A 450464-nucleotide genomic window follows, 5' to 3' on the forward strand; every position below is an offset into this window, starting at 1 on the left:
CCGGGGCGGCGGACGGGACTTCGGGACGCCTCGCGGTGCGGCTCCTGCGGCCGGGCACCTGCCGGGGCAGGGGCATGGAGCACCCGACAGCGCCGCGGAAGTGGGCGAGGCCGCCGCCACGACGGGGTACGGGGCCGGACCGGGGCGTGGCGCAGCGGGGAGCACTGCGGGAGCGGGCGAGGCCGCGTACCGGTCGGGTGCGGGGCGGGGTCGGCGGGTTTCGGGGCGGGCCGGAGCAAACGGGGCCGGAGCGAGCGGGGCCGGTGCGGGGGCGTCGGTCTCGGGCGGTGGCGTCGAAGGCTCGGCACACGCGCGTGGGGGGCGGGACAGCGGCGGTGCCACGGCCCAGCCGCCGACCGACCGGACCCACCACACCTACGGTTCGGCCGACTGGGGCGCTTCCGGCGGGGACCCCGGGGTCGCGCCGGCGCAGGGCCATGGTCCCGTCGAGCCGCCGGTCGTCGTACCGGGGCAGGGCGGGGCGCCTCGGATCGAGAACCGGGGCGGCGGCCGGGCCGGCGGTTCGCTCGGCGCGGCCTCGAGCGGGGATGTCGGAGAGCGGCCTGGCGTGAGCGGGGCGGTGCCGGGTGCGCGTGCTCACGGCTCCGCGGGGGCGGCCTCCGGTGACACGGGTGAACGGCGTCTGCGCGGGCCGGAAAGCGCCGGCGGCGGGGGCGTCGGGAGCTCCTCGGGCTACGTCGGGGCCGGCAACTCCGCCGGCTCAGCCGGTTCCGTCGGCTCCGTCGGAGACACTCACGGCGGCCGGGCCGGAATCGGTTCGTTCACGGAGTCCGCGGCCGCTGCCTCGGGGCCCTCCGTACCCTCCGTGCAGCCCCCCACCGCCCAGGACACCCCCTCCACCCCCGACCCCGCCGAACCCGGCACCGGCCGCCGCAAAGGCACCCCCCTGCGCGGTACGGACGCCCCGCAGAGCGGGCGCCGGCGCGGCGGGCTCGGCAAGTGGGCGCGGCGGCTGGCCGGGGGCCGGGGCGAGCCGGAGACCGCCGAGCGGGACGAGCCGTACGCCGAGGAGCCGGCCCCCGTCGCCACCGCCCCGTCGGCCACCGCCGCCCAGGTGCCCGAGGTCTGGCCGGACCCCGCCGCGCTGCTGCTGACGGCACTGGGCCCGGGTGCCCGCCTGTGGGAGCGCGGGCCGGGGCACCCGGAGGCGCTCACCGTGCGGCTCGGCACCGCCGACCGGGCCGCGCCCGACGGGTCGGGGCTGTTGCCCGCCGTTCCGGTGACCGCGGATCTGCGCGAGGCGGGCGCACTGGGTCTCGCCGGTCCACGCGCGCGGCTGGCCGGGCTGGCCCGCGCGGTGGTGGCCCAGCTCGCCGCCCTGCACGCTCCCGAGACCCTGGAGATCGTCCTGATCAGCGCGGACCGCTCCCGGCCCGCGCAGGAGCGCACCGCCGAGTGGTCCTGGCTGGGCTGGCTCCCCCATGTCCGTCCGGGCCACGGCCAGGACTGCCGGCTCCTCCTGGCCCACGACCGCGAACAGGCCGCGGCCCGCACCGACGAACTCCTCAGGCGCCTGGACGACCACCTGGCCGACGCGGAGCTCGCCCCGCCCCGCGGCATGATCCCCGCGGCCCGCTCGACCGCCCCGGACGGGCTCCGGGGCGCCGCCCGACGGCCCTCCTGGGCCCGCGACGACGCCGAGGGCGGCGACACCGGCGGTTTTCCGGGGCCGTACACCGTGGTCGTCGTCGACGGCGATCCCGGTGGCGCGGATCTGCGCAAGGCGGTGGCACGGCTGGCGGCACAGGGCCCGCGGGCCGGTATCCACGTCGTCTGCCTCGCCGAGACGGCCCCCGCCTCCCCCGCCTCCCCGGTGACCGACACCTATGAGGCGGCCTGCGCGGCGGCCCCGACGTTCCGCGAGTGCGGCGCGGTCGGCCTGCTCAGCGGGGACGTGGCGACGGCCCTGCGGCTGATGCGGGTGGCGCGCGCGGGGATGCCGACCGGCGCGGGCCGGCCGACGGCCCCGAGCGGAAGCGGGAGCGCTCCGACGGCCCCGGGCGCAGATTCCGAGACCTACGGCACCGCGCCGGGCGCGGAGACCACCCGCCCGGACACCACCCGCCCGGCGCCCCGGCACCCCGGCGCCGACACCACTCGCACCGTGCCCCGGCCCACCGTGGCCTCCGCGGGACACGGCACCGCCACGCGCCCCGACCCCGACACCCTCCACCTCACCCCCGCCCCGACCCCCGTGGGCCACGGCACGGTCGCCGCCGTGGACGCCGTCTCCGCCGCCTGGGCCGAGCGGTTCGCGCGGGCGCTGGCGCCGCTGCGCACGGACGGGACCGCCGGTGCGGGCCACGCGCGCGTGTCCTCCCCGCTGCCCCAGTCGGCGCGGCTGCTGGACGAGCTGGGGCTGGCCCGGGCCACCCCGCCGTCGCTGATGACGCGCTGGGCGGACGCGGCCGACGACCCGGAGTCGCTCGGCGGCCGGGCCTGGGCGGTGCTCGGGGCCGGCCCGCGCGGCCCGGTCTGCGCCGACCTCGTGGCCGAGGGCCCGCACCTGCTGATCGAGGGACCCGCGGGCAGCGGCCGTACGGAGCTGCTCCGGGCCGTCGTCGCCTCGCTGGCCGCGGCCGAGCGCCCCGACCGGCTCAGCGTCGTCCTGATGGACGGCCGGGACAGCGTGGGCGCCGGCGGCGGCCACGGCGAGGGGCTGCGCGTGTGCACGGACGTGCCCCATGTGACCACCCACCTCACCGCCAACGACCCGGTCCGCATGCGGGAGTTCGCCCAGTCCCTGAGCGCCGAGCTGAAGCGGCGCGCGGAGCTGCTCGGCCGCTCCGACTTCGCCGAGTGGCACACCGGACGCGAGCTGTCCGGCCGTATGGTCGCCCAGCGCACGGCGACGACCCGCGGCCCGGCCGCCGCGAAGGGCACTTCCACCACGGGCGTCCAGAACACCGCGGGCCCTCACGGCACCGCGGGCACCAACGGCATCCCCGCCGCGGCGGCCGCCGACCCGGCCGCAGCCGACCTCGACTCCCCGCCCAGCGCCACGATCCGGCTGCGCCCCGGCGCGGCCCGGCGCCAGGCGGAGGCCGTGCCGCCGCTCCCCCGCCTGGTCGTGGTCGTGGACGATCTGGACGCCCTGGTCTCCCCGCCCCTCGGCTCCCCCGGCCGGCCCGCCGCCGGATCGGTCATACGCGCGCTGGAGGCGGTGGCCCGCGAGGGCGAGCGGCTGGGTGTGCACCTCGTGGCCGCGAGCGGCCCGGGGGGCCGTACGGCGGAGTCGGAACCGGCCCGCCGGGCCACCCTCCGCGTCACCCTGGACGCCCCGGCCACCGGGCCGGAGGAACCGGCCCCCGGCCGTGGCCGGCTGACCTGGTCCGACGGCCGGGTGACCGCCTTCCAGGCGGGCCGGGTCACGGGCCGCATCCCCCGCACGGCGACCCTCCGCCCCACGGTCGTGCCCCTGGAGTGGGAGCGCATGGGCGATCCCCCGACCCGCCGTCCGGTGCGGGAGCTGGGGAACGGCCCGACAGATCTTGCTCTGCTCGCCAGCGCATTGGAACGGGCAGCGAGGGAAGTCGCAGCAGCAGAGGTGCCGTCACTGCTTTAGCCGAACCAGGCTGGCCCTCTTCGACGTGTGCCCGCACGCAGCCGTACTGGTCACGAGGCCGCAACGATCTCCCGCTTGACAGCCGACGCGCCCTTGCCGACCCAGTTCTCCCGGCGTAGACCAGTTCGCACGGGACACCCTCAACGTTCGACGAGGAACGAGGAACGGGGACGTGATGCGCAGCACGAGCAGCACAAACCGAAAGCCCAGGGCAGCGAAGACCGCGGCCGCCGCCCTCGCGGCCGCCCTCGCCCTCTCGCTCAGCGCCTGCGGCGGGGACGACGACAAGAGCAGTGACAGCGGTCCGACCGGCGGCACGGCGACCGGCACCGGTGTCACCCTCCCCAAGCTGAACGGCAGCAGCCTCCAGGTGGCCGCCGTATGGAGCGGCGAGGAGCAGGCCAACTTCAAGAAGGTCCTCACGGAGTTCGAGAAGCGCACCGGTGCCAAGGTGACCTTCGTGCCCGCGCAGGACCCCATCGTCAACTTCCTGGGCTCGAAGATCGCGGGCGGCCAGCCGCCGGACATCGCGATGCTCCCGCAGCCCGGCGCGATCAAGCAGGCCGTCGACAAGAAGTGGGCCAAGCCGCTGGGCGCCGAGGCCAAGGCCGAGCTCGCGAAGAACTACTCGCAGGGCTGGCAGGACATCGGCAAGGTCGGCGGCACCCAGTACGGCGTCTACTACAAGGCCGCCAACAAGTCGCTGATCTGGTACAACGCCAAGGTCTTCGAGAACGCGGGCGCCACCGACCCGAAGACCTGGGACGAGCTGCTCACCACCGCGCAGACGGTGTACGACTCGGGCGTGACCCCGTTCTCCGTGGGCGGCGCCGAGGGCTGGACCCTGACCGACTGGTTCGAGAACGTCTACCTCTCGCAGGCCGGCCCGGAGAAGTACGACCAGCTGGCCAAGCACGAGATCAAGTGGACGGACCCGTCCGTGAAGGACGCGCTGACCACGCTGGGCCAGGTCTGGGGCAAGAAGGACTATGTCGCGGGCGGCGCGAAGGGTGCGCTCCAGACCGACTTCCCGGCCTCGGTGACACAGGTCTTCACCGGCGGCGACCAGCCCAAGGCGGCGATGGTCTACGAGGGCGACTTCGCGCAGGTCAACATCCAGGCGGCGAAGGCGAAGGTCGGCACCGACGCGAAGGTGTTCCCCTTCCCGAAGGTCGGCGACACGGCCCCCGTGGTCTCCGGCGGCGACGCGGCCGTGATCCTGAAGGACTCCAAGGCGGCGCAGGCTCTCGCGACCTTCCTGGCCTCCCCGGATGCGGCGACCATCCAGGCCAAGCTCGGCGGCTACCTCTCGCCGAACAAGAACGTGGACATCTCGTCGTATCCGAACCCGGTGCAGCAGAAGATCGCCAAGGCGCTGATCGAGTCGGGTGACGACTTCCGCTTCGACATGTCCGACCAGGCCCCGCAGGCCTTCGGCGGCACGCCCGGCAAGGGCGAGTGGAAGGCGCTCCAGGACTTCCTGGCCAACCCGAAGGACATCGCGGGCACCCAGGCCAAGCTGGAGGCCGACGCGGCGGCCGCCTACGGGAACTGAGGCGATGACATCGGCCACGGAGGCAGGGGTCCCACCGGCCCCTGCCTCTCCCAAGTCACGCAAGAGCGTGACCGGCACGCGCAGGACCGTGGCAGTGCTGTTCCTGCTGCCCGCCCTCGTGCTGCTGGGCGCGCTCGTGGTCTACCCGATCGGGTACTCGCTCGTCCGCAGCTTCTACGACCAGTCCGGTGACGGCTTCGCCGGGATCGACAACTACAAGGCCCTGTTCACCGACGACGGCATCCGCACGGCCCTGAAGAACAACGTCATCTGGGTGGTGTTCGCGCCGACGATCTCCACCGCGCTCGGTCTGATCTTCGCGGTGCTGACGGAGCGGATCCGCTGGGGCACGGCGTTCAAGCTGCTCGTCTTCATGCCGATGGCGATCTCGATGCTGGCGGCGGGCATCATCTTCCGCCTCGTCTACGACCAGGACCCGGACAAGGGGTTCGCGAACGCCGTGTGGGTGGGCGTGCACGACACGTTCGCGCCGTCCTCGGCGTTCCCGAAGGCCCACCCGGGCCGGAACTCCCCGCTGGTGCCCCAGGGCGGCGGCTTCGTCACCAAGGCCACGGTCCACACCGGCGGCACGGTCACGCTGCCCCTGGTGGGCGTGGCCCCGGACCAGATGCCGAGTGACGCCAAGAAGGCCGTGGCGCCCCAGGCGGACCCGGGCCGGATCACCGGCACCACCTGGCAGGACTTCACGCGCGGCAAGGGCGTCGGCAAGCTCGGCGGGGTCGACCCGAGCGAACTCGGCTACCCCGGCATGAAGATCGAGGCGGTCAAGGACGGCAAGGTCGTCGAGACGGCGAAGGCGGGCGACGACGGCACGTTCTCCTTCTCGGAGAAGGCGAACGGCGCCCAACTACGGCTTCCGGCGAGCAACTTCAAGGAGGCCTACAACGGGGTCGACTGGCTCGGCCCGTCGTTGGTGACGCCGGCGATCATCGGGTCGTACATCTGGATGTGGGCCGGTTTCGCGATGGTGCTGATCGCGGCCGGGCTCGCGGGCATCCCCCGGGAACTCCTGGAGGCGGCCCGGGTCGACGGCGCGAGCGAGTGGCAGGTCTTCCGCAGGGTCACGGTGCCGCTGCTCGCGCCGGTCCTCGCGGTGGTCACCGTGACCCTGATGATCAACGTCCTGAAGATCTTCGACCTGGTCTACATCATCGCCCCGGGCTCGTCGCAGGACGACGCGAACGTCCTCGCGCTGGAGCTGTACCGCAAGGGCTTCTCCGAGGACCAGCCGGGCATCGCGAGCGCCATCTCGGTGTTCCTGCTACTGCTCGTCATCCCGGTGATCTGGTTCAACATCCGGCGGCTCAGGCGGGAGGTACGGCGATGACGACCCAGGCCGAGAGGCTTCCCGAGACGGCGTCGGCGGGGGGCACGAAGGCGAAGCAGTCCCTCGGCTCCAGGCTGGTCGAGCGGGTCAGCGGCGGGGTGATCAGCGTCCTGCTCGTGCTGGTCGGCCTGTTCTGGCTGGTGCCGACGATCGGTCTGCTGATCTCCTCGCTGCGCAGCCCCGGGGACATGGCCACGAGCGGCTGGTGGACGGTGTTCACCAAGCCGTCCCAGCTCACCCTGGACAGCTACGACAAGCTCCTGCACAACAGCGACATCACCAACTCCATCGTCAACACCATCCTGATCACGGTCCCGGCGACGCTTCTGGTGATCGTCATCGGCGCGCTCGCGGGCTACGCGTTCGCGTGGATGGACTTCCCCGGCCGCGACTGGTGGTTCATGGCCGTGGTCGGTCTGCTGGTGGTGCCGGTGCAGGTGGCGCTGATCCCGATCGCCGAACTCTTCGGCAAGATCGGCCTGTTCGGCAACATCTTCGGCGTGGTCCTCTTCCACACGGGCTTCGGACTGCCATTCGCGGTGTTCCTGCTGCGGAACTTCTTCGCCGAGATCCCGCGCGAACTCCTGGAGGCGGCCCGGCTCGACGGGGCGGGCGAACTGCGCCTGTTCGCACGGGTGGTGCTGCCGCTCGGCGCGCCCGCGATCGCGAGCCTCGGCATCTTCCAGTTCCTGTGGGTGTGGAACGACATGCTGATCGCCCTGGTGTTCACGGACGCCGACAGCCAGCCGATCACGGTCGCCCTGCAGACCCAGGTGCGCGCCTTCGCCGCCAACGTCGACATCCTGGCGCCGGGCGCGTTCATCTCGATGGTGATTCCGCTGATCGTGTTCTTCGCGTTCCAGCGGCAGTTCGTGTCCGGCGTGATGGCGGGCGCGGTCAAGTAGCGCGCAGGACAGCCGAGTTGGGGGCGGGCCGACAACGGCCCGCCCTCTTCGCGTTCGCCCGAATGCCGTACGGACCGTAACCAAGGGCGCTCACGGTGCGTTCCCGGGCAGAACTCCCGTGCCGACCCATGGATGTGCCGTGCCCAGGTTCAGTGTCATCGTCCCCGCGTACCAGGTGCAGGCATATCTGCCCGCCTGCCTGGAGTCGGTGCTGTCGCAGTCGTACGACGATCTGGAGCTGATCGTGGTCGACGACCGGTCCCCGGACGCGTGCGGCGAGATCGCCGACGAGTTCGCGGCCCGCGACCCGCGTGTGCGGACCGTCCACCGGGCGCGCAACGAGGGCCTGGGGCCCGCCCGCAACGCGGGGATCGCCGAGGCCGCGGGCGACTACCTGGTGTTCCTCGACGGCGACGACACCCTCGCCCCGCACGCGCTGCGGTCGGTCGCCGACCGGCTGAAGGAGACGGGCGAGCCGGACGTCCTGGTCCACGGCCACGCGCTCGTCCCGTGGTCGGGTGAGATCGTCCGCGCTTCCGCCCCGGGCCTGCTCACCGAGCAGGGACCCGCCCAGTTCCGCCTGGAGGACCGGCCGGGGCTGCTGCGGATGCCCGCGGCCGCCTGGAACAAGGTGTGCCGCAGGGAGTTCGTCGAGCGCGCGGGCTTCGCCTTCCCGCCCGGTCGGCACACGGACCTGCCCTGGACCTGCCCGGCCCTGATGACGGCCGAGTCGATCACCACCCTCGACCGGGTCTGCGTCCACCACCGGCTGCGGCGCCGGAGCGTCCCCGCGGGGGCCGGCCGTACGGACTTCGACGTCTTCGACCAGTACGACAGGGTCTTCGCGTACGTCGACACGCACTCCGAACTCGCCCAGTGGCGACCGGTGTTGTTCCGCCGCATGGTGGACGACCTGTGGGCGGTGTTCACGGGGCGGGACCGCCTCTCCAGGGACGCCCGCGTCGAGTTCCTGCGGCGGGCCCGCGAGCACTACCGCGCGCACCGCATCCCGGGCCATCCGGCCCCGGTGGGCTCACGGTTGCGGCACGCCACGATCCGCCTGGGCCTGTACCGCACCCAACGGACGCTGGAACTGGCCCAGTTGCTCGGTCGGCGGATCGCCGGGCCCGCCGTCCGGGTCGCCGAGGCCCTGCACTCGGCGGCGCTCCGGCTGCACTACCGCGTCCAACTGCGCCTGCCCGTCCGCGAGGACCGCGCCGTCTTCGCCGCGTACGGGGGCCGCGGCCACGGCTGCAACCCCGGTGCGCTGGAGGAGGCGTTCCGCTCCCTCGCCCCGCACATCCGCACCGCGTGGGTCGCCGACCCCGAGCACCACCGCACGATCCCGACCGCGACCCGCCGCCTCACCCCGGACACGGCCGCCTACTGGACGGCACTCGCCCGCTCCAAGTACCTGGTGAGCAACACCGACTTCGACCGCCGCCTGGTCAAGCGCCCCGGCCAGGTCCTCGTCCAGACCCAACACGGCACGCCCCTCAAGCACATGGGCCTGGACCTCCAGGAACGCCCGGCGGCCGCAGGGGACCTGGACTTCGCCGCGATGCTCAGGGGCGCCGACCAGTGGGACTACCTGGTGTCCCCCAACCGCCACGCCACCCTCACCTGGGAGCGGGTCCTTCCCGGCGGCTACACCGTGCTTCCCTACGGCCATCCCCGCAACGACGTGTTCCAGCGGGCGACTTCGGAGGACGTACGGCGGCTGCGCGAGTCGCTCGGCGTCCCCGAGGGCACGGTCGCGATCCTGTACGCGCCGACCCACCGCGACTACCGCCGCACCCAGCGCACCACTCTCGACCTGGAGCGACTCCTGCGCCGCCTGGGCCCCCGCTTCGTCGTCCTGGCCCGCGCCCACCACCGGCACGGCGGCCCGCTCGCCCCCGCCTCGACGCCCCGCGTCATCGACGTCAGCGACCATCCGAGCGTGGAGTCCCTGTGCCTGGCCTCGGACGCCCTGGTCACCGACTACTCGTCCCTGATGTTCGACTACGCCGGCCTGGACCGCCCGATCGTGATCCACGCGGACGACCGGGAGGCGTACGAGGCGGCCCGGGGCACCTACTTCGACCTGCGGTCCTTCGCGCCGGGCGCGATCGCGCGCAGCGAGGACGAGCTGATCGACATCTTCGCCACCGGCCACTGGCGCGGCTCCCGCTCCACCCAGCTGCGCTCGGCGTTCCGCGAGCGCTTCTGCCCGTACGACGACGGCCGCGCCGCCGAACGGGTCGTACGCCATGTGGTGCTGGGCGAGCCGGAGTCGCCGTCGGTGATCCCGCCGGCGGAGCGCCACCCGGTGCCGTCGGCGGCTGCCGCGTCGGACCGCTCGCCCCAGACCACGGTGCCGCGTCCCCCGGCGGAGCCGACCGTCACCGAAACCCTCTAGGAGGGCCCATGCCGTCCAGTCCGTCCCGGCCCACGCCGAGCCGACCGACGACGTGGCGCCCGGCCGGACGGCCGGGCGCCTGAACGCTGCTTCGTGCGGGGTTACTCGATGACGAGGTCGACCTCGATGTTGCCGCGGGTGGCGTTGGAGTAGGGGCAGACCTGGTGGGCCTGCTCGACCAGCTTGCGGCCGGTCTCCGCGTCCACGGTGTCGGGGAGCTCCACGCGCAGGGCGACCTTGAGGCCGAAGCCCTCGCCCTGCTTGCCTATGCCGACCTCGGCGGTGACGGCGGCGTCGCTGACGTCCACCTTGGCCTGGCGGCCGACGAGACCGAGGGCGCTGCCGAAACAGGCGGCGTAACCGGCGGCGAACAGCTGCTCCGGGTTGGTGCCCTGACCGTTGCCGCCCAGCTCCGCCGGCGGGGCCAGCGCCACGTCGATCTTGCCGTCGTTGGTGAAGGCGCGGCCGTCACGGCCGTGGGTGGCGGTGGCGACTGCGGTGTAGAGCGCGTCCATGGAAATCCGTCCCTGGGGGGTGAGTCCTGTTCGGTGCCACAAGTAGAGCACACAATTCAGTTGTGCACAACTAAATGGCTCGCAAGAGCTATCCTGGAGCCATGGACACGTCCCCGACCACCGCCGACTGGCTCCGCCTCGACCAGCAGATCTGTTTCTCCCTGAACGCCGCCTCCCGCGCCTTCGGCGGCGTCTACCGCGTGATCCTCAAGGATCTCGGGATCACCTACCCGCAGTACCTCGTGATGCTCGTGCTCTGGGAGCACGGCGAGCTGCCCGTCAAGAAGCTCGGTGAGCACCTGCGCCTCGATTCGGGCACCCTCTCCCCGCTCCTCAAGCGACTGGAGACGGCGGGCCTGGTCCGGCGCGAGCGCAGCGCCCGCGACGAGCGCTCGGTGGAGGTGCGGCTCACCGACGAGGGCCTCGCACTGCGCGAGCGCGCCGCGCAGGTACCGCGCCGGATCGTCTCGGCGACCAGCTTCGACGTGGACGAGATCCGGGCCCTGCGGACCCGCCTCGACGAACTCACCTCCGCGCTGGACGCCGCCGTGCACGCGGAGTTGCCCGACGAGGGCTGACCCTTACCGAAAACTAGCGGCGCTGTAGGGCTTGCGCGGCATATGCCCGCCTACGATCCGCCCTGATGAGACATCCCCGTGCCACCCTGGCCGCCGCCTGGCTCGCCACCCGCGCCCTGATGGTGTGGCTGCTCACCCTGCGCGGGTGGGACGCCGTGGGACGCGAGGTGCGGCTCTACCACCACTGGTACGGCGTCCTCGCGCACGGCGCCCACCCGGTGCGCGACCCGCTGTGGCAGTACCCGCCGGGCGCGGGACCGCTGCTGCTCTCCCCCGGGCTGCTGCCGGGCCTGACGTACTTCCAGGCCTTCGTCGCCCTCACCCTCGCCGCCGACGCGCTGACCGCCCTGGCACTCGCCCGCGCGGGCACCCGCCCCGGCCGCACCCTGCTCGGCGCCGGCGTCTGGATCGGCGGCCTCCCCCTCCTCCTGCACCTCCCGCTCGCCCGCTACGACGTCCAGGTCACCGCCCTCGCGGTCCTCGCCCTGCTGGCGTCGACGCGCTCCACACGCGTGTGCGGAGCGCTCGCGGCGCTCGCCGCCCTGGTCAAGGTGTGGCCGGTCCTGCTCCTCACGGGCCTTCCGAAGGGGCGCGCGACACGATCGGCGTGGACCGCGGCCATGGTGACCGGCACGACCGTACTCGCGCTCCTCGTGACCCTCTTCGACCACCCCTTCGCGTTCCTGCGCCAACAGGACGGCCGGGGCGTGCAGACCGAGTCCCTCGGCGGCACGCTCCTCGCCCTGGCCCGGCACGCCGGCTGGCCGGGGAAGGTGCGGTACCGGTACGGCACGCCGGAGTACACGGGGCCGTACGTCTCGACGGTCGCGCACGTCTCCCTGGCCCTCACGGTCGTAGCACTGGCTCTGGTGCTGCTGTGGCGGGCCCGCGCCCGGCACTGGGGCGAGGCGACGCCGTACGACGCCGCCCTGTCCGCCGTGCTGCTGATCACCGTCACCAGCCGGGTGATCAACCCGCAGTACCTGATCTGGCTGCTGGGCCTGGCCGCCGTGTGCCTGACCTCCCGGCACACCACCCAACGCCCGGTCGCCGCGCTGGTCCTGGCGGCGACGGCGGTCAGCGCCGCGGTGTACCCGGTGCCGTACGACCAGGTCGGGGCCGCCACCTGGACGGGCTGCGCGCTGATGGTCGTACGCAACGGACTGCTGGGCGCGGCGGCGGTGCTGTCCTTCACACGCGTGTGGCGCTCGACGGCCGGGGTTCCGCCACCGCGCGTGTCAGCCGGTTCACGAGCCGTGACTCCGGTGGCCCCCTCCGGGTCCGGCCGCCTGGTTCACTGATACGCGGACACGGGTCAACCGACGAGGGGACGGCCGTACATGACCTGGCTGATCACCGGCGGCGCCGGCTACATCGGGGCGCACGTCGTGAGGGCGATGACCGAGGCGGGCGAGCAGGCGGTCGTGTACGACGACCTGTCCACCGGCATCGCCGAGCGGGTGCCTGCCGAGGTGCCGCTGGTGGTGGGCTCCACGCTGGACGCCGAGCGCATCGCGCACACCCTCGCGGACCACGAGGTCACGGGAGTGGTCCACCTGGCGGCGAAGAAGCAGGTGGGCGAGTCGGTGGACCGTCCCCTGCACTACTACCGGGAGAACGTCGAGGGACTACGCATCCTGCTGGAGGCGGTGACGACGGCCCGGGTCCCCTCCTTCGTCTTCTCGTCCTCGGCGGCGGTCTACGGCACGCCGGACGTCCCGCTGGTGACCGAGCGGACCCCGTGCGCGCCGATGTCCCCGTACGGCGAGACCAAGCTGGCCGGCGAGTGGCTGGTCCGCGCCACGGGCCGCGCGACCGGCCTGTCCACGGCGTCCCTGCGCTACTTCAACGTGGCGGGCGCGGCGGCCCCCGAGCTGGCCGACACGGGCGTCTTCAACCTGATCCCGATGGTCTTCGAGAAGCTCACGGAGAACGCCGCCCCGCGCATCTTCGGCGACGACTACGACACCCCCGACGGCACCTGCGTCCGCGACTACATCCACGTCTCGGACCTGGCCGAGGCGCATGTGGCCGCCGCCCGTGCCCTCCAGTCCTCGCCCGGCCGCGACCTCACCGTCAACATCGGCCGCGGCGAGGGCGTCTCCGTCCGCGAGATGATCGACCACATCAACGCCCTCACCGGCCACGACCGCCCCCCGACGGTCGCCCCGCGCCGCCCCGGGGACCCGGCCCGGGTCGTCGCCTCGTCCGACCTGGCGGCGACCGAACTCGGCTGGAAGGCGAAGCACGACGTCCAGGACATGATCGCTTCGGCTTGGGAGGGGTGGGTGCGGTTGCATCCGGGGGCGGGGAGGGGGTGAGGGGGCCGGGGGTGCCGGGCGGGTGAGAGGGACGGGGGTGCCAGGGCCGGCGGTGAGCGGGCGGGCGTGAGCGGGGGGGGTGAGCGCGCGGGGGTGAGCGGGCGGCTCGGACCCTGCGCTGCGAGCCGGGGCGCGTGTCGTCCGCGTATCGAAAATCGCATACGCCTGGGCAACACCCGGTCGCCTTGACTGGCCGTATGTCCTCCAGGGAACCAGTACGAGCAGCAGTCGGGAACCCGGTCGTCAGGCCGGTCAGCGCGGCCGACCATCTGGCGTTCGTGCGGGCGCAGCGGTCGGTCAGCTTTCTGCAGACGCCGGCGTGGGGCCGCGTCAAGACCGAGTGGCGCAGCGAGTCCCTGGGCTGGTTCGACGGTCGGCGCCTGGTCGGCGCGGGGCTCGTGCTGTACCGGCCGGTGCCGCGGCTGGACCGTTTCACCCTGGCGTATCTGCCCGAGGGCCCGGTCATCGACTGGAGCGGCGACATCGGCAGGTGCCTCGATCCGCTGGCGGCCCATCTCAGGACCCGCGGGGCGTTCGCGATCCGGCTCGGCCCGCCGGTGGTCACGGACACCTGGAGCGCCGCCCAGGTCAAGGAGGGCCTCGCCGATCCGGGCGTAAGGCGGCTGACCGACCTGCCTGGCCAGTGGGCCGACCCGGTCGGCGCCCGGGTGAGCAGCGGGCTCGCGGACGCGGGCTGGCTGCCGCAGAGTCCGCGGGACGGGTTCGGGGTCGGGCATCCCCAGTTCAAGTACGAGGTCCCGCTGGCCGGCAGGACCGAGGACGAGCTGCTGAGGGGCATGAACCAGCAGTGGCGCCGCAACATCAGGAAAGCCGCCAAGGAGGGCGTAGAGGTCTCGGTCGGCGCCGGCGCCAAGGACCTCAAGGCGTTTCACGACCTCTACGTCCACACCGCCCAGCGCGACCGCTTCACACCCCGGCCGCTGCGCTACTTCGAGACCATGTTCGCGGCGCTCAGTGCCGAGGCCCCCGAGCGGATCACGCTCTACCTGGCCCACCACCAGGGCGACTTGGTCGCCGCCACGGTCCTCGTCCGCGTCGGCGGGCACGCGGTGTACGCCTACGGCGCCTCCGCCACCGACAAACGCGAGGTGCGCGGCTCCAACGCCTGCCAGTGGGCGATGGTCCGCGACGCCCTCACCGCCGGCTGCGACGTCTACGACCTGCGCGGCATCACCCCCACCCTCACCGCCGACGACCCACACGTCGGCCTGGTCCGCTTCAAATCCGGCCTGGGCGGCCGGGCAGTGCGGTACGTCGGCGAGTGGGACCTGCCGCTGCGGCCGATGGTGTACCGGGGGTTCGAGCTTTATATGCGGCGGCGTGGACGTTGAAGGACGGTGCGGCGCGGGCGCTGCGTGGCGTGGGAGCGCGGACGCTGCGTGGCTGAGGACGCGGGCGCTGCCTGACGTGGGGCGCGGACGCTGCATTACGTGGCCGCGCGGACGCTGAACCGCGGGCACTGGCCCGGCTACTGGCGCGCCTGGCGTCGTCGGCACTGCCCCGCCCCGCCGACTACGCGAGCGCGCTGGCGACTTCGTCGAGGTGTGCCCCGCGGGAAGCCTTGACCAGGACCACATCGCCGGTCCTGAGGACCCCGCGCAGCCAGTCGACGGCCGCGTCGTTGCCGGCGAGGACCACCACCCGCCCTCCCGCACCGTCGGCGATCGGCCGGGCCGCCTCGCCGACGACAACCACCACGTCGGCCCGGGCGGCGGCATACGCCCCGACCGCGCGGTGCTCGGCCTCGCTGTCGTCGCCGAGTTCGAGCATCTCGCCGAGTACGGCGATGCGGCGCCCGCCCGCGACGGCTGCCAGCGCGTCCAGCGCGGCCCGGGTCGAGTCGGGGTTGGCGTTGTAGGAGTCGTTGAGCAGCGTCGCCCCGCAAGCAAGGCCCCGCCGCTCCATCCGCCACGGCGACAGCGAGGCCGTGGCCAGCGCAGCCGTGGCCCGGCCGAGGGGCACCCCGGCCGCGAGGGCCGCCGCCGCGGCCGCCGACGCGTTGAGCACCTGGTGGGCGCCGACGAGTGGCAGCGTGAGGTGGGCGGAGGCGGCGCCGGCCCGCAGGGTGCAGGACGGCCGTCCGTGCCGGTCGAGGGCTAGGTCCAGCGCCCGTACGTCGGCGTGGGCGGCCCGGCCGAAGGTCAGCACCGGACCACAGGTGAGCGCGCGCATCGCGGTCACCCGGGGATCGTCGGCGTTGAGGACGGCGGTGCCACCGGGCGTGAGCCCCTGCACCAGTTCGCCCTTGGTCCTGGCGATGGCGGCGCGCGACCCGAACTCGCCGAGGTGAGCCACTCCGACGTTCAGGACGACACCCATGTCCGGCGCGACCAGGCCGGTGAGTTCGGCGATGTCGCCGACATGGCGGGCTCCCATCTCCAGGACGAGGAACCGGGTGGCTGCCTGGGCCCGCAGCATGGTGAGCGGCACACCGAGCTCGTTGTTGAGCGAGCCGGCCGTGGCGACCGTCGGCCCTGCGGCCGACAGCACGGCCGCCAGCAGGTCCTTGGTGCCGGTCTTGCCCTGCGACCCGGTCACCCCGACGACGGTCAGCATGTCACGCAACCGGGCCACCACGTGGGCGGCGAGCGTCTGCAACGCGCTCTGTACGTCCTCGACGACGACGGTGGGCAGCGGCGTGGGCCGGGAGCCGAGCACGGCCACCGCACCGGCCCGCCCCGCCTGTTCCGCGTAATCGTGGCCGTCGGCGCGCGCACCGGCGAAAGCGACGAAGAGGCCGCCCGGCTCAGCCCGCCGGCTGTCGAGCACGGCCGGCGCGGTCACGGTCACGGAGTTGTCACCCGCGACCTTTCCACCGACGATTTCGGCGATCTCGCCGAGCCCGAGCGGGATCACGGCAATTCCCCGGACGTCATGCCTGATGTTGTGCGAGTCATTCCTCAAGTCAAAGGAGCGGGACGTATCGCGGGCATATCGAAAACGCCATACGTTCCGGCAACGGCACACGGCGTTGCCTTGAGGAATGACCCACAGCGAAACGACCCGCATCACCGTGTACGGGTGCGGCCCGGACGAAGCCGTATTGTTCCGCGAGTTGGCGCCCGGTCTCGGCGTACGGCCGGTCATCACCGACGCACCGTTGTCCGAGAACAATGCGGAACTGGCCGTCGGCGGCCGCTGCGTCAGCGTAGGCCACAAGACCGTCATCACCCGTGCCGCACTCCGCGCACTCGGTCGAGCCGGCGTCACGTACATCTCCACACGGAGCATCGGCTGCAACCACATCGACGTGAAATATGCGGACAGCATCGGCGTCTTCGTGGAAAACGTCTCGTATTCGCCGGACAGCGTCGCCGACTACACGCTGATGCTCATGCTGATGGCGCTACGGGACGCGAAAGCCACCGTCCGCCGCACCGACCTGCATGATTACCGACTGAGTGAGGTGCGCGGGAGGGAACTGCGCGATCTGACGGTCGGCGTGATCGGGACGGGCCGTATAGGCGCGGCGGTCATGGACCGGCTCCGGGGGTTCGGCTGTCGCGTCCTGGCCCATGACAAGCGCCCCGTGGACCGTCCCGGCCCCCGTGCCGAGCACGTTCCGCTCGACGAACTGCTGCGCCGGAGCGACCTGGTCACGCTGCACACGCCGCTCACCGCGGCCACGCACCACCTGCTGAACCGGCAGCGCCTGGCGCGGCTGAAGGACGGCGCGCTGATCGTCAACACCGCACGGGGCGGGCTCGTCGACACCGAGGCGCTGGTCCAGGAGCTGGAGAGCGGCAGGCTGGGCGGCGCGGCGCTGGACGTCGTGGAGGGCGAGGAAGGCGTCTTCTACGCCGACCGCCGGGACGAACCCGTGGAAAGCAAAGCGCTGTTGCGACTCCAAGAACTGCCGAACGCGCTCATCACCCCGCACACCGCCTACTACACGGATCACGCCCTGCACGACACCGTGCGGAACTCCCTCACCAACTGCCTGACGTTCGAAAGCGGGAATCAGCATGCCTAGGCTCAAGGTCGGCGTCGTATTCGGAGGCCGTTCCGAGGAACACCCCGTCTCCCTCAAGTCCGCGCGCGAGGTGGCCCAGAACCTCGATCCCGAGAAATACGAGCCCCTCTACATCGGGATCACCAAGAGCGGCGCCTGGAAGCTCTGCGACGGGCCCGACCCGGGATGGGAGAACGGCGACTGTCGTCCGGTCGCGCTGTCGCCGGACAGCGACACACACGGGCTGCTCGTGCTGGAGGAGGGCCGCTACAGCACGATCCGCCTTGACGTGGTGCTGCCCGTCCTGCACGGCCCGTTCGGCGAGGACGGCGCGATGCAGGGTCTGCTGGAACTCTCCGGCATCCCCTACATAGGCTGCGACATCCAGAGTTCCGCGCTGTGCATGGACAAATCCCTCGCCTATGTCGTCGCCGGAAGCGCGGGAATCTCCACACCGAATTTCTGGACCGTCACGGCGGACGAGACCGTCGACCCCACCCGGCTCACCTATCCGGTCTTCGTGAAGCCGGCCCGGTCGGGATCGTCCTTCGGCGTCACCAAGGTGTCCCGGCGGGAGGAACTTCCCGGTGCGGTGGAGACGGCACGGCGGTACGACGCGAAAGTGCTGATCGAAGAGGCCGTCGTCGGCAGCGAGATCGGCTGCGCCGTTCTCGGGAACGAGTCCGATCTCGTCGTGGGCGAGGTGGACCGGATCGCCCTCTCCCACGGTTTCTTCAGGATCCATCAGGAAGACGCCCCCGAGACCGGTTCCGACAACTCCACGGCGATCGTTCCCGCCGACATTCCGGAGGACTCACGGCTCCTCGTCCAGGAGACGGCCAAGGCCGTGTACCGCGCCCTGGGATGCCGGGGCCTCTCGCGGGTGGACATGTTCCTCAGGGAGGACGGAGAAGTGGTCCTCAACGAGGTCAACACCTTTCCCGGCATGACCTCGTACAGCCGTTATCCGCGAATGATGGCGGCGGCGGGTCTGCCGCTCTCCGAGGTGATCGACCGGACGGTCTCCCTCGCCCTGACAGGCAAGACCCGATGAAGCCGATGAAGCCGATGAAGCCGGTGAAAATGGCGAGGCCGATGGAGTCGACGACGGACGACTTCTTCTACGTGGACGACCTGGCCTCCGGAATACGCTGGGACGCCAAGTACGCCACCTGGGACAACTTCACCGGCAAACCGGTGGACGGATACCTGGCCAATCGAGTCGTCGGTACGAGAGCCCTGTGCGCGGCCCTTGAACGGGCGCAACGAAAGGCCGCGTCAGCGGGGTTCGGCCTGCTGCTCTGGGACGGCTATCGCCCGCAGCACGCCGTCGACTGCTTTCTGCGCTGGTCGCGGCAGCCGGAGGACGGCCGTACGAAGTCCCGCCACTATCCCCGTATCGGCAGGGCCGAGATGTTCGAGCGGGGATATGTGGCCGCCCGGTCGGGGCACAGCCGGGGCGGCACCGTCGACCTCACGCTCTACGACCTGGCCACGAACGAACTCGTCCCCATGGGCGGCGACCACGACCTGATGGACCCCGTCTCCCACCACGGCGCCCCAGGCATCACACCTGCCGAGGCGCGGAACCGCCGGCACCTGCGGTCCATCATGGAGGCCTGCGGATTCAGCGCGTACGAGCGCGAGTGGTGGCACTACACGCTCGACGACGAGCCGTATCCGGACACCTACTTCGACTTCCCCGTCGCGTAGGCCCACGGGCCACCACCACAGCCGCCGGGACCGTGATGCCGGTCCCGGCGGCTTGTTGCCGCTCGGCCCACGTCCACGGCGGCTCAGAGCGCCTTCAGCGCCTCCGTCGTCGCGTGCGCCAGTGCCGCGATGTACCCCTTCGGCAGCTTCGGGCTGCGGATCACGACGGAACGCCAGTACAGGGGGCCCGAGATCAGGTCGAGGGCCAGTTCGTCGTTGAGGCCGGGCCTGATCTCACCGCGCTGCTCCGCCGCCACGATGATCTTGCTGGCGACGCCCTCCTGGCCCTTCTGCAGAGCGTTCTGGAGAGCCTCGGCGATCTCGGGGTTACGGGCCGCCTCGGCCTGGAGGTCCGGGAGGATCTGCGAGGCCACGGGGTGCCGCAGCGCCCGGGACGTCACCTCGTACAGCATCTGCAGGTCGTCCTGGAGCGCGCCCGTGTCCGGCACCGGCAGGCCCAGCACCGCGATCTCCGAGACGACGTCGAGGACCAGGTGCAGCTTGGAACGCCAGCGGCGATACACCGCGGTCTTGCCGACGCCCGCGCGGCGCGCGATGCCCTCTATCGACATCCGCGCGTACCCGACGGCCGCGAGCTCCTCGAAGACGGCTGCCCGAATGGCTTCCGTCACGTCCTCGCGCAGTACGGCGGCTCCGGCCGGGGCACGGCGGCGCGGACGGGTCTGCGGCGCGTCGGCGTTGGTCGTCATGCGGACCAGCATAGGGCGTAGCGACGAAACGGTCCCGTTCCGACGCGATGCGGCGCGGACGGGGGCGTTGCGACGATACGGCAGCGTCCCGACGCACCACGTCACGACGATACGGTTACGTCCCGACGTCATTCGTGACGACGAAACGGTTGCGTTCCGACGCTCACTCGTCCTACGCTCACGTTGCGACGATACGGTCCCGTCCCGACGTAAGAAAACGTGAAGAGACACGTAAGGAAACATCGGGTGACGGACCCACCCGCCGCACCCGCACCACGCACCACCACGCATCACGCGCCACCCCACCCCCCGAACGAAAGCAGCGGATGTGAGCCAGGTCCTCGACACACCGCCCCCCACAGCGGCCCCGGCCGACGACGACCTCGCGGCCCTTGCCGCCCGTCACGGCCTCGCGGTCAGCGGTGCCCGTCCCTCCCTGCCCGTGTACGTCAGCCAGTTGTGGGCGCGGCGACACTTCATCACCGCGTTCTCGACCGCCAAGCTCACCGCGCAGTACAGCCAGGCGAAGCTGGGCCAGGTCTGGCAGGTGATGAACCCGCTCCTGAACGCGGCGGTGTACTTCTTCATCTTCGGTGTGCTCCTGGGCACCAAGAAGGGCGTGCCGGACTACATCCCGTTCCTGGTGACGGGCGTGTTCATCTGGACGTTCACGCAGAGCTCGATCCTGGCGGGCACCCGCGCGATCTCCGGCAACCTGGGCCTGGTGCGGGCGCTGCACTTCCCGCGAGCCGCGCTGCCGCTCTCGTTCTGCCTCCAGCAGCTCCAGCAGCTGCTGTTCTCGATGGCCGCGCTGGTCGTGATCCTGCTCTGCTTCGGCGTGCCGGTCTCCGCGTCCTGGCTGCTGGCGATCCCGGCGCTGGTGCTCCAGTTCACCTTCAACGCCGGCGTCTCGATGATCATGGCCCGGATGGGCGCCAAGACGCCGGACATCGCGCAGCTGATGCCGTTCATCCTGCGCACCTGGATGTACGTCTCCGGCGTGATGTGGAGCATCGACAAGCTGGCCAAGGGGCACCACGACTGGCCGCACTGGGTGGTCCCGGTCCTCCAGTCCAACCCGGCCGCCGTCTACATCGACCTGATGCGCTACGCCCTCATCGACAGCTTCCACTCCAGCCAGCTGCCGCACCACGTGTGGCCGATCGCGGCGGGCTGGGCCCTGATCGCCGGCGTCGGCGGGTTCATCTACTTCTGGAAGGCTGAGGAGACGTACGGCCGTGGCTGACATCGAGAACGACCAGATCCCCACCGTCGTCGTCGACGGCGTCGACATCGTCTACCGCGTCAACGGCACCGGCGCCGGCAAGGGCTCCGCCACCGCCGCCCTCAACCGCATGCTGCGCCGGGGTCAGGCCGAGAAGGCGGCGGGCGTGCGCAAGGTGCACGCGGTCAAGAACGTCTCCTTCGTCGCGTACAAGGGCGAGGCCATCGGCCTGATCGGCACCAACGGCTCCGGCAAGTCGACGCTGCTGAAGGCGGTCGCGGGCCTGCTCCCGGTCGAGAACGGCCGTATCTACACCGACGGCCAGCCCTCCCTGCTCGGCGTCAACGCGGCCCTGATGAACGACCTCACCGGCGAGCGCAACGTCTACCTCGGCGGCCTCGCGATGGGCATGTCCCGCGAGCAGGTCAGGGACCGCTACCAGGAGATCGTCGACTTCTCGGGCATCAACGAGAAGGGCGACTTCATCACCCTCCCGATGCGCACCTACTCCTCCGGCATGGCGGCCCGCCTGCGCTTCTCCATCGCGGCCGCCAAGGACCACGACGTGCTGCTCATCGACGAGGCGCTCGCGACCGGCGACCGCTCCTTCCAGAAGCGTTCCGAGGACCGCATCCGCGAGCTGCGCAAGCACGCGGGCACGGTGTTCCTGGTCAGCCACAGCAACAAGTCCATCCGCGACACCTGCGACCGGGTGCTGTGGCTGGAGCGCGGCGAACTGCGCATGGACGGCCCGACCGAGGACGTCCTGGCGGCCTACGAGGACTTCACGGGCGGCCCCGACAAGGCCAAGCCGCAGCCGAAGGTCGCCGCCTGACGCCACGGCACATGAACTCAGAACCGAACCACGACTGAGCTACGACGACGAGGGCGCCCGGGACTTCACCGTCCCGGGCGCCCTCATGGTCGTAGGCCCGAAGGAAGGGCCGTAGGCCTTACGAGTGCTGTCGCAGCAGCGTCCTCATGGTGCGCATCGCCACCGAGAGGTTGGCGAGGTCGAAGGCGTCCGAGCCCTGGATCTCCTCCAGGGTGACGCGCGCCCGGCCGAGGATCGCGGCGTTCTTCTCCTCCCAGGCCTTGAAGCGCTGTTCGGGGGTCGAGGTGCCGTTGCCGACCGCGAGGACGTCGGCCGTCAGGGCCGAGTGGGCCGCGTAGAGGTCCTCGCGGATCGACGCGCGGGCCATGGACTGCCAGCGGTCGGCGCGGGGCAGCTCGATGATGCGGTCCATGAGCTGGGTGATGTGGAGCCGGTCGGCGAGGTCGTAGTAGACCTCGGCGACGTCCATCGGGTCGCGGCCCATGCGGTCGGCCACCGAGACGATGTCCAGCGTCGGGAATGCGGAGGAGAACCCGGCCACGCGCGTGGCGAGTTCGTCCGGGACGCCGGCGCCGCTCAGCTCGTCGTAGATCTTCTGGTACCACTCCAGGTCCGCGCCCCGCAGCAGCTTCGGCAGCTGCGACCACACCAGTTCGACGCGGTCGCCGAAGAACTCGACGGTCTCGGCGAGCTGGAGCGGCTGCGGCCGGTTGTTGAGCAGCCAGCGCGTGCCGCGCTCGACCAGGCGCCGCGAGTGCAGCCGGATCCGGGTCTGCACGGCGGCCTCGACGCGGTTGTCGAGGGACTCGACGCCGTCCCACACCACGCCGGAGCGGAAGATCGCGCGGGCCACGGTCTGCGCCCGGACGATCTCCTCCAGCGACGCTCCGGTCTCCTCGCGCAGGCGGTGCAGATAGGTCGTACCGCCGGTGTTGACCGTGTCGTTGACCAGGACGGTCGTGGTGATCTCGCGGTGCAGCGGGTGGCTGTCGATGTGCTCGGGGAACTGCTCGCGCAGCGCGGTCGGGAAGTACGCGTGCAGCAGGGTGCGCAGGTACGGGTCGTCCGGCAGGCCGGTGTGCAGGAGTTCGTCGGCGACCGTGATCTTCGTGTACGCCAGCAGGACCGCGGTCTCCGGGCTGGTCAGGCCCTGGCCCTGGGCGAGGCGTTCGCGGATCTGGCGGTCGGTGGGCAGGAACTCCAGGGCCCGGTCGAGGTGGCCCTCGCGCACCAGGTGCTTCATGAAGCGCTGCTGGGCGTGGAGCATGTCCTTGGACTGGGCGAGCGCGTTGGCGATGGCGGTGTTCTGCGCGTAGTTGTTGCGCAGCACCAGGCGGCCGACCTCGTCGGTCATCTCGGCGAGCAGCTTGTTGCGCTGCTTGACCGTCATGTCGCCTTCGGTGACCAGGCCGTTGAGCAGGATCTTGATGTTCACCTCGTGGTCGGAGGTGTCCACGCCGGCGCTGTTGTCGATGGCGTCGGTGTTGATCTTGCCGCCGTGCAGCGCGAACTCGATCCGGCCGAGCTGGGTCAGGCCCAGGTTGCCGCCCTCGCCGACGACCTTGACGCGCAGGTCGGCGCCGTCGACGCGGATCGGGTCGTTGGCCTTGTCGCCGACGTCCGTGTGGGTCTCGGTGGAGGCCTTCACATAGGTGCCGATGCCGCCGTTCCACAGCAGGTCCACCGGCGCCTTGAGGATGGCCTTCATCAGGTCGGCCGGGGTCATCTTGGTGACCTTGTCCTCGATCCCGAGGGCCTCGCGGACGTGGGCGTTGACGGGGATGGACTTGGCGGTACGGGGGAAAATGCCGCCGCCCGTGGAGATCAGCTCGGTGTTGTAGTCCGCCCAGCTCGACCTCGGCAGCTCGAAGATGCGGCGGCGTTCGGCGTAGGAGGTGGCCGCGTCGGGCTTCGGGTCGATGAAGATGTGCCGGTGGTCGAAGGCGGCGACCAGCCGGATGTGCTCGCTCAGCAGCATGCCGTTGCCGAACACGTCACCGGACATGTCGCCGATGCCGACAACGGTGAAGTCCTCGGACTGGGTGTCGACGTCCAGTTCGCGGAAGTGCCGCTTGACGGACTCCCAGGCGCCGCGGGCGGTGATGCCCATGCCCTTGTGGTCGTAGCCGGCCGAGCCGCCGGAGGCGAAGGCGTCACCGAGCCAGAAGTTGTAGGACTCCGCGACCCCGTTGGCGATGTCGGAGAAGGTGGCGGTGCCCTTGTCGGCGGCGACGACCAGGTAGGTGTCGTCCTCGTCGTGCCGTACGACGTCGGCGGGCGGGACGACCTCACCGGCGACCATGTTGTCGGTGATGTCGAGGAGCGCCGAGATGAACGTCTTGTAGCTGCCGATGCCCTCGGCGAGCCACGCGTCCCGGTCCACGCCCGGGTCCGGGAGCTGCTTGGCGACGAAGCCGCCCTTGGCGCCGACCGGCACGATGACGGTGTTCTTCACCATCTGCGCCTTGACCAGGCCGAGGATCTCGGTGCGGAAGTCCTCACGCCGGTCGGACCAGCGCAGGCCGCCGCGCGCGACCTTGCCGAAGCGCAGGTGCACGCCCTCGACGCGCGGTGAGTACACCCAGATCTCGAACGCGGGGCGCGGGGCCGGCAGGTCAGGGATGGCCTGCGGGTCGAACTTCATGGAGACGTAGTCGTGCGGCTTGCCGCCCGCGGCCTCCTGGAAGAAGTTGGTGCGCAGGGTCGCCTTGATGACGGTCAGGAAGGACCTGAGGATCCGGTCCTCGTCCAGGCTCGCGACCTGGTCGAGCGCCGCGTCGAGCTCCTCCAGGAGGGCGTCGACGAGTTCGTGGCCGGCGCGTTGCCGGTCCGGCGACATCCGCGCCTCGAACAGGGAGACGAGCAGCCGGGTGGTGTGGACGTTGTGGCGGAGGGTGTCCTCCATGTAGTCCTGCGAGAACGTCGAACCGGCCTGGCGCAGGTACTTGGCGTACGCCCGCAGGACCATCGCCTGACGCCAGCTGAGCCCGGCGCTCAGCACCAGGGCGTTGAAGCCGTCGTTCTCCGCCTTGCCGGTCCAGGTGGCGGCGAAGGCCTCCTGGAAGCGCTCACGGCCGTCGTCGCCGAGGTAGTCGCCGCCGCCGTTCTGCGACTTGGGCATGCGCAAGCCGAAGTCGTAGATCCAGGCGACGCTGCGGTCCGAGCAGCGCAGTTCGTACGGCCGTTCGTCCGTGACCTCGACGCCGAGCCGGGTGAGGACCGGCAGCACCGCGGACAGGGAGATGGCGTCACCCTTGCGGTAGATCTTGAAGCGGCGCTCCTCGGGGGCGGAGCCGACCGGCTCGTACAGGCTCAGGGCGAAGTCGTGGCCGTCGGCACCGCCTTCGGCCCCGGCCTCGGTGAGCTTCTCGATGTGGACGAGGTCGGCGACCGCGGAACGCGGGGTGTGGTCGGCCTTGTAGCCCTCGGGGAAGGCGTTGCCGTAGCGACGCGACAGCTCCGCGGCGCGCTCCTCGCCGAGCTCGGCGTTGAGCGCCTCGGCGAAACCGTCGGCCCAGGAACGGGCGGCTTCGACCAGCCGGGTCTCGATGCGCTCCTTGTCGCTGTCACTGAGCTGCGGCAGCTCGGTGCCCTGCGGGACCCGGACCACGAAGTGCAGCCGGGACAGGATCGACTCGGTGTTCCAGGCGGTGAAGTCGACGCTGATGCCGTCGAGTTCCTCCTTGAGGATGTCGATGATCCTCAGGCGCACGCCGGTGGTGTAGCGGTCGCGGGGCAGGTAGACGAGGGCCGAGTAGTAGCGGCCGTACTCGTCCTGGCGCAGGTACAGACGCAGCCGGCGCCGCTCCTGGAGGTACAGGACGGAGGTGGCGATCGACTCCAGCTCGTCGGCGGGGGTCTGGAAGAGCTCGTCGCGCGGGTAGGTCTCCAGGATCTGGAGCAGGTCGCGGCCGTCGTGGCTGTTGGGCGAGAAGCCCGCCCGCTCCAGCACCTCGTCGACCTTGCGCCGGATGACCGGAACCCGGCGCACCGATTCGGTGTAGGCGGCGGAGGAGAACAGACCGAGGAAACGCCGCTCGCCGACGACATTGCCGGCCGCGTCGAACTTCTTGACACCGATGTAGTCGAGGTACGACGGCCGGTGCACGGTCGCCCGGCTGTTGGCCTTGGTCAGCACGAGGAGGTTGTGCTCACGGGCCTTGGCGCGCGCGTCGGCGGGCAGCCGCTCGAAGGACGGGCTGACCGGGTGGCCCTCCTCCCCGGCGTGGTGCGGGTCGGAGCGCAGGATGCCGAGGCCGGTGCCGGGGACGGCCGCGAGGGAGTCGTCCTCGCGGAGCTGGTACTCCCGGTAGCCGAGGAAGGTGAAGTGGTCGTCGGCCAGCCAGCGCAGCAGCTCGCGGGCCTCGTCGATCTCCATGTCGCGCAGGTCGCTGGCGACGGGCTCGGCGGGCAGTTCGTCGGCCATCCGCAGGGCCGCGTCCCGCATCTTTTCCCAGTCCTCGACGGCCTCGCGGACATCGGACAGGACGCGCAGCAGGTCGGCGGTGATCTGCTTCAGGTCCCCGCGGTCGGTCTCGCGGTCGATCTCGACGTGGATCCAGGACTCGGTGTGCGCGTCGTGCGGGAGGTCACCGGCCGGCGGGACGGTGAGGATCTCGATCAGCCTGCCGGTGAGGTCGCGGCGGACGACGACCTGGGGGTGGATCACGACATGGATGCCGCGCCCCTGCCGGGTCAGCTCATTGGTGACGGAGTCGACGAGGAAGGGCATGTCGTCGGTGACCACCTCGACGACCGAGTGGGTGCACGTCCACCCGTTCTCCTCCACGGTCGGCGTGTGGACCCGCACGTTGGCCGTGCCCTGCGGGCGGGTCTCGCCCAGCCGGAAATGGGAGAGCGCGGCGCCGTAGACGTCGATCGGGTCGCGGTCCGTGAGGTCTTCCGGAGCGGTGTGCAGGTAGTAGCGCTGGAGGAACGCGAGCACGGTCTCGCTGTCCGGGGTGTCCGGGGTGCGGGGGGTGTCCTCGTCGGTCGTCCCAGTCGGTAGGTGCCCCCCGACCGGGCTGTTCTCAGCTACCCGGGCGGCCCTCTCGAGCAGCTCGGCCTTTGCTTCGTCCAGCTTGGTCTGCATTGTCCTCTGACTCCTGTCGCGCGCCGTTGCGTGACGTAGAAGGAAGTACGGTCTCTTCTCCTGCGGCTCGCCGCCACGGCCCGGGGTCTCCGGTCTCCTTCGACGCTATGCCGCAGGGTGAGATGAGCGGGGGGATATCAGCCATTCTCGACACGCCCGACAGGTGTGACGCTGCTCTCTGCCGCGTCGCTGACGAGGGTGTACGCGGCGTCATGAGGGCCCTTACGACCCCGTCCCGCCCGCGAGGACCAGCGGCCGCCGCCCGGCCACGGAGGTGTTCCGTGCGAACCGGGCGCAGGGCGGAGGCCACAGCGCCCCCGCGAACTATCGCGCTGATCACGCCACCAAGGCTATCGCTCCTTACAGGGGGGTCGTCATGAGCCGTATGTGTACAAAACCGGGGGTGGAAGTTTGACAGTCTGCACAGGGGCGCAAGCGACGAACCCACCGTAAGAGGACACGCCGTCCGACATACCGTCCGCCGTACAGCGGACCGCCCGACGCCCCTTCAAGGCGCCGCCGCCCCAGCCGCGAGGCCGGTGTCCCCTCAAGACACTCCGTCCGAGCTGCGGGCAGTCGTGCCGCTGGGGCGGCACGGGTGGGCGCAGCGGCACCCACCCAGCGGCGGCGAGCGAAACCCACCCCCGGCCGACAGCACCCAGGGCACATCTCAGTCACCCGGCGCTACGACACCCGGCACCCGGCACCCGGCACCCGGCACCCGGCACCAACCGACCTCACCCCGTCACCCCGCTATTCGCTCAGCCTCCGCCACCGCCTCCGCCAGGGTGTCCACGACCGGCACCCCCACCCCCCTCGAGACTGGCCCGACTGTGCGATCCCCCCGTGTACAGCACAGCCCGCGCCCCCACCCGCATCGCCGCCACCGCGTCATCCGCGGCGTCCCCGATCACCACGGTCCGAGCGGCGTCCACCCCCACCAGCGCGGCGAGGTGCCGCTCCATGTGCTCCGCCTTGCTGCCCCCCGAGGGCCCGGTCCGCCCGTCCACCCGCAGGAAGTGCGCCTCGATCCCGAACCCGCGCACCAACGGCACCAGCTCGTCATGCACGTACATGCTGAGGATCGACTGGCTGCGTCCGGCCGCTCCCCACCCCGTCAGCAGCTCCACCGCCCCGTCGGTCAGCCGGCACGCCACCCGGTGCTCGGCGTAGTAGCGATGGAAGGTCTCGTCCATGACCTCCCACTCGGCATCGGTGGGCAGCCGCCCCAGCAACCGCTCGTAGAACTTCGGCACCGGCACGCAGTACAGCGCCCGGTACTGCTCCATCGTGATCGGCGCCAGCCCCAGCTCGCCGAACGCCGCGTTCGTCGCCCCGATGATCGCGGCGTTGTCGTGGAACAGCGTGCCGTTCCAGTCCCAGACGATGTGCGCCCCTGTCAGCTTCCCCATGCCAAAAACGTACCCGCCCCCACTGACAATCAAGAGACCAGCAGGTCACCGCGGGTAAAACCGCCCGCAGGGCAGGATCAGCCGCCCCATCCCACCAGGTTGGGAATCTCCTGCGTCGCGTACCACAGCAGCTCGTGGTCCTCGGCCCCGTCCACGACGAACTGCGCGTCGTCGTCCCCGCCGTCCGCCGCCTCCAGCGCGTCCACGGCGGCGGTGACGTCCTCCTCCGCGTCGTCCGAGTCGACGTGCACCGCGGCGGCCTTGGCCAGCTTCACCGTCCCGGCGACCCGCACCTCACCGAGCGCCGCGGGGTCCAGCGCCCGGTCGGGGTCGGCGACCGCAGCCCCGTCGGCCACGTCCACGGCCACCACGACCCGGCGCCGCGCGGCTCCGGCGTCCGCCGCGAGCAGCCGCAGCGAGGCGAGCGCGGCCCGGTTCAGCGCCGCGTACTCCAGTTCCTCGATGTCGTCGGAGAGGTACCACTCACGCAGGGCGGGTGTGACGGCGTAGGCGAGGAGCGGCTCGGCCCCCAGCTCACCCGTCTTGTACGCCTCGGCGAGACCGGGGAGGGTCAGGGGGACGTAGACGCGCATGGCTGGCCGCTTTCGTGGTCGGAGAACGTGATCGGAGGGGCTCCGCGAAGGCCTTCAGGATACGTGCGGGCGTCCCCTTTCGAGTCCCTGCCCAGCCTCCCTGAGGCGTCCACCCCGCTCCCGGAATTCACCCGCCCCGCCCCCGGGATCATGGGCTTCCAGCCCCTCCCATCACCCTGATAGGTGAAGATTCCGGCCGCCCGACCCAGCCCTCGGCTTCCTTGCCGTCGTGGCCCACGGCCCCGTACAAGATCCCCAAGCACGAAGTTACCGCTCGGTACTTTCCGGGCTCGCAGAACGGGGATCCCGTGAACAAGGTCATGACCAGGGCCCAGCACCACTCCGGCACCCGCCCGCCCGCTCGCCGCGACTCCCGCCGCCCCGGCGGCACCCCGCCCCGCACCCCCGGCGGCAGCACCCCCCGCACGGCCCCGGGCGACGGCCGCCCACCGGGCTCCCCCGGCAACGGCCCGGACGCCCGCACCGGGCCCGCGGACAACCGCCCGCAGAGCAGCGGCCCCGGCCGGAGCGGCACGTCACCCACCAGCCGACCCGGCACCACTCACGGCCCCACGACCACCGTCACACCCGCCACGACCACCGGCACTGCGGCCGCCGACGCGGGCAGCACGACCACCACCAGCAGCACCCCCTCCCGAGCCACTGCCGCGCTCACCGGCACGCCCATCACGAGGCCGCACCCCCACACCTCAGCCGCCACAGCGCCCGGCACCACCACGCACCCGCACCCCACCCCGGACGTCACCCCGGAGGCCACCCCCCTCGTCCCGCCCCAGACCCCCCGCCGCCCGCTCGTCCCCCAGCCCCGCCCCACCGACCGTTTCGCCGACCTCCTCCTCGCCGTCCTGAGCGGTCAACGCCCCGTCCACTCGATGCTCCGGCACACCGCGGGCCGCGCCTACGACGAACTGGCCTGGCTGGCCGAACGCGGCCCCCTGCGCACCCGCGGCACCCACCCCGTCGTCCGCGACATCGGCTACTACGTCCCCCGCGCGGGCGCCGTCGAGGCCTTCGCCCGCATCGGCGCCGGCGACCAGGTGCGCGCCATGGCCTTCCGCCTGGAACAGGGCCCGGACCTCCGCTGGCGCTGCACAGCGGTCGAACTCGGCGGCCCCCGAGCCCCCCGCCCGGACGACGACTGACGCCCCCGGAAAGCCCCAGGAAGCCCCCGGGAGGGGAAGCCTCTAGAAGTCCCCTTGAGGCCCTGGTAGCCCTGGGAGGCCGCACCCTCCCGCCCCACCGCACGCCGAAGGGCCGGACACCCTCGAGTGACCCGGCCCTTCCACCGCCACAGCACCCTCAGGCACCGCAGCCTCAAATCACCCGGCACCCGGGCACCGCAGCTTCAACGCACCGCCGACGCCCAGGCACCGCAGCCTCAACCCGCTACAGCACCCCCGGCACCGTCAGCCCATCCGCTACGACGCCCCTCGCACCGTAGGAACTACTTCTTGCGCCGCCCCCGACCACGGGACTGCTTCCTGCGCTCCGCGCGCGTGAGGCCGTCCGCCTCGGAGCGCACCGGCTCGTCGTCGTCGGCGAACTCGCCCTCGACGACACCGCCCTCGCCGTCCACCGTCGGCGCGGAGAAGTGCAGGTCCCGGCGCTGCGGAGCGTCGAGCCCCTTCGCGCGGATCTCGGGACGCGCGCCGGCCTGCGCCGGAACCGCGTCCTTCTTGTCGAGCGACGGCGCGGTGTCCTCGACGGGGACCTCCTCGACCTGCTGCTCGACCTGGACCTCCAGGTTGAACAGGTAGCCGACGGACTCCTCCTTGATGCCCTCCATCATGGCGGTGAACATGTCGAAGCCCTCGCGCTGGTACTCGACCAGCGGGTCCTTCTGGGCCATCGCGCGCAGGCCGATGCCCTCCTGGAGGTAGTCCATCTCGTAGAGGTGCTCACGCCACTTGCGGTCCAGGACCGACAGCACGACCCGGCGCTCCAGCTCGCGCATGATCTCGGAGCCGAGCTGCGCCTCACGCGCCTCGTACTGCTCGTGGATGTCGTCCTTGATGGACTCGGAGATGTACTCGGCGGTCAGACCCGCGCGGTCGCCGGCGGCGTCCTCCAGCTCCTCGACGGTGATCTTCACCGGGTAGAGCTGCTTGAACGCGCCCCACAGCCGGTCGAGGTCCCAGTCCTCCGCGAAGCCCTCGGCGGTCTCCGCCGCGACGTACGCGTCGATGGTGTCGTCCATGAAGTGCACGATCTGCTCCTGCAGATCCTCGCCCTCCAGGACGCGGCGCCGCTCGCCGTAGATGACCTCGCGCTGCCGGTTGAGGACCTCGTCGTACTTCAGGACGTTCTTACGGGTCTCGAAGTTCTGCTGCTCGACCTGCGACTGGGCGGACGCGATCGCGCGCGTGACCATCTTGTTCTCGATCGGCACGTCGTCCGGGACGTTCGCCATCGACATCACGCGCTCGACCATCTGGGCCTTGAACAGCCGCATCAGGTCGTCACCCAGGGAGAGGTAGAAGCGGGACTCACCGGGGTCGCCCTGACGGCCGGAACGACCGCGCAGCTGGTTGTCGATACGGCGCGACTCGTGCCGCTCGGTGCCGAGCACGTAGAGACCGCCGAGCGCCTCGACCTCTTCCTTCTCGGCCTTGACGGCCTGCTCGGCCTTCTCCAGGGCGGCGGGCAGGGCCTGCGCCCACTCCTCGATGTGCTCCTCGGGGTCGAGGCCGCGCTGGCGCAGCTCCGCGTCGGCGAGGTCCTCGGGGTTGCCGCCGAGCTTGATGTCGGTACCACGGCCGGCCATGTTCGTGGCGACGGTGACCGCGCCCCTGCGGCCGGCCTGGGCGACGATGGTCGCCTCACGGTCGTGCTGCTTGGCGTTCAGCACCTCGTGCTGGACGCCGCGCTTGGAGAGCTGCTGGGAGAGGTACTCGGACTTCTCGACCGACGTCGTACCGACGAGGATCGGCTGGCCCTTCTCGTGCTTCTCGACGATGTCGTCGACGACCGCCTCGAACTTCGCGACCTCGGTGCGGTAGATCAGGTCCGACTGGTCCTTGCGGATCATCGGCCGGTTCGTGGGGATCGGGACCACGCCGAGCTTGTAGATCTGGTGGAACTCGGCGGCCTCGGTCATGGCCGTACCGGTCATGCCGCACAGACCGGGCTGTTCCTTGCCGTTGTGGTCGTGGCGCTTGTAGAGGCGGAAGAAGTTCTGGAGGGTGATCGTGGCGAGGGTCTGGTTCTCGTCCTTGATGTCCACCCCTTCCTTCGCCTCGATCGCCTGGTGCATGCCCTCGTTGTAACGGCGGCCGGCGAGGATACGGCCGGTGTGCTCGTCGACGATCATGACTTCGCCGTCCATGACGACGTAGTCCTTGTCCTTCTTGAAGAGCTCCTTCGCCTTGATGGCGTTGTTCAGGTAGCCCACCAGAGGGGTGTTCACCGACTCGTAGAGGTTGTCGATGCCCAGCCAGTCCTCGACCTTGCTGACACCGGACTCGTGGATGGCGACCGTGCGCTTCTTCTCGTCGACCTCGTAGTCGCCGGTCTCCTCGATGCCCTTGAGGGGGTTGCCCGCCTCGCCCTTCTTCAGGCGCAGGACCAGCTTGGCGAAGTCGCCGTACCACTTGGTGGCCTGGTCGGCCGGGCCGGAGATGATCAGCGGCGTACGGGCCTCGTCGACGAGGATGGAGTCGACCTCGTCGACGATGGCGAAGTTGTGGCCGCGCTGGACGAGTTCGTCCTTGGACCACGCCATGTTGTCGCGCAGGTAGTCGAAGCCGAACTCGTTGTTCGTGCCGTAGGTGATGTCGCACGCGTACTGCTCGCGGCGCTGGGCGGGCGTCATGTTGGCGAGGATGCAACCGACGCTCAGGCCCAGGAACTTGTGGACGCGACCCATCATCTCGGAGTCGCGCTCGGCCAGGTAGTCGTTGACCGTGATGAGGTGGACGCCCTTGCCGGAGATCGCGTTCAGGTACGCGGGCAGGGTGCCGACGAGGGTCTTGCCCTCACCGGTCTTCATCTCGGCCACATAGCCGAGGTGCAGGGCGGCGCCACCCATGATCTGCACGTCGTAGTGGCGCTGGCCCAGGGCGCGCTTGGCACCCTCGCGCACGGTGGCGAAGGCCTCGGGCATCAGGTCGTCCAGGCTCTCACCGTCGGCGTACCGCTGCTTGTACTCATCGGTGAGGGCCCGCAGCTCGGCGTCGGAGAGGTCGACGAAGTCCTCTTCGATGGAGTTGACCTGGTCCGCGATGCGGTGCAGCTTGCGCAGGATCTTGCCTTCGCCTGCACGCATGATCTTCGAGAGGACGGACACGGGGGTTGGTCTCCTTGCCGGTCGGGCCTGGGACGGTCGGTTTCCATTTCACTTACTGAGCAACGGCCATCGTATGCGAGGACCCCACCACGCCGGGAGGCCTGCCGGGTACGCCGACCGTCAGCTCTTTCAAATCTGCTTCAAAGGTGACAACGGACGGGGAACGCCGATGGTGCCGCGTCCCGCTCACGAATTGCGCGAATTGTGATCGCGCGCTCACTCACAGCAAAAATGATGGCGCCTTCACCGAACACCTGAGCAGAATCAGCCGATGGACCCCGTCACCCTCACCACGGACCGCCTCCTGCTGCGCTCGCCCGGCCCGCAGGACACCGCGACCGTGCTCACCGCCGTGCAGGACCCCGACATCCTGCGCTGGACGACCATCCCCTCGCCGTATCTGCCCGAGCACGCCCAGGGCTTCACCGAGCAGTTGGTCCCGCAGGGCTGGGCCAACGACACGATGTTCACCTGGGGCCTCTTCCTCCCCGAAGGGGAGGACCTGGTGGGCATGCTCGGCCTGACCATGCGGGGGCCGGCCATGGCCGAGATCGGCTACTGGGCCGTCAAGGAGCACCGTGGCCAGGGCTACATCACCGAGGCCGTCCTCGCCGCCTCCCGCTGGGCCGTCACCGAACTGTCCGTCGACCGCGTGGAGTGGCGCGCGGAAGTGGGCAACGAACCCTCGCGCGCGGTCGCGGAGCGCGCCGGTTTCGTCGTCGAGGGCGTCATGCGCTCCGGGATCGCCCACCAGGGCATCCGCCGGGACTGCTGGATCGGCGCGCTGCTCCCCTCCGACCTGGGCCTGCCGTCGACAGCGCAGTACCTGCCGGCGCCTCGGTAGTCCCCCACCCCGGGTGGAACCGCAGGTCACCCCGCACTGTCAGTGCCGACCTCTATCGTTCGGACCCATGACGACCCCGCGTCCCACCACCGACCTCTCGGCCGACGAGGCCCGTCGTATCGTGCTGCGTGCCCAGGGTTTCCTGGGGACCCCCGACCGGCGGGCCGGAGTCCGTGGCGTCCTCCGCCACCTCGGCGCGGTCCAGCTCGACACCATCTCGGTCCTCGCCCGCTCCCATGAGCTGATCCCGTACGCCCGCCTGGGCGCGGTGGGCCGCAAGACGGTGGAGAACGCCTACTGGACGGACACGCACGCCTTCGAGTACTGGTCGCACGCGGCCTGCATCCTCCCCATCGAGGAGTGGCCCCACTTCGCCTTCCGCCGCCGCGCCTACCGCAGCCGTCCGCACTGGAACCACCAGCTCCCGGAGGGCACCTACGAGCAGGTCGTCAAGCAGCTGCGCACCGAAGGCCCCCTCACCGCCACGGAGTTGGGCGGCGCGAAGAAGACCAGCGAGTGGTGGGACTGGTCCGGCACCAAGGTCGCCGTCGAACGTGCCCTGATGTACGGCGAGGTGGTCTGCGTGGAGCGCCGCGGCTGGAAGCGGGTGTACGACCTCGCCGAGCGCGCCGTCCCCGCCGACCTGCTCCATGACGAGCTGGACGACACCGAGTGCGTACGCCGCCTGGTTCGTCTCGCCGGCCAGTCCCTGGGCGTCGGGACCCGCGCGGACATCGCCGACTACCACCGCCTCAAGGGCGAGCAGGTCGACGCGGTGATCGCCGATTCCGGCCTGGTGCCGGTCACCGTCGAGGGCTGGGGCAAGCCGGCCTGGGCCGACCCCGCGGCCCTGGAGACGGTCCCGCGCGGCCGCCACCGCACCACCCTGCTGTCCCCGTTCGACTCCCTGATCTGGGAACGCGCGCGTACGGAGCGGATCTTCGGCTTCACCCACCGCTTGGAGGCTTACGTCCCCAAGCCCAAGCGGATCCACGGCTACTTCGCGATGCCGGTACTGGCCGGTGGCCGTCTCGTCGGCCGCGTGGACCCGGCCCGCGAGGGCGGCGCGCTGGTGGCCAGGCAGGTCAGCCTGGACAGCCCGAAGGCGGTCCCGGCGGTGGCGCAGGCCCTGGTGGAGGCGGCGAGCTGGGTGGACTGCACAGACGTACGCGTGGAGCGGGTGGACGCTCCCGAACTCCGCGAGCCCCTCGTGAAGGAGGTCGCGCTCCGCGTGAAGGAGCTAGCGGATCTCTAGGATCTTCTCGCGCATCGCGTAGACGACGGCCTCCATCCTGGAGTGCAGCTGCAGCTTCTCCAGGATGTTGCGCACGTGGTTCTTCACGGTGTTCTCGGAGATGAACAACTCCTTGGCGATGTCACGGTTGTTCATCCCGGTGGCGACCAGCTTGAGGACCTCCAGCTCCCGGTCGGTCAGCCGCGGGGCGGGCACGAGGCGGCGCTCGTCCGTCCGCTGGATCATCGACTTGAACTCGGTGAGCAGCTTCGACGCCATGGAGGGGCTGATCTGCGACTGCCCGTCGGCCACGGCGCGAATGGCGGTGGCGACCTCGTCCGTCGAGATCTCCTTGAGGAGGTACCCGGTCGCGCCGGCCTTGATCGCGTCGTAGAGGTCGGCTTCCTCGTCGCTGATCGTCAGCATGATGATCTTGGCGCTGGGTGCCACCTCCTTGATGGAGGTGCAGGCCTCGATCCCGCCCCGCTTGGGCATCCGGACGTCCATCAGAACGATGTCCGGCAGCAGGTCGGCGGCCTTGTCGACGGCCTCCGCGCCGTCACCCGCCTCACCGACGACCTGGATGTCCTCCTCGGCCGCGAGCACGATCTCCAGTCCACGCCGGAAGAGCGCATGGTCGTCCACGACCAGAACCCGGATGGGTTCCTTGCGTGGGGAGCCCACGTCCGTGCCCATGTCGACGACGCCGTCGTCGGCGCCCTCGCCGCGCAGCGGTCCGAAGCTGTCCGCCATCGTTCCTCCCCCTGAAGGCTGTGGCTGGTCCTGTGCCATCGCCAACCCAAGGCAACGGCCCACCGGTTGGGCCGGTACGGCCATGATTCCATGCCCGGACGACAGTGAGGTGACAGAGCGAGGCGCGAAACGGTCGCACGCGGGTGCCCCTGGGGGCGCACACGCGCTCCAGGGGCACCGGCTCAGCTGTCATCCGGGAGGGTCAGCTTCCCGTCGTGCCGCCGGGCGCGGGAGAGTGCGCCCGGGCGACCATCGGGTCCGTGCTCAGGTGGATGACGCCGTAGTCGTAGGCGTGTCGCCGGTAGACGACACTCGGTTCCTTGGTCTCGGAGTCGACGAACAGATAGAAGTCGTGCCCGACCAGCTCCATCTCGTAGAGCGCCTGGTCGAGGGTCATCGGGGAGGCGACATGGGTCTTCTCGCGGACGACGAGGGGGCCTTCACCCTTGATCTCCAGCGAGCCGATCTTCTTGGTGGGTACGCCCTCCGGCTCTTCCTCGTGCACGGGGTGGCCGTTGCCGTTGAGCGTCGCCGCGTCCGGAACGTGGTCCGGGACCTCCGCCGCCGTGAGTCGTCGTGCGCCGCGCCGTGTGTGGCGCTTGTCGTGCTGCTTGCGCAGCCTGGCGTCCAGCTTCTCCGCCGCCAGGTCGAGTGCCGCGTACGGGTCGCTGGCTGCCGCTTCCGCCCGGATCACCGGACCGCGGGAGCGGAGCGTGATCTCCACTCGGTCACAACGGTCGGCCTGTCGGGGGTTCGGCTCCTTGGACACCTCGACGTCGAGGCTGATCACCTTGCCATCGAGCTTCTGGATCTTCTCCAGCTTCAGCTTCTCGGCCACGTGCTTGCGGAACCGCTCGGGCACCTCGGTCTTGCGGCCCTTGACGACGATGTCCACGCAGAACTCCGTTCCCGGATCGCTCCGCCTCGATGCGGAGCATCTCCCTTTTGCACCAGGCTCCGGTGAGCCCCGGAACCTCGGACTCGGTGACTTCCACCTCCTCCCCCGCGGGCAAGATCTCCATTCCACCGTCGCGGGTGATGGTGGAAAATCCCGCGGCACGGCATTCGGATTTGCGAGGTGTGGCCTGCGCCTTTCTCTCACAACCGAACATATCTCGCCCGGACGGATGTCGTCACCCTCTACCGCGGCGTACCTCCGTTCAGGTGAATTGGTCCTCTCGCAACCTGCAACGATGCAACTTCGCAGTCAGTTCCGGTTTATTTCGAAAGAATCAGGCGGGGCCGCGACCACAGCCGCGCAGATCACGTCACGGACGCCAACGGCGCCCGCCGCGGCCTCCAGGCAGTGCTCCCGGGCCGTGTCCTCCTCCGTCCCTGCGACCATCCGTTCCCCCATGCCTTCCCGAGTTGCAGCCGTGTACACGACGCGCTTCCCGTCACTCCCGCATCCACCCACTTCCCGCACCCCGCGAGGCCCACTCAGCTCCCGCTGCCGTCCACTACGGGACTGGTCCGACTGCTGCTGCTGTCGACCCTGGAGCCCGCCCGGATCCGGCTGCCATGAGCCGTACCGCCCAGCTGTCCGAGGAGTCGCAGGCGGAGCAGACCGGCCACCCGTCTCCGACTGCCCATGAACACCCCGCCCATCCCTCACCGCCCGCGCTCGATCACGCCAACCATCCATCGCCACCTGCGCGTCAGCACTCCACCCCTCCACCTCCGACCGCCGAGGCCCGGTCCGGGCACCCGCCTCCGACTGCCACCGCCCGGTCCAGGCACCCGCCTCCGACTGCCGATCGCTGACCCCCGCACCCGCCTCCGACTCCGACTGCCGATACCCGGCCCTCGCTCCTGACTCCGGCCGCCGATCGCCAGCCCCCGCGCCGGACTCCGAGTGCCGATACCCGACCCCCGCACCGGATTCCTGCCGATCCCCGGCCCCCGCACCCGAATCCGGCCGCCGACACACAGCCCCCGCACCCGACTCCGCCGGCCGAAGCCCACCACGCCCACCCCGCCGAGCGCCCCCTGCACCCACCCCCTGTTGCCGTTGATCACGGCGCCCGACCGCCATCTGTTCACCGCGAGACGTGACCTGGTTCCGCCGATGCCCCACCTGTTCCCCGCGAAGCCCGCCCTGTTCCCCGCGCACCTCGCCCCGTCCACCACAAACCTCGCCCCGTCCACCACGACCCCCGCCCTGCTCCCCGCGAAGCCCCACCCGTTCTCCCCGAAGCTCGCCCTGCTCCCCCCGAACCCCGCCCCCCGAACCGCCGTACCCCACACGTTCCCTCTCCCGCGCCTCCCCGACAGCCCGCGCCGCCTCCGCCAGGGATGCCCCCGTCGTCATCAGGTCGTCGACCAGCACGACCAGGCCTTCGCACAGCAGCCGCCCGCCACCCGGAACCACCGTCAACGCACCGGCGAGGTTGTCCATCCGCTGCCGGGAGGTGAGCCCCGACTGGTCGGCCACACCCCGTCGCTGCCGCAGGACAGCCACCACCCGCGCCGGCATCCCCGCCCGCCGCAGCTCCCCCGCCGCCGCAAGCGCGATGCGCCGGGCCGGATCATGCCCCCGCGCCCGAACGGCCCGCCGGGCGGACGGCACGGGAACGAGCAGCACGGGCACTCCGGGCCACCCGACCCCAAGGGAGGCGTCCGACCGCATCGCACCACCACCCCCGCCCCACTGCCCCGACCCCGGGGACCCCTCCCACGCCGACCCCTCACCGTCCGTCTCACAGACCTCCCGCACCCCTGCCCACACAGCCCCCGCCAGCGCCAAGCCGAGCGGCCCCGCGAGCCCCAACGCCCCTCGCTCCTTGTGCGCCAACAGCACCGCCCGCACCGCATCCGCATACCGAGCCGCCGCATGCACGACCGGCAGTCCGGACGGCTCCGGCGCCGGTCGCACCCGGCGCGGTGCGGCCCCGTACAGGGCGGCACGGCACTCAGGACACAGCGCCGTGCGAGGCCTCCCGCAGCCTCCGCACTCGGCCGGCAGCACCAGACCGGTGAGGTCCTGCCACCACCCCCGCATGCCCACCACTGTGCCAATGCCGGAGCCGCCCGACCACCCCTGTGGATAACCCCCTGTGGAAAACCCAGCCTTCTATACGAACAGCAGTTCCCACCTCAAATAGCGGCCCCATACAAGCAATCGCCCCACCCTCCGAACAGCCCGCCATTCATCCCCGAAACAACGAGAACGCCGAATCCGCGCCGCCCTCAACGAATCCGCCCCAACCCCAGAACAACAAAAGGAGCGGCCACCCCACCGGGTCTCCCCCGGCAAAAGCAGCCGCTCCGGACAACACGGTCCCCGTCAGCAAGATCTCAGCAACGCACGCCCCAGCACCCCGCCCCCGGCACCTCCGCGCGTCACTCCGCCCCCAGCACCTCCACGTCACCCACCCTCATCGCCCCCGCGGCCACTCACACGAGTCGCGTCACCCCGGATACACCGGCGCCGTCCCGTCCGCGTCCACCTTCTGCCACTGCGCCCCGGACGGCAGCCGTACGATCCCGTCCTCCGAGTACGCCACCAACGGCATCTCGTCGTCCTCCGACGCGGCGATCTCCTTCACGCCCGTCAGCGCGGCCGGCGGCGGCCCCTCGGGCGTGGAGCCGTCGACCTGGACGTACCGCGTCTGCTGCACTCCGCCCTGCTCGCGCCCGACCACCACGAGCCTGCTGTCACCGGCCCACGACATGGTCGTGACCTCTTCCAGCTCCGGCGTCGTGGAGCGCAGTCCCCGCACCGAGACGCTCCGCGCGTCCCCGGTCCTGCCCTCCCGCTCGATCCGGCCGACGAACAGCGACTGCTTGCCGCCCTTCTCGACGACGAGCGCGATCCGCACCCCGTCCGCGGCCACCCGCACATCCTTGATCCGCCCGTCCAGCCCGGGCGTCTCCACCGTCAGCGGCTTGCCCGCGCCCTCCTTGAACAGCAGCAGCCGCGGATCGGCGGGATTCCGGTCGGCCACCCACAGGTCGCCCTCGATGTCCCAACTCGGCGTGGTCAGCGGGGCATCCGCCGTCTTGCCACCGCTGACCAGCACGGGATCCCCGAGCGACCCGCCCGACACCAGCGACCCGACGTACAGCGACTTGCCGTCGAGACCGACCCCGGCGGCCATGTGCTCGTCGCGCGAGACGGCCACCGACCGCAGGTCCTTGTCGCCGTCGCCCAGCGCGCCCGGCACCGCCAGCGGCTTCGCCTTCGTACCGCCCTCTTCCGGGACGGCAGGCGTCCGTACCAGCCGATGCGCACCGTTCACGAAGTACAGGTACTGCGGCTTCACAACCGAACCGCGCGTGGCGACACCGTTGGCGTCGTTCATGCCGACCGTGCACAACATCTTGCGGCCCGCCTGCAGGTCGACCGTCTCCACGGCCGGAGTGAGGTTCTGCAGGGTGAACAGCAGCTGACCGGCCATGGCTTGGCACCGGTCCGGACTGACGTGCGCGGCCTTGTCGTTGAGCGGCACCGTCAGCGCGCCCCGGTCGTCGGGAGTCATCGACGAGGCCCCCTTCTGGAGGGCCGTACCCGTGGGGAAGCTGGTCCTGACGACGGGGTCGAGCCAGCTCGTCGGCCCGCTGAGCAGGGACCGCACCACCTGCGTCACGGGGTCCACCCGCTCCCGCACATACACCGGGTCGGCGACCGCCACGGTCTGCGGAGCCGTCGGCGCCTTGGTGTCCGAGGCGAAGTAGTACTTGTTGACGGACACGTAGTTGCGCTGGAAGTCCGACTTCCCCATGACGACGCCCTGCGGAGGGGTGTCGATCCGCCACTGCTTGGTCTTCTTGTCCTGCACGAGGTGCACGGTCTCGCGGTACTCACCGGACGTCGGCGTGTACGACTGCTGCGCGTCCACCACGGCCACCTTGGTGCCGATCAGCGTGAACCACGTGCCGTCGGCCTGCTCCCGGTCGGCGGGCCGCACTATGTCGGCACCGGGCCCGTCGTCGAGCACCGTGGTGGACGCCCCCGGCTGCCACTTCTTCTGCGCGGCGGGGGTCAAGTACCTGCGGGCCGTCTCATAGTGGGGATCGTCGCTGGTCAGAGCCTCGAGGAAGCCCTGCACGATGTCCGTGGGCTCGGCGTCCTCCTGCGGCGGCATCGCGAAGACCCGCACCGGCGTGTCCTGCCGCGGCGTGGAATCCACCCCGCGCAGATCGCCGCTGTCCGGCATGGAGGCGCACCCCGCCAGCAGTACGACCCCGCACGCGGCGTACGCCACCGCGCGCCCCGGCGTGCGCCGGCCGCTCCTTTCGCGGTCAGCGTCCACGGAAGGCCTCCCCCTGCTGCTCGTACGACTCCCGCGACCCGCCGTCCGGACGGCTCGCCGCCCCACCGCTGCCCGCGTCACCACTGCCCGCACCACCGCCGTCCCGCGTGGACGGCCGCGCGCTCGACGCGGGCCGCGGCACCACACGCGAGCCATTGCCCGGCAGCGCCGTCGGATCGGCCGTGGGTGTCACCGCGCCCGGACGCGGCGCTATCGGATCCCGCGAGGTCACCGGGCCGCTCGTCGGCTGGACCGGCACAGTGGCCGTCTTGTCCGCACCCCCGCGCGGCAGACCGGCGTCATCAAGTCCGCGATTGCGCCGCGAGTCCTTGGGCTCCAGCGGTATCGGCGAGCCCCTCAGGGGCTCGTCGGCCGTCCTGGGCAGCGTCAGCCGGAACTGCGAACCGCCGCCCGGCTCACCCCACGCCTGCAGCCAGCCACCGTGCAGCCGCGCGTCCTCCAGGGCGATGGACAGCCCGAGGCCCGTACCGCCGGTGGTACGCGCGCGTGCCGGGTCGGCCCGCCAGAAGCGGCTGAACACGCGTGTGGCCTCGCCGGGCTTGAGCCCGACGCCGTAGTCGCGCACCGCGACCGCGACCGCCCCTCCGGCCGCCGCCAGCTTGACGAGGACGTCCTTGCCCTCGCCGTGCTCGACGGCGTTGACGACGAGATTACGCAGCACCCGCTCGACCCGCCGGGCGTCGGCCTCCGCGACGACGGGCTGCTGATCGCCCAGCACCCGGATCGTCGTGCCCTTGCGCTCGGCGAGCGGCTCGGCCCCGCCGACCACCCGCCGCACGACCTCCCTGAGGTCTATCGGCTCGGCCTCCAGCGCCGCCGCGCCCGCGTCGAACCGGCTGATCTCCAGCAGGTCCGCGAGCAGCGTCTCGAACCGGTCCAGCTGGTCCGCGAGCAGCTCCGCCGACCGCGCGGTCATCGGATCGAAGTCCTCGCGCGCGTCATGGATCACGTCCGCGGCCATCCGTACGGTCGTCAGCGGGGTCCGCAGCTCGTGCGACACGTCCGACACGAACCGCCGCTGCATCCGCGACAGGTCCTCCAATTGCTGGATCTTCAACTGAAGGTTCTGCGCCATCTTGTTGAAGGCCTCACCGAGACGCGCGATGTCGTCCTCACCGGTGACCTTCATCCGCTCCTGGAGCCGCCCGGCGGACAACCGCTCCGCGATCCCGGCCGCCATCCGCACCGGCGTGACGACCTGCCGCACCACGAGCCAGGCAATGGCTCCGAGGAGTACGACGACGAAGAGCCCGGCGGTCGCCAGGGTGCCCTTGACCAGGCTGAGCGACTTCTCCTCCTGGGTGAGCGGGAAGAGGTAGTACAGCTGGTACGGGTCCCCGTTGGGGTCGTTGACCTGCTTGCCGATGACCAGGGCCGGCTGGGACTCCTGGCCGGTGTCGTAGGTGATGCGGGTGTAGCTCTGGGCGGCGGTGGTACTGGCGTCGACCTTCGCGCGCAGCGCCTCGGGCACGCTGGCCGTCGGGTCGACGTCACCGGAGGCACGCGGTCCGCGCCCGCTGCCGCTGTCGCCGCCGACGGGCAGGGTGACCACGTCGAAGGCGCCCTGGCCGCCGCTGGAGAGCGAGTAGACGAGGTTGCTCATCCACTCGATGACGAACTGGTCGGACTGGTCGTCGGCCGCCGTGGCCGCGTCGTCGGTCCCGGCGCCCGCCTCGTCCGCCTTCTGCTTGGCCACCGCGAACCCGCCGGTGGCCTGGCTCTGCGAGGCCTTGACCTTGGCGTCGAGCAGGCCGTTGCGCACCTGCCCGATGACGACGAAGCCCAGCAGAAGGACCACACCGAGCGACATCAGCAGGGTCGTGGCGACGACCTTGAGCTGGATGTTGCGCCGCCACAGCCGCATCACCGGCAGCAGCGGCCGGCGCACCCAGCGCATGAAGAGCCTCAGGACCGGACTGCCCTGGACTCCGCCCTGCAGCAGCCCGCCCTCGAGGAAGCGTCCCCAGCGGGAACCCGCCGACGTCCGCCCGACAGGCCGCCCCGCACTCGCCCCGGTCCGCCCGGGCGACGAAGCGGCACTGTCTCCGGACATGTCAGCTGGGCCCTGCCTTGTAACCCACACCACGGACGGTCACCACGATCTCCGGCCGCTCCGGGTCCTTCTCGACCTTGGAGCGCAGCCGCTGTACATGCACGTTCACGAGCCGAGTGTCGGCGGCGTGCCGATAGCCCCACACCTGCTCGAGCAGCACCTCACGCGTGAACACCTGCCACGGCTTGCGCGCGAGCGCGACCAGCAGGTCGAACTCCAGCGGCGTCAGCGCGATCGACTGCCCGTCCCGCTTCACGGAGTGCCCGGCCACGTCGATGACCAGATCCCCGATGGCGAGCTGCTCGGGAGCCGGCTCCTCCGACCTGCGAAGCCGTGCCCGGATCCGAGCCACGAGCTCCTTCGGCTTGAACGGCTTCACGATGTAGTCGTCGGCGCCGGACTCCAGCCCCACGACGACATCGACGGTGTCGCTCTTGGCCGTCAGCATCACGATCGGCACCCCGGACTCCGCCCTGATCAGGCGGCACACCTCGATACCGTCCCGCCCGGGCAGCATCAGGTCCAGCAGCACCAGATCCGGCTTGGCCTCGCGGAACGCGGCCAGCGCCTTGTCACCGTCGGCTACGAAAGACGGCTCAAAACCTTCACCACGCAGCACGATGCCCAGCATCTCGGCAAGTGCGGTGTCGTCGTCGACGACAAGGACTCGTCCCTTCATAAACGACATCATCCCATTCTCGTAACAGTGACCGGGGCGCTGGTGAGGGAGGTCACTGACCTGTGACGATAGTCGTATGGGGTCGCTACTGTCTGCGGTTCGTGCCTCGGCGGACCGCGTCGTCCCCGTTCCTCGATCAGCTGATCGTCGCCTGCCGGGCCCTGGCACACAGCTCAGCAAGTGCCTCAGTGGTCACCGGCGACACCACTCCCTCCTCTGTCACGATCGCCGTCACCAGCTCCGGCGGTGTCACATCGAAAGCCGGGTTGTAGGCCTGTGTACCCAGCGGCGCCACCGGAATCCCGCCGCCGGCCCCGCCTCCCGCCACCGGCACCTGGGGCGCCGCGATCTCGGTGACCTCGTGCCCGGCCCGCTGCTCGACCTCGATCGACGCCCCGTCCGGCGTGTCCGGATCCACCGTGGTCAGCGGTGCCACCACGATGAACGGCACATGGTGATACCGCGCGAGCACCGCGAGCGGATAGCTCCCGACCTTGTTCGCCACCGAGCCGTCGGCGGCGATCCGGTCCGCACCGATCAGCACCGCGTCCACCTCCCCGGCCGCGAACAGCGAGCCCGCCGCGTTGTCGGTCAGCAAGGTGTACGCCATCCCGCTGCGCGCCGCCTCGTACGCCGTCAGCCGGGCGCCCTGGAGCAGGGGACGCGTCTCGTCCACCCACAGCCGCCGCAGCCGCCCCGCCCGGTGCGCCGCGAGAGCCACGGCGAACGCCGTCCCCTCACCGCCCGACACCAGCGAACCGGTGTTGCAGTGCGTCAGGATCCGGTGCCCACCACCCGGCAGCAACTCGTCCAACAGCGTCAGCCCGCGCTCGGCCATCGCCGCGCTGGCCGCCGCGTCCTCCTGGTGCAGCCCGCGCGCCGCCGCCAGCACCGCCGCGGCCGCCTGCTCCTGATCGCCGCTGCGGGCGAGCTCGGCCCGGTAGGCGTCCTGCGCCCTGCGCACCCCGACCGCCAGGTTCACCGCGGTCGGACGCGCACCGGCCAGCACGGTCGCCGCCTCGTCCACGTCGAACCCGCGCGCGGCGGCGAGCGCGACCCCGTATGCCCCCGCGATCCCGAGCAACGGCGCCCCGCGCACAGCGAGCGACCGGATCGCCTCCACCAGCGCGGACGCGTCCGTGCAGACCAGTTCGACCTCCTCGGCCGGCAGTCTCGTCTGGTCGAGAAGCACCAGTACAGGACCTTCCGGTGGCTCCTCCCAGCGGATCGCCGGTATCTCGGTGGGCTTGCTGTCCTCGCCGGTTTGCGCGTACTGATCAGCCATGCCGTCAGTCTGCCCCTTGTCCGGCGGAGTATTGAAGGTGTGCAGCCCCTACCGCGGCTGGTCCTTCGCCCACCACCCCATGGCACGATGGCTGCCAACCTGCCGCCGCGACCGCGGACGGGCACCGTGAAGGAGCGACGATGAAAGACACTCCGGGCTGGGCCTCGCCCGGATCCGCCCCGTCCGACGGCCACGAGCCCGGCACGCCCGGCCCCACCGAGCCCGGCCCGTCCGGCTCCACCGAGCCCGCCGACGCGAAGCCCGCCGAGCCCGCCGACGCGGCGCAGCCCACCCAGCAGCCGACGGACCCCTCGCAGAACGCCGGCCCGAAGTGGTCCCAGGAACAGCCGCCACCCGCCCAGTGGTCCGCGCCCACAGGTCCCGCCGCTCCCGGCCAGGCCCCTCCCCCACCCCCTCCCGGCCCCGGAGGCTGGGGATCCCCGCCCCCCGCGGGCCCGCCCGGAGGCCAGGGCCCTCAGCCGGGCTGGGGCGGCGGCTACGCCGGTCATCCCGGATACGGCGGCTGGGGCGGCCCCCCGCCCGCGGCCAAACCCGGCGTGATCCCGCTGCGCCCGCTCGGCGTGGGCGAGATCCTCGACGGCGCGGTCTCCACCATGCGCACCTACTGGCGCACGGTCCTGGGCATCTCGCTGACCGTCGCGGTCGTGACCGAGGTCCTGGTCATCCTGCTCCAGGGCTTCGTCCTCAACGACAGCACCGGCACCGAGGGCCTCAGCGACCCCAGTGCCAGCGCCGACGAGGTGACCCGCGCCCTGGGCGAGAGCCTGCTCGGCACCTCGGTCGTCCTCCTGATCTCGCTGATCGGCACGATCGCCGCCACCGCACTGCTCACGACCGTCACCAGCCGGGCCGTGCTCGGCCGCCCCGTCACCACCGGCGAGGCGTGGCGGGACGCCCGCCCGCAAGTGCCCAGGCTGTTCGGCCTGATCTTCCTCCTGCTGCTCATCACCTTCGGCGTGCTCACCGTGGGCGCGCTGCCCGGCATCCTCGTGGCCGTCGCGGGGTCGGACGGAGGCGGTATCGCCCTCGCCGTCCTGGGCGTCCTCGGAGCAGGTGTCGTCGCCGTGTGGCTGATGATCCGCTTCTCCCTGGCCTCGCCCGCGCTGATGCTGGAGAAGCAGAGCATCACCACGTCGATGAAGCGCTCCACCAAGCTGGTCCGCGGCTCCTGGTGGCGCGTTCTCGGCATCCAACTGCTGGCCGCGATCATCTCGAACATCGTCGCGGCGATCGTCGTCCTCCCCTTCAGCTTCCTCGCCGCCGCCCTGAGCGGCGAAGGCCTCAGCGGTTTCGTCGACGGCACCGGCGACCTCGGCTGGACGTTCCTCATCATCAGCGGCATCGGCTCGGTCATCGGCTCCATGATCACCTTCCCGATCTCGGCTGGCGTCACCGTGCTCCTCTACATCGACCAGCGCATCCGCCGCGAGGCCCTCGACCTCGAACTGGCCCGCGCGGCCGGCGTCCAGGGCTACGGCACCGGCACCACTCCCGGGAGCTGATGCGGTGAACCTGCCGGGGGGAGTGCTCACCTTGCTGCGCGCCGGCGACATCTCCGTGCTGTCTTCGGCACGGTCCGCCGACGAACCGCCGCTGACGATCCCGCGCGACCCCGCGCGGGAGGCGGCCCGCCGCGAGCTGTCCAAGCGGATGTACCACGAGAACGACCCCAACTGGTTCCAGCGCGCCCTCAACGCCTTCTGGGACTGGGTGGACAAGCTGTTCAACGCCGCCTCGTCCGCGACACCGGGAGGACCGCTCGGCCTGGTCGTCGTCATCGCCGTCGTCCTCCTGGTCGTCGGCGCCCTGTGGTGGCGCCTGGGCAGCCCGCGCCGCGCGCCGGTCTCCTCCGCCACCCTGTTCGACGACCGCCCCCGCAGCGCCGCCGACCACCGCGCGGCCGCCGAGGCGCACGCCGCCCAGCGCCACTGGAACCAGGCCGTCCAGGAACGCATGCGCGCCATCGTCCGCTCCCTGGAGGAACGCACCCTCCTCGACGTCCGCCCGGGCCGCACCGCGGACGAGGCAGCCGCGGAAGCCGGCCGCGCCCTGCCCTCCCACACGGACCGACTGCGCTCCGCGGCCCGGGACTTCGACGACGTCACATACGGCGGCCGCGCCGCGACCGAGCAGTCGTACCACCGCATCGCCGACCTCGACCGCGACCTGGAACGCACCAAGCCAGTACTCGCGAACAGCACGAGCGGCACGAACAACGCCAACAGCAGCCACAGCGCGGACCAGCCCGCCCGCCAGGGAGCCGCCGAATGACCACCGAGGCCACGCTCCCGTCCACCTCGGCCTCGCCCACCACCCGCCAGGTGTGGACCCGCGCGCGAGGCGTAGTCCTCGCTGTCGTGCTCCTTCTCGTCGCGGCCGTGGCGATCGCGGCGATCCGCTCCGCCGAGCACCACGGCGGCCTCGACCCCCGCTCCGCCGACCCGTTCGGCAGCCGGGCCGTCGCCCAACTGCTCGCCGACCGGGGCGTCGACATCCGCGTGGTCACCACCCTGGACGAGGCACGCGCCGCGGCCGGCCCGGACACCACGCTCCTGATCGCCGTACCCGACTTCCTGACGCACCGCCAGCAGAGCCGACTGCGCTCCGCCACCGCCGACTCCGACGGCCGCACGGTCCTCGTCGCCCCCGGCAGCTGGTCCGTCGAGCGCCTGGCCCCCGGCGTCGTGGCCGACCCCGCCACCAGCCTCGACTCGACCCTCTCCCCCGACTGCGCCTTCCCCGCCGCCCGGCGCGCGGGCACCGCCGACACGGGCGGCATCCGCTACACCGTCACCCACCCCGGCAACGACGAGTGCTACCCCAGCGACCGCCTGCCCACCCTGGTGCGCGTCCCGGCGGCGTCCGGGGACGGCGACACCGTCGTACTCGGCGCGCCCGACATCCTCTACAACGACACGCTCGACAAGCAGGGCAACGCCTCGCTCGCCCTCCAACTCCTCGGCTCCCGCCCCCATCTGGTCTGGTACCTCCCCTCGCTCTCCGACACCTCCGCCGCCGATCCGGCCGAGCAGAAGGACTTCCTCGACCTGCTCCCCTCGGGCTGGCTCTGGGGCACGCTTCAGCTCTTCTTCGCGGCAGCACTCGCCGCCCTGTGGAGGGCACGCCGACTCGGCCCCCTCGTGCCCGAAAAACTCCCCGTGGCCATCCGCGCCTCCGAAACCGTCGAAGGCCGCGCCCGCCTCTACCGCAAGGCGGCCGCCCGCGACCGCGCGGCCACCGCTCTTCGCTCCACCACCCGCACCCGCCTCGCCCCTCTCGTAGGCATCCCCGTCTCCCAGGCGCACGCGCCCGAAGCACTGCTCCCCGCCCTGTCCGCCCACCTGCACACAGAAGGCGACGGACAGCCCCTGCACTCCCTGCTCTTCGGCCCGCCGCCCAGTGACGACGCAGCCCTCATCTCCCTAGCCGACCAACTCGACGCCCTCGAAAGAGAGGTACGCCGTTCATGATGGACCCGACCACTGACAACGCCGGGACCACCGGGAACCCGGACAGCGCCAGGGCCTCCCTGGAAGCCCTGCGCGCCGAGATCGCCAAAGCCGTGGTCGGCCAGGACCCCGCCGTGACCGGTCTCGTCGTCGCCCTCCTCTGCCGCGGACACGTACTACTGGAAGGAGTCCCTGGGGTCGCCAAAACGTTGCTCGTCCGCGCCCTCGCATCCGCATTGGAACTCGACACCAAGCGCGTCCAGTTCACCCCCGACCTCATGCCGAGCGACGTGACGGGCTCCCTCGTCTACGACACCCGCAGTGCCGAGTTCTCCTTCCAACCCGGCCCGGTCTTCACCAACCTCCTCCTGGCCGACGAGATCAACCGCACGCCGCCCAAGACCCAGTCGTCCCTCCTGGAGGCCATGGAGGAGCGCCAGGTCACGGTCGACGGCACCCCCCGCCTCCTCCCCGACCCGTTCCTGGTCGCCGCGACCCAGAACCCGGTCGAATACGAGGGCACCTACCCCCTCCCCGAAGCCCAGCTGGACCGTTTCCTCCTCAAGCTGACGATCCCGCTCCCCTCCCGGCAGGACGAGATCGACGTCCTCACCCGCCACGCCGAGGGCTTCAACCCCCGCGACCTCAAGGCCGCCGGCGTACGCCCCGTAGCGGGCCCCGCCGACCTCGAAGCCGCACGGGCAGCGGTCGCGAAAACCACGGTCTCCCCCGAGATCACCGCGTACGTCGTCGACATCTGCCGCGCCACCCGCGAGTCCCCGTCCCTCACCCTCGGCGTCTCCCCCCGCGGCGCCACGGCCCTTCTGGCCACCTCGCGCGCGTGGGCATGGCTCACCGGCCGCGACTACGTCATCCCCGACGATGTGAAGGCCTTGGCCCTCCCCACCCTCCGCCACCGCGTGCAACTCCGCCCGGAGGCCGAGATGGAAGGCGTCACTCCGGACTCCGTCATCAACGCGATCCTCGCCCACGTCCCGGTCCCCCGCTGATGGCCCTCACCGGACGAGCCGCCCTCATCGCAGCCCTGGGCTCCCTCCCCATCGGCATCTGGGAGCCCAGCTGGACGGGCTTCCTCGCGGTCAACGGCCCCTTGGCGGTGGCCTGCGCCTGCGACTTCGCCCTGGCGGCTCCCGTACGACGACTCGGCCTGATCCGCTCCGGCGACACCTCCGCCCGCCTGGGCGAAACCGCGGACGTCACCCTCACGATCACCAACCCGTCGGGCCGCCCCCTCCGCGCCCACATCCGCGACGCCTGGCCCCCCAGCAGCTGGCAGCCCGGCACCGAGGTGCAAGCCTCCCGCCACCACCTCACGGTCCCCGCCGGCGAACGCCGACGCCTCACCACTCGCCTACGCCCCACCCGCCGCGGCGACCGCCAGGCCGACCGCGTGACGATTCGCTCCTACGGCCCCCTCCGCCTCTTCTCCCGCCAGGGCACCCACAAGGTCCCCTGGACGGTCCGCGTGCTGCCCCCGTTCACCAGCCGCAAGCACCTGCCCTCCAAGCTCGCCCGCCTGCGCGAACTCGACGGCCGCACCAGCGTCCTCACCCGCGGCGAAGGCACGGAATTCGACAGCCTGCGCGAGTACGTCCCCGGCGACGACACCCGCTCCATCGACTGGCGAGCCACCGCCCGGCAGAGCGCTGTCGCCGTACGCACCTGGCGCCCCGAGCGCGACCGCCACATCCTCCTGGTCCTCGACACCGGCCGCACGTCAGCAGGCCGCGTCGGCGACGCCCCTCGCCTCGACGCCTCCATGGACGCGGCCCTGCTCCTGGCCGCCCTCGCGTCCCGCGCCGGCGACCGCGTGGACCTCCTCGCATACGACCGCGGAGTACGCGCCCTGGTCCAGGGCCGCACAGCCAAGGACCTGCTTCCTTCCTTGGTCAACGCGATGGCCCCCCTCGAACCCGAACTCGTCGAAACAAACGCCCGAAGCCTCACGGCCACGGCACTTCGTACGGCCCCTCGCCGCTCCCTGATCGTGCTACTCACGAGCCTCGACGCCGCGCCGATCGAGGAGGGCCTGCTGCCCGTACTCCCTCAGCTCACGCAACGCCACACCGTCCTTCTGGCCTCGGTGGCGGATCCCCACATCGCCCGCATGGCCACAGCCCGTGGAAACACCGAGGCGATCTACGAAGCCGCAGCAGCCGCCCAGGCCCAGACGGAACGTCAGCGCACGGCGGAGCAACTCCGCCGGCACGGGGTGACTGTCGTCGACGCGACTCCTGACGACTTGGCACCGGCGCTGGCAGACGCGTATCTGGCACTGAAGGCAGCGGGACGTTTGTAAACAAAAAAAGGGGGCGCGAGGCGCCCCCTTAAAAACAGAAACCGAAACGCGAAAAGGCCCACACCATAAGGTGTGGGCCTTTTCATCAAAAATTGTTCGGCGGTGTCCTACTCTCCCACAGGGTCCCCCCTGCAGTACCATCGGCGCTGTAAGGCTTAGCTTCCGGGTTCGGAATGTAACCGGGCGTTTCCCTCACGCTATGACCACCGAAACACTATGAAACTCAGACCGGAAAACACACGGTCGTTGCCTCAGAACTAACACAGTGGACGCGAGCAAATATGGACAAGCCCTCGGCCTATTAGTACCGGTCACCTCCAGCGGTTACCCGCCTTCCAGATCCGGCCTATCAACCCAGTCGTCTACTGGGAGCCTTAACCCCTCAAAGGGGGTGGGAATACTCATCTCGAAGCAGGCTTCCCGCTTAGATGCTTTCAGCGGTTATCCCTCCCGAACGTAGCCAACCAGCCATGCCCTTGGCAGAACAACTGGCACACCAGAGGTTCGTCCGTCCCGGTCCTCTCGTACTAGGGACAGCCCTTCTCAATATTCCTACGCGCACAGCGGATAGGGACCGAACTGTCTCACGACGTTCTAAACCCAGCTCGCGTACCGCTTTAATGGGCGAACAGCCCAACCCTTGGGACCGACTCCAGCCCCAGGATGCGACGAGCCGACATCGAGGTGCCAAACCATCCCGTCGATATGGACTCTTGGGGAAGATCAGCCTGTTATCCCCGGGGTACCTTTTATCCGTTGAGCGACGGCGCTTCCACAAGCCACCGCCGGATCACTAGTCCCGACTTTCGTCCCTGCTCGACCCGTCGGTCTCACAGTCAAGCTCCCTTGTGCACTTACACTCAACACCTGATTACCAACCAGGCTGAGGGAACCTTTGGGCGCCTCCGTTACCCTTTAGGAGGCAACCGCCCCAGTTAAACTACCCATCAGACACTGTCCCTGATCCGGATCACGGACCCAGGTTAGACATCCAGCACGACCAGACTGGTATTTCAACGACGACTCCACAACCACTGGCGTGGCCGCTTCAAAGTCTCCCAGCTATCCTACACAAGCCGAACCGAACACCAATATCAAACTGTAGTAAAGGTCCCGGGGTCTTTCCGTCCTGCTGCGCGAAACGAGCATCTTTACTCGTAGTGCAATTTCACCGGGCCTATGGTTGAGACAGTCGAGAAGTCGTTACGCCATTCGTGCAGGTCGGAACTTACCCGACAAGGAATTTCGCTACCTTAGGATGGTTATAGTTACCACCGCCGTTTACTGGCGCTTAAGTTCTCAGCTTCGCCACACCGAAATGTGACTAACCGGTCCCCTTAACGTTCCAGCACCGGGCAGGCGTCAGTCCGTATACATCGCCTTACGGCTTCGCACGGACCTGTGTTTTTAGTAAACAGTCGCTTCTCGCTGGTCTCTGCGGCCACCCCCAGCTCACCAAGTAAATTGGATCACCAGGTGTGGCCCCCCTTCTCCCGAAGTTACGGGGGCATTTTGCCGAGTTCCTTAACCATAGTTCACCCGAACGCCTCGGTATTCTCTACCTGACCACCTGAGTCGGTTTAGGGTACGGGCCGCCATGAAACTCGCTAGAGGCTTTTCTCGACAGCATAGGATCATCCACTTCACCACAATCGGCTCGGCATCAGGTCTCAGACACAAGAGTGGCGGATTTGCCTACCACTCGTCCTACACCCTTACCCCGGGACAACCACCGCCCGGGATGGACTACCTTCCTGCGTCACCCCATCACTCACCTACTGCAAGTCTGGTTCGTCGGCTCCACCACTCCCCTTTGCCCGAAGGCTCCGGGGCGGCTTCACGGACTTAGCATCGCCTGGTTCGATGTTTGACGCTTCACAGCGGGTACCGGAATATCAACCGGTTATCCATCGACTACGCCTGTCGGCCTCGCCTTAGGTCCCGACTTACCCTGGGCAGATCAGCTTGACCCAGGAACCCTTAGTCAATCGGCGCACACGTTTCCCACGTGTGTATCGCTACTCATGCCTGCATTCTCACTCGTGAACCGTCCACCACTGCCTTCCGGCGCAGCTTCACCCGGCACACGACGCTCCCCTACCCATCACAGCAGGCGTTGGCCCTATTGCTGCAATGACACGACTTCGGCGGTACGCTTGAGCCCCGCTACATTGTCGGCGCGGAATCACTAGACCAGTGAGCTATTACGCACTCTTTCAAGGGTGGCTGCTTCTAAGCCAACCTCCTGGTTGTCTCTGCGACTCCACATCCTTTCCCACTTAGCGTACGCTTAGGGGCCTTAGTCGATGCTCTGGGCTGTTTCCCTCTCGACCATGGAGCTTATCCCCCACAGTCTCACTGCCGCGCTCTCACTTACCGGCATTCGGAGTTTGGCTAAGGTCAGTAACCCGGTAGGGCCCATCGCCTATCCAGTGCTCTACCTCCGGCAAGAAACACACGACGCTGCACCTAAATGCATTTCGGGGAGAACCAGCTATCACGGAGTTTGATTGGCCTTTCACCCCTAACCACAGGTCATCCCCCAGGTTTTCAACCCTGGTGGGTTCGGTCCTCCACGAAGTCTTACCTCCGCTTCAACCTGCCCATGGCTAGATCACTCCGCTTCGGGTCTTGAGCGTGCTACTGAAACGCCCTATTCGGACTCGCTTTCGCTACGGCTACCCCACCCGGGTTAACCTCGCAACACACCGCAAACTCGCAGGCTCATTCTTCAAAAGGCACGCAGTCACGAGACATCAAGCAAGCTTGATGTCCGACGCTCCCACGGCTTGTAGGCACACGGTTTCAGGTACTATTTCACTCCGCTCCCGCGGTACTTTTCACCATTCCCTCACGGTACTATCCGCTATCGGTCACCAGGGAATATTTAGGCTTAGCGGGTGGTCCCGCCAGATTCACACGGGATTTCTCGGGCCCCGTGCTACTTGGGTGTCTCTCAAACGAGCCGCTGACGTTTCGACTACGGGGGTCTTACCCTCTACGCCGGACCTTTCGCATGTCCTTCGCCTACATCAACGGTTTCTGACTCGTCCCACGGCCGGCAGACCGTGGAAGAGAGATCCCACAACCCCGCATGCGCAACCCCTGCCGGGTCTCACACGCATACGGTTTGGCCTCATCCGGTTTCGCTCGCCACTACTCCCGGAATCACGGTTGTTTTCTCTTCCTGCGGGTACTGAGATGTTTCACTTCCCCGCGTTCCCTCCACTTGCCCTATGTGTTCAGGCAAGGGTGACAGCCCATGACGACTGCCGGGTTTCCCCATTCGGAAACCCCCGGATCAAAGCCTGGTTGACGACTCCCCGGGGACTATCGTGGCCTCCCACGTCCTTCATCGGTTCCTGGTGCCAAGGCATCCACCGTGCGCCCTTAAAAACTTGGCCACAGATGCTCGCGTCCACTGTGCAGTTCTCAAACAACGACCAGCCACCCATCACCCCGCCCTACAAGGCGAGTTCACTGGGGCCGGCATCCGAAGACAGACCAAACGGCCGTGCCCTCAGACACCCAACAACGTGCCCGACACACTCCCCGCTTCCCTCAACGTTCCACGCTCCGAAGAGCAGTACTAGAAGGAGAAGACGATCAAGTGTGCCGAATAATCAACGTTCCACCCATGAGCAACCACCGCAGAACGTTTGCCTGCGTAGTGGCCTCTGACCGAGCGAACCCGGTAAGAAGTGCTCCTTAGAAAGGAGGTGATCCAGCCGCACCTTCCGGTACGGCTACCTTGTTACGACTTCGTCCCAATCGCCAGTCCCACCTTCGACAGCTCCCTCCCACAAGGGGTTGGGCCACCGGCTTCGGGTGTTACCGACTTTCGTGACGTGACGGGCGGTGTGTACAAGGCCCGGGAACGTATTCACCGCAGCAATGCTGATCTGCGATTACTAGCAACTCCGACTTCATGGGGTCGAGTTGCAGACCCCAATCCGAACTGAGACAGGCTTTTTGAGATTCGCTCCACCTCACGGTATCGCAGCTCATTGTACCTGCCATTGTAGCACGTGTGCAGCCCAAGACATAAGGGGCATGATGACTTGACGTCGTCCCCACCTTCCTCCGAGTTGACCCCGGCGGTCTCCTGTGAGTCCCCGTCACCCCGAAGGGCACGCTGGCAACACAGGACAAGGGTTGCGCTCGTTGCGGGACTTAACCCAACATCTCACGACACGAGCTGACGACAGCCATGCACCACCTGTACACCGACCACAAGGGGGCGACCATCTCTGGCCGTTTCCGGTGTATGTCAAGCCTTGGTAAGGTTCTTCGCGTTGCGTCGAATTAAGCCACATGCTCCGCTGCTTGTGCGGGCCCCCGTCAATTCCTTTGAGTTTTAGCCTTGCGGCCGTACTCCCCAGGCGGGGAACTTAATGCGTTAGCTGCGGCACCGACGACGTGGAATGTCGCCAACACCTAGTTCCCACCGTTTACGGCGTGGACTACCAGGGTATCTAATCCTGTTCGCTCCCCACGCTTTCGCTCCTCAGCGTCAGTAATGGCCCAGAGATCCGCCTTCGCCACCGGTGTTCCTCCTGATATCTGCGCATTTCACCGCTACACCAGGAATTCCGATCTCCCCTACCACACTCTAGCCTGCCCGTATCGAATGCAGACCCGGGGTTAAGCCCCGGGCTTTCACACCCGACGTGACAAGCCGCCTACGAGCTCTTTACGCCCAATAATTCCGGACAACGCTTGCGCCCTACGTATTACCGCGGCTGCTGGCACGTAGTTAGCCGGCGCTTCTTCTGCAGGTACCGTCACTTGCGCTTCTTCCCTGCTGAAAGAGGTTTACAACCCGAAGGCCGTCATCCCTCACGCGGCGTCGCTGCATCAGGCTTGCGCCCATTGTGCAATATTCCCCACTGCTGCCTCCCGTAGGAGTCTGGGCCGTGTCTCAGTCCCAGTGTGGCCGGTCGCCCTCTCAGGCCGGCTACCCGTCGTCGCCTTGGTGAGCCGTTACCTCACCAACAAGCTGATAGGCCGCGGGCTCATCCTTCACCGCCGGAGCTTTCAACCACCCAAGATGCCTTGAGCAGTGGTATCCGGTATTAGACCCCGTTTCCAGGGCTTGTCCCAGAGTGAAGGGCAGATTGCCCACGTGTTACTCACCCGTTCGCCACTAATCCCCACCGAAGTGGTTCATCGTTCGACTTGCATGTGTTAAGCACGCCGCCAGCGTTCGTCCTGAGCCAGGATCAAACTCTCCGTGAATGTTTACCGGATATCCGGTGCACACATCACGAGAGCGGAGCAACCGTCGGAATAAGGCGATCGCTCACAGCGTCCTCGCTGTGTTTTTTCAAAGGAACCTCGTCCCAGCCGATTGACTGGAGACGGGGTATCAACATATCTGGCGTTGATTTTTGGCACGCTGTTGAGTTCTCAAGGAACGGACGCTTCCTTTGTACTCACCCTCTCGGGCTTTCCTCCGGGCTTTTCCCTTCGGTCTTGCGTTTCCGACTCTATCAGACCGTTTCCGGTTCCGATTTCCTCGGTGCTTTCCAGGTTCCCGCTTCCGCGTTTCCCTTTCCGGCGCTCCCAACATTATCAGAAGTTTCGGGCCGGACTGACCGGCCATCTGTTTCCGATTTATCGGGAAGGGCTCCTGTGAAATCCGAGATTCCCAGAAGCAGACAGACACTCACCGCTGCCGAGCGGGATGAACCCAGCTCCAGGCAACTGTTCGAATCTACCTCCCCACATCGTCCGTGTCAACGGCTCCTGCGGGGCGAAGGAGACAGTAGCAGCTCAATACGGCCGACTGCACATCAGGCGGCCGTGGGCACAACGGCGCTGCGCTCGGCTGCGTCGACATCGCCCGTGTCGCCGGCACGCGCGGCCCGTCCGCCCAGGACGAAGACGTAGGCGAGGAAGGTCAGCTCGGCGACGACTCCGATGGCGATGCGGGCCCAAGTGGGCAGGCCCGAGGGGGTCACGAATCCCTCGATGGCACCGGAGACGAAGAGGACGAGGGCGAGGCCGATCGCCATGCCCACGGCGGCTCGGCCTTCCTCGGCCAATGCGGTGCGCCTGGAACGGGGGCCCGGGTCTACCAGGGTCCAGCCGAGGCGTAGCCCCGTGCCGGCGGCGACGAAGACCGCGGTGAGTTCGAGGAGGCCGTGCGGGAGTACAAGGCCCAGGAAGGTGTCGAGGCGGCCTGCCGAGGACATCAAGCCGAAGCCGATGCCGAGGTTGAGCATGTTCTGGAAGAGGATCCACAGGACCGGAAGGCCGAGGAAGACTCCGAGGACCAGGCACATCGCGGCGGCCTGGGCGTTGTTCGTCCATACCTGGGCGGCGAAGGAGGCCGCGGGATGGCTGGAGTAGTACGTCTCGTACTGGCCGCCGGGGCGGGTGAGCTCGCGCAGTTCGCTGGGGGCGGCTATGGAGGACTGGACCTCGGGGTGGGTGCCGATCCACCAGCCCAGGAGGGCCGCTATGACGGTGGAGAGCAAGGCTGTGGGTACCCACCAGTGGCGCGAGCGGTAGACGGCGGCGGGGAAGCCGTACGCGAGGAAGCGTGTGACATCGCGCCAAGAGGCGCGGCGGGTTCCTGTGACGGCACTACGCGCGCGTGCCACGAGTTGGCTGAGGCGGCCGGTGAGCTGGGGATCGGGGGCGCTGGACTGGATCAGCGAGAGGTGGGTGGCGGTGCGCTGGTAGAGGGCGACGAGTTCGTCCGCCTCGGCGCCGTTGAGGCGGCGCTGGCGCCGGAGCAGGGCGTCGAGGCGGTCCCACTCGGCTCGGTGGGCGGTGACGAAGACGTCGAGGTCCATCGGTTTGCCTGCTCCTCGGCTGATCGTCGGTGGCCGTCGTGAGAGTCAGCTTGTCGTACTGGGGCGCGATGCGCCCTCAGCTTGGCAGACTGGCCGTCCACGAGGCAGGTCAGGGGAAGGACGGCGGGCGTGAGTGAGCTGGTGACGGGCGAGGCGGTGGCGCTGGAACTGCGCCCTGCGAGGCTGCCCAGCAGGGCATTGGCCGTGCTGATCGATCTGACCCTGGCCATGGTCGTGTACATCGCCGTGACCATCGCCCTGGTGGCCGCTTCCGCTTCTCTCGACGACGCGGCACAGGTCGCGATCTCGATCACCACGTTCCTGCTCGTGCTGGTGGGTGGGCCGATCGCGGTCGAGACGCTCAGCCATGGGCGGTCCTTGGGAAAGCTCGCCGTGGGCCTTCGTGTGGTGCGGGACGACGGTGGGCCGATCCGGTTCCGGCACGCTCTCGTGCGGGGCGCGATCGGAGTCGTCGAGATCGTGATGACGTTCGGCGTCGTGGCCTGCATCGCCTCGCTCGTTTCGGCACGTGGACGACGGCTCGGTGATGTGTTCGCGGGGACGCTGGTCGTACGGGAGCGGATTCCCGTCGCGCCCAGTGGTTTTGTGCCGCCGCCCCCGCCCTGGCTGGCCGGGCGGTTCGCGCAGCTCGATCTGTCGGCGGTTCCCGACGGTCTGTGGCTTGCCATCCGCCAGTACCTGACGCGGATGCATCAGCTGGATCAGCAGGTCGGCTGGGCCATGGCGGAGCGGCTCGCGTCCGATCTCGCGGCACGTACGGGCGCTCCGGCGCCGCAGGGGGTGCCGCCGGGCGCGTATCTGGCGGCTGTGGTGCAGGAGCGGCAGGCGCGTGAGGTTCGGCGGTCCTTCGGCGGTGCTACGCCGGAGGCGGCGCCGTCCCATGCACCGGCGCCCTCTTATGCGGCGGGGTACGGCCCTGGAGCCGGGGTGTCCGGTGGCTACTCGTACCCGGGCGGGCCGCCCGTGGCTGCATCCTCTCCTCAGCCGCCCGTCGCGTACGGCGCCGAAGCGGCTCCTGGCGCAGGGGGGCCCGGCGTACCCGCGGCCGGTGGTGGGCCGTCCGAGGTTTCCCGGCCCGCCGTGCCGCTGGAGGGCAAGCCCGCGTCGGGGTTCGTACCGCCGGCGTGACTCCTGGTCCCTCGCGGCCGCTCGTGGTCTCTCGTGGCTGAAGTCGGTTCAGTCGAGCGGTGGTTCGGGGAACGCCGACGGCGGGGATTCGAGGTCCTCGAGCTCGATTCCGGGGGCCGCGAGGACCACGTCCCCGGCGATGTGCACGGTGTGCTGTTCGCCGGTGTCCAGGGCTGTGACCTGGTATTCCTCCACGGTCAGGGGGCCGTTGTCAGTGGCGTGTGCTTCTCTGTTCAGCAAGGTCCAGGACTGGTCCACGGTGCGCGGGGCGAGGACGGGGTCCGTGAAGGCCACGAGGCGTACGCGGGTTGCTGAGGCGGAGGGGGTGAGGCGCAGGAGACGGGTGGTGGCGACGAGGAATGCGGGGGATGTGCCCGTGAAGGCGTGGGCGGGGACGTTGCCTTCCGTGGCGTGGGTCCCGGTGGGGTCTGTGCGGACCCAGGTGACACCGTCGAGCGCGGCACCGCGCACCTGCCAGCTCGCGGCGTGGAGTTCGAGGCGGATGGGGCGGCCGAGTTCGTCGAGGGTGAGGTCGACCGAGCCGCTGTGACCGCCGTCGGGGGTGGTCAGTTGAGAGACGTAGCGCCAGCCGGACGGGCCGGGGGCGCATTGGAAGTGTTCTTCAGCGAGGGGGGTGTGATCGTGCGGATCGTGGAGCGAATAGCGGCCGCGGGGCATGGGGGTCCTGGGTTCTGACGGGCTGTCCGGGGTGTGCGGTCTGTCCGGGCTGACGGTCGCACGGCGGAAAGGCACGGCCGAGAGTGGGTCACAAGGCCAAAGGGGCAGGCCCCCGACACGGGGGTGCGGGGGCCTGCCTCTGAGGAACTACTGCTGTGCCGTGAACTGCTGTTGTGCTCTACGGCTCAGTAGCGGTAGTGGTCCGGCTTGTACGGGCCGTCGACCTCGACGCCGATGTACGCCGCCTGCTCCGGGCGCAGCTGGGTCAGCTTCACGCCGAGGGCGTCCAGGTGGAGGCGGGCGACCTTCTCGTCGAGGTGCTTGGGCAGCACGTAGACGTCGGTCGGGTACTCGGACGGCTTGGTGAACAGCTCGATCTGGGCCAGGGTCTGGTCCGCGAAGGAGTTGGACATCACGAAGGACGGGTGCCCGGTGGCGTTGCCCAGGTTCAGCAGGCGGCCCTCGGACAGGACGATGATCACCTTGCCGTCGGGGAAGGTCCAGGTGTGGACCTGCGGCTTGACCTCGTCCTTGACGATCCCGGGGATCTGGGCGAGGCCGGCCATGTCGATCTCGTTGTCGAAGTGGCCGATGTTGCCGACGATCGCCTGGTGCTTCATCTTGGCCATGTCCGAGGCCATGATGATGTCCTTGTTGCCGGTCGTGGTGACGAAGATGTCGGCCTTGTCGATGACCTCGTCCAGCGTCGTGACCTGGTAGCCGTCCATCGCCGCCTGGAGGGCGCAGATCGGGTCGATCTCGGTGACGATGACACGGGCGCCCTGACCGCGCAGGGACTCCGCGCAGCCCTTGCCCACGTCGCCGTAGCCGCAGACGACCGCGGTCTTGCCGCCGATGAGGACGTCGGTGGCGCGGTTGATGCCGTCGATCAGGGAGTGGCGGCAGCCGTACTTGTTGTCGAACTTCGACTTGGTGACGGCGTCGTTCACGTTGATCGCCGGGAACAGCAGGACGCCGTCGCGCTGCATCTCGTACAGGCGGTGGACGCCGGTCGTGGTCTCCTCGGTCACGCCGCGGATCTCCGAGGCGAGCTGGGTCCACTTCTGGGAGCCGTTGCTGATGGTGCGGTTCAGGAGCTCCAGGATGACCCGGTGCTCCTCGTTCTCGGCGGTGTCGACCGAGGGGACCTCGCCGGCCTTCTCGTACTCGACGCCCTTGTGGACGAGGAGGGTGGCGTCACCGCCGTCGTCCAGGATCATGTTCGGGCCGCCGGTGGGGGTGTTCGGCCAGGTCAGCGCCTGCTCCGTGCACCACCAGTACTCCTCCAGGGTCTCGCCCTTCCAGGCGAAGACCGGGATGCCCTGGGGGTTGTCCACGGTGCCGTTCGGGCCGACGGCGATGGCGGCGGCCGCGTGGTCCTGGGTGGAGAAGATGTTGCAGGACGCCCAGCGGACCTCGGCGCCCAGGGCGACCAGGGTCTCGATGAGGACGGCGGTCTGCACGGTCATGTGCAGGGAGCCGGTGACGCGGGCGCCGGCAAGCGGCTGCGCCTCGGCGTACTCCTTGCGGATCGCCATCAGGCCGGGCATCTCGTGCTCGGCGAGGGTGATCTCCTTGCGGCCGAACTCGGCCAGGGAGAGGTCGGCGACCTTGAAGTCCTGTCGGTTGTCGACAGTCGTCATTGCGAGCTGCTCCTCGGGGTTGGGGCGAGGTGGGTACGGCTGGTCTGCGCGGCGGCGGACACAGGGGTGCCCGAAGAGGACACAGGCATGCCCGGTGCGCGCAGCGCAGTCCGTCGGAGGCCCTCTCTCCCTCGGTCGGTCCGCGGTGGGACCGCCCGACCGCCATCAGCAGCGACGTCTGGCTCCGTCCCAAGCTACACCGGTCGGCCGGGCCGCCCCAGTCCGTCTCCGATACATCAAGCCGATCACAGGGTGAAGTCGAGAAGATCGCCGGGGTGCGGCCGGGCTCCGGGGCCGAGGCGGCTGGGTGGCAACAGACCAGGTCATCAGGGGGCTTTTGTCCTTGGGCGGTCTGGGCAGGTGCGGGAGGATGCACAGCGATCGGCACAGCTGATCGATCTTGCGGGACGCTCGGGACGGCGTTTCCGCTGACAAAGGCGTGAGGAGATCGACGTGACCAGTCCAGCCGGGCCTCCCCCCACGGGCGGCGACAGCGGTGAGCAGCGGTTGAAGCTGCTCGCGGTGACCGCGTGCCCGACCGGCATCGCCCACACGTACATGGCCGCGGAGAAGCTGGCGCAGGCCGCCGCGAGCCGTGGCATCGACATGAAGGTGGAGACGCAGGGATCGATCGGGGCTGAAAACGTCCTCGATGACAACGATGTCAGCTCTGCGGACGGCATCATCGTCGCCGCGGACAAGGACGTGGACCTGAGCCGGTTCGTGGGCAAGCGGGTGCTGACGGTGGGCGTGGCGGAGGGGATCCGCCACCCCGAGCAGTTGATCGAGCAGGTGAGATCGGCGCCGGTGCACACGGCCGGTGCGGCACCCGCGGCGTCGGCGTCGGGCGGCGGCAGGGAGCGGAGCGTCGGGTACAAGGCGCTGATGAACGGGGTCAGTTACATGATCCCGTTCGTGGTGGTCGGCGGGCTGCTGATCGCCATCTCGCTCTCGCTCGGCGGGCACACCGACCCGTCCGGCGGACTGGTCATCCCGAAGGACTCCTTCTGGATGGACGTCAACAACATCGGCGTCATCGGCTTCACCCTGATGGTGCCGATCCTGTCCGGTTACATCGCCTACGCCATCGGGGACCGGCCCGCGCTCGTGCCGGGCATGATCGGCGGGTGGATCGCGAACACGGGTGAGCTGTACGACTCGAAGGCGGGCGCCGGTTTCATCGGGGCGATCGTGACCGGGTTCCTCGCCGGGTATCTGGTGCTGTGGATCAAGAAGGTCAAGGTCCCGAAGTTCGTGCAGCCGATCATGCCGATCATCGTGATCCCGATCGTGGCGACCACGGCGTTGGGTCTGTTCTTCATCTACGTCATCGGGAAGCCGATCTCCTGGGTGTTCGAGCACCTGACGGACTGGCTCAGCGGGATGACGGGCACCAGCGCGGTCCTGCTCGGCGCGATTCTCGGGCTCATGATCGCGTTCGACATGGGCGGGCCGGTCAACAAGACGGCGTTCCTGTTCGGCACGGGGCTCATCGCGACCGGCAACCAGACGGTCATGGGCATGTGCGCGGCCGCGATCCCGGTCATGCCCCTTGGGCAGGGTCTCGCCACGCTGATACGGAAGCGGCTGTACACCGAGCAGGAGCGGGAGACCGGGCTGGCCGCGCTGTTCATGGGCTGCTTCGGCATCTCCGAGGGCGCGATCCCGTTCGCGGCGGCGCGGCCCGCGCAGGTCATCCCGGCCAACATGCTCGGTGGGGCGGTGGCCGGTGCGATCGCCGGGGTCGCCGGGGTCGAGGACGCGGTGCCGCACGGCGGGCCGATCGTGGCGGTGCTGGGTGCGGTGAGTGGGGTGCCGATGTTCTTCGTCGCCGTGGTGATCGGTTCGGTGGCGACGGCGCTGACGACGGTTGCGCTGATCGACTTCGGCGAGCGGGGGCGGGGACGCGGGCGCGAGCACAAGGGTGCGACGCCGGTGAACGGGACGGGTGCGGTCGGCCCCCTTGAGCCGGAGCTGGTCGGGGTGGGTGCCGGGGCGACTGCCGGTGGCGCCGTCGGGGCCGTGGTGGCACAGCGGGTGGTGGCCGCGTCGTCGCCGAATGCGTCGGCCGTCGAGGCGGCGCCGGGCGGAACCGCGGAGGCCTCGTACGCCGGGTCCGGCGCCGGGGCTGAAGGTGGTCCAGGGGCCGGTGCCGAGATCGGAGAAGCTGCCGGTGCCGGTGCCGGTGCCGAATCCGGAGAGGGCGCCGGTGCCGGTACGAAAAGCGGGGCGGGAGCCGAGAGCAGTTCAGGTGGCACGGCTGCCGCTGGTCCCCGTGACCGGGCCGAGCCCGGCGCCCGGACCGAGACTGCCGCCGGCGACGCACCCGCTGCCGCCGCTGCCGAAGCTGTTGGCGCCCCGGCTGCTGCTGCCGAAGCCGCTGAGTCCCCCGCTGCCGCCAGTGGAGAAGCGGCCAGCTCCCCCTCCGTCGACACAGCCGAAGCGGCCAGCTCCCCCGCCGCCGCAACAGCCGAAGCTGCCGGATCCCCCGCCGCCGAACCCACCCGCGCCGAGTCCGAGAGCGCCGGTAGCCCCACAGCCGGCGCCAACCGTGAAGTCCTCTCCGGCTATCTCACCGAGCAGACCGTGAAGGTCTCTCTCGGTGCCCGTGGCAAGGAGGACGCCATCCGGGAGATGGCGGAGCTGCTCGCCCGGACCGGCAGGGTGACGGACGTGGACGAGCTGGTCGCCGCCGCCCTGCGTCGGGAGGAGCAGGGGACCACCGGGCTCGGGGAGGAGATCGCGATTCCGCATGCCAAGACGGATGCGGTGACCTCGCCCGTCGTCGGGTTCGCGCGGTCCGCCGAGGGCATCGAGTGGGGCTCGCTGGACGGTACGAAGGCCAGGCTGGTGTTCATGATCTCCGTGCCGGAGGCGGCCGCGGGAGACGAGCATCTGCGGATCCTGGCGCTGCTGTCACGGAAGCTGATGGATGCCGGGTTCCGGGAGCGGCTCATCGGGGCGCCGGACGCGCGGGCGATCCTCGGAGTGCTGGGCGAGATCCGGTAGCTGCCGGAGCGACCGAAACCGACGGGGCCCGCCGAGAGTTCGGCGGGCCCCGTCGCCGTACAGCGCAAAGGCGGTCGTACGAAAGAACCTTGTGCAGGGTAAGGCCGTACAGGAAGCCGTGCTGTCGCAGGGGGTCTCAGTGGCCCGGTGTCGGCTGTTGGGCCGGGCCTCCCGGGGTTGCCTCGCGGTCGGGGCCCTTGGCGGCCTCGGACTCGCTGTAGATGTCCGGTTCGAGGTAGATGACGCGGGCGATCGGGACGGCCTCGCGGATGCGGGCCTCGGCGGCGTTGATCGCGGAGGCGACCTCGGCGGCCGTGTCGTCGTGCTGGACGGCGATCTTGGCGGCGATGAGCAGTTCCTCGGGGCCGAGGTGGAGCGTGCGCATGTGGATGATGCCGGTGACGGTGTCGCCGTCGACGATCGCGGTCTCGATCTTCTGGACCGCCTCGATGCCCGCGGACTCGCCGAGCAGCAGGGACTTGGTCTCGGCGGCGAGGACGAGGGCGATCAGGATGAGCAGGATGCCGATGCAGAGGGTGCCGATGCCGTCCCAGACGCCGTCGCCGGTGAGCAGGGCGAGGCCCACGCCGCCGAGGGCGAGGATCAGACCGACGAGCGCGCCGAAGTCCTCCAGGAGGACGACCGGGAGCTCGGGCGCCTTGGCGCGGCGGACGAACTCCTTCCAGGAGAGGGTGCCGCGCAGCGGGTTGGACTCCTTGATGGCGGTCCGGAAGGAGAAGCCCTCGGCGATGATCGCGAAGACGAGGACGCCCACCGGCCAGTACCAGTGCTCGATCTCGTGCGGGTGCTTGATCTTCTCGTAGCCCTCGTAGATGGCGAACATGCCGCCGACGGAGAAGAGCACGATGGAGACCAGGAAGGCGTAGATGTAGCGCTCGCGGCCGTAGCCGAAGGGGTGTTGCGGGGTGGCCTCGCGCTGGGCCTTCTTGCCGCCGAGGAGCAGCAGGAACTGGTTGCCGGAGTCGGCGAGCGAGTGCACGCCCTCGGCGAGCATCGAGGACGAGCCGCTGAACGCGAACGCCACGAACTTCGATGCCGCGATCGCGAGGTTGGCGCCCAGTGCCGCCACGATCGCCTTGGTTCCGCCTGACGCGCTCATCTGCTCGCGTTGTCCCTTCGCCTCAAGTGCCTCTACGCCGTCCAGGCCTTTGCCCGTCCTTTGCCGGTGGGCCATTCTTGCAGCCTCGTCCGGCGCGGACGTCTCAGGTATCCACAGGCCCAGTCATACCGTCACACGATCACGGTGGCGCGGAAGACCGTGCCCGTGCCGGACACCGTGGCCTTCTCGCCCGCCGGGACGAAGACCGACCGACCGGGGCTCAGTTCGTGTTCCCCGGCTCGCACGGAACCTGCCGTGCAGAGCAGGATCTGTGGGGTCGCGCGGGTGAGGTCGTGGGGGGCGGCGCCCTCGGGGAGGACGTACCGGGACAGCCGGAACTCGTCGATCGGGGTCTCGTAGACCTCCTCGCCGTCGGGGGACGCCTCGGGGCGGAGCACACCCGGGTCGGCGGCCTCGAAGCGGACGATGCGCAGGAGTTCGGGGACGTCGACGTGCTTGGGGGTCAGGCCGCAGCGCAGGACGTTGTCGGAGTTGGCCATGATCTCGACGCCGAGGCCGTTCAGGTAGGCGTGCGGGATGCCGGCGCCGAGGAACAGGGCCTCGCCGGGCTGGAGCCGGACGTGGTTGAGGAGCATCGCGGCGATGACGCCCGGGTCGCCCGGGTAGTGGTGGGCGATCTCGGCGTAGGGGGCGTGGTCGCCGCCGAGGCGGGCGCAGGCGGCCGCGGCCTCGGTGACCGTGTGGGCCATCTCCTCGCGGTCGGCGGTGAGGATCGCCGTGAGGACCTCGCGCAGGGCCGCCTCCTCCGGGCGGGCGTGCAGGAGGTCGACGTAGGGCTTCAGGGAGTCGACGCCCAGTGCGTCCAGCAGCTCGGCCGCGCGCGCGGGTTCGCGGAAGCCGCACAGGCCGTCGAACTCGGTGAGCGCGCAGATCAGTTCCGGCTTGTGGTTGGCGTCCTTGTAGTTGCGGTGGCCCGCGTCCACGGGGATGCCCCGGCGCTCCTCGTCTTCGTAGCCCTCCTTCGCCTGGGCCAGGTCGGGGTGCACCTGGAGGGAGAGCGGGGCGCCCGCGGCGAGGATCTTGAGGAGGAAGGGCAGCCGGGGGCCGAACTTGGCGACGGCCGCCTCGCCCAGCTCGCGCGCGGGGTCCGCGTCGATCACCTCGACGAGCGTGCCCCGCGCGGTGCGCGAGGGGGCGCCGGGGTGGGCGCCCATCCACATCTCCGCCTGCGGTTCACCGGTCGGCTCGACGCCGAGGAGTTCGGGGATGGCGGTGGTGGAACCCCAGGCGTAGGGGCGGATGGTGTTGTCGAGGCGGTCCATCGGGTTCTCTCTGTGCGTACGGCCGGGGATGCGTCGTGGGTACGGCGGTCAGGGCGGCCTGGTGTTCGACGGGTGGCGGTCAGGGCGTCCTGGGCGTCTCGGGAGTCCTTGGCGTCGCGAGCGACTCCGGCGTCCTGGGCGTCCTGAGTGTCCTGAGCGCCCTGGGCAACGTCAGGCCCCCGAGGCGAGCGCCAGGTAAACGGCGGCGAAATCCGTGACGGCGATCAGTTCCGCGAGGGTCTCGATCTCGCCGCCGGGCTCCGGCTCCAGCTCGCTGATGGGCGTGTCGTGGCTCAGGGCCAGGTCACGGGCGGCGGGCGCGGCGCTGAGACCGCCGATCGGACGGTCGCGAAGGAGTACCACGCGCGCGTGCAGCGCGGGAGGCTCCTCGACCCGGTCGCGGAAGAAGTCGTCGGGGTCGGCGCCGGCGGCCAGCGGTCCGGAGAGGAGCGTGCTGTGCGCGGCGAGGGCCTCGGGCAGTTCGGAGACCAGGGCGGGGCGGCCGGAGAGCTCGGCGAGGGCGGCGGCGAAACGGCGGCCCGCGGGGCCCGCGGAGGTGCCTTCCGTCCAGATCACCGGGAGGGCGTCGGCGAGTTCGGCGGCGAGCGTCTTGGCCGGGTTGCTGTAGGTGGCGATGGCGGGGCCGCAGCGCTCGGCGATGTGGTCGAGGCGGTCGGCGATCTTCGCGAGCGCGTCGGGCGGGGCGGCGAGCAGGCCGGTGCGGTCGAGGATCGCGAGGAGCGGGGTGAGCAGGGCCCACAGGACGCCGGGGGCGGATGCGGTGAGGGGCGTGTCCTGCTCGTACGGGGCCGTCGCCAGGGGCACGAACAGGCCGTGGGCGCCCTCGACCGCCTCGGTCAGCGGGGTGCGGGCGGGGGCCACGGCAACGACCGTGCAGCCGCGGCGGTAGGCCTGGTCGGCGAGGAGCGACAGGCCCGGCTCGGTGCCGTCGGGGGTGGCGATCAGCAGCAGGTCGACCGAGCCCGCCCAACCGGGGAGTTCCCAGCGCAGGGCACCCGCGGCGGGGGCGACGCCGGTCGGGGTGAGGCGGGTGACGGGGCTGCCGGCGCCGGCGAGGGTGCCGAGGAGGTCGGCGACGTGGGTGGCGGCGGCACCTGGGCCCGCGATGAGGACCGCGCGGGGGCGGCCGTCGGGCTTGAGGTCGTTCACCCCTGCCTCGGCGGCGTGCCGGGCGGCGGTGCGGACGCGGGCGCCGGCTTCGGCGGCGCCGCGGAGCAGGCCTCGGCGGTCGGCCTCCGAGAGGGCCTCGGGGGTGTCTAGCAGCGATTCGTCGAGCATGGGGCGGCAGCCTCCGATCGCCGGGTCTCCGGGACGCCGGGTTGTCGCTTCGCCGGGTCTTCCGGACGCCGGGGCGGTCGCGGGTCCGGGACGCCGGGGTCGCTGTGTCGTTGTCGCTTGTCGCTTACGGCTGTGGGGTGAGGCGAGTGTCCTACGGCGGTGGGTGTGCGGTGTCCTGCCGCGGTGCGGGCGCCGTATCGCTTACGGCTGCGGGCGTGCCGTGTCTTCTACGGTCGCCCGCCGGCCGGGGCGCGTTTACGCGGGGCGGCGGGCCTCGTCGACGAGGAGGACGGGGATGCCGTCGCGGACGGGGTAGGCGAGGCCGCAGTCCTGGCCGGTGCAGAGCAGCTCGGTGTCCTGCTCCTTGAGGGGGGCGTGGCAGGCCGGGCAGGCGAGGATCTCCAGGAGGCCGGCTTCGAGCGGCATGGGGGTTCCCTTCGGGGGCGGGGCGGCTGCTTGTGCGGATGTGCCTGGTCAGGGTACCGCCGGGGGGAGGGGGGTGCCGGGGTTGGGGCGAGGTCGGTGCGGGGGTGCCGTGAGGGGTTTTTCGCCCCCGCCGCCCCTACCCGTCCCATCCTCCAGGGGCGCTGCCCCTTCGACCCCGTTCCCAGGGGGCTCCGCCCCCTGGACCCCCGCTCCTCAAACGCCGGAGGGGCTGGATTCACGAAACGGCGGAGGAACTGCTCTTTCGCGAAACGGCCGAGGGGCTGGATTTCAGCAGGGGCCGGATTTCACGCTCTGATGATCGCCAGCACCTCGTCCCGCACCTTCGCCATCGTCGCCTCGTCCCGCGCCTCCGCGTTCAGGCGGAGGAGGGGTTCCGTGTTGGAGGGGCGGACGTTGAACCACCAGTCGGCGGTGCTGATCGTGAGGCCGTCGAGTTCGTCGAGCTGGACGCCCTCCTGGCTCTCGTAGGCCGCTCTGATGGCCGTCAGGCGGTCTGCCTGGTCGGCGACCGTGGAGTTGATCTCGCCGGAACCGGTGTAGCGGTCGTACTGGGCGACCAGGGACGACAGGGGGCCCTCCTGGCCGCCCAGGGCCGCGAGGACGTGCAGGGCCGCCAGCATGCCGGTGTCGGCGTTCCAGAAGTCCTTGAAGTAGTAGTGGGCGGAGTGCTCGCCGCCGAAGATGGCGCCGGACTTCGCCATCTCGGCCTTGATGAAGGAGTGGCCCACGCGGGTGCGTACCGGGGTGCCGCCGTGCTCCTTGACGACCTCGGGGACCGACCAGGACGTGATCAGGTTGTGGATGATGACGCCCTTGCCGCCGTTCCTGGCCAGCTCGCGCGCGGCGACCAGGGCGGTGATGGCGGACGGGGAGACCGGGTCGCCGTGCTCGTCGACGACGAAGCAGCGGTCGGCGTCGCCGTCGAAGGCGATGCCGAGGTCGGCGCCCTCCTCGCGGACCCGCTTCTGGAGGTCGACGATGTTGGCGGGGTCGAGGGGGTTGGCCTCGTGGTTGGGGAAGGTGCCGTCCAGTTCGAAGTACATCGGGACGACGGTCAGGGGCAGGCCCGCGAAGACGGTGGGGACGGTGTGGCCGCCCATGCCGTTGCCCGCGTCCACGACGACCTTCAGGGGGCGGACGGACGTCAGGTCGACCAGCGAGCGCAGGTGGGCCGCGTAGTCGTCCAGCGTGTCCCGCGCGGTGATCGTGCCGGCCGAGGTGGTCACCTCGGGGGCGCCCGTCTCGATCCATCCCTCGACGAGTCCGCGGATCTCGGCGAGGCCGGTGTCCTGGCCGACCGGGGCCGCTCCCGCGCGGCACATCTTGATGCCGTTGTACTGCGCGGGGTTGTGGGAGGCCGTGAACATGGCGCCCGGCAGGCCCAGGGCGCCGGAGGCGTAGTACAGCTGGTCGGTCGAGCACAGGCCGATCTCGGTGACGTCCACACCGCGGGCGGCCGCTCCGCGCGCGAAGGCACGCGACAGGCCCGGGGAGGAGGGCCGCATGTCGTGGCCGGTCACGATGGCGCTCGCGCCGGTCACCTGGACGAAGGCGGCACCGAAGAGCTCGGCGAGCGTCTCGTCCCACTGGTCCGGGACGACCCCGCGCACGTCGTACGCCTTCACGAGCTGTGACAGATCAGCCACGGCCAACCCTTCTGAAAGTCCTGTCGGTCACCACAAACTACCCGTAGCCACTGACACCGGGCCCTGCGGGACCGGATTGGACTCCGGCCGTGACCTCGGGCGGAGCCCTTGGGGCAGCGCGGCGGCCGGCGGCTCCGGGGAGAGCCCGGACTCCCTCGCGGCCGTCACCCGCGGCGCCCCGGAGAGTGCGGGTCAGGACCGGGAACCTCAACTCATGGCGTGCAGCCGCCCCTTCACCGACGGTCACGGAAGAACACGGCGACGAGTTGCGCGGAGAGGTGGCTGGAGGCCTCCAACTGGGCCACGGCGGCGACGGAGTTCAGCGACAGCCGGTGACCTGAGCGAGTGTCACCACCGGTGCGGAAGCAGACGGCGACGACGAGGATCGACTTGCGTCACCGAACGGAACGCGCGCCGAAGAACCGATCCCCCAGCGAAGAAAGGTCAGTTGTCCGGTGAGCGCAGGATCCGCAGATGGCCGCGGCGTGCGACCTCCATCGGGTCGGCCCGGCGGGCGCCGCCACCCGCCTCGGCGGCGCGCTCCTGCGGACGGGCCGCCTCACGCACCGCGTTGGCAAGCGCTTCCAGGTCGTCTCCGCTGGGCCTGGCGGGAGCCGAGCCGTCGAGGAGGCGGACGACCTCCCAGCCGCGCGGGGCGGTGAGGCGCTCGGAGTGCTCGGCGCACAGGTCGTAGCAGTGGGGTTCGGCGTAGGTGGCGAGCGGGCCGAGGACCGCGGTCGAGTCGGCGTAGACGTACGTCAGCGTCGCGACGGCGGGACGGCCGCAAGCGGTGCGCGAACAGCGACGTACAGGGCTCACGACGTTGGACGGTACCGCACTCTTGAGCGGGCCGCGACGACTCTCCCCCAGGTCACTCCACCGTGTCGTGCTGTGAAACGCCCCACACACCACTCCGATCACACCGCGATGACCTGCACGGACACCCGTTTTCGAGGGGCCGAACACCCCTTGCCACGGTCACGAGTTGGCACAAACCATGTCAATTGCCTTGATATCGACGGTCTCGGAGAGATACGGAATCGAGCCCAACCTTGGCTTGAATGGTCAACTGCCGACAGGCCGTACGAGACGGCCGTACGTCGTTTCGGACAGTGTCCGGGGCGCCGCGTGGGGGCCGGGCGCGCGCGTGCGGCGAGGATTACCCTTCACCAGTGATGGACAACCCCGTACCGCCCCGCGCCACCGGCCCCGGGCCCCGCCGCCGTGATCGCCACGGACGCGGCATGCGCGGTCCGATCGCCCCGCCGCAGGTGCCGCTCGCCGCCAGTCGCGCCGAGGCCTTCGCGGACCTGGTGCAGGACTCCGTGGAGCGCCTGGAGCGGCGGTGGCCGCAGCTCGCCGAGATCGATTTCCTGGTCCTGGAGGTGCCCCGGCTGGACGGGCCCGGACAGGCCTGGAACGACGAGGCGGTGCCGCTCGGCGGGACGATCCCCGCGCGCGAGGGGCGTCCCGCGCGCGTGGTCGTCTACCGGCGGCCGGTGGAGATCCGCACCAAGGGGCGCGACGAGCGGGCGGCGCTGGTCCACGAGGTGGTCGTGGAGCAGGTGGCCGAGCTGCTCGGGCTCACTCCGGAGACGGTCGACCCCCGGTACGGCGAGGACTGACCCGCGCCCTTCGGCGGATCACTTCTGGAGCACCGACAGGTCCTCGTCCGCCTCCGGTACGGCCACCATGCCCCGGTCGTCCGGGAGGGTCTGGATCGTGAAGCCCGGGACCCCGTCCTCCGTCGCCGCCAGAGTGCGGGCGCCGTAGACCGGGCCTCCCGAGACGTGCTCCACCGTGAGGGCATAGGTGCCCTTGAGGCCGGTCGGGGTGGGAACCTCGACGTCCTGTGTGGTGCCCGCCTTGATCGTGAACGTCTTCGAGACGGCCTCGCCGCCCCCGCTGCCCGCCGACGCCGTGACCTTGACCGTGGCGGTCCGGGTGGGCGCGGTCAGGGAGAGCGTGCTGCCCTTGGCGCTGTTGTCGGCGACCGTCGCGCGCGTGCCGACCGGACGCGTGGCCGGGATGAACGCCGTCTCCTGGTCGTCGCCCTTGCCGCGGACGACCCGCACGGCGGCGACCACCGGCACGGAGGCGTCGGTGGGGGTCAGGACCAGCGAACCGGCCTCCCCGCGCGTGACGTCACCGAGATCGACGGCCGTCGTCATGCCGCCCTTCACGTGCAGTGTCTCGTTGCCGGCCGGGGTGATCAGGCCGGACGGCGAGGCGAGCTGCACCTTCAGGTCCGCGTCGGAGTCGCTCGGTGTGAAGGCGACCAGGCGCACGGCGGTGGCGTCCTTCGGGATGCCCGGCACCACGAGGCTGCCGGACGGGTCGGTGGACGCGGCCAGCCAGTCACCGCCGAGCTTGTCGTCCAGGGCCTGCACGGCCGCGCCCACCCGCCCGCTGCGGACGTTCACATGGACGGTGAGGTCCTCCTGCTTCTCCTCCGTGAGCGTGGAGAGCAGGATCGGGTCGCTGGAGTGCGGCGCGACGGTGATGCCCTCGCCCAGCGTGGAGTCCAGGGCGCCGTCCTTGCCGTAGAGCTCGATGTCGACGACGGCGGCGGAGTCGTCCGGGTTGGTCAGGTGCACGTAGTCGGTGCGGTCGGCGGCGGTGCTGGCGCCCGGGAACCAGAACTCGGTGTCGGGGGCGGAGCAGTTGACGCCCTGGAGTCCGCGTCCGGCTCCCGCGGCGACCTCGGTGGTCTCCTGGACGGTCCAGCCGGGCGCGAACTTCCCCTCGGCGGTGCCGACCAGTGCGGGCGCGTCCCCGCCGGAGGTGTCCCCGGTGACGGGTGTGCCGGGCTCCTTGGGCGTGAGGACCGGCTTGGCGGCCTTCTTCTTGCCCTTGCTCTTGCCGTCCGACTCCTCGGTGGCCGCCTTGAGTTCGGCCTGGCCGCCGCTGCCCGTGTCCTTGGTGACGGGCGTGAACGACGTGTACGCCGTCTCCGCGACCTCGGAGGTGCTGGGCGCCGGGCAGAGCAGGCTGGTGCGCTCCACGGGCAGCTCGGCGGCCGTCCTGGCGGTCTCGGCGGCCTTGGGGGAGCTGAGTGTGGCGAACCCGGTGACGGCGGCGAGGGCGACGGTGCCGGCGAGGAGGGACAGGGTGGTGCGGTTCACTGCTGACTCCCGTCGGGGCGCTCACTGCCGGGGGCACCCGGGTGCTGCTGTGCCGGGTCGTACGCGGGGTCGTAGCCCTGCTCGTACTGCTGGTCGTACTGGCCGCCGTACGTCTGGTCGTACGACGTCTGCTGGGGCTGCCCGCCGTAGGCGTACGGGTCGTACTGGCCGCCCTGGTACGGGTCCGCCTGGTACGGCTGCTGGTCGTAGCCGCCCGCCGGGTACTGCTGGGCGGTGCCCTGGTACTGGTCGCCGGCGTAGGTGTCGTACTCGGCGTTGGCGTAGCTCGGGGCGTCCCAGTCGCCGTAGGACTGCTGCTGCGGGACGGCGGCCGGGGCCTCCTGCGGGGGCGGCGGGAAGTCCTCGGTGCCGGGGGCCTCCTCGGCATCGGCCTCGGCCTGGGCGCGCAGCCGGCGGGCGCGGCGGCCCTCTCCCGCCACCGCCTGGGCGGGGACCGACGGCTCCTCGGGGAGGTCGTCGTCGACGTCGCGGCGGCGGCCGGGCAGGGCCATGACCACGAGGACGACGGCGAGCGCACCCTGGATCCACAGCCACAGGGTGTGGGTGAAGGGGTCGTCGAAGGTGACGTCCAGTCGGCCGCCGGCGGCGGGGAGTTCGAAGCCCTGGGCCCAGCCGTCGACGGTGGTGCGGGTGAGCGGCTTGCCGTCCAGGGTGGCCGTCCAGCCCTCGGCGGCGGTGTCGGCGAGGCGCAGGATCCGGCCGTCGGTGCCGGACGGGATCGTGGTGTGGATGTCGACCGGGCCCGCGGCCACCGGCTGTGCGGTGCCCGAGCCGGACTTGGCGACGATGGTCGCGCGCGCGACCTCCTGGTCGACCCGCCACAGACCGCTGCCGTCCTGCTGGCTGAGCCGGGTCAGACCCGGTGTGGCGTCCAGCACGCGCGTGACCTCACGGGGCGCGCCCTTGTGGACGAGGACGTAGCGCACGGCGAAGCCGCCGAGCTGGTCGGCCTGGTCGGCGCCGGAGCCGGCGACCAGGTTGGCGACGACCTTGTCCAGCGCGCTGTTCTCGCCGTCGGCCGCGGCGAGTTCGCCGTCGCCGAGGCGGGCGCCGGAGCCGCGCACCAGCATGTAGCCGACGTGGGCGGCGGAGTCGCTGTCGAGGACGAGGGTGCGGGCCTGGTCGCGGGTGCCGCTCTCCTCGGCGACGAACGCGGGCACCTGGGTGGGGTCGCGGCGCTCCAGCGGTCCGTCGGCGCCGCCGAGCATCCAGCCGGCGGCGACGAGCAGGGGGCCCGCGGCGGAGGCGAACGCGATGAGCGCGGCGACGGGCTGGCGCCAGCCGAAGCTCTGCTCGGCCACGCGCGAGCGTGCCCCGTCGGCGCCGAGCATGGCGGCGGCCAGCAGGGCGAGGCCGTAGACGAGGGTCGCGGGGCCGGCCCAGGTGGAGTCGTTGGACAGGACGGCGAAGACCAGGCCGACCAGGGCCACCGCCCAGGCCGTCCAGATGCCGAACTGCCGCTCGGAGCGCAGCAGGGCGGCGAGCGCGGCCAGCACGATGCCGATGAGCATCAGCCCGTCGACGGTGCCGGGGCCGCCGGGGCTCGCGCCGAGCAGGTCCAGGGCGGAGGCGGCCGAGGAGCCGTACTCCAGGCCCGCCTGCTGGAAGAAGCCGAACGGGAGCAGCGTCAGCGACCAGGGCGCGAGGACCAGCAGGGGCACGCCGAACTGGGCGAGGAAGCGCAGGCCGTAGGCGGTGATGTCGGTGCGGCGCACGGCCAGCAGACCGAGGCCGAGGATCAGCGCGATCGGCCAGATGATCGGGGTGAAGGCGGTGGTGATGGTGAGCAGCAGTGCGAAGGCCCAGGTGGCGCGCCAACTGCCGCGCGCGCCCGTGCTGTTCGTCAGGCCGCCGGCCGCGACGCCCGCGCGCGCGAGGAGCGGCAGCAGGACGGCGAGGACGGAGGTGCCGACGCGGCCGCCGGCGAGGGCGCCGGTGGCGGCGGGCAGGAAGGCGTAGACGACGGCCGCCCACGCGCGCAGGAGGCGGGACTCGACGAGCGGGCGGGAGGCGAAGTACGCCGTGAACCCGGCCAGCGGAACCGAGCAGACCAGCAGGACGGTCAGCGCGAGGCCGGTCGAGCCGAACAGGACGGAGGACAGCGCGGCGATGACCGCCAGGTACGGCGGCGCGGACGGGGTGCCGCCGGCGCCCACCGCGTGCCACGCGTCCGTGTAGCGCGACCACAGCTCGCTCGCGTCGGCCGGCGCGGGCAGCAGGGCGCCGCCCGCGAGCGCGCCGCCGCCCAGGAGGTTGCGGCAGGCGACCAGGGCGACCAGCAGCAGCCCGAGGAAGAGCATCGGGCCGGGGTTGCGGGCGATGCGCTTGAGGCGGGCGAACTGCTCGATCTCCAGGAAGTCCGCGTCGTCGCCGCCGGGTCCGGACTCGATGCCGCCGCCGTGCCGTCCGGCCGTGGAGGTCTCGGCGTCGGAGCCGCCGAAGAGGTTGCCCGCGAACTGTTCCACGGTGGCCCGCACGGTCGCGCCGGGCGGCGGGAACAGCGGTCTGAGCTCGTCCTTGTCGACGGCCGGCTTACCGCGCCTGCCGCGCCCGGCGATGATCCGCTCGGGCCGCAGCAGGGTGCCGAGCAGGCCCCGGATCTCGTCGACGGCCTGTCCGGGGACCTTGCCGACGAGGTAGGCGACGGTCCGCAGCAGGGTGCCCAGGACCAGGCGCACCAGCACCCAGGGCAGCGCTGCGGTCCGCGTGTTGACGAGCAGGGTGTAGACGGCGCCGGCCTTGTCGACCTTGTGCGGGGAGGCGGTGGTGCGGCCCGCGCAGTCGACGGTACGGCGCTCGCGGGAGGCCGCCTCGGCATGGCGTACGACGGCCTCGGGGGCGATGAGGACGCGGTGGCCGGCGGCCTGGGCGCGCCAGCACAGGTCGACGTCGTCGCGCATGAGGGGCAGGTGCCGGTCGAAGCCGCCGAGCTGTTCGTACAGATCGCGGCGGATGAGCATGCCTGCGGTGGACACCGACAGCACGGACCGGACGTGGTCGTGCTGTCCCTGGTCCTGTTCGCGGCGGTCCAGGCCGGTCCAGCGGCGGCCGGAGTGGGCGATGGAGACGCCGACCTCCAGGAGCTGCCGCTTGTCGTACCAGCCGCGGAGCTTGGGGCCCACGACGGCGACGTCGTCCCGGCCGAGCTCCAGTTCGTTCTCCACGACGCGCAGCAGCTGGGCCAGGGCGTCGGGTTCGGGGGCGCAGTCGTCGTGCAGCAGCCACAGCCACTGGACCGGTTCGCCGTGCGGCAGTTCCGGCAGGTCGTAGGTGTCGTCGCGCCAGGTGCGCGTGACCGGGTCCCAGCCGCTGGGCCGCTTCAGGTACGGCAGCTCGTCCGGGGTGAGGACCGGGGCGGTGCGGTTGGCCTCCTCGACGGCCTGGCCGAAGCCGGTGCGCCGGGCGAGGTGCAGGACCCGGTCGGCGCCGAGGGCCTCGGTGACCAGCTGGGCGGAGTCGTCGGCGCTGCCGGTGTCGGCGGCCAGGGCGAACTGCACGGGGCGCTCCTGGCCGAGCAGCCCGGCGAGCGCGTCGGGCAGCCAGCGGGCGCCGTCGTGGGAGACGAGCACCGCGGTCACCACATGACGCGGGAACTCAGGAGTGGCAGCGTGGTCGTGGGCTGCCGTGTGGCTGTGCACGGACATCGAGGTACGGGCCCCGGTTCGGTGGACTGCGGTGGACGCCTGTGCCCTGAGGGGGCGGCGAGGCGTCTCGGACGAGCGCCCACACTATCGGCTGGGCAGGACGGCGGCCCGCCGCCAGTGGATAACCCACGTGCGACGGGCCGTTCGGTTGCGTGCGAAAAGTCCTGCGACGCCTGTCTCGTGTCAGACGGCGGCCTTCTTCAGCCTGCGGCGTTCGCGTTCGGACAGGCCGCCCCAGATGCCGAAGCGCTCGTCGTTGGCGAGGGCGTACTCGAGGCACTCGGAGCGGACCTCGCAGGAGAGGCAGACCTTCTTGGCCTCGCGGGTGGAGCCGCCCTTCTCCGGGAAGAAGGACTCGGGGTCGGTCTGGGCGCACAGCGCGCGCTCCTGCCAGCCGAGTTCCTCGTCCGCGTCGTCGACCAGCAGTTGCTGCACCGTCTCGGTCATGTGCGCCCCTCGTCTGTCTTTCGCGTCCCCGTGTGACGGCCGTTACCGATATCGGCTGAACGACACGAGTGAAATTACAAGTGTGCTGCTCCGGGCGAGTCAAGCCGAGATCTGCTATTGGGCCCCTTATTCACTCTGCGGAACCAAGGCCTTGCGGAAAGTGTTCAAATCGGCATAAACCTTGACAAGCAGCTGAGGCCCGGGAGGGCTGCCGAGCCTCGCCAGGCCTTTGGGGCCTGTACGGGGAAGGACGCCCATCAGTTCGATCCCGTTCCGTACGCGCGCGTGGAAGTCTCGGGGAGATCACGGCCCGCGCGCCCGGTTGAGCGCCATGTGTCCCGGTAGGCGCATGAACAAACCTTTCACCACGGAGATGGACCGGATGAGGTGAAACATGTCCCACATACCGGGTGTCGAGTTGACAGTGGAGGTGTGAGCCGCTGTCCTTGGGGGCATGCTCGCGAACTTGGCACTCACCTCGACCCGCTCCGCCGGGTCCCTCGGTGCTGCCCACGCTCGCTGTAGCTGTTGTTGCTGTTCCGACTGTTGAGCCCAACGCGCTCCGGTTGCTCCTGAGTCCACCGTGACTCGGCTGCTAGTGCCCCGCCCGCACCAGGGCATTCCTGTCTCCCCGTGATCCGGGCGGGACGGTACGCGACACCCAGCCAGCCCCCCACTTCTTCCGCCGAGGAACCACCGCACCCCATGAACAGCGACAACGACCTCCAGATCGCCGGCGACCTCCTCGAGGTCCCGCATCTCCTGCAGGCCCCGCGCGAGCACCCGGCCACCGTCGCCGAGTTCGCCGGCCTGGCCCGCGCCATCGCCGAGGACCGCTCCCAGTGGGCGCACCTCGTCCAGTACGACGCCACCAGCCGGTGGTACCACCGGCTGCGCACCGGCCCCGGCTACGAGGTGTGGCTGCTGTCCTGGGTGCCCGGCCAGGGCAGTGGCCTCCATGACCACGGCGGCTCCTCCGGTGTCCTCACCGTCCTGGAGGGCGCGCTGACGGAGCGGACCGAGCGGGGCACGCGCGCGCTGGGGGCGGGGGCGCAGCGGGTGTTCGCGCCGGGGTACGTGCACGAGGTCGTCAACGACGCGCTGGAGCCGGCGGTGAGCCTGCACGTCTACTACCCCGGCCTGACCGAGATGCCGATGCACACGGCCTGCACCGCCCACGAGACCTACGACGAGGTGGACGTCGTGACCGCGTGACGCGATGTCGTACCCGCCTGCGAGACTTGCTTCCATGCGAATCGTGGTTCTGGCAGGCGGCATCGGCGGTGCCCGTTTCCTGCGTGGTCTGAAGCAGGCCGCGCCGGACGCGGACATCACGGTCATCGGCAACACCGGGGACGACATCCACCTCTTCGGGCTGAAGGTCTGCCCGGACCTCGACACGGTGATGTACACGCTCGGCGGCGGCATCAACGAGGAGCAGGGCTGGGGGCGGGCCGAGGAGACCTTCCACCTCAAGGAGGAACTCGCGGCCTACGGCGTCGGACCCGAGTGGTTCGGGCTCGGGGACCGGGACTTCGCCACCCACATCGTGCGCACGCAGATGATCGGCGCCGGGTATCCGCTGAGCGCGGTGACCGAGGCGCTGTGCGACCGGTGGAAGCCGGGGGTGCGGCTGATCCCGATGACCGACGACCGGGTCGAGACCCATGTGGCCGTCGAGATCGACGGCGAGCGCAAGGCCGTGCACTTCCAGGAGTACTGGGTGCGGCTGCGGGCGTCGGTGCCGGCCCACGCGGTGGTGCCGGTGGGCGCGGAGCAGGCCAAGCCGGCGCCGGGAGTGCTGGAGGCGATCGCGGAGGCGGACGTCGTGCTGTTCCCGCCGTCCAACCCGGTGGTCTCCGTCGGCACCATCCTCGCCGTGCCCGGGATCCGTGAGGCGATCGCCGAGGCCGGGGTGCCGGTCGTGGGCCTCTCCCCCATCGTCGGGGACGCGCCCGTGCGGGGCATGGCCGACAAGGTCCTCGCGGCGGTCGGCGTCGAGTCGACGGCCGCGGCGGTCGCCGAGCACTACGGCTCGGGGCTGCTTGACGGCTGGCTCGTCGACACCGTGGACGCGGGCGCGGTCGGGCGGATCGAGTCGGCCGGCATCCGCTGCCGGGCCGTACCGCTGATGATGACGGACCTCGACGCGACCGCGCGGATGGCCCGGGAGGCGCTGGAGCTGGCGGAGGAGGTGCGCGGAGCTTGAGCGAGATGTCTGCCGACGGCTACCGCGTCTGGGCCGTTGCCGGTCTTCCCGAGGTGCAGCGGGGGGACGACCTGGCCAAGATGATCGCGGCCGCCGAGCCGGGGCTGGCGGACGGGGACGTTCTTCTCGTCACCTCGAAGATCGTGTCCAAGGCGGAGGGGCGGGTCGTCGAGGCCGCCGACCGGGAGGCCGCGATCGACGCCGAGACCGTGCGGGTCGTGGCGCGGCGCGGGGCGCTGAGGATCGTGGAGAACCGGCAGGGGCTGGTCATGGCGGCCGCCGGCGTGGACGCCTCCAACACCCCCGCCGGGACCGTGCTGTTGCTGCCCGAGGACCCGGACGCGTCCGCGCGGGCCATCCGGGACGGGCTGCGCGACGCCCTCGGGGTGGACGTCGGGGTCGTCGTCACCGACACCTTCGGGCGGCCCTGGCGCGCCGGGCTCACCGATGTCGCGATCGGGGCGGCCGGAGTGCGGGTGCTCGACGATCTGCGGGGCGGGACGGACGCGTACGGCAATCCGCTGAGCGCGACCGTCGTGGCCACGGCCGACGAACTGGCCGCCGCCGGTGATCTCGTCAAGGGCAAGGCCGCCGGGCTGCCCGTCGCCGTGGTGCGCGGGCTGGCGCACGTGGTGGCCGGGGAGCACGGGGAGGGGGCGCGGGCCATGGTGCGCCACGCGCGCGACGACATGTTCCGGCTCGGGACCTCCGAGGCGGTACGGGAGGCGGTGACTCAGCGTCGTACCGTACGGGCCTTCACCGACGAGCCTGTCGATCCCGGGGCCGTGCGGCGGGCGGTGGCGCTCGCGGTCACCGCGCCCGCGCCGCACCACACCACGCCGTGGCGGTTCGTGCTGCTGGAGTCCGCCGAGTCGCGGACCCGTCTCCTCGACGCCATGCGGGACGCCTGGATCGCCGATCTGCGGCGGGACGGGAAGTCGGAGGAGTCCATCGCGAAGCGGGTGCGACGCGGGGACGTGCTGCGCAACGCGCCGTATCTCGTCGTGCCGTGCCTGGTGATGGACGGGTCGCACACGTACGGCGACGGGCGGCGGGACGGGGCCGAGCGGGAGATGTTCGTCGTCGCCGCGGGGGCCGGCGTGCAGAACTTCCTCGTCGGGCTGGCCGGGGAGCGGCTGGGGTCGGCGTGGGTGTCGTCCACGATGTTCTGCCGGGAGGTCGTGCGGGAGGTGCTGGGGCTGCCGGAGGACTGGGATCCGATGGGGGCCGTGGCGGTGGGGCATCCGGCGGAGGAACCGCGCCCCCGGCCGGAGCGGGATGCGGGGAGCTTCATCGAGGTGCGGTGAGATGCGTCTAGTGTCGTAGGGCTGCTCCCCGTTCCTCTCGTACCTCAGGACTTCATCCGTGGCAGGACGCTTCGCTCCCAGGCCCACGCGTACGACCGTGCGCGGCGGGGAGGTCGTCGTGCCCGCCGCGCGGCGGGAGGCGGCTCGGGTCGAGGCCGGGCTGGTGCGGAACTGGAAGCCGGAGTGGCCCGTCGATCTCGGGCTGGTGCTCGGGGCGCTCCGGCGGGGGCCCGGGGACCCCACCTTCCGGGCGATGCCGGACGGGTCGGTGTGGCGGGCCAGTCTCACGCCGGTGGGGCCGGGGACGCTGCGGGTCAGTGTGTACGGCGGTGTGGTGCGCGGGGAGGCGTGGGGGCCGGGGGCCGAGTGGCTGCTCGCGCAGTTGCCCGACATGCTCGGGGCCGCGGACGACCCTGCCGCCTTCGTGCCCCGGCACCGGGTCGTGGCGCACTCCTGGCATCGGCGCCCCGGGCTGCGGCTGACGCGGACCGGGCTGGTGCTGGAGTCGTTGATCCCGTCCGTGCTGGAGCAGAAGGTCACGACCGACGAGGCGTATCGGGCGTGGCGGTTGCTGGTGCGGAAGTTCGGGGAGCCGGCGCCGGGGCCCGCGGCGGGTGGGCGGCTGTGGGTGATGCCGGCGCCTCGGACCTGGGCGCTGATCCCGTCGTGGGAGTGGCATCGGGCCGGGGTCGACAACAAGCGGGCGTCGACGATCCTGCGGTGTGTGCGGGTCGCTGCGCGGCTGGAGGAGGCGGTGTCGATGGCGCCGGCTGCCGCGCAGGCTCGGCTGGAGGTGGTGCCGGGGGTGGGGCCGTGGACTTCGGCGGAGGTGGTGCAGCGGAGTCATGGGGCGGCGGACGCGGTGACCGTGGGGGATCTGCATCTGCCGGGGATCGTGGGGTTCGCGCTCGCGGGGGATCGGGATGCGGATGACTCCGTGATGCTGTCGTTGCTGGAGCCTTATGCGGGGCAGCGGCATCGGGCCGCTCGGTTGATCTTGTTGAGTGGGCGTACGCCGGGGCGGCGGGCGCCGCGGATGACTCGGGGGGATATCGGGCGGCTGTGACCGGTGGGGTGCCGGGGGGATTTTTCGCCCCCGCCGCCCCTACCCGTCCCATCCTCCAGGGGCGCTGCCCCTTCGACCCCGTTCCCAGGGGGCTCCGCCCCCTGGACCCCCGCTCCTCAAACGCCGGAGGGGCTGAAAATCGCCGCTACTGGTCCGACGAGAAGCGGACCGCCCCCGCCGGGATTCTGGCGTCGCACCAGATCCTCATGCCGGCCAGGAGTTCGTTGTCCGCGCCGACTATCGCGCCGTCGCCGATGACCGTGCCGGTGAGGACGGAGCGTTCGCCCACGCGGGCCCTCGTGCCGATCAGGGAGTCGGTGATGATCGCGCCCGGTTCGATGACCGCGCCCGGGAGGATCGTCGAGCCGGAGACCCGGGCGCCCTCCGCGACGTACGCGCCCTCGCCCACCACCGTGCCGCCCGTCAGCTTCGCGTCGGGGGCGACCCTGGCCGTGGGGAGGACCAGGCGGTCGCCGCAGCGGCCGGGGACCGCGGGCGACGGGGCACGGCCGAGGACCAGGTCCGCCGAGCCGCGCACGAAGGCGGCGGGGGTGCCGAGGTCCAGCCAGTACGTCGAGTCGACCATGCCCTGGAGATGGGCTCCGGCCGACAGGAGTTCGGGGAAGGTCTCGCGTTCGACGGAGACCGGGCGGCCCTGCGGGATCGTGTCGATGAGGGAGCGGCGGAAGACGTACGCCCCCGCGTTGATCTGGTCGGTGACGATCTCCTCGGGGGTCTGGGGCTTCTCCAGGAAGGCCAGGACCCGGCCGGTCGCGTCGGTGGGGACCAGGCCGTAGGCCCTCGGGTCCGTGACCTTGGTGAGGTGGAGGGAGACGTCGGCGCCCGTGGTCTCGTGGGTGCGGACCAGGGCCCTGATGTCCAGGCCCGTCAGGATGTCGCCGTTGAAGACCAGGACCGGGTCGTCGGGGGCGGAGTGCAGCCGTGCGGCCACGTTGCGGATCGCGCCGCCCGTGCCGAGGGGCTCGTCCTCGGTGACGTACTCGAGGTGCAGGCCCAGGGACGAGCCGTCGCCGAAGTGCGGTTCGAAGACCTCCGCGAGGTAGCTCGTCGCGAGGACTATGTGGTCGACGCCCGCCGCTCTCGCTCTGGCCAGCTGGTGCGTGAGGAAGGGGACCCCGGCCGCCCGGACCATGGGCTTCGGCGTGTGGACCGTGAGGGGCCGCAGCCTCGTGCCCTTGCCGCCGACCAGGAGGATCGCTTCTGTCACCTGTTGTCTCCGCTTCCTGCCGGGACCGGCCCGAACTGTCATTCGACCGGCAAGTGTATGCAGACCGATGTGCGGTGCCTTCGGCGGCTGTGCGGTGTTACGCGCCGGCCCCCGACAGCGGTGAAACGGTGGTGCGGCCCTCGGCTCTCGGCGGGTCCCGGCGATCGTCAACGGCCCTGGAGACGCGCCGCTGTCGTGCGGGTGGAGCCGAGCTTGCCGTAGAGCTTCCGGCCGGGGCACTCCGTGGCGAAGCCGTCCCGGTGACCGGAGATCACGTTCAGTCGTACCTTCTTGCCCTTCGGGTAGAGGTTGCCACCGCCCGACTTCAGAGTGGTCCTGCCCTTCGGGTTCGCGCCGTGGAGACCGAGCTTCCACGCGGTCAGCCGTGCGACGGCCTGCACCACGGCGGCGGGTGGCTTGGTCGAGCCGTAGCTGCCGAGGACGGCGATCCCCACGCTGTTGGTGTTGAAACCGAGGGTGTGGGCGCCGAGGACCGGCTTCGCCACGCCACCGGCCCGGCCCTCGTAGATGTTTCCGCACTTGTCGACGAGGAAGTTGTAGCCGATGTCGCGCCAGCCCATGCTCTTGACGTGGTAGCGGTAGATACCGCGAATGAGCGAGGGTGCCTGCGCACAGCGGTACCCGTTGCCGGACGCCGTGTGGTGCACGAAGGCCGCCTTGACCTTCTTCGTGTAGACGAACGTCCGCTCGCGCAGCGTCTCGTCGGCGCCCCAGCCGCGCCGGGTCACAATGCGCGGGCGCGGTCCGATGTACGGCTTCGCCCGCTGCTGCTTCGTCAACTCCCCGGCGCGCAGGGCGAACAGCTCCTGCTCGGTCCGGGCCCGGTCCAGCGCGGGGATCTCGGCGGCACCGGGGGCGGCGAGGCCGGCGTTGGCGGCGTCGGTGTCCGCCTCCGGCGTGGCGAGGTCGGCGACCGGGTCGGCGGTGGGGGCGGAGCGGAGGGCGGCGGCGGCCGCCGGGCGGGCACCGGCGGGGGCGGAGCGGCGGACGGCGGCCGGCTGCGCGCCGGAGGCGGCTCCCCGGGTCCCGGGCGCCGGTGCGCTCTCCCCCGGGTCCACGAGTTCGAGTCGCAGGCCCGTCGGGAGGGGGGCGCTCGCCGTCGCCGTACGGGAGCCGCGGGCCGTGTCCTCGGTCCTGCGGTCGGCCTCGGCGCGGACGCGCACCTCCACGCCGTCCGAGTCGCCCACCCACAGGGGTGCGGTGGCGCCGTGGACGCGGCCGGAGGTGCGTTCGGCGGTGCCGGGGTCGGCGGCGTCGTCGTTGTGGGTCTCCAGGTCCTGCCAGCCGGACCAGGTGTCGGCGCCGACGGCGCGGGTGCGGACCTGGACGCTGCCGTGCAACACGGTGTCCGGGTCGTCCCAGATGACGCCGACGAGGGAGAAGTGCCGAACGTCCCGGCGGGGCAGGCCCTGTTCGGCGGCCGCGGGGGCGAGGGTGCGGTCGCGGGAGGCGAGGGGCGCGAGGGGCAGCGACTGGGTGCTGCCGAGCGCTTCGGCGGCACCCCTCGGTTCCGCGGCCGGCGCCGGTCTCGCCGCGGCGGCGGGCGAGGTGAGGGGCAGGGCGAGGGCGACCGCACAGGTGACGCCGATCGAGGAAGCAAGAAGTCCGCGCATGCTCCCGATCCTGGACATAGTCATATAAATCTGTCCATCCGGGAACTGACGGACCGTCGGGTGCCGTTGCGCCGAACCGGTGGCCCCGCGCGAGGGCTTCAGGCCGTGCGCCCGCGTACGCTTCTGCGGGTGAACGCCACTGATCGCACCCCTGCCGACCTGCTGCGTTCCGCGCTCGCCGCGGATCCCGGACGCCCCCTGGTGACCTTCTACGACGACGCCACGGGTGAACGCGTCGAATTGTCCGTGGCCACCTTCGCCAATTGGGTGGCCAAGACCTCGAACCTCCTTCAGGGGGACCTCGCCGCCGCGCCCGGTGACCGGGTGGTGCTGCTGCTGCCCGCGCACTGGCAGACCGCGGTGTGGTTGCTGGCGTGTGCGTCGGTGGGGGTGGTCGCGGACGTGGGCGGGGACCCCGCCTCGGCCGACGTCGTGGTGAGCGGACCGGATTCCCTGGAGGCGGCACGGGCCTGCTCCGGGGAGCGGGTGGCGCTCGCGCTGCGGCCGCTGGGCGGGCGGTTCCCGCAGCCGCCGGAGGGGTTCGTCGACTACGCCGTGGAGGTGCCGGGCCAGGGGGACCGGTTCGTGCCGTTCGCTCCGGTGGATCCTGATGAGGCGGCGCTGGTGGTGGCCGGGCGGGAGTTCAGTGGGGCGGAGGTTGTTGAGCGGGCTCGGGCCGAGGGGGCGGGGGATCGCGTGTTGTCTGGGTTGTCGTACGACACGTGGGACGGGGTGTGCGCGGGGTTGTACGGGCCGCTCGCCAACGGGGGGTCCGTGGTGTTGTGCCGGCATCTGGAGCGGTTGGGTGAGGAGGCCCTCGCCAAGCGGATCGAGGATGAGCGGGTGACTGTTGTGCGCCGCTGAGAGGGGGTGGTCGCGTCCGGTTGGCGGGTGCGGGTTGCGTGTGGCTGGTCGCGCCCACGCGGCGGAGCCGCAGATCGATACAGCCCCGCGCCCCTGGGTGGGTGTAGTCACCCGGATGGATGAGTTCCGGGCCACCCCCGCACCCCGTTCACGCCATGGTCGTAGGGACAGATCCCTACGCCATGAGGGGTGGGCCGACTCGTGACCGACAGTGCTCGTGCCCTCGGGCCCGGTCTCGGTGCTTCGGCCCTCGGTGAAGGGCTCGTTCGGCGGCGTCGGCGGCGCTGGCTGCGCGGGGCCGGGGTCGGTGCCGGCGCGGTCGTCCTCGGTGCCGCCGGGGCCGGATGGGCCCTCTACGCCAAGCTCGACGGGAACATCACGCCCGATGACGCGGCCGCCGCCGAGCTCGCCCGGTACGAGAAGGAGCGGCCGACCTCGCTGGTGAAGGGCGCGCTGAACATCCTGCTGATCGGGTCGGACTCGCGGGCGGGGGACGGCAACGCGCGCTACGGGCGGGACTCGGGGACCGAGCGGTCGGACACCACGATCCTGTTGCACCTGGCCGCCGGGCGGCACACCGCGACCGCCGTGTCGCTGCCGCGGGACCTGATGGTGGACGTGCCGGCCTGCCGGGGACCCGACGGGACCCGCAGCGAGCCCGTGTTCACGATGTTCAACCACGCCTTCCAGAGGGGCGGTTCGGCCTGCACGATCCGAACCGTCGAGAAACTCACGGACATTCGCGTGGATCATCACATGGTCGTCGACTTCCACGGCTTCAAGGACATGGTCGACGCCGTCGACGGGGTGACGGTCTGCCTCGCCGAACCGATCGACGACAAGGCCGCCGAGCTGCGGCTTCCGGCGGGACGGGTGACGCTGAACGGCGAGGAGGCGCTCGGCTATGTGCGGGCCCGCAAGTCCCTCGGCGACGGCAGCGACACCGAGCGGATGGACCGGCAGCAACGCTTTCTCGGGGCACTGGTCCACAAGGTGCAGAGCAATGACGTACTGCTGAATCCGGTGAAGCTCTATCCCGTGCTGGACGCGGCGACTTCCTCCCTCACCACCGACCCGGACCTGGCGAGCCTGCGCGGGCTGTACGAACTCGTGCGCGGGCTCCGGGACATCCCCACCGGGCGGGTGCAATTCCTGACCGTGCCGAGGGAGTCGTACGTCCACGACGCCAATCGCGATCAACTCGCCGAACCCGAGGCCCGGCGCCTTTTCGAACGGTTGCGCAAGGATGCGCCGGTGAAGGTGACGGAGAAAGCCCCGAAGGTTTCAGAACATTCTCCTGACGAAGAACCCTATGAAGATTCTGAGAACGACCGCGGGGTACCCGCCTTCCGCGGCAACACGGCGGCCCAGGACGGTTGCGGGTAAAGCATTTCCCAAGGCGGCGAAGCGGTGTCCGGGCAAATGGGCGGATTGCCCGGTTGTAGGGGCGTGGAATTCGTCACCGCCGTAACCTGTCGGCGAATCGGACGGCTAGGGTGAGCGCTCCGGTGCATCCGGCCGACGGAGGATTCAGCAACCGTGGACGCACAAGGCCGTGGGCGGGCGGGCGACATCGACCCCGCCGACCAGTGGGTACTCAACCCGCACACCGGTGAATACGAACTGCGACTGACCCCTTCCGCACCGCAGTCGGGTGTTCCCGGTCCCCGTAGATCCACGCCCGCCCCGAGCAGGTCGGGCACGCCCGCCGGGCGTACGACCGCCCCCGTGGCGCCGGGCCGTGACGTGCCGCCGCCGCGCAGGCGGCGGGGCGCGCCGCCCGAGGAGCCGCTGCCGGGACGGCGGGGGCGTCGGCCGGTCAAGAAGAAGTCGACGGCCAAGAAGGCGGTGCTGTGGACCGGCGGCACCATGGCCTTCGTGCTGATCGCGGCGGCGGGTGGCGGCTACCTCTACATCCGGCACCTGAACGGCAACATCACGTCCGTCTCCGACGACGGCGCGAGCACCGGCGGCTTCCAGTCGGACAAGGCCATCAACATCCTGCTGATCGGCACCGACAAGCGCACCGGCGCGGGCAACGAGAGCTACGGCGACAAGAACAGCGTCGGGCACGCGGACACCACGATCCTGCTGCACGTCTCCAAGGACCGGACGAACGCGACCGCGCTGAGCATCCCGCGCGACCTGATCGTGAACGTGCCGGACTGTCCGACCACGCAGGACGACGGCTCCAGCAAGGTCATCCCGGGCAGCGAGAACGTCCGCTTCAACACCAGCCTCGGGCAGGACGGCCGTACGCCCAGCTGCACCGTGCGGACGGTGACCGAGCTCACCGGGATCCAGGCCGACAACTTCATGGTGGCCGACTTCAACGCGGTCAAGACGCTGACCACGGCGGTCGGCGGGGTCGAGATCTGCCTGGCCAAGGACATCGACGACAAGGACTCCAAGCTCAAGCTGTCCAAGGGCAAGCACACCATCTCCGGTGAGGACGCCCTCGCCTTCGTGCGCACCCGGCACTCGGTCGGCTTCGGCGGCGACCTGAGCCGGATCGGGCTCCAGCAGCAGTTCCTGAGCGCGCTGATGCGCAAGCTGAAGTCGAACGACACGCTCACCAGCCCCACGAAGATGCTGAAGCTGGCCGAGGCGGGCACCAAGGCGCTGACCGTCGACTCGCAGCTCGACAGCATCTCCAAGCTGAAGGACCTCGGTCTGGAGCTCGGCAAGCTGAACGTGAAGAACCTGACCTTCACCACCGTGCCGGTCGTCGACAACCCGACGGAGAAGGTGAAGGCGACGGTCGTCCTCAACGACGCGACCGCGCCCACGGTGTTCGACATGATCAAGAACGACGTGTCGTTCACGGAGGTCAAGAAGAAGGCGAGCGCGTCCAAGAGCGCCGAGGCGGCGGAGGACGCGGCCCGGCTCAAGGGCACCAAGTCGGCCGCGTCCGAGGTGCGGGTGCGGATCCTCAACGGCGGTGCGGCGGCGGGCAGCGCGCAGGCCGAGCTGGAGTACCTCCAGAACGAGGAGGGCGTACTGAAGTCGGAGAACGCGGGCAACGCGGGCACGTCGCTGGCGAAGACGACCCTGGAGTACGCCCCCGACCAGGCCGACCAGGCGCGCCGGCTCGCGGACATCCTGGGCCTGTCCGGGGCCCAGCTGAAGCCCGGCAAGAGCGTCACCAACTCCCAGGGCCTGCCGACCATGACCCTGACCCTGGGCAAGGACTTCAAGGGCGCGGGGGTGTCCTTCACGACGGCGACGAAGGCCCCCGAGGGGGTGCAGCAGTCCACGGCCGACAAGGTCGAGTGCGCCAAGTGAGGGCCGGCCGGGGGTTGTTCACCGGCTCTGCTGTGACCTGAGGGACCTGTCGTGCGTCTAACCAGTCGTACGGCAGGTCTTTTCGTTCGTTCGGTGTGTGTGAGGGTGGGGAGACAGGGGATGGCGCACAGCAGTGTTCAGGGGGAGGGGACCCGGCCCGAGGTCCGGCCGGCCAAGGGAGCGGGCCCGGAGAGACCGGGACGGCGCGGGCGGCGGCGCGGCAAGCGCAAGCACCGGGTGCTGCGCTGGTCGGCGACCACGCTCGCGGTGCTGATACTCGGCACGGCCGGCGCCGGATACCTCTACTACCAGCATCTCAACGGCAACATCCGCAAGGGCGAGCGCAGCAGCGGCGACTCCAAGGCGCGCAAGACCGAGGCCAACGCGGCCGGTCAGACCCCGCTGAACATCCTGCTGATCGGCTCGGACAGCCGTAACTCCGACGAGAACGTCAAGCTCGGCGGCAGCAGGGACACCCGGGGCGAGCCGCCGCGGGGCGACGTGCAGATGCTCATCCACCTGTCCGCGGACCGCAAGAGCGCCGCGATGGTGAGCATCCCGCGGGACACCCGGGTCGACATCCCCGAGTGCACGGACCCGGACACCGGGAAGACGTACCCGGCGACCAACGACATCATCAACATCTCGCTGGCCCGCGGCGGCGCCGGCTGCACGCTGGCCACCTGGCAGAACCTCACCGGGGTCTACGTCGACCACTGGATGACGATCGACTTCGCCGGTGTGGTGCGGATGGCGGACGCCATCGGCGGCGTCGACGTGTGCGTCCGGCAGAACGTGTGGGACCGCCCGACGGCCGCGGTGCCCGGCGGTTCCGGCCTGAAGATGAAGGCCGGCACGCACAAGGTCGAGGGCGAGCAGGCCCTGCAGTGGCTGCGCACCCGGCACGCCTGGGGCAGCGACCTGATGCGGGCCAAGGCCCAGCACATGTACCTGAACTCGATGATGCGGACGCTGACGAAGCAGAACGTCTTCACCGACACCCCGCGCCTGATGGACCTGGCCGAGGCGGCGACGAAGTCCCTCAAGGTGTCCGAGGAGATCGGCACCGTGAAGAAGCTCTACGACCTGGGCACGCAGCTCAGGTCGGTGCCGACGGACCGCATCACCTCCGTGACGATGCCCAACGTCGTGGACCCGCTGAACGCCAACCATGTCGTACCGGACACCAGGAACGCCGACAAGCTCTGGGAGATGCTCCGCGACGACGTGCCGCTCGACGACAAGGGCAAGGCGTCCGACGCGAAGAAGACCGCCAAGGCCCAGGCCACCGAGGCCCCTTCGGCACCGGACGACCGGATCGGTGTCCTCGTGCAGAACGCGACGGCGACCGCCACGCTCGGCCCGGTGAGCGGACGCGCGGGCGTGCTCGCCCAGGAACTCGTGGAGAAAGGTTTCACGCAGGCGTCGAAGGACGCGACGGCGGGACTCTCCGAGGAGCGGACCGTCGTGCGCTACCCGAGCGCCGATCTGCAGGGCGACGCCCAGCGCGTCGCCAAGTCCCTCGGTATTCCGCTGAGTTCGGTGAAGAAGTCGACCGAGGTGTCCGGGGTCACCGTCGTCGTGGGCTCCGACTGGCGTACCGGGAACGCCTATCCGAAGCAGACCGAGCCCAAGGCCGGGCAACTGCCGGCCAACTCGGACGCCATCAACGGCTCGGACACCACACAGTGCATGCCCGTGTACGGGGTCTACCAGTGGTAGTCGAACGGCGGGGGCCGTCCGTACGTACTCCTGGGCAGGAACAACTCGCACACCAGGACGGTGGACTCCCTTCCAGGGAAATGGGGTGGATTGACCGGTTGTAGGCCCGTGGGATCCGTCACGGCTTCGCTCGACGCCCGACCGGGCGGATAGTGTGAGCGATCCAGTGATCCCCGGCCATGAGACCTGTCCTGGGATCGAGCACTGTGTCGACCGAACCGTGCGCCTTCCGGGGGAAGGTGGCGTGTGGCCCTGACGGAGGATTCGGACCAACGTGGACACGCAAGGCCATGGGCGGGCGAACGACGTCGATCCCGCAGACCAGTGGGTACTCAATCCGAACACCGGCGAATACGAACTGCGACTGGCTCCTTCCGCTCCGCGGTCGTCCGTACCCGGACCCCGTAGGGCCGCCCCCGCCAGGAACGGCGCCCCCGGCGGCCGTACGACCGCACCCGTGGCCCCCGGCCGCGACGTCCCGCCGCCGCGCAGACGGCGGGACGCCCCCGCGGAGCCGCTGCCGGGTCGGCGCGGACGCCGGCCGGTCAAGAAGAAGTCGAACGCGAAGAAGGCCCTGCTGTGGACCGGCGGCACGATGGCGTTCGTCCTGGTCGCCGGTGCCACGACGGGGTACTTCTATCTGAAGCACCTCGAGGGCAACGTCGGCACCACGGACGTCGGCGACGCGGCCGCGAGCAGCTTCAGCAAGGACGAGGCCTTCGACATCCTCATCATCGGCACCGACAAGCGCACCGGTGAGGGCAACGAGGGCTACGGCGACAAGGGCAGCGTCGGCCACGCCGACACCAACATCCTGCTGCACGTCGCCAAGGACCGTTCGAACGCGACCGCGCTCAGCATCCCGCGTGACCTGATCGTCGACATCCCGGACTGCAGGACCAAGCAGGAGGACGGCTCCGAGGCGGTCGTCCCGGGCCAGGACGGCGTCCGCTTCAACCGGAGCCTCGGTGAGAGCGGCCGGGACGCGGGCTGCACGATGCGTACGGTCGAGGCGGCCACCGGGATCAAGCCCGAGCACTTCGTGATGGCCGACTTCAACGCGGTGAAGACCCTCACGACGGCCGTGGACGGGGTCAAGGTCTGCGTGGAGAAGGCCGTCGACGACAAGCAGTCGAAGCTGGTGCTGCCCGCGGGCGAGTCGACGGTGGAGGGCGAGCAGGCCCTCGCCTTCGTGCGCACCCGGCACGCCTTCGGCAACCAGGGCGACCTGGACCGGATCAAGGTGCAGCAGCAGTTCCTCGGTTCGCTGATGCGGAAGATGACCTCCGGTGACACCCTCACCAGCCCGACCAAGCTGCTGAAGCTGGCGGAGGCCGCGACCGAGGCGCTCACCGTGGACAAGGCGATCGGCAAGGTCGGCACGCTCAAGGACATCGCCCTGGAGCTGAAGAAGGTGCCGACGAAGAACATCAGTTTCATGACGATCCCGGTGGTCGACAACCCGGCCGAGACGGTCAAGGCGACGGTGGTCGTCAACCGGTCGAAGGCCCCCGCGATCTTCGACGCGATCAAGAACGACGTGTCGTTCACCGAGGTCAAGGCCCAGGAGAAGAAGGAGAAGGCGGAGGTCGCCGCCCGGCTCAAGGGCACGAAGTCGGCCGCCTCCGACGTACGGGTCAGCATCCTCAACGGCGGTGCGCCGGCGGGCAGCGCGCAGCAGCAGCTCGCCTACCTCCAGACCGAGGCGGGCGTGACCAAGTCCGACAACGCGGGCAACGCCGAGGCGGCCCTCGCGAGGACGACCCTGGAGTACGACCCCGACCAGGCCGACCAGGCCCGCCGCCTCGCGGACATCATGGGTCTGTCCGGCTCGGCGCTGAAGCCCGGCAAGAGCGTCACCAACGCCCAGGGCCTGCCGGCCATGACGCTCACGCTGGGCAAGGACTTCAAGGGCGCGGGAGTGAAGCTGAGCTCCGCCACGGCCGCCCCGGCGGTCGAGGGCAAGTCCACCGCCGACAAGGTGCAGTGCGCGAGCTGAGGCCGGCGAGGTCCCGCACAGGTTCGCAACAGGTTCGTAGGGCAACCTCACGGGCCCGTCGTATGTCTAAGACGTGCGGCGGGCCCGCGGTGTGCTGTGCGGGTCCGGTGGGGTGGGTGGGGAGGACAGGAACGTTGACAACGCAATACAGCGTGCAGGAAGCGGTACCGGCCACCGAGGTCGAGGGCGGAGGGGGCAGCAGGCGGGCGCCGCGCAAGCACCGGGTGCTCCGATGGTCCGCGACGACGCTCGCGGTGCTGATACTCGCGGTGGCCGGGACCGGTTACGTCTACTACCGGCACCTGAACGCCAACATCGAGCAGGACGACCTGAACCTCGGGGACAACAAGGTCGCCGAACCGACGCCGAACGCCGCCGGACAGACCCCGCTGAACATCCTGGTCATCGGCTCCGACGCGCGGGACAACGAGGAGAACCAGAAGCTCGGCGGCGCCCGGGAGACCTTCGGCGCCACCCCGCTCGCCGATGTGCAGATGCTGCTGCACCTGTCCGCCGACCGCAGCAACATGTCGGTCGTCAGCATGCCCCGCGACACCCTCGTGAAGATCCCCAAGTGCACCGACCCGGACGACGGCAAGGTGTACGCGGCGAGCGACGGCCGGGCGATGACCAACCAGAGCCTCGGCCACGGCGGCCCCGGCTGCACGGTGGCCACCTGGCAGGAGCTCACCGGCATCCACATCGACCACTTCATGATGGTGGACTTCGCGGGCGTGGTGTCCATGGCGGACGCCATCGGCGGGGTCCCGGTCTGCGTGGACGCCAACATCCTCTCCCGGGACAGCCAGGGCCACGGCTCCGGACTGAAGCTGGCGGAGGGCACGCACCCCATCAAGGGCGTGCAGGCGCTCCAGTGGCTGCGCACCCGCTACGGCTTCGAGGACGGCAGCGACCTCGCCCGCGCCAAGGCCCAGCACATGTACATGAACTCGATGGTCCGCGAGCTGCGTGAGAACGCGACCCTGAGCAGCCCCAACAAGCTGCGCAAGCTCGCCGAGAAGGCCACCGAGTCGATCACGGTCGACCCGGACCTGGGCAGCGTCAAGGCGCTCTACGACCTCAGCAACGAGCTGCGGAAGGTGGAGCCGTCCCGCATCACCATGACGACCATGCCGAACCGGTACGTCGGCGCGCGCGTGGAGCCCACCGAGGACGCCGAGCAGCTCTTCCGGCTGGTGCGCGAGGACATCGCGCTGGACGGCAAGGACGCGAAGAAGGCGACCGCCCAGAAGGCGCGGGAGTCCTCCGACGACCCGGCCGCGGCGAAGGACGAGATCGGGATCCTGGTCCAGAACGGCACCCGCACCGAGACCCTGGCCGCGGCGAGCGGACGCGCGAGCACGGTGGCCGGACTGCTCACCGACAAGGGCTACACCAAGGCGGTCTCCGACCGGTCGTCGTCACTGAGCGAGGCGAAGACGCTGGTGCGCTACCCGAGCGCCGAGCTGGAGGGCGACGCCCAGGCGGTCGCCAAGTCCCTGGGAATCCCGGTGAGTTCGGTGAAGAAGTCCACCGACGTCTCCGGGGTCACGCTCGTCGTGGGCACCGACTGGCGCGAGGGTACGACGTACAAGGCACCCAAGCAGGACGACACCACCCCGAAGACGGCTGAGGCCCTCAACGGGGCGGACGACTCGGCCTGCATGCACGTGAACCCGGGGTTCACCTGGTGAGGCGACTCAGACCTCGTTGAGCACGGCGGGCCGTCGCGAGGCGATGACCCGCTTCGCGAGCGAGCGCGGGCTCGTCAGGAAGCCGTACCCCCAGCACATGTGCATGGTGGCGAGGGCCACGGGGATCTGGAGCCGGGCCTTCAGCGGCAGCCCCTTGCCCGCGGGCAGCGAGCCGAGGACGATCGCCGCGAGGTAGCCGCCGGGGATCACGAAGCCGAGCGGGGTCAGCGCGGCGCCGACCACGATCCCGGCCGCGATCGCGCACACCGCGGTGGGCGGGGCGAGGTAGCGCAGGTTGATGGAGCCCTCGTGGTAGCGGGCGACGACGTGCCGCCAACGGCCGTAGTCCTTGTACTGCTTGGCGAGGGCCTTCACGCTCGGCCGCGGGCGGTACGACACCCTCAGCTCGGGCGAGAACCAGATCAGCCCGCCGGCCTCGCGGATCCGGAAGTTGAGCTCCCAGTCCTGGGCGCGGATGAACTCCTCGTTGTAGCCGCCCTGTTGCTCAAGGGCCTCGCGCCGGAACACCCCGAGGTACACGGTCTCGGCGGCCTGTGCCTCGCCGCCCGTGTGGAAGGCCGCGTTGCCGACGCCGATCTTCGAGGTCATCGCGGCGGCGACCGCGCGCTCCCAGTCGTTCTCGCCCTCGGCGTGCATGATGCCGCCGACGTTCTGCGCGCCGGTCTCCTCCAGGAGCCGTACGGCGGTCGCGATGTAGTTCGGCGAGAGCATGCCGTGCCCGTCGACGCGGACGACGATCGGGTGCCGGGAGGCCTTGATCGCGGCGTTGAGGGCGGCGGGGGTGCGGCCGGTCGGGTTCGGGACGGTATGGACGCGGGGGTCTTCGCGTACGAGCTCGGCGGCGATCTCGTCCGTGCGGTCCTTGGACGGACCGAGGGCGATCACGACCTCCAGCTCGCCGGCGTACTCCTGCGCGAGGATCGCTTGGACGGCTCCGCGCAGATGCCGCTCCTCGTCGAGGACGGGCATGATCACAGAAACGGCGGGGAGCCGCACGTCGGGCTTGGCGTTCATAGGGGGCTCACGTTACCGCGAACGGGGGACACGGACGCGCCCCGCCCGGGGCGGTGCCGGTGGTCGCAGATCGTATCGGCCTACGGTGCTCACGATCCCTCGTTCGGCTGCCCTCGCGGAGGTGTTCCCGCATGCCCACCACGCCGCCCCGCCCCTCCGCCCCCCGCCCTCGCCCCCCGCAGCGCCGCCCCGCCCGGCCCCCCGCACGACGCAGGCGGCCGCGCTGGGCCCTGCGGGCGGCGACCACGCTGTCCGTCGTCGTGCTCGCCTCCGCCGGGATCGGGCACGCCGTGATGACCAGCCTCGACGCGGACATCGCGCGCGTGGACCCCTTCAAGGACATGAAGAACCGGCCGCGCGCCGGACACGGCATGAACGTGCTGCTGGTCGGCACCGACGGCCGCGACAAGATCACCGAGGCGGAGCGGCAGAAGTACCGGCTGGGCGGCGCGCCCTGCCACTGCACCGACACGATCATGATCGTGCACATCTCGGAGGACCGGGAGCGGGCGAGCGTGGTGAGCCTGCCGCGCGACTCCTACGCGGTGACGCCCGCGCATGTCGACGCGACCACCGGGGAACGCCATCACGGGCATCCCATGAAGATCAACGCGGCGTACGCGGAGGGCGGGCCGCAGCTGACGGTCCGGACCGTGGAGGCCATGACCCACGTGAAGATCGACCACTATCTGGAGGTCGACTTCACCAGCTTCATGAAGACGGTGGACGTGCTCGGCGGCGTCGAGATCTGCAACGCCGACCCGCTGAAGGACGCGTACACCGGTCTCGACCTGGCGGCCGGCCGGCACCGGCTGATGGGCGGAGAGGCACTCCAGTACGTCCGCTCCCGGCACGCCGACGGCTCCTCCGACCTCGGCCGGATGAAGCGGCAGCAACGCTTCCTCGCCTCGCTGATCGACCGGGCCACCTCCTCCGGGATCCTGCTGAACCCGATGAAGTTCCGTGACGTGACCCGGGCCGTCCTCGGCTCGGTGCGCGCCGACAAGGGGTTCGGCACCGACGAACTCCTCGACCTGGGCCGGGCGATGCGGAACTTCTCCCCCTCCTCCTCCGAGTTCACCACCGTGCCGATCGGGCAGATGGGATACGTCGTCAAGGGCGTCGGCTCGACCCTGAAGTGGGACCCGGCGAAGTCCTCGCAGCTCTTCAGGGCCCTGCGCGAGGACCAGCCGCTCGCCGCGCACAGGTCCCGCAGCAAGGCGCTCCTCGTCCCCGTGTCCCCGCAGCAGATCCGGGTCCAGGTCGAGAACGGCACGGCGACGGGTGGCCTCGGCAAGCGGGTGGACGCGGCCCTGGCCTCGACGGGCTTCCGCACGACGGGCACCCCGGTGAACTCGGCCGACCGCACCCTCCAGCGCACGGTCATCACCTACGACCCCCGCTGGGACCGCTCGGCCCGCTCCCTGGCGGCGGCCCTGCCCGGCAGCGAGCTGCGCGCGGTGAAGGGCCAGGGCGCGACCCTGAAGGTCCTCGCGGGCGCGGACTTCGAACGGGTACGGAAGGTACGCGCCGAGGACGAACTCCAGGGGGAGTTCGGGGTGGTGACGGGGGACGAGGTGGGGTGCGTGTAGCGCGGAGCGCGGGGTGACTGAGCTCACCTCGCGGTCTTTGTGAGACGGAGCACATCGGGTCGACCAGTGTTCCGGGGCCGGCGGCCGGTCAGTCGTCGAAGCCCTCCGCCGCTCGCTTCTCGCGGAGTTCCTTGATGGCTCGGCGGCGGGCGAGGCGGTGGGTGCGGCGGATCTGGGCCTCCTGGTAGCGGCGCTCGTCGCGTTCCGTCTCCGGGAGGACCGGGGGGACCCGGCGGGGCCTGCCGTCGGCGTCCACGGCCGCGAAGACCAGGTAGGCCGAGCCGACCTGGGTGGCCGGGGTCGACTCGTTCCAGCGTTCGGCGAGGACCCGTACACCGACCTCCATCGAGGTCCGGCCGGTCCAGTTGACCTGGGCCTTCACATGGACGAGGTCACCGACCCGGACCGGCTCCAGGAACGCCATCTCGTCCATGGAGGCGGTGACCGCGGGCCCGCCGCTGTGCCGGCCGGCCACCGCGCCCGCCGCGTCGTCCACCAGTTTCATGATCACGCCGCCGTGCACCGTACCGAGGAGGTTGGTGTCGGCCTGGGTCATGATGTGGCTCAGCGTGGTGCGGGACGCCGACGTGGGCTTGCCCGGAATCTCCGGGGCAGCCGGTTCGGCGGCGGCGGTGGCCTGGTCTGTCATGGCCCCCACCCTATGCCGTGATGACAATCCGGGAATTTGTGTCAGCTTGGCAACAGCGCTGACCTGATTTTCCGACGGCCCTTGTATAGGGCCCAGCGGGTACCGGCACACTGGGGCCCATGAACGATTGGCCCGAGGGATGGTCCGGCGACAACCGCGGCGACCGGTACGGACGCGGCAGCGCGAGCGCACAGCCCGAGAGCGCCCGCGTGATGCGGCAGGTCCGCCGCGACCAGGCGCCGCCGTACAACGCCGGCGTGCCCCCGCAGCAGGGGTACGTCAACGGCCAGGGCCACGGCGGTGACTACGACGGCTACGACAGCGGCTACAACACCGGCCAGGTGTACGGCAGCCCCGGCGGCGCCGGCCACGGCGGTCCCGGCGACCCGGTCGGCGGCCGGGGTGCGCGGCCCGCGCCGAACTGGCGCAGGCGGATCAAGTGGACCGCGATCGTGGTGATCACCGGGCTGATCGTGACGACCGTCGGCACCTACTTCTGGGCCGATTCCAAGCTCAACCGCGAGGTCGACCTGTCCAAGGTCATCGACCGGCCGGAACAGGGCGACGGCACCAACTACCTCATCGTCGGCTCCGACAGCCGCGCCGGGCTCTCCTCCGAGCAGAAGAAGCAGCTGCACACCGGATCCGCCGAGGGCAAGCGCACCGACTCGATGATGATCCTGCACACCGGCAGCAACGGCGACACCCTGATCTCGCTGCCGCGCGACTCGGACGTGGAGATCCCGACCTTCGTCGGCTCCGAGTCCGGCAAGACCTACAAGGGCACCGGCCGGCACGTGAAGCTGAACGCGGCGTACGCCGAGGACGGGCCCGAACTGCTGGTGCGCACGGTCGAGTTCAACACCGGTCTGCGCATCGACCACTACGTCGAGATCGGCTTCGCCGGCTTCGCGAGCATCGTGGACGCGGTCGGCGGCGTCGAGATCGACATCGACAAGGGCTTCAAGGACAAGTACTCCGGCGCCGACTTCAAGGCGGGCAAGCAGACGCTGAACGGCGACCAGGCGCTCGCCTTCGTCCGCACCCGGCACGCGTTCGCCGCGTCCGACCTCCAGCGCACCAAGAACCAGCAGAAGTTCCTCGCTGCCCTCGCCCACCAGGTGGCCACCCCGGCCACGGTCCTGAACCCGTTCAAGCTCTACCCGACGCTCGGCGCGGGCCTGGACTCGCTCATCGTCGACAAGGACATGGGCCTGTACGACCTGGGCTCCATGTTCTTCGCGATGAAGGGCGTCAACGGCGGCGACGGCACCTCGCTGAACATGCCGATCTCCGGGTCCTCCGGAGGCAACCTCGTCTGGAACAAGGCGAAGGTGAAGCAGCTGGTGCAGGAGCTGAACAACGACGAGAAGGTCACCGTCACCGGCAACTGAGAGCGACCGACATGAGGAGGGGCCGGTCCCGCGGGCCGGCCCCTCCTCATGTCCGCCCTACACCCGCCGCCCCGAGCCGAGCAGCGCGGTGTACGGCAGCACCAACCGCCCCTGCCCGTCGGCGAATTCGGCCGCGAGACGGTCGTACTCCCGCCTGATCCTTACGACGGTCCCGGGGCTCTGCGAGGTGACGATCAGCCCGACGGTGCCGATGCCCGCGGCGGCCCCGCTCCACCACTCCTCGGCGGTGGGGCGGTGCTCCCAGACCACCTCCGCGCACCGGGCGTCCGCGAGGCCGGCCTCCGCGAGCAGCGCCGCGAACCCCTCCGTCGTACGGCCGAAGTCCTCGTCGGGGTCGAGGCGGGGCAGGTGGTCCGGCGGGACCGCTCCCGCGGCCTCGCAGGCCCTCCCGAGCAGCTCCATCCCGCTCTGGCGGCCACCGGCCCACACCGTCAGGGCCACCGTGCCGCCCGGACGCAGCACCCTGCGCAGCTCCGCCAGGGCGGTACGGGGGCGGCCGACGTGGTTGAGGACGAAGTTGCCGACCACGGCGTCGAACTCGGCGTCCGCGTAAGGGAGTTCGGGCAGTACGCCGATCCGTGCGTCGACCCCGGCCGTCCGGGCCGCAGCGACCATCCCGGCGTCGGCGTCCACCGCGCTCACCCGCGCCCCGCGTGCCAGCGCGGCCAGGGCCGCCGTACCGGTGCCGGTGCCGACATCCAGGACCCGTGTGCCCGCCGCGATCCCGGCCGCGTCCAGCAGCGCCCGCACCGGATGCGCGCACAGCCGGGCGAAGCTGCCCGCGTACGCCTCGCTCCGCCCCGACCACATCGTCCGCTCGGCCGCGTCGAAGGCCTCGGTCGCACTCGTACTCGTCATGACGCCAGCCTGCCCCGGGCATGATCGAGGGCACCCGGCGGGGTGCCCTCGACAGCGGCCGACGGGTGCCGGCCCGCGGGTGTCACATCGCCATGCCCGCCATCGCCCGACAGGTCTCCATACAGCGGCGACACGCCTGCGCGCACCGCATCATCTGGGGATCATCGGGCATGGCCATACACGCCTCGGCACACGTCTCGCACGCCTTGGCGCACATCGCGCACATCTCCGCCGACATGGGCGAGCGGCGCATCATCATGTCCGCGCACATGCGGGTCATGTCGGCGCAGTCCATGAGCGCGCGCATGATCTGCATCTGCGCCTGACCGCCCATCTGCATGCAGGAGCTCATGGTCTCCTCGCAGACGCTGTGGCACTCCATGCAGGCAGCCACGCAGTCCTGCATCTCCTTGCTCATCGCGGACATGCTCTCGGCCTGGGTCATGGCTCCTCCTGGTGGCGCGGGAGCCCGGGGCGGGCCCCGTTCCCTTCCGTCCTACGCCCCTGCCGGGCGGGGCGCCATCGGACGGACACACCAATCCACCCCGAAACGCCCCACCCGCGACACGACAAAAGCCCCCGGAACACCTCCGGGGGCTCAGCCGTCGCCGCAACGGGCCGTCGGCTACGGCAGGTTGCGCGCCATGACGATCCGCTGGACCTGGTTGGTTCCTTCGTAGATCTGCGTGATCTTCGCGTCGCGCATCATCCGCTCCACCGGGTAGTCCCGCGTGTACCCGTATCCGCCCAGCAGCTGGACCGCGTCCGTGGTGACCTCCATGGCCACGTCGGAGGCGAAGCACTTGGCCGCGGCGCCCTGGAAGGTGAGGTTCTTGTCGCCGCGTTCCGAGGCGGCCGCGGCCTGGTAGGTCAGGGCGCGGGCGGCCTCGATCTTCATGGCCATGTCGGCGAGCATGAACTGGATGCCCTGGAAGTCGGCGATGGCCTTGCCGAACTGCTTGCGCTCCTGGACGTATCCCTTGGCGTAGTCCAGGGCGCCCTGGGCGACGCCGAGGGCCTGGGCGGCGATGGTGATGCGGGTGTGGTCCAGGGTCTTCATCGCGGTCGCGAAGCCGGTGCCCTCCTCGCCGATCATGCGGTCGGCCGGGATGCGGACGTTGTCCAGGTACACCTCGCGCGTGGGCGAGCCCTTGATGCCGAGCTTCTTCTCGGGGGCGCCGAAGGAGACGCCCTCGTCGGACTTCTCGACGACGAACGCCGAGATGCCCTTGGAGCGCTTGGTGGGGTCGGTGACGGCCATCACGGTGTAGTACTCGGACTCGCCCGCGTTGGTGATCCAGCGCTTGACGCCGTTGAGGATCCAGTGGTCGCCGTCGCGCACGGCCTTGGTCTTCATGCCGGCCGCGTCGGAGCCGGCGTCGGGCTCGGAGAGGGCGTAGGAGAACATCGCGTCGCCCTTGGCGAGCGGGGTCATGTACTTCTTCTTCAGGTCCTCGGAGCCGGAGAGGATCACCGGGAGCGAGCCCAGCTTGTTCACGGCGGGGATCAGGGAGGAGCTCACGCAGACACGGGCGACCTCCTCGATCACGATGACCGTGGCCAGCGCGTCGGCGCCGGCGCCGCCGTACTCCTCGGGGACGTGCACGGCGTGCAGGTCGTTCGCGACCAGCGCTTCCAGGGCCTCGCGCGGGAAGCGGGCCTCCTCGTCGACTGCGGCGGCGTGGGGCGCGATCTTCGCCTCCGCCAGCGAGCGGATGGCGTCCCGGAGCATGTCGTGCTCCTCGGACGGGCGGTACAGGTCGAAGTCAGCCGATCCGGCCAAGGTCTCTCACGCTCCAAGGACGCTGCGATGCCTGTGCTAATTACCGTTAAGTAACTCAATTTTATGGGTCCGCTCACGGGAGTGATACGTGAGCTTGGCGACAGGCGGGAACGACAGGGGGAAAACTGCCCGTCGCACGCCCCGACTATGCTCGGGCACCGCACGACCGCAGACCCGTCTGGAGACCCCATGAGCCTCAAGATCACCGTGATCGGCACCGGCTACCTCGGCGCGACACACGCCGCGGCCATGGCCGAACTCGGGTTCGAGGTGCTGGGGCTCGACGTGGTGCCCGAGAAGATCGAGATGCTCCAGCGGGGCGAGGTCCCGATGTTCGAGCCCGGTCTGGAGGACCTGCTGCGCAAGCATGTCGCCGGGATCGAGGGTTCCACCGGCCGACTCCGCTTCACGATGGACTTCGCCGAGGCCGGCGCTTTCGGTGACGTGCACTTCGTCTGTGTGAACACGCCTCAGCGGCACGGCGAGTACGCCTGCGACATGTCGTACGTCGACTCCGCGATCGCCTCCCTCGCCCCGCACCTGACCCGCCCGGCCCTGGTCGTCGGCAAGTCGACGGTGCCGGTCGGTTCCGCGGACCGCCTCGCCCGCTACCTGGCCGACCACTCCCCCGCGGGCGCGGACGCCGAGCTGGCCTGGAACCCGGAGTTCCTGCGCGAGGGGTTCGCGGTGAACGACACGCTGCATCCGGACCGGATCGTGGTCGGTGTGCGCAGTGAGCGTGCGGAGAAGGTGCTGCGCGAGGTGTACGCGACGCCGCTCGCCGAGAGCACGCCGTTCGTGGTGACCGACTTCCCGACCGCCGAGCTGGTGAAGACCTCCGCGAACTCCTTCCTCGCCACGAAGATCTCCTTCATCAACGCGATGGCGGAGATGTGCGAGGCCGCCGGCGGCGATGTCGCGAGGCTCGCGGAGGCGATCGGGTACGACGACCGGATCGGCAGCAAGTTCCTGCGGGCCGGGATCGGCTTCGGCGGCGGTTGCCTGCCGAAGGACATCCGCGCCTTCATGGCCCGTGCGGGTGAGCTCGGTGCCGACCAGGCGCTGACCTTCCTGCGCGAGATCGACTCGATCAACATGCGTCAGCGCGGGCAGATGGTGGAGCTGGCCCGGCAGATACTGGGTGGCGGGCCGTTCCTCGGCAAGCGGGTCGCGGTGCTCGGCGCCACCTTCAAGCCCGACTCGGACGACGTGCGCGACTCCCCCGCGCTGAACGTCGCCGGGCAGATCCACCTCCAGGGCGGCCAGGTCACGGTCTACGACCCGAAGGGCATGGCCAACGCCCGCCGCCTCTTCCCGACGCTCGGCTACGCCGACACGGCCATCGACGCGGTGCGGGGCGCCGACGTCGTCCTCCACCTCACGGAGTGGCGCGAGTTCCGCGAACTGGACCCGGCGGCCCTCGGCGAGGTAACGGCCGCGAAGACCATCCTGGACGGCCGCAACGCCCTGGACCCCGCGCTGTGGCGCAAGGCGGGGTGGACCTACCGGGCGATGGGGCGGCCTGCGGCCTGAGTACGGGGCGGTGCGCCGGCCGACGGCCTGTGTACGCCGTGATGGACCGCCGGTTCCTAGCAAGGGCTGCGCCCGATGAATCAACGGCCCTGGAGGCGCCGGGAATTGGGCCGTGTGCGGCACGGGCGGGGGCGTGGAGGGCTTGCGGTGGGGTTCCGGGAGCTCGTGACCGACCTCCTCCCGGTGGGGCCTCACCCGGCCGTCCACGCCTTCGGCATACCCGGTCTGACCTGGTGTTTTTCTGGAATTCGCCTAGGCTGACGAGGTCCGTCCGACGGCATCACGGGAGACCTCATGGGCGAGGAAGTCGGCGAGTACGACGCCAGCCAGATCACGGTCCTGGAGGGGCGGCACGCCATCCGGAAACGGCCGGGGATGTACGTCGGGTCCACGGGTGAACGCGGTCTGCGCCACATGGTGTTCTACGTGGCCGACAGAGCGTTGAACGAGGTCCTCCTCGGCTCCGCCACCCGCGTCGACATCACGTTCCTGGCCGACGGCGGGGTCCGGGTCGCCGACGACGGACCGGGCGTCCCTGTGGAAGCCGCCGGGCACACCGGGGGCCCTGGCCTGGAGACCCTACTGACGCACCCCCTCACCGGGCCGGACACCGGTGGGCGGCACACCCTGATTTCGGGGGCCTTCAGCCTCGGCCCCTGCGTCACCAACGCCCTGTCGAGCCGGCTGACGGCCGAGGTGCGGCGGGAGGGGACGCGCTGGGTCCAGGAGTACGCCCGCGGGGCCGCGCTCGCCCCGCCCACCGCCACGGGCCCGGCGAACGGCAGCGGGACCACGCTCACCTTCCGGCCCGACGCCGGCATCTTCAGGACGACGGAGTTCGTGTTCGGCGTCTTCGAGGAGCGCTTCAGGGAACTGGCCTTCCTGAACGGGGACTTGGACGTCTCCCTGACCGATGAGCGCCCTGCGGGCGAGCCCCGTTCGGTGCGGTTCCGGTTTCCGGACGGGGTACGGGAGTTCGTCGCGTTCCTGGACGCGGAGGCGGGAGCGGCCGTCCATCCGGAGGTCATCGCCTTCGAGCGGGAGACCCCGGCGGCGACGGTGGACGTGGCCCTGCGCTGGTCCGCCTCGCGCGAGGAGCGGGTCCGGGGTTTCGCAAACAGCTGGCCCACCTCCGAGGGCGGCACCCACACGCTGGGCTTCCGGGACGGGCTGGCGGCCGCGGTCAACGCGTACGCGCGCGAGCGGAGGCTGTTGGCGGCCGCGGACCCCGATCTGAGCCCGGAGCGGATCGGTGAGGGCCTGACGGCGGTCGTGTCGGTGAAGCTGGACCAGCCCGAGTTCCTCGGTTCAACGCGCGGCAGGCTGGGGAACCCCGTGGCGCTGCTGTGTGTCGCGGAGACCGTACGGGAACACCTCGGCCGGTGGTTCGCGGAGCGGCCGGAGCAGGCCCGTGCCGTCGTCGGCCGGTTCCTCTGAGGCGCCCGCCGGACCCCGCGCGTCGGCATATGCCGCCTTCCCCGGAATCATCAACACGAGTTCGATTTGCATTCGAGTACGGTGGCGAATTGACCGTTCTCACAGACCATGACCCCGCAAAGGAGAGGTAGGCAACGATCGGTTAACCAACGCGTAGTCAAGCGGAATCCGCCCTCCACTCCACTGTTCGTCATTCGCCGGATTCTTCCGTCGGATTGACCTGAGCATGTCAGGAGTGGAGTCATGCCCTTGTTCCGCAGGGCGGTTTGGCCGCGTGACCATCGTGACGAACTGGTCGCCGGGGCGCTCGTCGGCGCGGTGGTGATCGTGCTGGGGTACGCGTCGGGAATCGGCGCCCCCGGGGCGGCCGAGGCCGCGGTCCCCCCGGCCGTGGCGCCCACGACCACCGCGCCGGCGACCGTGCCGGCCTCCGCCCCGGAAGCGGGCCAAGTCCCGGTGGGCTCCGGTGAGTTGCCGGCCTACGGCGGGGGCTACGCGGACCTCGGAAACGGAGGCGGAGGCCTCATGCCCGGCACCGTCCCCGTCGACCAGGCGGGCGGCCCCACCGAGGGCCCCGGCGGAGGGCACGACCACGGCGGCTCCGGGCACGAGAGCCCGCCGCCCGCGGCCACCCCCACCTCTACCCCTACGCCCACGCCCACCCCGACGGACACCTGCGAGGACGGCGAGGTCACCCTCGTGCAGCCCCTGCTCGTCGGCCTCACCGAGCCCGTGCTCGGCCTCCTGGGCACCGCCAGCGCCTCGCCCTCGCCCACGCCCTCCCCCTGCGTCGGCCTCGCCCCCGTCTCCAGCCTCCTCGGGGGCGTCCTCGCCACCTCCCCGCAGCCGGAGGCGACCCCGTGAGGCGACTGCTCCTCCTCGCCGCCCTCCTGCTGTGCGCCCTGCTCGGCACCGCCCAACCCGCGTCCGCCCACACCGAGTTGGTGACCTCCTCCCCCAAGGACGGAGCCACCCCGGCGACGATCCCCGCCCACCTCACCCTCACGTTCGACGAGGCCGTCGACCTCGCCGACGTGCGGGTGCTCACCGTGGACGGAGACCGCTTGCCGGTGTCCCGGACCGCACACCGCAACGTCGTGCGGGTCGCGCTCGGCGGCCCCGCGGACGGGAGGTTCGCACTGGTGTGGTCCGTCGTGGACGAGGAGGACGGGCACGCCTCCTCGGGCCGGATCGCCTTCGCCGTCGCCGCGAAGGCCACCCCGACCGGCGGCGACGAGGTCTCCGCTCCCGCGCCGTCCCCCTCGGTGCGCAAGGGCCTCGTCGCCGTCCGCTGGGCCGGCTATCTCGCGCTGGCCCTGTTCGTCGGCGGGCTCGCGTTCGTCGCGCTGCTGTGGCCGGGCGGGGCGTACGAACCGCGGGCCCGGGCCCTGCTCGGACTCGCCTGGACGGTCGGTCTCCTCGCCACGGTGGCGACGGCCGGGCTCCAGGGCGCGTACGCCTCCCTCGGCGGCCTGCGCGACGCGCTCCGCCCCGCGACCTACGCCGACGTCCTCGCCACCCGGCCCGGCGTCGTGCTCGCCGCGCGCGGACTGATGTGGGTGCTCGCGGCCGTGGTGCTCGCCGCACTGCTCCAGGGTGCCGCGCGCTCGCCGGGCTGGCGGGTGGGCGCGCTCGCGGTGACGTTCGGGCTGCTGCGCACCACCGGTATGACGGGCCACAACTCCGAGGGCAGTGAGCCCACTTGGGGCGCCGTCGCCGACTTCGTGCACCTGCTCGGGGCCGCGCTGTGGATCGGCGGGCTCGCCATGCTCGCGCTGGCGGTGCTGCCGCGCCGGCGGCCCGGGGAGCTGGCCGAGGTGGTGCCGGGTTACGCGCGGCTCGCGGCGCTGAGCGTCACCGGCATCGTCGGCGCCGGGCTGGTGCTCGCCTGGCAGGTGGTGGGGTCGTACGACGCCCTGCTGCACACCTCGTACGGGCAGCTGCTGCTCGTCAAGACGGCCGTCCTCGGGGGCGTCCTGGTCGCCGCGTACGCGAGCCGCCAGTGGGTGCGCACCCGTCTCGATCTCGCCGTGCTGCTGCGCGGCGACGCCGCCACCGTGCGGCCCTTCGGTTACTCGGTCGCGGCCGAGACGGGGCTGGTCCTCGTCGTGCTCGCCGTGACGAGTCTGCTGGTCACGGCCGATCCCGGCCGTTGAACTCCATGGGAACAACTCCCTGGAAAGCAAAAGGAGTTGAAGTGAAAAGAAGCGATGAGACCGGCGAACGGCCGCGTACTCGGACGGCCGGCAACCGGTCCTTGCTGGTCGCGGGGCTCGGTGCCGCGCTCGCGGCGGTGCTGAGTCTCGGGCTGCTGAGCGCGGCCACGGGTTCCACGACGGCCTCGCAGCAGGCCGCGGGCGCGGCTCAGGCGCCCGCTGCCGCCGCGGCCGACATGACGGCCGCCGCCGCCCCCGACCACCAGGTCGACATCACGGGGTACAAGTTCGGCGACGGCAAGCAGCTGGTCGTCGAGGTCGGGCAGACCGTCCGGTGGACCAACCACGACAGCGCGCCGCACACCGTGACCACGACGAAGGCCCCGGTGGCCTTCGACTCGGGGACCCTGAAGCAGGGCCAGTCGTGGTCGTACACCTTCACCAAGGTGGGGACGTACGAGTACTACTGCGCGGTGCACCCGGACATGGTGTCCTCCGTGAAGGTCGTGGCGGCCTCCGGCGGTGGCGGTACGACGCCCAAGCCGACCCCTACGCCCACGCAAGCCCCCACGGGCACGCCCACGGCCACTCCGACGGCCACCCCCACCCCGACCCCGACCGGCATGCCGACGGCGCACCCGACGGCCACCCCCACGGCCACGCCGACCGGCGGCACCGGTGGCGGCTCCGGTGAGCAGTGCGCCAGCATCCGCAACGAGCTCCTGCCGATCCTCCAGCACCTCTACGCGGCCCACCTGGAGGAGTCGCCCGGTCAGCAGGTGCAGGACGCGCTGGCGCTCGACTCGTACCTCAAGATGCACACGGTGTGGATCGAGTCCATCCTCAAGCCCGCCGTCAGCGACGGGGGTTCGGTGGCCGACGACACCCTCACCGTGCTGCTTCAGCACATCTACTCGGCGCACCTGGAGGAGTCGCTCGGGCAGCAGGTCACCGACCTGCTCGACGTCGACAGCTACGTGAAGATGCACACCGTCTGGGCCGGGCACATGCTCACGCCCACCACGGACTTCCTCACCGCGAGCTGCTGACGCATGGGTGAACGCCGCTCCGGCCGAGGCTCAGTCGGCCGGAGCGGCGTTCGCGGTCCATTCTCCACACGCCCACCACATTTCGGGAACCGCTTTCCAAGGAGTTGGGGATGACAACCGTCACTCTGCCCACCGTGCCACCACCCCGCCGTCTCACCGTGTCCCCCGGCCGCTCGCTCGCCGAACTCACCGCCTGGTACGGCCCCTTGCCCGTGCGGCGACGGCGGATACCCCTCGCGGCAGCGGGCCTGACCCTGCCCGCGGACGCCGGACAGCCCGCCTTCCGCTTCGAGTTCGACGACCGCGAGCTGCGGGCCGTCCTCAGCTCCGAGCGGGTCGAGGACCTGCCAGGCGACCGCCTCCAGCTCACCGCCGACCTCGATGTCGACGGCACGCCCTTCCCCGTCCTGCTGCGGCTGCGGGTGGTCGACCGCGCCGAGGACCGGCTGCTCGTCGTGGGCACGGCCCGGCTGCCGTACCGGCTGCTGCGCCGGGCCACCGGGTTCCGGCTGCCGTGGCGTCTTCCGGCCACGCGGCTCAGGCTGCTGGTCGCGGCGGATTTCGCGTGAGGGCCCTGCTGCGGGCCGCGGCCGCGGTCGCCCTCCTCACGGTCTGGCTGCTCCCGGCGGACCGGGCGTCGGCCGCGTCCTACTCCGTCGCCATGAAGGGCTACGCCTTCTCGCCCGCCTCGCTGAGCGTGCCCGTCGGCTCCACGGTCACCTGGACCAACTACGACACCGCCCCGCACGACGTGAAGACCACCTCGGGCCCGCTCTCGATCCACTCCCCCATGCTCGACAAGGGCGAGAGCTGGAGCTTCACGTTCACCACGGCCGGTTCCTACGGCTATGTGTGCACGGTCCATCCGGACATGACGGCCGGGATCACGGTGCGGGCGGCGGCGGCCCCGGCTCCGGCACCGGCTCCGGTGAGGACGTCGGCGGCAGCGCGCGAGCACGTGCACACGGCACCGGCCCGGACGCCCTCACGTACCGCACGCTCGGCACCGGCGATGACGATGCCGTCCCCGTCGCCGACACCGCCAGCGACGGCGCCCGCCGCGGCCGTACCGCAGACGGCGACGCAACCGGCCGCGACCCAGGCGACGGCTGCCACGGCGCGTCCGCTGGATCCCTTGCTGGTCCTGGCCGGCCTGGTAGCCGGGGTGGCGGTCCTGTGTCTCCTGCTGGTCGGTTCGAGGACGGCCCGGGCACGGCAGGAGGCGCCCTGACAGCGGGACTCACCCCCTGGCCCGGTACCGCCGCATCTTCGCCCGCGCCCCGCACACCTGCATCGAGCACCACCGCCCCCGCCCCGCCGGGCTGCGGTCGTAGTACGCCCAGTGGCAGTCCACGGCCTCGCAGGCCTTGAGCCGCCCCCACGTGCCCGCGACCAGGGCCCCGGCGACGGCGGCGGCGACCCGGGAGGCCAAGGGGCGGGCGTCGGCGGGCGTGAGCGTCGCCGCGCCGTCGGCCGGGGACACCGTCACCAGCAGGGGCGCCCCGGCCAGCAGCTCCCCCAGCGGCGTCACGGACCGGTGCGCCGGATGTCCCGCGTGCGCCAGCAGAGCGACTCGCAGCGACTCCCGCAGGTCACGGGCCCCGGCCACCTCGCCCTCGGCGATCCCGAACCGCGCCCGCCCCTCGGCCGTGTCCAGCGCGTCGGCCCCCGATTCCAGGTCGAGCGTGTTGACCAGGGACTGGACCAGGGCCAGGCCCCCGGGCGCGGGCGATCGCTCACTCATGGCTGCACGCTACCTACCTCGTGAATTCCCTTGCGACGTTACCTCCGATACGGGAGCATGCGGTAACCGTTACTGGTTACCCGGCTCTACAGGTAACCACGCTTCAAGGAGGAAGCCATGGCCATCGCCGAACTCGGAGTCGTCGTACTGGACTGTCCCGACCCCCGCGCGCTCGCCGGTTTCTACGCCGGTGTCCTCGGCGGCACCGTCGAGGGCGAGGGCGAGTGGGTGGACCTCAAGGTCCCCGGCGGGCAGTCGCTGGCCTTCCAGGCCGCCCCCGGATTCGTACCGCCGAAGTGGCCCGCCCCCGACGCCTCGCAGCAGTTCCACCTGGACCTGACCGTCCAGGACCTGGACGCGGCCGAGAAGGAGGTGCTGGCGCTCGGGGCCAGGCCGCTGGACGCCGAGGACCGCTCCCGGGGCTTCCGTGTGTACGCGGACCCGGCTGGGCACCCGTTCTGCCTCTGCGCCTGCTGAACGCCGTCCGACCAGGAGGAGCTCCCGTGCCTGTCGCCCGCTTCCGTTCCGTCGTGCTCGACTGCCCCGATCCCCGTGCGCTCGCCCGCTTCTACGCGGGCATCGTGGGCGGCACCCCGGAGGACGACGACCCCGACTGGGTCGTCCTGCGGGTCCCGGCCGGGCCCCGGCTGGCCTTCCAGAGCGCGCCGGGATTCACCCCGCCGGAGTGGCCGCGCGCCGACCGCAACTCCCAGCAGTTCCACCTCGACTTCGACGGCGGCAGCACCTGGGAGGAGATCGACGCGGCCGAGGCGAAGGCGCTGGAACTGGGCGCGCGGCTGCTGCACGCGGAGTCCGCCGAGGGCAAGGAGCAGGAGGACTTCCGGGTGTACGCGGATCCGGCGGGGCATCCGTTCTGCCTGTGCCGGATCGACCCGCTGTAGGCCCTGCTAGCCGTCCAGCTCGGCGATCTTCGCCGTGGACGGCTCCCGGCGCTGCTGTGCCGCCCGGGCGGTGAAGTCGGACTCGCGCAGCACCCGCTGGACGTTGCCCCAGGTCAGCAGTGCGAGGTCGGCCTCCTCCCAGCCGCGGCGCAGCAGCTCGGCGACGAGGTGCGGGTAGCAGGAGGCGTCGCCGAGCTCCTGCGGGTGCGCGGTCCCGGCGTCGTAGGTGCCGGACAGGCCCACGCACGCGGCGCCCGCGATGTCGCGGACCCGGTCGAGGTGGTCGGCGACGTCCCGGACCGTCGGGCCGGTCTGCTCGGCGGTCAGCGGCACCATGCACAGTCCCTTGGCGGCGCCCACCTCGGCGAGCAGCTCGTCGGGGAGGTTGGCGGGGTGGGGGCGCAGGGCGCGGGCGGCGGAGCGGGTGAACAGCACGGGCGCCTTGGAGACCGCGAGGACGCGCCGGATGGTGGCCTCGGAGGCGCCGGAGAGGTCGGCGAGGACGCCGAGCCGGTTCATCTCGCGCAGCACCTCCTCGCCGAACCGGGTCAGCCCCGCCCCGCTCGCCCAGGACACCCCGGACAGGGTCAGGGCGCGCAGGCCGAGGGCGTGCAGGGAGCGCAGGATGCCGAGCGAGTCGCCGATCGCGGCGGCACCGGCCGGGCCGAGCAGGACGGCGGCGCGGCCGCAGTGGTGGGCGTCGGTGGTCTGTCCCGCCGTACGGGCCAGGCGCAGGCCCTCGGGGTGGTTCCGTACGACCGTCTTGACCAGGTCGAGCTGCTCCAGCGTGGCGCCCACCGCCCGGTCCCCGTCGAGCCCCTCGGGCAGGTGCAGCGACCACAGCAGAGCGCCCACGTGCCCCTCCCTGAGCCGCGGCACGTCCGTGTCCACGGCGCTCTCGCCGAGTTCCAGGTCGAACCAGGGCAGGTGCCGCAGGGCCCAGGGCAGTCCGCTGTAGCCGTCGGCGACGGGGTGCGCGGCGAGGATGGCGCGGGCACGCTCCAGGGGCTCGGTGTCCGGGTCGGAGACGGGGGTGTACAGCTCCGGCACGGCCCCGAAGAGCTGGGGCAGCTCTGCCACCTCGGCCGGGGGGTGCAGTTCGTCCTGGAGGTCTGCCATGACGGGCTCCGTACGTCGTGATCTTCCTGATCGCCGTACGGTCACCGTCGCACGGAGCGGTGCGGGCTTCCTGGTGGGCGGGGCGTTCGGGGGTACCGGCCGGACGGGCCGGGGCGGACGCGTCGGTACCGCTCGCGGAGCCGGTGGAGCGCGGCCGCGCTAGGCCTTCCTGGCTGCCTCGATCACCTCGTCCAGGGTGTCCCGGGAGCGGACGAGGTCGGCGATCGTGCGGTTGATGCGGTCGCGTTCCGCCGTGAGGTCGGCGACCAGGCGCGGGGTCGCGACGGCCGAGGGGCCGCCGTCGGTGTCCCGCATGCAGGGCAGGAGCTGGGCGATCCGGGGACTGTGCAGTCCGGCCGCGAACAGCTCCTGGATGCGGACGACCCGGTCGACCGCGGCCTCCGGGTAGTCGCGATGGCCGCCCGGGGTGCGGTCGGCCACCAGCAGGCCCTGTTCCTCGTAGTAGCGCAGCGACCGCTCGCTCACCTGGGTACGCCGGGCCAGTTCACCGATCCGCACGACGGGCACCCCTCAGGCTTGAATCTGACATCAATGTGAGGTTCTACGGTACGCCCATGACGCCGACAACGGACTTCCTGGCACCGGCCCGACTCGGCCGGCTCACCCTTCCCCACCACCTCGTCATGGCCCCCCTCACCCGCAACCGCGCGGCCGCCGACGGCACCCCGACCGACCTGATGACCGCCTATTACGCCCAGCGCGCCTCCGCCGGCCTGATCATCGGCGAGGCCGCGACGCCGAACGCGGTCGGGCAGACGTATCCGAACATCACCGCGATCCACACCGACCGGCACGTCGAGGGCTGGCGCAAGGTGACCGGGGCCGTGCGGTCGGCCGGCGGGCGGATGTTCCTCCAGCTCCAACACGGCGGCCGGGTGAGCCATCCGGCGACGACGGGCCTGACGCCGATCGCGCCCTCCCCCGTACCGCTGCCGGAGACGATCTTCACCCCGGGCGGGCACCGACCGGCCGTCGTGCCGCGGGAGATGACCCCCGACGACATCCGGGCCACCGTCGCCGACTTCGCCGCGGCCGCCCGCCGGGCCGTGGAGGCAGGCTTCGAGGGGGTCGAGGTGCACGCGGCCAACGGGCATCTGCTGCACCAGTTCCTGGCCGGGAACACCAACCGCAGGACGGACGCGTACGGCGGCTCCGCCGAGCGCCGGGTGCGGTTCGCGGCGGAGGTGACCGAGGCGGTGGCGGACGCGATCGGCGCGGACCGGGTGGGCGTACGCATCTCCCCGGCGAGCACCGTCAACGGCGTCCTGGAGGACGACACCGACGCCCTCTACCCGGCGCTCCTCGCCCGCCTGCGGGACGTGGACCCGGCGTACCTGCACGTCGTCCACGCCGACCCGGCGGCCCCGTGGTACCGCCGGATCCGCGCCGACTGGCCCGGCACCCTGATCGGCAACCCGGTCCTGCCCGGCCTCACCACCGAGGACGTCACCCGGGCCGCGCACGGCATGCTGGCCGCCGGCGCCGACCTGGTCGCCCTCGGCCGGCCGTTCCTCGCCAATCCGGACCTGGTGACCCGGCTGCGGCTGGGCGCACCGCTCAACCCGGTGCGGGACCGCTACCTGATGTACGTGGGCGGGGCGGACGGCTACACCGACTACCCCGCCCTGGACGGTCAGCCGTCGAGCCCGGCGAGGGTCGCGTTCGACGGACCCCGCGTGGCCTGAAGGTCGCGTGCCACGTCCTCCGCCGCGCCCAGCACCCGTACCGCGTTCTGCCAGGTCAGCTTGGCGAGGTCGGTGCGGGACCAGCCGCGGTCGAGGAGTTCCGCGATCAGGTTGGGGTAGCCGGAGACGTCGTCGAGGCCGTCCGGGGTGAAGGCGGTGCCGTCGTAGTCGCCGCCGATGCCGATGTGGTCGACGCCCGCCACCTCGCGCATGTGGTCGAGGTGGTCGGCGACCGTCGCGGCCGTGGCGACCGGGCGCGGGTTGCGGTCCTCGAAGGCGCGGTGCACCTTCATCGCCTCCGGGGTGGTGGCGAGGTGGTGGAAGCCGTGCTCGCGCATGTTCTCGTCGGCGGCGGCCGTCCAGTCGACCGCGGCCTGGAGGACGAACTTCGGGACGAAGGTCACCATGGCCATCCCGCCGTTGGCCGGCAGGCGTTCCAGGACGTCGTCCGGGACGTTGCGCGGGTGATCGCACACCGCTCGCGCGGAGGAGTGGGAGAAGATCACCGGCGCGCTCGTCGCGTCCAGCGCGTCCCGCATGGTCGTCGCCGCCACGTGCGAGAGGTCCACGAGCATGCCCTCGCGGTTCATCTCCCGCACCACCGCCCGGCCGAAGGCCGACAGACCCCCGACGCCGGGTGCGTCGGTCGCCGAGTCCGCCCAGTCCACGTTGTCGTTGTGGGTGAGGGTCATGTAGCGCACGCCGAGGGCGTACAACGCGCGTAGCGTCGCGAGGGAGTTGGCGATGGAGTGGCCGCCTTCGGCGCCCATCAGGGAGGCGATACGGCCCTCCCCGCGCGCCGCCTCCATGTCCGCGGCGGTGAGCGCGGGCCGCAGCGTCCCGGCGTACCGCGCCTGGAGCTGCCGTACGCAGTCGATCTGCTCCAGGGTCGCGGGCACCGCGTCGGGCAGGTCCGAGCGGACGTACACCGACCAGTACTGCGCGCCGACGCCGCCGGCCCTGAGGCGGGCCAGGTCGGTGTGCAGGTGGGCCGACTGGTCGGTGGCGATGTCCCGGGCGTCGAGGTCGTAGCGGACCTGTTCGCGCAGGGCCCAGGGCAGGTCGTTGTGGCCGTCGACGACCGGGAACTCGCGCAGGAGTTCACGGGCCGTCGCCAGCGCGTCCGCGGCGGTCACTTGCCGAAGCCGAAGCCGTTGGAGCCCTCGACCTTGGACCTCAGGCGCTTGCCCTTCTCGGTGGCCTGGTCGTTGAGCTCCTGCTGGAACTCCCGCATCCGGCCGAGGAGTTCCTCGTCGTGGGCGGCGAGGATACGGGCCGCGAGGAGCCCGGCGTTGCGGGCACCGGCGACGGAGACGGTGGCGACCGGGACGCCGGCCGGCATCTGCACGATGGAGAGCAGCGAGTCCATGCCGTCGAGGTACTTCAGCGGGACCGGGACGCCGATGACGGGCAGCGGGGTGACGGAGGCGAGCATGCCGGGCAGGTGGGCCGCGCCGCCCGCGCCCGCGATGATCACCTTCAGGCCCCGCTCGGCCGCCTGCTCGCCGTACGCGATCATCTCGCGCGGCATGCGGTGCGCGGAGACGACGTCGACCTCGTACTCGATCTCGAACTCGTCGAGGGCCTGGGCGGCGGCCTCCATGACGGGCCAGTCGGAGTCCGACCCCATGACGATGCCTACAACGGGGCTCATTCGGTGATCGTGCCTCTCAGGTAGCCGGCAGCGTGACGTGCGCGTTCGAGAACGTCGTCCAGGTCGTCGCCGTAGGTGTTGACGTGGCCGACCTTGCGGCCGGGCTTCACGTCCTTGCCGTACATGTGGATCTTCAGCTGGGGGTCGCGGGCCATGCAGTGCAGGTACGCGGAGTACATGTCGGGGAAGTCGCCGCCGAGGACGTTGACCATCACGGTCCACTTCGCGCGGGGGCGCGGGTCGCCGAGCGGGAGGTCCAGGACGGCGCGGACGTGGTTGGCGAACTGGCTGGTGATCGCGCCGTCCATGGACCAGTGACCCGAGTTGTGCGGGCGCATCGCGAGTTCGTTGACGAGGATGCGGCCGTCGCGGGTCTGGAACAGCTCGACGGCGAGGTGGCCGACGACGTCCAGTTCCTTGGCGATGTTCAGCGCCATCTCCTCGGCCTTGAGCGCGAGGGTCCCGTCCAGGTCGGGCGCGGGGGCGATCACGGTGTCGCACACGCCGTCGACCTGCTGGGACTCGACGACCGGGTAGGCGACGGCCTGGCCGTGCGGCGACCGTACGACGTTGGCGGCGAGCTCGCGGACGTAGTCGACCTTCTCCTCGGCGAGGACGGGGACACCGGCCCGGAAGGGGTCGGCGGCCTCCTCGACCGAGTCCACGACCCACACGCCCTTGCCGTCGTAGCCGCCGCGGACGGTCTTGAGGACGACGGGGAAGCCGTCGCCCTCCGCGCCTTCGGGGAGCCCTTCCGCCGCGAAGGCCGCCACGTCCTGGGGATCGCTGACGATCCGGTGCCGTGGGCACGGCACGCCGATCGCGTCGAGCCGCGCCCGCATCACGCCCTTGTCCTGGGCGTGCACGAGCGCGTCGGGGCCGGGGCGCACGGGGATGCCGTCCGCCTCCAGGGCTCTGAGGTGTTCGCTGGGTACGTGTTCGTGATCGAAGGTGATCACGTCGCAGCCCTTCGCGAACTCTCGGAGCGTGTCGAGGTCGCGATAGTCGCCGATGACGACATCGCTCACCACCTGCGCCGCGGAATCCTGAGGGGTGTCACTGAGGAGCTTGAACCTGATGCCGAGCGGGATGCCTGCCTCGTGTGTCATACGAGCGAGCTGGCCTCCGCCGACCATGCCGACTACCGGGAACGTCACGACCCCAGGGTATCGGTCGCGCCACGGCGGCTTGATTCCGCGCCTCTTACCGGTCCTCTTACCAGCTTGTTTCCCGGTGTGTGAGTTCATCCACAGGCAACGGGTAGAGGGGATGGTTAGCATGGCTGAGTTGACGAATTCACTCGACTGACCGACCCGACTGGGGGACTGTACAACCATGGGACATGGTTCCTCAGGGCTGCGAAGGATCGTGCGCGAGGTCGCCAAATTCGGTGCGGTCGGCGGCGCGGGTCTCCTCGTCAACCTCCTGGTCTTCAACCTCGTCCGGCATCTCACCGACCTTCCGGTGGTCCGCGCGAGTGTCGTCGCCACGGTCGTGGCCATCGTCTTCAACTACATCGGGTTCCGGTACTTCACCTACCGTGACCGCGACAAGAGCGGCCGCACCAAGGAACTGACCCTGTTCCTGCTGTTCAGCGCGGTCGGTCTGGTCATCGAGAACGGCATCCTGTACGCCGCGACCTACGGCTTCGGCTGGGACAGCCCGCTCCAGAGCAACATCTTCAAGTTCCTCGGCATCGGCATCGCGACCCTGTTCCGCTTCTGGTCCTACCGCAGCTGGGTCTTCAAGACCCTGCCGGCCCGCGAGGCCGTGGCCAGCGCGGAATCCTTCCTGGAGGAGGCGGAGCAGGCGGCGGCCAGGAAACTCCGCCCGCGCCAGCGAGCGCTCTGACGGGGGTTTTCAGGGGCGCACGGGGTCGCGGGAGTTTCAGGGGCGCGGGGAACCGCGCGAGGCGCCCGCCCCCACCGGACCCGCACCCGAAGACCCGCCGCCGCTCATCTCACCATCGGCTCGTCGTCGTCCACCAGGGACGACTTCAGCGGCGTCCGGGACAGGAACAGCCCGAACACCGGCGGCTGGGCCTGGAGCATCTCGAGTCGGCCCCCGTCCGCCTCCGCGAGGTCCCGGGCCACCGCGAGCCCGATGCCCGTGGAGTTGCGGCCGCTGATCGTGCGCTCGAAGATGCGGGCGCCGAGGTCCGCGGGGACGCCGGGGCCCTCGTCGGTGACCTCGATGACGGCCTGGTTGCCGGTGACGCGGGTGCGCAGCGCGACCGTGCCGCCGCCGTGCATGAGGGAGTTCTCGATCAGCGCGGCCAGGACCTGGGCGACCGCGCCCGGGGTGCCGACCGCCGTGAGGTGCCGTTTGCCCGAGCTGACGATCGCGCGGCCCGCGCTGCGGTACGCCGGCCGCCACTCCGCGAGCTGCTGCTGGATGACCTCGTCGAGGTCGAAGGTGACGGCGTTGCCGGCCCGGGGGTCCCGGGAGTTCGTCAGCAGCCGCTCCACCACGTCCGTCAGCCGCTCCACCTGCGTGAGCGCGACGTTCGCCTCCTCCTTCACCGTGTCCGGGTCGTCGGTGAGGGTGATCTCCTCCAGCCGCATCGACAGCGCGGTCAGCGGTGTACGGAGCTGGTGCGAGGCGTCGGCGGCCAGGCGCCGTTCCGCCGTGAGCATGCGCGCGATCCGCTCGGCGGAAGAGTCGAGCACGTCGGCGACCCGGTCCAGCTCGGGGACGCCGTAGCGCTTGTGCCGGGGGCGGGGGTCGCCGGAGCCGAGGCGTTCGGCGGTCTCGGCGAGGTCGGTGAGCGGCGAGGCCAGCTTGTTGGCCTGCCGGATCGCGAGGAGCACCGCGGCGATCACCGCGAGCAACGCCACCAGGCCGATGATCAGGAGCGTACGGCCGACCTCCCGGGTCACCGAGGAGCGCGGCTCCTGCACGGTGACCGTCTCGCCCTCCTCGCCCTTCTCCGTGGAGCTGATGACCTGACCGGACGGCTTGGTGCCGACCTCGATCGGGTCGTCACCGGGGATGCGGATCACGGCGTACCGTTCCTGCGCGACCTGGTCGCGCAGGATCTCCGCGCTCACGTCCTCCGCGGCGAACAGCCGGCTGTCCACGATCCCGGCCAGCCGGATCGCCTCGGAGTCGACCCGCTCCTGGGCACTGTTGCTGATGGTGCGGGTCTCGACGATGACGAGGGAGACGCCGAAGACGGCGATCACCACGAGCACCACGGCGAGCGTGGACTGGATCAGTCGACGGCGCATGACCTCTTACCTGCTAGACGGGACCCGGGGTTCAGCTCTTCTCGAACCGGAACCCGACACCACGCACGGTGGCGATGTACCGCGGGTTGGCCGCGTCGTCGCCCAGCTTCTTGCGCAGCCACGAGATGTGCATGTCCAGCGTCTTGGTCGAGGACCACCACGTGGTGTCCCAGACCTCGCGCATCAGCTGGTCCCGGGTCACCACCCGGCCGGCGTCCCGCACCAGGACCCGCAGCAGGTCGAACTCCTTTGCGGTGAGCTGGAGTTCCTCGTCGCCCATCCACGCCCGGTGCGACTCGACGTCGATCCGCACCCCGTGGGTGGCGGGCGGCTGGGCCGGCTCGGCCGCGCCGCGCCGCAGCAGCGCCCGGACCCGGGCCAGCAGCTCGGCGAGCCGGAAGGGCTTGGTGACGTAGTCGTCGGCGCCCGCGTCGAGACCGACGACGGTGTCCACCTCGTCGGCCCGTGCGGTCAGGATGAGGATCGGTACGGCGTGGCCCTCGGCACGCAGTCGGCGGGCCACCTCGAGGCCGTCCATGCCGGGCAGACCCAGGTCGAGGACGACCAGGTCGATACCGCCCTGCATTCCGGCGTCGAGTGCGGTGGGGCCGTCCTCACGCACCTCGACCTCGTACCCTTCCCGGCGCAGGGCGCGGGCCAGCGGCTCCGAAATGGACGCATCGTCCTCGGCGAGCAGTACACGGGTCATGAGCTGATGGTAGACCGCTCTTGACAGATGCTGGGGTGTGATCGCAACCCCGTGATTCTTACCTTTCACGATTCTGAGGCGAACCTGTGAGTGTGGGGTGCCAATCGTGTAGGGACCTTAGAAACCAGGTGTACGGTTCCATTGTCACCTGTGATTCAGCTCTCAAGTCCTTCCATTTCCGGCACTGTCCTGCCGTATGGTGACTCGAAGCCTGTCGCAACGTGGGGACCTTTGGCGCGCATCTGTCGCCAAAGGTCTCTTTTGTGTGCGGTAACCCCCACCAGCAAGGAACGACCATGGCGTCCAGCCTGACGAAGGACTCGGTGACACCGGGCACCCCCGGTTCCGACAAAGCCTTCTTCGGCCACCCCCGCGGACTGGCCACACTCTTCTTGACCGAGATGTGGGAGAGGTTCTCCTACTACGGCATGAAGGCCCTGCTCACCGTCTACCTGCTCTCCGGCGGCCCCGACGCCGGCAAGGGCAGCATGGGCGGCGGCCTCGCGATGGACGTGGCGACCACCACCGTGATCGTCTCCGTCTACTCGGCGATGGTCTACCTGCTCGCCATGCCCGGCGGCTGGCTCGGCGACCGCGTCTGGGGCCCCCGCAAGACGGTGGCCATCGCGGCCGTCACGATCATGGCCGGTCACATCACGCTGGCGCTGCCCGGCGGCCAGGCGCCGTTCTTCGCGGGCCTGGCGCTGGTCGCGGCCGGTTCCGGCCTCCTCAAGGCCAACATCTCCACGATGGTCGGCCACCTCTACGACGGCCCGGACGACCCGCGCCGCGACGGCGGCTTCACGATCTTCTACATGGGCATCAACGCCGGTGCCTTCTTCGCCCCGCTGGCCATCGGCACCGTCGGCCAGGAGGTCAGCTGGCACCTCGGCTTCGGCATGGCCGCGGTCGGCATGGCGGTCGGTCTGGCCGCGTTCCTGATCGGCACCCGCAGCCTGAGCCCGCAGAGCAGCGTCGTCCCCAAGCCGCTGGCGGCCGAGGAGCGCGCGGCCTGGCTGCGCAAGGGCCTGTTCTGGGTGATCGCCGCGACCGTGTTCTACGGCGTCGTCGGCTTCACCGGCCACTTCACGCTGAACTGGGCGATGATCCCGCTCACCGTCATCGGTCTGGTCGTCCCCGCGGGTGTGCTGCTGCGCATCAAGCGGGACAAGGAGCTGACGGCCGGCGAGCAGTCGAAGATGTCCGGCTACATCTGGTTCTTCGTCGCGGCCGCCGTGTTCTGGATGATCTACGACCAGGGCGCGTCCACCGTCCAGGCGTTCGGCTCGAACGACCAGAAGACCGCGGGCTCGCTGCTCGGCTTCGACTTCCCGACCTCCTGGTACCAGTCGCTGAACCCGCTGTTCATCATGGCGCTGGCCCCGGTCTTCGCCTGGCTGTGGGTGTGGCTGAACCGCAAGGGCAAGGAGCCCAGCACCATCGTGAAGTTCTCGATGGGCCTGGTCCTGATCGGTGTCTCGTTCTTCTTCTTCCTCATCCCGATCGCCATGGCGGCGAACGGCACCGCGGTCAGCCCGATGTGGCTGGTCGGCATCTACTTCATCCAGACCGTGGGTGAGCTGTGCCTGTCCCCGGTGGGTCTGTCGGTGACCACGAAGATGGCTCCCGCGAAGTACGCCTCGCAGATGATGGGTGTCTGGTTCCTCGCGGTGACCGCGGGCGACTCGATCACCAGCCTGCTGTCCAACCCGGCGATCGCCGGGGTCGATCTCAGCGGGACGGCGGCCGTGTTCGGTGAGGCGGCGCTCGCGGCTCTCGCCGGGTTGGCCGTGTGGATGTACCGGCGCAAGGTGAAGTCCCTCATGGGGGATGTTCGTTAGCGTTGGCGTGGAAAGACGGGGCCGTTGCGATCCAGGTGGATTGCGGCGGCCCCGTCGGTTTCACGTACCGTGCGCGGTTCCCCGCGCCCCTGAGGTGGGCTACCGTGCCCTCCTTCCAGGCATGAACGTGAACACCGCGCCGCCCAGCAGTACCGCCGTGCCCGCCACCAGGCCCAGTGCCTTCAGGGCCGCGTGGTCGTCGGCGCCCGTCGCCGCGAGGCCGCCGCTCGTCGAGGAGCCGCCGGTGCCCGAGGAGCCTGACGTGCCTGACGTGCCGCCCGAGGCGCCGCCCTCCTGTTCCTCCGTGGTGAGGGTGAGGGACGCCTCCGTCTTGTCCGGCTTGCAGGTGGTCGTCGTACCCAGGGCCTTGATCGTCAGGACACCTGGCGACAGCGTCGACTCCCCCGTCGCCCCCGGCTTGTACGTGCCCGTCATGTCGGGGATCTCGATCGGGTCGCCGGACTTGATGGGCGCGGAGTTGGTGGGCCCCTCGACATGGACCGAGCCGGTGTCGGCGCCGCCGAGGGTGACCTCCATGGAGGGCTTCACGGAGTCCGCGGGGATGTCGGCCGGGCTGTCCATCGGGGAGTTCTTGAACTGCACGGTGATGCCGTAACTGCCGCCGTCCTTCTTGGCGTTGATCTGGATCTCGGAGGTCGCCTTCTTCTCGCCGAGGGGTGACTGGCAGGTGTAGGGGATGGCGACCGCCTTGCCGGTGAAGTCGGTCTGGCCGTCGTCCGAGGACTCCGTGTCGCTGGGCGTGGGGCTGGGATCCGGGCTCCCGGTGTCGGTGGGCGTCGGGGTCGGGGTGCCGGTGTCCGTCGGGTCCGGGGTGGGCGTCGAGGTCCCGTCGCCCGCCGCCACGGTCAGCGTCGCCGCCGTCGGCACGGTCGCCGTCGGCGTGCACACCGTGTTCGTGCCCATCGCGTTCACCGTGTACGCGCCCGGTGTCAGCGTGAGCTCCCCGGCCGCCGTCAGCTTCAGGGTGCCCTTCATGTCGGACAGCACCATGTCGCCGCCCTTGGGGATGGCGGGGTTCTCGCGCGGCCCGGTCATCGCGATGTCGGCGCTCTGCGCACCGGCCGCCTTCAGCGTGCCGGTCGGCTGGACCGAGTTCGCGGGCAGGTCGATGATGTTCGGGTTCTTCGACGCGGCCTGGGTGAACTTCCACACCACGTCGATCTCGTCGCCGACCTTCGCCGTGGCCGGTGCGGTGATCTCGACCTTGGTGGTGCCCTCGACGGGGTCGAGTCCGATGCCCGCGGGCGGCACACAGCGGGTCGCGAACGACACCTCCGCGGCCTGGGCCGGCCCGGCGGCCAGGCCGAGCACCACGCCCGCCCCGACCAGCGCGAGGGCCGCTCCGGCCGCGCCCGCTCTTCTCGGCCCGCCGGCCGGTGGGACTCTCCTTCGCATGCTCACGTGGATCCCTCTCTGGTGGGAGTCGTGGGACTCGTCGGGCTGTCGTCGTGCGGTGCGGAGAGCCGACCACCGGCCGTGCCCGGATCGGCGTCCGGGGTGAACCACGGCAGGGTGGAAGCGGGGGGCGCCGCGTGCGCGGCCGTGGAGGGCTTGAACCCCGGCAGGCGCAGGGCGAGTTCGGGCAGACGCAGACCGCGGTGCCGGATCCCCCCGGCGGGCCGCGGCCGCAGCCGGTCCACGACGGCCATGCCGATGCGGAACAGCGCCGCCGGCACGACCAGGCAGACCAGGATCCAGAACAGCGTCACTCCCCAGGGCCGGCCCACGCCCCAGGGCTGTTCGGCGAGCACCTTGCCGCCGTACTTCAGGGACACGGTGTAGTCGCCGTGCGCGCCGCCCGAGAGCTCGACGGGCAGTTCGATCCGTGCCTTGCCGCCGGGCCTGATCGTGCCGCGCCACTGCTGTTCGTCCCACTGCGGGGCGAACACGCCGTGGGAGGTGCCGACTTGGAAGACGGGGTTCCTGACGTCGGAGGTGCCGACGTTGCCGACGGTGAAGACGAGGGTGCGGGCGGGGGGTGCCCCGAACCAGGTGAGCAGACCACTGGAGCCGTCCAGGCCGGTGTCGGTGAGGACGGACAGCCGCCCGCCGGAGGTGTCCGCGGGCAGCGGCTCCACGGCGTGCCCGGCCACCTGGAAGATCGCGTCGGCCTCGGCCTTGGCGCCGGTCACGGTGGCCACGTGCACCACGCAGGGGCAGGGCACCGGCGGCTCGGAGACGGGCAGTTTCCTGCTGAAGCCGCCCTTCGCGTCGGTGGTGACGGCCCGGCCGTCCGCGTTGGCACAGGAGTTGGTGCCCCCGGGCACACCGCGCGAGGGCACGGCCTGTCCGCAGATCAGGATCATCAGCAGCGTCCGCTCCCGCCAGCCGCTGCCGCTCACGGTGATCGAACCCCCGGTCCCCGCCTGGGACTTGGACAGCTTCACACTCGGCCGGTCGGCGGCGGCCGCGGTCCCGCTCCCGGTTCCGGCGAGGGGCGCGAGCAGCAGCGCGAGCACCGCCACGAGGACCGCGGCCCGAAGCTTCCGGTTCACGTCGTCGCTCCCGTCAACTCGGCTTCCCCGCGCGGGACTTCGGAGGGCGCGCGGTCGGTCGTACGACGCCTTCGATGCCGTACGACGAGGCAGGCGCCCCCGGCCGCCAGCGCCGCCGCGGTCCCCGCGACCCCGTTCCAGGGGACGAACCGTGCGGAGGCCCCGGCCGTGTCGTGGGCACCGCCGGCCGCGGTCACCGTGAGCCGGACGTCGACCGCGTCCAGGGCGGGCGGGTCCGGCCACGGCTCGGTGAGCTTCAGGCGTTCACCGGGCGGGAGCCGGACGGGCAGGGTGCGGGGGGCGCGGTCGAGGAGGGTGCCGAGGACGCCGTCGGCGCGCACGGCGACCCGCGGGGTGAGCGGGGTCGTACCGCGGTTGACGAGGTCGTAGGTGATGCGGTCGGCGTGGACCGAGACGTGCTCGACGGTCAGCGCGGTCAGTTCGGGCGCGGTCGAGCGGAGGTGGAGCGGGACGCTCCGGGTGCCGCCGGTGTCGTCCCGCGCGACGATCCGGGTGCTGCGGTCGCGGTCCGGGACGGTCACCGTGAAGGGGACGTCGGCGCGGGTGCGGGGCGGGACCCGGACGGAGGCGCGCGCGAAGGTGGCGCCGGACAGCCGCACGGTGACCGGCCGGCTGCCCCGGTTGGTCACGGACACCGTGTCCTGGACGGCCGTCCCGGGCGCGCCCTCGGCGTAGCAGGCGGGCCGGCCGCCCCCGGCGGGCGCGAGGGACCATCCGTCGGCGGCGCGGGCCGCGGGGGCGGGTCCCAGCAGGACCAGCAGGGGCAGGGAGAGGGCCAGGGGCAGGACCCGGGCGGCGGGCGACGGCATGGGCGGCTCCAGCGAGGGAGGGGCGGCGCGCGGCGCCTCGTCGGGAGGCGGTGGCCGGGGGCGATGCCCCCGGGGCGGCCGCGTGGCGGGGTCAGCGGGGTGCGCGGGCCGCCTGGTTGCGCCGGGTGAGCCACAACGCGCCCGCCGCGCCCGCGAGCAGCACGGTGCCGCCGAGCGTGCCGAGGGCGATCGCGGAGTCCTCGGGGCCGGTCTGCGGGAGGGCTGCGCCGGTGCCGCTGTCGCTCTGGGTGCCGCCGTCGGAGGAGCCGGTACCGCCGGTGGAGCCGGAGGCGGCGGTGACGTCCAGGGTGAGCGAGGCGCCGGGGCTGTTGGTCGGCGTGCAGGTGGTGGTCGTACCGAGCGCCTTGATGGTGAGGACGCCCGCGGTGAAGGTGACCTTGCCGGACTTCTTCGGGGTGTACGTCCCGGTCAGGTCGTTGATCTTGATGGGCGTGTTGGCGGGGACGACGGCCTGGTTGGCCGGGCCCGTCACGTTCAACGTGCCGCTGTCCGCGCCGCCGAGCCTGATGGTGGCGCTCGGGTTCATCGCGCCCTTGCCGAGGTCGACCGGGCTGGAGGAGACGCCCTTCTGCCAGGACATGGTGATCTTGTATCCGCCGCCGCTCTTGACGCCCTTGATGTCGATGGGCGAGACGGCGCTCTTGTCGCCGATCGGCGTCTTGCACTGGTAGTTGACGTTCACGACCTCGGCACGGGCAGCGGGGGCGGTCATCAGCACCGCCGAGCCGGCCAGAGCCGCGACGGACGCGAGCGCGGCGGTTCGTTTCGGGTACGACACGGTTCCGCTCCCCTTACTCGTTTCCTGACGGCACATCAGATCGGCCGTCAAGGTACGCCGGGCCACCGGAGGAAGGAAGAGAAAGGAAGTGTCGGAACTGTGGGGGACGGTATGGGGGGCGGGGAGAGGGGCCCGGGCGGGGTGGGTGCCGGGCGGGGTGGTGCCGGGCGGGTGAGAGCCCGGCTGCGGGAAGGCCGGGTGGGCCGAGCGGCCGAAAGCTGCGCGGCGACCGGGCCGGCAGGTCCGGTGAGGCGGTGACGGTGGCCCTGTGGTTCGTGTCGCGGCCGTCGGGGTGGGGTGAGCGTTGAGGACAGGTGAGCTGCGGCAGGCGCGACGGCACCGACCGCGCATGGGTCAGGCTGGTGCGGGGTCGGGGCACGCCGGGGTCAGGCCGGGGCGCCCAGCTCCGCCCAGACCGTCTTGCCGGCCTCGCCCGGGCTGCGTACGACTCCCCAGTCGAGGCAGAGGCGCTGCACGATGAACATCCCGTGGCCCCCGGGCCGTCCGGCCCGGTGCGGGGAGCGGGGGGCCGGCTGGCCCGCGCCCTTGTCGGAGACCTCGACCCGGATGACCTTGCGGTCGCAGGAGATCCACAACCGGTCCGGCCCCTCGGCGTGCAGGCACGCGTTGGTCACCAGCTCGGACACCACGAGCAGGACGTCCTCCGCGGCGGCCCGCTGGTCCGCCGTCGCGGCCGGCAGCCAGCCCCACGCGTACAACGCCTCCCGGGTGAAGTCGCGCGCGAGCGGAACGACGGCACTCGCACCGTCGAAGCTCAGCCGACGGATCTGCTGCCCTTCCGGCACCTCGGCGGAAGCGTCGGGCTCCGGGTCACGGTCGCCCGGCGGGTAGGGCCGGGTGGTGCTCATCAGCGCTTCACCTCACCGATTCACCGGTTCACGATTCAAAACGTCACTGCATGGTCGCTCACCGAACAGTCAGTACGGATGTCTCCTGCCCGAGCGGACCGGTGGAACACCCCTCTATTCGGGACGTATGTCCGGCACGCGCGGTGTGACACCCGATGAGTGCCGGTCGGCCGGGACGAACGGGTACGAGCGGGGGCCCACAGGCCACCACCCGGCGCGCGTCTCAGTCGTCGGTCTCGTCGGCCAGGGCCTCGTCCAGCGTGTCGTGCACGGCGAAGACCGCATCGGCCCCCGTGATCTCGAAGACCCGCGCCACGACCGGCAGCATGCCCGCAAGATGTACGCCACCCCCCGCCGCCTCGGCCTTCAGCCGTGCCCCCAGCAGCACATTCAGTCCGGTGGAGTCACAGAACTCCAGCCGTGTGCAGTCGACGACCAGCCGGCTCTTTCCCTTGGCGAGGCACTCCTCGAGTGGCTCACGCAACAAATCGGCCGTGTGGTGATCCAACTCACCTGCTGGAGTCACGACGGCACTGGAGCCCTCTTGCCGCACCTCAACCAGAAGCCGGCCAGACTGTGCGCTGCCGACCGTCCCGCGGTCCATGCCGTCTCTCTCTCCCGACGTCGTGGCTGCTGATGACGCCCTCGAACACTACGCCTTCTCCACACCCTCCGACACCCGAACAATCACCCACAAACGGACATAACCGCACAGAACACACTTGCGGTCGTGTCGGGAAACCGGGTAGGGCTAGTAGAGACACGAACTCGACACGGCCGGCTTTGGAGGCGCCGCACACCGCAGTGCACGAACTGGCTTCGGCAGCCATATGCCGAGAACGATGGAGGACATCATGTCACCCCGGCTCGACGCCTCGCATACCCATCAGGCGACGTCGACATCCCCCCCGGAACATCTGAATCCCATCGAGCAGGACAGCGAAGGCGATGTGCTCGCCGGGCTTCCGGAGATCCCGCCCTTCGAAGAGGTGGGAGCCGTGGATGCGCGAGCCCTCTCCAAGACCCTCTTCGCGCGGCTGGAGTCGCTGGAGGAGGGCACGCACGAGTATTCGTACGTCCGCAACACGCTCGTCGAACTGAACCTCGCCCTGGTCAAGTTCGCCGCCTCCCGGTTCCGCTCCCGCAGTGAGCCGATGGAGGACATCATCCAGGTCGGCACCATCGGCCTGATCAAGGCGATCGACCGCTTCGAACTGAGTCGCGGAGTGGAGTTCCCCACTTTCGCGATGCCAACCATCGTGGGCGAGATCAAGCGCTTCTTCCGGGACACGTCCTGGTCGGTGCGGGTGCCGCGGCGCCTGCAGGAACTCCGGCTCGACCTCGCCAAGGCCGGCGACGAACTGGCCCAGCAGCTCGACCGCGCCCCCACCGTGGCCGAGCTCGCCGAGCGCCTCGGACTGTCGAGGGACGAGGTCGTGGAAGGCATGGCCGCGTCCAACGCCTACACCGCCTCCTCCCTGGACGCCCAGCCCGAGGAGGACGACTCCGAGGGCGCGCTGGCCGACCGGATCGGCTACGAGGACCACGGGATCGAGGGCATCGAGTACGTCGAGTCCCTGAAGCCGCTGATCGCCGAACTGCCGTCCCGGGACCGCACGATCCTCTCGCTGCGCTTCGTCGCGGGCATGACCCAGTCGGAGATCGGCGAGGAACTCGGGATCTCCCAGATGCACGTCTCCCGGCTGCTGTCGCGGACCCTGGTGAAGCTTCGCAAGGGCCTGACCGTCGAGGAGTGACGCGTCGGCATCACTGACCTGCGCGTGTGCCCGGTGTCCGGTGGGACACCGGGCACCGTGCGTTTTGGACGACCCACGGTTACTCGGAGAAACCCTTTCCCCAAGGGTCCACTTCCCTCACTATGGTCGCTCACAGACTGGCCGGTACGTCAGGAGGAGGGTGCGCAATGGCGCGTGCCGACGGGGCGGGGGACGGTGTGCGCGCCGGGGATCACAGCGGCGCGTCCGACGCCCGGCTCACCGAGTTGCTGCGCGCCGACACGGCCACGGCGTACGCGGCCCTGCTGGAGCTGCGCGCCCGCCACCGGTCCGCGGTCCTGGCCTACGCCCGCCTGTGCACGGCCGGCGAGAGCGCGGCCCGGCAGCTGGCCGCCCAGGCCTTCACCCTCGCGGCCCGGGAGACGGCCCGCGGGGTCGACCCCGGCGGCCCCTGGCGCCACCGGCTCCTGCTGCTGACGGCCCGTTCGGCGGCCGCGTGGGCGCGGGACGAGCGGTCGGCCGGCCTGGACCCGAGCGTCCTGCTGCTCCTGACCACGGGGGCGCCCGAGGGCCCCGTGCCTCCCCTGCTCGCCGCCTTCGACACCCTGCCGGCCCGCGCCCAGGGCCTGGTCTGGTACGCCCTGGTGGAGGCCGAACCGGAGTCCCGCACCGCCGACTACCTGGGCCTGACCCGCACGGATGTCGTCTACGGCACCGAGGGCGCCCTGCACGCCCTGGCCCAGGCCTGCCTGCGGCTGCGCCTCGCCGCCTCGGACGACCCGCGCTGCACGGACTTCCGCCGCCTCATCGAGGAGTCGGTACGCCCGGACACCCCCCGCGCCAGCACCGACCTGCACACCCACATGGCGCACTGCCCGCACTGCACGACGGCGTACGAGGAACAGTGCGCCCTCCGGGACGCTCCGCGGGCGACCCTGGCGGAGGGGCTGCTGCCGTGGGGCGGGGTCGGGTATGTGGCGGCGGTCCCGGGAGGGGGACGGGACGACGGCGACGAGGAGCCCGGATTCGGTGACGGGTCGGGTGAACCGGGGGCGGCGGTTGACGCGGACGGGACCGGGCGTGGCTTCGGCGGGTCGGGCCCGGGGCGTCGTGCGGGCGGGCGCAGGGCCGGTGGAGACCCGGGGGCGGGGCGCGGCTCGCGCGCGGTGGGGGCGGGGCAGGGTTCGCGTGGCGTGCGGGCGGGGCACGGCTCGGGTGCGGTCGGGCCCGGGCGGCGGGCGGTGTCTCGCGGGCCGCTCGGGATCCGGGCGCGGCCGCGGCGGCTCGTGCTGGCCTCGGCGGCCCTCGGCGTGGCGCTGGCGCCCCTGCTGCTGTTCCTGGTGTCTCAGGGCGGCGACTCGGCCTCCGACACGGGAGGCACCGCGCTGCCGGACCCGCCCCAGGTGACGGTGACGACGACGGTCTCACCGTCCTCCGGCCCGTCCCTCTCTCCCTCCCCGTCCCTGTCCGCCACGAGCAGACCGCCGTCGCCCTCCCCCTCCGTGTCGAAGAGCCCGCCCCCGCCCCGCAGGACGAGCCCGCCCCCGTTCCGCGCGCCCGGCGGCTCCTACGCCCAGGTGGTGAACCTCTCCACGGCCCGCTGCCTGGATGTCTCCGGTGACTTCGACAACGGCACGGACGTCGTCGCCGCCCCCTGCACCTCGGCCGCCTCCCAGCGCTGGAGCGTCGACGCGGGCCGCGGTGTCGTCCGGTCCGCCGCCGACCCCGACTTCTGCCTGGACAGCCGCGGCGACGTCGACAAGGGCCTCGGCATCTGGTCCTGCGACTCGGTCGAGGGCGACAACGGCGACAACCTCCGCTTCACGGTCGACCCCGACGGGGTGATCCGCCCGGCGATCGCCATCGCGACGGCGGTGACGCCGGGGGGCGGCGGCGGGCTGACGCTGGAGCCGCTGACGGGGGGTGCGGAGCAGCGGTGGCGGGCGGGGGCGTCGTAGGCGTGTCGCAGGGGGCGGCCGACGCCGTCAGACCACGCGTACGCCCCGCCGCCACACCCCGCTCACCAGCGGCACCCCCGGCCGGTACGCCAGGTGCACATGGCTGGGGGCGTCCAGGAGGGTCAGGTCGGCGCGGGCGCCCGGGGTGAGGCGGCCGATGTCCTCGCGGCGCAGGGCCGCCGCCCCGCCCGCCGTGGCCGACCAGACCGCCTCGTCCGGGGTCATCCCCATGTCGCGGACCGCGAGGGCGACGCAGAAGGGGACGGAGGACGTGTACGAGGAGCCCGGGTTGCAGTCGGTGGACAGGGCCACGGTGGCGCCGGCGTCCAGGAGGCGGCGGGCGTCCGGCCACTCGGCGCGGGTGGAGAACTCCGCGCCGGGCAGCAGCGTGGCGACCGTACGGCTGTTCGCCAGGGCGTCCACGTCGGCGTCGGTGAGGTGGGTGCAGTGGTCGGCGCTGGCCGCGTCCAGTTCGACGGCGAGCTGCACGCCCGGGCCGTAGGAGAGCTGGTTGGCGTGGATGCGGGGGTGCAGGCCCTTCGCCTTGCCCGCCGTGAGGATCGCGCGGGCCTGGTCGCCGTCGAAGGCGCCCTTCTCGCAGAAGACGTCGATCCAACGGGCGTACGGGGCACAGGCGTCCAGCATCTCGCCGGTGACCAGAGCCACGTAGGCCGCCGGGTCGTCGGCGTGGTCCGGCGGGACGATGTGGGCGCCGAGGTAGGTGACCTCTTCGGTGTGCGCGGCGGCGATGCGCAGGGCGCGGGCTTCGTCGTGGGTGGTGAGCCCGTAGCCGGACTTGGTCTCGAAGGTCGTGGTGCCCTGGCGCAGGGCCTCGGCGAGGTAGCGGGTGAGGTTCTGTTCGAGTTCCGCGTCGCTGGCCGCCCGGGTCGCCGCGACCGTCGTACGGATGCCGCCGGCGCTGTAGGCCCGGCCGGACATGCGGGCGTTGAACTCCTGGGTGCGGTCGCCCGCGAAGACGAGGTGGCTGTGGGAGTCGACGAAGCCGGGCAGGACCGCCCGGCCGCCCGCGTCGACCCGGTTGTCAGTGGCGGGTGCTTTGCTTTGATCACCGGTCCACACGACGCGGTCGCCCTCGATGGCGACGGCCGCGTGCTGGATCAGTCCGAGGGGAGATCCGTCACCGAGGGAGGGGTCGTTGGTGACCAGGGCGGCGATGTTGGTGATGAGTGTGCTCGCGGTGCTCGCCGAGTGGGCGGGGCTGACGTTCGTCGCGTTGCTCATGGCGTCCTCGGTGGCCTGGTCGGCGGTGGGGGCGGGTTCGGTGTCGGGGTTCCCGGGCTTCATCCGCGCAGGGCTGCGACGGCGTCCGCGAGGGCTTTCGGCACATCCGGTACGAGGGCGTGCGCCCCGTCCCGCACCACGTGCCGGCCGCCCACGACCGTGTGTGTCACATCTGCCGCCGACGCGGCGAATACGGCCGTCTCGGCCCCGAGCCGCGGAAGCGGGCCTGCCGTCCTGACCGAGTCGAGGGCGATGGTGGTGAAGTCGGCGAGTGCGCCCGGCTCCAGGGTGCCGGCGTCGTCCCAGCCGAGGGCCGTGTGGCCGTCGGCGGAGGCCGCCCGCAGGAGGGCCGCCGCCGTCCAGTGACCCCGGGTGCGGGTGCGCAGGCGCTCGTTCAGCTCCATCGCGCGGGCCTCTTCCAGGAGGTCGATCACGGCGTGGCTGTCGGAGCCGAGGGAGAGCGGTGAGCCCTCGTTCTGGAGGGCGACGGCCGGGCCGATGCCGTCCGCGAGGTCCCGCTCGGTGGTCGGGCACATACAGGTGCCGGTGCCGCTGCCGCCGAGGAGGGAGATGTCCTCGGCGGTGAGGTGGGTGTTGTGGACGCCGGTGGTGCGGGGGCCGAGGACCCCGTGCAGGGCGAGGAGCTGGGTCGGGGTGCAGCCGTGGACCTCGTGGCAGGCCTCGTTCTCGGCGGTCTGCTCGGAGAGATGGACGTGCAGCGGCGCCCCGCGCTCCCCGGCCCAGCCCGCCACGGTCGCCAACTGCTCGGCGGGCACCGCCCGTACCGAGTGGATCGCGGCCCCGATCCGTGCGTGATCCCGTTCCTTGAGAAGTGAACAGCGTTCGGCCCAGGCGTCAGCGCTGCCGTCCGAGAAGCGGAGCTGGTGGCTGGTGGGCGGCTGTCCGAAGCCGGAGGAAAGATAGGCGGTGTCGAGGAGGGTGATGCGGATTCCGGCTTCGGCGGCGGCCTCGATCAGCGCCTCGCCCATGGCGTTGGGGTCGGCGTAGCGGGTGCCGCCGGGGGCGTGGTGGACGTAGTGGAACTCACCGACGCTCGTGATCCCGGCCAGCGCCATTTCGGCGTACACCGCGCGGGCGAGCGCGTGGTAGGTCTCGGGGGTCAGCTTGTCGGCGACCGAGTACATCACCTCGCGCCAGGTCCAGAAGGTGCCGGAGCCGACCTGGACGGTGCCGCGCAGGGCCCGGTGGAAGGCGTGCGAGTGGGCGTTCGCCAGGCCCGGCAGGGTGAGTCCGCGCAGGATCTCGGCGCCGGGGGGCGGGGTGCCGGTGTCCGTGCGGACGGCGGTGACGCGGCCGTCGTGTACGTCCATGGCCACGCCGGGCTCGACGTGGGTGTCGAGCCAGGCGTGCTCCAGCCAGTAGGTCTTCGGTGTCACCGGCAGGCCAGCCCTTCCAGTACGTCGGCGAGCGCGAGGACCCCGGCCACGCAGTCGTCCTCGGCGGCGGACTCCGCCGGGGAGTGCGAGACGCCCGTGGGGTTGCGCACGAACAGCATGGCGGTCGGAATGCTCCCGGAGAGGATCCCGGCGTCGTGTCCGGCCCCGGTACCGAGGACGGGGACGGTCAGGCCCGGGTCGCGGTCCTTGCCGAGGATGCGGGCGAGTTCGTCGCGCAGGACGTGGTCGAACTCGACGACGGGGGTGAAGGACTCCCGCACGACGTCGAGGTCGATGCCGTGCGCCTCCGCGTACGCGCGGGCCGCCTTCTCGATCCCGCCGACCACCTGGTCCAGGCTCCCCTGGTCGGCGGCGCGGGAGTCGAGCCAGCCGCGCACCAGGGAGGGGATGGCGTTGACGCCGTTCGGCTCGACGGAGATCTTGCCGAAGGTGGCGACGGCACCGGCGAGTTCGGCCTCCCGGCGGGCGGCGAGCACGGTCTCGGCGTACGACAGCATCGGGTCGCGCCGGTCCACGAGGCGGGTGGTGCCGGCGTGGTTGGCCTCGCCCCGGAAGTCGAACCGCCAGCGCCCGTGCGGCCAGATGGCACTGGCGATGCCGACCTGGTCGCCGCTGAGGTCCAGTGCCCGCCCCTGCTCGACGTGCAGCTCGACGAAGGCGCCGACGCGGGCGAGCCGCTCCGGGTCGGCGCCGATGCTCTCGGGGTCGTAGCCGGCGGCCTCCATGGCCCGCGGGAGGGTGACGCCCTCGCCGTCGGTGAGCCGGTGCGCCTGCTCGACGGTGAGCTGCCCGGCGGTGAGCCGGGAGCCGACGCAGGCGAGCCCGAAGCGGGCGCCCTCCTCGTCACCGAAGTTGACGACGGCGAGGGGCCTGGTGAACTCGGCCCGCCGGGAGCGGAGTTCGTCGAGCGCGGCGAAGGAGGACACCACACCGAGGGGGCCGTCGAAGGCGCCGCCGTCGGGCACGGAGTCGAGATGCGAGCCGGTGACCACGGCGTCCCCGGCGGTGGGGTCGCCGAGCCAGGCCCACTGGTTGCCGTTCCGGTCGACCTCGTAGGTCAGCCCGCGCGACTCGGCCTGCTCCTGGAACCAGGCCCGGCACTCACCGTCGGCCCCGGTCCAGGCGAAGCGCCGGTAGCCGTGGGAGTCGGGGTGCCGGCCGATGGGGAGCAGCTCGTTCCACATCTCCTGGAAGGAGGAGGTGCGGTGCGCCTGAACGGTTCCCGACTCGCCGCCTGCCGTCACGCGTCGTCACCCTCACGCATCGGCACCCGCACACCGCGCTCGTCGGCGACGGACTCGGCGATGTCGTAGCCCGCGTCGACGTGCCGGATGACGCCCATGCCGGGGTCGTTGGTCAGCACCCGGCGGACCTTCTCGCCGCCGAGCTTCGTGCCGTCGGCGACCGTGACCTGGCCGGCGTGGATCGAGCGGCCCATGCCGACACCGCCACCGTGGTGCAGGGAGACCCAGGAGGCGCCGGAGGCCACGTTGACCATCGCGTTCAGCAGCGGCCAGTCGGCGATGGCGTCGGACCCGTCGAGCATGGCCTCGGTCTCGCGGTACGGCGAGGCCACCGAACCGGCGTCCAGGTGGTCGCGTCCGATCGCCAGCGGTGCTGCCAGCTCACCGGAAGCCACCATGTCGTTGAAGCGCTCGCCGGCCTTGTCCCGCTCGCCGTAGCCGAGCCAGCAGATGCGGGCGGGCAGGCCCTGGAAGTGGACGCGCTCGCCGGCCATCTTGATCCAGCGGGCGAGGGACTCGTTCTCGGGGAACAGCTCCAGGATCGCCTTGTCGGTCTTGGCGATGTCGGACGCCTCCCCGGACAGCGCGGCCCAGCGGAAGGGGCCCTTGCCCTCGCAGAACAGCGGCCGGATGTAGGCGGGGACGAAGCCGGGGAAGTCGAACGCCCGGTCGTAACCGGCGAGTTGGGCCTCGCCGCGGATCGAGTTGCCGTAGTCGAAGACCTCGGCGCCCGCGTCCATGAAGCCGACCATGGCCTCGACGTGCTTCGCCATGGACTCCCGGGCGCGGGTGGTGAAGCCCGCCGGGTCCTTGGCCGCCGCGTCCGCCATGTCCTCGAAGGCGATGCCGGTCGGCAGGTAGGCCAGCGGGTCGTGCGCCGAGGTCTGGTCGGTGACGATGTCGATGGGCGCGCTCTCGGCGAGCATGCGCGGGAGCAGTTCGGCGGCGTTGCCGAGGAGGCCGATGGAGAGCGGGCGGCGGGCGTCGCGGGCCTCGACCGCCAGCTGGAGGGCGTGCTCCAGGGAGTCGGCCCGCACGTCCAGGTAGCGGTGCTCGATGCGCCGTTCGATGGCCCGGGGGTCGCAGTCGACGCAGATCGCGACGCCGTCGTTCATGGTGACGGCGAGCGGCTGGGCGCCGCCCATCCCGCCGAGGCCGGCGGTGAGGGTGATCGTGCCGGCGAGGGTGCCGCCGAACTTCTTGGCGGCGACGGCGGCGAAGGTCTCGTAGGTGCCCTGGAGGATGCCCTGGGTGCCGATGTAGATCCAGGAGCCGGCGGTCATCTGGCCGTACATGGTCAGGCCGAGGGCCTCCAGGCGGCGGAACTCCTCCCAGTTGGCCCAGTCGCCGACCAGGTTGGAGTTGGCGATCAGGACGCGCGGGGCCCACTCGTGGGTCTGCATCACGCCGACCGGGCGGCCCGACTGGACCAGCATGGTCTCGTCCTGCTTGAGGGTGCGCAGGGTGCGGACCATGGCGTCGAAGGAGCGCCAGTCACGGGCCGCCTTGCCGGTGCCGCCGTAGACGACGAGCTTGTCGGGGTGCTCGGCGACCTCGGGGTCGAGGTTGTTCTGGAGCATCCGCAGGGCGGCTTCCTGCTGCCATCCCAGGGCGCTCAGTTCCGTACCGCGCGGCGCTCGGACGGGGCGGGGTCCTGACATGGTCTGCCTCCTGGGGGCTCAGCTGCGGATCGCTGCCACGGTTGTTGCTGCCGATATTCACATCCTTGCTGTCTGAATAGAACTAGTCAATACGTTCTCGCGTCAGCCTCAGTGGGGCAGGGATGTTTCTTGGACATGCGCACCCTCGAAGCACAGGCGAGGACGGGAGACGTGGTGGACGAGTACGGCAACACCGGCGAAGGACGGGCCGCCCGGCGGGACGAGGCGGTGCGCGCGGCCGTGGAGCAGGGTCTGCTGGGGCCGGACCACCCCATCGTCGGGCTCCTCGACGTCACCGGCATCCGGGAGTCGGCCGCCGAACTGCGCGCGGCCTTCGCCGAGGTCACCGCGCCCGGCACCCCGGTGCTGCACGCGTTCGCGGTGAAGGCCACCCCGCTGGTGCCGGTGCTGCGGCTGCTGCGCGAGGAGGGCATCGGCGCGGAGGTGGCGAGCCCGGGCGAGCTGGCCCTGGCCCGGGCGGCGGGGCTGCCACCGGAGCGGACCGTCCTGGACTCGCCCGCCAAGACCGCGGCCGAACTCCGGGAGGCGCTGGCGCTGGGGATCGCGGTCAACGCGGACAACCCGCAGGAGCTGGACCGCATCGACGGCCTCATGCGGTCGGCGGTCAGCCGCTCCCCGCTCGGCATCCGGGTGAACCCGCAGGTCGGCGGCGGTTCCATCGGGGCGACCTCGACGGCCACCGAGACCTCGAAGTTCGGGGTGGCGCTGCGGGACGAGGGGGCGCGCGAGTGGGTGGTGCGGGCCTACCTGGACCGGCCCTGGCTGAGCCGGCTGCACGCGCACACCGGTTCGCAGGGCATCCCGCTGTCCCTGATGGTCCGGGGCGTCGAGGAGACGTACGCGCTCGCCGAGGAGATCAACCGGCGGATCGGACGGCCGCAGATCGACACGATCGACATCGGCGGCGGGCTGCCGGTGAACTTCGCCTCCGAGGTGACGGCACCGACGTACACGGAGTACGCGCGGGCGCTCAGGGCGGCGGTGCCGGGGCTGTTCGACGGGCGGTACGGGCTGGTCACCGAGTTCGGGCGGTCGCTGCTGGCCAAGCACGGCACGATCGTGGCCCGGGTGGAGTACGCCAAGAGCGCGGGCGGGCGGCCGGTCGCGGTGACGCACGCGGGCGTGCAGGTGGCGACGCGGACGGTGTACGTGCCGGGGTCGTGGCCGCTCAGGATCGCGGCGTACGACGGCAAGGGGCGGCCGAAGAGCGGGCCCGAGGTGGTGCAGGACGTGGCGGGGCCGGCCTGTTTCGCGGGCGACCTGCTGGCGGAGGGGCGTGCGCTGCCGCTGCTCGACCAGGGGGACTACGCGGCGGCGCTGGACACCGGCGCGTACTACTTCGCGCACCACTACGCGTACAACTCGCTGGCCCGGCCCGGCATCTACGGCTTCGTGCCCGATCACCGGGCGGGGGGTGTCCGCTTCGCGACCGTGCGGGACCCGCAGACGCTCGCCTCGATCGTGGCCGAATCCGGAGGGGCGCACGCGGGCGCGCTCACCACCCTGCACGCACCCGGGAGCCGTTGACGCACACCGGTGAGCCTGCTGATCAATGGGCACGTGAACAAGGCAAGTTGACCCACTCTAGCCACTTGGAGCATGTTCCACCGGAAAATGCCAGATCCCTCACCCCTCGCGCACACGTTGCGTAGTTTCGGCGTCACTCAGCCGAACCCCAGGCGGGAGGGGAGCCACGGTGCAGGGAATCGACGAGTGCCTGCTGGAAGCCATGCGGCTGCCGGGTGCGCGGGGCGCCGCGCTGGTCGACTGGACGAGCGGGCTGGCCCTGGGATCCGTGGGGGAATCCCCCGGCGGTGACCAGGAGGCGGCCGCGGCGGAGGCCGCCGAGCTCGCCCGGCTCGCCGCCGAACAGCGCGCCTTCGCGTCCGGCAGTTCCGACGACACCGGGGCAGGGGCCGCCGGGGAGGAGGGCGAGCCGCCCGTCGAGGACCTCATCCTCAGCAACCGGGACAGCTACCACGTGCTGCGGTTCGTGGCGACGTCCTTCGACAGCAGCGTCTTCCTGCACCTGTGGCTGGCCCGCGCGGAGGGCAACCTCGCGCTGGCCCGGATCCGGCTGGGCGAGATGGCCGGACGGCTGGTGCTCGGATGACGACGGTGAAGACCACGCAGGCCACCCCGCCGCCCCGGTTGCCGGTCCGCGACAAGGCGGCCGCGCTGGGCCGCGGCTGGGGCGGGCTGTCGCCGATGCTGAGCCGGCTGGCCGCCGAGCGCGCCACCGGCATCCTGGTGCGCGAGCGCGGCGCCCTGCACCTCGCCGACGGCAAGGTCGTGCACGCCGAGAGCCCGGCCGCCCCCGGCGCCCACGTCCTGCTCGCCGCCCACGGCACCCTCGACGCGGACGCCTGGGCGCGGGCGCTGGCCGAGAGCGCGGCCCACGCCGAGGGACCCGCGCACGCCGGGACCGGGACCCGTCGCCGCACCGGCGCGGAGGTGGTGCACCACGCGGGCCGCCGGCTGGTGGAGGACGGGCTGCTCACCCCCGGCGCGCTGGAGCTGTGCCGCCTGACCGCGCTGTACGACGCGGCGTACTTCGCGCTGGCCCCGAGCAGCGCCCCCGGCCGCTTCCGCTACGGCACCGAGGACGACCCCGGCACCCCGGGCACCGGCACCCCGGCCCACCCGGGTTCCCCGGACACCTCCGACTCCCCGGGCAGCTCCGACTCCCCGAGCGCCCTCGCTTCCCCCGGCACCCCCGCTTCTTCCGGCACCCTCGACTCCCCCGGCCCACGGGAGAGCGCCCTCACCGGCCCCGGCGCCCCGCACCCGATCCCGGTCGCCGATCTGGAGCGCGAGACGCTGCGGCGGCGCGACCTCCTGCACCGCATCTGGCCGGACGCGCTGGTGGACGAGGCCCCGCTGACCCGCGAGTACCGCCCCGCGCCCACCCCGCTCCCGGCCCGGCGGCAGGCCGTGCTGGCCCTGGTGAACGGCGTCCGCACGGCGTCGGACATCGCCCGGGAGCTGGGCCGGCCGGCGTTCCACACCCTGGTGGACATACGGCGGCTGGTGGCCGCCGGAGCCGTCTCGCCACGCCCTCTCACACCCGCGACCGACCCCCTGCCGGGCCCCGTGCCGGGTCTCCCCGGACCGCAGGCCGGCCCGATGCCGGGCCTCATGGGACCGACGGGGGCCGGCCCGACGCCGGGACAGCCGCCCGGCACTGCTCTCCCCGTGGATCTCACCGGCGCCACCGCACCCGTCGATCCCCACATCACGCTGCTGAAGAGGCTCAGGGATGCGCTGGAGGCCCTTTGAGCGGCAGCGGATCCGCGCCGAGAGGAGAGACCTGATGGCAGCAGCGCAGGACGGGATCCTGGAGGAGCTGCGCCGGCTCCGGGCCCGGGTGCCGCAGCTCACCGGCGCCCTCGCGGCCGACACCGACGGTCTCGTCCTCGCCCAGGACACCCCGGGCGTCGATCCCGAGACCGTGGCCGCGCTCACCGGCGCCACCCGGGCGCTCGCCGCCCAGCTGGCCGACGAGACCGGCCAGGGCGACCTGCGCGAACTGCTGGTGCGGGGGCTGTACGGCTACGTCGCCACGTACGCGGCGGGCGCCGGGGCCGTCGTCACGCTGCTCGCCCAGGACCGCGTCAACGTCGGCCGGCTCCATCTGGAGGGCCGCCGGGCGGGCGCCCGCATCGGCGAGCTCGTCGACAGCGTGTCCGAAGCGGTCACCGCACCCACCGAGACCCCCGTGAAGGCGCCCGCGAAGCCCGCTCCGGCACGTGCCAGAGCGGCCCGTCCGTCCCGGGCCAAGCCCGCGGACACCCGCGCCACGGCCGTCGCACCGACGGCGGCCCGTACCACCACCGAAAGTTAGAGAACCGAGGAGACACAGTCATGGCCAACACCGAAACCGCACTGAAGGAGGCCCTCGCCTCCATCGAGGGCGCGACCGGCGTCGCGCTCGTCGACTACACCAGCGGCATGGCGCTCGGCACCATGGGCGGCAGCAAGGGCTTCGACCTGAACGTGGCCGCCGCCGGCAACACCGACGTGGTCCGCGCCAAGATGCGCACGATGGAGCACCTGGGGCTGAAGGGCCAGATCGAGGACATCCTGATCACCCTGTCCGACCAGTACCACCTGATCCGCCTGATCAGCGGACGCGGCGGCAACGGGCTCTTCCTCTACCTGGTCCTGGACGCCAAGCGCTCCAACCTCGCGATGGCCCGCCACCAGCTGCGGGCCATCGAGAACGACCTGGAGGTGTGACCCCGTACCACCCGCGAAACCTGTTCTAGACGAGTGCCGCGGTGCGGCGGCGCGCTCCTCCCGGGGCCGCGTCGCCCGCCGCGATACCCGTGCTGCGGTACGCCTTGACGGCCTTGCCGGCCGGGCGGCCCCCGTTGGTGCCGAGCCAGTCGACCCGCACCCACAGCAGCGCGTCCTCGGCCCGCTCGCGCCGGCCGAGCCAGGCGGCCTTGAGCGCGAGACCCGTACCGCACCCGGCGAGCAGCAGACCGCCCGCGACGGGCACGGCGAAGTTGCAGCCCAGCGCGAGGAGCCAGGCCAGCAGCAGCCACCAGCGGTGCCCCCGGCGCCAGTTGCGCACCCCGACGGCACGGTCCTGGAGCACGTCGTGCTTCCCGGCCCGGACGGCGGCCCGCCCGAGTGCCGTGTAGCGCCTGCGACGGCCGTACGACACCACGGCCGCGGCCACGATGAACAGCGCCGCTCCGGCCATGACACCGATCCGCCGGCCCGTGATGCCCGGCACCAGCAGCCCGACACCCGCCGCGAACACTCCGGCCCACCACAGGGGCGCGGCTCCGGCCCGTACGACGACGGCCACCCGCACCAGTCCCTGACCTCCGCGTGCCACGTCCGTCCTCCTGTCTCACGCCTGCGCGGCCTCCGTGCGGCGCACGCTAGCGAGGGAAAGTGAGACCAGTCTGAAAAGGCACCTACTCCACGAACAGCCCCCGCGCCGCCGCCCGCACGTCGAACTCCTCCAGGCGGGCCTGCGCGTCCGGCAGGTCGTCGCACATCGCCTCCAGCAGGACCCGCCCCAGCAGCATCGGTGCGCAGGCCGTGTCGAAGGCGAGGCCGGTGCCGACGGCGGCGGGCAGCAGCAGGTCGGAGACCTTGGCGACGGGGGCGAAGGCGGAGTCGGCGACGGTGACGACGGTCAGCCCCGCCTCCTTGGCGTAGGCGAGGGTGTCGACGACCTCGCGCGGGTGCCGGGGCAGCGCGAAGCACAGCAGGGTCGAGGCGCCCGCGCGCACGGCGGCGTCGATCCGGTCGTGGATCATCGTGCCGCCCTCGTGGAGCAGCCGTACGTCCGGATGGACCTTGGCGGCGAAGTAGGCGAAGCCGTACGCCTGGGAGGCGGCGGCCCGCAGCCCGAGGACCGGCAGCGGGCGGGAGGCGGCGAGCAGCCGGCCGGCCTTCTGCACGGGACGCGGGTCGGCGAGGACCTCCGCGAGGTGCCGGAGGTTCTCGATCTCGGCCTCGACGGCCTGCTGGTACTCGTTGTACGACGCGGAGTCCGCCGTCTGTTCGGCGGGCGCGACCTCGCGCAGGTGCCGGCGCAGGGCGGGGTAGCCGTCGAAGCCGAGGGCGACGGCGAAGCGGGTGACGGAGGGCTGGCTGACCCCGGCGAGTTCGGCCAGTTCGACGCTGGACAGGAACGGCACGTCGGCGGCGCGCCGCACCATGCTGTGCGCGATGCGCCGCTGGGTCGGTGTGAGCCGGTGGCCCTCGAACAGTGCCTGGAGCCGTCCCGCCGGGGTGTCCACCCCACCGATCTCGCTCATGCCTCGCTCCCCCTCCAGATCTCCGTGAACCGGTCGAGCAGTGCGGCCGCCGCCGTCACGTCGGCCGTGAGCGGCCGGTCGGCCTGCTCCCCGTCGAGCACCGCCTCGGCGAGCTCCAGCGCGCGGCCCACCGGGAGGCCCGGGTCCGGCCGGAGGTCGCGCTGGCGCAGCGCCCGTACGGCGGCGACGAGTTCGCAGCCGACGACGAGACGGTACGCGCCGCACGCGCGCAGTGTCTGACGGGCGGCGAGCGAGGCGAAGCTGGCCTGTTCCTCGACGCCCCGGGAGAGTACAGCGTGCCCGAGGGAGGCGGGCGCGGAGAAGGCCCGCAGATCGCCGAGGGCGGCTCCGGCGGCGTACTCCAGGATCATCACGCCGGAGGAGGCGGGCTCGGGGTCGGCGAGGAAGGGCCTGAGGCGGGTGAAGGCGGGCTCGTTGAGGGTGGAGAGCCGGGACGTGGACAGCCGGGCGACCTGGGTGAGGGCGAGCCTGAAGTGGTCCAGGGCGAGGGCGAGTTGGGCCTGGTAGAAGCCGCCGTGGTGGTAGGCGGCCATGTCCTCGGGGCAGATGAGGGGGTTCTCGGCGGCCGCGTTGATCTCGATCGCGAGGACCTCCTCCAGGGCGTCGGCCGCGTCATGGGCGGGGCCGTGGATCTGGGGCAGGCAGCGGAAGCCGTACGGGTCCTGGATCCGGCCGAGCGGCGGGGTGGGCCGGTCCTCGGCGCCGATCAACTCCCGCATCCGCCGGGCCACTTGGGCGGACCCGCGGTGCGGGCGGGCGGCGTGCACGGGGGCCGCGTAGGCCTCGTGGGAGCCGTCCACGGCGAGCAGTGAGAGTGCTCCGACGACCTGGGTGGCCTCGACGAGTCCGCGCAGTTCGTGCAGGGCGAGGGCGGCCTGGCCGAGGGTGAGGGCGTTGCTGCTGATGAAGGCGAGGGCGTCGTTGTTGTCGAGGGGCTGCGGCTCGGGGGCGCCGGACGCCGGCCGCCAGGGCTCGGGGTGTCGGGGTGCCGAGGGCGAGGCGCCCAGGACTGCCGCGCCCGGGCCGCCGACGCCCGCCGGTTCCGCGTCCCGCCCACCGACGCCCGCGCCGCCGCTCGCCTCCCGCCAGGGGTGTTCCCCGGCCAACGCCAGCCCCGCCTGGGCGAGCGCCGCGATGTCCCCGGTGCCGACCGAGCCGAACTCGTTGACGACCGGGTGGGCCCCGTTCTCCAGCGCCTCGCACAGGGCCGTCACCACCGTGGGCCGCAGCCCGGCCCCGCCCGCCAGGAGCTGGTTGGCGCGGACCGCGAGCATCGCGCGGACCTGCCTGGCCGGGAGCTCCTCGCCGATCGCGCCGGCGTGGCTGCGCAGCAGTCGCAGTCCGTGTTCGGCGGCCGCGTCGGTGGGCACGTCCTCGTTCCGGTTGGCGCCGACGCCGGTCGAGCGGCCGTAGACGCGCCCGGTCGCGGCGATCTGCCGGGCGGCGTCCCAGGACTCCGTCACGCGCTTCATCGCCTCGGTCCCGGGCACTGGCCGGGCGCTCCCGTCGGCGAGCCGGACGACGTCCGCGACACCGAGCCCGATGCCGTCGAGGATCACCAGGCCGGTGTGCCCGACCGCGACGGGATCAGGGGAGTCCACGATCCGAGACGCCATATAGCCCAAACTCCCCTCAAAGTGGACATCGGATCTTGCCTGGCGGTCATCCGTTACCTCGGATTAACACCGACCCGTTGACAAACTATTCAGCTACCGAGAACTCTGCATGACGTTATACAGCCGGGCAAGGGACATCTCATGATCCAGTTCGACGCGGTCCACAAGCGCTTCCCCAACGGCACGACAGCAGTGCACGATCTCACCCTCGACATGCCGGAAGGCGGCGTCACCGTCCTCGTCGGATCTTCCGGTTGCGGCAAGACGACCACCCTCAGGATGATCAATCGTATGGTCGAGCCGACCTCCGGCACGATCAAGGTCGGCGGCAAGGACGTCACCGATCAGGACGCGGCCGAACTGCGCCGCTCCATCGGCTACGTCATCCAGCAGTCGGGCCTCTTCCCGCACCGCACGGTGCTGGACAACATCGCCACGGTCCCGCTCCTGCTCGGCCACGGCCGCAGGAAGGCCCGCGCCCGCGCCGCCGAACTCCTGGAGACCGTCGGCCTGACCGCCGAGGCCGGCAAGCGCTACCCGCACCAGCTCTCCGGCGGCCAGCAGCAGCGCGTCGGCGTCGCCCGCGCCCTCGCCGCCGACCCGCCGGTGCTCCTCATGGACGAACCCTTCGGCGCGGTCGACCCGGTGGTGCGCACCCAGCTCCAGGACGAACTGCTGCGGCTCCAGAAGGAGTTGAGCAAGACCATCGTCTTCGTCACCCACGACATCGACGAGGCCGTACGCCTCGGCGACCGCATCGCGATCTTCCGCACCGGCGGCCACCTCGTGCAGTGCGCCCCGCCCGCCGAACTCCTCGCCCGCCCCGCCGACGACTTCGTGGCCGACTTCCTCGGCGCCGAGCGCGGCCTCAAGCTGCTCTCGCTGAAGACCCTGGCCGCGGTCCCGCAGGGCCCGGCCCCGGAGGGCGACGCCTGGACCCTCGTATGCGACGAGTCGGGCAGGCCCCTGCACTGGGCCTCGCGAGAGACCGAACTCCCCGTGCGGCCCCTCAAGGACGGCGACTCCCTGCTCGCCGCCCTGGACGAGTCCCTCGCCTCCCCCACCGGCCTGGTCGCCCGCGTCGACGCGGCCGGCGTCCTCACCGGGGTGTCCTCACGCGACGACATCCACACCCACGCCGGCCGGGCGCACACGGAAGCCCGGGTGGCCGCATGACCATCGACTGGTCGTGGATCTCCGGCCACACCGACGACCTGACCTCACTCACGGTCTCCCACCTCCAGGCCGCCCTCAGCGCCGTCTTCTTCGGCCTGCTGATCAGCCTCCCCCTCGCGGTGATCGCCCACCGGATCCGCCCCCTGCGCGGCTTCCTGCTCGGCTTCTCGAACGTCCTGTTCACGATCCCCTCGATCGCGATCTTCGTGCTCCTGCTGCCGGTCAGCGGACTGACCCGCACCACGACCGTGATCGGCCTGACCGTCTACACCCTGGTCGTCCTGCTGCGGAACACCGTCGAGGGCCTCGACTCCGTCCCCGCGAAGACCAAGGAAGCGGCGAAGGCGATGGGCACGCGCCCCCTGCGCACCCTCCTCACCGTCGAACTCCCCCTCGCCCTCCCGGTGATCATGGCGGGCGTCCGCATCGCCACGGTCATGTCGATCTCCCTGGTCTCGGTCGCCACCTACATCGGCGACGGCGGCCTCGGCCAGCTCTTCACCGACGGCTTCCAGCGCGACTTCCCGACCCCGGTGATCGTGGGCGTGGTCCTCACGCTCCTGCTCGCCGTGGTCGCGGACGCCCTGCTGGTGGCCCTGCAGTACGCCCTGACCCCGTGGCGCCGGAAGCGAGCCTGAGCGATGTACGAACTCCTCAAGAACCTCGGCACCTGGCTGACCAGCGGCTCCCAGTGGACGGGCACCGACGGCATCGCCCACCGCCTCGCCGAGCACCTCCAGTACTCGCTGCTGGCGACCCTCGTCGCGGCCGCCATCGGCCTCCCGCTCGGCCTGCTGATCGGCCACACCGGCAAGGGCGCCTTCGTCGCGATCAACCTCGCGTCCTTCGGCCGCGCCCTGCCCACCGTGGGCCTGGTCGTCCTGGTCTTCCTGGCCGGCGGCCTGTCCATGCTGCCGGTCTACGTCGCCCTCGTCGCCCTCGCGGTCCCGGCGATCGTCACCAACACGTACGCGGGGATGACGGCCGTGGACCCGGACGTGCGCGACGCCGCCCGCGGCCAGGGCATGCGCGGCCACCAGGTCCTGTTCCAGATCGAGTTGCCCCTCGCGCTCCCCCTGATCATGACCGGCCTGCGCCTGGCCCTGATCCAGGTCGTCGCCACCGCGACCATCGCGGCCTACGTCTCCTTCGGGGGCCTCGGCCGCTACGTCTTCGACGGCCTCGCCCAGCGCGATCTCGTGCAGGTGCTCGGCGGGGCGGTGCTGGTCGCCGTGGTCGCCGTAGCCCTCGACCTCCTCCTCTCCGCCCTCCAGCGCTTCCTCTTCCGCCACCGCACCGCATAAGGACCCCTGAGATGAACCGACGCACCCTCCTCGGCGGCCTCTTCGCGGCGGCCTCCGTCCCCGCGCTCTCGGCCTGCTCCAGCGGCATCACCTCCCTCGACGGCGGCGGCACCACCTCCGGCGGCAGCGGCTCCAGCAAGGGCGGGATCACCATCGGCACCGCCAACTTCACCGAGAACCAGGTGCTGGGCTACCTCTACGCGGCCGTGCTCCAGCAGGCCGGCGTCAAGGTCAAGGTCCGCCCCAACCTCGGCACCCGGGAGATCGTGATCCCGGCGCTCAAGGCGGGCGACATCGACCTGCTGCCCGAGTACCAGGGCGCCCTGCTCAACTACCTCGCCCCGAAGGACAGTTCGTCGGAGCCGGGCACCATGCAGAACGCCCTCACCCTGGCCCTGCCCACCGGCCTCCAGGTGCTCCCCTACGGCCAGGCCGCCGACTCCGACTGCTTCGCCGTCACCCGCGCGACCGCGAGGAAGTACGGCCTCGTCACCCTCGCCGACCTCGCCCAGCACAACGGCAAGCTGGTCATCGGCGCAGCCCCCGAGGTCAAGAAGCGCCGGGTCGGCGCGGTCGGCCTGAAGGAGGTGTACGGCGTGGAGTTCAAGGAGTTCAAGTCGCTGGACTCCGACGGACCGCTGGTCAAGGGCGCCCTGAAGAAGGGCGACGTGGACGTGGCGAACCTCTTCACCACCGACACCGACATCGCGGCCAACGACTGGGTGGTGCTGACCGACCCCAAGAACCTGATCCCCAGCCAGCACATCGTCCCCCTCATCGCCGACCGCAAGGCCGACGACACGGTCCGCAAGGCCCTCGCCCGCCTCGGCAACATCCTCACCACCGACCAGCTGACCCAGCTCAACAGCCAGGTCGACAACGACAAGAAGGACCCGGAGGACGTGGCGAACGCCTACGCGAAGCAGCACGGGCTGGCCTAGGAAGGACCCCCGCCGCAACAGGGGGGCTAACCCCAGTGCAGCGGACGCAACGGCTGCCTACCGTGGAGTCCATGACCGGAATGGACGCGCGGGACACCGAACTGAAGAAGGAACTCAACGCCACCCTGCAGGCCCGCAGGGAACTGGGCGAGGAGTACGAGTCCGCGCTGGTCGACTCGTTCCTGGAGAAGGTCGACCAGCGGATCGACGGCGCGGTGGACCGCCGCCTGCGGCGCCAGCTCGCCGAGCAGCAGATGGTGACGGCCCGGGGCGCCCGTAACCCCAAGCCCACCGACTCCTTCGGCGAGCGCTTCGGCTTCGGCATCGTCTCGCTGGTCCTGGCGGTCCCCCTCTCCGCGATCGGCGGCGGCCTGGCCAACCTCCCCGGCCTCCTGACGGCCTGGGCGGGCATCGTGGGCGTGAACGCCTTCCAGGCCGCCAAGACCAACCCGGACCTCTTCCGGCGCCGCCGCAGGGACAAGAGCGACTGGGAGGACTGAGGGGGCGCCGCAGGCGCCTCAAGGCGTGCGGGGCTGTACCGATGTGCGGCTCCGCCGCGCGGGCGCGAGAAGCCCCACCGGGCCGGCACCCGCCACACCACCGCCCCCACCCGAGTCGGCAGGCGGACAACTCACACCTGACGCGTGGGCATCACCACCACCTGCCGCAGATTCACATGCGCCGGCCGGCTCGCGACGTACGCCACCACATCCGCCAGCTCGGCCGCCGACAGCGCCCCGAACGCCTCGACGAGCCCCACGATCGCCTCCTGCCCCTCCGAGTCGAGATGCGAGGCGATCTCCGTCCGGGTCACCCCCGGCTCGATGTTGGTCACGCGCACTCCCCGCGGCGAGAACTCCTCCCGCAGCAGCGCCGAGAGATGCGTGACCGCGGCCTTCGTCGCCCCGTACACCGCGAAGCCAGGGAAGCCGGTCAGGTGCGCGGCGATGGACGAGACGTTCACGAGATCCGCGCTGCCGCCCCGCGCCGCCGCCTCGCCCAGGTCCCCGGCGAAGGCGCCGGTGATGCGCAGCACCCCGGTGAGGTTGGTGTCGATCATCGACTGCCACTCGTCGACCCGCGCCTGCTCGATCGGGTTCGGCAGCATGACCCCGGCGTTGTTGACGACCAGGTCGACGGTCCCATAAGCCTCGTGGACCCGCGCCACCGCGGCCGCCACCGACGCGTCGTCCGTGACGTCGGCGACCACCGCCACCGCCTGCCCGCCGTCGGCCACGATCTTCTCCACGACGGCCTCGAGCCGCTCCGCGCGCCGCGCCAGCAGCGCGACCCTCGCCCCCTGAGCCGCCAGCGTCAGGGCCACGGCCTCACCGATCCCGCTCGCGGCCCCGGTGACGACGGCGGTACGGCCGGCCAGATTCTCGTACGACATTCAGGTGCTCCCCGACTGGAAGGTCCGCCGGGGGATGTCCCCGGCCTCGGTCTCACCCTCCGCCGCCCGCACGGCCGTACCCAGGGATGCGCTTTTCCTGGGTCTGCCAGTACCAGGTTCCGCGCCCGCGGCTCCCCTACGATCGAACCCATGGACGGGGATCTCGGAGACTTCCTGCGCTCGCGCCGTGCCCGCATCCGGCCCGAGGACGTGGGCCTGCCCTCGTACGGCCGGCGCCGGGTGCCCGGACTGCGCCGCGAGGAGGTGGCGCAGCTGGCCGGAGTGAGCGTCGACTACTACATCCGCCTGGAGCAGGGCCGCGGCCCGAGCGTGTCGGACGCCGTCCTGGACTCCATCGCCCGGGTGCTGCGCATGAACGCGACCGAGCACTCCTATCTGCGCGCGGTGGCCCGGCCGTCGAAGAAGGAGGGGCGCCGCCGCGGTACACCCCCGGGTGTCCGCCCCGGCGTCCAGCTGCTGCTCGACAGCATGGACCGCACCCCGGCCTTCGTCCTCGGACCCGCGATGGAGGCGCTGGCCTGGAACGCCCTCGGGGACGCGCTGCACGGCTTCAGCGGCCTGCCCCCGGCCCGGCGCAACCTCGTCCGGCACCTCTTCCTGGAACGCGAGGGCCGCGACCTCTACCCGGAGTGGAACGCGGTCGCCGCCCAGTGCGTGGCCACCCTGCGGCTGAGCGCGGGCGCCCACGCCGACAACCGCGGGGTGCGCGAGCTGGTCGGCGAACTCTCCCTCAAGAGCGAGGACTTCCGCCGGCTGTGGGCCGACCACCAGGTCAGGGCGTGCCTGTACGGCGAGAAGCGCTTCCGGCACCCGGTCGCGGGCCTGCTGACCCTGTCGTACGAGTCGCTGACGCTCCCGGAGACTCCGGAACAGACCCTGGTGGTCTACACGCCGGAACCGGGCTCGGAGACCGCGGAGAGGCTGGCGCTGCTGGGCAGTTGGGCCAGTACGAGCGCGTAGGGAGTAATGCGCGGGGACCGCCGCACCCCCGTGAACGGGGGGCGGGACGACGGCGGTCCCCGCGAGGGACGTCGACCGGGTCAGGCCAGGTCTGACGTCCGGCGTCCATGGAGGTCCGGGAGCCGCTCCGGAGGTCCTTGGACGTTCGGCGCCGGCCGGGGCGGGGAGCCGCTCCCGCCCTGCCGACACCCACTAATGTGCCGGACGCGTGTTAAGCGTGTGCTGCGTGGACGTGACACGCTCGTACCACTTCCGCGAAGTCCACCCTTTCGACAGGAAACCGGAAGTTCGCCTCCGGCACCCGCCGTTCACCGGACGTTTCCCGCTACTTCCCGCCCTTGGCGAGGAAGGCCAGCAGATCCTGCCGGCTGATGCCTCCGGTGGGCTTGCCCTCGTCAATGAACAAGCCCCCGTCACCCGATATGCGGAACCGATCCGTCATCCACACACGAAGCCGGGCTTCTGCCCGCATATTTCGAAGCACTCGAACACTTCATCCGTCCTAGAAAGGCCGCCCGCATGCCCGGCTGGTCCAGGAGCTTCGTCAACGCCTCGCTCGTCTCGGCTCTGGAAGCCGGACGCACCTTCGAGGAATGGCTGGGCGGCCGGATACCCGGAGTGGACTACGCCCGGATCAGCGCCGACCAGAGCACGCGGTCCGCCGTCCTGGCCAGGGGACGAGAAGCCGGGACAGGCATTCGCCACCAGCACGAGGAGAACACCGAGACCGCAGCCGGGTTCGGCGTGGCCATCGTCAAGTTCTACGAGGACAACGGTCTGACGGCCGCACAGCCGACTGTCGTACGACCAGCATTCGCAGAGATGGTCGACGCGCTCCACTGCCGAAGAACGACCGAGGGCTTTGCCGTCCAGGCGCTCATCGCCACGGAGCATGAGCGCGTGTGGCGGCTGGCCTCGGACTTCGCCAGGGTTCACCAGGCCGTCACCGTCACCGACGAGGGAGTGTTCATCGAGCGGCGAACCGTATTCGACCTTCGCTCCCACCACGACGGCGAAGAGATCGTCGCCGGCGACGGCGAAGTACGGAGGACGAAGGAGCGCATCGAGCGCCACATCCGGCGACGTGCCATCGACGGCGGAACACCGGGCGGTCGCAGACGCTTCGGCTGGCTTCCGCCCGACCCCCGGTCGGGGCTGCGAATCAATATGCGCAGGGATCCCGGGGAATGGCCTGTCCTCCGGGAGATGATCGAATCGGCACTGCGTGGAACAAGTTGGAACGCCATCGCGCGGCAGCTGAACGCCCGGGACATCCCGACCGCGTCAGGAAACCGATGGAGCGGCGCGACCGTACGGCAAGCCCTGACCAACCCTGTGATGTGCGGCTACCGGGCCATCCATGGTGAACTCGTCCGGAACCCTGCCGACGGCACACCCGTCGTGGGTCAGTGGGACGCCCCCGCGAGCGTCGAGGAGTGGCAGGCACTGGCCGACCTCTCCCGGCAGCGCGGCTCGAAGCGAGGCACCCGCCTGACGAACGGCAGCCCCCGTCCGGGGACGGCACCTCAAAGCTTCCGCAAGTACTTGTTCAGCGGGTACCTGCGCTGCGGCGCCGTCCGCAAGGACGGCCACCCGTGCAACTCCAAGATGGGCGGTTGTGCCCGACCGACCGCGAAGCACCCGGACAACGCCGTGTACGTATGCACTGCCTTGGACTGCGGCGGCACCGCGCGCAGCGTTCGTGACGTCGATCGTCACCTTGAGGAAGTCGTACTCGCCCTGCTTGATGAGCGAGGCGATGCCGTCGGCCCCGAGCAGCCGGAATGGGCTGGTGCACCGCTGTTGCAGCGACTGGTCGAGGAACGTGAGTCTCTCGAGCGCGAAGTCCGCGCAGGCACGGTGAGCAACGTCTACGACGTGCGGAACGCATCCGAACTCGAGATCCGGATCTCAGGTCTGAAAGCGGCCCGAAAGAAGCACCACGACATCCGACAGGACGCTGCGAGCGCCCGGCTGTCGTCGCGCTGGCCCGTGATGAACCTCGAGCAGCGACGAGCGGCCATCACCACCGTCCTGCGATCAGTGACCGTCCTGCCCATCCCGCCCGGCCGCTCGCGCCGCGCCCCGTTCGACCCCACGCTCCTGCGGATCAGTCCCGCCGTGTGAACCGAGGAAATCGCTGCGGGGTGCCGTCCCGAGGGACGGCACCCGTCCGCCTCACTGGACCTGGCGTGCCATGTAGGCCAGCAGGTCCTGCCGCGTCACCACTCCGGTCGGCTTGCCGTCGACCAGCACGATCGCGGCGTCCGCGCGGCCCAGGACCGACATGAGCCCTTCGATCGGCTCGCCGGAACCCACCTGCGGCAGCGGCGACGACATGTGCTTCTCCAGCGGGTCACCGAGGGCGGCGCGCTGCGTGAACAGCGCGTCCAGGAGATCCCGTTCGACGACGGAACCCACCACTTCGGCCGCCATGACGTCGGGGTGCCCGGCGCCCGGCTTCACGACCGGCATCTGGGAGACGCCGTACTCGTGCAGCACCTCGATGGCCTGACCGACCGTCTCCTCCGGGTGCATGTGGACCAGGCTGGGGATGGCGCCCGCCTTGTACTTCAGCACGTCCCCGACGCTCGCGGTCGGTTCCGACTCCTCGAGGAAGCCGTAGGACGCCAGCCACTCATCGTTGAAGATCTTCGAGAGGTACCCGCGGCCGCTGTCGGGCAGCAACACGACGACGACGTCGTCCGGCCCGAGTCGCTCGGCCACGCGCAGCGCCGCCACCACGGCCATCCCGCAGGAGCCGCCCACCAGGAGGCCCTCCTCCTTGGCGAGGCGGCGGGTCATCTGGAAGGAGTCCTTGTCGGAGACCGCGACGATCTCGTCGGCCACCGTGCGGTCGTAGGCGGTCGGCCAGAAGTCCTCGCCGACGCCCTCGACGAGGTACGGCCGTCCGGAGCCGCCGGAGTACACCGAGCCCTCGGGGTCGGCGCCGATCACCTGGACCTTGCCGTCGCTGGCGTCCTTCAGGTAGCGGCCGGTGCCGGAGATGGTGCCGCCGGTGCCGACGCCCGCCACGAAGTGGGTGATCCTGCCCTCCGTCTGCTCCCACAGCTCGGGGCCGGTGGAGTGGTAGTGGGAGAGCGGGTTGTTGGGGTTGGAGTACTGGTCGGGCTTCCACGCGCCGGGCGTCTCACGGACCAGGCGGTCGGAGACGTTGTAGTACGAGTCCGGGTGCTCGGGGTCGACGGCGGTCGGGCAGACGACCACCTCGGCGCCGTACGCCCGCAGCACGTTGATCTTGTCCGTCGACACCTTGTCGGGGCACACGAAGATGCACTTGTACCCCTTCTGCTGCGCCACGATGGCGAGCCCGACACCGGTGTTGCCGCTGGTCGGCTCGACGATGGTGCCTCCGGGCTTCAGCGCGCCGCTCTCCTCCGCCGCCTCGATCATGCGCAGGGCGATGCGGTCCTTCACGGAACCGCCGGGGTTGAAGTACTCGACCTTGGCCAGGACGGTCGCCTTGATGCCCTTGGTCACGCTGTTGAGCCTTACCAGCGGGGTGTTGCCGACGAGGCTGATCATCGAGTCGTGGAATTGCACCGTTGTCTCCGGATGCTTGCAAAGAAAGTGGTCCTAGTGGTCCAGCCAGCCTATGGCCTGTTCGGGCGCCATGACGGCCGTTCACTCGCTGTGGGGATTGGGCCACGGTCCGTGCGGGGCAAGGAGTGGGTGTAGCGGGTACGACGGAGGTGGCGGCGACGTATGACGAGCATGTCGAGGGCGAGGGTGGCCCGCCGGATCGCGGCCGGCGCCGCTTACGGCGGTGGCGGGATCGGTCTGGTCGGAGCGGCGGCGATGGGGCTGCTGCTGGCGGAGGTGCGGCTGGCCCGGCGCCAGGTGGGCAACGGCACGACGCCGCACGTCCCGCAGGCCGAGGGCCGGTACGGCCATGTGTACACGGTCCTGGGTGAAGCTCCGCTGCGTCTGGTGATGCTGGGCGACTCCACGGCCGCGGGGCAGGGCGTGCACCGGGCGGGCCAGACGCCGGGTGCGCTGCTGGCGTCGGGGCTGGCGGCGGTGGCGGAGCGCCCGGTGGAGCTGCGCAATGTCGCTCTGCCCGGGGCCACCTCGGACGACCTGGACCGCCAGGTGGCGCTGGTCCTGTCGGATCCGGCGCGGGTGCCGGACGTGTGCGTGATCATGATCGGTGCGAACGACGTGACGCACCGGATGCCGGCGACGCGTTCGGTGCGGCACCTGTCGTCCGCGGTACGGCGGCTGCGTACGGCCGGTGCCGAGGTGGTGGTGGGCACCTGTCCCGACCTGGGCACGATCGAGCCGGTTCAGCAGCCGTTGCGCTGGCTGGCGCGCAGAGCCTCGCGGCAGCTGGCGGCGGCCCAGACGATCGGTGCGGTCGAGCAGGGCGGGCGCACGGTGTCGCTCGGCGATCTGCTGGGGCCCGAGTTCGAGGCGAATCCGCGTGAGCTGTTCGGGCCGGACAACTACCACCCCTCGGCGGAGGGTTACGCGACGGCGGCGATGGCGGTGCTGCCGACGGTGTGCGCGGCCCTGAGCCTGTGGCCGGCCGACGAGGACCGTCCGGACGTGTCCCGTCGCGAGGGCTTCCTGCCGGTGGCGAGGGCGGCTGCGGAGGCCGCGTCGGAGGCCGGTACGGAGGTTGCCGCGGCGATGCCGACGGGTCCGACCGGGCCGTGGGCGCTGCTGAAGCGCAGGCGGAGGCGGCGGGTGCGGGCGACCGAGCCGACGCCTGCCGTGAATGCCGTGCAGGGCGAGGCCGGCTCGTCCAGCGGCTGAGAGAGCCGGAAAAGCAAGCGCTTAGACATAGGTCACACCGCCATCCCCGTGACCCAGGCCATACGTACGGGTAACTTCCCAAGCAGCCCCGTCCGGTAGAACACCCCGTACGTCAATGGAGCCGTGATGCCCGAAGCCGTGATCGTCTCGACCGCCCGCTCCCCCATCGGCCGCGCCGTCAAGGGCTCGCTCAAGGACCTGCGCCCCGACGACCTCACCGCCACGATCATCCAGGCCGCCCTCGCCAAGGTCCCCGAGCTGGACCCGCGCGACATCGACGACCTGATGCTCGGCTGCGGTCTGCCCGGCGGCGAGCAGGGCTACAACCTGGGCCGGATCGTCGCCGTGCAGATGGGCATGGACCACCTGCCGGGCTGCACGATCACCCGTTACTGTTCCTCCTCGCTCCAGACGAGCCGCATGGCCCTGCACGCCATCAAGGCCGGCGAGGGCGACGTCTTCATCTCGGCCGGTGTCGAGATGGTCTCCCGCTACGCCAAGGGCAGCTCGGACGGCCTGCCCGGCACCACCAACCCGCTCTTCGACGAGGCCCAGGCCCGTACCGCGGCCACCGCCGCCTCCGAGGGCTCGACCTGGCACGACCCGCGCGAGGACGGCCTGCTCCCCGACCCGTACATCGCGATGGGCCAGACCGCGGAGAACCTGGCCCGCGTCAAGGGCGTCACCCGCCAGGACATGGACGAGTTCGGTGTCCGCTCGCAGAACCTCGCCGAGGAAGCCATCAAGAACGGCTTCTGGGAGCGCGAGATCACCCCGGTCACGCTGCCCGACGGCACGGTCGTCTCCAAGGACGACGGCCCGCGCGCCGGTGTCACCCTGGAGGGCGTCCAGGGCCTCAAGCCCGTCTTCCGCCCCGACGGACTCGTCACCGCCGGCAACTGCTGCCCGCTGAACGACGGCGCCGCCGCGGTCGTGATCATGTCCGACACCAAGGCGCGCGAGCTCGGCCTCACCCCGCTCGCCCGGATCGTGTCGACCGGCGTCTCGGGTCTGTCCCCGGAGATCATGGGCCTCGGCCCGGTGGACGCGTCGAACCAGGCGCTGCGCCGCGCCGGTCTCACGATCGACGACATCGACCTGGTCGAGATCAACGAGGCGTTCGCCGCCCAGGTGATCCCCTCCTACCGCGACCTGAACATCCCGCTGGAGAAGCTGAACGTGAACGGCGGCGCGATCGCCGTCGGCCACCCCTTCGGCATGACCGGCGCCCGCATCACCGGCACCCTCATCAACTCCCTCCAGTTCCACGACAAGCAGTTCGGCCTGGAGACGATGTGCGTGGGCGGCGGCCAGGGCATGGCCATGGTCATCGAGCGCCTCAGCTGACGCACCGTATCCAACTGGCGACCCAGCGCCACCCTTTGGCCCAGAACCGAGGAAACTCCAAGGTTCTGGGCCGATTTGTGATCCAATTTCCCCCAGGATGTGACCTATATCGCTCGCGCGGGGATTTCCGCAGGTCACACGCGCCCCACCGTAAACCCCGAGCCCAAAGTCCTGTCCGATTCGTGACGTTACGCACTGACAGTTGGATAGTTAGCCCTTCAAGCTGATGTAGGAAGTCGGGGGTCGACTTTGAACCGGGAGTACGTCAGTGAGCGCCATGCCGATCGCCTTGCTGGTCACCACGGCCGCCACGGGCGCCGTGGGCGTCGCCGTCCTGCGCACCCTCATGGTGCTGCGCCGACAGGTCGCCGCCCTGCACACCGAGCTCGCCAGGAACAACACCGCGCCCGTGCGGGGTCTCGTACCGGCCGCCCGTCCCGCCGCTGACGTCGACGAGATACGCGCCGCCGTGGCCGAGGCCCTCGCCGAGGAGCGCGAGCGCGAACTCGCCGAGGCGCGTGCCTTCTGGGCCGCGCAGGAGTCCCGGGACGCCTCCGACGCCCCCTCGCTGCTGGGCCTGCCCGACAGCGAGCTGTTCCTGCCCCGGCAGGCGGACTTCGTGGGCCTGGAGCCGGTGTCGGAGCCGACCGCCGACCTGGACGAGTTCGCGGGCGACTCCCCGGAGCTGGCCGCGGCCCGCCGCCGGCACCCGAGCCACCCGGACTTCGTCCCGGTCGGGTCACCCGTCGTGAACGACCACGAACGCACGGTGGCGACCCTGGAGGAACTCGCGGCCTCCGGCACCGAACTGGCGGACGTCCGCCCCGGTCCGCTCGGCACCCTCGACGTGTACGTCTTCGCCGACGGCACCACGCTGTGCATGACCCCGGGCCACCGCGAGACGGCGGAGCGCCTCTCCGCGGCCCTGCGCGCCGGCGAGACCCCGGTCCTGCTGGGCGGCTCGGGCATCTCGGGCGCGTACACGCTGACGTTCGCGTGCGGCGAGGAGAACGTCTACATCCTGGCGGACCGGGTCATAGCGTCCCTCTAGGAGTCAGACCCCGGCCCGCCGCTGGGCCTGCGCCACCAGTTCCATCGCTTCTTCCACCTGGCTCTCGTCCGTGAGGACGAGGGCCAAGTCGTGTACGGCGACGGTGATCTGGTCGGCGGCGGCGAACATCCCGGCGTCCGGCATCGTCCGCGGCTTCACGTCGGGCGCCTCGATGACCTGCGCCCGATGGGCCAACTCCCGGGCCAGTTGCAGGGCCTCGGCGGCGGCGCTCCGTTGCAGTCGGGACTGCGGCGCGGCCCGCAACCGGTCGGCGAAGTGGTCCACAGCCTGGGTCAGACGCGAGGTATCAGCCACCCGGCAACGGTACGCGTCCCACCGGGACTGTTGCCAACACGCGAACGCTCAGGCACGGTGACCTGAAGGACCGGCTTACATCCCATGCCCACGGAGGCGCCGATGTCCCAAGTCTTCTCCGAGGAGACCCACCGCAACATGCTCGCCCGCATCCCCCATTGCACCGGTCGTGAAGTGTCCGACTGGCTCCGCACCGTCGACGAAGGCCCGGCCCTCTTCCGCTTCGAGGAAAAGGTCAGCTGGCTCCGCCACGAACACAACCTCGCGTACGGCCACGCGAAGGCGATCATCCACGAGTACGACCTGAGGAGGGCCGCGCGCAGGTACTTCTAGCCGCGCACATGCCGAAGGGCCCCAGGTACGGAACCCGGGGCCCTTCGTCGTACGAGCCGAACGACCGTCGGCGACTAGTCGTTGCTGTTGAGGATCGCGATGAGTCGCAGGAACTCCATGTAGATCCAGACCAGCGTCAGCGTCAGACCGAACGCCGCCAGCCAGGCCTCCTCCTTCGGCGCGCCGTAGGCGATGCCGTCCTCGACCTGCTTGAAGTCGAGGGCGAGGAAGCACGCACCGAGCAGGACGCCGATGATGCCGAACACGATGCCGAGGCCACCGCTGCGGAAGCCGAGGCCGTCACCGCCGCCGAAGACGGCGAACAGCATGTTGACGACCATCAGCAGCAGGAAGCCGAGCGTGGCCGCCATGACGAAGCCGTAGAAACGGCGGTTGACGCGGATCCAGCCCGCCTTGTACGCCACCAGCACCGCGGCGAAGACCGCCAGGGTGCCGATCACGGCCTGCATGGCCGCGCCGCTGGCGATGCGGTTGTCGACGATGCTGGAGATGACGCCGAGGAACACGCCCTCGAACGCGGCGTACGACACGATCAGCGCGGGCGTGGCCTTGCGCTTGAAGGACTGGACGAGCGCCAGGACCATGCCGATCAGCGCGGCGCCGATGCCGATGCCGTACGAGCGGCCGATGTTGGCGTCGTCGACGGGCAGCAGCGCCCAGGCGAGCGCGGCCGTGACGATCAGGACGCCGAGGGTGGTGCCGGTGCGCATGACGACGTCGTCCATCGTCATCCGGCCGGTGGTCACCGGGGCCTGCGGCGGTGCCCCCTGCTGAAGGTCCTGCTGGGCGTAGGGGTTGGTCGCGTACGGGTTGCCGGCCTGCTGGGCGTACGGGTTGCCCTGCGTACCGACTGCTGCGCCCCCGGCCTGCGGCGCGGTGTTGAAGCCCGCGTAGCCGTTGTCGCGGCTGAACCCCCGTCGCGAGAAGACCGGGTTGCTGCTCCTCATTTCACTCCTCCATGGCCACCGTGTGTGGGCCTTGCCTCAAGAGTAATGGGTAGGCAAAGGAATGACCCTAGTGCTTGAGGAGGATCTTCCCTCGTTGTCCTGCGCAACACGCTACGGGGAGGGGTGATTCCCGGCACGGGAGGGGCCGCCTCGAGGCGCCTCACTCGAAGGGGAAGCCGGTGTAGGCCTCGGCGAGGTCGGTCTCGGCGGCCCGGGACCCGGCGATGCGCTCCAGGCGGGCCAGCTGCATCCGGTCCTCGAAGGGGGTGGCGCCGGGCGCCCGGTGCAGGAGGCCCGTCATGTCGTACGAGAACCGTTCGGCCTGCCAGACCCGTCGCAGGCAGGTCTCGGAGTAGCCGTCGAGGCGTTCCGCCGAACCGGTCTCCCGCTGGTACGACAGCGCCCTCGCGAAGGTCACGACGTCGCCGACGGCGAGGTTGAGGCCCTTGGCGCCGGTGGGCGGGACGATGTGCGCCGCGTCGCCGGCGAGGAAGAGCCGGCCGTGCCGCATGGGCTCGTGGACGTACGACCGCATGGGCGTGACGGACTTCTGGGTGATCGGTCCCCGGTCGAGCCGCCAGTCGTCGTCGGTCTCGAAGCGGTGCTCCAGCTCGTCCCAGATCTCCTCGTCGCCCCAGCTCTCGGCGTCGGTGCCCTCGGGGACCTGGAGGTAGAGGCGGGAGACGGAGGGGGAGCGCATGGAGAGGAGGGCGAAGCCGCGGTCGTGGCGGGCGTAGACGAGTTCGTCGTGGGAGGGCGGGACGTCGGCGAGGATGCCGAGCCAGGCATAGGGGTACGACCGCTCGAAGACCTTGGTGAGTTCGGCGGGGACGGCCTTGCGGGCCACCCCCCAGAAGCCGTCGCAGCCGACGACGTACTCGCATGCGAGGACATCCTCACGGCCCTCGTGGCGGAAGCGGATGCGCGGGGCGTCGGTGTCGGCTCCCTCGACGGCCAGGGCCTCCGCCTCGAACAGCAGCGGGCCGCCCTCCTTCAGCTGGAGGGCGATGAGGTCCTTGCAGACCTCGGTCTGGGCGTAGACCGTCACGGACCGGCCGCCGGTGAGGGCGGGGAAGTCGACGCGGTGGCGCTTCCTGTCGTAGCGCAGCTCGATGCCGTCGTGCCGCAGGCCCTCGCGGTCCATGCGCTCACCGGCGCCGGCCGCGCGCAGGACGTCGACCGTGCCCTGCTCCAGGATTCCGGCGCGCTGGCGGTGCTCGACGTAGGCGCGGTCGCGGCTCTCCAGGACGACCGAGTCGATGCCGGCGTTGTGGAGGAGCCGGGCGAGGAGCAGGCCGGCGGGGCCGGCTCCGATGATGCCGACGGTGGTGCGCATCGGGCGTTCCCTTCGGGTGACCGGGGCGGGTGTTCGCATGGTGAAATTTCTTTCACTCGGGTGGGGTGAGTCTGCGCTCCGGGTCCGCCGCTGTCAATGGTCCGCGCACGCCGTCCGGCCCACGGGGGCACCGTGGGCCGGACGTCCAGGGGTCGGTCAGCGCGGTGGCCAGCCGTCCAGGTGGCGGCGCATGGTGACGTCCTGCTGGGCGTCACCCTTCGGGGCGTTGTCCACGGCGTCCTTGAGGACGGCGTTGACCTCCGCCGCGAGGCCGTCGGCCCGGGCGCGCAGGTCGGCCGCGGGGACCTTGGAGCGGGTCAGCGCGTCGAGCCTGCGGTGGATGTCGTCGAGTTGGCGGCGGTGGGCGGAGTCGAGGGTGAGCGGGGTGGGCGTGGACACCACGAACTGGTAGGCGCCGGCCAGGGTCTGGCAGCCGGTGCAGCTCTTGTTGGCCGCGTCGCTGAGGTTCACGGCGTTCAGCCGGGTCTGCTCGCCCGCGAAGGTGACGATCTGGAAGGACAGCGCGACCGAACGGCAGGCGTCGTCCGCGGAGCAGCCCGACGAGACGGCGTTGGCCTGGTTGCGGACGTTGGCGGCGCTCACCTTGCCGTACTGGCGGATGGTGAACGAGTCCTTCGACTCCGTGTGGTCGAGCTGGTTGGCACGGCTGAAGACGTGGTCCGACGCGACGGCTACCTTCGCGGGGCCGTTGGTCGCCGCCTGCGCCGGCACGGCGGTCGCCACACCGGCGACACCGGCGGCGAACAGCCCCACGCGGACGGCTCGGCGGGTGAACGGGGTGGAGGTACGGGGTTTTCGATGACTGCTCAAGGGGGCTCCTTGGGTGGGTGATCGGTATGGATGTGGGGGGTCTCTGCGGCTTCGGTGGGGGCGGGCGTTTTGCGCAGTTCCCCGCGCCCCTGAGATGCCTGCGGCGGCCCGTTGCGGCCCGGTGGGGGCGTGCGTAGCGCGTGCGGTCGGTTTGGGGTCGGGGCCGGGGTGGGGGGTATCCGTCCTCGGTCCGGCGGCTCGGTCCATCGGAAAAGGGGCCCTGTAACGGACGCCGGCCGCTGCGGGCGGACACCCCCCACCCCGTCCCCTTCACGCCGTACGCGGCTGCACGAGCGTCCAGATGACCCATCCAGGTGCGGGCCCTGCGGTGGCCGCCCGACGGGGCGACTGGGGGCACCCTCCTCTCAGCACGCCCCCAGTTGCGGCACCCCGCCCCGCAGGGCCTCGCGCTCGCCCCTCACGACGACGCCGGTGACCCGCTGGCCGGTGGCGGGGGTGGGCTGTCCGTCGGGGTCGGTGCGGCGCTCTCCGACGGGACCGGGGAGGAGGCCGGCGTGGACGGGTCCGGTCCCGTGCCCGGTGACGACGGTCCCGGGGCCGTGGACGCGACCGGCGCGGGAGACGCCGTACCGCGGGAGGTGCCGGTCGCCGCGCCCGGTGCCGTCGCGGACGCGGCCGGTGAGGCGGACGCCGAGGCCGCGGCGGAGGTGCCCGCCGACGGGGCGTCGGAGCCCGAGGGGGCGCCCGCCCCCGGCGGTGGGACCGCGCCGGGGCCGGTGCCTGACGGGTCGTCCGACGTGCCGTCGTCCGGGGTGGACGCGTCGCCGTCCGGAGTCGTGGCCTGCCGGGGCTCCGGTTCCTCCGTCGACACCCCCGGCTGGAGGATCGGCGCGATCGGCGGCTTCTTGGGCAGCGGCTGGGGTGTCAGACCCGAGGTCCACGCGTAGCTCAGACCCGTCAGTCCGGCGAGGACCACCGCGCACAGCGCCATCCGCAGCGCGGGCCGCCCGTCCGTGGACCGCTTGGCGGCACGGAAGATCCGCCCCCCGATCTTCACGGTGAGATAGACGACCCCACCCATCGGGATCAGCAGCATCAGACAGCCCAGCACCCCGACGAGACCCTCGACGATCTTCCCGTCCGCGAGGGCCGACCCGGTGCCGGAGAACTGCTCGACCATGGACCGGACCATCGTGGCGATGATCCTCGGCAGGTTCCACAGCGCGTACGCCAGCTCGCCGATGATCAGCGGCACCATCGTCAGCACCCAGGCCGCCACGACGGTCCGCGCCGACTTCTTCAGCCCGGCGACCTCCTGGCGCGCCGCCCGCCCCTTCCGCCCCGGCACCAGCCCGAGCAGGATCGGCTTGATCTTGCCGTAGAGGTCGGGGACCCCGGCGAGGTCGCCCAGGATGTAGTAGCCGTCGAGCCGCACGGCCGGCATCAGCTGTTCGAGGATCTCGAAGTGCCCGAGGTAGACGGCGGCCAGGAAGAACGGCTCACCGGTGGCGAAGTACAGCCCGGCCATGCCGAGCATGAAGACCACGTTGAAGTAGACGCCGCCCAGGTCGGTCCTGATCCGCCCGCCCCGGCCGATCCGGTAGACGTCGGTGACGTCGGTGTACATCGACGGCCAGATGAGGAAGATCCCGCAGCCGATGCAGCCGGGCCGGGCCCCGCCGTATCTGCACGCGGAGGCGTGGCCGAACTCGTGGAAGACGAGCGAGGCCACGGTGAGCAGGAACACGACCAGGATCAGCACCGGCTGGTCGAGGACCTCAAGGACCGGTTCGATCGCCCCGTAGAAGGCGAACAGCCAGACGTCCATGGCCACGGCCGCCGCCATCATGACGGCGACCACGACCGGCCGGTGCAGCCACGCGAACATCCGCGCGATCTTCGCCGTGCGCTTCTCGTCGAAGATGACCCGGTGGCCCTTGAGGGCGAGCAGCAGGTCGGAGCGCGGTGCGTCGACCTCGTCGCTCTCCTGGCCCTCGGGGACCGTCACCCCGAGCGGTTCGAGCTTCTTCTCCACCAGGTAGCGGATGTTGTCGCCGCTGACCTCGCGCCCGAACCGCGCGCTCACCCGGTGGGCGATCGACTCGGTGTCGCGCACGCCGTCCACGGACGACGCCACGAGATACAGCAGCCGGGACAGCTGCACGACCTGCCCGTCCCCCCGACGGGCGATGTACTTGGGTTCGGTGAAGCCCGACCCCTGGTACTCGCCGTGCAGTCGCAGTCCCGAGCTCAGCCGGGGCACCAACTGCGGTTCCACGACCGGCAGGCTGCCGGTCGCGACCTGCTCGTAGGTCACCGGCCAGCCGCCGGGTCCGGGCACCGGCCCGGTGTCGTACAGCGTCGGGGTCCCGTCGCCGAGCACTGTCATATGTGGTCTCCCCCCATGTCCTGCCCCCCTCATGGCGCCGGGGCGGACCGCACCTGTGCGCGGTCCGCCCCGGCGGCCGTCGTCAGCGCAGGGTCACTGCTTGACGGAGATGGACTGCGAGGCCTGCGACTCGGCGGCCGACCACGCGGAGTGGTCGTTGACGGCCGCGGACTGGTTGTCGGCGTGCACGGTCGCGATGTGCTTGGTGACGTTGGTGGTCCGGTTGAAGCTGAACTTCAGCTTGCCCAGGGCCTCACGGCCCGGCAGCAGCTCCGCGGACTCGGTGTCGAGCTCGTGCATGTCCATGCTCATGATGGATGTCCTTCCAGGTGGTGATGATGGATGAGTGGGCGTGGAGGCGGTGCGCGGGTGCTACTGCGTGACGCTGATGGCCTGCGAGGCGCCGGAGCTCGCCACCGACCCGACGGAGTGGTCGTTCAGGGCGAGCGAGGAGTTGCTGGCCTGGACGGTGGCGACGTGCTTGGTCACGTTCGTGGTGCGGTTGAAGCTGAACTTCAGCTTCCCGAGGGCCTCGCGACCCGGCAGCAGTTCCGCGGACTCGGCCTCGAGCTCGTGGGCGTCCATCATGATCAGTTCCCCCTCAGGGATGGGCATTTCCGGTCGGACCGAGTCAGGTTCCCCCCGCACTCTGTCCAACTTGGTCGGACGTGCTGTCCAACGAGATTGGACACTAGGGCCTCGCGGGGCCGGTGCGCAACCCGTTCGGGGAATCACTCTTTCGGCGGCGGGTGGGGCCGCCCGTAGAATCGGCTCCGACATGGACGGTTCCGCCGAGCGGCGAGCAGGAAGTGACCCACCCGTGGCCAACGCACTCCAGCAGTTGATCCGTGAGCGCCTGGACCTCAAGGGCTGGTCCTACGGCGAGGTGGCGCGCCGCGGTGGCGTTCCGCGCTCCACCGTCCACCACCTGGCGACCACCGACCGGGTCGTCCGCATGCCCCAGTCGGCCACCCTGGAGGGACTGTCCAAGGGGCTGGAACTCCCGTTGGACACCGTCCGCCGCGCCGCCGCGGAGGCCTGCGGCATCCACGTCTACGGCGCCGAGGGCACCGCCGACCGGCCGGCCGACCCCGAGGTCGACCTCCTGATCGCCAGCGTCCAGAAACTCTCGGCGGACGACCGCCGGCACGTGGCCGCCCTGGTGGAATCCCTCCTGGACCGCACGCCCAAGCAGTAGCCGCCCGGCCGCGGGTCGGTGTCGTCGGTCGACGGCGGGTGGGCGGGGAGCTGGTCACAGGCGTCCGGCGGCGGGCCGATGCCGTCGGTCGACTGCGCGTGCGTGGGGGGCTGGTCGCGCGGGTCCGCGGTGACGCGCGTGACTGCACCCACTTAGGGGCGCGGGGAACTGCGCGACCAGCCCCCACCGGGCCGCGGACACCCACCGCCCCCACCGCCCCGCGGACACCCCACCGCCGGCCGAAGAAGTGACCGTCCGGGAACCGGGTGGCGGCGGTCATCGATCGCGGATGTTCACTCTTCCGTGCAGTCGGAAAAAGAATTCGACTGTGCCCGAAAGGGTCCCGTTCCCCCCGCTAGTCTCTCGTCCTGCCCGAGGAGCGAGAGCCGCACGACCCCGGGCTCCCAGGGGGGAATGTGTTGTTCGTGCATGGCGGCCCGGCCACAGCCGTGGTCCGCGGGCCCGCCGGTGAATCGGTCGTTCTGCTCTCCGGCGAACTGCCCGAGGTACTGACCGACGAGTCAGTGAGAGAACTCGTGGGACTGGCCGCGGCCGTCCTGGACGCGGACGAGCTGCCGCTGTTTCACACCTGTCTGAGAACCCTGCGCCGCGACGGCATGCGCGCGGGCCGCCGGATCGAGATCGACGGTGCCGTACTGACCGTCTACGAGGGGTGACGGCGGGGTGCCGGCCCACGCGGGAGAAATCACCGCGTGGGCGAGGAAGTGCCCGGAGCCGGACTTGAACCGGACTAGGCCACCCCTGCTGACCTGCACTTTTCCCATTCTCCCAGGTCGGCGACTCCCGATGGGGCCCGACCAGACCGGACTAGACCCGACCGGACCGAGCCAGCCGGGGGTTGGTGCGCCATCTGGCGCACGGCCTGGCGCACAGTTCCGGACCCCAGGTCAGGCGGCGGCCAGCTCCTGGACGGCCTGGGCGACGGCCGCCACGGGGTCCTGGTCGGCAGGGAACTCGAACCACTCCCCGCGCAGCCGGTACGCCTCGAACCGGGCGTGCAGCGCCTGTTCCAAGGCGAGGCCACCGGGCCCGGTCCACAGGATCACCAAGGGGAAGGGGTTGCCGGTCTGGAGCTCGGCCAGCCGGTCCGCCGGGTTGCCCTTGCCGATCTTCACCGGCCGGAACTCTGGCGAGCCGATGACGTACACCCCCGCTTCGTACTGCGCCCCCCGGCGACCCCGGGCCGGGATGAGTGCAGACAGGCGCCGCCGATTCACCCGGAGCGTCGCCGCGATGTCGACCATGGGCGCCCCCTCGTCGTACAGCTCCCGGGCCCGGGCCCCCGCCTCCTCGTCCGTCAGCTCCGGGACGGGCGGTGCGCCTCGCCGGGAGCGGCCTTGGATCCACCCGGACAGGAGGCGCCGGTTGACGCCCAGCGTCGCCCCGATGGCGAGCATTGGCATACCGGCGTCGTACAGGAGCTGTGCCACGGCCCGCTGCTGGGCGTCCGTCAGCTCGGCGACCTCCCAGTGGGCGGCCAGGTAGGCGGTCCACGTCTCGTGGCCCAGCTCTTGCCAGGCGCCGCTGGTGTACGCGTCGGCGACCTGGCGCCAGTGATCGGCCGCTGTAGGGTCGTTCACGTCGACCTGCTCTCTCTCAACGGTGGTCAGGTTGGCCCGCCCCGGGGTGTTCGCGCACTTCGGGGCTTGATCGTTTATAGCTCTCCTGGGCACCGGCGCGCAGGGCCGAACGGGGGCGTCACACGGTCGCGTTCGCGGTTGACTGGTGGCGGACGCGCAACCCCCATTGCACCCCGCGCGTCAAGATCGTGAAGAAAGTCATGCACGAGTGCATCGGGAAAGGGGTTACCGGCCGTATAAAGCGGTGGGCCCAGCGGCATGTGTCGCCGCTGGGCCCACCTTGCGGCCCACCCGTGCCCAACTTGCGGAGTATGAACGTGGGGGACCGCTGCCACGCCACACGGGCGCGGCAGTCTGCGCTTCGCGTCTACGACCGGGTGGCCGAAACGCGAGTGTCATTTAACCCCGATCTCACCACAGTGACTAGATGAATGCGCCCCGCGACCGGCCGTCACCCAAAAGAGTGACAAATGCCAGGGGCGTGGTCCCCCGGCCTCAGCACTGTGCAGCGCCGGGCTCCAGAGCCAGGTAAGCGCGCAACTCCGCAGCCTGGACGGCCATATGCAGCTTCCACGCTGCATGGTCCTGCGCGGCGATCTCGGCCCACAGCCGGGCAACCGCGGCCCCGAACGCGCGCAGTGACTCGGGGTCGGCATCACGCCACGACGGAACCTCGCACGCCCACGCGACCGCAGAAGAGGCCGTGTGACCGGTTTCCATCAGGCGCAACGCCCAAAGGTACGGATCAATCCACCCGGCTCCACGGGTGGGCCAGGCCCAATCCACCAGGCGCACCTGACGGCCCGCCATCAGCACGTTGTCCGGCGCCCAGTCCGTGTGCAGCAGCACGTCCCCGGCGAACAACTCGGCATCGTCGCCGGCGTACGGCCCCCACCGCTGTACGGCGGTCTTCAGCTCCACCCCCGCCGGGGCCTGGACGCCCTGCAACTCCTCCAGAGCACCACGCACTAGGTGAAGGTCGGCCCTGTTGCGGTAGTCCGCGTGACGGCCTTCCACGGCCTCCCAGGCCACGAGCAGCCATCCGGCCACCTCCTCATGCCACAGCAACCGCGGCGCCAGGGGCGGCAGGTGCGGGGCGATAGCGACCTCACGGTGCTGGGAGGCGGCCTGCCGGTGGTCGGCGGGAATGCCCTTGAGGAAGACGGGCCCGGCCTGGGTGGCCAGGACGACGGCCACGGCCGAGTTGCGGCCGGCCTCCGCAGGCCGGATCGAGTGGATAGGCCCGGTGTGCTGGGTGATGGCTTGGCGGACGGCGGCGGGCAGGGTGGCGAAGTCAACGCGAGGCATGGACAAGGTGCAGTTCCTCGGGGTTGTGGCTCGTAACCGCACGCTGCCCCGGCCAGCGTTCGACCGGGGCAGTGGCGGGGTCGGGCGTCGGTCAGCGGCCGGTGCTCTCCGACTTGGGGGCGCGGGACATGAGTTCACGCACGGCCTCTTGGGGCGCTCGGCCACCGTGGATCATGTCGACGACGGCGCGGGTGATCGGCATCTCCACGCCGTGCCGCTCCGCCAGGCCCTGGACGGCCTGGCACGAGGCCACGCCCTCCGCCGTCTGCGTGGTGGCGGCCCGGGCCTCCTCCACCGTTAGGCCGCGGCCGAGGTGGTGGCCGAACGTGTGGTTACGGGAGAGCGTGGAGGAGCAGGTGGCGACGAGGTCGCCCATGCCGGCGAGACCGGCCAGGGTCAGCGGGTCCGCGCCCATGGCGACGCCCAGCCGCGTGCACTCCGCGAGCCCGCGCGTCATCAACGCGGCCTTGGTGTTGTCGCCGAGCCCCATGCCGTCCGTGACGCCGACGGCCAGCGCAATGACGTTCTTGAGGGCGCCGCCCAGCTCGCAGCCCACCACGTCGTGGTTGGTGTACGGCCGGAAGTAGGAGGTGTGACAGGCCTGTTGGACGGCGGCCGCGGTGCTGTCATCAGCGCAGGCGACGACGCTCGCGGCGGGCATCCGGTCCACGATCTCGGCGGCCAGGTTGGGCCCGGACACCACGGCGATCCGGTCCGTCGGCGCCCCGGTCGTCTCCGCGATGACCTGGCTCATGAGCATGCCGGTGCCCAGCTCGATCCCCTTCATCAGGGACACGAACACCGTGCCCGGCTCCCACTGGGGCCGCCACCACTCCAGGAGGGGGCGGACCTTCTGCGCGGACACGGCCAGGACGGCGATGTCCGCGCCTTGGGCCGCCTCCTCCGGGTCGGTCGTTGCCCGTACCTTCTCCGGCAGCTTCACCTGGGGCAGATAGTCCGGGTTGCTGCGGGTCCAGTTGATGGCGTCCACCAGTTCAGGGCGCCGTCCCCACATGGTGACCTCACACCCGGCGTCCGCGAGGACGAGCGCGAACGCGGTTCCCCAGGACCCAGCTCCGTAGACAGCTACACGTCGTGACATGCGGTCAATTCCTTTCAGTCCTCGGGCCGTCTCACGGTAACGGTGAGGGCCACGCGGTCCCGGAGCCCGGGCGCCCGGGTCCTGGCCTCCGTCAGCATGCTGTCCGCCTGGGCGTCGCCGAGCTGGGCGCGCAGCTCCGCCTCATGCTCGATCCACAGCTGATAGAGGCGCTGCCACATCGCTGGTTCGTGCGGCCGTTCCTCCTCCGCGTCCAGGATCAGCCCCGTGGCCTGGGCCTGCTTCGTCCACGGCGGGAGGGTTGACCGGACCCGGTTGCGGCCGGAGGTGATGACGGCGCGGGCACCCGGCTTGAGTACCCGCCGGATCTCCTGCAATGCCGCCCGCCGGTCACGCGCGAACCCCAGGGCATCCACGCACACCAGACCGTCCGCGTACTGGGAAGGCAGGCCAGTCGAGGCCAGGGAGCCCTGGAGGAACTCCGCCCGCTCAGGCGCCACGCCGAACGCGGGGAGGCGGCCAGCGGCCAGGCTCAGCGCCGTGGCGGAGATGTCCACCCCCGTGACGGCGACCGTCAGGGCCCGGGCCAGCCACAGGCCGACCCCGCCCGTGCCGCAGCCGACGTCCACCAGTTGCTGGCCCGGGCGCAGCCGCAGGTTGGCGACCATCGCGCCGAGGAGGGGCCAGTCACAGGAGCTGGAGGCATCCACCTCTGCCGGGTAGACGTCGCCCATCGCCGCGGCGTACAGGTCCCGGACGATGGTGGCCCCGGCCCGGGCCCCGTGCAGGGCGTCGTACACCTGCCCCAGTTGCTGCTCCTCCGCGGTCAGCACGGCCTCATCCATGGCGCTCCCTGGTCCGGGGGATGGAGCGGGTGATCCGCATCTCCATCCCGGGGGCGACCACCTTCACCGCGGCGTACGCCGGCGACTCCCACAGGTCCACGGCGATGGGCTCGCCCCCGGTGACGCCGGTGACCGCCGTGACGACCTGCTCCAGGAGCCGGTCCACGACGGGCTCCAGGTCGACGGCCGAGCCCGCGCAGTCCGTCCAGGCCTGGGTGGGGAGGTCCGCGAGTTCCGGGGCGCCGGGCTGGGCGGCGAACGCCGCCTCATGGCCGTCCAGGTCGTCCCGGGTGCCCGCGATGCACGTCAGCCGGGACTGCGCCGCTTCCGTGAGCGCCCGGGACAGCGCGACCTCCGGGAGGACGTGGCAGCCGGACCCGGCGAACACCACCGGGTAGTCCTCCGACCAGATGTAGGCGGCGAACACGGGGACCCGGTACCGGCTGCTCACGTGGACGATCTCCAGCCACATGCCCGCATCCAGGTACCGGCCGATCAGGTCGGCGCAGTACGGGTCCGTCACCGCGGCCGGGTCGACCAGGGTCCGGTACCGGCCGCCGGCGGTGTAGTCCCGGTGCAGGACGTCCCGCTCCACGCACTCAAGGAGCGCGTGCAACGTCGCCTCGGCTTGCGTGTTCCCGCACGCCAGGCCGTTGCTCGTGACGGCGAACAGCTCCGGGCGGGCCGGGCCGTGGTGCACCTGGCGGCGCAGCAGGTCCGCGGGCACCAGGATGCCGCGCTGGGTTGCCAGTCCGCGGCCGGTCGTCCAGTCCAGCACCACGTCCGCCAGGCGCGGGTGATGCACCTTCACCGGGAGCGCGGCCATCGGATAGGGCGGGTGCAGTTCCCGGTGCGTGCCGTGGGCGTCCAGGACCACCGGCTGCTCCGCGTGCCACAGCTCCGCGGCCTCCAGGACGGCCGAGATCTTCGCCAGCGTGTCGTTGGCTCCCTTGCCCTGGGACGTCGCCAGTGTGTGCGCGGCGGGCCGGACAGCCGTCCAGACCGGGATGTCCAGATAGTCGAGGCGGGTCAGCCGGGCCACGCGCGTGATGCCCAGGCGGCCGATCTCCGGTTTCAGCGCCTCCCACGTCTCCTCGGGCGTGCGGGTACGGACAGTGCCGGCCAGGCAGTGGCTGGTCATCGGACCGCCTCCTGGTCCCGCAGGAACCCGAGCACCAGCGGGCGGGCCGCGTCCACGGCCTCCCGCTCGCCCTGGAGGCCCCGCATCCAGGCCTCCTCATCCAGCCCGTCCAGGCCGGTGCCCCACACCTCGGCCAGCATGCGCCGCACCACATCCTCCTTGATGGCCTCCGGGAAGAACCCCGCATGTTCCTGCTGCGCCTGGGCGTTGACGGCCGCGTACCGGGCGACGTCGGCGCGGTCGGCGGCCGTCTCCCGGACCAGGAGCCGTGCCGCGGTGGCCTCGTCGGTGAGGTCCGTACGGGGGTTGATCACTGCACACGCCACCGCAGGAGGAAGGTCCGGCACCTCGTGCCCGGCCAGGTGCTGCCACCACACCTCTTTGAACGCCGGGTCAAACACCTGCTGGAACGTCACGCGGTCCAGGGTCGCCAGGCGGCCCTGGTCGGTGTCCTGGGCGGCAAACCGGTTGGCCCACTGGCGGAAGCAGCGCGTGCCCCAGTGCAGGCCCTCCACGGGCTCCACCGGGGTGGTTGCCAGGTCGAGCGCGAGCGCCACCGCCTCCAGGGCATCGGTCCGCTTCACGTCCCCGAAGTGCGGGTTGGCGGCCAGTTCCTCCGTCAGCCACTCGGCGAACGCGGGGACTTGCCGCTGGCCGATCAGGCGCACGGCGTCCCAGGACCGGTGCGCGTAGTAGACCTCCTCCAGGGCGGTGAGGAGCTGCTGGGCCTCCTCCTCGTCCATGACGCCCTCGGCCAGGGCCAGGCCGATGACCTGGCGGACACGGACCAGCGGCCACGTGCAGGCGCTCATGTCGCCCTCGGTGGACTGGGCCACGGCCACCTCGTCGTCGCCGTCCAACAGGCCGGTGGCGTAGGCGTGCCACACGGAGCCCACGCCGATGACGCCGCAGCTGCCGAGCTCGGCCGCGCGCAGAGCGCCGATGCTGGCCGCGCCGATGACGCGGACGCCCCGGCCCAGCGCCCAGATGATCTCTTTGTGCCGTACGGCCGGCGCCTGGTGATAGACGCCGTCGATGATGACGACGGTGTCCCCGGCCTTGATCTCAGGGTCGAAGAGGTCGCCGTGCTTGATGGGGGGCCGGACCCGTAACCCCTTGTCCTGTAGTGCGGGGTCCTCCGGGCTCAACGTGGGCCCGGTGAAGACGTGAATCACGTTGGTCTCCAAAAGGGGTGCACATGGGGCGGGCGCCCGGGTCACCCACGAGGTGGCCGGACGCCCGCGCTCCGATCCGGGGTCAGAACGTGTAGCACTCCTCCTGCTCGACGTCCTCGGAGCGGGTGACGGCGGCCGTGTCCACCAGCGTCTCCACCTCCGCGCCGTCCGCGACCTGCTCGGTGGTCTTCGCCGCGTCCTGAGCCTTCGACACCATGTCGGATTCCTTCCGTTCAGCTTCCCGGCGAGGCGGTCGCCTGCCGGGCCGTGCCCGCTCCGGTCGCCACGAGCGACCAGCCGGAGCGGAGTCCAAGGGGTGGCGGTCCCGGCCGATGTGTCGGCAGCGGCCGGGACCGGTGTCCCGGCCGCCGTCACTCCCCCACGGAGGGCCGGCCGGAACGCTGCCCCGCCCAGGGCCGGGGACCACGCGGGAAGGTGCGGGTCCGGGCCGGGGAGCCGGAATCAGCCTCTACCGGCCCCGGGCGGGTGCTCGGGTGGTCAGGTGGCGGCGGCCAGCATGAGCGCCGACAGCAGCGCTACGCAGGTCGCAACGCACCAGACCACGTGCATACGGGGGGTCACAGCGGACCTTTCTTCACCACACGGAGATGGCGGCCGGGACCACCCCGGACCATCTCCCGCCAGCAGACGGGGCAGGCGTGCACCTCACAGCCCGGGCCCGAGTCGCCGAAGTGCCGGGCGAGCAGGCGGCCGTTCCTGGTGGGTGCACCGCAGGACACGCACACCTGTATGGGCTCCGCGTCGGCGAGGGGGCCGATGACCCACTCCAGGCCCAGGCGCAGCACGTGCGGGTCGGTATCCCGCTGGGTGTCGGTCGGCAGGCGCAGCCACTTCATGCCGAAGCGGTAGCCCTCCACCCCGCACACCAGCAGGCTCTCCCCCTGCCGGTGCACCTGGACGCCGGCACGGGAGGCGTCCGGCCAGCCGTCCGCGCCGCCCGGCGGGATGACCCACATCAGGTGGTCCGCAGCCGGGTCATCAAGGACGGGCCCGGAGCGCTCCATCAGGACGTCCAGCACCAGGTGCCCCCAGGCCGCGGGCACTGTGACGGCGTTCCATGAGCCGTCCACGGTGACCATGCCCAGCGGCCCGGAACTCGGCAGGTACGGCGGCGTCATCAGGGTGGCGGTGGTCACGGCATCCCCACCTCCGCCCACACCTGCTTGCCTCGGTGAAACCGGGTGTACCCCCAGTTCCTGGCGGTGGCGTCCACCAGGCGCAGGCCCCGGCCGTGCTCGGCCAGCGGATCCCCCACCTGGAGCTGGGGCACCTTCGTGCTGTCGTCCGTGACCGCCACGCGCACCTGATACCGAGCGCACCGGGTGACCGTGATCTTCACGACCTCCCCGGTGGCGTGCCGGGCAGCGTTCGCCGCCAACTCCGTGGCCACCAGCATGACGTCATCGGCAAGCGCCTCCAGGCTCCAGACGGCGAGGACCGTGCGCACCATGGCGCGAGCGTCCGTGGCGGCCTGGTCGTCCCGCTGGAGCACGCCGCTGTAGGCCGGATCTCCCGTGGTGGAGGCGACCGGACGCCAGGACGGACGGATCCGGCCCGCCGTCTCGGTCTCGTTGGTGGTGGTGCTCGCCATGCTGACGCCCCCAAGCGGCTTCGCGCGGTTTGCTCGTACGGCGAGTACAACGCCAACTACGCTGGGTGGACTAGGACCGGTGAGCGCCGATGCGTTTACCGTGTTTAACGCCCTGCTTGGGAGGGTGGGCGACATGACGGATCACTCGCGCGTGCGCAACGACGCGCTGGAACAGGCCCTGAAACAGGCCGATCTGACGTACGAACAGGCCGCCGCGGCCGTCCGCGTCGTGGCGGCCGAGGCCGGCGAATTACTCCGCACCAACCGCAGCGCAGTCGCGCACTGGATCAAGGGTCAACGGCCCAACCTGTCCACGGCGACGTACATTGCCGAAGCGCTCTCGCGCAGGCTGGGCCGCACGTTGCGGCCCAGCGAACTCGGATTGTGCGACCCCGACCAGGACCGGCCCGTCGAGGAGCTGGGCCTGGTGCTCGGCGCCGATCCAGTGGACGTGCTCAGGCGGATCGGGGAGGCGGACATTCACCGGCGGAAGTTCCTGACAGGGGCGGCCTACAGCGTCGCAGCGGCTGCCCTGCCGCTGGGCATAGACCAGGCCGTCGAGTACGAGCGGCGGGCCAAGGCCGGCCACGACCGGGCAGGGGATGCGGAGATCGCAGCCGTCCGGGACGTGGTCGAGATGTACACCCGCATTGACGAGCGCCACGGCGGCCAGCACGGCCGCAGCGCCGTCGTCCAGTACCTGCGCAGCGACGTGGCCGACCTGTGCCGGTCCACGTTCGCCACCGACGAGCACCGCCGCGAGGCCCTGGGCGCGGCAGCGTGCGTGTCCTACCTGTGCGGCTGGAAGGCATTCGACGCCGGGGAGCACGGCCTGGCCCAGCGCTACTACCTCCAGAGCTACGCACTGACGGAGGAGGCCGGGGACGCCCTGCATGGGGCCTGGATACTGCGGATCATGGCCCACAACGGCATGGACATCCGCCAGCCCCAGGCCACCCTGGCCCTGGCGGAGGCCGCCCTGGCCCGCGTCCACCGCCGCGTGGACCCGGCCACAGAGTCCTTGTTCGCCGTCACCCGGGCCCGCGCGCTGGCCCACGCCGGCCGAGGCGCCGAGGCGGTCGCCCAGCTCCGCCAGGCACAGGACATGGTGCTGCGCGGTGAGGAACAGGCCCTTCCGTTCTGGGCCAGCCTGTGGGGCTCTCCCCGGGCAACCGTCGCCAGCCACACCGCCAAGACCTTCAAGGAACTACGCGACCACGCCAACGCCGAGCACCACTACGCCGTGAGCGCCCGCAGCCGCAGCGACAGCGGCCGGGAACACCAGCGGATCACCGCCCTCACCCTCGCCGCCCAAGGCCGCGAGCAGGCCGCCCAGGGCCACCTGGAACAGGCGTGCACCACCTGGAGCCAGAGCCTGGACATGTTCACCGGCGTCCGCTCCGACCGGGCCAAGGGCGAAGTCGGCGGCATCCGCCGTCACCTCAAGGTGTTCGAGAAGCGCGGCGTCCAGGCCGCCGCCGAGCTGGATGAACGCGCCCGCTCCTGGCAGCGCTCATACACGTGATCAGGGTACGGGCGGTGTCAGACCCCGCCCGTACCTTGGGAGCATGCCCAACTCCCCCCGGCCTCCGGGCACACCGTGCTGCCCTGCCCGGGACCACCTCAACACCGCCATCCGCAACCTGATGGACCAGCCGGCCAGCCGCGAACGCTCCGAGCAGTGGGCGGTGCTGCTGGAGCGCTGGGCAGATGCCTGCCCCTGCACCCGCTGGACGACCGCCGCCTGACCCCGGACATGGGTGCGCCCCGTCCCGGTTTTCCACGCCGGGGCGGGGCGCTTCACATGCGTCCGAGCGGCAACGCAGCTTGGACACCAACACCGTACGGCCGGGCACTGACAACGCCCTGCGGGCGGCCCTACGTCTGGGACGCTTTAGGGCGCACGGGCCGGCCGAACGCGAGCGGCGCGGCGAGGGCGCTGGGCGGGTTCGCCATGATGCGGGCAAGGTCCCACAGGCCCCGGGTTGACTCCGGCAGGCTGGCCCGGATGGTGCGGCAGTCCCGGCAGGTCGGCTCCTCTTGGCCGCGGGTGCACACACGTTGGCCCGCCTGGACGTCGTGGGCCTGGACCGGGTGCTTGCACCACGGGCACGCGGGAAGCTGGGCCCGCTCGATCTGGTTGCGGGCGCGGTCAACGCTGGGCCGGGGCCGGTGTCCCATCGATCTCCTCCAGTGCCTCGGGGTGCTCGGTGCGGTAGTGCTCACGGAAGACGGCCATTAGGCGGGCCTGCCTCGCCCTCTCGCGCTCGCTCGCCTGGGCGGAGATGGCGGCCGACACGTCTGCCGGGGTGAAGTTCGCCGGCAGGGTCAGCGGCCCGGGCAGCTCGTCCATGCACTCCAGGTGCGCCATGGTGCACCCCGGCTGGCGGCAGGCGAAGCGGGCCGTCTGGGCGTTGAAGCCCCTCAGGCCCCAAGGGAAATCCGGGCCGCGCATGAGCGGCGGCGCCTGCTCGGCCTCCGCGGCCATGCGGGCCGCGTCCTGGTGGAACTGCTGGACCAGGGCGGCGGCGGTCTCGCGCGGCAGCTCCGCCAGCATGGCGTTGATGCGGTCCACCGACTCCTGCACGCTCACCGGGTGCCGCCGACCAGGCCGAGGGAGCGCATCGCGGCCAGCGTCGGCTGGAGCTTGGCCAGCGCCTCGCGCATACGCCGACCGGACTCCGCCGCTACGTCCGGCTCCGGACCGCCGAGCCGGGACGTGGCGAGCGCCACCAGTTCCTCCGTGGTCAGGGACCGCACCCACGCCTCGCGCCGGTCGGTACTTTCCTCGAGGGCCGCCGCGTAGCGGGCAGCGCGGTCGACCAGGCGCCGCGCCCCCTCCTCCGTCAGCTCCACGAGCACTCCGCCACCGGCCGCCGCCGTCACGCGCTCAAAGTGCGCGCGCTCCAGGTGCAAGGTCGCCACCATCGCCTCCAACCTCATCGGGCCGGACATGATGGCACAAACACGCCCGCCCTCCGGGTGTGGAGGACGGGCGCACTGGGCGGTGCCCGGGGTGGGAATCGAACCCACACTCAACCGCTTTTAAGGCGGACGCGTCTGCCAGTTGCGCCACCCGGGCCGCAAGCGGCGCGGACATGTGACTGGCCGTCACTGCCCCTGCCGAGGGCCGCACTTCACCTCCATCATGCCGTGTGCACGTGCCAGTGATCGCACCCGCCGCCGACGCAGGCGGGAAATGGTCAAGAGGTGACGCAAAGACGCCCGCTCCTGCCGGACACAAGCAGGAACGGGCGTCCGTCTCGGGCCACCGGACCGGTCAGCGAACGAACAGGCCAACCACCGCGGTGAGCATGCCGACGACGCCGGCGACCGCGCCGAGCACGCCCAGCGGCCAGCGCCTCGCCTTCAGCGCCTCCACCTCCGCCTTCAGCGCGTCCATGTCCTTGCCCGTGTCCTCCCGGAGCCGCGCCAGGTCCTGCTCTGTCCGCGTGGATCGCTCCAGCAGGACGGCCAGGGAACCCTTGACTTCAGCTAACCCCGTTGCCACGGTGCCGCGGAGCCTCTCCAGCTCCACGGCCACCGTCGCCGAACTCTCCGGCGTCGTCATCTCGGGCTATACCTTCCTGGACAGACTGGCGCTGTTGGGGTCGCCGAATGCCCGGGCCACCATGCCCTTGATCAGGGCCAGGCCAGCACCGAGGCCCGCGCCGAGGGCGGTGTACCACATGCTGGCGTGGGTGGCCTGGGCCGGGACGAACGCCGCCGCGAACCCGTAGGCCGCAGACGTGACGACCCGCTCGAACAGGTCGCGCGCGTACGTCTCGGCGGTGCGCAGGACGGCGTCCCCGTCCGGGAGCTGGAAACCGTTGAGGGTCATGAGATCAGGACTCCTTCCACACCAGCGCGGTCAGGATCGCGCTGGCTACCTCCACCTGACCGGCGCCCTGGTTGAGCAGCCGGACGCGCATGGAGCGGCCCGCGCCGAGCCGCTTGACCAGGGGCACCACGCTGAAGGTGCCGCCCGGGGTGCCGATCACCTCGTGGATGGGGTGCTGGGTCTTGAGGGTGGCGCCCTCCCACTCGCTCATGCGGACCTGCACGACCTCGCCCGCGTCCAGGCCCTCGAACCGCAACGACAGGGAGCCGGTGAACCGCGCCGGGCCCACCACGAACACGTCGCCGGCGGCCGGGTGCTGGCCGAGCTCGTCGCTCCACTCCTCGGTGAAACCGACCTCGTCCCACAGGCCGGGCGCGAGCTGGTAGCTGTGCTCCAGGCCCAGGTTGACGTACGACGGTCCCGTCACGGTGACCTCCTGGGGGGTGCTTGCCTGCTCCGGGCTCCAGCTCGCCGGGTGCGCCAGGCGCTCCCCGACGTCCGCCCGCAGCTGCTTCATGGTGAGCGCGAAACGGCCGCGCTTGCCGTAGCCCTCCACCGGGCCGAGAGGGTCGACCTTGCCCTCCACGCTGGTCTCCAGGTGGCCGGCGACGCTGCCCGCACCCCACTGGTGGTGGCGGCAGATGGCGGCGTTGAACCGCACCCATGTGTCGTACTGGGCGCGGGTGTAGGTGTCCCGCCGGTCGCCGAGGTTCTCGGTCTCGATGCCGTACAGGGCGTCATTGCCGTCCACGGTGCCGCTGGCCTTGGACGGCGCGGGGATGGCCGTCTCTGCCTTGATCGCGTTGAAGGAGTTCAGCGCGGCCAGGCCTGCATGGTTGGCGCGGCCGTCGGCAACGAGCACCAGGCGGCCGGACTTGGGCAGGTAGGCATGGGCCAGGGGCGGCGGCAGGACGCTGCTCTGGCCGTCGTAGGCGATGGCCCGCAGGCTGTCCCGCCCGGCCGTGTGGTGGTTGAGGACGCCGTGGACCGGACCGAAGACCTTGCCGGTGGCCTCGTCCCGGCCCCTGGTGGTCCAGCCCGCCAACTCCGTGAACGGCACGCCCTCCGCCTTGAGGGCCGCCCGCCACTGCTCTGGGGTCATGGGCTCTGCCACGTCACACCTCCTCGTCCGCAGGGCCGGTGTAGCCGGACAGGCGGCGTGCCACGTCCTCGGTGAACCCGGGAAGTGCCTTGAGTTGGGTGTACGCGGCGTGAGCGTCGTCCTGCTCCTGCGTCTCGACCTGGGCCTGCTGTGCGGCGCGTGCGTCCTGGATCGCGGCCAGCTTTGTCCCGTACTCGGCCTCGGTGATCTGCGTCCACCCCTCGGGGTGTGCCGGGTCCTCTTCGTTGGTCTCCCGCTGGCGCAGGTTGCCGCTGGCGTCCTCGTAGTAGAACGTCTGTGTCTCTCGCATGCTGGGGCTCCTTACGCCTCTCGGAGGCTCCACAGGAAGACGCGGAGGGTGGCCTGGATTCGGTTGATCGTCGCTCCGCCGGAGCCGCGGCCTGCCTGGATGTTCATGGTGATCGTCCGCGTCTCGCCCGGCGCGAACCGCACCTCGTTGATCTTGTTTTCCTGCACGTGCGTGTTGAAGATCGTCGTCGTGCCCTTGTTGCCGAGATAGGACATCTCGTCGCTGTCGAGGCCGGTCGCGCCCCCGCTGTTCGGCGGCAGGTCCAGGTCCAGGTCCACCTCACGGAACAGCAGCCCCAGCGCCGGACGGCACGGGTCCGGGTTGGTCACCGTGATGTCGAGGGTGTCGATGGTCTGGCCTACGGCGGCCGGGACCGCGAGGGGCGTCGCCAGGACGTCGTTCTGGGAGGCGTTGAAGTAGTCCTGCCACAGCTCCGGCTCGCCCCGCAGCTCGCCCGTGGTCGGCTCGCAGTAGACGCCCGTGCTGTTCGTGGCGATGTCGCACGCGTACGGCCACGCGCCGGTGGCCGCGACCAGCGGGTCACCCGCTGACCCGTCGCCGGTCAGACCGCACCCCGTCACCACGGCCGCGCTACCGGCAGCCGGGGCATACAGACCGCCGTCCCCGCCGAACGTCACCGCGTTGCCCGCGTCCGCCGAGGGGCGGGCGGCGATTTCGCCGGTGGCCTGGTCGTAGGCGATGCCGTCCCCCGCCGACAGGCAGGAGCGGACGTCGGCGCACTCGACGTACACGCCGTCAGGGCCGCTGTGGGCCAGGTTCGTTCCTCCACCGGGCGGTGCCGGGTCCAGGATGACGGCCGCGCTGACCACGTACGGATCGCCCGTGGTGCCGGTGCCGCTCACCGTGGTGTCCACGGTCGGGGTGTCCCCGGCCTGGACGACGGTGGGCGAGGCAGGCCCCGCCGCTGGGGTGTAGATCCCGCCGTCCGTGCCGAAGATCGTGGTGTTGCCCGCGTCCGCCGAGAGACGGGCGGCGATCTCGCCGGTGGCCGGGTCGTAGTCGATGCCGTCGCCGGCCGACAGACACCCGCGCACGTCGCTGCACTCCACGAACAGGCCGTCAGGGCCCGCGTGCAACAGGTTCGTTCCGCCGCCCGGCGGGGTGGGGTCCAGGATGACGGCCGCGCTGACCACGTACGGATCGCCCGTGGCGCCGGTGCCGCTCACCGTGGTGTCCACGGTCGGGGTGTCCCCGGCCTGGACGACCGTCGGGGAGCCTGCCCCGCTGGAGCTGATGATGTACGGGTTCGAGGGGGAGCCGCTGCCGTTGACCGTGACGCCGGGCCCGGCGGTCACGGTGCAGGCGCACCGCTGGCTGCAACCGCAGTCGGACAAGGAGATCACTCCCAGAGTGGAAGCCTCGCCCGGCCCTAAACCAACGGCTGATTAGGAGTCTAACCGGCCACCCGTTCGGCACTCCCTCACGCGTCGGGAAGCGCTGGGCCGGTGTAGCCGGACAACGCCCGGGCGGAGGGCTCCGGCAGGCCCACGCCCAGCAGGTCCTTGTACCCCTGGAGCCGGGTCGCTGCCTCCACTGCCTCCAGCTGCGCCAGGCGCGCCTCATGCGCCTGCTGCATGACGGCCCGTAGTTCCTCGTAGGCCTCCTGGGTGAGGATCTTCGCGCCCTCCGGCAGTGCTGGCGCCAGGTCGCCGCCGGCGACGATCCGGCCCAGGACACCGTCGGCGAACTGCACGTACAGCGTCTCCTGGGGCGCAGGCAGGGGCAGATCGGGAAGGCCGGGCAGGTCGGGCAGGTCGGGCAGGTCGGGCAGGTCCAACATGGTGCGCTCCTCACAAACTGATGATCAGGGCCCGCAGGTTGAAGACGATCGAGTAGTAGTAGGCGCCGCCGCTGCCCCGGCCTGCGGTCGCGCTGAGCGTGATCGGCGCGGACCCTCCGGGGGCGAGCGTGAAACTCTCGGGCACGAACTTGGTGCCCTGGGCGTGCACCCCCGTGATGGTGCTGGTGCCGCTGTTGCGCATGTAGAACATCTCGTCGTTGGGCTGCCCGGTGCCCCCGCCTGCACCGGCCGGAAGCACCATCCACACGTCGATCTCGCGCTCCGTGAAGACCTGCGCGGGGCGGCAGGTGTCCGGGTTCGTGATGGTCACCGAGAAGGTGTCCAGCACGGTGTTCTGCGCGGCCGGCACGGGCACGTCGTTGTAGCTGCGGCTGTCGGAGTAGTTCGTGAACTGCACCCTGCCGCGCGGCTCCGAGCGCAGGCGCCCCTGGCTGTCGCAGTACACACCACCGCCGAAGGTGTCCACCGAGCACGCGTACGGCCATGCCTGGGTGTTGGCCCTGATCGGCGCGGAGGCTGACCCGTTGCCGGTGAGGCCGCACCCGGGGACCACCTGGCCGCCGGCCGTGGGCACGAGCAGGCCGCCGTCCGGGCCGATGCTGACGTTGTTCCCGGCCTGGCCGGACAGGTGCGCGGAGATCTCCCCGGTGCCCTGGTTCAGGCTGATGCCGGGCCCGGCGGACAGGCAGGCCCGAACGTCCGAGCACGGGACCTCGGCACTGATGACGTAGGGGTTGGCCGCCGACCCCGAACCGCTGACGGCCACGTTGGTCCCGGCCTGCACCGTGCAGTTGCACGCGCCACCGGCGCATCCGCACCTCGCCACTGTCCCACCGTCCTTGGGGGTTGTGATCGTGGCCCGGACCTAAACCAGCGGCGCACTGTCGAGTCTATCGACGCCTCTCCGGACGCCCTCCGGACATGTCCGCGGACACCGTCCGCCCCCGTCCGGCAAATGTCCGGGACACAAGCAGCGGACACGCCCTGACCTGCCCGGACACTGTCCCGGACATGGGTGTCCGCCGCGTCCCGGACACGGGTCAGCCGTACAGCTCCACGATGACGATCCCGTCGCTTCCGGCGGTGCCGTTCACGCTGTCCCCGTCCCTCGCGAAGGCACCGGCGGCGCCCGCGCCGAAGCCTCGGCCGGCGCCGCCGCCGCCGGTGGAGGAGCGCTGCCAGCCGCGGTGACCGAGGTGGGCGTCCCCGCCCTCCCCGCTCTGCCCCTGGCCGCCGTCCAGGCGCAGGGCGCCGCCGCCCGGGCCGCCGCCCATCGACCAGTCCCCCACGGCCGCGAGGGGCCCGGACGTCCCGGAGAAGCACACGGGGGCCGTGCCGGAACTCATGACCGCCTGGCCGCCGTTGCCGCCCAGGGCGGTGCACAGACCGCCGAAGGAGGAGCCGCCGCCGTCGCCGCCGTCCACGGTGGGCGTGCCCGCGTCCCCGCCCGCCCCGACCACGATGGACTCCGAGGCGCCGAGCGCGGACGCCTCGATCAGCTTCTCCGAGTACCCGCCGCCGGAGCCGCCCGGCTGCGCCACCAGCTGGTTGGCGTTGGCCCGGGCACCGGCTGCACCCCCGCCCCCGGCTTGCACCCGCACGCGCACCCGGGCCAGCCAGGGGTAATCGGCCTTTTTGAAGGTGTAGCTGCCCGGGACCTTGAAGTACAGGATCTGCCGCAGGCCCTGCTGGCCTGGGATGAGCGTCAGGCGCCCGTCGTCGCCCACCTCGAAATACTGGTCGTCCACGCAAACCGCGGCCATGCCGAACCCACCTCTGCCGAGCAGTGCGTGTCCGGCCCTAAACCAGCGACTGACCAGCAGGGTACCTAGGCCGGCCCGACGTCCTGGGCGGTCACGTGCACCTGCACCCCGGCCCCTGCCGGCTCCGCAACCCCGGCACCGCGGCGGCCCCTTGTGCGCCACGCCCGCAGGACCAGGCACCAGGCGGTGACCTCCTCCACGGCGACGAGCACCGTGCGGTCCTCGTCCTCGGGCGCCGGGTCCACGGCGACCGCCGACACGGCAGGCACAGCCCCGTACGGGGCCGGGAACTCCCAACGGGCCCGCCCGTCCTCACCGGTGGTCAGAACGGCGGCAGCGGGCCGTACAGCCACGCGCACGGGTGGCGCCTCCGCCGGGCGGGGATCCTGCTCGAACCTCAGGCCCGTGGTGCGGGTGCGGCCGGCGATCCGTGCCCGGGCGTCCAGGTGGCGCAGCACCCCGCCCAGCGCGTTACCGGGCAGGCTGCGGGAGGGACTGGTTCGCATGGCCATCAGGGGGTCTCCGCTCCGCTCGCCGCTACCTGCACCTGCACGCTCTCCGAGCCGGGGTTGTTGTCGTCCCCGCCGGTCTCGGACACGCGCAGGCCGGTGATCTTCAGCCGCTGGCGCACCGTGCGGCAGGTGGACGCGGAGGTGACGTCAAGGCACCAGCCGGGCACCAGGGAAGGCACGTTGACAGCGGCCTCCGGGCTGATGGTGACCTGCTGGGTGTCGATGACCACCGGCACGATGCCGGATGCACGCTGCCTGGCCGCGGCTGCCTGGTCCGCCGATGTCTGGTCGGTGATCTCGGTCTGTTCCACGTACCGCTCATGCAGCCCGTAGTAGGGATCGATGCCGCCGGCCGTGCCGATGACGCCGCTGTCCTCGCTGCCCGCGACGATCCACCGCGTGGCCAGGCCGGTGCCGTCCTCGCTCACCTCCAGGCCGTCCGGCAGGTCGGTGTCCGACAGCCGGCCCACCGGCACCAGGTGCGTCTCCGGGAGCAGCAGGATCTTGGAGCCAATGGCCGTGTAGTCGATCCCGGCCTCCGCCAACTGGGCCAGGTGGTCCAGGGTCTGGCCGATACCGGCGCTGTAGGAGCGGGAGCCGGTCACCCCGGCTTGGCCCACCACCTCCACGGTGTGCCCGGGGTCATCCGGCCGGTAGCCGTCCTCGATCAGCCATTCGGCGATCTCGGACAGGTCCGTGTTGGTGAAGGTCTTGGTCTCGTGGGGCACGCGGTCCCCGAGCCAGGCCAGGACGTCCTGGGCCCGGATCTCCACCTGGCCCAGGGACCAGGTGATCCCGGTGATCGGCCCGTCCCACACGTACTGGCCGTCACGGAAGATGACCAGCCTTGACCGCCACGTCGAGATGCGGCCCAGGCGACCGCAGCAGTCCCCGTCCGGGTTGATGGTGGCCTGGGCCGTCGACACCCCGTCCAGGACGCGGGTCCATTCCACGGACGTGAGCACGTTGGCGACGGCCACCGTGGCGCCGCTCCTGTCCAGCACCATGGCCTGGTGCGTACCGCAGCCGGCGACCGCCATTACCGCCCCCTGCCTGAGACGTTGAGGGTGACCAGCGCGTCCAGTGCAGGCGGGTGCTCGATGTCGGTCTCCAGGCAGATGCAGTAGGTGGAGCACTCCAGCGGTTTGAACGTCACCGGCATGCCGTCCAGGCCGTACACGTCCGGGCTGGACTCGCAGGTGCCGCCGCACTCCACGGTGGACCGGCCGGTCTGGCCGTCCAGGGTGACCGCGCCCCCGGCCGGAACGTAGGCCACGTGGAAGTAGTTGAGGGGCGTGCACCGCTTGAAGTCCGCGACCTCCTCGCACGTCATGCCTGCCTCGCCGCTCTCGTAGATGGCGATGGTGAGGTTGCGCAGCTCCGAGGATCCGGACCGCACGGTGATGACGGGCAGGTCCGTGGACCAGTTCGGCCTGCTGGTCAGGTCCATGGGGTAGCAGGCCCGTTCCGTCGCCAGCGGCAGGCAGAAGCAGGTGGACAGCGGCGCGCCCGGCAGGGGCGGGGCCTCCGGCAGGCAACGGGTGTCCGCGCAGGCCGCGGTGGGGTCCACGCAGGCGGCGAACTTGCAGCCGCCCGGGCAGCCTGCGTCCCCAGCCGGGTGAAGGCACCACTCCACACAGTCCCCGTCCAGGTCCATGGGCGGGGTGACCTCCATGACGGGCAGGGGGTCCGTCCACAGCCACGGCACCGCGGCCGTCATCACCCACTCCACGGTGAGGATGTCCGCGCCGGACTGGCACGTCCCGGACGAGCAGCCCGTCCCGGCCCGGGCCGTTACTCGAGGTCCCTCCACGAGGGCGACACGGCGCAGCGTGCGCCGGTGCCGCTCGTTGAACTGGTCCGGCGTCAGGCCCTCCCCAGGACAGCAGGCGTACACGACCAGACAGTCCCCGTCGCAGTCCCCGCCCGCACAGCCCTGGAGGGCCTGGCCGAGGAACTGGAGGCCGTACTCCACCCCGCAGCAGGTGGACCCGAGCAGGATGGCCGTCACGGTGATGGTGCGCGGCAGCGCCCGGGAGGGGCCGATGGCGCCGCCGCCGGCGATCCCTCCGGTGACGGTGCGCTGGACCGGGTAGTCGTCCAGGCCGGCGACGTCCAGCACCATGACGCCGGCGAACTCGGTGGACTCCGGGACGTCCGGGTCGTACCAGGGTGCCGGGTTGTTCGCGTCGTCCGGCGTCGTGTAGGGCAGTTGGTCCAGCACCTCGTGGGTGAAGGTGGGGCATCCGCAGCCGCCGCCGGAATCCAGCGGCGAGCCCACCGTCTGTAGGTACTGGTCGAGCCTCGTATGGTTCACGATCTCGACGCCGCCGTACTCCATGTACCACTCGGCCGTCATCAGCCCCTCACAATCCCGCCGCGTACACGAGCCGGTTGACGACGCGGTGGGCGGTCACGTGCCCGTCGCCCACCTCCCGGATCTCGAAGTGGTTGTTGATGGTCGTTCCGGCCCCGAACCGTCCGCCGCCTGCTGCCGCTGCCGCGGGCCCGGCCTGGCGGGTCCGCTGCGCCCGGGTCAGTGGCACCACGTTCTGGCCGAGGTCGCCCACGGCGCCCAGGGAGGAGGAGACCCGGCCGGGCAGCAGCCCGAACTGTCCGGCGACCGCGTCCACCATGGAGCGGGCCGCCGCCGTGGAGGCGCGCATGATCCCCGCCATACGCCGCACCAGGCCCAGCTCCAGGCCCGCGCCCGTGAACTCACCGAGGCGGCGCATCACGAGCGAGGGACTGTGGATCTTGAGCGCCGTACGGATCGCGGACTGCATGCCCTTGGCGATGTCGAGCATCAGCTTCTCGATGCTCTTGCGCTGGGCCTGGAGGCCCGTCAAGAAGCCCTTGCCCGCCTGCTTTCCGGCGTCGAACAGCACGTCAGCGGAGGTCTTGCCGAGGCTGCCGGAGGCCTTGGCCAACTGCCCCTGGAGGGAGTCGATCCGCTTGAGCTGGTCGGAGGTGGCGTGGGACAAGGCGGCCGCGAGCTCCGCGCCCTGCTGCGGGCCCAGGCCCACGAGCTGCTGGAGCAGGTCCTTACGCAGGCCGCGCTTGGCCAGCCGGTCCAACTGGGCAGAGAACGTCTTGACCTGGTTCACTGCGCCCTCAAGGCCGGACACCAGGACCTTGGCGGTGAGGGCCTGGCCGTCCGCCAGGCCCTGGCTCAGGTTCTGGAGGGAGAACGCCTGCAAGGCCTGGGCGGTGGTGTCCGCGGCGAACTTCTGGGCGTCCGCGATGCGCTGAGTCAGCTTGTCCCGCTGGGCGGCCAGGGACTGGAGGCGCTTGTTCCCGGCGTCGACCATGGCCACCAGCCGGTCATCCAGCCGCGTCTTCTTGCCCTGGAACGCGGCGATGATGTCCTTGGCCAGCTTGTCCGTGGTGGCCTTGATCTTGGCGGCGGTACCGGTCAGGCCGTCGATGAACCCGCGGCCCACGTCCGTGCCGATCTTGCGGAACACCTTGGACGGGCTGTGGATCTCCAGCGTGTCCCGCGCGGCGACGGCGGCGCCGTCGGCCAGGTCCGCGGCGGCGGCCACCACCTGGCCGGCGTTGTTGCTGATGCCGTCCACCATGCCCTGCACGACGTTGGCGCCCACGTTGTCCAGCAGGTTGCCGATGCCGGCGAGCAGGGAGCGCAGGGTGGACACGGCGCCGCCCACGGCCGCGCCGCTGCTGCTGGTCGCCGCGGTGGCGGAGGCGGCCAGGGTGCGGGTCTGTCCGGCGATGATGCCCAACAGGCCGGACTGGTGGGCGAGCTGGGCGGCCCGGCGGGGGTCGGTCAGGGGGATGACGACCTCGGGCCCGGCCTCACCGATCAGGGCGTGCGTGGGGCCGAGGACAATGCCGCCCTTGGCGAACGGCAGGTACTTGCGCACGCTGGCCGGCAGCCCGGACTTGACCTTGGCCATGATCTCGCCGCCGATGTTGCCGATGGCGCCGAGGATCTTGCCCGGCAGGCCCCGGAACAGGTCCACGATCCCGGAGATCAGCCCGGACACGGCGGAACGGGCCCGGCCGGCGGCGTTGGTGAAGGCGGACGCCAGGCGGCCCGGCAGGGCGGACAGGGCTGAGGCCACCTTGCCCGGCAGGCCCCGGAAGGTGTTGACCGAGGAGGAGATGAACGAGGTGATCCGGCCGCGGACGAAGTTGAAGCCGGTCACGAAGTTGCGCAGCAGGGAGGAGCCGAACGCCGAAAGCGCCCCGGCGACGCGGCCGGGGATGGCCCGGAAGAAGCCGATGGTGGAGGAGATCCAGCCGGTGACGGCGGAGCGTACGACGTTGAACCCGACCACGAAGTTGCGCAGCAGGGAGGAGCCGAACGCTGCCAGCGCCCCGGCGACGCGGCCGGGCAGGGCCTGGAAGAACGCCACCGTGGTGGAGATCCAGCCGGTCACGGTGGACGTCACGGCGTTGAAGCCGGTGACGAAGGCGCTGATCAGGAACTGGCCCAGGCCGACTAGGGCGTTGTAGATCCTCACCGGCAGCTCGGTGAAGATGAACACGAGGCCGGCGAGCGCGCTCAGCAGGCCGATGATGACGTACGCCACGGCGCTGGTGAAGGCGCCACGCAGCAGCCCGGGCAGCGCCACCAGCCCGGCCACGATCCGGCCCGGCAGCGCCACGAAGAAGTCGACGACGGCCTGGGCGGCGGCGGCCAGCCCGGCCTGGGCTGTCGCGAACGCGCTGACGAAGAACTGGCCGATGGTGGAGCCCAGGGACGACAGCCCGGCAGTGATCTTGCCTGGCAGGCCGGTGAAGAACTGAACCACGGCGTCGATCCCGGTCGACACGGCCTGGCGGGCGCCGGTGAAGGCGTCCCGGAAGAACCCGGCCACGGCCGACAGCCCGGAGGAGATCCGGCCGGGCAGGCTCGTCACGAACGAGACCACGGCGGTGATGGCGCCGATCAGGCTGGTGAGCGCGCCCACGATGTCCTGGATGACGGGCACGACGATCTTGATGGTCAGCCAGGCGGCGAACGCCGCGGCGATCCGCAGGACGGGGGCTGTCAGCCGGATGACCAGGACGGCCAGCGGCGCTACGGCGGCCACCAGACCGGCCAGGGACGGCAGGAGGGGGATCAGCGCCAGCAGCACGGCGTTGAGGGCGTCCACGATGGGTGGCAGCACGGGCAGCAGCGCGTCCGCCAAAGCGGTGTAAACCGGGACGAGTGCGGTCGAGACCTGCACCAGGCTGGTGACCAGGGTCGACAGCAGCGGCGACAGCCCCTCGAACAGCTGGGCGACGGCCTGTCCGGCGCCTGCCACCAGGGGCTGCATGGCAGTGACGAGCTGCGAAAACGCGAGGGCGATACCGGGCAGAACGGGCAGAAGGGCGTCGACCAGGGCGCTGATGATCGGCTGGAGCAGCGTCGCCACGTTTTGCAGGACCGGGGCGAGCGCGGACGCCAGGACGCTGACCAGCTGCCCGGCCAGCGGCAGGAGCGGGGCAAGGGCAGTCAGGGCGGAGGCGATTGACGTCCCGAGCTGCCCCAGGTCGATCTGGCCCAGGCCCTGCGCCAGCGCCTGACCCACGGTCTGGAGGCTGGGCGCGATCTGCGCCAGGGCGGGCCCCAGGGCATTGATCAGCGCGACGAGCCCGGGACCCAGCGCGGTGAAGACGGGCGCCAAGGCTGGCGCGATGGCCCCGACCTGCGTCACCAACGCGCTCAGGATCGGGCCCAGTTGGGCCGCGATGGCGCCGACCGTGGTGAAGAGGTCTTGCACGGCGCTCTGGCCCTGGGCGGAGTTGAGGAAGTCCGCTACGGACTGGGTGACGGTTTGCAGGTTGTTGAGGAACCCGGCACCGGCCGCGTTCCCGGCCGAGAACACCGCGCCGATGATCTGGCCGATGTTGCCCAGCAGGTCCCCGAGCTGCGCCAGGACGTTGAGCGCCCCGTCCACCCAGGCCACGGCCTGGCCGCCGGATGAGATCCGCTGGAGGAAGTCCCCGAACCGCTGGCCCAGGTTGGCGATGCCGCCGGACAGCTCCGCGCCGAACTTGTCGGAGATGACCGCGGCGACCTGGAGGACGCCGGCGGTGAGCTTGTTGGTGGTCTGGGAAAGGCCCTCCGTGGCCGCCTGCGCGCCGCCCAGGATGGAGCGGACGTTGGCCACGCCCTGGGCGCCCTTGATGTACCCCAGGGCGTTCTTGGCCGCCACGCCCCACGCCGTGGAGATGCCGGTCAGGCCGGTCTTGAGGGGGCCGGACAGGGCCTTGGCGGTGGAGGTGATCTGCCCTTCGATCTGGGCGAAGAACCCGTCTTGGACGCTGTTGCGCAGCTCCTCGAACGCGGGCTTGAGGGCGCGGACCTCCTGGGCCGCCGCCCGGGCCTTGGGTGACAGGTTCTCCAGGGACTTCTCGAAGGCCTTGGCGTCGCCCGTCAGGGCGGCCTGGAAGGCGTCGCCGACGCCCGCCAGGGCGAGCTTGAGGGCGCCCAGGGCTGCCTGGAACCCGAGTACCGCAGCCGGGACGGCAGCGAGTAGGCCGGCCGCCGGGGCCAGGGCGGCCACGAACTTGCCGACCCCGGCAGCTGCGCCGGCAGCGGCGATCCCGATAGCGGCGAACTTGAGCGCCTTCAGCAGGACGCCGCCGACCTTGCCCGCGACACGGGTCAGGCCGGACAGAGCGCGGGTCAGCCGGTTGGCGTCCGGGTTGACGTTCACCGGGATGTCCGGCGCCCTGTGCGCGCGGATACGGGCGTCGAACTCGTCCAGGTCGGGGATGACCCGGATTGCCACCTCCTCGCCCGCCAACAGCGCACGGATACGGGCCAGGAAGCCCGTCAGGTCCGGGGTCACATCCAGGAGCGCCTGGGGGAACTTGTGGCCGCGGATCCTGCGGTCGATGGCGTCCAGGTCCAGGAGGACGTCCAGCACCAGCTGGGGCAGCTTGTGCCCGTGCAACCGCCGGTTGAGCGCGTCGAGGTCGGGGACCAGCGTGACGGGGAGTTCCGGCAGCTTGTGGCCGCGCAGTCGCCGGTTGAGCGCGTCCAGGTCCGGGGTGATGTCGACGGAGGCGGCCAGGCCGCGCAGGGAGTCCTGGACCTGCGCCTGGAACCCGGTGAGGTCCGGTTCCACGCGTGCGGAGATGGCGCTGGTCAGTCCGCGCTGGATGTTGCGGCGGATCTGCTGGCCGATGTTGCGGGTGGCCCGGTTCAGGGCCGTCTGGATCCGCTGCCCGAGCCCCTGGGCGTCCGCGACCGCGGCCGTGTCGTCCAGGTCGATGGTGATACGGGCTGAGCCGTAGTCCTCTTCCTCGCCAGCCACCGGGCAACCCCACGATTCGTGAGTGGTTGCCCGGCCCTTAACCAGTCGGCGAGCGGCCAGGGCGCGCGGCCCGGCCTGGTCCCAGACTATCCGTTACGGCCACCGGTGACCTGGGCGTCTTCGGTGGCTACAGCGCCCATGAGCGCCTGGGCCTGCTCCAGGGTCATCCCCCGGCCGGCTGGCCGTGCTCCTGGTCGACGAGGTGCCTGCGCGCTCCGGGGCGGGGCGTACAGCTTGGCCCGGTTGCGGGCGCGTTCCCCGTCATCCTGCGCGGCTGCATCCATGGAGGCCTCCGCGGCCGAGAGCATGGTGCGCAGCCGCCAGGCGTGGGCGTCTACCCCTTCGAGCGCGAGCGCGCCGGTCCAGCCTTCCCACCCCGCGGCGATGCTTTCGCAGAGGCGGAAGACGACCCAGTAGGGCGGGCGTCCGTGCCACCTCCGTACAGCTCGGTGACCCACTCCATGAGTTCCACCAGGATGCGGTCCGGCATGGGCATGGCCCACTTCACCCGGGCCCCGTCCACGATGTCCGCGGCCTGCTGCGCCTCGTCCCAGTCCTGGTGGCTGCTGAGCAGCACGCCGTCCTTGGCGACCACGTTGAGGGCCAGGAACCGCTCCGCGTCCGCCGGGAGCATCAGGCGGGCCAGGAAGCCGCGCAGGCCGCGCGAGGCGCCGCGCAGGGCGGCCGGGTCCAGGGTGGACAGGTCTTCCAGGTCGATGCCTTGGGCGGCTTTCTGCGCGTCGCGCAGCTCCCCGAAGGCGTCCATGAACTCATCGCCCATGACCTCCGCCTCAAAGCGGAGTTCCGTGCCGTTGACGGTGGCGACGTGGGGTTCGGTGTTGAAGGCGAAACTCTTGGTTGCCACGGGGTGTGTCCTTGTCCTCCGTGCCTCGCCCGGCCCTAAACCAGTCGGCGTGCAGATCAGGGTAACGGCCCGCGCAGGTCACCCACCGGCGACCAGCACGAACGCCCGCCCGCTCCGCTCCTGGCGCACCTCGGGGGCCTCCACCGGGTAGGTGACGATGTCCCCGTAAGCGAACGCCTCCACCTCGAGGTCGCCGCGCTCGGCGCGGATCGCCTCCAGGTGGGCCACCACTTCACTGATCAACATGGGCGGGCACCCTACCGGCCCAGGCGCAGGGCCCGCTGAAGGAACGGGTTCGGGCGCGTGCCCGGGTGGCGCACCAGCTTGGCGAACACGACGTCGCCGCCCACCTCGAACCGCAGCGCGGCCGGCCGGTTGTTGCGCCCCTTCGCCCGGCGCGGCCGGATCAGGTGGGGGCGCGTGCCGTCCAGCACCAGGCGCACCTTGGGGTGGTCGCACACGATGACGCCCTGGAGGCCGCGCGGGCCCTCCACGATGTCCGTGCTGATGTACTCCCCCATGCTGCCCGGGGCCTCTGCCTCCGCGATGCGGGCCACCCGCTCCGTGCGCTGCTCCAGCTTGCGCCGTGCGGGCCCGCTGCGGGACCGCAGCAGCCGCCGGATGGCGCCCTGGTCGATGCGTACCTCCACGCTCATGGCGTCCCCTCCTGCGGGCACAGGCAGCCCGGCAGGGCCACCGTCACCCGCTGCTCCAGACCCACGCAACCGCCTTGCGGGCCGACCGTGCGCGACTCCCCGACGAACACCACCCGGCCGCGCCGCTGCTCGCTCGCGGCGGGCAGGCAGCACTCCAGGGCGTTGCGCACAACCACCATGTCCAGGTGCAGGATGCGGGCCGCCTCCCCCAAGTCCTCGCACGAGGGCGGGCAGCCGCCCTCCTCGAACGTGGGGGCGCAGCGCAGCAGCGTGACCACCAGCTCCACCGCCATGGCCGGGGGCGCCGCGCACGTGAGCCTGCCCCGGGCCTGGGTGGCGGGCAGGGTGCGGTCCGCCGTGGGGAAGTCGCTGGAGGCGTACAGGCGGGCCACGTTGACCGACAGCTGCCCCCCGGCCGCGTCCGCCGGCGTCTGGCCGCACGGGTCCTCGCAGGAGTCCCAGGCCACGGTGCCGGGCACCAGGCAGCTCCTGCACGGACAGCCGGGCTGCCCGTCCACCTGCTCGGCGGCGTCCTGCAACGCGGCGCACACGCACCCCAGCACGGCCTCCGCCGCGTCCTGCACGGCGGTCAGGTTCAGGGCCATGTCGTCTTCCTCGGCCGGTTGTAGTCGGGTGAGTAGACGCGGGAGGGGCGGGTGAGCCGGCCCGGGTTGACCGTCGTCAGGAACAGGTCCGCCAGGGGCAGGCCGGTCAGGCCGCTGCTGTACAGGAGGGTGGGGTCCGGCATCTCCATCTCCACGCCCTGGCGCTGGAGGCGGGTGATGTTGCGGTTGGCCTTGCAGCCGCAGGAGCCGGTGCCGCCGCACCCCTTGAGGAGGTGGCAGGTCAGCTCCGACACGGCCGCAATGGCGGAGTCGTCCGGCTCGATACCCAGGCGGTAGGTCACGGTGAACGTGCCGGGGGCGCCCTCGGGCTCGGCGAGTTCCTGGCACTTGGGCCAGCACTCCCCGCCCAGGCGCACGAGCAGGCTCGGCGCGTCCACCCGGTACTCCGCTCCGGGCACCAGGTCCTGGCCGTCCACGTTGACCCGCACCACGGAGTGGACGGGCCCCTGGAGCTTGACCTCGCACAGCTCCGAGCAGGAGCAGCCGGAGGGACGGCAGCCGCACGCGCTGGCGTTGCGCCACTGGCCGTCAGTGCCGATGTACGGCACCCACGGGCCGGTGCCCACCCCGGCCTGGAACGAGATCGGGGCGGAGTCCAGGCACGCCTGCCTGCACGGCCTGACGGTGACCTCACAGACGCCGATGCGCCGGCCGGACAGCCGCCACAGGATCTGGGTGGCCACCCGCTGCCACCGCTCCAGGGTGGCCTCCTCGACGCCGTCCGTCTCGCAGCACAACTCCACCGGCCACGGGTCACACGCGGTGGTCTGGAGCGGCATGCGGCACCTCCCTCGGTACGCGGAAGCCGCGCGGCCAGGAGCCGCGCGGCTGCCAGGTGGTCACCAGGTCAGGCCGGAACCGGCACGTAGTCACAGGACGGCACCGGCGGCGCCACGGTGGTGATGAACGTGCGGCGGTGGCAGTTGGCGTCCAGCGGGGTGAGCAGCGGCCCCGGGGTGTTCGCCGCGTCCGCCGGCTGGACGTCGTACGGGCCGACGCCCCAGTTGCCGCCGGTCTTGGTGGAGCCGGTGATCTGGAGGGTGACCGCCTCGGATCCGATCTCCAGGTCGCCCAGCAGGCCGTTGCTCACCCACGGCAGCAGGAAGTAGATCCACTGGCCGGTGGCGCCCGCCACGCAGGCCTCGCCGAGGACTTCCGCCCACAGCTCCAGCGCGAAACCCGTGTCGCACTTGACGGAGCAGGTGTCGAAACCGATCGGGTTGCCGTCGTAGCCGAGCACCACCGGGTTGCCCGTCAGGATCTCGATCAGCTCCGGGGAGACGCTGAACACGTTGAGCTCCAGGTCGAAGCCCCGGAACGTCGGGCACCCCTTCTTGTAGCCGCACACCCGGCCGTTGGCCGCCTTGTACTCGATGTCGTCGCCGTCGTCGCTGTTGTTGTTCATCGCCAGGCTGGCGAAGCAGTCGAAGACGTAACCGTTGTCCGGGCCGGGGACGGGGTTGCCGCACTGGTCCAAGCGCGTTACGCGCATGACGTCAGCGTTGGCAATGAGTGGGCAGGACATGCCGGTCCTCCTATGAGCAGGAGTCCGGCCCTCAACCAGCGACATGTTGCGTGCCCGGCCCTAAGCCAGCGACACCAGCAGTTTAGCGGCGGCCGGGCTGGTCAGCCCGGCTGCCAGCAGCAGGCGGTCAGGAGGCCCGCTGCGCGCCCTCGTCGGGCTCCGGGGCAGGCAGCGTGATGATGCCGGCCGCCTCGTTGTACTCGGCCTCGGTCACCTCTCGGTAGCCGGGCGGGATGACGGCGAACATCTCCGCGTCGCCGCTGACGGTCAGCCAGCCGCCGTTGTCGTCCAGGTAGTAGCGCACGGGCAGGCTCCTAGCGGGTGATCGCGATGAGGTCGGTGTCGGTGATCCACTGGTTGATGGTCACGGTGCCGGCGAGGACGCGGATCGCCGGGTAGACGCGCACCGCATAGCCGGTGTGCGGGGGCAGGACGACGGCCTGGGAGACGCCGAAGCTGTAACGCTCGTGCCGGGCCGGGCCGTTGGCCAGGACGCTGTGGGTCTGCCGTACGGCCAGGGCGCCGCCGTTGATCTGCACGGCATACCCGAGGTCGAACTGGGCGTTGGCCGGCCAGGTGAGTTCCACGTGCCCGGTGAAGCGGGCAGAGAAGGAGATGCCGCGGCAGTCCGACAGGCTGTCGGCGGTGTAGGTGCCCTCCGACCAGGCGGACGGGTCCACGAGGATGAACCCGGTGACGCCGATGGTGGGGGTGCCCAGCGGGTGGTTCTGCTGGAGGGTGGCGGCCGCGCTGGTGTGCTCGGGCGGGGTCCACAGGGCGCCGCTGGTGGGGTCGCACTTCAGCGTGGAGTTGGCCACCGGGTCACAGTCCCAGTCATCCGTCCATGGCTGGCTCCCGGCGATGGGGAACGCTGCCAGGGGCGCGGCGGCGGTGCCGTCGCCCTGGAGGCCGCACCCGACTTCCGGAGGCGGTGCGGGCGGCACGAACAGGCGGTTGTCCGACCCGAACGCCAGCCGGTTGCCTGCGTCCGCGCTGGGGGTCACCAGCAGCCCGTTGGCGGCCGTCTCAAGGCCGTTGGGCTCCGGGGCCACCACCACGTCGCCAGAGACGACGTACGGGTCTCCTGCGGCCCCTGTGCCGGTGACGGTGGCGTTGAGGGTCGGGGTGTCCCCGGCCGTGACCACGCTCGGCGCACCGCCGCCGGGCGCGGCGTACAGGCCGCCGTCCGACCCGAACACCACCCCGTTGCCCGCGTCGGTGGACAGGCGCGCCGAGAACTCCCCCGTGGCCGGGTCATAGCTCGCGCCGTCCCCGGCGGTGAGGCACTGGCGTACGTCCGCGCACTCCACGAACAGGCCGTCGGGTCCGGCGTGGAGGAGGTTGGTTCCGCCGGCGGGCGGGGCCGGGTCCACGATCACGTCGGCGGTGAGGACGTACGGGTCCCCCGGCGTGCCGGTGCCGGTGAGGGTCAGGTCTGCGGTGGGGGTGTCCTGGGCCGTGAGCGCAGTCGAGCCGCCAGCCTCTGCGCTGATGGTGTACGGGTTGCCCGCGCTGCCGTTGCCGGTGACCGTGGTCCCGGCCCCGGCGACGACCCGGCAGGTGCAGCGCTTTCCGCCGCAGCAGTTGGCCATGGTGGAGCTCCTGGTGGAAGGAGTCTCGTCCGGCCCTAAACCAGCGACGTGCAGTGTGTGAGCTTAGGCGCGCAGCAGCGCCTGCTATGGGGCGACGGCGTGCGCGTGGACGGTGACGCCCTGGGCGGGCACGCCGGGCCCGAGGACACTGATGCCGAGGACCGTGACGCCGGTGGTCACCAGCACCTCGAACGTGGTCGACGTCGCGCTGTTGGCGATGATCCGGGCCGTACGCACACCGGTCGCGGCAGCCTCGATCGAGTGCGTGACGACCGGCGCGGCGGCGAATGCGCCGGCGGGCCAGTTGAACGTCACGCGGCCGTTCGAGTCGGTCACGCCGGTGGCCCGCTCCAGGTGCGGTGCGGGCGGGTTGTAGTCGGCTCGGGTTGGCATGGGTTAGATCTCGCGCGTGGACAGGACGAGGAAGTCACTGCCAGCGACGCCGGTGAACACGAACGCGTCCGCCAGCACCTCGCCGCCCTTGCCGCCCTGGTCTACGGACCAGGTACCCGAGGAGCCGGCCGGGAACGGGACGGCCGGGTCCCCTCCGATGGCCACGGTGGGCGCGCCCGCGAACACCAGCAGCGTCACCGACCGGGCACCCGCGGGGATGGTGAAGTTCCCGGCGCCGGTCTGGCGCTGCGCCTTGCTGTCGATCTGCGGGTTCGGGCTGGTGCCGCACCGCACCACGGTGCCGGTCGGCGCGTACGGCGTGGTGCCGTCCAGGGCGGTGTCCGACACGGACGGGGCGCCGGTGCCGGTGGTGGTGTAGTGCCGCAGGAACGGCTGGCTGGTGCCGTTGGCCTGGACGTCGCACAGGATCTCGTACTCGGCATCGGCCGCCGCCGCTGCCGAAACGCTGCCGCTGGTACCTGACATGGGGCCCCTCCTCGGGGTCAGTCGCTGATCTTTTTGAAGCGGAAGTTCGGCACGAACACGACTTCCGACAACGTGGTCCCGGAGTCGACGTGTTTCAGGCCCTCCACCCGCAGCGTCACGGGGCCCGCCACCTGATACAGCGCGGATGCGGAGGCGTTGCTGTGGAGTGTGTGGGTGGCGCCGACTGCGGGGGTGGCGGCAAACAGGAGGATGGTCCGCTCGCTTAGCGGGACCGCGGCGCCTGCGGTGACGTCGAACAGCCGTGCCTTGACGATGGCGTTGACGACGCTGCCGGTCATGATGACGCCGCCCTGCACATCGGCGATCACCTCATACAGGCCTGCCACCGGCAGCACCAGGGCAGTCCCTGGCACGGCTGTCCACGTGTCGTAGGCGGCGCCGCCGAGCCCCACGACTCCAGTCGCTTGTCCGCTGGGGACCACAGGGCGCAGCCCGGCGCTGGTTCCGGTCATGAGGGTCCGTCTCCTACCGGGGCGATCCAGTGGCCCATGATGCGAGTGCGGCCATCCGGGTTGCTGACGACGGCGGAGACTCCGGCCTGGCCGACCCGGAACGCCCACAGCTCCACGACGTCGCCCGCGTTGAACGGGTGCAGGAACGAGATGCCGCCCGTGGCCTGGGCGCCGTTACCCGCCCCGGCGATGCCCACGACGAGCGCCTCCGTGCCGACGATCAGGGCGCCGTTCTTGTAGATCCCGGTCATCACGTACTGTCCGGCGGCCGTGGGTGCCGACACAGCGCCTCGGGCGTTGTAGTCGACCTCCCAGATCCCCGCCCGGGGGACCGTGAGCGCCGGGACCTCGCCGACCTGCTCCCACACGCGGTCTGCCCCCGCGAGGGTGTGGTTGAAGGTCAGCGTGGAGTTCTGCATCCATGCCCCGTCGACCAGGTTCAGGGTGGAGGCGGTTCCGGTCATCCTGCCGCCGTCCCCTTGTAGGTCCAGTTGAGGATGTAGTCGGCGTTGCCCTGCTGCTGGAACAGCGCCTTGTCGAGGGACGAGTCGTCGGTGTCTTCCACCGACCACGTCATGGTCAAGCCGGCCGGAATCGGCACACCGCTGGCGCCCGTGTTCGTCATGCCGGTGGCGACGAGCCCGGACAGGACGGTCAGCGTCACCGACTGCAATCCGGGATAGGTGGCCTTGAGGTCCACGAGGGACCCGTCGTTGACGTACCGGGCGATGCCGGTCATGACCGGCTGGTCCGCGACCGGGGTTGTGGTTCCGGCGCACGCGTGGACCGTCCCGACCGGGTTGTATGCGCCGCCGAGGAGGTCGGTGTCCGAGACGCTCATGGTCCCGTCAGGGAAGTAGCTGACGTGCCGCAGGAAGGCCCCGTTGTCGTCGCACAGCACGACCGGTGAGGCCGTGACCGCGCCGCACGGGATGACGGACCACCCTGCGGGCAGGGCCGCCTGCTCGGCGCCGTCCTCGTCGAGGTAGTAGACCGAGCCGTCGCAGCACACCATCCGCGTCCAAGAGCGCTGCTCCGGGCGGGCGATGGTGTACGTCACGATCATGTGGGCGATGACGCCGGCGGCGCCGCCCACCGTCTCGTGGACCCGCATGTAGAGCGTGTTGACGCCCGGCTGCGCGCCGGGGATCTGGCCCGGCCCGAAGGTGAACGGGACGCCGTGGCCGTTGTTCGGCGGGTCTGTCGGGTTGAACCCGCCGTCGGCGATCGGCTGCCACGGACCAGAGTTGAGCCGGAACCCGGTGGTGTACTGGTCGGCGTTGAGGACCGTCACCTGGATCTGAATGGAGTCCGGGTCGGCGCCTGCTGGCAGGGTGAACTGTGCCCGGCCGATCCAGTCGGTGTTGGGCTGGACGGCAGGGCCCTCGCCGGCGCGCGGCGGGGACGACTGGGCGACGCCCGAGTCCGGGTGCGGGGTGATCCATCCGGCAGGCCGGTTCGTGTCGGTGTCGGTGATCGTCCACCGTGTCGACGGGTAGGAGATCGGCCGGTACATGTCGTACCAGGTCGCGTTGGCTGCCGGGCCGAAGTTCGGGTCGTTCAGCGGCAGCCCGTTGGTGTTCGGGGTCCACTTCCACACCGGGTCAACGGTGTTGTCGTAAATCTGGCCCTCGTTGCTGATGAACTCGACTGTCTGCTCCGGGTCCTGCTGGATGCAGATCGGTTCGGGCTGGCAGCAGTCGCCGCACGTGCCGACCGTGCCGCCGGCGCTCACCGTGTAGGGGGTGCTGCCGTCCAGGGTGGTGTCACGGCGGGGGGCCGGTGCGCCCGTGAGGTCGTCGTAGCTGTAGTGGCGGAGGAACTGTCGGATCGTGCCGTCCGGGGCCGTGTCGCACAGGATCAGCGGCTCCACGTCGAACCGCTGCTCTGGGCTCTCGGCAGGGGGCGTGCACTGGCCGACCGGGCCCAGCGGCGTGTACGGCGTGACCGCGTCGAGGCCGGTGTCCGTGGTGCTGACGACCACGCCCGAGCAGTCGCGGCACACGGTACGGAGGAACTGTCCAGTCGGGAAGACCTCGATGGCGCCCGACCAGTACGTGATGAACGTCCCGCAACTGGCGATGCGGCTGGTCGGGTCCGGCTGGGTGGTGTACGAGGTGACCGGGCCGGGGGTGCGGAACCGGGCGGTCGTCGCGATCTGCGGGTCCGTCACGTACGAGCACGGGTCGACCGACCCGGTCGCCGAGCGGGTCAGGACGCCCGTCACCTCGTTGTAGGCGTAGCCGGCCGGCAGGTGCACGACTTCCAGCGCCGCGGGGAGCTGCACGGCGTTGATCGGCGGGGTCGTCGTCGGAATGTAGATCGAGAACTGCACGACCGAGGGCCGCGAGAACGTCCACTTCGTCGGCCCGGCGACGGGGTTGGGGAAGGTGTGGACGCCCCACCATGCGCCGTCGGCGTTGTTGTAGCGCGACGGCATCGGCTGAGTGCCAGCGGGGTTCGTGGCCGTCCACGTGGTGCCGTTGGGCAGCGTGCCGGACGAGACGTTGGCGCCCGTGATGCGGGCGGGGTTGTCGGCCCCGTAGTCACAGAGGAGCCGCGTCTCGCAGTCGCGGCATGGCGACGTGCAGACGTCCACGGTGCCGGTTGCCACGTAGGCCGTGGTGCCGTCCAGCTCGGTGTCCAGGACGCTGGTGGCGAGGCCGTTGCAGTCACGGCACACGGTGCGCAGGAACGTGTGCGTGCCCGTACCGGTGACCGTGTCACACAGCACGAGCTGCTCACAGTCGTTGCATTCCGGCGTGGTGGCGGCGGGGATGCACTGGCCGACCTCGCCGGTCACGGTGTACGGCTGCCCGTCCAGGGTGGTGTCCGTGGTGCTGAGGACATCGCCCGTCTCGCAGTCAGTGACCAGGGTCCGGAGGAACTGCGTGCTGGCGGTGGCCGTGCAGCCTTCCAGCTCCAAGGACATGGTGAACTGGTCGGCCGTCCACTGCTTGGAGGAGAGGTGGAACGTCTCCAGGATGAGCGCCACGTAGAGGTCCCCGGCGGCGACCTCGGCGGCCGTGATGGGGACGCTCAGGCTGAGCGTCCCGGACCAGCCGGCGGGCGCGTCGTGGAGGACGTCCCGGGAGGCGAGGACTGTCGTCCCCTTGGTGAGTTGAAGCGCGCCGTCCCACGCCTGGCCGCGGCCGGGCCCGTTGTTCGTGACGCGTACGGAGACCTTGAGGGTGCCGGTCGCGCCGTCACACCCGTTCAGGTTGGCAGCGATCTTGCCGGTGGCGACCGGGTGGACCTGGGCGGGGGCGGGGCCCGGGTTGGCGGGCCAGACCAGGGAGCCGCCCGTCCACAGCGACGTGTACGGGCCGGGCAGGGTCGGGAACCGCTGGAGCCCGGCGTCGGCCGGGGTGGCGTCCGTGATGGTGGGCGTGATGGTCGTGGTGGAGTCCGTGGGGACGTCGCACACCAGGACCGTTTGGGAGTTGCGGCACGGCTCGACGGAGCAGGAGCCCACGGTGCCGGTCGGCGTGTACGGCGCGCCGTCCAGGGTGTAGTCGCTGTGCCCGACGATCGCGCCGTTCTCGTCGCGGGCGAAGTCCCGGACGAACGCGGTCACGGTGCCGTCGGCGGCGGTGTCGCAGAGCTGGACGAGATCCCGCTCCGGCTGCTCCACCCCGGCCGGGCACGTGGTGACGGTGCCGGTCGGGGTGTAGGTGCCGCCGGTGACCGCGTCGACCAGGCGGACGGAGGCGATCGCGCCGGTGTCGTCGTAGGTGTACTCGATCAGGACGAGGCCAAGCACGTCCCCGGTGGCGGGGTCCACGTCGCAGAACGTTCCGGACACCTGAATGGAGCGGCTGTCGCCGCATGCGACGGTCCCGGCCGGGGGCGCGCCGGCGCTGTAGGCGCCGGTGGTGAGGTTGAGCCAGCCCTCGGAGGTGACGATGCCCGCGCAGTCGCGGACCACGGTGACCGCGATCGGTGTGCCGTCCGCCAGGCACAGGCCCACGGTGGCGGTCGGCTCGGTCGGAGAGGCGCAGTCTGGCTGTGCCTGCGGGCACGGGACGACCACGGCCTGAGTCAGGTCGACGTCGTCGCCGCTGACCTGGTCGCGCCATGCCGTTGCGCCGGTCGTGCAGTCGCGGAGCCCGTACGCCGTGCGGATCTCACCGGCCCCGGTGACGACACCGGTCGCGGTGACGTTGCAGAACCGCTCGTCGTTACCTGCGGCCGGGTCGGCGAAGCCCTGGGTGGCGAACTTCATCGTCACCGGCGCCGAGAACGACAGCCGGAAGTGCTCGGTGCCGCCCATCCGCAGGTACTGGGTGCCGGTGGTGATCGCCTGCGCGGTGAGGACGTCCAGGGTGACCGTGATGCCGTTGAAGACGGCGGTGCCCGTGTACGGGGCCGGGATGCCGGCGTTGGGGACCGAGGGGATCGGCGGGCTGAACTGGCTCCAGTCGATGAACCCGCCCAGCTCAGGGGCGGATACCTCGACGTTCGACGCGGTCCCGGTGTTCGACCCGTAGACGCCTTCCCACGCGGTGATCGGGTCGTTGTACTGGATGAACGGGAAGTCGCCGTCAAGGGCGTCGAGCCCAACCAGGCAGCCGGGATGGTTCGGGTCGGCCGCGTTGAACTTGTGCAGGGTGAATGACGGGTCCTGGGTGACCGGCTGCTGGTAGCAGAGGGTTCCGATGACCTGCCCGCAGTCTCCTGCCGTGGCTGCGCAGTCCGTCAGCGTGCCCTGGACCGTGTAGGCGGCGCCCGTGGTGGGGTCGACCGTACGGGTGGCGACGCGTTCGCCGCTGCTGGTGTCGTAGATCGGCTCGACGAGGACCAGGCCGGCGACTGTGCCGTCCGCGAGGACGTCGCACAGGATCAGCGTCTCGACGTCGACGCGGGGCACGGCCGGGGCGCTGGTGATGATGGGCTGTCCGCATCCGCATCCGCTCACAGCTGGACTCCTGTGGTGTAGGTGATCGTGACGGTGCCGGTGGCCGCGGCGATGACGAGCGGGCCGGTGAGGCGGGCGTCGGTGTCTCTGCCGACGCTCCATGTGGCGGCCTCGCCCGGATGCAGGGTGGAGGCGCCTTCGGTGGTGGTGATGAGGCCGGTCCCGCCGTGGGCAACGGCGGTGACGGACTGGAGGGTTGGCCAGTCATCCGCCGACCAGGAAGCACCAGGGGAAGCGAGTTCCGTGCGGTGGGCCTGGACCCCGAAGGCAGGTTCGGCGCCGAGGTCTTCGCCCGCGTCGCAGTCCATCGGTGCGAGGGGCGTGTACGGGGCGGAGTAGTCCGGCAGGTAGGTGCCGACGCTGGAGAGGGTGCCGGTGCAGTCGACGGCCAGCAGCTCCACGTACCCGACCTCGGGCACGCCGTCGCCGTCGGCGTCGTCACACCGGCACTTTTCGATGACGTTCTGCACGTCGCACGGGGTGGTTGCCCCGGCTGTCCCGGCATCGGTGGCGCATGTGCCCACGTCGCCCTGCACCGTGTACGGCGTGGTGCCGTCCAGGCCGAGATCCTGGGTTGAGGTCAGGATGCCGTCGCAGTCGAAGGTGTACCGGCGCAGGAAGGGGGTGCGCTTGACGGTCAGCGCTTCCGTCCGCACCTCCAGCGGCATGAGGAACAGGTCGCGGTCGTTGACCGGGCCGCCGGTCGTCTGGTCGGTGAACCGGATGGTGACCGCGCCCGTGGACGGGGCGATGAACGCCAGCGGCGGCAGATCCTCCGTCAGGACGCCGCCCGGGAACACGTTGGAGCCGTTGCTGACGTCACGGTTCCTTGCGGCCAGGACCGTGGCGCCGTCGAGGATTTCCAGCAGATAGATCGCGTTGTTGTTGGCCGGGTCGGGGTTGCCGGCGCCGATCCACGCGGACGCGAACCGGAACTCGTACTTCACGGCGGGGAGCAGCCCGGACACGGTCAGCGTGGCTACGCCGTTGGCGGGCTGGTTGGCCTGGGCGAACCACAGAGTGGTGCCGTTGTTGGCGGCCACCACGTTCCCCGTGAGGGTGAAGTCGCTCGCCGGCGTCGGGATGGGGGCCTGCGGGTCATAGGTGATGTCACACAGCTGCGCGACCTCGGTGTCCCCGCACGGCTCGGTGACCGTGCTGCTGCTGGCCGGGACGCACTGTCCTGGCTCGCCGGTGAGCGTGTACGGGGCGCCGTCCAGGGTGGTGTCCGTGACGGCGACGACCGCGCCCGTCTCGCAGTCGGTGATGACGTTGCGCAGGAACTGGGTGGCGCATCCGGTCTGGTCGTAGGCCACGGCGGCCGCGAACTGGTCGAGCTGCCAGGCAGTATGGCGCGGCGGCGGGCACACGGTGCCGCTGTCGTCGTAGGCGTCGAACGCGAGGGCGACGGCGACGTTTCCGGCGGCGAGGTCGGCGGCCGGGACGTCGGCCTCGACGGTGAGCGTCCCGGACCAGCCGGCGGGGGTGTCAGGCGGGGTGAGCGCGAGACCTACCCGGTTCGCTTCTCCGGTGCCGTTGTAGAGGGCCAGGAAGCCGGTGGCGCGGCAGCCGTTGTCCGGGCCGAGCTGGGTGACGTGGACGTGCACGGTGATGTGCGCGGTGCCGGCGTCGCAGACCGGGCGGGGGGCCTGGAGGATCGCCGCGGCGGTGCGTACGGTGCCCGTCGTTCCCGGCTGCGGTCCTGCCGCGGCCGGGAGGTTGAGCGTGCCGCCGTCCCACAGTGCTTGCGCGCCCGGCGTGGCCACGCCGGTGGTGTACGGGTAGTACGGCCCGCCCGGGGTGTCCGTGATGGTCGGGGCCGGCTGGCCGTCGGTGGGCAGGTCGCACAGGAGCAGCGTCGAGGAGTTCCGGCACGGCTCGGGTGTGGGCTGGCAGTTGCCGATGGTGCCGACCGGCGTGTACGCGGTGCCGTCCAGGGCGAGGTCCAGGACCGCGGTGACCGTGCCGTCCGGGGCCTGGATCAGCTTGCGGACGAACGGGCCGTTGTCGTCGCACAGGATGAATTCGCCGTGGAAGACCTGCGGGGTCACGTCGGTCATCGGGGGCGGGCACACCGTGAGGGTGGCCCCGCCGGGGACGGCGACGGGGGCGCCAGTGACGGCGTCCACGAACCGCTCCCCCACCTGGGCGCCAGTGGTGCCGTCGTACACGACCTCTCGGCGGACCTGCTGGAGCACGTTGCCGGTGGCGTTGTCCACCACGCACAGCGGGTACGTCTCGACGTCGCGCAGGTCCAGGCCGTCCACTTCCTGGGGGCACAGGCCCACGGTGCCGGTCGGCACGTAGGGGGTGCCGTCCAGCAGGTAGTCCGTGTGGCCGTTGACCGTGCCCGTGGTGTCCCGGCGGTAGTCGCGCACGAACCTGGTGATGGTGCCGTTGGCGGCCGTGTCGCAGAGGACGAGCAGGTCAGACTCCGGTGGCGTGTCCCCGCCCGGGCAGGTGCGCAGCTCCCCCTGGAGCGTGTAGGGGGTGCCGTCTGCCGGGTTGACGAGGGTGACGCTGGCCAGCGAGCCGTCCGGGTTGTACTCGTACTGCACCAGGGCCAGGCCGAGGACGTCGCCGGTGGCGGGGTCGGTGTCGCACAGGATGCCGGCGAGTTCGAAGGCCCGGCCGTCACCGCATCCGCCGGCCCCGGCCGGGGGTGCGCCCGCGCTGTAGGTGCCGGTGGTGAGGTTGACCCACCCTGTCTGGCTGGTGATGCCGTCGCAGTCCCGGGTGAGCACGACGGCGATGGGGGTGCCGTCCGCGAGGCACAGGCCCACGGTGGCCACGGGGGTGGTGGGTGAGGCGCAGTCGCTGGGGGCCGGGCACACGCCGACCTGGCCCGAGACCACGTGCGGGGTCATGCCGTCCAGGGCGACGTCCTCGTAGGAGGCGGTGCCGCCCACGAAGGTGTACCGGCGCAGGAACGGCCCGCTGTCGTCGCACAGGGTCAACGTCTCGTGGTCGACGCTGCCATACGTGCAGTCGACGGGCGAGACGGGCGTGTACGGCGTTGAGGGGTCGTCCTGGTAGGTGAGCAGCAGCGTGGCCGTGCCGTCGGCGGCGAGGCACCACAGCTCGCTGTATGTGGTGTCAGGCTGGCCGTCGCCGGTGGTGTCGTCGCAGCGCTGGCGGCAGAGCGTCTCCACGCACTGGGCGGTGGTCTCGCACGGTCCGGCGTCCGCCGGGGGTGCGCCCGGGGTGAACACGCCGGTGACGGGGTCGAGCCACCCCACCTGGACGGGGTCGGCGGCCGGGGTGCCGCAGGTGCCGCAGGGGGAGCGCACGACGACCAGCACCGTGGTGCCGTCCGCGCGGCACAGGGGTGTGGTGGCGATGGACGGGGCGCAGGCGCAGTCACCGGGCGTGCCGGTGCCTCCGTCCGGTCCACACGGGAGTGGTTCGACGGGCACGGCTCAGTCCTCCTTGTGGACCTGGCGGCGGTGGGAGTCCCGGCCGCGCTCCGTCTCGAACTCCCGGGGGCACTGGTCGCACGTGAAGGGGCCGCCGTCGCCGGCGGCCTCCTCGTCGTCGCCCTCCTCGGTGGGGGCGTCCTCCAGCGGGGCAAAGTCCGGCGCCCGGCCGTCGTCGCTGTCCCTTCCTGCGGCGGCGTTCGAGGCGGCCAGGTCGGTGGCCACCAGGACGGCCTGCATGGCTCGCTCGACGGTCTCGGGCGGGGTGGCGGCCACCATGGCCGCGGCGTCCGCCTCCGGGTCGCCGAGCGGCGGCGTGAGGGCCTGCGGGGTGGCGACGCCCAGCAGCTCCTGGCCCGGGTGCTCGTCGTAGTCGCCGGGCTCGGGCAGGCCGTTGGCGGCGTCCTCGGTCGGGGACACGTACCGGTGGCCGTCCACGAGGGAGCCGATCAGCACGTCCTCCGGGGCCTGGACGAACAGGTCCGCGGGGACGCCGAACTCGCCCAGGCCCACCGTGCCGACCTTGGGCGTCTGGGCGGTGGCCCAGCGGGCGAACGCGACGAGGCGGGACCGCTCGGGCTTGACAGTGATCATGTTCATGGGCACGCCATCACCTGCACTGCGCAGATCGTGCAGGTGGTGCCGACGACGACCGTCCGCTCCGCCAGCACCCTGCGGTCGTTGTTTCGGATGTTCACGGAGGCGGACGCGCGAGAGCGGTCCGGGATCACGTCGACGGGGCCGCGGCGGATGACCACGGGGCCTGTGATGTACAGCCAGGCCGCGCCCGGGTCGGCGGGGATGCCGCCGGGGCCCTGGTTGAGGTAGGAGTAACCGGCGCCGATGACCGCGCAGTTCCCGGCCAGCGTGAACAGGCCCCCGGTGGCCGGGTCCTCACGGACCACGTTGCAGCAGCCGAGCAGGGCCGCCACCCCGGCCGGGATGTGGAGCACGCCCTGGCCGCCGTAGTTCTCGGCCAGGCAGCCCTCCAGCGCGGCGATGCCCTGCGCGATGTTCAGCGGCCCCTCTGGCGGGGTGAGGTCCACGGCCTCCTGGGTGAGCTTGGTCCGCATGAACCCGGCCTCAATGGCGTGCTGCTCGCCGAGCGCCAGCGCCGCCAGGGCCTGGCTGCGGGCCTCCTCATACGGGAAGCCGGGGGCGGAGCACTCCACGCCTGCGTACACCGTGATGGGCGCGGCCACCTCGGTCTCCAGGCGGGCGAACTCCTTGTCAGTGGGGGCCCCGGGTACGGGGTCCTCGCACGGGTCCGGCCAGTCCCTCGCCGGCGCGCACCCCAGCGCCAGCCACTCCACGCCGTTGAGCTGGTGGACCTCATCCTCGGTGACGTCGATGACGGTCGTACACGAGGCGCCCAGGATGCCGTGCGGGAGTGGCGTGCCAGGGATACCGGGGACGACTTGGCGCAGTCCAGCAGGCATCAAGCACCTCCAGTCATGGGTGGGGCGCGTGCCGGGCCGGGACGGGGAGGTTCCGGCCCGGCACGCGCGTCATCAGGTGACCGGGGGCGGTCAGGCGGTCGGGCAGGCCACGAGGGTCTGGGCGCCGGTCTCGCCGCTGGCGCAGACGGGCACGGTCACCAGGCGCGTGTCCACGGAGCGGTCCACGAGGGCCACGCACTCCTCGGCGAACAGCGCGGTGTAGTCGTTGCGGGAGAACTTGGTGCTGTCGTGGATGACGCCCAAGTTGACGTCCTCGCCGCGGCCGATGACCAGGGAGCCGGCCGGGTACATGAGGAATTGGATGGTGGACGGCCAGTCGGTGGCCGCTGTGGTGCCGCCGATGTCGGTGGGGACGGCCGGGGTCAGGCCGCGGGCCCACTGGATGCGCACGCCGAGCGGGGTGAACAGGTCCTGCACGTCCTGGGCGCTCACCTCGGAGGGGCAGCAGCCGTTACGGCGCGCGAGGTCCGCCAGGAACATGTTCTTGGACCACCACGGGAACACGACCTCCAGCGCGGTGCTCTCGCACAGGCTGTGACGCTCGATCATGTCGGCGGCCTGGAGCGCGACCGCGCCGAACACGGCCGAGACGGCGGCCATGGACGCCGGGATGGTCACCGGGGTGGCCGTCGCGAGCGCCTTCTGGAACAGCACCTGCCGCAGCCGGATCTCGTGGGCCACCATGCTGTTGCGCAGGTACCAGGCGATCAGCTCCGGGAAGTGGCGCTGCGTCAGGATGCCTGCCTCCAGGCAGACACCCACTGCGTCACAGCGGACCTCCACCGGGTCCGGGCAGGGGATCTTGAAGCACGGCTTGGTGTTGCCGGCGATGTCGTCGGCCTCGGTGTGCACCCACGTGAGCTGGGAGACGTCCAGGGACAGCGGCTTGTAGTAGCGCAGGCCGCCGCGCGCGAGCTGGATCTCCGGGGCGTCCCACAGCATGTCCGGGCAGCTGGTGTCCGTCAGCTCGTACAGCGTCTCGGACGGGGCGCACCAGCCGCCGCTCGCCACCAGGTCGCCCTGCGGGAGGCGGGACTGGGTGGAGGCGGTCATGGCCACCGTGGTGCCCTCGGGCGCGCTGGAGGAGTCCGTGACGACGGTGTCCGCCGGGTAGGGGTGGTGGTAGCTGATGACCTGGCCGACACCCCCGCCCGCCGTCTTGAGGGCGGTCGCCCGGGAGTTGATGCCCTTGACGACGTCGTCGAAGTTGAGGTCCGAGCCCGGGGTGTAGCCGGGGACGTCCACGGCCGCGGTGATGGTGGTGCCCGGCGGCGGGGCCTCCGGCAGGACGCGCGGCTGCGCCCGGCGCACGGCGCGCAGGTTGAGGGCCGGGCGGGTCGGGACGGTGACGGCGCCGCCAGCGGAGGCGGTGGCGGACTCGGCTGCGGCCGGCGCCTCCGGCGCGGCAGGGGCGGCCGGCTGCTCGGTGGCGGCGGCGGTCGGCTCGGCCGGCTGCTCGCCCTCCGCAGCGGCTGCGGGGGCAGCCGGGTTGGCCTGCTCGCCACGCACCTGCGCGGCCAGGCTCTCGATCTCCGCGGCGGCCTGGGTGGCGGCCTCCACGCGGGCGGTCTGCTCGGTACGGATGTCCTCGACGCAGGCGGCCAGGGCGCGCATGCGGGTCATGGCGTCCCCGTCGATGACGTCCTGACCGGAGAGGGCGGCGAATGCGGCGCGGGCCCCGTCAAGGGCCTGGGCCAGGGCCTCGTCGTCGAGAGCGGTGACGTCCTCGGGGATTTCGAAGTCCATGGGTCGGCTTCTCCACATGATTCGGAGATAGCCCGGCCCTAAACCAGCGACTTCGCCCCCAGCATAGCCAGGGGGCGAAGACAGCATACGCGCTGTTACAACTGGTCGTCTGGGAGCCAGCCCCAGACCTTGCCGCTGTGGATCTGGCCGACGAGGGCGGCGCTGACGCCGTAGCGGGCCGCGATGCTGGCGTATGGCTCCCGCGCCCGAATGCGCCTGCGGATGTCCCGCACCTGGGGTGCCTTCAGCTTGTGCATGCCGCTGCGCTCTCCGCGAGTGCTGCGCCCGGCCTGGACCATGTCCGCGATGTTGCGGTCGTTGTCGCCCAGGTACAGGTGGCGGAGGTTGATACACCCCTCCTCGCCCCGGTGGCAGGTGTGCAGCACGTGCCGGTCGCCGGGGTCGCCGTTGGCGAGCACCCACACGGCGCGGGAGGCCAGCATGCCCTTGCCGTTGACCTGGGCGGTGGGCCGGGCGGTGCCCTTGGCCGTGGTGAGGATGATGCACTCGTCCGTCGTCGCCTGGGTCGCGGCGTGCAGTTCGGCGAGCAGGGCGCCCTTACCGCGCTTGCGGATGGTGAGCGGGTCCCCGGTGCGCTCCCACCGGGCGTGGTGCTTGCGGCACCAGCCCTTGCGGTACACCTTCCCGCAGGGTCCGTCCGTGGCCGCCAGGGCGCACGTACGCTCTTGCATGTCGACTCCTTGCAGTCGTCCACAACCCCCGGACGGTGGCCGCCGTCGCGGGGGCTTACTCGTGGTCGAACCTAGGGTCGTTTGCGCAGGTCAGACAGTACCCGCAGGGGTGACGCTAGGCGGGCGCCTCGGCCGTCTCCGGGGCCTTGGCGAGGGTGGCGGCCGGGGCGGGGTGCACCACGGTGCCGGTCTCCCGTTCGCGGACGACCGCGCCGTCCAGGGTCTCGGCGTGGGCGATGGCCTGGGCCTGGTCGCTGTGGGCGAACACCACGGCGCCGCTGGCGGTCACCTCGTACGTCTCGGTGTGGTGGACGATCTCCCCGGTGCCCTTGATGCGGACGGCGCTGCCGGCGTACCGCTGGGCCACGGTGGTGGCGGTCGGCTTGGATCCGCTGGTGAAGGCGACTCGGCCGCGGCCGGCCTCCATGGCCACCTCGAACTGTGTACGGCCGCGCTGGTTGCAGGCGCATCCCATGGCTACTGGTCCCCCTTCGGGTTGGTGATGGTGAGCACGTTGGTGACCGGCGCCAGGACGGTGGCCGTCATGGCCTCCACCTCCGCGCGGCGTTCGGTCTCCCGGCGGATCAGGGCGGCCTGGAGGCCGTCCAGGAACGTCGGGTCCTGGAGCAGGGCGGACGGGTCCGGGACGTGTCCGCCGGACATGTCCGGTCGCTGTCCGGGCAGGTCAAGGCCGTCCGCCATGCCGGGCCGGACATGGGTCCCGGACGTGTCCGGGACGCGTCCGTGTTCGGTGTCCGGCTCGTCCAGGACAGCCGCGGCGCTGGCGGCCAGGGCGAGGTTGCCGCGCTCCACGACGGAGGCGAGCAGCGGGGAGGAGTGGCCGGGTACGGGCACGGACAGCACCGCGCGGAGCTGCCAGCGGCCGTCGCCGCCCTTCTTCATGTGGTAGCTGGGCTGGCACCCCATGAACACGGTGCGGTCCCAGTCGCTGAGCCACGGCGCGGCGGCACCGGAGAACCACATGCCGCGCTCGTTCATGCCCACGGTGACGATGCCGGCGACGGTCCTTGAGTCATCGAACTGGCATGCCACGTCGTTGCACTCGGCCCCGTCCCGGCTGTGGGGGGCGTTCATCGTGAAGGCGCCGGCCTTGACCATCTCCCCGTTGTCGAGACGGAACCGGGCCCGCAGGAAGTGGGTGGTGTCGATGTCGCCGAGGCTGTCGATGGTCAGCTTCCGGTTGGCGAACCCGGCGTGCGGCTCCCCAGCCTGGGCCACCCACCCGTAGATCCGGCCGTCCGCGTAGTGCACCCCGCCGGATCCCGGGGGCAGTTCCTCCGCGGTGGGCTCCGAGAACCAGGCGGCAGGCATCGGGGGCAGGTCGCGCATGGCCGTCCAGGCCGAGGCCACCAGCTCCGTGAGGGCGGCGTCCTCGCCGTCAACCACGGCGGCCGAGGCGGTCGCCTCCACGCTCGGGCCCTCCGGGATGGTGGAGGCGCCCACGTACAGGCCGGCCGCCAGGCGCACCAGTTGGCCATCCTTCGACGCGGCGCGCAGGTGCTTGCGTGCCGTGTCCACGGTGATCCCGAGGGCCTGGGCGATCTCCCCCGCCCCGACAGGGCCGGGGCAGGCCCGTACGTACTTGATGACGCGCTGGCGGGTCTCCCCCGGCGCAGCAGCGGCGGTGAGGGAAGCCGACAGCGCGGCGGCGGCCTCCTCGTCCACCTCGGGCGGGTCCAGCACGATGCGCGCCTGGTCGAAGGCGGGCATGGCCACGAGGGTGGCGCCGCGCAGCCGGGCCTTGGTGATGCGGATGACGAAGTCGCCGGCCTCCTCGCTGTGGAGGACCACGCCGTCCTCCGTGTCCGGGTCGCCAGCCGCCGCCGTCAGCTTGGGCAGGCGCGTCCCGTCGAACACGGCCAGGGCGGCAGCGGACAGTGTTCCGCCCGGGCCGGTGATGAGCTGGGCGCGGTTCTGGCGGCGCAGCAGGGTCGCTCCGGCTGCGGTCACCTCCACGTCGGTGGCGGCGTTGATGACCCACCCGCCGTCTTCCAGGCGCATCACGGAGGCGTACGGCAGGGACGCGGCGAGCACCAGGCCGTCCTCCCCCTCCGTCAGCGTCCTGTCCACGAACTCGACGTCCACGCTGTCCAGGTCGACGGAGACGCCCAGGGGCGCGGGCGGGTCCTGCTCCAGGAGGGTCACGACCTCATAGCCGGCGCGCTGGGTGAGGTAGAGGGGGCCGCGGCCGGTGATGCGGGCGTTGTCCCGGCCGGACTCCTCGATGGCCCCCGCCAGTTCCGCGCCCTCGTGGCCCATGCCCATCTCGTCCGCGTACTGGAGGGGCCAGGGGCCGGTCTCCCAGTAGATGGCGCCGGACGCGAAGATCCGGCCGTCGCCGGTCTCGGAGTTCTCGAATGCCAGGGCCGTGCCGTCCGGGGTGGTCCAGGTGCGAATCGGCAGCGCAGCCGCCTGCGCCTCGTCGGTGGGGTTGTCCATGGGGGGCTCCTCCTCGGGGCCGAGTGGGATGTCCGTGGCCTCGCCGGCGAACGCGACGCGGACGTGGGTGAAGGTGAGCGGGCCCAGGCGGTCGACCATGGCCTCAAGCGGCCAGGTGTCGGTGTCGTACGCCCCGGTGACGTGGGGGACCCAGGGCGAGTGCTGGTGTGGGGTGTCGGGGCGCTCGTGGGTGTCCTCCAGGGCGTCCACGGCGATGTTGCGCGCCTCATGGAGGGTGGCTGCCTCCTCGTCGGCGTCGCGGTCATCGCCCACCGCGTACACCCAGGCAGGGTCATCACTGGCGGGGTTCCAGTGGTTGACGCCGAACGCCACCGCGGGGATGGGGCCGGGCAGTTGGGCGGCGCGGGAGCGTACGCCTGCGATCAGCTCGTTGCGCTGGTCCTCGGTCCAGCCGTCCGCTTCGCCGAGGAACCACAGGGTGCAGTGCAGCTCCTCCGCCGGCTCCCCGTCGTCGAGGGCCAGGCGCTCGATGTCGGCGGCGCTGGGGACGAGGGCGATCATGGCGCCGGTGTGCTCGGTCGCCGCCGCGGTGCGTGCCTGCCGTGCATGTGAAAGCGGCCTCGCCGAAGCCACCTGCCTTTCCAAGGTGGTCAGGTGCTCGCTGAGGTTGTCCAGGCCGAGTGCACGGGCCACGTCCGCCGGGCTCTGGTAGGGCACGAGACGCTGGGCGTACCGCAGGAGCGCGGTAGCGGAGGCGCTGCGGTCCGGGGCGTGCTGAAGGCGCAGGATGCACCGGCAGTTGCACACCTGGGCAGGCGGGGCGCTGGGGTCGCCGGGATGCTGCATGTCGACGCCTCCCACCTCGAACGTGTCGTCGAGCAGGCGCACGAACCCGTCCACGTCGTGGTGGTCATCCCGCACCCGGCTGTCGCGGCGGGTCTGCCACTGCTTGACGATCGGCCGGTCCGGGCCGGTGAGGGCCTGGGCGGCGGCCAGGGTGGCCGTGTTCCACGCGCGGGCGGCCTCGGTGGTGGAGATCAGGGATTCCCGGCCCTGCCCGAGCTGCGCCCCCTCGCGGGCGAACACGGCCAGCAGGCGGGCGCGCAGCGCGTCCAGGTCCTCCCCGGAGTCGACGCCGGCGGCGAGCTCGCGCACGGCCGCCTCCGCGAGGCGGTCGCCCACGGCGCGCAGCAGGTGCTCCGTGCTCGTGACGTACTGACCGATGCCGTTGGGGAGGTCTTCGCCGCGGTCGTGGCGGCCGGGCAGGTCGTCCCACCCGTCCGGCAGCTCCGCGTCCACCTGGGCGGCGGCCTGCTGGGCGGCCTGCTCGGTGACGCCGAGGAGGCGGCGCACCAGGCGCGGCACCCGCTGGCGGAACATCTGGCCGATACGGGAGACGGAGAACCGGGCGGCCACCAGCTCCGTGGCGTCCTGCACCTCCTGGGCGAACTCCTCGGCCACCTCCTCCAGTACGGCCCGTACCTCCGCGGCTACGTCCTCCTCGGCGGCGGCCAGGGCCTCCTCCAGTTCATCCATGGCGGGCCACCTCCTTGGACGGCGCGGGGGCCAGGTCGGTGAACGGAACATCGGTCAGGGCGGCGCGCTCGCGCTCGCGCCAGGCCAGCAGCTCCTCCCACAGCTCGATGTCCGGGCACTTGGCGCACCAGCCGTGCACCTGGTGGGCAATGAGGCTGTGCCCGGGCGGCGCCTTCACCTCCAGCGGGCGGCCGTTGGGCGCGGCCTCGGCCGGCTCGGTCGGCGTCTCGGTTGAGGGTGTGTCAGCCACGGTCGGAGTCCTCCAGCGTGGGGTGGGGGGTTGCGTCGCAGGCGGTGCAGTGGGCCCACCCGCCGGCCTTGCGCTGCTCGCCGCTGTCGACGAACACGCGGACGGTGACGACGGTCAGGGCCTCCTGGCCGCAGGCGGGGCACAGGTGGTCGTGGGTGGCTTGCAGGTCCACCGTGTTGGGGTTGCTCTTGGAAGCGGCCAGGGCGGCCTGCTCGGCCTCATGGCGGCGGTTCTCGCGGGTCCGCCAGGCCACCAGCTCCTCGCCCACGCCCTCCTGGATGACGGGGTTGCAGTCCGCGCACCAGCCGAACGCGCGGTGAGCGGCGGCGCTGTGTCCCCACGGGGCCGTGGGCTGCTGGGGCGGCAGCGGGCCGTCCGGCTTACACATCGCGGGGCGCTCCTTCCTCGAGGGCCGGTGTGTTGGGGCACGGCTCCACCCGGCTGATGTAGACGGAGGTGAGCGGGCCCAGGGAGCGGGAGCCGCCGGGGCCGTCCATGCGGATGTCCGCCACGCCGTCCAGGCGGGTCATGCGCGTGATGGTGAGGCCCTGGCACTCATGGCACAGGTCCAGGCGCTCGATGTGCTTGGGGCAGCGGTCAGCCGACACGGGACACCTCCGGGGGGTCGCAGGTCTCGCACCAGGCCCAGTAACCGACCGTTGCCACGCCGTCCCGGGTGAGCAGGACGATCTCCCCGGCCAGCAGGGTGTACGCCTTGCAGGTGGAGCACCATTCGGCGCTCACGTTGGCCGCCGACGCGGTGACTTCCACGTCGGCGGGGCGCGGCTCTACCGGCCGGCGGGGGGTCATGCCGCCAGCCCCAGGCAGGAGTTGCGCAGCAGGCGCACGGTCTCCTCGAAGGAGTGCTTCATGCGGGCCGCGATGAGGGCGCGGGCGTAGTGGTCCAGGGTGTCGATCAGGCATTCCGCCTCGAACCCGTACCGCTGGGCCATCTCCGGGACGCGGTCCCAGGCCCCGACGAGGAGGTGCCACTGGTCGACCTGCTCGTCCGAGACGGGGAAGTGGGTGTGCAGCTCCCCGGGCGGGATCTCCCGGGACCGGCCCCGCTCCGACCTCGGGCAGGCGGGCTTGACGCGGATCTTCTCGCCCACCATGCACATGGCGTTGTGGATCACGCCGTCGATGGCGGCCAGGACCGTCTGGGCGTGCAGCGCGGTCACGTCCACCGCGGCGGCGGCCAGGACAACGTCCGGGCCTTCCTCGGCCGGGGTGTCGGTGGGCTGCTCGGGCTCGGCGTTGCTCTCGTCCACCGGCAGCTCCGGGTCCTGCGGGCTGTCGTTGCCCTTGCGGCGGGCGCGTTCCTCCTCGGTGGGGGCGTCCGAGTCGGTGAACCCGGTCTCCCGGCGCAGCGCAGCATCCGAGATGGCCCCGGCCTCATGAACCTTGAGCGCGGTCTCCGCGCGGTTGGTGCGCACGCGCAGGGGGCTGGTGTCGGCCCACACCAGGCACTCCAGGGCGTCCGGGACGCGCTCGGCCTCCAGGAGCGGCTGGAGGTACTGGGACGTGAGGGCGTCGGTGACGGTGCCCAGCTTGGGCTCCACGCCGAGGGTGATCGCCTCGTCCTTGAGTGCCCACTGGCCCCAGTGATTGATGTCGCCCTGGCCCAGCAGGATCTCCGCCGGGACCTCCAGGCCGTTGGCGAAGCGGGTGATGGCCTCCTCCCGCAACTGGATCGCCAGGGAGTCAAAGTCGGACTCGAACGTGAGGCGCTTGATGTTGGGGATCTGATCGGCCGGGACTTCCAGGATGATCGGCACCGTGGCGGCCGCACTGTCGGGTTCCTTGTAGGCGGTCTCGGCGACCGTCATCAGGACCTCGATCAGGTCGTCTTCCTCGTCCTCCTGGCCGGGGGTGGTGGGGAACTTGGTGCCCTGCGGCACGAGCACGATGCCCCGGCCGGTGAGGCGGCTGCGGGCGATGGCGGCCACCGCGGCGTTAAGCAGCTTGAGTTCTTCCAGCAGGACGAGGCTGGAGCGGACGGCGCTGTCGGCCTCCATCGCGCGGCGGGGGTGGGACTCCCACACCCGGATGGCCACCGGGTCCTCGGAGTCCAGCGGGGTGTCATCCTCCGCGCCGGGGACGGCCACCTCCTCCCCGTCGATCTCGGCGACCAACTTGGTGCCCTGGGGCTTGACCTCCATCGTGGACAGCACGCGCCAGTCCATGACCGACTCGTCGCCGGGCTTAGGCCGCACGATGATCCAGGCCTCCCCGGGCACGACCAGGTGGGGGCCGAAGGAGCGCAGCAACTGGGCCTGTCCGCTGGAGCCGCCGGCGATCTGGGCGACCAGCTCGGTGGCCCGGTGCGTGGCCGGCAGGGGGACGACGTTGCCGTCCTCGTCCCGGCGGCCGGCGAACAGCTTGGCCCGGCTCATGGCGTTGGAGTACCAGCGGGCCGCGAACCGGACCTCTGGGGTCTCGTCGTAGAACAGCCAGGCCCGCTCCTGCCAGCTGCCGTCGACGGGCTTGGTGCGCAGCTTGCGGGCGGTGTAGCGGGCGGCGGAGGCGGTGAGTTCACCGCGGCGTGGCCGAGCGGGGGCGGTCATCCGAGCCGGCCCAGGGTGTCGTCCAGGCGGTTGAGCAGCACGGCCAGGCCAGCGACGGCCAGCCACTCCAGGCCGTGGATGAGCAGGGGCGCCTGGTGCCAGGTGCCGGTGACGAGGAGGTACGTGGCCAGGAGGGCGCCGGACACCCACCAGCCCATGCAGTACACGCAGGAGATGAGCGTCACCACGGCGGAGCGGACGGCGGAGGTCTGGCGGCGCTCGTGCCAGGCGATGATCCGGTCTCGGGCGGGGTCAAGGATCGTGTCGTGGACGGCGAGCTGGGTGCCGCGGTATCCGGCCAGCCCGAGCAGGGCGAGGGTGGTCAGTGGGATCAAGGTCGCCCCCAGGCGGAACGTGTGCTTCCGGTTTCGGTCGGCGGAGCATGATAGGCCACCGCGCCAACTGCCCCTGTGGGCGTGAACGCGCAGGTCAGCGCCCGGAGTTCGATCACAGGCGGCTGGTAGCGTGGCCACCGTTCCGAGCGGGGACAGGCGGGCGCCGGCGGAAGTGCCGATGCAGTGCCCGGGCGGCGCAGGGGTACACGCCCTGCCCACCGGCGCCCCTCCTCGCGCCCCGGGCACTCCCCTCAATCCCCTGCCGTCCCTGCGCGCCCGCTTCTACCGTGGGGGTATGTCCGGTAATGGCGAGATAGGGCACAACGTCCTGACGGCCCGTCTGGAGGCCCTGGAGGGGCCGCCGCTGACCCTGGTGGAGCGGCCCGCCGAGGACGGCGGCCTGGACCTGCTGATCTACGACGAGCACGGCGCCCTGGTGGACGTGTCCTATGTCCCGGCGGAGCTGTTGGACGTGGCCGCCTGAGACGAGATGGCCGGGGCGCCGGGACCTTCCCGCGCCAACGGGCCTGCAAGGTGGCAGCGCCCCGGCCTGGTTGGAGCCCTAAGGAGCAGGGCGCCCGGCGTCACCGGACCAGAAGCGGTGAACGCGGGGAGCAGGACGCTAGTGGGCCGTACAGGGGGTGCGCCAGCCCAGTTGGGACGCGGCTGCATCAACGCTGGTGGCCGGGCGTCTTGGACTATGCCCCCTTGGTGTGGGGCAGGCCCTGGGTCGTCGGGCGGCCGTAGCGCGAGGCGGCCCTGGACGGCCGGCTCTCCCGCTGTCCGCCGGGGGCGTGCAGCTTGGTGGCGGCCAGGTGGTCCGCGTACAGGCTCATGGCGACCGCGTCGCCGCGGTCCGGGGAGCGGCCGAGGCGCGCGGTCACGTCGTCCTTGGGCTCCACCTTGATCTTGGGTGGCACGCCGGTGGTGATGTCCCATGTCGGTGTGGTCAGGTCGGCCACCAGGAGGTCGTCCGGGGGTAGAGCGAGCTCGGCGCCGAACGCGGGATCGAGCAGCTCCCGCAGCTTCCAGTAGGCGGCGCTGCGGGTGTTGAAGAACCCCCACTCCCGGTCTCGGGTGCGCAGCTTGGACTTGGCGGCGCCGGTGTAGGCCAGGACGGGTGCGCCGAGTTCGCGGAGGCGGTCCACGACGCCGCCGCCCACGCCGATGCTGTCGACGACCGCGGCGGCGCCTTCCTCCTCGCCCAGGGATGCCTGGACGCGGGCGGTGGTCTGCATGGTGTCCTCGCGGTCGTGGGTCTCCAGCTCGGCGACGAGCAGGCCGCGGCGGTGGCACAGGACGGTGGAGTCCCCACCGGAGCGCGCAACGTCCACGCCCAGGACGCGGCGGCCGGGGACGTCGGGACGGCCGGCTTGGTCCCACACGTGCCAGCGCTCGATGGCGGCCTCCACCCAGGCGAGCGGGATGACGCTGTCCTCATCGCTGGCGTGGAACTCCCCCAGGACGCGGTTGGCGTACATGGCGGAGTCCGCGCCCCACTGGCGGGCGCGCTGGGCTGCCCAGTCCGGGCTGATGCGGCCAGCGGCCACGGCCTCCTCCAGGGTGACGTGGCGGGTGTGCCAGTCCTCCAGGCCGGGGGCGTGCTTGTGGATCTCGTAGAACCGTCCGGCAGGTGGGCCGGGCGTACTGATGGCGAGGGCGAAGGCCTCCGGGAGGCCGTCCATGCGGCCACCGGAGAACGCGCCTTCAATGGCGTCCCAGGTGCCATCCGGGACGACCTTGGCCTCGTCGATCAGGTAGAACAGGCTGTCGGCGTGGGCGCCCTCGATCAGCTCCGGCTTGTTGGACGCCACCGGGGAGGCCGCGCCGTGGACCAGCTTGAGGTTGAGGCGCAGCAGCTCCGTCAACTCGCTGAAGGGTTCCCGGCCCAGGACGTCCCAGCGGATGCGGCGGGCCCATTTGTGGATCTCGGGCCACAGGTACACCGTCAGGTGGCGCCACGCGGAGGCGGTGGTGAGGACCTTCCAGTCGTAGCCGGCGGCCTCCCGGGTGGTGGCGAACCACAGCACCCCCAGGGAGGCAACGCCCGTCTTGCCGAGACCGTGGGGGCCTCGGGCGGCCACGCGCCGGTGCTTGGCGAGGGCGCCCAGGATGTCGTCCTGGTAGAACGTCAGGCCGCCGTCCTCGCCCCAGTCGATGACCTCCCTAGCCCAGGCAGACGGCCGGTACAGGTACCGCTCCGCGGCCTGCATACGCCGCTCCAGCCGCGCCAGGTGCGGCCGCCAGGAGGCCGGTGCCTTGCGGGCCAGCTCCATGCGCTGGCCGCGGCTCAGGCGCCGGTAGGCGGCCTCCGCCTCAGGCGTCAGCACCTGCCGCCCCCAGCTCCTCATCATCGCCCTCGGGCGTCGTCCGGATGATCGCCAGCAGGTCGTCCGCGGTGATCTGCCCGGTGACGTCCAGGTCCAGCTTGTCCGGCTCGGCCAGACCCCACAGCTTCACGACGCGGTCCACCAGCCGGGCCGCCGTCTCGACCGCCTTCAAGTCGCCCTTGAGGGCCTTGGGCCACACCGCGGCCAGCAGCCGCTGGTAACGCATGGCCTGCAACTCGCGCAGCTGCTGCGCCTTGTCCTTGAGGTTGGTCAGGTTCGCGGACAGGGCGCGGTCCACGTCGGTGTGTGCCGCGCCCCTGCTCGCGTAGCCGAGCCGGTCGGCGATCGTGTCGTAGTCCACCCCGGCCAGCACCATGGCAATGGCCTTGGAACGCCGCTCCGCGACCTGGGCGCGCTTGGCCTTGCTCGCGCTCACTGGGGCCCCTCCGTTCGCATATCCCTATTGGTTCGCATGACCGAACGCTCAGCCGGACATGAGCCGGTGCAGCTCCTCCCGCGCCTGGGCATCGCCCAGGAAGATCCCGGCATAGGCGGCGGTGACCATCACGGACCCGGGCTTGCGCGCGCCTCGGTGGGCCAGGCAGCCGTGTTCGGACCGGATGACACAGGCCGCGCCCACGGGGGCCAGGTGCTCCTCCAGGGCCTCCACCACCTGGCGGGTGAGGTCTTCCTGGGTCTGGAGGCGACGGGCGTACACGTCCAGCACCCTGGGGAGCTTGGACAGTCCGGCCACGGGGTCCCCGACCGCCGGCTGATACGCGATATCGGCGTGGCCGTGGAACGGGAGCAGGTGGTGGGCGCACAGGGACGTAAAGGGGACGCCGGTCACGATGATGGGCGTGCCCGCGTGCTGGGCCGGGAACGTCCGCGCCAGGTGCTGGGCAGCGTCCTCCTGGTAGCCGGCGGTGAACTCGTTGAGGGCGCGCAGCACGCGGTCCGGGGTGTCCACCAGGTCCGGTGCCTCCGGGTCCAGGCCGCGGCCCTCCAGCCAGGCCCGTACGCCAGCCTTGAGCGCGACGGCGGCCGGGAGCGGGTCCCCCGGGTAGGCGGAGGCGGGCAGCTGGATGGTGCGCCCCTTGCGGGGGGTGAGAGCGCCCTGGGCGACGTTGAGGCCCTGCGGCTGGTCGGTGGTGGTCATGGGCTCATCGGCCTTTCTCGTCGCCCCACGCGTGCACGTGCAGGCGGGTGCTCAGGTTGAATCCGGCGGCGATGGCCGGGTCTGCGAGGTCGCCCAGGCGGGCGGTGATCGTGGCGGTGTCGGTGCCCTCGGGCATCACCCACACCAGGCGGGGCGGGATGCCGTGGGCGGCCGTGAACGCCTGCACCTCGCGGACGTCCCAGTCGTTGCGGCAGACGAACTTGAAGCAGGCTTTGCGGGTCTCCAGCAGGGCGTACAGGGCGCCCGGGCGGATCCGCTTGTCTGCCGGGTCGCCGGCGTGGGGGAGCTTGGGTGAGACGTTGAAGCGGGTGACCCAGCGGGCGGTGTGCTCGTCGGGTTCCTGGGTGCCGTTGGTCTCCACCTCGATCTCCACCCCGGCGGAGATGAGCAGGACCAGCAGGGAGCGCCACCCGTCCTGGCGCTGGTGGAGCAGGGGTTCCCCGCCGGTGATGACGACCATGCCGGGGTCGCCCTGCATGGCGCGTTCCATGATGTCGGCGACGGTGCGGCGGGTGAGGGTCTGGCGGAGGTCGAACCGTCCGGCGTCCCAGGTCTCGGGGGTGTCGCACCACCGGCATGTGAGGTTGCAGCCGCCGAGGCGGATGAACGCGCAGCGCCGACCGGTTGACGGCCCCTCACCCTGCACGGTCGGGCCGAACACCTCGCGGACGACCAGGGTGTCGGTGGCGTCCACGGTGAGGCCGGTCATGCGGTGGCCCCGGCCGGGCAGGGCGCTTCCCAGGTGGCGCCGTTCACGTGGGTCTCCGTGACGTGGACGCGGGAGACGTAGGCGCCGGGCGCATGCACGAGGTCGGTCAGGATGGATTGGGCGACGAGGGCGAGCATGTCGGCCGTGGCTTCCACGGTGGGCCACCCGGCCACCTCGTACACCTTGGAGCCGTGGGCGCGCAGGATGGGCAGGAGGGCGTCCTGGGCGCCGAGCATGGCGCCGTGGTCTAGGTACTGGTCCACCCAGGCGCGGAACTCCTTCTTGAGGGCGCCGAACTCCACGACCAGGCCGCCGCGGGACAGCTCGGGTGCGGCCACGGTGACCTCCGCCCACCAGGAGTGGCCGTGCAGAGACTGGCACTTGCCGGGCAGGTGCGGCAGCCGGTGGGCCGTCTCGAAGTTGTGGCGGACGGTGACGAGGTGGGTCATGACTGGTGCTCCTGGGGGGCGGTGCGGGCGACGGTGTAGCGGGTGGTGCCGGTGTCGTGGCCGATCTGGTCGCGGACGCCGATCACGTCCAGGTGGACGGCGCGCAGCCGGTAGGTGCCGCCCCAGCGCTCCCATACGGGGTCCACGTAGCCGTCGAGGTGGGCGAACAGGCGGTCGGCGATGTCCTCGTTGGTGGCGTCCTTGAACACGGCCCGGGTCAGCTCGTGGATGCGGCGCTCCAGGGCTGCGTTGGTCTCGGCGAAGCTGGGGTAGCCGTGGCGGCCCACGGTGTCGTAGACGACCGTGACGGCCCCGGTGTGGGAGTGGGCGCGCAGGTTCATGGCCCGGTTGACGTTGGTGAAGAACACGGCGATGGGGCCGACCGTGACGGTGCGGGCGAGGGGGAACGGGTCGTAGGGGTCCGGTGCGGCGAGGCGGCGCCGCTCGCATGCCTCTTCTTCCTCCGTGGTGGCGTGCAGGGTCTCGCAGGTGGGTGGGGTGCCGGGTGTGGTCATCGGGTGGTCTCCAGGTGGGCCCGGGCCCGTACGCCGTTGCTGGCCCGGTAGATGTTGGTGGTGGTGGACTCCGCCAGGTACAGGTGGAGGCCGGGGGTGGCCGTGCCGCCGTGGCGGGTGATCGGGTTGCGGGGGCTCGGCGGCATGGGGATGGGGCCGTGCCGGGCGCGCAGGTATGCCTCCGCGCGGCGCCAGGCGACGGCGGCGGTGACGGTGGCCTCGGTGCGGTCGTAGGTGCCGTGGGAGGCGTACACGCGGGGGTCGGTGTGGTGGGCGCGCAGCAGGTCCCGGTACTGGAGGACCTTCTGCTTGTCCCGCATCAGGAAGTTGATCCACTGGCCGCGGTGGTGGTCGAACAGCTTGACGACGCCGAACCGGTACGGCTGGGTCCAGGTGGAGGAGTCCACGCTGTAGAACGGCAGGCGGCGCACCACGTCCCACACGGTCATGCCGAAGCCGTGGAACACGGCGCGGTCGCCGGCGATGCGGAACGCCTTGTCGAGCCAGGGCAGCAGCTCATCGAGCGGGTTGCCGAGGAGCTTGCCGAGGGCGATGTACGTATATCCCTCGTCGATGTACCGCTCCAGGTAGCTCCACGGCTCCCCCGTGTGGAAGACGGGGATCGGGGTCAGGTCGTGCTGGGTCTCCAGCGCGCGCTGGTTGCGCCAGGTGGCCTCTGGGGCGCCGATGACGTCCAGGTTGGCGTACAGGCTCAGGTGCTGGTCCCAGCGGTGGCACCAGGCCGCGTAACCCTCCAGGGTCAGGGAGATGCCCAGGGTGCGCGCGGAGTGAGCCCCGGAGTCCCCGAAGACCATGGCCGGGCCCTGGTGGACGCTCTCCAGCAGCGGCCCGAAGTTGTGGCCGCGGAAGTACGCGTAGGAGCACAGCACCTTGAAGGGCTGGCGGTCGCTCTTGGTGGTGGTCATGCGGCCGCCTGGGTGCGCGCTGTCTCGATCTCGCCGAGCAGGCCGAGGAGCTTGGCGGCGTCGTCCTGGCCCGGGTGGGCGTCGAGCGCGGCGCGCCAGCGGTCGAACGTGGCGTGACTGACGCGCATGCTGATGACGGGCATGAACGTCTCCGGGGTGGCCTCCTCGTCCGGGTCGCCGTCCAGGCCGGGCCCGTCGCCGCTGCTCGTGGCGGCGGGGCGCGGGTCGCCCTTGAGGTCGTCCTGCGGGAGCGCGACCAGCTCGGTGATGTCGGCGACGTCCTGGTCGCTGTAGCCGGTGCCCTCCACGTCGCCGAGGGTGCCGAGCAGCTCCGCCAGTTCGGCGAAGTCGTACGTGCCCAGGTCAGCGGTCCGGTTGTCACTCAGGTTGACCCGCAGGGCCGTCTGGTCGTCGCACTGGACGACGTCACAGCGTGCGGTGGGCACGTAGTGGGGGCTGTTGCGGCAGACGCCGCATGCCTTGACGCGGCAGTCGCCGGGGCCGTGCTCGAACAGGGCTTGCCGGGTGTGGTTGCCGGCGAGGACGACCAGGGCGCCGTCCGGCTGCTCGCGGACCACCAGGCCGCGGTACTGCCCGTTCTTGCGCAGGCTGGCCAGGATCGCGGGCACGTCGCCGCGCTTGGCGTTGCCCGGGAAGGGCGTGAGCCGGTCCACGGGGATGTTGTCGGTACGCAGGTAAGAGGCGGAGGTCACTTGGGGGAGTCCTCTCGTCGTGGGCGGGTGATTTCAAGGAGCCAGGCGAGGCGGGCGCCGTCGTCGGCGGAGCGGGGGCAGGAGGCGGTGGCGGCGTAGAACTCATCCCGGACCGCCGGGGGGATGCGCAGGCGGAGCACGGGCCACAGGCCGCTGCCCTGCTCGGCGACGTCGTCGGGGGTGGTGGTCCCGGCCGGGACGGAGGCCCGGGCCGGCTGGTCGCTGTAGTCCTCGCGGGGGGCGTAGGCGTCGGCCAGTTCCTCCAGGGACGGGGGCGGGGCCAGCAGGCGCTCCACGTCCGCGTCGCTGTAGCCGGTGCCGTCCAGGTCCGGCAGGTAGGACAGCAGCTCGACCAGGCCGTCCAGGTCCCATGAGCCCTTTTCGGCGGCCCGGTTGTCCACGAGGTTGATGCGCCTCGCGGTCTCCTCGTCGCACTCCACGACCTCCACCCGGGCCTGGAGCTCCCAGCGGTCGCCGTTGCACAGGGCGCAGGAGGCGCCCGGGCGGGCGAACGTCGGGATGGACGCGGGGCAGGGGCCACGGCCGTGCGCGCGCAGGGCGGCCAGGGTGTGGTTGCCGGCGAGCACCACCAGTTGGCCGTCCGGGAGTTGCCGGGCGATCAGGGAGCGGTACTGCCCGCTGGTGCGCAGGCTCTCCAGGATCAGGCGCACGTCGCCGCGGCGGGCGTTGCCGGGGTAGGGGGTCAACTCCCCTAGCGGCACGTCCTGGGTGCGCACGTACGTCGCCTGTGACATGGGCTTATCCCCCTGCTCGGTGTCCTGGGCGACGGAGAAGGATAAGCGGAAGCGCAAGTTCCGTTACCGGGCCCGGTTGTGGGCCCGGCCGGTCAGTTGCGGCGGGCGGTGCGGCGGGCGTCCTGCTCGGCCTGCCAGGCCCGGAAGGTGCGCCCGTTCATCCGCCGGCGGAACTGGGGGATGTTGTTGGACGGGATGCCCACGGGGGCCGGGCCGAGGACGGCCAGGAGGTCGCTGGAGTCCTGGGAGTGCCAGCCGTCCGCGCGGATGGCGGCCTCGTCCGGGTACACGTCGGCGACGCGGTCGACGGCGGGGTCCAGGAGGTGGTCCTCCCGGCCGCCGTAGCTGTACACCCAGCGGAAGTTGCGGGGCGGGTTGGGCGCGACCATGCGTTTTACCCGGGCGACTTCCTTGGTGTACGCGTAGAAGTTGACGCCGGGCCGGAAGATCATGATGCGGAGCCAGGCGGCCAGGTAGTGGTCACTGAAGAAGTCGCCGGCGTCGTGGATGCGCACCCACCCGCCCTGGTGGCGGGGGTGGGCGAGCTCGGCGGCCATCTGGCGTTGCCAGCCGGGCAGGTCGTCCAGGACGTACTGGAGGTTCCGCTGGTGACGGTCGACGACGCCGGGGAACAGGTAGGTCCCCTGGCGCGCGTAACAGGCCAGGGCGCAGACCCCGGCCGCAGGACAGGTCTTGACGGTGCGTCCGTCATACAGCCGGGTGGCGAGCGCCGGGAGGGTCCAGTTCCAGATGCCCTCCTCGCGTAGCTCGCTGTTCTGGGTCAGCAGGCGCTCAGGGCGGCGCAGGCGGCGCCGCACGGGCGGGGCGACCTCCTGGGTGGGGCTCACGACTGCGGGGCGCCTGCGGCGAGCAGCAGGGCCTTGGTGGTGACCACGCCGTCGTGGGCGTGGCGGGAGTCCAGGACGGCCACGAGGGTGCGCAGGGCGCGCAGCACGATGACGGCGGCGTCCTCGCCGGGGAACACCTCGCGGGCAGCGACGACCAGGCGCGCGGCCTCGTCGCGGTCGGCCGCCGGATAGGTCAGCAGCATGGACCGGGTGCCGTCCGGCAGGGGCGGGGCCACGGTGCCCGGGGCCGGGCCCTCCGGGATGGTGTCGCCGCTGGCCGCGGGCGCGCTCGAGGCGGCCGGCTGCGCCGGTGCGGTGTTCCCGGCCGGGGCCGACTCGGCCGGCTGCTCGGGCTCCTCCGGCTCCTCCTCATAGGCCTCCTCGATGGCGGCCACGAGGTCGGCCAGGTCCTGGTCGGTGTAGCCGGTGCCGGCGAGGTCGCCGTCCAGCCCGGCGATCAGGTCGGCCAGGGCCTCCTCATCCCACCCGCCGGTCTGGGCTGCCTTGTTGTCCACGAGGTTGATGCGGGTGGCGGTCGGGTCGTCACAGGTGACGATCTCGCAGCGCGCGACGGGCGCCCACTCCTCGCCTGCGCACAGGGCGCAGGGCAGCTCCTCGCCGTCCACGGTGGTGGTCATGCCGCAGGGGCCGGGGCCGTGGGCCAGCAGGGCCTGGAGGGTGTGGTTCCCGGCGAGGACCACCAGGCCGTCGCCGGTGTCGCGCACGATGAGGCTGCGGAACTGGCCGGTGCGCACGAGGCTTTGCAGGATGACGGCCGGGTCGCCGCGGCGGGCGTTGCCCGGGAACGGACGGAGGTCGCCGAGGGGGACGTCGGCGGTGCGTTCGTAGGTGGCCTGGCTCATGGGCGTTATCCCTGCTCGGGGGCTGCTTGGGCAGCGGAGCAGGGTACGCCGGGCGGCGAGGTGGGCCCTGGGGACGACGAGGGCCCGCCCTGGCCGGGGGCGGCCGGGACGGGCCCGAAGGGGGCGAGGCGGGTCAGGTGGTGGGCTTGGGCGCGTAGTCACGGCAGCCGCAGCGGGCGGGGGCGCTGGAGGCCGGGCAGCCGTTTCCGGTGTTGGGGTGCTTGCGGTGGCCGCAGTTCCGGCAGGGGTGCTCCGGGGCGTACGACTCGTACGTGCGCCCTGCCCCGTCGACGTCCGGCTCGTGCCCCTCGTCGTCGTCCTCGTCCAGGCCCAGCAGCTCCGCGACGGTGTCCGTGTCCAGCTCGGTGACGCCCTTGGAGCGGGCCCGCTCCACCATGTCGGCGACGAGGGCCCAGCGGCGGGCCCGCTCGACTTCGTGCGGGTCGGGGGTGTGTTCGGCGACGTGGGCGGTCACCCAGGGCTCCCACTCGTCGCGGCGGTCCATGGCTACGTGCAGGGGGCCGGTGGTGGTGAGGATCGTCACCAGCAGCACCTGGCCGTCGTGGTACTTGATGCGCAGGCCGGTCGGCTGATGCGTCTCTACGCCGAACCCGGGTGAGTGCGACTCGGTGGTCGGCAGGTCCGGGATGGCGAGTTCCAGAACCTCCGTGCGGGTGCGGCGGGCGACGGTGGCGGCCGGGGTGGGCGGGGTGCTGGTCATGGTGTCCTCTCGTGTCCCGGACGTGTCCGGGGCGGGTGTCCCGGGCACGGGGCGGGCGTGTCCGCCCTGTGTCCGGTGGTGGGTTGTCCGTGCAGGTCAGGCGCTGTCCGGCGTGTCCGGCCGAGGGTGTCCGGCGGTGTCCGCCCGGGTGACCAGACGGCGGGCGGTGGACATACACGCCTTGCAGCTCGGCGTGCGGCCGTCGTCGATGGGCTCGAAGTGCTGGAGGTCCCGGGCGCGGCTCGGCGTCCAGCACAGGACGGCGTGGGCGTCCCGGCGGAGTCGTCCGGCGTGGAGGTCGTCCAGGAGATAGATGTGGTCGCCGCCCTGGGTGTAGCCGTCCAGGTGGCGGTGGCTGGTGTAGTTGTGGCGGACGTCCACGCGGACGCCGTACGCGTCCCGCAGAACGGCCACCAGGTGCTCCCACTCCTCGACCTGGCGGCGGCGCTCCGCGGCCCGGGCCTGGCGGCGCTCCTCCTCCTCGGCTTCGTGCTGGGCGCGGCGGGCGGTGGCGAGCGGCGGCGGGGGCGGCGTGGGCTCCTCCAGGGCGGCCAGGTACAGGAGGTACCGGTCCGGCCAGGAGACGGCGGTGGGGTCGCCGTACGGGCGGCCCAGGATCTCCGCGGCCCATTCCGCGTTGGGGATCGGGTGGCTCAACACCCATCCCTTGACGAACGGGCCAGCCTCGCGGCGTGCGCGCTCCCTCAGGGCGGCGAGCTGGACGGCGGTGAGGGCGGTGGCGGAGGGCATGGCGTCCGGTCCTTTCGGGGGCGGGCCGGGCGCATATCGGGTGCGCCCGGCCCGGGTGGTGGGTCAGCTGTCGGCGGCCTCGGGGGCGGCCTGCTCGGTGTCCTCGACGTGGGTGCAGCGCAGGCCGCGGACTTCCTCCCACCCGTACTTGTCGGTCCAGGAGTAGTTGGTGGTGACGGCCACGGTCTTGGGGTTGGCGCGGGCCACGGTGCGCCACTGGCCGCGGATCTTGACCAGGTCGTCGCGGTGGACGTTGTCGCGGCTGTACTGGCCGAACCGGCCCTCTGCCTTGGCCTGTGCCAGCAGCTCCTGGTCGCCCTTGATGCGCTCCAGCAGGACGGCGCGGTCACCCTCGTACTGCTCGCGCACCAGGCTGGGGCCGGGGGCGAGGCGGGCCAGGTGGCGGTCAATGCCGCGCACCTCGGCCTCCATGCGGTCCACCCGGCGCTTGACGACGTCCGGGCGTTCCGTGCGGGCCTCGGCGGCGCGGGAGGCGGCGATGCGCTCGGGCATGGCCTCCGCCTGGCGGGCCGTCTGGGCGCCGCGGATGGCGGTGTCGATGGAACGGTTAAGGAGGTTGCGGTGGGCCTGGCCGCGGCGGCCGGGCAGGACCGGCTGGCCCATCGGGATGTGCTCCACCATCGCGTTCGAGCGGGCGTGCAGGGCGGCGGACTCGGCGGTCAGGCGCTCGCCCTTGGCAGCCAGGCCAGCGCGGCGCTCCTCCAGGCGCTCGTGCTTGTCTGCCCGCACGGTGGCGTTGTCCCGGACGTCGTCCTCCAGGGTCACCTCCACCTCGTGGCCGGCGGCGCGCAGGGCCTCGGCGGCGGCGTTGATGGCCAGGCGGCGGGGGGCCTGGTCGCGGCTGCCGCGGATGCCCCACTGCTTGATGGACGGGAACCAGCGGAACCCGTGGCTCTTGAGGATCGGGCCGGTGCCGTCGCCGCGCTCGGTGCCGTCCACCAGCGTGCCGTCCGCGTGGGTGTGGGTGATCTCGATCATGTGGGGTTGCTCCCTGCGTGCGTGATGGGTGGTGGTCAGGGCCGGGCGCATATCGGGTGCGCCCGGCCGGGGCGGTGGTGTCAGGCGGTGGCGTACGGGCACGGGGTCCCGCAGCCCCACGAGCAGGTGTGGGCCGGGCGCTGGATGGCGCCGGTGCGCAGCCGGGCCGAGCGGTACGCGTTCATGAGGTCGTAGGTGGAGCCGGTGTAGCGGCGCCAGAACACCTCGTCGCGGGTGGAGCCGGTGGCGGTGCGGCGTGCGCCGCTGTCGGTGTGGTGGTCGGCCAGCAGCAGCGCGGCGACGCGCCGTTCGGCGAAGTTGAGGCCCGGGCCGGTGACGTAGCCGCGTAGCACGAGCGCGTCGAGACGGGCCAGGATCTGCGCGGTGCGCTGCTCGTCGGCGAGGGGGGCAAGGGCGGCGGGGGTGGTGCTCACGGGCGGTGGCTCCTCGGCTGCATCGTGGGGGTGGGGGTGGTCGCCGGGGGCCGCATATCGGGTGCGGCCCCCGGCTGGTGGTCGGTCAGGTGTTGACGCGGCGGGCGTAGTTGAAGCGGCGGGAGGTGCCGTTGTCGAACCACACCGTCCGGCCGGTCATGCCCTCGATCACGTCCGTGATGGTCAGGCCGTTGATCTCGCGGCCCACGTGCAGGTTGCCGGTCACGGTGAGGTCGCCCTCAACGGTGGTGTGCTGCTGCTCCACGGTGGTGCTCCTTCCTGGTCGGGCTCCGTGCCCTTCCAACACCCCACACTTTACACAACATGACTTGGCCAACACAAGTTGGCCAACATGCGGGAGTGTCGCCAGTCGGGGGTGCCCGGACATGTCCGCGGACACGCCCGGACACCGTCCGGCCTGCGGTTACAGGTACAGGTCCGCCACCAGGGCGGTGGCGTTGTCCGGCCGCGCGGTGACGGTCAGGGCGGTGGCCACGGCGTCGTTGACGACCCTGCGGGCGGCCTCGGCGGGCGTGCCGTACAGCAGGTCACCGAGGAGGTGCCCGGCGTCCTCGTGGGGCTCATACGCCCCGTCGCAGGCCAGCAGCAGGCGCCCGCGCTCGGCGTGGACGCTGCGGGCCTCCACGGCCGGGTGGTTCACCTCGTTCTTGACCTGCTCGTCGGTGTCGGCGGCACCGAGGCAGCTGGTGACCTTGTGGCGGCTGCCGCCGTCGTGCACGTCGCACGGCGGGTACACGCGGCGCAGGTTGTGGTCCTCGGTCAGGCGCTCCAGGGCGCCGCGGCGCAGCCAGTAGGCGCGGGCGTCGCCTGCGTTGGCCACGGTGAGCGGCAGGCCGGGGGCCTCCACGACCACCACGGCGCAGGCCTTGGGGCCGAATCCCCACGGGCCCTGGCGGTCGCTCTCGCGGGCGTACCGCTCGTACTCGAAGCGCAGGCCGGCCTCCGCGTCGTGCAGGCGGGCGGCGGTGCGGGCCAGGCGGCGGGCGGCGGCGCGGGTCCAGTCGCGCACGTGCGGCTTGTCTCCGATGCCGTCCAGCAGGGCGTAAGCGCGTACGCCGTTGACGGTGGCCACGGCGGTGGCGTCGCACTGGAAGTCACGGCCGCCGGTCTTCTGGTGGGTGGCGTAGTTGCGCATTGGGTGCTGCTCCGTTCGCGGTGGTGTGGGTGGGGCCGGGGGCCGGGTGCATATCGGGTGCACCCGGCCCGGCGGGGGGTGGGTCAGGCGGCGACCTTGCCGCCGCGGGCGAGGTGGTCGCCGTGCAGCTGCACGAGGAGGGCCAGGAGGGCGTAGCGGGTGGTGGCGTCGGCCTCGCTGGTCAGCTGGTGCTCGGCCAGGGCGATGCGGGTGCGCAGCTCGGCGTCCTCGCGGCCGCCGCCGGGCAGCGGCTCCGGGCTGTAGGTGCGGCGGGTGACGGGGGCGGTGACGTAGGCGAACACGGCCTCGGAGATACCGGCCTCCGGGTGGTCGGCGGCGTGGGCCACGGCCATGAGCAGGGGCAGGTTGCCCTCCGCCGGGGTGCAGTTGGTGACGGTGATGCCGTCCATGACCAGGGGCTCGGCAGTCTCGAATCCCTCGGCGGCGGTGTGCAGGTGGCCGATGAACACCAGCAGCTCGGCGCGGTGGGGGTGGCCCTCCAGGCGGGTGCGCAGGATCTCGGCGAGGTCGCGGGCGCGGGCGGCGCACTGGCGGTACGCGTAGGGGGCGGCAGTGCGGGCGGCGGTGGCGGTGGTGGCGTTCATGACGGGGCTCCCTCCTGGGGGGCGGTGTTGCCCTCCCAACACCCCAGACATTACCCAACACGAGTTGGGCAAGTCAAGTTGGCCAACGTGTCGCGTGTCGCATCCTGGCAGGTCAGGAGGTGCGGACACGCCAACGGCCGGGCGCTCATCGGGTGCGCCCGGCCGTTGAGGGGTGCGGCGGTCAGGCCGCGGCGGCCCACACGGGGCCGTGGTCCACACAGTGGCTGTCGAAGCAGTAGAGGAAGGGGCACGCGCGGTTGCGGCGGGGGGCGGGCAGGACCGGGTCCAGGGCCTCGTCCCGGCCGGCGGGCAGCTCCGCCACGGCGCGGCGGCGGGCCTGCACCACCAGGGAGATGGCCTGCGTGAGCACGGGGGCGGAGGTCTCCCCGGCCGGGCAGAAGTCGTCCGCCTGGGGGTCGTACCACTCCGCGTGGATGGAGGTGGCCATGTGGCCCAGGGGGAGGATCGCGCCGAGGAGGGCGCCGCTGGAGTCGCGCACCTCCCACCCCTGGACGGGGTCGGTGCCGTTCATGTCGTCGCCGATCCACTTCCAGGCGGCCACCTGGGCGGAGGTCATGGCCACGAGCATGACGGTGGCCTCCGTGAAGGTGAGGGCGGCGCCGTCGCGGCCGGTGAACAGGTCCAGGGTGCGGGCGGTGAGGGTGCTGCGGGCCATGGCGGGGGTCCTCTCGGGTGGGTGGTGCAGGGCCGGGCGCATATCGGGTGCGCCCGGCTCGGGCGGTGGGGGTGGTCAGGCGGGGGTGATCTCGTCCGCGGTGAACTCCGCGGGCACGTCGTGCGGGTCGCAGAACAGGACCACTCCGTAGCCGCTGGTGGAGTCCGGCAGGGCCTGGATGATTCCCAGCGTCCCGGCGGGGGAGTCGATCTCCTCGCTCCCCCAGTCGCCGGCGCTGTAGGCCTCGGTGTCGGTGAGGTCGACGAGGGTGCGGATCTTCTGGCCGGTGGTGAACATGGTCTGTCTCCCTTCCCGGTCGGGCCCCGTGCCTTCCCGGTGCTTCACACCTTATCCAACCCGACTTGGACAATGCAAGTTGGTTAACAGGTCGTGTGTCGCATCCGGGCAGGTGAGGAGCCTCGGCGGGCCCGGCGGCGATGGCTGCCAGGGCCTGGAGCTGGTAGCCCATGCCGCCGAGGCCGGCCAGCGGGGTGGAGGCGTGCGGCCACACGGTGCGGGCTGCCGCGGTGTAGGCGGCGCCGCCCAGGGCGACCACCTCGCGCGCCCCGTCCAGGCCCAGGGCCCGGGCCTGGACGGCGAGCCGGGCCGGGGTGACGCTGCCCGGCTGGCCCATGCGCAGCTCGTACGGCTCCAGCACCTGCTCCAGGGGCACCAGGCCGTGCAGGGCGCTGAGCACCACCACGGTGCCGCCCTGGGCGGTCAGGGCGTCCGCAGCGCGGCGGCAGGCCCGGTGATACCCGCCCACGTACAGCTCCCCCGCCGGGGCCGGGCGGTCCAGCTTGGCGCCTCCGCAGGGGATGACCACCACGCGGGCGGGTGCTTCCTCGAGGGCCGCCGCCGCGGCGGCCTGCTCGGCGGAGTACGCGAGGTGCCGGGCCAGGCTCCAGGTGCACCAGGCCGGGGCCTCGGGGAACGGTCGGCCGGCGGCCCGGGCGACCTTGAAGCGGCGGGAGTGCTCGCGGTGGTTGAGGTGGGTGCCCGCGTCCACGCGCATGTGGCCCAGGGGGGTGCGCACGTCCTGGTGCCAGCGGTACGGCCTCCAGCGGACGCAGGTGGTGCCCACGCTCACGATCCGGCCGCCGTGGGGGTGGCGGGTGCGGGCGCCCGGGGTGAACTCGGGCAGGTACTCCACGTGCATGCCGGGCTCCACCCGGCCGGGGCCGGCGACCAGGCCGGGGACGGCGCCCCACAGCTCCGCGTCGGCGGCCTGCGCGGCCTGCTGCGGGCCGTCGACGGCGGCCGGGGCCTGCGCCTCGGTCGGGGCCTGCTCGGCGGCGTGCGCGGCGGCACGCTGGCGCAGCAGGGCCACGATCTCCGCGTCCAGCAGGTGGTCCTGTGCCTCCTGGTCGGTGGGTGCCCACCCGGCAGGGGCCTTGCGGCCGAGGCGGTGGGTGATGTCCTGGACGCGGGCCCAGGCCTCCCAGCAGCGGTCTTCCAGGGCCTCCGCGGCGTGGCGCTCCGCCAGGTCGGCGTAGAACCGCTCCCGCTCGGCCTCGCGCTGGGCCTGCTCGGCGGCGAACTTGGCGGCGCGGCGCCGGTGCTCCTGGCCGCCCTGGAGCGGGGGCAGGGGCAGGCGCTCCTTCTTGCGGGGGCGCTCCACGGGGGTGGGCTTGAAGTGGTCCCACAGGGCCAGGGCGCGGCGGCCGTCCGGGGTGGCCAGGATCGGGCGGCGGCCGTTCTCGTCGGCGTCGCCGTGGAGGAGGTACCCGGCGGCCTCCAGCGGGACGAGGCGACCGGCCGCAACCGGGGTGCCGTCCAGGCCCGGGCGGGCGACCAGGCGCGGGGTGCCGTCCTCGTCGCGGACGAGGTGGCCGTCAACGGCGGCCCGGACGGCGGCGGCGTGCTTGGTGGACCAGCCGAGGGCGTTGGCGGCCTGTTCGGCGCGCCAGTCCATGGCGGGGGCGGCGGGCGCCTGCGGGGCCTCGGCGGCAGGGGCGGGGGCCTCGGTCGCTTCGGTCGCTGCGGGGGCCTGCTCGGCGGCCTCGGCCGGCTGCTCGTCGGCGGCCTGGGCGGCTGAGGCGGGCAGCTCCCTCACGCGCTGGGCGGCACCGTTGTGGATGCTGGTCTGCGGGTTGTCGCCGACGTAGCGCACGCTCACCTTGAAGGGGTAGGGGCCGTTCGCGGTGCGCTCCTCGATCTGGTCGGCGTGCTCGGCCACCAGGCGCTCGGCGGCCCGGTTGTACAGGGTGACGTAGGTGAAGCGGCGCTCTTCGCGCTCGTAGTGGCCGGCCACGGTGAAGTCGCCGCCCCTGCCCTGCTTGAGGCCCAGGCGGCGCAGCTCGCGGGCGATGGCCACGGTGGGGGTGCGGGGGGTGGGGTTCATGGCCACTGTGCGCTCCTTCGGTCGGTGGTCCGGGCCTCTTGCCCGTCCCAACACCCCGAACATTAACCAACCCTTGTTGCCCAAGTCAAGTTGGGCAACAAGGGTTGGCGCAGGTGGGAGGCAGGTTCACCCCTGCGGGTCACTCGGGGGCGAGGGGGCGGCGGGGGGCGCCAGGGGGGTGGTGTCCAGGTCGACCAGCACGTCGTCCCGGCCCTCGTAGCGGATGCGGTAGTCCTCCAGCAGGGCGGGCAGGTCTTGCAGGTCGAACACGGAGTCGCAGGTGAGCAGGTCGCCGGTGGCGACGTCGCGGGCGGCGATGCCGTACAGGGCGGGTGCGGCCATGGCGGTGGTTCCTTCCGTGGGGGGCCGGGCGCCTATCGGGTGCGCCCGGCCCGGGCGGTGGGGGTGGTGGTCAGCTGTCGCTCTGGGCGACGGCGGTCAGGCTGGCGACGGCCAGGGCGGCGCCTGCTCCCTCGCGCCAGGCGACGGCCTCGGGGCTGTCCCAGCGGGTGGCGTACTCCTGCGGGACGGGCACGCCGCGCCAGGTGGCCGGGGCCGGGATGCCGGGCTCCTCGGCGTCCATGGCGGCGGTGGCGATGTGCTCGGCGATCTCGGCCACGTCCATGCCCACGCCGTGCTCAATGCCGGGGCCGCGCAGGGCCCATCCGTAGCCGCTGCCGAGGAACGTCACCTCCCAGCGGATTCCGCCGTGGTCCACGATGCGGGTCACGCGGGTGTTCGGCTTGACGGGGCCCAGGGTGATGCCGGCGGCCTCCAGCTCCTGGGTGAGGGCGTCCAGGTGAACCTGGGGGGTGTGGCGGGGCAGGATCGACATGGGGTGTGCTCCGTTCTCTGCGGGGTGGGGCCGGGCACCGTGTGGTGCCCGGCGGGTCTGGGGGTGGGTCAGGCGGCGATGACCAGCTCCACCTGGTCGGCGGTCTCGACGGCCGGGGCCTCCACGGCGACCTTGAAGGTGTCCTTGCGGCCCTTGCGCGGGGGCACTCCCATGCCGCGGTCCAGGTAGTCCACGGCGACCTGGTCGCCGTCCAGGACGGTGCCGCCGTTGGTGCGGGTGATGATCACCCGGCCGTACTGGCCCACGGGCAGGCGGCGCAGCCACTTCTTCTCGGCGTCGGCGGCCTTGGCGGTGGTCTTGGCCTGGGCGTCCAGGGTCTTGAAGCGGTCCGCGTGGGCCTCGATCTCCTCGATGGCGGGCAGCTCCTCGGCCGGCAGGGTCTTGTCCTGGTCGGGGGTGGCGGTGGTGCGGCGGCCCATGCGCTCGGCGACCTCGCCCACCATGCGGCTGGCGGTGGTGGCGGCGCGCAGGGCCAGGCGGTCCAGGCGGCGGGCGGCGGCGCGGGCGGTGCGGGCGGCCAGGCGGGCGGTGTGGCGGGCCTCCCGGGCGGTCTGCTCCAGGTCGGCGGCCTTGGCCATGCGGGCGGCCAGGCGGCGGGTGGCGGCGGCCACGCCCTTGCCGGTGCGCTCGGCCTTGCGCAGCTCGGTGCGGGCGGGGGTGACCTTGGCGCGGGCGGCCTTGGCGCGGGCGGTGGCGCGCTCCGCGGTCTTGGCCGTCTTGGTCTCCTCGCGGCGGGCGGTGGTGAGGGCGGCCTCGGCCTCGACGAGGCGGGCCATCTGCTGCGCTGCCTTGGCGGTGGTGCTCATCGCGCTGTCCCTCCGTTCCGTCCGGGCCCCTTGCCCGTCCTGACACCACGTACGTTACCCAACCAATGTTGGCCAAGTCAAGTTGGCCAACAGTTTTGGGAGTGTCGCGTGTCGTGGTCCGGGAATGCCGGCGCCCCGCTCCCGGGGTCGGGGCGGGGCGTCCGTGGCGGGCTGCCGTCAGGCGCTGGCGGCGCGGGCGTTGTTGCGGTTGTCGATGACCCGCTGGACCTCCGCGCGGCGGCGCAGGGCCCGGGTGGCGCGCAGGACGGCGGCCCCGTCCACGGTGCCCGGCTCGGCGGGGGCGTTCTCGGCGATCGGGTTGCCTGCCAGGTCCACCCGGATCGGGGCGGCCTCGCCGCGCACCCACACGCGCTGGCCGTCGGCGTCCTCGGCCACGATCAGGGCCACCTTGTTGATCGTGAACCGCTCCTCCTTGGCGTTCCAGCGGGGCATGCGGCGCATGGCGGCCACGGTCTCCTGGACGTCGGCGGCGCCCAGGGTCAGGGTGCGGTCGTCGTTGTCCTTGCCGTTGATGTGCAGGGTCTCCAGGGCGGCGGTGTAGGCGGTCACCCGGGCCTGCCCGGCGGGGGCGGTGGGCGCCTCGGCGGCCTCCTCGGCGGCGGGGGCCTCGTCCGCCTCCGGGGCCTGCTCGGGCTCCTGGGCCGGGGCCTCGTCCACCTCGGGGGCCTCCTCGACGGCCGGGGCCTCGGGCTCCTCGGCGGGGGCCTGCTCGGCGACAGGGGCGGCGGGGGCCGGGACGCCGTCCACCATCCAGACCCTGGTGGCCTGGCCGCCGTTGAACTCCACGCGGCGGCCCTGGGTGTCCTCCAGGTAGCGGTTGAAGCCGCGGTTCTCGCTCCACTGGCGGGTGAAGGTGTGCGGTTCGCCCTTGATCTGCTTGGAGGTGCCCCAGGAGGTGAAGATCAGCTTTCCGCGCGCCTCGTGCACGTCGCCGTAGATCGCGAACGGGCCGTTGTCGCCCGCGCCCTTGAGGGTGCGCCACACCGGCGCGGCCTCCACGGCCGGGGTCACCTCGGGGGCCTGCCCGGCCGGGGCGGCGGGCGCCTCCTCGGTGGGGGCCTCGGCGGTCCGCAGGGCGGCGATCTTGGTGCACTTGGCGCACGCCTTGCCCTGCTCGGCCTGGGCGGCGGTCAGGACGGTGGTGGCGGTGCTGCCGCACAGGGTCACCATCTCGCCGGTGGGCACCTGGTGGACGGTGCGGCCCTTGCCGACCTGGGCCGGGGCGGTGGTGGGGGCGGTGGTGGCGTTCATGGCGTGTCCTTTCGTTCCGGCCGGGCCCCTTGCCCGTCCTGACACCACGTACGTTAGCCAACTCGACTTGGCCAAGTCAAGTTGCACAATGTGGGTCGGGAGTGTCGCGTGCACAGGCGCCGGACATGACGGCGCCCCGCCCTGGTGCGGGGCGGGGCGGCGGCCGGCGAGGGGGTCAGGCGCGGGCGGCCTGCTCGTCGCGCTGGGCCATGGGCAGCAGGGCGGCGGCGTGCGACCGGTAGTCCTCCAGGCCCTGCGCGTACGTCCCGGCCGCGGTGATCCAGCCGTACCGGGCGGCGTGCAGGCGCCCGACCTGGAACGTGTAGCCGATCAGGCCGCCGTTCTCGGTGCGCTCGGCCTGGAACGCCTCCGCGTGCGGGTAGGTGCCGGCCACGCGGGCACGGGCCTGGTCCTCGGTCATCTCCGCGGGGTGCGGGCGGTCGCACAGGCCGCACAGGCGGGTGCTGGGCACGCCGTTGACCGCCTCGTCGCTCTCCAGGATCACGTACACCCCGCACCGCTGGCACATCACGTCACTGCGGCGCACCTTGCGGCGGAACTCCAGGCGCTCGCCCACGGTGAAGGAGATCGGGCCGCGGCAGCCGGACAGGACCAGCCACACGCGGGAGGGGAACTGCTCGTCGGTCTGGATGTCCTCCACGTCCATGGCCTGGCCGTCGATCACCACCACGTCGCCGCCCTTGGCGGTCGTGGCCAGGTGGCTGGGGCGGGGGGTGTTGTAGGAGATGGCCGTGGTGTGCTGGCTGGTCAGCTCCTCACGGCTGGTCCGGGCCGGGCGGCAGCTGCCCGGGCACGGGCCCACCTGGCCGCGCAGCCGCTCGTGCGGGGCGAGGTGCCCGCCATCGGCCAGGGGTGCGGTGTGGTCGGCGTAGCCGCACAGGGCGCGCGGGCCCTTGTGGTCGGCGGGGCCGTGGAACGGCACCTCCAGGCGCTGGCGCACCTCGGCGGCGGCGGCCTGGGTCACCCGGCTGTTCGTGCCGGTGTACGCCTCCGCGCGCAGCATGGCGCGGCGTCCCTCGGCCTTCCATTCCTGGTCGACCTGCTCGGCGACGTCCAGGACCTGGGCGACGGGCACGCCCAGCTCGCCGGCGATCTCGGCGACCTCCACGGGCCAGGAGGCGGCGACGGCGTCACGGGCGGCGTCCAGGTCGTGGTGGAACCCGACCTGTCCGTCGCGGCGCTCCGCGTAGGGGGCCCAGGCGGCGTAACGGCCGCGGCGCATGCGGGCGCCCTCGTCGTGGATGGTGCCCAGGAAGGTGCCGCCGCGCTTGACCTCCCAGCGGCCCGGCCCCACCTCCTTGGCGTAAACGGTGTCCTGGTCCAGGCAGGCGTTCACGCGTTCCAGGGAGTCCGTGGGCTCGGTGAGGAGCCCGGCGAGGTGCACGGGCATGGGGGCCTCGTCCAGGCCGGTGCGGCGGGCGAGGCGGGCGGCCTGCTCGGCCTGCCACCGGTACTCGCTGCCGCGCCCGTCGCTGAGAGCGTGGCGGGCAGACACCCAGTGGAAGCGGGCGCTGTGGCCGTGACCGGTGCGGAAAGTCCAGGCGATGCGCTCCCCGTCCGGCTGGTCGACCGGCTGGAGCGAGTGGGCGGTGATGTGGGACGCGATGGCCAGGGTGCGGGCGACCACCTCGGCCTCCAGTGCCTGGCGGTCCGGCCCGGCGTCCTGCTCGGTGCGGTGGAGGACGTGGGGGGCGACCAGGTCGGCATCGCCGTCCTCCCAGCGCACGGCCTGGTAGGCGTACGTCGACAGTCCGCTCCCGGCCATGCCGAACGTGGTGCCGGTGCGCTCCATGCCCTTGGCGCGCATGACCACGCGGGTGCCGTCCGCGTAGTAGGTCAGCTCCGGGTTGAACATGGTCGCCGCCGTGACGGTGTCGGCGTCCAGGGGCTGCGTCCGCCGCTCGATGTCGGCGAGCTTGGCGGCCCGGATCTCCTCCGGAGTGGCGGCCGGGGCGGACTCGGGGACGTCGGCGGCCGGCTGCCCGGCGGCCAGGGCGTCCACGGCGCGCTTGCAGGGGCCGCACTCCTTGCGGCCGGTGGCCTGCTGGGCGGTCAGCTCCTGCGCCACCGTGCGGCCGCAGCCGATGGTCTTGGCGTGGAACTCGTCCTTGCGGACGTAGTGCACGGCGTTGCCCTTGCCGACCTGGGCGGGGGCGGTGGGGGTGGTGTTCGCCATGGGGGCCTCCTGGTGCCGCGGCCGGGTCGTTCGCCCGTCCTGCGTCGCACACGTTACCCATATGAACTTGGCCAAGTCAAGTTGGCCAAGCGATGGGGCGCAACAGTGCGATCACGACCCCTACGTGGGACTCGCCACGCGGGGACTTGCTTGGCCAACCCGACTTGTGTAACCCTGCCGGTATGACCGAGTACACCCCCAGCGAAGAACTGTCCGCCGCCATGGCGGCAATGAGTGAGGCCGAGGAGCTGCTGAAGCAGCGCCGGCAGGCACTGCGCGCCGCCGTAGCCGCGGACCTCAAGGCCAACCCGGACGTCACCAACGACGTGATGGCGGAGCACGTGCCGTTCACCTCGGAGACCGTGCGGCAGATCGCCCGGGAGTACGACGTGCCGCGCAAGCGCAAGCCGACCGTGCGGTCCATCAAGGGCCCCAAGCGCGCGACTGCCAAGTAGCCGGCGCCGTCTCGCGCGGAGCTATATCCAGCCAGAAATGTTGAGAACTGCCCATTTGCCCCGAACTCGCTGACACGTTGATGCCCCGTCAGTACGGTTCGACCTGTTCTGTGCGCTCCTTCGTGGGCGCCTCAGCAGACCAGGGAGGGTGAAATGGGAATGAAGCGGCTCATCCGGTCGCTCCTTGCCGTGGGTGCGATCGGAGGCGCCACGCTGCTGGCCGCCGCGCCGACTGCCTCGGCTTTCGGACCGTCCTACTGCAATAGCTCCACGTGCAGTCTGTCCAACTCCCCGAGCACTGGGGGCATCTACTTCGAGATGCCCCGCAACACGCCGGTGACCATGCTCTGTTGGACCGATAACCAGTGGTGGAACGGCACGAACCGCTGGTTCAAGGTCAACTCGACGTACGGGCAGGGCTACATGATCGCCACCCAGGTCTCCAACCAGACCAGCGTCGGGCACTGCTGAGGCAGCCGCAGGACAGCACGAGGGCCGCCCTCCACGGAGAGGGCGGCCCTCTGCTGTACCCCGGGCGGGGTCAGCGCATGAGCACCGCGGCGACCAGGACCACGAGCAGGATCAGGGAGGCGATGGCCTGGCCGCGCGGGATGTCCAGGAGGTTGGCGACCGGCACGTCGATAGCGCGCTCACCGTCCGGGATGAGACCGGCGTGGGCGAGGTTGCGGTGGCGGCGCGCCTCGGTCCGATATGCGCCGTCCGTCACGCACAGGGCCGACGTGCTCTCGCAGTCGTCGCACCGGTACTTCCTCATGCGCTGGGCCCTCCTCCTTTACGGTCTGTGCCCCCATGGTGACCGATCACGGGCCCGGGGCGGAAGCGCTGGGGAGGGATTGAGTGCGTGAGGTTGCACCCGATTCGCTCAGTTCGAGCGGCGGGGCCGGGCGCCGAACGGGCCCCCGCTACCGCTCCTCGCGGTGGTAGACGATCCGGGTGCCGTGGGGGTTGGCCGGGTCCGGCTCGTAGTGGTATGGCTTCCCCTCCGGCCAGTAGCTGCCATCTACACGCAACCCCTTCTGGCTTCCCTCTTCCGGCGTTGGCATTGTTGTTGTTGGCTCCTGACCTGCGACAACAACGCCGTCCAGGGCCTGGTCAGGGGAGGGGGGCAGCGGCGGGAAGTCGTGGGTGTGGACGCCGGGCCCATTCCCGTCCGGCGTGCGCACCCCACCACGCCACCGGATACCGGCCGCGCCCAGCACCTCCTTCACGGCCCGGGTGTGGGGCTGTGAGAGGTGCTGGCGGAGGGTGGTGAGCAGCACCCCGCTCCCCCCTCGGTAGAGGTGGTGGAGGGCCCCCGCGATGGCCTCCCGGGAAGGGGGTTCGGGGGGCGCGGCAGCGGCCTCGGCGGGCGCCTCCTCCTCGACCTCGTCGGGGGAGTCGTCGGCGTCCTCGTCGGGGGTGTCGGCGGGCGCCTCCTCCGGCTGCGTGGGGGAGGTGATCCGGGACCACCAGGAGCGGCGTGCGGGAGCCTTGTCGGTGGCCTCCTGGTCGTCGTCCTCGGCGGCCTTGGGGGTCTTGCTCTTGGACTTCTTCTTGGTCTGCTCGGCGGCCTCGGCGCGCTGGCGGTGCCGCTCCCCCAGGGCCGCGCCGAGCCACAGGGCGCCCAGGCCGGCCGCGCCTTCCACGGGCCACGTGTCCACGGTGCGATAGCCGAAGTACAGGCCCAGGAACGCCAGGCCGATACGGCTCGGGCCCTTGACGCTGGCCGGTCCGTACTCCCCGCCGAGCCAGGCCGCGCCGTGGCGCAGCAGCAGGATGGTTCCGGCGGCGACGTCCACGGCGATGGCCAGGAGCCGACCAGGGCGGCCCTCGCGTCGCTTGGCCCGGTTGGCACGCGCGCGGCGGGTGGCTTCCACCCCGGCGGTGATGACGCGGGGGACGGCGGTGACGTCGGCGTACGGGCGCAGGTCGGGCATGGCGAGGGTCCGCATGGGGGCGGGCTCCTCGTCCTCGTCCTCGTCGACCTCCTCCCCTGCCTCCTCGTCGTGCAGTTCCTCCCCCGGCTCCTGCTCGACGGCCGGGGCCTGCTCGGGCTGCTGCTCCCCTGCCGTATCGGGCGGCGGGGTCTCGTCGTCGGGGTCAGGGACCAGGTGCAGGGCGGTGGTCATCTGCATCACGCCCAGTGCATGGCGATGATCTCGATCCGCTGCGCCACGAAGTGGAACGGTCCGGCGTCCGCACCGGCGGCCACGGTGGTGAAGGCGATGCCCAGGAACGCCACCTTGCGCAGGGAGTTCTTGGCGAACAGGACGATGCCCACGATGGCCATGCAGAGACCGGCGGCGGTCACCTTGGGGATGACTCCCCCGGCCATGCCTGCGCTGTCCATGATCAGGTCCGAGATCCAGGAGAACGGCTCTCCGGCTGCCTTGTAGGCGCAGCCGGCGACCGTGGCGAGGAACAGTGTCCAGCCCCAGGTGAGGCTGTGCTTTCCGCCCTTGGTGGTGCCGAACCACAGGGCGATGGTGAGGGCCAGGGCAACGCCCCCGATACCGAGGTGGAAGTCCATGGGTGTGTCTCCAGGTCAGGGGTTGAGGTCGGCGAGGGGCGTGCCGTACCAGAGGGCGCCGACGACGACGGACGTCGACAGGGCGCGGACGGCCCAGGCGAGAAGGGGGAACCAGTTGCGGACGCGGTAGTCGGCCACGAGCAGCAGCACGAGCAGGCCCCAGGTGGACCACACCTCGAACTCGCCGGCGCGGGGTTCGACGATGAACCGGTGGCCCTCGTAGCCCCATTTCGGGACGTCGAAGTACAGGCCGGCGCCCAGGCCGGTGCCGTGGTACAGCAGCCACTTGGTGTGGGGCGCCATGCCGTGCCACCAGGTGAACACGTTGTGTTTCTCGGCCGGGAGGCCGGGCGGGCGCCCGAGGGCGGGCCGGGACCAGCGCGGCGCCTCCTCGTCCTCCTCGGGCTCCTCGTTCTTCTTGCCCTTGGCGCCCTTGCCCTTCTTGCCCTTGCGCTTCTTGCTCTTGGGCTTGGCTTCCTGGGGCTGGTCGTCGTCCGGCTCCTCGGCGTCGTCCTCGCCGTCGTCGTGCTCGCCCTCCTCGTCCGGTTCCTCGGCGTCCTGGGCCAGGTGGGGCTTGTGCGAGCTCCACCAGTCCACCAGCCGGTCGTTGAGGGCCTTGGCCGCCGGTGCGGCCGGCTCGGGCTCCTCCCCCGGCTCCTGGTCGGCGTCGGCGGCCTCCGGCTGCGGCGGGATGGTGGGCGGGTGCGGGGGCAGGGGCGGCGGCGACGAGGCCGGGCCGCCCGGGCCGACGTTGCGGCGGTGCAGCTCCTCGCGGATGCGGGCCTCTGCCTCCTCCTCGGTCTCCGGGGCACCGAAGATCAGCTGCAGCAGGCGCTCCTCGGACTCGGTGCTCATCCGAACACCCCCAGGATGCGGTCCGCCGCGGCCTCGGCGAGGTGGTAGGCCGCAGGCAGGGCCCCGGAGCGGGTCACCAGCACGTAGCCGACAGCCACGGCCGCGCCCGTCAGGGCGTAGGCGGCCATGGCCCGGTACAGGGTGCGGTAGCGCCTGGGGTTGACGAGGAACAGGGGGCCGATGAGACCGAGCACCAGCACGTCCCAATAGGTCAGCACGGTTTACCTCTTGCGGGTCTTGGGCGGCAGCAGCCGCCGGGCGGTGTCGGCCAGGCGGTCGGCCGGGATGGTGGTCAGATGGCGGCGGTCCAGGCCGCGGAGCAGCTCGGCCGCGTCCTCGGCCGGGACCAGCCGGATGCCGCGGTAGCGCAGTTGCGTGCCGCGGAGCATCGGGCCGGCCACGGCGGCGACGGGCACCACCGGTACGGACAGCAGGGAGGCGACGGTGCGCGCCTCGTGGGCCAGGCCGCGCATGCGCCTGGACACGTCTTTCTTGCCGTGCAGGAGGCGGTTGCCGCTCACCGTCAGGCGGAAGCCTCGGTGCCACTTCTTGGCGTCCACCACGGCGACCAGGCCGCGCGGGCCGATGCCGAGCAGGTCGACGTTGGCCTCACCGCGCGGCAGGGCGCAGTCCGCGAGGAACACCCACCCCTCATCGGTCAGGGGGCCCAGGAGTCCGGCGACGTACCGCTCCCCTGCCGCGCCGATCTCGAACTGGCGGGCGCGGCGCTCCGCGGCGGTGGTGATCCCGGCCGCGGTGGCCAGGCGCACCATCGGGGTGCGCAGCTCCCGGGCGTGGGCGTCCGCCGAGGCGCCCGCGCCGTGGATCGGCCGGCGCCCCGGGCGGCCGCTCGCCGGGCGGCGCTCGCTCGAGGTACGGCCGGGGCCGCGGTAGCGCAGCCAGCAGTAGGCGGCCACAGCGGCGACCACCAGCAGGACCGCGGTCACCAGTGCACTCCCGTCAGAAGGCAGCACACGGCGACCAGGAACACCAGCGCGCCGAGGCGGCGGATTGCCCGGGTGCCGCTCAGTTCGGCGATCCCGGCACCGGCCACGGCGACGGCGGCCAGCCAGATGACGGGTCCCATCAGGCGCTCCGGGTCGGGTCGAAACGGCGGCGCAGGCGCCGGACGGTCTCCCCCAGGGAGTCCCAGTCGCCGTGGATGGTGCGGACGGCGGCGCACAGGTGGGCGTCGCTGATCTCCTCGTTCGCCTCAAGGAGGAGGCGGACGGTCCTGCTCACAGTGGGGGCGGTGCCAGCGCTCCCGGCGGCCGTGGGCGTCGGCGGGGTCTGGCCGTCTACGCGGCGCTGCCACCTGGCGCGCGCCGCCTCGGCTTCGGCGGTGACAGTGATCATCAGGCGCTCCGCTTCTTCTGGTTGTCCTGGCGGCGGCGGGTGCGGGTGACGGTGTCGAAGAACTTGATGGGGTCGCCGCCGTCGTCGCCGCCGCGCAGTTCCTTGACCCGGTCGACCAGGTCGACGTCGCTGAAGTGGGGGTTCTCGCCCCGCGCCTGGCGGACGGCCGCGGCGATGGACAGCGGGCCCACGGCGTGCAGGCCCTGCGAGGGCTGCGGCTGGCTGCTGCCGGTCGCACCGCTGCCTGCCGGGACAGCGGGCGGGGCGGTCGGTGCGGGAGCGGCAGGCGGCTGCGCAGGCGGGACAGCGGGCGGGGCGGTCGGTGCGGGAGCGGCAGGCGGCTGCGCAGGCGGGGCAGGGGGCGGGGTCGGTGCGGTGGGCGGGGTCGGTGCGGTGGGCGGGGTGGTGGGAGCGGCCGGGGGCGGGGTGGGCGCCGAGGGGGGCGGCCCGGACGGGTCCGGGACAGGCCCGGACACGGGAGCGGGCGCGGGAGTCGGGGCCGGGGCGGACACCGGTACGGACACGTCCGCGGCCTGTCCGGTGCTGTCCGCCGCGGGGAGCTGCTGCGCCTGGCGGGCGGCCTGGGCCAGGATCACCTCCGCGGCCTGGAACTCCGGCCCGGCCGCACGCATCTGGATGCCACGCCGGTTGAGGCGGGCCAGGCGGGTGCCGAGCAGGAACCGCCCGGCCATGTGCTGCTCTTCCTCGGCGACCCAGTGGGCAACGTCGGGGTTCAGCTTCACGCGGTCCAGGCCCATGATCAGCCACCACAGGCCCTTGGCGGACAGGTCCAGGAAGGAGCCGATGATGCCGGCGGGCAGCTGGTGGAGCACGTGGCCGTAGGTGATGACGCCGCCCATGCCGAGCAGCAGCAAGAACCAGCCGAGCCCGCGAGCCCGGGCGGCGCGGTCGGCGTCCACCCGCTCGATGTGCTCGACGCCCAGGCAGACCAGCCACCCGGCGGTGAACACGACGCCCACGGCGTAGGCGATGCCCGGGTGCACCATGCGCGAGAGCAGGCCGCCGATGCTGGCGGCGGTCCCGGCCGCGGCCAGGACGGTGACGCCGCCGGCCACGATGGTGGAGGCGCGGCGGATCACCTCGTCCCAGTCACGGGGCGGTACGGCGACCCAGACCTTTTCCTTCACCATGCGCGTGGACGCGCGGCCGTCGATGACCGTGGTTACCGGCCGCTCGACATTCACCAGCTTGCGGCGCATACCCGGCTGCCACTCCTGGGGCGTTTCGGGTGTCTCGGTCATGGGTGTGCCCTCCGGGCTCTCGGATCGTCAGACGGAGGCCCGGACCGCCGCCCCGAGGGGGAAGGGGGCGGCGGTCCGGGCCGGTCTCAGGGGTTGATGCCGGGGCGCGGCCGTTCGAACGGGCCCCGCTTGCTACGGCGGCCCCGCTCCTTGCTCTCCGCCACCTCGGCGGGGGTGCGCTGCTTGTCGCGGTCGGAGATCGCCCGCACGGCCTCGGCGGTGTCGGACGCGCGGCGCCTCTCGGCCGCCTGCTCCTTCTGGCGCAGCTCAGCGGCCAGCGCGTGGTCATTGCCGGGGCGCAGGGAGCGCACGACGTCACGGAATCCCATCAGCGGACACCGCCCTGGGCAGTGGCCACGCCCGGCTGGAACGAGGCACCACACTTGCCGCACACGTACACGCCGTTCTCCAGGCGCATCTGCTTGCCGCAGCAGGTCATCGGGCACCCCCGCCCCGGCTGCCGGTGGCCGCACCGTTGATGCGGGCGTTGTCCCGGCTCATCTGGGCGGCGTCGCCGTCGCGCTGGGTGCGGCCAGCGGCGTACGCGTCGCGGGCCTGCTGCTGCTCGGTCTGGACGCTCACCGGGCCACCCCCTGCTCCGGGCGGGGAGCGGGCACGCGGCCGGACTCATCGCTCTTGCGGGGGCCCGGGATGTTGTGGCGCGGGATCGCGGGCTCGTTGTCGTCCCACGCGCACTGGACGCCGGACCAGTCGTAACCCAACGCCCGGGCCGCCTGGGCGACCTCCGCGGCGAAGACCTCGCGAGTCACGCCGGCGGGAACGTCACCCCGGTCCAGGCCCGTGCGCTCGGCGACCGCCGTCAACGCCATGCGGGACACGTTCTGTCCCCCGCCGTGGCAGCTCCGGCCGCCCAGCTCGTACGCTCGCGCGCCCACCAGGACGGTGAACTTCAGCGGGTCCACCAGGCCGGTCGGGTCCTCGTTCGCCAGCATCGTGGCCACCTCGGCCAGCACCTCGGCGGCCTTGGACCTGTGTTCACCGGTCACGTCCTGGACCAAGCCCAGGGGTCGATCAGTAATCTGTGCCATGCGTCAGCTCCATCTGACGTGGCCCCCCGCCAGCGTTTCTCAGGCCCTGGCGGGGGGCCGACTTGTACGTACGAGGCCAGGAGGCGGCCCCGCGGAGAACAACGTAAACCCTATGGTTGATGCTGCGCAACCATAGGGTTTAACGTGTCTCCGTCCGCGCTCCTGAGCACGGAGGGAGCGGGCATGGAACAGCAGGAACCCGAGGAGGTGAGAGGGCTGAAGGAGGCCATTGACGCGCTTGCCGCCATTGAGGACGACGAGGCGTGCGCTAAGGCGATCAGCATCGTCCTGGAGGACTGGCCGGGCCTACACGCCCAGCTCCGCCAGGAACGCCAAACCCGAGTCAAGCGACTCAAGAATTCCGGCCTGACGTGGAAGCTGATTGGTGCGCTCCTCGGCCGCAAGGGCGTCTCTGCTGCCCGCGCGCAGCAGATCGCCACCGGCCAAAGGGGCGAGATCAACAGGCGGACCAAGAAAGCGGCGGAGAGCGAACCTCCGACCGGCGAGCAGGGCCACCCCTAGCGCGCGGGCGGCATGCCGCCGGATACACCGCGGCCCCCACCGATGCTTGGGAGCAGTGGGGGCCGTGGCGTGGGCTGTCCGCACGGAGCAATGCGCGTCAGCAGTTGGGCAGTTCTGAGATTAGCAGGGGGTGACGACGTGCGTGCAGAGCGCGAGGGGCGGCCGGGGGCACGCGGGGCGGTCGTCCTGCTGGCCGTGCTTCGGGTGTGACGGCGGTCACGGGTCGGTAGGGAACCCGTGGCCGGGCCGGGGATCCGGTCATGCGCTCGACGGCCGCCCGGGCGGGTGACGACTCGTGGCGATCTGTCCGAGGTGCCCGCTACGGTCGGCTCTCCGCTGGGCGTAAACGGAGGGTCAAGAGCAATGCGCAGGTTCGGGTTGGCAGTTGGGGCGGCTCTGGTGGCGGGGGCGTTCGCGGTGGGGTGCACGAGCACGAGCGGCACGGATGCGGCCGGTGACGGCAAGGGTGGTGCCTCGGTGAGCGCCCCGGTGGCGAAGAAGTCGGCGGCGCCGGCGGACGTGAAGCTGGTCAAGCAGGGGTGGGAGGACCACGAGGTGTGGGGTGACCACGCGTACGTCGTGCACTGGGAGTTGACCAATACCGGGGCCAAGGCGGGCAACTTCTTCGCGGGGATCGAGTTCCTGGACAAGGATGGGGACGTGCTGGGGTCCACCGGGATTACGGCGGACAAGCTGGGTCCGGGCAAGACGTCCAAGGGTGACTCGGCGCCGCTGGAGGCGGAGATCACCAACGGCCCCATGTCGGCGATCAAGACCGCCCGTGTGTCCGAGGTGCAGCGCCTGGACTACTGACCTCGGGTGGGATGAGCGCCGAGGCCCCGGCTCGCCTGGTGGCGGCCGGGGCCTTGTGTTGTCCGCGGGCGGTTACCGGCCGCGCGGGGTGAGGCGTCGGGCGAGCGCGATGAGCAGGCGGGCAGCCAGGGGTGGCCTGGGCCGGGGTGCGGGGTCGGTCATGACGGTGGGCGGGTCCAGGGCGCGGCATGCGTTCTCGGCGGCCTGGCGGGCCTGCTGGGAGGGCCAGGCGTCGGCGGTCTCGTCGACGGCCGCGGTGGTGGCGTCGAAGATGCAGGCGCGGGCGGTGACACCAGCAGCGCGGGCCGCGGCGACGGCCTGGCGGACGTCGGTGAGCAGTCGATCGGTTGCGAGGTCACGCATGGATTGCTCCGGTGGTGTGTGGGCTGGTCGGCGGTGGGGTCCCGGTGATGGCGGTCAGGCAGAAGGTGGCGGGCAGGTCGGTGGGCTGCTGCGGTTCGTATGGGGCCGGGGTGGGCCAGGTGTGGGTGGGGTTGGGGGTGACCTTGCCGGTGGTGTGCACGGTGACGTTGTGGGGCTCCTCCAGGGGCCAGTCCTCGGCGGGGGTCCAGGTCCAGCGGGGCAGCAGGTTGTACAGCCAGCGGCGGGGCGGGTGGGTGCCGTGCTCGGGGGTCCAGGTCTCGACGGCCGCGCCGGCGGGGGCGTGGTGGTGCAGGAGGTGGTTGATGGCCAGGGGGAGGTCTTGTTCCTCGTGGTCGTGGGCGGTGGCGAGACTGGCGACCATGCGGTGCAGGTACGGGCCGCTGTACTCCAGTGGGCCCAGGGCGAGGTTGGGCGCCGGGTAGACGGCGGCCAGCATCAGGTGGAGTGGCTGGCGTGGGGTGAAGGTGACGGCCTGGGTGTGGGCGGGGCGTCCGGCGTCCAGCGGGGTGAGGCGGACGACGTCCACGCGGACGGTGCGGGCGCGTACGGCCTCCTGGTCGCGGGTCACTGGCCGGGCTCCTCGCCGCGCGCCCGGGCGATCTCGGCGAAGGCCTCGGCGACCGCGGCGGGCAGCAGGCGGCGGGGGACGCGGGCCCGGTACTCGACGCGGACACCCGTGTCCGCCGTGTCCGGGGTGTCCGGGGCGGACGTGTCCGGGACGGTGTCCGCGCTGGTGGCGGGCAGGTGGCAGGTGGGCGGTGACTCGCCGACGTCGGGTGTACGGACATGTCCGCCGCTGGTGTCCGGAGTGTCCGCGGACGTGTCCGTGAAGGCGCGTAGGGCCTCCTCGGCGAGCTGGCGGTAGCGGGCTGGCTCTCCGGTGTCGCAGCAGGCGGTGCGCCCCCATCCGCCGTAGCCGGCCGGGTCGAGGCGGTCGCCGTGGTAGCGGCAGGTGGCCGGGAGCTTGGCGAGGGCGCGGGTGATGGCGGGGACGGCCGCGCTGGCGCGGGCCAGGGCCTCCTCCGCGGCCTGGCCGTCGGCCAGGTGGCGGTTGATGCGGTCGAGGAGGGGACGGCCGAGCTGGGCGGCCAGGGCAGCGTCCAGGACGTCGGTGGTGGGCGCGGCCTGCCTGGGCAGGGTGGCCTGCTCGCGGTCGTAGCGGCGCCAGCGCAGATCATGCGAGACGGCCGAGGCGCTGCCGTCCTGGCGGCGGCACGGCATGTTCCTGGGTGCCTGGCACTTCCACTCCGGGCAGTCCACCGTCCAGGAGGCGTCAGCGGTGCCGCCGGTGGTCTCGGTGCAGGCCAGGGCGCATGTGCCGAGTAGGTAGGTGTGCTGTTCCGAGCAGGCGGGGCCGCACTCGGCGGCCGGGGTGGTTGTCACGGGGAACTCCTGTTGTGCGGGGTGCGGGTCACACCATGCGGCAGATGCGCCACAGGGCATGGGCGAGGCGGAAGTGCCGCCGGTCGATGAGCCGTACGGCGGCGTGGTCGACGTGGCGCTCGAAGCGCAGGCGGGCCGGGCTCATGGCTGTTCCGTGGTGGCGAGGAAGCAGCGCCCGCACCCGTCGTTGGGGCAGCGGTAGACGTCGCCCCAGGCGTGCCGGGGCTCGGGCACCTCGGTGAGGGTGACCCCGGCCGGGATCTCGCAGTCCTGTGGGCAGTCCAGGCGCTGCACGGTGCCGGACTCGTCCACCTGTTGCGGGGCGCTGGCCTGCGCGTTCGCGTCCGGGTGGACGACGTCGCCGCCTGGGGCCGTGATGTCGTCCACCTGGTCGTGGCGGACGGCCAGCGCCGCGGTGATGGTGGCCTCCGCGCGGGCGTGGCCGTCCGCGTCGGTGGCCACGTCGAACTGCCAGGGCTCGCCCTCGTCATTGCGCGTCAGGCTCCAGCCGTAGGCGGTGCCTGCCTCGTCGACGTGCAGCGCCAGGGCCAGGCCGCGGGGGTGGAACGCGATGCGGTTGATGAGCCAGAGCAGGCCGGCGTCTCGCAGTTCCGAGAACGGGCGTGCCTCCTGCTGCGGGGCGGGCCGGTCGACGGGTGGGGCGGCGGCCGTGACGGTGAACCGTTGGGGCAGGCAGGTGCTGCCTCGGCCGGGGATGGCGAGCATGAGGCCGGGGTCGTCGTGGAGGCCGAGGAGGCGGCCGTACCAGGCGACGGGCAGGTCAGGGTTGCGGACGGTGACCCACTCCCCCAGCAGGTCGCGCAGGGTTTCCTGGTCGGTCACTGCTGTACCGCCTCGGTGGTGCCGGCGATGTGGTGGCGGACGGACGCGGCGACGGGGTGCGTGCGGATGGGTTGCGTGCGGCCGGCGACGTGGAAGGCGGTTTCGTCCAGCTCGTCGCACCAGTCGTTGAGCCGCTGGAGTGCGGCCTCCGCGGTGCGGGCACGTGTGGCCCAGGCGCGGGCCTGGGCGACGGCGGACTCCCGGGCGCGGGCCTCGTAGTTGGCCTCGGCCAGGTGGTCCAGGCCCTGGCGGTCGTGGCCGGTCAGCCAGGACATGGCGCCGCTCATGTGCTCGATGGTGGCGCGGGCGCCGGCGAGCTCGTCGGCCAGGCGGCGTGCTTCCTCGTCGGCGACCCGGAGCCCGGCGGCCGTGGCCGTGTTCGCGGAGGTGACGAGGCGGGCCAGGACCTGCGCGGCGCGCTCGCACTGGGCGCGGTTGCCTCTCCAGTCGGCAAGTGGCCATAGTGCGTCGGCGATCAGCTCGGTGAGCGGGGACAGGTCACGGCGTGGGGGCGGGACGGGGGGCAGGCCGGCGTCCAGGAAGCCGACGCAGTCAGTGGCAGCCATGGGTGATCTCCTCCGGGGTGCGGTCGTGGCTGGTGTCGAGGTCCAGGGCGCAGCGTCCTGACGGGCCCCACCAGGTCATGCCGGGCAGCGGGCAGGCCGCGCCCACGGGGTGGCGGTCGCTGTAGACGTGCTCGGCGCGGATGGCGGCCATGTGCGGGTCGCAGGCGAAGGAGGTCGCCACGCCGCCCTCCAAGGTCCAGGCGACGTGCCAGGTGGCGGGCTCACCGCAGGGGCTGCCGAGCTGCTCCGGGCAGGTGGAGCACCTGGCCGTGCCGTTCATCGGCTTCAGCGGGCCGCGCAGGGGCAGGGGCCAGGAGTCGGGCGGGCTGGTCATGGCTTCCTTCGGATCGGGGTGCGCAGGGCGAGCTGCGCCAGGGCGTGGAGGCTGCCTGCCGCTGCCCGGTGGCGGAGGCCGTCCCAGAGCAGGGCGGCGTCGATCTCGCCCCGGGTGATGCGGGGCGGCGGCGGGATGTCGCTCCAGCCGAACGGGGATTCATCGCGGTCGCTGTCGGCGGTGACGGCGAGCAGCTGCCACAGCTCGGCGTCGCGGTACGGACCGGCGGGGGTGGGGGAGGCGTGCACGGCGGGGGGCTCCTGTCTGGACGGGACACCAGGGGTCGTGATCGGTACCGAATGAGGTCCACCAGCGGTCACAGCGGCAGGCGTTGCGCAGGACGCGGCGGGCCAGGTGGCTGGCGTGGCCGCGGCTGGTGGGGGTGGTGGGCCTGCGGTCGTCCACGTCGTGGGCGTAGCGGACGGCGGTGTCCCAGTCCACGAACGCGATCAGGGCCACCGAGAAAGCGGGCAGGTAGAACACGACGGCGAGCACCCACAGGCCGGCGGACATGGCCCATGCTCCGTACCAGCCGAGGAAGCCGACGGCCACGGCGTAGGCGAGCAGCCGCACGCACCTGGCCCACGTCATGCCTTACCACCGGCCGTCTTGCGCAGGGGCGGAAGCTGCTTGGCGTCGCCCGCGGCCAGGCTGCGCAGTCGGCGCAGGCTGATCGTGCGCCAGCCCAGGGCGCTCGCGCGGGCGATGCCCTCGGCCAGCAGTTCGGCGGGGGTAATCGGGGTGGGGGTCTGCTCAGGCACGGGGTTCCTCCAGTACGGTGGGTGCCGGCGCCGATGGCCCCCATATCGGGTGGGGACGATCGGCGCCGCTCTCGTGTCAGCGGGTGGTGTCGGCGTCCGGGCCGGGAGCGGTGTTGTGGGCGTGCTGGGTCTCGGCGATGGCACGCCAGGTGCCGCAGGTCTTTTCCAGGGCGTCGAGGATGCGGCGGGCATGGCCGCGGCCGGACAGGGTGGCGAACCGGTCCGCCTCGCGCATGACGCCGGCGAGGTCGGTCAGGAACTCGATCAGGTCGCCCTCGTCCATGAGCAGCGCCCACGGCACGGTGAGCGGGTAGGCGCCGGTAAGTGCCTCGCCGGCCAGGCGCTCCAGCAGCTGCCGGGCGTCGCCGCGGCCGGGGTCCAGCTCCCAGTCCTGGGGCAGGTCGTAGATGCGCGCGGCGCCCTCCAGGAACGCCTGGGCGCGTGCCTGGGCGGGGGCCTGCTGCTCGGCGGCCGGGGCGGGGACGTCCTCCCACACGGGGTGGAGCTGGCCCTGGTAGACGCTGCGGAGCTGGGGGCCCTCATACCGCTGGGCCACCATCGCGGTCTCCCACAGCACGCCCTTGGTGCGGGCGGCGACGGTCCACACGCGGCCGTCCGGGGTGCGGAAGCCCTTGAAGTGGCGCTCTGTGACGGGGTGGACGAGGAACACGCGGTCGTTGCTGATCCACACGTCATCGCCGTTGGCGTCGCGCAGTCCGCCGTAGCTCGGGCGGTTGGTGACGCGGACCTTCACCTTGTCCTTGCCGATCTGGACGATGGGGCCCATGACGGTGGTCTGGTAGCGGCCGGAGGTGGTGCCGCCCACGGCGTCCCCTGCATGGACGGTGCGGCCGGTCGCGTCGGTCGCGGTGGGGATGGTGCTGGTGCTCATGGCTGGTGCCTTTCTCGGATGGGCCCGGGCCGTCCGCGTATCGGGCGGGGCGGCCCGGGCTGGTGGTGGGTCAGGTGGTCTTGGACGCGGCGCGGCGGTCTCGTTTGCAGCCCTCGCAGTAGTGCGAGAGGTCGGCGTCGAGGCGGCCGTCGACGTCCAGGTCGTGGCCCTCCGGGCAGGTGCCGGTGGGCGGGTCCGGGATGCCGCGCAGGCGGCGCAGCGTCAGGCGGATTGCCCGGCGGCCCAGTTCGTCCTCCAGGCAGGCCGGGGCCACGCACTGGTGGACGTCGCATTCCGCGCGGACCTGGCCCACGGGGTCGCGGCCGGTGCGCATGCGGAACGCGATGCCGGCCGCGGAGTACCAGGAGCCGCGGTAACGCAGGAGCGGCGTGCCGCTGACCCGGTTGCGTTCGCCGGTCCACTCCAGGTGGCCGCCGTCGAGTTCGCGGACGTCTTGCTGCCACCGTTCCTCGAGGCTCGGCGCTTCCGCGCGCTCGCGCTCGTAGGTGTTCGGAATGCCGTGGGCCTGGCGGATGCGGGCCACGGCCACCTTGTCCACGCCCAGGCGGCGGGCAATGGCGTTGTTGCTGCTGCCCTTGCCCCCGGCCTGGAGGGCGGCCAGGATCTCCGCCTCGCGCGGGTGCGGGCGGGTTGGCTGGGGTGGCCGCAGGGCCGGGCCGATCTTGGCGGCGGCCCGGCGCCGGGCAATCGTGTTCATGTCCGCGCCGGTACGGCGGCGGATCTCCTTGTTGGTGTGGCCTGCCTCCAGGAGCTGGTGGATCTCCCGCTCCTTGGGGTGGGAGTGGCGCCAGGAGGATTTGGGGGCCGGGGGCAGGCCGTAGTGGCGGCGAATCTGGCGTACGGCCTGCCGGCCGCAGTAGAGCCGTTCGGCGATGGCGGCGTTGTTCCAGCCCTTGCCGATCAGCTCCAGGATCTGGGCCTCCTGCGGGTGCGGGCGGCGGGGTCGGGGCTTGTCCGTCACGTCAGCTCCCCCTTCCATCGGGCCAGCTCCTGGCCTGCCTCGCCGTTGGCCTTGACCAGGGCGTCGCGGTCGTTGAGGAGGTCGGTGACGGCGTCCCGGCAGCGGGTGATCAGGGCGCGATGCTGGGCGTCGTGGGCGGTGGCCTTGCGGCGCGGGGCCGCCTCCACGACGAGCTCGGCGAGCAGGTCGCGGATCTCGGCCACGCGCTCCGCCGGCAGCTGGAACACGGGCTCGGGCTCGGTGGTGTCGGTCATGTGCGTCAGTCCTCGCGCGGCCAGGTGAAGCCGTCGCCGGCGTCGTGGTCTCCGTCGTGGTCGGGGTCCTCGATCTCGCAGAACCGCTCATCGCCGCGGGAGGTGTGGTTCATCGCGTCGCAGACGGTCCGGACGGCCGTGGGCTCGGGCTCCTCGGCCTGCCACTGGGCGCAGCCGATGACGGGCAGGACGGTCCCGGCCGGAACGGCGCGGACGTCGCAGTCGTCCGGGTAGCCGGTGCAGCCGCAGCCGCCGGGGTTGCACGGCTCCTCGGGCAGCGTGGCGGGCAGGAAGTGCACGCACGTGGTGCAGGTGCGGCGGGCGGCGGCCCGCTTGCGGCGGCGGCGTTCGGCGGGGCCGACCAGGCCGGCGCCCCGCTCGAACGCCACCAGGACGGCGGCCAGTCGGCGGGCCTGGGCGCGGGCGGCGCGGCGGGCGCGCATGCGGGCCAGGACCTGCGCGCTGGTGGGGCGGGTCCAGGTGTGCAGGCCGGCCGCGGTGGTGCGGCGGGCCCGGTGCTCGGCAGGGTCAATGCCGCACCAGCGGCAGCCGTACGGGGGCGGCGGGGTGCCGTCCGGGTGGCGCACGCGGTCGTGGTGGAGGCCGCAGGTCTGGCAGCGGGTGGACGGGTGCTTGCGGATCATCAGTGGTTGGCTTTCTCTGCGATGGCGGCCAGGCCGGGGTGGGCGGCGGCGATCTCGGCGCGTAGCCGGTCCATCTCCTCGCGGTCGGCGCGCTGTTCGTCGGTTTCAGCCGGGGCGCTCTCGGCGGTATCGGGCCGTCGGGGCGCCTCGGCGGGCTCCTGCGGGGCTGCGGCAGGCTCGGCGGGGGCCGGGCCCATCTCGGTCTTCCAGCGGGCATCGAGGGCCGCGCAGGTGGCGGCGGCCTCTGCTCGGCAGCGGCGGCACTCCAGGGTTTCCGGTGCCTGGCCCTTGCCGGGGGCCCAGCAAATCCGGCAGATCCAGGCCGGGCCGGTCGACCGCTGGCCGGGCACCCGCTCCTTGCCCCCGCGGCGGGCCTTGCGCTCGATGCAGGCCCGGCAGTCCACGCCGCTGTCGATGATCCGGCCGTCCTCGCAGCCGGGGTCCGGGCACTCACCGGCACGCAGCAGGGCGTTGGCCACCCCCACCGACCGGCGCAGGGTCGGGCCCTCGGGCGAGAACGTGCCCTTGGCGTACCCGTGGAGCACCCACCGCCGGGAGGCCCTGGCGATCAGCTGCTCCACCGTGCGGTTCTCCAGCTCCCGGGCAACCAGGTGCCGCACGCTCGTCGGCAACTGCTGGTAGGGCAGGCGCTCCACCAGGGTCTCCGGGAGTTCGGCCTCCACCTGGGCGACGGCCTTGACCTGCTCGCGGGTCAGCTTGGGGTGCTTGGGGCGGGCGGTCTTGCTGGTCGCGGCGCAGCCGCCCCGAGCCTCACGCGCGCTACTACCGGAGGTAGCCCTACGGGCGTCACCGTCGCTTCGCGCCGAAGGCGCTTGTTCATCTTGTTGTTCTTTGTCTAGTTCAGGCTTTGTGTAGTTACCCACACCGTTTTTGGTGTCTTCGGAGTCACCATCCGTGGTGTCTTCGGAGTCACCATTTGTGATGGATCCGGGGCGACCAGCAGCAGCGGCCTCGGCGGGTCGGTGGACTGCGTAGAACTCGCGGATGGAGGCCCACCCTTGCCACTCCGCCGGGGGCTCCTCGTGGACGGTGTAGACGTTGCGCCGCCGCATCTTGTTGGCGCCGTACGGGACTTTCTCCACGTCGACCAGGCCGAGGCGAGCCAGCTCCCTGGTGATCACGCGGCTCACGGAGTTGGGGTGCTTGCCCAGCATCGTGGCCAGGTTGGCCTGGGTCGGCCACACGAGGCCGTCGCCGCGCTCGGCGTTCACGTGCGCCAGTAGCAGGCTGTACGCGCGATACGCAGCGTCACTCACGTCAGTCCACAGCAGCGCCCACTGGGGGGTCTGCGTGAACCGGTAGCGCGAGCGACGCCCGGCCCGGATCTCGTCGGGGATGAACTCCTCTTCCGTCATCAAGCGCCCTCGCCCCAGTTCGCGGCGGCCAGGGTCAGGGCGGCGACCGTGTCCGTTCCGGTGAAGTCGAACCACTCGCCGCGCACCCGCTGGTGACGGAACGTCTGGTGGAGGTGGGCCTCCAGGGCACGGCCGCCCACGGCCTGCCAGATCAGGTCAAGGTCGCCCGCGGCGCTGGTGCGCAGGCCGCGCAGCCGGGCCGGGACGTTGGTGGTGCAGCCGACCTTGACCAGGCCGGACAGCCTGTCGCGGACGGCGTACGCCCATCCCGTGGACGGGGCGTCGGCCACGGGCTCGGGCTCGTGGAACAGGCGGTAAGTCACCTGTCCGGTCGTCCCGTTCGCGTTCCGCTGCTGGGCCCTCTCCAGGTAGCCGTGCGCCTCCAGTTCGTCCAGCGCGCCACGGAGCGCGTCACGCCCCTCCTTGCTGAACTCCATGAGGGTGTCGAGCGACAGGACGTCACCGATGGGGTGGGTGGCCAGGAGGCCGAACACGCCCTTGGCCTTGAGGCTGATCCGCGTGTCATTGAAGAAGTCCGCCGGGAACTCCGTCACGCCCACACCCCCCTCCGGGTCCTGGTTGGTCTCGCTCACGGTGGTGCTCCTCGTCGTCGGTTGGTCACTCACGAGGCGGGGCGGCGTATCGGGCGGCGCCCCGCTCTCTCGTAGTCGCGAAACTACACATCATCATTTGGCCAACACAAGTTGCCCATGCCGAGTTGTTCCAATAAACGGGCAGGTGGGAGGCAGGTTCACCCCCAGGGGTGATCACGGCGTACGGTCCGTCTCTGCCCGTCCGTGGCGGTGGTCGTCGAGCCGGATCACGCCCAGGCACCGGGTCAGCGGCTCCTCGGCGTCCTGCTGCGCCTTGCAGGTGGCCACGTGCGGCATGTGCAACTTCTCGTAGGGCGCCAGCGGCAGCTCCTCCGTGGGCCGGCGCGACAGCCACGTGCCGCGCCCGTCCCGGGACACCGCGGTGTTGCCGTCTGGGTTCGGCGCGGCGTCGACTGCCAGGCGCTTGCGGGCCTCGGTGACGGTCCACCTGATGGGGGCCCCGCAGGCCGGGCAGTACGAGGGGCGCATGGGTGTCTCCTTCGGTGTTGGCGCTGCCCAGGGCAGGTGCGGGCGCGCGGGCCCGGGCCGAGGGGGAGGAGGGGAAGCAGCCCGGGCCCGCGCTGGAGGGTGGTCAGGGGGTCAGTCGCAGTCGTCCAGGTCGACGTCCACGTCCAGGCCGCCGTGGCCGTGCGGGTGGGCGGTGACGGTGCGCGTCGGGACGGCGTGGGGTGCCTTGGTCACGGCCGGGGCCGCTGTGCGGGCCGGGGCGGGGGCCTTGGTCATCGGCACCCGGGGCGCCGCTGGCCGAGCCGGGGCCGCGGGGCGGGCGGGGGCTGCGGGTTTCGCCGGCGGGGCGGGCGGTCGCGGTTTGGCGACGGCGACCAGGCCGAGGCTGCGGCAGTCGTCGCTGTCGTCGTCCTGGACGACGGCAGCGCACGAGAACAGCAGCACGGCCAGCGCGACCAGGCCGCAGCCGACGGCCACTTGACGGAGCGTGGGCACGGTGGTGCCCCTTTCTGCGAGCGGGGACAGGGGCGGTCAGGTGCGGGGGCGGTGCAGGCCGTGGGTCTTGGAGCGCATCGGCACCTTGGCCTCCAGCAGCAGGACCCGGGCCAGGCCGAAGGACACGGACCCGTATTTCTCGGTGAGGTGGTCGGCCACGGCGCGGATGCTGGACCCGGCCGCGTAGTCGCGGGCGGCCTCATCGCGCAGCCGCTGGCGGTGGTCGCCCTTGAGCGGCTGGTGCCTGTACCGCTCGGGCGGCTCGGTGGTGGTGGTCATGCCGGAACTCCTCCGGTGTCGGGGGTGGCGGGCCCCTGCTCGGCCCGCAGGGTCAGGCCGCGCACGTGCGCGAGCAGGGCGCAGACGGACTCCTTGCGGTCGGCAGGGCCGGCCGTCTCGGCGGCCTGGAACAGCGCCACCGCGTTGCCGTGGTCGCCGTTGAGGAAGGCGGTCACGAACCGGACGGCGAACAGCCGGTGCGGGTCGCCGGCCAACTGGTCCGCCATCGCGGGCGGTAGCAGCCACTCCTCCCCCGGCCCGGTCCCGGCGTCCGGGAACAGCACCAGCAGGGCCGACCGGCCGGTTTCGGCGACGGCGCAGCACAGGCCGAACAGGTCGGCGCTGTCGCCGTGTTCGGTGACGACGTCCAGCAGCGACTCCGCCACGGCAGGGCGGTCGTCCAGGGTGTGGCGCAGGATCTCCTGCACCAGCGGGTTCAACGCCTCCGAGCCGATCACCGCCCGATCACCGCCGCCCGCGCCTCCAGGGCCTCCCTCGTCGGTGGCAGCGTCTCCAGGGCGGCCCCGATCCGGTCCGCGATCTCCCGGCGGCGTTCGGCGACCTCCGGGCCACCGGCGTGGTCGGCGGCCACCCGCAGGGCCTCCACGATCTCCTGGTAGTCCGCCACGCCCAGTCCCTCCACGCGTACGGCCATCAGGCACCGCCCAGGCACTCGGCGGCTGGCGGGGCGGCCTGGGCGACCAGCCGGGGCGGCGCGCACTGCTGCTCGCCGGGCAGGACCAGGCGGCGGTCCACCCCGTCGTGGGCCCACTGCACGGCGTGCTCCACGCCACTGATGGCCTCGGACTGCTCGCGAGAGCCGGGCACCAGGTCATGGATGAGCAGCGCCAACTCATGGGCCTTGGCGGAGATCTCGGCCTTTATGGCGTTGCGGCGCTCGTCGGTGCGCGGCGGGGCGAAGCGGATACCGATCTCGTTCCTCGTGATGGCCACGGGGTTCCCCTCTGTTGTGGGCGGGTCAGGTGGTGTGGGGGGTCAGCCGGCCTTGGCCAGTGCGTTGGTTTCCTTGGCGGCCTGCTTCTCGGCGGCGGCCTCCTTGGCCGCGGCGGCCCGGCGCAGCTTGCGCACGGCGCGTAGCTCGTCCTCGTCCAGGCCGCCCCAGACGCCGTGCTCCTCGCCCCTGTTGAGCGCGTCCGTACGGCACCGCATCTGGACGGGGCAGCGGCGGCACAGGCTCTTGGCGTGCTCGACGGCGAGCCTGTCGGTGGGGACCGGGAACCAGACGTCGGGGTGGATGTCGGGGTCCCTGCACACCGCGGCGCTCGCCCAGTGGACGGGCCGGGGCAGGTTGTCCGGCGCCCGGCGGCTGGGAAAGATCGACATCACGCGCCTGCCTCTCGCCCGGACATGTCCGCCCTGGTGTCCGCGGACACGTCCGGACGGGTGTCCGCGCAGGTCAAAGCGCTGGGGGTGCCGGTGTCCGGGAGGTTGTCCGGGCCGGTGTCCGCGCGTGCCCCGGACGTATCCGGGACGTGTCCGGGCGCCGTCCGGCGGGCGGGCCGCCCGGCGCACACCAGGGCGGCGACCGCCCCGGCGAACACCAGCGGCCCCCACAGCGGCACGGTCATGACGACCGGCATCACGGCGTCCAGCACGCGCAGGAGGTCAAACACGGCCGGCCTCCGCCTCCTCGCGCCAGCGCGATACCTGGCGCTCGTAGGTGTCCAGGTGGATGGCGGTGCGTTCGATGCTGATGCCGAGTTCGGCCATGACGAGCGCGGCCAGGCGCGGCTCCTCGCGGTCCTCGCACAGCACCGGCAGCGGTGCCCCAAGGTCGGCCGCGCGGGCGACCGCCACCAGGTCCCGGCCCCGCCACCAGGTGGCGTGCTCCGGGGCCCCGGCGAGGCGCCGGGCGATCTCCAGCAGCTCCCGCCCGGACGCCACCGGCCTGGAGCCGGTGAGCGTGCGGGACGGGCCCCGGTCCTCCACGCGCTCCGCGAGGCTCACGACACCTCCGCCAGGCTCGCGTTGGCGGCGTCACGCATGATCCGGTCCGCCTGGCAGGTCGGCTCCACGCAGTGCGGGAAGTCGCACGTGGGCCGTACCTGGCCCTCCGGCTCCCGCCCGTGGGCGATCTTGAAGGCGACCCGGCCAGCGGTGACGTGCTGGCCGCGCCAGGACAGCACGGGCGTACCGCTCGCGGCGGTCTGCCTCGTCCACTCCCGGTGGCCGCCGTCGACCGGCCGGGACCGCTCCCAGAACACGGCCTCCAGTGATTGCCTGGTCGCCCGCTTGCCGCGCGCGTACGCGGGCAGTTTCAGGTCCCGCCGCACCCGGGCCACCAGGCCCGTGGTGCACTCGTACTCGGCGGCCAGCGCCAGGTCCGACAACTGCCGCGGGTCTCCGTTCTGGAGCGCCCGGGAAACGGCCTCCCAGCTCATGACGGCGCCCCCGTCCCGAGCAGCGCGCCATCGATGGCGGTCGGCCAGTCGGCGTTGTCCACGGCCTTGCGGTGGATCTTGGGCACGTCGCCGATGGGGTGGCGCAGCCAGTCCCGGCCTGCGGCCATCAACACGACGGCGTCCGCGGCGTTGTCGTTGCCGGCGGTCTGCCACTGGGGCCAGCGCCGCACCACCTGTTCCAGCACCACGCCCTTGGCGCCGGTGCCCTTGCCCGTGGCGTAGTGGATGCGCTGGTTGGTCGACATGACCCCGGTGGGGATACCGGCGTCCAGCAGTCGCTCGAACACGCGCCACCACAGCCAGCCGCGCTCATGCGCGCCGCCGGACGCGCGGGACAGGGCCGCGCCCTCGATGACGGCCAGGTCCGGGGTGCCGATCTCGGCCATGACGGCGTCCAGCAGCACGTTCATATGGGCCAGCCGCTCCAGGCGGGGCAGCTTGCTGATGGGGTGCTTCTTGCTCTTGTCCACGTAGCCGATCACCCGGCACCACCCCTCGGAGGAGGCCAGGCCGGTGCCGGACAGGCTGGTGTCCACGCCGACCACCCGAGGCCCGTCAACGGGCCGGACCTCGGGGGTGTGCTCGTGGATCGTCTGCACGCCGTGGTTCATGCCTGCTCACCCCCGGCCAGGGCGACGTCCTCGGCGCGCAGGGCCACCGTCTCCTCCGGGGCCGCGCTCGCGACCGCGGCCGGGACCGGCTCCGAGACGCGGATACGGGTCAGCACCAGGTCGTCCGGGTCGGTGGCGTGGCAGTTGGCGTCCGCGTCCAGCCACACCCCGGGCAGCTCCTCCGCCGTCAGGCCGGTGGCCTCCGTCAGGTGTTCCAGGAGCACCGGCACCGGCCGGCTGCTGTCCCACGCGCCCACGACCACCTGGGCCAGCCGGGCCGTCTTGTCGACGGCCACGACCTCCACGCAGGCCGGGAGCCGCAGGTCACTGCGCGCGTCCAGGTAGACCTGGCCCAGCTCGCTGATGCTCCACTCCCCGTCATCGGTGTCCTGGGCGAACCCTCCGACGCGCAGCAGGCCGAGCGCCTGGCGGTCCTCGACGACCTCGCCCTGCGCGAGGGCGCGCAGCACGACCTCCACGCATGCGGGCAGCGGGCATTCCGTGGCCCGTACGGTCGCGCGCAGCCGCTCCGACCGCCAGGCGGCGGTGCCTCTCACCAGCGGCGAGGAGCACGGGCAGCCGTACACGTGGATGCGGTACTCCGGGCGCACGCAGGCGTAGCACTGTCCGGTGCGGGCCGCGCCGCGCTGGCACAACTCCGCGAAGCAGCACGGGCAGTTGGGGCACTGCTCACTTGCGGGCCACTGGAACGCGGGCCCCTGCGTTGGGATCTCAAGAGTCATGGTCACTGGTTGCCGTCCGTTTCGAGCCCGCAGCCCCAGCACTTGCGCTGGCCGTCAGCCGTGACGGCGTGCGCGCGGGTGGAGCGCTCGCGGGTGCAGTAGTGGTATTCGGCGGCGTCGACCTCACCGGCCGCGTGCATCGCGGCCAGCGGGTCGGCGCGGTGTTCTGCAAGGGCCGCCGCGGTGGCGGCCGGGACCATCGGCCAGTCCAGGCGCACGTCCAGGGCCTCCAGCTCCCGGCCCGGCGTACGGGCCAGGAAGTCCCGGAAGCTGGCGTTCTGCTCGTTCGCCCACTTCACCTGGGCTTCGTGCAGCTGAGCCAACGTCTTGCGCTGCAACCACGGGTGCCGCCTGGCGATCCGGTACACCAGGTCACAAGCGGCGATGGCGTCCACCTGCGAGTCATGGGCCGGACCGGCGAGCGTCGCGCACCAGTGGGTGCACAGGTCTTCCAGCCGCCGCCGTCCCCGGCGGTAGCGGTCCACCTGCTTGTCCAGGACGCGCGGGTCCAGGACGTACGGGGTGACCCGCTCGGCGAGCGGCCTCACGCCCAGGCGCCGGGCCGCTCGGTCAAGGAGGGTCAGGTCGAACGGGGCGTTCATGACCACCAGGGGGTAGCCCTGCTCCACCCCGTCGACCACCGCGGCGATGATGTCCGCGACCACGCCGTCAGGCGGCGCGCCCTGCTCCATCGCCGCGGCGGTGCTCCAGCCGTGCACGGCCTCCGCCCCGGCCGGGATCTCGAACTCAGGCTTGGCGATCCACGAGCGGGCGGCAGTCGGCCGACCGCCGCCCCAGCGGGCAACGGCAGCCGTGACGACGCAGTCCTCCTCCGGGTCCGTGCCGGACGTTTCGAGATCCAGGCCCAGGAACGGGCGACCGTGCCAGCCCATCAGCCCACCCGGCCCTTACGGCCACCGCGCTGCTTCTTGCCCTGGTAGACGCGGCCCTGCTTGGACCGCTTCACCGGCAGGGCCGCCGTCTCCTGGCTGCCCTCGGCCGCGCGGTGCGCCCGCTCGGCCTCCGCCAGCAGGGCGGCCCGCTCCGGGTCCGGCGCGTGCACGATCTGCACGTCACCGCGCTCGCCGGCGTTGTCCGCCTCCACCAGCGCCACCAGCTCCGCCGAGGTGGGCACCGACGCGAACAGCGCCTTCACCGCGCTCTTGAGCATCATGTGGTCGAAGTCGCGGTGCCAGAAGGAGTCTTGACGGCCGTTCTGCTCGGCGAGCTGGTAGGCGTAGCTCCACTCGTCGCGGAGCTGGGCGGCCTTGGACCGGTTGACGAACACCACTTGGGAGCGGGCGCCGTCCGTGGTCCGGATGAACGCGTAGGCGAACAGCGCCTTGCCGCGCTCCTCCTCGTCCAGGTCCGGCCGGATCTTCAGCACGAAGTCGTCCGGCTCCGGGGCGCTGGGCCGCACCTCCCACTCGTCGTTCTCGTGCACCAGGCCGTAGTGCACCGAGGCGACCAGGCCGGACCGGTACATGAGCCGGATGTAGCCCTTATACGTCGGGATGAACACGGCCTTGCTGCCCTGCACCTGGATGACGGCCTCATAGCCGTCCGGAACCAGGCCGAACCGGGCGCAGGTGAGCAGCGCCATGCGCAGGGACGCCGGCGTGCACCCGGCGACCTTGGGCAGCAGGGCGGCCACGGCGGCCTGGAACGCCTCGTATGGCACGTGCTTGGGCAGGGACGCGGCGAACTTGTCGCCGTGCTTGTCCAGGTAGGCCTGGACGGCGTCCACCTGGGCAGGGGTGGCCTCCCCCACCGGGGGCTCCACAGCCGGGACGGTGTCCTGTTCGGGGGCGGGGCGCCCGCCGCCAGTAGCGGCGAGCACCCGAGCCATCAGCGTCTCGGTCAAGGTCAGATCTCCTTGGAAGGCACGCGCAGCACACGGGCGCGGAACGAGCGGTAAAGGGCGGGGTGGTCCTTGGCGAGCGCCTTGGTGTCGATGCCGGTCTTCGTCACGGCGTACTTGGCGGCCAACTCGGGGTGGGCCTTGGCGAACTTGGACGGGGCGAAGTTGCCGTTCTGCTTCCAGGTCCACGCGACCTTGCCGCCCGGGGTCTTGACGATCTCCTTCTCACGGGCAGCCAGGCGCATGGTGTTCTCCACCTCGTCCAGGCGGCGCTGGGCCCGCTCGATCGCGGCCTCCAGAGCGGACGCCCGGCGGCGCAGGTTGCGGGCCTGCTCGACGGCCACCTCGGCCACGGCGTCTTCCTTGACGTCCCACAGGTGGGCCAGCAGGTCCGCGGTGCCAGGCAGGCCGTCCGCGTCGGGCTCCTCGCCCTCCACGATGTGGCGCTGCCACCAGTCGCCGGTCCACTGGACGAGGTGGTCGATCAGGTCCTCACGGCGGGGGACCTCGTGCCACCGCAGCTTGTTGCCGCCCACGCACGCGGCGACGTAGCCCTTACGCCAGCCGCCCACGGCCTGGTACCACAGGTTCTGGATCTGCGGCGCGTCCGGGGCCTCGTCCTGCTCCCAGTCGCTTAGCTGCCACTCGGTGCGGTTCTTGCACTCCAGCGGCCCGGCGACCGCGCCGGTGTCCATGTCCAGCGCCAGCCGGTCGACGTTGCCGAGCATCCACGGCCGCTCAGTGTTGGCGTACATGCCGGACGGGACGACCAGCCGGATACCGGTCCGGCGGGAGAACACCCGGGCAATGGGCTCCTCCATCTCCCGGCCGAACTCCATGGCCTCGGTGTCGAAGTCCTTGCCACGGCCGTGCTTGTCCTCGAACACGTGCCACGGCCCCTTGCCCTTGACGAAGCCGAGCAGCACGGCGACGTCGGAGCCGCCCAGGCCGTTGAGGCGGGCATCCAGCCAGCGCCTGCGGTACTCCTGATCCCACATGTCGCCGGTGGGCAGGACCACGTGAGCCTCCGGGGCCAGGTCCACCCCGGGGATGGCGGGCTCGGTCATGATCGCGGTCACTGGACGGTGTCCTCTCGGGTGGTGTGTCGAAGCAGGAAGGCAGCGGCCTCGCGCGGGCCCACCGCGCCAGCGCCGCGGCGGTTGTCGAGCCAGCGGCGGACCAGGGCGGCCTCCTCGGCGTGGCCCTTGGCGGCGAGCAGGTCGACGGCCCAGGAGGCGTGGATGTAGCCGCCGCGTTCGGCGGAGGCGGTCACCAGCAGGCGGGCGGCCTCGGGCAGTTCCTCGGGCACCTCGGCGGGCGGGGTGATGCCGTGGACGTAGCGCACCCACAGGCGGCGGCCGTCGTCCCCCAGGGACCGGTATGCCTCGAAGGTGCCGGCCGGGGCGTACGCGCCGAGGAAGGCGCCGCGGATTTGGTTGGCCATGGTCCGGGCCGTCTCAGCGATCCGGTACAGGCCTACCTCCTGCCACTGGCCCGGAGCGGCCTTGGCGGCCTCCGCGATGGGCCCGTGCTTGGCGATCGGTTCGTACTCGCGGTGAAGACCCATCAGCGCCTCACCAGCCCTTGCGGGTCTGGGGCTTGATGCCCTCGGCGAGCGCCTGTCGGGTGGCGGCCTGCGACGGGTGGCCGAACAGGACCGCGCACAGGCGGCAGTCCTCGCCCGGGCACTGGCCGCTGTCCCCCGGCGGGGTGTGGGCCGCGCGGTACGCGGCGTACGCGGCGGGGGTCAACAGGACCAGGGCCACCAGGGCGGCGAAGATGATTTCGGGGGTCACTGGGCACCTCCCTGGTGGTGGGTGCGGGCGCTAAGGTTGCGCGTCATGGGTTGGACCTCGATTCAGCGGATTGAGGTACGGCCTGGGTTGGCGGGGCTGTCTGGACCGGGCCTGGTCCTTGCGGCCCCGCCGCCTCACACGGGGGCGACGGCCCGGCGTCCACCGCGCGCCCCGGCGGGCTTGGCGGTGAAGTACGCGGGCGTGGCCGGTTGTTCGGCGGGGGTGGGCGCGGCCTGGTCGGCTCGCGCGTCGAGCACTTCACGGGCCTGAGTGGGCATCGTCGTGTTCATGGCCTGGATCAGCCGCAGGTCGCAGTGGCAGAAGACGGCCGGGTTCTGGCCGAACTTCTGGTGCGGCAGCTTGCTGATGTTGTCCCGGAGCCAATCGGCCTTGATCTTGAGAGCGGCGGCGGCCTCCTCGTAGTCGAGGTTCCGCACCTCCGTGCACACGCAGTGCCTGCGCGTCCAGGCGGTCATCCGGCCGCCTCCGCTCCGGTCTCGGCGGGCGCCGGGGCGTCCTCCATGACCAGTTCGTCCAGCGGGATGCCGTACGCGTCCTTGATGGCGAGCAGCGTCCCCAGGGACGGCTTGGTCTGCCCGGCCATCAGCCGGGACACGGTGGACTGCTTGACCTTGAGCCGCTTGGCGATCTGGGCGTGCGTCTTGTCGCCGACCTGCTCGGCCCGGTCCTGGACCGCTTTGCCGTGCAGCGTGGCCATATACGCACCTCCTCACGTCTTGCATGCGTGCAAATCTTGCAGGCATGCATGCACCGTAACCGTCTGCATGCATGCGTGCAAGATAGAAGACGATCACGTCGCCGTGTTTTTTTCGCAAAGGGCAGCGAGGGGTTACGCCTCCCACCAGCAGGGATGGACCGAATGGCCCCTCACCTGGGATCATGCACGCATGCAAGCACTTCCAGGCCGCATGCATGCGCGCTACTCTCGCCAGCATGCGGAGTATGGACAACACACCAGAGCCCACTGAGGAGCCATCCGGTGGCCCCCGGGCCACGGCCAGAGATTTCGGCAACCTCATCCGGAAGCTAGCCGTCGAGGCCGGCTACGACCTGGCTCCCAAGGGCGGCGGCAGGATCCGCCTCGCCCGGGACACAGGCATGAGCGAGTCCGCCGTGGGGCGCATGCTCAACGGCCAGACCCTGCCCATGCCCAACCAGTTCGAGAACCTGTCCCGAGTCCTCCACACCGACGTGCGCAACCTTCTGGTCGCGGCAGGAGTCATCTCCCGCGAGGCATGGCCAGAAGGGGTCATTCCGGATGTACGCTCTTCAACCTCGCAGCCACCGCAGTCACCCGAGGCATACGCGGACTCATGGGGCATCACGGACCCCGTAATTCGCCAGACATTGGTGGGCGCCATTGAGCTGGCGATCAGGCTGCAACGGGCGCAAGTCACGGAGCATTCGACGGCGCAATCGGGGGCGCCGTAGCAAGGGGGACACATGCCGGGAAGGGCAACCATCGCGTCAATCAGCGGACTGGCGGCCGGCATTGCGGCCACCATCCTGATTACAGGCGATGACCTCAGGAGCGACGCCCACCAGACCCTGCTGATGCTGGCGTTCGGGGTCGCCGTGATGGCGGGCGTGGCGGTCATCGCCATGTCGGTGCTGAAGAAGTGGTTGGAGTCCATCACTCAACGCACCCGCCGGGACGCCGAGCAAGTCGCCATCGAGCGAAGCACCTTCATCGAAGCAAGCGAGCAGCGCGCCAAGGAGCTGAACGCACGAGAAAGGCGGCTGAACAAACGGGCAGAACAGGTCAGCGCATACGTCTTGAGCATGGCCCGTCGTCTGGACGAGGCACTCACCAGAAACACCCACCTCGAGCGACAGCTTGCCGAAGTGCAAGCCGCCTACCAGGAGCTGGCGGAGGACCACAACAAGCTGATCCGCGAGACGCTCCAGGAGCGAGCGGACCGCTTCGGCCGGCGCACGAGCGCCCGGAAGGCGGCCGCCCCGTGCGCGCCAACCCCGGCGTCCCCGGAGGCCACCCCTGTGCGAGCCCGTGCAGCCGCGCAGGTCGGCCCCTACTCGGTGGCGCCGACCCCGCTCCGTCACGTCCCCACCCCTGCTGCCCGGCTGGCCGACACTCCGCAGCATGACCGCCCCGTTGAGGGCGTGGGCGGCGGCCAGGCGTAACCCCTGCGCCAGCCAGCAGTAGGGCCCCAGCGAGCCGACGCGCTGGGGCCCTTTCGCGTAACGGGGTCAGGAGACGGGCTGCCGCTCCCCCGCACCCCGCTCCGGATGGAAGCCGCACGTACGGACCGCGTCCGCCTGCGCCACGGCATAGGCCGCCAGGACGGCCTCCTGGTCCAGGCCCCAGGCCCGAGCCTCCGTCAACGCCTCGCGGCCCGACCGCCACTGGGTGACCGAGTGGGACGCCTCCTCGGTGTAGGCATCCTCGAACTCCCACACCCACTGACTGGCCGGCTGGTGCACGCTCGCGTTGGGCGAGCACTCCCGGCCGTCCACGCCGTACAGGGCCGGGCCCACGGACCACACGAACGCCCGCGCGGGCAGCTCCTGGCGTACGGCCTTGAGCCCGTTGTCGTGGCCGATCTGCCCGCCGGTGGAGCGGATCCACCAGTCAGCGCTCATCTTCTCCACCCGTACGGCGCCGCCGCGCTCCCGCGCCCAGCGCTCCGCCAACTCCTCGGCGTGCTCCGGCAGCCAGAACCCGACCAGGTGCATGCCGACGTGCGCGACGTACAGCGACCTGCCGGGGTCAGCTACGGGGGTGCGCGCCTCGTGCTCCTCGTTCGCGGGGTCCCCGGCCGGGGCGGAGTCGATCCCGAGCGCGCGGTCAATCGTCGCCAGCGCGCCCTCGTGGGCCTCCCGCAGCAGGTGGCCGTACCGGTCGGACGTGGTCTTGATGCTCTCGTGGCCCAGGCGCCGCTTGACGTACTCCATGCTGTGCCGGTCCGACAGCAGCGCGGCCACGTGGGAGTGCCGCAGGTCATGGAACGTCGGGTACTTGTGGTCAGGCAGCAGACCGCGCTCCTTGGCCTCGGTGACGGCCTCCACCCACCGGTCATAGAACGTGGAGTACACCAGGCGCTCGCCGTGGCCGTTGTGAAAGATCAGGTCGTCCTTGGCCATGCCCGCCAGGCCGTGGCCCAGCAGCTCCTGCCACAGGCCCGCGCTGATGTCGACGACGCGGCGGGACGCCTTGCTCTTGGGCGTGCCCAGGTAGGCGCCCGGCTGCGGGTGCGTCTTGGGCCGGCGCTTCCAGGCCCGGGCCACCGCCAGCTCGAAGATGCCGGGGGACGGGTTGCGGGCGTGCCGCTTGGCCAGGGCCGTGATCTCACCCCAGCGCATGCCGGTGCCGTAGGCCACGCGGACCAGCACCTGGTCCTCCGGCCGCTTGAAACAGGAGACGAGGCCGGCGACCTCGTCCGGGGTCATGAACTCCATGTCCTCGGTGCGCTCGTCGTCCAGCGCGCCCTCGTCGTCCGTGCGCGGCAGCCGGATGCCCTTGCAGGGGTTGCGCTGCCGCAACGGGGGCTCCTCGTTCACCGCCTCGTTCATGATCGAGGACAGCAGGCCGTGCACGTTCTTGAGCGTCTTGGGGGACATCAGCTTGCGCTTGGAGCCGCGCCACACGAACGTCTGGGCCATCTTGTTGACCCAGGCCGCCACCGTCGCCCGGCTGAAGTGCTCGGTGCTCCGTACGTCGCAGTTGCCGAACGTAGGCACCAGGTACTGCTCCAGCTCCCGCCGGCAGTCCTGTCGGTAGCGCTCCTCCACGCCGGTCTTGCGCTCAATACAAGCCAGGGCGTAGTCGCGGAAGATGAACCGCTCCTCCACCCCGGCGGAGGGGTCGATGTACCCCTGGCCCTTGACCCACCCGGGCGGCCACTGCTGGCCGTTGTCGTCCACGGCCTGGCGGAACACCTCCGCCGCCTGGTGGCCCTCCTCGTCGCCCTCGAACCGCTCGCTCTGCCAAGCCCCGTCCCTGGCACCCCCCAGGCGCCAACGAACGCGGTAACTCGTGACAGAGCCGTCCTTGCCCGTCATGGATTTCACGTACGCCATGCAGGGCAGAGTAGGGCAGCGTGCGCCAGTCGTGCGCCAGTTATGGAAATGGAGAACGACCCCTAGGGGTCGTTTCCGCTGGTCAGGCGGTTAAATCCGCGAGTGCCCGGAACCGGACTTGAACCGGCACGCCCGCGAAGGGGCAGCGAGGTTTAAGCTCGCCGTGTCTGCATTCCACCATCCGGGCAGGTCATGGGCTCCGCGTTTGAGGTTCCGAGCCTATCGGGACGCATCCCCCGAACAGCGGACGGGCGGACCGATGTTGTCTTATTTTATTGAGGTCTGAGGGTGCATCAGACCATGGAACAGGCCATCCGCACTTGCCAATAGCCTTACGCGGGGCACCCGGCCGCGCATGCGGAATGACGGAATTTCACCGTCCGAACGAGGACGCTCCACCTGTTCTCCGCGCACGCCCCGAATCAGGGGCCGCCGTCATCCCCAGGTATGACTCCGGGCCGCCTGGTCCGTCCGAAGTCTGCCTTCGGAACCAGAACTGCGACTGACTACACGGCGGGCTCCGGCCACCACGATGGAAGACGTCCTTCAACGATGTCGTCCCGCTAGGAGTTCCATCCCGTGACCACCACACCCGTCGCCGGCCGGACCACGACCGTGGCCGCACGCGCCACGGAGCTGTCGAAGATCTACGGACAGGGCGAGACCCAGGTGGTCGCCCTGGACCGGGTCACCGTCGAGTTCCGGCAGGCCGAGTTCACCGCGATCATGGGCCCCTCCGGCTCCGGCAAGTCCACCCTGATGCACTGCGTGGCCGGACTCGACACCTTCTCCTCCGGTTCGGTCCGCATCGGCGAGACCGAGCTGGGCTCGCTGAAGGACAAGCAGCTCACCAAGCTGCGGCGGGACAAGATCGGCTTCATCTTCCAGGCGTTCAACCTGCTGCCGACGCTGACCGCCCTGGAGAACATCACCCTCCCGATGGACATCGCGGGCCGCAAGCCGGACAGGCAGTGGCTGGATTCGGTCATCCAGATGGTCGGACTCCGGGACCGTCTGAGCCACCGTCCCGCCCAGCTCTCCGGCGGCCAGCAGCAGCGCGTCGCCGTGGCCCGGGCGCTCGCCTCCAAGCCCGACATCATCTTCGGCGACGAGCCGACCGGAAACCTCGACTCCCGCTCCGGCGCCGAGGTGCTGGGCTTCCTGCGCAACTCCGTACGGGAGTTGGGGCAGACCGTGGTCATGGTGACCCACGACCCGGTGGCCGCGGCCTACGCGGACCGGGTGGTCTTCCTCGCGGACGGCCGGATCGTCGACGAGATGTACAAGCCCACGGCCGACAACGTGCTTGATTTCATGAAGCAGTTCGACGCGAAGGGCCGCACCAGCTGATGTTCCGCACCGCCCTGCGCAACGTCCTCGCGCACAAGGCCAGACTGCTGATGACCGTGCTCGCCGTGATGCTCGGCGTGGCCTTCGTGTCCGGCACCCTCGTCTTCACCAACACCATCTCCGAGGCCTACCAGAAGAGTTCGGCCAAGGGCTTCGATCAGGTCGACGTCGCCGTCACCTCCAAGTGGGAGGAGGACAAGGGCAACACGATCGGCAAGCGCCACGAGCTCACCCAGTCGCTGCTCGAGAAGAGCGCCGAGGTCCCGGGGGCCTCGAACGCCATCGGTGTCGTCAGCGGCTTCACCGCCATCGCCGACAAGGACGGCAAGCTCGTCGGCGGCGGCTTCCAGTCGCAGGGCGGCAACTACTACGGCACCAAGGACCCCCGGTACCCGCTGGCCGAGGGCGCGGCCCCGCACGGCGCGAACCAGGTCGCGATCGACTCGGAGACCGCGAAGCGGGCCGGTTACAAGGTCGGCGACACCGTCCGCATCTCGGTCGACGGCCCGGTGCTCAAGCCGGTCGTCACCGGCATCTTCACCACCGACGACGGCAATGTCGCGGCCGGCGGCAGCCTCGCGCTGTTCGACACGGCCACCGCCCAGAAGCTGTTCGGCAAGCCGGGGACGTACGACGAGATCGACGTGAAGGCGGCCTCCGGAACCTCCCAGACCGCGCTGAAGGCGGCCCTGGACAAGGCGCTCCCCGCGGACCTGGTGGAGACCGAGACCGGCAGGGAACTCGCGGACCAGCAGGCCGAGATGATCTCGGCCTCGATGTCCGGGCTCAAGCAGGGCCTGCTGGTCTTCGCGGGCATCGCGCTGTTCGTCGGCACCTTCATCATCGCCAACACCTTCACCATGCTGGTCGCCCAGCGCACCAGGGAGCTCGCGCTGCTGCGGGCGGTCGGCGCGTCCCGTCGGCAGGTCACGCGGTCGGTGCTGATCGAGGCGTTCGTGGTCGGTCTGGTGGCCGCCGTGACGGGTCTCGTGGCCGGTATCGGCATCGGGGCCGGGCTCAAGTCGCTGATGGGCGCGCTCGGCGCGACCGTCCCGGACGGGCCGCTCATCGTCACGCCGGGCACGGTCGGCGCGGCCCTCGCGGTCGGCGTCCTGATCACCATGCTGGCGGCCTGGCTGCCGGGCCGCAGGGCGGCGAAGATCCCGCCGGTCGCGGCGATGAGCAGCGTGCACGCCAAGGCGACCACCAAGTCGCTGGTGCTGCGCAACACGCTGGGCGCGCTGTTCAGCGGGGCGGGCGTGGCGGTGATCCTGGCGGCCACGACGATGGACGGCTCGGACGGCCAGGCCCCCATGGGTCTCGGCGCGGTCCTGCTGATCATCGGTGTCTTCATCCTCACCCCGCTGCTGTCCCGCCCGCTGATCGCGGCCGCGGCCCCGCTGATGCGCGTGTTCGGCATCTCCGGGAAACTGGCCCGGCAGAACTCGGTGCGCAACCCGCGCCGTACGGCCGCGACCGCCTCGGCGCTGATGATCGGGCTCACCCTGATCACCGGGATGACGGTGATGGCGGGCAGCCTCCAGAAGTCGATCGACAAGATGGCGACGGCGGCCGTCAGGGCGGACTACGTCGTCTCCATGGCGAACGGCAACGAGCTCTCCCCGGACGTCGAGAAGAAGCTGGCGAAGGTCGACGGCGTCACCCAGGTCAGCCCGCTGCGCAACGCGGCCTCCCGCATCGACGGCGAGACCGAGTACCTGACCGGCGTGAACGGCTCGGCGATCGGGAAGCTGACCGACCTCAAGGTCGACAACGGCACCTTCAAGGTCGGCGGCACCCAGGTCGTCGTGGACGAGGACAGGGCCAAGTCCTTCGGCTGGAAGGCGGGTTCGACGTTCACCGTCCACTACGAGGACGGCAAGGCGCAGCGGCTCACGGTCGCCGGGGTCTACGAGGGCAACGAGCTGATCAGCGGCATCATGCTGGACACCGCCACGCTCTCCCCGCACCTGACCGACGTCTCCGACATGCAGGTCATGCTGAAGACGTCCGGCGGCGCCTCCGACGCCACCAAGGACAGGCTGGAGAAGGCCCTCGGCTCCAACCCGGCCATCAAGGTCCAGGACAAGAAGGACCTCTCCGACTCCATCGCGCAGATGTTCACGCTGATGCTGAACATGCTCTACGGCCTCCTGGCCATGGCGGTGCTCGTCGCGGTCCTCGGTGTCATCAACACCCTGGCGATGTCGGTGTTCGAGCGTTCCCAAGAGATCGGCATGCTCCGCGCGATCGGCCTGGACCGGGGCGGCATCAAGCGGATGGTCCGTCTGGAGTCCCTGGTCATCTCCCTGTTCGGCGGGGTCCTCGGCATCGGCCTGGGCGTGTTCTTCGGCTGGGCGGCCGGTGAGCTGCTGGGCGCGAAGATGGCGACGTACGAACTCGTCCTGCCCTGGGCCCGCATGGCGGTCTTCCTGCTGCTGGCCGCCACGGTCGGCATCCTCGCCGCCCTGTGGCCGGCCCGCCGCGCGGCCCGCATGAACATGCTGTCGGCCATCAAGGCGGAGTAGGGCTACGGCACCAGGGGCCCGTCGCGAGGGGGCGACGGGCCCCTTCTTCATGTCTCCCTGAGCGGAAGCGGTCCGCGGCGCCTCTCCCCGTCTCAGTTCCAGGTGCGGGCCCGCAGCGGCATTCCGGAGATGCCGGATTCGGGGGTGCGGACGGCGAGGACCTGGTTGACGCCGAGGTGGTTGCGTTCGAAGCCGAGGGCGCAGGCGGCCATGTAGAGACGCCAGACCCGGGCCCGGCCCGGGCCGGTGAGCCGGACCGCCCGCTCCCACCGCGCCTCCAGATTGGCGACCCAGCGGCGCAGGGTGAGCGCGTAGTGCTCCCGGATCGACTCGACGTCCCGCACCTCGAACCCGGCCCGCTCCAGCTGGGTGACCGTGGTGCCCACGGGGGCGAGCTCGCCGTCGGGGAAGACGTAGGCGTCGATGAACTCGTCGAGGTCGTACGCCGATTCGTCGGGCATCGGGCGCCGGGCGATCTGGTGGTTGAGCAGCCGCCCGCCGGGCGCCAGCAGCCGGTACAGGTCCTGGGCGTACTCCAGGTACTTCTCCGACCCCACGTGCTCGGCCATGCCGATGGAGGAGATCGCGTCGTACGGCCCGTCGGTCACGTCCCGGTAGTCCTGGACGCGGATCTCGACCCGGTCGGTCAGCCCGGCGTCCGCGACCCGCTTGCGGGCGTAGGCCGCCTGCTCGTGCGAGAGGGTGATGCCGACGACGCTCACGCCGTACTCGCGGGCGGCGTGAATCGCCATGGAGCCCCAGCCGCAGCCGACGTCGAGGAGCCGCTGCCCGGGCCGGAGCGCGAGCTTGCGGCAGACGAGGTCGAGCTTGTCGTGCTGGGCCTGCTCCAGGGTGCTGTCCGGGTCCGGCCAGTAGGCGCAGGAGTACACCATCGACGGACCGAGGACGATCTCGTAGAAGCCGTTGCCGACGTCGTAGTGGTGGCTGATGGCGCGCTTGTCGCTGCGCCGGGTGTGCAGATGGCCCCGGGCGCGGCGGATCTCCTCGCGGGGCGGGGCCGGGGGCAGCGGGAGTCCGCCGAGCCGGACCAGTCCGAGCAGCGCGGCGCGGGTCCGTGCGTCGCGCAGGACCCGGACGGCGGAGCGGGTGTTTTCACGCTCCCAGACCAGTCCGGAGAGCAGACCGAGGGCGCCGTAGAAGTCGCCCTCGATGTCGAGGTCCCCGGCGACCCAGGCGCGGGCCAGGCCCAGCTCGCCCGGCTTCCACAGCAGCCGGCGTACGGCACGGCGGTTGCGGACGACCAGGGTGGGCGCGCCGGGCGGTCCCGCCTGTGAGCCGTCCCAGGCCCGGATCCGCACCGGCAGCCCGGCACCCAGCAACTGTTCGAGCAGACTCTTCAGCCGCAGTGCGGCATCCGCCATGATCCACACCTCCGTGACGAGGATCCCGGATTTGTCCACCTGGGTAAACAACCGAAGGGTCATGATCAGTCCCGGAAAACCCCGAAAGGCCCCCTGCACCACGGATGGCAGGGGGCCCTTCGGTTCGTACGGCGACCGGAGAGGTCAGGAGGCCTTCGCCTCGGTCTTCTTCGGCTCGGCGGCCGGGACCGGACGCGCGGCCTCGTAGAACTCCTCGCGCGGGTTCTCCATGGCGCCGAGGGAGACGACCTCGCGCTTGAGGAACATGCCGAGGGTCCAGTCGGCGAAGACGCGGATCTTGCGGTTCCAGGTCGGCATGGCCAGACCGTGGTAGCCGCGGTGCATGTACCAGGCGAGACGACCCTTGAGCTTGATCTTCATCTTGCCCATGACGATCATCGCGACGCCCTTGTGCAGGCCGAGCCCCGCGACAGCACCCTTGTTGGAGTGGCTGTACTCCTTCTGCGGGAAGCCCCGCAAGCCGGAGATCACGTTGTCGCCGAGGACCCTGGCCTGGCGCAGCGCGTGCTGGGCGTTCGGCGGGCACCAGGCGTTCTCGACGCCGGCCTTGCGGGCGGCGACGTCCGGGACCTGGGCGTTGTCGCCGGCGGCCCAGATGTAGTCGGTGCCCTGGACCTGGAGGGTCGGGGCGGTGTCCACGTGGCCGCGCGGGCCCAGCGGGAGGCCGTAGCGGGCGAGGACCGGGTTGGGCTTGACGCCCGCGGTCCACACGATGGTGCTGGAGTCGACCTCGAGGCCGTTCTTCAGGACCACGTGGCCGTCGACGCAGGAGTCCATCGAGGTGGAGAGGTAGATCTCCACACCGCGGCTCTCCAGGTGCTCCTTGCCGTACTGGCCGAGCTTGGGACCGACCTCGGGAAGGATCTTGTCGGCGGCGTCGACGAGGATGAACCGCATGTCCTCGCGGGAGACGTTGGTGTAGTACTTGGCCGCGTCGCGGGCCATGTCCTCGACCTCGCCGATGGTCTCCGCACCCGCGAAGCCACCGCCGATGAAGACGAAGGTGAGCGCCTTGCGGCGGATCTCCTCGTCGGTCGTGGAGTCGGCCTTGTCGAGCTGCTCAAGCACGTGGTTGCGCAGGCCGATGGCCTCCTCGATGCCCTTCATGCCGATGCCCTGCTCGGCGAGGCCGGGGATCGGGAAGGTGCGGGAGACCGCGCCGAGCGCGATCACCAGGTAGTCGAAAGGCAGCTCGTACGCCTCGCCCACCAGCGGGGCGATCGTGGCGACCTTGCGGTCCTGGTCGATGGTGGTGACCCGGCCGGTGAGAACCTCCGCCTTCGGCAGCACGCGTCGCAGCGGGACGACGACGTGGCGCGGGGAGATGTTGCCGGCGGCGGTTTCGGGGAGGAAGGGCTGGTAGGTCATGTACGACCGGGGGTCGACGACCGTGACGGTCGCCTCGCCGTAGCGCATCTTCTTGAGGATGCGCCGAGCTGCGTACAGGCCTACGTACCCACCGCCTACTACGAGGATCCTGGGACGCTCCGTGGTGCTCATGCCATCGAGTATCCACCCGCCCCAGGGGGGTCGCTCGTGCGCCCCTTCACAAGCTCTTGCAGAGGGTGTGCTATCCTCCGCGACCCGCGTGATCCAGGTCATGGCGAAGAACGGGAACCACGGTATAGGGATCACCGTTGTCAATGCCGCGTGAGCTGCCTCTCCGTACCTCGGACCGCCCTGTGAGCCCCCTTCGCGAGCCCCTCACGCACCCCTCGCCCGAGGCCCGCATCTCCCCCTTTTGAACATGTTCACACGGGTGTTGGGCCCCCGTAAGGGCCAACCGGGCCCCATTCGTCGCTCGACGGGGCCCAATTCCTTGTGAAGAACTTCACGAACTTTCTCGGCGGCACGTCAAAGAGGGGCCCCGAAGGGCCCCTCGAACGTGCTCATCCGTTGTTCTACCTGCTCAGCAGAGGTGCCCGGCGCGGCCTAGGCGACCGACCAGGCGATGCCGTCGAGGATGTCGTGCTCGCTGACGACGACCTCCTCGGCACCGATCCGCTCCATGATCGCGAGGAGGACCAGGGCCCCCGCGCCGATGACGTCCACCCGCCCCGGATGCATGGAGGGAACGGCCGCGCGTTCGGCGTGGGTGGAGCGCAGCAGCCACTCGGTGATCTCGCGGACCCGGCCGTGGGAGACCCGGGAGTGGTGGATGGCCTCGGAGTCGTACTCGGGCAGCTCCTGGGCGATCGCCGACACGGTGGTGACGGACCCGGCGAGCCCCACCAGGGTGCGGGCCTCACGCAGCGGCACGGTCCGCTCGGCGAGGTCGAGGGCGGCCTCGATGTCGGCGCGCATGGCGGTGATCTGCGCGGCGGTCGGCGGGTCGCTGACGGCCCCGTCCTGGACGAGGTGCCGCTCGGTCATCCGCACACAGCCCACGTCCACGGAGCGTGCGGCGCGCACATGGTCGTCGCCGACCACGAACTCCGTCGAGCCGCCGCCGATGTCGACCACGAGATACGGCTTGGCCAGGTGGTCGCTGCCGGTGAGCTCCTTGGTCGCCCCGGTGAAGGAGAACTCGGCCTCCTGGTCCCCGGAGATGACCTCGGGCTCCACGCCGAGGATGTCGAGGACGCCCCGGACGAAGTCGTCCCGGTTCTCCGCGTCCCGGGAGGCGGAGGTGGCGACGAACCGCAGCCGCTCGGCGCCGTGCTCCTTGATGACCGCCGCGTACTCCCGGCACGCGGCGAAGGTCCGCTCCAGGGCCTCGGGCGCGAGCCGCCCGGTCCGGTCGACTCCCTGGCCCAGCCGCACGATCGTCATACGGCGGTCCAGATCGACGAGTTCACCGGTCTCCGGGTCGCAGTCGGCGACGAGGAGGCGAATGGAGTTCGTACCGCAGTCGATGGCGGCGACCCGGGTCACTTGGTGTCCTCCTGCTGCTCGGGGAGGGTCACGCAGGCGCCCTTGCGCCACCACTCCGGGAGCATCGCGATCGCCTCGTCGCCCAGCGGGTTGACGCCCGGGCCGGCGGCCAGCGAGTGGCCGACCAGGACGTGCAGGCACTTCACCCGGTCCGGCATACCGCCCGCGCTCGGGAAGCCCTCCAGCACCTCGATGGCGTCACGGCGGGCGAGATAGTCCTCGTGCGCGGCCCGGTACGCCTTCGCCAGCTCCGGGTCGGTCTGCAGCCGCTCCGTCATCTCCTTCATGACGCCGTTCGCCTCCAGCGTGCCGATCGCCGAGGCGGCGCGCGGGCACGTCAGGTAGTACGTCGTCGGGAAGGGCGTGCCGTCGGGGAGGCGAGGGGCCGTCTCCACCACGTCCGGCTGTCCGCAGGGGCAGCGGTGCGCGATCGCGCGCAGTCCGCGCGGCGGCCGCCCGAGCTGCTGCTTGAAGGCCTCGACGTCGGCGTCGGTCGGCTCGGTGCGCGGGGTGGTCGGCGGGGGCGTTTCCATGCCTGTCTTTCTCTAGGTCTCACGGTCTCATCGGTCGGAGGCGTCGGACTTGTCGACGCCGTCCCAGACGTTGGAGTACCAGGGGCGGTCGGCCACCCCGAGATCGGTGCGGGACTGCTTGGCCGCGTTCGGGTCGACGACGATGAAGCCCGTCTCCCCCGGCAGCACGTAGTGCAGCCGCTGCCGGATCTGCTGCTCCGCGTACGCGTCGTCCTGCCAGCGTGCCTTGAGGTCGCGCAGCTTCTCGACCCGCTCGGCGGCCTGTGCCTTCTCCCGCTGGAGATCGGAGATCTCGGCGCGCTGGGAGACGTACTGCCTTATCGGGTACGCCAGCGCCACCACCAGGGTGCACACCACGAGGGCGAGCAGCGCGGCCCGGCCGGTGAGCCGGGAGCGGCGGGCCTGGCGTTTGGTCTGGGAGCGGTAGACCCGGGCCGCGGTCTGCTCGCCGAGCAGCTTGATCCTGGTCACGGTGGAGAAACGGTCCCGGTCCTTCACGGCCATCGGCTCTCCGCCTCCCCTTCTACGTGCGTACGTCCCCGCACACGGTACGGGACCGGTACGGGGACGTACGTACGACTGGCTAAGGCTTAGCCCCTTAAGGGTCAGCCCTTGAAGCGCGGGAAGGCGCTGCGGCCGGCGTAGACCGCGGCGTCGTCGAGGATCTCCTCGATGCGCAGCAGCTGGTTGTACTTGGCGACGCGCTCGGAGCGGGCCGGGGCGCCGGTCTTGATCTGGCCGCAGTTGGTGGCGACGGCCAGGTCGGCGATGGTGACGTCCTCGGTCTCGCCGGAGCGGTGGGACATCATGCACTTGAAGCCGCTGCGCTGGGCGAGCTCCACGGCGTCCAGGGTCTCGGTGAGCGAGCCGATCTGGTTCACCTTGACGAGGAGCGCGTTGGCGGCGCCGTCCTCGATGCCGCGGGCCAGGCGCTCCGGGTTGGTGACGAACAGGTCGTCGCCGACGATCTGGACCTTGTCGCCCAGCTTGTCGGTGAGGACCTTCCAGCCGGCCCAGTCGTCCTCGAACAGCGGGTCCTCGATGGAGACGAGCGGGTAGGCCGCCACGAGCTCCTCGTAGTACTCCGTCATCTCGGCGGCGGAGCGCTCCTTGCCCTCGAACTGGTACTTGCCGTCCTTGTAGAACTCGGAGGCGGCGACGTCGAGCGCGAGGGCGACCTGCTCGCCGGGGATGTAACCGGCTTCCTTGATCGCCTCGAGGATGAGGTCGAGGGCGGCGCGGTTGGACTCGAGGTTCGGGGCGAAGCCGCCCTCGTCGCCGAGGCCGGTGGACAGACCCTTGCTCTTCAGGACCTTCTTGAGGGTGTGGTAGACCTCGGTGCCCCAGCGCAGCGCCTCGGAGAAGGACTCCGCGCCGATCGGGGCGATCATGAACTCCTGGATGTCCACGTTGGAGTCGGCGTGCGAGCCGCCGTTCAGGATGTTCATCATCGGAACGGGCAGCAGGTGCGCGTTCGGGCCGCCCAGGTAGCGGAAGAGCGGCAGGTCGCTGGCCTCGGAGGCGGCGTGGGCGACGGCGAGGGAGACGCCGAGGATGGCGTTGGCGCCGAGCGAGCCCTTGTTGTCGGTGGCGTCCAGGTCGAACATCGCCTGGTCGATCAGGCGCTGCTCGGTGGCGTCGTAGCCGACGAGCTCCGGGCCGATCTGCTCGATGACGGCGAGGACGGCCTTCTCGACACCCTTGCCCTGGTAGCGGTTCGGGTCACCGTCGCGGAGCTCGATGGCCTCGAAGGCACCGGTGGAGGCGCCGGAGGGGACGGCGGCACGACCGGTGCTGCCGTCGTCGAGGCCGACCTCGACCTCGACGGTGGGGTTGCCTCGCGAGTCGAGGATTTCCCTGGCTACGACGACGTCGATGGACGGCACGAGCATCTCCTTCTTGGATCTGACGCTGGTTGTGCGGGGCCGCGTGGGCCTTGCGCCTAGAGCCTAACCGGCTCCGGGGTATCGGCCACTGTGTGGACCGACCTGTGGACGAAACCGAGAGTAAATTGTTTCTGAACTGAACAAAGACCGCCGTGCAAGCGCGCGCAAAAAACCCCGCCCCGGTGCGTACGGGGGAACACGCACCGGAGCGGGGAGCCCGTGGGGACGGGGGGGTGGCCCTCACGAGGCCTTCAGTATGAGGACCACGGCTGTGAGGGCGCTGTGGTTCAGCTGGGTCCTTACTTCAGGTGCAGCTGCTGGCCGGGGTAGATGAAGTCGGCATCGGTGATGATGTCCTTGTTCAGCTTGAACAGCTTCTGCCAGCCGCCCTTGACCTTGTGCTTCTCGGCGATCGAGCTGAGGGTGTCACCCTTGACGACCTTGTACTCGCCGTCGCCCTTCTTGACCTTCTTGCCGGTCGGGGTGGTGACGGTCTTCTTGGCCGCCGGGCGGTCGGTGGAGCGGGAGGCGCTCTGCTCGTCGGTGGAACGGCTGCTGGAGCCCGAGTTCGAGGAGCCGGCGGACGAGCTGGTGCCGCCGTTGTAGGCGGCGCTGGACAGGCCCGTGCCGCAGACCGGCCAGGCACCCTTGCCCTGGGAGGCGAGGACCTTCTCGGCGACGGCTATCTGCTGCGCCTTGCTGGCCTGGTTGGCCTGCGCGGCGTACTGCGTGCCGCCGTACGCGGCCCAGGTGGAGGCGGAGAACTGGAGACCGCCGTAGTAGCCGTTGCCGGTGTTGATGGACCAGTTGCCGCCGGACTCGCACTGGGCGACGGCGTCCCACTCGGAGGCGGTGGCGGCGGAGGCGTTGCCGGCCGCCATCAGCGGGGCGGCGATGGCGACACCGGTGACGCCGGCGAGCGCGGCGGCGCGGGTGGCCTTGGACGGACGACGGTGCTTGCCCTTGCCGGAAAACAGCATGGTGGATCCCCTCACCGACGCCTGCGAGGTGAGCTGTCGGGTTCGGGCCGGTTGAGTTGCCCGGTCGCGCACCCTGCGGTGCGCGGCTTCACCCCAAGCCGGTCCAGCGTGAACTGCTGGGCCCGGCGCTTACCTTGGGTCCCCCGCTCCTGCCTACGGCGCTTGACGCGACGACTGTTCCCGTACGGCCGCTGGCAGGATTCGGCGTTGCGACAGACGGGGCTCGGGTTGCCGAGCGGTGACGACGGTAGACACGCGCTCGGCGGAATTTCAAAGACGATCAGGGCTTCTGAGACTCATCCCACACTTTCACCAAAGTGGACATTCGGTGCGAAGCGTGACGTGAACTGCCGCTGTTTTTCAGGCCTTTTCGGCCCTATTCAGCCCCTGTGTCGAGCGTCTGACCGGCGGAGATGTTGCTCGGGTCGGCGCCGATGCGGTCCTTGTTCTCGGCGTAGAGGGCGCGCCATCCACCGTCGAGACCAAGGGAGTCGGCGATGGAGGCGAGGGAGTCGCCTTCCTGGACGGTGTAGGTGCGAGCGGCGTGACGGCCACCGGAGGGAGCCGCGGAGGGCGTCGCGCTCTTCGTCGTGACCTCCTCGACACTGTCGCCGCGGTGCTTGCCGGAGCCGAGGGCACCGACGTCGACGAGGGCCGAAGAACCGCCCTCCTGCCACGACTTGTCCGCTTCATCCTCTTCTGCGCTCACCACGGGCGAACCGTCGGAAGGCTGCGCGCTCTCCTTGACCGAGGCTTCTGGCCCCTTGGGGGCGGATTTGCCCGACTTGGATGCGCTTTCGTCACCGTTGGACGGAGTGGCCGACGGCGAGGGCGTCGCGGCCGAACCGTCCAGCGCGTCGAGCAGGCCGGGAGAGTCCTCGGTCTCCGACGAGTCGGCGGAACCGGACGAGTTGGACGAGCCGGATGATTCCGACGATCCGGACGCCGACGGCGAGGGCGTTCCGCTCCCCACGCCGGTGTCGACGCCGGCCGAGCTCGAGTCCTTGCTGAGTCCGGAGAGCAGACCGCAGGTCGGCCAGGCGGCGATGCCCTGGTCCGCGAGGAGCTTCTCGGCCACGGCTATCTGCTGGTTGCGACTCGCCAGGTCGGCGGTCTTGGCGTACTCGAGACCGCCGTACTTCTCCCAGTTCTCCTGGGACATCTGGAGGCCGCCGTAGTAGCCGTTGCCGTCGTTGGCGCTCCAGGAGCCACCGCTCTCGCACTCCGCCACCCGGTCCCAGGTGGTGCCGGTCGCGGCACTCGCCCCGCTCGCCGCGAGCAGGGGGATCGCGATGGCGGATCCTGTCACGCCGGCCGCCACGAGCAGGGCCGGAGCCTGACGGGGGCGACGGTGACGACCGTTCCCGGAGAGCATGGAGGGACCTTTCCCGAGACAGCAGAGCCCGCGCGGCAAGTGGTTCAGGCCACCGCGCTGGTCCGTGAACGTATAGGGGTTCGATCACTTGTCACAAGTTAATGCCGCGTAGATCACGTGAAGATCACAGAGTTGAGAGCGCGTCATGTTTAACCGGCCCTCCTACGGGGTTCAGTGGACTCGTCGGTCGATTACCGGACGGGTGTGAACTCCACGGGCAAAGTACGCAGTCCACGCATGATGAGCCCGCCACGCCAGCGCAAATCGGCTGAATCCACCGCGAGTTGCAGATCGGGGAGACGGGTCAGAAGCGTGGCGAGCGCGGTCTGGCCCTCCAGCCGGGCGAGCGGGGCGCCGAGGCAGTAGTGGATGCTGTGTCCGTAACCGAGGTGCTGATTGTCACGGCGGGACAGATCGAGCACATCGGGGTCGGCGAACCGCTCCGGATCCCGGTCCGCCGCGGCGAGCACCACGAGCACGGGGTCGCCGGCCGCGATGTCCTGACCGCCGATGCGCAGGGGCCCGGTGGCGAACCGCCAGGTGGCGAGCTCGACCGGCCCGTCGTAGCGCAGCAGTTCCTCCACCCCCGTCTCCAGGAGGTCGCTTCGGCCGTCGGCGAGGGACCGCTGGAGCCGCTCGCGCTGCTCGGGGTGGGTGAGCAGGGCGTAGGTGCCGTTGCCGATGAGGTTGACGGTGGTCTCGAAGCCGGCGAACAGCAGGATGAAGGCCATCGCCGCGGCCTCGTTCTCGGTGAGGTGCTCGCCGTGGTCGGAGGCCCGGATGAGCCCCGAGATGAGGTCCTCACCGGGGGTGGGCTCGGCGGGCAGCGCTTCCCGCTTGCGGTGGATGAGCTCGGCGAGATACCCGCGCATCTTCTTCACGGACCGCGCGACCCCGCCCCGCGGCCCTCCCCCGTGACGGATCATCATGCCCGCCCAGTCCCGGAAGTCGTCCTGGTCCTCACGGGGGACGCCGAGGAGGTCGCAGATCGCGTAGATGGGGAGCGGGAAGGCGAAGTCGTGGATGAGGTCGGCGGAGCCGGTCGCCGCGAACCGGTCGATGAGATGGTCCGTCAACTCCTGCACCCGGGGCGCGAACTCGGCGACCCTCCTCGGCGTGAACGCCTTGCTGACGAGCCGTCGGAGCCTGGTGTGGTCCGGCGGGTCGATGTTCAGCAGATGCGTCATCAGCTCCGCCTTGCGCTCGCCGGGGATACCGGTCTTCCCCTTGGCGTGCTCCGGCTCGTCATGATGCGCCGGGTTCTTGCTGAGCCGCTGATCGGCGAGCGCCTGCTTGGCGTCGCCGTACCGGGTGACCAGCCAGGCCTCCACACCGCTGGGCAACCGGGTCCGGTGCACGGGGGCGTGCTCCCGGAGCCAGGCGTAGGCGGGGTAGGGGTCGGTGGCGAACTCCCAGGTGAAGAGGTCAGGGGTGGGAGTGGGGGTGGGGGTGGCGGTGGGCTGGTCGGTCACTCCTTGACCGTAGCCGGGTTTTCGGGGGGTCTGCTCCGGTCTCCTTCTCCTACGGCTCCATGACCGTGCCGTCGCTTCCAACCGCCCGCCCGGCATCCCCGGGGGCGTCGCTCAGGTCTGCTTCCCCGTCTCCGACTTCGTGTCCGTCTCCGTCCGGCGGATCGCGTCCCGGTAGGCGCGGGCGGCTGCTCGCAGGGCTGCCTCCGGGTCTGTTCCGTCGGCCTCCGCGCGGGCGGCCAGGGCGAGGAGTTCGTAGCCGATGCCCTCGCCCGCGGGCAGGGGGACCTCCAGTCCCGCCGTCCGCACGCGTGACGCCAGCTTCGCCGCGAGGGCCAGGCCGGGCTGGCCGAGGGGGACGCCTTCGGTCACCGAGGTGCGCTGCTTCTCTATCGCCTTGGTGCGCAGCCAGTGCGCCTTGACCTCCTCGGGGGTGGTGGCCGTCTCGTCGCCGAAGACATGCGGGTGGCGGTGGATGAGCTTGGCGACGATCCCGCCGGCCACGTCGTCGATGGAGAAGGGGGTGTCCGGGTCGTCCTCCGCGATACGGGAGTGGAAGATCACCTGGAGCAGGACGTCACCGAGTTCCTCGCGCAGTTCGTCGCGGTCGCCCTCCTCGATCGCCTCGACGAGTTCGTACGCCTCCTCGATCCCGTACTTCGCCAGGCCCTTGTGGGTCTGCTGGGAGGACCACGGGCACTCCGCGCGGATCCGGTCCATGACCTGCACGAGGTCGAGGAGCCGGGCGCCGGGCAGGTCGTACGAGGCGGGGAGCAGCTCCAGCTCGGGCATCTGCACACGTCCGGAACCGGCCAGCCGGGCCAGGCCGTCCGTGAGGGCCGGCTCGCCCTCTCCGGTGGCCACGACGACCACCGTGTTCCCGCCCGCGCACACGCCCACCAGCTCCTCGGCCGTCGGCGCCGCCTCGTCCACGCGTATCCCCGCCTCCCGCAGATACGGCAGCTGGGGATGCGCCCCGTCCGCGCAGAGAACACGGTCGGCCGCGTGCAGCGCCTGCCAGGCGGGCCAGGAGAGCAGGCCGGGGGCGACGCGGTGGCTGGTGGTGAGCAGGACGATACGGCCGGGGACGGAGGCCGTGTCGGGGGCGGGCGCCCTGTCGGCGGCGGGCGCCGTATTGAGGGCCTGGTCGTGCTGGTCGTCCTGGTCGGGGGCGGGCTCGAAGCCGGTTGCGTTCACGATTCGAAGCTAACGCACACCGCCGACGGGGAGATCGGGTTGTCCACAGGGCGGGGGTGACGATGCGATCGTATGATCTTCGTCCGGGCGCTTCACCCCGCGGTGATGCGCCCTGCCTCCCCTACGCCGTCTGCTCGCTGCCCGCCCCGGTGACCTCCCGCACCCACGGCGTCTTCGCGTCCGCCCGGGCGCTCTTCTGGGCGTCCCACGTGCCGTAGCGCGGGTTGAGGTCGACGTCGAGTTCCTTGGAGGCCTTGGTCAGGGCGCCCCAGAAGGCGGGATCGCTGGTGTCGGTGCCGAGCTTCGCCGCGAGCTTCTGGGCCTCCAGCTGGAGGCGGAGGCTCTCGTCGAGGCGTTCGGGCGCGATGCCGTACTGCTGGAGCCACGCCGTCTCCAGGCCCTTCGACCCACCGGCCTGCTCCTCCAGACCGGCGCGCAGTTGCTGGACCTCCTTGCGGGTCACGCTCACGTGCGCGTCCTCGGCGGCCCGGTGCAGCACCCGGTCGAGGACCATGCCGTGCAGGACGTCGCGGGCGAGGGTGCCGGTCTTGGCGATGGCCTGCGCGTACTGCGTCTCGTCCGTGACGGCCGCCCGCTGGGCGTCGCGCACCTCGGTGACCCGGTTCTCCAGCTGCGCGACGGTGATCCGCTGGCCGCCGACGACGGCCGCCGCGCCGGGATGCGCGTCGTTTCCGCAGGCGGTGAGGAGGGGTGCCGCGCAGGCGAGGGCGGCGGAGAGGACTAGCGCGGTGCGACGACGGCGGTGCAAGGAAGCCTCCCGAGGAGATTGTGCGACGGTGCACAAGGTCTTGCGGTGATCGATGGTAGGCAGGTGACCGGCTCTGGCCAACCCATTCGACCAACGATTCACCAGGACTTCGGGCACCGCCGCGCCGCCCGCACCGCGCCACGGCCGTCACGCACGCGTGGGCAGCCCTCGGCCAGGCTCGTGTGCGCCCGCCTCATCCGCGCACGCGTGGCCGCCCTCAGCCGGTGATCGCCACCGGCCCGTCCCAGGCGTCCCGGTCCACGGTGATCGTGTAGCCGTTCCGCGTCTCCTTGCTGTTGACCAGGTACTGGTGACCGCGGCTGTGGTCGGTGTACTGGGTCTTGCCGAACGGCCAGTCCGTCGTCGTGGTGTTCTGCTTGTTCCACAGCGCGTACCAGAGGTTGCCCGGCAGGTCGGTCCTGTCGGTGGCGTTGGCGATCGCCTTGGCGCTGGAGCTGGTGAAGCCGTAGAAGCCCGCGCGGTACGTCTTGGCGCGCAGCGTCTTGTCGAACGCGCGCACATAGGTGAGCACCGCGTCGTTGCACGCCTTGTTGGTGATGTCGTAAGCCTCCATGTCCAGGAAGATCGGGCTGCCGACCTTCATGCCGAGTGCGGAGGCCTTGGCGACCGCGTCGGCGCCGTCCTTGGCGCCCAGGGAGGCTGCGGTGGAGGCGGTGAGCTTCTCCGGGCTGGAGCCCGTCTGGCAGGACGGCTGGGCGCCGACATAGAGGGGGATGAGCTTCCAGCCGACCGCGCTGACCGACTTGACCCAGGAGGCGGTGAGGTTGGGCTGGGCGCAGCCGCGGTTCTTGCCGCCGATGTAGACGGCCGCGGCGCCGTACAGGCCACCGTGCCAGGCCTTCATCGCGGAGAGGGAGGGGGCGGCGCAGGTGTCGAAGGCGCGTCCGGTGTACGTCTTCTGGGCGGGCCAGGTGGTGGCGGCCATCGAGGTCTGCGCGGCGAGGCCCGCGCCGGCGAGCACGACCGCCCCGGCGATGCCCCAGCTGACGTATCTGCGCTTCTTCGACTGCCGATGGCCTGACGTGCCGGACCGGCTGGACCTTGACGACCTTGACGACCTGGACGACATGGACGACCCCACCCCTGGTTGTGCTGTGCGTGGCTTGCATGGCTGAAACGACGCGCAAAGCTATCCGGCGTCGGGCATGCCTTTCGGAAACACAAGCCCCTCGAGACCACAAGATTCTCTCAGGGCACGGCAAAGACCGGCGCCCCGGCTAGCCGCGCACCTGGCCCAGCCACTGGAGCGTCCGGCGGACCTCGGCGGCGAGCGGGTGGCCGGGTCCCTGGAGCCGTTCCACGTCGTGCAGCAGCCGCGCGAGGGTGTCGTGGGCGGCCGGCCGGTCGCCGAGGGCGAGCAGGAGGTGGCCGATGCGGCGGCGGACGTCGTGGGCGAGTTCGGGGCCGCCGGCCACGTACTGGTTCTCGTAGTACGGCAGCAAAGCGCGGTATTCGGCCAGTGCGGCCGCCGGTTCGCCGAGTTGTTCCAGGCACTGGGCGGCGTCGTAGCGGAAGCGCAGGGACTGCGGGTCGGCGTGGCCGGCCTCGGCGGCGCGTTCGTCGGCGAGGCGGCGCAGTTCGGGCAGCGCGCGCCGGTACTGGCCGTCGTCCATGAGGGTCGCGGCGTACTGCTTGCGCAGGGTGCGGACGACCGGGGAGTTGGCGCCGTGCTGTTCGGCGGCCGTGGGCAGGATCGCGCCGAGGATGTCGACGGCCTGGGTGATGCGCCCCTCGCCGAGGAGCCGCTTGACCTCGTCGACCGCGCGCGCGACGTCCGGTTTCTCGGCCTTCTCCGGGACGGGCGTGACGGGGGCGGGCTGGGGCGCGGGCGTGCGCGCGCGGTCCGGCCAGGGGGCGTGCGGCCGCAGGAAGGGGCGTGTGGGGTCGAGGGGCGCTCCGGTGGGCATCCCGCGCGCGGGCAGCAACAACGCCAGGTCCTCGTACACGTCCTGCGCGGAGGCCGGGCGGTGCTGCGGGTCCTTGGCGAGCAGCCGCAGGACCAGCGCCTCCAGTGCCTCGGGGACTTCGGGGCGGGTGCGGCGCACGGGCAGCGGCGGCTCGTACAGGTGCCGGTGCAGCACGCCGAGGGCCGTGGAACCCGCGAACGGGACGTCTCCGCTGAGGAGTTCGTGCAGCAGCACACCGAGCGCGTACAGGTCGGTGTACGGGCCGACCGAGCCGCCCATGGCCTGCTCGGGGGCCATGTAGGCGGGCGAGCCGATCGGCGAACCGGTGTGCGTGAGGCGGGTGGTGTCGGTGTCCATGACCGAGGCCACGCCCAGGTCGAGGACGGTGACCGTGCCGTCCTGCTTCACCATCACATTGCGTGGCTTGAGGTCGCGGTGGACGATCGGCACGGCGTGCACGGCACTCAGTACGGCGCACAGTTGCGCGGCGACCGCGACCGCCCACTGCCAGGGGTACGGGTCGTGCTCGGCCAGATGGTCGGAGAGGTCCGCGCCGTCGACGTACTGCATGACGAGGAACAGCTCCTCGCCCTCGCTGCCCGCGTCGTGCACGGTGACGAGCCCGGGGTGGTCGACCTGCGCGGTCACCCGGCACTCCCGCACGAACCGGCGGCGCAGCTCGTCCGCCTCCTGCCCGGCCACCTTGTCGGGGCGCAGCAGCTTCACCGCCACGCGCCGGTCGAGCCGCTGGTCGTAGGCCGTCCAGACCTGGCCCATGCCGCCCTGTCCGATGAGCGTGGACAGTTCATAGCGGCCTGCGACGACACGCCCTGTCGCCACGGTCACCTGCCGCCGTCGTGGTTGCCGCTTCCGGTACCGCCGTCGCCGTGGCCGCCGTCGTGCTTGCGCAGGTAGTCGCTGAGCTCGTCGAGTTCGGCGCGCACCTGGTCGATGCGGGCGGGCGCGGGGCGCTGCGGCGGGGGCGGCACGACACCGGAACCCGGGCCCGGGCCGGGGCCGGAGACCGGAGGCACGGGCGGCTGGGGGCGGGGCTGCGGCGGGGGCAGGACGGTCGAGGTGTACGGCGGTGTCGGCGCCGGCGTCGGGTGCGGCTGCGGGTGCGGGTAGCCGTAGCCGGTGTGGACGGTGGGGCCCTGGGGCGGCAGGTAGCCGGTGAACCGCCTCTGCTGGTGCACCCGGATGTCCATGACCAGGAAGTACACGCTGCTGAAGAGGCCGAGCAGCAGGACCAGGGACATCGCGACGTCGGTCCTGCGGTCGCTCTCCGGGAGCGAGCCGACCACCGCGAAGCACGCGATGGACAGCGGCAGGCTCGCCCAGGCCAGCACCCAGTCGACCACCCGGCCGCGCAGGAACGCGATCCGGAACAGGGGTGCGCAGGCGAGCAGGCCGCACGAGAGGAAACCGACGGCGGCGAGCACCACGCGCAGGGTGATGACCGTGCCCGAGTCGCGAGCGGGCGGCGCCGCGCCGTGGCCGTACATGAACGCTCCTGAACCGGGATTCGATGTGGGGTTCGAGCGTATAGGCCGATACCGACAACAGGTCACGGGTTGTACCGAACCGTTGTCGTCCTGATCAGTCGGGCGGTGAGTCCGGGGCGGTCAGTCGGGTCGCTCAGCCGGGGCGCTCAGCCGGCCGGATCGACCGGTCGGGTCAACCGGGCGCGACCGTCCCGTCCGTGAGGCCGTCGTACATCCCGCGCACGAGTTGCTCCCCGAGCCGGCCCGCGTGGCGCAGGGCCCGCTCGAACTCGTCGAGCGCGCGGAAGCGTTCGCCGTAACGCCGTTGCTCGTCGAGCGGCAGCCTGGGCAGTTGGAGCCGGCGCACGTCCAGGCGGGTCGCGGTGGAGGCGTAGCTGCTGGCCTGGCGGTTGTTGGCGGTGCCGCGCAGGAAGCCGGCGAGGAACCAGGGGTCGAGCGCGGCGGGATCGGGGCGCAGGAGCACGAGGTTGCGCCCCAGCGCGGCGCCCCCGGTCGCCTCGTCGATCACCCGCGCCACCGAGCCCCCGCCGAGCACCGGTACGACGACATCGCCGGGTTCGGTCAGCACGGCCTCCTCGTCGCTCTCTGGCAGCGTCCCCGAGGGGGCCGCCCCGGAGAGGACGTCATGGTCGGTGAGGACGGGCACACGCGCGTGGCCGCCGCTTCCGCCCGTGTGCAGCAGCAGGGCGCCCCCGCGCGCGAGTTCGCCGATGGTGGTGAGCGGCCACCGCGCGGGGCGCGCGCTGTCGGCGGGCGGCGGGGTGAGGTCGGCGGTCAGGCGCAAAGTCTCGCCCAGGCGCTCGCGAACGGCCGTGAGCTGTTCGGCTCCGTCGGCCGCGGTGGGCGGCGGCAAGTGCCGGGCGGGGGCGAGGTCCACGTCGTCGTCGAGGAGGTCGATGACGGGCAGCGCGCGGGCCAGACCGGGCCGTTCGGCGAACTTGCCGGCCCGGCCGAAGGCCTGCCAGGCGTCGAGCACGGCCTCGCGCACGGCCCGCCAGTCCGGCCCGCCGCGTCCCTCGCCCGCGTACCGCCCGACGTCGACGAGCAGCACCTCCGGCTGCGCGGGCGCCTTCTCCGGGCGGCGCAGCACCCACAGGTGCAGCGGGATGTTGTACGGCGGCGCCGCCCCGACCGGCAGGGCGATCACGGCGCGCAGGGCACCGCGGCGCAGCAGGTCGGCGCGGATCCGGCGGCCCGAGCGGCGGGAGGCGGCGGCGGGAGGCATGAGCAGGACGCCGGCGCCGCCGTCCTTGAGGCGGGCGAGCGCGTGCTGGACCCAGGCGAGCTCGGACTCGTTGCGGGCCGGGAAGCCGTACTCCCAGCGGGGGTCGTAGGCGAGTTCGTCGTGGCCCCAGTTGCGCTCGTTGAACGGCGGGTGGCACAGCACGGCGTCGGCGTGCAGCTGGGGATAGGCGTCGGCGCGCAGGGTGTCACCGGTGGCGCCGCGCACGGTGGACCAGGTGTGCAGCGCGAGCCGGAGCGTGGTGAGCGCGGCGAGTTCGGGGGCGCTGTCCTGGGCGTAGAGCCGCTGTTCGGGACGGGTGGCGGCGGCCTTCAGGAGGGCGCCGGTGCCGCAGGCCGGGTCGAGGACGGTGCGGACGGGACCCACCAGGTCGGCCATGAGACCGGCCAGGTCGGCCGGGGTGAGCGTGTACTGGCGCGGGTTGGCGTCCAGGTGCCGTCCCAGCAGGAACTCGAAGGTCTGACGGGCGCCCAGCTCGGCGGCGAGCTCGGCGACCCCGCGCAGGAGGGGGACGGAGGGGAGGAGTTCGGCGGCGGTGGGGGCGTGCAGTACCGCTCCGGTGTGCACGGGGGGTGGGGTGTTCACGGCAGGTCGGGTGTTCACAGCGGAGGGGCTGGCGGCGCCCGGTGATCTGTGATCGGTGCCGGATGTGTTCACAGCGGTCGAGGTGTTCACGGTCCCCCAGGCGCCCACGGGCCCCGAGGTGTCCGCGGCCCCCGAGACGTCTGCGGCCCCCGACACGTCCACGGCCGCCGGTTCCCTCCCGAAGCGCGGTGTCAGTACGTCCCGCAGCGCTCCCGGGAGCATCGACGCGAGGCGTTCGTCGGAACCGGCGCTCACGTCCAGCCAGACCGGCGGCCGGTCGTGGATCAGCAGCAGGACGCAGCCCGCGTGGGTGAGGGCGGTGACCGGCCCCTCGGGGTGCCCGGAGAGCTGCTGCCAGACGCGCTCCCGCAGCGGCACCTCGGCGAGTTTCCCCTGCTTGCGCAACCAGGACTCGACCTCGGCGAGGGCGAAGGAGGGGCTGGTCTCGGTGCCGCCGACGGGTCTCGGGAAGTCGGCGTGGCGGCGCCGCCAGTTGCTGACGGCCGCACGGCCCACCCCGGCCAGCCGTGCGATGCCGGCGGCGGTCACCTCAGTCGCGTTGTCCTGCACCCGCCCGCTCCCCTCGTCGGCCGCGCCACCCCTGCGGCCCGCCTGTGACGCCGAGCATACCGACGTGCGCAAGATCTACCGCTTCACGGCCGTGTACGTCACCACTTTCGTGAACCGTGTTGACTCGGTTCACAGGCTCTGGTCTTATTGACCCAGCGAACGAGCGGCCGCCGGATGGGCGGCGGTCGCCGCGTCGGAGGGGGACACAGTCATGGGCATGAAGGGCAAGGTCGCGCTGAGCGCCGTCGTGGGGATCGTCGTCATCGGGGGCGTCTCCGCATGCGCCGGGGTCGACGAAGACGGCTCCTCCGGCGGCAGCGGCAAGCGATCTTCGGCGTTGTCGGGGCGCGAGACCGGGACCAAGAAGAGCGACAAGGGCAGCGACAAGGCCGAGGCCGAGAAGAAGGCCGCGTTCTCGGGGGACGGCGACTTCCAGGTCGGTTCGGACGTCAAGCCCGGCACCTATCGCACCACCGGCAACGACGACGGCATGTGCTACTGGGAGCGGGCCAAGGACGCCTCGGGCGAGATGGACTCGCTGCTGGCCAACGACAATGTCACCGGCACGAGTTACGTCACCGTCAAGGCCGGCGACAAGCTCTTCAAGTCGAGTGACTGCAACGACTGGGAAGCCGTCGACGCGAAGGCCAAGGGGTCCCCCGCCACCGAGATGTCCGGCGACGGCGGCATGTTCAGAGTCGGCGCCGACATCGCCCCCGGCACCTACAAGTCCACCGGCAACACCGACGACTCCTGCTACTGGGAGCGCACCAAGGACGCCGAGCACGGCATCGACTCGATCCTCGCGAACGACAACGCCAACGGCACGGCCGTGGTGAGGATCAGCGCCTCGGACGGCTACTTCAAGACGGCGGGCTGCAAGGACTGGAAGAAGACCGGCTGAAGCGCCCGGCCCTCTTCGGTCGGGCCCGGCCCGCACCCACCGCCGGGGCGTGCCACCCGCACAGCGCGCGCCCCGCACCTCGTCACCGCACGTCACCTCACTGCATTTCACCGCATCACCACCAAGGAATCGCCATGCGCCGTACCGCACTTGCCGCTCTCTGCATCGCCGCCGCGGCCACCGCAGGACTCACCGGATGCCAGCCCGGCCAGGACACGTCGGACAGCGGCACGGGCGTCTCCAGCACGTCCGCCGCACCCGCCAAGTCGGCCGCGAAGAAGGAGCCGTTCGCCGGGCTGACCGGCGGCGAGATAGCCGAGCAGGCCACGAAGGCCACGACCGGCGCCTCCTCGCTGCGGATGAAGGGCGACATCCCCGACGACGAGAGCGGCGGCACCATCAGCCTCGACGTGGCCCTGAACAAGAAGGGCGAGTGCGCCGGCACCATCGGCATGGGCGGCAAGGGCCGGACCGAGCTGATCAAGACCGGCGACCTCGTGTACATGAAGTTCGACGAGGCGTTCCTGCGCGAGCAGAGCGACGGCGAGTCGAAGTCGGACACCGACGCGGCCGTGGCCATGCTGGCCGGCAAGTGGACCAAGACGAAGGCGACGGGCGCGGACGCCAAGGAGTTCGGGGACTTCTGCGACCTGACCAAGGTGCTCGAGGGCGCCGAGGACACCGGCTCCGACGCCACCCGCGGAAAGACGACCACCGTCGACGGGACGCCGGCGATCGTCCTGCACGAGAAGGACGGCAAGGACCGCTACACCCTGTACGTCGCCACCGAGGGCAAGCCGTATCTGCTGCGCGTCGACAGCACGGCCGGGGCGGACCAGGGGTCGGTCACCTTCAGCGACTTCGACGAGCCGGTCCCGGCGCAGAAGCCCGCCGGCGAGATCCTGGACCTCGACGCCCTGGGCGGCTGAGCCGAGGAACCCGACACATCACGCGGGGACGCACGGGTCCGGCAACTCCCCACCAGGATGCGGCACGCTCACAGGGCGTGCCGCATCCACACGTTGGGCTCCACATACACCGCGTACCCGCGCTCCGGCTCACACCGCACCGGCACCAGTGCCCCCGGCACCTCGATATCGCCCTGGGTGTCGAAAGGCAGGCCGGTCCAGCCACGCCACTGCTCCAGCGAGCCGGCCACCGTCATGGAGGCGGGCGCCACCGCGTGGACGGCGGCACCGGCCCGGGCGTGGACGCGGAGCCAGGGGTCGTACGGCAGCCCGTCGGGCCGGACGCGATAGGCGTACTCCTCGATGGGCGTGTGCGGTTCCAGGTGCTTGGCGCTGGGCCGGACCGGGGCGACGACCTCGCTGAAGCCGTGCGCGCGGGCGTTGTCACGCATCGCCGAGAGCATCCGGGCGGACAGGCCCCGGCCCTGGGCACGCGGATCGACGACGACCGAGATGGCGCTGACCGTGTCGGGCCGCACGCCCCGGCGCAGGTCTCCGAACGCCCACACCAGCGTCTCGTCCCAGCCCCGGGCGGGCAGTTCGCCGCGTTCCGCGGTGTGCAGGGCGAAGGGCACGCTGTGGGCGTGCGCCACGACCTCACCCCGCTCGTCCTCGGCGAACAGCACGTACTCGGGGAGTTCGGCGGAGATCCGCCCGTAGTGGGCGTTGCCCACGGGATCCTGCGTCACGAACTCCGGCCAGCTGTTGGCCATGCCGAGGACGCGCTCCCGCATCTCGGGACGCTCGGCAAGACTCGACACCTTCAGCTCCATGCGATCACCGTAGGCCGCGGCCCCTCGCACCGGAAAGCGTGTTTTCCCGACCGCGACGGCCCGTCAGTCCGCGTGGAACCTCGGCGGTGCCTCGGTCGGGTTGCCGCCGGTCGGCAGCTTCTGGCCGGGGCAGCCCGAGAGGACCTTCTCCATCGCGGACTTCTCGGCGGCCGTGACCCATAGCTGGTACTTCTTCTTCACCGCGACCTGGGCGGCCACATAAGTGCACCGGTACCCCTTGTTGGGCGGCAACCACGTCGCCGTGTCGCCGTCCCCCTTGGAACGGTTGGTGCTCGCGTCGACGGCGAGGAGGTTGAGCGGGTCGTTGGCCAGAGCTATGCGCTTGCCGGCGTCCCAGTACTTGGCGCCCTTCTGCCAGGCGTCGGAGAGCGCGACCACATGATCGATGTCGACCTGGCTGCGGCCCCGCCGGTAGGTCACCTCCTTGCCGGAGTACGGGTCCGACTCCAGCACGCCGTAGGAGACCTTGCAGTCCCCGCCGGTGAACTTCACGTCCTCCAGGTCGCGCTTGAGTATGTCGTCGCGGGTGTCGCAGTCGTTCGAGTCCGTGTCGGCCCACGCGGTGCCGAACCTGTCGCGGTCGTAACCCGTCTTGGGCGCACGGCCCTTGACGGTGAGCGACTCGGCGGCGGTGAGGGCCGCGCCCGAGCCCCCGGTCTCCTCCGGTCCTCCGGACCCCGTGGTCGTCTCCGCCTTGCACCCGGCCACGGCGAACACCAGCACGACGGCGGCCGCGGCCCCGCCCCTCAGACGCATCACGTGCGCCCCTCCCCTTGCAAACCCGGTCCGCCCCCGCAGGGTGCGCTTTCCCTGGTACGTCGTCGCGCACACCGTAGCGAGCGGGCGCACCGCGGCATTCAGGAGGTCCGGACCGTACGCCCTTCGAGTGGGCATCACGGATATAACGGCCGTATCGTCATGTCTGAGTCACCTCCGGAAGGAGCTCTGGATGGGCATCTTCGACAGGTTCAAGAGCAACCGCCAGGCGCAGGACAAGGCCAAGGGCATGTCCGACATGGCGGAACGGAAGGTCAACGACCGGACCGGCAACAAGTACGAGAGCCAGGTCGACGACGCACAGCAGAAGATCGAGGGGTCGCTCGGCATGGACCGCGACAGGCCGGACCAGCCGTAGGCCGGAACTGCCGTAGGCCGGAACAGCCGTAGGCCGGACCAGCCGTAAGCCTGGAGGCCGTCCGCGGAGCCTGTCTGCCGCGGGCGGCTTCGGCGCACCCGACGGATCAAGCCGGGGCAGGCCGACCGGTCAGCTCGGCCGGTCAGCTCGGCCAATCAGCTCGGCCACGGCAGCACCCTCAGCTGCGGCCACTCCTCCTTCCAGCGGGCGGCCTTGGCCTCGTAGACCTCTCTCGGCGCGAGGACCGGGTTGGGCCGGAGCACGAGGTTGAACACGTCCGACAGCCCGTGCGGGGCGTAGACGCGCCACTGACCGCCGGGCTCCAGTCGCACGCCCAGACAGCAGGTCGTCGCGGCGAAGCGGTCGATGGCGGACTCGGTGGAGTCGTAGGGCGGGCAGGGCACCCCGAACTTCTGCTCGTACCAGAGGTGCACCCGGGCCTCGTTGCGGATCTCGACCTCGGCCGGCAGGCCCTCGAACACCTCCCGCCCTGCCTTGATCACGGCGTCCTCGGCCTCCCAGGAGAGATCGGTGTCGTCGAAGTAGAAGACGTCGTAGTCCTTGATGCCCTGGGTCGGGGGCCTGTCGGTGACCACGTTCCACACGGTCTGGAAGAGGCAGCCCGCCGTCACGTACCAGCCCGGCAGGTCAAGCTCCGCCGTCCTCGCCATCACCTCGGTCAGGATCTCGTTGCGCCCGAGGGCGGCGCGGAAGCCGTCCAGTTGTTCCTCAAGAGGAAGTCGTCCGAACATCCGCCCTGCCTATCACGGTCAGACCCTGCCTATGCCCAGCGTCGTCTCCGACGGGAGCAGCCCGGACGACAGCACCGCGACCCAGAAGTCACCGAGCAGGTCCGCGAGCCGTTCGGTGTCGGCCGCGCCCAGCAACTGCCAGGGTTTGGCCGCCAGTTGGTCGGTCAGGTGTTCCACGTGGTGCCGGAGGTCGCGGCCGGCGTCCGTGGCCTCGCCGTGCTCGTCGACCAGACCACGGGCCGTCAGACGCTCCCGGGCGGACCGCCATTCCCCGGCACTCCAGCCCCGGCTCTCGAAGCGCTCGACGGACGCGGCGCCGATCGCGGCGAAGGAGACGAGCGACTCGACGGGGTCGAGGCCCGCCACGAGCAGGGCCGCTATGTGGCCGTCACCGCGGTGCTCGCGCAGGATCGTGGCCGCCTGCCACAGCTGGAGGTGAGGGGCCTCGGGCCACTCCAGCCCGGCGTTGGCCGCGGCGAGCGGGCGGCCCGCGGTGTCCACCGACTCGGCGGCGCGCCGGGCGAGTTCGGCGGCCGCCGCCAGCTCTGGGCCGCCGACGCGGTCACCGAACAGGGCACGATAGGCCCGGTCGATCCCCCGCATCCTCGCCGCCGACACCGCGGCGGGGTCGGCGACCGCCCAGGCGGAGTCCATGTGCTCGGCAACCATGCGCGGGCTGAAGCTGTAGAAGGCGGAGGCCACCTGCCCGGCGCCCACCGGCCCCAACGGCGCGGCACGCAGGGGGAAGTAGCTCGGCCAGCGCTCCTTCGTGTCGTAACCGAGCGCCGCGACCTCCTCGAAGACCTCGGGCGCGTAGTAGACCACCGCGTGCAGGGGCTCCAGCAGGTGCCAGAGCCGGCGCACCTGACCTGGCTCCACCGCCCCGCCGGCTGCCTGAGCCGCTCCAGCGGAGCCCTCCACCTCGGTCCTGCCGTCACTCTTCGACATGACAAACCTCCCCGTCGCCACCGGAGCCCTCGAACCGAGCCCACAACTTGACACTGACTAGATTGACCCATCCACCCCGAACTTGTCAATGCCAAGATTGGGCGTAGGGTACTGACCATGGCACCAGCGGAATCCAAGAAGCCGAATCGCCCCTACCACCACGGCGACCTCCGGCACGCGATCCTCACCGCGGCGCTCGACGTCCTCGCCGCCGACGGACCCGCCGGGCTGAGCCTGCGCGACCTCGCCCGCCGCGCCGGCGTCTCGCACGCGGCCCCGGCCCACCACTTCAAGGACCGCACCGGGCTCCTGACCGCGATCGCCGCCGAGGGCTTCGCGCTGCTGGCGGCAGGCCTCAAGGAAGCCGCGGACCTCAAGGACGCGGGCGTCCGCTACGTCCGCTTCGCCCGCGAACACCCGGCCCACTTCCAGGTGATGTTCGCGCCCGAACTCCTGCGCGCCGACGACCTCGAACTCACCACGGCCCGTGCCCTGGCCACCGACGCCCTGCGCACCTCGGTCTCCGGCGTCCGCGCCGAGGACTTCGGCATCGACAGCCGGCTCGCGGGAGTCGCCGCCTGGTCCCTCGCCCACGGTTTCGCGACGCTGCTGCTCAGCCACAACCTGGACGGGCCGGTCGGCGACAGGGACCCGGAGGAGGTGTTCCGCACCCTGGCGACCACACTCTTCCGCACGCCCTGACCCCACGGCCGGCCCGAGCGGCAGGTCCCAGGCCCCGCCGGCAACAGCACCCGCGCATACCGGCAGATCCCAGGCCGGCCGGCAACAGCACCCGCGCCCACCGGCAGGCCCCAGGCCCCACCGGCGACAGCACCCGCGCTTACGACCCCAGGATCGACGTCAGGAACTCCCCCACCCAGCCCAGCAGTTCCCGTCCGACCAGCGGCTTGCCGCCCACCTTCGCCGTCTTCGGGCGCGGCACCAGCACCTGGTGCACGGCCGGCTTGATGACGGTGCCCGGGTACAGCCGCTTGAGGCGCAGTTCCTGCGACTCGCGCAACTCGACCGGCGCGAAGCGGATGTTGGTGCCCTGGAGGACGATCTCACCGACGCCACACGCGCGTGCCAGCATCCGCAGCCCCGCCACCAGCAGCAGGTTCTCCACCGGCTCGGGCAACTTGCCGTAGCGGTCGACGAGTTCCTCGCGTACGGCCCTGATGTCCTCCTCGGTGTTGACCGAGGCGATCGCGCGGTAGGCCTGGAGACGCAGTCGCTCGCCCGGCGCGTAGTCGTGCGGGACGTGCGCGTCGACCGGGAGCTCGATCTTGACCTCCAGCGGCGGCTCCTCCTCGACCCCGCCCTCCAGGGAGGCCCGGTAGTCCGCGACGGCCTCGCCGACCATGCGGACGTACAGGTCGAAGCCGACGCCCGCGATGTGCCCGGACTGCTCGCCGCCGAGGAGGTTTCCGGCGCCGCGGATCTCCAGGTCCTTCATGGCCACGTACATGCCCGCGCCCATCTCGGTGTGCTGGGCGATGGTCGCGAGCCGCTCGTGCGCGGTCTCGGTCAGCGGCTTCTCCGGCGGGTACAGGAAGTAGGCGTAGCCGCGCTCGCGGCCACGGCCCACCCGGCCGCGCAGCTGGTGCAGTTGGGAGAGGCCGAAGTTGTCGCCGCGCTCGACGATGAGCGTGTTCGCGTTGGAGATGTCGATGCCGGACTCGACGATCGTGGTCGACACCAGCACGTCGAACTTCTTCTCCCAGAAGTCGACGACGACCTGCTCCAGGGCCTGCTCCGACATCTGGCCGTGCGCGGTCGCGATCCGCGCCTCGGGGACGATCTCGCGCAGGCGCGCGGCCGCCCGGTCGATGGACTCGACCCGGTTGTGGATGTAGAAGACCTGGCCCTCGCGCAGCAGTTCACGGCGGATGGCCGCCCCGATCTGCCGCTCCTCGTACGGCCCGACGAAGGTGAGCACCGGGTGGCGCTCCTCCGGGGGCGTGGTGATCGTCGACATCTCGCGGATGCCCGTGACCGCCATCTCCAGGGTTCTCGGGATCGGTGTCGCCGACATGGTCAGCACGTCGACGTTGGCGCGGAGCTTCTTCAGCTGCTCCTTGTGCTCGACGCCGAAGCGCTGCTCCTCGTCGACGATGACCAGGCCGAGGTCCTTGAACTTGGTCTCGGAGGAGAACAGCCGGTGGGTGCCGATGACGACGTCCACCGAGCCCTCGCGCAGCCCCTCCAGGACGGCCTTCGCCTCGGTGTCGGTCTGGAAGCGGCTGAGCGCCTTCACGACGACCGGGAACTGGGAGTAGCGCTCGCTGAACGTCCCGAAGTGCTGCTGCACCAGCAGGGTCGTCGGGACGAGGACGGCCACCTGCTTGCCGTCCTGTACGGCCTTGAAGGCGGCCCGCACCGCGATCTCCGTCTTGCCGTAGCCGACGTCGCCGCAGATCAGGCGGTCCATGGGGACCGACTTCTCCATGTCCTCCTTGACCTCGGCGATGGTCGTGAGCTGGTCGGGCGTCTCCGCGTACGGGAAGGCGTCCTCCAGCTCGCGCTGCCACGGGGTGTCCGGGCCGAAGGTGTGCCCCGGGGCGGCCATCCGCGCGCTGTACAGCTTGATCAGGTCGGCGGCGATCTCCTTGACGGCCTTCTTCGCGCGCGCCTTGGTCTTCGTCCAGTCGGCGCCGCCGAGCCGGTGCAGGGTGGGCGCCTCGCCGCCGACGTACTTGGTGATCTGCTCCAGCTGGTCGGTGGGGATGTAGAGCCGGTCGCCGGGCTGGCCGCGCTTGGCGGGGGCGTACTCGACGACGAGGTACTCGCGCGTGGCGCCCTGCACGGTCCGCTGGACCATCTCGATGTAGCGGCCGACGCCGTGCTGCTCGTGGACGATGTAGTCGCCCGCCTCCAGGGTGAGCGGGTCGATCGTCTTGCGGCGCCGCGCGGGCATCCGGGCGCCGTCCTTGCCGGCCGCCTTCTGGCCGGTCAGGTCGGTCTCGGTGAGCACGGCGAGCTTCAGGGCAGGGTCCACGAAGCCGTACTCGATCGAGCCGCACGCCACGTGCACGACGGACGGGCTCAGGGACGCGAGCTCCGCGTCGAGACGGGCCGCGATGCCCTCGCCGCCCAGCACCTCGACGGTACGGGCCGCGGGGCCGTGGGCCTCGGTCACGAAGACCGCGCGCCAGCCGTCGGCGAGCCAGCCCTTGGTGTCGGCGAGCGCCTTGGCGGTGTCGCCGCGGTAGGTCTCGGGGGCGTGCATGCCCAGCTTGAGGGTGTCCGCCTCCAGCTCCAGGTCCGCCGCGAACGGCGACACCGACCACCACATCATGTCCAGCTCGCGCGCGCGGTCCCGGACGTCGGCGATGGACCACAGGGAGGCCGCGCCGACGTCGATGGGCGCCTCGCCGCCGCCCGCGGTGGCCGCCCAGGACGCCTGGAGGAACTCCTGCGAGGTCGCCACGAGATCGGACGCACGCGTGCGCACCCGCTCCGGATCGCATACGACGGCCATGGCGCCCTTGGGCAGGACGTCGATCAGGAGCTCCATGTCGTCGACGAGGACCGGAGCCAGGGACTCCATGCCCTCGACCGCGATCCCCTCGGCGATCCTGCCCAGCAGCTCGCCCAGCTCGGGGTGCTGCTCGGCGAGGGCACGCGCGCGTGCCCGTACGTCGTCGGTGAGCAGGAGTTCGCGGCAGGGCGGGGCCCACAGGCCGTGCTCGGCGACTTCCAGGGAGCGCTGGTCGGCGACCTTGAAGTAGCGGATCTCCTCGACGTCGTCGCCCCAGAACTCGACGCGCAGGGGGTGTTCCTCGGTGGGCGGGAAGACATCGAGGATGCCACCGCGGACGGCGAACTCGCCGCGCTTCTCGACGAGCTCCACGCGCGCGTAGGCGGCCGCGGCGAGGGACTCCACGACGGTGTTCAGGTCAGCGGTCTGGCCGGTGCGCAGCGCGACCGGCTCCAGGTCGCCGAGGCCCTTGACCTGCGGCTGGAGCACGGAACGTACGGGCGCGACGACGACGGAGACCGGGCCGGTCTCGGGGTCGTCGGGGCGGGGGTGGGCCAGGCGCCGCAGGACGGCCAGGCGGCGGCCGACGGTGTCGCTGCGGGGGCTGAGGCGCTCGTGGGGCAGGGTCTCCCAGGACGGGTACTCCACGATCCCCTCGGGCGGGAGCAGGGAGCGCAGTGCCGCGGCCAGGTCCTCCGCCTCGCGGCCCGTCGCCGTCACCGCGAGCACCGGGCGGCCCGCCTCGCGGGCGAGGGCCGCCACCGCGAAGGGGCGGGCCGCCGGGGGGCCGACCAGGTCGACGTGCATCCGGTTGCTGTCCTGGGCGGCGGCGATCGCTTCCGCGAGGGCGGGGTCCTTGACGACGGCGTCGAGCAGACCGTGCAGGCTCATTCGGGGCGGCTTTCGTCCGAGGGGGGCTGGGGGGCTTGGCTGGTGGTGGGCAACGCGAAGGGCCCGACGCGGTGACCGGCCGGGGGTCTCCAGCGTACGACGCGGGGCCGACAGGCGCGGGGGCTGTGGATAACGCCGGGTTTCCGCACGGGCGGTTGTCCACAGGGCCGGTGTGGGGGCGGGCCTAGCAGTGTTTCGCCCCCGCCACCCCTGCCCGTCCCGTCCTCCAGGGGCGCTGCCCCTTCGACCCCGCCCCCTTCGACCCCGCCCCCTGGGGGCTGCGCCCCCAGACCCCCATCGACCCCGAAAGGGCGTCCTCAAACGCCGGACGGGCTGAAAAGAGAAAGCACGAACCCGGCGCCGAGAAGTCCCCCGTGACTCCTCGGCGCCGGGCCCGCTCCCCCGTCTGAGAGTGGCTACTCCGTCGCGATCGCGTTCAGCACGTTCATCCGGCCCGCCCGGAACGCCGGGATCAGGGCGGCGAACAGGCCCACGAAGGCCGAGCCGACGAAGACCGCGATGATCGTCGGCCAGGGGATCTCCAGGACCTTCAGGCCCTCCAGGGCGAGGAGCTTCTGGGCGGTGGCGCCCCAGCCCATGCCCAGGCCGAGGCCGAGCAGTGCGCCGAAGAGGGCGATGACCACCGACTCCATGCGGATCATCCGCCGCAGCTGGCGCCGCGAGAGGCCGATCGCCCGCATGAGGCCGATCTCCCGGGTCCGCTCGACCACCGAGAGCGCCAGGGTGTTCACGACACCCAGGATCGCGACGATGATCGCGAGGGCCAGCAGGCCGTAGATCATGTTCAGGAGCTGGCCGATCTGGTCCTTCAGCGCCTGCTTGTAGTCGGTCTGGTCGCGCACGGTGTACTGCGGGTAGTCGTGCAGCGCCGACTTCAGGGACTTGTACGCGGCATCCGTCTGCCCCTCCTTCGCCGAGGCGAAGACCAGCTGGTCGAGGGGCATCTTGTCGGCCGGCACGTACTTGGTGAGGGTCGCGATCGACGTGTACTTGGAGCCCGCGTCGATGACGACGTCACTGCTGGTGATCGCCCGGACCGTGAGGTTCGCGGTCGCGCCGTCCTTGAAGGCGACCTTGATCTTCGAGCCCAGGTGGATGCCGTGCGCCTTGGCGAACTTCTCGTGGACGGACATCGAGTCGGGCTTGTAGGCGTCGGCGAGGTTCCCGGCGACCGTCTTGGTGCGCAGGTCGGTCGCGTACGTCGGGTCGGCCGCCGTGATGTCGGTGTCCTTGAGCGTCTTGCCGTCGGGGGTCGTGTAGTCCGCCTCCGTGATCTTGTACTCGGTGACCCTGGAGAGGCCGGGCGTGTCCTTGACGGCCTTCACCGCGGCCGGCGTGACCAGCTGCCCGCTGTCGGACTGGATGATGAAGTCCGTGCCGACGGTCTTGTCGAGCTGGTCGGTGGCCGAGGCGACCATGGAGGAGCCGACCACCGAGAGGCAGGCGACCAGCGCGAGGCCGATCATCAGGGCGGCACCGGTGGCTCCGGTACGGCGCGGGTTGCGCAGGGCGTTGCGCTCGGCCATGCGGCCGACCGGACCGAACACCCTGAGCACGATCGCGCCCAGGACGCGCACCACGCCACCGGCCAGCAGCGGGCCGATCACGACGAAGCCGATCAGGGAGAGCACCACGCCGAGGCCGAGCCACAGGGAGCCGTCCTTGGCCTTGTCGGCGGACGCGGCCAGGTAGAGCGCGTAGCCGCCGCCGGCGGTCAGCAGCCCGCCCAGCACACCGCGTACGACGCCGGCCCTGGCGTCCGCCGGGGCGCCCGCGTCCCGCAGGGCGGCCATCGGGGAAACCTTGCCCGCGCGGCGGGCGGGCAGCCAGGCGGCCAGCACGGTGACGACCACGCCGAGCAGCAGGCCCACCACCGGGGTCGTCCAGGCGACCGTCAGGTCACTGGTCGACAGATGCATGCCCATGGAGCCCATGAGCTTCATCAGCCCGACCGCGAGCCCGACGCCCGCGCCGACCCCGAGGACCGAGCCGAACACGCCCAGCAGCAGCGCCTCGGCGAGCACCGACCGGTTGACCTGGCCGCGGGAGGAGCCGACGGCCCGCATGAGGCCGATCTCCCGGGTGCGCTGCGCGACCAGCATCGAGAAGGTGTTGATGATCAGGAAGATGCCGACGAGGAAGGCGATCCCGGCGAAGCCGAGCATCGCGTACTTCATGACGTTCATGAAGCCCTCGACGTCCTTCTGGTTGGCGTCGGCGGTCTCCTTGGCCGTCTGCACCTTGTAGGCACCGCCGAGTTCGGCGGCCACGTTCGTCTTCAGCCGGGCGTCGGTGACCCCGGAGGCGGCCGTGACGTTGACGTTCGTGTACACGCCCGGCTCGCCGACCAGCGTCCGCTGGGCGGTCTTCGTGTCCAGGTAGAAGATCGCGGCACCGGGGTTGGTGACCTGGAAGTCGGCGATGCCGGAGATCCTGGCGTGGTGCGTGCCGACCGCGCTGATCACGCCGATGTCGTCACCGAGCTTGAGGTGGTGCTTGTCGGCGGTGTCGGCGTCGACCATGATCTGGCCGGCGTTCTTCGGCGCCGCACCCGAAGTGATCTTCATGGTGCGGGCGTCGTTGGCGTTCCAGCTGCCGACGATGGTCGGGGCGCCGCTGGAGGGCGACAGGTTGTCCTTGTCGGCGTCCACGACGGTCACCGAGGTCGAGAAGACGGTCCCCTCCGCCGACTTCACGCCCTGGGCCTCGCGCACCTTGGTCAGCACCGAGGCCGGCATGACCGGCGGCTTGCCGTTGTCGGAGGTCGTCTCGCCGCTGTCGGAGGCGCCCTTGGCGCTCACCGTCACGTCCGAGGAGGTGGCCGCGAAGAGCTTGTCGAAGGTGGTGTTCATCGTGTCGGTGAACACCAGCGTGCCGCAGACGAAGGCGACCGACAGCAGGACCGCGACGGCCGACAGGGCCATGCGTCCCTTGTGCGCGAAGAAGTTGCGCATCGAGGTCTTCATGACGGTCATGACGTGCGCCCCCGGGCGTCGAAGTCCTTCATGCGGTCCAGGACGGCCTCGGCGGTCGGCTTGTGCATCTCGTCGACGATCCGGCCGTCGGCGAGGTACAGCACGCGGTCCGCGTACGAGGCGGCGACCGGGTCGTGCGTGACGATCACGATGGTCTGCCCGAGCTCGTCGACGGAACGGCGCAGGAAGCCCAGGACCTCGGCACCCGCGCGCGAGTCGAGGTTTCCGGTCGGCTCGTCACCGAAGATGATCTCGGGGCGGGCGGCCAGGGCGCGGGCCACGGCGACGCGCTGCTGCTGGCCGCCGGAGAGCTGGGTGGGCCGGTGCTTGAGCCGCTGGGCGAGCCCCACGGTGTCGACGACCCGCGCGAGCCACTGCTTGTCGGGCTTGCGGCCCGCGATGTCCATGGGCAGCGTGATGTTCTCGAGCGCGTTGAGCGTCGGCAGCAGGTTGAACGCCTGGAAGATGAACCCGACCCGGTCCCGGCGCAGCTGCGTCAGCTTCTTGTCCTTGAGGCCGGTGATCTCGGTCTCGTCCAGGTAGATCTGACCGCTCGTCACGGTGTCGAGTCCGGCGAGGCAGTGCATGAGGGTGGACTTGCCGGACCCCGAGGGGCCCATGATCGCGGTGAACTGTCCGCGCGCGATGTCCACGTCCACATGGTCAAGGGCGACGACGCGGGTCTCACCGGACCCGTACGCCTTGACGACCTGCCGCGCCCGCGCGGCAACGGCCGTACGCCCTCCAGTGCCCCCGTGCCTGGTGATGGTCACAGCCGATGTCACGGTATGTCTCCTATGTCGGTCAGCAAGAAACAGCGGTGGAACAGCCGATCAGCTGGGCGATCGGTGCGTTTGCTTGATTACGGCGTTCAGTCTGGTCCCGCGGGGCGGTCCGGCGCGCTGGTGCTCAGCACCCTCTTCTACGGGGGAAAACCCCACCCCCGTCGATCCTGCGGCCCCTCCCCCACCGCTCCCCAGCGGCGTAAAGCCAGGTTAAGGACGGAGGGTGGCCCTTCTCCTCCTCCGGGGGTACGAACCCTCCCCGAGCCGTAGGAGGGAGGTACCCCTAGGGGCAGTCCACCGACGGGTGGAGGCGATCTAGGGGTACGGCTCCACCCCCGGCTCCACCCCCTGGTCCACCGAGGCTGCACCCTGCCGCCGCGTGAGGGTCAAGTGGGAGAGTGGTCGCCGCCAGATAGATGCAGGGGGAAGGAATCGCCGTGGACGACGTGGACGACATCAGGCCGGCCGTGGGCGAATCCGCGCGGCCCGTCTCCACGCACCGGCGCGGGCCAGTGGTGGCGGCCCTGATGCTCGCGATGGCCCTCGCCGCCCTCGACTCCACCATCGTCTCCACGGCGGTCCCGCAGATCGTCGGCGACCTGGGCGGCTTCTCGGTCTTCTCGTGGCTGTTCTCCGGCTATCTGCTGGCCGTGACGGTGACGCTGCCGGTGTACGGGAAGCTGTCCGACACCTTCGGCCGCAAGCCGGTGCTGGTGGTGGGCGCGGCGGTGTTCCTGGCCGGCTCGCTGCTGTGCGCGGTGGCCTGGAACATGGGCGCGCTGATCGCTTTCCGGATCCTGCAGGGACTCGGCGGCGGCGCGCTCCAGGGCACGGTCCAGACGCTCGCCGCCGACCTCTACCCGCTCGAGGAACGCCCGAAGATCCAGGCCAAGTTGTCCACCGTGTGGGCGGTGGCCGCGGTCGCGGGCCCGGGTGTCGGCGGTGTGCTCGCGGCGTACGCGGACTGGCGGTGGATCTTCCTGGTCAACCTCCCCATAGGAGCGGTGGCGTTGTGGCTGATCGCCCGTCATCTGCGTGAGCCGGTCCGCGAAAAGCCCGCCACGCGCGCGCGTGTCGACTGGGCGGGCGCGCTCGCGGTGTTCGCGTGCGGGGGCGTACTGCTGACGGCGCTCGTCCAGAGCGGGGTGGCGTGGGCGTGGCTGTCGGGGCCGTCCCTGGGCCTGTTCGGCGCGGGGCTCGCCCTGGTGGCCGTCGTGGTCCTGATCGAGCGCCGCGCGGCCGAGCCGATCATCCCCGGCTGGGTGTGGCGCCGCAGGACCATCGCCGCGGTGAACCTGGCCCTCGGCGCGCTGGGCCTGCTCATGGTGGCCCCGACGGTCTTCCTGCCGACGTACGCCCAGTCGGTGCTCGGCCTCACCCCGGTCGCCGCCGGATTCGTGCTGTCCGTCTGGACGCTCAGCTGGCCGGTGTCGGCGGCGCTGAGCCAGCACGTGTACCGGCGCATCGGCTTCCGCCGTACGGCGATGCTGGGCATCGGTGCGGCGGCCCTGATCCTCTTCGCGTTCCCGCTCCTGCCCTACCCGGGCGCGGCCTGGCAGCCCACCCTGCTGATGCTGCTCCTGGGCGCCGCCCTGGGCCTGTTCCAGCTCCCCCTGCTCGTCGGGGTCCAGTCGACGGTCGGCTGGGCGGAACGCGGCACGACGACCGCGTCCGTCCTGTTCTGCCGCCAGACCGGCCAGACGGTGGGCGCGGCGCTGTTCGGCGCGGTGGCCAACGGCGTCCTTGCGGCCCGCCTCGGCGGCGCGAGCGACCTGGACTCCGTCACGCGCGCGCTGGACGCCGGCCCGGCCCCGGAGGCGACCCGCGCGGCCATCGCGGACGCGGTGCACGCGGTGTACGCGGGCGCGGGGTGCGCGGCGGCCCTGGCGTTCGCGGTACTGCTGTTCCTGGCCCCGCGCCGCTTCCCGGTCCTCAAGGAGCAGTGACCGCCGGAGGGACCGGAGCAGGCCTCCGGAGGGGCCGACGCACGCGGCCACGCGCGCGGGCGGGCGCTCGCGGGTCAGAAGACGGTCTCGCCGAGCACGAACACGACCACGCCGAACAGCAGGACCGCGGAGAGCGCCGTCTTGTAGGGACCGTCACCGCGGAAGCCGCGGACCTCGATCCGTTCGGGCTTGCGGGGGTCGTAGAGCACGTCGATTCTGTCGTCCGGGAAGGATCCTGAACCGGGCGGATACGTCTTGTAGTGGGGGGACTCGGCGACCACCTCGACCCCGCCGGGCGGAGTGAAGGACACGACGGGGTAGAAGCGCGCCCCGCCCTCGCCGTCGTCGTCCTCACGCACCCGCAACAGCCGCGCCTCGATCCACCGTCCCCGGCTCCGAAGCCGGAACTTGCGGCAGGCGTCGGCAGCCTCGCGCATTCCGAACAGCCCCATCAGAAGACTCACGCCCACACCGATCACCGGCTCGGCAATCTGTTCGACCCCCATGCGGCGGAGTGTAGGGCGAGGCGTCCGGAGTGGTCGACGGAGTTGCCGTCCGCGCACGAGAAGTAGGCGCCCGCACACGCTCCGAAGCAGCCAAAAGTCCGAGTTAACGCGGGTAACACCGCAGGTCAGAGAAGTAAGCGCATACCGACCAATCAGTTTGCCGAAAGGGCTGTACAACTTCGAACCGGCCGGTAACGTGCGGGGCTCCGCTCCCCCGTCCACCCCCCAACTCCCTGCGGTCCACCGCACCGGACCCGAGCCACGCAAGGAGCCCCGGGATGTCCTTCGACCGCTCCCAGCCGTATCCCACCTACCCCTGGCAACCCCCCGAACCGCCACCCGAACCCGCCCCACGGCCCACCCGCCACCGCTCCCCGATCGGCCACCACAGCGACCTGCGGATCCTGCGCGGCGCCTACCGCCGACAGCGGCGCACCGCCACCTTCACCGCCCTCGGCTACTTCACTCTCTTCCTGGTGCTGTCGGCGTACGCCCCGTCCTTCATGGCGAGCGGCCTCACCGACGGCCTGCCCACCGGGCTGCTCCTCGCCCTGCTCCAACTGCCCGTCACCTGGCTCGCGATCGCCCTGTACGAGCACACCGCGCGCCGCTCCGTCGATCCGCTCGCCGACCGCATCCGCAAGCAGTCCGAAGTGGACGCCAGACGAGGGGCGGCGACCCGGTGACCGGCTTCAGCGACTCCGCGCAGGCGATGAGCCTGGTGGCGTTCTCCGCCGTCGCCACCCTCACCCTGCTGCTGTGCGTGATGACCGGTCCGGACGGCGACGACCTCGACGAGTTCTACACCGGCTTCAGCTCGCTCTCCCCCGTGCGCAACGGCCTCGCCATCGCGGGCGACTACATCTCCGCCGCGACCGTCCTCGGGACCGGCGGGGTCATCGCGCTCTTCGGCTACGACGGTGTCGTCCTCGCCCTCAGCACCGCCCTGTCGCTGATGCTGCTGATGTTCCTGCTGGCCGAACCCCTGCGCAACGCGGGCCGGTTCACCATGGGCGACGCCTTCGCGCGCCGGATGCCGGGACGCCCCGTACGGATCGCCGCGTGCCTGGTCACCCTCGCCGCGCTGCTGCCGCTGATGCTGGTGCAGCTCGCCGGGGCCGGCCAACTGCTGGCGTTCATCCTGGGGTTCGACGGCGACTCGCTGAAGACCGGGTTCATCATCGGGCTCGGCATGCTGATGATCAGCTACGCGGCCATCGGCGGCATGAAGGGCACCGCCCTCATCCAGATCCTGAAGATGGTCATGCTGCTCGGGTCGGGGGCCGTGGTCGCTGCCCTTGTCATGAACCGCTTCTCCTGGGACCCGGGGGCACTGTTCGACACGGCGGCCCGGCAGAGCGGGGTCGGGCAGGACTTCCTCAACTCGGGGCTGGAGTTCGCGGGCGGCCCGTACCCGCGCCTCGACATGATCACCTCGCAGCTGGCGGTCGTCATCGGCGGGGCGTGTCTGCCGCACGTCACCATGCGCATGTACACCGCCAACAGCGCGCGTCAGGTACGGCGTTCGATGTCCTGGGCGGTCTCGTCGGTGGCCGTGTTCGTCCTGGTCATCACGGTCGTCGGGGTCGGCGCGACGGCGATGATCGGGCGGACGGTGATCGCGGAGGCGGACCCGCAGGGCAACACGGCGTACCTGCTGGGATCGCGGGCGGCGTTCGGCCCGGAGGTGTCCACCGGAGAGACGTTTCTCTTCACCGCGGTCACCACGGCGCTCTTCCTCACCCTGCTGGCCTCCGTCGCCGGCATGATCCTCGCCTGCGCGAACTCCCTCGCGCACGACGTGTTCGCGACGCGGGCGCGGTCGATGTCACCGCGCCGGGAGATCCTGGTGGCCCGCGTCTCGGCGCTGGCGGTCGGCGTCCCCACGATCCTCCTCGCGACGCTGATCCAGCACCGCAGCCTCCAGCCGCTGGTGATCCTGTCCTTCTGCGTCGGCGCGTCCGCCCTCGCGCCCGCCCTGGTGTTCAGCCTCTTCTGGCGCCGCTACACCCGGACCGGGCTGCTGTGCACGCTGCTCGGCGGCACGGCCACGGTCCTCGCGCTGATGCCGGGCACCAACCTCGTCTCCGGCTCCCCCGTGTCCGCGTTCCCCGAAGCCGACTTCAACTGGCTCCCGTTCACGACGACCGGGCTCATCTCGATCCCGGCGGGCTTCGCCCTCGGCTGGCTGGGGACGGTCGTCTCCGGGCGCCGGAAGGCGGAGGAACAGCGGGGCCAGTACGAGGCGGTGGAGGGGTGGATCCTGGCGGGGGCGGTACGGAAGGGGTCTTAGGAGGCCGTCGACGACTGCGGCGGTCCGGTGGTTCCTCGCGCCCCTGGAGTGGGTTCGGCGAAACTCCTTCAGGGGCGCGGGGAACTGCGCGACCAGCCGCCCCCACTCACCCGCAGCCGTACGACGGCCCGAGGCACCCGTCACTCCATCGCCGCCCTCCCCGTCAGCGCCGTCAGGCTGCTGCGCACCTGGTCCATCTGTGCCTGTACGTCGTCCCAGCGCGCCGCGTGCTCGCGGAGGACCCGTTCCGTCTCCCCGGCGATGCGCTCCTCCTCGGCGCGCGCCTGCGCGAGGATCTCGGCCGCACGCGCGTGTGCCTCCTCCTCGCTCTGCCGCACCGCCTCCTCCGCCGCCGCGAACTCCCGTTTCGCCTCCGACAGCGACTCCTCCGCCCGCGCCACCCGTTCGGCGTCCCGCGCGTCCCCTCCGGCCGCCCGCCGCTCCTCGGCGCGCTCCACCTCGGCCCACCGTTCCGCGTGCTCCTTGGCCTGTTCGGCGAGCATCCCGATGGTGCGCTGCCGTACCTCGCGCAACGCGGCAAGCGCCTCCCCGCGCCCCTCCTTCACCTCGCGCCGGGCGGCGACCCGGATCTCGTCGGCTTCCGCGCGGGCGGCGAGCAGCCGGTGGCGGGCGCGTTCCTCGGCCTCGGAGCGCACGGAGTCGGCGTGCGCCTGCGCGGCATCCCGTACGGCGTCCGCGTGCGCCCGCGCCTCGTCCACGAGCCGCCGCGCCTCCTGCCGGGCGCGCTCCCTGACGGCCCCGGCCTCCTCCTGCCCCAGCTCGAAGAGCCGGCGCGCGCCCTCGCCGAGCGCCTCGTACGTCTGCGGGGCCAGCTCCGCCACGACCTCCCGCAGCCGGACCGCCTCCGCCGCCATGTCCTTGGCGAGCACGGTGAGCCGGGCGGCGCGTTCCCACGCGGCGTCGCGGTCGCGGGACAGGGCGGCGGCGAACGCGTCGACCTGTTCGGGGCGGTAGCCGCGCCCCCGTACGGCCATGAACCCCTGGGGCGACACCGGTGCGCTGCTCATCCTGGAACCCTCTCCGCCGAAACAACCCGAACGCACACAAAATGATGATTTCGCGCACATCTTGATGTATCGGACGGAAATGTTCATAACGCGACACTCCGCGGACAGGTCACGGCGGTCGGCGCGCCCACGCGAGAGGGCCGGACCCGGTCATACGACCCGGTCCGGCCCTCTGCACGCGCGCGTGGATCAGCGGCTGCGCGGCCTCACAGCAGCCCGTCCCACATCTCCTCCAGCAGCACCGACCACCAGCTCTCCGGCGAACTCAGCGCCGCCGGATCGAGCGAGGCCAGCTGGGCCTGGAAGTCGACGGTCCAGCGGCCGGCCTGCTCCTGGTTCAGGCCGAAGCGCAGCCGCCACATCCGGCCGAGCAGCGCCAGACAGCGCTGGAACTCCGGCAGACCGGTGTTCACGAACTGCGGCGGCACGGGCGCGCCGCCCGGGCCCGCCTCCACGGGTACGGCGACGATGTTCGCCGTCCCGTACTGCACACAGACCGCCTTGCCGAAGTCGCTGCCCATGACGAGGTACGACCCCGCGTCGGAGGCCGGCCGCACCCCGCGCTCGGCGGCGAGTTCCGCCAGCGTCGGCACCGGGCGGCCCGGCTGGGCCTGCGCCCAGAAGAACGGGCCCATGTCCAACGGCAGTCCCGCCACCACGAGCGAGTGCGCGACGACCGGCGGCACGCCCTGACGGTCCACCGCGATCTGCTCGAACCGGAACATGCCCGGACCGAACGTCGCCGCGAGTTCCTGGGCGACGCCCTCCGGGGGGACCGGGGGCGCGGCCTGGACCGGCGGCAGGGGGGCCCGCACCGGTGCCGGGCGGGCGGGGCCGTCCGCCACCTGGTGCAACTCGCCCTGGTGGGCCAGCAGTTGCCGCATGCCCTGCTGACGGCTGGCGTGGTCGGTGCCGTAGGGGGCGATGCTGGTGATCCGGGCCTGCGGCCACTGCTCCCGGATCATCCGCGCGCAGTACGCGCCCGGCAGCTCGCACGACTCCAACTCGGTGTGCAGCTCCAGCACCTGGTCCGGCGGCACGTTCATACCGCGCAGCTCGTGGAAGATCTGCCACTCCGGATGCGGCGTCCCCGGCGCGGAACGCCGGATCACCTGCTGCTCCGACCCGTCCTGCGCGCGGTACCGCAACACGGCCTGATACCCGGGACCGACGGTGGGCTGCGACTGCTGGGGGTAACCGTACGCCGCGGCCTGCCCGGGGGGTGCGGGGACGGCACCGGGCGGTGCTACGGCCCCTGGAGGCGGGGGCGACGCAGACACGCCGGCGGCACCCGGGGCACCGGGCGGCGGCGTGGACAACACGGTCTCGGCATGATGCACGGCCCCACGCGCACCGCCAGGAACACCGGGGGCGCCGGGGGGCTGCGGTGCGGCGGGGGTACCGGAGGGGTGCGGCGCGCCGGGGGCACCGGGAGGTGGGGGCGAGCCGGGGGTGCCGGGAGGCGGAGGCGGACCGGGGGTGCCGGGAGGCGGAGGCGAGCCGGGAGTGCCGGGAGGCGGAGGCGGACCGGGGGTGCCAGGCGCACCGGGCGCGCTTGAGGTACCCGCTCCACCGGGGAATCCCGGTCCTTCGGGAGCGCCCGGAGCACCGGGAGTGCCTGGGGCATTGGGGAACGCGGGGCCACCGGCCGCGTTCGGTGCTGCCGGGGCATGGGGGAACGCCGGTCCACCAGGCGCGTTCGGCGCACCGGCCGCGCCAGGAGCACCCGGGAACGCCGGACTACCGGAGGCGTTCGGAGCGCCGGGGAACTCGGACCCGCCCGGCGCACCCGGCCCACCGGGGGCACCAGGCCCACCGGCAGCACTCGGACCACCGGGGGCGCCAGGGAACGCCGGACCACCGGCAGCACCCGGGCCACCTGGGGCACCAGGGAACGCCGGACCACCGGAGGCGTTCGGAGCAGCGGGGAACTCGGCTCCGCCCGCACCACCGGAAACCCCCGGACCACCGGGAGCACCCGGAAACGCCGGACCACCAGAGGTGTTCGGAGCAGCGGGAAACCCGGAGCCGCCCGGCGCACCCGGACCACCGGCAGTACCCGGACCACCAGGGGCGTGCGGAGCCGCCGGAGCGTCAGGAGATCCCGGACCGCCAGGCGCACCCGGCGCACTGGGACCCGGCCCTCCCGGCGCACCGGGAGCACCCGGGAACGCCGGTGCTGGCGATCCACCCGGAACTCCGGGGAATCCCTGTGCCCCCGGCGGAGGCGGCGGCGTGGGTCCCGTGCCGGGGCCCGAGCCCGAGGGGGCCTCGACGCCCGGTGCCGACACGAACTGGGTGGGCACGTACCCGCCGCTTGCAGGGGGCGCGCTCCCCGGCTGCGCACCGGGCACACCCGGCGGAGGCGGCGGAGTCGCGCCGCCGCCCTGCGCACCACGCCCCGGAGGCGCCAACTTGCTGGTCGCGAGATCGGCGATGTCCCCCGCACTCGGCGCGGGCGCCGGAGCACCAGGAGCTCCCGGCGGCTGACCCGCCCCGGCCCCACCCCCGGCCCCCTGCGGGTACCCGTACGAGGACGCCCCGGGCGAAGCCGGAGGCGCACCCGGAGTCTGCGGAGAGCCGTAAGCCTGCCCGCTCGCCGCCGGCGTACCCGGCCCACCGGACCCGCCCGCTCCTTGCGGATACCCGTACGAAGACGCCCCGGGCGAAGCGGCAGGCACACCACCGGCCCCCGCGTTCGCCTCCCCGCTCGGCGCAGGCGTACCAGGTGCCCCGGCCCCGCCCGCCCCCTGCGGATACCCATACGAAGACGCACCAGAAGTAGACGGAGGAGGCGAAACACCCACCCCCGACCCACCCGAAGCAGGCGCACCGGGCCCACCCACCGTCTGCGGATACCCGTACCCCGCCCCACCGGACCCGCCACTCACCGCGTCCGAGACCTCCGGCGCAGACGGAACCGCGTCCTCGACCTCGTTCCCCGGCGACGAGAACACCGTGTCCGGCAACGCCACGGACAGGTCCTCACCCCCGTTGGTGTCGGTCCCGGTCCACGGCCGCGCCCCGGCAGCCGCCCCCGCGCCCGCCGAAGAACCGGACCCGGCAGCCACCCCCGCGCCCCCGGCAGAACCGGACCCGGCCCCGGCCCCCGCACCAACCCCGGAGTCGCCGTCCCCCCGCCCCCCGATCCCCAACTTGTCCGCCGCGTCCTGCAACCACTCCGGCGGAGTCAGCAGGAACGACGTCTGGTTCAGGTCCACCCGAGCCGGCGGCGTCGGTGCCGCGTCGGTCGGGCCGGAGTCCCGGCCGTACTCCTCCTCGTAGCGCCGGATCACCTCACCCACCGGCAGCGCGGGCCACAGCGTGGCCTCCCCGCTGTCCCGGGCGATCACCAGCCGCTGCGCACCCCCGTCGGAACGCGGCCCGTCCGCCCGGTCCTCGGCCCACACCACGAACCCGAGGTCGAACTCCCGCACCCGCACCTCACGGTGCTGGTACGCCGGCACATCCCCGTTGATCCACTCTTCCGCGCGCTCCTGCGCCTGCGCGAACGTCACCATCGCTGAAGCTCACTCCCCCGACACGGAAGAAGACACGGGAACGGCACGGGCGAACCCGCCGTCCACCATCAGGTTCGCCACCGTCTCCAACTCCGGCGGATTACCGGCCAGTCGGGACAGGAACACGTCGAAGTCCGCACCGCAGGGCAGCAGCAGCCGCCGTACCCGCTCGGCCGGCGGCAGCGAGGGATCGGCGTCGCGGGCGTCGTCGTAGGCGCAGAACCAGACCGAACCGATCTCCTCGCCCTTCACCTTCACGGCCAGCAGTCCGCCCTGGACGAAGCCGACGCCGAGGTAGTCCTTGGTGAGGTGGTCGCGCAGGCACTTGTTGACGTAGACGAGGTCGTTGACCGCCGCCTCGTCCCGCACGGTGAAGAACGGCTGGTCCACCAGCAGCCCCAACTCCGCGTCCAGCGCCGCCCCCACCGGCGCGGACCCGCCCGCCGCCTTCAGGAACGACCGGTACGCGCCCGGCAGCCGGTAGCCGAGGTCCTCCTCGACCCCCAGCACCTGCGACTCGGTCACCGCCACCGACGACTTCGGCAGCCCGAAGTGCGCCGGACGGGTCTCCTGGAGCGGCCGGGTGCCGCGCTTGTTCTGGTCGACGCGCGTCGTCGCGATCCCGCCGTGGTGCCGCAGCAGCGCCTTGACCTCCACCGGGACCAGTTCGAGGCGGCGCGAGCCGACCACGTGGTGCCAGGTCCAGCCGTGCGGGGTCGCCACCGCCGGCACCGTGTCCCACAGGTCGTGACCGGTGGCCGCGAGCGCCGCGTTCGCCGACACGTAGTCCGTCAGCCGCAGTTCGTCGACCCCGAAGCCCTCCGGCGGCTCGGCGATCTCGGCGGCCGCGCGCGCGTAGGGCGAGAAGTCGGGGTAGCCGCGCTCGTCCACCCGCACCCCTCTGGGATGACGCGCGGCCCGGACCGGATCCGGGAAATGCACGACCTGCCCGGCATAGGCCGCGTTCGGCGGCGCGGCTTTCTGCCCGAGCCGACCTGTCGTCATCGCTGAAGCCCCCTGCGGCGCTCTGGTACGACGCACGGCGGCTCCCCCTGGCAAGGCGGGCCGTCACGCACCGTATCGACTGTCTCGTCCGTCTCCACGCGTCAACCGCGCGCATCGCGGCGACCACTTGGATCGCGGTGCGAACAGCCTATGCGGTACGACGACACCGGTCACCGGGCACCGGGCAGGGCCCCTCCGCTTCCGTGACCAGCCGTCACCCCGCCGTGACAGCGCGGTCGAACCCGGGCGTGTCGCGCCGCCCCAGCTTCCGCACCAGCCACGCCGTTTGGCAGTCTGTGACGTCCGGGGGGATGCCCGGGAGGGGATGATGATCATGAACACGACGCAGACGGGACCGCACACAGGGCCGTACGAGGGCGCCACGGCCGGCGCGAACGGCCACCCGCACACGGGTCTCGGCGGCGATCCCCGCATCGGCTGGAGCAGCGCCGAGAGACCTCACGCGCCCGCCCTCCACCACCGCCGCGACGGCATACTGCCCACCGTGGCCGCCGCCCTCTCCGTCCGCGGCGCCACGCTCACCTCGACGGCCGCCCGCGGCGACGAGCCGCCGCAACTGCACCCGCTCGTCCAGGACTTCCTCGACACCCTCGGCAGCGACCGGCGCGACCGCTTCACCGGGCGCTGCGCCGAGACCATGCTCATATCCCGGCACATCGCCGCCGCCGACGCCGCCCGCAGCAAGCGCGCCGCGCGCAAACCCATGACCAACGGCGAGGCCCGCCGCGCCCTCAAGCAGGCCAAGCTCACCGCCCGCCGCATCCGGGAGGACGGCGACCCGCTGCACGGCAGCTTCGCCGCCCCCTGCCGCGCCTGCACCGCCCTGAGCGCCCACTTCGGCGTACGCATCGTCGACCCGACGACGGACGGCGGCTGACGGTCCGGTCGTGGCGCAGGTCGACTGCAACTCCTCAGGGGCGTGGGGAACCGCGCGACCAGCCACGACGGACCTCGAGCCGCCCGACCACAGGACCCGGCACCCCACGGGCTGCACGACCAGCCACCACACACCCGCACAACGGCGCCCCCGCTCCCCGGCGCCCACCCATGACCTCGACGAACGCGAAGGGCAGATGCACCCCGACCGCACCAACAGCACCCGTTTCCCCGTCCCCGTCGACGCCGTCCTGCGCGCCGCCGGCTGGCTGCCCGGACGCTGGGACATAAAGCAGGCCGAGATCTGGGCCGACACCCTGCGCGAGCACACCTCACCGGCCGGACACCGGCACGCCGTGTTCCCCGCCGCGGTCGAGGCCTGGGCGGAGTTCGGCGGACTGCACCTGACCCCCACCGGCCCCGGCCGCCAGGTCGCCCCCGCCCACCTCCACCTCGACCCGCTGCACGGCCTCCACATGGCCCGCACCCTCGCCGACCTGGGCCGCGCGCTGGACACCGAGGTCTGCCCCCTCGGCGCCGAGACCGACACCCAGGCGCTGCTGGCCATCGACACCGAGGGCCGGGTCTACGCCCTCGACCACACCGGCGACTGGTACCTCGGCCCGGACATCGACCAGGCCCTGGCCGGCCTCCTCGCCGGCATCGAACCGGCCCGCCTCACCGCCGGCTGAGCCCGCGGCGGCCTCACGCCGCCGGAATCACCGCCGACACCCGGAATCCCCCCGCCTCCGTCGGCCCCGACACGAACACCCCGCCCAGCGCGGCGACCCGTTCCTTCATCCCCACCAGGCCGTTGCCCCCCGAGGGCAACCGGGCCGACGTGAGGGAGGACACCTCGGGCGGCGGTTCGTTCTCCACCTGCATCGCGATCTCCGACACCCGGTGCGCGAGACGTACGTGCGTCTTGGCGCCCGCCGCGTGCTTGTGGACGTTCGTCAACGCCTCCTGCACCACCCGGAACGCCGTCTGCTCGATCTGCGCGGGATACGACCGCACCTCTCCCTCCACCGAGAGGTCCACCGCCATCCCCGCCTCGGCCGACTGCCCGATCAACGCCTCCAGATCGTCCAGGCAGGGCCCGTCGGACTCGTCCACGGCCCGCGAGGCCGCCGCTGCCGCCGCCACGCCCACGGCGACGAGCGGAACCGCCGCCGACTCCTTGCGCCCGAACCCGTCCCCGCTGCGCAGCACGCCGAGCATCTCCCGCAGCTCGGTGAGCGCCTGGCGGCCCATGTCCCCCACCAGGACCGCGTTCTTGACGGCCTTCTCGGGATCCTTCCGGGCCACGGCCTGCAACGCGGCCGCGTGCACCACCATCAGGCTCACCCGGTGCGCGACGACGTCGTGCATCTCCCGGGCGATCCGCGTCCGCTCCTCGTTCCGCGCCCACTCCGCCCGCTCCTCGGCCCGCTCGGCGAGCAGCTGGAGCTCCCGCTCGAGGTCGTCGGCCCGCTCACGGAGACTCTCCATGAGCCGCCGCCGCGCCCCGACGTACAGCCCCAGCAGCAGGGGCGGGGCGGTCATCCCGATCGCGGTGGTGATCGACACGAACGGGACGAACCAGTCCCCGAGGTCCAGGTCGGCCCGACCCGGGTCCTGCCGCACCCGCACGAACATCACGATCAGCATGCCGACCAGGGACATCCCCGCCAGCGATCCGATGATCCGGCGCGGCAGCTCCGACGCGGCGAGCGTGTAGAGGCCGACGATGCCCATCAGGTAGCCCATCTGGGCGGGCGTGATCGCGATGCTCACCAGCACCACGGCGATCGGCCACTTCCGCCGGATGAGGAGCACCGATCCGGCCAGCACCCCGAACACGATCCCCGCGGCCATCGGGATCCCGGCGTCCTCCGCGAACCGGATCCCCTCGAACGCACACTCCACCGCGGACGCCGACGCCAGGCCCACGTCCAGCACCGCACTGCGCCACCTTGCCCACCACCACGGCCCCGTCTGAGCCGCGGTGGTGTCTTCCCCCGTCGTGGTCATGGCTCCAGACTACGTTCGCCGGTGCGAGGTTTTCCGGCGCATTTCGACGACTGGCCTACACCACAGCGAGTGACCGATCGACCACGAAACCGCCCGATATCCCTCGAACTGCCGAATCGCTCACCGTTCGAACCCGGAACCCCACATTCCACGAGCGCCGATCTGTACCGTCGCATCGAAGGCGCCTGGTACGGCATAGTAGGAGGCGCGCTCGGCGACTTGACTGAATGTCCGGTTCAGTCGAGATATTCCCCCGTGGTGTAATTGGCAGCACCGTGGCTTTTGGTGCCATTTGTCCGGGTTCGAGTCCTGGCGGGGGAGCCACAGCCTGTTCGGGCCCTGACAGCACTGTCAGGGCCCGCTCTCATGTCCCCCAGGAAACGCCCCGGTATCCTGCGGATGTCACCCCACCCCCTCCACAGCCGAAGGGCATCCCGTGAGCGCCATTCGCCCGGCAGCCGTCGTCGTTCTCGCAGCGGGTGAGGGCACCCGTATGAAGTCGGCCACACCCAAGGTCCTGCACGAGCTGTGCGGTCGCAGTCTCGTGGGCCATGTGCTCGCCGCGGCCCGTGAGTTGGAGCCCGAGCACCTCGTGGTGGTCGTGGGGCACGCCCGGGAGAAGGTCACCGCACATCTCGCCGGCACCGACGCCGACGTACGAACCGCCGTGCAGGCGCAGCAGAACGGCACCGGGCACGCCGTCCGGATGGCCCTGGAGGAGCTGGGCGGTTCCGTCGAGGGGACCGTCGTCGTGGTGTGCGGGGACACTCCGCTGCTGACCGGTGAGACCCTCAACACCCTTGCCGCCACGCACTCCTCGGACGGCAACGCGGTCACCGTGCTGAGCGCCGAGGTGCCGGACGCCACGGGGTACGGGCGGATCGTGCGGGACGCCGTCTCCGGTGCCGTGACCGAGATCGTCGAGCACAAGGACGCCTCCGAGGCGCAGCGGGCCATCCGGGAGATCAACTCCGGTGTGTTCGCCTTCGACGGCCAGTTGCTCGCCGACGCGCTCGGCAAGGTCCGCACCGACAACTCGCAGGGCGAGGAGTACCTGACGGACGTGCTCGGCATCCTGCGTGAGGCCGGGCACCGGGTCGGCGCCGCCGTCGCCGCCGACCACCGTGAGATCGCCGGGATCAACAACCGGGTGCAGCTCGCCGAGGCCCGCCGCATCCTCAACGACCGGCTGCTGACGCGCGCGATGCTCTCCGGTGTCACGGTGATCGACCCGGCCACCACCTGGGTCGACGTGAGCGTCACCTTCGGCCAGGACTCCGTCGTCCACCCGGGCACCCAGCTGCACGGCTCCACCCACATCGGCGAGGGCGCCGAGGTGGGCCCCAACAGCCGGCTCAAGGACACCGTCGTCGAGGCCGGGGCCCGGGTGGACAACACGGTGTCCGACGGCGCCCACATCGGGGCGGGCGCGATCGTCGGGCCGTACGCCTCGCTCCGTCCCGGTACCCGGCTGGGCGCGAAGGGCAAGATCGGCACCTTCGTGGAGACGAAGAACGCGAGCATCGGCGAGGGGACGAAGGTGCCGCACCTGTCCTATGTCGGTGACGCGACGATCGGTGAGTACTCCAACATCGGTGCCGCGAGCGTGTTCGTGAACTACGACGGACAGGACAAGCACCACACCACGGTCGGGTCGCACTGCCGCACGGGTTCGGACAACATGTTTGTGGCTCCTGTCACGGTCGGGGACGGCGCGTACACCGCGGCGGGGTCGGTGATCACGAAGGACGTGCCGCCCGGTTCGCTGGCCGTGGCCCGTGGCCAGCAGCGGAATATCGAGGGTTGGGTGGCCCGGAAGCGTCCGGGGAGCGCGGCGGCGAGGGCCGCGGAAGCGGCCTCTGGCCAGCGTGAGCGCGAGAGCTGACCGGAAACAGGTGCGCCGAAGTCGTCGTACCGTGATAAGTGCACACCCCGCTGAGACACCTCTGAGGAGACAGCTGTGACCGGGATCAAGACGACCGGCGAGAAGAAGATGATGTTCTTCTCCGGCCGCGCCCACCCCGAGCTTGCCGAGGAGGTCGCCCAGCAGCTGGGTGTCGGGGTCGTCCCGACGAAGGCCTTCGACTTCGCGAACGGCGAGATCTACGTCCGCTACCAGGAGTCGGCCCGTGGTGCGGACTGCTTCGTGATCCAGAGCCACACGGCTCCGATCAACCAGTGGATCATGGAGCAGCTCATCATGATCGACGCCCTGAAGCGCGCGTCGGCCCGCTCGATCACGGTGATCGTGCCGTTCTACGGTTACGCCCGCCAGGACAAGAAGCACCGCGGCCGTGAGCCGATCTCGGCGCGGCTGATCGCGGACCTGATGAAGACGGCCGGCGCCGACCGCATCCTGACCGTCGATCTGCACACCGACCAGATCCAGGGCTTCTTCGACGGTCCCGTGGACCACCTGTTCGCGCTGCCGCTGCTGGCGGACTACGTGGGGCAGAAGATCGACCGGGCGAAGCTGACGGTGGTCTCGCCGGACGCGGGCCGGGTGCGGGTCGCGGACCGCTGGTGCGACCGGCTGGGCGCGCCGCTGGCGATCGTGCACAAGCGGCGCGACAAGGACGTGGCGAACCAGGTGACCGTCCACGAGGTCGTGGGTGAGGTCAAGGGCCGGGTGTGCGTCCTGGTCGACGACATGATCGACACCGGTGGCACCATCTGCGCGGCCGCGGACGCGCTGTTCGCGCACGGTGCCGAGGACGTCATCGTGACGGCCACGCACGGTGTGCTGTCCGGCCCGGCCGCCGACCGGCTGAAGAACTCCCGGGTGAGCGAGTTCGTGTTCACGAACACCCTGCCGACGCCGGGTGAGCTGTCCCGGGACCTGGACAAGATCAAGGTGCTGTCGATCGCGCCGACGATCGCGAGCGCGGTGCGTGAGGTGTTCGAGGACGGGTCGGTGACCAGCCTCTTCGACGAGCAGTAAGCCGCAAAACGCTTCTGCATGATCGATTTTTCTGCGGCCTCCCCTGCCGAGTAGACTGCTCCAGTTGCTCGGCGAGGGAGGCCGTATCCATGGATACGGCGATCCGTTATCGACGCGCTCTTCGTAGCAGGCCGTTCGTGGCCGGGTGACCCTGTCCGTCTCTCACCCATACGAGGAGTGATCCGCATGTCCGAGGTCAAGATCTCCGCCGAGACCCGTTCCGAGTTCGGCAAGGGCGCCGCCCGCCGCATCCGCCGTGACTCCAAGGTTCCCGGTGTTCTCTACGGCCACGGTGGCGACCCGATCCACCTGACCCTCCCGGGCCACGAGCTGCTGCTCGCGCTGCGCACGTCGAACGTCCTGATCTCCCTGGACATCGACGGCAAGACCAACGAGCTGGCGATCCCGAAGTCCGTGCAGCGCGACCCGATCAAGGGCTTCCTGGAGCACGTCGACCTGCTGATCGTCAAGCGCGGCGAGAAGGTCACGGTCGAGATCCCGGTCCACACCGAGGGCGAGCTGGCCCCCGGCGGCAACCTCCTCGAGCACGTCCTGAACGCGCTGCCGGTCGAGGCCGAGGCCACCCACATCCCCGAGTCGGTCACCGTCTCCGTCGAGGGCCTGGAGGCCGGCGCCTCCGTCCTCGCCAAGGACATCAAGCTCCCGAACGGCACCACGCTGGCCGTCGAGGAGGACGCGGTCGTCCTCCAGGTGCTGGCCGCGCAGGCCGAGGAGTCCGAGGGCGAAGAGGCCGCGGGCGACGAGGTCGCCGAGGCCTGACCGGCGTTTCGGCCGCGGTGACCGTGCCGCCGCTTCCCCGGCGCCCGGCACCGCGGTTGTAGCCGTATACGCTCGCAGCCGCCGCCCCTGTTCAGGGGCGGCGGCTGCGGCATGTGCAGAGGAGAGATGGACGTGACTACCCCCGCCAACGCCCCGTGGCTGATCGTCGGCCTCGGCAACCCGGGACCCGAGTACGCGGGCAACCGGCACAACGTCGGCTTCATGGTGGCCGATCTGCTGGCCGAGCGGATCGGGGGCCGGTTCAAGCGGGCCGGGAAGGCGCAGGCGCAGGTCGTGGAGGGGCGGATCGGGCCACCCGGGCCGGCCAACCGGCGGGTGATCCTGGCCAAGCCGATGTCGTTCATGAACCTGTCCGGCGGACCGGTGAACGCGCTCAAGGACTTCTACAAGGTGCCGGTCGCGAACATCGTGGCGATCCATGACGAGCTCGACATCGACTACGGCGTGCTGCGCCTCAAGCTCGGCGGCGGGGACAACGGCCACAACGGGCTGAAGTCGATGACGAAGGCGTTCGGGGCGGAGTACCACCGGGTGCGGTTCGGGATCGGGCGCCCGCCGGGCCGTATGCAGGTGGCGGACTTCGTGCTGAAGGACTTCTCGTCGAGCGAGCGCAAGGAGCTGGACTACTTCGTGGACCGGGCGGCCGACTCGGTGGAGGCGCTGGTGACCGAGGGGCTCGAGCGCGCGCAGAGCACGTACAACTCCTAGCCCGTCCTGGCCCGCATTGACTTCCGGCAATTCCATGGCCAATGATCCCGGCCATGCCTGCCACCGCCGCCGCCTCCCGTTCAGCCGCCCGCCAGGCCTCGACCGCCGCACTGCGGTTCGGGCGGCTCGCGTCGATGGGGGCGGTCACGGTGCTGATCCTGGTCGCGGGGGTGTGGGCGTCCTGGGGCAGCGCGCAGTACGTGATGCTGACGAAGGGGCGCGAGCGCGGCACGATCGAGGTGGCGCGCTGCTCGCGGGACGTGTGCAGCGGGCCGTACACGCCGTTGTCGCACGGGTCCGAGGCGCGGGACCGGGTCGACATCGAGAAGTCGGTGGCGGTGCGCAAGGGCCGGACCTACTCGGTCGTGGTGAAGCCCGGCAGCGACGACGTCGTACGGTCGGGGCCCGCCGGAGTGCTCTATTCCTGGGTGCCGATGGGCGGGGCGCTGCTGCTCGCGTCGGTGGTCGTGGCGGGCGGTCTGCGCCGGACGCGGTTCGCGTGGGTGCTGGCGGGATCCGGGATCGCGCTGCTCACGACCGCTTTCGTGACCATCTGACAGCTTTCGCCGTTCTCCGCTTCTGTGGAGCATGTGACTGTTGTCGGTTTGTGATTGACCAGAGGTCAGTGATGGCTGGATGCTAAGCCGCCCCCTCCACATCTTCCCGTTCACTCTCGAAGATGGATGACTGCCCCATGCGTACCCTCAGCCGCGCCGGTGTTCTGTCCGCCGTCGCCACGGCGGCCTTCCTCGTCGCCCCGGCCGCCCACGCCACTGTGCCCGGTGACAACGGCACCGTGAAGATCCACGACGCCACCACCGGCGAAGAGCTCCGCAAGAACGAGCCGCACGTCTGCACCTTCTATCTGGACGCCTTCGGCTTCGACTCGGTCCAGGAGGTCGACTGGCACATCGAGGCCTGGGCGCCGACGGCCGACGTCAAGGGCGAGACCGTGAAGTCCGGCGAGATCACGCTGGACTCCGACGGTCACGGCCGTACGGACGACCTGTCCCTGCCCGACGGCCACTACAAGCTGTTCTGGAACTTCGAGGGTGAGAAGGGCGCCGCCAAGCACAAGGTGTTCTGGACGGACTGCGAGGACGAGCAGGGCGGTGGCGGCGGTACGGCCACGCCCACCGGGTCGGCCACCCCCACGCCGTCCGGCTCGTCCACCACCGAGCCGAGCGACGGCCCGAGCACCGGGCCGAGCGCCGAGCCCAGCGAGTCCACCGAGGCCGGGGCCTCCGCGTCGGCCTCCTCCTCCGCCTCCGCGCAGGGCTCGACCGGTGACCTCGCCGAGACCGGCAGCAGCGCTCCCGTGGGCCTGCTCGCGGGCGTCTCCGCCGCGCTGCTGGCGGCCGGCGGCTACCTCGTGGTCAGGCGGCGCCGGGCCTGACGTACGACATGACAGTGCCCCCGGGGACGAACCCCGGGGGCACTGTCGTGTCCGGACTCAGCCGGTGTTGCGCAGGCCCGCCGCCACACCGTTGACGGTGAGCAGCAGGGCGCGGGACAGCAGCGGGTCGGGCTCTTCGCCCGCGGCGGCCGCGTCGCGCTGGCGCTTGAGGAGGGTCACCTGGAGGTAGGAGATCGGGTCCAGGTAGGCGTCGCGGATGGCGAAGGTCTGCTTGAGGACGGGCTGGGCGTCGAGGAGTTCGGCCTCGCCGGTGACGCGCAGGACCTCGCGGACGGTGAGTTCGTGCTCGGCCTCGATGTCGGCGAAGACGTGCTGGAGCTCGGCGGGTACGAGGGTCTCGACGTAGTGGCGGGCGATGCGCAGGTCGGTCTTCGCGAGGGTCATCTCGACGTTGGAGATGAAGTTCCGGAAGAAGTGCCACTGTTCGTGCATCTCGTCGAGCACGGTGTCGAGCCCGGCCTCGCGCAGCGCCTTGAGGCCCGAGCCGACGCCGAACCAGCCGGGGACGATCTGCCGGGACTGGGTCCAGCCGAACACCCACGGGATGGCGCGCAGCCCGTCGAGGGAGACGCCCGAGCCGGGGCGCCGGGAGGGCCGGGAGCCGAGGTGCAGGTCGGCGAGCTGGTCCACCGGCGTCGAGGCGAGGAAGTAGTTCGGCAGGTCCGGGTCCTCGACGAGCCTGCGGTAGGCCGCGTGGGCGGCGTCGCTCACCACGTCCATCGCCGCGTCCCAGCGGGCCAGCGCCTCGTCGGACTGGCGCGGGGCGGTGTGCAGGGCGGACGCCTGGAGGGTGGCCGCGACCGTCAGCTCCAGGTTCTCCCGGGCCAGCGACGGCACGAGGTACTTGTCGGAGATGACCTCGCCCTGCTCGGTCACCTTGATCTCGCCCTCCAGGGTGCCCCAGGGCTGGGCGAGGATCGCGTCGTGCGAGGGGCCGCCGCCGCGGCCGACGGTGCCGCCGCGGCCGTGGAAGAGGCGCAGCCGTACGCCGTAGCGGTGCGCCACGTCACGCAGCCGGCGCTGGGCGCGGTGGATCTCCCACTGCGAGGTGGTGATGCCGCCGAACTTGGAGGAGTCCGAGTAGCCGAGCATGACCTCCTGCACATCGCCGCGCAGGGCCACGAGCCTGCGGTACGACGGGTCGGAGAGCATGTCCTCCAGGATGGTGTCGGCGGCCTTGAGCTCGTCGGTGGTCTCCAGGAGCGGCACGATGCCGATCTTCGCCCACCCGGCGTGCAGGTCCAGCAGTCCCGCCTCGCGGGCCAGGACCGCGGCGGCGAAGACGTCGTCGGCGCCCTGGCACATCGAGATGATGTACGACTCGATGACCTCGGGTCCGAAGACCTCCAGGGCCCGCTTGACGGTCTGGAAGACGCCGAGGGTCTTCTCGCCGGCCGCGTCCACGGGCGCCGGCGTGGGCGCCAGTGGCCTGCGGGAGCGCAGCTCCTTCGCGAGCAGCTTGGCCCGGTACTCGCGGGGCATGTCGACGTACCGCCAGGACTCCTCGCCGAGCCGGTCGAAGAGCTGGCCGAGGGCGTGGTGGTGGGCGTCGGCGTGCTCGCGGACGTCCATGGTGGCGAGCTGGAGGCCGAAGGCGGCCAGGGTGCGGATGGTGCGGTCCATCCGGCCGTCCGCGAAGAGCCCGCCCCGGTGCTCGCGCAGCGAGGTCTGGATCAGGGTGAGGTCCTGGAGCAGTTCGCTGGTGCCGAGGTAGTCGCGGCCGTCCTCGTGCGGGATGCCCTTGGCCAGGCGGGTCTTGGTGTTCTCCAGCTTCTGCCGGATGCAGGTGGCCTTGAGGCGGTACGGCTCCTCGGCGTTCAGCCGCTTGTAGCGGGGGCTGATCTCGGGGAGGCGCTCCAGGTCGGTCTTGAGGGACTCCAGGAGTTCCTCGGTGGCGCCGGTGTAGCGGATGGAGTTCGACAGGAAGCCGCGCAGCTCGTCGATGAGCTCCAGGGCGTCGTTGATGCCGTGCTCGTGCTGGAGGATCAGGACGTCCCAGGTGACCTGCGGGGTGACGTTGGGGTTGCCGTCGCGGTCGCCGCCGATCCAGGTGCCGAAGGTGAGGGGGCGGGTGGCGTCGGGGATTCTGACGCCGACGCGCTCCAGTTCCGCCGTCAGGTCCTCCAGGACGTCACCCACGGCACCGGCGTGCAGCTCGTCGAGGTAGTAGATGGCGTTGCGGGCCTCGTCGGCCGGCTCGGGGCGTACGACCCGCAGCTCGTCGGTCTGCCAGACCAGGTCGATGTTCTCGGCCAGACGGGTGTCGTAGCGGCGCCGGTCCGACTCGATGACCGGCGTCTCCAGCAGGGCGGCGATCCGGCGGAGCTTGTTCAGCACCGAGCGCCGGGCGGCCTCCGTCGGATGGGCCGTGAAGACCGGGCGGACGTTGAGGTTGGCGACCGTCTGGCGCAGGTGCTCGGGGTCGGCGTCCTTGAGGCGGTCGGCGGTACGGGCGAGGAGACCGCCCTCGGCGGCACGGCGGGCGCGCAGCTCACGGCCGCGGTGCACCTGCTCGGTGACGTTGGCCAGGTGGAAGTAGGTGGAGAAGGCGCGCACCAGCTTGGCGGCGGTCTCCAGTTCGGTGCCGCGCAGCAGCTCGGCGGCGGCCTCGCCGTCCTCACGGGTGAGGCGGCGCACCTTCTCGACCAGGTCCAGCAGCTCGGGGCCCTCCTGGCGGACGAGGGTCTCGCCCAGGAGATCGCCCAGCCGGCGGATGTCCGCGCGCAGCTCACTGCTGGTCGACGTGGCGCTCGTAGTCAGGTCGTCGGCACTGCTCACAGGTGCGGCTCCTTGCAGTGTTGAAGCTCGTCCGGGAGGGGAACCCGGAGTGCGGTCGAGCGGCAGCCGCCGCATACGGGCCGGACATCCGGGAAGAAATCAGAGCGGACCGCGCTGTCCGACCGACTCCAAGGATAGGTGTCCATGCGGACGCGCAGACGTTTGGGCTCTTGCCGTGAGACGGCGACGCACTGCCATACTTACGTCGCCGTAGGTTACGGAACCGTAGGGTCCGCTGTAACGGAACCCGGGAAGGATTGCCGCAGCCCGGCACCTGTCTCAACCCTCGAAACCCCACAGGGGACGCCCCATGACCACGAGCTCCGATGTGCTCGATGACGCCCCGAAGGCGAACGACGGCCCGACACCGCCCTCCGCGACGCTGGGTGGTGAGCAGAAGCGTTCGATCGAACAGATCACGCTGCTCCTGTTCATCACCGTGCCCTTCCTCGCGCTGCTCGCGGCGGTGCCGCTGGCGTGGGGCTGGGGTGTGAGCTGGCTGGACCTCGGCCTTCTGGTCTTCTTCTACTACCTCGGCTGCCACGGCATCACGATCGGCTTCCACCGCTACTTCACCCACGGCTCCTTCAAGGCCAAGCGGCCGCTCAGGATCGCGCTGGCGATCATGGGGTCGATGGCGGTCGAGGGGCCGCTGGTGCGCTGGGTGGCCGACCACCGCAAGCACCACAAGTTCTCCGACGCCGAGGGCGACCCCCACTCGCCGTGGCGGTTCGGCGAGACGCTCCCGGCGCTGATCAAGGGTCTGTGGTGGGCCCACATCGGCTGGATGTTCGACGAGGAGCAGACGCCGCAGGACAAGTACGCGCCGGACCTGATCAAGGACCCGGCGATCCGGGCGATCTCCCGGCAGTTCATCTTCTGGACGATGCTCTCCCTCGCCCTGCCCGCCGTGATCGGCGGCCTGGTGACGATGTCCTGGTGGGGGGCGTTCACGGGCTTCTTCTGGGGCTCCCTGGTCCGCGTCTGCCTGCTCCACCACGTGACCTGGTCGATCAACTCGATCTGCCACGCGGTCGGCAAGCGGCCCTTCAAGTCACGGGACCGCTCGGGCAACGTGTGGTGGCTGGCGGTGCTGTCCTGCGGTGAGTCCTGGCACAACCTGCACCACGCCGACCCGACCTCGGCGCGGCACGGGGTGATGCGGGGGCAGGTGGACTCCTCGGCGCGGATCATCCGCTGGTTCGAGATGGCCGGGTGGGCGTACGACGTGCGCTGGCCGTCACGCTCGCGTATCGATTCCCGCCGGAACACGGACCGGGACGGCTCCCGGAGCAAGAAGGAGACCGCCGAGGCGGCATGATGGACGCCGTGGCGACCGACTCCAGCAGTACCCCGAGCAACGAGGCGAAGCCGCGGCGTGCCCGGCGCACCCGGATGACGGGTGCCGAGCGCCGCGCCCAGCTCCTGGAGATCGGTCGCACGCTGTTCGCCGCGAAGGGCTTCGAGGGCACGTCGGTCGAGGAGATCGCGGCGAAGGCGGGCGTCTCCAAGCCGGTGGTGTACGAGCACTTCGGCGGCAAGGAGGGGCTGTACGCGGTGGTGGTGGACCGCGAGATGCGGCGCCTGCTGGACATGGTGACCAGCTCCCTGACCGCGGGCCACCCCCGCGAACTGTGCGAACAGGCGGCCTTCGCCCTCCTCGACTACATCGAGGAGTACACGGACGGCTTCCGCATCCTGGTCCGCGACTCCCCGATCCCCCAGTCCACGGGGTCCTTCGCCTCGCTGATCTCCGACATCGCCACGCAGGTCGAGGACATCCTGGGCCGCGAGTTCAAGAGCCGCGGCTTCGACCCGAAACTGGCCCCCCTGTACGCCCAGGCCCTGGTCGGCATGGTCGCCCTGACGGGCCAGTGGTGGCTGGACGTCCGCCGCCCGAAGAAGGCGGAGGTAGCAGCCCACCTGGTCAACCTGGCCTGGCACGGCCTGGACGGCCTGGAGGCGAAACCGCATTTGATCGGGCGCCGGAAGAGCTGACCGGGGCCACTGGGTGGCTCAGGGCGCCCCCTGGGACGTATCCCCGCCGAGTGGCGCTGAGACGTCATCGGCCCGTACGACGGCCCGTGCACCCCGAGGGTGCACGGGCCGTCCGTCTGCGTACCGTCAGTGCTTGAAGGTGTCCTTCGCCTTCTCCTTGGCCTGGCGCGCGTCCCCCTTGGACTGTGCCATGCGGCCCTCGGCCTCCATGCGCTCGTTGCCGACCGCGCGGCCCACGGCCTCCTTGGCCTTGCCCTTGGCCTGTTCCTTCTTGGCCTTGGCCTTCTGGTCTCCTGCCACCGTTCTCACTCCCAGCGATGAACGACTCGGCTGTCATCACTGCGGGTGACCCGCCCGGCCGTGATCAAACCAGGAACTCCAGGCGGTTGCCGACCGGGTCCGACGAGTAGAACCGCCGGCGTCCCGGCAGCCTCTCGTCCCACTCCACCCTCACCCCGCCCGCCTCCAGCCGGGCCGCGTACGCCGCGATGTCCGTGACCCGCAGGCCCGGGTGGGCCTTCCTGGCCGGGCGGAAGGCCTCCTCGATGCCCAGGTGGAGTTCCACGGCCCCCGCCCGGAACCAGCATCCGCCCCGGGCCGCGAGCAGCGGCGGCTTGGGGATCTCGGTCATGCCGAGGACGTCGGCGTAGAAGGCGCGCAGCAGGTCCTCGGCGCCGGGCGGTGCCGCGAGCTGGACATGGTCCACGGTGGTGAGCATCAGTGCTCCTTGCGGGCCACCGCGAAGATGCGGCGGAACGGGAACGGGGTGCCGTGCGGGCCCGTCGGGTAGGCCTCGCGCAGGGCCGTGCGGTACGCCTCCAGGAACTCCGACCTGGCCCCGGGGTCGTCGGCCAGCGCGGCCAGGACCGGTCGCAGGCCCGTCCCCTTCACCCAGTCCAGGACCGGGTCCTCCCCCTGGAGGAGGTGCACGTAGGTGGTCTCCCATGCGTCCGTCTCGCAGCCCAGGTCGGCCAGCACCGCCAGATACGCCTCGGGCGTGCGCACGGCGTCCTCGTGGCGCAGGGTCTCCGCGAGGCCGGCCGACTCCGCGAGTTCACGCATCAGGCGGTGGCTCGGGGAGCCGAAGTTGCCGGGCACCTGGAAGGCAAAGGCGCCGCCCGGGGCGAGCCCGGCGATCCACTCGGCGAACCGCTCCACGTGCCCCGGCACCCACTGGAGCGTGGCATTGCTGATGATCAGGTCGTACGGCTGTGCGGGCGCCCAGGTGCGCACGTCAGCGTGGGCGAAGTCCAGGCTCCCGCCACCGGCGGTGGGGCCGGCGTACTCGACCCGCGCCTTGTCGAGCATCTCGGCGGAGTTGTCGTAGCCGGTGATCCGGGCCGTGGGCCAGCGGGCGGCGAGCAGCGTGGTCACGTTGCCGGGTCCGCAGCCGAGGTCGGCGATCAGGGGCGCCTCGCCCGGCAGGTCCGGGACCCGGGCGAGGAGGTCGGCGAAGGGGCGCGCGCGGTGGTCGGCGTGCCGGAGGTACTGAGCGGGGTCCCAAGTCGTCATGGGACCCACTCTCCCCGCAGATTTATCTTGATGTCAAGAGACTTCACATCAAGAGACTTCACGTCGACACAACCACTACACTGATCGTCATGGAGGACGAGGTCGATCGGCTGGTCGCTGCGTGGCGCCGGGAGCGCCCTGACCTCGACGTGGAACCGCTCGAGGTGCTCAGCCGGGTGAGCAGACTGGCCCGGCACCTGGACCGGGCGCGCCGGCTGGCCTTCGCCGAGCACAGCCTGGAGCCCTGGGAGTTCGACGTGCTGACCGCGCTCCGGCGCGCGGGGACGCCGTACCAGCTCTCCCCGGGGCAGCTGCTGACGCAGACCCTGGTCACCTCGGGCACCATGACCAACCGCATCGACCGGCTGGCCAAGAAGGGCCTGGTGGAGCGGTTGCCGGACCCCAGCGACCGGCGCGGTGTGCTGGTCCGGCTCACGGAGGACGGCAAGGACCGCGCGGACCAGGCCCTCGCCGGTCTGCTGGAACAGGAACGCGCGATCCTCGCCGAGCTCTCCCGCGCCCAGCGCGGCGAACTGGCAGGACTGCTACGCCAGTTGACCGCCCCGTTCGACAACATCCCCGGCTAGGCGCTCCACTGGCAGGGCCGTTACCGCGGCCCTTACGGCATCGCTCCGCTACGCCAGTTGACCGCCCCGCTCGACGACGTCCCCGGCCAGGTCGACGGGTCCGACGCCGGCGCGACGGGCGAGCGCTACGGCGGCCAGGGTGGAGTGGACGCCCAGTTTGCCGAGGACGTTCTGCATATGGGTGCGGACCGTGTGCGGGGAGAGGAACAGCCGCTCGGCGACCGCCTTGCGGCCCAGCCCGGCCACCATGCAGCGCAGCACCTCGCGCTCGCGCGGGGTGAGGGACTCCACCAGCCGCTCGCTCTCGGTGCGGTGCTTGCGGGCGGCGGTGAGCTCCCGCAGTACGCCCGTGAGCAGGGCGGGCGGGAGGTGGGTCTCGTCGCGCAGCACGCCTCGTATGACCGTGAGCAGCCGGGACAGCGAACAGTCCTTGGCGACCCAGCCCGAGGCGCCGGCCTGGAGGGCGAGCGCGGCCCGGCGCGGATCGTCCTTCTCGGCGAGCACGACGATCCGGACCGCCGGCTGCGCCGTACGGACCCCGGCGACCAGCGAGATGCCGTCGACCAGACCGTCCTCGTTGCCGTCCTGCACGGAGACGGCGGGCCTGATGCCCTGGACGTTGCCGCCCAGGTCGGCGTCGACGAGCAGTACGTCGAACCGGCGGCCCTCGGCGGCCGCGCGCTCCAGTGAGCGCAGCGCGGCGGGACCGCTGCCGGCCGCGGAGACCTCCACGTCGGGCTCGGCCGCCAGCGCGGCGGCGAGCGACTCGGCGAAGATGCGATGGTCGTCGACGACCAGGACTCGGATGCGAACCACGTAACCCCCTTCCCCAAGCTCTCGAAGAGCAGGGGATACCCCGTCGCCATCATGGGAGGACGACTCGGGAGACGACACCGCCGCGGGTACGACGCCCGAAGCACGATGGCCGCACGGCCGCCGCCGCGCAAGAACTGCTACCCCCACTTCGGGCGCCGTACCCGACTGTCTCGCCCCCTGATCAGCACCGGCCCCCACCGGTGCTGTTCATCAGGGTACGGCCGGGGGGCAGGAGCGGAAGGTTATTTGCAGAACTGGCTGTCCGGGGCGTTTATGGTGAGCCGCATGTTTCGTCTGGAGACAGAAGTCGACAAAGCCCGGCAAGATCTGCTCCGCAAACGGCTGCGGGACACCAACACGGCCGCCTCCCCGGTGCTCCGTGCCCTGCGCGGGACCCCAGGTGAACGGGAACTTCCGCTCCACGTCTGGGTGTTGGACGACTCCGGCGCGCTGGCGGGCGGACTGGTCGGCCACACCTGGACCAACTGGCTGCACGTGGCCCATCTGTGGGTCGACGCACGGCACCGCGGGGCGGGTCTGGGTTCGCAGTTGCTCGCACAGGCGGAGCGCGTGGCGCACCGCGAGCGGGGCTGCACCTCCGTACGCCTGGAGACCTGGGACTTCCAGGCGCCGGAGTTCTACAAGAAGCAGGGCTACGACGTGGTGTGCGTGATCCCGGACTATCCGCCCGGGGTCACGGAGTACACGCTGACCAAGCGGCTCACCGCCTGAAGCGCCAGGAGCCCGGATCGTCCGCCGGCTCCAGGCCCAGCTCGCCCGCGATGCCGGCCGCGCGGCGGTGGGAGACGTCGGGGTAGTGCCCGGGGTGCACCTCGACGAAGCCGTGGTCGTCGGCCACGGCCGTGCGCAGGGCCTCGCGGAGGATGTGCTCCTGCTCCTCCGTCCTGGCCCGCTCCTCCCGTCGGCGGGAGACGGTCACGCCCCGCCGGGCGGTGGCCGCGACCACCCCGAGCGCGATCAGCGCGAACGCCCCGACGCCCAGCACGTCTCCGGTCGCGTCCGCGTCGTCGGGGGTACGGGGGCGCAGCACGCCCCGGGGGTCGGCGAGCACGGTGACGTGCTGGCCGAGGGCGAAGCTGCCGGACTTGGCCTGGAGGGCGGGGCCGGGGAGCCGGGTGCCGTCGCGGCGGGCGAGGAGGTAGTCGTAGGTGTGGTCGGCACGTCCCTGGTCGGGGGCGAGCCACTCGCGCACGACGGTCGCGCTGATCCGTTCGCCCCGCCGCTCCAGGGTGAGGTCGTCGCGGGCCAGGTCGGCGATGTACACGGCCATCAGGGAGGCGCCCACCACGAGCAGCGCCGCGGTCAGACCGGTCTCGTCGGCGGCGAGCTTGGTCAGCAGCACGGCGAGGAGCACACCGTGGGCGATCCACAGGGGCACCAGGAGACCGGAGCCCTCGTGGTCCGCCAGCACGAAGAAGCCGACGATCGCGGCGAGCGCGTAGCAGCCGATGCAGATCGCCGACAGGATGCGATGACGCCCTCGACTCACGCTCCGAACCTACTGGGACGTACGCCAGGGAGAGGCCCGGCTTTCCCCAAGTTCGGATCAAGCCGGGCAAAACAGCGGTCAGCCGGTTCAGACCAGGCGCCGGGCCCCCGGGGAGGGAACCGCCTCGAAGACCCGCGGAGCGGTGAACTCCGCGGCGGCGAAGGCCTCTTCGACCGCCTTGGTGATGGTCTCCGCGTCACTCGCCTCGGCCAGCACGATCGCCGAGCCGCCGAAGCCGCCGCCGGTCATCCGGGCGCCCAGGGCGCCGGAGGCGAGGGCGGTGTCGACGACCAGGTCGAGCTCCGGGCAGGAGATTCGGAAGTCGTCCCGCAGCGAGGCGTGGCCCGCGACCAGCACCGGGCCGATCGCGCGGGTCTCGCCCGACTCCAGCAGGGCGACGACCTTCTCGACCCGCTCGTCCTCGGTGACCACGTGCCGGACCAGCCGTACGGCCTCCTCGTCGTCGCCGAGCCGTTCGAGAGCCGCGTCGAGCTCGCCGTAGGGGATGTCCCGCAGGGCGTCGACGCCGAGCAGGGCCGCGCCGCGCTCGCAGCCCGCGCGGCGCTTGCCGTACTCGCCCTCGCTGTGGGAGTGCTTGACCTGGGTGTCGACGACCAGCAGGACCATGCCCTCGGCGGCGAGGTCGAAGGGGATCTGCTTCTGGGAGAGGTCCCGGGTGTCGAGGAACAGGGCGTGGCCGGTCTCGCAGCAGGCGGACGCGGTCTGGTCCATGATCCCGGTGGGGGCGCCGACGTAGACGTTCTCGGCGCGCTGGCACAGGCGGGCCAGCTGCCAGCGCTGGAGGCCGAGGTCGAACAGGTCGTTCAGGGCGAGCGCGACGACGACCTCCAGGGCCGCCGACGAGGACAGGCCCGCGCCCGCGGGGACCGTCGAGGTGAGGTGGACGTCCGCGCCGGTGACCGGGTGGCCCGCCTCGCGCAGCGCCCAGACCACACCGGCCGGGTAGGCGGTCCAGTTCCGGTCGCTCTCGGGGGCGAGGTTGTCGAGCCGCAGCTCGACGACGCCGCCCTCGACGTCGGCCGAGTGCAGCCGCAGGACGCCGTCCGTGCGCCGGGAGACGGCCGCGACGGCGGTGTGCGGCAGCGCGAAGGGCATCACGAAGCCGTCGTTGTAGTCGGTGTGCTCACCGATGAGGTTGACGCGGCCGGGCGCCGACCAGACACCGTCGGGCTCGGTGCCGTAGAGCTCGGTGAATCCGTCCCGGACCTGCTGTGCCGCCACTGTCACTGCTCCCTTGCTGCGCTGATGGACTGCGCGAACTCCCAGGCGTCCGCGACGATGCCCGCGAGATCCGCGCGGGTCGGGTTCCAGCCCAGCTTCTCGCGGGCGGTGGCGGCGGAGGCGACCAGGGTGGCCGGGTCGCCGCCCCGGCGCGGGGCCACGACCTCGGGGATCGGGTGGCCGGTGACCTGGCGGACCGTCTCGATGACCTGGCGGACGGAGAAGCCCTCGCCGTTGCCGAGGTTGCAGATGAGGTGCTCGCCCGGCCGGGCGGCGTCGAGCGCGAGGAGGTGGGCGTCGGCCAGGTCGGCGACGTGGATGTAGTCGCGCACGCAGGTGCCGTCCGGGGTCGGGTAGTCCTCGCCGAAGACGGAGATCGCCTCCCGCTTGCCCTGGGCGACCTGGAGGATCAGCGGGATGAGGTGCGACTCGGGGTCGTGGCGCTCGCCCTGCTTGCCGTAGGCACCGGCGACGTTGAAGTAGCGCAGGGACACGGCACCGAGGCCGTGGGCGTTCGCCTCGCTGGTGATCATGAAGTCGACGGCGAGCTTGGAGGCGCCGTACGGGTTGGTGGGCTTGGTCGGCGCCGACTCGACGATCGGCACCTCCTCGGGCTCCCCGTACGTGGCGGCCGTGGAAGAGAAGACGAGTCGGCGGACACCCGCCTCGCGCATGGCGCCGAGCAGGGCCATGGTGCCGCCGACGTTGTTGTCCCAGTACTTCTCGGGCTTCACGACCGACTCGCCGACCTGCGAGAACGCGGCGAAGTGGAGCACGCCGTCGAAGGAGGCGTCGAGCCACTTGGCGGCGTCGCGGATGTCGCCCTCGATGAAGGCCGCGCCGGCCGGGACGCCCTCGCGGAAGCCGGTGGAGAGGTTGTCGAGGACGACGACCTCGTGCCCCGCCTCGATGAGGTGCTGGGCCACGACCCCGCCGACATAGCCCGCGCCACCTGTCACCAGGTACTTCATGAACTCGCTACCTCTCGCAGTCGCTGTGCCGCGGCCTCCGGCCGGATGTCGTTGATGAACACGTTCATGCCCGACTCGGAGCCCGCGAGGAACTTCAGCTTGCCGGACGTACGGCGAATGGTGAAAAGCTCGAGATGGAGCGCGAAGTCGTCGCGGCTCACGCCCTCGAAGTCCTCCAGCGCACCGAACGGCGCCTGGTGCCAGGCGGCGATGTACGGCGTGGGAGGCTCCCCTTCCCCGAAGATCCGGTCGAAGCGCCTCAAGAGTTCCAGATACACCTTGGGGAACTCTGTGCGGGCCTCCTCGTCCAGCCCCAGCAGGTCCGGCACCCGGCGCTTCGGGTACAGGTGCACCTCGTACGGCCAGTGGGCGGCGTAGGGCACGAAGGCGACCCAGTGCTCCCCCTCCAGGACGACCCGCTCCTCGGCGAGTTCCCGCTCCAGGACGGCGTCGAAGAGGTTCTCCCCGCCGGTCGCCTCCTTGTGCGCCGCGAGCGAGCGCAACATCAGTGCGGTGCGAGGCGTGGTGAAGGGGTAGGCGTAGATCTGGCCATGGGGGTGACCCAGGGTCACACCGATCTCGGCACCCCGGTTCTCGAAACAGAAGACCTGCTCGACGGAAGGGAGATGGGACAGCTCCGAGGTCCGGTCGGTCCAGGCGTCGAGAACCAGCCGCGCCTGTTCCTCGCTCAGATCCGCGAAGGAGGCGTTGTGGTCCGAGGTGAAGCACACGACCTCACAGCGGCCCGAGTCGCCGGCCAGCGAGGGGAAACGGTTCTCGAAGACCACGGCGTCGTACGACGAGTCCGGGATCTCGCTCAGCCGGTCCCCCTGCGAGGGGCACAGCGGGCACTCGTCCTTGGGCGGGTGGTAGGTGCGCCCCTGTCGGTGCGAGGCGATGGCCACGGAGTCGCCGAGCAGCGGATCCCGACGAACCTCGGACGTGGTGACAGTCCGCTCCAGCGGACGCCGGTCCACGGCGTCGCGGACGGTGTCGTCGCGCAGGTCGTAGTAGATGAGCTCGCGACCGTCGGCCAGCCGGGTCGAGGTCTTCTTCACCGCTGAACTCCTTCACCCAAACATAACTAAACACAAGTAACCATAACCGCCCACCAACGTCAACATCGGAATCAAACAAAGCGCATCAGTCGAGGTGTTCAATTGCTGACTATGCAAACCCCCACAAACGGCGCACACACCGCATATCTCGCGGCCGAGCTGAGACTCCCCACCAACTGGCTCGACTACACGATCCTCGGCATCTACTTCGTCGTCGTCCTCGGGATCGGCTTCGCGGCCCGCCGCTCGGTCAGGACGAGCCTCGACTTCTTCCTCTCCGGCCGCTCCCTGCCGGCCTGGATCACGGGTCTCGCCTTCATCTCGGCCAACCTGGCCGCGACCGAGATCCTCGGCATGGCCGCCAACAGCGCGCAGTACGGCGCCTACACGGTCCACTGGTACTGGATCGGCGCCATCCCGGCCATGGTCTTCCTCGGCCTGGTGATGATGCCCTTCTACTACGGCAGCAAAGTGCGCTCGGTCCCCGAGATGCTGCTCCTGCGCTTCGACAAGTGGGCCCACCTGCTCAGCTCGGCGCTGTTCGCCTTCGCGGCCATCCTCATCGCGGGCGTCAACCTCTACGCGTTGGCGATCGTGGTGGAGGCCCTGCTGGGGTGGCCGCAGTGGGTGGCCATCGTGGTCGCGGGCGCCTTCGTCCTCGCCTACATCACCCTGGGCGGCCTGTCCTCCGCCATCTACAACGAGGTCCTCCAGTTCTTCGTGATCCTGGCGGCCCTGATCCCCCTGGTCGTCCTCGGCCTGAAGAAGGTGGGCGGCTGGGGCGGCCTGACCGACAAGCTGACGGCGGAGCACGGCGCGAACTTCACCACGGCGTGGGGCGGCACGGGCATCGGCAGCTCGAACCCGCTGGGCGCGAACTGGCTCACGATCGTGCTGGGGCTGGGCTTCGTCCTGAGCTTCGGCTACTGGACGACGAACTTCGCGGAGGTCCAGCGGGCGCTGTCGGCGAAGAACCTCTCGGCGGCCCAGCGCACCCCGCTGATCGCCGCGTACCCGAAGATCTTCATCGTGTTCCTGGTGATGATCCCGGGCCTGGTGGCGGCGGCCCTGATCCCCGGCTTCGGCACGGCCGACTCGGGCTACCAGTACAACGACGCCATCCCGTACCTGATGGAACAGCTCCTGCCGAACGGCGTCCTCGGCATCGCGGTCACCGGCCTCCTGGCCGCCTTCATGGCCGGCATGGCGGCGAACGTCTCGTCCTTCAACACGGTGTTCACGAACGACATCTGGGCGCGGTACGTGCAGCGGGGCCGGGAGGACGAGTACTACGTCCGCTTCGGCCGCCTGATCACGGTGATCGGCGTCTGCGCCTCCGTGGGCACGGCCTTCCTGGCCTCGTCCTTCTCAAACATCATGAGCTACCTCCAGACGCTGTTCTCCTTCTTCAACGTGCCGATGTTCGTGGTCTTCATCGTCGGCATGTTCTGGAAGCGCGCGTCGGCGAGGTCCGGCTTCTGGGGCCTGCTCGCCGGCACGGTCGCGGCGATGGTGAACTACTTCTGGATCTACAAGCAGGGCATCATCGACATCCCCTCCGACCAGGGCGCCAACTTCGTCTCGGCGATCGTCGGCTTCGTGGCGGGTGGGGTGGTCATGGTCGCGGTGTCCCTCTTCACGTCCCCGAAGCCCGAGGAGGAACTCCAGGGCCTGGTCTACGGCACGACGTCCCCCGGCATGTCCGAGCCGCCGGCCGTGGGGGACGACGCCTGGTACCGCAGGCCGGCGCTGCTGGGCTGGGGTGCGGTCGTGCTGGCCGCCGCCTGCTACATCCCGTTCTCGTTCTGATCGCGGAGGATTCGCACCATGTCCGCTGAACACCACGGCTATTCCGAACACGACGTCCAGCGGGAGGTCACCGACCTCCAGGCCAAGTCCGCGACGGCGGCCCGCATCTTCGACCTGCGCCGCATCATCGGCGGCCTCTTCGTCCTCTACGGCGTCATCGTCACGATCGCCGGCATCAACCCGTCCGACTCCTCCCTCGACAAGTCAGAGGGCATCAACATCAACCTCTGGACCGGCCTGGGGATGCTGCTCCTGGGCATCTTCTTCCTGGTATGGCTGAAACTGAGGCCTGCGGCGCCTGTGCGGGTGTCGGAGGACGAGGACGCCTGAGGGGGTGCCGGGTTCGGTTGTGGGGCGGGTGCGGGTGCGTTGTGGCTTGTCGCGCAGTTCCCCGCGCCCCTGGGTGGGTGCAGTTGACCTGCGTCACGACCTGACCGTCAGCGCCCGTCCCCACCGGACCCGCGGACAGCGAGCTCACCGCCCCACAGGCCCCGCCCGGTCCAGCAACCCCGTCCGCGCCGCCAGCGCCGCCGCCTCCAAACGGGAGCCCACGCCCAGTTTCATCAGCACCCGCTGCACATGCGTCCGGGCAGTCGACGGTGCTATCCCCATCCCCGCCGCGATCAGCCGCGTGTCCTCCCCGTCGGCCACCCGCACCAGCACCTCCACCTCCCGAGGCGTCAGCATCTGGAGCAACCGCTGCCCCTCGTCGTCCGGCTGGGCCGCGGGGTTCAGCAGCTCACTGAACGCGCCCTGGAGCAGCTGCGGCGCCACCGCCGCCTCCCCCGCCCGCGCCTTCATGATCGCCCGCTCCACGCCCTCGATGCGCTCGTCGTGCCGTACATAGCCCGACGCCCCCGCCGCGAAGGCCGCCGCGATCCCGCGAGGGCTCGGCACCGGCCCCAGGACCAGCACCGCCACCTGCGGCCGCTCCCGCTTGATCTTCACGACCGGGTCGAACATCCCCGGCTCGGCCGGCGTGGCCGTCCCCAGCAGGCACACCTCGGGCGCCCGGCTGATCACCAGCTCCGCCGCCCCCGCGGCAGGCGCCGCCGCCGCGAGCACCCGGTGCCCGCGCAGTTTCAGTGCCGAGGCCAGCGCCTCGGCGAGCAATCGGTGGTCGTCGACCACCATGAGCCGAACTCCCATCGAGCAACCCCCCAGTCCCCCCAATGGATCCGTGTGAATGCCCCACTATGGATGCCCACTGATCCCCCCGGACAGGGGTCCCCTCCCGGCTCCCCCGCCCTTCATGCCCCCGGAAGCTACACGCTTGTTCGACGTTGCGCTTCCCCTACTGGTGAGAAGTGCCCCGGATCGATGGAATTTCTGTGTTTCGCCTCATTCGCGCTTGAAAGACCTCACGCGTCCTCGGCCAGCTCCAGCCACCGCAGCTCCAGTTCCTCCCGCTCCCCGGCGAGATCCCGCAGCTCGGCATCGAGGCCGGCGACCTTCGCGAAGTCCGTGGCGTGCTCGGCGATGGACGCGTGCAGCTTGGTCTCCTTCTCGGAGATCCTGTCCAACTGCCGCTCGATCTTCTGGAGTTCCTTCTTCGCGGCCCGCTGGTCGGCGGCGCTCTTCTCGGCGACGGGCTTGGCCGCCACGGGCGAGGAGGCCGCCGCCGCCTCCTCCATCCGCTGCCGCCGCTCCAGGTACTCGTCGATGCCGCGCGGCAGCATCCGCAGGGTCGCGTCACCGAGCAGCGCGAAGACCCGGTCGGTCGTCCGCTCGACGAAGAACCGGTCGTGGGAGATGACGACCATCGAGCCGGGCCAGCCGTCGAGGACGTCCTCCAGCTGGGTCAGCGTCTCGATGTCCAGGTCGTTCGTCGGCTCGTCGAGGAAGAGGACATTGGGCTCGTCCATCAGCAGGCGCAGCAGTTGGAGCCGCCGCCGCTCACCACCGGACAGGTCCCCGACCGGCGTCCACTGCTTCTCCTTGTTGAAGCCGAACGTCTCGCACAGCTGCCCGGCGGTCATCTCGCGCCCCTTGCCGAGGTCGACGCGCTCCCGCACCTGCTGGACGGCCTCCAGCACCCGCAGCGCGGGGTTCAGCTCGGCGACCTCCTGGGAGAGGTAGGCGAGCTTGACGGTCCTGCCGACCACGACCCGCCCGCCCGCGGGCTGTGTCTCGCCCTCGGTGCGCGCGGCCTCGGCCATGGCCCGCAGCAGCGAGGTCTTGCCGGCGCCGTTGACCCCGACGAGACCGATCCGGTCACCCGGGCCCAGCTGCCAGGTCACATGCTTGAGCAGCACCTTCGGACCGGCCTGGACGGTCACGTCCTCCAGCTCGAAGACCGTCTTGCCCAGCCGCGAGGACGCGAACTTCATCAGCTCGCTGGTGTCCCGCGGCGGCGGTACGTCCTTGATGAGCTCGTTGGCGGCCTCGACCCGGAAGCGCGGCTTCGACGTACGGGCGGGGGCGCCGCGCCGCAGCCACGCCAGCTCCTTGCGGACGAGGTTCTGCCGCTTGGTCTCCTCGGTGGCGGCGATCCGCTCCCGCTCGGCCCGCGCGAAGACGTAGTCGGAGTACCCGCCCTCGTACTCGTAGACGTCGCCCTTCTGCACGTCCCACATGCGGGTGCAGACCTGGTCGAGGAACCACCGGTCGTGGGTGACGCAGACGAGGGCCGAGCGGCGCTCGCGCAGGTGCTTGGCCAGCCAGGCGATGCCCTCGACGTCGAGGTGGTTGGTGGGCTCGTCGAGGACGATCAGGTCCTGTTCCTCGATGAGCAGCTTGGCCAGCGCGATACGGCGGCGCTCGCCACCGGAGAGCGGCGCGATGACGGTGTCGAGGCCCTGCGGGAAGCCGGGCAGGTCGAGCCCGCCGAAGAGGCCCGTCAGGACGTCCCGGATCTTGGCGTTGCCCGCCCACTCGTGGTCGGCCATGTCCCGGATGACCTCGTGCCGGACGGTCGCCGTCGGGTCCAGGGAGTCGTGCTGGGTGAGGACGCCCAGGCGCAGTCCGCCGGAGTGCGTGACGCGCCCGGTGTCGGCGTCCTCCAGCTTGGCGAGCATGCGGATCAGGGTGGTCTTGCCGTCGCCGTTGCGGCCCACGACGCCGATGCGATCGCCCTCGGAGACGCCGAGCGAGACACCGTCCAGCAGGGCACGGGTGCCGTACACCTTGCTGACGTTCTCGACATTGACCAGATTGACGGCCATTTCTCTCCTGCCCAGGGGGATCGATCGACCCTCCAGGGTAGTCCGACCGCTACGCCCCCAGCACCGTCGCACCCGGCACCGGCCCGGAGGCCGTACGCACCGTCCGGCAGGTGCCCGAAGCCCGGAGCGCGTCCGCGATCCCCGCTGCGGACCCGGCGTCGCGGGCGAGGAAGGCCGTGGTCGGGCCGGACCCCGAGACGAGCCCGGCGAGGGCGCCCGCGGCGCTGCCGGCCGCGAGGGTGTCCGCGAGTGCCGGGAAGAGCGAGAGCGCGGCGGGCTGGAGGTCGTTGGAGACGGCGGCGGCGAGCAGGTCCGGGTCGCCCTCGGCGAGCGCCTCGAGCAGCTGCTCGGAGGCGACGGGCGCGGGGACGTCGAGGCCCTCGGTGAGCCGGTCGAACTCCCGGAACACGGCCGGGGTCGACAGCCCGCGCTCCGCCATCGCGAACACCCACGAGAAGGTGCCGCCGACGTCGAGCTGGCGCAGCTTCTCCCCGCGTCCCGTCCCGAGCGCGGCCCCGCCCACCAGGCTGAACGGCACATCGCTGCCCAACTCGGCACAGATGTCGAGCAGTTCCGCACGGGAGGAGCCGGTCCCCCACAGCGCGTCGCAGGCCAGCAGCGCGCCCGCGCCGTCCGCGCTGCCGCCCGCCATACCGCCGGCGACGGGGATGTCCTTGGCGATGTGGACGTGCACGGCGGGATCCAGACCGTGGCGTTCCGCGAGGGCGATCGCCGCGCGCGCCGCGAGATTCGTGCGGTCCAGGGGGACCTGGGCGGCGTCCGGGCCCTCGCAGGTGACGCGGAGCTCCTCGGCGGGCGTCACGGTCACCTCGTCGTGCAGGCCGACCGCGAGGAAGACGTTGGCGAGGTCGTGGAAGCCGTCGGGGCGGGCTGCGCCCACCGCGAGCTGGACGTTGACCTTGGCGGGGACGCGGACGGTGACGCTCACTGCTGGACCGGCTCCTTCGGGGGTTCGGGGGTCGCCCCCCGAGATGACGCGGCCTCTGCGATGCGCGCGAACTCCTCGACGGTGAGCGCCTCTCCGCGGGCCTGGGGCGAGACCCCGGCCGCCACGAGGGCCGTCTCGGCGGCCGCCGCCGAACCCGCCCACCCGGCGAGCGCGGCCCGCAGGGTCTTGCGGCGCTGCGCGAAGGCCGCGTCGACCACGGCGAACACCTCGCGCTTCGACGCGGTGGTCTTGACGGGCTCGGTCCTGCGGGTGAGCGCGACGAGTCCGCTGTCGACGTTCGGCGCGGGCCAGAACACGGTGCGGCCGATCGCCCCGGCCCGCTTGACCTCGGCGTACCAGTTGGCCTTCACGGACGGGACGCCGTACACCTTCGAACCGGGCGCCGCGGCGAGCCGGTCGGCGACCTCGGCCTGGACCATGACGAGGGTGCGCTCGATGCTCGGGAAGGTGTCGAGCATGTGCAGCAGCACGGGTACGGCGACGTTGTACGGGAGGTTGGCGACGAGTGCCGTCGGCGCGGGGCCGGGGAGGTCGGTGACGTCCATGGCGTCCGAGTGGACCAGGGCGAAACGGTCCGCGCGGGCGGGCATCCGGGCGGCGATCGTCGCCGGCAGCGCGGAGGCGAGTACGTCGTCGATCTCCACGGCGGTGACGCGGTCCGCGGTTTCGAGGAGGGCGAGGGTGAGCGATCCGAGGCCGGGGCCCACCTCCACGACCACGTCGTCGTCCCGGACGTCGGCGGTTCGGACGATCTTCCGGACCGTGTTCGCGTCGATCACGAAGTTCTGGCCGCGCTGCTTCGTGGGGCGTACGCCGAGCGCTGCGGCGAGTTCGCGGACGTCGGCGGGTCCGAGGAGGGAGTCTGAGGAGGGGCTGCTCACGTGGACAGCCTAACCGTGGGCTTCAGCCGTGCAGACGCGTCCCGCAGTGCGGCCAGGGGCTCGCCCCCCGCCGTACGTACAGCTTCTTCGCTCTGAACGTCTGTTCCGCCGCGGGGGCGTCCTGGGGGCGGCCCGAGCCGCCGAGGCCCTGCCAGGTTCTCGTGTCGAACTGGTAGAGGCCGCCGTACGTCCCCGAGGGGTCCACCGCGTCGGGGCGGCCGCCGGACTCGCAGTGGGCCAGGCCCTGCCAGTTCAGGTGGTCCGCGCCCTGGACGGAGGTGGGCATCGGCCGGGTGCCCACCCGGACCACCTGGTCCCGGGGCTCGCGTACCGTCTCGACCCGGATCCGGCGCGGCTTCTGCCTGACGCCGTTGACGGTGCGCAGGGAGTACGTGACCCGTCGTACCCCCGGCTGCCCCGCCTGTTCGATGACCTCCGTGCCCTTGAACAGGGAGGAGTCCGCGGTCCGTTGCTCGCGGAACGGGATCCGCTCCTCGCGGACCTCCTTCGTCCCGGTGATCCGCAGCACCGTGATGGTCTGGCCTTCGCGCGGGAAGCTCCCCGAGGCCACGGAGGTGGTGTCCATCCCGCTCAGCGTGACCCCGGCCTGCTCCACGGCCTCGGCCACGGTCGCCGCGTTGGTCCGGATCGTGCGGGCCCGGCCGTCCGCCATGACGGTCACCGAGCGCTCGGTGCGCACGTCGAGGGCGAGGCCCTCCCGGCCGATCCGCCGGGAGCGCGAGGTGGACAGGTACGCGCCCTCGGCCCGTACCCCGAGCTGTTCGAGCGCCCCTTCGACGGTCTGCGCCGTCGTCCACACCTCACGCCGGTGTCCGTCGAGGGTGAGCCGCAGGGGACGGCCGTACCGGACCGCGACCTCGTCCCCGCTGGTGAGCTCTTCGCCGGGGGCGGGCGCGACGACGTCGTGCGCGCCCACCGCGACGCCCTCCTCGGCGAGCAGTTCGGTCACGTCGTCCGCGAAGGTGTGCAGGGTGCGGGGCTTGCCGTCGACGGTCAGCTCGATCGCCTTGTCCTCGGCGACGAAGGCGGTGGTGCCGCCGGCGAGGAAGGCGACGACCAGCGCCTGCGGGAGCAGTCTGCGCACGGTGCTGTCGGAGCGCTCGGCGTACCGCGCCCTGCGCCGGCGCGCGGCCCGGCGTCCCGTCGACTGGAGCGGCAGCGTCGGCTCGGACGTCTCGTAGGCGGGTCGGTAGGTGTCCTCGTACGGCGGGACCGGCGTCCCGTACACCCCGTACGGGAGCGTGTCCGCGGTGTACGGCTCGGTGGGGGCGTAGGCCTCGTACGCCTCGTACGTCTCGTACTGCGAGTTGCTCACGACGACACGCTCCAGGGGTCCGGATCGGGCCCCCAGAACCTAGCGGAGCCACCGTCACTCTCCAAAGCGACGCGACTACCCGCAGTCACGTTCGACCGGTCAGTACCCGAAGGCGCGTGCGGTGTTGGCGGCGAGTGCCGTGGCCAAGGCGTCCTCGTCGACGCCGCGCACGGCGGCCATCGCGCGCACCGTGACCGGAACGAGATAGGGGGCGTTGGGCCGTCCGCGGTACGGCGCCGGCGTGAGGAAGGGCGCGTCGGTCTCCACGAGCAGGAGCTCCGGAGGGGCCACCGCGACCGCGTCCCGCAGGTTCTGGGCGTTCTTGAAGGTGACGTTGCCGGCGAAGGACATGAAGTAGCCCTCGCGGGCGCACACTTCGGCCATCTCCGCGTCGCCGGAGTAGCAGTGGAAGACGGTCCGCTCGGGGGCGCCCTCCTCCTTCAGCACCCGCAGCACGTCCTCGTGGGCGTCCCGGTCGTGGATGACGAGCGCCTTGCCGTGCCGCTTGGCGATCTCGATGTGGGCGCGGAAGGAGCTCTCCTGCGCCTCCTTGCCCTCGGGCCCGGTGCGGAAGTAGTCCAGGCCGGTCTCGCCGACGCCCTTGACCTGCGGGAGCGCGGCCAGGCGGTCGATCTCCGCGAGCGCCTCGTCGAGCGCCCCGGTGCCGCCGGGGGTGCGCGCGCCCTGCCGGGACCAGCCGTCCGGGTCGCCGTGGACGATGCGCGGGGCCTCGTTGGGGTGCAGGGCGACGGTCGCGTGGACGGCGTCGTACCGGGCCGCGGTCTCGGCGGCCCACCGCGAGCCGCGGATGTCGCAGCCGACCTGGACGACCGTGGTCACCCCGACCGACGCGGCTTTCGCGAGCCCCTCCTCCACGGTCCCGTCCTGCATGTCCAGGTGGGTGTGGGAGTCGGCGACCGGCACCCGCAGGGGCTCCGGGAGCGGCGGTGCCGCGTTCTTCTCGCGGGGGCTGTTCGAAGGCATGCCCCGATCCTACGAAAGGGGCACGCCTCGCCCGTCGGGAGTCCGGTTCAGCTCGCCTTGCGCTGGAAGACGTGCAGCAGGTCGGACAGGTGCCAGTGGTGCTCGCCCGGCTGGGGCGTGCCGTCGGCGGCCGTCGGCACCTCCACGGGCCCGGCGGGGGGCGTGGTGTGCTGCCGGTGCGCCGCGTCGCGGGTGGCGGCGACCCGGCCGGGCCGCATGATCCGCACGACGTGGTGGTCGCAGTTCTCGCACGTGGGCCTGGAGAGCGGCGAGGGCACGACCCGTCCGTCCGCCGTGTACTGCACGAACTCCCGGCCGTCGCCGTCGATGTGGTGCTCTATCTCGTACGACTGCTCCCACCCGTGCCCGCAGCGCATGCAGGCGAAGGAGTAGGACTCGTTGACGACTGCCGTGGCACCGGGGTGCCCTGCGATCTCGCTCATGCCAGCTCCTGTGTGTCCGCTGGTTCGAAGGACGGGTACGTCCCTCACCCCAGTGGACGCCTCCGGGGGCGCCATGGCGACAGGCCTGTCGAGTGTTGGAGCCGATTTGGACTTTCCTTGCCAAACGGACCCGCCACGCCGTGCGGACCTTTGCATTCCGAGACACCGCTTTGCGAGCACATGGGGCGCACGCTCAGACGTCATGCGCCCTGCTCAGAGGGGGTGTGACCCACCTCATGCGGCACATCAGGCAGGTGCGTTCTTCGCCGCGACAACCGCATCGAAAACAACCCGTTTCGGGATCCCGGCCTCGGCGGCCACCGCGGCGATCGCCTCCTTGCGCCGCTCCCCCGCCTCCTCCCGGACCCGCACCCGCCGCACCAGCTCCGCGTCGTCGACCTCCTCGGTCCCCTTCGCGGGCGCCCCCTCGACGACGACGGTGATCTCGCCCCTGACCCCGTCCGCGGCCCACTCGGCGAGCGCCCCCAGCGCCCCCCGCTTGACCTCCTCGTACGTCTTGGTCAGCTCCCGGCACACCGCGGCCCGCCGCTCGGCCCCGAACACCTCGGCCATCGCGGCGAGGGTGTCGTCGAGCCGGTGCGGGGCCTCGAAGTAGACGAGGGTCCGCCGCTCCTCGGCGACCTCCCTGAGCCGGGACAGCCGCTCCCCGCTCTTGCGCGGCAGGAACCCCTCGAAACAGAACCGGTCCACCGGCAGCCCGGACAGCGCGAGCGCGGTGAGCACCGCGGACGGTCCCGGTACGGCGGTGACCTTGACGTCCCGCTCCACGGCCGCGGCGACCAGCCGGTACCCGGGGTCGGACACCGAGGGCATCCCGGCGTCCGTGACGAGCAGCACGCGCGCGCCGCCGAGGAGTTCCTCGACCAGTTCGGGGGTGCGGGCGGCCTCGTTGCCCTCGAAGTAGGACACGATCCGGCCCTTGGGCGTCACGCCGAGCCCCTGGGTCAGCCGCCGCAGCCGGCGGGTGTCCTCGGCCGCGATCACGTCGGCCCCGGTCAGTTCCTCCGCCAGCCGGGGCGGGGCGTCCGCGATGTCGCCGATGGGGGTGCCTGCCAGGACAAGGGTTCCAGTCACCTCCCCATCCTCCCAGCCGCGCCCCGAACCGGACGCATCCGCCCATGCACGGGACTCACACAGCACGGTTCCCTACGATGGCGCGGTGACCAGTACCGCGTCCTCCACGGACACCCGGCAGGACCAGGCCCCCCAGGACCGGCGGCCGTCGTGGCAGCAGAGGCTGCGCCGTTTCGGCTACTCCGCGCCCACCAGAAGCGATGTGCGGGAGCGCCTGGTACCGCCCTATGCGACACCCAGTCCGCGGATGTGGCAGGTGCTGGGTGTCCCCGGGGTGCTCGCGGACCGGATCGCGCGCTGGTCGGGCTGGCTCGGACCGCTGCTGGTGACGCTGGTGGCGGGGATCATGCGGTTCTGGAACCTGGGCAGCCCGAAGAAGGTGATATTCGACGAGACGTACTACGCCAAGGACGCGTGGGCGATCGTCCACCGCGGCTTCGAGCTGAGCTGGGACAAGAACGTCGACAGCCAGATCCTGTCCTCGCACGGCCACGTCCCGCTGCCGACGGACGCCGCCTACGTCGTGCACCCGCCGGTGGGCAAGTACGTCATCGGGCTGGGCGAGCTGATGTTCGGGTTCAACCCGTTCGGCTGGCGGTTCATGACGGCGGTGCTCGGCACGCTGTCGGTGCTGATCGTGTGCCGGGTGGGCCGCCGGATCTTCCGCTCCACGTTCCTGGGCTGTCTGGCGGGCGCGCTGATGGCGGTGGACGGGCTGGCCTTCGTGATGGCGCGGACCGCGCTGCTCGACGGTGTGCTGATGTTCTTCGTGGTGGCCGCGTTCGCGTGCCTGGTCGTCGACCGCGACCGGGCCCGGGAGAAACTCGCCGCCGCGCTGCCGGTGGACTCCTACGGCCTCGTGCGCCCCGACGCGCACGTCGGTGACACCCTGCGCCTGGGCTGGCGCCCCTACCGCTGGCTGGCGGGCCTGCTCCTGGGCCTGGCCATCGGCACCAAGTGGAACGGCCTGTTCTTCCTGGCCGCCTTCGGCGTCATGACCGTGCTGTGGGACGTGGGCTCGCGCCGGGTCGCGGGGGCGCGGCACCCGTACGAGGCGGTCTTCAAGTACGACCTCGGCATCGCGCTCCTCGCGACGGTGCCGGTCGCGGCCGTCACCTACCTCACCTCGTGGATCGGCTGGATCCTCTCCCCGGCGGACGGCACCGGCGGCTACTACCGCAACTGGGCGGCGACCGACGGCAAGGGCGGCAACTGGACCTTCCTGCCCGACTGGTGGCGCAGCCTGGTCCACTACGAGCACGAGGTCTACAAGTTCAACGTCGGGCTGCACTCGCCGCACACGTACATGTCCAACCCGTGGAGCTGGATCGTCGACGGCCGCCCGATCTCCTTCTTCTACGAGTCGCCCTCGCCCGGCACCGACGGCTGCCCGGCGGACGCGGGCGAGAAGTGTGCGCGGGAGGTCCTGGCGATCGGCACGCCCCTGCTGTGGTGGGCGGCCTGCTTCGCGATCCTGTACGTGCTGTGGCGCTGGTTCTTCCGCCGCGACTGGCGTGCCGGTGCCATCGCCTGCGGCATCGCGGCGGGTTACCTGCCCTGGTTCCACTACCAGGACCGCACGATCTTCTTCTTCTACACGATCGTCTTCCTGCCCTTCCTCTGTCTGGCCGTGGCCATGCTCGTCGGCGCCCTCATCGGCCCACCCCGCACGAGCGACACCCGCCGCGTGGCAGGCGCGACAGCGGCAGGCGTCCTGGTCCTCCTGATCACCTGGAACTTCATCTACTTCTGGCCGCTGTACACCGGCACAAGCATCCCGATCGACGACTGGCGATCGCGGATGTGGCTGGACACGTGGGTCTAGCGAGCCCCTGTTCACATACATGATTGAGCACCCGGCCCGGCGGATTCGGAAAACCTTTACCCCACCTGTCACACCTCCCGCTTAGAGTGCCCACAACAACGGGGTATCGGGAGGGGGCCAGACCATGGCCAAGGGGGTGAAGGTCGCTGTCGTCAGCACGGTGTTCGCCGTGATGGTCGGCGGGGCCGGATACGGGGCGTACAACTTCGTGACGGCGATGAGCGACGACGGCAGCGGTGGGGTCGGGGACGCCAAGCGCAGCGGGCCGCCCACCGCCGACGAGATCAAGGAGACCTCCCAGGACTTCTTCGCCGCCTGGGAGAAGGGCGACGCGGCGAGCGCCGCCGCGCTCACCAACAACAGCACGACGGCCGAGGTGCTGCTGACGGACTACAAGGCGGACGCCCACATCGGCGACGTGAGGATCACGCCCGGCAAGGCGACCGGCGCCACCGTGCCGTACAGCGTCAAGGCGACCGTGTCCTACGACGGCAAGTCGAAGCCGCTGGCGTACAGCAGCAAGCTGACCGTCGTGCGCGGGGTGACCACCGGCAAGGCGCTCGTCGACTGGCAGCCCTCCCTGGTGTACCCGAAGCTCCAGCGGGACGACCGGCTCGTCACCGGCGAGTCCGCGAACCCCTCCATCGAGGCGGTCGACCGCAACGGCAAGGTGCTGACCAAGGAGAAGTACCCCTCCCTCGGCCCGGTCCTGGACGCCCTGCGGGAGAGATACGGCAGCGAGGCCGGCGGCACCCCCGGTATCGAGCTGGTCATCAAGCACCCGGACCAGACGCCGGACACCTCCCTGCTCACCCTCGCCGACGGCAAGGCGGGCAAGCTGCGGACCACGATCAGCGCGACCGCGCAGGCCGCCGCCGAGAAGGCCGTGAAGCTGTACAAGCAGTCCTCGGTCGTGGCCGTCAAGCCGAGCACCGGTGAGGTGCTGGCCGTCGCCAACAACCGCACGGACGCCTTCAACGCGGCCTTCGAGGGCACCAAGGCGCCCGGTTCCACCATGAAGATCGTCACCGCGGCCATGCTCATCGACAACGGCGTGACCTCGATGAACGGCCCGGCGCCCTGCCCGCCCGAAGCCGTGTGGCAGGGGCAGACCTTCAAGAACCTGACCAACATGGAGCCCAACGAGGGCGCCACCCTCGCCAACAGCTTCATGCGGTCCTGCAACACCGCCTTCATCAAGCTCATCGACGAGAAGCCGCTCACCGACGAGTCGCTGACGCTGGAGGCGCAGAACCGCTTCGGGATCGGCAAGGACTGGAAGACCGGCATCGTCTCCTTCGACGGCAAGGTCCCCGCGGTCAGCGGCCCGGACCGGGCGGCGAACGCGATAGGCCAGGGCCAGGTCCAGATGAACCCGCTGAACATGGCGTCGATCACGGCCACCGCCATCACCGGCACCTTCCGCCAGCCCTACCTGGTCTCGCCCGAGCTCGACGACCGCGAACTGGCCACCGCCAAGGGGCTGCCGTACAACACCGCCTCCCAGCTCAGGCAGATGATGCGGCTGACCGCGACCCAGGGCACGGCGGCCAAGGCGATGGCGGGGCTGCGCGGGGACATCGGCGCGAAGACCGGCTCCGCGGAGGTCGACGGACAGCAGGTCTCCAACAGCTGGTTCACCGGTTTCCGCAACGACGTGTCGGCGGCGGCCATGACCGAGGAGGGCGGCCACGGCGGCGACGCGGCGGGCCCGATTGTCGCAGCTGTGCTACGAGCAGCAGGCTGACGTCACCCGTGCGGGACAGGGACTCTACTCTGTTGCAGTCGTTGAGGTGCATGAGGGCAACGGGGACCCTGGAACAGCGCGGAGGAAGCGTAAGTCGTGGGTAACAGAAGGCGCGTCGCCGAGCGACGGAAGACCAAGCCCGCCGTGGTCGGCGCGATGATCGCCGTGGTCGTCGGCGGCGCCGGCGTCGGCGTCTACGCGCTGTACGGCAGTGGAGCCGCGGCCGACGACCGGACGCAGAACACCTCCGCGGCCGCCGACCACAAGCCCAAGGTCAAGACCGGCCCGCTGTCGGCGGCCGAGGTGACCTCCACCGCGACCGCCTTCCTGACCTCCTGGCAGCAGGGCAAGGTGACCACGGCCGCCGCCGCGACCAGCGACACCAAGGCCGCCACCGCCCTGCTCACCGGCTGGACCAAGGACGCCCACCTCACCGGCACCACCCTCACCCCGGGCACCCCGACCGGCGCCAAGGTGCCCTTCTCCGTCAAGGCGACGGTGTCGTACAAGGGCCTCAGCAAGCCGCTGGCGTACGGCAGTTCCCTGACCGTCGTGCGCAACACCACCACCGGCAAGCCCCAGGTCGACTGGACCGCCGCTCTCGTGCACCCCGACCTTCAGGACGGGGACACCCTGGTCACCGGCGAGTCCGGGACCCCGCCGATCAAGGCGGTCGACCGGGACGGCGGCGAGATCACCACGGCCAAGTACCCGTCCCTTGGCCCGGTGTTGGACGGGCTGCGCGACAAGTACGGCAAGAAGGCCGGCGGCAAGGCGGGCATCGAGCTGCGAGTGATCCGCGCGAAGGACTCCAAGTCCTCCGACAAGACCCTGGTGGAGCTCAGCAAGGGCACCCCGGGCACCGTGAAGACGACGCTGAGCCCCACGTTCCAGGCGGCGGCCGAGGCCCAGGTGGAGAAGCAGGCCCGCTCCTCCGTCGTGGTCCTGCGCCCCTCGACCGGCGAGATCCTCGCGGTGGCCAACGCCGGCCACGGCTTCAACACCGCCTTCCAGGGCTCCCTCGCCCCCGGCTCCACGATGAAGGTCGTCACCTCCTCGCTGCTGATCGAGAAGGGCCTCGCGTCGCCGGACAAGGCGCACCCGTGCCCGAAGTACTTCACGTACGGCGGCTGGAAGTTCCAGAACGACGACAAGTTCGAGATCAAGGGCGGCACCTTCAAGGCGAGCTTCGCCCGCTCCTGCAACACCGCCTTCATCAGCCAGGCCGGCAAGCTGGACAACGACTCCCTGACCAAGCAGGCCCAGCAGGTCTTCGGTCTGTCCATGAACAACTGGGCGATCGGCGTCCCGTCCTTCGACGGCTCGGTGCCGGTGCAGAGCGCCGCCCAGAAGGCGGCCTCGCTCATCGGTCAGGGCGGGGTCCGGATGAACCCGCTGAACATGGCGTCGGTCTCGGCCACCGTCGAGTCGGGCACCTTCAGGCAGCCCTACCTGGTGTCCCCGAGCGTCGACCACCGCACGCTGGCGACCGCCTCCCGCACGATGTCGTCGGGCACGCTGGCGCAGCTGCGTGAGCTGATGTCGTACACGGCGGCCTACGGCACGGCGGCCGAGGCGATGTCCGGGGTCACCGGCAACGTCGGCGCGAAGACCGGCTCGGCGGAGGTCGACGGGCAGAAGAAGCCCAACGGCTGGTTCACCGCCTACCGGGGCGACCTCGCGGCCGCGGGCGTGGCCCAGGCGGGCGGCCACGGCGGCGACACCGCGGGCCCGATCGTGGCGGCCCTGCTGAAGCTGGGCGGCTGATCCCGCGGGTCAGCCGCGCACCGGGGACGCGGCCATGTAGGTGCGGCGCAGAAACCTGAGCAGCGCCTTCTGCTCGAACTGCACCACCGACACCCCGTGCGGGGAGTGGAACTCGACCACGGCCTGGACCCGCCCGCACGGCCACACGCGGACCTCACCACTGCCGACGGGCGCCCTCAGTCCCTGCTCCAGAAGCGTCCGCGCGAACGTCCACTCGTCGGTGCCCGGCAGGCCGACCCGGACCGAGCGCGGGTCGGTCTCCGGGTCGTAGCGCAGGACGACCGGGACCGCCTCGTCCTCCGCGATGTCCGCGTCCGAAACGATGTGGGCTCGCGCGTACTGTTCGACTACAGACATCGTGACGGACCTCTCACGCTGCGTAACCTGTGCGGAAGCTGTGCATCCATTCCCTCTCCAGCGTCGCACATTTCCCGGATTCCGCCCCCGGGACCGAAAGCCCGTGACTTGCTGTTCGCGTCACCGCTCTCTTGCAAAAGGTTCGCAACAAGCCACTATCATCGAACGGTGCATGTGCCTGACGGATTCATAGACGCCCCCATCTCGGCAGCGACCGGCGTGGTCGCCGCGGCCGCCGTCGCGGTGAGCCTGCGCGGCGCCCGGCGTGAACTCGACGAACGCACCGCGCCGTTGGCCGGCCTGGTCGCGGCGTTCATCTTCGCCGTACAGATGCTGAACTTCCCGGTGGCCGCCGGAACCAGCGGACACCTCCTCGGCGGAGCCCTCGCCGCGATCCTCGTGGGCCCCTGCACCGGGGTGCTCTGTGTCTCCGTGGTCCTGCTCATGCAGGGCATCCTCTTCGCGGACGGCGGGCTGACCGCGCTCGGCGTGAACATCACCGACATGGCCGTGGTGACGACGGTCGTGGCGTACGCCGTCTTCCGCGGGCTGGTGAAGGTGCTTCCGCGCAGGCGCAGTTCGATCACCGCGGCCTCCTTCGTGGCCGCCGTGCTCTCGGTGCCCGCCGCGGCCGTCGCCTTCACCCTGATCTACGCGGTCGGCGGCACCACCGACGTCTCGATCGGCAAGGTCGCGACCGCCATGATCGGCGTCCACGTCCTCATCGGCATCGGCGAGGCCGCCATCACCGCCCTGACCGTCGGCGCCGTCGTCGCCGTACGCCCCGACCTGGTGTACGGCGCCCGTGGCCTCCGGCAGAAGCTGCGCCTGCGGGTCGGCGGACAGCTGGTCGACGTGCCGGACGCCGAGAAGGCCCCGGTCGCCGCCCGCTCCCACCGCAAGGTGTGGATCGCGGGCCTGGTCACCTCCCTGGTCCTCGCCGGGTTCGTGAGCTTCTACGCCTCCGCGAACCCCGACGGGCTGGAGAAGGTCGCCGCCGACAAGGGCATCGACGCCAAGACCGAGGAGCACGCCACGGCGGACTCGCCGCTCGCCGACTACGGCGTGAAGGACGTCGAGAACGCCCGCCTGTCCGGGGGGCTGGCGGGCGTGATCGGCGTCGGCGTGACCGTCGTCGCGGGCACCGGCGTGTTCTGGGCGGTCCGCAGGCGTCGTACGGCCGACGTCTCGCCGGCGAGCACGAGCAGCGTCTGAGATGGGCGCGGGGCACGCACACCGGCTCTACCGGCACGGGCACTCGCCCGTGCACGCCCTGCCGCCGCACACCAAGCTCGCGGCGGCCTTCGCCTTCGTGGTGGTCGTGGTCTCGACCCCGCGCGAGGCGATGTGGGCGTTCGGTCTGTACGCGGTCCTGCTGGGCGTCGTCGCGTACGTCGCGCGCGTGCCCGCCGGCTTCCTGCTGAAGCGGCTGCTGATCGAGGTGCCGTTCGTGGCGTTCGCGGTGCTGATGCCGTTCGTCGCGGAGGGCGAGCGGGTCGAGGTGCTCGGGATGTCGTTGAGCGTGAGCGGTCTGTGGGGCGCGTGGAACGTGCTCGCCAAGGGCACGCTCGGCGTGGCCGCGTCGGTGCTGCTCGCCTCCACCACCGAGCTGCGCGAACTGCTCCTCGGCCTCCAGCGGCTCAAGCTCCCGCCGCTGCTGGTGCAGATCGCGTCCTTCATGATCCGCTACGGCGACGTCATCACCGACGAGATGCGGCGGATGCGGATCGCGCGGGAGTCGCGGGGGTTCGAGGCGAGCGGCGTGCGGCACTGGGGCGTCCTCGCGAAGTCGGCCGGCGCGCTGTTCATCCGTTCCTACGAGCGCGGCGAGCGGGTGCACCTGGCCATGGTGAGCCGCGGGTACGCCGGTTCGATGCCGGTCATCGACGAGGTGACCGCGTCCCGGGCGCAGTGGTCGTACGCCTTCGCACTCCCCGTGACCGCCCTCGTCGTCTGCGTGGTGGGATGGACCCTGTGACAGCTTCCCTGGAAGTGACCGGACTGGCCTTCGCCTACCCCGACGGGCACCAGGCCCTGTTCGGCGTGGACTTCACCATCGCGCGCGGTGAGCGGGTCGCGCTGCTCGGGCCGAACGGCGCCGGCAAGACGACCCTCGTGCTGCACCTCAACGGCATCCTGGGCGGCGGGGTCGGCTCGGTGAAGGTCGCCGGACTGCCTGTGGACAAGCGGCACATGGCGGAGATCCGGCGCCGGGTCGGCATCGTCTTCCAGGACCCCGACGACCAGCTCTTCATGCCGACCGTCCGCGAGGACGTGGCGTTCGGTCCGGCGGCGGCCGGGCTGAAGGGGGACGAGCTGGAGGCCCGGGTGCGCACCGCGCTGGAGCGCGTGGGCATGGCGGAGTTCGCGCACCGGCCCCCGCACCACCTCTCCTTCGGCCAGCGGCGCCGGGTGGCCGTCGCGACCGTGCTCGCGATGGAGCCGGAGATCCTCGTCCTGGACGAGCCCTCCTCCAACCTCGACCCGGCCTCCCGCCGCGAACTCGCCGACATCCTGCGCTCGCTGGACGTGACGGTCCTGATGGTCACGCACGACCTGCCGTACGCGCTGGAGCTGTGTCCCCGCTCGCTGATCCTGAGCGAGGGCACCATCGCCGCGGACGGGAGGACCGCCGAACTCCTCACCGACGACGAGCTGATGCGCGCCCACCGGCTGGAGCTGCCCTTCGGATTCGACCCGCGGTCCGTGACAATGGGCGCGTGACGAACGAAGAGGACGCCGGATCGCTGCTCCTTGACGACCAGTTGTGCTTCGCGCTGTACGCCGCCCAGCGCGCGGTGACCGCCGCGTACCGGCCGCTCCTCGACGAGCTCGGGCTCACCTACCCGCAGTACCTGGTGCTGCTGGTGCTGTGGGAGCGCGGTGAGACGACCGTGAAGGAGCTCGCGGGGGCACTGCGCCTGGACTACGGCACGGTCTCGCCGTTGCTCAAGCGGCTGGAGGGCGCCGGCCTGGTGCGCCGGGAGCGGGCGGTGGACGACGAGCGCTCGGTCCTCGTCGCGTGCACGGAGCGCGCGGAGGACCTCAGGGAGCGCGCCGCCGCCGTACCCGGCGCGCTGCTCGCGGCCACGGAGCTCGCCGGCCCCGAGGCGGAGCGGTTGCGCGAGGAGCTGTGGCGGCTCGCGGAACGGGCGGGCACCGCGGCGGCCCGCGCGCGCTGACCCCTCGCGCGCCCCCACCTCGGGTTACCCCCGGTTGCCACCCCCTGACGGCACACCCCCGCCCTACCGGCCGGTATCTTGTGCACGATGTTCTTGTGCGCACCTGTTCTGGGGGGAGCCAGCCATGAGTGACGACACCGCCGTCGACACCCGCCCGACGAAGATCATGTACGTCGCCGAGGCCACCGCGCACGGTGGCCGGGACGGCTATGTCACGAGCCAGGACGGCCAGATCGAGCTGAAGGTCGCGATGCCGCCGGCGCTCGGCGGGGACGGCAACGGCACCAACCCGGAGCAGCTGTTCGCCGCCGGCTACAGCGCGTGCTTCCACAACGCGCTGATCCTCGTCGGCAACCGCGCGGGCTACGACCTCACCGGTTCGACGGTCGCCGCGAAGGTCGGCATCGGCCCGAACCGGACCCAGGGCTACGGCCTCGCGGTCGCCCTCAGCGTCTCCCTGCCGGTCCTCGACGCGGGCCTCGCGGCCAAGCTGGTGGACGCGGCCCACGACGTCTGCCCGTACTCCAACGCGACCCGCGGGAACATCGACGTGACGATTCTGCTTGGCTGAGAGGGGTACCGAGCGGCAGATGGAGGAGTGCGGACGTGGACGTGAACGGCACAGTGGCCGAGGGCTTCGAGCCGGTCAGGGACGCGTTCGCGCGGAACTTCGAGACGCTCGGGGACCGGGGCGCGGCCCTCGCCGTGTACCGGGACGGGCGCAAGGTGGTCGACCTGTGGGCCGGTACCAGGGACGTCGACGGCACCGAGCCCTGGCGGCACGGCACCGCGCAGGTCGTGCGCTCGGCGACCAAGGGCGTCGCCGCCGCCGTACCCCTGCTGCTGCACCAGCGCGGGGAGCTGGACCTGGACGCGCCGGTGGCCGAGTACTGGCCCGAGTTCAAGGCGCGCGGCAAGGAGCGGCTGGCGGTGCGGCAGGTGCTGAACCACAGGGCCGGGCTGCCGGTGCTGGACCGGCCGCTCACCCCCGACGAGGCCCTGGACCCGCTGAAGGGCCCGGAGGCGGTCGCCGCGCAGGCCCCCGTCTGGGAGCCCGGCACGGACCACGGGTACCACGCGCTGACGTACGGCTGGATGCTGGACGAGCTGGTGCGCCGGGTGACCGGGGTCGGCGCGGGTGCCTGGATCGCGCGGGAGATCGCCGGGCCGCTCGGGGCGGAGTTCTGGCTCGGGCTGCCGGAGGCGGAGGAGGCGGCCGGACGTGCGGGGCGGGTCGGTCGGGTCGAGGGGCCGGCGCCCACCGGTGCCCTGCGCGCCCGGCCCAAGCGGTCCGTCACCGAGGCCTACCAGGACCCCGGCTCCCTGACCCGCCGCGCGTTCGCCGCGATCACCCCCTTCCCCGACCAGAACGCGCCCGAGTACCGGGCGAGCGCGCTGCCCGCGACCAACGGGATCGCGACCGCCGACGGGCTGGCGCGGATCTACGCGGCGCTGATCGGCGAGGTCGACGGGGTGCGGCTGTTCGACCCGGCCACGGTCGAGCTCGCCCAGGCCGAGGAGTCGGCGGGCCCGGACCGGGTGCTCGTCGTGAACACCCGGTTCGGCCTCGGCTACATGCTGCACGGCAGCGCGTCGCCGTTCCTCGGCGCGGGCTCCTTCGGGCACCCCGGCCGCGGGGGCTCCCTCGGCTTCGCCGACCCGGAGACCGGCGTCGCCCTCGGCTATGTCACCAACGGCTTCCGCAAGACGGTCACCGCGGACCCGCGGGCGCAGGCGCTGGTCAGGGCGGTGCGGGCGGCCCTGTGACCGCTAGACGTTGATCGAGTGGGACGTCCGGCCGGACGCCTCGTCGATCTCGCCGTGCGCCTTGGTGAGCAGTTGCATCGCGAGTTCGTTCAGCGCGCGGGCGCCGGCGACCTCCTCTCCCACCCGCGGCTGGTTGCTGTCGGTGTGGTGGCGGGTGGCGTGCCCGTGCGTGCGCACCTCGGTGCCGTCCGGCAGCCGTACCATCGCCGCCGCCCGCGTGTGCTGGTCGTCCTCCTGGAACTCCAGCTCGATGTGCCATCCCACAGCGGTGTGCGTCATGACGATCACCTCCGAAGCGTGTGCTTCCAGGGTGCTCCTCGGCGGGCGGCGGCGCACGGGGCTCAGCCGTCCGACTCCGCGGAGGGCAGGTAGGCGCCGGGGACGGCGTTCGGGGCGTAGACCTTCTTGTCGCCGGGGTAGGGCTTGGTCCAGTCGTGGGTCTGGTACCAGGTGTAGCGGTTCATCTGCTCGTTGTTGGCGTAGTCCGGCACGGCGTGCGGGCCCGTCAGGCGCTGGTGCGAGGCCCACGTCTTCCACTGGGCCGCCAGCGACTGCTCGGCCTTCGGTACGGCCGCGGACGTCGGTGCGGGGGCCGCGTCGGCGTCCTGCGCGGCCGGGGTGTCCGCGCCGCAGGAGGGGGTGGGGCTCACGCCGAGGGTCAGCGAGGTGCGGTTGGGGACCGCCGTGAACGGGGTGGTGTCCGGCTTCGCCGTGAAGGCCCCGTACATCGGGGTGGCCGCGCTGTCCTTCTGGTTCATCGGGTGGATCCCGAGGATCTGCTCGACCGTGCGGATCATGGTGATCTGCGTGTAGTAGTGGCTGTCGACGGTGCCGTGCTGGGCGTACGGGCTGATGACCTGGACCGGGGCCCGGTGGCCGTCGACGTGGTCGAGCCCGTTCTGCGAGTCGTCCTCGACGACGAAGATCACCGAGTCCTTCCAGTACTTGCTGTGCGAGATCTCGTCGACCGTCCGGCCGACCGCGAGGTCGTTGTCGGCGACCTCGGCGGCCGCGTTGGCGGGTCCGCCGGTGTGGTCGTTGGAGAACCAGAACATGTTCAGGTTCGCCGGGCCGTTCTTCTCGAAGTCCTGCTGCCAGATCTGTTCCTTGTAGACGTCCGGGACGTCGAGGTCGAACATCGGGAAGCCCTGCACGGAGACCTTGTTGAGGGACGGGATCGCCGAGCCGGTCTGGATGGGGTACTGGGTCGGCGCCCCGGTCGCGGCCATGGTCTTCGAGTCGCAGTACAGGTTCTGCCAGGTGGCCCCGGCCGGCTTGGACTCCGTCGACTGGAACTCGCCGAAGTCCTTGACCGACTTGCCGGCCGCCTGGGCCCCGGTCCACAGGAACCCGGACTTCTGGTGGCCGAGGACGTCGTTCTCGGTGTCGTAACTGCGGGTGTACTCACCGGCGGAGGACTCGGTGTACTCCGGGTTGTCCGACTGCATCAGCCAGTTGTGGCCCTCGGCGGAGTTGGTGCCGATGTCGTAGAAGTTGTCGTAGAGGCCGAACTGCTCGGCGAGGGCGTGCTGGTTGGGGGTGACGTTCGCACCGAAGGTGGTGAGGGACGGGTCGCCGTCGCCCTGCGGGAGGTCGCCGTAGACCTGGTCGTAGGTGCGGTTCTCCTTGACCAGCAGGAAGACGTGCTTGATGGTCGAGGGGTCGCCGAGGCGGGCGGGGACGGGGACCGGCTTGGCCTTCCCAGCACCCCTGGCCGTGAGGACCGAGCCCGGTGTCCAGCCGTTCTGCTGGAAGACCTTGGCCGTCTGGGACCTGATCACGAGATCGCTCGGCAGCGTGAACTGCGTGAGGCTGGACGTGGTGTCGTGGGTGCCGTGGCCGGTGGCGGTGGTGGGGCGGCGGGCGTCGATGCCACGGGTGTTGGAGACGACGACCTTCTTCCCGACCGTGGTCACCTCGGCGGGGAAGTAGTCGGTGGGCAGCAGGCCCACGTAACTGGCCGGTTCCTGCGGGGACTTGTACCGGTAGACGGCGACGGCGTCGGCGCGGCCCAGGGTCACCAGGAGGCGGCCGTCGTCGGTGAGGGTGACCGCGTCGGGCTCGTAGCCGACCTTCGCCTCGGGCCACGGCTGGGTGGCGATGGTCTGGACGACCTTGCCCTTGCGGGTGTCGATCACCGAGACGGTGTTGTCGGCGGTGTTGGTGACGAACACCGTGCCGTGCTTGGCGTAGACGGCGGTGGGGTGGAGGCCGACGGGGATGGTGCCGACGGACGCGGCCGGGTCGGCGGTGTCGATGACGCTGACCGTGCCACTCGTCGAAGCGCCGGTGTCGGGGTTCGCCGGCACCTGAGTGCCGTACGAGTTCATCGTGGTGTCGCCGGCCCGAGCCGGGCGGCCGCCCTCGTTGCTGACGTACAACGTCCCGTCCACCAGGGCGAGTCCGCGCGGGGCGGTGCCGACGGCCCAGGTCTGCTGGACGGTTCCGGTCGCCGCGTCCAACGCGACCACCTTGTTCTGGCCGTTGACCGCCGCGTACACGGTGGAGCCGTCGGGCGAGAAGACGGCCGCGCCCACCAGCGCCTGCTGGGAGCCGACGGTCGGGATCGGGACCGTGACCGGGTCGGCGAGGGTGCCGTCGGCGTTCACCGTGAACTTCGTGTATCCGGTGGCCTGTCCGAGCCACAGCTGCTTGCCGTCGGGCGAGTAGGTCGGGCCCTCCTGGCCTACGGCGGCGCTGCTGATGCGCAGGTCGTCCACCGCGTTGGCGCCGATCCTCTGCTTCACCTGGCCGGTCGCCAGGTCCATGATGACCAGGGCCGCGTCGCCGTCGGTGACGGCGGCCGCGAGGTGGGTGCCGTCCGGGCTGACCGTGGACGACATGATCTTGCCGTCGTCGATGACCGTCCGGCTGCCGTACGGCTTGAGGTACTGGTCGCTGGAGATGACCTCGCCCTTGGCGGTGTTCTGCGCGACCTGCTGGGTGCCGAACTGGTAGGTCGAGGCGACCGCGGTGCCGGTGACGCCCATGGCGACGGCGATTCCGGCGGCCACCGACACGGTCCGGCGTCTGACCGGCTGCTTCTCCCTGATACGCCGTGTTACCTGCATGGACCTATCCCTTCGAGGTGGTGTCGAGCAGCTCGACGTTCCCGTCGAACTGCCACAGCGGGTTCGGGGCGTCCCCGGTCTCGGTCCGCACCAGGAAGTAGCCGTTCACTTCCTTCGGACCGTCCCCGTCGGCCACGTACCGGCCGTCCGATCCGACGTCGAGTTGGTAGACCGCGGTCCCCGCCACCGCGGTCCCGGGCAGGTGCCAGGTCACGACACACCGCCAGTCGTTGCCCGGCCCCTCCTGCGCGGCCAGTCCGTCGCTCTTGGTGCAGGCCGCCGAGGCGCGCAGCTGGGCCTCGGTGACGGCGGGGCGGTGCAGTTGGCCGGTCTGCATCCGGTAGAGGTGGGCGAATGCGGTGGCGAGGGAGGCCTGGACCTTGGCCCGGGTGATGCCCGCCGAGGGGGCCGTCACGGCGATCACCGCGACGCTGAGGGCGAGCAGCCCGGCCATCGGGAGCAGCCCGGTGGTGAGCGCGCGGCGCCCTCCGCCGTCGTAGGCGAGGTCGGTGAAGTCCCTGCGCAGGAAGAGGTGGTGGGCCAGGGCGGTCGCGAGCACCGCCCACAGCAGGCTGACCGCGATCCCGATCAGGAGGGGGGTGAGCTGGGCCGGGGCGGTGAACAGGCCGTTCCAGGAGACGAAGGCGGATCCCGGCAGGGCGAGGCGTACGGCGACGGGCAGCGGCAGCATCTGGGCGACCGACATCGCGAGCGCGACGAGCGGGGGCAGCAGCAGGCCCGTCGGCGAGCGGCCGAGCGCGACCGAGCCGAGCAGGCCGATCGCGGCGAGGGCGAGGGTGGGGGCGAGGGCGGCGGTCCAGGCGAGGAGAACTTTCGCGGCCGCGTCCCCGGGTGAGATCAGGTGGCCGTCGAGGCCGACCAGTGGCTGGTCGCCGACAGCGGTGAGTCCGCCGACCGTGCCGGACGCGGCCAGTCCGGCCACCAGCAGCAGGACGACGGTGAGGGCGGCCAGCGCCTTCGCCGCGAAGATCCGCCGCGGCGAGCGGACCGCGACCAGCAGGTGCCGCCAGGTGCCGAGCCGGTCCTCGGCGGCGAACACGTCACCGGCGACCACCGAGGTCAGCAGCGGCAGCGCCCAGGTGCCGGCGAACCCGAGGACCACCAGCGGCCCGGCCCAGCCGGTGGCGTGCATCCAGCGGCCGAAGAGGGTGTCGGAGGGCAGGGTGCTCTGCACGCTCACCCCGGCGACGAAGAGGCCGGGCGCGATCCAGCAGGCGAGGAGGAGGAGCCGGATACGCCAGTGGGAGAGGAGCTTGAGGAGCTCGAAGCGGTAGGCGCGGGTGACGGAGACCGGCGGGGCGGCGGCCTCCCGGGGCAGGGTCGCTGTCATCGGTCCGCCTCCTGGTGCTCCGTGAGTTCGAGGAAGGCCGCTTCCAACGGCGAGACCACGGGGGCGAGTTCGCGTACCGCGACGCCCGACGTCACGAGCCGCGCGACGAGTTCGTCGAGGGCGGGCACCAGCGCGCGGACGACGAGCGGATCGCCGTCCTCCACCAGCCTGACGCCGGCCGTGTCCGCGGCCAGCCGGCGCGCGGCCCGCGGGTCGGACGTCCGTACCCGGTAGTCGAGTTCACGGCTCTCCGCGGCCAGCTTGGCGAGCGGTCCGGAGAACACGACCCGGCCGGTGGCGAGGATGGTGACCTCGGAGCACAGGGCCTCCAGGTCGTCCATACGGTGACTGGAGACCACGACACTCGTGCCGTCCGCGGCGAGCCGGTGCAGCACCCCGTGCACATGCCGTTTCCCGGCCGGGTCGAGGCCGTTGGAGGGCTCGTCGAGCACCAGCAGCCGCGGCCTGGTCAGCAGTGCGGCGGCGAGCCCGAGCCGCTGACGCATGCCGAGGGAGAAGCCGCGGGCCTTGTCGTCGGCGACCGCGGTGAGCCCGACCTGGCCGAGCACGTCGTCGATGTCCGCGGTACGTTCCCGCCGGCCCCGCAGCCGGACCAGCGCGGCGAGGTTCTGCCGGGCGGTGAGCGAGGGGTAGAGACCCGGGCCGTCCACGAAACCGGCGACTCCGTCGGGGGCGGCGAACTCCCGCCCGACCGGCGCCCCGAGGACCTCCAGACGGCCGCCGTCGGCGACGGCCAGCCCCAGCAGCAGCCCGAGCAGGGTCGTCTTCCCGGCCCCGTTCGGCCCGACCAGGCCATGGATCTGACCCTGCGTCACGTCCAGGTCGACGCCGTCGAGCGCGACGACGTCCCCGAAGCCCTTGCTGATCCCCCGGGCCCGGACCGCGTGGCGTGTGTCCATGAGTCCCCCCTTCCGGTTCCGGAGGGACCCTAGGGACGGCACCCGGCCCGGGCACGGACACCTGACTGAACGCTCAGGGAACGAACCGTCAAGGCCTCGGCAAGGAGGGCAAGGGAGAGCAAACGAAGGGGGTGCGTTGGGCGGGACTTGGGCGACGCTTGGGGTGGACGGGGGGGCGGCGGGGCGACGGGGGCGATGGCGGGGCGTGAGCATCGGGTCCCAACCGACCAGGTCGGCAGCACGGCGCCGCCGGGGCGGTGTGCCGCGGGGGGCCGGGGGCGTGCGCGCTCTGAGCCGTGGCGGGCGGGGGCGCCGGGGGATTGCACCCTCGATGCCGTGGCGGGGCAGGGGGTGCCGGAAGCGTGCACCCTCGGAGCCGCGGCGGGGCCGGGCAGGGCCCCGGGGACGTGCGCCCTACGAGCCGCGGCGGAGGCCTACGCGGCGTGCAGCATCAGCCCGATGCCCGCGACCAGCAGGCCCGCCGCGACGATCCTCGGGGCTCCGAAGCGTTCCTTGAAGAACACCGCGCCGATGGCCGCGCCGACGATGATCGAGGACTCGCGCAGGGCCGCGATCGGGGCGAGTTCGGCTCGGGTCTGGGCCCACAGGACGAGGCCGTACGCGGCCACGGAGAGGGCGGCGCCCAGGAGTCCGATGCGGGCGAACGGGCGCAGCACGGGCACGAACTGGGCCCGCCGGCGGGTGAGGGCGTACGCCGGGATCACCGCGCCCTGCACCGCCATCAGCCAGGCGATGTACCCGAGGGAGGAGCCGGAGGCGCGCACGCCGAGTCCGTCGACGACGGTGTACACGGCGATGCTCAGCCCGGTCGCCAACGCGGCGCCGATCGCCGCCCAGTCGGGCCGGCGCCCGCGCAGTCCCCACAGCGCGACCCCGGTGAGTCCCGCGCAGGACAGGGCGATCCCGGCGGCGGCCCACCCGTCGGGCACCTCGTGGGCGAACAGGGCGGCGAGCACCGTGACGACCAGGGGCGCGGTGCCGCGCGCGATCGGGTAGGCCTGCCCGAAGTCCCCGAGCCGGAAGGACCTCATCAGCAGCGCGTAGTAGGCGATGTGCACGCAGGAGGAGGCGATCAGGTACGGCCACGCGCCCGCCGCCGGGACCGCCGCGAACGGGATGATCGCCAGCCCGATGAGCATCCCGCCGCCGGAGATCAGCGTGAACCCGACGAGCTTGTCGGTGATCCGGTGCGCGATGGCGTTCCAGCTGGCGTGCGTGACCGCGGCCAGCAGGACGGCCGCGGTGACGAGCGGGGTCACGAGGTGTGCTCGCGGACGTCCACGAGGGTGGCGCCGGCGTGCGCGACGAGGTCTTTCGGCGGGATGGGGAACACGGTGTGCGGGGTGCCGGCGGCGGCCCACACGAGGTCGTGGCCGAGCAGCGACCGGTCGGCCAGCACCCGGGTCCTCGTCCGGTGCCCGAAGGGCGGCACACCCCCGATGGCGTACCCGGTGGTCTCCCGTACGACGTCGGCCTTGGCCCGGGTGACCTTCTCCACGCCGAGCTCCCGCCGCACCAGCTCGACGTCGACCCGCGAGGCCCCGTCCATGAGCACCAGCACGGGCACCCCGTCGGCCGCGAAGATCAGCGACTTGCAGATCTGGCTCAGCTCGCACCCGACCGCGGCGGCGGCCTCGGCGGCGGTCCGGGTGGCGTCCGGGAAGCGGCGGATCCTCGCGGTCAGCTCGTCGAGCCCCAGCTCCCGCAGGGCCTCGGCGAAACGGGGGTGGGCGGCCTCGGAGCCGTCGGCATCGGTGCTCGTCATGCAGGGCACGCTAGCGGTGGGTGTACGAGCCACGCGACCGGTTTGCCGGTCCCGTCTCCCTTGCCCACCCCATCTCCCGTCCCGTCGTGCAGGATGCTGCGATGACCTCGACTCCCGCCATACGGCCCTACCGTCCCGAGGACCGTGACGCCCTCGACGACATCTGCGTCCGCACCGCGCACGTCGGCCAGGACGCCCGCCCCCACTACCGCGACCCCAACGTCTTCCCGGCGGCCTTCGCACAGCCGTACGTCCATCTCGACCCGGACCTGGCCTTCGTGCTGGACGACGGGGCGGGTCGGGCCGTCGGCTATGTCGTGGGGACCGCCGACACGGCCCGGTTCGTCGAGGAGTACCGCGCCCGGTGGCTCCCGCTGGTCGCCGAGCGCTATCCCGAGCCGAGCGGCCCGCCGAGCACCCCCGACGAGGAGATCGCCGCGCTGCTGCACGACCCCGAGCGGATGCTGGTGCCCCAGGTCGCCGCCTATCCCGCCCACTTGCACATCGACCTGCTGCCCGGGTGGCAGGGCCGCGGGTACGGGCGGGCACTCATGACGGCCCTCTTCCGCGCGCTGCACGAGCGGGGCGTGGCCGCCGTCCACCTGTGCATGCTGTCCGCCAACACGCCCGCCCGCGCCTTCTACGACCGTCTCGGCTTCCACGAGATCGCCGTACCGGATGCCGGACCGGTCACGTTCCTCGGCCGCCCCACGGCAGCGGAGAGCCGGTGAGGGAACTTCCCCTCACCGGCTCGTCCCGCTCTTCTGCCGTGTGTCAGACGCGGACCAGTTCGCGGTCCTCGTCGGGGTCGGCGTCCTTCTGGTCGTGGGCGCGCAGGCCCTCGCCCTCGACGTCGACGTTGGGCAGAGCGCGGTCCAGCCACTTCGGCAGCCACCAGGCCCGGCGGCCGAGCAGGGCGAGGACCGCGGGGACGATCGCCATGCGGACGACGAACGCGTCGAAGAAGACGGCGATCGCGAGCCCGAAGCCGATCATCTTGATCATCGACTCGCTGGAGCTGATGAAGCCTCCGAAGACGGCCATCATGATGACCGCGGCGGCGGCCACGACCCGGGCGCTGTGCTTGAACCCGGTCACGACGGCCTGGCTCGGGGACTCCCCGTGGACGTACGCCTCGCGCATCCGGGTCACGAGGAAGACCTCGTAGTCCATCGCGAGACCGAAGACCACGCCGACCATGAAGATCGGCATCATCGACATGATCGGGCCGGTCTCCTCGACGCCGAGCAGTCCGCCGAGCCAGCCCCACTGGAAGACCGCGACGACCGCGCCGAGCGCGGCGAGCACCGAGAGCAGGAAGCCGAGGGCCGCCTTCAGCGGGACCAGGATCGAGCGGAAGACCACGATCAGCAGGAGGAAGGCGAGGCCGACCACCAGCGCGAGGTACGGGATCAGGGCGTCGGTGAGCTTCTGCGAGAAGTCGATGTTCATCGCGGTGGTGCCGGTGACCAGGACGTCCGCGTCCGCCTTGGACGCGATGTCGTCACGGATGGCGTGCACCAGGTCCTCGGTCTGGGCGGAGGACGGCTTGGAGTCCGGGACGACGGTGATGGTCGCGGTGTCGCCGGCCTTGTTGAAGGTGGCCGGGGTGACCGTGACGACGTCCTTGAGGTCCTTGATGCCGTCGGTGACCGTGGCGGCCGCGGCCTTCGGGTCGGCGCTGTCCTTGGCGTCGACCACGATCATCAGGGGGCCGTTGAAGCCGGGCCCGAAGCCCTCCGAGAGGAGGTCGTAGGCGCGGCGCTGGGTGGTGGAGGTGGGCTGCGAGCCGTCGTCGGGCAGGCCCAGCTCCAACTGGCTGACCGGCAGCGCGATCGTGCCGAGCCCGACCACGCCGAGCAGCAGTACGGCGGCCGGGCGCCGGATGACGAAACTCGCCCAGCGGGTGCCGAGGTTGGGCTTCCCGGCCGGCTTCTCGGGGGACTTCCCGCGCTTCTCGCCCGCCGGGCGCACCTTGCGTCCCGCGTATCCGAGCAGCGCCGGGATCATCGTCAGCGCGATGAGGACGGCGATCACGACCGTGCCCGCGGCGGCGAGGCCCATCTTGGTCAGCATCGGCACGTTGACGACCGCGAGTCCGGCCAGCGCGATGACGACCGTGAGGCCCGCGAAGACCACCGCGGATCCGGCGGTGCCGGTGGCCCGGCCTGCCGCCTCCTCGTGGTCGCGGCCCTCGGCCAGCTCGCCGCGGTAGCGGGAGACGATGAACAGGGCGTAGTCGATGCCGACCGCGAGGCCGATCATCAGGGCGAGGGTGGAGGTGGTGTCGCCGAGGTCGAGCGCCTTGGCGAGGGCGGTGATGGTGGAGACGCCGATCCCGACGCCGATGATCGCGGTCAGCAGCGGCAGTCCGGCGGCGACCAGCGAGCCCAGGGTCATGACCAGGACGACCGCGGCGATGGCGAGGCCGACGACCTCGCCGACGGCTCCCGGTTCGGCGGCGGCCTGCAGCGCGTCACCGCCGACCTCGACGGTCAGCCCGCTGTCCCGGGCCTGGTCGCCGGCCTTCTCCAGGGCGTCCCGGGTGGCGTCCTTGAGCTCCATGGCGGGGGCGTCGTAGCTCACCGAGAGGTAGGCGACCGTGCCGTCCTTGCTCACCGCGTTCGTCGTGAACGGGTCGGTGACGGAGACGACCTCGGAGCCGTCGCCGAGTTCGCCGACCGTCTTCTCGACGGTGGCCCGGTTGGCGGCGTCCGTCATCTTCTCGCCCGCGGGCGCCTTGAAGACCAGCCGTCCGGTGGCGCCGTCCGCACTGGCTCCGGGGAAGCGCTGTTCCAGCAGGTCGAAGGCCTTCTGGGCCTCGGTGCCGGGAATGGAGAAGGAGGTGGATCCGGCGGCGGGGGCGCTGGCCGCGCCGACACCGGCGAGGGTCAGCAGAGCCACCCACATCAGGGCGACGACATGCCGTCGCCGGAAGGCGAGCCGGCCGAGTTTGTAGAGGAAAGTGGCCACGGAGGCGTACTCCTGGTCAGGTCGTGGGGTCTTCAGGGCAGGGGTGATCAGCCCGACGACGTGAGCGGATACGTCAGGTGGAGGGCTTGCTGGGGAGACTGGGGGTCAGTCGTGGGTCATTCGTGGGCAATGCCGAGGGCGGGGAGGACCACGGCGTCGATGTACGAGAGGAGGAAGGCCTGGGTGGGCGGCAGCTCGTCGATCATCGTGCGGGCGGCGAACCCGCCGAGCATCATGTGGATCATGAAGTCGATCGCCGGGTTGTCCGGGCGTACCTCGCCCCGGTCGACGGCCCGCTGCACGATCCGGCGGAACTCCGCCATCTCGGGCTCGATGAGGTGCTCGCGGAACGCCTTCAGGAGATCCGGGTTGCCGTGGATCGCCATGGCCAGCCCTCGCATGAGCGCGGAGTTCTGCTCCATCGTGCAGTCGTCCGAGCGCATCGTGAGGGCGTGCAGGTCGCCGCGGAGCGACCCGGTGTCGATCTCGTCGAGACCGAGACCGCCGGGCTTGGTGTGCCGCACCGCCTTCGCCACCAGCTCGGCCTTGCCGCCCCACTGGCGGTAGAGCGTGGCCTTGCTGGACCGGGTGCGGGCCGCGACGGCGTCCATGGTCAGGGTGTCGTACCCGACCTCCCGGAGCAGTTCGAGCACGGCCCCGTAGAGCTCGGCCTCGCGCTCGGGGGTGATACGGCTGCGACGCGCTGTCGTGACCTCGGTCATGCCACTCACCCTTCCCGCTCCGGACATCGAACGACACTGTTTCGTACGACACGAATGTAGCGCATCTCCGAGCGAAACGAAACGGTTTCGTTCGTGTCATGGGTCACCCGTGCCTCACCTGCGCGTCACCCGCGGCTCATCCACGCGTCCATCCGGCCGATTTTTCATAAGTTGCTCCGGTCCATCCCCCGGAAAAGCATGGGGAGGTGAGCTATCTGCGCCTTCCGCACCTGAGCGGCGACCTGTTGTGCTTCGTCGCCGAGGACGACCTCTGGCTGGCCCCCCTCGACGGCCCGGGCCGCGCCTGGCGGCTGACCGTGGACCGCACCAAGGTCGGCCACCCCCGCTTCTCCCCCGACGGCACCCGCATCGCGTACACGAGCTGGCGCAGCCTCGTGCCCGAGATCCACCTGGCCGACGTGGACGGCGGACCGGCCCGGCGGCTCACGTACTGGGGCTCCTCGGACACCCAGGTGACCGGCTGGACACCGAAGGGCGAGATCCTCGCCGTCGCCTCCCACGGCGAGCCCTTCTCCTACTTCACCTGGGCGTACAAGGTCCCCACCGACGGCTCCCCCGGCCGCAAGCTCCCCTGGGGTCCGGTCTCCGACATCCAGGTCGCCGACCGCAGGACCCTGCTCCTCACCGGCACCCCGCCGCACGAGCCGGCCGCCTGGAAGCGCTACCGGGGCGGCGCCACGGGCCGGCTCTGGCTGCACGGCGAGCGTCTGCTGCCGGACCTCGGCGGCCACCTCCACTCCCCCATGTTCGTCGGCGACAGGATCGCCTTCCTCTCCGACCACGAGGGCGTCGGCAACCTCTACTCCTGCGCCCCCGACGGCTCGGACCTGCGCCGCCACACCGACCACGACGCCTTCTACGCCCGGCACGCGGCGAGCGACGGCACCCGGGTGGTGTACCAGTGCGGGGGCGACCTGTGGATCGTGGACGACCTCTCGGTGTCGGAGCCCCGCAGGCTCGACGTCAGGCTGAGCGGGCCGCGCGCGGGACGCCGTACGTACCAGGTGCCCGCCGCCCAGCACGTGGACGGCATCTCGGTCGACGAGACGGGCCGCGCGAGCGCGGTCGTCGTCCGCGGCAGTCTGTACTGGCTGACCCACCGGGACGGGCCCGCGCGCACCATCACGGACACTCCGGGGGTACGGGTCCGGCTCCCGGAGATGCTCGGTTCCGTCGGCCAGGTCGCGTACGTGACGGACGCGGAGGGCGAGGACGCCGTCGAGATCGCCTACCTGCCCCGGGCCACCGGTGACCGCGAGCCCCGGCGACTGGCATCCGGCGAGCTGGGCCGGGTCCTGGAGCTGGTCTCCGACCCGAGCGGCGAGCGCCTCGCCATCGCCTCGCACGACGGACGGCTGCTGCTCCTGGACGCGACCGAGGAATCCAACGGCGAGGTCACCGAGCTCATCCGCTCGGTCAACGGCCCGGTCCGCGACCTCGCCTTCTCCCCGGACGGCACCTGGCTGACCTGGTCGCACCCGGGCATCGGCCGCTCCCTGCGCCAGATCAAGATGGCCCGGATCAAGGACCGGCTGATCGTGGACGTGACGAACGGCCGCTTCGAGGACGAGAACCCGGTCTTCACGAGGGACGGCCGCTACCTGGCCTTCCTCTCCTGGCGCGGCTTCGACCCGGTCTACGACGTCCACACCGGCGACCTGTCCTTCCCGCTGGGCTGCCGCCCCTACCTGGTCCCGCTCTCCTCCGCGACCCCCTCCCCCTTCGCCCTCAACCCGGAGGGCCGCCCGGCCGCCGGAGGCCTGGACCCGGTCGAGGACGAGAGCGGCGACGGCGGCGCGGTGACGGTCGAACTCGAAGGACTGGAGAGCCGGGTGACCCCCTTCCCGGTGCCCGCCTCCAAGTACTCGGCGCTCCACCCGGTCGCCGGCGGTGGCCTGGTCTGGCTGCGCTGGCCGATCTCCGGTGCGCTCGGCGAGACCTTCGTCAACCCCGACGACACCTCCGAGCGCCCGACCCTCGAACACTTCGCCATCGGCAAGGCGAAGAAGACCGAACTCGTCGAGCACCTGGACTGGTTCGCGGTCAGCGGCGACGGCTCGAGGCTGGTCGTCGTCGACGAGGGCGACCTGCGCGCCACGCCCGCCACCGAGTCCGGCGACAGCGACTCGACCGTCTGGATCGACCTGCGCCGCATCCTCCACGAGGTCGACCCGCCCGCCGAGTGGCGCCAGTCCTACGAGGAGGCGGGCCGTCTCATCCGGGCGTACTTCTGGGACCCGGGGATGTGCGGCATCGACTGGGACGCGGTGCTCGACCAGTACCGCCCGCTGCTCGAACGGGTCGCCTCCCCCGACGAGTTCGCCGACCTGCTGCGCGAGGTCCTCGGCGAACTCGGCACCTCGCACGCCTACGTCACCGCCGCCCGCCGCAACGAGGGCCCGCCCCACTACCAGCGCCGCCAGGGCCTGCTGGGCGCCAACTTCGAGCTCAGGGAAGGCGGTTGGACGATCCGGCGGATCCTCCCCGGCGACTCCTCGGACTCCAAGGCCCGCTCCCCGCTGGCCGGCACGGGCATCCGTGAGGGCGCGGTCCTCACCCACGTCGACGGCCGCCCGGTCGACCCGGTCACCGGCCCGTATCCACTCCTCGCGGCGGCGGGCGGTACGACGGTGGAGCTGACCTTCACCCCGGCGGAGGGCGAGGGCCGGGCCCGCCGGGTGGCGGTGGTCCCGCTCGTCGACGAACGCCCCCTGCGCTACCAGGACTGGGTGGCCAAACGCCGGGCCGTGGTCCGGGAGTTGAGCGGCGGCCGCTGCGGCTATCTGCACATCCCCGACATGGGCGGCTCGGGCTGGGCCCAGTTCAACAGGGACCTGCGGATGGAGGTCTCCCGCCCCGCCCTCATCGTCGATGTGCGCGGCAACGCGGGCGGCCACATCAGCGAACTGGTGGTGGAGAAGCTGACCCGCACGATTCTCGGCTGGGACCTGACGAGGAACGCCCAGCCGGTGTCGTACGCCTCGAACGCCCCGCGCGGCCCGGTGGTCGCCCTCGCCGACGAGGCGACCTCCTCGGACGGCGACATGATCACGGCCGCCTTCAAACTCCTGAAGCTGGGCCCGGTAGTGGGCCAGCGCACCTGGGGCGGGGTGGTCGGCATGACCGGCCGCCACCAGCTCGGCGACGGCACGGTGATCACGGTCCCGATGAACGCGGCCTGGTTCGACGCGTACGGCTGGTCGGTGGAGAACCAGGGCGTCACCCCGGACCTGGAGATCCTCCGCACCCCGCTGGACTGGGCGGAGGGCCGTCACGCCCAACTGGACGACGCGGTCACGCTGGCGCTGGACCTCCTGGAGACCAACCCCCCTGCGACACCGCCCGACTACCGGGACGTACCGAACCGGGCAAGGCCCAAGTTGCCGCCCAGGTGAGTGCTGTTGCTCTGCAAACGCGCAGGGTGCCCTCCAACCGACAGAGGGCACCCCACACTTCAAGCAGTGACTACATGTCGTAGTCGGGGTCCAGCCGCTCCTGCTCCTCGCGGCGGATCCGCTCGGACTCCTCGTCCCGCATCCGCTCGCGGTCCTCGCCCTGGCGACCACGCTGACCCGGCTCGCGGCCCTGCTCCCGGCCCTGCTGGGCCTTCTGCTTGGCCTGCTGCTGCCACTGCTCGGACTTCTCCTGGAACTGGTCCTTCATACCCATGTGGGTTCACTCCCGTGGGGGTGAGGGGAAGAGCCCCGGTCCGGGGCCTCGACCAGATTCACACGGCCGGACAAAGAACGCATTTCGATCAACTACGCTGCGTAGCCCGCGCTTCCTCATCCGCCGCCCCACCTGCACCGACGAGTCCGATCCGCAGCCCCTCCAACCGCTCCCCGAACCGCCGCATCTCCCGCTGCCCGACGGTCCCGATGAGCCCCGGCAGAGCCCCGCGCAGGCCCTGCATCCCACGCAGCCACCCCTGCCCGTACACATGACTGGAGCGCCGCTCGATCCCGGCCACGATCCGCTCCACGGCGGGCCCCAGCGGATACGTCTTGTTGGCCGGCCACGGCAGCCGCTGCCGCAGCTCCCGCATCACGTCGTCCTGGTCGGCGCCGCGCACCATGTCGGTGTCGGTCCACGACAGATACCCCACCCCGACCCGCACGCCCCGGTGCCCGACCTCGGCCCGCAGGCTGTGCGCGAACGCCTCCACACCGGACTTGGACGCGCAGTACGCGGTCATCATCGGCGCCGGGGTGATCGCGGCGAGGGAGGCGATCTGGAGCAGGTATCCCCGGCTCTCCATCAGCACCGGGAGGAACGCCCGTGCGGTGACGGCCGATCCGATGAGGTTGACCTCGATCACCCGCCGCCACGCCTCGGGATCGGAGCCGACGAAAGGCCCGCCGGTCGCGACCCCGGCGTTGGCGACCACGATGTCGACCTTCCCGAACCGCTCCTTCACCTCGCCCGCGACCCGGACCATCGCCTCGTGGTCCGTCACGTCGGCGTACCAGTGGTCGCTGTCGCCGTGCAGCCGCTCGGAGAGCTGCTTGAGGGCGTCCGGTTCGAGGCCGACCAGCGCGACCTTCGCCCCGCGCGCCGACAGCTTGCGGGCGAGCAGCTCGCCCACCCCCCGCGCGGCCCCCGTGACGACCGCGACCTGTCCTTCCAGACCTACCCTGCTCATGCGCCCTCCCTGACCTGGACGTACGTGGTGACGAGTTCCCGGATCCGCGCGCTGACCAGCTCGGGCGCCTCGACCGGTGTCATGTGGCCGAGGCCCGGCAGCTCGGTGACCCCGAGGCAGTTCGGCAGCGCGGCCGCCAACTGGTGTGCGTGCACGGGCGGGGTGAGCCGGTCGGCGGTACCGACGAGGACGGCCGTGGGCGCGCTGAGCTGCCGTACGCCGTGGTCCAGGTCGAGCAGATCGAGCACCTGCGACCAGGCGTACCGCACCTTGCGCGGGCAGGCGTGCACGATCCGCGCGCACGCCTCCACCATGTGCGGGGCCGAACCCGGGCCCATCGTCCCGTACTTGAGGATCCGCAGGGCGAGCGGTGTGACCGGCCCGAGCGGGGCACGGGCCCCGAGGACGTGCCGGGTCAGCCAGGTCCGCAGCCGCCCGGCCCGGATCGGTACGACGGTCGACTCGGCGACCAGCCGCGACGAACCGGTGCTGCACAGCAGGACGGCCGCCGCGTGCTCCCGGAACCGCGGGCGTTCCGCCGCCGCCATGACCGTCATCCCACCCATGGAGTGCCCGGCGATCACCGCCTTCTCACCAGGGGCGAGCGCCTGCTCCAGTACGGCTTCGAGGTCGTCGGCGAGTCCGTCCGCACTGCACGCCGGGCTCGCCGGACTGCGTCCGTGGCCGCGCTGGTCGTACGCGATGACCCGGTGGTCGACGGAGAGTTCCCGGATCTGGGCGGCCCAGAAGGCGGTGGAGCAGGTCCAGCCGTGGGCGAGGACGACCGGGGGCGCGCCCTCGGGGCCGTGCACCTCCACGTGCAGGCGCGCGCCGTCGGCGGAGACCACGGTGAGCTCGCGCACCGGCACGGGCGGGGCGTACGGCCCCGAGTCGACATGGGCAGGTCGGCTCATACGGCGGCCTCCGCGCTCTCGTCCGCGACCGCGCTCCCCTGCGGGGCGGGCCGCAGCACCTCGTACTCGGCGAGGTCCACCCGCCGGGTCGCCCGTCGGAACTCGGTCGTCGTGCCGGGCCAGATCGTGGTGTTACGGCCGCCCGCGTCCAGGTACCAGCTGGTGCAGCCGCCGGTGTTCCACACCGTGCGCTTCATGCGCTCCTGCACCCGGTGGTTCCAGGCCGTCACGGCGGCGGGACGGGCGTCGAGGGCCACCCGCCCGCCGAGGACGTCCAACTGCCGTACGAAATCGGCCAGGTAGTTCAGCTGGGACTCGATCATCAGGATCATCGAGGAGTTCCCGAGACCGGTGTTGGGCCCGATGATGGACAGCCAGTTGGGGAAGCCGGCGGCGGAGGCACCGCGCAGCGCCTCCATCCCGCCCTTCCACGCCTCGGCGAGCGTCCGCCCGTCCGCGCCGACGACCCGGTCGGCGATGGGCATGTCGGTGACGTGGAAGCCGGTCCCGAAGACGATCGCGTCGACCTGGGCCTCGGTGCCGTCGGCGGCGACGAGTCTCGAGCCCTCGACGCGGCTGAGCCCGCTCGCGACGACGTCCACGTTGGGCTGGGCGAGCGCCGGGTAGTACGAGCTGCTCAGCAGGATCCGCTTGCAGCCGATGCGGTAGTCGGGGGTGAGCTTGGCGCGCAGCGCCGGGTCCTTGATCGCGCGGGCCATGTTCCGCTTGGCCAGCCGCTCCACGGCGCCGAGCTCACCCGGGTGCTTGGTGAACGCCTGGACCTGCAACTCCCGGATGCCCCACAGCAGTCCGCGCCGCGCCTGGGTGCTGAAGGGCAGCTGCCGGTGCAGCCAGCGCTCGGCGCCGGTGATCGCCCGGTCCATGCGGGGCATCACCCACGGAGGGGTGCGCTGGAACAGCGTGAGGTTCCGGGCGAGGGGCTGGATCGCCGGCACGATCTGGATGGCCGAGGCGCCCGTCCCCACCACGGCGACCCGCTTGCCGCGCAGGTCGTAGTCGTGGTCCCAGCGGGCGGAGTGGAAGACCTTGCCGGGGAAGGAGTCGAGGCCCGGGACGTCGGGGACCTTCGGATCGGACAGCGGCCCGGTGGCGGAGACGACGAGGTCGGCCGACAGCCTGCCGCTGGAGGTCTCGATGTCCCACCGCAGCTTCTCGCTGTCCCAGGTCATGCGCCGCACCTCGGAGTTGAGGCGGATGTGCGGGCGGAGCCGGAAGACGTCGGTCACGTGCTCCAGATAGGCGCGGATGTGCTCCTGCCCGGAGAAGGTGCGCGGCCAGTCGGGGTTGGGCGCGAAGGAGAAGGAGTACAGATGGGACGGCACGTCGCACGCGCACCCCGGATAGCTGTTGTCCCGCCAGGTGCCGCCGACGCTGTCCGCCCGCTCCAGCACGACGAAGTCGGTCACGCCTTCCCGCCGCAGCCGTACGGCGGCCCCCAGCCCCCCGAACCCAGACCCGACCACCGCCACCCGCACATGCTCGTGTTCGGCCATGCCGATGCCTTCCCTGCCCGACTCTGCCAGTGAACACTGGCGCAATGGGAGGGTAGAGCAGCTCCGTACCGATGGGTAGGGGGTGGGGAGAAGGAAGTTACCGGGAGTACGACATAGGGTGCGGGCGTGGCAGAAGACGGAGGACGACACGAGTACCGCATGGAGGAGCTGGCCCGCCTGGCCGGCATCACCGTGCGCACCCTGCGCTTCTACCGCGAACGCAAGCTGATCCCGCCACCCCGCCGCGAGGGCCGTATCGCCTGGTACGACGACCACCACCTGGCCCGCCTGCGTACGATCGCGGCGCTCCTGGAACGGGGTCACACCCTCACCGGCATCGCGGAACTCGCGGAGGCCCTCGACCACGGCAAGGACGTCGCCGACGTCCTCGGAGTGACCCCGACCGAGGAGGAACCGGTCCGCCTCACCCCCGAGGAACTCGCGGCCCGCTTCGAGGGCGAGGTCACCGCGGAGAACCTCGCGGCCGCCCTCGACCTCGGCTACCTCGGCACCGACGGCGACGAGATCGTCCACATCAGCCGCCGCCTCCTGGACGTCTCCTCCGCCCTGGTCCGCGAGGGCATCCCCCTCGCGGAGGTCCTGACCGCAGGCAAGCAGGTCCGCGAACACGTCGACGCCCTGGCCGAGATGTTCGCCGACCTGGTCCTCCGCCACACCACCGAGGACGACCTCCACCGCCTGCGCCCGCTGGCACGCAGCGTGGTGGAGGCGGAACTGTCCCTGGCGCTGGACCGGAGGTTGCGGAAGCGGGACTAGGTCCAACCGCACGGCAAACCGGTCACATTCACTCCATCGAGGCACTTTCCCTCGATCGGCGACCAAAATGACGTTCGGGCTCCGAGAGTGAGATCGAAAAGGCCCCGGCGGCTGTGCGACCAGCCCCGGGGTGTGGCCGACACTCTCCAGGAGCGCCGACGTGCCAAAGCCTAGCCCTAAGCCATCGCAACCGGCTTCGACTCCCGCTGACCACCCACGAGCTCTCGGCGCCGTGCGCCTCAGCAACGTGACCAAAGCAACCACCTCACCTGGTAGGCAGCGCGCCTGCATCCAGCAGCGCACCGAGCAGTTGGGGTTCGTCTTGATCGCCGAGGCCACGGATCTCGGGATCTCCGCACGCGAGATGTCACCGTTCGAGAGGCCATCCCTGTCCCCCTGGCTGCGGCGCCCTGACGCGTACAACGCCATCGTGTGGTCACACGTGGACCGTGCCGTACGGTCCGTCGCCCACATGTCCGAGTTGATCGAATGGGGTCAGCAACATGCCACCACGCTCGTCTTCGGGATGCCTGAAGAGCGTCAGCCGCTGGTGGTGGGACCGCAGGCACATGCTGACGCGATTCGCCGCTGCATGGACCTGGCCTACGCTGCCGAACAGGAGTCCCGGGCACTCTCTGCCCGCCTCACCGGCGCTCATGCCGTACTGCGCGCGACGGGCCGCTACGGCGGTGGCCTTGTGCCGTTCGGGTACAAGAAGGCACCTCACCCCTCCGGTATCGGCTGGTGTCTTGCGCCCGACCATGAGACCGTCGCCGTCGTCCGCGCGATTGTCGACGACGTGCATTCCGGACTGTCTCTGGTCGCCATCGCCCACAAACTCGAAAGTGCGGGCATTCTGGTGCCGCGAGACCGACACGCCCAACTTCAGGGGCGCCCCACAGGAGGGCGCCGCCACGGCCGCGAATTCGAACGATTCCGCTGGACAGCGGGCAGCCTCTGCAAGATCCTCCGCACTCCAGCGCTGATGGGCCACCGGGTACACAAGGGGGAGTCGGTACGTGATGCTGACGGCTCGCCCGTGCTGATCGGCCCGCCGCTGATGACCGAGGAGGAGTTCAATGCCCTCCAGGATGTTCTCAGCGCCCGCTCGAACGGCATCCACCCCAAGCGCCGGGGGACAGCGCTGCTGATCGGCGTGGCGCACTGCGCGGGCTGTGGTGGCCGCATGTACTTCGCCGCACGGAAGGCCTACAGCTACGGCGACTACGGGTGCCGCGCAGCTGCCCGCGGCACGTCATGTCCCGCTCCCGCCGCGATCCGCGCCGACTGGCTGGATGAGTACACGGTCAGCCACTACCGCGATGCGTTCACCGTGGACGGCGAGGTGACGCGGGAACAGCTCCTCAGGGACGGAGTTCGCGTTACGGTCGCCAAAGGGCGGTCGGGCGGCGGACGGGAGCGTCTGGCAGGCCCCGACACCTCCCGCTTGACCTTCACGAGCGGGTCTCGCCTCTGATCTGCATACCCGCCATGTGGGGGTGGGTGAGACGCTGACGCACCCCCACAGCCCACGTCACATGTCGAAGACAACCGTCACGGGAGCGTGGTCCGACCACCGCTCATCATGGCTGGCAGCCCGCTCCACAAACCCCTTGATCGCCCTGCCCGCCAGGCCTGGGGTCGCAACAGCGAGATCAATCCTCCACCCCGCATCCGTGTCGAAGGCCCGCCCCCGGTACGACCACCACGAGTACGGCCCCTCCACGTCCGGATGCAGTGACCGTACGACGTCGACGTAACCGCCGTCCTCGGGGGCGAGGACCCGGCTCAGCCAGGCGCGCTCCTCCGGCAGGAAGCCCGAACTCTTCTGGTTGGCGCGCCAGTTCTTGAGGTCGGCCCGCTGGTGGGCGATGTTCCAGTCGCCGCAGACGACGACCTCGCGGCCGTCGGCGGCGGCGCGGACGCGCAGGTCCTTCAGGTAGGCGAGGAACTCGTCCATGAAGCGGACCTTCTCGTCCTGCCGCTCGGTGCCGACCTCGCCGGAGGGCAGGTAGAGGGAGGCGACCGTCACACCGGGCAGGTCGGCCTCGACGTACCGCCCGCTGGTGTCGAACTCGGCCGACCCGAAGCCGATGCGGACCCGGTCCGGCTCACGGCGGGTGTAGAGGGAGACCCCGGCCCGCCCCTTGGCGGCGGCCGGCGCGTGCACCACGTGCCAGCCCTCGGGCGCCCGGACCCCTTCGGGCAGCTGCTGCGGCTCCGCGCGCACCTCCTGAAGGCACAGCACATCGGCGGAGGTGTCCGCGAGCCACTCCACGAAGCCCTTCTTCGCGGCGGCACGCAGCCCGTTCACATTGGCGGAGGTCACAGTGAGCACCCCGGCACGATACCGGCACACTGGTGGGCATGATGATCCGCCGTGTCCCGTTCGACCACCCCGACGCCGTCAAGCTCAACGACCAGGTCCAGGCCGAGTACCACGTCCGCTACGGCGACGGCGGCGACGCCACCGAGCTGGCCCCGGCGGACTTCGCGCCCCCGAACGGCGTGTACCTGATCGCGTACGACGAGTGGGACAGCCCCGTCGCCACGGGTGGCTGGCGCGCCCAGGACACCAACGGCGAGGGCAACCTGGACGGCGACGCCGAGCTCAAGCGGATGTACGTGATCGAGCAGATGCGGGGCCGCGGTCTCGCCCGCCGTGTGCTGGCCGCCCTGGAGGAGGACGCCCGCGCGGCCGGCCGCCTGCGCATGGTCCTGGAGACCGGCATCAAGCAGCCGGAGGCGATAGCCCTGTACACCTCCAGCGGCTACGAACCCTGCGTGAAGTTCGGCTACTACCGCCACTACGAGGACAGCCGCTGCTTCGCGAAGCCGCTCGCGCGGGGATAGATGACAGAAGACCCGCTCCTGAATCAGGAGCGGGTCTTCATGATGCGTGGACCTGAGGGGATTTGAACCCCTGGCCCCCTCGATGCGAACGAGGTGCGCTACCGGACTGCGCCACAGGCCCTTGCAACGAGTGAAACTCTAGCATCCCCATCCGGGTGCTTGGAAATCCGTTCCCGGCTGGTCAGGGACCGGGGTCCGCGGGCCTCGCGGTCCCGTCCCGGGCGTCACTCGTTGGCCGCGCGCGGCCGTTCGCCTTCCTCGTACTGGTCGAAGAGAGGGGTACGGCCACGCTCACGTGCCCGGCGTGCGGAGGCGGCGCGGCGGGCGTCGGTGCGACCGTCGCCCGCGGGCCTGTCCTCCGCGTCGGCGAGCTCCTCCTCCGGTTCCCCGTCCTGTGCCCCGTCCTGCGCGGCAGGTGTCGCCTCGTGCTCCGGGGTGACCGTGCTGGACCGGGCCGAACTCCACGCGTCGGGGGCGCCGAGGTCCACGTCCGCGGTGGCCCGCGGCGCGACCGGCGCGGTCACGTACGTCGGCAGCGGCACCGGTACCGGGTCCCAGCTGTCCCCGTGCCCCGGCCGGCGCTGCCGCTCCCGCTGCTGGTCGACCCACTCGGCGTGGTCGGTCTGTTCGACGAGGGCCCGCCGGTCGGCGGCGAGTGCGGAGAGCCCGGGATCCGTGGTGGGCTCTGGTCCCTCGTCCGGTTCGTCGGCGTCCACGCCGGTGCTCACGGACGCGCGCCGGCGCGGCTGACGGGCCCGTTCCCGCAGGTGCTGCGCGGCGGCCTCGGCCCGGCGCCGGTCCATCTGGTAGGCGAACCGGCGGCGTTCCTGGGAGCGCAGGTACGCGATGTAGGCGCTGAGCATCACCGCGGGGACCCCGGGCGCCCAGAGGAAGGCGAGTCCTCCGACGGCGGCGACGATCGTGCCGAGGGTGAAGGCCGCGAAGAGCATCACCGTGGTACGCCGTCGGCGCGCGAGGACCTTCATACGCCGGGCGCGTGCCGCGGCCGCTTCCGCGGCGGCCGTGCGCCGGGCGGCGGACGCTGCGGATGCAGCGGATGCGGCGGATGCGGGGGGCTGCTTCCGCGTGGGCGCGCCACCGTGTTCGGACGCGGGCGCGTTCGGCTTCGCGTTCGCGCGCGCCGGGTCGCCGTGCGCTGCTTCTCGTCCGGCCTCCCGTCCCGTTTCCCGTCCCGCTTCCCGCGCCGACTCGCGCGACGGCTCGGAGGGGCGCCCCTGAGCCGACGGCTGGACCGGCGCCTGGGCCTGCGGACGGGTCGGGGGCATGGCGAAGGCCCGGACGTCCACCGAGTCGGTGACGGCGTCCGGATCGTCGGCGCCGTGCTCCCCCTCGTCGGTGGAGCGCGCGCGCAGGTCCTTGGCGTATCGACGCTCCATGCCCGCCCGTCCGGACAGCAGCCGGATGGCGGTGCTGAAGCGTTCCGTCGGACGGGCCTCGTTCAGCTCGTCCTGCCTACGGAGCCACATCGGCACCAAGTAGGCGGCCCAGGCCCCGACAATGACTGCGTAGATGAGGCCGCTGCTGCTCACGCCTCACACGGTAGAGGGGTTTGCGTGAGGCCATCTGCCAATTGAGCCGGTGTGTCGCACGATCTGGCTGATATTTCGAGCTTTTTTTGTGACCGATCCGATCAGCAGGCCGCCCGAGTCGCGAATTCAATGTCCCGAGACGGTCATGCACCGATCATTTTCGAACACTTATTCAATTCCGGGACCTGTATCCGGGACCTGCTTGCTGGAGCGTGCCCGCTGCCAGCGTCTGAGCAACCCGTCCGGCACTTCCTCCGCGGTGAGGGCGAACACGAGATGGTCCCGCCAGGCCCCGTCGATGTGGAGATAGCGCGGCCGCAGTCCCTCCTCGCGGAATCCGAGTTTCTCCACGACCCGTCGGCTGGGCCCGTTCTCGGGGCGAATGCACACCTCGATACGGTGCAGACCGACGGTGCGGAAACAGTGGTCCACGACAAGCGCCACGGACGTCGGCATCACCCCGCGCCCGGCCACCGACTGGTCCACCCAGTAACCGACGTGCCCCGAGCACATCGAGCCCCAGGTGATTCCGGCGACCGTCAACTGCCCGACGAGTTGCCCCCGGTACTCGATGACGAACGGCAGCATGCGGCCCGCGTTCGCCTCGGACCTGAGGTGCCGGACCATCTGCCGGTAGGTCGGCCGGTGCGCGATCGGCCCGCTCGGGGTCGGCGGCGGAATGGTCGCCTCCCACGGGCGCAGCCAGTCCCGGTTGCGCCGGTTGACCTCTCGCCAGGTCCGCTGGTCGCGCATCCTTATCGGCCTCAGGACGACATCGCCGTCCGCCAGTACGACGGGCCATGACGGGCTGTTCAGCTCGCACCCCCACTGCCGGCGCCGGGTCTTTGGTGGTCGCCGCCACGGATCTGGTCGACGGCGTGCCTCAACAGGGGCTCCAGGACGGCCAGTCCGTCCTTGACCCCGCCACTGGAACCCGGCAGGTTCACGATCAGCGTGCCCGCCGCCACCCCGGCCAGGCCCCGGGAGAGCGCGGCGGTGGGCACCTTGTCCCGGCCGAACGCGCGGATGGCCTCGGCGATGCCCGGCACCTCGTGGTCGAGCACCGCGCGGGTCGCCTCGGGGGTGCGGTCGGTGGGCGAGATGCCGGTGCCGCCGGTGGTGACGATGACGTCGTAGGCCGCTTCGACGCCCGCGCGCAGGGCGGCCTCCACGGGGTCTCCGTCCGGCACGACCTGGGGGCCGTCGACCTCGAAGCCGAACCTTTTCAGGCCGTCGGCGATCAGCGGGCCGCCCTTGTCCTCGTAGACACCGGCGGCGGCCCGGTTGGAGGCGGTGACGACCAGGGCGCGGTACGGCGCGAGGCGCGCGGCGTCCGTCGGCGCGCCGCCGATCGGTGCGCCGCCCGTCGATGCGGCGCCCGTGGAGGGGCCGTCGGCTGTCATGACCGGCTCCAGTCGCCCGACTTGCCGCCCGTCTTCTCCTCCACCCGTACGTCCGTGATGACCGCTCCCTTGTCGACCGCCTTGACCATGTCGATCACGGTGAGCGCGGCGACGGAGACCGCGGTGAGGGCCTCCATCTCGACGCCCGTGCGGTCCGTGGTCTTCACGGTGGCGAGGATCTCCACGGCGTCGTCCGCGACCGACAGATCCAGTTTCACACCGGACACCGACAACGGGTGGCACAGCGGGATGAGGTCCGGGGTGCGTTTGGCGCCCATGATGCCCGCGATCCGCGCGGTGGCGAGCGCGTCGCCCTTGGGGACGCCCTCGCCGCGCAGCAGCTCGATCACTCGGGGCGAGACGAGGACGCGCCCGCTCGCGCGCGCGGTGCGTGCGGTGACGTCCTTGCCAGATACGTCGACCATGCGGGCGGCTCCCGCTTCGTCGATGTGGGTCAGTCGGTCCTGCGTACTCATGGTTGTGCGGCGCTCCCGGTCCCGGCGTTGTGCGCGACACGGTACCGCCAACCAGCGGTGCTCAGCCGAGCAGGACCACTTCGACCTCGGTGCCGGGCTCCAGGGACTCGACGTCCTCCGGTACGACGATCAGCGCGTCCGCCTGCGCGAGCGCGGCCACCAGATGGGACCCGGCGCCGCCGACCGGGGCGACCTGGCCGTCGGCGTGGCTGCCGCGCAGGAACTGGCGGCGCCCCTTGGGCGAGCTGAGGGCCTTGTCCGCTCTCAGGGTGGCCCGGGTCCGCGGGCGGTGGAGGTCGTCGAGGCCCATGAGGGCGCGGATCGCGGGGCGGACGAACAGTTCGAAGGAGACGTACGACGACACCGGGTTGCCGGGCAGGGCGAGGAGCGGGGTGTGGTCGGGGCCGATGGTGCCGAAGCCCTGGGGCTTGCCGGGCTGCATGGCGAGCTTGCGGAAGTCGATGCCGGTGCCCGGTTCGTCCTCGTCGCCCACGGAGGTCAGCGCCTCCTTGACGACGTCGTACGCCCCGACGCTGACGCCGCCTGTGGTGACCATGAGGTCGGCGCGGACGAGCTGGTCCTCGATGGTGGAGCGCAGGGTCTCGGCGTCGTCGGCGACGGCACCCACCCGGTAGGCGATGGCGCCGGCGTCCCGGGCGGCCGCGGTGAGGGCGAAGCTGTTGGAGTCGTAGATCTGGCCGGTGCCGAGGCCCTCGTCGGGCTGGACGAGTTCGCTGCCGGTGGACATGACGACCACGCGCGGGCGCGGGCGCACGCGTACGGTGCCGCGGCCGATGGCGGCGAGCAGGGCGATCTGCGGCGGGCCGAGGACGGTGCCGGCGTCCAGGGCGCGGTCGCCGGCCCGGACGTCGCTGCCCTGGGCGCGCACGTGCGCGCGTGCCTCGGCGGGCCGGTACACGTGCACGTGCCCCTCGGCGCCCTCCGGGGCGAGAGCGCGGGCCTGCATCCCGGTCACCGGGCCCTCGCCGAGGCCTCCGTCGGTCCACTCGACGGGGACGACGGTCTCGGCGCCGGGCGGCAGCGGGGCGCCAGTCATGATGCGGGCGGCCTGCCCGGGGCCGACATGAAGCAGCTCGGCCTGGCCGGCCGCTACGTCCCCGACGACGTCGAGGACGGCCGGGAACTCCTCGCTCGCGCCCGCCACGTCCGCGACCCGCACCGCGTAGCCGTCCATGGAGCTGTTGTCGAACGGCGGGAGGGACACCGGGACCGTGACGTCCTCGACCAGGACGCAGCCCTGGGCGTCGAGCAGTTGCAGCTCGATGGGTTCGAGGGGGCGGACGGTCGCGAGGATGTCCTCCAGGTGTTCGTCCACCGACCAGAGGTGGTCCTGGTGGGCGGGACGGGTCGCGGCGCTGCTCAAATCCCTACATCTCCTCGGCTACGAAGCTGCGAAGCCAGGTCCGGAAGTCCGGGCCCAGGTCTTCACGTTCGCACGCGAGTCTGACAATGGCACGCAGATAGTCGCCGCGGTCCCCGGTGTCATAGCGGCGGCCCTTGAAGACGACGCCGTGCACCGGGCCGCCGACCTTCTCGTCCTGGGCGAGCTGCTGGAGGGCGTCGGTGAGCTGGATCTCGCCGCCGCGGCCCGGCTCGGTCTTGCGCAGTATCTCGAAGATGTGCGGGTCGAGGACGTAGCGGCCGATGACCGCGTAGTTCGAGGGGGCGTCGGCCGCGTCCGGCTTCTCGACCAGACCGCTGACCTTGACGACGTCGCTGTCCTCGGTCTCCGCGACGACGGCGCAGCCGTAGAGGTGGATCTGCTCGGGGGCGACCTCCATCAGCGCGATGACGCTGCCGCCGTGCTGCTCCTGGACCTCGATCATCCGCTGGAGCAGGGCGTCGCGGGCGTCGATGAGGTCGTCGCCGAGGAGGACGGCGAAGGGTTCGTGGCCCACGTGGGGGGCGGCGCACAGGACGGCGTGGCCGAGGCCGCGGGGGTCGCCCTGGCGGACGTAGTGCATGGTGGCGAGGTCGCTGGACTCCTGGACCTTGGCGAGCCGGCCGGCGTCGCCCTTCTTCTGGAGGGCGGACTCGAGCTCGTAGTTGCGGTCGAAGTGGTCCTCCAGGGGGCGCTTGTTGCGTCCCGTGATCATGAGGACGTCATCGAGGCCCGCCGAGACGGCCTCCTCGACCACGTACTGGATCGCCGGCTTGTCGACGACCGGCAGCATCTCCTTGGGAGTGGCCTTGGTTGCCGGCAGGAAGCGGGTGCCGAGCCCGGCTGCCGGGATGACAGCCTTGCTGATCCGAGGGTGCGACTGAGTCATGCCGGCAACCCTATCCGGTGCCTTTGCCTGGAATCTGTGGCTCCGGTTAATAAGCTCTTATATGAGCGTATTGGAAGGGTACGGGTGCAGACTTTGAGTCACGTCGGACGTCCCACCGAGCCTGACAAGCGAGTATTGCGGCGAGAATACCTGGCGGTGAGGAACAGGTTGACGGCCGATGACGTGCGCGAAGCGGCGTCCGCGCTGGCCGGCCGGGCCCTCGGGCTGCCCGAGCTGTCGCGTGCGCGCACGGTCGCGGCGTACGTCTCCGTGGGGAGCGAGCCCGGCACGCTCGCGCTCCTGGACGCGCTGCGCGAGCGGGGCGTGCGCGTCCTGCTCCCGGCGCTGCTGCCGGACAACGACCTGGACTGGGGTGCCTACACCGGCGAGGGCTCGGTCGCGCGGGTCCAGCACGGCGGAAAAATGGCGCTCTTCGAACCCTCCGGCGAACGCCTGGGCCCGGACGCCGTGACCGGTGCAGACGTGGTGCTGCTGCCCGGCCTGGCGGTGGACGCGCGCGGGATGCGACTGGGGCGCGGCGGGGGGTCGTACGACAGGGTGCTCGCGCGCCTGGAGCGCGCGGGCGCACGACCGGCGCTGGTGGTGCTGCTGTACGACTCCGAGGTCGTCGCCGAGGTCCCGGCGGAGGCGCACGACCGGCCGGTGCACGCGGTGGTGACGCCGTCGGGCGTGCACCGCTTCCCCCCTGCATGACGGAGGCCGTATGACGAAGGGCCCCTCCGCGCGCGCGGAGGGGCCCTTGCCGGATCACGTCACGGCTTCAGCACCAGCGTGTCCGTGGTGCTCTTGTCCACCGCCTCGTCCGAGAAGGACCAGTCCAGCAGCTCGCCCTTGGCCCACTTGCCCGTCTGGTCGGTGTAGTGCGCGCTGTAGGCGTGCCCGGAGGCGCCGGTGAGGTTGATCCACTTCGACTTGTCGAGGTCGCCGAGGTTGACCACCATGCGCATCGACGGCACCCAGACGACGCCGTAGCCGGCCGCCGCGTTCCAGCCGGTCGCGTTGACCGTGGCCTCGCCGCCGCTGAGCTTCCAGGGGCCGCGGTTGAGCATGTACTGGACGATGCCGGGGCCTGACGTGCCCAGGGTCTGGTTCTTCAGGAACAGGCGGTGCAGCCGGCCCCAGCTCCAGGTGTCGATGTCCTTGCCGAGCTTGGCGGTCAGCTCCCAGCGGGCGTCGATCATGGCGCGCTTGAATAGTCCGTCGCGGTCGGTGGCCGCGGGCCGGTTGCCGACGCCCTTGGGGGTCTTCCACCAGTCGCTCTTCTGGTCGTCCATGAGGTTGCGCACGACCTCGAACCAGCGGTCACCGCCGTCGGGCTGCGCCTGGGCGGCGTCGCGCTGACCGCACTCGCGGACCTTCTCGGTCTCGTCCGCGGGCCCGGTGCTGTTGACCGGGTCGACCCACAGGCACTGGCCCTTGACCCGCAGCTCCTTGGGCAGCTTGTTGCCGAAGGCGAGCTTGAGGATGTTGCGCCAGACCGCGTTGAAGTAGGCGGCCGCCGCCGAGTCCGCGTCCTGGGTGTAGTCCCAGCCCTCCAGCAGCTCCTGCGCCTCGCGCACGTCCTTGTCGCCGATGTCGATCTTCAGCAGCTTGGGCACCAGCAGCTTGGCGATCTCGCTGCTGTTGTCGAGCTGCATCTGGCGCATGTCGTCGGTGGAGATCTTGCCGCCGCCCTTGATCTTCTGCTCGATCAGGTCGGTGATGCGCTGGCTGCGGGCGCCGTAGCCCCAGTCCGTGGTGAGCGTGTAGGGGTACTTGTCCTTGTCGACCACGGCCTGGTTGGCGGTGACGATGTAGCCGCGCTCCGGGTTGTACTCGTAGGGCAGCTCGTCCTGCTGGATGTACTTGCCGGTCCAGCGGTACTTCGGGTCCCAGCCGGGCGCCGGGATGGAGCCGTCGTCGCCCTTGGCGCGGATCGGGATGCGGCCGGGCAGCGTGTAGCCGATGTTGGTGGCGTCGGCGTAGACGAGGTTCTGGGACGGCACGTCGAACAGGGCCGCCGCCGCGCGGAATTCGCTCCAGTCCGACGCCTTGTCCATCGCGAAGACGGCGTCCATGGTGGTGCCCGGGTCCAGCGCGGTCCAGCGCAGGGCGACGCCGTAGCCGTCGCCGCGGTCAGGGGCCGCGTTGTCGACGGTGGCCTTCTTGCCGACCTTCACCAGCTCACTGGAGCGGTCGGACAGCAGCGGGCCGTTGTTGGTCTCCCTGACGACGATCTTCTTGGAGGCGCCGCCGGCGACCTTGATGGTCTCCTCGCGCGTGGTGAAGGGAACCGTCCTGCCGTCGTACAGGTAGCCGTCCCCGGAGAGCTTCTCCAGGTAGAGGTCGGTGACGTCGACCCCCGAGTTGGTCATGCCCCAGGCGATCTTCGCGTTGTGGCCGATGACCACGCCGGGCATGCCCGCGAAGGTGTAGCCGGTGACGTCGTACTGGCACTTGCTGGAGACGGTCCGGCAGTGCAGGCCCATCTGGTACCAGACGGACGGCAGGGAGGCCGACAGGTGCGGGTCGTTGGCCAGCAGCGGCTTGCCGGTGATGGTGTGCGAGCCCGCCACCACCCAGGAGTTGGAGCCGATGCCCTGGCCGTTCACGCCGACCGCCGTCGGGACGTCCTCCAGGACGTCGTAGAGGCCCGACAGCTGGCTCTGGAGGGCCGAGCCCGCCGTGGCGGAGGCCGACGCGGACGTGCCCGTCGCGGTGCCGCCGGTGGCCGTTCCGGTGCCTCCCGTGGCCGTTCCGGTGCCGCTGGTGGAGCCGCCGGACGTTCCGGAGCCGTTCGAGGAGGTGCCGGACAGGCCGTTGTCGTCCGAGCTGCCGTTCTGCTCGAACGCCCCGGTCAGCTCGTTGTACTGGCCCTCCTGGACGATCGTCCGGTTCCGGCTGTACGGGTACTCGGGGTAGAGGTCGGCGATCTGCTTCGGGCCGAGGCGGCTGGTCATCAGGGCGCGGTCGATCTCGTCGTCCATGTTGCCGCGCAGGTCCCAGGCCATCGCCTTCAGCCAGGAGACCGAGTCGACCGGGGTCCACTTGGCCGGCTTGTAGTCGTTGACGAAGCCCAGCGCCGCGTACTCCAGGGAGATCTCCTTGCCGCTCTTGCCCTGGAGGTAGGCGTTGACTCCCTTGGAGTAGGCCTGGAGGTACTTCTTGGTGGAGGCCGACAGCTTGGTGTCGTACTCCTTCTTCGCGACCCGGTCCCAGCCCAGCGTGCGCAGGAACTCGTCGTCCTCGACCTGCCCCTTGCCGAACATCTCCGACAGCCGGCCGGAGGTCATGTGCCGGCGCACGTCCATCTCGTAGAACCGGTCCTGCGCCTGGACGTAGCCCTGCGCCATGAACAGGTCCTCGTCGGAGGAGGCGTAGATCTGCGGGATGCCGTAACCGTCGCGTTTGACGTCGACCGGGCCCGACAGGCCCTCGAGCTCGATGGAGCCCTTGGTCTGCGGGAACGACGCGCGCACCGTGCTCACCGACCAGTAGCCGGCGTAGGCGACGCCACCGACCAGGGCCAGTACGAGGACGAGAACGATCAGGCGGGCTCGGCGCCCCTTCTTCCTGCCGGACTTGCCGGGCTGCTGACCCGAGGAGGCGGTGGTGGTGGGGGGCATCGCTGTCCTTGCTGTCCTAACGCGAGCGGCAGGGCGGGCTGGTGCTTTTGACTGAGAGCCGGCATGACGCAGGCTCTGCGCGCTGGAGCAACCATAGGCGCAGCGCCTGAGGGCACTTGACGCGGAGTCGGGAACCAGCGCGGACGAGCGTTCGATCATGCCTCGCCGAGCGTCAAGAAATCGTCAAGAGTTAGGTAAGGTAACGAAGTACTTGGATGCGGAGGCCCACCTCTTCGTGTCCTATGTACGTGAGCTCACGCGCGCGAGATGCGGGTGAGCCAGGGAAGGGAACGGCCGCTGACTGTCCACCACCTCAACCAGCTCCTGCTCGTCTGCTCGCTCGTCCTGCTCGTCGCCGTGGCAGCGGTCCGGATCTCCTCGCGCAGCGGGCTCCCCAGCCTGCTCGTGTACCTGGGGATCGGCATCGCCATGGGCCAGGACGGCATCGGCGACATCCACTTCGACAACGCCGAACTGACCCAGGTCATCGGGTACGCGGCCCTGGTCGTGATCCTGGCCGAGGGCGGCCTCGGCACGAAGTGGAAGGAGATCAAACCGGCCCTGCCCGCGGCGACCGCGCTCGCGCTGGCCGGTGTCGCGGTGAGCGTCGGGGTCACGGCGTCGGCCGCGCACTACCTGATCGGGCTCGAGTGGCGGCAGGCGCTGATCATCGGGGCGGTCGTCTCCTCGACGGACGCGGCGGCGGTGTTCTCGGTGCTGCGCAAGATCCCGCTGCCCTCGCGCATAACGGGCACGCTGGAGGCCGAGTCCGGCTTCAACGACGCCCCCGTGGTCATCCTGGTGGTCGCCTTCTCCCAGTCGGGTCCCGTCGAGCACTGGTACACGCTGATCGGCGAGATAACCCTCGAACTGGCCATCGGTGCCGCCGTCGGCATCGCGGTGGGCTGGCTGGGCTCCTGGGGCCTCCGGCACGTCGCCCTGCCCGCCTCCGGCCTCTACCCGATCGCGGTCATGGCGATCGCCGTCACCGCCTACGCGGCGGGCGCACTGGCCCACGGCAGCGGCTTCCTCGCCGTCTACCTCGCCTCCATGGCGATGGGCAACGCCAAGCTGCCGCACTGGCCCGCCACCCGCGGCTTCGCCGACGGACTCGGCTGGATCGCCCAGATCGGCATGTTCGTCCTGCTCGGCCTGCTGGTCACCCCGCACGAACTCGGCGACGACGTCCTGCCCGGGCTGGTCATCGGCCTGGTGCTGACCATGGTGGCGCGGCCTCTGAGCGTCGTGCTGTGCCTGACGCCGTTCCGGGTGCCGTGGCAGGAGCAGACCCTCATGTCCTGGGCCGGGCTGCGCGGCGCGGTGCCCATCATCCTGGCGACGATCCCCATGGTGAACGGCGTCGAGGGCAGCCGGCGCGTCTTCAACATCGTCTTCGTCCTGGTCGTCGTCTACACCCTTGTGCAGGGCCCGACACTGCCCTGGCTGGCCCGCAAGCTGCGCCTGGGCGGCGATGCCGAGGCCGCCGACCTCGGCATCGAGTCGGCGCCCCTGGAGCGGCTGCGCGGGCACCTGCTGTCCGTCGCGATCCCCGAGGGCTCGCGGATGCACGGCGTCGAGGTCAACGAGCTGCGGCTGCCGGCCGGGGCCGCGGTCACCCTGGTCGTCCGCGATGAAAAATCGTTCGTGCCGCTGCCCACGACGGTGCTGCGGCGCGGGGACGAACTCCTCGTCGTCGCCACCGACCCGGTCCGCGACGCCGCCGAACGACGCCTGCGCGCGGTCGGCCACGGCGGCAAGCTCGCCGACTGGCTGGGCACGGGCGGCAACGGCGGCTCAGGTTAAGAGCATGTTTCGCGCCCCCTGTACGATGGGGGCGCACTCCTGATCGAACCAACTCTGCCTGACGCAGAGCTGGCGCGACCGTATGGCGGCCGGGACGTCCCTCGCGACGTGGTCTTCGGCATCTACCGCAGTCCGCGCAAGAGGACAGCTCTCGGCGCGCCCCCTGGGAAGGGGGCCGCGCTACCAGGCGGCAGAAAGGCACGGGCCGTGGCATCCACGGTCACCTCCTCCCGCCCGGGATACGGGCAGCTGCTGCGCACCCGCGGCGCCTGGACGTTCCTGCTCCCCGGCTTCGCGGCACGCCAGCCGTTCGCGATGCTCACCCTCTCCCTGGTGCTGCTCGTCCAGCACACCACCGGCTCCTACGGCGCGGCGGGCGCCGTCGCGGCCGTCACCGGCGTCTCCATGGCACTGTTCGCGCCCTGGAGCGGCCGGCTCGCGGACCGCCACGGACAGCGCGCCGTACTGATCCCCGGCGTCCTGCTCCACACCCTCTCGGGCCTGTCCCTGACCGCCCTCGCCCTCGCGCACGCGCCCCTGTGGGCCCTGTTCGCGGCGGCCGTGCCCACCGGCGCCTCGGTGCCGCAGATCGGCCCCATGGTGCGCGCCCGCTGGGGCGTCAAGCTCCAGGACTCGCCGCTGATGACCACCGCGGCGGCCTTCGAGTCCGTCACCGACGAGCTGACCTTCGTCTTCGGCCCGCTGCTGGCCACCGCCCTGTGCACCGCCGTCCACCCCGCCGCGGGCCTGGTCACGGAGGCGTCCCTGACACTGCTCGGCGGTCTGCTGTTCGCCGCCCAGAAGAGCACGCAGCCCACCGTCACCCCGGCCGCCGGGCACACGCGCGTGGAGCACGCCGCCTCCGCCTTGCGCGTCCCCGGAGTGCGGGTCCTGATCGTGACCTTCCTCGGCATCGGTGCCGTCTTCGGCGGCATGCAGGTCTCGCTCGCCGCGTTCAGCGAGTCGATCGGCGAGCCCGGCCTGAACGGCGTCCTGTACGGCGTCTTCGCCGCCGGCAACATGATCTCCGGCCTGGTCTGCGGCGCCATCGCCTGGAAGGTGGCCCCGCAGCGACGCCTCGTCGTCGCCTACGGCGCCCTCGCGCTGACGGCCTCCGGCCTGTGGGCCGCGCACTCGGTGCTCGTCCTCGCGGGCCTCGGCCTCCTGGTCGGCATGTGCATCGCGCCCGCCCTGATCACCGGCTACACCCTGGTCGAGGACCTCGTCCCGGCCGGCGCCCGCACCGAGGCCTTCACCTGGCTGACCGGAGCGGTGGCACTCGGCCAGGCGGCCGCCGTCACGATCGCCGGACAGCTGGAGGACCGCTTCTGGGGCGGCGCCGGGTTCCTGGTGCCGATGGGCGGCACGCTGCTCGCCCTGGTGACCCTGCTGGCGCTGCGTTCGCGCCTGGTGGGGCGGCCCCGCGGCCGTACCGTCGCACGTGGTGTCGGTCACCGAGTGCCGGTGGCAGTGGACTGATCCCCGGGAATACGTCACTATGGACCCTCGTTAGCACTCATTGAGTGAGAGTGCCAGGAGGAAGACAAGTGCCGACCTACCAGTACCAGTGCACCGAGTGCGGCGAGGGCCTCGAGGCGGTGCAGAAGTTCACTGACGACGCCCTGACCGTGTGCCCCAACTGCCAGGGCCGCCTCAAGAAGGTGTTCTCCGCGGTCGGCATCGTCTTCAAGGGCTCCGGCTTCTACCGCAACGACAGCCGCGGCTCCTCGTCGAGCAGCTCCCCGGCGTCGTCGAAGTCGTCGACGTCCTCCTCGAGCTCGTCCGACTCCTCGTCGTCGTCCTCGACCTCCTCGTCCTCCTCGGACTCGAAGTCGTCGAGCTCGGGCACCTCGTCCAGCAGCAGCTCCGCCGCGTAGGTCGCACTTCCAGGACCCTGTCGTCGTACGACGGCGGGGTCCTCGGCGTTGCCTCCGGCCGGAGGGTCCCCGACGTCCCCTGGCCGGCGGGTGCCCGACGTCCCCGGCCGGAGGGTTCCGACGTCCCCTGGCCGGTCGCCGCGGGTTTCGGGCGCCGGATACTGTGCGGGCATGGCGAACGCAGAGATCGGCGTAATCGGCGGCTCCGGCTTCTACTCGTTCCTCGAGGACGTGACCGAGGTCCAGGTCGACACCCCCTACGGTCCGCCCAGCGACTCCCTGTTCCTCGGCGAGGTAGCCGGCCGGCGGGTCGCCTTCCTGCCCCGGCACGGGCGCGGCCACCATCTGCCGCCGCACCGCATCAACTACCGGGCCAACCTGTGGGCGCTCAGGTCGGTGGGAGCCCGGCAGGTCCTCGGTCCGTGTGCCGTGGGCGGGCTGCGGCCCGAGTACGGTCCGGGCACGCTGCTCGTACCGGACCAGCTGGTCGACCGTACGAAGTCCCGGGCGGGCACGTACTTCGACGGACTGCCGCTGCCGGGGGGCCAGGTGCCGAACGTGGTGCACGTGTCCCTGGCCGACCCGTACTGCCCCGCCGGGCGGGCGGCCGCGCTGAAGGCGGCTCGCGGGCGGGACTGGGAGGCGGTGGACGGCGGCACGCTCGTCGTGGTCGAGGGGCCCCGCTTCTCCACCCGCGCCGAGTCCCTGTGGCACCAGGCGCAGGGCTGGTCGGTGGTCGGCATGACCGGTCACCCGGAGGCCTCGCTCGCCCGTGAACTGGAGCTCTGCTACACGTCGTTGACGCTGGTCACCGACCTCGACGCGGGCGCCGAGACCGGTGAGGGCGTCTCCCACGACGAGGTGCTGCGGGTGTTCGCGGCGAACGTGGACCGGCTGCGGGGCGTGCTGTTCGACGCGGTGGCGGCACTGCCGGCCGGGGACGAGCGGGACTGCCTGTGCGTGAACGCGCTGGGCGGGATGGATCCGGGGTTCGAACTGCCTTAGCCGGGGCGGGGTTTGAGACCTGGGCTCGGGTTCGGGGCTCGGGCTCGGGCTCGGGCTCGGGCGGAGGCTCTCGTTCGGGTGAGGGAGTTTTCCACAACCGGTGGGTAGTCCACGGGCCCCAGCGGGGTCCGGCGCGAGGCGTCATCGTGGCATCGCAAGCCGATCTCTCGTCGCTGGTGGTGGCCCTGATGCCCTTCGCTCCTGCTCCTCCTCCTTCCCCTTCCCCTTCCCCTTCTCCCCTGGTCCCGCAGCCGCCCGGCGCCGACGCTCCGCCGACCTGCGAGGTTCCGCACTTCGCGCCGGTGCGGGTGCGCGGCGGGCGGTATCAACTGCGGCGGCTCGTACGGCACCGACGACGTGCCGTGGCCGTAGGACTGGTCGTCACCGCGGCCGCGCTGGTGGCGGCCGGCCCGCGGGACACCGACGGAGCGCGCGGGCACCCGGTGGTCGCGCCCGTACGCGAGCACCGGGCTGTGACGACGGTGTCGGCGCCGGTGCGGATCGCGGACGGGGCGACGGTGCGGCTGCTGCGGCCCGGGGACCGGGTCGACGTGATCGCCGCGCAGGAGACGGCGGCGGGTGGCGGGGCGCGGGTGATCGCCCGCGGGGCACGCGTGTCGGAGGTTCCGGAGGCGCTGGACGGTGCGGGCGACAGCGGGGCCCTGGTCGTGCTGTCGGTGCCGCGCTCCACGGCGGCACGGCTCGTCGGGGCGAGCTCGACGGCGCGGTTGGCGGTGACACTGTGCTGAGCCGCCTGGTCCACCTGTTGCGCAGGCTTGTGTCAAGTCGCCCTTTCGAGCTACCCAATTGGACAGGGTCACCGCACGTTGACGTAGGTTGCGGAGCTGTTTGTTCCACAACCTGTACGTACGAGAAGAGGCCCGCGGGTGAGCGAGAAGAAGCCGAGCGTCTGGGAGGGCTTCAAGGCCTTCCTGATGCGCGGGAACGTCGTCGATCTGGCAGTCGCGGTGGTCATCGGCGCCGCCTTCACCAACATCGTGAACTCGGTGGTGAAGGGGATCATCAACCCCCTGGTGGGGGCGATCGGCACCAAGAACCTCGACAGCTACAGCACGTGCCTGGAGAAGCCGTGCACGGTCGCGGCGGACGGCACGGTCACGGACGGCATCCGGATCATGTGGGGCTCGGTCCTCGGCGCCACGCTCAGCTTCGTGATCACCGCGGCCGTCGTGTACTTCCTGATGGTGCTGCCGATGGCGAAGTACCTGGCCCGCGTGGAGGCCCGCCGCAAGGCGAAGGAGGGCACGCGCGAGGTCATCGAGGTGACCGAGCTGGAGGTCCTCAAGGAGATCCGCGACGCGCTGGTCGCGCAGCGCGGCTCGGGGCACCGCGAGCCGTAGCTCGCGCTCAGATGTGGTGGGGCGGCTTCTCGTCGAGGAACCGCTTCAGATCGGCCGCGCTGTCGCCTTCGGTGCGCGGCCGGTCACCCCACCCGCGATCGGTGTCGTCCGACGACTGCTGGTCCAACGGATCATCGAAAACCAGCCCGGGCTTCGGCTCGCGGGGTTCGGGGGCGGGGGCGGAGGTCATGGGTCCAGGGTACGGCGGTCCGGAGCGCGACCCGGCCGGGCCCACGCCGTGCGACCGGCCGCCGCCCCGGCCCGCCGGCCCACGGGCCGCTGTGAACCCATCGGTACGCACTTCCGGTCGGGATCTGCTGTGCTTGGCCCATGACGTCCAGCCCGCCCCACAGTCCACTGCGCAGACTCACCGCCCGCGGCCGGGACGAGGCCCACCGGGTCGCCTCGCCGCTGGAGCTCTTCTTCGACCTGTGCTTCGTCGTCGCCGTCGCCCAGGCGGGCGTGGGCCTGGTGCACGCGATCGCCGAGGGGCACGCCGGCGAGGGCATCCTCAACTACGCGATGGTCTTCTTTGCCATCTGGTGGGCTTGGATGAACTTCACGTGGTTCGCCTCGGCGTACGACAACGACGACGCGCTGTACCGGGTCGTCACGCTGGTCCAGATCGCCGGTGTCCTGGTGCTGGCGGCCGGGGTGTCCAGGGCGTTCGAGCAGCACGAGTTCCTGGCCGTGTGGCTGGGCTATCTGATCATGCGGCTGGCGTTGATCACGCAGTGGCTGCGGGTGGCCTGGTCGGGCGAGGGCGCGGAGCGGACGATGGCCCTGCGGTACGCGTTCGGCGTGCTGCTGTGCCAGGTCGGCTGGCTGGGGCTGTTGGTGCTGCCCGAGGGCGGGCGGCCCTGGGTGTTCCTGGTCATGGCGCTGCTGGAGATGGGTGTGCCGCCGTTCGCCGAGCGGGACCATCCCACGTCGTGGCATCCGCACCACATCGCGGAACGCTACGGGCTGTTCACCATCATCGTGCTCGGTGAGACGATCGCCGCCGCCACGGTCGCCGTGAAGTCCGCCATCGACGAGCAGGACGCGCTGGGCGAGCTCCTGCCGATCGCGGCGGGCGGGCTGCTGATCATCTTCGCTGCCTGGTGGATCTACTTCGTGGTGCCCATCCATGACCGTCTGCGCTCCAACAAGCAGGCGTTCCTGTGGGGTTACGGCCACTACCTGGTCTTCGCCTCGGCCGCCGCGATCGGGGCGGGCCTGGAGGTCGCGGTCGAGCAGGCGGTCGGCAAGGCGCACATCTCGACGATCGCCGCGTCGGCCGCGGTGACCCTGCCGACGGCGCTCTACCTGCTCACCGTGTGGGTGCTGCACTCCCGGTTCTTCAAGGTGGGCATCGCGCAGCAACTGGTGCTGCCGGTCACCGCGTTGCTGGTGATCTGCTGCACCTTCCTGGGCGACCGGGCGGTGCTCGCGGCGGGCGTGGTGGCGGGGCTGGCGGTGGTGACCGGGACGACGCTGACCGCGCGGAGGGCGGCTCGGGAGCGCGGGGAGCCGGTGCGGGCGGCGTGATCGCGTGACCTCGGCGGGTCGGGGCGGTGCCTGGACGAGACTGGTCCCATGACAGTTGACGCTCTGACGGATGTCACCGGGGTGCGTGTAGGGCATGCGACGCGTGTCGGTGGGGGGTGGCTCACCGGGACCACCGTCGTGCTGGCGCCGGAGGGTGGGGCCGTTGCCGCGGTGGATGTGCGCGGGGGTGGTCCCGGGACCAAGGAGACCGATGCGCTCGATCCGCGGAATGTGGTGCAGAAGGTCGAGGCGATCGTGCTGACCGGGGGCAGCGCGTACGGGCTGGACGCGGCCTCGGGGGTGATGGCCTGGCTGGAGGAGCGGGGGCGTGGAGTGCGGGTCGGGCCCGACCCCTCGCAGGTGGTGCCGGTCGTGCCCGCGGCGTGTGTCTTCGATCTGGGCCGGGGCGGGGATTTCCGGGCGCGGCCGGATGCGGCGACCGGGCGGGCCGCCGTCGAGGCCGCGGCGGCGAGTGCGGTGGGGTCGGTGGTGCCGGAGGGGTGTGTGGGGGCCGGGACGGGGGCCGTGGCCGGGGCGATGAAGGGGGGCGTGGGGACGGCGAGTGCGGTGCTGCCCTCGGGGGTGACCGTGGCGGCGCTGGTGGTGGTCAACGCGGCGGGGGAGGTGGCGGATCCGGGGACGGGGGTGCTGTACGGGGAGTTGTTCCAGGGGCGGGTGCGGTATCCGGAGGAGGGGGTGCACGAGGCTGCGCGCCGACGGCTCGCGGAGACCTCGGCGCACCAGGGCCCGCCGCCGCTGAACACGACGCTCGCGGTGGTGGCCACCGACGCGGAACTGTCGAAGGCGCAGGCGCAGAAGGTGGCCGGTACGGCGCATGACGGCATCGCTCGCGCCGTGCGGCCGGTGCACCTGCTGCACGACGGGGACACGGTGTTCGCCCTGGCGACGGGGGCGCGGAGGCTGGACGCGGCCAATCCGCTCGCGCTCAACGACATCCTCGCGGCGGGGGCGGACATGGTGACCCGGGCGATCGTACGGGCGGTCCGGGCGGCGCAGTCCGTGGACGGGCCGGGCGGCGTGTGGCCGTCGTACGAGTCGCTGTACGGGGTGTCCTCGACTTAGGCGGCGCTCCAGTGAGGGTCGCGGCCGAGGTGGCGCAGGAGGGTGGCGGTGGCGTCGTCGGACTGGGCGGGGGGCAGGGCGGGGGCGTAGGCGCCGTAGGCTCGGAGTGGTTCGACGATCTTCCTGGCGACCTTGAGGAGGGGGCGGGCCAGTTCCGGGGTGAGCGGGGACGGTCGGCCCGTCGCCGTGGCGATGTCCCAGGCGTGGACCGCCGCGTCCAGTCCGCAGGCCGCCGCGCCGGACCACGGGGACAGCTTGTGCGGCGGTACCGGTACGGGTACCTCGGCGGCGTCCCGGTCGGCGGCCGCCCACGCCTTCGCGGAGCGGGTCAGGGCGTCCTCCAGGAACGCCGTCGGGTCCACCCCGTCCAGCCGGCCCGACGGGTCGAAGGGGTCGAAGGGGTCGAAGTCGGGGCCGGGTTCGCCGGTCAGCGCGGCGGCGAATCCGAGCTGGTCGCCGACGGCGTGCTGGAGTACCTGGGTGACGGTCCAGCGTTCGCAGGGCGTCGGCAGGTGCCAGCCGTCGGCGGGGACGGCGCGGACCGCCGTGCGCAGGGCCGCGTGGGAGTCGTCCAGGACGTCCCAGCCGCTGGAGATCATGCCGTCGCTCATCGAAGCCCCCGTTTCGTAGTGCCCCCACCCTGCTGAACGGTGTGGGCGTCCGTCCACCCCCCGGCCCACGTCCGTCCATGCCTCCCCGCGTTCTGTCCGGGTTCTGTCACATGAGGGCATTCGTCGCGCCGACAGGGAACCCGGGCGGGGACCGGGTCCCTCCTTCTTCACGGAGTGGAGCGGACCACGCACCTCACATCAGTCTGGAGCAGACCGTGACAACGCCGGACATAGCAGCGCGGCACGCACTGGGGGCCTGTGCCGTCCTGGTGGTCGGTGCCCTCACCCTCACCGCGTGCGGAGGCGACTCCGACGGCTCGAGTGAAGGCAAGGGCGGCAAGGACCCCGCGAAGTCGTCCGCGGCGGAGATCGTCATCTCCGCGAAGAACGGTTCCACCGGGGCGTCCATCAACTCGACCGGCGTGGAGGTCAGTGACGGCACGCTGACCGGCGTGAGGATGACGGTGGCGGGGACGGGGCAGGAGGTGCCGGGGGCGGTCGCGGCCGGCGGCGGGAGCTGGCGGCCCCAGGAGCAGTTGGAGCGGGGGACGAAGTACGAGATCGCCGCCACGGCGAAGGACTCGGACGGGAAGGCCGTGGCCGCGAAGTCCGTGTTCACGACCGTCTCGAAGGCGAACAGCTTCATCGGGACCTACACGCCGGACAACGGCACGACGGTCGGTGTGGGGATGCCGGTGTCGTTCAGCTTCGACAAGGCGATCAGCGACAGGAAGGCCGTGCAGTCGCACATCACCGTCAGCTCCAGCAGCGGGCAGCGGGTGGTGGGGCACTGGTTCGGGTCGCAGCGGCTGGACTTCCGGCCCGAGGAGTACTGGAAGGCCGGTTCCAAGGTCACGATGAGGATCGACCTGGACGGGGTCGAGGGCGCGAACGGCGTCACCGGCGTGCAGCGCAAGACCGTCAGCTTCACGGTCGGGCGGTCGCAGGTCTCCACGGTGGACGTGAACACGCAGACCATGACGGTGGTGCGGGACGGCAAGGTCCTCGAGAAGGTGCCGATCTCGTCCGGCAGCAAGGAGTTCACCACCTACAACGGGCAGATGGTGATCTCCGAGAAGCACAAGAAGATCCGCATGGACAGCCGGACGGTCGCGCTGGCCAACGCGTACGACATCCCGGACGTGCCGGACGCGATGCGGCTGACCCAGTCGGGGACCTTCATCCACGGCAACTACTGGTACAACAAGGGGAATCCGCCCTTCGGGCGCACCGGTACCAGCCACGGGTGCGTGGGGCTGCGGGACGTGAAGGGCGGCCAGGGCGACACACCGGCCAAGCGGTTCTACGACAGTTCGATGACCGGGGACGTCGTCATCGTCAAGAACTCCCCCGACAAGCAGGTCGCGCCGGACAACGGGCTCAACGGCTGGAACCTCCCCTGGGCCCAGTGGACCGCCGGAAGTGCCGTCTGACCGGGGGTTTTTGACGGATCATCGGGTCGCGTGGGAACTTCTCGCGCGGCCCGGGCGTTTTCCGGGCGTACGTTTTCTCGGTTCCCGGACATGATGTCCGACCGAGGGGCTACGGTATGCACCCACAAGGTGACATGCAGCAACGCCGGGAGAAACCTTGAGCGTTCCGTACGAGACGGCAGCGTACGAACCACCCGAGTCGCCCGAGTCTCCGGAGGAGCACCTCGCGCGACTCCTCGGTCGTGCCCTGAACTCCTTCGAGCTGCCCGACGAGGCCATACGGCGCCTGGACTGCGCGCTGGCGTACGACAGTTCGCTGCACTCCGCGCACCACAGCGCGGGCCTGCACCGCGAGACGTACCGGCACACCTGGCTGCTCGCCGACGGCTCGGCGCTCACCCTGTGGGAGCTCGTCCACAACACCGCCCGGGACAGCGTTCCGCAGCACGAGGTGTACGTCGACGAGGAGGAGCTGCGGGCGGCGACCGCCCGGCTGCCGTTGCCGCCGGACACCCCGGATTTCGAGCTGCCGGTGACGGTGCAGCTGGAGCCCGTGCACCCGCCGCGGCACGCCTACGTCCCGGACGACTCGGCGGACCACGCGCGCCGGCTGCTGCGCCGCGCGGAGAACGCGGACCGGCCGGGCGCGGAGACGGCGGCGTTACTGACCGAGGCGTTCGCGCACCAGATCACGCAGGCCTTCGGGCGTCCGTGCCGGGCGGGGCGCGTCGGGCTGGGCTACTCGCTGTACGAACACGCGTTCCTGCTGCGCGACGGCGCGGAGATCTCCCTGTGGGAGGTCGAGCACACGGCGACGCCCGACGGGCGGCACATGTGCGAGGTGTACGTCAGCGAGGACGCCGCCCGGGAGGCCATGGAGCGGCGCGCGGCGCGGGTCTTCTGAGCCGGGCCGGGCGGGTCAGCGACGGCCGCTGAACTGCCGTACCAGACCCGCGAACGCGTCCTTCTCCGCCGGGGTCAGTTCGACGGACTCGTGGCCGGGGGCGGCCGCACGCGGGCGCGGGAGGGCGGGCAGGCCGTGGGCGACGCGCCAGGCGACCGCCTCGTGGCGGCCGTGGCGCAGCATGTAGGCCAGCCCCGCGGTCCAGGCGAAGACCACCAGGACGAGAAGGGCCACACCCAGCAACTGGTAGACGGAGACGTGCTCAGGCATGCGCTCCAGTAGACACCACGGTCCGGGACTTTGGCCCCGGACCGTGATGTATCTCGCAGGTGGTGTGAACAACTCACAGCCGCCCCAAAGGGGCAGGGATCATGCGGCGACCGGCTGCTTCGCCTCCGTCTCGGCGACGGGCGCGGCGGGGGTCTCGGCCGTCGGCGACGTCTTGCGCATGCCCTTGAGGACGATGACCAGGCCGGCCGTGACGGCCGTACCGATGGCGATGGCCAGCAGGTACAGGAACGGCTTGCCGATGAGGAAGGTGACCCAGATGCCGCCGTGCGGGGCGCGCAGGGTGGAGCCGAAGGCCATGGTCAGGGCGCCGGTGACCGCGCCGCCCGCCATGGAGGCGGGGATGACGCGCAGCGGGTCGGCCGCGGCGAAGGGGATCGCGCCCTCGGAGATGAAGGAGGCGCCGAGGACCCAGGCGGCCTTGCCGTTCTCACGCTCGGTCTCGGTGAACAGCTTCTTGCGGAGGGTGGTCGCGAGCGCCATGCCCAGCGGGGGCACCATGCCGGCGGCCATCACGGCGGCCATGACCTTCATCGCGGAGTCGCTCGGGTCCTGCACGGCGATGCCGGCGGTGGCGAAGGCGTACGCGACCTTGTTGACCGGGCCGCCGAGGTCGAAGCACATCATCAGGCCGAGGAGGACACCGAGCAGGATGGCGTTGGTGCCGGAGAGGCCGTTGAGCCAGTCCGTCATGGCCTTCTGGGCCTCGGCGATCGGCTTGCCGATCACGATGAACATCAGGAAGCCGACGACGATCGAGGAGATCAGCGGGATCACGACCACCGGCATGATGCCGCGCAGCACCGGCGGGATCTTCACCCGCTGGATCCCGAGGACCACGCCACCAGCCAGCAGACCGGCGACCAGGCCGCCGAGGAAGCCGGCGTTGATGTTGACGGAGATCATGCCGCCGACGAATCCGGGCACGAGTCCCGGCCGGTCGGCCATGCCGAAGGCGATGTATCCGGCGAGCACCGGGATCAGGAAGCCGAAGGCGACCCCGCCGATCTGGAAGAGCAGCGCGCCCCAGCTGTCGACCTGGCCCCAGTCGAAGTGCTCGGAGACCGACTTGGCGCCGTTGATCTGGTAGCCGCCGATCGCGAAGCCGAGGGCGATGAGCAGACCGCCCGCCGCGACGAAGGGGACCATGTAACTCACGCCGGTCATCAGCCACTTGCGGAGCTTGGTGCCGTAGCTGTCACCGGGGTCGCCGGCCCGCTCGACCGGCGTTCCGCCCCCGCCGGCGCCCGCCGTCACCTCACCGCGCGCGGCCTTCCCGCGTACCTCGGTGATGAGTTCGGCCGGGCGGTTGATGCCCGCCTTCACGCCGACGTCGACGGTCGGCTTGCCGGCGAAGCGGTCCTTGTCGCGTACGGGGACGTCGTGGGCGAAAATCACGCCGTCCGCGGCCGCGATGACGGCCGGGTCGAGCCGCTCGAAGCCGGCCGAGCCCTGGGTCTCGACGACGAGTTCGACGCCCGCCGCACGACCGGCGTTCTCCAGCGACTCGGCCGCCATGTAGGTGTGGGCGATGCCGGTCGGGCAGGAGGTGACGGCGACGATCCGGAAGGGGGCCGCGGGAGCGCCGGTGGCGGTGGCGGTAGCGGTGGCCGTTGCGGTATCGGCGGAGGCCGCCGCCGATACCGCAACGGAGTCTTCGGAGACGGCCGGGGCACCGGCCGCGGCCGCGGAAGCCGCCTCGGCGCCGACCCCGGGCTCGGAAGCACCCTCGGCCCCGGAAGCACCCCCGGCGCCGACCGCAGTCCCGGAACCACCCTCGGCCCCGGAAGCGCCCCGGGCGCCGACCTCAGTCCCGGCAGCACCCTCGGAGCCGCCGCCGCTCACCGCCGCCCCCGGCGCCTCGTCCCCGCGGATCAGCGCCGCCGCGCTCGCCGCGTCACCGGCCGACCGCAGCGCGTCCGTGAACTCGGTGTTCATCAGCTGCCGGGCCAGGGACGACAGGATCGTCAGGTGGGCGTCGTCGGCGCCGGCCGGGGCGGCGATCAGGAAGATCAGGTCGGCGGGGCCGTCCGGCGCGCCGAAGTCGATCCCGGCGGCGCTGCGCCCGAAGGCGAGCGTCGGCTCGGTGACGTGCTCGCTGCGGCAGTGCGGGATGCCGATGCCGCCGTCGAGGCCGGTCGGCATCTGTGCCTCGCGGGCGGCCACGTCGGCGAGGAAGCCCTCCAGGTCGGTCACCCGGCCCAGGGCGACCATGCGCTCGGCGAGGGCACGTGCCGCCGCTTCCTTGGTGTCGGCGGACAGGTCGAGGTCGACCAGGTCCGCGGTGATCATCTCGCTCATCGCGGGCTCCTTCGCACGCGTATCGCCCGGGGAGTGGAGTGGGCGTAGGGGGAGGGGACGGGGGTGCAGCGGGGGTTCTTCACGGGGAGGGGGTGGCGGCGGGGAGTAACAGCGCCGGTACGGCCGTAGGGGCATCCATGAGGGCCGTCATGACCGGGCCGTTCATGACACCGGCTCCTTCAGCGGGCGGTCCACCGGCACCTCCGCCGTGACCGTGACCGCCGCCGGGTCCAGGTCGGCCGGGGTCGGCATCACGCTGCCGGGCAGCTGGACGGCCGCCGCGCCATGGGCGACCGCGGAGGCGAGGGCGTCCGGGCCGCTGCCGCCGGCGATCAGGAATCCGGCCAGGGACGAGTCGCCCGCGCCGACATTGCTGCGTACGGCGTCCACGCGCGCGCTGCCGAACCAGGCGCCCGAGCCGTCCACGAGCAGCTGCCCGTCCGCGCCCAGGCTCGCGAGCACCGCGCGGGCGCCCATCTCGCGCAGTTCCTCGGCGGCCTTCAGCGCGTCGCCGACCGTGGCGAGGGGGCGTCCGACGGCCTCCGCGAGCTCCTCGGCGTTCGGCTTCACCACGTCGGGCCGTTCCCGCAGCGCCTCCTGGAGGGCGCGCCCCGAGGTGTCCAGCGCGATGCGGGCGCCCCCGGCGTGCGCCCGGGCGACCACCTCGGCGTACCAGGAGGGCGCGAGCCCCCGGGGCAGGCTGCCGCAGCAGGCGATCCAGTCCGCGCCCGCCGACTGCTCGCGGACCGTCTCCAGGAGCAGCTCCTGCTCCTCGGAGGACAGCTCCGGACCCGGCGCGTTGATCTTCGTCAGGACGCCGTCCGACTCGGCGAGCGCGATGTTGGAGCGGGTGGCGCCCGCGACCGGGACCGGCGCGACCTCGATGCCCTGCGCGTCGAGCAGGTCGGCGACGAGCGCGCCCGGCGCACCACCCAGGGGCAGGACCGCGACCGTGCGCTGTCCCGCGGCGGCGACCGCGCGCGAGACGTTGACGCCCTTGCCGCCGGGGTCCATGCGCTCACCGGTGGCGCGGATGACCTCGCCGCGCTCCAGGGCGGGAACCTCGTAGGTGCGGTCGAGGGACGGGTTCGGGGTGACGGTGAGGATCATGCGCGCACTACTTCCGTGCCGCCCAGCTCGATGGCGGCGGCGTCTTCGGGGCTCAGCCCGCTGTCGGTGATCAGCAGGTCCACGTCGCCCAGGTCACCGAAGCGGGCGAAGTGCTCCTGGCCGTGCTTGGCGGAGTCGGCGAGGAGGACCACACGGCGGGCGGCGGCGATCGCCGCGCGCTTGACCGCGGCCTCGGCGAGGTCGGGGGTGGTCAGGCCATGGTCGGCGGAGAAGCCGTTGGCCGCGACGAACAGGACGTCGGCCCGGATCTCGCCGTACGCCCGCAGCGCCCAGGCGTCGACGGCGGCGCGCGTGCGGTGCCGTACCCGCCCCCCGACGAGGTGGAGCTGGATGCCGGGGTGGTCCGCGAGGCGGGCCGCGATCGGCAGGCTGTGGGTGACGACGGTGAGCGAGGCCTCCAGCGGGACGGCGGCGGCCAGCCGGGCCACGGTCGTACCGGCGTCGAGGATCACGGTGCCCTCGGTCGGCAGTTCGGCGAGGGCCGCCTTGGCGATGTGGTCCTTCTCGTCGGCCGCGGTGGTCTCGCGCTCGGCGAGGTCCGGCTCGAAGTCGAGGCGTCCGGCCGGGATGGCCCCGCCGTGCACCCGGCGCAGCAGCCCCGCGCGGTCCAGGGCCTTCAGGTCCCGCCGGATGGTCTCGGCGGTGACCTGGAACTCCTCGGCCAGCGAGACGACGTCCACCCGCCCGCCGTCACGCGCGAGCCGGAGGATCTCCTGCTGCCGCTCCGGTGCGTACATGTCCGCTCGCCTCCGACTGATGCCCGAACGTGTGGTTTCAGCTCGGAGGCTACGCCCGGATTTCGGGAAAGTAAACAGGTTCGGGCGCGATCCGGGCATGAACGGACTTCCGAGGGGCCCGGGAACAGCGGAGAGGCCCGGCACCTTGGCAGGTACCGGGCCTCTCGTGCGGCCTTTCAGGACACGAGCGTATGGCCTTTCAGGACACCAGCTCGGGCTGCTTCTCCTCCACCACCGGAAGCTCACCCGCCCCCTCCACGTGCTGCGCCGGCCGCTTCGGCAGCGCGAACATCAGCAGGAAGATGACGACCATCACCGCCGCGACCCACCCGAGCGCGTGCTGGAAGGCGTCCACGAAGGCCGGGCCCACCTGGTTGGGCGTCAGGTGGTCGCCGATGACCCCGAAGAACACGACCGACACCAGGCCGAGCCCCAGCGCGTTGCCCATCTGCTGCACGGTGTTGATGAGCCCGGACGCCGACCCCGCGTGCTCCTTCGGCACCTCCGACAGCACCGCGTCGGTGAGCGGCGCGACGATCAGACCCATGCCCACGCCCATCACGACCAGCGGCAGCGCCATCTGCCAGGAGCTGATCGCCATGCCGTACCGGTCCGCCTCCCAGAGGTAGAGCAGCACGCCCAGCGCCATGAGCAGCGCGCCGGCCTGGAGGACCTTGCGCCCGAAGCGGGGCACCAGCTGCTGCACGGAGAGACCGGCGGCCGTGGAGACGGCGAGCGAGAACGGCACCCCGGTCAGTCCCGCCCGCAGCGGGCTCCAGCCGAGGCCGGTCTGCATGTACAGGGTCCACACCAGGAAGAAGATGCCGAGCCCGACACCGAAGACGGTCTGCACCGCGATCCCGGCCGCGAAGCTCTTCACCTTGAACAGCGACAGCTCGACCAGCGGCGACCCGTCCCGCGCGGCCTTGCGCCGCTCGTACGCCACCAGCGCGGCGAACACGAGGGGCGCACCGGCCATCGACACGTATCCCCACAGCGGCCAGTCCAGCTCCTCACCGCGGGTCAGCGGGTAGAGCAGCATCAACAGGCCGAGCACGACCATGGCCACGCCCACCAGGTCCAGCTTGAGAGCCCGCGGGGCCTTGGACTCGGTGATGAAGCGGCTTCCGAGGACGAGGCCCGCGATCCCGACCGGCAGGTTGATGAGGAAGATCGGCCGCCATTCGAGGCCGAACAGGTTCCACTCGGTCAGCAGCGCGCCGAGCAGCGGACCGGACACGGCACCCAGTCCGACGACTGCGCCGAACAGCCCGAACACCTTGCCCCGCTCGTGCGCCGGGAAGGTCGCGTGCACGATCGACAGCACCTGCGGCACCATCATCGCGGCCATGGCGCCTTGCAGGATCCGGGCCGCGACCAGCATCTCCGGCCCGGCGGCGAAGCCGCACAGCGCCGACGCGAGCGTGAACCCGCCGATCCCGACGAGGAACAGCCGCTTGCGTCCGTGGATGTCACCGAGCCGCCCGCCGGTGATCAGCCCGGCCGCGAAGGCGAGGGCGTAACCCGCGGTGATCCACTGGATCTGGCTGACGGAGGCGCCGGCGTCCTGCCGGATGGACGGGATGGCGATGTTGACGATCGTGACGTCGACGAGGTCCATGAAGGCCGCGGTCATCACGATGGCGAGGGCGAACCAGCGACGCCGGTCGCCCGCGGCGGGCCGTACAGCGGTGGATGTGGTCTCGGTGGAGGTCATGCAGCGAAGCTACGGCCCCATTAGGTCAGATCATGTCCTAGTCGTACGGCATCCTCGAACTCATGACGACGGACACCCCGGCACGGCTCCTGACGCTCCTCTCCCTCCTCCAGACGCCCCGCGAGTGGCCCGGTGGCGAGCTCGCCGACCGCCTCCAGGTCTCCCGCCGCACGGTCCGGCGGGACATCGACCGCCTCCGTGAGCTCGGCTATCCCGTCCAGGCGACCAAGGGCTCCGAGGGCGGCTACCGCCTGGTCGCCGGCAAGGCGATGCCACCGCTCGTCCTCGACGACGAGGAGGCGGTGGCCATCGCGGTCGGTCTGCGGGCGGGGGCCGGGCACGCGGTCGAGGGCGTGGACGAGGCGTCCGTACGGGCCCTGGCGAAGCTGGAACAGGTCCTGCCCTCCCGGCTGCGGCACCGGGTCTCCACCCTCCAGGCCGCGACGACTCCGCTCACCAGCGGGGACGGGGCGAGCATCCCGACCGAGACGCTGACCGTGATGGCGTCCACGGTGGCCGGTCACGAGCGGCTCCGGTTCGCCTACCGGGCGAAGGACGGGGCGGGGTCGCGCCGCGTCGTGGAGCCGTACCGGCTGGTCTCCGCCGGGCAGCGCTGGTATCTCGTCGCCTATGACCTCGACCGCGGCGACTGGCGGACGTTCCGCGTGGACCGGGTGAGCGAGCCGTTTGCCACGGGGGCGCGGTTCGCTCCGCGGGAGCTGCCGACGGGGAGCGCGGCGGAGTATCTGCGGCAGTCGATGTACCGGCGCCAGGAGACGTACGAGCTGGTCGTGACGTTCGAGGCGGATGTGTCGGTGGTCGGGGCCCGGGTGCCGGGGTGGATGGGGGTCCCGGAGCCCCTGGGCGAGGGCCGGTGCCGGTTGCGGAGCTCGGTCGGGGACTCGGTGGACTGGATGGCGGTGCGATTGGCGATGACGGGGGTGGAGTTCCGGGTGGAGGAACCTCCGGAACTCGTCTCCGCCGTACGGGAGTTGGGGGGACGGTTGATCCGGGCTTCGGGGGAGGTCGCCTGAGCGGGTGCCGGGCTGCCCGAGTTGTCAGGCGCGAGCGACGACCAGCAGGGCGAAGGCGGCGATGATCTCGGTGACCCGGACGTAGTGCCAGCGGTTCCAGCGGTTCAGCTGCTGCTTCCAGTCGGCGGGACGGTTCTCGGGGGTCCATGTCTTGTTGCGGTTGTTGATCGGGACCAGCAGCAGGATCGACATGACCACGCTGAGCAGCAGCAGCGCGCCGGCGGCGACGACCAGGCCGGCATGCTGGTGATGCCGTCCCGCGACGGCCCAGACCGCGACGAGGACGAGCGAGCCGATGCACCAGACCGGCATGACGGCGCCGAGCATCCGGCCCCCGTGGGCGTGACCGAGCTGGGTGCTGTCGTCGGGCAGGGCGTTGAGGATCGGGCCGAGGACGAAGGCGACGGCGAACTCCACGCCCACCATCAGGCCGACGACGACGGTGGCGATGACCTCAAGTGAGTCGAGCATGATGATCCTCCCGGGATCTAGCGTTGCTAGCTGATGAGGCAACGCTAGTACTGCTGCCGCTCGATTGTCTAGCGATGCTAGAATCGCGTCATGTCGGTACAGGAACGCAAGGAACGCGAACGGGCGGAGCGCGAGCGCCTCATCGTGGCGACCGCCCGTGAGATCGCCGAGCAGCAGGGCTGGGACGCGGTCACCACCCGCCGGCTCGCCGAGCGCATCGAATACAGCCAGCCCGTCCTCTACAGCCACTTCCGGGGCAAGCGCGAGATCATCGGGGCCGTAGCCGTCGAGGGGGCCGCCGAGATCGCCGTGGCGGTGCGGGCCGCGACCGCCGGTGCGGACGGTCCGCGCGAGCGGGTCGCCGCGCTCGCCCGCGCCTACCTCGACTTCGCCGCGCGCAACCCGGCTGTCTACGACGCCCTGTTCCAGCTCGACGGCGGCCTGGCCTTCGCCCGGGAGGACACCCCGGAACCCCTGAAGGACGCCTTCGCCGCGCTGCTGGAGAGCCTGGGCGAGGTTGCCGGCGACGGTGTCGACCCGGGGCTGTTCACCGAGCTGTTCTGGGCGTCCCTGCACGGCCTGGCCACCCTGACCCGGGCGGGACGGCTGCCACCGCAGGACATCGAGCCGAGGGTGGAGCTCCTGGTGGACCGGCTCGCCGTGGTCTGACCTCGTGCCGACGGACGCGCACAAACGGCCACCAGCACGCCGACCGGCGCCGACGGTGGCGCGGCGGCCGGTCCGTCCGACGCCGGGTCACCGACCGCCGCGCCGACGACCACCAGCCCCCGACACCAGCACCAGCACCGGTGCCGGCACCACAGCCTGGTTCAGCCCTCAGGCCTCCCCGAGAAACGCCCCCACCGCCCCCAGGTTCCGCACGGCCACCCCCAGCAGCCCCTCCGACGGTTCCTCCCCCGCCGCCCACGCCTCGACGGCTGTGCGGACCGCCGCGCTGCCCACCGCCGCCAGCAGCCGTACGTCCTCGCGGCCCGTCCGCTCCGTGAGCACCTCCGCCAGGCGCCGTTCCGACGAACGGCACACCTCCGCCCACACCCGCCGCAGCCCCGCGTCGGAGTCCGCGAGGCGGATCAGGGTGCGGACGAAGGTCCAGGAGGAGGCGGAGACCTGGTCCCCCGGTGTCAGCGTCCGGCGGGCACCGTGGGTCAGGGCCTCGGCCACCGACAGCTCAGCCGGCGCGGACAGCACCGCCTCCGCCCACAGGTGCGCCCCGGCCGCGTACAGCGGCGCCACCGCCTCCTCCTTGGTCGCGAAGTAGCGGTAGAAGGTCCGCGGGGCCACCCCCGCCGCCATCGCGATGTCCTCCGCCCGGGTCGCCCGCAGCCCCTGCTTCACGAACAGTTCCGCCGCGGCCCAGGCGATCTCCATGCGGGTCGCCGCCTTGCGCCGCTCGGTCAGGGAGACGGCCGGCGGGAACGAGGCCGGGGAATCGGACGAGGCGCTGCTCACGACGTGCACGCTATGCCGATGTGACACAATCTGCCATCCGGTGGGTCACCCCGTGGTTCAGGTACGGGGTGACCCACCGTTCCCGTCTCCCGGCAGACAAGGGATCCGGAAGAAAAGGGGTCCGGCACGAAAAAGAGCCGGACCCCGGCGCCCGGGGGGAGGGGCGCCGAAGTCCGGCTCTGGGAGAGTCCCGGCGCCGGGGGGGGTGTGCGTCGGGACTTGGTTCAGGCGGGCCTGGAGGCGAGGCCTCCGGGCCCGAACACCTGGACCCTGAAGTCTTGTTCCCAGGGTCCGGCGGATTAAAGCGGCCTCCTACGGCCATGTTTACGCGGTCTTTCGCCACCCGGCGTACGCGGGTGGCATAACCGCTACGCCGCCGCGTCGAACCCGGTGCTGCGCGCCAGCTTCTTCAGCTCCAGCAGGGCGTGCTTCTCGATCTGCCGGATCCGCTCGCGGGTGAGCCCGTGCTCCTTGCCGACCTCGGTCAGCGTGCGCTCCCGGCCGTCCTCGATGCCGTACCGCATCTTGATGATGGAGGCCGTGCGCTGGTCGAGGCGGCCGATCAGGTCGTCCAGCTCCTCGCTGCGCAGCAGCGTCAGCACCGACTGCTCCGGGGACACCGCCGAGGTGTCCTCCAGGAGGTCGCCGAACTGGGTGTCGCCGTCGTCGTCCACCGACATGTTCAGGGAGACCGGGTCGCGGGCCCAGTCCAGCACGTCCGTCACCCGCTCGGCGTTGGAGCCGAGCTCGGCGGCGATCTCCGCGGGCTCCGGGTCGCGGCCGTGCTCGCGGTTGAACTCGCGCTGCACGCGGCGGATGCGGCCCAGCTCCTCCACGAGGTGGACGGGCAGCCGGATGGTGCGGGACTGGTCGGCGATGGAGCGGGTGATGGCCTGACGGATCCACCAGGTCGCGTACGTGGAGAACTTGAAGCCCTTGCGGTAGTCGAACTTCTCGACCGCGCGCACCAGGCCGGCGTTGCCCTCCTGGATCAGGTCGAGCAGGGGCAGTCCACTGCGGGGGTAGCGGCGGGCCACGGCGACGACGAGGCGGAGGTTGGAGCGGATGAACACGTCCTTGGCGCGCTCGGCCTCCTCCACCAGGGCCTCCAGCTCCTCGCGGGTGGCGTCGGCCTTGGCCTCCTCGAACCCGTCGAGGACCTGTCGGGCGAACACACCCGCCTCGATGATCTGGGACAGCTCGACCTCCTTGGCGGCGTCGAGCAGCGGTGTACGCGCGATCTCGTCGAGGTACATGCCGACCAGGTCGCGGTCGGCGATCTCGCCGCCATGGACGCGAACACTGCGGGCCGCGTCGGTCGACCCGCCGGTGGCGGACGTACGACGGGCGACGGCACGGGTTGCCATGCGTGCTCCCTTGCGATGGTGGGTCAGCGGGTGGTCCTTGGACGCTTGGTTCCGAGTCCCGGTGCTCTCCGGACTCTCCTCGGGTGCCCTGCATCCGATGGAAACAACGACTGGAAACCGGACAGAATTCCCAAGCAGTGCCGCTATTTTTCTGATCTTGCAGTATCCTGCCCGGCCACATGAGGAGGCGCGATGCCGTCGGAACGTGCAGAGGTGCAGGTCAGGCCGGGAGTCGAAAGCGACCTCGGGGCCCTCACCGACCTCTACAACCACTACGTTCGTGAGACGCCCATCACATTCGACACCGCTGTCTTCACCCCGGAAGAGCGCCGCCCTTGGCTGCTCTCCCACCCTGAAGACGGCCCGTACCGGCTGATGGTTGCCACGGAGGCGGACCCGACAGGAACCTCACAGCGGATCCTCGGGTACGCCACATCCAGCCCGTTCCGCGCCAAGCCCGCGTACGCGACCTCGGTGGAGGTCACCGTCTACCTCGCCCCGGACGCGGGCGGCCGTGGCATCGGCACGCTCCTCTACAAGGCCCTCTTCGAGGCCCTCGCGGAAGAGGATCTGCATCGCGCCTACGCCGGTATCGCCCAGCCCAACGAAGCGTCCACGCGGCTGCATGAACGCTTCGGGTTCCGGCACGTCGGCACATACCGGGAAGTGGGCCGCAAGTTCGGCCGCTACTGGGACGTCGCCTGGTACGAGAAGACCCTGTAGGTCAGCCGAACTGCACCGACCGCTTCGCCATCCCCATCCAGAACCCGTCGATGACGGACTTCTGCGTGTCCAGCTCGCCGCTCACGTCGGCCGCGCCCATGGTGACGAACAGCGGCGCGAAGTGCTCGGTGCGGGGGTGGGCGTAGCGCCCGGCCGGGGCCTTGTCGAGGAAGTCGAGCAGGGAGTCCACGTCCCGCGCCTCCAGCGCCCGCCGGCCCCAGTCGTCGAACTCCGAGGACCAGGTGGGCACTCCGGCGCCGGTGTGGCGCAGGGCGGCGAGGTTGTGGGTGAAGAAGCCGGAGCCGACGATCAGGACGCCCTCGTCGCGCAGCGGGGCGAGCTTGCGGCCGATCTCCATGAGCTTGACGGGGTCGAGGGTCGGCATGGAGATCTGGAGGACGGGGATGTCGGCCTCGGGGAACATCTCGACGAGCGGGACGTACGCGCCGTGGTCCAGGCCGCGGTCCGGGATGTCCTGGACGGGGGTGCCGGGGGCGCGCAGCAACTTGCGCACGGACTCGGCGAGTTCGGGGGCGCCGGGGGCGTCGTAGGTCACCTGGTAGTAGTGCTCGGGGAAGCCCCAGAAGTCGTAGACGAGCGGGACGCGGGTGACCGCGCCGAGAGCCAGGGGGGCCTCCTCCCAGTGGGCGGAGACCATGAGGATCGCCTTGGGGCGGGGCAGGTCCGCGGACCAGGCGGCGAGTTCGCCGGGCCAGATCGGGTCGTCGGCGAGCGGCGGGGCCCCGTGGCTGAGGTACAGGGCGGGCATGCGCTCCAGCGTGTCGGCGGACATGGTGGGGACTCCTCCGGTACTTCCGATGCAACCGATGCTTCAAATTTAAAGCGTCTTCAGGCATGACTGTACGCCTCATTTGTTTAAGCTTCAAGGAGAGAGTCCGTAGAGTGGGATACATGAACACGGCACCCGTCCCCGATGAAGAACCCCAGTGGCTCGACGACGAGGAGCAGCGCGTCTGGCGCTCGTACGTGAACGCCACGACCCTCCTCGAGGACCACCTCGACCGCCAGCTCCAGCGGGACGCCGGCATGCCGCACATCTACTACGGCCTGCTCGTCGGACTCGCCGAGGCCCCGCGTCGACGGCTGCGGATGACCGAACTGGCCATGAAGGCGAAGATCACCCGCTCCCGGCTCTCGCACGCGATCGCCCGCCTGGAGCGCAACGGCTGGGTGCGCCGGGAGGACTGCACCGACGACAAGCGCGGCCAGTTCGCGGTGCTCACGGACCCGGGCCTGGAGATGCTCCAGGGCGCCGCGCCGGGCCATGTGCGGGCCGTACGCAAGGCCCTCTTCGACCGGCTCACCCCGGAACAGCAGAAGTCCCTCGGCGAGATCATGCAGATCGTCGCCGAGGGACTCCAGCCCAACGAAGCGGGTGCGGATCTGCCCTGGCTCCGCTGAGCCAGGGCAGGTCCTTGGTGGTCGTACGTGCGGAGCGTCCCCATCCCCGTACGTACGACAGGTCCGAAGGGGTACGGCCGGACGGTCGTCGTCAGTGGGCGACGACCGGGACCGCCAGCTCCTCCTCGGCGCCCTCTCCGGAGGCCACCGCGGTGGTGTCGGGGCGGCCGGCGTTGACGAGGGTGCCGACGATGACCGCGGCGAGCACCAGCATGCCGACGGCGAACCAGATCGCGTTGGTGTAGCCGTGCACCTGGCCCTCCAGCGCCACCAGCTGCTGCTGGGACTTGGAGGCCGCCGAACCGATGTGGTCCTTGATGTACGAGGTCGTGGCCGACGCGGCGATCGTGTTCAGCAGGGCCGTACCGATCGCGCCGCCCACCTGCTGCGAGGTGTTGACCATCGCGGAGGCGACACCGGCGTCCCGGGGCTCGACGCCCAGGGTGGCCAGGGACATGGCCGGCATGAAGGCGGTACCCATGCCGAGGCCGAGCAGCAGCATCGCGGGCAGGATCGTCGAGGCGTACGACGAGCCGATCTCCAGCTGGGTCATCAGCAGCATGCCGACCGCGGCGACCAGGAAGCCGGGGCCCATCAGCAGGCGGGCCGGCAGGCGGGTCATCAGACGGGTGCCGATCTGGGTGGAGCCGACCATCATGCCGACGATCATCGGCATGAAGGCGAAGCCGGTCTTGATCGGCGTGTAGCCCTTCACGATCTGCAGGTAGTAGGTGAGGAACAGGAAGGTGCCGAACATCGCGATGATCGCGATGCCGAGCGAGAGGTAGATACCGCCGCGGTTGCGGTCGGTGACCACGCGCAGCGGCAGCAGCGGGGCCTTGACCTTCGCCTCGGTGACGACGAAGGCGATCAGCAGGACGGCGGAGGCGACGAACATGCCGACCGTCACGGAGTCGCCCCAGCCGTCGGACTCGGCGCGGGTGAAGCCGTAGACCAGCGCGACCAGGCCCAGGGTGGACAGCAGGACGCCGGGGATGTCGAGCGGGTTGCGGTTGCGGCCGCCCTCCGGCTCACGGATGACGAAGTACGCGCCGAGCGCGGCGACGATCGCGAACGGGATGTTCACGAAGAAGGTCCAGCGCCAGTCCATGTACTCGGTCAGCACACCGCCGAGGATGAAGCCCACGGCACCGCCACCACCGGCGATGGCGCCGTAGATGCCGAACGCCTTGGCGCGCTCCTTGGCGTCCGTGAACATCACGGCGAGCAGGGAGAGCGCGGCGGGCGCGAGCAGGGCGCCGAAGACGCCCTGGAGGGCGCGGGCGCCGAACATCATGGCCTCGTTGGTGGCCGCGCCGCCGAGGGCGGAGGCGCCGGCGAAGCCGATCAGGCCGACGACGAAGGCGTTCTTGCGGCCCCACAGGTCGGCTATGCGGCCGCCGAAGAGCAGGAGTCCGCCGAAGGCGAGGGCGTAGGCCGTGACGACCCACTGCCGGTTGCCGTCGGAGATGCCGAGGTCGGTCTGGGCCGACGGCAGGGCGATGTTCACGATGGTCGCGTCGAGGACGACCATCAGCTGGGCGAGCGCGATGAAGACGAGCGCCTTCCAGCGGTTGGCGTCACCGGTCGGTGCCGGTGCGCCGGGAGCCTTTGCGGCTGTTTCAGACATGGGGGTACCCACTTCGGGACTTCGGTCGGAAAAAGGGAACGAAAAGTCTGCTGTTGGAGACTGCTGAGCTGCTCTGAACTAATCGGTACTGGTCGTCAGGACTGGCGGAGGCCCTCCATCGTCACGGCCGTGCCCGGGAGTTCGGACCGGGCCGGGGCCCGCAGTCCGTCCAGGAACAGCTGAAGCATGCGGTGCACGAACCCGTCGAGGGTGAGGCAGCCGACGCCGGCCGGGGGCCGGGACAGCTGACTCACGGCGACCATGACGTCACCGACGCCCACGTCCGCACGAAGCTGACCGGCCGCCCTTGCCCGGTCCATGAGCTGCTCGACGAGCTGCTCGATGCGTTCGCGTGCCGCCACCAGGTCGGGGTGGTACTGGTCGAAGGCGCCCTGGATCATCGGGCACAACGCGGTGATCCGCTCGTCGGCGGACGCGTGCACGAAGCGCTCCAGGGCACCGAAGGCATCCCCGGTCTCCGCGAGCGCCAGCTCGGCCGCCTCGGACGTCCGGTCCATCACGGAGCAGACGACCTCACGGACGAGCGCGTCGCGGTCGGGGAAGTTGCGGTACACCGTGGCGTTGCCGACGCCGGCCCGGCGGGCGATCTCGTCGAGCGGCACATCCGGGCCGAACTCGGTGAACATCTCGCGGGCAGCGGTGACGATCCGCTCACGGTTGCGCAGGGCGTCGGCCCGGGGCCGGGTCACCTTGCGCGGTGCGGTCGTCGTGGCGGTCACGGCGCACTCCCTTCAGGTCTGGTTTCCGCGATCCGGGGAAGTGCTCCCCGTTTCGCTCGGACACAGGTCTAAACGGGGAGACGCTCCCCGGTTATTTCGGGTTGAGGAGAAATTATGTTGTGACCTGGGTCACAGGTTCTTCGGTACCCACGTTCGGTCTCCTCCAGCGCGCGCCCGCCCCTCCCCCGGCAGAGGGTGATCGAAAAGGTGCAGCCTTCCGACCAGCGGCTGCCGTGCTCCGAAGGGTGCCCGCATGCCGTGGACCAGCCGTCGCATACGCCCGCGCCGTGTCGCCGCCCTCGTCTCCGTGACCGCGCTGACCCTCGCGGTCGGCACCTCGGCCCCCAGCGGCCGGCTCACCGCGAAGGCCCCGACCGCGGCCGGCCCCGTCGCCCTGGCCCGCTCCGACTCCCACGGCGCCTGTCTGATCAGCGGCGGCCCGACCGTCCAGATGTCCGAGGGCCTGCCCACCCCCGGCGGCTACTCCCGCTCCACCGGCACGGTCCGCGCGCTGACCCTGATGGTCGACTTCTCCGACGCGCCCGGCTCGGGCACCGCGCAGAGCCGGTTCCGTGAGTTCTTCCCGCAGACCCAGGACTGGTTCCGCACCAGTTCCTACGGCCGCCTCGACTACCGCCCCGAGACCCCGATCCCCGACTGGCTGCGCATGCCGAGGCCGTTCCGGGCCTACGGCATAGAGCGCGGCGCCCCCTTCGACCCCGGTTACCGGCGGCTGGTCCAGGACATCGTGGCCGCCGCCGATCCCAGGGTGGACTTCCGGTCGTACGACTTCCTGAACGTGCTGGTGACCCCGAACGCCGGCCCGTCCGCCCTCGACACGGTCCTGTCGGTGACCTTCGCCGGCAACACGGACGCGCCGGTCGCCGACGGGGTGCCCGTGGCCAACGCCTCCTTCGTGTACTCGCGCCAGGACGACGGCTCCGGCTCCTTCGACCGGACCGGGTACCGGGTGCTGCCGCACGAGAACGGCCATGTCTTCGGGCTGCCCGACCTGTACACCCAGCAGGGCGGGGGCGCGGTCGGCCACTGGGACATCATGAGCGAGGACTGGGGGGCCGACAACGACCTCCTCGGCTGGCACAAGTGGAAGCTGGGCTGGCTGGACGCGACGCAGGTCGACTGTGTGACGGAGCGCGGCACCGCGCAGTACACGCTGACCCCGCTGGCCCGGCCCGGCCTCGGCACCAAGCTCCTCTTCGTCCCGCTCAGCCGCCGCACCGGCTACGCGGTCGAGCTGCGCACCCGCGAGGGCAACGACGAGACGGTGTGCCGGCCGGGCGTGCTCGTCTACCGGGTCGACGCGGACGTGGACACCGGCCGCGGACCGGTGCAGGTCTACGACTCCCGACGCGACAGCGGCGGCTGCACCCGCAGCCCCAACGTCCACGCGGAACTCTCGGACGCGCCAATGACCCCCGGGGAGGAGTTCCGGGATCTGCGCAGGGGGGTCCGGGTGCGGGTGGCGGGGACGGACGGGGAGGGGAACTACCGGGTCGAGGTGACGCGGGGGTAGGGCGGGGGCGGGGCGGGGTGGGTGGAGTGACACGGGGGTCAGGGGGTTGGCGCCGGGTTGAGGGGGCTTGGGGGTACTGCGGGGCGCGGGGCCTCGGCGGTCTGCGGGGCGCGGGGCCTCGGGGTACTGCGGGGCGTGGAGCCCGTGGGTACTGCGGGGCGTAGAGCCTCGGCGGTCTGCGGGGAGAGGGCCTCGGGGGTACGGCTGGGCGTGGAGCCTCGGGGTACGGGGCGTGGAGCCCGTGGGTACTGCGGGGCGTAGAGCCTCGGCGGTACTGCGAGGCCCGGGGCCGACTACCGTAGGCGTGCCCCGATTGCCGTACCGGAGAACCGATGCCCGCTCAGACGCCCTCTCCCCCGGTGGCGCCGGGGTCCGCCGAGGCGGTCCCGCCGGTGGCCGCCGTGCCGGCCGAGGCGGTCGCGCCCTTGATCCGGGGGGTCGCGGTGCTGCGGGAGCTGAGCGAGGCGGGCGGCACGCTGAGCCTGAGCGGGCTGGAGCGGGCGACCGGCCTGGCGCGTTCCACGGTCGACCGCATCACCTCGACGCTCCAGCGCATGGGGTACGTCCGTCTGGACGGCCGGGACGCGGTGGCGACCCCCCGCCTCATGGAGCTCGGCAACGCCTATCTCGCCGCCCTGCGCCTGCCCGCGCTGCTCTCCGGACGGGCCGACGCCCTCGCCGACGAGCTGGACGAGTCGGTCTCGCTGGCGGTCGCCGACCGGGACGGCATCCGCTTCATCCACCAGGCCACCCGCCGCCGCGCGATGTCCCTCAGCTTCCGCATCGGCGACCTGCTCCCCGCCGAACGCACCGCACCGGGGCCCCTGTTCGCCTCCGAGTGGACCGACGCCGAGTGGCGGGCCTGGCGGGCGCGCCGGGCGGCGGATCCGGAGAACCGGGCCTTCACCGCCGTACCACCTCGGGAACTGCCCTTCCCGGACACGGAGTTCGAGCGGCGGGCGGAGGCGGCGGGCCGCGACGGCTTTGCCCTGGACGACCAGTTGATCGAGCCGGGCCTGGTCGCGGTCTCCGTCCCGGTACGGGATCCGCGCACGGGCCGGATCGCCTGCGTGGCCAACGTCGTGAGCCACACCAGCCGGCACACCGCGGCCGGTCTGCGCGACACCCTGCTGCCCCGGCTGCGGGCGACGGTCGCGGAGATGGAGCACGAGCTCGCGACCGCCCCCGCGCCGGACCCGGGCCCGCTCCCCTCGGACCTGGCCTCCTGGATCGGCGCGTCGAAACACGAACTGGGCCGGGAGTTCATCGAGTCCCTCGCCCGGGGCCTGACGGTCCTCACCGCGTTCGGCGCGGGCCGGGCGGCGCTGACCCTGACGGACGTGGCGCGGGCGACGGGACTGGCGCGCGCCACCGCCCGCCGGGCCCTGATCACCTACGAACACCTGGGCCTGGTCCGCCAGCAGCCCGAGTCCCGGACCTTCACCCTCACCCCCAGGGTCCTGTCCCTGGGCTTCCCGCCCCTGTCCCGTACGACCCTCCCCCGCATCGCCGCCCCGCACCTGGCGGACCTCTCGGCCCGGGTGCGGGAGTCGACGGCGCTGGCGATCCTGGTGTCCCAGGGCCCGGACGCGGAGATCCAGTACACGGCACGGGCGGTGTCCCCGCGGATCATGGGCGTGGACATCAGGGTCGGCACCCGGCTGCCGGCCGCGGCGACCTCGCTGGGCCGGGTACTGCTGTCGGACACCGAGGACTCCGCCGACTCGGCCCAGGTCCGCATTCACGGCTACGCCCTGCTCGACGAGGACTGGGAGGACGGCCTGCGCACCCTCGCCGTCCCGCTGCGCGACCGTACGGGCCGGGCGGTCGCCGCCCTGGGCGTGGCGCTGCACGCGGCGGGCCGCACGGAGCGGGAGTGCGTCGAGGAGCTCCTCCCGGAACTGCGCCGCACGGCGGCCCACGTCGAACGGGAACTCCACGCGGCGGGCCACTTCACCCGCGTCCCGGTGCTCTGACAGACACGCGGTAATTCATATCCGGGGGACGAATTCTTCCCCCCATCGCAAGTGGACATCACCCCGGCACCGGCGAATCATGGTGTGCGACCGCCAATCGGCGGAACCGGGGCGAAAAAGGGGACAGGCGCGATGGTCGAGTCCGTTTCATTCAAGAACAAAGAAATAGAAATCGCGGGCCATCTTCACCTGCCCGACGACTTCGACGAGACGAGGAAATACCCGGCCCTGGTCGGAATCCACCCGGCCGGCGGCGTGAAGGAACAGACGATCGGCGAGTACGCGAAGCGACTGGCCGCCCACGGATTCGTCACCGTGGTCTACGACTCCTCCTATCAGGGAGAAAGCGGCGGCGAACCGCGCCTGCTGGAGGACCCGACGACCCGCGTGGAGGACGCCCGCTGCGCGGCCGACTTCCTCACCACTCTGCCGTACGTCGACACCGAGCGGATGGGCGTCTTCGGCATCTGCGCGGGCGGCGGCTACGCGATCAGCGTGGCGCAGACCGAACGCCGCTTCAAGGCGGTGGCCACCGTCAGCGCGGCCCCCATGGGCGAGGGTTCCCGGGGCTTTCTGGGGCACCTGTCCCCGGTGGCCGAGCAGATCAGGACCCTGGAACTGGTCGGCCGGCAGCGCACGGCCGAGGCGCGGGGAGCCGAGCCCGTCTACGCCCCCTTCGTCCCGGAGACGCTGGAGGAGATCGACGACAACACGCCGGACCTGTTGCGTGAGGGATACGACTACTACCGGACGCCACGCGGTCAGCACCCGAATTCCAAGGGCCGTTTCCTGCTGACCAGCATGGACAAGATGTACGCCTTCTCGGCGTTCGACCAGATCCCTCAGCTGCTGACCCAGCCACTGCTTCTCATCGCGGGCAGCAAGGCGGACACAAAGGTGTTCAGCGACCGGGCGTACGAGCTTTCCAACGGCCCGAAGGAACTGTTCGTGGTCGACGGCGCGACACACATCGCCATGTACGACGTTCCGGAGTACATGGACCAGGCGCTCACCAAGATAGTGAAGTTCTTCGCCGTTCTTTAATCCCGTTGCAGAAAGAATTCAAGGAGAAGAACCACCATGTCCCATTCCGGCGTGCCCGTCGTCGCCATCGCCTTTCACTCGGGCTACGGCCATACCGCCGTCATCGCCGAAGCCGTGGCGCGTGGTGCCGCCGGAGCGGGCGCCGAGGTCGTCTCGATCTGCGTGGACACCATCACCGACGAGCAGTGGGCGCAGCTGGACGCCGCCGACGCGATCGTCTTCGGCGCCGCGACCTACATGGGCACCGCCTCCGCGGCCTTCCACGCCTTCGCCCAGGCCAGCAGCAAGCGCTGGTTCCCGCACGCCTGGGTGGACAAGCTCGCCGCGGGCTTCACCAACTCCGGTGCCAAGAGCGGCGACAAGTCGTCCACGCTGGGCTACTTCGCCACGCTCGCCGCCCAGCACGGCATGCACTGGATCAGCCTGGGCCTGCTGCCGGGATGGGACTCCACCCAGGGCAGCGAGGACGACATCAACCGGCTGGGCTTCTTCCTGGGCGCCGGCGCGCAGAGCCCCACCGACGCCGGCCCCGAGGGCGTCCACCCGTCGGACATCGCCACCGCGGAACACCTCGGCTCTCGCGTCGCCCGCCAGGCGGCGATCTTCCGCGCGGGCCGGGCCGCCCTCGCCGCCTGATCACCACCCGTCTTCTCCCCGCAAGGAGTACCCCATGTCCGATTCCCCCAGCCTCGCCGTCATCCGCCGGGTCTACGACTCCCGCATGGCACCCGAGGTCACGAAGGAGGTGATGGCGCCGGACTTCGTCTGGGACATCACCCCCGGCTTCCCGAACAGCGGTGTCTACCACGGCTGGGACAGCGTGGCCACGGACTTCTTCGGCAGGATGACGGGCTACGAGTCCTTCGGCGCGGTGCCCGAGGAGTTCTTCGCGGACGACGAGGGCCATGTCTTCGTCTACGGCCACTACCACGCCCAGACGAAGACCGGGAACACGGCCGACGTGCGGTTCCTGCACCTGTGGACCGTCCGGGACGGCCGGGCCGTACGGATGCGCCAGATCGCCGACAGCCACGTCCTCCAGGAAGCCCTCAAGGGCTGACCCACCCCCGCCCGGACCCACCCCTTTCAGGAGCAACCCCTCATGGCGAAGATTCTCTTCGTGATCACCGCGTCCGACCACTGGACACTGGCCGACGGCACCCGTCGGCCGGCCGGTTTCTGGGCCGAGGAGGCCATCGGCCCCTACCAGGTCTTCAAGGACGCCGGATACGAGATCGCGGCCGCCACCCCGGGCGGTGTGCCGCCGACCGCCGACGCGCTCAGCCTCACCGCCGAGTTCAACGGCGGCGAGGAAGGCGCCGAGCGCATGCGCACCGCCCTGCGCGAGGCCACCGAGCTGGCGCACCCGATGCGTATCGAGGACGTCGCCATCAACGACTACGTGGCCGTCTTCTACCCCGGCGGCTGGGGCCCGATGGAGGACCTGCCCGACAACGCCGCCTCCGGCAGGCTGCTCACCGACTGGCTCGCCTCCGGCAAGCCCGTCTCCCTGGTCTGCCACGGCCCCGCGGCCCTGCTCGCCACCATCGGCCCCGACGGCACGTCCCCCTTCTCCGGCTACCGGCTGACCGGCCTGTCCAACGCCGAGGAGCGGCAGAACGGCCTCGCCGACCGCGCGAAGTGGCTGCTCCAGGACCGTCTCGTGGGCGACCTGAAGGCCGACTACCGCGAGGCCGACCCGTTCACCTCGCACGTCCAGGTCGACCGCACCCTCTACACCGGCCAGAACCCCTACTCGGCCGTCCCCCTCGCCCAGGAACTCGTCAAAGCACTCGGCTGACGGGCCGACACGAGCGCGGTCCTGATCCGGCAGCCGAGCACCCCGGCGGGTGCCCTCCGCCGAACCGATTCACCCGCACATCCTTACGACCATGGTGGGCCTCGTGACGTCTTCCTCCTCCCTCCCCTCTCCGTCCCCCTCCGCGGACGGCCGTCCCGCCCTCGACGACTGGGTCCGTGCCCTGCTCGACGGCAGGAACTACGCCACCGTCGGCACCATCGGCCCCGACGGATCCCCGCAGAACTCGGTGGTCTGGATCAAGGGGGAGGGGGACACCGTGCTCTTCTCCTCCCTCGACCACCGCCAGAAGGTGCGCAACCTGCGCCGCGACCGCCGTATCAGCGTCTCGGTCTACGACCTCGACAACCCCCACACCGCCGTCGAGATCCGGGGAACCGCCGAGATCGTCCCGGACGAGGGCAAGCGCCTCCTGAGCGAGCTCTGGCGCAAGTACCTCGGCGTCGACCTGCCCGCCGCGAAGCACGACGAGGACCGCGTGATCATCCGTGTCGTGCCGCGGAAGATCATCGGCGTTCCGGGGGCCTGAGGCTCCACCCCGCGGCTGTCGTACGAGCGCTGGTGGACTGCCGAAGCCCGGACGGCGGCCTACCGCGCCCCTCGCCGCTCAGCCAGGGGAGGAATCCGTACCCCCCACAAGATGCCGCCCTTGTGCCAGGCTGAAGGTCATGAACCGCAACCCGCGTCTGAGCGAGCTGGGCGAGTTCCTCAAGGCCCGTCGGGCCGAGCTCACCCCCTCCGAGGTCGGCCTCCGCGGCGGTCCACGCCGGCGTGTGAAGGGGCTGCGCCGCGAGGAGGTGGCGCTCCTCGCGGCGATCAGCACCGAGTACTACACCCGCATCGAGCAGGGCCGGCTCCAGGCGTCGGCGCCCCTCCTCGACGAGATCGCCCAGGCCCTGCGACTCAACGACGACCAGCGCACCTACCTCTTCGACCTCGCGGCGAAGGAGCGGGTGCGCCCGTCCACGTACCGCGAGCGCCAGCAGGTGGACCCGCAGCTGCAGCGCATGCTGGACGACCTCACCGCCTCCCCGGCCTTCGTCATCGGCCGGTGCACCGACATCCTCGGCTGGAACCAGCTCGCCGCCGCCCTGTGGACCGACTTCGGGCGCTACCCCGAGCCGGAGCGCGTCTTCGTCCGGCTGCTGTTCACCGAACCCTGGATGCGCGAGCTGTACGTCGACTGGGAAGAGGTCACCCGGCTGGCCATCGCCCAGCTGCGCATGGAGAGCGCGCGCTACCCCGACGACCAGCCCCTGACCGCCCTGGTCGAGGAACTCTCCGCCCGCGACGCGCAGTTCCGGCAGTGGTGGACCGAACACGACGTCGCGATGCGCGGCCAGGGCGTCAAGAAGCTGCGCCACCCCGTGGTGGGCGAGCTGACCCTCGACTGGAACACCCTCACCTGCGGCACGGACCCCGACCAGCACATCATCGTGTGGAACGCCGAACCCGGCAGCCCCTCCCACGACGGACTGCGCCTGCTCGCCTCCTGGGCCGCCGACCAGAAACGGACGGCGTCCGACGCGACGACCTGAACTTTCGCCGGTCTGGCGGTCTGGCCGGTCCCGCTGGTCTGGCCGGTCTTGCTGCTCTGGCTGGTCTGGCTGGTGTGGCGGTGTGGCGGTCTGTTGTGCAGATGTGGGGCGGCCGGCGCCCACGGACGTGCCGCCGCCTGTGGGAGGAGCGGGCCGGGGCCTTCACGGAGGCGGCGCTCAGAGTGCCGCGTCCGGTGCGGGCGGGTGCGGTTGCGCGGTCCAGGACGCCAGGAGCAGCAGCCCGTCGTGGGACGGGGTACCGGGGTCGGCGGTCGCGATCACCAGCTGCTGCGTGGGGTCGGCGGTGCTGGTCAGGCTGTCCCAGTCGAGGGTGAGGTCGCCGACGATCGGGTGGCGCACCCTCTTGGTGCCCATCCGCCGGCCGCTCATCTGGCGTCCCGCCCACCACTGCCGGAAGTCGGCGTCCGCGACGGACAACTCGCCGACGAGCGCGGCCAGTCCGGGGTCACCGGGGTGCCGGGCGGCCTCCGTCCGCAGATGGGCGATGCAGGTGCGGGCGTTCGTCCGCCAGTCGAGGCAGAGCGCCCGGAAGGCGGGGTCGGTGAACATCAGCCGCGCGTAGTTGCGCTTCCCGGCGGGCACTTCGCCGAAGTCGGTGAGCAGAGCGGCCGCCAGCGGATTCCAGGCGAGGATGTCGAGGCGCCGCCCGAGGACGAGTGCGGGGGTCGTGGTCAGCTCGTCCAGGATGCGTCTGAGCTGTGGGTGCACCCTCTGCGCCGGTCGCCGGCGCGCCTCGCACTCGCCCCCCGCCGCCAGCTCGAACAGGTGGTCGCGCTGGGCGTCGTCGAGACGCAGGACGCGAGCGAGCCCGGTGAGCACCGAACCCGTCACGGGGGCCCGCCCCTGCTCCAGCCGCGCGTAGGCGTGGGTGCTGATGCCCACGAGGTGAGCGACTTCCTCCCGGCGCAGCCCGGGCACCCGCCGGGGCGCCCCGGACTCGGGCAGACCGACGGTCCGCGGACTGAGTCGGGCCCGGCACACCTTGAGGAATTCTCCCAGTTCCTTCGGATACGCCTCGCCGGTCATGACGTCAGTGTGGCAGCGCCCGGCCTCCGGGTGGGGGGTAGGGATTTCTCCCTGGATAAGCAGTTCCCCGGATGGAATTCTCCCCTTTGCGGGCCCTCGGGAAAGTGACAAGGTCGGTGCCGTGCCGGGTGACCGGGACGTTGAACGACCTCTGGAATGCGGAATTTACCGGCGCCCCGCACCCTCCCCCCACCCGAATCCACGCAGAGCACCACCTCATGTCGGAACGGAAGAAGTTCGCACCGCCGGCCATCCAGGAGTTCGCCCCCAAGCTCGCCGAGGTCACCGACACCGTCCTGTTCGGCGACATCTGGGAGCGGCCGGGTCTGTCCCCGCGCGACCGCAGCCTCGTCACCGTGACCGCTCTGGCCTCGCTGTACCGGACCGACCAGCTCGGCTTCCACCTCGGCAAGGCGCTGGAGAACGGTGTCACCAAGGACGAACTGGTCGAGGCCATCACCCACCTGACCTTCTACGCCGGATGGCCCAACGGCATGTCGGCGATGACCCGGCTCAAGGCGATCGTGGACGAGGCGGACCAGCCCGAGTCCGAGTCCGAGTCCGAGTCCGACTGAGCCCACCACCGGCGGCAGCACCGCCCAAGGGAAAGACGCACGATGGAACTGCTGAAGCAGCCCCCGGCCATGAAGTCCATGAAGCTCCCCGCCGAGTGGTTCACCGGCGACGCCTACGCCGATGTGATCCTCCGCGGCGAGGGCACCGCCCTGGTGCGGTCCCGTGGCGGCCACTGCACAGCCGTGGACGAGCGCCGCGCCGACAAGACGCTGCCGCGTCCGTGAGGTGACTGCCATGACCACTTGGACACACGACGAACTCGAGCGCGTCGCCGCCGCCGACGAACTGGAGATGGCCCCGCTCCGGCACGACGGCACGCTGCGTGCACCGGTGCCGATCTGGGTCGTCCGCGACGGTGACGATCTGTACGTCCGCTCCTTCCGCGGTACGCGCGGCGGCTGGTGGCGCACCGCCGTCGCGACCCACGCGGGCCACGTCCGCTCGGGCGGGGTCGACAAGGACGTCACCTTCACCGAGGTTCCGGACCCCGGGACCAACGACCGCATCGACTCGGCGTACCGCAGCAAGTACGGCCGTTTCGGCGGGGCGTACGTCGATCCCATGGTGGCCGCCCGTGCCACGACCCTGCGGCTGCTGCCCAGATGACCGGGAAGATCCCCGTCGACCCCGTTGAGCCGTCACCGCCGGCCGGCTCCGCACCGGAGTAGGTCTCATGCTCGGTCTCGAACTCGTCGTCGTCCTGGGTGCGGCCGTGCTGGCGGGGAACTTCCTGGGACAGCGCTTCCGCATCGCCCCACCTGTCGTACTCCTGGTCCTGGGCGCCCTCATCGGCCTCGTCCCCGCCGTCCGCCAGACCCAACTCCCGCCCGAAGTCGTCCTGTTGCTCTTCCTGCCCGTCCTGCTGTACTGGGAGAGCCTGACCACCTCGATGCGGGAGATCCGCACCAACCTGCGCGGCATCGTCCTGCTCAGCACCGTCCTCGTGATCCTCACCGCGGGAGCGGTCGCGGTCGCCGGGCACGCGCTCGGGCTGCCGTGGGGACCGGCGTGGGCCCTGGGCGCGGCCGTCGCCCCCACCGACGCCACCGCCGTGAGCGCCCTGGCCGGATCCCTGCCCCGCCGCCAGATCACGGTCCTGCGCGCGGAGAGCCTCGTCAACGACGGCACCGCCCTGGTCATCTACGGCCTGGCGGTAGGCATCACCGTCGGCGAGGAGCACCTCACCCTCCCCCACGTCGGCGCACTGTTCCTGCTCGCCTACGGCGGCGGGGCCGCGGTCGGCGTCGCGGTCGCCTGGGTCAACATGAACCTGCGCCGCCGCCTGGACGATCCCCTGCTGGGCAACCTCGTCATGATCCTCGCGCCGTTCACGGCGTATCTGCTGGCCGAGCTGATCCACGCCTCCGGCGTCCTCGCGGTCGTGGTCAGCGGCCTGATCATGGCCCAGGTGGCGCCCAGCCTCATCCGTGCCGAGCACCGCCGCCAGGCCCTGGCCTTCTGGCCGCTGGCCACCTTCATCATCAACGGCGCCCTGTTCGTCCTGGTGGGGGTGGAACTCCAGTACGCGCTACGGCACTTGAGCCACTCCGACCTCCGGGACGCCCTCATCGCGATCGCGGCGGTCAGCGCGGTCCTGGTCGCGGTCCGGTTCGCGTTCCTGTTCTCCTCCGCCTACCTGATCCGCGCGATCGACCGGCGCCCCGAGCAACGCCTGCGCAGAATGAGCGACCGGGCCCGCGTGGTCAGCGGGCTCGCGGGCTTCAGAGGCGCGGTCTCGCTGGCGGTCGCCCTGTCCGTGCCGGAGACCCTCGACTCGGGGACACCCTTCCCCGGCCGCGCCTTCATCGTCTTCGTCACCTCCGGCGTCATCGTCGTGACCCTCGTCGTGCAGGGACTGCTGCTGCCGGGCGTGGTGCGCTGGGCCCGGCTGCCCCGCGACACCTCCGTCGACGAGGAACAGATCCTCGCCGAGACCACGGCCACCGAGGAGGCCATCAAGGCGCTTCCGGAACTCGCGGCCCACCTGGGCACCACCCCCAAGGTCATGGAGTGGCTGCGCCAGGAGTACGAGGCGAACCTGGCGACCGTACGCGCACGGGGCGCGGGCACCGACGACGATCCCGCCCTGCTCCACAACCGCCACTACACCGACCTCCGCCTCGCCCTCATCGCCACGAAACGCGCCACCGTCGTCCGCCTGCGGGACGAGGCACGCATCGACGACACCGTGCTCCGCCGCCTCCAGGCCGCCCTGGACAACGAAGAGGTCCGGCTGGCCGGAGGCGAGCAGGTCGAGTAGAGGCAGCAACCACCCGGCCTCCAGGCCCCCGAGAAGGAAACGCACCGCCATGACCTCCGGCCTCATCGACGTCCACGCCCACCACCTGCCCGACTTCTACGTCGAGCAGGCGACCGCGGCCGGCCACGCCCACCCCGACGGCATGGGCGGCTGGCCGTCATGGTCCGCGCGCGACCACCTCGACCTGATGGACCGCAACGGCATCGACACCGCGCTGCTCTCCCTGTCCTCCCCCGGCGTGCACTTCGGCGACGACAAGGCGGCCCGCCTCCTGGCCCGGCGCGTCAACGAGTACACCGCCGACCTGACCCGCGACCACCCGGGCCGCTTCGGCACCTTCGCCTCGCTGCCGCTGCCGGACGTGGAGGGCACGCTGGAGGAGATCGCCTTCGCCTACGACCAACTGGGCGCCGACGGCGTGGCGTTGCTGACCCACACCGACGGCGTGTACCTGGGCGACGCCCGCCTCGAACCGGTCTTCGCGGAGCTGGACCGCCGTAACGCCGTGGTCTTCCTGCACCCCACCTCCCCCGTGTGCTGGGAGCGGTCCGCACTCGGCAGACCCCGTCCGATGGTCGAGTACATCTTCGACACGGCCCGCACGGTGACGGACCTGGTGACGGCGGGCGTCCTGACCCGCCACCCGAACCTCCGGGTGATCGTCCCGCACTGCGGTGGCGCGATCCCGGTCCTGGCCGACCGCATCAACGAGTTCATGAGGCTGTTCCTGCCCGCCGGGACCTCGCCCGCCCAGGACGCGGTGCGGCAACTACAGGGCCTGTACTACGACATGGCGGGTACGGCGTTCCCCCGCCAGGTCCCGGCACTCCTGCAGCTGGTCGCCCCGGACCGCGTGCTCTTCGGCAGCGACTACTGCTGGACGCCCGCACCCCTCGCCGACACCCACATCGCGGCGATCGACACGGCCGCCCCACCGGCCCAAGGCACCACGTGGCGCACGCTCACCACAGCCAACGCCGTACGCCTGCTCCCGCAGGTCCGCCCAGCTGACTGACATCCACAAGGAGGAAGCATGCACACGCGCACCCTCGGACAGGACCTCCAGGTCTCCGGCCTCGGCCTCGGCGCCATGGGCATGTCCCAGAGCTACGGCCCCAACCCCGGCGACCGCGGCGACGTGATCGCGGTGCTGCGGGGCGCCGTGCATCTGGGGGTGACGTTCTTCGACACGGCGGAGGTCTACGGCCCGTACGTCAACGAGGAACTCGTCGGGGAGGCCCTGGCCCCGGTGCGCGACCAGGTGGTCGTCGCCACCAAGTTCGGCTTCCGCATCGAGAACGGTGCGAGCGTCGGACTGAACAGCAGACCCGAACAGATCCGCTCCGTCGCGAACGCCTCCCTCAAACGCCTCGGAGTCGAGCGGCTCGACCTCTTCTACCAGCACCGCGTCGACCCGGAGGTGCCCATCGAGGACGTCGCGGGCACGGTGGGCGAACTCGTGCGGGAGGGCAAGGTCCGCTGCTTCGGGCTCTCGGAGGCCGGCGCGCAGACCATCCGGCGCGCCCACGCGGTCCACCCGGTGACGGCGGTGCAGAGCGAGTACTCGCTGTGGACGCGGGACCCCGAGCCGGAGGTCCTGCCGACGTGCACGGAACTCGGCATCGGCTTCGTACCCTTCAGCCCCCTGGGGAAAGGGTTCCTGACCGGGTCGTTGGACGCCTCGACACAGTTCGCCGCCGACGACGTACGCACCACCATCCCGCGCTTCACGGCCGAGAACCGGGCGGCGAACCAGGCACTGGTCGAGCACGTCGCCACCCTCGCCCAGGCCAAGGACGCCACACCGGGCCAGGTGGCCCTGGCCTGGCTGCTCGCCCAGCACCCGTCGATCGTCCCCATCCCCGGCACCCGACGCACCGCCCGCATCAAGGAGAACACCGACGCCACCCGCGTCCCCCTCTCCGCCGACGAACTGTCGGCCCTAGACGCACTCGCGGGCCGGATCGGAGTCAAGGGAGACCGCTACAACGAGCACCACATGTCGCTGGTGGACAGGTAGGCCCCCAACCAGAAGCGCACCGTCCCCGAGTCACAGAAACAGCAGGTCAACGGCAATCCAACGTGCTACCCGATCTCCCACCCCGATACGGAGACCGCTCGGTGGCACACATCCGCTAGGCTGTCCCTGGTCAGTCGTTCGTACGTCGCGTTGTCCGCTCAGCCAGCGCTGCGACATCCGTCGAACCACGCCTGACCACCGGGCTCGTAAGCCTCGTCGCAGATCCACTGCCTGGATCCTCGACAGGGTCCTCCACGAGCCCCCGCCTTCGTGGGGCTTGTAGAAAACTCCGTCGCCGCAGGTCAGCGGGTGGCCAGTAGATCGCTCCGGAACGCACACCGGCTGGTTCGGAAACGCTCAGCTGATCGCTGCAGGTCAGGGCCTGTCCTCGGTTGCGCCGGCCAGCGTTGCAGCATCAACGGCCAGACGCCGCCGTAGCGAACGTCCCGCTTCAATGAATGGCCTTCTTTTCTCGGCTTCATTCCTTTCCGACTCAGCATGAGCGTGTGCACCGGTTCTGACTGATGCTCAAGGCATGAGGACCGCATACCGAAGAAAGTCATGGCAGACCGCCCTGGCAGTGATCGACGGCGAAGATCGCGTACTGCTGTGCCGGGCTCATGGCGAGTCCTCTTGGCGGCCGGTTGCTTCTCGGGTAATCCGCATCTTGCCGTCGCGACTCTCTGTCATTCACGTCCTTGACTCACTCTTCTCGCACTGGTTCCTTGCCCGCACTCCAGTTGTCGGGAGCTACAGTCCGCTACAAGACCGGAACATTCCGAAGGAATCGACGCGCATCTTTGTGGTCCGTCACAGCAAAATGAGATCGCTCAGCCTTCACGCTCGCTCCAACACCATTATGGACGCCGATTATGTCTGGCATCCGCTGTCCAATGTCGAGGACGAGGAATTCGACGTTTACCCACGCGAGCTGGGCCCATTTCTGCGCGGGTATATCGAAGGCTGGATTCCCGACGGCGTCATCACTCTCGTCGAATGACTACGTACGCACCAAGGAGCATGCCTCGTGACAAGTGGTCAGCATCGGCTGCAGCCCCCCAACCGCGGTCCACTGCGGCTGGAGATCCGAACGCTTCTGGCAGCCGCTGGACTACCCGAAGCGGACAACGACGACCGTTATCGCGCCCACGGTGTCCTCGTGACCGATCGCGGTGAGTCCGTCGGCGTGGAGTGGTTCGTCTCCCGTAGCCTGCGCCGCGCCGCCGCCGACGAGCAGCTACGGGGCTGGCCCATGGCCGCGGCAGACCGCGCGCAGGAAGCCGCCCGACGTCATCTCCACGCGGCTTTGTTCGGCATCCTGACGGAGGTGGGCTACCTGGTGGAAGCCGCTCCGCCTGACACTCCGGGAGGTCTGTCCGTTCGAGCAGGCAGGGTCGTCACACCCGCGACGTTGGCCGCGGACATCCGGAGGATCCTGGCAGACCTCCGCGGCCCGGCAGACAGCTCAGAAGACCCCGGTCTGTCGTCGTGAGTGGACCAATCCCTCCGCGGACCCGCAGCACAGCTCCCCACCCTCCCGCAGCTGATGTCCTACGCGGGCGGTACGCGCGACGTTTACCGAGATCGCTCGGAGAGCTTGCCGGTCCGGTACACACGCCCCGGCAGTGGATGAGTCTCTCCTGCGTCGTTCTGGCGGAGAGGCAGTACGTCGACATCGTAGCCTTCCACAATCGCGAGGTCGGGGAAGCCGCCTTCCCCGACCTCGTCCGGGCGCACTGCTGAACCCGGTCCGCCGGGCAGCCCTGCGCCACGCGGACTGCCCCGTCGCTGTGATCCGATTGGAGGAGAACAGTTCTCCGGAGCGGTCCCTCGTCCTCCGAGTACGGCGACGAGCGCGGCCCGGCCCCGGTGGAGCTGACGGTCAGCGGCCTGGTCCCCTCCACACCCCCACCAACGCCCCAGCCAGCCTCGGAAACGGCTCCAGCCGTCCCCCGTCATGACGACCACGGCCAGCGTTTCGTATTCATAGCGTTACGCGACTAAAAGGCCCGCCTCCCCATGAGGGATCCTTCGGGTCCGGTGATCACCGAACCGATCGCGCCAGGAACCACTCCTCCTTGCTCCGGGCTTGATCCATCAGGTCTCCGAGGTTACGGTCAGGCTGACCCTGCGTGACGGGAGCTAACGGAGAGCCTCGAGGTGGGGCAGGTCGATCGGCGGGGGACGGTGCGGGAATCACAGGCGGTCGGGGCCGGGGTGCCCCCCATCAGTTTCGCGGTCCATATCGTCCGAGGCGGGGGGCTCGGCGGCGCCAGGGACGACTTCGAGAAGATGATCACCGAACTGGCCGGATCAACCACCCCTGGCGTACGGATGATCGCCGCGAACCCGGGCGACTGGGGCGTCGACGCGTTCGCCGGCGACCTCGGCGGCGAAATCACGGTCTGGCAGTCCAAGTACTTCTATCCGGCGACGCAAAAGGGCAACCAGCAGCAGATCCGCGAGTCCCTGAGGTCGGTTCTTGAGACCGCGGCGGACAAGGGCCACACGGTCAGGATGTGGATCCTGTGCATCCCGTCCAGCATGGACGGTCCCACCACGGCGTGGTGGGACGGCTGGAAGAAGCGTCAGGAACGAGACCACAACCTCGTGATCGAGCTGTGGGACGAGACGCGGCTTACGAAGCTGCTCCGTACGCCCGAGGCCGACGACGTCCGCCGCGGCTATTACGAGGTCTACCGCAGTGAGCAGCCAACGGAGGACTCGCGGGAACTCGTCGAGGTCGACGACGACAAGGCGACCGCGCTGGAGTCGGCGCTCTTCATCATGCAGATGAAGGCGGCCGGTCATGTCGAACTCGACTCTGCCAAACGCCAGTTCTTCAATGCGGACGTGGCTGTCCGGGAGATCGCGCACAAGGGTGTTCCGGGCGAGTTGAAGGCCCTGAAGTCGGCGGACGCCACGTTGCACGGTCTGTGGGAGGCCCGGTTCAACCAGTGCTGGGCCGAGGACAAGTTCCCCAGTCTGCATGCATCGGTGTGGTCCGACGTCAGGACGGAACATCCGCAGTTGCCGAAGATCCTGCGGCTGGACCTCCTCCACGCCTGGGGACTCGTGCACCGGCTGGTGGACAACCGTAAGGCGGGATGGGTAAAGCACTGGCGCACGATCGCGGAGGCGCACACGGATCCGTGAGGGCGGCCCGCCCGTCCGACTCGATGACCTAACTCAACGCTGAAGGGGCAGTGGTGGAGGCTGACCGCCCGGTCGTGATGCCGGAAGACGAGGTGCAGTTCCGCCTGGCGCAACTGCTGCTGCTCCTGGAGGCTCTGGCCGGCCAGGATCTGCCGGGCGCGACTTTGGAGAGAATCGGCTACTACGACTTCCTCTCGGCCAATCCCTTCCTGGTGGTGGAGACGGACAGCCGGGAGGCGTCACTGCTCAGGCTGGCCGGCTTCGATCCGCGCACCCTTTCGTACGCCTCGTCCGGACAGCGATTCACCAGCCGCAGAGAACGCATCCAGCACGATCTCAGCCTCTTGGTCGCCTACGGCTGCTGTTCCGCCGCTGCCGAGCAGGGAAGCCTGCTCTACCGCATCACCGACCACGGCCGCCACCTGAGCTCTCAGCTCACCACGACCTACGCGACCTCGTTCTCCACCGCTGCCGACATCATCGTGGGCAAGCTCAGGCGCATGAGCGACAGCCGACTGCGCAAGGAGTCGGCGACCTGGCTCCGCCTGGACAGCACACGGAACCCCGGGGCTGCGCTGGCAAATGTCGTTGGCTCCGCCAGCCGTCTCTCTCACTCCATGATGCCCCTCTGGCTGGAGGTCCAATGAGCGCCACCACCGGAATCCGTATCAGGCGTCTGCGCCTGGTCGGGATCGACCGGAACTACGAGATCGATTTCACCAGTGGGGACGGCGTCCGCCAGCTGTCGGTCATCTCCGGCGCCTTCAGTTCCGGCAAGACCGCCGTGTTGGAGTTCATCTCCTACGGCCTCGGGGCCAAGAAGCACCCGCGCCACCCGGAGATCATGCGCAAGGTCAGGGCATCCCTCCTCGAAGTCGAGCTCTCCGGTGTCCCACACGTAATCGAGCGTGCGGTCGGGGAGCCGTCGACAAGCGCCTTCGTACGCCGCGGCCGCCTCGACGAAGCGGCCGCCTCCGCCGCAGAGCGCAGGCCTATCGATCCCGCCGGGGATCCCCAGAGCCTGTCCACCCTGCTGCTCAGTCATTGCGGACTGGAAGGTGTGCAGCTCAGGGAGGCCCCCACGAGCTCGGAGTCGCGTACTGACCCGCTCAGTTTCCGCGATCTGATGTGGCTGACGTTCCTTACCAATGAGCGTGTGGCGGACAAGAACTTCCTGTTCGAGAACAGCTTCATGCGCAAGCACAAGCTGCGTCAGGTCGTCGACGTCGTCTTCGCCGTTCATGACGACCGGCGGATCGAGATCGGGGCCCGGATCAGGGAGCTGGAGAGCAGGCTGAACCGCTCACGCTCGGAACTGGCCACGGCCCGCGCATTCGTCGAGGAACAGCACACCGCCTCCGCCGACGCACCGGCACGTCTCCTCGCCGAACGGGAACTCGCCGACATCACCCGCCAGTTGGAGACCATCGACGTCCAGGCCCGAGCCGCGACGGACTTCGCCACACAGCTGCGCGCTCGGCACCGCAGCGCCGCCGAAAGAGCACAGTCGGCGGCCGCTGTTCTGCGGGATCAGCAGACCCAGCTGGCTCGCATGCTCCCGTTGCGTGCGCAATACGCCGACGACCTCCTGAAGCTCGGCATGCTCGCACAGGCAAAGCATCTCTTCGACCCACTGCGCGTCCGTACCTGCCCCGCCTGTCTCCAGTCCCTCCAGGAGCCCCCTCACACCGACGACGGACACTGCAGTCTGTGCCACCACACCGTCCAGTCATCGCCCGAACCAACTGCCAGCCTGGGCTCTGCGGCTGACGCCGTCACGCCTCCCGAAGAGCGGCTGGACGTCGCCGCTGAGACGCGGGCCACCAAAGCCCGGCTCAAAGCAATCACCACCTACATCGAGGACCTCGAACAGTCCCTGGCCGCCGCAGAACAGCGCGCAGCGACCACGGCCCTGGACGAGCAGTACGCGGCCAAAGCCCTGGACGAGGCGACGGGGCCGGTCGTGTCGACCTACCTGTCCGCGCGTGATGACCTGCACCGTCAGCAGATCCAGGTGAACCGCCGGATCGACGAACTGAACACCGCTGCCAAGCTCCAGGAAGGACTGGAGAAGCGGGCGGCCAAGGTCGCCCAGCAGGAAGCCCAGCTCCAGCATCTCCGGGCCGAGTTGACGAGCCTGGGCGACGCGGCAGCAGACCGTGACCAAGTCATCGGGGACATCAGTAAGCGCTATGCCCGCCTCCTCGCGGAGTGGCACTACCCCAAGCTGAGCATGCCGCACATCGCTGACGACCTGACACCGCATGTGCGAGGGGAGCCCTACCAGGAGGCCTCCTCCGGAGCACGAACACTGATCACACTGGCGTGGCAGCTCGCTGTCTTCGAAGTGGCCGTCGAGAAGGGAGCGGCCCATCCCGGATTCCTCATGATCGACAGCCCTCAAAAGAACCTCGGCCACGGCGGGACACGCGACTCCCTGATCGCAGACGCCGTCAGCATCGACGACTTCTACCGCTTCCTCCGCCAGTGGCTGGCCAGCCACGGAGACACGGCGCAGGTGATCGTCGCCGACAACAGTCCGCCCGACCTCGCGGAGGAGGACGTCATCGTGCGCTTCAGCAGGGACGAGGAGCACCCGCCGTACGGTCTGATCGATGACGAGACGGGGTAGGCCCTAGCCTCGGTGCCTTCGAGGATGTCCGGTCGCGCATGAGGACCGCACTCCGTCAGCGGCGGCAGTTCTGAAGTCCGCGGGCGCCGGCAGCGTGGCGGTCGTCGTCCTCGGACGTCATCTCAACACCTCCTACGGCGGCACTGCGGCCCATGTGCACCAGGCACGGCTGCGTCGCTTCTCCTGGGCCGCCTGCACGCTCAAGCCGTGGGATCACGCACAGGCCTGATCCTCCCATCTCATCGGCCCACAGTCCTTGGCATCGAGACCGCAGCCGACCGCACCGCGGACGGTCCCGGCCACAGTTGATGGTCGAGGGCGTCCTCCAAGCGTGTGAGGGTGCCGATGTCGGGAAGCACGTCACCGTTGACCACGCGGGCGACAGTGGAATGGGCGACACAGGCGACCTCGGCTAGTCCCCGCAGGGACAGATCGCGTGACCGCATCGTCCGGCGCAGGTCTCGCGCCAGCAACAGGCCGCAGTGAGCGCTCAGCGGAGCATCCGAGGCGAGGGTTACCTCAGGCCAGGTGCCGTCCGCCACATAGAACAGAGGGGGCTTGTCGTTGTTGCTGCGTGGCATGGCCCGATCGTGCCACGCGCAGTACCGCCTCCGGGCAGGCTGTGGGAGCGCTGCAACCCGTCGAAATACGGTCCGGCCACGGGATGCCTACGCTCATCCAGGGGCGCCCGCGGCACCTGAAGCCGTCCCCTCCGGGTCAGGCGCGACGACCGGATATCTACGTCTCCTCTCCTCTTGTACCTGTCGACGCACCTAGCCACGCATCAAGCAACCGCCCGCGAAAATAAGCGACTTGCCACTACGCAGCGCTGACCTGGTGCAGCAACTCTCCCTACTGACCGGCAGGTTGGACTCAGCGCGCTGACACAAGTGGTCTTAGATCACCACCAATCCGACCGCCCGACGTGAGCAGACGAGCCATCAGATGCGTTTTGCTCACGGAGCATTCGGCTACTTGCTGCAGTTGCCTGCGCCGCCAGGTAGGGTGATCCACAAGTCGCTCCGGAAGCAGCCGAGGAGGGTGTGGTGGCGAACGCGACGAGCACTTCTGCTCAGCCGCTCATCACTCGTCTCCGGGAGCTGGCAGATGTCGAGCGAGCCCGTCGCGAAGCGGCCGATCTGGCCGTCGCGGAAGCCGAGCGCGTGCTGCAGGAAACCCAACAGCTTCAGCGTGTCGCGGCCGAGCGCCATGCCGCTGTCCTGGCGACCGTCGAGGCCGCCGAAGCGTACGTGGGGCAACAGGCACAGGACGCATCGGACATTGGTTCCCGCGACGAACAAACAGAGCATTCTGGCGCGGAGACGGCTGCCGCTCCGAGTGTTCCAGGGCGCTCCCTGAAGCACCTCGTGGTGGATGCACTGGACATCGGAGAGATCACTCCGCTGACGCTGATCTATGAGCGCGTGCGAAAGGTCCGACCGGACTCGACCGCAAGTGCGATCCGCGCCGCCCTGGCGGCCCTGCACAAGAGGGAGACGGTGGAAATCGTCCGCCGGGGCGCCTACCGGCTGCTGGAGATCCCGGAGGCGTACCGCACAAACACCTAGAGATCACAACCTCACACCCAGCAGCAACGTGCACGTGGCGCCGCCAGAGAGTACTTGGCGGTTCTCCTCCAGCGGCGCCGGTGACACGTCAGCTGAGGGCCCACGCATCGAACACCACCCTAGGGCATAGCCCCTGGTCCGCGTCGGGCCCTGATCAGAAATGCCTGTAGTAGGACACGAACTGAGGGCCCGTTATGCCATTTCTGGCGCCATACATCAGAAAATGCCGCTCTTCCGCGCTCCCCATGACCCGTTGCACCCTGCGTGCGGGAGGTGCGTGATGGCACCATCCGATTCCTCGCGATCGCGGATCCTTCCGACCGAGCGCCTCACCCCGCGCCGGCAGCTTGAGGTCATCGACGCCATAGCCGAACTCGGCGGACCCGGCCGGGCTGCCGTCAGGGCCACGACCGTCGGGAAACAGCTCAATATCGCTCCGAGGTCAGTCAGCGGGACGGCCGGCTTCCTCGCGCAGGCCGGGATCTTCCGGGCCGACTCCGGCTCCTTGGCACTGACCGAGCTCGGTTTGACCCTCGCACACTTGCGAAGCACCGATTCGGCACGAGCCCGGCTTCTGCTGCGGGACAGCTGGCAGGGCCAGTGGTTCCAGCGATCTGCCGTACAGCACCTGTCGTCCGGGCCTTTGGAGGAGGCCGAGCTGGCCCGACGACTCAAGGCCGGCGCTCCGGGCCCTGCGGAACGCGGCCTCTATCTCACGGAGTGGCTGGTGTACGCCCTGCTGGTCGACCGTGACGAGCTGGGGCGATGCACGCTCCCCGCCGGAGAGGAGCGTCCCACGGCCTCCGCGCCGAAGAAGCAGGAGTCGTTGGGAGTCCTGGACCCCCTGATGAGTGCCACTCCCGCGCAAATCTCCGCGCTGCCCGATGACCAGTTCATCGCGCTGATGGGCGCCTATCAGACCGTCTTCGCCTCCCTGTCGCCGCGGATTCGACAGCAGACCAACGGCTGACCTAGCCCGCTTCCCGGCGCCGCGTGGCTTCTCGGCCGTGGTGCCCCTTCACCCGCCTGCACTCGTTGAGCCAGGCGGTCAGCGGTCGTGCCACCACGGAGCCGTTGCGTCGACGCGGCGCTTGAGCACGTCTGCGTCCTGCCAGGGCGGCCGCTGCGTCTGCCACCCCCGTTTGCCTCCTTCCTGTTGCCGCGGAGATCATCCATGCCCAAGGTGTCGCATGTATGGAACACCACCATTTCAACCGTTTCGACCCCTTCGTTCACGCATCTTGTCGTTGCGGGCTCAGAGCCGGTTGTGCTGGTGCCACCCCGGCGAAGGGCCCTCACTGTGGGAAGCGACCCCTCTCTCACCTACGCGTTCGACCGTGTCCAGGACGCCTGGCAGACCATGGCCGCCCGCGGCGAGATCACCGAGCAGACCCTCGACAAGTTCGGTCTGCTGCTCAAACGCTGCGAGCGCTACATGCAACTGCGCGGCGCCGTTGTCCTCGGCGATGTGACCGCCGATCTCGCGGAGGATTTCGTCACCGCCCGCGGCCGCAGCCGCCACGGCCGCGTCACCGACTCTGCGGCAGCCACCATGCTGCTGCGCCGCTCAGTCATCCGTACCGCCTACCGCACATTGCGGGAACTCGGTCTGAGTGACGCCGACCCCGCCCGGGACATCGTCCTGCCCGCCCGTGCGATCGGTGGTGTCCGGCCGCTGGCTGAGGACGAGGTCATCGACCTGCGTCACCGCGCCTCGTTCGTCACCCGCCCCAGCCGTCATGGAGCTGCCGCCGCGCTCGCGCTGGCCGGCGGTCACAGCGGGGAGATCGGGCACATCCGCGTACGAGACCTCGACGTCAGCCGTCGCCGCGTGTGGATGCACGGCTCCACCAAGGTGGACGCACGCTGGTGTCCCCTGGACGACTGGGGCCTCAACATCCTCACCAGCCGCGCCAACTTCGTCAGTGCACGGCAACTACGCAAGGAGTCCGCGCCGAACGCTCGCCTGGCCGTGTCCGACCGACACGGTTCCGACGCCTACCTGCAGGCACGTGCCTGTGTCGCTCTGGGCGACCTCCTCAGGCGCATCGGCCTGGGTGACGAGGAGGACGTCAAACCGTCCTCGATCACCGCCTGGGCCGCGGTCGCAGAGTTCGAGCGCACCGGGCGCATCGAGGACGCCGCCCGTCGCCTCGGCCTGCGCTCCCTCGACCGCGCCGCAGCCGTCGTCGGCCTTGCGTGGCGCAGCCCCAGCACTGAGGACGAGCAGGAGGCGGTCGGTGCCTGACGACGTCTTCGGCGACCCCATCCCTCAGGAACTCCGACCCAGCAGGAAGCGCCAGCTCAGCGACTCGGAACAACGCACGCAACCACAGCGGATCGCAGACTGCCTCGACGATCCCCTCATCTATGAGATGGCCGAACTGCTGCCCGCGCCGGCCAGCCGCGGTTGCCCCCGCCAGTACCCAGCCGTCGTCTACGTCCTGCTGGCTGCTCTCATGACCGTCACCGGTTCCAAACGCTCCGCCGTCGGCACCCTGGACACCAGACAGTGGCGCGCCGTCCGCGCTTCCATACGGCGCAACGCCGGACGCACGGCAGCGGCCCTGCTGCCGGTCACCCCGCCGAGCCGTGGCCAGTACCTGTACGCCGAAGAGAAGCTCCTGGCCCCCAGCATCGAACTGCTCCAAGACCTTTTCGAGCAGCGAGCCGTCCAACAGGCCCTGCATCAGGGCCTGTTCCCAGAAGGCGCCACCCGGAACTGGGTGAGGCCCGAACGCCGTCAGCTGCTCGTCGGTGACGCCACTGTCCCCAAAGCACCTTCCAAAGCGGAACACGTCTTCACCGTCGACACCACCACCGGGGAGATGCGCAGGCACCGAGTGGATCCCGCCGCCCGGCTCTACTACGAGAACGGCGAGAAGGAGAAGCGCATGGCAAGGGGCACGAAGTGGTTCTTCGCCTCGGCGCGTGACGACGGCTACTGGCAGCGCGTCATCCTCGCCGTCCGGCATGTCGCCGGCGGGGACTACGAGGACGAGGCAGCCGTCGCCGTGCGTTCCTTCACCCAGCTCAGCAGTTTGCTTCCCGGTTGCATGGGCGTCATCTACGACGGAGCGTTCCGCGGCGTCCACCGCGACACCCTCGCCCGCCTCGGCCTGCTGGTCATCAACAAGCAGCACGGCTCGGTCAAACCCCGTGCCTACGAACTCCTGCGCTTCGGGCGCTGCCGCCACGACCTGTGGTGCGACCAGGGCCGCATCGCCGAGCGCGTCCTCCTCGACGACGGCACCAGCACCCTGATCCCGGTTCCCGTCATCCGCCTCGAACACCGGCAGGGCCGTACGAAGTCACGCTGGTACCACCTGCTGCAGATCCCCTGCCGTCACGGCGCCCACCCGTACCGCGTCCAGGTCGCGATCACCACGACGCCCAATGACCGCATCGGCACGGACCCGGCTACCGGCCGCAGGCTGAAGAGCGACGCCGAACGCGACTTCCACCGCGCCGAACACCTTCAGCAGATACCGGAGGCGACCCTCACCCACCAGCAGCTCTATCCCTACCGCAGCGACTCCGAGTCCGTACACAACCAGTTGGACCAGAGCATGTGGAACAACCGCATGATCTCCTACGGACTCGCACGCCAGAAGGTCTTCCTCCTCGGCTTCGCCCTCGCCCAGAACGCCACCAGCCGACGCGTCTTCCTGGAGCGATCACATGCACTGCGGTCGGTGGGTACAGGCAGCGATCCGGCGTAGTACCGCTGCCGGCCTCCGGCGTACCGCTCGGGGCACGACGTCGCTGTCCTGACCGTCCGGCGCTCCGTACCCCAGCGCAGCGTCCCAGCGAGGCCGTCAGTCCATGCGGATGATTCCCCTGCCGAGTGCGGCGGTGACAGCAGCGGTCCGGTCGCCGACGTCGAGCTTGGCGTAGATGTGCAGCAGATGGGTCTTGACCGTGGCCTCGGACAGACGCAGGGCGCGGGCGATCTGCTTGTTGCTCTGCCCACGGGCCACGGCGGACAGGACTTCGAACTCCCTGCCAGACAGGCCGGCGCCGCGGTCGCCGCGCATATGGGCGAGAACCTTGGCGGCCACCGTGGGCGACAGCGCCGCGCCGCCCCGCGCGGCGCTACGGACGGCCTCACACAGCTCGTGTCGTCCGGTGTCCTTGAGCAGGTAGCCGACCGCTCCGGCGTCGACGGCGGCAGCGATGTCGGCGTCCGTGTCGTAGGTGGTCAGGACAAGTACCCGCACCTCGGGGTGGGCGGCACGGATGGCGGCGGTCGCGGTCATGCCGTCCATGCCGGGCATCTGCAGATCCATCAACACCACGTCCGGTGCGAGTGTGGCGGTGAGGTGCAGTGCCTCGGCACCGGTGGCGGCTTCGCCGACGACCGTGAAATCGGGCTGGGTGGAGAGCAGGGCGGCAAGCCCGTCGCGCACCACGGGGTGGTCGTCGGCGAGGAGGACCCGGATCGTGGGACTGGTCGAACTCCTCATGACGCCGGGGCCATCCGCTCGATGCCCGACACGGCTTGCGGTACGGAGGGGGAAGGCTCGACCGGGAGCGGCACCGTGACGGCGACGGTCGTGCCCTCGCCCAGGGTGCTTTCCACCGCGAACGTGCCGTCCAAGGCGGTGACACGTTCCCGCATGGTGATCATGCCGATGCCCGCGTGCCGGGAAGCGGGTGCGAAACCGGTGCCGTCGTCCTGGATGTCGATCGCCAGGAGGTCGCCGAGGTAGGAGAGCGTGACCGACACACTCACCGCGCGGGCGTGCCGGCGGGCGTTGGACAGCGCCTCCTGCACGACACGCAGCAACTCGCCCTCGGTACCGGGAGGCAGGGCGACCGGTCGGCCGGTCACAACGGTGTAGGCCTCGGTGCCGGTCTCCTCCGCAAGCCGGGTAGTGAGCTCACGGACCGCGTCCGCCAGGTGCGTGCGGTCCAGCGGCGCCGGATGAAGAGCGTGCACGAGACGGCGGCTCTCAGCGAGGTTGTCCCGGGCCGTCCGCATGGCCTGCTCCACGCGACGGCCCGCGGGTGAGCCCGGAGGCAGGTCGTCGCGTACGGCGTCCAGGAGCATGGCGATGGAGGCGAACCCCTGAGTCAGCGTGTCGTGGACCTCCCTGGCCAGGCGCTGACGTTCGGCCAGGGTGCCCGCCTGGCGTTCCGCTGCCGCTCGTTCGGCCTGGGTGGCGGTGAGCTCGTCCAGGAGCCGCTGTCGCCTGTGACTTTCCCGGTCGAGAGCGGTGACATAGCAGACGGTGGTGATCGCCACCGCGATGCCGGGCAGACAGGCGGTGAGCGCCCGTATGTCGACGGAGCTGTCCGTGGTGAAGTACTCCCACGACCACGCGGTGCCCAGCAACAGCACCCCGCCGGCCGGCCACCAGGACCGTCGCAGCCAGTACGGACTCAACACCGCCACGATGACCGGGAGGAGCGCGGGGTCCACCGCGGCCATGAGTGACCACACGACCAACGCCCCGACGAGGTAGGGCGGCGGCGGGCGATCGGCCCTGCCGCGCAGCGCGATCCAGTACGCGTACCAGGCGGCGAGTCCCACCGCTGGGCCGACGCGCGGCAGCGCCGCGCCGGTCGTCATGTTCGTCCCGGCCAGCGCGACCAGCACGGACACGGTGAGGACGGTGGTGAAGACGGCGTGCTGCCCCACGGCTGTCCACCGCTTCCGCGCCCACGCCTGTTGCAGTGCCATGCCCCTCAGAGTAGGTGCAGCCGCGTAGCGGGAGGATCAGCCGGCCAGTGGGGGCCGGTCCACCGATCGGTTGACGAGGGGCACGTCGATCGGTCGATGTGCGGAACGGGCCCGGGCGGCGACGATCGGCCCCGCGGCCGACGGCCTGCTGTTCCACCGCACACGTGCGGCTGGAGCGCCTTCACCGGCTGCGGCTCGAAGTCGGCCGTCCGGATCAACAAGTGGCGCCGACAGTGGCCCCATGAGCCGACCATGTTCCCTCGCACAGTCTGGAGTCACCATGTCCTCTGTCTCTGAAACTCTTCCCTCACGTCGGGGTCCGCTCGTGGTCGCAGGAGGTGTGTTCGTCGCCTTCCTGCTGTCCTCACTGGTGAACGCGTTGATCGCCGTACTCGCGCACGCAGTGGGTGCGCCAAACGACTTCGCTCCGTTGAAGCTCTCGTCGTACGCCTCCCTGACCGCGCTGGGTGTGCTGGCAGGAGCCGCCGGGTGGGCCCTCGTCCGCAGGTTCTCCCGCGATTCCGAACGGCTGCTCCGCCGACTCGTCCCGTCGGTCGTCGTGGTGTCCTTCGTTCCGGACTTCACCCAGTTCGGCAAGGGCGAGGTGACCGGCGTGGTGGCGCTGCTCCTGATGCACGTCGCCGTCGCGGTGATCGCGGTGTCGGCGTACCGCAGGGTCATGCCACTGAGCTCGGTGCGGTAGCAGGGCGACTCACCTTCCCGACGTGACCTGCGTGAGAGGCTACCCAGGCACGGTGGCCCGGGAGGAGGAGCATGGACGTCCGGCAGCTGGAGTATTTTCTGGCGGTTGTCGACCGCGGGGGGTTCAGCCGGGCCGCTTCGGCGCTCTACGTGTCACAACCGTCGTTGTCACAGGCCGTACGTGCGCTGGAGCGGGATCTCGGGACGGAGCTGTTCCATCGGATCGGGCGCCGGGCGGTGCTGACGGAGGCGGGCCGGGCGTTGATCGAACCGGCCCGTGCGGCGGTGCGGAGCCTGGAGGTCGCCCAGGCGAGCGTGGCGTCCGTGCATGAACTGCGCGAGGGGCGCCTGGATGTGGCGTCGATGCCGTCTCAGGCGGTCGAGCCTCTCACGACGTTGATCCGTTCCTTCGCAGAGCGGTATCCGGGCGTCACGGTGGCGGTCAAGGCCGTCTTCACCGCTCGCGATGTCGTCGACGCGGTGCGCACAGGGGCTGCGGAACTGGGCCTGCTGGCGTCCGCCGGCAGTGTTCCCGACACGGAAGTCCGCGCACATGTGCTGGGCGAGCAGCGGTTCGTGCTGGTGACACCGCCCGACGGGCCCTTTGCCGGTCGGCAAGCTGTCGGTTGCGAGGAGCTGGCCGGTCAGCGGTTGATCGTCGGGCAGGCCGGGACGGGCATGCGGGCGTACGTCGACTCCCTGAGGGAACGAGGCGTCGACTTCACGGTGGCGGTCGAGACGGAGCACCGTGTGGCGTTGCTGCCTCTGGTGCTGGCCGGGGTCGGGCTCGCGGTGGTGACGGAGTCCTGGCGGGAGATCGCCCGGCAGACCGGGGCCGACGTGCTGGACATCGAACCCGCGACCGCGCTGCAGGTCGCGCTGATCAGCCGCCGGGGTGTTCTCTCGCCGGCCGCCGCCGCGTTCTGGGCGATGGCCGGCGCCGGCGAGACGGTCCCATAGGTGCGGCCTCATAGGCTTTGCTTATAAGGCAGATCCGGATTGCGTCTTGGACGTGTCCCCGGGCGCGTTGCTGGAATCGACGGTATGACGAACCACCGCATCGCCCTCATCCCCGGTGACGGCATCGGCGCCGAGGTGCTGCCGCCCGCGCAGCAGGTGCTCGACGTCCTCGGCCGCCGGCACGGCTTCAGCCTCTCCTACACCTCCTACGACGACTGGTCCTGCGAGCGGTATCTGCGCGAGGGCGCCATGATGCCCGCCGACGGGCTCGACCAACTGCGCGACAAGGACGCCATCCTGCTGGGGGCTGTCGGCTACCCGGGCGTGCCCGACCATGTCTCGCTGTGGGGCCTGTTGATCCCGATCCGGCGCAGCTTCCGGCAGTACGTCAACCTGCGGCCCATCCGCGTCTTCGAGGGCATAGACAGCCCCGTGCGGGGCGCACGGCCCGGCGAGGTCGACTTCGTCGTCGTCCGCGAGAACGTGGAGGGCGAGTACAGCGAGGTCGGCGGGCGGCTCAACCGGGGCTTCCCGGACGAGATGGCCGTACAGGAAGCCGTGTTCACCCGGGCCGGCGTCACCCGCGTGCTGGACTACGCCTTCACACTCGCCGGACAGCGGGGCGGCAGGCTGACGTCCGCGACGAAGTCCAACGGCATCGTGCACACCATGCCGTTCTGGGACGAGCTCGTCGCCGAACGGGCCGCCTCCTTCCCCCAGGTCGACTGGGACCAGGAGCACATCGACGCGCTCGCGGCGAAGTTCGTGCTGCATCCCGAACGGTTCGACGTCGTGGTCGCCTCCAACCTCTTCGGCGACATCCTCAGCGACCTCGCCGCCGCGGTGGCCGGATCCATAGGCATCGCCCCGGCCGCCAACCTCAACCCCGAGCGGGAGTTCCCCTCGATGTTCGAGCCGGTGCACGGCTCGGCCCCCGACATCGCCGGGCAGGGCATTGCCAACCCGCTCGGCGCGATCTGGTCGGCGGCCATGATGCTCGACCACCTCGGCCACCCGGCGGCGGCCAAGGACATCACCGACGCGATCGCCGCGGTCCTGGCCAAGACCGACGTACGCACCCGCGACCTGGGCGGCACCGCCACCACGGCCGAGTTCACCGACAAGCTCCTCGAACTCCTCTGAGCCGCCGGCCCCACCGATGACGCAGGGGCGGCACGGACGACACCGCCCCACTCCGGCACAGGCCGCCTCCGGCCTGCCCCACTTCTCCCGAGCCGCGCTCCCCACCGGTTCTCCCCTGCGTCGAGAACCGACCCGCGACCCGGTTGCGCCCCGTTCCTCAACGAGGAGAAACGCCATGGCAGCATCCGCAGTCCCCGCACCGCCCCGGCCGGAGACGGCCAGGAAACCCTGGTACCGGCAGCTCTACTTCTGGGTCCTGACCGCCATCGTCACGGGCATCCTCACCGGCTGGCTGTGGCCCTCCGTCGGCACCGCACTGGAACCCGTCGGCACCACCTTCGTCGCCGCGATCAAGATGCTGATCACGCCGATCGTCTTCCTGACCATCGTGGCCGGCATCGGCAGCGTCGACAGCCTCGGCAGGGTAGGCCGGGTCGGCCTGAAGTCCCTGCTCTACTTCCAGGCCGGCACCCTCGTCGCCCTGCTCGTCGGCCTCGTCGCCGTCAACGTGTTCCAGCCGGGCGCCGGTGTCCACGCCCACCCCGGAGACCTCCATCTGGAAGGAGACGCCGGTCAGTACGTCAAGGACGGCGAGGACCAGTCCTGGTGGCACTTCCTGACCGACCTCGTGCCCACCAGCGCGGTCGGCGCCTTCGCCGAGGGCAAGATCCTCCAGGTCATCTTCTTCTCGGTCCTCTTCGGCATCGCCCTCAAGGCCGTCGGCCCGGTCGGCGAACCTCTCGTGGACGGCATCCGGCGCCTCAGCGCCGTCGTCTTCAAGATCCTGCACTACGTCATGCTGGCCGCACCCGTGGGCGCGTTCGGCGCCATGGCCTTCACCATCGGCAAGTACGGCATCTCGACCCTGACCAGTCTCGGCCGGCTCATCGGGCTCTTCTACGGCACCTCGGCGTTCTTCGTGATCGTGATCCTCGGCGCGGTCACCGCCGCGCTCAGGATCAGCATCTTCCGGCTGCTGCGCTATCTCCGCGAGGAATTCGTTCTCGTCCTGGGCACCTCGTCCTCCGAGAGCGCCCTGCCCCGGCTGATGGAGAAACTCGAAGGGCTCGGCATCCGCCGGGACGTCGTCGGCCTGACCGTCCCCACGGGCTACTCCTTCAACCTCGACGGCAGCTCCATCTACCTCTCCCTGGCCGCCGTCTACATCGCCCAGGCCACCGACACACCGCTGAGCATCGGACAGCAACTCGGCCTGCTCGCCGTCATGATCCTCACCTCGAAGGGGTCGGGCGGTATCACCGGCGCCGGATTCATCGCCCTGGCCGCCACCCTCTCCACCGTCGGTACCGTCCCCGCAGCCGGCATCATGCTCATCTTCGGCATCGACAAGTTCATGTCCGAGTGCCGCGCCCTGACCAACCTGGCCGGCAACGCGGTCGCCACCCTCGTCGTCGCCCGCTGGGAGAACGTCCTCGACGTCGCGAAGGTCAACAGGGTCCTGCACACCGGAAAGCCACAGCCGCAGCCCGAGCAGGCAGCCGCCCTCCCGGCACAACTGCCGACGAAGGCCTGACCGGCAACCCCCACGTCCCGGGCCTTCGTCGCGCCGGCCCGGGCGAGGCGTACTCCGGACGTACGCCCCCTGCGGTGCCCGGCCGTCAACGGTCGGGCACCGCAGTCATCGTGCCGTGACCGCGTCTCGCCCTTCAGCCCTCGTCGGCTCGGGTGCCGGCGTCGGCGCGTGTGACGAGGTCGGTGATGCGGGCCCACATCTGCGGCGGGTTGGAGTACATGGGGAAGTGGCCGCAGTGCTCGATCTCGGCGAGTTCGACACCGCCCTCGGCCAGGGCGGGGAGGTAGGACAGGGTGTTGTTCTGCTGCCCGTACATGAACATCTTCGGCGCGGGGAGCGCGAGGAACCGGTCGAGCAGCTTGCCGTGGTCGGAAAGGTCGACCATGGACTCGAAGATGCCCCTGACCACGCCTGCGCTGACTTTGTGGGGAAGGCTCGACGCGTAGAGCGCGCCGCCGTAGAAGCGCGACCCCGCGACCCGTTCGGCGAACCGGGCCAGGAACTCGTCGGGATCGTCGTGGGAGTGGGTGACGATCTGCCGGCTCAGGAAGCAGTCCTCGGGGGCGACGTTGCCTTCGATGTTGGTGAAGCTCGCGATCCTGCCGGGGTCGCCGTCGGCGAGCAGGAGCGCGGTCAGGCCGCCCATCGAATGCCCGACGATGTGGAACCTTTCGATCCGCCGGGCTTGGAGGACCTGCTCGGCGACGGAGACGAGGAAGGGAAGGGAGACCGCGTCGAGGTCCGAGCAGGTACTGACGCCGCAGCCGGGCGCGTCGTAGGCCAGGACAGGGCGGTCGGCGAGCTGTTCCTGTTGGACGACGTCCGCGTAGTCCTCCTTCGTCGAGCCGAAGCCGTGGAGGAACACCAGGGGTGTTCCGGTGCCGTCACGGTGGAGGCCGGACACCTCGACGCGGGTCGTGCCGGTGGTGAGGGGGAGAGTGAAGCGGTCCAGTTTCCTGATCGGGCTCATCGGGCCTCCTCCAGCTGGGTTGCGGCCGTCTCATGCCTCGCGGGCCCGAGAGCGGTCTGCAGTCGCTCGATCGCGGTGATCAGAGTGCGGTCGTCGACGGCGAAGCACACACGGATGCGTCCGGGTGCGTTGAACGCCTCGCCGGGGACGACGGCGAGATGGGCGGTGTCGAGGAGCCAGGCGGCGAGGTCGGCGCTGCTGATCCAGCCGCGGTCCCGCAGCAGGGCGCTGACGTCGGGGAAGGCGAACATGCCACCGTCCGGCAGCGGGCAGTCGATGCCGTCGATCCCGTTCAGCGCGTCCACCAGCAGGGCGCGCCGGCGCCGGTAGGCGCGGGCGGCCGCCACGGGGGTGCCGGGGTCGTTCAGGGCGGCGAGAGCGGCCCATTGATTGACCGTCGGGACGTGCGTGACGGTGCGGGACACGTGCAGCCGCGCCGAGGCGACGATCTCCGGGGGTGCCGCGAGCCACCCGACGCGCCAGCCGGTCATCGCGTGCTCCTTGGACACGCCGCCCACCACGACAGTACGGCCACGCAACTGCGGAGCCACCCGCAGGAACGACTGGTAGGTCCCCGTGTAGTCGAACGCCCGGTAGATGTCGTCACTGATGACCCAGATGCCGTGCCGCTGCGCCCAGGCGGCGATCTGCCGCAGCCGCTCCTCAGGATGCACCGCGCCGGTGGGGTTGCCAGGGCTGGAGAGAATCAGCGCTCGCGTGCGCGGGGTGCGGCAGTTGTCGAGTGTGTCGGCCGAGAGCCGGAAGTCCTCGTCGGTCGCGACCGGGACGGCCACTCCACCTGCGGCGGTGACGACTTCGGCGTGGCCGGGCCAGCCTGGCGCGGCGACCAGGACCTCGTCGCCGGTGTCGATCAAGGCCTGGAGAGCGAGAAACAGGGCGTGCTTGGCGCCAAGGGCGATCTGGACGTCGTCCGCGCTCCAGGACAGCCCGGTGTCACCGGTGACGGCGGTGGCGACGAGCGCGCGCAACGCGGGGTCGCCCTGAGCCGTTCCGTAGTGGTGGGTGGCCGAGTCGCGGACGGCAGCGACTGCGGCCTCCACGACCACCATGCTGCTGGCCGCCCGGGGTTCACCGGCGGCGAGCGTGATGACGTCCGCGCCCTGAGCCCGTAGCGCTTCGGCCTTGGCGGCGACGGCGAAGATCGGGTTGTCCGTCGTCTGTGTCGTCATCCGTGTCGTCACCGCCCGGCAGCTTCGAAGTTGTCGTACAGGTCGAGAGTGCTACGGCCTTCCCGCAGCTGCTTCATCAGCTCGTTCTCGTGGGCCACGCGCGCGTCGGCGCGATCCAGGATCCGCTCGGCGTCGGGGCCGGGAAGCGCCACCACCCCGTCGACGTCCCCGACCACGAGGTCGCCGGTGTGGACCGTGACGCCGCCGACCTTCACAGGGTGTCCGAAGACGCCGCGGAAGTCCTTGCGGGTGCCCAGGATCGCGTTGTTGCACGAGAAGACCGGAAAGCCGAGGCTCTTGATCTCGTCGGCGTCGCGGACGCCTCCGTCGATGAGCAGGCCCGCGATCTCCCGGTGCTGGGCGGCCACCGTGAGGATCTCGCCCCAGTGGCCGAAGCGGGCGCCGCCGACGTCGGCGACCAGGACAGACCCGGGCGGGGCCTGAAGGATTGCGTGATGCAGGGCGAGGTTGTCGCCACCGGCGCCCTGCACGGTGAACGCCGGGCCGCACAGCCGGGCACCAGTCCACAGCGACCGGATCTCCGGCGACAGCGCAACGGGGAGCCCGGACGCCTCGGACAGGGTCGCGCTGGAGTGGCCGCGGGCGAGGTCGGTCGTGCTCACGAGGCGTCCTTCCGGGTCTGGAGTGAGTGGTAGCCGTGCAGGGCGCGCGCCTCGGCGAGGGTGGCGCCGCCGCGGACCGCCTCGACGATGGCGTCCTCGACGCGGTCGATACGGCGGGCGATGGCCGCGACCTCGTCCCAGCGGGCGGCGGGGACGACCACAGCGCCGTCGTCGTCTGCCACGAGGATGTCGCCGGGGTGGATGAGGACGCCGTCGACAGTGACGGCCGTCTGCACTGCGGCCACCCGGACGCGGTCCTTGCCGGTGCGCATGAACCGGGCAACCGACCAGATGGGGTAGCCGACGGTGGTCGCGACGGCGACATCACGGCAGGTGCCGTGGATGACCGTGCCCGCGATGCCGCGCGCGTGGGCGGTCTGGCTCATGATGCCGCCCCAGACCGTGCAGTCGGTGCGGCCCGCGTTGTCGATCAGGACCACCGCGCCGGCCGGGATGTCGTCGAGGAAGTCGCCCACGGTGCCGCCGGCCTCGTCGACCGGTTCGTAGCGGACGGTGAAGACCCGTCCGACGGCGCGTTGTCCCGGGCGCAGCGTGCCGATGCCGTGGAGCGATCCGGGAAGCCCGAGCGAGTCGAGGGCGTCGGACACCGAGGCGGTGGACAGGTCGGTGGCGAGGTTCGAGGTGGCGGTGGTGTCGCTCATCGGGCCGGCTCCTTCTCTCCTGCGAGGCGGGCGTCATGCATGGCCTGGGAGAGGGGCGTGCCCGCGCGCACCTCGTCCGCGATGGCTTGCTCCCGGGCGACGATCGCGGTGGCGATCCGCGCCACTTCCTCGGCCCGGTCCCGCGGGACGACGACGAGACCGGTCTCGTCGGCGACGACGACGTCGCCCTGCTCGACCGTGAGTCCGGCGACGTGGACCGGCTTGCCGGTGGCGCGCTGCTGCAGCCTGCCCCGCGCCGTGGCTGGGATCGAGCCCCGCGAGAACACCGGGAAGCCCAGCTCGCGGGCCTCGGCGACGTCGCGGCACACGCCGTCGGCGACGACGCCGCGCACCCCTCGCCGGGATGCGCCCAGGCTCAGGATGCCGCCCCAGCACGAGACGTCGGTACGGCCCTGGTTGTCGACGACGATCACGGTGCGGTCGTCGGAGTTCTCGATGGCCTTGGTGGCGATGTGGGGTCCGGCAGGGCCTTCGGTACGCGGTTCGAGCTCCACGGTGACGGCGTATCCCACCACGGCGGCGGGGCCCCACAGCGGGCGGATGCCGCCGACTCCGGAAGGAAGCCCGAGCTGGTCGAGCGCGTCGCTCACCGCGGCGGAGTCGAGCCCCGCGAAGCGGTCCAGGAGAGATGAGTTGCTCATGGCTTCCACTGCAACAGCCTCCGGATATATTCGGAAGGTCTGATTTCCTCTCTCAGTAAGAGGCTGAGCGAATCATGGTTGAGATCCGGCAGGCCCGGTACTTCGTCGCGGTCGCCGAGGAACTGCACTTCGGCCGCGCGGCGCAGAGGCTGCTGATGTCCCAGCCACCGCTGTCCCAGGCGATCAAGCAACTCGAACAGCAACTCGGCTGCGAACTCCTGCACCGCTCCCAGCGATCGGTCGCTCTCAGTCCCGCCGGAGCGGTGTTCCTGGATCACTGCCGCGCCCTGATCCGGCATGCCGAGGAAGCCGAACTCGCTGCCCGGCAGGCCGCCACCGGGCGCGGCGGACGACTGAACCTGGGTGCCGTTGCCACGGCCTTCTCCTGGCCCCTGCCACTCGTGCTGGAGCGCTTCCACGAGGCGCTGCCGGATGTGGAGATCCGCACCCAGGAAATCGACACCCACGAGGCCGCGGCGGGCCTCCTCGACCGCTCCCTCGACTGGGCCATCGTGCGCCAGACCGCCCCGGTGCGCGGCACCACGGCGACTTCACTCTTCGCCGACCAGTTCGTCGCCGCCCTGCCCCTCAGCCACCCCGCTGCCGATGCCACCGGTCCGCTGGATCTCGCCGACCTCGCGGGCAGCCCATGGGTGTGGCTTCACCGCCACATCTCCCCCGACTACCACGACGCCATGGCAGCCACGTGCCGAACGGCCGGCTTCAGCCCGCGCCCGGCCCACTGGGCACGATCGGTCACCTCACAGATCACCATGGTCGAATGCGGACTCGGCGTCACCGTCGTACCCGCCTCGGCGTCCGCATCACGCCCCGCCGTCCGGTTCAGACCGCTCCGTCACGCGACGGCGACCATCGAACTCACCGCCATGACACGATCCGACCCCGGTGCTCTGGCCGAACGTCTCACAGCCATCGCGGCGCGGCTGACGACGGCGCAGGCACCACCGCCACTCGGCTGACGCCGGACGGCGGGCGCGTGGGTCAAGTGTGTGAATGCGGAAGGACTCCGGTGGCCGACGTACCCCAGCCGGCCACCGGAGAACGGACTCAGCCGCTCTCCACCACAGGAGGCGCCGCGGGTATGACGGACACATCCGCCGACGCTGCCTCGGCGGGCTCAACGCGCAGCATGGCCGTAGCCACGATCGCGACGACGAGGACCACGAAGACGTAGGCGGCGACCACGTAGATCGTGCCGGTGGCGCCGACCAGCGCCGCGGCGACCAGCGGTGACGCGGCCCCACCGAGAATCGAGCCGACCCCGTAGGCCGTCGAGACCCCGCTGAGCCGATAACTCGTGGGGAAGAGGCTGGTGAGCAGCGTCGCCTGACCGCCGAGCTGGATCCCCGCGACGGAGATGAGGCAGTAGGCCAGGGCGACGAGCGGTACCGATCCGGTGTTCAGCAACAAGAAGAAGGGACCGGTCACGACAGCCGTCGCGCACGTACCGATGAGGCAGACGCGTTTCGGGCCGATGCGGTCGGACCACCTTGCTCCGACCTGGATCGTGACCAGGTTCAGCAGTGACGTGCACGCTACGACCGGCAGGATCTTCGCGGACGGAATGTGCAGCGCGTCACGCGTGTAACCGACCAGATAGACGTAGAGCAGGTATCCGACCGTGGGTCCCGCGATCGACAGCAGGGACGCGAGGACCAGCCGGCCCGGAGCCTCGCGAAGCATGTCCGCCAGCGGACGTCGGCTGACCCGGCGCTGCGAGAGGGCGCCGACGAACTCCGGAGTCTCTTCCAGACTGCGCCGCATCACGAACCCGACCACGATCAGCAGACCGCCGACCAGGAACGGGATCCGCCAGCCCCACGCCGCGAAGGCCGCATCGCCGAGCAGCACCGTGGTCAGCAGAAACGCCACGGTCGAGAGGAAGATGCCCGCCGGATTGCCCAGCTGAGGCATGGAGCCGAACAGGCCCCGCCGTCCCTTTGGGGCATGCTCCGCCGACATCAGCACGGCGCTGCCCCACTCGGCTCCGAGGCCGAGTCCCTGGATCAGCCGCAGGATGACCAGCAGGATCGGGGCCGCGACGCCGATGACCTGGTAGGTGGGGAGCAGGCCGATCCCCACCGTGCCGATCCCCATCAGAACGAGCGAGACGATCAGCACGTTCTTGCGGCCATGT

428 protein-coding genes, 4 tRNA genes, 3 rRNA genes, 4 pseudogenes and 1 riboswitch (2 of these 440 only partly in view) are annotated in these 450464 nt (G+C 71.3%); of the genes and pseudogenes, 160 read left to right on the plus strand and 279 right to left on the minus strand.

Features of this window, described 5'->3' with window-relative positions:
• The 5 genes from AC2XR2_RS17085 to AC2XR2_RS17105 form a co-directional block, all read left to right on the plus strand.
• On the plus strand, window positions 1-3586 hold the 3' portion of the coding sequence (locus AC2XR2_RS17085) for an FHA domain-containing protein (RefSeq protein WP_491518459.1). The gene continues 779 nt to the left of window position 1, outside the view; 3586 of the gene's 4365 nt are visible here — the last part of the coding sequence; its start codon lies off the left edge, out of view; its stop codon occupies window positions 3584-3586.
• Window positions 3587-3761: 175 nt separating this feature from the next.
• Window positions 3762-5141: an ABC transporter substrate-binding protein gene (locus AC2XR2_RS17090; RefSeq protein WP_381303542.1), complete on the plus strand. Its 1380-nt coding sequence runs from the start codon at window positions 3762-3764 to the stop codon at window positions 5139-5141.
• A 4-nt stretch (window positions 5142-5145) separates the two neighbouring features.
• Entirely contained in the window at window positions 5146-6489 is a 1344-nt protein-coding gene (locus tag AC2XR2_RS17095) for a carbohydrate ABC transporter permease (RefSeq protein ID WP_381303541.1), read from the plus strand.
• On the plus strand, window positions 6486-7394 hold the full coding sequence (locus tag AC2XR2_RS17100) for a carbohydrate ABC transporter permease (protein WP_123761116.1): 909 nt from the start codon (window positions 6486-6488) through the stop codon (window positions 7392-7394). Before AC2XR2_RS17095 ends, AC2XR2_RS17100 begins: the two co-directional genes overlap by 4 nt.
• Window positions 7395-7533: 139 nt before the next feature.
• Window positions 7534-9795: a bifunctional glycosyltransferase/CDP-glycerol:glycerophosphate glycerophosphotransferase gene (locus AC2XR2_RS17105; protein ID WP_491515501.1), complete on the plus strand. Its 2262-nt coding sequence runs from the start codon at window positions 7534-7536 to the stop codon at window positions 9793-9795.
• Between the two features lie 101 nt (window positions 9796-9896).
• On the opposite strand, the gene AC2XR2_RS17110 is transcribed toward AC2XR2_RS17105, so the two are convergent.
• Window positions 9897-10310 (minus strand): organic hydroperoxide resistance protein, encoded by a 414-nt coding sequence (locus AC2XR2_RS17110; protein WP_123761118.1) that lies wholly within the window; start codon window positions 10308-10310, stop codon window positions 9897-9899.
• Between the two features lie 101 nt (window positions 10311-10411).
• Here AC2XR2_RS17110 and AC2XR2_RS17115 point away from each other — a divergent pair, with 101 nt between their 5' ends.
• The 4 genes from AC2XR2_RS17115 to AC2XR2_RS17130 all read left to right on the plus strand — a co-directional run bounded on the left by AC2XR2_RS17115 (window position 10412) and on the right by AC2XR2_RS17130 (window position 14561).
• The gene (locus AC2XR2_RS17115; RefSeq protein WP_330266557.1) at window positions 10412-10888 is read left to right on the plus strand and encodes a MarR family winged helix-turn-helix transcriptional regulator; all 477 of its coding nucleotides are present in this window, start codon (window positions 10412-10414) and stop codon (window positions 10886-10888) included.
• Window positions 10889-10953: 65 nt separating this feature from the next.
• Window positions 10954-12189, plus strand: coding sequence for a glycosyltransferase 87 family protein (locus AC2XR2_RS17120; RefSeq protein WP_491515502.1), 1236 nt, complete (start codon window positions 10954-10956; stop codon window positions 12187-12189).
• Window positions 12190-12228: 39 nt separating this feature from the next.
• Complete coding sequence (gene galE / locus AC2XR2_RS17125; RefSeq protein WP_449349568.1) at window positions 12229-13209, plus strand: UDP-glucose 4-epimerase GalE; 981 nt, start codon at window positions 12229-12231, stop codon at window positions 13207-13209.
• Between the two features lie 197 nt (window positions 13210-13406).
• Window positions 13407-14561 carry a lipid II:glycine glycyltransferase FemX gene (locus tag AC2XR2_RS17130; RefSeq protein ID WP_491515503.1) on the plus strand — a complete coding sequence of 385 codons (1155 nt, stop codon included), beginning with the start codon at window positions 13407-13409 and terminating at the stop codon, window positions 14559-14561.
• 181 nt (window positions 14562-14742) lie between these two features.
• Here the strand turns inward: AC2XR2_RS17130 and AC2XR2_RS17135 are convergent, their stop codons facing one another.
• Window positions 14743-16086, minus strand: coding sequence for a UDP-N-acetylmuramoyl-tripeptide--D-alanyl-D-alanine ligase (locus AC2XR2_RS17135; RefSeq protein ID WP_491515504.1), 1344 nt, complete (start codon window positions 16084-16086; stop codon window positions 14743-14745).
• Window positions 16087-16213: 127 nt separating this feature from the next.
• Here AC2XR2_RS17135 and AC2XR2_RS17140 point away from each other — a divergent pair, with 127 nt between their 5' ends.
• Genes AC2XR2_RS17140 through vanX form a run of 3 tightly spaced genes read left to right on the plus strand, consistent with a single transcriptional unit; the run spans window position 16214 to window position 18895 of the window.
• Window positions 16214-17203, plus strand: a complete 990-nt coding sequence (locus tag AC2XR2_RS17140) for a D-isomer specific 2-hydroxyacid dehydrogenase family protein (protein ID WP_491515505.1) — start codon at window positions 16214-16216, stop codon at window positions 17201-17203.
• Window positions 17196-18236, plus strand: coding sequence for a D-alanine--(R)-lactate ligase VanA-Sc (gene vanA-Sc, locus AC2XR2_RS17145; RefSeq protein ID WP_491515506.1), 1041 nt, complete (start codon window positions 17196-17198; stop codon window positions 18234-18236). The genes AC2XR2_RS17140 and vanA-Sc overlap by 8 nt, the downstream gene beginning before the upstream one ends.
• Window positions 18237-18277: 41 nt before the next feature.
• Window positions 18278-18895 carry a D-Ala-D-Ala dipeptidase VanX gene (gene vanX / locus AC2XR2_RS17150; protein WP_491518460.1) on the plus strand — a complete coding sequence of 206 codons (618 nt, stop codon included), beginning with the start codon at window positions 18278-18280 and terminating at the stop codon, window positions 18893-18895.
• Between the two features lie 83 nt (window positions 18896-18978).
• Here the strand turns inward: vanX and AC2XR2_RS17155 are convergent, their stop codons facing one another.
• Window positions 18979-19617 carry a TetR/AcrR family transcriptional regulator gene (locus AC2XR2_RS17155; RefSeq protein ID WP_491515507.1) on the minus strand — a complete coding sequence of 213 codons (639 nt, stop codon included), beginning with the start codon at window positions 19615-19617 and terminating at the stop codon, window positions 18979-18981.
• A gap of 316 nt (window positions 19618-19933) precedes the next feature.
• Here AC2XR2_RS17155 and AC2XR2_RS17160 point away from each other — a divergent pair, with 316 nt between their 5' ends.
• Entirely contained in the window at window positions 19934-20851 is a 918-nt protein-coding gene (locus AC2XR2_RS17160) for an ABC transporter permease (protein WP_449349688.1), read from the plus strand.
• Entirely contained in the window at window positions 20844-21665 is an 822-nt protein-coding gene (locus AC2XR2_RS17165) for an ABC transporter ATP-binding protein (RefSeq protein ID WP_491515508.1), read from the plus strand. Before AC2XR2_RS17160 ends, AC2XR2_RS17165 begins: the two co-directional genes overlap by 8 nt.
• 118 nt (window positions 21666-21783) lie before the next feature.
• Here AC2XR2_RS17165 and AC2XR2_RS17170 read toward each other — a convergent pair whose 3' ends face one another.
• From AC2XR2_RS17170 to AC2XR2_RS17180, 3 genes and pseudogenes are all read right to left on the minus strand, one after another.
• Entirely contained in the window at window positions 21784-26757 is a 4974-nt protein-coding gene (locus AC2XR2_RS17170; RefSeq protein WP_491515509.1) for an NAD-glutamate dehydrogenase, read from the minus strand.
• 745 nt (window positions 26758-27502) lie between these two features.
• A pseudogene (locus AC2XR2_RS17175) lies at window positions 27503-28169 on the minus strand (HAD family hydrolase).
• Window positions 28170-28246: 77 nt separating this feature from the next.
• Window positions 28247-28762, minus strand: a complete 516-nt coding sequence (locus tag AC2XR2_RS17180; protein WP_381305978.1) for a DUF6912 family protein — start codon at window positions 28760-28762, stop codon at window positions 28247-28249.
• Between the two features lie 308 nt (window positions 28763-29070).
• On the opposite strand from AC2XR2_RS17180, the gene AC2XR2_RS17185 reads away from it, so the two are divergent.
• Window positions 29071-29925 (plus strand): Rv3235 family protein, encoded by an 855-nt coding sequence (locus tag AC2XR2_RS17185; protein WP_491515510.1) that lies wholly within the window; start codon window positions 29071-29073, stop codon window positions 29923-29925.
• 302 nt (window positions 29926-30227) lie between these two features.
• Here AC2XR2_RS17185 and secA read toward each other — a convergent pair whose 3' ends face one another.
• The gene (secA, locus tag AC2XR2_RS17190) at window positions 30228-33068 is read right to left on the minus strand and encodes a preprotein translocase subunit SecA (RefSeq protein ID WP_330266544.1); all 2841 of its coding nucleotides are present in this window, start codon (window positions 33066-33068) and stop codon (window positions 30228-30230) included.
• Between the two features lie 271 nt (window positions 33069-33339).
• Here secA and AC2XR2_RS17195 point away from each other — a divergent pair, with 271 nt between their 5' ends.
• Both AC2XR2_RS17195 and AC2XR2_RS17200 read left to right on the plus strand, forming a co-directional pair.
• Window positions 33340-33912, plus strand: a complete 573-nt coding sequence (locus AC2XR2_RS17195) for a GNAT family N-acetyltransferase (RefSeq protein ID WP_491515511.1) — start codon at window positions 33340-33342, stop codon at window positions 33910-33912.
• A gap of 67 nt (window positions 33913-33979) precedes the next feature.
• Complete coding sequence (locus AC2XR2_RS17200; RefSeq protein WP_491515512.1) at window positions 33980-35167, plus strand: winged helix-turn-helix domain-containing protein; 1188 nt, start codon at window positions 33980-33982, stop codon at window positions 35165-35167.
• Here the strand turns inward: AC2XR2_RS17200 and AC2XR2_RS17205 are convergent.
• The 7 genes and pseudogenes from AC2XR2_RS17205 to mtnA all read right to left on the minus strand — a co-directional run bounded on the left by AC2XR2_RS17205 (window position 35153) and on the right by mtnA (window position 45192).
• Entirely contained in the window at window positions 35153-35899 is a 747-nt protein-coding gene (locus AC2XR2_RS17205; RefSeq protein WP_330266541.1) for a response regulator transcription factor, read from the minus strand. The genes AC2XR2_RS17200 and AC2XR2_RS17205 overlap by 15 nt on opposite strands.
• A gap of 202 nt (window positions 35900-36101) precedes the next feature.
• Entirely contained in the window at window positions 36102-36794 is a 693-nt protein-coding gene (hpf, locus tag AC2XR2_RS17210; protein WP_330266540.1) for a ribosome hibernation-promoting factor, HPF/YfiA family, read from the minus strand.
• Window positions 36795-38167: 1373 nt separating this feature from the next.
• A pseudogene (locus AC2XR2_RS17215) lies at window positions 38168-38900 on the minus strand (ComF family protein); the annotation flags it as partial.
• A gap of 409 nt (window positions 38901-39309) precedes the next feature.
• Window positions 39310-41154, minus strand: a complete 1845-nt coding sequence (locus AC2XR2_RS17220; RefSeq protein ID WP_381305992.1) for an LpqB family beta-propeller domain-containing protein — start codon at window positions 41152-41154, stop codon at window positions 39310-39312.
• Window positions 41144-43228, minus strand: a complete 2085-nt coding sequence (gene mtrB, locus AC2XR2_RS17225; RefSeq protein WP_491515513.1) for an MtrAB system histidine kinase MtrB — start codon at window positions 43226-43228, stop codon at window positions 41144-41146. Before mtrB ends, AC2XR2_RS17220 begins: the two co-directional genes overlap by 11 nt.
• A gap of 1 nt (window position 43229) precedes the next feature.
• Window positions 43230-43919: a two-component system response regulator MtrA gene (gene mtrA / locus AC2XR2_RS17230; protein ID WP_187283109.1), complete on the minus strand. Its 690-nt coding sequence runs from the start codon at window positions 43917-43919 to the stop codon at window positions 43230-43232.
• 124 nt (window positions 43920-44043) lie between these two features.
• A complete protein-coding gene (mtnA, locus tag AC2XR2_RS17235) occupies window positions 44044-45192 on the minus strand; it encodes an S-methyl-5-thioribose-1-phosphate isomerase (RefSeq protein WP_381305997.1) in 1149 nt (382 codons plus the stop codon).
• A 140-nt stretch (window positions 45193-45332) separates the two neighbouring features.
• Here mtnA and AC2XR2_RS17240 point away from each other — a divergent pair, with 140 nt between their 5' ends.
• From AC2XR2_RS17240 to AC2XR2_RS17260, 5 genes are read left to right on the plus strand one after another with little or no spacing between them, the layout of a single operon-like run.
• Window positions 45333-46715, plus strand: a complete 1383-nt coding sequence (locus AC2XR2_RS17240; RefSeq protein WP_491515514.1) for a hypothetical protein — start codon at window positions 45333-45335, stop codon at window positions 46713-46715.
• 4 nt (window positions 46716-46719) lie between these two features.
• Window positions 46720-47484 carry a DUF4129 domain-containing protein gene (locus tag AC2XR2_RS17245; RefSeq protein ID WP_449348218.1) on the plus strand — a complete coding sequence of 255 codons (765 nt, stop codon included), beginning with the start codon at window positions 46720-46722 and terminating at the stop codon, window positions 47482-47484.
• Complete coding sequence (locus tag AC2XR2_RS17250) at window positions 47481-48683, plus strand: DUF4350 domain-containing protein (RefSeq protein ID WP_491515515.1); 1203 nt, start codon at window positions 47481-47483, stop codon at window positions 48681-48683. The genes AC2XR2_RS17245 and AC2XR2_RS17250 overlap by 4 nt, the downstream gene beginning before the upstream one ends.
• Window positions 48683-49672, plus strand: coding sequence for an AAA family ATPase (locus AC2XR2_RS17255; protein ID WP_330266533.1), 990 nt, complete (start codon window positions 48683-48685; stop codon window positions 49670-49672). Before AC2XR2_RS17250 ends, AC2XR2_RS17255 begins: the two co-directional genes overlap by 1 nt.
• On the plus strand, window positions 49672-50982 hold the full coding sequence (locus tag AC2XR2_RS17260; protein WP_491515516.1) for a DUF58 domain-containing protein: 1311 nt from the start codon (window positions 49672-49674) through the stop codon (window positions 50980-50982). Before AC2XR2_RS17255 ends, AC2XR2_RS17260 begins: the two co-directional genes overlap by 1 nt.
• Window positions 50983-51076: 94 nt before the next feature.
• On the opposite strand, the gene rrf is transcribed toward AC2XR2_RS17260, so the two are convergent.
• From rrf to AC2XR2_RS17280, 4 genes are all read right to left on the minus strand, one after another.
• A 5S ribosomal RNA gene (gene rrf / locus AC2XR2_RS17265) occupies window positions 51077-51193 on the minus strand.
• 70 nt (window positions 51194-51263) lie between these two features.
• A 23S ribosomal RNA gene (locus AC2XR2_RS17270) occupies window positions 51264-54386 on the minus strand.
• Between the two features lie 308 nt (window positions 54387-54694).
• Window positions 54695-56220: ribosomal RNA gene (locus AC2XR2_RS17275) — 16S ribosomal RNA — on the minus strand.
• Together the 16S, 23S and 5S rRNA genes form the textbook arrangement of a ribosomal RNA operon.
• Before the next feature lie 557 nt (window positions 56221-56777).
• Window positions 56778-57785: a stage II sporulation protein M gene (locus AC2XR2_RS17280; protein WP_381308762.1), complete on the minus strand. Its 1008-nt coding sequence runs from the start codon at window positions 57783-57785 to the stop codon at window positions 56778-56780.
• Between the two features lie 129 nt (window positions 57786-57914).
• On the opposite strand from AC2XR2_RS17280, the gene AC2XR2_RS17285 reads away from it, so the two are divergent.
• Window positions 57915-58934, plus strand: a complete 1020-nt coding sequence (locus tag AC2XR2_RS17285; RefSeq protein WP_491515517.1) for an RDD family protein — start codon at window positions 57915-57917, stop codon at window positions 58932-58934.
• A 48-nt stretch (window positions 58935-58982) separates the two neighbouring features.
• On the opposite strand, the gene AC2XR2_RS17290 is transcribed toward AC2XR2_RS17285, so the two are convergent.
• Together AC2XR2_RS17290 and ahcY are read right to left on the minus strand one after the other, a co-directional pair.
• The gene (locus tag AC2XR2_RS17290) at window positions 58983-59612 is read right to left on the minus strand and encodes a hypothetical protein (RefSeq protein WP_381308766.1); all 630 of its coding nucleotides are present in this window, start codon (window positions 59610-59612) and stop codon (window positions 58983-58985) included.
• 185 nt (window positions 59613-59797) lie between these two features.
• A complete protein-coding gene (gene ahcY, locus AC2XR2_RS17295) occupies window positions 59798-61255 on the minus strand; it encodes an adenosylhomocysteinase (protein ID WP_381308768.1) in 1458 nt (485 codons plus the stop codon).
• A 453-nt stretch (window positions 61256-61708) separates the two neighbouring features.
• On the opposite strand from ahcY, the gene AC2XR2_RS17300 reads away from it, so the two are divergent.
• On the plus strand, window positions 61709-64264 hold the full coding sequence (locus tag AC2XR2_RS17300) for a fructose-specific PTS transporter subunit EIIC (protein WP_491515518.1): 2556 nt from the start codon (window positions 61709-61711) through the stop codon (window positions 64262-64264).
• A gap of 136 nt (window positions 64265-64400) precedes the next feature.
• Here AC2XR2_RS17300 and AC2XR2_RS17305 read toward each other — a convergent pair whose 3' ends face one another.
• From AC2XR2_RS17305 to AC2XR2_RS17330, 6 genes are all read right to left on the minus strand, one after another.
• A complete protein-coding gene (locus AC2XR2_RS17305) occupies window positions 64401-65384 on the minus strand; it encodes a cation diffusion facilitator family transporter (RefSeq protein ID WP_381308773.1) in 984 nt (327 codons plus the stop codon).
• A 131-nt stretch (window positions 65385-65515) separates the two neighbouring features.
• The gene (manA, locus tag AC2XR2_RS17310; protein ID WP_491515519.1) at window positions 65516-66667 is read right to left on the minus strand and encodes a mannose-6-phosphate isomerase, class I; all 1152 of its coding nucleotides are present in this window, start codon (window positions 66665-66667) and stop codon (window positions 65516-65518) included.
• A gap of 171 nt (window positions 66668-66838) precedes the next feature.
• Window positions 66839-67966 carry an SIS domain-containing protein gene (locus AC2XR2_RS17315; RefSeq protein WP_381308776.1) on the minus strand — a complete coding sequence of 376 codons (1128 nt, stop codon included), beginning with the start codon at window positions 67964-67966 and terminating at the stop codon, window positions 66839-66841.
• Window positions 67967-68221: 255 nt separating this feature from the next.
• Window positions 68222-68392, minus strand: a complete 171-nt coding sequence (locus AC2XR2_RS17320; RefSeq protein ID WP_123761150.1) for a Trm112 family protein — start codon at window positions 68390-68392, stop codon at window positions 68222-68224.
• 305 nt (window positions 68393-68697) lie between these two features.
• On the minus strand, window positions 68698-70065 hold the full coding sequence (locus AC2XR2_RS17325; RefSeq protein ID WP_491515520.1) for a phosphomannomutase/phosphoglucomutase: 1368 nt from the start codon (window positions 70063-70065) through the stop codon (window positions 68698-68700).
• Window positions 70066-70503: 438 nt separating this feature from the next.
• Window positions 70504-70878, minus strand: coding sequence for a DUF3499 domain-containing protein (locus AC2XR2_RS17330; protein WP_020137945.1), 375 nt, complete (start codon window positions 70876-70878; stop codon window positions 70504-70506).
• Between the two features lie 356 nt (window positions 70879-71234).
• On the opposite strand from AC2XR2_RS17330, the gene AC2XR2_RS17335 reads away from it, so the two are divergent.
• Entirely contained in the window at window positions 71235-71684 is a 450-nt protein-coding gene (locus tag AC2XR2_RS17335) for a metallopeptidase family protein (protein ID WP_330269713.1), read from the plus strand.
• Window positions 71685-71702: 18 nt separating this feature from the next.
• Here AC2XR2_RS17335 and AC2XR2_RS17340 read toward each other — a convergent pair whose 3' ends face one another.
• From AC2XR2_RS17340 to AC2XR2_RS17350, 3 genes are all read right to left on the minus strand, one after another.
• A complete protein-coding gene (locus AC2XR2_RS17340; RefSeq protein ID WP_491515521.1) occupies window positions 71703-73184 on the minus strand; it encodes a DUF5719 family protein in 1482 nt (493 codons plus the stop codon).
• The gene (locus AC2XR2_RS17345) at window positions 73181-76849 is read right to left on the minus strand and encodes a glycosyltransferase family 2 protein (protein ID WP_491515522.1); all 3669 of its coding nucleotides are present in this window, start codon (window positions 76847-76849) and stop codon (window positions 73181-73183) included. Before AC2XR2_RS17345 ends, AC2XR2_RS17340 begins: the two co-directional genes overlap by 4 nt.
• A gap of 183 nt (window positions 76850-77032) precedes the next feature.
• The gene (locus tag AC2XR2_RS17350; RefSeq protein WP_020137941.1) at window positions 77033-77296 is read right to left on the minus strand and encodes a WhiB family transcriptional regulator; all 264 of its coding nucleotides are present in this window, start codon (window positions 77294-77296) and stop codon (window positions 77033-77035) included.
• Window positions 77297-78001: 705 nt separating this feature from the next.
• Between AC2XR2_RS17350 and AC2XR2_RS17355 the strand changes: the two genes are divergently transcribed.
• From AC2XR2_RS17355 to AC2XR2_RS17370, 4 genes are read left to right on the plus strand one after another with little or no spacing between them, the layout of a single operon-like run.
• Entirely contained in the window at window positions 78002-78511 is a 510-nt protein-coding gene (locus AC2XR2_RS17355; RefSeq protein ID WP_381306623.1) for a cysteine dioxygenase, read from the plus strand.
• Between the two features lie 34 nt (window positions 78512-78545).
• Window positions 78546-79505 (plus strand): 2-phospho-L-lactate transferase, encoded by a 960-nt coding sequence (gene cofD, locus AC2XR2_RS17360; RefSeq protein ID WP_449349550.1) that lies wholly within the window; start codon window positions 78546-78548, stop codon window positions 79503-79505.
• 5 nt (window positions 79506-79510) lie between these two features.
• Window positions 79511-80812: a coenzyme F420-0:L-glutamate ligase gene (locus AC2XR2_RS17365; protein ID WP_381306677.1), complete on the plus strand. Its 1302-nt coding sequence runs from the start codon at window positions 79511-79513 to the stop codon at window positions 80810-80812.
• 58 nt (window positions 80813-80870) lie between these two features.
• Window positions 80871-81878, plus strand: coding sequence for a DNA-3-methyladenine glycosylase family protein (locus AC2XR2_RS17370; protein ID WP_491515523.1), 1008 nt, complete (start codon window positions 80871-80873; stop codon window positions 81876-81878).
• Between the two features lie 145 nt (window positions 81879-82023).
• Here the strand turns inward: AC2XR2_RS17370 and manB are convergent, their stop codons facing one another.
• Window positions 82024-83106 carry a mannose-1-phosphate guanylyltransferase gene (gene manB, locus AC2XR2_RS17375; protein ID WP_449349548.1) on the minus strand — a complete coding sequence of 361 codons (1083 nt, stop codon included), beginning with the start codon at window positions 83104-83106 and terminating at the stop codon, window positions 82024-82026.
• Window positions 83107-83273: 167 nt separating this feature from the next.
• Entirely contained in the window at window positions 83274-84740 is a 1467-nt protein-coding gene (locus AC2XR2_RS17380; protein WP_491515524.1) for a peptidoglycan recognition protein family protein, read from the minus strand.
• 129 nt (window positions 84741-84869) lie between these two features.
• On the opposite strand from AC2XR2_RS17380, the gene AC2XR2_RS17385 reads away from it, so the two are divergent.
• The 6 genes from AC2XR2_RS17385 (at window position 84870) to AC2XR2_RS17410 (ending at window position 94304) form a co-directional block, all read left to right on the plus strand.
• Complete coding sequence (locus AC2XR2_RS17385; RefSeq protein WP_491515525.1) at window positions 84870-85604, plus strand: TIGR03089 family protein; 735 nt, start codon at window positions 84870-84872, stop codon at window positions 85602-85604.
• A 201-nt stretch (window positions 85605-85805) separates the two neighbouring features.
• Window positions 85806-86990 (plus strand): LCP family protein, encoded by a 1185-nt coding sequence (locus AC2XR2_RS17390; protein WP_391196336.1) that lies wholly within the window; start codon window positions 85806-85808, stop codon window positions 86988-86990.
• Between the two features lie 153 nt (window positions 86991-87143).
• On the plus strand, window positions 87144-88889 hold the full coding sequence (locus tag AC2XR2_RS17395) for an LCP family protein (protein ID WP_381306643.1): 1746 nt from the start codon (window positions 87144-87146) through the stop codon (window positions 88887-88889).
• Window positions 88890-89009: 120 nt separating this feature from the next.
• Entirely contained in the window at window positions 89010-90611 is a 1602-nt protein-coding gene (locus tag AC2XR2_RS17400; RefSeq protein ID WP_491515526.1) for an LCP family protein, read from the plus strand.
• A 274-nt stretch (window positions 90612-90885) separates the two neighbouring features.
• Complete coding sequence (locus AC2XR2_RS17405) at window positions 90886-92610, plus strand: LCP family protein (RefSeq protein ID WP_491515527.1); 1725 nt, start codon at window positions 90886-90888, stop codon at window positions 92608-92610.
• A gap of 152 nt (window positions 92611-92762) precedes the next feature.
• Window positions 92763-94304 (plus strand): LCP family protein, encoded by a 1542-nt coding sequence (locus tag AC2XR2_RS17410; protein ID WP_491518461.1) that lies wholly within the window; start codon window positions 92763-92765, stop codon window positions 94302-94304.
• Between the two features lie 6 nt (window positions 94305-94310).
• Here AC2XR2_RS17410 and AC2XR2_RS17415 read toward each other — a convergent pair whose 3' ends face one another.
• A complete protein-coding gene (locus AC2XR2_RS17415; protein ID WP_449349545.1) occupies window positions 94311-95339 on the minus strand; it encodes a glycosyltransferase family 2 protein in 1029 nt (342 codons plus the stop codon).
• Between the two features lie 131 nt (window positions 95340-95470).
• Here AC2XR2_RS17415 and AC2XR2_RS17420 point away from each other — a divergent pair, with 131 nt between their 5' ends.
• Window positions 95471-96931: an LCP family protein gene (locus tag AC2XR2_RS17420; RefSeq protein WP_491515528.1), complete on the plus strand. Its 1461-nt coding sequence runs from the start codon at window positions 95471-95473 to the stop codon at window positions 96929-96931.
• A gap of 88 nt (window positions 96932-97019) precedes the next feature.
• On the opposite strand, the gene AC2XR2_RS17425 is transcribed toward AC2XR2_RS17420, so the two are convergent.
• A complete protein-coding gene (locus tag AC2XR2_RS17425) occupies window positions 97020-97580 on the minus strand; it encodes an acyl-CoA thioesterase (RefSeq protein ID WP_381306658.1) in 561 nt (186 codons plus the stop codon).
• A 119-nt stretch (window positions 97581-97699) separates the two neighbouring features.
• Between AC2XR2_RS17425 and AC2XR2_RS17430 the strand changes: the two genes are divergently transcribed.
• Complete coding sequence (locus tag AC2XR2_RS17430; protein ID WP_381306660.1) at window positions 97700-98974, plus strand: LCP family protein; 1275 nt, start codon at window positions 97700-97702, stop codon at window positions 98972-98974.
• Window positions 98975-99031: 57 nt separating this feature from the next.
• On the opposite strand, the gene AC2XR2_RS17435 is transcribed toward AC2XR2_RS17430, so the two are convergent.
• The 3 genes from AC2XR2_RS17435 to AC2XR2_RS17445 form a co-directional block, all read right to left on the minus strand.
• Complete coding sequence (locus AC2XR2_RS17435; protein WP_491515529.1) at window positions 99032-99853, minus strand: class I SAM-dependent methyltransferase; 822 nt, start codon at window positions 99851-99853, stop codon at window positions 99032-99034.
• Between the two features lie 82 nt (window positions 99854-99935).
• Complete coding sequence (locus AC2XR2_RS17440) at window positions 99936-100298, minus strand: four-helix bundle copper-binding protein (RefSeq protein WP_330266504.1); 363 nt, start codon at window positions 100296-100298, stop codon at window positions 99936-99938.
• Between the two features lie 180 nt (window positions 100299-100478).
• A complete protein-coding gene (locus AC2XR2_RS17445) occupies window positions 100479-101636 on the minus strand; it encodes an acyl-CoA dehydrogenase (protein ID WP_123761171.1) in 1158 nt (385 codons plus the stop codon).
• A gap of 189 nt (window positions 101637-101825) precedes the next feature.
• Here AC2XR2_RS17445 and AC2XR2_RS17450 point away from each other — a divergent pair, with 189 nt between their 5' ends.
• From AC2XR2_RS17450 to AC2XR2_RS17480, 7 genes are all read left to right on the plus strand, one after another.
• Window positions 101826-103169: a UDP-glucose dehydrogenase family protein gene (locus AC2XR2_RS17450; protein ID WP_381306669.1), complete on the plus strand. Its 1344-nt coding sequence runs from the start codon at window positions 101826-101828 to the stop codon at window positions 103167-103169.
• Window positions 103170-103463: 294 nt separating this feature from the next.
• The gene (locus AC2XR2_RS17455; protein ID WP_491515530.1) at window positions 103464-104606 is read left to right on the plus strand and encodes a DNA gyrase subunit B; all 1143 of its coding nucleotides are present in this window, start codon (window positions 103464-103466) and stop codon (window positions 104604-104606) included.
• A 243-nt stretch (window positions 104607-104849) separates the two neighbouring features.
• On the plus strand, window positions 104850-105470 hold the full coding sequence (locus AC2XR2_RS17460) for a hypothetical protein (protein ID WP_491515531.1): 621 nt from the start codon (window positions 104850-104852) through the stop codon (window positions 105468-105470).
• On the plus strand, window positions 105467-106762 hold the full coding sequence (locus tag AC2XR2_RS17465) for a copper resistance CopC/CopD family protein (protein WP_491515532.1): 1296 nt from the start codon (window positions 105467-105469) through the stop codon (window positions 106760-106762). Before AC2XR2_RS17460 ends, AC2XR2_RS17465 begins: the two co-directional genes overlap by 4 nt.
• A gap of 41 nt (window positions 106763-106803) precedes the next feature.
• Window positions 106804-107811 carry a cupredoxin domain-containing protein gene (locus tag AC2XR2_RS17470; RefSeq protein ID WP_491515533.1) on the plus strand — a complete coding sequence of 336 codons (1008 nt, stop codon included), beginning with the start codon at window positions 106804-106806 and terminating at the stop codon, window positions 107809-107811.
• A 110-nt stretch (window positions 107812-107921) separates the two neighbouring features.
• Window positions 107922-108380, plus strand: coding sequence for a hypothetical protein (locus AC2XR2_RS17475; protein ID WP_491515534.1), 459 nt, complete (start codon window positions 107922-107924; stop codon window positions 108378-108380).
• Complete coding sequence (locus AC2XR2_RS17480; RefSeq protein ID WP_491515535.1) at window positions 108377-109042, plus strand: cupredoxin domain-containing protein; 666 nt, start codon at window positions 108377-108379, stop codon at window positions 109040-109042. Before AC2XR2_RS17475 ends, AC2XR2_RS17480 begins: the two co-directional genes overlap by 4 nt.
• A 9-nt stretch (window positions 109043-109051) precedes the next feature.
• Here AC2XR2_RS17480 and AC2XR2_RS17485 read toward each other — a convergent pair whose 3' ends face one another.
• Complete coding sequence (locus AC2XR2_RS17485) at window positions 109052-109555, minus strand: CGNR zinc finger domain-containing protein (protein ID WP_381304072.1); 504 nt, start codon at window positions 109553-109555, stop codon at window positions 109052-109054.
• Between the two features lie 117 nt (window positions 109556-109672).
• Here AC2XR2_RS17485 and AC2XR2_RS17490 point away from each other — a divergent pair, with 117 nt between their 5' ends.
• Together AC2XR2_RS17490 and AC2XR2_RS17495 are read left to right on the plus strand one after the other, a co-directional pair.
• The gene (locus AC2XR2_RS17490) at window positions 109673-110032 is read left to right on the plus strand and encodes a VOC family protein (RefSeq protein ID WP_330266494.1); all 360 of its coding nucleotides are present in this window, start codon (window positions 109673-109675) and stop codon (window positions 110030-110032) included.
• A 26-nt stretch (window positions 110033-110058) separates the two neighbouring features.
• Window positions 110059-110457 (plus strand): VOC family protein, encoded by a 399-nt coding sequence (locus AC2XR2_RS17495; protein ID WP_491515536.1) that lies wholly within the window; start codon window positions 110059-110061, stop codon window positions 110455-110457.
• Window positions 110458-110463: 6 nt separating this feature from the next.
• Here AC2XR2_RS17495 and AC2XR2_RS17500 read toward each other — a convergent pair whose 3' ends face one another.
• Together AC2XR2_RS17500 and AC2XR2_RS17505 are read right to left on the minus strand one after the other, a co-directional pair.
• Complete coding sequence (locus tag AC2XR2_RS17500) at window positions 110464-111576, minus strand: dipeptidase (RefSeq protein ID WP_381304068.1); 1113 nt, start codon at window positions 111574-111576, stop codon at window positions 110464-110466.
• A 159-nt stretch (window positions 111577-111735) separates the two neighbouring features.
• The gene (locus AC2XR2_RS17505; protein WP_491515537.1) at window positions 111736-112095 is read right to left on the minus strand and encodes a MerR family transcriptional regulator; all 360 of its coding nucleotides are present in this window, start codon (window positions 112093-112095) and stop codon (window positions 111736-111738) included.
• A 56-nt stretch (window positions 112096-112151) separates the two neighbouring features.
• Between AC2XR2_RS17505 and AC2XR2_RS17510 the strand changes: the two genes are divergently transcribed.
• Window positions 112152-113282, plus strand: a complete 1131-nt coding sequence (locus tag AC2XR2_RS17510) for an alkene reductase (RefSeq protein WP_491515538.1) — start codon at window positions 112152-112154, stop codon at window positions 113280-113282.
• Here the strand turns inward: AC2XR2_RS17510 and AC2XR2_RS17515 are convergent.
• The 3 genes from AC2XR2_RS17515 to AC2XR2_RS17525 are packed head-to-tail and all read right to left on the minus strand — an operon-like array spanning window position 113231 to window position 116093.
• The gene (locus tag AC2XR2_RS17515; RefSeq protein ID WP_449349535.1) at window positions 113231-114418 is read right to left on the minus strand and encodes a dipeptidase; all 1188 of its coding nucleotides are present in this window, start codon (window positions 114416-114418) and stop codon (window positions 113231-113233) included. The genes AC2XR2_RS17510 and AC2XR2_RS17515 overlap by 52 nt on opposite strands.
• A complete protein-coding gene (gene purE, locus AC2XR2_RS17520; protein WP_381304081.1) occupies window positions 114415-114912 on the minus strand; it encodes a 5-(carboxyamino)imidazole ribonucleotide mutase in 498 nt (165 codons plus the stop codon). The genes AC2XR2_RS17515 and purE overlap by 4 nt, the downstream gene beginning before the upstream one ends.
• A gap of 20 nt (window positions 114913-114932) precedes the next feature.
• Entirely contained in the window at window positions 114933-116093 is a 1161-nt protein-coding gene (locus AC2XR2_RS17525; protein WP_449349534.1) for a 5-(carboxyamino)imidazole ribonucleotide synthase, read from the minus strand.
• Between the two features lie 178 nt (window positions 116094-116271).
• Here AC2XR2_RS17525 and AC2XR2_RS17530 point away from each other — a divergent pair, with 178 nt between their 5' ends.
• On the plus strand, window positions 116272-116787 hold the full coding sequence (locus AC2XR2_RS17530) for a GtrA family protein (protein WP_381304059.1): 516 nt from the start codon (window positions 116272-116274) through the stop codon (window positions 116785-116787).
• A 104-nt stretch (window positions 116788-116891) separates the two neighbouring features.
• Here the strand turns inward: AC2XR2_RS17530 and AC2XR2_RS17535 are convergent, their stop codons facing one another.
• Both AC2XR2_RS17535 and AC2XR2_RS17540 read right to left on the minus strand, forming a co-directional pair.
• Window positions 116892-118166 (minus strand): ATP-binding protein, encoded by a 1275-nt coding sequence (locus tag AC2XR2_RS17535; protein WP_449349533.1) that lies wholly within the window; start codon window positions 118164-118166, stop codon window positions 116892-116894.
• A 31-nt stretch (window positions 118167-118197) separates the two neighbouring features.
• On the minus strand, window positions 118198-118875 hold the full coding sequence (locus tag AC2XR2_RS17540; protein ID WP_007382513.1) for a response regulator transcription factor: 678 nt from the start codon (window positions 118873-118875) through the stop codon (window positions 118198-118200).
• Window positions 118876-119171: 296 nt separating this feature from the next.
• Between AC2XR2_RS17540 and AC2XR2_RS17545 the strand changes: the two genes are divergently transcribed.
• Window positions 119172-120716, plus strand: a complete 1545-nt coding sequence (locus tag AC2XR2_RS17545; protein ID WP_491515539.1) for a peptide MFS transporter — start codon at window positions 119172-119174, stop codon at window positions 120714-120716.
• Between the two features lie 99 nt (window positions 120717-120815).
• Here AC2XR2_RS17545 and AC2XR2_RS17550 read toward each other — a convergent pair whose 3' ends face one another.
• The 6 genes from AC2XR2_RS17550 to AC2XR2_RS17575 all read right to left on the minus strand — a co-directional run bounded on the left by AC2XR2_RS17550 (window position 120816) and on the right by AC2XR2_RS17575 (window position 126334).
• Window positions 120816-122132: a hypothetical protein gene (locus AC2XR2_RS17550; RefSeq protein WP_491515540.1), complete on the minus strand. Its 1317-nt coding sequence runs from the start codon at window positions 122130-122132 to the stop codon at window positions 120816-120818.
• 2 nt (window positions 122133-122134) lie between these two features.
• Window positions 122135-123232, minus strand: a complete 1098-nt coding sequence (locus tag AC2XR2_RS17555; protein WP_381304051.1) for a hypothetical protein — start codon at window positions 123230-123232, stop codon at window positions 122135-122137.
• Entirely contained in the window at window positions 123229-124062 is an 834-nt protein-coding gene (locus AC2XR2_RS17560) for a hypothetical protein (RefSeq protein ID WP_381304049.1), read from the minus strand. Before AC2XR2_RS17560 ends, AC2XR2_RS17555 begins: the two co-directional genes overlap by 4 nt.
• 91 nt (window positions 124063-124153) lie before the next feature.
• Complete coding sequence (locus AC2XR2_RS17565; protein ID WP_491515541.1) at window positions 124154-124861, minus strand: LPXTG cell wall anchor domain-containing protein; 708 nt, start codon at window positions 124859-124861, stop codon at window positions 124154-124156.
• A 386-nt stretch (window positions 124862-125247) separates the two neighbouring features.
• Complete coding sequence (locus AC2XR2_RS17570; protein WP_330266480.1) at window positions 125248-125730, minus strand: ATP-binding protein; 483 nt, start codon at window positions 125728-125730, stop codon at window positions 125248-125250.
• A 223-nt stretch (window positions 125731-125953) separates the two neighbouring features.
• Window positions 125954-126334, minus strand: coding sequence for an STAS domain-containing protein (locus AC2XR2_RS17575; RefSeq protein WP_330266479.1), 381 nt, complete (start codon window positions 126332-126334; stop codon window positions 125954-125956).
• A gap of 250 nt (window positions 126335-126584) precedes the next feature.
• Here AC2XR2_RS17575 and AC2XR2_RS17580 point away from each other — a divergent pair, with 250 nt between their 5' ends.
• Together AC2XR2_RS17580 and AC2XR2_RS17585 are read left to right on the plus strand one after the other, a co-directional pair.
• Window positions 126585-127487 (plus strand): RNA polymerase sigma factor SigF, encoded by a 903-nt coding sequence (locus AC2XR2_RS17580; protein WP_330266478.1) that lies wholly within the window; start codon window positions 126585-126587, stop codon window positions 127485-127487.
• A 167-nt stretch (window positions 127488-127654) separates the two neighbouring features.
• Entirely contained in the window at window positions 127655-129424 is a 1770-nt protein-coding gene (locus tag AC2XR2_RS17585; protein WP_491515542.1) for a ricin-type beta-trefoil lectin domain protein, read from the plus strand.
• Window positions 129425-129451: 27 nt separating this feature from the next.
• Here the strand turns inward: AC2XR2_RS17585 and hutI are convergent, their stop codons facing one another.
• From hutI to hutU, 4 genes are read right to left on the minus strand one after another with little or no spacing between them, the layout of a single operon-like run.
• Window positions 129452-130729 (minus strand): imidazolonepropionase, encoded by a 1278-nt coding sequence (gene hutI / locus AC2XR2_RS17590; protein ID WP_491515543.1) that lies wholly within the window; start codon window positions 130727-130729, stop codon window positions 129452-129454.
• Window positions 130726-132063: a formimidoylglutamate deiminase gene (locus tag AC2XR2_RS17595; protein WP_491515544.1), complete on the minus strand. Its 1338-nt coding sequence runs from the start codon at window positions 132061-132063 to the stop codon at window positions 130726-130728. The genes hutI and AC2XR2_RS17595 overlap by 4 nt, the downstream gene beginning before the upstream one ends.
• Window positions 132060-133268: an allantoate amidohydrolase gene (locus AC2XR2_RS17600; RefSeq protein ID WP_491518462.1), complete on the minus strand. Its 1209-nt coding sequence runs from the start codon at window positions 133266-133268 to the stop codon at window positions 132060-132062. Before AC2XR2_RS17600 ends, AC2XR2_RS17595 begins: the two co-directional genes overlap by 4 nt.
• 56 nt (window positions 133269-133324) lie before the next feature.
• Window positions 133325-134989 (minus strand): urocanate hydratase, encoded by a 1665-nt coding sequence (gene hutU, locus AC2XR2_RS17605; protein WP_381304036.1) that lies wholly within the window; start codon window positions 134987-134989, stop codon window positions 133325-133327.
• Between the two features lie 135 nt (window positions 134990-135124).
• Here hutU and AC2XR2_RS17610 point away from each other — a divergent pair, with 135 nt between their 5' ends.
• The 5 genes from AC2XR2_RS17610 (at window position 135125) to AC2XR2_RS17630 (ending at window position 139249) form a co-directional block, all read left to right on the plus strand.
• Window positions 135125-136537 carry a type III PLP-dependent enzyme domain-containing protein gene (locus tag AC2XR2_RS17610; protein WP_491515545.1) on the plus strand — a complete coding sequence of 471 codons (1413 nt, stop codon included), beginning with the start codon at window positions 135125-135127 and terminating at the stop codon, window positions 136535-136537.
• A 169-nt stretch (window positions 136538-136706) separates the two neighbouring features.
• Entirely contained in the window at window positions 136707-137123 is a 417-nt protein-coding gene (locus AC2XR2_RS17615) for a hypothetical protein (protein WP_330266473.1), read from the plus strand.
• Window positions 137120-138289 (plus strand): hypothetical protein, encoded by a 1170-nt coding sequence (locus AC2XR2_RS17620; RefSeq protein WP_491515546.1) that lies wholly within the window; start codon window positions 137120-137122, stop codon window positions 138287-138289. Before AC2XR2_RS17615 ends, AC2XR2_RS17620 begins: the two co-directional genes overlap by 4 nt.
• Window positions 138290-138323: 34 nt before the next feature.
• Complete coding sequence (locus tag AC2XR2_RS17625) at window positions 138324-138854, plus strand: roadblock/LC7 domain-containing protein (RefSeq protein ID WP_330266471.1); 531 nt, start codon at window positions 138324-138326, stop codon at window positions 138852-138854.
• 20 nt (window positions 138855-138874) lie between these two features.
• Window positions 138875-139249 carry a hypothetical protein gene (locus AC2XR2_RS17630; protein ID WP_280851086.1) on the plus strand — a complete coding sequence of 125 codons (375 nt, stop codon included), beginning with the start codon at window positions 138875-138877 and terminating at the stop codon, window positions 139247-139249.
• A 25-nt stretch (window positions 139250-139274) separates the two neighbouring features.
• Here the strand turns inward: AC2XR2_RS17630 and AC2XR2_RS17635 are convergent, their stop codons facing one another.
• From AC2XR2_RS17635 to AC2XR2_RS17645, 3 genes are all read right to left on the minus strand, one after another.
• On the minus strand, window positions 139275-139859 hold the full coding sequence (locus tag AC2XR2_RS17635; protein WP_491515547.1) for a hypothetical protein: 585 nt from the start codon (window positions 139857-139859) through the stop codon (window positions 139275-139277).
• An 82-nt stretch (window positions 139860-139941) separates the two neighbouring features.
• On the minus strand, window positions 139942-140793 hold the full coding sequence (locus AC2XR2_RS17640; RefSeq protein ID WP_381304030.1) for a MurR/RpiR family transcriptional regulator: 852 nt from the start codon (window positions 140791-140793) through the stop codon (window positions 139942-139944).
• On the minus strand, window positions 140790-142430 hold the full coding sequence (locus AC2XR2_RS17645; RefSeq protein WP_491515548.1) for an aromatic amino acid ammonia-lyase: 1641 nt from the start codon (window positions 142428-142430) through the stop codon (window positions 140790-140792). The genes AC2XR2_RS17640 and AC2XR2_RS17645 overlap by 4 nt, the downstream gene beginning before the upstream one ends.
• Before the next feature lie 141 nt (window positions 142431-142571).
• On the opposite strand from AC2XR2_RS17645, the gene AC2XR2_RS17650 reads away from it, so the two are divergent.
• The 5 genes from AC2XR2_RS17650 to AC2XR2_RS17670 all read left to right on the plus strand — a co-directional run bounded on the left by AC2XR2_RS17650 (window position 142572) and on the right by AC2XR2_RS17670 (window position 146351).
• Window positions 142572-143606, plus strand: a complete 1035-nt coding sequence (locus AC2XR2_RS17650; protein ID WP_381304026.1) for an ABC transporter ATP-binding protein — start codon at window positions 142572-142574, stop codon at window positions 143604-143606.
• Window positions 143603-144244: an ABC transporter permease gene (locus tag AC2XR2_RS17655; RefSeq protein WP_330266466.1), complete on the plus strand. Its 642-nt coding sequence runs from the start codon at window positions 143603-143605 to the stop codon at window positions 144242-144244. The genes AC2XR2_RS17650 and AC2XR2_RS17655 overlap by 4 nt, the downstream gene beginning before the upstream one ends.
• A gap of 3 nt (window positions 144245-144247) precedes the next feature.
• Window positions 144248-144910, plus strand: a complete 663-nt coding sequence (locus AC2XR2_RS17660; RefSeq protein WP_491515549.1) for an ABC transporter permease — start codon at window positions 144248-144250, stop codon at window positions 144908-144910.
• Window positions 144911-144921: 11 nt separating this feature from the next.
• Window positions 144922-145851, plus strand: coding sequence for an ABC transporter substrate-binding protein (locus tag AC2XR2_RS17665; protein ID WP_381304024.1), 930 nt, complete (start codon window positions 144922-144924; stop codon window positions 145849-145851).
• Between the two features lie 80 nt (window positions 145852-145931).
• Window positions 145932-146351: a hypothetical protein gene (locus AC2XR2_RS17670; RefSeq protein WP_449351182.1), complete on the plus strand. Its 420-nt coding sequence runs from the start codon at window positions 145932-145934 to the stop codon at window positions 146349-146351.
• 131 nt (window positions 146352-146482) lie between these two features.
• Here AC2XR2_RS17670 and AC2XR2_RS17675 read toward each other — a convergent pair whose 3' ends face one another.
• A complete protein-coding gene (locus AC2XR2_RS17675) occupies window positions 146483-147244 on the minus strand; it encodes an SDR family oxidoreductase (protein WP_491515550.1) in 762 nt (253 codons plus the stop codon).
• A 150-nt stretch (window positions 147245-147394) separates the two neighbouring features.
• On the opposite strand from AC2XR2_RS17675, the gene AC2XR2_RS17680 reads away from it, so the two are divergent.
• Both AC2XR2_RS17680 and AC2XR2_RS17685 read left to right on the plus strand, forming a co-directional pair.
• On the plus strand, window positions 147395-148225 hold the full coding sequence (locus AC2XR2_RS17680; protein ID WP_381304020.1) for a helix-turn-helix transcriptional regulator: 831 nt from the start codon (window positions 147395-147397) through the stop codon (window positions 148223-148225).
• A 519-nt stretch (window positions 148226-148744) separates the two neighbouring features.
• Window positions 148745-150352 (plus strand): recombinase family protein, encoded by a 1608-nt coding sequence (locus tag AC2XR2_RS17685; RefSeq protein ID WP_491515551.1) that lies wholly within the window; start codon window positions 148745-148747, stop codon window positions 150350-150352.
• A 51-nt stretch (window positions 150353-150403) separates the two neighbouring features.
• Here AC2XR2_RS17685 and AC2XR2_RS17690 read toward each other — a convergent pair whose 3' ends face one another.
• Complete coding sequence (locus tag AC2XR2_RS17690) at window positions 150404-151789, minus strand: cystathionine beta-synthase (protein ID WP_491515552.1); 1386 nt, start codon at window positions 151787-151789, stop codon at window positions 150404-150406.
• Window positions 151790-151951: 162 nt separating this feature from the next.
• Here AC2XR2_RS17690 and AC2XR2_RS17695 point away from each other — a divergent pair, with 162 nt between their 5' ends.
• The 3 genes from AC2XR2_RS17695 (at window position 151952) to AC2XR2_RS17705 (ending at window position 155402) form a co-directional block, all read left to right on the plus strand.
• Window positions 151952-153004 carry an SGNH/GDSL hydrolase family protein gene (locus AC2XR2_RS17695; RefSeq protein WP_491515553.1) on the plus strand — a complete coding sequence of 351 codons (1053 nt, stop codon included), beginning with the start codon at window positions 151952-151954 and terminating at the stop codon, window positions 153002-153004.
• 126 nt (window positions 153005-153130) lie between these two features.
• A complete protein-coding gene (locus AC2XR2_RS17700) occupies window positions 153131-154351 on the plus strand; it encodes an acetyl-CoA C-acetyltransferase (RefSeq protein WP_062029947.1) in 1221 nt (406 codons plus the stop codon).
• A 268-nt stretch (window positions 154352-154619) separates the two neighbouring features.
• Window positions 154620-155402, plus strand: coding sequence for a hypothetical protein (locus AC2XR2_RS17705; protein WP_330266459.1), 783 nt, complete (start codon window positions 154620-154622; stop codon window positions 155400-155402).
• 3 nt (window positions 155403-155405) lie between these two features.
• Here the strand turns inward: AC2XR2_RS17705 and AC2XR2_RS17710 are convergent, their stop codons facing one another.
• Window positions 155406-155717: a hypothetical protein gene (locus AC2XR2_RS17710; protein ID WP_330266458.1), complete on the minus strand. Its 312-nt coding sequence runs from the start codon at window positions 155715-155717 to the stop codon at window positions 155406-155408.
• Between the two features lie 102 nt (window positions 155718-155819).
• Between AC2XR2_RS17710 and AC2XR2_RS17715 the strand changes: the two genes are divergently transcribed.
• Window positions 155820-156050, plus strand: coding sequence for a DUF4287 domain-containing protein (locus AC2XR2_RS17715; protein WP_020137875.1), 231 nt, complete (start codon window positions 155820-155822; stop codon window positions 156048-156050).
• Window positions 156051-156124: 74 nt separating this feature from the next.
• Here the strand turns inward: AC2XR2_RS17715 and AC2XR2_RS17720 are convergent, their stop codons facing one another.
• The 6 genes from AC2XR2_RS17720 to AC2XR2_RS17745 all read right to left on the minus strand — a co-directional run bounded on the left by AC2XR2_RS17720 (window position 156125) and on the right by AC2XR2_RS17745 (window position 162123).
• Window positions 156125-157018 (minus strand): Bax inhibitor-1/YccA family protein, encoded by an 894-nt coding sequence (locus AC2XR2_RS17720; RefSeq protein WP_330266457.1) that lies wholly within the window; start codon window positions 157016-157018, stop codon window positions 156125-156127.
• 160 nt (window positions 157019-157178) lie between these two features.
• Complete coding sequence (locus tag AC2XR2_RS17725; RefSeq protein WP_381304010.1) at window positions 157179-158354, minus strand: 4-hydroxybenzoate 3-monooxygenase; 1176 nt, start codon at window positions 158352-158354, stop codon at window positions 157179-157181.
• Window positions 158355-158510: 156 nt separating this feature from the next.
• Window positions 158511-159185 carry a hypothetical protein gene (locus AC2XR2_RS17730; protein ID WP_381304008.1) on the minus strand — a complete coding sequence of 225 codons (675 nt, stop codon included), beginning with the start codon at window positions 159183-159185 and terminating at the stop codon, window positions 158511-158513.
• A gap of 418 nt (window positions 159186-159603) precedes the next feature.
• Window positions 159604-161535: a zinc metalloprotease gene (locus AC2XR2_RS17735; protein ID WP_381304006.1), complete on the minus strand. Its 1932-nt coding sequence runs from the start codon at window positions 161533-161535 to the stop codon at window positions 159604-159606.
• A 93-nt stretch (window positions 161536-161628) separates the two neighbouring features.
• Window positions 161629-161847, minus strand: a complete 219-nt coding sequence (locus tag AC2XR2_RS17740; RefSeq protein WP_020137870.1) for a hypothetical protein — start codon at window positions 161845-161847, stop codon at window positions 161629-161631.
• 60 nt (window positions 161848-161907) lie between these two features.
• Window positions 161908-162123 (minus strand): hypothetical protein, encoded by a 216-nt coding sequence (locus AC2XR2_RS17745; RefSeq protein WP_381303822.1) that lies wholly within the window; start codon window positions 162121-162123, stop codon window positions 161908-161910.
• 232 nt (window positions 162124-162355) lie between these two features.
• Between AC2XR2_RS17745 and AC2XR2_RS17750 the strand changes: the two genes are divergently transcribed.
• Together AC2XR2_RS17750 and AC2XR2_RS17755 are read left to right on the plus strand one after the other, a co-directional pair.
• On the plus strand, window positions 162356-162733 hold the full coding sequence (locus AC2XR2_RS17750; RefSeq protein WP_491515554.1) for a helix-turn-helix domain-containing protein: 378 nt from the start codon (window positions 162356-162358) through the stop codon (window positions 162731-162733).
• Window positions 162734-163149: 416 nt separating this feature from the next.
• On the plus strand, window positions 163150-163410 hold the full coding sequence (locus AC2XR2_RS17755; RefSeq protein ID WP_330266451.1) for a hypothetical protein: 261 nt from the start codon (window positions 163150-163152) through the stop codon (window positions 163408-163410).
• Window positions 163411-163641: 231 nt separating this feature from the next.
• Here AC2XR2_RS17755 and AC2XR2_RS17760 read toward each other — a convergent pair whose 3' ends face one another.
• The 9 genes from AC2XR2_RS17760 to AC2XR2_RS17800 form a co-directional block, all read right to left on the minus strand.
• Window positions 163642-164334: a GIY-YIG nuclease family protein gene (locus AC2XR2_RS17760; RefSeq protein WP_491515555.1), complete on the minus strand. Its 693-nt coding sequence runs from the start codon at window positions 164332-164334 to the stop codon at window positions 163642-163644.
• A gap of 495 nt (window positions 164335-164829) precedes the next feature.
• Complete coding sequence (locus tag AC2XR2_RS17765; protein WP_491518463.1) at window positions 164830-165642, minus strand: aminoglycoside phosphotransferase; 813 nt, start codon at window positions 165640-165642, stop codon at window positions 164830-164832.
• 91 nt (window positions 165643-165733) lie between these two features.
• Window positions 165734-166744, minus strand: coding sequence for an NAD(P)H-dependent glycerol-3-phosphate dehydrogenase (locus AC2XR2_RS17770; RefSeq protein WP_491515556.1), 1011 nt, complete (start codon window positions 166742-166744; stop codon window positions 165734-165736).
• A gap of 14 nt (window positions 166745-166758) precedes the next feature.
• The gene (locus tag AC2XR2_RS17775) at window positions 166759-167547 is read right to left on the minus strand and encodes a class I SAM-dependent methyltransferase (RefSeq protein ID WP_491515557.1); all 789 of its coding nucleotides are present in this window, start codon (window positions 167545-167547) and stop codon (window positions 166759-166761) included.
• Window positions 167540-168688, minus strand: coding sequence for a YcaO-like family protein (locus AC2XR2_RS17780; RefSeq protein ID WP_491515558.1), 1149 nt, complete (start codon window positions 168686-168688; stop codon window positions 167540-167542). Before AC2XR2_RS17780 ends, AC2XR2_RS17775 begins: the two co-directional genes overlap by 8 nt.
• Window positions 168685-169863, minus strand: a complete 1179-nt coding sequence (locus AC2XR2_RS17785) for a TfuA-like protein (protein WP_491515559.1) — start codon at window positions 169861-169863, stop codon at window positions 168685-168687. Before AC2XR2_RS17785 ends, AC2XR2_RS17780 begins: the two co-directional genes overlap by 4 nt.
• Window positions 169864-169945: 82 nt before the next feature.
• A complete protein-coding gene (locus AC2XR2_RS17790; RefSeq protein WP_491515560.1) occupies window positions 169946-170080 on the minus strand; it encodes a hypothetical protein in 135 nt (44 codons plus the stop codon).
• Window positions 170081-170441: 361 nt separating this feature from the next.
• The gene (locus AC2XR2_RS17795; RefSeq protein WP_491515561.1) at window positions 170442-171020 is read right to left on the minus strand and encodes a hypothetical protein; all 579 of its coding nucleotides are present in this window, start codon (window positions 171018-171020) and stop codon (window positions 170442-170444) included.
• On the minus strand, window positions 171017-171475 hold the full coding sequence (locus AC2XR2_RS17800; RefSeq protein WP_491515562.1) for an ATP-binding protein: 459 nt from the start codon (window positions 171473-171475) through the stop codon (window positions 171017-171019). The genes AC2XR2_RS17795 and AC2XR2_RS17800 overlap by 4 nt, the downstream gene beginning before the upstream one ends.
• Window positions 171476-171608: 133 nt before the next feature.
• Between AC2XR2_RS17800 and AC2XR2_RS17805 the strand changes: the two genes are divergently transcribed.
• The gene (locus AC2XR2_RS17805) at window positions 171609-173000 is read left to right on the plus strand and encodes an NsdA family TPR-like regulatory protein (protein WP_491515563.1); all 1392 of its coding nucleotides are present in this window, start codon (window positions 171609-171611) and stop codon (window positions 172998-173000) included.
• Window positions 173001-173043: 43 nt separating this feature from the next.
• Entirely contained in the window at window positions 173044-173223 is a 180-nt protein-coding gene (locus tag AC2XR2_RS17810; RefSeq protein WP_491515564.1) for a hypothetical protein, read from the plus strand.
• Between the two features lie 404 nt (window positions 173224-173627).
• On the opposite strand, the gene AC2XR2_RS17815 is transcribed toward AC2XR2_RS17810, so the two are convergent.
• From AC2XR2_RS17815 to AC2XR2_RS18015, 41 genes are all read right to left on the minus strand, one after another.
• On the minus strand, window positions 173628-174068 hold the full coding sequence (locus AC2XR2_RS17815) for a hypothetical protein (protein WP_491515565.1): 441 nt from the start codon (window positions 174066-174068) through the stop codon (window positions 173628-173630).
• Window positions 174065-174403 (minus strand): hypothetical protein, encoded by a 339-nt coding sequence (locus tag AC2XR2_RS17820; RefSeq protein ID WP_491515566.1) that lies wholly within the window; start codon window positions 174401-174403, stop codon window positions 174065-174067. Before AC2XR2_RS17820 ends, AC2XR2_RS17815 begins: the two co-directional genes overlap by 4 nt.
• A gap of 80 nt (window positions 174404-174483) precedes the next feature.
• Window positions 174484-174557 (minus strand) — tRNA-Leu (locus AC2XR2_RS17825).
• 198 nt (window positions 174558-174755) lie between these two features.
• Entirely contained in the window at window positions 174756-175046 is a 291-nt protein-coding gene (locus AC2XR2_RS17830; RefSeq protein ID WP_491515567.1) for a hypothetical protein, read from the minus strand.
• Window positions 175047-175052: 6 nt separating this feature from the next.
• Window positions 175053-175316, minus strand: a complete 264-nt coding sequence (locus AC2XR2_RS17835) for a hypothetical protein (RefSeq protein ID WP_491515568.1) — start codon at window positions 175314-175316, stop codon at window positions 175053-175055.
• Between the two features lie 4 nt (window positions 175317-175320).
• Window positions 175321-176430: an N-acetylmuramoyl-L-alanine amidase gene (locus AC2XR2_RS17840; protein WP_491515569.1), complete on the minus strand. Its 1110-nt coding sequence runs from the start codon at window positions 176428-176430 to the stop codon at window positions 175321-175323.
• Window position 176431: 1 nt separating this feature from the next.
• A complete protein-coding gene (locus tag AC2XR2_RS17845; protein ID WP_491515570.1) occupies window positions 176432-176728 on the minus strand; it encodes a hypothetical protein in 297 nt (98 codons plus the stop codon).
• A gap of 11 nt (window positions 176729-176739) precedes the next feature.
• Window positions 176740-178044, minus strand: coding sequence for a hypothetical protein (locus AC2XR2_RS17850; protein WP_491515571.1), 1305 nt, complete (start codon window positions 178042-178044; stop codon window positions 176740-176742).
• 125 nt (window positions 178045-178169) lie between these two features.
• On the minus strand, window positions 178170-178529 hold the full coding sequence (locus tag AC2XR2_RS17855) for a hypothetical protein (RefSeq protein WP_491515572.1): 360 nt from the start codon (window positions 178527-178529) through the stop codon (window positions 178170-178172).
• Between the two features lie 10 nt (window positions 178530-178539).
• Window positions 178540-179334 (minus strand): hypothetical protein, encoded by a 795-nt coding sequence (locus AC2XR2_RS17860; protein ID WP_491515573.1) that lies wholly within the window; start codon window positions 179332-179334, stop codon window positions 178540-178542.
• A 256-nt stretch (window positions 179335-179590) separates the two neighbouring features.
• Window positions 179591-180313, minus strand: a complete 723-nt coding sequence (locus tag AC2XR2_RS17865) for a glycine-rich domain-containing protein (RefSeq protein ID WP_491515574.1) — start codon at window positions 180311-180313, stop codon at window positions 179591-179593.
• A gap of 65 nt (window positions 180314-180378) precedes the next feature.
• Window positions 180379-180819, minus strand: a complete 441-nt coding sequence (locus AC2XR2_RS17870) for a hypothetical protein (RefSeq protein ID WP_491515575.1) — start codon at window positions 180817-180819, stop codon at window positions 180379-180381.
• Between the two features lie 5 nt (window positions 180820-180824).
• Window positions 180825-181832, minus strand: a complete 1008-nt coding sequence (locus AC2XR2_RS17875; RefSeq protein ID WP_491515576.1) for a hypothetical protein — start codon at window positions 181830-181832, stop codon at window positions 180825-180827.
• Window positions 181833-181864: 32 nt separating this feature from the next.
• On the minus strand, window positions 181865-183184 hold the full coding sequence (locus AC2XR2_RS17880) for a hypothetical protein (protein ID WP_491515577.1): 1320 nt from the start codon (window positions 183182-183184) through the stop codon (window positions 181865-181867).
• A 7-nt stretch (window positions 183185-183191) separates the two neighbouring features.
• Complete coding sequence (locus AC2XR2_RS17885) at window positions 183192-188102, minus strand: phage tail tape measure protein (RefSeq protein WP_491515578.1); 4911 nt, start codon at window positions 188100-188102, stop codon at window positions 183192-183194.
• 334 nt (window positions 188103-188436) lie between these two features.
• Complete coding sequence (locus tag AC2XR2_RS17890) at window positions 188437-188967, minus strand: hypothetical protein (RefSeq protein WP_491515579.1); 531 nt, start codon at window positions 188965-188967, stop codon at window positions 188437-188439.
• Between the two features lie 78 nt (window positions 188968-189045).
• The gene (locus AC2XR2_RS17895) at window positions 189046-189213 is read right to left on the minus strand and encodes a hypothetical protein (RefSeq protein WP_491515580.1); all 168 of its coding nucleotides are present in this window, start codon (window positions 189211-189213) and stop codon (window positions 189046-189048) included.
• Window positions 189214-189224: 11 nt separating this feature from the next.
• Window positions 189225-189623 (minus strand): hypothetical protein, encoded by a 399-nt coding sequence (locus AC2XR2_RS17900; RefSeq protein WP_491515581.1) that lies wholly within the window; start codon window positions 189621-189623, stop codon window positions 189225-189227.
• Window positions 189620-190228 carry a hypothetical protein gene (locus AC2XR2_RS17905; RefSeq protein WP_491515582.1) on the minus strand — a complete coding sequence of 203 codons (609 nt, stop codon included), beginning with the start codon at window positions 190226-190228 and terminating at the stop codon, window positions 189620-189622. Before AC2XR2_RS17905 ends, AC2XR2_RS17900 begins: the two co-directional genes overlap by 4 nt.
• Window positions 190219-191028 carry a hypothetical protein gene (locus AC2XR2_RS17910; RefSeq protein WP_491515583.1) on the minus strand — a complete coding sequence of 270 codons (810 nt, stop codon included), beginning with the start codon at window positions 191026-191028 and terminating at the stop codon, window positions 190219-190221. The genes AC2XR2_RS17905 and AC2XR2_RS17910 overlap by 10 nt, the downstream gene beginning before the upstream one ends.
• A 68-nt stretch (window positions 191029-191096) precedes the next feature.
• Window positions 191097-191741: a hypothetical protein gene (locus tag AC2XR2_RS17915; protein WP_491515584.1), complete on the minus strand. Its 645-nt coding sequence runs from the start codon at window positions 191739-191741 to the stop codon at window positions 191097-191099.
• Window positions 191742-191901: 160 nt separating this feature from the next.
• Window positions 191902-192078, minus strand: a complete 177-nt coding sequence (locus tag AC2XR2_RS17920; RefSeq protein ID WP_491515585.1) for a hypothetical protein — start codon at window positions 192076-192078, stop codon at window positions 191902-191904.
• Between the two features lie 10 nt (window positions 192079-192088).
• Entirely contained in the window at window positions 192089-193366 is a 1278-nt protein-coding gene (locus AC2XR2_RS17925; RefSeq protein WP_491515586.1) for a hypothetical protein, read from the minus strand.
• An 84-nt stretch (window positions 193367-193450) separates the two neighbouring features.
• Window positions 193451-193759, minus strand: a complete 309-nt coding sequence (locus tag AC2XR2_RS17930) for a hypothetical protein (RefSeq protein WP_491515587.1) — start codon at window positions 193757-193759, stop codon at window positions 193451-193453.
• Window positions 193760-193762: 3 nt separating this feature from the next.
• Complete coding sequence (locus AC2XR2_RS17935; protein WP_491515588.1) at window positions 193763-194245, minus strand: hypothetical protein; 483 nt, start codon at window positions 194243-194245, stop codon at window positions 193763-193765.
• Between the two features lie 17 nt (window positions 194246-194262).
• Window positions 194263-194718 (minus strand): hypothetical protein, encoded by a 456-nt coding sequence (locus tag AC2XR2_RS17940; RefSeq protein WP_491515589.1) that lies wholly within the window; start codon window positions 194716-194718, stop codon window positions 194263-194265.
• Window positions 194715-195182, minus strand: a complete 468-nt coding sequence (locus AC2XR2_RS17945; protein ID WP_491515590.1) for a hypothetical protein — start codon at window positions 195180-195182, stop codon at window positions 194715-194717. The genes AC2XR2_RS17940 and AC2XR2_RS17945 overlap by 4 nt, the downstream gene beginning before the upstream one ends.
• A complete protein-coding gene (locus AC2XR2_RS17950) occupies window positions 195179-199636 on the minus strand; it encodes a hypothetical protein (protein ID WP_491515591.1) in 4458 nt (1485 codons plus the stop codon). Before AC2XR2_RS17950 ends, AC2XR2_RS17945 begins: the two co-directional genes overlap by 4 nt.
• Window positions 199633-203052, minus strand: coding sequence for a hypothetical protein (locus AC2XR2_RS17955; protein WP_491515592.1), 3420 nt, complete (start codon window positions 203050-203052; stop codon window positions 199633-199635). The genes AC2XR2_RS17950 and AC2XR2_RS17955 overlap by 4 nt, the downstream gene beginning before the upstream one ends.
• Before the next feature lie 3 nt (window positions 203053-203055).
• Window positions 203056-203652 carry a hypothetical protein gene (locus AC2XR2_RS17960; protein ID WP_491515593.1) on the minus strand — a complete coding sequence of 199 codons (597 nt, stop codon included), beginning with the start codon at window positions 203650-203652 and terminating at the stop codon, window positions 203056-203058.
• Entirely contained in the window at window positions 203649-204491 is an 843-nt protein-coding gene (locus AC2XR2_RS17965) for a cupin (protein ID WP_491515594.1), read from the minus strand. The genes AC2XR2_RS17960 and AC2XR2_RS17965 overlap by 4 nt, the downstream gene beginning before the upstream one ends.
• 90 nt (window positions 204492-204581) lie before the next feature.
• The gene (locus tag AC2XR2_RS17970) at window positions 204582-206258 is read right to left on the minus strand and encodes a major capsid protein (RefSeq protein WP_491515595.1); all 1677 of its coding nucleotides are present in this window, start codon (window positions 206256-206258) and stop codon (window positions 204582-204584) included.
• Window positions 206259-206353: 95 nt separating this feature from the next.
• Window positions 206354-206950, minus strand: coding sequence for a hypothetical protein (locus tag AC2XR2_RS17975; protein WP_491515596.1), 597 nt, complete (start codon window positions 206948-206950; stop codon window positions 206354-206356).
• A 115-nt stretch (window positions 206951-207065) separates the two neighbouring features.
• A complete protein-coding gene (locus tag AC2XR2_RS17980; RefSeq protein WP_491515597.1) occupies window positions 207066-207425 on the minus strand; it encodes a hypothetical protein in 360 nt (119 codons plus the stop codon).
• Window positions 207426-207427: 2 nt separating this feature from the next.
• Window positions 207428-210907 (minus strand): phage minor head protein, encoded by a 3480-nt coding sequence (locus AC2XR2_RS17985; protein ID WP_491515598.1) that lies wholly within the window; start codon window positions 210905-210907, stop codon window positions 207428-207430.
• The gene (locus tag AC2XR2_RS17990) at window positions 210900-211157 is read right to left on the minus strand and encodes a hypothetical protein (protein WP_491515599.1); all 258 of its coding nucleotides are present in this window, start codon (window positions 211155-211157) and stop codon (window positions 210900-210902) included. Before AC2XR2_RS17990 ends, AC2XR2_RS17985 begins: the two co-directional genes overlap by 8 nt.
• Window positions 211150-211545, minus strand: coding sequence for a hypothetical protein (locus AC2XR2_RS17995; protein WP_491515600.1), 396 nt, complete (start codon window positions 211543-211545; stop codon window positions 211150-211152). Before AC2XR2_RS17995 ends, AC2XR2_RS17990 begins: the two co-directional genes overlap by 8 nt.
• Entirely contained in the window at window positions 211538-211765 is a 228-nt protein-coding gene (locus tag AC2XR2_RS18000) for a hypothetical protein (RefSeq protein ID WP_491515601.1), read from the minus strand. The genes AC2XR2_RS17995 and AC2XR2_RS18000 overlap by 8 nt, the downstream gene beginning before the upstream one ends.
• A complete protein-coding gene (locus AC2XR2_RS18005; RefSeq protein ID WP_491515602.1) occupies window positions 211755-211967 on the minus strand; it encodes a hypothetical protein in 213 nt (70 codons plus the stop codon). The genes AC2XR2_RS18000 and AC2XR2_RS18005 overlap by 11 nt, the downstream gene beginning before the upstream one ends.
• Complete coding sequence (locus AC2XR2_RS18010; protein WP_491515603.1) at window positions 211964-213724, minus strand: hypothetical protein; 1761 nt, start codon at window positions 213722-213724, stop codon at window positions 211964-211966. Before AC2XR2_RS18010 ends, AC2XR2_RS18005 begins: the two co-directional genes overlap by 4 nt.
• Window positions 213721-214059: a DUF1360 domain-containing protein gene (locus AC2XR2_RS18015; protein WP_491515604.1), complete on the minus strand. Its 339-nt coding sequence runs from the start codon at window positions 214057-214059 to the stop codon at window positions 213721-213723. The genes AC2XR2_RS18010 and AC2XR2_RS18015 overlap by 4 nt, the downstream gene beginning before the upstream one ends.
• A 295-nt stretch (window positions 214060-214354) precedes the next feature.
• Between AC2XR2_RS18015 and AC2XR2_RS18020 the strand changes: the two genes are divergently transcribed.
• Window positions 214355-214543 carry a hypothetical protein gene (locus AC2XR2_RS18020; protein WP_491515605.1) on the plus strand — a complete coding sequence of 63 codons (189 nt, stop codon included), beginning with the start codon at window positions 214355-214357 and terminating at the stop codon, window positions 214541-214543.
• A 214-nt stretch (window positions 214544-214757) separates the two neighbouring features.
• On the opposite strand, the gene AC2XR2_RS18025 is transcribed toward AC2XR2_RS18020, so the two are convergent.
• From AC2XR2_RS18025 to AC2XR2_RS18150, 26 genes and pseudogenes are all read right to left on the minus strand, one after another.
• The gene (locus tag AC2XR2_RS18025) at window positions 214758-216389 is read right to left on the minus strand and encodes a hypothetical protein (protein WP_491515606.1); all 1632 of its coding nucleotides are present in this window, start codon (window positions 216387-216389) and stop codon (window positions 214758-214760) included.
• Entirely contained in the window at window positions 216376-216825 is a 450-nt protein-coding gene (locus tag AC2XR2_RS18030) for a hypothetical protein (RefSeq protein ID WP_491515607.1), read from the minus strand. Before AC2XR2_RS18030 ends, AC2XR2_RS18025 begins: the two co-directional genes overlap by 14 nt.
• Before the next feature lie 48 nt (window positions 216826-216873).
• On the minus strand, window positions 216874-217548 hold the full coding sequence (gene folE, locus AC2XR2_RS18035; protein WP_491515608.1) for a GTP cyclohydrolase I: 675 nt from the start codon (window positions 217546-217548) through the stop codon (window positions 216874-216876).
• A gap of 4 nt (window positions 217549-217552) precedes the next feature.
• Complete coding sequence (locus AC2XR2_RS18040) at window positions 217553-218278, minus strand: 7-carboxy-7-deazaguanine synthase QueE (RefSeq protein ID WP_491515609.1); 726 nt, start codon at window positions 218276-218278, stop codon at window positions 217553-217555.
• A complete protein-coding gene (locus tag AC2XR2_RS18045; protein ID WP_491515610.1) occupies window positions 218275-218727 on the minus strand; it encodes a 6-pyruvoyl trahydropterin synthase family protein in 453 nt (150 codons plus the stop codon). The genes AC2XR2_RS18040 and AC2XR2_RS18045 overlap by 4 nt, the downstream gene beginning before the upstream one ends.
• A complete protein-coding gene (locus AC2XR2_RS18050; RefSeq protein WP_491515611.1) occupies window positions 218724-219242 on the minus strand; it encodes a hypothetical protein in 519 nt (172 codons plus the stop codon). Before AC2XR2_RS18050 ends, AC2XR2_RS18045 begins: the two co-directional genes overlap by 4 nt.
• Window positions 219239-220168, minus strand: a complete 930-nt coding sequence (locus AC2XR2_RS18055) for a hypothetical protein (RefSeq protein ID WP_491515612.1) — start codon at window positions 220166-220168, stop codon at window positions 219239-219241. Before AC2XR2_RS18055 ends, AC2XR2_RS18050 begins: the two co-directional genes overlap by 4 nt.
• Window positions 220165-220881, minus strand: a complete 717-nt coding sequence (locus tag AC2XR2_RS18060) for a hypothetical protein (protein ID WP_491515613.1) — start codon at window positions 220879-220881, stop codon at window positions 220165-220167. The genes AC2XR2_RS18055 and AC2XR2_RS18060 overlap by 4 nt, the downstream gene beginning before the upstream one ends.
• The gene (locus AC2XR2_RS18065) at window positions 220878-221636 is read right to left on the minus strand and encodes a hypothetical protein (RefSeq protein WP_491515614.1); all 759 of its coding nucleotides are present in this window, start codon (window positions 221634-221636) and stop codon (window positions 220878-220880) included. Before AC2XR2_RS18065 ends, AC2XR2_RS18060 begins: the two co-directional genes overlap by 4 nt.
• A 92-nt stretch (window positions 221637-221728) precedes the next feature.
• A complete protein-coding gene (locus AC2XR2_RS18070; RefSeq protein WP_491515615.1) occupies window positions 221729-222484 on the minus strand; it encodes a GP88 family protein in 756 nt (251 codons plus the stop codon).
• Complete coding sequence (locus AC2XR2_RS18075; protein ID WP_491515616.1) at window positions 222481-223347, minus strand: hypothetical protein; 867 nt, start codon at window positions 223345-223347, stop codon at window positions 222481-222483. Before AC2XR2_RS18075 ends, AC2XR2_RS18070 begins: the two co-directional genes overlap by 4 nt.
• Before the next feature lie 133 nt (window positions 223348-223480).
• Entirely contained in the window at window positions 223481-224068 is a 588-nt protein-coding gene (locus tag AC2XR2_RS18080; protein WP_491515617.1) for a hypothetical protein, read from the minus strand.
• Between the two features lie 96 nt (window positions 224069-224164).
• Window positions 224165-224818 carry a hypothetical protein gene (locus AC2XR2_RS18085; RefSeq protein WP_491515618.1) on the minus strand — a complete coding sequence of 218 codons (654 nt, stop codon included), beginning with the start codon at window positions 224816-224818 and terminating at the stop codon, window positions 224165-224167.
• Window positions 224819-224881: 63 nt separating this feature from the next.
• On the minus strand, window positions 224882-225817 hold the full coding sequence (locus tag AC2XR2_RS18090; protein ID WP_491515619.1) for a DUF3560 domain-containing protein: 936 nt from the start codon (window positions 225815-225817) through the stop codon (window positions 224882-224884).
• A gap of 80 nt (window positions 225818-225897) precedes the next feature.
• Window positions 225898-226251 carry a hypothetical protein gene (locus AC2XR2_RS18095; protein WP_491515620.1) on the minus strand — a complete coding sequence of 118 codons (354 nt, stop codon included), beginning with the start codon at window positions 226249-226251 and terminating at the stop codon, window positions 225898-225900.
• Between the two features lie 85 nt (window positions 226252-226336).
• Window positions 226337-226516, minus strand: coding sequence for a hypothetical protein (locus AC2XR2_RS18100; RefSeq protein ID WP_491515621.1), 180 nt, complete (start codon window positions 226514-226516; stop codon window positions 226337-226339).
• Window positions 226517-226675: 159 nt separating this feature from the next.
• The gene (locus AC2XR2_RS18105) at window positions 226676-227407 is read right to left on the minus strand and encodes a PP2C family serine/threonine-protein phosphatase (RefSeq protein ID WP_491515622.1); all 732 of its coding nucleotides are present in this window, start codon (window positions 227405-227407) and stop codon (window positions 226676-226678) included.
• Window positions 227408-227490: 83 nt separating this feature from the next.
• Window positions 227491-228012, minus strand: coding sequence for a hypothetical protein (locus AC2XR2_RS18110; protein ID WP_491515623.1), 522 nt, complete (start codon window positions 228010-228012; stop codon window positions 227491-227493).
• 181 nt (window positions 228013-228193) lie between these two features.
• Window positions 228194-228688: a hypothetical protein gene (locus tag AC2XR2_RS18115; protein WP_491515624.1), complete on the minus strand. Its 495-nt coding sequence runs from the start codon at window positions 228686-228688 to the stop codon at window positions 228194-228196.
• A gap of 75 nt (window positions 228689-228763) precedes the next feature.
• On the minus strand, window positions 228764-228985 hold the full coding sequence (locus tag AC2XR2_RS18120) for a hypothetical protein (protein WP_491515625.1): 222 nt from the start codon (window positions 228983-228985) through the stop codon (window positions 228764-228766).
• Window positions 228986-229190: 205 nt separating this feature from the next.
• Window positions 229191-231095 (minus strand): annotated as a pseudogene (locus tag AC2XR2_RS18125) (DUF6884 domain-containing protein); the annotation flags it as partial.
• A 63-nt stretch (window positions 231096-231158) separates the two neighbouring features.
• Window positions 231159-231374, minus strand: a complete 216-nt coding sequence (locus AC2XR2_RS18130; protein ID WP_491515626.1) for a hypothetical protein — start codon at window positions 231372-231374, stop codon at window positions 231159-231161.
• A 70-nt stretch (window positions 231375-231444) separates the two neighbouring features.
• Window positions 231445-231867: a hypothetical protein gene (locus AC2XR2_RS18135; RefSeq protein ID WP_491515627.1), complete on the minus strand. Its 423-nt coding sequence runs from the start codon at window positions 231865-231867 to the stop codon at window positions 231445-231447.
• Between the two features lie 68 nt (window positions 231868-231935).
• Window positions 231936-232694: a hypothetical protein gene (locus AC2XR2_RS18140; RefSeq protein ID WP_491515628.1), complete on the minus strand. Its 759-nt coding sequence runs from the start codon at window positions 232692-232694 to the stop codon at window positions 231936-231938.
• 177 nt (window positions 232695-232871) lie between these two features.
• Window positions 232872-233966 carry a hypothetical protein gene (locus AC2XR2_RS18145; RefSeq protein ID WP_491515629.1) on the minus strand — a complete coding sequence of 365 codons (1095 nt, stop codon included), beginning with the start codon at window positions 233964-233966 and terminating at the stop codon, window positions 232872-232874.
• A gap of 175 nt (window positions 233967-234141) precedes the next feature.
• The gene (locus tag AC2XR2_RS18150) at window positions 234142-236163 is read right to left on the minus strand and encodes a hypothetical protein (protein WP_491515630.1); all 2022 of its coding nucleotides are present in this window, start codon (window positions 236161-236163) and stop codon (window positions 234142-234144) included.
• A gap of 182 nt (window positions 236164-236345) precedes the next feature.
• Between AC2XR2_RS18150 and AC2XR2_RS18155 the strand changes: the two genes are divergently transcribed.
• Together AC2XR2_RS18155 and AC2XR2_RS18160 are read left to right on the plus strand one after the other, a co-directional pair.
• A complete protein-coding gene (locus AC2XR2_RS18155) occupies window positions 236346-236618 on the plus strand; it encodes a hypothetical protein (RefSeq protein ID WP_491515631.1) in 273 nt (90 codons plus the stop codon).
• A 153-nt stretch (window positions 236619-236771) separates the two neighbouring features.
• The gene (locus AC2XR2_RS18160; RefSeq protein WP_491515632.1) at window positions 236772-237089 is read left to right on the plus strand and encodes a hypothetical protein; all 318 of its coding nucleotides are present in this window, start codon (window positions 236772-236774) and stop codon (window positions 237087-237089) included.
• Window positions 237090-237159: 70 nt separating this feature from the next.
• On the opposite strand, the gene AC2XR2_RS18165 is transcribed toward AC2XR2_RS18160, so the two are convergent.
• From AC2XR2_RS18165 to AC2XR2_RS18220, 12 genes are all read right to left on the minus strand, one after another.
• The gene (locus AC2XR2_RS18165) at window positions 237160-237393 is read right to left on the minus strand and encodes a hypothetical protein (protein ID WP_491515633.1); all 234 of its coding nucleotides are present in this window, start codon (window positions 237391-237393) and stop codon (window positions 237160-237162) included.
• Between the two features lie 148 nt (window positions 237394-237541).
• Window positions 237542-238753, minus strand: coding sequence for a hypothetical protein (locus tag AC2XR2_RS18170; RefSeq protein ID WP_491515634.1), 1212 nt, complete (start codon window positions 238751-238753; stop codon window positions 237542-237544).
• A complete protein-coding gene (locus tag AC2XR2_RS18175; RefSeq protein WP_491515635.1) occupies window positions 238753-239148 on the minus strand; it encodes a hypothetical protein in 396 nt (131 codons plus the stop codon). Before AC2XR2_RS18175 ends, AC2XR2_RS18170 begins: the two co-directional genes overlap by 1 nt.
• A 15-nt stretch (window positions 239149-239163) precedes the next feature.
• Window positions 239164-240003, minus strand: a complete 840-nt coding sequence (locus tag AC2XR2_RS18180; RefSeq protein ID WP_491515636.1) for a hypothetical protein — start codon at window positions 240001-240003, stop codon at window positions 239164-239166.
• Window positions 240000-240221 (minus strand): hypothetical protein, encoded by a 222-nt coding sequence (locus AC2XR2_RS18185; protein WP_491515637.1) that lies wholly within the window; start codon window positions 240219-240221, stop codon window positions 240000-240002. Before AC2XR2_RS18185 ends, AC2XR2_RS18180 begins: the two co-directional genes overlap by 4 nt.
• 3 nt (window positions 240222-240224) lie before the next feature.
• Entirely contained in the window at window positions 240225-240950 is a 726-nt protein-coding gene (locus AC2XR2_RS18190) for a nuclease-related domain-containing protein (protein WP_491515638.1), read from the minus strand.
• A complete protein-coding gene (locus AC2XR2_RS18195; RefSeq protein ID WP_491515639.1) occupies window positions 240947-241090 on the minus strand; it encodes a hypothetical protein in 144 nt (47 codons plus the stop codon). The genes AC2XR2_RS18190 and AC2XR2_RS18195 overlap by 4 nt, the downstream gene beginning before the upstream one ends.
• Window positions 241090-241359, minus strand: coding sequence for a hypothetical protein (locus tag AC2XR2_RS18200; RefSeq protein ID WP_491515640.1), 270 nt, complete (start codon window positions 241357-241359; stop codon window positions 241090-241092). The genes AC2XR2_RS18195 and AC2XR2_RS18200 overlap by 1 nt, the downstream gene beginning before the upstream one ends.
• On the minus strand, window positions 241359-242621 hold the full coding sequence (locus tag AC2XR2_RS18205) for a hypothetical protein (RefSeq protein WP_491515641.1): 1263 nt from the start codon (window positions 242619-242621) through the stop codon (window positions 241359-241361). Before AC2XR2_RS18205 ends, AC2XR2_RS18200 begins: the two co-directional genes overlap by 1 nt.
• Window positions 242622-242707: 86 nt before the next feature.
• A complete protein-coding gene (locus AC2XR2_RS18210) occupies window positions 242708-242950 on the minus strand; it encodes a hypothetical protein (RefSeq protein ID WP_491515642.1) in 243 nt (80 codons plus the stop codon).
• Between the two features lie 106 nt (window positions 242951-243056).
• The gene (locus AC2XR2_RS18215) at window positions 243057-243203 is read right to left on the minus strand and encodes a hypothetical protein (RefSeq protein WP_491515643.1); all 147 of its coding nucleotides are present in this window, start codon (window positions 243201-243203) and stop codon (window positions 243057-243059) included.
• Window positions 243200-243670, minus strand: a complete 471-nt coding sequence (locus AC2XR2_RS18220; protein ID WP_491515644.1) for a hypothetical protein — start codon at window positions 243668-243670, stop codon at window positions 243200-243202. Before AC2XR2_RS18220 ends, AC2XR2_RS18215 begins: the two co-directional genes overlap by 4 nt.
• A gap of 183 nt (window positions 243671-243853) precedes the next feature.
• On the opposite strand from AC2XR2_RS18220, the gene AC2XR2_RS18225 reads away from it, so the two are divergent.
• Together AC2XR2_RS18225 and AC2XR2_RS18230 are read left to right on the plus strand one after the other, a co-directional pair.
• The gene (locus AC2XR2_RS18225) at window positions 243854-244192 is read left to right on the plus strand and encodes a hypothetical protein (RefSeq protein WP_491515645.1); all 339 of its coding nucleotides are present in this window, start codon (window positions 243854-243856) and stop codon (window positions 244190-244192) included.
• Window positions 244193-244555: 363 nt separating this feature from the next.
• A complete protein-coding gene (locus tag AC2XR2_RS18230; protein WP_491515646.1) occupies window positions 244556-245005 on the plus strand; it encodes a hypothetical protein in 450 nt (149 codons plus the stop codon).
• A 72-nt stretch (window positions 245006-245077) separates the two neighbouring features.
• Here the strand turns inward: AC2XR2_RS18230 and AC2XR2_RS18235 are convergent, their stop codons facing one another.
• The 33 genes from AC2XR2_RS18235 to AC2XR2_RS18395 form a co-directional block, all read right to left on the minus strand.
• Entirely contained in the window at window positions 245078-245368 is a 291-nt protein-coding gene (locus AC2XR2_RS18235; protein WP_491515647.1) for a hypothetical protein, read from the minus strand.
• Window positions 245361-245957 (minus strand): hypothetical protein, encoded by a 597-nt coding sequence (locus AC2XR2_RS18240; RefSeq protein WP_491515648.1) that lies wholly within the window; start codon window positions 245955-245957, stop codon window positions 245361-245363. The genes AC2XR2_RS18235 and AC2XR2_RS18240 overlap by 8 nt, the downstream gene beginning before the upstream one ends.
• The gene (locus tag AC2XR2_RS18245; RefSeq protein ID WP_491515649.1) at window positions 245954-246772 is read right to left on the minus strand and encodes a hypothetical protein; all 819 of its coding nucleotides are present in this window, start codon (window positions 246770-246772) and stop codon (window positions 245954-245956) included. Before AC2XR2_RS18245 ends, AC2XR2_RS18240 begins: the two co-directional genes overlap by 4 nt.
• Before the next feature lie 141 nt (window positions 246773-246913).
• Entirely contained in the window at window positions 246914-247615 is a 702-nt protein-coding gene (locus tag AC2XR2_RS18250) for a hypothetical protein (RefSeq protein WP_491515650.1), read from the minus strand.
• Window positions 247612-248181, minus strand: coding sequence for a hypothetical protein (locus AC2XR2_RS18255; protein WP_491515651.1), 570 nt, complete (start codon window positions 248179-248181; stop codon window positions 247612-247614). Before AC2XR2_RS18255 ends, AC2XR2_RS18250 begins: the two co-directional genes overlap by 4 nt.
• Window positions 248168-248515, minus strand: coding sequence for a hypothetical protein (locus AC2XR2_RS18260; RefSeq protein WP_491515652.1), 348 nt, complete (start codon window positions 248513-248515; stop codon window positions 248168-248170). The genes AC2XR2_RS18255 and AC2XR2_RS18260 overlap by 14 nt, the downstream gene beginning before the upstream one ends.
• On the minus strand, window positions 248512-248763 hold the full coding sequence (locus AC2XR2_RS18265) for a hypothetical protein (RefSeq protein ID WP_491515653.1): 252 nt from the start codon (window positions 248761-248763) through the stop codon (window positions 248512-248514). Before AC2XR2_RS18265 ends, AC2XR2_RS18260 begins: the two co-directional genes overlap by 4 nt.
• 339 nt (window positions 248764-249102) lie before the next feature.
• Window positions 249103-249276 carry a hypothetical protein gene (locus tag AC2XR2_RS18270; RefSeq protein WP_491515654.1) on the minus strand — a complete coding sequence of 58 codons (174 nt, stop codon included), beginning with the start codon at window positions 249274-249276 and terminating at the stop codon, window positions 249103-249105.
• Window positions 249277-249352: 76 nt separating this feature from the next.
• On the minus strand, window positions 249353-250168 hold the full coding sequence (locus AC2XR2_RS18275; protein WP_491515655.1) for a hypothetical protein: 816 nt from the start codon (window positions 250166-250168) through the stop codon (window positions 249353-249355).
• Window positions 250169-250238: 70 nt separating this feature from the next.
• A complete protein-coding gene (locus AC2XR2_RS18280; protein ID WP_491515656.1) occupies window positions 250239-251150 on the minus strand; it encodes a hypothetical protein in 912 nt (303 codons plus the stop codon).
• The gene (locus AC2XR2_RS18285) at window positions 251147-251404 is read right to left on the minus strand and encodes a hypothetical protein (RefSeq protein ID WP_491515657.1); all 258 of its coding nucleotides are present in this window, start codon (window positions 251402-251404) and stop codon (window positions 251147-251149) included. Before AC2XR2_RS18285 ends, AC2XR2_RS18280 begins: the two co-directional genes overlap by 4 nt.
• Window positions 251405-251409: 5 nt before the next feature.
• Window positions 251410-252048 carry a hypothetical protein gene (locus AC2XR2_RS18290; protein WP_491515658.1) on the minus strand — a complete coding sequence of 213 codons (639 nt, stop codon included), beginning with the start codon at window positions 252046-252048 and terminating at the stop codon, window positions 251410-251412.
• Window positions 252048-253424: a helix-turn-helix domain-containing protein gene (locus tag AC2XR2_RS18295; protein ID WP_491515659.1), complete on the minus strand. Its 1377-nt coding sequence runs from the start codon at window positions 253422-253424 to the stop codon at window positions 252048-252050. Before AC2XR2_RS18295 ends, AC2XR2_RS18290 begins: the two co-directional genes overlap by 1 nt.
• Window positions 253424-254017, minus strand: a complete 594-nt coding sequence (locus AC2XR2_RS18300) for a GIY-YIG nuclease family protein (RefSeq protein ID WP_491515660.1) — start codon at window positions 254015-254017, stop codon at window positions 253424-253426. Before AC2XR2_RS18300 ends, AC2XR2_RS18295 begins: the two co-directional genes overlap by 1 nt.
• 174 nt (window positions 254018-254191) lie before the next feature.
• Window positions 254192-254506, minus strand: coding sequence for a hypothetical protein (locus tag AC2XR2_RS18305; RefSeq protein ID WP_491515661.1), 315 nt, complete (start codon window positions 254504-254506; stop codon window positions 254192-254194).
• A gap of 111 nt (window positions 254507-254617) precedes the next feature.
• Entirely contained in the window at window positions 254618-254980 is a 363-nt protein-coding gene (locus tag AC2XR2_RS18310) for a hypothetical protein (RefSeq protein WP_491515662.1), read from the minus strand.
• 36 nt (window positions 254981-255016) lie between these two features.
• A complete protein-coding gene (locus AC2XR2_RS18315; protein WP_491515663.1) occupies window positions 255017-255259 on the minus strand; it encodes a helix-turn-helix domain-containing protein in 243 nt (80 codons plus the stop codon).
• A complete protein-coding gene (locus tag AC2XR2_RS18320) occupies window positions 255256-255717 on the minus strand; it encodes a hypothetical protein (RefSeq protein WP_491515664.1) in 462 nt (153 codons plus the stop codon). The genes AC2XR2_RS18315 and AC2XR2_RS18320 overlap by 4 nt, the downstream gene beginning before the upstream one ends.
• Window positions 255714-255914, minus strand: coding sequence for a hypothetical protein (locus tag AC2XR2_RS18325; RefSeq protein ID WP_491515665.1), 201 nt, complete (start codon window positions 255912-255914; stop codon window positions 255714-255716). The genes AC2XR2_RS18320 and AC2XR2_RS18325 overlap by 4 nt, the downstream gene beginning before the upstream one ends.
• Complete coding sequence (locus AC2XR2_RS18330) at window positions 255914-256213, minus strand: Acb2/Tad1 domain-containing protein (RefSeq protein ID WP_491515666.1); 300 nt, start codon at window positions 256211-256213, stop codon at window positions 255914-255916. Before AC2XR2_RS18330 ends, AC2XR2_RS18325 begins: the two co-directional genes overlap by 1 nt.
• 42 nt (window positions 256214-256255) lie before the next feature.
• A complete protein-coding gene (locus AC2XR2_RS18335) occupies window positions 256256-256603 on the minus strand; it encodes a WhiB family transcriptional regulator (protein ID WP_491515667.1) in 348 nt (115 codons plus the stop codon).
• Entirely contained in the window at window positions 256603-256893 is a 291-nt protein-coding gene (locus AC2XR2_RS18340; protein ID WP_491515668.1) for a hypothetical protein, read from the minus strand. Before AC2XR2_RS18340 ends, AC2XR2_RS18335 begins: the two co-directional genes overlap by 1 nt.
• Window positions 256886-257227: a hypothetical protein gene (locus AC2XR2_RS18345; protein ID WP_491515669.1), complete on the minus strand. Its 342-nt coding sequence runs from the start codon at window positions 257225-257227 to the stop codon at window positions 256886-256888. Before AC2XR2_RS18345 ends, AC2XR2_RS18340 begins: the two co-directional genes overlap by 8 nt.
• Complete coding sequence (locus tag AC2XR2_RS18350) at window positions 257224-257661, minus strand: hypothetical protein (protein WP_491515670.1); 438 nt, start codon at window positions 257659-257661, stop codon at window positions 257224-257226. Before AC2XR2_RS18350 ends, AC2XR2_RS18345 begins: the two co-directional genes overlap by 4 nt.
• Window positions 257658-258293: a hypothetical protein gene (locus AC2XR2_RS18355; RefSeq protein WP_491515671.1), complete on the minus strand. Its 636-nt coding sequence runs from the start codon at window positions 258291-258293 to the stop codon at window positions 257658-257660. The genes AC2XR2_RS18350 and AC2XR2_RS18355 overlap by 4 nt, the downstream gene beginning before the upstream one ends.
• Window positions 258290-259036: a hypothetical protein gene (locus AC2XR2_RS18360; protein ID WP_491515672.1), complete on the minus strand. Its 747-nt coding sequence runs from the start codon at window positions 259034-259036 to the stop codon at window positions 258290-258292. Before AC2XR2_RS18360 ends, AC2XR2_RS18355 begins: the two co-directional genes overlap by 4 nt.
• Before the next feature lie 2 nt (window positions 259037-259038).
• A complete protein-coding gene (locus AC2XR2_RS18365; protein ID WP_491515673.1) occupies window positions 259039-259929 on the minus strand; it encodes an exonuclease domain-containing protein in 891 nt (296 codons plus the stop codon).
• Window positions 259929-260900, minus strand: a complete 972-nt coding sequence (locus AC2XR2_RS18370; RefSeq protein WP_491515674.1) for a recombinase RecT — start codon at window positions 260898-260900, stop codon at window positions 259929-259931. Before AC2XR2_RS18370 ends, AC2XR2_RS18365 begins: the two co-directional genes overlap by 1 nt.
• 2 nt (window positions 260901-260902) lie before the next feature.
• The gene (locus AC2XR2_RS18375) at window positions 260903-261976 is read right to left on the minus strand and encodes a YqaJ viral recombinase family nuclease (protein ID WP_491515675.1); all 1074 of its coding nucleotides are present in this window, start codon (window positions 261974-261976) and stop codon (window positions 260903-260905) included.
• A complete protein-coding gene (locus tag AC2XR2_RS18380; protein ID WP_491515676.1) occupies window positions 261973-262464 on the minus strand; it encodes a hypothetical protein in 492 nt (163 codons plus the stop codon). Before AC2XR2_RS18380 ends, AC2XR2_RS18375 begins: the two co-directional genes overlap by 4 nt.
• A gap of 7 nt (window positions 262465-262471) precedes the next feature.
• Complete coding sequence (locus tag AC2XR2_RS18385) at window positions 262472-262693, minus strand: hypothetical protein (protein ID WP_491515677.1); 222 nt, start codon at window positions 262691-262693, stop codon at window positions 262472-262474.
• Window positions 262694-262827: 134 nt separating this feature from the next.
• A complete protein-coding gene (locus AC2XR2_RS18390) occupies window positions 262828-263169 on the minus strand; it encodes a hypothetical protein (protein ID WP_491515678.1) in 342 nt (113 codons plus the stop codon).
• Complete coding sequence (locus AC2XR2_RS18395) at window positions 263166-263411, minus strand: helix-turn-helix domain-containing protein (RefSeq protein WP_491515679.1); 246 nt, start codon at window positions 263409-263411, stop codon at window positions 263166-263168. The genes AC2XR2_RS18390 and AC2XR2_RS18395 overlap by 4 nt, the downstream gene beginning before the upstream one ends.
• Window positions 263412-263656: 245 nt before the next feature.
• On the opposite strand from AC2XR2_RS18395, the gene AC2XR2_RS18400 reads away from it, so the two are divergent.
• Together AC2XR2_RS18400 and AC2XR2_RS18405 are read left to right on the plus strand one after the other, a co-directional pair.
• Window positions 263657-264145: a helix-turn-helix domain-containing protein gene (locus AC2XR2_RS18400; RefSeq protein ID WP_491515680.1), complete on the plus strand. Its 489-nt coding sequence runs from the start codon at window positions 263657-263659 to the stop codon at window positions 264143-264145.
• A gap of 12 nt (window positions 264146-264157) precedes the next feature.
• On the plus strand, window positions 264158-264856 hold the full coding sequence (locus AC2XR2_RS18405; protein ID WP_491515681.1) for a hypothetical protein: 699 nt from the start codon (window positions 264158-264160) through the stop codon (window positions 264854-264856).
• Between the two features lie 66 nt (window positions 264857-264922).
• On the opposite strand, the gene AC2XR2_RS18410 is transcribed toward AC2XR2_RS18405, so the two are convergent.
• Both AC2XR2_RS18410 and AC2XR2_RS18415 read right to left on the minus strand, forming a co-directional pair.
• Window positions 264923-266752: a tyrosine-type recombinase/integrase gene (locus tag AC2XR2_RS18410; RefSeq protein ID WP_491515682.1), complete on the minus strand. Its 1830-nt coding sequence runs from the start codon at window positions 266750-266752 to the stop codon at window positions 264923-264925.
• Between the two features lie 103 nt (window positions 266753-266855).
• Window positions 266856-266939: transfer RNA gene (locus tag AC2XR2_RS18415), tRNA-Leu, on the minus strand.
• A 392-nt stretch (window positions 266940-267331) separates the two neighbouring features.
• On the opposite strand from AC2XR2_RS18415, the gene AC2XR2_RS18420 reads away from it, so the two are divergent.
• The gene (locus AC2XR2_RS18420; RefSeq protein ID WP_381303826.1) at window positions 267332-268102 is read left to right on the plus strand and encodes an ABC transporter ATP-binding protein; all 771 of its coding nucleotides are present in this window, start codon (window positions 267332-267334) and stop codon (window positions 268100-268102) included.
• A complete protein-coding gene (locus AC2XR2_RS18425; RefSeq protein ID WP_491515683.1) occupies window positions 268102-270630 on the plus strand; it encodes an ABC transporter permease in 2529 nt (842 codons plus the stop codon). The genes AC2XR2_RS18420 and AC2XR2_RS18425 overlap by 1 nt, the downstream gene beginning before the upstream one ends.
• Window positions 270631-270722: 92 nt before the next feature.
• On the opposite strand, the gene AC2XR2_RS18430 is transcribed toward AC2XR2_RS18425, so the two are convergent.
• From AC2XR2_RS18430 to AC2XR2_RS18500, 15 genes are all read right to left on the minus strand, one after another.
• Window positions 270723-272012 (minus strand): class I SAM-dependent methyltransferase, encoded by a 1290-nt coding sequence (locus tag AC2XR2_RS18430; protein WP_491515684.1) that lies wholly within the window; start codon window positions 272010-272012, stop codon window positions 270723-270725.
• Window positions 272013-272156: 144 nt separating this feature from the next.
• Window positions 272157-273533: an NAD(P)/FAD-dependent oxidoreductase gene (locus AC2XR2_RS18435; protein WP_381303832.1), complete on the minus strand. Its 1377-nt coding sequence runs from the start codon at window positions 273531-273533 to the stop codon at window positions 272157-272159.
• Between the two features lie 432 nt (window positions 273534-273965).
• Entirely contained in the window at window positions 273966-274907 is a 942-nt protein-coding gene (locus AC2XR2_RS18440) for a Ppx/GppA phosphatase family protein (protein WP_491515685.1), read from the minus strand.
• Window positions 274904-275440, minus strand: a complete 537-nt coding sequence (locus tag AC2XR2_RS18445; RefSeq protein WP_020120832.1) for a DUF501 domain-containing protein — start codon at window positions 275438-275440, stop codon at window positions 274904-274906. The genes AC2XR2_RS18440 and AC2XR2_RS18445 overlap by 4 nt, the downstream gene beginning before the upstream one ends.
• Window positions 275441-275467: 27 nt before the next feature.
• Complete coding sequence (locus AC2XR2_RS18450; RefSeq protein ID WP_491515686.1) at window positions 275468-275944, minus strand: FtsB family cell division protein; 477 nt, start codon at window positions 275942-275944, stop codon at window positions 275468-275470.
• Between the two features lie 101 nt (window positions 275945-276045).
• On the minus strand, window positions 276046-277332 hold the full coding sequence (eno, locus tag AC2XR2_RS18455; protein WP_381303838.1) for a phosphopyruvate hydratase: 1287 nt from the start codon (window positions 277330-277332) through the stop codon (window positions 276046-276048).
• Between the two features lie 293 nt (window positions 277333-277625).
• A complete protein-coding gene (locus AC2XR2_RS18460; RefSeq protein WP_449351177.1) occupies window positions 277626-278306 on the minus strand; it encodes a transglycosylase family protein in 681 nt (226 codons plus the stop codon).
• A gap of 3 nt (window positions 278307-278309) precedes the next feature.
• Window positions 278310-278477, minus strand: a riboswitch (cyclic di-AMP (ydaO/yuaA leader).
• Between the two features lie 205 nt (window positions 278478-278682).
• The gene (locus AC2XR2_RS18465; RefSeq protein ID WP_491515687.1) at window positions 278683-279681 is read right to left on the minus strand and encodes a transglycosylase family protein; all 999 of its coding nucleotides are present in this window, start codon (window positions 279679-279681) and stop codon (window positions 278683-278685) included.
• Window positions 279682-279872: 191 nt separating this feature from the next.
• The gene (locus AC2XR2_RS18470; protein WP_491515688.1) at window positions 279873-281153 is read right to left on the minus strand and encodes a cytochrome P450 family protein; all 1281 of its coding nucleotides are present in this window, start codon (window positions 281151-281153) and stop codon (window positions 279873-279875) included.
• Between the two features lie 111 nt (window positions 281154-281264).
• Window positions 281265-282347 carry a nucleoside triphosphate pyrophosphohydrolase gene (locus tag AC2XR2_RS18475; protein ID WP_491515689.1) on the minus strand — a complete coding sequence of 361 codons (1083 nt, stop codon included), beginning with the start codon at window positions 282345-282347 and terminating at the stop codon, window positions 281265-281267.
• Between the two features lie 121 nt (window positions 282348-282468).
• Window positions 282469-283116 carry a SurA N-terminal domain-containing protein gene (locus AC2XR2_RS18480; RefSeq protein WP_381303850.1) on the minus strand — a complete coding sequence of 216 codons (648 nt, stop codon included), beginning with the start codon at window positions 283114-283116 and terminating at the stop codon, window positions 282469-282471.
• Between the two features lie 217 nt (window positions 283117-283333).
• Complete coding sequence (locus AC2XR2_RS18485) at window positions 283334-284206, minus strand: glycoside hydrolase domain-containing protein (RefSeq protein ID WP_491515690.1); 873 nt, start codon at window positions 284204-284206, stop codon at window positions 283334-283336.
• Window positions 284207-284354: 148 nt separating this feature from the next.
• Window positions 284355-285848, minus strand: a complete 1494-nt coding sequence (locus tag AC2XR2_RS18490) for a serine/threonine-protein kinase (RefSeq protein ID WP_391196840.1) — start codon at window positions 285846-285848, stop codon at window positions 284355-284357.
• Between the two features lie 38 nt (window positions 285849-285886).
• Window positions 285887-286549 (minus strand): hypothetical protein, encoded by a 663-nt coding sequence (locus AC2XR2_RS18495; protein ID WP_491515691.1) that lies wholly within the window; start codon window positions 286547-286549, stop codon window positions 285887-285889.
• Between the two features lie 172 nt (window positions 286550-286721).
• Entirely contained in the window at window positions 286722-288947 is a 2226-nt protein-coding gene (locus tag AC2XR2_RS18500; RefSeq protein WP_491515692.1) for an N-6 DNA methylase, read from the minus strand.
• Window positions 288948-289158: 211 nt separating this feature from the next.
• Here AC2XR2_RS18500 and AC2XR2_RS18505 point away from each other — a divergent pair, with 211 nt between their 5' ends.
• Together AC2XR2_RS18505 and AC2XR2_RS18510 are read left to right on the plus strand one after the other, a co-directional pair.
• A complete protein-coding gene (locus AC2XR2_RS18505) occupies window positions 289159-289851 on the plus strand; it encodes an Rv1352/Rv1906c domain-containing protein (RefSeq protein ID WP_491515693.1) in 693 nt (230 codons plus the stop codon).
• A gap of 134 nt (window positions 289852-289985) precedes the next feature.
• Window positions 289986-290780 (plus strand): hypothetical protein, encoded by a 795-nt coding sequence (locus AC2XR2_RS18510; RefSeq protein ID WP_491515694.1) that lies wholly within the window; start codon window positions 289986-289988, stop codon window positions 290778-290780.
• Between the two features lie 68 nt (window positions 290781-290848).
• On the opposite strand, the gene AC2XR2_RS18515 is transcribed toward AC2XR2_RS18510, so the two are convergent.
• Together AC2XR2_RS18515 and AC2XR2_RS18520 are read right to left on the minus strand one after the other, a co-directional pair.
• Window positions 290849-291592, minus strand: a complete 744-nt coding sequence (locus AC2XR2_RS18515) for a GNAT family N-acetyltransferase (protein ID WP_491515695.1) — start codon at window positions 291590-291592, stop codon at window positions 290849-290851.
• Window positions 291593-291655: 63 nt separating this feature from the next.
• Window positions 291656-292369 (minus strand): HNH endonuclease family protein, encoded by a 714-nt coding sequence (locus AC2XR2_RS18520; RefSeq protein WP_330269705.1) that lies wholly within the window; start codon window positions 292367-292369, stop codon window positions 291656-291658.
• A 193-nt stretch (window positions 292370-292562) separates the two neighbouring features.
• Here AC2XR2_RS18520 and AC2XR2_RS18525 point away from each other — a divergent pair, with 193 nt between their 5' ends.
• Window positions 292563-292748: an antitoxin gene (locus AC2XR2_RS18525; RefSeq protein WP_330266434.1), complete on the plus strand. Its 186-nt coding sequence runs from the start codon at window positions 292563-292565 to the stop codon at window positions 292746-292748.
• Between the two features lie 155 nt (window positions 292749-292903).
• Here AC2XR2_RS18525 and AC2XR2_RS18530 read toward each other — a convergent pair whose 3' ends face one another.
• Together AC2XR2_RS18530 and AC2XR2_RS18535 are read right to left on the minus strand one after the other, a co-directional pair.
• Complete coding sequence (locus AC2XR2_RS18530; RefSeq protein WP_381303865.1) at window positions 292904-293500, minus strand: nucleotidyltransferase family protein; 597 nt, start codon at window positions 293498-293500, stop codon at window positions 292904-292906.
• Between the two features lie 18 nt (window positions 293501-293518).
• Window positions 293519-294448 carry an SCO6745 family protein gene (locus AC2XR2_RS18535; protein WP_491515696.1) on the minus strand — a complete coding sequence of 310 codons (930 nt, stop codon included), beginning with the start codon at window positions 294446-294448 and terminating at the stop codon, window positions 293519-293521.
• 117 nt (window positions 294449-294565) lie between these two features.
• Here AC2XR2_RS18535 and AC2XR2_RS18540 point away from each other — a divergent pair, with 117 nt between their 5' ends.
• Complete coding sequence (locus AC2XR2_RS18540; protein ID WP_491515697.1) at window positions 294566-295150, plus strand: TetR/AcrR family transcriptional regulator; 585 nt, start codon at window positions 294566-294568, stop codon at window positions 295148-295150.
• A gap of 139 nt (window positions 295151-295289) precedes the next feature.
• On the opposite strand, the gene mfd is transcribed toward AC2XR2_RS18540, so the two are convergent.
• From mfd to AC2XR2_RS18555, 3 genes are all read right to left on the minus strand, one after another.
• A complete protein-coding gene (mfd, locus tag AC2XR2_RS18545; RefSeq protein ID WP_491515698.1) occupies window positions 295290-298820 on the minus strand; it encodes a transcription-repair coupling factor in 3531 nt (1176 codons plus the stop codon).
• Window positions 298821-299236: 416 nt separating this feature from the next.
• On the minus strand, window positions 299237-301816 hold the full coding sequence (locus AC2XR2_RS18550; protein WP_491515699.1) for an ABC transporter permease: 2580 nt from the start codon (window positions 301814-301816) through the stop codon (window positions 299237-299239).
• Window positions 301813-302601 (minus strand): ABC transporter ATP-binding protein, encoded by a 789-nt coding sequence (locus AC2XR2_RS18555; protein WP_330266428.1) that lies wholly within the window; start codon window positions 302599-302601, stop codon window positions 301813-301815. The genes AC2XR2_RS18550 and AC2XR2_RS18555 overlap by 4 nt, the downstream gene beginning before the upstream one ends.
• Before the next feature lie 416 nt (window positions 302602-303017).
• Here AC2XR2_RS18555 and AC2XR2_RS18560 point away from each other — a divergent pair, with 416 nt between their 5' ends.
• On the plus strand, window positions 303018-304547 hold the full coding sequence (locus AC2XR2_RS18560) for an MFS transporter (protein ID WP_491515700.1): 1530 nt from the start codon (window positions 303018-303020) through the stop codon (window positions 304545-304547).
• 74 nt (window positions 304548-304621) lie between these two features.
• Here the strand turns inward: AC2XR2_RS18560 and AC2XR2_RS18565 are convergent, their stop codons facing one another.
• Window positions 304622-305053 carry a DUF3592 domain-containing protein gene (locus tag AC2XR2_RS18565; RefSeq protein WP_381303877.1) on the minus strand — a complete coding sequence of 144 codons (432 nt, stop codon included), beginning with the start codon at window positions 305051-305053 and terminating at the stop codon, window positions 304622-304624.
• Between the two features lie 278 nt (window positions 305054-305331).
• On the opposite strand from AC2XR2_RS18565, the gene AC2XR2_RS18570 reads away from it, so the two are divergent.
• Together AC2XR2_RS18570 and AC2XR2_RS18575 are read left to right on the plus strand one after the other, a co-directional pair.
• A complete protein-coding gene (locus tag AC2XR2_RS18570; RefSeq protein WP_381303879.1) occupies window positions 305332-305739 on the plus strand; it encodes a DUF485 domain-containing protein in 408 nt (135 codons plus the stop codon).
• Window positions 305736-307346 (plus strand): sodium/solute symporter, encoded by a 1611-nt coding sequence (locus AC2XR2_RS18575; protein ID WP_491515701.1) that lies wholly within the window; start codon window positions 305736-305738, stop codon window positions 307344-307346. Before AC2XR2_RS18570 ends, AC2XR2_RS18575 begins: the two co-directional genes overlap by 4 nt.
• 140 nt (window positions 307347-307486) lie before the next feature.
• On the opposite strand, the gene AC2XR2_RS18580 is transcribed toward AC2XR2_RS18575, so the two are convergent.
• From AC2XR2_RS18580 to AC2XR2_RS18595, 4 genes and pseudogenes are all read right to left on the minus strand, one after another.
• Window positions 307487-308374, minus strand: coding sequence for a cellulose-binding protein (locus tag AC2XR2_RS18580; protein ID WP_491515702.1), 888 nt, complete (start codon window positions 308372-308374; stop codon window positions 307487-307489).
• Window positions 308375-308580: 206 nt separating this feature from the next.
• Window positions 308581-311055, minus strand: coding sequence for an SUKH-4 family immunity protein (locus tag AC2XR2_RS18585; protein ID WP_491518464.1), 2475 nt, complete (start codon window positions 311053-311055; stop codon window positions 308581-308583).
• 642 nt (window positions 311056-311697) lie between these two features.
• Window positions 311698-311895 (minus strand): annotated as a pseudogene (locus AC2XR2_RS18590) (SUKH-4 family immunity protein); the annotation flags it as partial.
• A gap of 9 nt (window positions 311896-311904) precedes the next feature.
• On the minus strand, window positions 311905-312900 hold the full coding sequence (locus tag AC2XR2_RS18595) for an SMI1/KNR4 family protein (protein ID WP_330266422.1): 996 nt from the start codon (window positions 312898-312900) through the stop codon (window positions 311905-311907).
• Window positions 312901-313225: 325 nt separating this feature from the next.
• Here AC2XR2_RS18595 and AC2XR2_RS18600 point away from each other — a divergent pair, with 325 nt between their 5' ends.
• Both AC2XR2_RS18600 and AC2XR2_RS18605 read left to right on the plus strand, forming a co-directional pair.
• Entirely contained in the window at window positions 313226-313798 is a 573-nt protein-coding gene (locus tag AC2XR2_RS18600; protein ID WP_330266421.1) for a YwqJ-related putative deaminase, read from the plus strand.
• Window positions 313799-313994: 196 nt separating this feature from the next.
• Complete coding sequence (locus AC2XR2_RS18605) at window positions 313995-314489, plus strand: SUKH-3 domain-containing protein (RefSeq protein ID WP_381303888.1); 495 nt, start codon at window positions 313995-313997, stop codon at window positions 314487-314489.
• A 13-nt stretch (window positions 314490-314502) separates the two neighbouring features.
• Here the strand turns inward: AC2XR2_RS18605 and AC2XR2_RS18610 are convergent, their stop codons facing one another.
• Complete coding sequence (locus tag AC2XR2_RS18610) at window positions 314503-315810, minus strand: sensor histidine kinase (protein ID WP_330266419.1); 1308 nt, start codon at window positions 315808-315810, stop codon at window positions 314503-314505.
• Window positions 315811-316059: 249 nt separating this feature from the next.
• Between AC2XR2_RS18610 and AC2XR2_RS18615 the strand changes: the two genes are divergently transcribed.
• The 7 genes from AC2XR2_RS18615 to AC2XR2_RS18645 all read left to right on the plus strand — a co-directional run bounded on the left by AC2XR2_RS18615 (window position 316060) and on the right by AC2XR2_RS18645 (window position 321656).
• A tRNA-Gln gene (locus AC2XR2_RS18615) sits at window positions 316060-316134 on the plus strand.
• Window positions 316135-316246: 112 nt separating this feature from the next.
• Window positions 316247-317695 (plus strand): bifunctional UDP-N-acetylglucosamine diphosphorylase/glucosamine-1-phosphate N-acetyltransferase GlmU, encoded by a 1449-nt coding sequence (gene glmU, locus AC2XR2_RS18620; RefSeq protein ID WP_491515703.1) that lies wholly within the window; start codon window positions 316247-316249, stop codon window positions 317693-317695.
• 75 nt (window positions 317696-317770) lie between these two features.
• The gene (locus tag AC2XR2_RS18625; RefSeq protein ID WP_123761265.1) at window positions 317771-318751 is read left to right on the plus strand and encodes a ribose-phosphate diphosphokinase; all 981 of its coding nucleotides are present in this window, start codon (window positions 317771-317773) and stop codon (window positions 318749-318751) included.
• 186 nt (window positions 318752-318937) lie between these two features.
• On the plus strand, window positions 318938-319531 hold the full coding sequence (locus AC2XR2_RS18630; RefSeq protein ID WP_381303894.1) for a 50S ribosomal protein L25/general stress protein Ctc: 594 nt from the start codon (window positions 318938-318940) through the stop codon (window positions 319529-319531).
• Between the two features lie 126 nt (window positions 319532-319657).
• Entirely contained in the window at window positions 319658-320260 is a 603-nt protein-coding gene (gene pth / locus AC2XR2_RS18635; RefSeq protein ID WP_381300718.1) for an aminoacyl-tRNA hydrolase, read from the plus strand.
• Window positions 320261-320301: 41 nt separating this feature from the next.
• Window positions 320302-320817, plus strand: coding sequence for a hypothetical protein (locus AC2XR2_RS18640; protein ID WP_491515704.1), 516 nt, complete (start codon window positions 320302-320304; stop codon window positions 320815-320817).
• A 137-nt stretch (window positions 320818-320954) separates the two neighbouring features.
• Window positions 320955-321656, plus strand: a complete 702-nt coding sequence (locus AC2XR2_RS18645) for an LAVTG motif-containing sortase-dependent surface protein (RefSeq protein ID WP_449350846.1) — start codon at window positions 320955-320957, stop codon at window positions 321654-321656.
• Between the two features lie 57 nt (window positions 321657-321713).
• Here the strand turns inward: AC2XR2_RS18645 and ppc are convergent, their stop codons facing one another.
• Window positions 321714-324455: a phosphoenolpyruvate carboxylase gene (ppc, locus tag AC2XR2_RS18650; RefSeq protein ID WP_381300716.1), complete on the minus strand. Its 2742-nt coding sequence runs from the start codon at window positions 324453-324455 to the stop codon at window positions 321714-321716.
• Window positions 324456-324765: 310 nt separating this feature from the next.
• Between ppc and AC2XR2_RS18655 the strand changes: the two genes are divergently transcribed.
• Complete coding sequence (locus tag AC2XR2_RS18655; protein ID WP_449350848.1) at window positions 324766-325776, plus strand: acyl-CoA desaturase; 1011 nt, start codon at window positions 324766-324768, stop codon at window positions 325774-325776.
• Window positions 325773-326453 (plus strand): TetR family transcriptional regulator, encoded by a 681-nt coding sequence (locus AC2XR2_RS18660; RefSeq protein WP_123761272.1) that lies wholly within the window; start codon window positions 325773-325775, stop codon window positions 326451-326453. Before AC2XR2_RS18655 ends, AC2XR2_RS18660 begins: the two co-directional genes overlap by 4 nt.
• Window positions 326454-326579: 126 nt before the next feature.
• Here the strand turns inward: AC2XR2_RS18660 and AC2XR2_RS18665 are convergent, their stop codons facing one another.
• The 3 genes from AC2XR2_RS18665 to AC2XR2_RS18675 form a co-directional block, all read right to left on the minus strand.
• Window positions 326580-326753, minus strand: coding sequence for a CsbD family protein (locus tag AC2XR2_RS18665; RefSeq protein WP_330266410.1), 174 nt, complete (start codon window positions 326751-326753; stop codon window positions 326580-326582).
• Between the two features lie 64 nt (window positions 326754-326817).
• Complete coding sequence (locus tag AC2XR2_RS18670; RefSeq protein WP_491515705.1) at window positions 326818-327171, minus strand: VOC family protein; 354 nt, start codon at window positions 327169-327171, stop codon at window positions 326818-326820.
• On the minus strand, window positions 327171-327965 hold the full coding sequence (locus AC2XR2_RS18675; RefSeq protein WP_491515706.1) for a trans-aconitate 2-methyltransferase: 795 nt from the start codon (window positions 327963-327965) through the stop codon (window positions 327171-327173). Before AC2XR2_RS18675 ends, AC2XR2_RS18670 begins: the two co-directional genes overlap by 1 nt.
• 89 nt (window positions 327966-328054) lie before the next feature.
• Between AC2XR2_RS18675 and AC2XR2_RS18680 the strand changes: the two genes are divergently transcribed.
• Complete coding sequence (locus tag AC2XR2_RS18680) at window positions 328055-328552, plus strand: MarR family winged helix-turn-helix transcriptional regulator (RefSeq protein ID WP_007382615.1); 498 nt, start codon at window positions 328055-328057, stop codon at window positions 328550-328552.
• 48 nt (window positions 328553-328600) lie between these two features.
• Here AC2XR2_RS18680 and AC2XR2_RS18685 read toward each other — a convergent pair whose 3' ends face one another.
• The gene (locus AC2XR2_RS18685) at window positions 328601-329368 is read right to left on the minus strand and encodes a LuxR C-terminal-related transcriptional regulator (RefSeq protein WP_123761277.1); all 768 of its coding nucleotides are present in this window, start codon (window positions 329366-329368) and stop codon (window positions 328601-328603) included.
• 273 nt (window positions 329369-329641) lie between these two features.
• Here AC2XR2_RS18685 and AC2XR2_RS18690 point away from each other — a divergent pair, with 273 nt between their 5' ends.
• Window positions 329642-330100 carry a GNAT family N-acetyltransferase gene (locus AC2XR2_RS18690; RefSeq protein ID WP_381300710.1) on the plus strand — a complete coding sequence of 153 codons (459 nt, stop codon included), beginning with the start codon at window positions 329642-329644 and terminating at the stop codon, window positions 330098-330100.
• Here the strand turns inward: AC2XR2_RS18690 and AC2XR2_RS18695 are convergent.
• The 4 genes from AC2XR2_RS18695 to galT all read right to left on the minus strand — a co-directional run bounded on the left by AC2XR2_RS18695 (window position 330090) and on the right by galT (window position 334149).
• Entirely contained in the window at window positions 330090-330878 is a 789-nt protein-coding gene (locus AC2XR2_RS18695) for a hypothetical protein (RefSeq protein WP_381300708.1), read from the minus strand. The two genes, AC2XR2_RS18690 and AC2XR2_RS18695, sit on opposite strands and share 11 nt — an antisense overlap.
• Window positions 330879-330965: 87 nt before the next feature.
• Window positions 330966-332120, minus strand: coding sequence for a galactokinase (galK, locus tag AC2XR2_RS18700; protein ID WP_491515707.1), 1155 nt, complete (start codon window positions 332118-332120; stop codon window positions 330966-330968).
• Window positions 332121-332122: 2 nt separating this feature from the next.
• A complete protein-coding gene (gene galE / locus AC2XR2_RS18705; protein ID WP_449350851.1) occupies window positions 332123-333091 on the minus strand; it encodes a UDP-glucose 4-epimerase GalE in 969 nt (322 codons plus the stop codon).
• Window positions 333088-334149, minus strand: a complete 1062-nt coding sequence (galT, locus tag AC2XR2_RS18710) for a galactose-1-phosphate uridylyltransferase (RefSeq protein ID WP_330266402.1) — start codon at window positions 334147-334149, stop codon at window positions 333088-333090. The genes galE (AC2XR2_RS18705) and galT overlap by 4 nt, the downstream gene beginning before the upstream one ends.
• A gap of 111 nt (window positions 334150-334260) precedes the next feature.
• Between galT and AC2XR2_RS18715 the strand changes: the two genes are divergently transcribed.
• Window positions 334261-335958, plus strand: a complete 1698-nt coding sequence (locus AC2XR2_RS18715) for a sodium:solute symporter family protein (RefSeq protein ID WP_381300705.1) — start codon at window positions 334261-334263, stop codon at window positions 335956-335958.
• An 18-nt stretch (window positions 335959-335976) separates the two neighbouring features.
• On the plus strand, window positions 335977-336288 hold the full coding sequence (locus tag AC2XR2_RS18720; RefSeq protein WP_491515708.1) for a hypothetical protein: 312 nt from the start codon (window positions 335977-335979) through the stop codon (window positions 336286-336288).
• A 144-nt stretch (window positions 336289-336432) separates the two neighbouring features.
• Here the strand turns inward: AC2XR2_RS18720 and AC2XR2_RS18725 are convergent, their stop codons facing one another.
• The 8 genes from AC2XR2_RS18725 to rsmI all read right to left on the minus strand — a co-directional run bounded on the left by AC2XR2_RS18725 (window position 336433) and on the right by rsmI (window position 344831).
• Window positions 336433-337107, minus strand: coding sequence for a helix-turn-helix transcriptional regulator (locus tag AC2XR2_RS18725; protein WP_123761285.1), 675 nt, complete (start codon window positions 337105-337107; stop codon window positions 336433-336435).
• A gap of 212 nt (window positions 337108-337319) precedes the next feature.
• The gene (locus AC2XR2_RS18730) at window positions 337320-339122 is read right to left on the minus strand and encodes an ABC-F family ATP-binding cassette domain-containing protein (RefSeq protein ID WP_381300704.1); all 1803 of its coding nucleotides are present in this window, start codon (window positions 339120-339122) and stop codon (window positions 337320-337322) included.
• A gap of 49 nt (window positions 339123-339171) precedes the next feature.
• Window positions 339172-340071 (minus strand): 4-(cytidine 5'-diphospho)-2-C-methyl-D-erythritol kinase, encoded by a 900-nt coding sequence (locus AC2XR2_RS18735; protein WP_491515709.1) that lies wholly within the window; start codon window positions 340069-340071, stop codon window positions 339172-339174.
• Window positions 340068-340973: a 16S rRNA (adenine(1518)-N(6)/adenine(1519)-N(6))-dimethyltransferase RsmA gene (rsmA, locus tag AC2XR2_RS18740; protein ID WP_491515710.1), complete on the minus strand. Its 906-nt coding sequence runs from the start codon at window positions 340971-340973 to the stop codon at window positions 340068-340070. Before rsmA ends, AC2XR2_RS18735 begins: the two co-directional genes overlap by 4 nt.
• A 22-nt stretch (window positions 340974-340995) precedes the next feature.
• Window positions 340996-342309 carry a resuscitation-promoting factor gene (locus tag AC2XR2_RS18745; protein WP_491515711.1) on the minus strand — a complete coding sequence of 438 codons (1314 nt, stop codon included), beginning with the start codon at window positions 342307-342309 and terminating at the stop codon, window positions 340996-340998.
• Window positions 342310-342408: 99 nt separating this feature from the next.
• A complete protein-coding gene (locus AC2XR2_RS18750; protein ID WP_491515712.1) occupies window positions 342409-343293 on the minus strand; it encodes a TatD family hydrolase in 885 nt (294 codons plus the stop codon).
• A gap of 47 nt (window positions 343294-343340) precedes the next feature.
• Window positions 343341-343736, minus strand: a complete 396-nt coding sequence (locus AC2XR2_RS18755) for a hypothetical protein (protein ID WP_381300699.1) — start codon at window positions 343734-343736, stop codon at window positions 343341-343343.
• Window positions 343737-343982: 246 nt separating this feature from the next.
• Window positions 343983-344831: a 16S rRNA (cytidine(1402)-2'-O)-methyltransferase gene (rsmI, locus tag AC2XR2_RS18760; protein ID WP_330266393.1), complete on the minus strand. Its 849-nt coding sequence runs from the start codon at window positions 344829-344831 to the stop codon at window positions 343983-343985.
• Between the two features lie 85 nt (window positions 344832-344916).
• Between rsmI and AC2XR2_RS18765 the strand changes: the two genes are divergently transcribed.
• The 3 genes from AC2XR2_RS18765 (at window position 344917) to AC2XR2_RS18775 (ending at window position 350170) form a co-directional block, all read left to right on the plus strand.
• Window positions 344917-346656 (plus strand): dolichyl-phosphate-mannose--protein mannosyltransferase, encoded by a 1740-nt coding sequence (locus AC2XR2_RS18765; RefSeq protein WP_491515713.1) that lies wholly within the window; start codon window positions 344917-344919, stop codon window positions 346654-346656.
• 124 nt (window positions 346657-346780) lie between these two features.
• Window positions 346781-348403, plus strand: coding sequence for a penicillin-binding transpeptidase domain-containing protein (locus AC2XR2_RS18770; RefSeq protein ID WP_449350857.1), 1623 nt, complete (start codon window positions 346781-346783; stop codon window positions 348401-348403).
• A gap of 96 nt (window positions 348404-348499) precedes the next feature.
• Window positions 348500-350170, plus strand: coding sequence for a penicillin-binding transpeptidase domain-containing protein (locus AC2XR2_RS18775; protein ID WP_449350858.1), 1671 nt, complete (start codon window positions 348500-348502; stop codon window positions 350168-350170).
• Window positions 350171-350179: 9 nt separating this feature from the next.
• Here AC2XR2_RS18775 and AC2XR2_RS18780 read toward each other — a convergent pair whose 3' ends face one another.
• Window positions 350180-350527, minus strand: coding sequence for an SsgA family sporulation/cell division regulator (locus AC2XR2_RS18780; protein ID WP_491515714.1), 348 nt, complete (start codon window positions 350525-350527; stop codon window positions 350180-350182).
• A 168-nt stretch (window positions 350528-350695) separates the two neighbouring features.
• On the opposite strand from AC2XR2_RS18780, the gene AC2XR2_RS18785 reads away from it, so the two are divergent.
• From AC2XR2_RS18785 to AC2XR2_RS18810, 6 genes are all read left to right on the plus strand, one after another.
• Window positions 350696-351742, plus strand: a complete 1047-nt coding sequence (locus AC2XR2_RS18785; protein ID WP_491515715.1) for an energy-coupling factor ABC transporter permease — start codon at window positions 350696-350698, stop codon at window positions 351740-351742.
• A gap of 1 nt (window position 351743) precedes the next feature.
• Entirely contained in the window at window positions 351744-352505 is a 762-nt protein-coding gene (gene cbiQ / locus AC2XR2_RS18790; RefSeq protein WP_449350861.1) for a cobalt ECF transporter T component CbiQ, read from the plus strand.
• Complete coding sequence (locus tag AC2XR2_RS18795) at window positions 352493-353251, plus strand: energy-coupling factor ABC transporter ATP-binding protein (protein WP_491515716.1); 759 nt, start codon at window positions 352493-352495, stop codon at window positions 353249-353251. The genes cbiQ and AC2XR2_RS18795 overlap by 13 nt, the downstream gene beginning before the upstream one ends.
• Window positions 353248-353709 carry a MarR family winged helix-turn-helix transcriptional regulator gene (locus tag AC2XR2_RS18800; protein ID WP_381300690.1) on the plus strand — a complete coding sequence of 154 codons (462 nt, stop codon included), beginning with the start codon at window positions 353248-353250 and terminating at the stop codon, window positions 353707-353709. The genes AC2XR2_RS18795 and AC2XR2_RS18800 overlap by 4 nt, the downstream gene beginning before the upstream one ends.
• A 124-nt stretch (window positions 353710-353833) precedes the next feature.
• On the plus strand, window positions 353834-354280 hold the full coding sequence (locus tag AC2XR2_RS18805; protein ID WP_491515717.1) for an organic hydroperoxide resistance protein: 447 nt from the start codon (window positions 353834-353836) through the stop codon (window positions 354278-354280).
• A 35-nt stretch (window positions 354281-354315) separates the two neighbouring features.
• Entirely contained in the window at window positions 354316-355476 is a 1161-nt protein-coding gene (locus AC2XR2_RS18810; protein WP_491515718.1) for a serine hydrolase domain-containing protein, read from the plus strand.
• 3 nt (window positions 355477-355479) lie between these two features.
• On the opposite strand, the gene AC2XR2_RS18815 is transcribed toward AC2XR2_RS18810, so the two are convergent.
• The 6 genes from AC2XR2_RS18815 to AC2XR2_RS18840 all read right to left on the minus strand — a co-directional run bounded on the left by AC2XR2_RS18815 (window position 355480) and on the right by AC2XR2_RS18840 (window position 362604).
• Entirely contained in the window at window positions 355480-355755 is a 276-nt protein-coding gene (locus AC2XR2_RS18815) for a DUF1876 domain-containing protein (RefSeq protein ID WP_381300688.1), read from the minus strand.
• 62 nt (window positions 355756-355817) lie between these two features.
• Complete coding sequence (locus AC2XR2_RS18820; protein ID WP_491515719.1) at window positions 355818-358547, minus strand: bifunctional YncE family protein/alkaline phosphatase family protein; 2730 nt, start codon at window positions 358545-358547, stop codon at window positions 355818-355820.
• 4 nt (window positions 358548-358551) lie between these two features.
• Window positions 358552-359898: an ABC transporter permease gene (locus tag AC2XR2_RS18825; protein ID WP_491515720.1), complete on the minus strand. Its 1347-nt coding sequence runs from the start codon at window positions 359896-359898 to the stop codon at window positions 358552-358554.
• On the minus strand, window positions 359895-360818 hold the full coding sequence (locus AC2XR2_RS18830; protein WP_491515721.1) for an ABC transporter ATP-binding protein: 924 nt from the start codon (window positions 360816-360818) through the stop codon (window positions 359895-359897). Before AC2XR2_RS18830 ends, AC2XR2_RS18825 begins: the two co-directional genes overlap by 4 nt.
• A gap of 434 nt (window positions 360819-361252) precedes the next feature.
• A complete protein-coding gene (locus AC2XR2_RS18835; protein ID WP_449350865.1) occupies window positions 361253-362098 on the minus strand; it encodes an EamA family transporter in 846 nt (281 codons plus the stop codon).
• Window positions 362095-362604 carry a YbaK/EbsC family protein gene (locus AC2XR2_RS18840; protein ID WP_330266378.1) on the minus strand — a complete coding sequence of 170 codons (510 nt, stop codon included), beginning with the start codon at window positions 362602-362604 and terminating at the stop codon, window positions 362095-362097. The genes AC2XR2_RS18835 and AC2XR2_RS18840 overlap by 4 nt, the downstream gene beginning before the upstream one ends.
• Before the next feature lie 101 nt (window positions 362605-362705).
• Here AC2XR2_RS18840 and AC2XR2_RS18845 point away from each other — a divergent pair, with 101 nt between their 5' ends.
• The gene (locus tag AC2XR2_RS18845) at window positions 362706-363335 is read left to right on the plus strand and encodes a GNAT family N-acetyltransferase (RefSeq protein WP_491515722.1); all 630 of its coding nucleotides are present in this window, start codon (window positions 362706-362708) and stop codon (window positions 363333-363335) included.
• A gap of 43 nt (window positions 363336-363378) precedes the next feature.
• Here the strand turns inward: AC2XR2_RS18845 and AC2XR2_RS18850 are convergent, their stop codons facing one another.
• Both AC2XR2_RS18850 and AC2XR2_RS18855 read right to left on the minus strand, forming a co-directional pair.
• Window positions 363379-365577, minus strand: a complete 2199-nt coding sequence (locus AC2XR2_RS18850) for an MMPL family transporter (protein WP_449350868.1) — start codon at window positions 365575-365577, stop codon at window positions 363379-363381.
• Window positions 365578-365693: 116 nt separating this feature from the next.
• Window positions 365694-366299, minus strand: coding sequence for a TetR/AcrR family transcriptional regulator (locus tag AC2XR2_RS18855; RefSeq protein ID WP_491515723.1), 606 nt, complete (start codon window positions 366297-366299; stop codon window positions 365694-365696).
• 206 nt (window positions 366300-366505) lie between these two features.
• Here AC2XR2_RS18855 and AC2XR2_RS18860 point away from each other — a divergent pair, with 206 nt between their 5' ends.
• Window positions 366506-369715, plus strand: coding sequence for a S41 family peptidase (locus AC2XR2_RS18860; protein WP_491515724.1), 3210 nt, complete (start codon window positions 366506-366508; stop codon window positions 369713-369715).
• Between the two features lie 70 nt (window positions 369716-369785).
• On the opposite strand, the gene AC2XR2_RS18865 is transcribed toward AC2XR2_RS18860, so the two are convergent.
• The 4 genes from AC2XR2_RS18865 to AC2XR2_RS18880 all read right to left on the minus strand — a co-directional run bounded on the left by AC2XR2_RS18865 (window position 369786) and on the right by AC2XR2_RS18880 (window position 373390).
• A complete protein-coding gene (locus AC2XR2_RS18865) occupies window positions 369786-369989 on the minus strand; it encodes a hypothetical protein (protein WP_330266373.1) in 204 nt (67 codons plus the stop codon).
• Between the two features lie 88 nt (window positions 369990-370077).
• Window positions 370078-370962 carry an SDR family oxidoreductase gene (locus AC2XR2_RS18870; protein WP_381300670.1) on the minus strand — a complete coding sequence of 295 codons (885 nt, stop codon included), beginning with the start codon at window positions 370960-370962 and terminating at the stop codon, window positions 370078-370080.
• Entirely contained in the window at window positions 370959-371876 is a 918-nt protein-coding gene (locus tag AC2XR2_RS18875) for an alpha/beta fold hydrolase (protein WP_449350870.1), read from the minus strand. The genes AC2XR2_RS18870 and AC2XR2_RS18875 overlap by 4 nt, the downstream gene beginning before the upstream one ends.
• Window positions 371873-373390, minus strand: a complete 1518-nt coding sequence (locus tag AC2XR2_RS18880; RefSeq protein WP_491515725.1) for a flavin-containing monooxygenase — start codon at window positions 373388-373390, stop codon at window positions 371873-371875. Before AC2XR2_RS18880 ends, AC2XR2_RS18875 begins: the two co-directional genes overlap by 4 nt.
• A 159-nt stretch (window positions 373391-373549) precedes the next feature.
• On the opposite strand from AC2XR2_RS18880, the gene AC2XR2_RS18885 reads away from it, so the two are divergent.
• Window positions 373550-374167: a MerR family transcriptional regulator gene (locus tag AC2XR2_RS18885; protein WP_330269704.1), complete on the plus strand. Its 618-nt coding sequence runs from the start codon at window positions 373550-373552 to the stop codon at window positions 374165-374167.
• 247 nt (window positions 374168-374414) lie between these two features.
• Window positions 374415-375644, plus strand: coding sequence for a recombinase family protein (locus tag AC2XR2_RS18890; protein WP_491515726.1), 1230 nt, complete (start codon window positions 374415-374417; stop codon window positions 375642-375644).
• Between the two features lie 57 nt (window positions 375645-375701).
• Here the strand turns inward: AC2XR2_RS18890 and AC2XR2_RS18895 are convergent, their stop codons facing one another.
• Window positions 375702-376505: an exodeoxyribonuclease III gene (locus AC2XR2_RS18895; RefSeq protein ID WP_491515727.1), complete on the minus strand. Its 804-nt coding sequence runs from the start codon at window positions 376503-376505 to the stop codon at window positions 375702-375704.
• A 29-nt stretch (window positions 376506-376534) separates the two neighbouring features.
• On the opposite strand from AC2XR2_RS18895, the gene AC2XR2_RS18900 reads away from it, so the two are divergent.
• The gene (locus AC2XR2_RS18900; protein ID WP_491515728.1) at window positions 376535-377020 is read left to right on the plus strand and encodes a GNAT family N-acetyltransferase; all 486 of its coding nucleotides are present in this window, start codon (window positions 376535-376537) and stop codon (window positions 377018-377020) included.
• Window positions 377021-377067: 47 nt separating this feature from the next.
• Here AC2XR2_RS18900 and AC2XR2_RS18905 read toward each other — a convergent pair.
• From AC2XR2_RS18905 to galU, 7 genes are all read right to left on the minus strand, one after another.
• Window positions 377068-377141, minus strand: a tRNA-Ala gene (locus AC2XR2_RS18905).
• A 103-nt stretch (window positions 377142-377244) separates the two neighbouring features.
• Entirely contained in the window at window positions 377245-378570 is a 1326-nt protein-coding gene (locus tag AC2XR2_RS18910; RefSeq protein ID WP_491515729.1) for a SepX/GlpR family protein, read from the minus strand.
• Window positions 378571-378738: 168 nt separating this feature from the next.
• The gene (locus AC2XR2_RS18915) at window positions 378739-379323 is read right to left on the minus strand and encodes a GNAT family N-acetyltransferase (protein ID WP_381300660.1); all 585 of its coding nucleotides are present in this window, start codon (window positions 379321-379323) and stop codon (window positions 378739-378741) included.
• A gap of 59 nt (window positions 379324-379382) precedes the next feature.
• Entirely contained in the window at window positions 379383-379973 is a 591-nt protein-coding gene (locus tag AC2XR2_RS18920; RefSeq protein ID WP_491515730.1) for a MogA/MoaB family molybdenum cofactor biosynthesis protein, read from the minus strand.
• Window positions 379970-380449: a cyclic pyranopterin monophosphate synthase MoaC gene (gene moaC / locus AC2XR2_RS18925; RefSeq protein WP_020137770.1), complete on the minus strand. Its 480-nt coding sequence runs from the start codon at window positions 380447-380449 to the stop codon at window positions 379970-379972. Before moaC ends, AC2XR2_RS18920 begins: the two co-directional genes overlap by 4 nt.
• Before the next feature lie 61 nt (window positions 380450-380510).
• Window positions 380511-381833 (minus strand): molybdotransferase-like divisome protein Glp, encoded by a 1323-nt coding sequence (glp, locus tag AC2XR2_RS18930; RefSeq protein WP_491515731.1) that lies wholly within the window; start codon window positions 381831-381833, stop codon window positions 380511-380513.
• Window positions 381834-381837: 4 nt separating this feature from the next.
• Entirely contained in the window at window positions 381838-382740 is a 903-nt protein-coding gene (gene galU / locus AC2XR2_RS18935; protein ID WP_449350875.1) for a UTP--glucose-1-phosphate uridylyltransferase GalU, read from the minus strand.
• Between the two features lie 93 nt (window positions 382741-382833).
• Here galU and AC2XR2_RS18940 point away from each other — a divergent pair, with 93 nt between their 5' ends.
• Window positions 382834-383454, plus strand: coding sequence for a 5-formyltetrahydrofolate cyclo-ligase (locus AC2XR2_RS18940; RefSeq protein ID WP_491518465.1), 621 nt, complete (start codon window positions 382834-382836; stop codon window positions 383452-383454).
• A 59-nt stretch (window positions 383455-383513) separates the two neighbouring features.
• Here the strand turns inward: AC2XR2_RS18940 and AC2XR2_RS18945 are convergent, their stop codons facing one another.
• Entirely contained in the window at window positions 383514-386366 is a 2853-nt protein-coding gene (locus tag AC2XR2_RS18945; RefSeq protein WP_491515732.1) for a penicillin acylase family protein, read from the minus strand.
• A 267-nt stretch (window positions 386367-386633) separates the two neighbouring features.
• Between AC2XR2_RS18945 and AC2XR2_RS18950 the strand changes: the two genes are divergently transcribed.
• The 6 genes from AC2XR2_RS18950 (at window position 386634) to mscL (ending at window position 392412) form a co-directional block, all read left to right on the plus strand.
• Window positions 386634-388169: a potassium/proton antiporter gene (locus AC2XR2_RS18950; protein WP_449350877.1), complete on the plus strand. Its 1536-nt coding sequence runs from the start codon at window positions 386634-386636 to the stop codon at window positions 388167-388169.
• Between the two features lie 207 nt (window positions 388170-388376).
• Complete coding sequence (locus tag AC2XR2_RS18955) at window positions 388377-389648, plus strand: MFS transporter (protein WP_491515733.1); 1272 nt, start codon at window positions 388377-388379, stop codon at window positions 389646-389648.
• Window positions 389649-389716: 68 nt separating this feature from the next.
• Entirely contained in the window at window positions 389717-390046 is a 330-nt protein-coding gene (locus tag AC2XR2_RS18960) for an FmdB family zinc ribbon protein (protein ID WP_449350879.1), read from the plus strand.
• Between the two features lie 171 nt (window positions 390047-390217).
• Complete coding sequence (locus AC2XR2_RS18965; protein ID WP_449350880.1) at window positions 390218-391051, plus strand: S-methyl-5'-thioadenosine phosphorylase; 834 nt, start codon at window positions 390218-390220, stop codon at window positions 391049-391051.
• Between the two features lie 188 nt (window positions 391052-391239).
• Complete coding sequence (locus AC2XR2_RS18970) at window positions 391240-391800, plus strand: CpaB family protein (protein WP_381300719.1); 561 nt, start codon at window positions 391240-391242, stop codon at window positions 391798-391800.
• Between the two features lie 138 nt (window positions 391801-391938).
• A complete protein-coding gene (gene mscL / locus AC2XR2_RS18975; RefSeq protein ID WP_330266340.1) occupies window positions 391939-392412 on the plus strand; it encodes a large conductance mechanosensitive channel protein MscL in 474 nt (157 codons plus the stop codon).
• 7 nt (window positions 392413-392419) lie between these two features.
• Here the strand turns inward: mscL and AC2XR2_RS18980 are convergent, their stop codons facing one another.
• Window positions 392420-392602, minus strand: coding sequence for a hypothetical protein (locus AC2XR2_RS18980; protein ID WP_381300648.1), 183 nt, complete (start codon window positions 392600-392602; stop codon window positions 392420-392422).
• A 140-nt stretch (window positions 392603-392742) separates the two neighbouring features.
• Here AC2XR2_RS18980 and AC2XR2_RS18985 point away from each other — a divergent pair, with 140 nt between their 5' ends.
• Both AC2XR2_RS18985 and AC2XR2_RS18990 read left to right on the plus strand, forming a co-directional pair.
• Complete coding sequence (locus AC2XR2_RS18985; RefSeq protein WP_491515734.1) at window positions 392743-393942, plus strand: low temperature requirement protein A; 1200 nt, start codon at window positions 392743-392745, stop codon at window positions 393940-393942.
• Window positions 393943-393990: 48 nt separating this feature from the next.
• The gene (locus AC2XR2_RS18990; protein ID WP_491515735.1) at window positions 393991-395025 is read left to right on the plus strand and encodes a P1 family peptidase; all 1035 of its coding nucleotides are present in this window, start codon (window positions 393991-393993) and stop codon (window positions 395023-395025) included.
• Here AC2XR2_RS18990 and AC2XR2_RS18995 read toward each other — a convergent pair.
• Window positions 395022-395636, minus strand: a complete 615-nt coding sequence (locus AC2XR2_RS18995) for a TIGR03086 family metal-binding protein (RefSeq protein WP_491515736.1) — start codon at window positions 395634-395636, stop codon at window positions 395022-395024. The genes AC2XR2_RS18990 and AC2XR2_RS18995 overlap by 4 nt on opposite strands.
• A gap of 215 nt (window positions 395637-395851) precedes the next feature.
• Here AC2XR2_RS18995 and AC2XR2_RS19000 point away from each other — a divergent pair, with 215 nt between their 5' ends.
• Together AC2XR2_RS19000 and AC2XR2_RS19005 are read left to right on the plus strand one after the other, a co-directional pair.
• Complete coding sequence (locus AC2XR2_RS19000; RefSeq protein WP_491515737.1) at window positions 395852-397069, plus strand: L,D-transpeptidase; 1218 nt, start codon at window positions 395852-395854, stop codon at window positions 397067-397069.
• Between the two features lie 157 nt (window positions 397070-397226).
• Window positions 397227-397973: a DUF6227 family protein gene (locus tag AC2XR2_RS19005; RefSeq protein ID WP_449350885.1), complete on the plus strand. Its 747-nt coding sequence runs from the start codon at window positions 397227-397229 to the stop codon at window positions 397971-397973.
• A 15-nt stretch (window positions 397974-397988) separates the two neighbouring features.
• Here AC2XR2_RS19005 and AC2XR2_RS19010 read toward each other — a convergent pair whose 3' ends face one another.
• The 5 genes from AC2XR2_RS19010 to AC2XR2_RS19030 form a co-directional block, all read right to left on the minus strand.
• Entirely contained in the window at window positions 397989-398243 is a 255-nt protein-coding gene (locus AC2XR2_RS19010; RefSeq protein ID WP_449350886.1) for a hypothetical protein, read from the minus strand.
• Window positions 398244-398342: 99 nt separating this feature from the next.
• Complete coding sequence (locus AC2XR2_RS19015; RefSeq protein ID WP_491515738.1) at window positions 398343-400562, minus strand: PTS fructose transporter subunit IIABC; 2220 nt, start codon at window positions 400560-400562, stop codon at window positions 398343-398345.
• Window positions 400563-400724: 162 nt separating this feature from the next.
• Window positions 400725-401672 carry a 1-phosphofructokinase gene (gene pfkB / locus AC2XR2_RS19020; protein WP_491515739.1) on the minus strand — a complete coding sequence of 316 codons (948 nt, stop codon included), beginning with the start codon at window positions 401670-401672 and terminating at the stop codon, window positions 400725-400727.
• The gene (locus AC2XR2_RS19025) at window positions 401669-402430 is read right to left on the minus strand and encodes a DeoR/GlpR family DNA-binding transcription regulator (protein ID WP_330266330.1); all 762 of its coding nucleotides are present in this window, start codon (window positions 402428-402430) and stop codon (window positions 401669-401671) included. The genes pfkB and AC2XR2_RS19025 overlap by 4 nt, the downstream gene beginning before the upstream one ends.
• A gap of 199 nt (window positions 402431-402629) precedes the next feature.
• Window positions 402630-404147, minus strand: coding sequence for an MFS transporter (locus tag AC2XR2_RS19030; protein ID WP_381309037.1), 1518 nt, complete (start codon window positions 404145-404147; stop codon window positions 402630-402632).
• Window positions 404148-404209: 62 nt separating this feature from the next.
• Here AC2XR2_RS19030 and AC2XR2_RS19035 point away from each other — a divergent pair, with 62 nt between their 5' ends.
• The gene (locus AC2XR2_RS19035; RefSeq protein ID WP_381309035.1) at window positions 404210-405181 is read left to right on the plus strand and encodes a helix-turn-helix transcriptional regulator; all 972 of its coding nucleotides are present in this window, start codon (window positions 404210-404212) and stop codon (window positions 405179-405181) included.
• Between the two features lie 24 nt (window positions 405182-405205).
• Here the strand turns inward: AC2XR2_RS19035 and AC2XR2_RS19040 are convergent, their stop codons facing one another.
• Entirely contained in the window at window positions 405206-405652 is a 447-nt protein-coding gene (locus AC2XR2_RS19040) for an anthrone oxygenase family protein (RefSeq protein ID WP_491515740.1), read from the minus strand.
• Between the two features lie 90 nt (window positions 405653-405742).
• On the opposite strand from AC2XR2_RS19040, the gene AC2XR2_RS19045 reads away from it, so the two are divergent.
• Window positions 405743-406321, plus strand: a complete 579-nt coding sequence (locus tag AC2XR2_RS19045; RefSeq protein ID WP_381309030.1) for a TetR/AcrR family transcriptional regulator — start codon at window positions 405743-405745, stop codon at window positions 406319-406321.
• 168 nt (window positions 406322-406489) lie between these two features.
• Here the strand turns inward: AC2XR2_RS19045 and AC2XR2_RS19050 are convergent, their stop codons facing one another.
• Both AC2XR2_RS19050 and AC2XR2_RS19055 read right to left on the minus strand, forming a co-directional pair.
• Window positions 406490-407131, minus strand: a complete 642-nt coding sequence (locus AC2XR2_RS19050; RefSeq protein WP_491515741.1) for a TetR/AcrR family transcriptional regulator — start codon at window positions 407129-407131, stop codon at window positions 406490-406492.
• A gap of 359 nt (window positions 407132-407490) precedes the next feature.
• Window positions 407491-408489: a sigma-70 family RNA polymerase sigma factor gene (locus AC2XR2_RS19055; protein ID WP_141205477.1), complete on the minus strand. Its 999-nt coding sequence runs from the start codon at window positions 408487-408489 to the stop codon at window positions 407491-407493.
• A gap of 192 nt (window positions 408490-408681) precedes the next feature.
• Between AC2XR2_RS19055 and AC2XR2_RS19060 the strand changes: the two genes are divergently transcribed.
• Window positions 408682-409212 carry a GNAT family N-acetyltransferase gene (locus tag AC2XR2_RS19060; RefSeq protein WP_381307640.1) on the plus strand — a complete coding sequence of 177 codons (531 nt, stop codon included), beginning with the start codon at window positions 408682-408684 and terminating at the stop codon, window positions 409210-409212.
• Window position 409213: 1 nt separating this feature from the next.
• Here the strand turns inward: AC2XR2_RS19060 and AC2XR2_RS19065 are convergent, their stop codons facing one another.
• Window positions 409214-410005, minus strand: coding sequence for a dioxygenase family protein (locus AC2XR2_RS19065; RefSeq protein WP_330266324.1), 792 nt, complete (start codon window positions 410003-410005; stop codon window positions 409214-409216).
• A 119-nt stretch (window positions 410006-410124) separates the two neighbouring features.
• Here AC2XR2_RS19065 and AC2XR2_RS19070 point away from each other — a divergent pair, with 119 nt between their 5' ends.
• Window positions 410125-410634, plus strand: a complete 510-nt coding sequence (locus tag AC2XR2_RS19070) for a MarR family winged helix-turn-helix transcriptional regulator (RefSeq protein WP_330266323.1) — start codon at window positions 410125-410127, stop codon at window positions 410632-410634.
• 91 nt (window positions 410635-410725) lie between these two features.
• Here AC2XR2_RS19070 and AC2XR2_RS19075 read toward each other — a convergent pair whose 3' ends face one another.
• A complete protein-coding gene (locus AC2XR2_RS19075) occupies window positions 410726-412264 on the minus strand; it encodes an MFS transporter (RefSeq protein WP_381307637.1) in 1539 nt (512 codons plus the stop codon).
• Window positions 412265-412359: 95 nt separating this feature from the next.
• Entirely contained in the window at window positions 412360-413004 is a 645-nt protein-coding gene (locus AC2XR2_RS19080; RefSeq protein WP_123761350.1) for a TetR/AcrR family transcriptional regulator, read from the minus strand.
• A 253-nt stretch (window positions 413005-413257) separates the two neighbouring features.
• Between AC2XR2_RS19080 and AC2XR2_RS19085 the strand changes: the two genes are divergently transcribed.
• The 8 genes from AC2XR2_RS19085 (at window position 413258) to AC2XR2_RS19120 (ending at window position 420915) form a co-directional block, all read left to right on the plus strand.
• Window positions 413258-414538 (plus strand): M6 family metalloprotease domain-containing protein, encoded by a 1281-nt coding sequence (locus AC2XR2_RS19085; RefSeq protein WP_491515742.1) that lies wholly within the window; start codon window positions 413258-413260, stop codon window positions 414536-414538.
• Window positions 414539-414870: 332 nt separating this feature from the next.
• Window positions 414871-416514, plus strand: coding sequence for an IclR family transcriptional regulator domain-containing protein (locus tag AC2XR2_RS19090; RefSeq protein ID WP_491515743.1), 1644 nt, complete (start codon window positions 414871-414873; stop codon window positions 416512-416514).
• A 132-nt stretch (window positions 416515-416646) separates the two neighbouring features.
• Window positions 416647-417558, plus strand: a complete 912-nt coding sequence (locus AC2XR2_RS19095; RefSeq protein WP_491515744.1) for an alpha/beta hydrolase — start codon at window positions 416647-416649, stop codon at window positions 417556-417558.
• A gap of 36 nt (window positions 417559-417594) precedes the next feature.
• On the plus strand, window positions 417595-418194 hold the full coding sequence (locus tag AC2XR2_RS19100; protein WP_491515745.1) for a flavodoxin family protein: 600 nt from the start codon (window positions 417595-417597) through the stop codon (window positions 418192-418194).
• Between the two features lie 34 nt (window positions 418195-418228).
• Window positions 418229-418618 carry a nuclear transport factor 2 family protein gene (locus AC2XR2_RS19105; protein ID WP_491515746.1) on the plus strand — a complete coding sequence of 130 codons (390 nt, stop codon included), beginning with the start codon at window positions 418229-418231 and terminating at the stop codon, window positions 418616-418618.
• Window positions 418619-418660: 42 nt separating this feature from the next.
• A complete protein-coding gene (locus AC2XR2_RS19110; protein WP_491515747.1) occupies window positions 418661-419359 on the plus strand; it encodes a type 1 glutamine amidotransferase domain-containing protein in 699 nt (232 codons plus the stop codon).
• 103 nt (window positions 419360-419462) lie between these two features.
• Window positions 419463-419906: a PPOX class F420-dependent oxidoreductase gene (locus AC2XR2_RS19115; protein ID WP_330266315.1), complete on the plus strand. Its 444-nt coding sequence runs from the start codon at window positions 419463-419465 to the stop codon at window positions 419904-419906.
• A gap of 139 nt (window positions 419907-420045) precedes the next feature.
• Complete coding sequence (locus tag AC2XR2_RS19120; protein ID WP_330266314.1) at window positions 420046-420915, plus strand: helix-turn-helix domain-containing protein; 870 nt, start codon at window positions 420046-420048, stop codon at window positions 420913-420915.
• Between the two features lie 177 nt (window positions 420916-421092).
• On the opposite strand, the gene AC2XR2_RS19125 is transcribed toward AC2XR2_RS19120, so the two are convergent.
• Window positions 421093-421962, minus strand: a complete 870-nt coding sequence (locus tag AC2XR2_RS19125; RefSeq protein WP_491515748.1) for a helix-turn-helix domain-containing protein — start codon at window positions 421960-421962, stop codon at window positions 421093-421095.
• 218 nt (window positions 421963-422180) lie between these two features.
• Here AC2XR2_RS19125 and AC2XR2_RS19130 point away from each other — a divergent pair, with 218 nt between their 5' ends.
• The 12 genes from AC2XR2_RS19130 to AC2XR2_RS19185 all read left to right on the plus strand — a co-directional run bounded on the left by AC2XR2_RS19130 (window position 422181) and on the right by AC2XR2_RS19185 (window position 432835).
• Window positions 422181-422537 carry a carboxymuconolactone decarboxylase family protein gene (locus tag AC2XR2_RS19130; protein ID WP_491515749.1) on the plus strand — a complete coding sequence of 119 codons (357 nt, stop codon included), beginning with the start codon at window positions 422181-422183 and terminating at the stop codon, window positions 422535-422537.
• 42 nt (window positions 422538-422579) lie between these two features.
• On the plus strand, window positions 422580-422762 hold the full coding sequence (locus AC2XR2_RS19135; protein WP_491515750.1) for a hypothetical protein: 183 nt from the start codon (window positions 422580-422582) through the stop codon (window positions 422760-422762).
• Between the two features lie 10 nt (window positions 422763-422772).
• Complete coding sequence (locus AC2XR2_RS19140) at window positions 422773-423144, plus strand: DUF2255 family protein (protein ID WP_449350896.1); 372 nt, start codon at window positions 422773-422775, stop codon at window positions 423142-423144.
• A 67-nt stretch (window positions 423145-423211) separates the two neighbouring features.
• Window positions 423212-424798, plus strand: a complete 1587-nt coding sequence (locus AC2XR2_RS19145; RefSeq protein ID WP_491515751.1) for a Na+/H+ antiporter — start codon at window positions 423212-423214, stop codon at window positions 424796-424798.
• Window positions 424799-424847: 49 nt separating this feature from the next.
• A complete protein-coding gene (locus AC2XR2_RS19150; RefSeq protein ID WP_491515752.1) occupies window positions 424848-425813 on the plus strand; it encodes an amidohydrolase family protein in 966 nt (321 codons plus the stop codon).
• An 18-nt stretch (window positions 425814-425831) separates the two neighbouring features.
• Window positions 425832-426818 carry an aldo/keto reductase gene (locus AC2XR2_RS19155; RefSeq protein WP_491515753.1) on the plus strand — a complete coding sequence of 329 codons (987 nt, stop codon included), beginning with the start codon at window positions 425832-425834 and terminating at the stop codon, window positions 426816-426818.
• 535 nt (window positions 426819-427353) lie between these two features.
• Entirely contained in the window at window positions 427354-427818 is a 465-nt protein-coding gene (locus tag AC2XR2_RS19160) for a hypothetical protein (protein ID WP_491515754.1), read from the plus strand.
• 159 nt (window positions 427819-427977) lie between these two features.
• Window positions 427978-428310, plus strand: a complete 333-nt coding sequence (locus AC2XR2_RS19165) for a hypothetical protein (protein WP_491515755.1) — start codon at window positions 427978-427980, stop codon at window positions 428308-428310.
• A gap of 725 nt (window positions 428311-429035) precedes the next feature.
• Window positions 429036-429974, plus strand: a complete 939-nt coding sequence (locus tag AC2XR2_RS19170; protein ID WP_491515756.1) for a serine/threonine protein kinase — start codon at window positions 429036-429038, stop codon at window positions 429972-429974.
• 53 nt (window positions 429975-430027) lie between these two features.
• Window positions 430028-430621: an ABC-three component system middle component 2 gene (locus AC2XR2_RS19175; RefSeq protein WP_491515757.1), complete on the plus strand. Its 594-nt coding sequence runs from the start codon at window positions 430028-430030 to the stop codon at window positions 430619-430621.
• Entirely contained in the window at window positions 430618-432606 is a 1989-nt protein-coding gene (locus AC2XR2_RS19180; protein ID WP_491515758.1) for a DNA recombination protein RecN, read from the plus strand. Before AC2XR2_RS19175 ends, AC2XR2_RS19180 begins: the two co-directional genes overlap by 4 nt.
• 94 nt (window positions 432607-432700) lie before the next feature.
• Complete coding sequence (locus AC2XR2_RS19185) at window positions 432701-432835, plus strand: hypothetical protein (protein WP_491515759.1); 135 nt, start codon at window positions 432701-432703, stop codon at window positions 432833-432835.
• Window positions 432836-432845: 10 nt separating this feature from the next.
• On the opposite strand, the gene AC2XR2_RS19190 is transcribed toward AC2XR2_RS19185, so the two are convergent.
• Window positions 432846-433187: a helix-turn-helix domain-containing protein gene (locus AC2XR2_RS19190; RefSeq protein WP_286253737.1), complete on the minus strand. Its 342-nt coding sequence runs from the start codon at window positions 433185-433187 to the stop codon at window positions 432846-432848.
• 465 nt (window positions 433188-433652) lie between these two features.
• On the opposite strand from AC2XR2_RS19190, the gene AC2XR2_RS19195 reads away from it, so the two are divergent.
• The 4 genes from AC2XR2_RS19195 to AC2XR2_RS19210 all read left to right on the plus strand — a co-directional run bounded on the left by AC2XR2_RS19195 (window position 433653) and on the right by AC2XR2_RS19210 (window position 437896).
• Window positions 433653-434174: a hypothetical protein gene (locus tag AC2XR2_RS19195; protein WP_491515760.1), complete on the plus strand. Its 522-nt coding sequence runs from the start codon at window positions 433653-433655 to the stop codon at window positions 434172-434174.
• A 541-nt stretch (window positions 434175-434715) separates the two neighbouring features.
• Window positions 434716-435144 (plus strand): hypothetical protein, encoded by a 429-nt coding sequence (locus tag AC2XR2_RS19200; RefSeq protein ID WP_491515761.1) that lies wholly within the window; start codon window positions 434716-434718, stop codon window positions 435142-435144.
• Between the two features lie 330 nt (window positions 435145-435474).
• On the plus strand, window positions 435475-436422 hold the full coding sequence (locus AC2XR2_RS19205; protein WP_491515762.1) for a site-specific integrase: 948 nt from the start codon (window positions 435475-435477) through the stop codon (window positions 436420-436422).
• The gene (locus AC2XR2_RS19210) at window positions 436415-437896 is read left to right on the plus strand and encodes a hypothetical protein (RefSeq protein WP_491515763.1); all 1482 of its coding nucleotides are present in this window, start codon (window positions 436415-436417) and stop codon (window positions 437894-437896) included. Before AC2XR2_RS19205 ends, AC2XR2_RS19210 begins: the two co-directional genes overlap by 8 nt.
• A gap of 96 nt (window positions 437897-437992) precedes the next feature.
• Here the strand turns inward: AC2XR2_RS19210 and AC2XR2_RS19215 are convergent, their stop codons facing one another.
• Window positions 437993-438640 carry a response regulator gene (locus tag AC2XR2_RS19215; RefSeq protein ID WP_491515764.1) on the minus strand — a complete coding sequence of 216 codons (648 nt, stop codon included), beginning with the start codon at window positions 438638-438640 and terminating at the stop codon, window positions 437993-437995.
• Window positions 438637-439860, minus strand: coding sequence for a sensor histidine kinase (locus AC2XR2_RS19220; protein ID WP_491515765.1), 1224 nt, complete (start codon window positions 439858-439860; stop codon window positions 438637-438639). The genes AC2XR2_RS19215 and AC2XR2_RS19220 overlap by 4 nt, the downstream gene beginning before the upstream one ends.
• A 325-nt stretch (window positions 439861-440185) precedes the next feature.
• Between AC2XR2_RS19220 and AC2XR2_RS19225 the strand changes: the two genes are divergently transcribed.
• From AC2XR2_RS19225 to dctA, 4 genes are all read left to right on the plus strand, one after another.
• Entirely contained in the window at window positions 440186-440563 is a 378-nt protein-coding gene (locus AC2XR2_RS19225; RefSeq protein ID WP_491515766.1) for a DUF6069 family protein, read from the plus strand.
• 71 nt (window positions 440564-440634) lie between these two features.
• Window positions 440635-441522: a LysR family transcriptional regulator gene (locus AC2XR2_RS19230; protein ID WP_491515767.1), complete on the plus strand. Its 888-nt coding sequence runs from the start codon at window positions 440635-440637 to the stop codon at window positions 441520-441522.
• Between the two features lie 84 nt (window positions 441523-441606).
• Window positions 441607-442665, plus strand: a complete 1059-nt coding sequence (locus AC2XR2_RS19235; RefSeq protein ID WP_491515768.1) for a tartrate dehydrogenase — start codon at window positions 441607-441609, stop codon at window positions 442663-442665.
• Between the two features lie 175 nt (window positions 442666-442840).
• A complete protein-coding gene (gene dctA / locus AC2XR2_RS19240; RefSeq protein WP_491515769.1) occupies window positions 442841-444199 on the plus strand; it encodes a C4-dicarboxylate transporter DctA in 1359 nt (452 codons plus the stop codon).
• A gap of 133 nt (window positions 444200-444332) precedes the next feature.
• On the opposite strand, the gene AC2XR2_RS19245 is transcribed toward dctA, so the two are convergent.
• Genes AC2XR2_RS19245 through AC2XR2_RS19265 form a run of 5 tightly spaced genes read right to left on the minus strand, consistent with a single transcriptional unit; the run spans window position 444333 to window position 448306 of the window.
• A complete protein-coding gene (locus AC2XR2_RS19245; protein WP_491515770.1) occupies window positions 444333-445169 on the minus strand; it encodes an alpha/beta fold hydrolase in 837 nt (278 codons plus the stop codon).
• Window positions 445166-446359 carry an aminotransferase class I/II-fold pyridoxal phosphate-dependent enzyme gene (locus AC2XR2_RS19250; protein WP_491515771.1) on the minus strand — a complete coding sequence of 398 codons (1194 nt, stop codon included), beginning with the start codon at window positions 446357-446359 and terminating at the stop codon, window positions 445166-445168. The genes AC2XR2_RS19245 and AC2XR2_RS19250 overlap by 4 nt, the downstream gene beginning before the upstream one ends.
• Before the next feature lie 8 nt (window positions 446360-446367).
• Complete coding sequence (locus AC2XR2_RS19255) at window positions 446368-446982, minus strand: RraA family protein (RefSeq protein WP_491515772.1); 615 nt, start codon at window positions 446980-446982, stop codon at window positions 446368-446370.
• On the minus strand, window positions 446979-447644 hold the full coding sequence (locus AC2XR2_RS19260) for an RraA family protein (RefSeq protein WP_491515773.1): 666 nt from the start codon (window positions 447642-447644) through the stop codon (window positions 446979-446981). The genes AC2XR2_RS19255 and AC2XR2_RS19260 overlap by 4 nt, the downstream gene beginning before the upstream one ends.
• On the minus strand, window positions 447641-448306 hold the full coding sequence (locus tag AC2XR2_RS19265) for an RraA family protein (RefSeq protein WP_491515774.1): 666 nt from the start codon (window positions 448304-448306) through the stop codon (window positions 447641-447643). The genes AC2XR2_RS19260 and AC2XR2_RS19265 overlap by 4 nt, the downstream gene beginning before the upstream one ends.
• 74 nt (window positions 448307-448380) lie before the next feature.
• Between AC2XR2_RS19265 and AC2XR2_RS19270 the strand changes: the two genes are divergently transcribed.
• Entirely contained in the window at window positions 448381-449286 is a 906-nt protein-coding gene (locus tag AC2XR2_RS19270) for a LysR substrate-binding domain-containing protein (protein WP_491515775.1), read from the plus strand.
• A gap of 88 nt (window positions 449287-449374) precedes the next feature.
• Here the strand turns inward: AC2XR2_RS19270 and AC2XR2_RS19275 are convergent, their stop codons facing one another.
• Window positions 449375-450464, minus strand: partial view of an MFS transporter gene (locus tag AC2XR2_RS19275; protein WP_491515776.1) — the 3' portion only. Its footprint extends 269 nt past the window's final position; only the last 1090 of its 1359 coding nucleotides appear in the window; its start codon lies beyond the right edge, outside the window; its stop codon occupies window positions 449375-449377.

The organism is Streptomyces sp. LS-MS-L19 (assembly GCF_058382285.1).

What these genes read in the sequence shown, in the direction of transcription:
- AC2XR2_RS17090 (WP_381303542.1), top strand. Translation starts at nt 3,762, where the DNA reads ATGCGCAGCACGAGCAGCACAAACCGAAAGCCCAGGGCAGCGAAGACC.
- AC2XR2_RS17095 (WP_381303541.1), top strand. Translation starts at nt 5,146, where the DNA reads ATGACATCGGCCACGGAGGCAGGGGTCCCACCGGCCCCTGCCTCTCCC.
- AC2XR2_RS17100 (WP_123761116.1), top strand. Translation starts at nt 6,486, where the DNA reads ATGACGACCCAGGCCGAGAGGCTTCCCGAGACGGCGTCGGCGGGGGGC.
- AC2XR2_RS17110 (WP_123761118.1), bottom strand. Translation starts at nt 10,310, where the DNA reads ATGGACGCGCTCTACACCGCAGTCGCCACCGCCACCCACGGCCGTGAC.
- AC2XR2_RS17115 (WP_330266557.1), top strand. Translation starts at nt 10,412, where the DNA reads ATGGACACGTCCCCGACCACCGCCGACTGGCTCCGCCTCGACCAGCAG.
- AC2XR2_RS17120 (WP_491515502.1), top strand. Translation starts at nt 10,954, where the DNA reads ATGAGACATCCCCGTGCCACCCTGGCCGCCGCCTGGCTCGCCACCCGC.
- galE (WP_449349568.1), top strand. Translation starts at nt 12,229, where the DNA reads ATGACCTGGCTGATCACCGGCGGCGCCGGCTACATCGGGGCGCACGTC.
- AC2XR2_RS17130 (WP_491515503.1), top strand. Translation starts at nt 13,407, where the DNA reads ATGTCCTCCAGGGAACCAGTACGAGCAGCAGTCGGGAACCCGGTCGTC.
- AC2XR2_RS17140 (WP_491515505.1), top strand. Translation starts at nt 16,214, where the DNA reads ATGACCCACAGCGAAACGACCCGCATCACCGTGTACGGGTGCGGCCCG.
- vanA-Sc (WP_491515506.1), top strand. Translation starts at nt 17,196, where the DNA reads ATGCCTAGGCTCAAGGTCGGCGTCGTATTCGGAGGCCGTTCCGAGGAA.
- vanX (WP_491518460.1), top strand. Translation starts at nt 18,278, where the DNA reads ATGGAGTCGACGACGGACGACTTCTTCTACGTGGACGACCTGGCCTCC.
- AC2XR2_RS17155 (WP_491515507.1), bottom strand. Translation starts at nt 19,617, where the DNA reads ATGCTGGTCCGCATGACGACCAACGCCGACGCGCCGCAGACCCGTCCG.
- AC2XR2_RS17170 (WP_491515509.1), bottom strand. Translation starts at nt 26,757, where the DNA reads ATGCAGACCAAGCTGGACGAAGCAAAGGCCGAGCTGCTCGAGAGGGCC.
- AC2XR2_RS17180 (WP_381305978.1), bottom strand. Translation starts at nt 28,762, where the DNA reads ATGCGCGTCTACGTCCCCCTGACCCTCCCCGGTCTCGCCGAGGCGTAC.
- AC2XR2_RS17195 (WP_491515511.1), top strand. Translation starts at nt 33,340, where the DNA reads ATGGACCCCGTCACCCTCACCACGGACCGCCTCCTGCTGCGCTCGCCC.
- AC2XR2_RS17200 (WP_491515512.1), top strand. Translation starts at nt 33,980, where the DNA reads ATGACGACCCCGCGTCCCACCACCGACCTCTCGGCCGACGAGGCCCGT.
- AC2XR2_RS17205 (WP_330266541.1), bottom strand. Translation starts at nt 35,899, where the DNA reads ATGGCGGACAGCTTCGGACCGCTGCGCGGCGAGGGCGCCGACGACGGC.
- mtrB (WP_491515513.1), bottom strand. Translation starts at nt 43,228, where the DNA reads ATGTCCGGAGACAGTGCCGCTTCGTCGCCCGGGCGGACCGGGGCGAGT.
- mtrA (WP_187283109.1), bottom strand. Translation starts at nt 43,919, where the DNA reads ATGATGTCGTTTATGAAGGGACGAGTCCTTGTCGTCGACGACGACACC.
- mtnA (WP_381305997.1), bottom strand. Translation starts at nt 45,192, where the DNA reads ATGGCTGATCAGTACGCGCAAACCGGCGAGGACAGCAAGCCCACCGAG.
- AC2XR2_RS17240 (WP_491515514.1), top strand. Translation starts at nt 45,333, where the DNA reads ATGAAAGACACTCCGGGCTGGGCCTCGCCCGGATCCGCCCCGTCCGAC.
- AC2XR2_RS17250 (WP_491515515.1), top strand. Translation starts at nt 47,481, where the DNA reads ATGACCACCGAGGCCACGCTCCCGTCCACCTCGGCCTCGCCCACCACC.
- AC2XR2_RS17255 (WP_330266533.1), top strand. Translation starts at nt 48,683, where the DNA reads ATGGACCCGACCACTGACAACGCCGGGACCACCGGGAACCCGGACAGC.
- AC2XR2_RS17260 (WP_491515516.1), top strand. Translation starts at nt 49,672, where the DNA reads ATGGCCCTCACCGGACGAGCCGCCCTCATCGCAGCCCTGGGCTCCCTC.
- AC2XR2_RS17280 (WP_381308762.1), bottom strand. Translation starts at nt 57,785, where the DNA reads ATGGACCTCGACGTCTTCGTCACCGCCCACCGAGCCGAGTGGGACCGC.
- AC2XR2_RS17290 (WP_381308766.1), bottom strand. Translation starts at nt 59,612, where the DNA reads ATGCCCCGCGGCCGCTATTCGCTCCACGATCCGCACGATCACACCCCC.
- ahcY (WP_381308768.1), bottom strand. Translation starts at nt 61,255, where the DNA reads ATGACGACTGTCGACAACCGACAGGACTTCAAGGTCGCCGACCTCTCC.
- AC2XR2_RS17305 (WP_381308773.1), bottom strand. Translation starts at nt 65,384, where the DNA reads ATGAGCGCGTCAGGCGGAACCAAGGCGATCGTGGCGGCACTGGGCGCC.
- manA (WP_491515519.1), bottom strand. Translation starts at nt 66,667, where the DNA reads ATGGACCGCCTCGACAACACCATCCGCCCCTACGCCTGGGGTTCCACC.
- AC2XR2_RS17315 (WP_381308776.1), bottom strand. Translation starts at nt 67,966, where the DNA reads ATGCTCGACGAATCGCTGCTAGACACCCCCGAGGCCCTCTCGGAGGCC.
- AC2XR2_RS17320 (WP_123761150.1), bottom strand. Translation starts at nt 68,392, where the DNA reads ATGCCGCTCGAAGCCGGCCTCCTGGAGATCCTCGCCTGCCCGGCCTGC.
- AC2XR2_RS17335 (WP_330269713.1), top strand. Translation starts at nt 71,235, where the DNA reads ATGGACAACCCCGTACCGCCCCGCGCCACCGGCCCCGGGCCCCGCCGC.
- AC2XR2_RS17345 (WP_491515522.1), bottom strand. Translation starts at nt 76,849, where the DNA reads ATGTCCGTGCACAGCCACACGGCAGCCCACGACCACGCTGCCACTCCT.
- AC2XR2_RS17350 (WP_020137941.1), bottom strand. Translation starts at nt 77,296, where the DNA reads ATGACCGAGACGGTGCAGCAACTGCTGGTCGACGACGCGGACGAGGAA.
- AC2XR2_RS17355 (WP_381306623.1), top strand. Translation starts at nt 78,002, where the DNA reads ATGAACAGCGACAACGACCTCCAGATCGCCGGCGACCTCCTCGAGGTC.
- cofD (WP_449349550.1), top strand. Translation starts at nt 78,546, where the DNA reads ATGCGAATCGTGGTTCTGGCAGGCGGCATCGGCGGTGCCCGTTTCCTG.
- AC2XR2_RS17365 (WP_381306677.1), top strand. Translation starts at nt 79,511, where the DNA reads ATGTCTGCCGACGGCTACCGCGTCTGGGCCGTTGCCGGTCTTCCCGAG.
- AC2XR2_RS17380 (WP_491515524.1), bottom strand. Translation starts at nt 84,740, where the DNA reads ATGCGCGGACTTCTTGCTTCCTCGATCGGCGTCACCTGTGCGGTCGCC.
- AC2XR2_RS17400 (WP_491515526.1), top strand. Translation starts at nt 89,010, where the DNA reads ATGGCGCACAGCAGTGTTCAGGGGGAGGGGACCCGGCCCGAGGTCCGG.
- AC2XR2_RS17415 (WP_449349545.1), bottom strand. Translation starts at nt 95,339, where the DNA reads ATGAACGCCAAGCCCGACGTGCGGCTCCCCGCCGTTTCTGTGATCATG.
- AC2XR2_RS17420 (WP_491515528.1), top strand. Translation starts at nt 95,471, where the DNA reads ATGCCCACCACGCCGCCCCGCCCCTCCGCCCCCCGCCCTCGCCCCCCG.
- AC2XR2_RS17425 (WP_381306658.1), bottom strand. Translation starts at nt 97,580, where the DNA reads ATGACAGACCAGGCCACCGCCGCCGCCGAACCGGCTGCCCCGGAGATT.
- AC2XR2_RS17430 (WP_381306660.1), top strand. Translation starts at nt 97,700, where the DNA reads ATGAACGATTGGCCCGAGGGATGGTCCGGCGACAACCGCGGCGACCGG.
- AC2XR2_RS17435 (WP_491515529.1), bottom strand. Translation starts at nt 99,853, where the DNA reads ATGACGAGTACGAGTGCGACCGAGGCCTTCGACGCGGCCGAGCGGACG.
- AC2XR2_RS17440 (WP_330266504.1), bottom strand. Translation starts at nt 100,298, where the DNA reads ATGACCCAGGCCGAGAGCATGTCCGCGATGAGCAAGGAGATGCAGGAC.
- AC2XR2_RS17450 (WP_381306669.1), top strand. Translation starts at nt 101,826, where the DNA reads ATGAGCCTCAAGATCACCGTGATCGGCACCGGCTACCTCGGCGCGACA.
- AC2XR2_RS17455 (WP_491515530.1), top strand. Translation starts at nt 103,464, where the DNA reads ATGGGCGAGGAAGTCGGCGAGTACGACGCCAGCCAGATCACGGTCCTG.
- AC2XR2_RS17460 (WP_491515531.1), top strand. Translation starts at nt 104,850, where the DNA reads ATGCCCTTGTTCCGCAGGGCGGTTTGGCCGCGTGACCATCGTGACGAA.
- AC2XR2_RS17475 (WP_491515534.1), top strand. Translation starts at nt 107,922, where the DNA reads ATGACAACCGTCACTCTGCCCACCGTGCCACCACCCCGCCGTCTCACC.
- AC2XR2_RS17485 (WP_381304072.1), bottom strand. Translation starts at nt 109,555, where the DNA reads ATGAGTGAGCGATCGCCCGCGCCCGGGGGCCTGGCCCTGGTCCAGTCC.
- AC2XR2_RS17490 (WP_330266494.1), top strand. Translation starts at nt 109,673, where the DNA reads ATGGCCATCGCCGAACTCGGAGTCGTCGTACTGGACTGTCCCGACCCC.
- AC2XR2_RS17500 (WP_381304068.1), bottom strand. Translation starts at nt 111,576, where the DNA reads ATGGCAGACCTCCAGGACGAACTGCACCCCCCGGCCGAGGTGGCAGAG.
- AC2XR2_RS17510 (WP_491515538.1), top strand. Translation starts at nt 112,152, where the DNA reads ATGACGCCGACAACGGACTTCCTGGCACCGGCCCGACTCGGCCGGCTC.
- purE (WP_381304081.1), bottom strand. Translation starts at nt 114,912, where the DNA reads ATGGGGTCGGACTCCGACTGGCCCGTCATGGAGGCCGCCGCCCAGGCC.
- AC2XR2_RS17530 (WP_381304059.1), top strand. Translation starts at nt 116,272, where the DNA reads ATGGGACATGGTTCCTCAGGGCTGCGAAGGATCGTGCGCGAGGTCGCC.
- AC2XR2_RS17535 (WP_449349533.1), bottom strand. Translation starts at nt 118,166, where the DNA reads ATGCGCCGTCGACTGATCCAGTCCACGCTCGCCGTGGTGCTCGTGGTG.
- AC2XR2_RS17540 (WP_007382513.1), bottom strand. Translation starts at nt 118,875, where the DNA reads ATGACCCGTGTACTGCTCGCCGAGGACGATGCGTCCATTTCGGAGCCG.
- AC2XR2_RS17545 (WP_491515539.1), top strand. Translation starts at nt 119,172, where the DNA reads ATGGCGTCCAGCCTGACGAAGGACTCGGTGACACCGGGCACCCCCGGT.
- AC2XR2_RS17550 (WP_491515540.1), bottom strand. Translation starts at nt 122,132, where the DNA reads ATGCGAAGGAGAGTCCCACCGGCCGGCGGGCCGAGAAGAGCGGGCGCG.
- AC2XR2_RS17560 (WP_381304049.1), bottom strand. Translation starts at nt 124,062, where the DNA reads ATGCCGTCGCCCGCCGCCCGGGTCCTGCCCCTGGCCCTCTCCCTGCCC.
- AC2XR2_RS17570 (WP_330266480.1), bottom strand. Translation starts at nt 125,730, where the DNA reads ATGAGCACCACCCGGCCCTACCCGCCGGGCGACCGTGACCCGGAGCCC.
- AC2XR2_RS17575 (WP_330266479.1), bottom strand. Translation starts at nt 126,334, where the DNA reads ATGGACCGCGGGACGGTCGGCAGCGCACAGTCTGGCCGGCTTCTGGTT.
- AC2XR2_RS17580 (WP_330266478.1), top strand. Translation starts at nt 126,585, where the DNA reads ATGTCACCCCGGCTCGACGCCTCGCATACCCATCAGGCGACGTCGACA.
- AC2XR2_RS17585 (WP_491515542.1), top strand. Translation starts at nt 127,655, where the DNA reads ATGGCGCGTGCCGACGGGGCGGGGGACGGTGTGCGCGCCGGGGATCAC.
- hutI (WP_491515543.1), bottom strand. Translation starts at nt 130,729, where the DNA reads ATGAAGCCCGGGAACCCCGACACCGAACCCGCCCCCACCGCCGACCAG.
- AC2XR2_RS17600 (WP_491518462.1), bottom strand. Translation starts at nt 133,268, where the DNA reads ATGTGGAACGAGCTGCTCCCCATCGGCCGGCACCCCGACTCCCACGGC.
- hutU (WP_381304036.1), bottom strand. Translation starts at nt 134,989, where the DNA reads ATGTCAGGACCCCGCCCCGTCCGAGCGCCGCGCGGTACGGAACTGAGC.
- AC2XR2_RS17610 (WP_491515545.1), top strand. Translation starts at nt 135,125, where the DNA reads ATGCGCACCCTCGAAGCACAGGCGAGGACGGGAGACGTGGTGGACGAG.
- AC2XR2_RS17620 (WP_491515546.1), top strand. Translation starts at nt 137,120, where the DNA reads ATGACGACGGTGAAGACCACGCAGGCCACCCCGCCGCCCCGGTTGCCG.
- AC2XR2_RS17625 (WP_330266471.1), top strand. Translation starts at nt 138,324, where the DNA reads ATGGCAGCAGCGCAGGACGGGATCCTGGAGGAGCTGCGCCGGCTCCGG.
- AC2XR2_RS17630 (WP_280851086.1), top strand. Translation starts at nt 138,875, where the DNA reads ATGGCCAACACCGAAACCGCACTGAAGGAGGCCCTCGCCTCCATCGAG.
- AC2XR2_RS17640 (WP_381304030.1), bottom strand. Translation starts at nt 140,793, where the DNA reads ATGAGCGAGATCGGTGGGGTGGACACCCCGGCGGGACGGCTCCAGGCA.
- AC2XR2_RS17645 (WP_491515548.1), bottom strand. Translation starts at nt 142,430, where the DNA reads ATGGCGTCTCGGATCGTGGACTCCCCTGATCCCGTCGCGGTCGGGCAC.
- AC2XR2_RS17650 (WP_381304026.1), top strand. Translation starts at nt 142,572, where the DNA reads ATGATCCAGTTCGACGCGGTCCACAAGCGCTTCCCCAACGGCACGACA.
- AC2XR2_RS17655 (WP_330266466.1), top strand. Translation starts at nt 143,603, where the DNA reads ATGACCATCGACTGGTCGTGGATCTCCGGCCACACCGACGACCTGACC.
- AC2XR2_RS17660 (WP_491515549.1), top strand. Translation starts at nt 144,248, where the DNA reads ATGTACGAACTCCTCAAGAACCTCGGCACCTGGCTGACCAGCGGCTCC.
- AC2XR2_RS17665 (WP_381304024.1), top strand. Translation starts at nt 144,922, where the DNA reads ATGAACCGACGCACCCTCCTCGGCGGCCTCTTCGCGGCGGCCTCCGTC.
- AC2XR2_RS17670 (WP_449351182.1), top strand. Translation starts at nt 145,932, where the DNA reads ATGGACGCGCGGGACACCGAACTGAAGAAGGAACTCAACGCCACCCTG.
- AC2XR2_RS17675 (WP_491515550.1), bottom strand. Translation starts at nt 147,244, where the DNA reads ATGTCGTACGAGAATCTGGCCGGCCGTACCGCCGTCGTCACCGGGGCC.
- AC2XR2_RS17680 (WP_381304020.1), top strand. Translation starts at nt 147,395, where the DNA reads ATGGACGGGGATCTCGGAGACTTCCTGCGCTCGCGCCGTGCCCGCATC.
- AC2XR2_RS17685 (WP_491515551.1), top strand. Translation starts at nt 148,745, where the DNA reads ATGCCCGGCTGGTCCAGGAGCTTCGTCAACGCCTCGCTCGTCTCGGCT.
- AC2XR2_RS17695 (WP_491515553.1), top strand. Translation starts at nt 151,952, where the DNA reads ATGACGAGCATGTCGAGGGCGAGGGTGGCCCGCCGGATCGCGGCCGGC.
- AC2XR2_RS17700 (WP_062029947.1), top strand. Translation starts at nt 153,131, where the DNA reads ATGCCCGAAGCCGTGATCGTCTCGACCGCCCGCTCCCCCATCGGCCGC.
- AC2XR2_RS17715 (WP_020137875.1), top strand. Translation starts at nt 155,820, where the DNA reads ATGTCCCAAGTCTTCTCCGAGGAGACCCACCGCAACATGCTCGCCCGC.
- AC2XR2_RS17720 (WP_330266457.1), bottom strand. Translation starts at nt 157,018, where the DNA reads ATGAGGAGCAGCAACCCGGTCTTCTCGCGACGGGGGTTCAGCCGCGAC.
- AC2XR2_RS17725 (WP_381304010.1), bottom strand. Translation starts at nt 158,354, where the DNA reads ATGCGCACCACCGTCGGCATCATCGGAGCCGGCCCCGCCGGCCTGCTC.
- AC2XR2_RS17735 (WP_381304006.1), bottom strand. Translation starts at nt 161,535, where the DNA reads ATGACAGTGCTCGGCGACGGGACCCCGACGCTGTACGACACCGGGCCG.
- AC2XR2_RS17740 (WP_020137870.1), bottom strand. Translation starts at nt 161,847, where the DNA reads ATGAGCATGGACATGCACGAGCTCGACACCGAGTCCGCGGAGCTGCTG.
- AC2XR2_RS17745 (WP_381303822.1), bottom strand. Translation starts at nt 162,123, where the DNA reads ATGATGGACGCCCACGAGCTCGAGGCCGAGTCCGCGGAACTGCTGCCG.
- AC2XR2_RS17765 (WP_491518463.1), bottom strand. Translation starts at nt 165,642, where the DNA reads ATGCCTCGCGTTGACTTCGCCACCCTGCCCGCCGCCGTCCGCCAAGCC.
- AC2XR2_RS17770 (WP_491515556.1), bottom strand. Translation starts at nt 166,744, where the DNA reads ATGTCACGACGTGTAGCTGTCTACGGAGCTGGGTCCTGGGGAACCGCG.
- AC2XR2_RS17775 (WP_491515557.1), bottom strand. Translation starts at nt 167,547, where the DNA reads ATGGATGAGGCCGTGCTGACCGCGGAGGAGCAGCAACTGGGGCAGGTG.
- AC2XR2_RS17780 (WP_491515558.1), bottom strand. Translation starts at nt 168,688, where the DNA reads ATGACCAGCCACTGCCTGGCCGGCACTGTCCGTACCCGCACGCCCGAG.
- AC2XR2_RS17790 (WP_491515560.1), bottom strand. Translation starts at nt 170,080, where the DNA reads ATGGTGTCGAAGGCTCAGGACGCGGCGAAGACCACCGAGCAGGTCGCG.
- AC2XR2_RS17800 (WP_491515562.1), bottom strand. Translation starts at nt 171,475, where the DNA reads ATGGCGAGCACCACCACCAACGAGACCGAGACGGCGGGCCGGATCCGT.
- AC2XR2_RS17805 (WP_491515563.1), top strand. Translation starts at nt 171,609, where the DNA reads ATGACGGATCACTCGCGCGTGCGCAACGACGCGCTGGAACAGGCCCTG.
- AC2XR2_RS17810 (WP_491515564.1), top strand. Translation starts at nt 173,044, where the DNA reads ATGCCCAACTCCCCCCGGCCTCCGGGCACACCGTGCTGCCCTGCCCGG.
- AC2XR2_RS17820 (WP_491515566.1), bottom strand. Translation starts at nt 174,403, where the DNA reads ATGGTGGCGACCTTGCACCTGGAGCGCGCGCACTTTGAGCGCGTGACG.
- AC2XR2_RS17830 (WP_491515567.1), bottom strand. Translation starts at nt 175,046, where the DNA reads ATGACGACGCCGGAGAGTTCGGCGACGGTGGCCGTGGAGCTGGAGAGG.
- AC2XR2_RS17835 (WP_491515568.1), bottom strand. Translation starts at nt 175,316, where the DNA reads ATGACCCTCAACGGTTTCCAGCTCCCGGACGGGGACGCCGTCCTGCGC.
- AC2XR2_RS17845 (WP_491515570.1), bottom strand. Translation starts at nt 176,728, where the DNA reads ATGCGAGAGACACAGACGTTCTACTACGAGGACGCCAGCGGCAACCTG.
- AC2XR2_RS17855 (WP_491515572.1), bottom strand. Translation starts at nt 178,529, where the DNA reads ATGTTGGACCTGCCCGACCTGCCCGACCTGCCCGACCTGCCCGGCCTT.
- AC2XR2_RS17865 (WP_491515574.1), bottom strand. Translation starts at nt 180,313, where the DNA reads ATGGCCGCGGTTTGCGTGGACGACCAGTATTTCGAGGTGGGCGACGAC.
- AC2XR2_RS17870 (WP_491515575.1), bottom strand. Translation starts at nt 180,819, where the DNA reads ATGCGAACCAGTCCCTCCCGCAGCCTGCCCGGTAACGCGCTGGGCGGG.
- AC2XR2_RS17875 (WP_491515576.1), bottom strand. Translation starts at nt 181,832, where the DNA reads ATGGTGCTGGACAGGAGCGGCGCCACGGTGGCCGTCGCCAACGTGCTC.
- AC2XR2_RS17880 (WP_491515577.1), bottom strand. Translation starts at nt 183,184, where the DNA reads ATGACGGCCGAGTGGTACATGGAGTACGGCGGCGTCGAGATCGTGAAC.
- AC2XR2_RS17895 (WP_491515580.1), bottom strand. Translation starts at nt 189,213, where the DNA reads ATGTTGATCAGTGAAGTGGTGGCCCACCTGGAGGCGATCCGCGCCGAG.
- AC2XR2_RS17900 (WP_491515581.1), bottom strand. Translation starts at nt 189,623, where the DNA reads ATGAGCGTGGAGGTACGCATCGACCAGGGCGCCATCCGGCGGCTGCTG.
- AC2XR2_RS17905 (WP_491515582.1), bottom strand. Translation starts at nt 190,228, where the DNA reads ATGGCCCTGAACCTGACCGCCGTGCAGGACGCGGCGGAGGCCGTGCTG.
- AC2XR2_RS17910 (WP_491515583.1), bottom strand. Translation starts at nt 191,028, where the DNA reads ATGCCGCTCCAGACCACCGCGTGTGACCCGTGGCCGGTGGAGTTGTGC.
- AC2XR2_RS17915 (WP_491515584.1), bottom strand. Translation starts at nt 191,741, where the DNA reads ATGCGCGTAACGCGCTTGGACCAGTGCGGCAACCCCGTCCCCGGCCCG.
- AC2XR2_RS17925 (WP_491515586.1), bottom strand. Translation starts at nt 193,366, where the DNA reads ATGGCCAACTGCTGCGGCGGAAAGCGCTGCACCTGCCGGGTCGTCGCC.
- AC2XR2_RS17930 (WP_491515587.1), bottom strand. Translation starts at nt 193,759, where the DNA reads ATGCCAACCCGAGCCGACTACAACCCGCCCGCACCGCACCTGGAGCGG.
- AC2XR2_RS17935 (WP_491515588.1), bottom strand. Translation starts at nt 194,245, where the DNA reads ATGTCAGGTACCAGCGGCAGCGTTTCGGCAGCGGCGGCGGCCGATGCC.
- AC2XR2_RS17940 (WP_491515589.1), bottom strand. Translation starts at nt 194,718, where the DNA reads ATGACCGGAACCAGCGCCGGGCTGCGCCCTGTGGTCCCCAGCGGACAA.
- AC2XR2_RS17945 (WP_491515590.1), bottom strand. Translation starts at nt 195,182, where the DNA reads ATGACCGGAACCGCCTCCACCCTGAACCTGGTCGACGGGGCATGGATG.
- AC2XR2_RS17960 (WP_491515593.1), bottom strand. Translation starts at nt 203,652, where the DNA reads ATGAACATGATCACTGTCAAGCCCGAGCGGTCCCGCCTCGTCGCGTTC.
- AC2XR2_RS17965 (WP_491515594.1), bottom strand. Translation starts at nt 204,491, where the DNA reads ATGCCTGCTGGACTGCGCCAAGTCGTCCCCGGTATCCCTGGCACGCCA.
- AC2XR2_RS17970 (WP_491515595.1), bottom strand. Translation starts at nt 206,258, where the DNA reads ATGGACTTCGAAATCCCCGAGGACGTCACCGCTCTCGACGACGAGGCC.
- AC2XR2_RS17975 (WP_491515596.1), bottom strand. Translation starts at nt 206,950, where the DNA reads ATGCAAGAGCGTACGTGCGCCCTGGCGGCCACGGACGGACCCTGCGGG.
- AC2XR2_RS17980 (WP_491515597.1), bottom strand. Translation starts at nt 207,425, where the DNA reads ATGGGATGCGCCTGCAACCAGCGCGGCCGTACACAGTTCGAGGTGGCC.
- AC2XR2_RS17985 (WP_491515598.1), bottom strand. Translation starts at nt 210,907, where the DNA reads ATGGATGAACTGGAGGAGGCCCTGGCCGCCGCCGAGGAGGACGTAGCC.
- AC2XR2_RS17995 (WP_491515600.1), bottom strand. Translation starts at nt 211,545, where the DNA reads ATGTGTAAGCCGGACGGCCCGCTGCCGCCCCAGCAGCCCACGGCCCCG.
- AC2XR2_RS18005 (WP_491515602.1), bottom strand. Translation starts at nt 211,967, where the DNA reads ATGACCCCCCGCCGGCCGGTAGAGCCGCGCCCCGCCGACGTGGAAGTC.
- AC2XR2_RS18010 (WP_491515603.1), bottom strand. Translation starts at nt 213,724, where the DNA reads ATGACCGCCCCCGCTCGGCCACGCCGCGGTGAACTCACCGCCTCCGCC.
- AC2XR2_RS18020 (WP_491515605.1), top strand. Translation starts at nt 214,355, where the DNA reads ATGTCCGGTAATGGCGAGATAGGGCACAACGTCCTGACGGCCCGTCTG.
- folE (WP_491515608.1), bottom strand. Translation starts at nt 217,548, where the DNA reads ATGACCACCACCGACCAGCCGCAGGGCCTCAACGTCGCCCAGGGCGCT.
- AC2XR2_RS18040 (WP_491515609.1), bottom strand. Translation starts at nt 218,278, where the DNA reads ATGACCGGCCTCACCGTGGACGCCACCGACACCCTGGTCGTCCGCGAG.
- AC2XR2_RS18045 (WP_491515610.1), bottom strand. Translation starts at nt 218,727, where the DNA reads ATGACCCACCTCGTCACCGTCCGCCACAACTTCGAGACGGCCCACCGG.
- AC2XR2_RS18050 (WP_491515611.1), bottom strand. Translation starts at nt 219,242, where the DNA reads ATGACCACACCCGGCACCCCACCCACCTGCGAGACCCTGCACGCCACC.
- AC2XR2_RS18055 (WP_491515612.1), bottom strand. Translation starts at nt 220,168, where the DNA reads ATGACCACCACCAAGAGCGACCGCCAGCCCTTCAAGGTGCTGTGCTCC.
- AC2XR2_RS18065 (WP_491515614.1), bottom strand. Translation starts at nt 221,636, where the DNA reads ATGTCACAGGCGACGTACGTGCGCACCCAGGACGTGCCGCTAGGGGAG.
- AC2XR2_RS18075 (WP_491515616.1), bottom strand. Translation starts at nt 223,347, where the DNA reads ATGAGCCAGGCCACCTACGAACGCACCGCCGACGTCCCCCTCGGCGAC.
- AC2XR2_RS18080 (WP_491515617.1), bottom strand. Translation starts at nt 224,068, where the DNA reads ATGACCAGCACCCCGCCCACCCCGGCCGCCACCGTCGCCCGCCGCACC.
- AC2XR2_RS18085 (WP_491515618.1), bottom strand. Translation starts at nt 224,818, where the DNA reads ATGCCCTCCGCCACCGCCCTCACCGCCGTCCAGCTCGCCGCCCTGAGG.
- AC2XR2_RS18090 (WP_491515619.1), bottom strand. Translation starts at nt 225,817, where the DNA reads ATGATCGAGATCACCCACACCCACGCGGACGGCACGCTGGTGGACGGC.
- AC2XR2_RS18105 (WP_491515622.1), bottom strand. Translation starts at nt 227,407, where the DNA reads ATGCGCAACTACGCCACCCACCAGAAGACCGGCGGCCGTGACTTCCAG.
- AC2XR2_RS18110 (WP_491515623.1), bottom strand. Translation starts at nt 228,012, where the DNA reads ATGAACGCCACCACCGCCACCGCCGCCCGCACTGCCGCCCCCTACGCG.
- AC2XR2_RS18115 (WP_491515624.1), bottom strand. Translation starts at nt 228,688, where the DNA reads ATGGCCCGCAGCACCCTCACCGCCCGCACCCTGGACCTGTTCACCGGC.
- AC2XR2_RS18120 (WP_491515625.1), bottom strand. Translation starts at nt 228,985, where the DNA reads ATGTTCACCACCGGCCAGAAGATCCGCACCCTCGTCGACCTCACCGAC.
- AC2XR2_RS18130 (WP_491515626.1), bottom strand. Translation starts at nt 231,374, where the DNA reads ATGGCCGCACCCGCCCTGTACGGCATCGCCGCCCGCGACGTCGCCACC.
- AC2XR2_RS18135 (WP_491515627.1), bottom strand. Translation starts at nt 231,867, where the DNA reads ATGTCGATCCTGCCCCGCCACACCCCCCAGGTTCACCTGGACGCCCTC.
- AC2XR2_RS18140 (WP_491515628.1), bottom strand. Translation starts at nt 232,694, where the DNA reads ATGAGCACCACCGCCAAGGCAGCGCAGCAGATGGCCCGCCTCGTCGAG.
- AC2XR2_RS18145 (WP_491515629.1), bottom strand. Translation starts at nt 233,966, where the DNA reads ATGAACGCCACCACCGCCCCCACCACCGCCCCGGCCCAGGTCGGCAAG.
- AC2XR2_RS18150 (WP_491515630.1), bottom strand. Translation starts at nt 236,163, where the DNA reads ATGGCGAACACCACCCCCACCGCCCCCGCCCAGGTCGGCAAGGGCAAC.
- AC2XR2_RS18155 (WP_491515631.1), top strand. Translation starts at nt 236,346, where the DNA reads ATGACCGAGTACACCCCCAGCGAAGAACTGTCCGCCGCCATGGCGGCA.
- AC2XR2_RS18160 (WP_491515632.1), top strand. Translation starts at nt 236,772, where the DNA reads ATGGGAATGAAGCGGCTCATCCGGTCGCTCCTTGCCGTGGGTGCGATC.
- AC2XR2_RS18165 (WP_491515633.1), bottom strand. Translation starts at nt 237,393, where the DNA reads ATGAGGAAGTACCGGTGCGACGACTGCGAGAGCACGTCGGCCCTGTGC.
- AC2XR2_RS18170 (WP_491515634.1), bottom strand. Translation starts at nt 238,753, where the DNA reads ATGCAGATGACCACCGCCCTGCACCTGGTCCCTGACCCCGACGACGAG.
- AC2XR2_RS18175 (WP_491515635.1), bottom strand. Translation starts at nt 239,148, where the DNA reads ATGGACTTCCACCTCGGTATCGGGGGCGTTGCCCTGGCCCTCACCATC.
- AC2XR2_RS18180 (WP_491515636.1), bottom strand. Translation starts at nt 240,003, where the DNA reads ATGAGCACCGAGTCCGAGGAGCGCCTGCTGCAGCTGATCTTCGGTGCC.
- AC2XR2_RS18195 (WP_491515639.1), bottom strand. Translation starts at nt 241,090, where the DNA reads ATGGGACCCGTCATCTGGCTGGCCGCCGTCGCCGTGGCCGGTGCCGGG.
- AC2XR2_RS18200 (WP_491515640.1), bottom strand. Translation starts at nt 241,359, where the DNA reads ATGATCACTGTCACCGCCGAAGCCGAGGCGGCGCGCGCCAGGTGGCAG.
- AC2XR2_RS18205 (WP_491515641.1), bottom strand. Translation starts at nt 242,621, where the DNA reads ATGACCGAGACACCCGAAACGCCCCAGGAGTGGCAGCCGGGTATGCGC.
- AC2XR2_RS18210 (WP_491515642.1), bottom strand. Translation starts at nt 242,950, where the DNA reads ATGGGATTCCGTGACGTCGTGCGCTCCCTGCGCCCCGGCAATGACCAC.
- AC2XR2_RS18220 (WP_491515644.1), bottom strand. Translation starts at nt 243,670, where the DNA reads ATGGCACAGATTACTGATCGACCCCTGGGCTTGGTCCAGGACGTGACC.
- AC2XR2_RS18225 (WP_491515645.1), top strand. Translation starts at nt 243,854, where the DNA reads ATGGAACAGCAGGAACCCGAGGAGGTGAGAGGGCTGAAGGAGGCCATT.
- AC2XR2_RS18230 (WP_491515646.1), top strand. Translation starts at nt 244,556, where the DNA reads ATGCGCAGGTTCGGGTTGGCAGTTGGGGCGGCTCTGGTGGCGGGGGCG.
- AC2XR2_RS18235 (WP_491515647.1), bottom strand. Translation starts at nt 245,368, where the DNA reads ATGCGTGACCTCGCAACCGATCGACTGCTCACCGACGTCCGCCAGGCC.
- AC2XR2_RS18255 (WP_491515651.1), bottom strand. Translation starts at nt 248,181, where the DNA reads ATGGCTGCCACTGACTGCGTCGGCTTCCTGGACGCCGGCCTGCCCCCC.
- AC2XR2_RS18260 (WP_491515652.1), bottom strand. Translation starts at nt 248,515, where the DNA reads ATGACCAGCCCGCCCGACTCCTGGCCCCTGCCCCTGCGCGGCCCGCTG.
- AC2XR2_RS18275 (WP_491515655.1), bottom strand. Translation starts at nt 250,168, where the DNA reads ATGAGCACCAGCACCATCCCCACCGCGACCGACGCGACCGGCCGCACC.
- AC2XR2_RS18285 (WP_491515657.1), bottom strand. Translation starts at nt 251,404, where the DNA reads ATGACCGACACCACCGAGCCCGAGCCCGTGTTCCAGCTGCCGGCGGAG.
- AC2XR2_RS18290 (WP_491515658.1), bottom strand. Translation starts at nt 252,048, where the DNA reads ATGATCCGCAAGCACCCGTCCACCCGCTGCCAGACCTGCGGCCTCCAC.
- AC2XR2_RS18295 (WP_491515659.1), bottom strand. Translation starts at nt 253,424, where the DNA reads ATGACGGAAGAGGAGTTCATCCCCGACGAGATCCGGGCCGGGCGTCGC.
- AC2XR2_RS18305 (WP_491515661.1), bottom strand. Translation starts at nt 254,506, where the DNA reads ATGCGCCCCTCGTACTGCCCGGCCTGCGGGGCCCCCATCAGGTGGACC.
- AC2XR2_RS18315 (WP_491515663.1), bottom strand. Translation starts at nt 255,259, where the DNA reads ATGACCACCACCACCGAGCCGCCCGAGCGGTACAGGCACCAGCCGCTC.
- AC2XR2_RS18325 (WP_491515665.1), bottom strand. Translation starts at nt 255,914, where the DNA reads ATGGCCGTACGCGTGGAGGGACTGGGCGTGGCGGACTACCAGGAGATC.
- AC2XR2_RS18335 (WP_491515667.1), bottom strand. Translation starts at nt 256,603, where the DNA reads ATGTCGATCTTTCCCAGCCGCCGGGCGCCGGACAACCTGCCCCGGCCC.
- AC2XR2_RS18350 (WP_491515670.1), bottom strand. Translation starts at nt 257,661, where the DNA reads ATGAGCTGGGAGGCCGTTTCCCGGGCGCTCCAGAACGGAGACCCGCGG.
- AC2XR2_RS18355 (WP_491515671.1), bottom strand. Translation starts at nt 258,293, where the DNA reads ATGAACCACGGCGTGCAGACGATCCACGAGCACACCCCCGAGGTCCGG.
- AC2XR2_RS18360 (WP_491515672.1), bottom strand. Translation starts at nt 259,036, where the DNA reads ATGACTCTTGAGATCCCAACGCAGGGGCCCGCGTTCCAGTGGCCCGCA.
- AC2XR2_RS18365 (WP_491515673.1), bottom strand. Translation starts at nt 259,929, where the DNA reads ATGGGCTGGCACGGTCGCCCGTTCCTGGGCCTGGATCTCGAAACGTCC.
- AC2XR2_RS18380 (WP_491515676.1), bottom strand. Translation starts at nt 262,464, where the DNA reads ATGGGTCTTCACCGCGAGTACGAACCGATCGCCAAGCACGGGCCCATC.
- AC2XR2_RS18390 (WP_491515678.1), bottom strand. Translation starts at nt 263,169, where the DNA reads ATGACCGCCTGGACGCGCAGGCACTGCGTGTGCACGGAGGTGCGGAAC.
- AC2XR2_RS18395 (WP_491515679.1), bottom strand. Translation starts at nt 263,411, where the DNA reads ATGGCCACGCTGCACGGCAAAGCGGTCCAGGACCGGGCCGAGCAGGTC.
- AC2XR2_RS18400 (WP_491515680.1), top strand. Translation starts at nt 263,657, where the DNA reads ATGGACAACACACCAGAGCCCACTGAGGAGCCATCCGGTGGCCCCCGG.
- AC2XR2_RS18405 (WP_491515681.1), top strand. Translation starts at nt 264,158, where the DNA reads ATGCCGGGAAGGGCAACCATCGCGTCAATCAGCGGACTGGCGGCCGGC.
- AC2XR2_RS18410 (WP_491515682.1), bottom strand. Translation starts at nt 266,752, where the DNA reads ATGGCGTACGTGAAATCCATGACGGGCAAGGACGGCTCTGTCACGAGT.
- AC2XR2_RS18425 (WP_491515683.1), top strand. Translation starts at nt 268,102, where the DNA reads ATGTTCCGCACCGCCCTGCGCAACGTCCTCGCGCACAAGGCCAGACTG.
- AC2XR2_RS18430 (WP_491515684.1), bottom strand. Translation starts at nt 272,012, where the DNA reads ATGGCGGATGCCGCACTGCGGCTGAAGAGTCTGCTCGAACAGTTGCTG.
- AC2XR2_RS18435 (WP_381303832.1), bottom strand. Translation starts at nt 273,533, where the DNA reads ATGAGCACCACGGAGCGTCCCAGGATCCTCGTAGTAGGCGGTGGGTAC.
- AC2XR2_RS18445 (WP_020120832.1), bottom strand. Translation starts at nt 275,440, where the DNA reads ATGGAAACGCCCCCGCCGACCACCCCGCGCACCGAGCCGACCGACGCC.
- AC2XR2_RS18450 (WP_491515686.1), bottom strand. Translation starts at nt 275,944, where the DNA reads ATGGCCGTGAAGGACCGGGACCGTTTCTCCACCGTGACCAGGATCAAG.
- eno (WP_381303838.1), bottom strand. Translation starts at nt 277,332, where the DNA reads ATGCTCGTGCCGTCCATCGACGTCGTCGTAGCCAGGGAAATCCTCGAC.
- AC2XR2_RS18460 (WP_449351177.1), bottom strand. Translation starts at nt 278,306, where the DNA reads ATGCTGTTTTCCGGCAAGGGCAAGCACCGTCGTCCGTCCAAGGCCACC.
- AC2XR2_RS18465 (WP_491515687.1), bottom strand. Translation starts at nt 279,681, where the DNA reads ATGCTCTCCGGGAACGGTCGTCACCGTCGCCCCCGTCAGGCTCCGGCC.
- AC2XR2_RS18485 (WP_491515690.1), bottom strand. Translation starts at nt 284,206, where the DNA reads ATGTCGTCCAGGTCGTCAAGGTCGTCAAGGTCCAGCCGGTCCGGCACG.
- AC2XR2_RS18495 (WP_491515691.1), bottom strand. Translation starts at nt 286,549, where the DNA reads ATGTACGGCCACGGCGCGGCGCCGCCCGCTCGCGACTCGGGCACGGTC.
- AC2XR2_RS18505 (WP_491515693.1), top strand. Translation starts at nt 289,159, where the DNA reads ATGGGCATGAAGGGCAAGGTCGCGCTGAGCGCCGTCGTGGGGATCGTC.
- AC2XR2_RS18510 (WP_491515694.1), top strand. Translation starts at nt 289,986, where the DNA reads ATGCGCCGTACCGCACTTGCCGCTCTCTGCATCGCCGCCGCGGCCACC.
- AC2XR2_RS18515 (WP_491515695.1), bottom strand. Translation starts at nt 291,592, where the DNA reads ATGGAGCTGAAGGTGTCGAGTCTTGCCGAGCGTCCCGAGATGCGGGAG.
- AC2XR2_RS18520 (WP_330269705.1), bottom strand. Translation starts at nt 292,369, where the DNA reads ATGCGTCTGAGGGGCGGGGCCGCGGCCGCCGTCGTGCTGGTGTTCGCC.
- AC2XR2_RS18525 (WP_330266434.1), top strand. Translation starts at nt 292,563, where the DNA reads ATGGGCATCTTCGACAGGTTCAAGAGCAACCGCCAGGCGCAGGACAAG.
- AC2XR2_RS18530 (WP_381303865.1), bottom strand. Translation starts at nt 293,500, where the DNA reads ATGTTCGGACGACTTCCTCTTGAGGAACAACTGGACGGCTTCCGCGCC.
- AC2XR2_RS18535 (WP_491515696.1), bottom strand. Translation starts at nt 294,448, where the DNA reads ATGTCGAAGAGTGACGGCAGGACCGAGGTGGAGGGCTCCGCTGGAGCG.
- AC2XR2_RS18540 (WP_491515697.1), top strand. Translation starts at nt 294,566, where the DNA reads ATGGCACCAGCGGAATCCAAGAAGCCGAATCGCCCCTACCACCACGGC.
- mfd (WP_491515698.1), bottom strand. Translation starts at nt 298,820, where the DNA reads ATGAGCCTGCACGGTCTGCTCGACGCCGTCGTCAAGGACCCCGCCCTC.
- AC2XR2_RS18550 (WP_491515699.1), bottom strand. Translation starts at nt 301,816, where the DNA reads ATGACCGTCATGAAGACCTCGATGCGCAACTTCTTCGCGCACAAGGGA.
- AC2XR2_RS18560 (WP_491515700.1), top strand. Translation starts at nt 303,018, where the DNA reads ATGCAGGGGGAAGGAATCGCCGTGGACGACGTGGACGACATCAGGCCG.
- AC2XR2_RS18565 (WP_381303877.1), bottom strand. Translation starts at nt 305,053, where the DNA reads ATGGGGGTCGAACAGATTGCCGAGCCGGTGATCGGTGTGGGCGTGAGT.
- AC2XR2_RS18570 (WP_381303879.1), top strand. Translation starts at nt 305,332, where the DNA reads ATGTCCTTCGACCGCTCCCAGCCGTATCCCACCTACCCCTGGCAACCC.
- AC2XR2_RS18580 (WP_491515702.1), bottom strand. Translation starts at nt 308,374, where the DNA reads ATGAGCAGCGCACCGGTGTCGCCCCAGGGGTTCATGGCCGTACGGGGG.
- AC2XR2_RS18595 (WP_330266422.1), bottom strand. Translation starts at nt 312,900, where the DNA reads ATGACGACAGGTCGGCTCGGGCAGAAAGCCGCGCCGCCGAACGCGGCC.
- AC2XR2_RS18600 (WP_330266421.1), top strand. Translation starts at nt 313,226, where the DNA reads ATGATGATCATGAACACGACGCAGACGGGACCGCACACAGGGCCGTAC.
- AC2XR2_RS18605 (WP_381303888.1), top strand. Translation starts at nt 313,995, where the DNA reads ATGCACCCCGACCGCACCAACAGCACCCGTTTCCCCGTCCCCGTCGAC.
- AC2XR2_RS18610 (WP_330266419.1), bottom strand. Translation starts at nt 315,810, where the DNA reads ATGACCACGACGGGGGAAGACACCACCGCGGCTCAGACGGGGCCGTGG.
- AC2XR2_RS18630 (WP_381303894.1), top strand. Translation starts at nt 318,938, where the DNA reads ATGTCCGAGGTCAAGATCTCCGCCGAGACCCGTTCCGAGTTCGGCAAG.
- pth (WP_381300718.1), top strand. Translation starts at nt 319,658, where the DNA reads ATGGACGTGACTACCCCCGCCAACGCCCCGTGGCTGATCGTCGGCCTC.
- AC2XR2_RS18640 (WP_491515704.1), top strand. Translation starts at nt 320,302, where the DNA reads ATGATCCCGGCCATGCCTGCCACCGCCGCCGCCTCCCGTTCAGCCGCC.
- AC2XR2_RS18645 (WP_449350846.1), top strand. Translation starts at nt 320,955, where the DNA reads ATGCGTACCCTCAGCCGCGCCGGTGTTCTGTCCGCCGTCGCCACGGCG.
- AC2XR2_RS18655 (WP_449350848.1), top strand. Translation starts at nt 324,766, where the DNA reads ATGACCACGAGCTCCGATGTGCTCGATGACGCCCCGAAGGCGAACGAC.
- AC2XR2_RS18660 (WP_123761272.1), top strand. Translation starts at nt 325,773, where the DNA reads ATGATGGACGCCGTGGCGACCGACTCCAGCAGTACCCCGAGCAACGAG.
- AC2XR2_RS18670 (WP_491515705.1), bottom strand. Translation starts at nt 327,171, where the DNA reads ATGCTCACCACCGTGGACCATGTCCAGCTCGCGGCACCGCCCGGCGCC.
- AC2XR2_RS18675 (WP_491515706.1), bottom strand. Translation starts at nt 327,965, where the DNA reads ATGACGACTTGGGACCCCGCTCAGTACCTCCGGCACGCCGACCACCGC.
- AC2XR2_RS18680 (WP_007382615.1), top strand. Translation starts at nt 328,055, where the DNA reads ATGGAGGACGAGGTCGATCGGCTGGTCGCTGCGTGGCGCCGGGAGCGC.
- AC2XR2_RS18690 (WP_381300710.1), top strand. Translation starts at nt 329,642, where the DNA reads ATGGTGAGCCGCATGTTTCGTCTGGAGACAGAAGTCGACAAAGCCCGG.
- galE (WP_449350851.1), bottom strand. Translation starts at nt 333,091, where the DNA reads ATGAAGTACCTGGTGACAGGTGGCGCGGGCTATGTCGGCGGGGTCGTG.
- AC2XR2_RS18715 (WP_381300705.1), top strand. Translation starts at nt 334,261, where the DNA reads ATGCAAACCCCCACAAACGGCGCACACACCGCATATCTCGCGGCCGAG.
- AC2XR2_RS18720 (WP_491515708.1), top strand. Translation starts at nt 335,977, where the DNA reads ATGTCCGCTGAACACCACGGCTATTCCGAACACGACGTCCAGCGGGAG.
- AC2XR2_RS18725 (WP_123761285.1), bottom strand. Translation starts at nt 337,107, where the DNA reads ATGGGAGTTCGGCTCATGGTGGTCGACGACCACCGATTGCTCGCCGAG.
- AC2XR2_RS18730 (WP_381300704.1), bottom strand. Translation starts at nt 339,122, where the DNA reads ATGGCCGTCAATCTGGTCAATGTCGAGAACGTCAGCAAGGTGTACGGC.
- AC2XR2_RS18750 (WP_491515712.1), bottom strand. Translation starts at nt 343,293, where the DNA reads ATGCCTTCGAACAGCCCCCGCGAGAAGAACGCGGCACCGCCGCTCCCG.
- AC2XR2_RS18755 (WP_381300699.1), bottom strand. Translation starts at nt 343,736, where the DNA reads ATGAGCGAGATCGCAGGGCACCCCGGTGCCACGGCAGTCGTCAACGAG.
- AC2XR2_RS18770 (WP_449350857.1), top strand. Translation starts at nt 346,781, where the DNA reads ATGGCCAAGGGGGTGAAGGTCGCTGTCGTCAGCACGGTGTTCGCCGTG.
- AC2XR2_RS18780 (WP_491515714.1), bottom strand. Translation starts at nt 350,527, where the DNA reads ATGTCTGTAGTCGAACAGTACGCGCGAGCCCACATCGTTTCGGACGCG.
- cbiQ (WP_449350861.1), top strand. Translation starts at nt 351,744, where the DNA reads ATGGGCGCGGGGCACGCACACCGGCTCTACCGGCACGGGCACTCGCCC.
- AC2XR2_RS18795 (WP_491515716.1), top strand. Translation starts at nt 352,493, where the DNA reads ATGGACCCTGTGACAGCTTCCCTGGAAGTGACCGGACTGGCCTTCGCC.
- AC2XR2_RS18805 (WP_491515717.1), top strand. Translation starts at nt 353,834, where the DNA reads ATGAGTGACGACACCGCCGTCGACACCCGCCCGACGAAGATCATGTAC.
- AC2XR2_RS18815 (WP_381300688.1), bottom strand. Translation starts at nt 355,755, where the DNA reads ATGACGCACACCGCTGTGGGATGGCACATCGAGCTGGAGTTCCAGGAG.
- AC2XR2_RS18820 (WP_491515719.1), bottom strand. Translation starts at nt 358,547, where the DNA reads ATGCAGGTAACACGGCGTATCAGGGAGAAGCAGCCGGTCAGACGCCGG.
- AC2XR2_RS18825 (WP_491515720.1), bottom strand. Translation starts at nt 359,898, where the DNA reads ATGACAGCGACCCTGCCCCGGGAGGCCGCCGCCCCGCCGGTCTCCGTC.
- AC2XR2_RS18830 (WP_491515721.1), bottom strand. Translation starts at nt 360,818, where the DNA reads ATGGACACACGCCACGCGGTCCGGGCCCGGGGGATCAGCAAGGGCTTC.
- AC2XR2_RS18840 (WP_330266378.1), bottom strand. Translation starts at nt 362,604, where the DNA reads ATGACGAGCACCGATGCCGACGGCTCCGAGGCCGCCCACCCCCGTTTC.
- AC2XR2_RS18845 (WP_491515722.1), top strand. Translation starts at nt 362,706, where the DNA reads ATGACCTCGACTCCCGCCATACGGCCCTACCGTCCCGAGGACCGTGAC.
- AC2XR2_RS18855 (WP_491515723.1), bottom strand. Translation starts at nt 366,299, where the DNA reads ATGACCGAGGTCACGACAGCGCGTCGCAGCCGTATCACCCCCGAGCGC.
- AC2XR2_RS18865 (WP_330266373.1), bottom strand. Translation starts at nt 369,989, where the DNA reads ATGGGTATGAAGGACCAGTTCCAGGAGAAGTCCGAGCAGTGGCAGCAG.
- AC2XR2_RS18870 (WP_381300670.1), bottom strand. Translation starts at nt 370,962, where the DNA reads ATGAGCAGGGTAGGTCTGGAAGGACAGGTCGCGGTCGTCACGGGGGCC.
- AC2XR2_RS18875 (WP_449350870.1), bottom strand. Translation starts at nt 371,876, where the DNA reads ATGAGCCGACCTGCCCATGTCGACTCGGGGCCGTACGCCCCGCCCGTG.
- AC2XR2_RS18880 (WP_491515725.1), bottom strand. Translation starts at nt 373,390, where the DNA reads ATGGCCGAACACGAGCATGTGCGGGTGGCGGTGGTCGGGTCTGGGTTC.
- AC2XR2_RS18885 (WP_330269704.1), top strand. Translation starts at nt 373,550, where the DNA reads ATGGAGGAGCTGGCCCGCCTGGCCGGCATCACCGTGCGCACCCTGCGC.
- AC2XR2_RS18900 (WP_491515728.1), top strand. Translation starts at nt 376,535, where the DNA reads ATGATGATCCGCCGTGTCCCGTTCGACCACCCCGACGCCGTCAAGCTC.
- AC2XR2_RS18915 (WP_381300660.1), bottom strand. Translation starts at nt 379,323, where the DNA reads ATGCGCGACCAGCGGACCTGGCGAGAGGTCAACCGGCGCAACCGGGAC.
- AC2XR2_RS18920 (WP_491515730.1), bottom strand. Translation starts at nt 379,973, where the DNA reads ATGACAGCCGACGGCCCCTCCACGGGCGCCGCATCGACGGGCGGCGCA.
- moaC (WP_020137770.1), bottom strand. Translation starts at nt 380,449, where the DNA reads ATGAGTACGCAGGACCGACTGACCCACATCGACGAAGCGGGAGCCGCC.
- galU (WP_449350875.1), bottom strand. Translation starts at nt 382,740, where the DNA reads ATGACTCAGTCGCACCCTCGGATCAGCAAGGCTGTCATCCCGGCAGCC.
- AC2XR2_RS18945 (WP_491515732.1), bottom strand. Translation starts at nt 386,366, where the DNA reads ATGCCCCCCACCACCACCGCCTCCTCGGGTCAGCAGCCCGGCAAGTCC.
- AC2XR2_RS18950 (WP_449350877.1), top strand. Translation starts at nt 386,634, where the DNA reads ATGCGGGTGAGCCAGGGAAGGGAACGGCCGCTGACTGTCCACCACCTC.
- AC2XR2_RS18965 (WP_449350880.1), top strand. Translation starts at nt 390,218, where the DNA reads ATGGCGAACGCAGAGATCGGCGTAATCGGCGGCTCCGGCTTCTACTCG.
- AC2XR2_RS18970 (WP_381300719.1), top strand. Translation starts at nt 391,240, where the DNA reads ATGCCCTTCGCTCCTGCTCCTCCTCCTTCCCCTTCCCCTTCCCCTTCT.
- AC2XR2_RS18980 (WP_381300648.1), bottom strand. Translation starts at nt 392,602, where the DNA reads ATGACCTCCGCCCCCGCCCCCGAACCCCGCGAGCCGAAGCCCGGGCTG.
- AC2XR2_RS18985 (WP_491515734.1), top strand. Translation starts at nt 392,743, where the DNA reads ATGACGTCCAGCCCGCCCCACAGTCCACTGCGCAGACTCACCGCCCGC.
- AC2XR2_RS18990 (WP_491515735.1), top strand. Translation starts at nt 393,991, where the DNA reads ATGACAGTTGACGCTCTGACGGATGTCACCGGGGTGCGTGTAGGGCAT.
- AC2XR2_RS18995 (WP_491515736.1), bottom strand. Translation starts at nt 395,636, where the DNA reads ATGAGCGACGGCATGATCTCCAGCGGCTGGGACGTCCTGGACGACTCC.
- AC2XR2_RS19010 (WP_449350886.1), bottom strand. Translation starts at nt 398,243, where the DNA reads ATGCCTGAGCACGTCTCCGTCTACCAGTTGCTGGGTGTGGCCCTTCTC.
- AC2XR2_RS19015 (WP_491515738.1), bottom strand. Translation starts at nt 400,562, where the DNA reads ATGAGCGAGATGATCACCGCGGACCTGGTCGACCTCGACCTGTCCGCC.
- pfkB (WP_491515739.1), bottom strand. Translation starts at nt 401,672, where the DNA reads ATGATCCTCACCGTCACCCCGAACCCGTCCCTCGACCGCACCTACGAG.
- AC2XR2_RS19025 (WP_330266330.1), bottom strand. Translation starts at nt 402,430, where the DNA reads ATGTACGCACCGGAGCGGCAGCAGGAGATCCTCCGGCTCGCGCGTGAC.
- AC2XR2_RS19030 (WP_381309037.1), bottom strand. Translation starts at nt 404,147, where the DNA reads ATGACCTCCACCGAGACCACATCCACCGCTGTACGGCCCGCCGCGGGC.
- AC2XR2_RS19035 (WP_381309035.1), top strand. Translation starts at nt 404,210, where the DNA reads ATGACGACGGACACCCCGGCACGGCTCCTGACGCTCCTCTCCCTCCTC.
- AC2XR2_RS19040 (WP_491515740.1), bottom strand. Translation starts at nt 405,652, where the DNA reads ATGCTCGACTCACTTGAGGTCATCGCCACCGTCGTCGTCGGCCTGATG.
- AC2XR2_RS19045 (WP_381309030.1), top strand. Translation starts at nt 405,743, where the DNA reads ATGTCGGTACAGGAACGCAAGGAACGCGAACGGGCGGAGCGCGAGCGC.
- AC2XR2_RS19055 (WP_141205477.1), bottom strand. Translation starts at nt 408,489, where the DNA reads ATGGCAACCCGTGCCGTCGCCCGTCGTACGTCCGCCACCGGCGGGTCG.
- AC2XR2_RS19060 (WP_381307640.1), top strand. Translation starts at nt 408,682, where the DNA reads ATGCCGTCGGAACGTGCAGAGGTGCAGGTCAGGCCGGGAGTCGAAAGC.
- AC2XR2_RS19065 (WP_330266324.1), bottom strand. Translation starts at nt 410,005, where the DNA reads ATGTCCGCCGACACGCTGGAGCGCATGCCCGCCCTGTACCTCAGCCAC.
- AC2XR2_RS19070 (WP_330266323.1), top strand. Translation starts at nt 410,125, where the DNA reads ATGAACACGGCACCCGTCCCCGATGAAGAACCCCAGTGGCTCGACGAC.
- AC2XR2_RS19075 (WP_381307637.1), bottom strand. Translation starts at nt 412,264, where the DNA reads ATGTCTGAAACAGCCGCAAAGGCTCCCGGCGCACCGGCACCGACCGGT.
- AC2XR2_RS19085 (WP_491515742.1), top strand. Translation starts at nt 413,258, where the DNA reads ATGCCGTGGACCAGCCGTCGCATACGCCCGCGCCGTGTCGCCGCCCTC.
- AC2XR2_RS19090 (WP_491515743.1), top strand. Translation starts at nt 414,871, where the DNA reads ATGCCCGCTCAGACGCCCTCTCCCCCGGTGGCGCCGGGGTCCGCCGAG.
- AC2XR2_RS19095 (WP_491515744.1), top strand. Translation starts at nt 416,647, where the DNA reads ATGGTCGAGTCCGTTTCATTCAAGAACAAAGAAATAGAAATCGCGGGC.
- AC2XR2_RS19100 (WP_491515745.1), top strand. Translation starts at nt 417,595, where the DNA reads ATGTCCCATTCCGGCGTGCCCGTCGTCGCCATCGCCTTTCACTCGGGC.
- AC2XR2_RS19105 (WP_491515746.1), top strand. Translation starts at nt 418,229, where the DNA reads ATGTCCGATTCCCCCAGCCTCGCCGTCATCCGCCGGGTCTACGACTCC.
- AC2XR2_RS19110 (WP_491515747.1), top strand. Translation starts at nt 418,661, where the DNA reads ATGGCGAAGATTCTCTTCGTGATCACCGCGTCCGACCACTGGACACTG.
- AC2XR2_RS19120 (WP_330266314.1), top strand. Translation starts at nt 420,046, where the DNA reads ATGAACCGCAACCCGCGTCTGAGCGAGCTGGGCGAGTTCCTCAAGGCC.
- AC2XR2_RS19125 (WP_491515748.1), bottom strand. Translation starts at nt 421,962, where the DNA reads ATGACCGGCGAGGCGTATCCGAAGGAACTGGGAGAATTCCTCAAGGTG.
- AC2XR2_RS19130 (WP_491515749.1), top strand. Translation starts at nt 422,181, where the DNA reads ATGTCGGAACGGAAGAAGTTCGCACCGCCGGCCATCCAGGAGTTCGCC.
- AC2XR2_RS19135 (WP_491515750.1), top strand. Translation starts at nt 422,580, where the DNA reads ATGGAACTGCTGAAGCAGCCCCCGGCCATGAAGTCCATGAAGCTCCCC.
- AC2XR2_RS19140 (WP_449350896.1), top strand. Translation starts at nt 422,773, where the DNA reads ATGACCACTTGGACACACGACGAACTCGAGCGCGTCGCCGCCGCCGAC.
- AC2XR2_RS19145 (WP_491515751.1), top strand. Translation starts at nt 423,212, where the DNA reads ATGCTCGGTCTCGAACTCGTCGTCGTCCTGGGTGCGGCCGTGCTGGCG.
- AC2XR2_RS19150 (WP_491515752.1), top strand. Translation starts at nt 424,848, where the DNA reads ATGACCTCCGGCCTCATCGACGTCCACGCCCACCACCTGCCCGACTTC.
- AC2XR2_RS19155 (WP_491515753.1), top strand. Translation starts at nt 425,832, where the DNA reads ATGCACACGCGCACCCTCGGACAGGACCTCCAGGTCTCCGGCCTCGGC.
- AC2XR2_RS19160 (WP_491515754.1), top strand. Translation starts at nt 427,354, where the DNA reads ATGAGGACCGCATACCGAAGAAAGTCATGGCAGACCGCCCTGGCAGTG.
- AC2XR2_RS19180 (WP_491515758.1), top strand. Translation starts at nt 430,618, where the DNA reads ATGAGCGCCACCACCGGAATCCGTATCAGGCGTCTGCGCCTGGTCGGG.
- AC2XR2_RS19190 (WP_286253737.1), bottom strand. Translation starts at nt 433,187, where the DNA reads ATGCCACGCAGCAACAACGACAAGCCCCCTCTGTTCTATGTGGCGGAC.
- AC2XR2_RS19215 (WP_491515764.1), bottom strand. Translation starts at nt 438,640, where the DNA reads ATGAGGAGTTCGACCAGTCCCACGATCCGGGTCCTCCTCGCCGACGAC.
- AC2XR2_RS19220 (WP_491515765.1), bottom strand. Translation starts at nt 439,860, where the DNA reads ATGGCACTGCAACAGGCGTGGGCGCGGAAGCGGTGGACAGCCGTGGGG.
- AC2XR2_RS19230 (WP_491515767.1), top strand. Translation starts at nt 440,635, where the DNA reads ATGGACGTCCGGCAGCTGGAGTATTTTCTGGCGGTTGTCGACCGCGGG.
- AC2XR2_RS19235 (WP_491515768.1), top strand. Translation starts at nt 441,607, where the DNA reads ATGACGAACCACCGCATCGCCCTCATCCCCGGTGACGGCATCGGCGCC.
- dctA (WP_491515769.1), top strand. Translation starts at nt 442,841, where the DNA reads ATGGCAGCATCCGCAGTCCCCGCACCGCCCCGGCCGGAGACGGCCAGG.
- AC2XR2_RS19245 (WP_491515770.1), bottom strand. Translation starts at nt 445,169, where the DNA reads ATGAGCCCGATCAGGAAACTGGACCGCTTCACTCTCCCCCTCACCACC.
- AC2XR2_RS19250 (WP_491515771.1), bottom strand. Translation starts at nt 446,359, where the DNA reads ATGACGACACAGACGACGGACAACCCGATCTTCGCCGTCGCCGCCAAG.
- AC2XR2_RS19260 (WP_491515773.1), bottom strand. Translation starts at nt 447,644, where the DNA reads ATGAGCGACACCACCGCCACCTCGAACCTCGCCACCGACCTGTCCACC.
- AC2XR2_RS19265 (WP_491515774.1), bottom strand. Translation starts at nt 448,306, where the DNA reads ATGAGCAACTCATCTCTCCTGGACCGCTTCGCGGGGCTCGACTCCGCC.
- AC2XR2_RS19270 (WP_491515775.1), top strand. Translation starts at nt 448,381, where the DNA reads ATGGTTGAGATCCGGCAGGCCCGGTACTTCGTCGCGGTCGCCGAGGAA.